The organism is Paenibacillus graminis, assembly GCF_000758705.1.
GTDB lineage: Bacteria > Bacillota > Bacilli > Paenibacillales > Paenibacillaceae > Paenibacillus_AQ > Paenibacillus_AQ graminis.
In genome coordinates, this window is the sequence record NZ_CP009287.1 from 1325595 (window position 1) to 1786967 (window position 461373).

Below are 461373 nucleotides of genomic sequence, written 5' to 3' on the forward strand. Positions count from 1 at the left end.
CGGGTTTTTGTGTTGTTCAGGTGATGACCGGATCAGGCCGCATCATTCTGGAGAAGGTTGGAGAGTGAAGGCTGTCTGCCAAGCTAGGCGGATAGCCGGCTCTCAACTTGCTGCCGGCAGCAGCGGGTGGGAATGGGCAGAGCCGCAAGTCGACGTGCGGTTCTTGTACAAAGTGGAAATAAGGCCAGGACATAGGAAGATTGCAGCTTAAGTACACCATATTTCGGCTTATGCTTCCGGGTCTGAGAAGCAATGCCCACAAAACTTTTAGGAGGGATTCCCATGATTATTCCGGTAAAGAAACGAATTCAGATTTTCGATACGACGCTGCGTGACGGTGAGCAGGCTCCCGGAGCAAGTCTCACTCCGGAACAAAAAATCATACTGGCCTATAAGCTGGCTGAGCTGGGCGTGGATGTGCTGGAGCCGGGGTTCCCGGTATCCAGCCCCGGGGATTTTGCCGCCGTGGAGACGATCTCCCGGAAGGTGCAGGGTGTGGAAATCTGCGGCTTTGCCCGTGCGGTCAGAGGGGATATTGATGCTGCGGTGCGGGCGACCCGGGATGCGGAGCGGCGGCGGCTTCATCTGTTCATCTCCTCCTCGGATATTCACCTGCGCCATCAGCTGCGCATGAGCCGGGCCGAGGTTGTAGCCGCCGCCCGGGAGATGATGGCGTATGCCCGCCAATTCTGCGAGGTGGTGGAGTTCACCGCCATGGATGCCGCACGGACGGGCATCGATGATCTGATTGAAATGGTGGAGGCCGTCATTGAGGAAGGTGCGACGATTATTAACTTGCCCGATACGGTAGGCTACGCGCTGCCGCAGGAATATGGCGAGATGTTCCGCCGGGTCCGGCTGGGAGCCAGAGGCGGTGATACCGTGAGCTATAGCGCTCACTGCCACAACGACCTGGGGCTGGCCGTGGCCAACAGCCTGGCCGCGATTGAAGGAGGGGCTACCCAGATCGAGGTGACCGTTAACGGCGTAGGTGAGCGCACCGGAAACTGTGCGCTGGAAGAGCTGGTCATGGCGCTGGAGACGCGGGGGGATGTGCTTGGTGCGGAAACCGGAATTGTGCTGGATAAGCTGTATGACACTTCGCGGATCATCAGCGGGGCCATGCATTTTCCCATTGCCTACAACAAGCCGGTTGTCGGCAGAAACGCCTTCCAGCATGAATCGGGAATTCACCAGGACGGGTTGCTGAAGGACCGCAGCACCTATGAAATTATGGACCCGGAGCGGCTGGGCATCCCGCGCAGCATGATTATTCTGGGCAAGCATTCCGGCCGGCATGCACTGAAGGACCGGGCGGCGAAGTATGGCATTGCGCTCAGTTCCGGGGAGCTGGACGCATTGTATGAATCCTTCAAGGAGACGGCTGACCGCCAGAAGGCAGTCAGTGACGATGAGCTGCTGCGGATGGTAAGCACCACTACCGGTCAGGAAGCCCAGGTCTATGAGCTGGGCGAGGTCCAGGTACTGGCCGGCAGCGCGCAGCGCCGGGTGGCCGCCGTTACGGTCCGCCATTTAAGAAGCGGCGAAGAAACCTCGCATACCAGCACCGGCGACGGTCCGCTGGAAGCGATTATTGCGGCAATCGGGCAAGGGATTGCGGAGGAGATTGATTTTGCCGGACTGGAGCTGCACTCACTGGGAAGCGGAGAGAACGCGCAGGCAGAGGCCGCAGTCATGGTGGAGTGGGAGGGCAATAAATTCAGAGGGACGGCCATCCACCAGGACATTGTAATGGCCGCGGGGATTGCTTTTATCGCCGCCTGCAATTCAGCTCTGCTCTCAGCCTCTTCGGCATCACAGCCATTGCCGGCTGTATAGCACGAAGCGCTTCAACCATCGTCAAGCTGCAATATCGTAAATTTGCAAGGCCGTCCCAAAATATCCACAGACCTGTTTTTACCACGCATAGTGTGGGGAAACAGGTCTTATTTTGTGGAAAAACGAAGAATAAAAGAGCAGAAGCATCTTTTGTCAAGCTGTGGACAACGTTATCCACATATTCTGCCCGAGTTGTGTAAAAATCGTGTAAAATCAGCAATAACGGCATTTTTTTAAATCCCGGAAATGGCTGTTTACTAAGAGCCGTTTTCTTGTGAGAATTGTGGATAATGTGGATAGTTCGGTGGATAAAAAGTCCTTGACAAGGAAAAAGGCGATTTTACGCGTAAAAAAAGGCCACATGGGCCTTTTTATGCTGTGAGTTATACACTAAAACTGTGGATGGGGCTGTGGATAACTATTTATGAACAAACGGGGAATTCTTAAAAAATAATTATTTAACGGATTTACATTATTCGTCAGCAAGGTTTTCCCATTCGCTAAATAAATTTCCAAGCTGTTCTTTTTTGAGCTTCAAGTCACTTTCATGCTCTTGAAGTGCCACATAATCCTGAAAAACCTCGGGCCTAGTCATTTCATTCTCAATTCGGGCGATGTCATCCTCCAGCGCTGCGATATTCTCTTCGATTTCGGAGATCCGCCGCTGGCGGTTGCGCTCCTCCCGTTTGGCCTGCTTCTCGGCTTCATAGGAGAGGGCCGTGCCTTTTTCTGCCGCCGGTACTTCAGCTTCGGCATTTTTGGAGGCTTTGGCAGAGGCGAGTTCAGCTTCCTCCAGGGCAATCGCTTCAAGCTCCTGCTTTTTTTCGATATAATCATCATAATTGCCCAGGTATTGATCAATCCCGCCCGGATGAAGCTCCAGTACTCGTTCAGCCATTTTGTTCAGGAAATAACGGTCATGGGAAATGAAGAGCAGGGTGCCTTCAAAATCAATCAGCGCTGATTCCAGCACCTCGCGGCTCATGAGATCCAGGTGGTTGGTTGGCTCATCGAGAATGAGCATGTTGGCGCCCCGAAGCATGAGCTTGGACAGCGCGACCCGGGCTTTCTCACCGCCGCTGAGCGCAGCAACCTTCTTCAGGACATCCTCCCCGCTGAACAGGAAGTTGCCCAGGATCGTCCGGATCCGCGCTTCCTCCAGCATCGGATATTCGCTCCACAGCTCCTCCAGCACCGTATTGCGCGGATTAAGCCGGGTCTGTTCCTGATCGTAGTAGGCGATCTTCACTTTGGTTCCCCAGTTCACGGTGCCTGTGGAAGGCTCCCGCGTACCCGTCAGACACTGCAGCAGCGTGGACTTGCCGATTCCGTTCGGGCCAATCAGGGCTGCCGTCTCACCCCGCCGCAGTTCAAAAGAGGCGTTCCGGAAGAGCGGCTCCGCTTTTTCGCTGAAAGCTACCGTGACATCCCGCACCTGCAGGACCTCTTTGCCGGACATGAAGTCCGGCTCGAAGGAGAAGCTGGCTTTTTTCAAATCACCCAGCGGCTTGTCGATACGTTCCATCTTGTCCAGCGCCTTGCGCCGGCTCTGTGCCCGTTTGGTGGTAGAGGCACGCACGATATTGCGCTGCACGAAATCCTCCATCCGCGAAATCTCGTCCTGCTGCTTCTCATACTGCTTCAGGCGGATCTCATATTCTGCGGCCTTCAGATCCACATAACGGCTGTAGTTGCCTGTGTACTTACGGGACTGATGGCGTTCGATTTCAACGATTGTAGTCACCAGACGGTCGAGGAAATAACGGTCATGGGAGACAACCAGAATGCCTCCGGCATAGCTGCGCAGATAATCCTCCAGCCAGGTCAGTGTTTCGATGTCCAAGTGGTTGGTCGGCTCATCCAGCATCAGCAGATCCGGGGCCTGCAGCAGAATACGGGCTAGAGCCAGGCGGGTTTTCTGGCCGCCGCTCAGCGTGGCAATCGGCGTCTCCGGCGGAAACTCACCGAAGCCCATACCGTGCAGAACGCTGCGTATCCGTGTATTCATCTCATAGCCGCCATGATCCTTGAACCAATCCGAACGTCTGGCGTAGCGTTCCAGCAGATCCTCATAACGCTTCGGATCATCCGCCAGGCTGGGATCGGCAATGTCTGCCTCCAACTGCCGCAGCTCTGCTTCCGCTTCGATCAGCGGGCTGAATACGGCCAGCATTTCCTCTTGAATGGTCTTATCAGACTGCAGTCCGCTGTTCTGGGCCAGGTAACCGATCGTCGTTTCCTTGGATTTATGAATTTGCCCGCTGTCAAAGGACATCTCGCCTGCGAGAATCTGCAGGAAGGTCGACTTCCCGGCTCCGTTGACACCGACCAGGCCTACCCGTTCCTTCTCGTTCACCTGCAGGCTGATGCCGTCCAGCACGCTTTGTATTCCATATGATTTGGTAATTCCTGTTGCTTGAAGAAGCATACTGATGAAACCTCCGCCCTTACATATTTCACCACGGCGTCTACCGCCCCGGCTGTACCAAAAACCTTATTCTATAGTTTACATGAAAAGCGTTTGCCGCGCGAGGGGAGCGGCTTGTATTACCATGCTGTGATGTGTGCTGTGATGTGTCTAACGAAAGAATCCTACGCCAGAGCCTGCTGCATAGCCGGGGCGGTTACAATACTGGCGGGGGTTCCTGTAACAGCGTATTTCGTTCAACCTTGGCGAACATGTGAGAAGAGTGGTAAACTGAGTTTACAAACTATGATAAGCTAGGATATAACGGAAGGGGAGGCGGCTGTCCATGACAGGCAACCGTGCGCCGCTGGCGGCGCTTAAGCGGGAGCTGCGCGCAGAGAGAACAGCTGTCCGCGACGGGCTTGCTGCAGATGTCCGGGCATCCCTGTCCTCACAGGTCTGCAGCCATGCACTGGAGTGGCTCCAGAAGGAGAAGGCCGCTTCACTGCTCGCCTATGTGCCTTTCCGTTCAGAGCTGGACTGCCGCCCGCTGATTGCCGGGGCCTGGGTGCTTGGACGGGGGGTGCTGCTCCCCCGTGTTATTGCGGAAGCGGGAACCATGAGCCTTCATACGGTTGGCTCCTGGGAGGAGCTCACACCCGGAGCTTATGGCATCCTGGAGCCCTTAATCCCTGAAGAGAACGGGCAGGAGCGGAAAGTGCTCCCGGTTCCGGATGTGGTTTTTGTTCCGGGGCTGGCTTTTGACCGGCAGGGCGGGCGTCTTGGCTACGGAAAGGGCTACTATGACCGGATGCAGGCGTCCTGGAAGCAGGATTCCGGATTTGCTCTGAAGCCTCCGGTCTGGATCGGGCTGGCTTTCAGCCAACAACTGGTGCCTGAAGTGCCAATGGATGGGCATGATGCTTATATGGACATGCTGATTACGGAAGAGGGCATCTTTCATTGCCGGGAGGAGAACAAACCATGGAATTAAGCCATTTCAATGAGCAGGGCAGGGCGCGCATGGTGGATGTGAGCGACAAGGAGATCACCAAGCGGACAGCTGCCGCGCGCAGCAGTGTGCAGATGGCTCCCGGAACGCTGGCAGCGATCAAGGCGGGCCGGATCGGCAAAGGCGATGTGCTTGCTGTTGCCCAGGTTGCCGGAATTATGGCGGCCAAAAAAACCGCGGATTGGATTCCCATGTGCCATCCGCTGCCGCTTACCGGCATTGATATCCGTTTTTGGGATAACAGCGAAGATCGGCTATATATAGAAGCAACCGTCAAGACAACCGGCAAAACCGGGGTGGAGATGGAGGCGCTGACCGCCGTATCGGCAGCCGCGCTGACGGTATACGACATGTGCAAGGCGCTGCAGAAGGATATGATTATCGGGCCTACGCTGCTCGTACAGAAGAGTGGAGGCAAGACCGGGGATTACGCGCTGGAGGAATCAGGGCACCAAGATGCGGGTGGAAGCGCTGAGTAAAGGCTGTGAAGACAGCTGTCTATACATAGCATAGCGAGAAGGAGGGACAACCTATGGCGTGGAAAACAGCAATCCTGACGGCCAGCGATAAAGGGGCCAGAGGCGAACGGGAAGACACGAGCGCCCAGGTTATTCGGGAACTGGTGGAAGAGGAGCTAGGCGGCGAGATCGTTGAATATCGGATCGTGCCGGATGAACAGGATGAGATTATTGCCGCACTGATTGAATTGACGGATTATTTCCAGGCGGATCTGGTGCTGACTACGGGCGGCACGGATTTGGCAATTCGTGATGTTACGCCTGAGGCGACCCGTCGTGTCATTGAGCGGGAGGTGCCCGGGCTCTCCGAGGCCATGCGGAGTACTGTAATGCAGAAGAACCGTGCGGTTATGCTATTTCGGGGCATTTGCGGCATCCGCGGAAGAACACTGATCGTGAACTTGCCCGGCACACCCAAGGGTGTGCATGAGAATCTGGCGGCAATCATGGATCAACTGCCGGAAGCTCTGCTCATGGTAACTGGCCAATATCGGCAATAATTTCTTCTGTTTCAGTAAAGTCACCAGGAATCGTCTTGGATCTCTGATGGATGTGTGACATAAGTTATGGTATTATTAATTTATTGTTAACGATATCATGGACGGACAGAGTGACAAGGAGGAATAATATATGCTAAGCGGTATTGGTGCTCCCGGAATAATTTTGTTGGTCATCCTGGCGCTGCTGCTCTTTGGTCCCAATAAGCTTCCTGAACTGGGCCGTGCAGTCGGGCGTACATTCCGTGAATTTAAGGACGGGGCGCGGGAGATTATCAATGACCCGGAACCCGCTAAAAAAAGCGAAGCTCCGGCAGCGGCAGCCCCGCAGACTATGGCAGCGGATCTTCCGCAGGACAGACGTCTGCCGGAATAATATCATCTTTTCACGCGGGGGCGTTTCTCTCAGTGCTGTTTCAGGCTGGGCGGCGCCCCTTTTTTGAAAATATAAGAATCTATATGCTTCACGCAATAAATGATCCTTCTTTTTCTCACTGAAACGGTACCGTCCCTTAAAAGGACGGCGAAGCCGTTTCTGCTTGAATACGGCTTTATATACATAAGTCATCGGGTGGTGTCAGTCATGTCTCTGGAAGCGGAAGAAATGTCAGTGGTGGATCATCTTACTGAACTGCGCAGACGGATTATTTATGTGCTGGTTGTATTCGTTGCCGGGCTCGTTGCCGGCTTATTCGTTGCCAAACCAATCTATCTCTATCTGATTCACGCCGATATGGCCCAGGGCTTCGTGCTGCATGCTTTCTCCTTCTGGGACGGCATCGGGATGTATGTAAAAATCGCCATGGCTGTTTCGCTGGCTGTATCTGTCCCGTTTGTTGTCTATCAGCTGTGGGCATTCATCAGTCCCGGACTCCGGCCAGTGGAGCGGAGCGCCGCTCTGCGTTACGTGCCTTATGTGTTTGTCCTCTTTATACTCGGCATCGCTTTTGCCTATTATATTGTATTCCCCATGGCGCTGTCGTTCACGATTACAATCACCCGCAGCATGGGGCTGGAAGAAACTTATGGCATTGCGCAGTACTTCAGCTTCATGTTCAGTCTGGTCATTCCGCTGGCGCTGCTGTTTGAGCTTCCGCTTGTCGTCATGTTTCTGACGAAGCTGAGAATTCTTAATCCGCTGCGCTTGCGCAAGATGCGCCGGTACGCTTATTTCGCGCTTGTCTTTATCGCCGTGGTCATCACGCCGCCGGATTTCATCTCGGATTTTCTCGTCACCATTCCACTGCTGATTCTCTACGAATTCAGTGTGTTTCTGTCATCCTTCGTTTACCGCAAACAGCTTGCCATGGACCGTGAACTGGAGGCCCGTTATGTCAGGAAAGAGGAGTCCCGGTAAGGAAATTGGGAACGTGAACCGGAAGGGCATAATCTGCCCTTCAGTGGATAGAATGTAAGAGAGTGTGGGCCGGACAAACCCGTATGACCAAATTTTTCCGAAAAAGCTTGCCGATTTTACGGAAAAGGACTTGAAATCCGCCTTCAAGTTGAGTATCATAAAAATTGTTGTTAGCACTACACAGTGTTGAGTGCTAACAGTGCTGAGAAAGAGGCCATCGCCGGTATGTTCCGTTCCGAGGGGCCTGTTTTTCAGAGCTGCCGCTGAAGCTTTGGGCTTCTACGGTATCCCATCTATGTTTTCAAGCTAAACAACATATTTCAAAGGAGGCTATTTTTTCATGATCAAACCACTAGGTGAACGCGTATTGGTAGAACCAAGCGAGCAAGAGCAAACCACTTCTTTCGGAATTGTGCTGCCGGATTCCTCCAAAGAGAAGCCGCAGGAAGGCAGAATTATCGCTGTAGGCAGCGGTGCCCTGAAAGACGGAGTACGTGTTCCGCTTGAAGTTAAAGAAGGCGACCGTGTGCTGTTCTCGAAATATGCCGGAACTGAAATTAAATACGAAGGCAAAGAATATTTGATTATGAAAGAAAGCGACATTCACGCGATTCTCGACTAATCAGCAAGCCTTTCATAAGCGATAACCGAATTATACTTACACCCAAATTGGCTGATGCTTTCGAAGTGAGTTCTGAACGAAGTCACTCAGGAAGTAACGCTAACAAAACTTTTAGGAGGTTAATTACACAATGGCAAAAGAAATTAAATTCAGTGAAGATGCCCGCCGCGCAATGCTGCGTGGAGTTGATGCTTTGGCAAATGCCGTAAAAGTTACACTTGGACCAAAAGGCCGCAACGTGGTGCTGGAGAAGAAATTCGGCAGCCCGCTGATTACTAACGACGGTGTAACCATCGCCAAAGAAATCGAACTGGAAGATGCTTTTGAGAACATGGGCGCACAGCTCGTGAAAGAAGTAGCTACCAAAACTAACGATGTAGCCGGTGACGGAACTACAACGGCAACTGTTCTGGCTCAAGCGATGATCCGCGAAGGTCTGAAGAACGTAACTGCAGGTGCCAACCCGATGGTTATCCGCAAAGGGATCGACAAAGCGGTTAGAGCAGCTGTAACTGAACTGCAAAACATTGCTAAGCCAATCGAAGATTCCCAAGCGATCGCTCAAGTAGCTGCTATCTCCGCTGCTGATGATGAAGTGGGCAAGCTGATTGCGGAAGCTATGGAAAAAGTGGGCAAAGACGGCGTTATCACCGTTGAAGAATCCCGCGGCTTCCTGACTGAGCTTGAAGTGGTTGAAGGTATGCAGTTCGACCGCGGCTACATTTCCCCGTACATGATCACCGATACGGACAAAATGGAAGCTGTACTGGAGAACCCGTACATCCTGATCACCGACAAAAAAATCAGCAGCACGCAGGAAATTCTGCCACTGCTGGAGAAGATCGTTCAGCAGGCACGTCCGCTCGTGATCATCGCTGAAGATATCGAAGGCGAAGCTCAAGCGATGCTGATCGTGAACAAACTGCGCGGAACATTCAACGCTGTAGCGGTGAAAGCTCCAGGCTTCGGCGACCGCCGTGAAGCTATGCTGCAGGATATCGCTGCTCTGACCGGCGGCCAAGTCATCACTGAGAAGCTCGGTCTTGATCTGAAGAGCACTTCCGTGGAACAACTGGGGAATGCCCGTCAAGTGCGCGTAACCAAAGAAAATACAACCATCGTAGACGGCAGCGGCGACAAAGCGGACATCAACGCACGCGTAAGCCAAATCCGTTCCCAATTGGAAGAAACCACTTCCGAATTCGACAAAGAAAAACTGCAGGAACGCCTCGCTAAGCTTGCTGGCGGCGTAGCCGTTGTCAAAGTCGGCGCTGCAACTGAAACTGAATTGAAAGAGCGTAAACTGCGCATCGAAGACGCCTTGAACGCAACCCGCGCTGCGGTTGAAGAAGGTATCGTATCCGGTGGGGGTACAGCTCTTGTGAATGTATACAACGCTGTTGCTGCTGTAGAAGTAACTGGCGATGAGCAGACAGGTGTGAACATCGTGCTGCGCGCTCTGGAAGAGCCAATCCGTACGATCGCAGCTAATGCGGGCCAGGAAGGTTCCGTTATCGTGGACCGTCTGAAAAAAGAAACCATCGGCATCGGCTACAACGCTGCTACCGGTGAATGGGTGAACATGTTTGAAGCCGGGATCGTTGACCCTGCCAAGGTAACACGCTCCGCGCTGCAGAACGCAGCTTCCGTAGCGGCTATGTTCCTGACTACCGAAGCGGTTATCGCTGACAAGCCAGAGCCTGAAAAAGCCGGCGGCATGCCGGATATGGGCGGCATGGGTGGCATGGGCGGCATGATGTAAGACAGGCTGAAAAGCCTGTAGCATCATTCGGGAAAGTCATGGAGCGCTTATCCATAGCTTGCCCTAATAGTTTATAAGAGCAGAGGCTTTTCACAAGGTTGCTAAACCTGTGGAAAGCCTCTTTTCCGATCTGGCAAAAAGCAATATGGCCCCTCCCCACAGGTGCATTGGGTTCTGGGTTTGAACCCAAATAACGCCCTTTCACATTCCTGTTGGGAAGCGAAAAGGCGTTGTTTGTTATTCTCCCTGCAAAGGGACTTGGTGCATCTGAACGGTGTCCCTTATCTTCCTGAACTCCTGCGGGAGCCCATGTCCTCTTCCGCCAGGTAGTGATCTTCAAGTTCAATAAATTCAGCAGACCGGTGCGCGGCGATCATGCCGTGATAACTGATATCGAGGCCGATTTCCTCCTCTTCCTCACTGGACCGTACTTGAACGAGCTTCCCAATCAGCTTCAGTCCACACCAGGTAGTTGCAAACCCCCAGGCTGCCAATGTGACAAGACCAAGGATTTGCACCCCGAGTTGGTGCCAGCCTCCGCCATAGAGCAGTCCGCCGTCGGTAGCGAATAAGCCTACGGCTAAGGTTCCCCAAGCGCCAGATACGGCATGTACCGGAAAGGCCCCTACTGGATCATCAATGCGGCGGGCTTCCAGCCAGTTGGTAGCCGCCATCATGAGCAGACCGGAGACGGCGCCAATCAGAATGGCTGCACCGTCACTGACAAACGCACAGCCGGCCGTAATACCAACCAGACCGGCGAGAGAACCGTTAATTACCGATGGCGCATCTGAACGCTGGTAACGGAATAAGGTGTAGATCAGTGTGATCCCGCCGCCTGCTGCCGCTGACAGCATGGTTGTAATCGCGATGTGTCCGATCCGGGCATCGGTAGCACTTAAGGTGCTGCCTGCGTTAAAGCCGAACCAGCCGAACCAGAGCAGGAAGGCGCCAACCGAAGCCAGCGGCAGGTTGCTCGGGAGGGCAACGGTGCTGTTCCCGGCCTGATTGAATTTGCCTTTTCTTGGGCCGATGACAATAGCCGCCGCCAGTGCCGAGAATCCTCCAAGGGCATGAATGACGGCTGAACCTGCGAAGTCCTGCAGGCCCAATTGGCTAAGCCAGCCGCCGCCCCAGGCCCAGTGGCCGCCCAGGGGATAGATCAGACCGGTCATTAATATAACGTACAACAGATAAGCGCGGAAGTTGATCCGTTCAGCAACTGCCCCCGATACGATGGAGATAACGGCAATGGTAAAAGCCGCCTGGAACAGCCAGAAGGTATCAATCGAGATCGTGAAATGAAGATTGGAGAGATCGCCGCCAAGCATAAATCCGCTGGTGCCTACCAAACCGCCGGCATCTTTGCCGTACATCAGCCCAAATCCAAAAATATAAAAAATCAGCGTTCCTATAGTGATATCGGCGAACACTTTCATAATAATGTTCACACTGTTTTTATATCTTACAAAACCGGCCTCCAGCAGGGCGAACCCGCCCTCCATCAGCAAAATCATAGCGGCGCTCAATACGACCCAAACCGTATCTATTCCTCCGCCAAGGGACTCCAGCGTCACATTCATTTCTATAATGCCTCCATACCCTTAATGAATTTAATCTCTCTTATAATTTCTGGTGACAGCGGGATCTGTTCTGTTGCTGGATGAGCAGTGAGCACCAGCAGGACCTGATCCAATTCTTGAATGTTTCTTTTAATGCTGTCTATTTGTTTAAAACGGTCTTTTACATGAACTATATATTCTACAGCGGTGTGATGGCTCGCCGGATGCCCTGCAAACCATTTGCGGATCGGGGAGAGCGATTGGTACATCGCCTCTTCAGCCCGCCTTTTTTGTTCGTATTTATTGATTTTATCTTTAATCCCCTCGATTTCTTCCTCTTTCCTGGCCTTGAGGCGTTCAATGAGGTCTTTTATTTCCTCGCTGGATAGACGATAAACAACATTTTGGTATACTTCATCCACAATAATCATGTCAGATCTCCTTACATGAAAAGTCATAGACTGATTATAGGGACAATGCAAATACAAGTCAATAGGTTTTTATATGCAGGCGGCGTGACGGGTGCTCTGGGGTTGTTAAGATTTTTAGCGGCTGTAAGCCAAGCCGTCCATGCCCAGAACGATAAGGGGTATATAAGATTAAGATCTGGACCTTCTGGTTGTAGTTTTTTTTAGATATAAAAGTGTATATTATGTTACAAGGAGACTTATTAGAAAGGATGATGATTTATGACCTATTCACAGATCTCCCGCAACTCGGGTAATTCATCTGATATGTTCTATCTGGAACAGCAAATGAAAGCTGTAAAAAAAGAAATGAAGCGGGCCGAAGCTGCGGGGCTGCAGGAGTTGCAGGATCAATTGAGTCACAGGCTCGCTGAACTGGAAGCCGAACTGGATAAGCTTGAGGATTAAAGAGAAGCGCATGCTCACCGGCTTCTTCGCAAGCGCTTGTTGGAAAAAGGGATCTTATTTTTCCAAAGATTCAAAAATTATGAGATTTAAATGAAAAAAGTAAACTTAATTGAGCTATATTCCTCGTCCAATGGCGAAATGAGCCGAATTAGTGTACCTTTTTCCACTTTATCTGTCGAGGACAGCACAGCCGTTTTGAAGTTATCCAATGCGGAGCACTGGCCCATTCTAAACGCTATGTTGTCTTTCAATGCCAAACAGCACCCATTCGATCTGGAAGAAACTCTGGTCATATGAAATATCGAGCAGTCCATTCCATTCCTCGATGGTTTTTTGGATGTTTTTGAGTCCGATGCCATGCGCCCTGTGATCGGACTTTGCCGATCGGATACCGCCGGAAGGGGTGGTCTGTACGGGCTGGATGTATGGATTCCGGATTCGCATAAACAGGCTATCGTTCAGATAATGCATATGGATGGAAATCTGCCGCTCAGGCGCCGGGCTTGTGATCCCCTGGCAGGCTTCAATGGCATTATCGAGGGTATTACCGAGAATCACGCACAGAGCCATAGTGTCCAGAGTAAGCTGCGGGGGGATATTCAGCTCCAGCGTGAAAGTAATCCCATAGCGGGCAGCTTCCTGCATTTTGTAATTGATCATCGAGTCAATGACCAGGTTCCCGGTATTGCAGTTCCCCGTGGAGGGTTCCACCCGGCAGAGCAGGGTGTCCAGCTCCTGCGCCGTTGCGGCTGCTTCACCGGAGTCCAGCTTCACGCGCAAGCCAAGCAGGATATGCTTGAAGTCATGCTGAAACTTGAAGCTGTCCTCCTGCATGCTCCGGATCAGATGATATTGATTGAGATAATAGGTATTCTGCTGCTCCAGCAGGAGACGTTTACTTCGCTCGGCTTGCGCATGCAGAATCCGGTCGCTCAGTACATAAATAAGCAGATTGATGGCCAGCAGCAAGGAGGGAACCACCGGGAACAGTTTCGGGTAGCTCCGGATGAACAGGTTGTTGGACAACTGCAGCAGCGTTGCGATACTCAGAAGCGGACACAGAAACAAGAGACACCAGTACCACCCGGCCAGTGTGCCGTTTCCGTCCCCTGTGGCAATCCGCAGCACCAGAAAGACGAGCAGGAGCATCAGCAGCTTGGAAAGGATCAGATTTGCCAGGTACCCTATATCCGTGAAGGCGAATGGAATCACTGTGTCGCTAAGAAACAGAAGGGCAGCCATGAAAAGCGCACTGTACCCCTTCCATTTGAAATCCCCGGCATACAGCAGCGATAACAGAATGATAAGGCCGGTATTCAGGAGGATCAGCAGGATATCCGGCAATGAACTGTGATGCAGGCCTATATGACAGGCAGTATACAGGAGGTAGAGCAGGATAAGGCTGCTTTTCTGTTCAATCCGGCAGGCAAAGCAGCGGCTGAAAAAATAATGAAAAGTTAACGGGATCAGAGGAAAGGTGATGAGGTACAGCAGTTCCTCGCACAGCAAAGTGTTCAAGCGAGATTCCCCCTGAATTTCATGTAGGCCTTCCGCACGGGAATGCTGTTCTTCTCACTGACCGGAAGCTCGTCGCCGGTTATGAGCACGATTTTCCGGGCACTTATCTCTTTCACACTGTAAAAGTTAACAATGTAAGACTGATGTATGCGGATAAAATAGGCAGAAGGCAGCTTCTGTGCTTCTTCTCCCAGCGTTCCATAATAATGGATCTCTTCATCCCTGGTCATCAGGGAGATACGCCGGATACGGCTCTCCAGATAATGAATGTCCCGGAAGGGAACCAGCCTTTCCTTCCCTTTCAGCTGTACCGGCAGGAAGTTTAGTCTGCCCTGCTGCCGGATGCGGATTGCTTTTTGCACAGCAGGGATCAGCTTGTCCGTCAAGGACTTCTGATCAACAGGCTTTTTGATGAACCCGGAGGGCCGGACGTCGAACAATTGGAGATGATACTGCTCATAGCTGGAGATATAAATGAGCTGTGCCGGATCGTTGGCATCATCCGCGCGCAGCACATGCCCCGCCATAATACCATTCATGCCCCCCATCTCAATGTCCATAAAAATAATATCGTATATGCTTCCGTGCTCAATAGCCTCGACAAACCGCTCTGCAGAATAGTAAACCGATATCTCGATCTTTTCGGAAAAACGCTCGCGGTTGTCCGAAATCAAGCTCTCCACCAGCCCGGCAGAGCGCGGGTCATCGTCGCAAATGGCGATATGAATCATTGGTTCACTCACTTTCCTGATGTATTGCTCTATTATACATTTATTCCCTAAATACGACAGTGACCCTCTTATATTGAACAGTTCAGAACCCGGCGCGGGCGGTTCATGATATGGTCATTCCGCAGATAGTTAATGATCAAAGGAGTGTTCCGGTTGAAACCAGCGGTATTTGAGGCAAGAAATGTAAGTAAGCAATACAGGTCAGGCTTTGCTTTGAAGGGGCTCGATATGAAGATCATGGAGGGGGATATTTATGGGTTCGTAGGTGAAAATGGAGCCGGCAAAACTACGCTGATGAAAATTATTGGCGGCCTCGTGCAGCCGACAGGCGGCGGGATTCTACTGTTCGGACAGCAGGGTAAAAAGGAGCTGTGCGCGGCCAGACGGCGGATAGGTTTTCTGATTGAAATGCCGGCTCTGTATCCGCATATGAGCGCTGAAGAGAATCTGACATTTTATCATCATATTCTTGGCATCAGAAACCCCGGAAGAATCGGTGAAGTGCTGCAGGCGGTCGCTCTGACAGATGCTGGCAACAAGAAGACCTCGCAGTATTCGCTGGGTATGCGGCAGCGGCTGGGATTGGCGGTTGCTCTTCTGGGCAGTCCGGAGCTGCTTGTACTTGATGAGCCGGTTAACGGGCTTGATCCTGCGGGGATTGTGAATATCCGGCATATTCTGGAGCGGCTGGCGAAGGAGCAAGGGATCACCATACTGATCTCCAGCCATATTCTCAGTGAGCTGCAGCTGCTCGCTACCCGATATGGATTTATACATAAAGGAAGACTGGTCCAAGAGATTTCTGCCGGGGAATTGCTGCAATCCGCCCAAGCTATGATCTGTATTGCCACTCCGAATGCGGAACGTGCCGCTGAACTGCTGAAGCGGAAGCTGCAAATCACAGACATTTCCTTCAACACCGCTGGAGAGCTGCAGATTCCCAAAGCGAGTGTGGATCTGGAGCTGCTGATGGCGGTGCTTTTGCAGGAGGGCATTTCTGTAGAAGGGTTCAATCTGTCTGCGCCAAATCTGGAACACTATTATATGGATTTGATCGAGGGCGTGAGACGATGAGGAACTTCCTTAAGGCCGAGATTTATTTTCTGCGGAAGGATACGATGTTTAAAAGCATTACCGTGCTGTTCGCGCTCGCCAGCGTTGGACTCGCCGTGTTCCTTGGAAGTAAGGGGGGCTACGCTTTAAGCAGTCCTGTTCAGCCCATGCAGATTGCGTCGTCCTTCTCCGTGTTCCTCTATCTGGTCATTCCGATGTTCGCGTGTTTTTTTATCACAGAGGGGTTTGAGCATGGCTCGGTACAGAATATTATCGCTTCAGGGCAGAACAGAGCAGGATATATTCTAGGAAAATACCTGCTGGGGCTGCTGGCGGCCTTGTGGTGGCTGCTAGAGTTTTTCGGATGTTTTCTGATCGTGTCCCTGTCTGCGGCGCTGGTCACCGGCTCCCCCATTGGTCATGAGACAACAACAGAAGATTTGACAACCTCTATGCGGGCCTTCGGGCTAAATCTCCTGTATCTGGCTGCTTATTCCTCTGTTGTAATGATGCTGGGGGTAATGATCCGCAAAGCGGCTTCCGCCATAGTGGCGACTTTTTTCTTTGTATTTGGAAATATTCTGCTTACGGGTTACCTTCAGGGAACGTCTTCGGCGTTCCTGCGGCTGCTATCCGAGCATGCGCTGATGACGCAGATTATGAAATTTTCCGGGGTGTATGTGGAGCAATCGCGGGTTATTCTGCTGTCGGGTATAGGTGATTATGTCCGGGCGCTGCTCATTCCGGTTATAGTAATCATAGTTTGTCTAACAACTGCCCTGCTTTCTTTGGAAAAAAGAGATATTCATATATAATAGGGACAATTCACAGAGGAGGTGTTCCGGTTGGATGAAAAAGACAGAACGGAGCTTGCCACCTTTGCGGGCGGCTGCTTTTGGTGTATGGTCAAGCCTTTTGACGAGCTGCCGGGAATTGTCTCTGTGGTTTCCGGGTATACGGGCGGCCATACGGACAATCCGACCTACGGGGAAGTGGGGACGGAAACGACGGGGCATGTGGAGGCTGTGCAGATTACATATGAGCCTGAGCTGTTCCCTTATGAGCGGCTTCTAGACATTTATTGGCAGCTGATTGATCCGACCGACAAAGGCGGACAATTTATGGACCGGGGGTATTCTTACCGGACGGCAATTTTTGTGCATAATGAAGAACAGCGTGCGAAGGCAGAGGCATCCAAGGCGGCACTTCAGGCCAGCAAAAGATTTAAGGACCCGATTGTGACAGAGATTCTTCCTGCCGCTCCATTCTACTCTGCTGAAGCGCTGCATCAGGATTATTATAAAACCCATCCTTTGGATTATAAGCTCTATCTGAAGGGCTCAGGCCGGGACGAGTTTCTGGAGCAGCACTGGAACAGCCCTGAGGATCAAAAGCGCCTGCGCAATCAGCTGACCCGGCTGCAGTATGAGGTCACGCAGCATAAGGCAACGGAGCCGCCGTATGAGAATGCGTATTGGAATGAATTCCATGACGGCATCTATGTCGATGTCATCAGCGGCGATCCGTTGTTCAGCTCGGCGGACAAATTCGACTCGGCTTCCGGCTGGCCCAGCTTCACCGGGCCGGTAGCCGGGGGACTGGTCCGGCGGGAAGCCGACTACAGCGGCGGTGAGGTGCGGACCGCGCTGCGCAGCAGACTGAGCGGAGCCTATCTCGGCCATTTGTTCTTCGATGGGCCGGAGCCGGCGAAGCAGCACTACCGGGTCAATTCCGCCGCCCTGCGGTTCATCCCGAAGGAGGAGCTGGAGGCGAACGGGCTGGGGCGGTATTTGGTGTTGTTAAATGGATAAAAAAGGAAATAATACCTCATGTCGAATAGATAGTTGGATGATATTTAGCCAGGCCTTAAGTATCTGCAACTAAACGATAAGATGGAGAGAAAATGATCAAAAGGATACTTAGCACTCGCAGGGTAGCAACAACACCACAAAAGTGGGTGATTTCCCCCCCGGAGATGAATGATAAAATGGAAGAGCCAACACATCCTCATGCAGATCAGGCAGTTTTTCGAGAATTTCGTTGTACACATGATGTCATGAAAGGGAGGGCAACTGAACATGAAGCATCTTTTACTCCAATATATGACCCGGCTGACCTCCTTGAGCAAAGTAGAGCAGCAAGCGATTCTGGATGAAATTCTTGTCGGAGAATACAGCAAGGGAACCACTCTGCTTAAGCAGGGCGAGGTCCCGGGAAATTGCTATTTTGTCCTGAAAGGGTGTGTACGGCAGCATGCTGTTGACGTTACGGGCCGGGATATCACCTCCAACTTCTATACCGAGGAGCAGGCGATCTCCATCTTCAATGCACATAAGCCGGATAAATCGTCGGAATACACCCTGACCTGTCTGGAGGATTGCGTATTGGTCGTCGGGCGGCTGGATACCGAAAAGGAGATGTACGGCAAATACACGCAGCTGGAAACCATGACACGCCGGATGATCGAGGAAAACTTCGGTCAGGTGCAGGAAGAGTTCGCTGCTTTTATTGCCTCATCTCCCGAAGACCGCCTGAAAACTCTGCTTCACAAAAGACCCGGACTGATCGAACGCGTCCCTCAGCATCAGCTGGCAAGCTACCTCGGTATGACGCCGGAGTCGCTGAGCCGGATCAAGAAGCGGATTCACCGCGGACCCGCGGCGCCGGGACTTTGAACAGCAGCCATAGGCCAAGGCTTAGCTCACCCGCGGTCATCGGCAGCATAAAAACCCGTTCAATTACTTCTATGAATCCGTCATACTCAGGAACAAGGGTGCGGCACAGATGGATCACCATATAACCGGCTGCAGCCAGCAGCAATAGAACACTAATGATTTTCGGGATATTTCCCGATTGGAAGGCCAGCACGCCCACAATCAGCAGATGCCCCCCAAACAGAATCAATCCGATCGACCACACCGCTTCAAAAGCCCGGAGAAAAAGCATCATCTCCGCCTGCAGCTCCCCGGATGTGAAGCCGGCAAGCGCCTGGTCCCTGCTGTCTGTAAGCAGCGAGACAGCAACCAGGCTGGAGACGGCAACACCCAATACCGCCGTATACGATAGACGCAGCCATGCGCCCAGCAGGGACAGGCCCGGCTGTACAGGCTTCAGAACCGTATATAACGCCCATGCCGCTGCGATGTCACAAACCAGGATCAGAACCCAACCCAGAATTTCACCCCTGAACAGCAGGGGAGAAGACTGCAGGTTGCCGAAGGTAGCGGCTGGATTTCCCTCCACCACAAGACTTCCATGAACATATCCATACGAAAAAGCGGCCGCCACCGCCATCAGAACAATTGAAACTCCCCCAGTTCGTGCCACTGCTGCAGACATTAATCTAACCCCCTTCTTGATTGTGGTTTCATTGTACTAAGGAGGCGGGGCAGGGGCATTGACTTAAGTCAAGGGAGGCAGGTAAGAGTTAAAAAGCGGACGGTATCTATGCGGAAACGGGTAGGTTGTTAAACATAAATTTAGCACTTATACGAACATGTGTTAACATGATTATGCGATATCAAAAACAGTTTTATTTTCGCGAAGAAAAGGGGTGGTCCGGGTGGCAAAATGGGATAACATGCTGTCTATGCTTTGGATGCTGCGATCCGGCAGGAAGCTCACCGCTGCGCAGATCGCGGATGATTTGGAGATCAGCGTCCGCACCGTGTACCGGTATATCGACGCATTATGCGCCAGCGGGGTGCCGGTCGTCGCGGAATCGGGCCACGACGGCGGCATTCGCATTCTGGACAGCTTCAAGGAGGCTCCCTTGTTCTTCAACGCTGTAGAGTTGAAAGCGCTTGTGGACGCGTTTAAATTTGCGCAAGGCGCTGGCTATCCGTATACGGAGGAGCTGGAAGGCGCTTTGAAGAAGGTGGAGAACGGGCTGCACGAAGAGCAGCGCTGCGATCTGTCCAGTCAGACAAGCGGTGTGGATGTGATTTCTCCGGTACGTCCGCCTTCCGGCATTCTGTTGTTGCGGGACCTGGAGCAGGCGGCGAAGGAGGGGCGAACGGTCTGCATCGCCTATCGTAAAGAGAACGCGGGACAGGCCGGCGAACGTAAAGTCGATCCCTACGGGTTGGCTTACGACCGAAATGAATGGTACGTCGTCGCGTTTTGCCATCAGTCGCAGGCAATGCGGACGTTCCGCGTGGATCGAATCGCGCGGCTGGAGCCGACCGAAGCAAGGTTCGAAAAGCCGGAGCGTTTCTCCGCATCCGCCTTTTTCCGCGACCAGTCTAAGCGGGAACGGGAGGCGGACGGACCGCTGACGGTCATCCGTATCGCGGGAGAGCCCGACACCCTGAACGCGGTTTGCCGCCACTGGCATCTACGCCATTATTTGACGGAACGGACCGATCGCGAGGCACGGTTTCTGCTGGACGTTCCGACGATGAACAAGTACCTTCCGGTGTACCTGATGACGTTCGGCACGGCCATACATATTCGCGAGCCGCTTGAGCTGAAGCGACAGATCCAGGAAACGGCCTGCAAAATCGCAAAACATTACGACGACGACCCTGATTGAACTTCGCTGACAACTGTTGTCAGTGAACCCGGTATACGATAGAGACAAGGCTGCGGCAGTAGCAGCCAAACCGACGAATAAAGGAAAGGTGGATTCATACATGCTTCAAAACCCGCATCAATTGTACGAATACCATGTTTGGGCGAATGACCGGTTATTCACCCGCCTGGAGCAGCTTCCAAAGGATGTCTTCCATGCGCAAGTGACGAGCGTGTTCCCGTCTGTGTCGCAAACTTTTGGGCACATGTACATTTATGAACAGCTCTATATGTCCGTGCTCGCGGAAGTTCCAAACGAGAATATTTTTCCGAGAATCCCGGATTGGACAGAGGAAGCGCAGGACACAACAGTGGACGAGATGCGGCGGCTGTTCGCCTGTGTCGCCGAACAGTTCCGCGATTTGCTGCGGCGTACGCCCGACTTGGACAGGGCGATGACGATCGGGCACCCGAAGTACGGCCGTTTCGATACGCATTTCTCCGACATTCTGCAGCATGTGGTCAACCATGGGACCTATCACCGGGGCAATGTGACCGCGATGCTGAGGCAGCAAGGGTATGCCGGGGTCCCGACCGATTATATGTTCTATCTGATAGAACGGCGGGACGGTTAGCTGTAACCTGCTAAACAATCAAATGCAGACCGGGAAGTCGTCCTCTAAGGCATTTATGATTCGAATAAAGCTATGAATAGGCATGAATCAGGTGTGCAAATCCCACTAGAACTTCTGTAGCCCGGATTTCAGCGATTTAGTTTTACTTTTTCCACTTAGCATAGTTTCTTATGGGTTTGATTGTGTTCCCCAAGCCTTCAAGTTCTCCAGTTCAGCTTATATAGGAATAAATCAGCTACGCTCAGGTGGCTTTTTAATAAACCAGCCCAGCACCAAGATAAGCACTGCAAAAATAAATTCAATCCAAAAAACCGTTTGCAGACCGGAAACCATGCTTTGTGTCTTCTCGTGGACCGCAGTAGGATTGAGCGAATGGTGAAGATAACGATCGGCTCCTGACGACATGATGCCGACGAACAAAGCGATGCCGATTCCGCCCGCAATCTGTTGAAGTGTATTGTATATGGCTGTGCCATGAGGGATCAGGTGACGTGGAAGCTGATTTAATCCTGCCGTTTGAGCCGGCATGACAACGAACGACATGCCTAAGAATAAGAGGACATGATTGAACAGGACGGAACCTTGTGTAGTATCGCTGTCGATGCCGGTAAACAGCCACAAAGATAGGGCGATCAGGAACAGTCCGGGCACAATGACGAATCTCGGTCCGAATTTATCGAATAATTTGCCCGACACCGGCATCAGCATCCCGTTCAAAAGGCTGCCCGGCATTAGAAGTAAGCCTGTCGCAAGCGCTGTCAGCTTCAGCACATCCTGCATATAGAAAGGCAGCAATGTTGTTGTGGCGAATAGAACCATCATCAGAAATACAATCAATACCGCAACCAGAGAAAAAGTGGGCTGCCGGAATACGGACAGATCGAGCAACGGTTCTTTGATCTTAAGCTGGCGCCATACAAGCAGAAGCAAGAAAAGGCTGCCAATTGCAATCACTCCGTAACCTTCAGGCCCAAGTGAGACACTTGTGTGGCTGAAGCCGTAGGTGACGCAGCCGAAACCGGCAGTTGACATCACAATGGATGCAAGATCGACCTTTGGCTTGGTCACTTCTGTCGCATTCTTCAGGTACATGAATGCATAAATAATCGCAAACAAAGCAACAGGAATCACCATGTAGAACAGCCAGCGCCAGTTAAAGGTATCGATAATCAAACCGGACAAAGCCGGCCCGATGACAGGGGCGACCATGATGACCAGCCCCATGAGTCCCATGGCGGCACCCCGGCGTTCTGGTGGATAGAGGGCGAGAATCGTATTCATCATGAGCGGGACCAATAATCCTGTCCCGCAAGCCTGAATAACCCGGCCCGTCAGCAAGATTCCGAATCCCGGCGCCGCTGCACATAAGCAGGTACCGGCCAAAAACAATGCCATCGCAGACATGAACATCTGGCGGGTCGTGAACCATTGCTGCAGTAATGCGGTCACCGGCACCAGCACGCCGATAACGAGCATATAGCCCGTCGTTAACCACTGTATGGTCGCGGCGGCACGACCGAATTCCCGCATCAATCCGGGAAGCGCATTGGCAAGCAAATTTTCATTAAGAAACGCAACAAACGCACCGATGAGCAGCGCGGTTAGCATCTGCCTTCTCTTCATTCCGCCTGCCTCTTGAAGCTGTTTGTTCATCTTCTACCTCCCGAATACTTATAGCGTTTCGTTCGTTTTTTGGATGACCAATATCCCCCTGACCAATCTGGCAGACTATCCTACGCCATCACTTTCTAACAAGGAATAAAAATTATCGCGGTCTTCATCATCGAATTTGCCAAGTGTTCGTACCCTGGCAAATTCATGTCCACCGTACATTTCTATTTCTTCGCCATACCTATTGTAGAGCGCGATCATGTTGCCCTCCTGATTCAGCTCCATGTACCCGTAACAATTTGTTTCAGGTATTTTACCGTAAAGGAGAATAAATCTTATTTTGTCGATGCTGTTCATATAGCACCTCCTTTTCTGTCTTTCGTAATAACCTAAGCAAATATTACGTGAAACCGGGTGAATTGGAAAAAGCGATACTGCTCTTCAGACTCGGAAATTCATTCATATTTCGAAAGCATATGGGGGGATCTCCCGCTATGTCGCTCAATCCCACATTATTTCTTGACAAGATGAGATTTGGGGACTAGTATAACGTGCCGGTCAACTCTACAAGGTAAATCAATAAAAAGGCCGTATCATAAGGCGGAAAATGATTAGGTCACTTGCTATAGTTCCAATTCTAATTATTAGATAATCTTAATATGCAGAACAGGTATATTATCGAGTGTCGCTGTCTTGATATTAACCCATAGGGCGTCTATAATTTTCCTTGAAACGAGAAAACACAGCCTGGTTGGTAGTCCAGGCGCATGCATGGCTCTGTATTGGTCAGAACGGCATGTCAGTAACCTTCCCCCCTCGGGATGTCCGTCGTTTCGATTCAATTGAGGGGGATTTATATGAAGCTTACAGTTTATCACGATGGCCAGTATTGGGTCGGAGTCCTGGAGGATCAGGACCAAGGAAAGTTGAAAGCAGTCAGGTACATTTTTGGTCCAGAGCCTCAGGACGAGGAGATTCTACAGTTCATTCGTAATGAGATGTCGGAGCTTACCAGCAGACTTTCGGAGGAAGTGGCCGTAAAGCCGTCTGAACTGAAAAAGGTCAGTCCAAAGCGGCTTGCAAGGCAGGCAACTAATGAGGTACGGAGAAAAGGTGTTTCTTCCTATGCACAAGAGGCTCTCAAGCTGGAGTATGAGAAAAGAAAGCAGGAGAGACGGACCGGTTCGAAACAGCAGTTGGAGGCAGCATTGGCACGTAAACGGGAATTAAAGGTGCAAAAAGCAAAAGAAAAACACCGCGGCCGTTAGCAGAACCTGCTTACGTTGCAAACAAAGGGCACCCATCCGGGTGCCTTTTGACCCTTTATTAAGAATCCAGGGGGCGAGTCGCTCATGAAAGATCAGTTTATAGCGGCTTTACAGCAGAATAGCTTGGCTGAAATGAGAAAAGTACCCAAAGCAGATTTACACAATCATATCACCAGGGGCGGAAATAAGAGATATATTGAGGACTGGTGCGGTGTAAAGATACCTGAGTGCCCTAAGTTTGCAGATCTTCATGAGATGAACCAGTGGAACGCCATACATATTAAGCCTTTGTTAAATGGCCGGCTTGGTTATGAAAAGCGTATAGAAGCTGCCTTTGCTCAGGCGAAAACGGATGGGATTACCTTACTTCATATGAGTGTAACCATTGGTGAAGAGGCTTGGTTCGATGACTCCCCTGAACAATTGATACAAGCCATACAGGACATCCATCGGAGAGTGGCTCCTGAGATTATTTTTGTCCCGGAGATCGCGTTTTTAACACATACACCAATGCATGAGACCGCAGGCAAGATAGATCAGTTCCTGGAGCTTAATTACTTCAAATCGATGGACATATTCGGAGATGAATTTGCTGTCCCTGCTTTTAAGAAGATTTTTCGAAAGGCGAAGGATAAGGGACTGATTCTGAAGGCACATGCCGGTGAATTTGGAACGGCTGAACTGGTTAGACAAGCGGCTGAAGAATTGGAGCTGGATCAAATACAGCATGGAATCGCCGCTGCGCGTTCTCCCCAGGTGATGCGATGGTTATCGGACCACCACATCCAATTGAACATTTGCCCAACGAGCAATATCCTGCTCTCCAGAGTAGAGAACTATCAAACACATCCCATAAGAACTTTGTACGACAATGGCATTAAGGTGACGGTCAATTCGGATGATATGATTATTTTTGACCAAAGTGTATCGGAGGAATTTTTCAACCTGTACCAGGCAGGAGTGTTTAACGCAGAAGAGCTAAATGAAATAAGGGAAAATGCTTTCTGATTACGTTCCGCTAACGGAAATTGACAGTTAAATAGAGTAGGGCTGATAGAGCAGGCTTCTGCTGAGGATGGCCTTTATACCTGCATGTTACAGCCAGCGCCCTCATTATCCTTGAAGCGTAACAACGGAGCTGTTTGGCAAGCAGTTACAACTGCTTGCAAAATAGCCCCGTTGATCCTGGTTGCTGTTAGCGTATCTGTTATTAGAAACGGCATAGTTTGTTTTTAATTACTCACCCATCATTTGAATATATACTTTACGGGTCTGCGGACCGTCACACTCCACAAGATAGATATGTTGAGCAGAACCACATACCATTCTGGATTCCTGAATAGGAAACATACAGTTATTTCCCAGCAGCATCGATTTCAAATGACCTGGCGAGTTATTACTTGTAGCTCCATAGGATGGAAGAAAATGAGCATGAATATATTTATCATCATCAGGAACAAGCTTCTCCAGCCGTTGTAATATATCTGTTTCTACACACTCCAGCGGTTCATTGATTGTAATTCCCGTGGTCGTATGAGCCGTAATGACTGCGACCAAACCGTTTGTAATTCCTGATTCCGCAACGATCCTGTGTACTTCTTCAGTAATATTTATCATTTGAACCGCCTGCTCCGACATACATGAGATTGAAACTAATTTGTTCATTAGCTTATTTCCCCTCCCCCAGAAATGCAAGTGCATTTCCTCCAAAAATATCCGCCTTTACTTTTTCACTAAACGGCAGATTTTCTATAGCCTTTTTTAATTTAAACGCACGAAACCTCGGTGTATTTGAACCAAACATCACTTGCTTGGCAAAATTGCGTTCAAGAGTCAGCGGGTCCATTTCCTTCATGAAAATACGCTCCATAAAATCATTAAAGGAATCCATATATAGCATTGAGGTATCTGTGTAGACATTCGGATATTTGATCATCAGCATCATCATTTCCCTGACCCAGGGCCATGCAAAATGGGCGAGACATATCCGCAGTTCCGGAAATTCTACAGCTGCCTGCTCATAATGAATTGGATTAGCATATTTGGCAAGCGCATTAGGCTCCCAACTCAAGCCGGCATGAAACATGATCGGCTTATCGTATTCCCTACACTTCTCGTAGATCGGCCACAATAGCTTATCATCAGGATAAAACTTCTGCTTGGACGGATTCAGCTTTAGCCCGCTTAGCTTCAGATTGGCAAAGGCATTCTCCAAAACCTCCAACGCATCCTTACGATACGGGTCTACACTGGCAAAACCGATAAATGAATCGGGATGACGATCTATGATCTTCTTGATCTCCTCATTAGTTACAATACAGCCGCCACTTTGTGTTGTTAAATCAAGTGGAAGCAGAATAGAACGGTCGATTTTACCAAAATTCATTTCGGCTATAATTTCCTCATAACTGTATGGCGACTGCTTATAGATACCAAATTGCTCAGAACGGAATTTCAGGACGGAATCATCCCCGCAAATCGTATCAAAATAAATCGGGTGTACATGTGCATCAATAATCATTTCTTCCTCCTCCTCCTCCAGTATCCTCAGCTTATAAAATTAATAGGGTTCAAATTTCTGAATGACCTCAGCGGACAGCTTTGCACCCTCCTGCAAGCATTCTTGTACTGGAAAACCCTTGATTACACCAGCCATAAATCCGGCAAAAAAGGAATCCCCGGCACCAACTGTATTTACAATATTTTCTACCTTAATAATTTTTCCCTCATAGAACAGTTTTCCATCGTAAGCCAAACTTCCAAATTCTCCAAAGGTAGCCACTACGATGCGTACTCCTTGATCACAGGCCCGCTTCATTTTATCTTCGATCCATGAATCCCGTTGAGAGTATGAGAATAAAGCATAATCCACATTCGGAATAATCAATTCAAAATCCTTATCCTCTAAAAACGTAGAGAAATCAAAGGCGATCTTGCAGCCTGCTTGTCTGAATTGTGCCAGTAAGCCATAAATACGTCCGAAATAATCTGTATGAATGTAATCATGCTGCTTAATAAAGTCAAAATCGTCTTCTGTCAAATAATAATTGGCCATAACTCCATCAATAGAATTACGGTGGACCCGGTCGTTATCCATTAACTGCATATGAATTTGTGCCGTTGAGCCTTTCTCCACCCGGAGGTGAGTTGTCTCAATTCCGCTTATCTGCAGCCTCTCAGCCACCTGTTCTCCATAAGCGTCATTTCCCACAGCGCTCACAACAGCAGCGGGGATTCCCCGTTTTTTAATATTGATAGCAAAATCCACACCATTGCCTGTAGGATAGCTCTTATCCAGATTGTCATAAACATCCATACAGCTGTATCCAACTGCGACAACTTTCATAGATATCAACCTTTCTCCACAGAATCTCTGCTAAAACAATTGACATAACGTTATATAACGTATTTATAACATGTCCAATATAAGCGTTTTCATTAAGGACGTCAAGAGAAAATTGACTTGATGTGGAAAAAAAAGCCGGGGTAAATATCTGGATAGATCAGGTCAATTTCCGGTGAGTAAAATTATTTTTGTGTTATTGAAACCATTGACAGTTATGATAACAAAGTAATATTCTGTAATCGTTAGAGGGTTTTGGATAGATAGAACTCCTAACAAGTGATATAGTGGCAAACCAATATTGCGGGAACCGCTAGATCATGCCGCCTTAAGCGCTCTTCTGGTCCATTTAAAGAAGATAGCGCTTTCATTTTGCGGATAATGAGGAAAGGAGGGAGACTTTTTATCAGTTTCATTCAAACGAAAGTGAAAAGTGTATCCAATGTATGACTTATTCATTAATGGGAGGGATGTTGCTTGAAGAAAATTTTGGCTTTTATTATGATGTTTGGTTTGCTTACGGGGATGGTACCGCCAATGGAGGCGAGGGCAGCAACTAACATCGCAGCTAACAAAACTGCAACGGCAAGCTCAAGTGAGGATTCCACAAAAACACCGGATAGGGCTGTTGATGGAAACGCTTCAACAAGGTGGTCATCTAATTATTCCGATCCCCAGTGGATCAGTGTTGATCTTGGAAGCGCAAACAATGTAAGTGGTGTTAAGCTGAACTGGGAGGTTGCCTACGCTAAAGCGTACCAAATTCAGGTATCCGCAGATAACAGCAATTGGACTACGGTTTACTCCACTACAACAGGAGACGGAGGGATTGATAATATTTCTTTTGCAGCAACAAATGCAAGATATGTAAGAATGTATGGAACACAAAGGGCTACTGAATATGGGTATTCTCTTTGGGATTTTGAAGTGTATTCGGATAGCGGGCCGGTGGATACTGGAATTATATCCGGTGCAGTTTATAAGCTTACAGCACAGCATAGCGGCAAAAACCTGGATGTGGCAGGAGGCTCTGCTTCAGACGGAGCTAACGTGCAGCAGTGGACGGATAATGGAAACCCCCAGCAAAAGTGGAAGGTCATTGATGTTGGCAATGGATTCTATAAATTGATCGCCCAATCCAGCGGTAAGGCATTGGATGCAGCAGGCCCCTCAACTGCAGATGGAGCCAATGTGCAGCAGTGGACGGATAACGGTGCTGTCACACAGCAGTGGAAAATTATTGATGCAGGAGGCGGCTATTACAAATTAATCGCAAAAAGCAGCGGTAAAACATTGGATGTGGCAGGAGGCTCAACCGCAGACGGAGCCAATGTTCAGCAGTGGACGGATAACGGGAATGCTCAACAGAGATGGAAATTTACGCAGATCACAACTACCGCTGACACCACACCACCAACCCCTCCAACAGACCTTAAGAGCTCCTCAAAAACGGCAACCAGTGTAAACCTTACTTGGACGGCATCCACGGACAACGTGGGAGTAACAGGGTACGACATTTATAACGGAACGGCGCTGGCCGGTTCCAGCACAACAACAAACTATACTATTACCGGCTTGACGGCCAATACAGCATACAGTTTCACAGTAAAGGCGAAAGACGCAGCAATGAATATATCAGCGGCAAGCACGGCTCTGAGTGTAACAACTAGTGCATCCGCAGACACCACACCACCAACCCCGCCAACAGACCTTAAAAGCACCTCAAAAACGGAAACAAGCGTAAGCCTTACTTGGACAGCATCCACGGACAACGTGGGAGTAACAGGGTACGACATTTATAACGGGACGGCGCTAGCCGGGTCCAGTACAACAACAAGCTATACTGTTACCGGCTTGAAGGCGAATACAGCATACAGCTTCACAGTAAAGGCGAAAGACGCAGCAATGAATATATCCGCAGCAAGCGCGGCGCTGAGTGTAACAACCAGTGCAGGTTCGACACACCCGGGATTCTATATTAACGGAACCACATTATATGATGCTAACGGAAAACCATTTGTGATGAGGGGGATTAACCACGCCCACAATTGGTACAAGGACCAAGTATCTGTTGCCATCCCGGCAATAGCCAAAACAGGTGCTAACACCGTAAGAATTGTACTATCAGACGGGCAGCAATGGTCAAAAGACAGTTTGGCAGCCATACAAAATCTGATCACCTTGTGTGAACAGAATAAAATGGTGGCAGTCGTCGAAGTCCATGACGGGACCGGCTCTGATAGTCAAGCTGTACTTAATAATATTGCAAATTACTGGATTGAAATGAAAAGTGCGCTCATCGGTAAAGAAAAAACCGTTATCCTTAACATCGCAAATGAGTGGTACGGCACATGGGATGGGGCAAACTGGGCCAAAGGGTATACTTCTGTAATACCGAAGCTTAGAAATGCCGGTATTAAGAACACCATTATGGTTGACGGAGCAGGCTGGGGGCAATATCCGCAATCCATAATTGATTATGGGACACAGGTTTTTAATGCAGACCCCCAGAAAAATACGATGTTCTCGATTCATATGTATGAATACGCAGGAGGAAACGCAGCAACAGTTAAGAGTAACATTGACAATGTATTAAATAAGAATTTGGCGCTGGTTATCGGTGAATTCGGAATAAAGCATACTAACGGAGATGTCGATGAAGCGACAATTATGAGTTATTCCCAGCAAAAGGGCGTCGGGTATCTCGGATGGTCCTGGAAAGGAAATGGTACAGGGCTGGAGTATCTGGATATGTCAAACGACTGGGCAGGGACCAGCTATACTGAACAAGGGAATGCCATCATCAACGGGCCAAACGGGATTAAAGCCACCTCGAAGCGGAGTTCGGTATTTGAAGACACATCCGATAATCAGGCACCGACAGCACCTGCGGATTTATCCGGCACATCACCAACACATTCCACAGTTGCGCTGACTTGGACGGGTTCAACAGACAATGTAGGTGTAGCTGGATATAATATTTACCGGGATGGAACTTTGGTTCATATCAGCCCGACTACTAACTACACTGTGACAGGCCTCAAAGCAAATACGGTTTATGTATTTACAGTAAAAGCGATTGATGCTGCAGGCAACCTGTCTGCTGCAAGTAATGCTGTGAGTATAACAACTTCTGACAGCAATGATAAAACAGCGCCTACAGCGCCGGCAGGACTTGTTGTGGTGCCCGCAATCACAACAGCAAAGCTGACCTGGACCGCGTCAACAGACAACATTGGCGTTGCCGGCTACAACATCTATGTGGGCGGAGTACTGCAGGGCACCAGTGCAACGACAAGCTATACAGCGTCCGGTTTGAAAGGTACAACGGCTTATACCTTTTCGGTTAAGGCGTTTGATGATGCAGGCAATGAATCGGCCGCAAGCAACGCTGTTCAAATAACTACGGGCGATCCCGGCAATGTTCAAGTCATTAATCCGGGGATTATCGACAATTATACCACTTGGTATGTTGGCATTAATGGTGCAGACAAACCGGCTACGCCTACAGCTGCTGAGCTGACTTACCTTGAAAATGGCGGATTGAATATGAGCTTTAATCTGCAAACGGAGAACTACCCAAGCTTTCAGGTAGATCCGAAGCCTGCCGGAGATTGGAGTAATTACACTAATATGAATCTCATTCTATCCAATCCTAATGCAGCTGAGGTTCAGATCCAACCGATTGTCAAAGACGGCAACTGGAAATGGGTTGAATTGGGACAGTACATTAAAGTCCCTGCGAAAACTACAATGATTGCTACAGTACCTTTGACGGGTCTCACGAATAAAGATGTAAACCGTTTTATTTTACGTGTACAAAGCGGAAGCGGAGGGTTAGCGGGCAGCCTTCAATTGCATACCGTCAGTTTTGATCTGGAGCCGACAGCGTACGCTTCGACGATCGCCGAAATGAACCGCCCCAAAACAGCCAGCTTCTATCCATGGAATCTTGTCGAATCCTCTTATACAGGGAATGAATCCAGCGGATTGGATGGAGAAACTCTCTTTGTAAAATATAAATCAACGATAAGCGATACGATTGCAGCAGGTGTAGCTACTGAAACTAAGCCTGGTCTGGGGATTGGCGATGACTGGACAAAATATGCAAGCGTTTCCAGTACCCTGACTAATACCGGAACGGATGCTATTCATGTATCTCTGGTAGTAAGGACCGGAGGCGGCTGGGTTTGGCAGGAGACAGGAGGCCAAACAGCAGCCGATCCTACAGTTGAAAGGATTATCGCTCCTGGTGAATCGGTCGATGTCGTATATGCGTTTAATTCCCCGGTTTGGAAATCGGCAAAAACAAATTGGAGTAATAATGCCGCATTGGAAAATGCAATTGACGTAAGAGGAGTTCAATTTAAGGTATACGCCGGAACGGGTGAAGCCGTATCAGTGGGAACGCTCCAGATTACGAATTTCCAGTTGAATTTCTAAGAGCTAAAGTATAGCCAGGTATTTTATCTCAACAACAGGCTCTCCCAAGCAGCTATTTTATGGGTTTGGGCAACAATGAAAATGGCGGCAAAGGGCTTAACTTCCCAGATGCCGCCATTTTTGATGTGATACATTATCGTATAATACAACTAGTTGACTTTGACGCCGTGTCGTACTTTAAGCTGTTCATTGAAAGGAGGCGCTATGGAACTGCTGACAATAAGTGAGATAACCAACAGTAATGAATATGAACCGGAGTGGGGTGATCCCGATTGCATGAATGGCTCAATAGAAGAACATTTAAACTACATCAATCAATATCATTTGAGCAATGAAGACATTGATAAATGTGTGCAGCTGGACCTGTTGCTCCCGATAAAGCCAAAGGTGGGGGAATAGTAAAAGGAATTTCTAGGGATACCTCGAAGAGGTATCTCTTTTTAATAATAACCTGCCATTCGGGTACGCTTTCCTTCAGCCGGGCTGCTAAACTCGGAGCAAGCCGGGGCATACAGCTTTGGCAGGAATCAAAAAAACCCGGCAAAAGCGCCAGGTTGCGATAGTAAAATTATTGCAAACAAATAAGCATTATGTTAAAGTTGAAGAACTGTCGATATTTTTTCAATAAAGATACAAGTATCGTATTTTATTTACATCTTTATTGTAGCAGATGGAATTGCATTTTGTCAACAGTCCTTTTTTTATCTGACTACGTTTGAGAAGGAGTGTATTCAGGAGATGATGAACTTGAATGAATGGCAGCAGGAGCAGCAGCGGCTGGAGATCGTTAAGGAAAAACTGAAATCTACAATCGTTGACCTTGAGCCCAAGATAGGCCAATTAAAGGATCAGGCGGCGGATATCCGCAAAAGATTCTGGGAAGAGGTTACGGTCAACACCAGTACGGACGAAGATTTCGAAGAAACGTTTTTCACAATTAACCAGCAATCCGCAATGTTGTCCGAACGGGAACGCAGCCATAGACGGCTCGTGCAGCAGTGGGGAAATATGAACCGGCTGCTGCCATCTCCTTATTTTGGGCGCGTTGATTTTCTGGAAGATGGCCAGGGGATTACGGAGCAAGTGTATATCGGGGTGTCCTCCTTCGCCGATGCGGATGGTCTGAGCTTCCTGGTGTATGACTGGCGTACTCCTATTGCAAGTCTTTACTATGACTATCCTCCGGGCACGGCAGCCTATGAAACACCGGGAGGGCGCATCACAGGAACCATGAGCCTGAAGCGTCAATACCAGATCCGCGGCGGCCATCTCCAGCATATGTTCGATTCAAGTTTAACCATCGGCGACGAATTGCTCCAGCAGGTGCTCGGTGGAGGGGCAGATGCGCAAATGAAGAGCATCGTGGCGACGATTCAAAAAGAGCAGAACGCCATTATCCGCAACGATAAAAGCAAATTGCTCATTGTGCAAGGGGCAGCCGGAAGCGGGAAAACCTCTGCAGCGCTGCAGCGCGTAGCTTACCTGCTGTATAAACACCGCGAAAGGCTTACGGCGGATCAGATTGTTCTTTTCTCGCCTAACCCCATGTTCAACAGCTACGTTTCGACTGTTCTTCCTGAGCTAGGGGAGGAAAACATGCAGCAGACCACCTTCCAGGAATATCTGGAATATTGGCTCGGATCAACATTTCGCCTGGAGGACCCGTTTGATCAGATCGAATATGTGCTGACCGGGCAGCAGGCTCAAGAATATAAGGCCCGTATGCATGGAATCCAATATAAAGCATCGGAAGCCTATCTTCAGGCGCTCCGCGGGTATTCGGTGTGGCTGGAGCAGGAAGGCATGAAGTTTGTCAGCATCCGTTTCCAGGATCGCGTACTGATCTCTGATGAGCAGATCAAAGCCAAATTTTACAGCTACGATGCTTCTATCCGCCTGACGAACCGTGTCACACTTGTACAGAAATGGCTGCTGCAGGAACTGGCCCGACTGGAGAGGAAGGAGCAGGAAGCAGACTGGGTGCAGGAGGAGCTTAACTATCTGGATGGGGAACAGTATGCTGAAGCATTCAGTATGCTGCACAAAGACCAGGGAGTGTTTGACTTTGCCGAAAAATATGCCCGAATCGATGAAATGCTGCGCAACAAGCGCCGCCCGGATGAGGGCGATTTTGATTTTGCCGAGCGGGAGGAAGAGCTGCTTAGCCGGATGATCGTGAAAGAGCAATTCAAACCCCTGAGACGGAATGTAAAGCAATTCTCGTTTATAGATATGCTTGGGCTGTATAGCCAGTTGTTCAGCAGTGAAGCAGCATACAGGGAGATGACAGATGAAGCTGAGGTACCGGAGCTTTGGCCGGAAATATGCGTGTATACCAAAGATAAGCTGAGCCGGAACGAACTGTTTTATGAAGATGCTACACCTTATTTATATCTAAAAGAACTTGTCGAAGGTACCCGGACCAACACTCAGGTGCGGCATATATTCGTCGATGAAGGTCAGGATTATTCGATGTTTCAGTATGAGTTCCTCAAGAGACTCTTTCCCCGTGCCCGGATGACCGTGCTGGGCGATTTCAGTCAGGCCATCTTTACACAGGCAACGAACCTGCACGGGACCGGCTCACCGTTGGTCCGGCTCTTTGGCGAGGAGGACACCAGCCAGTTTCTTCTTGTCCGCAGTTACCGTTCTACCCGTGAAATTGTGGAGTTCACGAAGCCGCTTTTGCCGGGCGGAGAAGCCATTGTACCTTTTGAGAGAAGCGGCAGGAAGCCGATCCTCGCGGGGCTGGAGACCAGCGGGCGGCGGGTGGAACAGATCGCAGCAGATATCGCGGCGCTTCAGGCTGAAGGTTATACATCCATTGCAGTGATTTCGAAAACCGCTGCCGGGAGTACAGAAGCCTATGAGGCTCTAGCGGCCGGGGGTGTCAAAGAACTGCGGCTGATCACAAAGAACACGCCCACTTTTGAAAAGGGTATACTGGTCATTCCCGCATATCTCGCTAAGGGGGTTGAATTTGATGCGGTGTTGATTTACGATGCCTCCTTGCAGTCTTATCACCGGGAGAATGAGCGCAAGCTTTTTTATACAGCATGTACACGGGCTATGCACCGGCTTTTGCTGTACTCGGCAGGGGAATGGACCCCATTTATTCAGGCGGTAGATACATCTTTGTATGAATTGCTGTGAATGGCAAGCCCGCAGAGGTATATCTTAAGCATGGATTGGCTGCATATCCTGAACATGACAGTAAGTTGTCAACTTTCTTATTGTACAATTCAGTGTAAGAGGAGAGTGGCCAATGAACACTTATACAATTCACAAACAAAAATTGATAATAACTGGAGTTGCTGTCCGTACAACAAACGCAGAAGAGGCAGGACCGGAGGGGAGATTGCCTAAGCTGTGGGAAACCTACTTTCAGAGCAATCTCTTATCTGCGGCGGGAGGCGAAAATCCGCATTTCATTTACGCAGTGTACACGGATTATGAGAGCGACGCTAACGGAGCTTATACCGTTGTGATTGGGAATGAATCAAGCAATGAATCGCTCCCCGATGAAAAGAATCACGTCGTTGTAACCATCCCCGAGAGTAAATACATGGTATTCACGACGAAAAAAGGGCCTGTGTATGAAGTGGTGGCACAGGCGTGGCACGAGATTTGGGCGTATTTCAAGGAATCCCCAGAGAAGAGAGCCTACACAGGCGACTTTGAGCTTTATGATGCCAGGAATTTTGATCCGGCAAACACAGAGCTGCAGATTTATATCGCTGTAAAATAATCACTATCTATATAAGTTGAACTTAAAAAATTCATAAAAAGGGTAGAAGTGCGGAGGGGAAGTTTGGAACTGGAAGAGCGAATGCGTCCGCCTTTGTCACCGGATTTCAACCGCTAAAGGCGGTTCAATCAAGAAATTCTTACGACAACAGCGGCTGGAAGTCCAAACATTCCCCGTAGTTACGACCATACCCCACAATGTTAAACTATAGTTCAATCTATATAAGAGTTACATCTCCAAGAAAGCCTCAGCCGCAAGTGACCGGGACGAATGCCTGTGGACAGCAATGCCGATATGGCGGTCGGGAATGGGAACTGCCGTGCGAAGCTCCACTAAGGACCCTCCCGCAATACGGGACGCTACCAAAGCCCGCGGCAGGAATGCCGCACCGTATCCCCGCTCGGCAAATTCAGTGAGCATTTCCAGGCTGTTCAGTTCAAAGTCGGCTTCGACTTCGATCCCCTGGGACCGGAACCATCCTTCAATGAAGGAACGCGTGGTGCTGCCCGGGGACAGCATCAGAAGCGGAAGCTCCGTTAACCGTTCCGTCGGCAGGGGTTCCCGTGCCCAGTCTGCGAAGGCGGCTCCAACAGCCACGCAAAAAGGTGAGGTATGGGAGGCGACGATCTGAATCTCTTCGTCGGATACGGGCAAATAAATGTAGCCGAGGTCCAACGATCCCCGCTTCAACCGTTCCAGGATAAGGCTGGTCTTCTCCTGCGACAATTGAATGTGAATCTTGGGATAGCGGGCATGAAACTGGTCGAGCAGGGGGACGATGAAGTCTTTAATGATTGCCCCGTTTGCCCCGATTCGCAGCCTGCCTTCACGATACTGCTTCATATTCTTCATGTGGCGCTCAGCGGAGTCAAGTTCCCCGAAGGCTTGCCGGACATGCAGATGCAGAGTTTGTCCTTCTTGTGTTAAGCGGACGCCCTTGGATAACCGGTCAAACAACCGGACTCCAAGGGCTTCTTCCAGCTGCTTGATCGCGTAGCTGACCGAGGGCTGCGTCATATTGAGGTTGTGTGCAGCTTTGGTTAGATTGGAACAATCAGCGGCATAGAGAAAAATACGGTACCATTCACTGTTGACTATCACTTGTTATCAATCCTCTCTATGACAAATGCTGAATATTACAATTTCATTTATTTCAAGTATACCCTTAGACTGATGAAGAAGGAACTCTAAGAACAGGGGTGTATTAAAATGGCGGGAAGCACGTTTGGGGAAAGATTAAAAGTGACCACGTTCGGAGAATCCCATGGAGAATCCGTAGGTGCTATTGTGGAGGGCGTTACCCCTGGTGTCGAATTGGATGAAGCATACATCCAAGCTCAGATGGACCGGAGAAGACCAGGGCAATCTTCCGTCACGACTCCACGGAAGGAATATGATAAGATCCGCATCTTATCAGGCCTCTTCGAAGGCCGGACAACAGGTACACCACTATGCATTATGCTGGACAATACAGACATGCGTCCGTCAGCGTACGACGATATTAAATCGATGTACCGGCCCGGGCATGCGGATTTCACCTACGAGAAGAAGTATGGGGTTCGTGACTATCGCGGGAGTGGCAGGGCTTCAGGCAGGGAGACGGCGGGCCGTGTGGCTGCGGGGGCGGTTGCGCGCAAGCTGCTGGAGCACAGGAGCGTGAAGGTACTGGCTTATACAACCGAAATCGGCGGTATCCGCTGCGGGACATTTGACCCGGAGGTGATCGAATCCAACGTGGTACGGGCGTGCGATCCTGCGGCGGCAGAACGCATGGTTAAGCGGATCGAAGAGTTGGCTGCCAAGGGCGACAGCTGCGGGGGAATTGTTGAATGCCGGATTAGCGGCGTCCTGGCGGGACTTGGGGAGCCTGTGTTTGACAAGCTGGATGCAGAACTTGCCCGGGCCATGCTCTCCATCGGGGCGGTCAAAGGCATTGAATTTGGTGCGGGCTTCCAAGCTGCAGCCATGCTTGGAAGTGAACACAACGATCAGATGGACGCAAACGGATTTCAGACGAACCATGCCGGAGGGGTCATCGGCGGCATCAGCACAGGGGCAGACATCGTATTCCGGGTGGCGGTCAAGCCGACCTCTTCGATTTCAGTCCCCCAACGGACCATCGGCACCGACGGCAATGAACGGGAGATTACGACCAAAGGCAGGCATGATCCCTGCATCTGCCCCCGCATTGTGCCGGTGATTGAAGCCATGGCCTGCCTGGTGATCGAGGATCATTACAAGCGGCAGGCAGCATTGCTGGATTAATAAAAAGTCCCCAACCAAGGGGAATGCAGCATGTTCTAAAGGCCATCCGGCAAAGGATGGCCTTTATTTTGCAGAAAAGGGTTTACAGATTGGCCAGAACAACAGCGAGAATAGCCGCGAAGGCCGGAAGGCCCTGGACGAACAGAATCGATTTCTTGGCAGTGATGCTGCCATAGACCGCTGCAACACCAACACAGATTAGAAAGAACAGCTGAAGCTGAAACCCGAACGTGCCGTTCGGATGGAGCAAGCCCCACGCTAAACCGGCGGCCAGAAAGCCGTTATAGAGCCCTTGGTTGGCCGCGAGCGATTTCGTATCCCGGGCGAGCTGACTAGTGGTCCCGAACGCCTTCTGCGCTCTTGGGGTAGTCCACATAAACATCTCCAGAACTAAAATATACACATGTTCAAGTGCTACGAGCGCTACGAGTATTGTACTTAAGATCATCATAACCATTCCCTCATTTTCGTTGGATTAGTACGCAATAAATATTTATATTTTGCAAAATTTAATTTAACACAAATAAATATACCTAAATCCAGCCTTTTTGTCAATTTAGAAATACAGCAGGGCCCGTACCAGGGGGAGCCGATATAATGATAGAAGGAAGAATTTTTTAACAAAACACAGTGAGGAGGCAAAGCCTTGTACATAAGAACACTGACTTCCGCCGATGCGGAGATTTACCGCGGGCTCCGGCTGCAGTCGCTGCTGCAGAACCCGGAGGCTTTTCTCAGCACATATGAATCCGAGCTCAAAATCTCCATTGTCACTATACGGATCAGACTGGAGCCGGCGGATGATCATTTTACACTGGGAGCTTTTGATGCAGAGGAGAAGCTGGTGGGCATCATCACTTTTTTCCGTGAAAGCAGACCGAAGATCCGTCATAAAGCCCATGTATACTCCGTATATGTTGATCCGGGTGCCCGCCAGCAGGGAGTGGGACGGCTCTTGATGCTGGAACTGATTAGCCGGGCCGCAGCATTGCCGGGTCTGGAAATCCTTAACCTGTCTCTTACCTCCACGAACCTGCCCGCCAAACGGCTGTACGAATCTCTGGGTTTTATCTGCTACGGCACAGAGCCGAAGGCAATGAAGCTGGGTGAGGAATATCTGGACGAGGATCTTATGTATTTGCAGCTTGTGCCAGAGCAGCGGAAGGAAAATGGAAATTATTAGACATAACTAAGACTGCTAATCGCATAAGCTGGGTCTAGGAGTCCTGTCCACCAAAGGGGTTGAAGACTTGGCAACTGCGCTTTTTGGCAGCTTTTTATCGGCTATGGCTACTGTGCTTGGGGTAGTTCCCATTCTGTTTGTCCGAAGATTGTCCGAGCTGTGGAAGGATGTGCTGGTCGCCTTCACCGCCGGAATCATGGTATCTGCATCCACCTTTGGGTTAATGCCGCAGGCGATCAAGGAGTCGGGAATTATCGCCCTGACCCTGGGCCTGATTACCGGTGTGCTGCTGCTCGATCTAATAGAGAATAATATCCCGCATATTGATGTGGAGAATAAACCCGGCTTCACCAACATGGATTCCAAAGCGCTGCTCGTGCTGATCGCGCTGTTCATTCATAATATTCCCGAAGGCCTCAGTACGGGCTTCAGCTATGCCAGTGAGCAGGCCAGTCTCGGTCCCATGGTGGCGATTGCCATCGGGGCACAGAACATGCCGGAGGGGCTTATTCTGGCGGTGTTTCTGCTCAATTCCCAAGCGACCCGGCGAAAAGCGTTGATCATGGCCGCCTTGACCGGCCTCATGGAGATGGTGTCGGCGGTCATCGGTTATTTTACAGCCAGCTATGTGCAGAATGTGGTAGGGTACGGGCTGGCGTTTGCTGCCGGAGCAATGCTCTTCATCGCCTACAAGGAACTTATTCCCGAGAGCCACGGTCATGGCTACGAACGCCCGTCCACCTATTCCTTTATCTTCGGGCTGCTGGTGATGGTGTATATTACCCAAGTTTATGCGTGAGTGAAGGGAACAAGAGGCTGTCTTGTACGGTTAGAACTTAACCGCTCAAGGACAGCCTCTTTGGCATTTGCTGCTCTGCTGCTCTACCGGTGCTGCGCGTACCGGTTGCTTTTGCTGGCGGCCCGGACGGCTGCCAGCTCTGCCGGGGTAAGCGGGGCCGACGCAGCTGCCGATGCATTCAACCGCAGCTGCTCCAGGCTGCTCGCGCCCGGAATAATCGCAGCCACCGCCGGGCTTGCCAGCGGATAATGCAGGGCCGCCTCAGTGAGGGTACGGGAGGGGCCGGTCTGCTCCAGCAGGCGTTCATGGAGCAACGGCAGCTCCTCGCTGCTGTAACCCAGGTACTCCCGGTGTGCTTTGCTGCCGCCATGCCCGGTTAATATGCCCCCGGCCAGCGGCCCCCGGGCAATCAGGCCAATGCCATGCTGTTCCAGCAGCGGCAGTACCGCTTCCTCCGGCCGGCGGTCCAGGATGCTGTACTGGCTCATGACGCTGACGATATGGGAGCGGGAGACATATTCGCGGATTACATTCGGACGAATGGAGGAGATGCCATAATACCGGATGAGGCCTTCCTGCTTCAGTTCCTCAAAGGCTTCAATCGTCTCGTCGATCGGATCTTCGAGAGTTCCTCCGTGCAACTGGTACAGATCTATATAATCGGTCTGCAGTCGGCGCAGACTCTCCTTTACTGCCGATTGGATATAGGCTTTGGAAGGGTCCCAGCTCCAGCCTTCTTGTCCGGGGATTCTGCGGTTGCCCACTTTGGTGGCAAGAATGACATTCGCGCGGCGCCCGCGCAGCGCCTGGCCGATAATTTCTTCATTCCGCCCTTCATCATAGAGGTCGGCAGTATCCAGGAAGTTGATGCCCAGCTCCAGTGCCTCATGAATGATCGCGGCAGCCTTCGTTTCATCTGTCCCGAGGGACATGCAGCCGAGTCCCATGGCGCTTATATAGAGATCGGAATTTCCTAAACGGTTTGTCTTCATCGGCGGTCCTTTCAAAGTTGGTCTTGGGGGTTATCCCCGCAAAATATTCTCGATTTGCTCCAGCTCCTCCGCGCTGAGCTCAGGCGCGTTCAGGGAGGCCACCGCATCTTCGATCTGGCTGACCCGGCTTGCGCCGATCAGGGCTGAAGTCACTTTGCCGCCACGGAGAACCCATGACAAGGCCAGCTGCGACATTTTCTGCCCGCGTGCGGCAGCGAGATCGTTCAGCTTGCTTACTTTGCCAATGACCTCTGCGGTGATTTCCTTCTCGGAGAGGAATACGCTTGGTCCGGCCGCGCGGGAATCCGGTGTGATGCCTTTGAGGTAGCGGTCGGTCAGGATGCCTTTTTGCAGCGGCGAGAAGGCGATGGTGCCGATGCCTTCCTCAGCGAGCACATCCTGGAGCCCGTCTTCAATCCAGCGCGACATCATGGAATAATTCGGCTGATGGATCAGACAAGGCGTGCCGAGGCGGCGCAGAATCTGCGCTGCTTCACGCGCATCTTCGGCATTGTAGTTGGAGATGCCGACATACAGCGCCTTGCCCTGGCGCACCAGCAGATCCAGTGCAGCCATCGTTTCTTCCAGCGGTGTGTTCGGGTCGGGACGGTGATGGTAGTATATATCCACATAGTCCAGTCCCATCCGTTTCAGGCTCTGGTCGAGGCTGGAAACGAGGTATTTCTTCGAACCCCATTCGCCGTAAGGGCCTGGCCACATGTAGTAGCCGGCTTTGCTGGAGATGATCAGCTCGTCGCGGTAGGCGGCGAGATCTTTTCGCAGAATCTGTCCAAAGGTTTCCTCGGCGGACCCGGCCGGCGGACCGTAGTTGTTAGCCAGGTCGAAGTGGGTAATCCCCAGGTCAAAGGCCCTTCTGATCATGGCGCGGCCGTTCTCAAACACATCATTGCCGCCAAAGTTATGCCACAGTCCAAGCGAGATTGCCGGCAGGAGCAGGCCGCTGCGGCCGGTTCGGTTATATTTCATCTGGTCGTAACGTTCAGGATTTGCAAGATACATTGGATTGTTTCCTCCTTAAGGTTTTGTTGGCATACATTTCATTTCCTGATTCCGCTTCACTTTTATTGTAGCCGAAGCGCAGGAACAAACGTATGTCAGCAAGGAAGAAGTTTATAGAACAATGTCATTCCCGGCATGGCGGATGCGGTACTCCTTGGGTGAGCAGCCTTTGACTTTCTTGAACATGCGGGAGAACAGCAGCGGGTCCTGATAGCCCACGGAGCGTGAAATTTCACCGATTGTGCAAGGGGTCTCCGTCAGCAGCTCACATGCCTTGGCGATGCGGAAATTAAGCAGGTACTGCTGCGGCGGCAGGCCGACGGTTTTTTTGAACAATGCCGATAAATATTTGCGGTCCAGCTTCAGGGAGGAGGACATGCGCTCTACAGTCACATTCTCACAGTAATGGGCATGCAGATAGTGCAGACACTGCTCCACGTAGATGCTCTTTTGGCGGGGAAGCGGGATGGGGTTGGCAGCCGCCGGAACCAGTCGCACCAGCAGCCCGAAGAATTCATACATGATCGCCTTTAGAGGCAAATCAAGACTGTCCTTATGGTCTGCAGCCGTGCTAAGCCGGTCATAGAGTGCAGGCATCAGCAAATCATCCATCGGGAAGACGGGATGCTCCGGCGAAAGCGAGGTTTTGGACAGCAGATAGCCAATCTCTTCCCCCGTAAAAGCAACCCACGAATAAGTCCAGGGCTTCGCCGTATCTGCGGCATAATGAGTAAGGATATGAGGGTAAGTCAGGAAGGCCTGCCCGGGCTGCAGGATGTGGGTTTCTCTCCCGACAGTGACTTGGCCGGTTCCGGCATGAATGAAATGGATTTTGTACAAATCCCGCACGCCGGGGCCGACGCTGTGTCCGGGAGCACACTCTTCACGTCCCCAATAATGAAGGTGAAGATCGGGATTGCCCCGGAAAGGGCGCTCTGGATTATATTTGAATATGGCCATGCTTCAGCCTCTTTTCAGTGTAGGATGGCTCCAGGCAATTACCTTGAAAGACATCCCCTATTATACATTAGATTATCCAAGGGTGATCAACTGCAAAAAGTCCCAGGCCCCAGGCTGTGGGCGGGACTTGCAGGATTTTAGATAAGGAGAGGTTAAACGGGGCGTTTAAGTACACAGAATCATAACCATGCAGCCAGCCCGGCGCGGGCAGGTACCAGGCTTCAGGCTTCCATTTTGAGCATTACCAGTTCTTCGACAGGTTCGCCATTCACCAGATGCTCCTCTACAATACGTTCCACATCATCTGTAGTCACATTGTAATACCAGATGCCGTCGGGATAGACAATCACAAAAGGGCCGTTGCCGCATAGGCCGAGACAGCTGGTTTTGTTGATTTTGACGGTTTTGTTAATCCCCTTCCCGACGAGCTGTTCTTTGAATTCCTGCATGACATCTTCCACATCCTGATTGTTGCAGTGCTCGCTGCAGCAGAAGAGCAGGTGCTTCTTCAGCACCTTGAGTCGCATATTCATACCTGAGCCTCCTTGATCGAGTCATAATAGCTGACCTGTCTTACGAGGAGTATAGTCCCTTTTGCATCATCTGTAATGGGGTAGCGGTCAATGTTCCAAAAGGCTTAACAAATGGGTGAAATCCAGGATATTTGCGTTAGATTATCTGACCTGGATTCAAAAAAATTGATCAAAATGTGTCTTTTTAGGTATTTCCCGAATTATTTCCTGTTTCAGAAATTCTTTTGTGGATTCAGTTTGGAAACGGAGATTTCCCAGTTTAGGCCCTGAGCGTTTGGTTAAGTAAGAGGTGTAAAATAAGCTGCATGATGAATTGACACCCAATAAAAAGCTATCAGGAGGGAATCGTTATGAACAAGAAAATTGTAGGTGTATTCCATACCGAACATGAAGCTTCACAAGCCATTGAGGAGCTGAAAAGCCGCGGATTTCTGACAGAGGATATCTCGGTGATTGCAAGAAATAAACAGGATGCCGATGCAATTAATGAGGAGACAGGCACCAAAGCCCCTGAGGGAATGGCTTCAGGTGCGGCGACTGGCGGCGTGCTGGGCGGTGTGACCGGGCTTCTGGCAGGCATTGGCGCACTGGCCATTCCGGGAATCGGACCGATTCTTGCGGCGGGGCCCATTGCGGCAACGCTGGCGGGAGCTGCGGTAGGTGCCGGAACCGGGGGACTTGTCGGCGGGTTGATTGGGCTTGGCATACCGGAGGATGAGGCAGAAAGCTATGATCATTATGTGGACGAAGGCCGCATTCTGGTCATGGTGGATGCAGACAGTACGCGGGCCAATGATGTGTACTCGGTATTCCGCAGCCATAACTCTGCTAATGCCGACCGTTATATAGAGAAGGCAATTCCTGAAGGTGAGGCAGCGGCGAATGCCCGGCATTCAGTAAGTGACACCGTAGATGCCGCATTCAATGGCTCCGGGTTGGAGGGACGCGAGGATACTGGACTGGATACGATGAATTCCGCACCGGTGAATGATCTTCCGGAGAGCAGAAGGCTGGATGATGTGAACCGGCCTGGGATGACGGGAAATGTCTATTCCGGCTCACGGGAAGGCATGGACAGTGCACTGGACAACACACGGTCTGCTGATTGGGCTGACCGAGAGTCAGAGCGCGATGAAGCGCGTAAGCTGCGCTTGCGGGAAGAACAGCTTGACGTTTCCAAAAATAAAGTGCAGACCGGTGAAGTGAACGTGCGGAAGGAAATTGTTGAAGAGCAGAAAACGATTAATGTTCCAGTCAGCCATGAAGAAATTGTCATCGAACGCCATTCCATTAATAATGATTCCACAGCAGAACCCGTCGGAGCTGAGGAGACGATTCGTATTCCTGTAAGCGAAGAACAGGTCCAGGTTAATAAGAATACGGTGGTCACCGGTGAAGTGGACGTTCATAAACGTGAAATTCAAGAGACAGAGCAGGTTAAAGATACGGTTAAACGTGAGGAAGCCCGGGTAGATAAGACGGGTAATGTAAAGGTGAACAATCATAGTGAGGTACTGAGAGACCACAGCCGGACACGTTAAGAGGATTTCACAAGCAGGGGGGCATTGCCTCCTTGGAGGAACGATTATTGGAGGAAAAGAAGGGTTTCCCTAAGTCCGCTGGACTCGGGGAAACCCTTCTTTGTAAATGAGCGGGAATCTGCGGGCTGCAGCATGCGTAACCACCAGATGCGACTGCGCCGCTGTGTGGTGATCCGCATCATCAATAGTGGCGATGACTTCCGTATCATAAGTAGCGGCGGAAATTTGTTACTGTTATGTTCGGATGTTCTCTTTTTCAAGAAAAATGCCGGGCTATATTCGTTAAATACTCTTCTTCATCCGTATTTTCTTTCATATGAATGAGCATCTTGGCATCTTCTCCCACTACATACCGGAATTGACTTGTACCGTCTGTGGCCGCTTGGTATATGGTTTCGGCAACAATTTCTGGAGGCGAAGCGTATGCCGGGTGTTTTTCCATTTCACCCAATTTACCCCGAAACGCAGTAGTAAATAGCTTATAGTCTGTTAATGCGTCATTAAAAAAGAATTCCATCGATCTTCCGCCAAAGTCTGTATGAATAGCACCTGGTTCAATCAACTTTACTTTGATGTTTTGTGAGGCTAATTCATAAGATACCGACTCAGAAAAACCCTCCACGGCAAATTTGGATGAATGATACAGAGACATCGTAGGAAAAGTCACTTTCCCTCCCATAGAAGAGATATTGATCAGCAAACCTTCTTGGTTAGATCTAAAATGTGGCAGCATGGCTTTAGTCATACGGATAAGACCAAAAACGTTCACTTCAAACTGTCTTCTAATTTGCTCATCCGTAGCTGCTTCTATAAGACCCATTGTTCCATATCCGGCATTATTGAGAAGAACATCAATTTTTCCAAACCGCAGAGTCGCTTCGGCTAACGCAGAGTGAATAGTATCTTCTTTCTCAACATCAAGCCTCAGCACCAATACATTATCTAGTGTAATGAATTCAGTTTCTTGTTCAGGTGAGCGCATCGTGGCTGCTACGTTCCATCCTCTTTCAGCAAAATGTTTTACTGTAGCTCTCCCAATGCCCGATGAAGCACCCGTGATAAAAATTGTTTTCATAACAATTCCTCCTAAAAGTTAGATGAGCGTTACATCTTCAATATGTTTGTAGAAAACTTACTGCATAAGCATATGGATTCACTTCAGCTCTACTCTTGCACTAACTTCTCCAGGCTCACCAATCCCTCGGCAATGGTCGTAAGCTTAGCCTTATATTCTTCTATCCCAATTTGGATGCAGATGATCTGGGCTGGATGCATTTCATCCTTATAAAGCGAATATTGGTCAAGTAATTGATCTAATTTTGTGTGTGATTCCTCTTGGGCTTGCTTCAACCAAATCATCACCTTGTCATACCCGACGAATTCACCAAAATAAAGCCTCATCATAAAATCGGATTTCCTGATGCTGTCTCCTTCGAGCGGGCCTAATAAATAGGCGTTAAAACAATCCCTGCCTTTAGGCGTTATGTTTAGAACATTTTTGTTAGGCTTACCGTCCTGGAGCACATTTTCCTTAGTAATCAACCCCTCCTTTTCCATTCGGGCAAGTGTGGGATAGATCGTCCCATAACTAGAACTATAGAAATTAGAGAATACAGTTTCTAATAACTGTTTTATTTGGTATCCAGTCAACGCTTCTTTCATAAGCATGCCTAAAATAACATCTTGACTGTTCAAAATTTAACCTCCTTGTAGGTCAGAAGTATTGTATACCGCGAACACAATATATCATTATGATATATATTTAGTCAATATATATTGCTCAAATATATGAAGCTCGTTATTTTGTGGTATTTCATCAGAGGGTGATCTGTTACTTCGGATTTATATGGGCATCCGCCCAAGCGCCCTTTCCGCGAATGCATATGATGATTATGCCTACTCATTGAAAGGAGCGATCACATATGGGATTTTTTCCAACGCCGGGAACCGGCGGAGGATTTCCGGGGTTCCCGGGGGGACCTGGCGTACCGGGAGGACCTGGGGTACCAGGTGGCTTTCCCGGACAATTTCCGGGGACTCCGGGACTTCCGGGGGGTGCACCGGGAGGCGTTCAAGCGCCGACGGCGCCTCCACCGCAATTCGTACCGCAAATGTCGGCCGCCACATTTGCCGTCGATCCCGGCGGGATCAGACACTGCCTGTTCCGCAACACATACCTTTGGCTGAACAACGGCGAGCAATTCTGGTTCTTCCCGGTATTCGTCGGGCGTGATTCTATTGCAGGGTTCAGATGGTTCGGTTTCTTCTGGGCGTACTTCGGGATTGATTTGAATCAGATTCGCTCGTTCACGTGCTTCTAAGGCATACAGCGAAAGAGAACAGCCTGCAGACTGTTCTCTTTGTTGTGCGGCTTTTCGTGCTAGCCGCTATCATTCAAGAATCAACGGTTCAGGCTAATTAGAAGGCGGAATCAATTTAAGAATATTTCTCCACCATTTTAATTAAATAATTTCGAAATTCATCAACATATGTTTTGGGCTCTACGATTTCCAGATTTGTACCGAAGCTTGCCAGGAATTGAAATCCAATACTGTTTTGAGGCACATGGATGGTGGCTAAGAAATAGTCAGAACTATAGTTTTCAATACTCTTTCGGCCGTACCTTTCAATGAATTGATCTTTTATGCCAGGCGAAATCAACGCCTTAATAGCGGCTAATTGCGGTTGGTAACTTGCCTCATGTTCTTGTTCCAATGAATAATCTCTAGGGTTAAATGTATTTTTCTCCATATGAAGATGATCGATCCTGGATAATTTAAATGTTCTATATCTCTGGCGGTGTAAACAGAATCCCTTCAAATACCAGCTCGTTTCGCTAAAATGAAGCTGATAGGGCTCGACAATTCTATTCGTCGTGGTGCCATTCTTATCTATATAATCAAAGGAAACTAACCTTCTCTTTAATATCGATTCTTGGCATATCTTCAAGGTTTGAAGAATCTCAGACCGGCCCGCCCAATCATAAAATGACAGTTCGATTGGACCTTTTGGAGACAATGGGCTAACCATGGCTTCTATTTTTTTGATCGTGACTTCAACATCTTCGCTAATTAGAATTTGTTCCAATCCGCCGAGCGCAGTCAATATATTCTCCAAGTCGGAGCTGCTTAAAAGACGTTTATCAACCTTGTATTCATCCATAATACCGTAGCCGCCATGAACGCCATTGACCGAATAGACCGGGATGTTTGATAAACTCAGCGTTTCCATATCGCGAAGAATCGTTCTTTTGGAAACATGAAATAGTTGCGCGAATTCATTTGCCGGAACGATATCTTTTTTCAGCAATATCATAATGATAGAAATCAGCCTCTCAACCTTGTCCATATTTCCCCCTCCTTTTCCTCTACATTAATCTAAGAACGGTGACATATAGATGTCACCTTTAGTGGATTATACTACATTTATAACAAGAAGGAGGTTATGTCCTATGTCAGCTATTGCATATTTAAACTTTGATGGAATCGCAGAACAAGCAATTGAATTTTATGCAGAGGCTTTAAACGCAAATGAAGTAAAAAAGGTGAAATTCGGCGATATCCCGCAAGATCCAAACTATCCATTGCCGGAAAATGAATTAAATATGATCATGGAGTCTTCCATCGAATTCGCAGGCGGGAAAATCATGATGTCGGACATTTTGCCTTCGATGAAGGCGGTAACAGGCGAGCTGGTTAAAGGCAACAATATACTGATTAGTATCGTTATTGATGATAAACAGGCACTGAACAATTATTTTTCGAATTTGTCTGCCGGTGGTTCTGTTATCATGCCGTTATCAGAAATGCCCTGGTCTTCCTGCTTCGGAATGTTGGCTGATAAATTTGGTGTTATCTGGAAAATTAATAGTGATTCAGATCAGTTCCTGGATAAAGTGATTTCCAATAAACCGTAACTCATTAAACAATGGTCTTGCAATTACAGGCCATTGTTTATATTTCTTTTGCGTAACAGGTATGGTAATGTGAATCAAATTGGAAAGGATCATGTATTTCATCTATGAAAATTGAAAATTTAATTCCGGTAAAGTCGAGAGAAGATTTAAGGAATTGGCTGAAGAACAACGGTAAGACTGAAAAGTGCTGCTGGGTCTTGGTTAGTATGACACCTATCCCCGATGTGTTGTTATATTTGGACGCGGTCGAAGAAGCTTTGTGCTGTGGATGGATCGATGGAGTCAAGAAGAAACTGTCTGAAACGGAGCTGGCTCAGAGACTATCGCCTAGAAGTGAAAAGAGCTCATGGACTGAATTAAATAAAGAACGTGTCCGCCGCCTTGAACAGCTGGGGTTGATGACAGACGAAGGAAGAAGGGTTCTTCCTGATATGGATCACCATTCTTTTACAATAGATGAAGATATAGAGCAAAGGCTAAAAGAGGAAAAGCAAGTATATGAGAATTTCATCGCATTTCCGGAGCTTTATAAAAGAATTCGGATCGACACGATACAAAGCTATAGAAATCAGCCGGAATTATATAAGAACAGATTAGACAAATTCATAACAAACACGAGAGAAAATAAAATGTACGGTCAATGGAACGATAATGGGCGTCTGCTGGCTTACTAACTAATTTTTGCGGAGCAATGGCTGGTATCCGTTGGAACGGTACAATTTTCTCCCTGGAGAGTGGGGTTACCCCGCTCCTTTCTTTTGGACAAGGACAGTAGTAAATGAATAACTCCGTGTGAGAGGGGATGAAAGCGGTTACCATTCTCGGTGATGATCCTGGAATTGAATGGGCAGGCATGCAGAAAGAGTAATCAAGGGTTATCGCCAAAAGGAGGAACATGGAGGGGGCTGATCAGCCGTAAAAAATGGGACTGGTTAAACATGGTTGTGTCATCGGCATATCCTATCGGTTTCCCCATGCATTTAAGTTTTTCTACACCATCTATGTATATTACAGATATTATTCCTTCACCCAATAAGAAGTTAGTTGCGGTCGTGACAGGCTCTAATAAAAGTGAATTTGTTCAAATTATTAATGTTGAAGAGGGAAGAACAAGTCCAGAGTTAGTAGAATCTGCGAGAGTCAAATATGGTGCACAAAAAGAATTAGATACATGGGTTCGTCCAGATCATGAGAATTATAGTTATGCAGACAAAGTAGTGTAGAAAGACAATGATACTTTAGAGTTTGAGGGCTTTCTTGCATATCAGGATACTGAGATTATAGAAAATGTTACTGTAGCATATCAGTTTAGTAAAAAGGTAATAGAAGTAAAAGGAATTAATCAGTCTCGATGAGTGGTAATTTTCAAAAGAAGGGCCATCCGCAAAGGATGGCCTAAAACTTGCTGTTACAGCTGCCGCGGTGATCCGCAGATTAGATAAAAGCGGCATCCGGTCTGCTGGCCGTTACCTGCGGAATCTCCTTGCCCGGCAGGAAATGAATGCTGCGGATGTAGCGGATTGTGCGGCTCTGCGCCCGCATGATGACGGAATGCGTCTCGGCGCGTTCCTTGCCGATGAAGCGGACTCCGCTCAAAAATTCGCCGGAGGTCACGCCGGTCGCCGCGAAGATGACATCGCCGGTGCCGACCATATCCTCCATCGAGAGGACACGCGTCGGATTCTCGATGCCCATCAGCAGGCAGCGCTGCAGCTCGAAGGGGCCTTCCGGCAGCAGCTTGCCCTGGAGCTCACCGCCGAGGCACTTCAGCGCGGCTGCCGCCAGCACGCCTTCCGGTGCTCCGCCGGAGCCCATGTACAGGTCAACATCGCTGTCCGGCAGGGCTGCAGCAATAGCTCCGGCCACATCGCCGTGGCCGATCAGCTTGACGCGCACGCCCAGCCCGCGCAGCGTGGCGATCAGCTGCTCGTGCCGCTTGCGGTCCAGGACCATCACCGTCAGCTCGGAGAGCGCTTTGCCGGTGATGAGGCTGGCCTTGCGCAGCGTGACCTCGGCCGGATCTTCCAGGCTGAGCCTGCCGGCCAGTTCGGGACCGCAGGCGAGCTTCTCCATGTATATATCAGGCGCATGGAGCAGGCTGCCCCGGTCGGCGATGGCAATTACCGACTGGGCATTGTGCAGCCCGCAGGCTACGACCTCTGTGCCTTCCAGCGGATCTACGGCTACATCAACGGAAGGGCCGTTCCGGTTCCCGACCTGCTCACCGATATAGAGCATCGGCGCTTCGTCCATTTCCCCTTCACCGATGACCACTGTCCCGTCGATAGAGACGGAATCAAACATGGAACGGATGGCGGTTGTGGCCGCATCATCCGCAGCATTTTTATCGCCCCGTCCAATCCAGCGGGCCGAGGATAAAGCGCCCAGTTCAGTTACCCGTACAATTTCCAGTGCCAATTCGCGTTCCATATGATTTCCCTCCAGTATTATATTTGTATAGGTTCAAACCAGCAGTAAACGAATCTTACGGGGAATCGGTAATATAACCCATAATAATGCCTGCAGTTTCTTCGATGGCCTTGTTCGAAATATCAATCACAGGACAGCCCAGCTTGCTGAACAGCACGGCGGCATATTCCATTTCTTCAGTGATGCGCTCCAGGCTGGCGTACTGCGAGCCTGCCGGGAGTCCGAGCTGCTTCAGCCTCTCGGAGCGGATCTTCAGCATATACTCGGGTTTCATCGTAAGCCCGATGAGCCGGTTCGGCGGCAGGCTCATCAGCTGCTGCGGCGGACCGATTTCGGGAACGATGGGGTAGTTCACAACCTTTTTGCCCCGGTGGGCGAGAAAGATGCTGAGCGGGGTCTTAGAGGTGCGGGACATGCCCAGCAGCACAATATCTGCCTTCAGCATCGCACCAAGATCGCGCCCGTCGTCACAGGCGACGGTGAATTCTATCGCCTCGATCCGCCGGAAATAGTCCTCGTCGAGCTGGTGAAGCAGCCCCGGCCGGGCCTGGGGCGCATCATCGAAGGTATCGATGAAGGCCTGCATCATCGGGCCCATGATATCAACAATCCGCAGGTCCAGACGTACCGCTTCCTCGCGGATCATCTCCCGCAGCTCCGGCTGAACCAGCGTGTAGGCGACAAAGCCCTGAAGCTGGGCAGTCTCCTCCATCAGCTTCCGCAGCTCGTCTTCATGCCTTACATTGCCGTATCTTCTGATCGTGACACGCTGATTCTGAAATTGGTGGATAACAGCCTGGACGACAGCCTCTGCTGTATCCCCTATAGAATCCGAGCATATCGTAATGAAATGTGAGGATGGCTCCATGCGCTTTTGATTCCTCCCGTTATCCTTTAGCTTCTAGATCGAGGAGAAGTTTGACAATGGAAGTTTTGGTCAGCCGTCCGGCCACGTCGAGCCTTGGGCCGTTTTCTTCCACAGTACCGGGGATCACCACCGGCAAACTGTCCACCTCGTGAAAAATCATTTTTTGTGCGGCATCAAGCACCGAATCTTCGGGAGAAACCGTCACGACCTTGGGCTGGCGGGTCATTACCATGCTCACAGGCATGGATACCGCGCCGGGATTGCCCAGCGTAACCTTCAAAAAATCCTTCCGCGAGGCCACTCCGGTCAGCTTGCCGTCCCCGTCGCAGATGATCAGCGTGCCGACATCCTGTAGAAACAGTGTAACTACGGCATCCTGAATCGTTGTCGTCTCGCGGATAATGATCGGAATGCTCTGAATGTCCTTGACCTTGGTTTCCTTAAGCAGATAGCTGCCGCCGAGGCGCTCCGAGGTTTTTTTGCCGGGAAAATAACCCACCTTGGGTTTAGCGTCAATGTACTCCAGCATGACGAGCACGGACAAGTCCGAGCGGATCGTCGGCTTGCTGAGATTAAGATGCTCTGCAATTTGCTCGGCGGTTATCGGCGCTCTTTTTTTGACAATTTCAATAATTTGCAGTTGACGGGATGTCAGTTCGATCACAGGTTCCCTCCACTTTCCGGATACAATCTGGCGTTCCTTTACTGAAAAGGAGCACCGTTTGCCGATTCCCCCTTCCATTCTTACGTGCTATTGGAATATATAACCCTTAACTTGGTTATATAATACGCAATAATGATCATTAATGCAATATATAATACGTCATATATATTATATTTAATAAAATTAACGTCTCTCATTCGTGGTTAGAACGTAGGCAGGTAAGTGCAGTTGATACCCCAGAGCGGAAGCTCGGAGGAGGATACATGGAGTCTGGTGGTGTAGGGACTCAGGGCTGTGTGTAAAAGGTGAGTGGGAAGTAGGGGAATGGAGTAGCTGGGTGGAAAGCAGTGAGTAGGGGGAGAGTGCAGAAGGTTCAGAGTAGAAAGTTGAGAGTAGAAAGTGGAAGTAGAAAGTTGAGCGTAGGGAGTAGCTGGCTGGAAGTAGTGAGTAGAGTAGAAAGTAAAAGCCGAAGGTTGAGAGTAGGGAGTGGGAAGTAGCTCGCTGGGGAGTAGTGAATAGGTATGTTATGAGTAATGAGTTGGCAGGTGCCCGGTTCTTAGCGTTGCGGACACAGATGCGCTTATTTGGTGGAAAAGAGCAATTTTGCTGTTTTTGCGGACTCAGGAGCTCTTATTTCGTGGTGTTCGACCCGTATTGGGAGGATAAGATGTCAATAGCCGCTCCTGTGTCCTCAATCGAGGAATACAGGGGTTACTTTTAAGAATGACGGCTCTGCTGTCCGCTAGAGAGCAAAGTATCGAGGTGCAGCTCGTCGCGGGCGTGCGCCTTGGGGTGCACAGGGCCCAAACAACGGCAAACCTGCCGTTGTTAAGGGAGCCCCCGGCCCGACAGGCCCAAACAACGGCAAACCTGCCGTTGTTAAGGGAGCCCCCGGCCCGACAGGCCCAAACAACGGCAAACCTGCCGTTGTTAAGTGAGCCCAGGGCCCGACAGGCCCAAACAACGGTAAAACTGCCGTTGTTAAGTGAGCCCAGGGCCCGGCAGGCCCAAACAACGGTAAAACTGCCGTTGTTAAGGGAGCCCCCGGCCCGGCAGGCCCAAACAACGGTAAAACTGCCGTTGTTAAGTGAGCCCCCGGCCCGGCAGGCCCAAACAACGGCAAACCTGCCGTTGTTAAGGGAGCCCCCGGCCCGGCAGGCCCAAACAACGGCAAACCTGCCGTTGTTAAGTGAGCCCCCGGCCCGGCAGGCCCAAACAACGGCAAAACTGCCGTTGTTAAGGGAGCCCCCGGCCCGGCAGGCCCAAACAACGGCGAAATTGCCGTTGTTAAGGGAGCCCCCGGCCCGGCAGGCCCAAACAACGGCGAAACTGCCGTTGTTAGCGTCACGCCCGGCCGCCCCCACGCCGAGCCCGGCCGTCCCAGCCCGGTCGCCCCAGCCCGGCTATCTGCGCCATCCTGCGCAGGCCACTGCTTTTACAAAACCTGTTTCTGCGGGTAAGCTTCCGCTGCTGCAGGCTGAATTAACGGGGGGCTCTGCTTCGGCTTGAACAGCAGCAGCTTCAGTGCGCCTGCATTTACAAGCACGGTGCCGGTGATGATGGTGAACACGCCGAGCAGAGTGATCCAGGTTACAGTCTCTCCGTAGAACAGGAAACCTACGCCAACTGCAATCGGCGGGGAGATGTACAGCCACGTAGAAGGAAAGACGGGATTGGTTTTGGCGACCAGCCAGTAGAACAGCGTGTGTCCGACCATGGAGCCGACCACGGTCAGGTAGAGCAGGGAACCGGCGGTTTGGAACGACAGCAGAAATCCGGGATGCACGTTTTCTGTGAACAGGGACAGAAGGAACAGCAGCGCGCCGCCGTACATCATCTGTGCTGCATTCAGGGCAACGGGCGATTCGCCGGAGAAGGTGCGGGTTACTTTTTTGGAATAGATCGCCCCCGCCGCATAACAGATTTCTCCGATCAGCACTATGGCGCAGCCGATGGTCCACAGGGGGGAAACCTCAATGGCAAGATTGGGCAGCACGAGCAGCAGTACGCCGGTGAAGCCGATGATGCAGCCGATCAGCGAATAGGAGGGCGCTTTTTGCCGGAGAAACGCAGTCTGCATCAGCAGAATCATCATGGGACCGGTAGCCGACAGCACAGCGGCAAGCCCTGAGGAAACATATTGCTCGGCCCAGTACAGTGCGGAGAAGGTTCCAAACGTCAGCGCAGCGCCGGTGAACAGCATTTCTTTGCGCAGAAGCAAGCGGAAGCTGGCTTTGCCTCTCCAGGCCATAAAAAGAAAAAGTACAGCACCTGCAACGAAAAAGCGCAGACCCGCCGAGAAAAACGGAGGCGCCCCGGCGTCCACGCCGATTTTTATAGCCAGGAAGGTAGTGCCGAAGATCAGGCAGACGAGCGAGTAAGCGAGCATAATCATGTTTCAGTTCCCCTTTGTGATGGTAATGTGGCAGTCGGTTGAAGGTTTTGATTAATCATATCCGATGGGAAACAGAACAGATTGCGGATCACAGAACAGATGGCAATCAGAATATTGTACAATAGGGCAAAGAGAAGTTGGTTGATATTGAACTTGGCGGTCTGGCGGATCATTTTTTTGGAGAGAGGGAGACAATTGATGAAAAAAGCAGCAGCCGCAGAACAGAGCCATCCTTTATTTCGCCAGGTGTACCAGTACATGCACAACCGGATGGAGCGCGGGGAGTGGAAGTCCCATGACAAGCTGCCGTCCATCCGGCTGCTGGCCGAGGAGCTGAACGTTCACAGGCTAACGGTGTTCAAGGCTTACCGGGCGCTGACTGAAGACGGCAAAGTGTATGTAAAAGATAAATCCGGTTATTATGTGTCTCCGGTCAGCAGCCCGATGAGGGAGCCGGCGGAAGGGGACGGAGCAGCCATATCCTCCTACTTACTGGCGAATCCCATGTCTGATATTCAGCGGATGCCGGTCAGTTACCAGTTCTCACAGGCGCTCATAGATCCGGGGCTGCTGCCCAACCTGTTCCTGTCCGATTATGTAAAAAAAGTGTTCGACCTCTATCCGAAAGTCATGGGAACATACTCCTCCGTTCAGGGGGATGAGGAGCTGCGCGGGACGCTCAGCCGCCATTTCCGGGAGCGGCACAGGCTGCAGCTGTCGCCGCGCGAGCTGCTGATAACCTCGGGCGCTCAGCAGGCGATCAATCTGATTGCAGGCATTGTGCTGGGACCAATGGATGCGGTGCTGGTGGAGCGGCCTACGTACAGCGTGGCGATGGATATTTTCCGGCGTCTGGGAGCACGGCTGGTGCCGGTGGAAATTACTCCGGAGGGCTATGACCTGCAGCAGGTCGAGGAGCTGATGCGCCGGCACCGGCCGCGGATGTTCTATATGAATCCGACGCATCACAATCCTACCGGGTATACCGTTCCGGCGCGGCAGCGCAAGCTCCTGGTTGAACTGGCAGAGCGCTACCGCTGTCTGCTCGTGGAGGACGATCCGTTCCGCGATATGTATTTCGCGGAGGAGCCGCCTCCGCCGTTTTTTGCCTACGATACGGAAGGCTGGGTAATCTATATCAGCAGCTTCAGCAAATATGTGGCTCCGGGCCTGCGGATCTGTGCCATAGGCTGCCGTTACCCGTTCATAGAGCAGCTGATTACCGCCAAATCGCTGGCGGACAACGGCACGCCGATTTTGAACCAGAAAATCTTTCTGCACTACTACACCTCGCCGCGCCTGCAGCAGCATCTCGGGAAGCTGCGGATCGCGCTCCAGGTGCACAAGGAGATCGTGGAGGAGGAACTGGCCGCCACCGGGTGGGAATGGACGCCTCCGCAGGGCGGGCTGAATCTTTGGGTGAAGCTGCCGGAGCGGATCTCCGTATCTGCGCTGTTTGCGCGCTCTATGGAGCAGTCCATCTCTTTTGTCCCGGGTGAAATTTTTGACCCGCTGGGAGAGATGAAGTCCTGGCTGCGCCTCAGCTACTCCTTCGCCAGCGAAGGCGTGCTGCGCGAAGGAATCCGCCGTCTGGCGGCGCTTGCGCGGGAGCTGTAAAGAGTGGGGGAGCCATGTGCAAGGAGAGTTCCGGGATTGTGGCTGATTGATTGACGGACTGTGTCTTGTGGTAAAGGCTGCTTGGACAGTCACCTTTTTGCCTCTAAACGATATGCTGTAGGTAAAAGGAGGGCTGCTCATGACGCTTTTGCATCAATATATGGAAACCGGGAATGAAGAGCTTCCTCTGGAAGCGTGGAAGAAGGAGGCCTGCCGCCTGTTTGCTTCCAGGATGAGTGACCGGAAAGTCCGGTTTCCCTGCATTCCAGCCACACAAGCATTCACGCTGGGCCATTTCCGTTATGGTTTTGCACCTGATCCTTGGGACGAATCAGCAGGGCGGAAGCTGGCGGAGATTATTGCCGAGTATGGTAAATCTTCGCGTTCTTTCGGAGATTACTCATCGCTGATTGTCTTTTTTGAAGCGGAGGAGAAGGTTAGAGATGTCTTGGAATATGAAGCGGTATTCTGGGACTTATTAAGCCAGGTAAGCCGTACGGACAATACGCCATGGCCGGGGGACATTCCGGAAGATCCGGAACAGGCGATGTGGGAGTTCTGTTATGAAGGCGAGCGGTATTTCGTTTACTGTGGCACCCCGGCACATACAGCCCGGCAGAGCCGGAGTTTCCCTTATTTTATGCTGGCTCTGACACCTCGCTGGGTATTGGACCGGTGGAATTCACAACCTCAAAAAGCAGCTGCGGTTGCTCCCCAAATCCGCGCCCGCTTGGCCGCTTACGATACAGCCCCAGCCCATCCGGAATTGAAGCCGTACGGATCGGAGGGGAATCTTGAATACAGGCAGTATTATCTGCGGGACGACGACACTTCACCGGCTGGATGTCCATTCCATCGTGCTGTTCAGAAGGAGAAGTGAGTTTTAATGCGTATAGTCGCTTGAGAAGCGAAAATTTCATTTCCGGTGATTTTACGAACGTTGTATAGTTTTTGTTTTGTTTTACATTCACCGGATGTTCCCCGAATATCCCCTTAATATATTTGCTCTAGTATGAGGGAGTAATTAATATTAAGGAGGGTATATATGAATTCTCAGAAAAAGAATAGATTCAAGACGGCTTTGACCGTAACTGCGGCAGGGGCGCTTTTGGCTACGAGTGTAGTGGCTGCACAGCCTGCCAAACCGGCAGAGGCGGCTTCCTCAAAAACGAAAAATGTCATTCTTTTTGTCGGCGACGGCATGGGAACAGCAGCACGCAATGCAATCCGTCTGGCAACTGTAGGCGAAAAAGGCAAGCTGGCCATGGATGATATGCCCTATGCGGGTCTGGTACATACGAGCTCTACAGTACCGGTTACAGATTCAGCTGCATCCGCCACGGCTTATGCCAGCGGAGTGAAGACATATAATGGCGCCATCGGTATGGATGCCAACAAAAAATCGGTTAAAACGATCGCGGAATACGCCAAAGCAGCCGGCAAATCCACTGGCGTGGTAACTACCAGCCAAATTACAGATGCTACGGGCGCAGCTTTTGGCGCACATGTGGAAGACCGCTCCAAGCAAAGCGATATCGCACTGCAGCTCTTGACCAAAAGCAAAGTGGATGTTCTGCTCGGCGGCGGTGAGGATTTCTGGTATCCGGCCGGCGAAGCAGGCAAGTTCCCGGATGCCCCGGCAGAAGATCCTTCGGAGAAAAGCAAAGGAACCCAGGGTAATCTGGTCACCAAAGCGAAGCAGCTTGGCTACAGCTATGTGTCAACCAAAGACGGCCTGAAGCAGGCCAAAGGCGGCAAGCTGCTTGGACTGTTCGCCAATGAGGAAATGTTCCAGCAGAATGAGGAAGGCAAAGGGGATATTTATAATCCTGTAGTCTCCCTGCCGGAAATGACTAAGAAAGCCATCGACACCCTGTCCACGAACCAAAAGGGCTTTTTCCTGATGGTGGAGGAAGAAGGCACGGATGAGTTTGCCCACAAAAATAATGCCAAAATGACGATCAAATCCGGCCAGGCTCTGGATGCATCTGTGCAGGTAGCCAAGGATTTTGCCAAAAAGAATCCGGACACGCTCGTGCTGGTGCTGGCTGACCATGAAACCGGGGGACTGTCCATCGAACCGGTAGATGCAGAGGACGAAACAGGAGACGGCATCTCCAAAGAAGACGGTCCGTTCGCTATTGCCAATTCCAAGGAAAGCTTTGTAGTCGACTGGACAACCTCTGGACATACAGCGGTGGATATTCCGGTTACAGCCATGGGCAAAAACGCACAGCTCTTTACAGGGGTTTTTGAAAACACTGCCGTGTTCGATAAGCTGATGCAGGCGTATGGTTTTAATGCAAAAAAATAATACGGCAAAAGGAACCGTCCTTTTGCAATGAACTGGCTGGCCGGATTATCCGGCTGGCTTGTTTTTTGTGGAGCATATGCCCTATAGTCTGGCAAACATCCGCTGTGCCGCTTGTATTCCGTATATTTACATTTTCTTAGTAACATTTGTAACTGACGTGCTGGCCCGGAAATTGATAAATATAGTATGTAAGCGTTTTAATTAATCGACTGGGGGAATGGTTGTGAAAAAAGTAACAAAATTATTATTGGCAGCTGGCATCTCGCTGGCTGTAGTCGGCGCAGGCAGCAGCGGTGTCCTGAGCAATGTATCTTCAGCTGCTAGCGCACCGCTTAAGGTTGGACGGGTCGAAGCAGCCGCTCATGGCACGAAATGCTTCACTGTGGCGGTTGCCGTAGTCCAGAATGGCGTTATCGTTGCCGCCTCGCTGGATGACTATCAATTCCTGGGTTCGGATGTGGCAACGGGAGTGCCTAACTCTGATAAGGACTTCGGACAGAATTACAAAGATCCTGCAATGGTTCTGGCTTCGAAGAAAGCCAATGCCAAATACTATAGCGAACATATGAAAGAAGAAGCCAAATCCACGGTTTCCTATGACAAGAACATGGCTGCTATTGAGAAATTTGCAACAGGCAAAACGATCAAATCGCTTGAAGCTACACTGGCTGCAAAGAGCAAAGAACAGATGGTTGATGCGGTCAGCGGGGCCACTCTGGTGGATACCCAAGGCTACCTGAAAGCTATTCTGGCTGCTGCCAAGGCTGCCAAATAAGCTGCCGCTTAAATAGGGCAAAGATAAAAACTCCTCCACGGTTACAGCTGTGAAGGAGTTTTTGTGTTCTGTATTTTTGTTCTTCGGCAGTGGCCGCTTTCCGGCTGGAGTGCAGGAGTGACATCAGACCCAGCCGAACAACCGGGCGGCCTGGGCCACGGCGAAGGTTACAGCAATGGCAATCCCGAGCGGAATGACAGCTGAGAGCACCGCCCACTTCATACTGCGCGTTTCTTTGTAAATATTGATTAGCGTGGTGCCGCATGGATAGTGGAGCAGAGAGAACAGCATCATATTCAGCGCGGTCAGCCAAGTCCAGCCATGACTCAGGAAAATATCCTTAATGCCGCCAAGTCCATCGATATCCACCATTGCGCCGGAGGACATATAGCCCATGAGCAGGATCGGCAGCACGATTTCATTGGCAGGGAGCCCCAGAATAAAGGCCATAATAATGAAGCCGTCGAGCCCAAGCAAATTCGCAAAGGGATCAAAAAAAGCAGCCATATGGTTAAGTACGCTGTCTCCCCCGACCATTACATTGCCCAGAATCCAGGTGATAATCCCGGCTGGCGCAGCAACCACGATTGCCCGGGTCAGCACGTTCAGGGATTTTTCTTTGGAGGAGAGCAGTATGGTCTTCCAAATCTGCGGACGGCGGTATGGCGGGAGCTCCAGTGTATAGTGTGTTGGCACTCCGCGCAGCGCGGTCTTAGACATCACCCAGGAGACGGTTAAGGTGACGATGATGCCGATCAGGACAATGCCCATCAGCACCAGGGCTGTCGATAAAGTGCGCAGGGCGCCCGCTGCGGCCCCGCCGACCATGAACAGGGAGGAGAGCAGAATCAGCGTAGGCCAGCGTCCGTTGCAGGGAACGAAGTTATTGGTCAGAATGGCCAGCATCCGTTCCCGGGGTGATTCAATTATGCGGGTGGAGAGAATGGCGGCAGCGTTGCAGCCGAAGCCCATCGACATGGTCAGGGCCTGCTTGCCGTGGCCGCCGGATTTTTTGAACAACCGGTCCATGTTAAAAGCCACGCGCGGCAGATATCCGAAATTCTCCAGCAGCGCAAATACCGGAAAGAAAATCATCATGGGCGGCAGCATGACACTGATGACCCAGGAGGTACCGCGGTACAGCCCCAGCACGAGCACGCCATGCAGCCAGGCCGGTGCGTTCACAGCCTCAAAACCGGCAGTCAGATAGCCTTCAATCCAGCCAAAAAGGGAAGCGAGCCAGCCCGAAGGATAATTGGCGCCCGCAATGGTGATCCAGAACACGAGGCCGAGGCCGGCGAGCATAATGGGGAAACCCCAAATTTTGGAGGTGACGATGCTGTCCAGTTTATAGGTGCTGGCGAGTTTCTTCTGGTCCTTGTAGGTCACGGCATCCCGGCAAATTCCGGCCGAAACCCCGTAAATTCCACTGACAATTTCATCCCGGATCGAGCTTTTGTCCGCGAGCTTCTTTGCGAAGGGCAGCAGGGAGTCTATGGCGTCGGTTCCTTTAATGATATGCGGTGACTCCATGGCCCACAACCTCCTTTGTTTCGGTAATATTTTTGCGTCCCATGTGGGTCTTAAGCGAATGGAGCAGGCTCTCATCACCATCCAATAGCCGCAGGGCAATCCAACGCGCCGGATATCTTGAGCCAACAGTCTGTTCAACCATGGGAATAAGCTCGGCGATGCCCCGTTCAATTTCGTCGCTATAGCTGATGCGGAGCGGCTGTGCCGTAAAAGCACCGGTTGCCACTCGCTCGATCTGATCCAGAAGAGCTTCAATGCCGATTTTGCCCCGGGCAGAAATAGCTACAACCGGAACACCCAGCCGTTTTGAAATCGCCTTCAAGTTGATGTCAATGCCAAGTCGCCGGGCTTCATCGATCAGGTTGACACAGATCACCGCCCGTCCGGTAATCTCCAGCACCTGCAGGGCAAGATTGAGATTGCGCTCCAGCGAAGTCGCGTCGAGAACCACTAACGTCACATCGGGCTCCTCGAATATAATGTAATCTCTGGCCGCCTCTTCGTCGGCGGAATTGGAATACAGCGAGTAGGTGCCTGGAAGGTCAACTGCGCGGTACGTATGGTTGTTGTGGGTAAATTCGCCTTCGGCGGTAATGACAGTTTTGCCTGCCCAGTTGCCTGTGTGCTGACGCAGTCCGGTCAGAAGATTGAACAGCGTGCTTTTCCCCGTATTGGGGTTGCCGGCAAAAGCCACAGTATATTGACTCATTCGTCTCCACCTCCAATCAAAGTTCCATAAATCAATTCACTTTCTTCCCGCCGCAGCGCTATGGTTGTGTTGCTTACACGGAATGCCGTAGGGTCACCCAGCGGGCTGCGCCGCAGCACCTCTACAGCGTTGCCAACGACAAATCCGAGATCGAGCAGCCTTCTCCGCAGCACACCCTGCACTTCTATGCCGCTGATCACCAGCTTGCTGCCGTTTACTGCCTCAGATAATGGAATAACAACTCCAGCCATAACATTCCCTACTTTCATATTTAGAATTAAGTATATAAGTATATAAGTATATATTGTGCACTAGGGATAGATTCTTGTAGTCTGCCACAATAGTAGTATACGTGAATGAATTTGTCTTGGCAACAAAAAAGTTTCCCTAGGGAAAAATAAATGAGAGATATTTATAAATGCGCGCTGTGCTGGTCATAACAAGGGGAAAATGAATTTAAGGCAGATAATAAATGCAGAAAATAATGGTATATTTTGGTCGAATATTGATAGAGATGTTAATTTTCTGCTGAGGATAAGTCAGATAAGTGGAAAGAGGAGATCCGTTTGGCTGCTATGAGGGAATGGTGGATATACGGAGTTTTATTGGAGTGAAAAAAAGTGGAAAGTAATTAGTTGGAAGTGATGAAGCTGGCTGGCGGGGAATGCCCGAGTGGTGGAATGAGCCGCCGTTGTGCGGAAGCTGCCTGAATCTGGCGAATCAAAGGCAGAAATACCTTTGATTTGGCCAAGAAGTGGGCGACTGAGGGGAATGAGAGGTAAAAGTACCTTTAATTTGGCCAGAAGTGGGCAACTGATGGGAATGAGAGGTAGAAATACCCTTGAATTGGCCCGCTCCGGCGGAACCGCCGAAATCAAAGGCAGAAATACCTTTGATTGAGTCGCTTTCAGGCCAAATGCCCAGTGTACTTGCCGGTGGCAGGTGCACTGGGTGCTTGAGCTAAATACAGCCCCTGTATATTCCCGTCAGCTATTCCCAGCTGCCGAAATCCAGGGTGCGGCCCGTTTCGACCAGGGTTTTGGTGTTGCTCAGGATATGCCACCAGGCGCTGTCGCTGGCTGCATAGGCGGGGTCGTCCGGATGCCAGTTATCGTGAATGAGCGTCAAACGGGTGCAGGCTCCTTCCGGTTCCAGCCGCCAGGAAATGCGCGACTCATAGTTTTCTCTGTCTTTCAGGTAGGAAGGGCCTACTTTGTGTGTGAAGCTAAGCACTTTCTCCGGGATAAATTCCAGCAGCGTTCCATACACATGCACAGTCTCATCGCCTTCCGCTCCAGGACCGACATATTCCAGCAGTTCTCCCGGATTGAAGCTGGAGCGGATTACACTGCCATAATAAATTTGTTGGACCTGCCCGGGGGAGACCAAGGCATCCCACACCTGGGCTTGAGTGCCGGCAATATAAAATTCATATTTCAATTCGTTCATTTCATTTGTTCCTCCCTGGAAGTGTATTTTCATACAGCCTTAAGCCTGTCTTCACTATAACAAAAGATCACTGACAGTTATGGTCAGTGATCCAGGAAGAAATCTAAGATTCGTTGTAATAGGCTGTAAGATCTGCGGTCACTTCAGCGAGCTTCTTCTTCAAGGCGGCAGGCTCCCGGATGGTCAGCGCTTTGCCGTAGGGCAGCAGAAAGTACGGAGCGTAGCTGTACAACGTGGCCTCATCCAGCAGGAACCTTGCTGTGTTCTCGCTTCGCTGCTCCAGTGTATGCCCGAACAGCCAATGGCTGCAGAGATCATTTAATACGGCCTCTGCAGCTGAAATGACGACGGCAGTCAGCTCCGCCGGATTGTCCTGGCCGGGCAGAAGGCTCTGCAGCAGGAACTCGCGTGCTGAGAAGCTGGCGGGACGTATAAAGCCTGCCCCCGTCCTGCGCAGGTCGGCGATTCGGTCCACCCGGAAGCTGCGGATCTCCTGGCGCTGATGGCAGAACCCGGTTAGGTACCACTGGCCTTTCCATAACACAAGTCCGTAAGGATCAATACTGCGGGAGGATGGGAGTCCGCCGTTGCCTTTGCGGTATTCCATCTCCAGCGTCAGGCTGTCTGCCGTACAGGCCTCCAGCTCTTCCAGCAGCTGCGCAAGCGGGGCAGCCGGCGAATGCAGCGTCTCCAGTCCGCTCTCGTGGCGCTCCATGTGCAAGAGTTGTTCAGCATTGCTGTAACGCTTAAGCTTGGCAATCGCCCCGTCCAACGCCTGCTCATAGGGATAGCCGCTTCCCCTTGCAAAGGCCGAGGCCTGTACAAGCGCCCGCCGTTCCCCGGCGTCGAAGAACAGCGGAGCTGCGCTGAAATGCTCCGGCAGACTATAGCCGCCGCCCGGACCGGCATCCGCGATGACGGGAACACCGCTGGCGCAGAGGGCGTCAATATAGCGGTAGACGGAGCGCACACTCAGCTCCAGCTCCTCGGCCAGCTCAGCAGCGGTTCTTTTGTGCTGCTGCAGTATCCACAGAATGGACAACATGTAATCGGCCTTGGACATACGTCCGAACCCTCCCTTTAATCATTGGCTGTTTCAATATAGCCAGTGTACCTGTATCCCGGCTTGCCGTCCAACCCGGGATAAGCCATATTCGCCAAGAAGCGATGGATAGGGGCAAGAAATACGGCAGACGGTTGTCAGCTGGAAATGCCGGTTCCGTTGCCCAAGGGTGCAGGACCAGCCCGGACACAGGGTTCTACACCATCATTTTCTTCAGACTATGAATATAGCGGGACCGGACAATGATGAAATATATCGTTTGTACCGCCAAAAAAGCTGCTGCCGTTACAAGAACCGGCATCGTGACATTGCGGATGCTGATCTGATACAGCACCGGACGGATAACGACCAGCGTCTGCACCGCAGCGACTAGAATAGGGATATAGAACAGCAAAGCGATCTGGCGGGTTGCAGATGCCGACATTTCTTTGACGCTCAGGCCTATTTTGGACAAAGAATGGTACATTTTCATGTCAGCGTTCAGCTCCGTATGCAGCTTGAAATAGAGGAAGCTGGCAGACGACAGCGAGAAGATCAGGGCGATAAAAATGCCGATGAAGCTGAGCATGGATGTTCCCTGCTTCGAGGCCGTGTAGTCGCCCGCCGAGGTGCTGATCAGGGTATCCCAATTGTCATTGGCAACGTTCCAGCCCCGGCTCCACGTCTCCAGTTCGCCTGAAATCACGGTCTCCGGTTCACCTGCTTTGGGCAGCGCACCGCCCCATGCCGGGATGTTGTAGAAATAATACTCCATCAGGTTGGAACGGTCAGCAGCGGCGGCGGCTTGTTTATAATAACCATCACTCACGATTAATACAGGTGCGGTATATTGGCCGAAAGGCATCGCCTTTGGATTCTGCACCTGCTTCAAAATAAGCTTCTCCTCATTTGGAGCCGGTAAGGACACAGTCTGGCCGGTATCGAACTTAACGTCCCTGTACTTGGGGTTAAGCAGCAGAACAGCTTCCCCGTCCGTCAGTGGAGGCAGTCCGGCAGACTCTATTTGCCCGGCGAGCTGATTGAAGCGGGAAAGGGAGAGCAGCATAACACTGTTGAACTTGCCCTTGTGATCTTTGACAGAACTGCGGATGAAATTAACCTTGTTCTCTGTATATTTGATTCCGTTTTGGTCCAATGTGCTTAGGATTTTCTGTCTTCCGGTATCAGCAGCGGCACCACGATCATAGATAGTGTAGATAATTCCGAACGGGCTGTTCATATAACTCGTCCGGTTCGCCTGGCTGATGGACAGCAGGAACCCGGCAGCCATACAGGCGAGAGAGGTAACAACTGTGACCATAAACAGCATCCGGGCGTTGTCCTTAATTTTGTAGCTCATCTCTGAGATCCATAGCAGATTGGTTCCCCGCCATACCCGCTTGCGGCTGATCCTCAGCAGGCGCATTCCCAGTACGGACAGCTGTGAATAGAAGAAATAAGTACCGGGAATTCCGGTAACAGCGGCTGCCAGCAGGGACAGAGGCGATAACGGAGTCCGGATGGCGTAAGCACCAGCTGCCAGCAGGGCCAGCCCAAGGAACGCCAACAGCCAGGAGACTTTGGGCTCCTTTTTCGGCTTCACACTGCCCTTCAGCAGCTCAAGCACCTGATTTTTGCGGATGAACAACAGTGTGAACACGGAATTGGCCAGAAAAAGGGCGATAAAAGCAACGGAGGTCGTAACCAGCGCCTTGACCGGCCAGTAGAACGGCAGATTGTCAATGCCCATAACCGTGGTGCTGAGGAGCAGAAACAGCTTCGACAGCAGCATTCCGGCGGCCATCCCGGTTACAATCGACAGCATGCCGATCAGCATGTTTTCCAGCATAATCAGCCGGTTGATCTGCCCTGGACGGGCGCCAAGAATCATCAGAATGCCGAATTCCTGATTGCGCAGCTTCAGAAAGGCGCTGATGGAATACATCACGAAGAAAAAAGCAAAAATGAACACAATGTAGGAAGCAATCATCATCCCGGCAGCTGAATTTTTGCCCATCTCTACAGACGTAACGCCAGGATGGTACATAAATACCGAATAGGAGAAGAAGATCATGACCATGAAGGCGCTGCTGAGAAAAAAAGCCATATACGCACGCGCATTCCGCCGCACATTGTTAAACGCGAATTGAGGAAAGCTCATGCGTATTCCCTCCCCAGAATGAAAGTGTGTCGATAATTTTCTGGAAGAAGGCCTGGCGGTTGTCTCCGCGGTGGATTTCCGCCGCCAGCTTGCCGTCCTTGATGAAGACGATGCGGTTGCAATAGCTTGCCGCCATCGGATCATGCGTGACCAGCATCAGTGTGGTGCCTTCCTTGCGGTTGATGTCCTCCAGCGATTCCATCACGAGCCGTGAGGAATTGGAATCCAGCGCACCTGTAGGTTCATCGGCCAGGATAATCGCGGGGGAAGTGATAATTGCCCGGGCGATCGCCGTGCGCTGGCGTTGTCCGCCGGAGATTTCATAGGTCCGCTTATTCAGGATATCCTTGATGTTCAGCCGGTCCGCAACCTTTTGCAGCAGAGCGTCCATTTCGGCCAGTTTGCGGTTGTCCAGAGTCAAGGGGAGAACAATGTTCTCAGCTACAGTCAGCGTCTCCAGAAGATTGAAATCCTGAAAGACGAAGCCAAGCTGCCTGCGGCGGAACAGGGCCAGCTCCTTTTTGTTCATGAGATAGGGGTTGCTGCCTCCGATTTTCACCACGCCCGAAGAGGGCTGGTCAATGGTGGAAACCATGTTAAGCAGGGTGGTCTTACCGCTGCCCGAAGGTCCCATAATGCCAACGAACTCGCCTTGCTCAATGCTGAGGTGAATATCGGTGAGGGCCTGGGTATTGACTTTGCCCGGATACACTTTGTTAAGAGCGGTAACTTCCAGTACATTCATTTCTTTCATTCCTTCCTGTCGGAAACATGAGTCACCCTAATCTTAGGATGCGGATGTGCTTGATGTTTCGCCTCTGTTTCCGAGTGTACAGGATGGACATCCGGTAAGCTATGGATTTACCTTAATGAATTCTTACGGCCCGTTTAAGGTTATGTTCGCAGATTAGGAGGAGGGGCGCGCAAACCAGCTGCGCAGCAGGATGGAAACAGCCAGCAGCAGAGGGATCGCCACCTGAAACACAGAATCGATTTTCAGACTGGGTCCAAGGCCAATAGCGATATGCTGCGTATAGTCTCTTTCCAGAAAGGAAGCACCATAAATGGCCGCGCCTACGGGGAATACCCACCATTTGGCCGGTTTTCCGGTCAGCTCAGCTATGGCCTTCACAGAACAGAAGTAGAACAGCATCATCTTGACCAGCAGACCGATATAAAGCTGGATGGTAACCAGAATGTCCAGGCGTTCGATAAACTTCAGATTCGAAAGGGTGCGTACGGTTTTTAAAAAGGGCAGTTGACTGGTCCCTGCAATGGCCGGCCCGAGAACGGCTACATTGAGTGCGTTCATGAAGATCAGAAATATACTGATGAGGAGATAAGCTGCTACGCTGTTTTTTACCGGAACCCCCGGTTTATCCCATAAAGACCACAGCATCAGGAATACAATCATCTGTCCGAAGGGAAAGGAAACAATATCGGGCAGCGCGGCATCCGCAATCGGCTTAAATCCGTTCTCAAAAACAGGTGCTAAATGGTTGAAGTCCAGGGAGCCCATGATTCCGAGCAGAAGAACAAGCACAGCATAAAAAGACAGCACCACTGGCAGCAGGACCTCCGGCAGGCGGAAGACCACCTCGGTCCCTTTCCAAATGGCGTAAAGGGCAGTCCCGACAAAAATCAGCATCGTAACGGACATCGGTGAGTTCGGCAGCAGGGTCAGCGCGGTCAGTTCACCCAGGTCACGGACATTGCGCATCGACTGGTAGGCGAAATACAGGCTGTAAGTTCCGCCGACGGCTGAACCGGCAATCTTACCAAAGTGGAGGACGAGCATGCCGATAAGGTCGTAATGCCGAGAACGGTGTTGAATCCACATCAGAAGCATTAGCAGAACTAAACCTGCTGCCGCGCCGGTGCACATCGCCAGCCAGGAATCTTGTTTGGCCTTGGCGCCGAGCAGAAACAGCGGTGTGCTGCCGATTTCAAACAGCATGATCATGAACGAAAGCTGCAGGGCAGACACCTGCTCCTTGTTGTGCATGTTATAGGGTCAGCCTCCTAACCACTTGATGATTGCCCGGCCCGCAGGCTGGAAGTATGCGATATATAGCGTAGATACGCCGAAATACGGAGTTTTCGTAATGCCACAAATATGAACATAGGCACAATAGACCAATATACAGCCGAACCATAGCCTGTGCAGTTTGCGCCCTTGTCCCTGCAGCAGGGTGCAACCCCGCCAGAAAGCGAGGATATAGAGCCCCAGAATTACAGCTATTTTCATAGACAAGCTCCTTTATTTCTCGTGAACAGATTCAAAGGATTTATTGCTGAGTCCTGTCCGCTCAATTTCCATCGATACATGAGGCCGGATTTCGATCTCCTGGAACACGCGGTCCCAGCTCTTGTCCTTCCGGATCTGCTTGAAGCGTTTGCGGTCACTGCGGTGAATTTTGATTGCAAAGCCGGTGACATCGGCACCCAGCTTCCTGACCTCCTTCCAGGAGTTGTCCACCAGTTCCAGCACCTGCTGTTCGAGAGTATGCTCCATCTCTGTAATCGAAGCCCGCTCGTTCAAATCCATGACGCTGCCGAGTTCGGCTAATACACCGCTGCCTTTTATATGGATATCGATGACATAATGATCTTTCTCCCATTTGGGCTGAACCGTAGTTCTGGATTTTTGGAGGACAAAAGAAGCATCCGGCTTTTCATCGGATTCGGGCTTGGAAGGGAAGGCGATTGTGGCTGTTTTTATTTTGTCCGTCATAAAAGACAAGCCAAAGGCCTGCTTCTGGCTCAGCCATCCGACCAGCTTCTCGCCCTTCAGCACGCCCAGTCTCCCCAGGGCCAGCCGGGTCTGCAGGTCCGTCCGTCCGGTTTCCTGCGTTTCATCCATAACCTCTGGCCCGGTCAGGAGGATTTCCGGAAGGATCGCACTGCCTGATTCGGAAGAAAGGGCCATCGCGAGCTCGAACATCCGTGTGCCGGGGTAATAGGATACTAGCCGGGATTCCTGCTCTATCATCAACTGGATGCCGGCACCCTGGTTTTTGGTGAGCTGCATGAGCTGATCCAGAATATCGCCGGCTTCATCTTTGGCAATAAATACATAGACGGTTTCACGGGCGTCCTGCTTGCGCAGGAACATATCAATTAATTGATTGACACCGTGTCTGGCCAGACTTTCGCCCAGCACGGTAATCCGGGAATGGGAGAAGAACATTTGGCGTGTGCTGGTCAGGTTGGTTTTTTCAACCGCCTCCATAATGGTCCTCCCCTTGACCGTAAAGGTGACGAATGGAGGCGAACTGGTGCTTCCGCCCCCGGTCCCCCCCGTATTGCTGGCTCCAGAAGAAGGGTTGATTACCTGGTAAGTGGCCTTCCACTGGTTATCCTCCCAGTCATAGGCTGAACCGGAAGTGATGCCAAGCTCGCTCAGCTCACGGTCGTCCCAGCATCCGGACAGCAGTGTGGATAAGAGGGGAAGACACAGCAGGCAGAAGAGGTTTTTTTTTGAAATATTCATGCTCCCCATCCTTTCCGCTTGGTTTTAGCCTTCCTGAAGCGGTCCAGTCCAACCGCCCCCAGAGGAACGAGTACATTAAAGAGAAAGAAAACCAGAAAACGCCCTTCCTTGTTATAGAGGTTCAGTTTCTCCGTACTCTGCCAGGTATACAGGCATTCCAGCACGATAAGCAGACCCAAGGTGCCGATAAAAGGCCGGCTGCTGCCTACCCTGAAGGTTTGCTTAAAGCACTCTACCGTAGCAAACAGAAAAATCGAAAATTTCACGTAGATGGACAATACCCAGTAAGAAATGAAGAGAATATCCAGCTTCTCGATAAATCTTCCGAGATGTACGATGCTAGCGGCTGAGAAACCGGGATACGCACTGAGCCTGATAAGGTCAGGGCCAAACACCATCAGCGCAATAATGAGAGAAAACATCATCAGCATGGCAACAAAAATCAGACCGGTCCAGCCAATGATCCGGGCCTTCTGCGGAGATTGCAGATAAGGCGCCAGGAACAGCAGCACGGCCACTTCGGACATCCACGTAGTTGGAGTAATGCTGGCAAGGGTCAGCTCAGCCAGAGAATGATCGAACATTGGCAACAGCTGGTGCACATTCATTTCGTCAGTTAAGCCGAATATATATAGCGGCGCAAATAACAAGTACAAGAGGATCACCAGGCTGTTCACCCGGGCGATGGCTTCCAGGCCCTGTCTTACCATATAAATGGTAATGAGCAGAATCAATACGCAAAGGATCGAAATCGGTGTATTGATGAGTACATTGTCCTTCAGGAAATTGACGAATTCACGCAAAATTGTTGTGGAAGTGTCCAGGTAGAACTGCAGCATAAAGAGGCCCAGGACTGCAGCAATTGCGGGCGAGCTTTTTTCGCCGACCCATGTCAGGAACGGAGCGCCATTGGTACAGCGAACAGCGCTGCCGACAATATATGCGATGAGGAGCCCGAAGAAGGTGGACAGCAGAATAGCAAGCGGCGCATCCTGTTCCGCATAGTTGCTGATAATTGCCGGAAGCACGACAGTAGCAGTGGGCAGTATCGTGTTGACAATCAGCATAGCTGCCTGGGTAGTGCCGATTTTGCTATTCATACCGGATCCTCCCCTTGCGGCTTGGGCTGCTGATGTTCACCCTGCCGGCGTGTTTCTTTGCCCAGGATGGTATTGGGACGCATTGTCATGTCCCAGAGCGGTACACGGATAAAGATATCCTTAAGGTAGCGCGGAACCATTGGAGCCACCGGCGACAGGTACGGCACCCCAAACGAACGCAATCCGGCCATGTGAATCAGCAGCACTATCAGAAAGGACATAATGCCAAATAGTCCCAGGGTCGCGGCGATAAACATCATGACAAAACGGATCAGCCGGATCGAGTTGGCGATCGCCAGCGAAGGAATGACAAAGTTGGAGATCGCAGTAAAAGATACAACAATCACCATTGCGGCCGAAACCAGTCCGGCTTGAACCGCGGCCTGCCCCAGCACCAGAGCGCCCACGATGGAAATCGCCGGACCGATGGTGCGCGGCATGCGCACCCCCGCTTCGCGCAGCACATCAAAGGTCAGCTCCATCAGCAGCGCCTCCGCCAGCGCCGGGAGCGGAACCCCCTCCCGCTGTGCGGCAAGACTGATCAGAAGGGTGGTCGGCAGCATTTCCTGATGAAAAGTGGTGACAGCAATATATAAGGCTGGCAGCAGCATAGATACAAAAAATGCCGAATACCGGATCAGCCGCAGGAAGGAGGAGATATCATAACGCTGATAGTAGTCCTCGCTGGACTGAAAGAAGTTGAAGAATGTGGACGGTGCAAGCAGAGCAAAGGGCGTGCCGTCAATAATGATTCCGACTTGCCCTTCCAGAATGCCGCCGGCCATCGCATCCGGGCGCTCTGTATTCTGGATCGTCGGAAACGGAGTCAGGCCGCCGTCCTGAATGAATTCCTCAATATAGTTGCTCTCCAGAATGCTGTCGGTATTGATCGCATTCAGGCGGCGGCGGATTTCCTTCAGCACCTGCTTGCTGGCGATGCCCTCCAAATAGACCAGGGCCACTCCAGTCTGGGTGCGCTGGCCGATTTTATACTCCTCAATGCGCAGATCAGGGGTTTTCAGTCTGCGCCGCAGCATGGAGGTGCCTGTCCGCAGGCTTTCGGTAAATCCTTCTTTGGGGCCCCGGATGACGCCTTGGGAGGTTGGCTCATTGATACTGCGTTTCTCCCAACCGGAGGTATCCGCAGCCATACCCACCCCAAGCCCTCCCAGCAGGATTAAGGTATAGCCGTCGAACAGCATGGGCAGCAGCATTTCCAGGGTATTGCCTTCTTTAACCCCTCCAATAGGCAGCATTTGATTCTTGATCATATGGAAGGCATCAGTGGCACTGATGAATTCGCTTTTCAGCTTGACCGTTTCCAGCAAGGGTTGAAGTACACCCTGGTTGACCACGTCAGCGTTGACCAGTCCGTCAATATAGATAAAGGCCAGATCTAGCGAGCTCAACGACTCATTGGTAAATCTGCGGACCACAATATCCGAACTGCGGCCAATCCGCTGGCTAAGCTCCTGTAAATTCACCTCCAGAGAAGGATTAAGAGGAAACGGGCCGGGTACGGATTGTTCTGGGTTGTCGCTCTTGTCGGGGTTGGCCCGCTGCGGGTTGCCTGGCATCGTAACGCCTCCATTCTGCTGGAATCTGGATTCTTTGGCGTTATTATCCCCAGGCCTTCAATTCCTTATTCTGCCTAAGTGAGAGTGTGGTCTCTAATAGCAGGGCACGCAAACCGTGTACGCCAAACCGTACGCCAAACCGGTATACGTAAACCGCGTATGCCAAACCGTACACGCCAAAAAAGGTCCGGCCCCATCCGTAAAGGCAGGGTCTCGGACCTATGTCTGATCTTATTGGAGACCGGTTCCGTTTACTTCTCCAGTCTGGCAGCTGCGCTAAAAATAATTCTTACCGCAGTTCCCTCTCCGGGCCGGGACTCCAGGCCGACCTTATGGCCGAGACGGCTGCAAATTTCGCGGACCAGGTACAGGCCCATCCCGGTCGATTCATGGTACTGGCGTCCACGCTCACCCGTAAAATAGGGATTAAATACCCTTTTCTGATCTTCAGAGGAAATGCCGATGCCCTCATCCGTAATTTCAAGGATGATATCTTGGTCTATGGCCTGTGCCGTGACGGCAACGGTTTTGCCTGATCCGGAAGTATAGTTCACGGCATTGACCAGAATCTGGGTCAGCATAAACATCAGCCATTTGGCATCGCTGTATACGGTTAGGCTCTCATCCACCCGGATATCAGCCTTGATGCCTCTGCGGATGAACAGCCTGCGGTTCTCGGCCACCGCTTCGCTGATGATTCTGCGCAGCGGCAGAGATTGCACCTGGAAGTCATCCTCAAACCGCTCCAGGCGGGAGGTATAAATGACCATCTCCAGACCCTTGCGCAGGCGTTCTAGCTCTTCCTGGATGCTGCCTGCCGCCTCATCGTCCAGCTCCTGCAGCGTAAGCTGGATAACGGACAGCGGAGTCTTCATCTGGTGTACCCAGCGGTTCATAAAAATAATATGCTGATCCATCCGGCTGATATGGCTCTGGAGCTGCTCCTGATAGTGGCGGTGGGTCACCTGGAGCAGCTCGCTCACGGCTTCGGGCAGCGGCGCATCATCCAGCGGAGCAGGCAGCTCACCGGGTGCAGCGGCCGGTTGGGCCAGACGGCTGTACAGCTTATGATGCTGGATATATCTGTACACCAGATAGACGAGAATAACCGCAGCGCTGAGTGCCATTCCATACAGGATGATCGACAGCGGCCTGGATTCGCCGGACAAATAATACAGAACCGGAACGAGGATCATCTGCAGCAGATAAAAGATCAGCAGCGGCCGCTGGTCCTTGAGGAACAGCCTCACCGGCTGTCTCCGGAAGCGTTCAGCCTGTAGCCCGCGCCTCTGACCGTTTCCACGATTTCCTCAAGCCCCAGATCCTTGAGCTTCTTCCTCACCCGCGTAATATATACATTCAAGGTATTGTCATCAATAAAATGCTGGTCCTCCCACATCAGATCAAGCAGCCGTTCACGGGTGACTACCCGCCCTTCCTTGAGCATCAGCGCTTCCAGCAGCACGGCTTCCTTCTGGGTAAGCTCTGCGGATTGACCGGCGAACTGAATGACATATCTTTCCGGCAAAAGGGTAAGGCCACCCGTCTGCAGCCTACGCTCCTCCTGGTTCTGGGCATATGAGCCGTAGGCTCTGCGCAGATGGCTGCGGATTTTGGCCAGAACCACCTCGTATTGAAAAGGCTTGGTAATGTAATCGTCACCGCCGTTCTCGAGCGCCATTACCTGATCCATCCCGCTGTCGCGGGCGGAGATGAACAGAATGGGGCACAGCGAAGACTTGCGCAGCTGGCGGCACCAATAGAACCCGTCATATCTGGGGAGATTGACATCCAGGAGCACCAGGCTGGGGGCCGCTTGCTCAAAGGTCTCCAGAACTCTGTTAAAATCCTCCACAACTACCGTATGGAAATCATATTTGGAGAGATAGGCATCCAGCAGGTCCGCCAGCTTGGCGTCGTCCTCAACAATCAGAATCGTTTCCATGAGTTCACTCCTTTATCCAGTTATACAGTAACATGTCCAGGGAAAATCTTGCAAAGTCTGGACAGCACCCGGGGAGAGCCGGGGGCTAAAAGGAGCGTTTTCCGCAGCAAAGCCTCCACGGCTTCCGGTCCGAAGGACCGGTGCATGGAGGCTAGCGGGTTAATAGAAGGCAATTTAATCGGCAGTGCTTAGTTGGTTTTGACCACCAGCGCATTGCTGATCAGCCGTCCGGGTGAGGTCAGATATTTACCGCTGTAAAAAAGGCCGCTGGATGCGCCGCCATCCAGGTTCATTGCCTGATACGCTCCGGCCTGTTTCATGATCTGTGCCAATTGGGGGATGGTTGCTCCGCCGGAGGTCAGAAGGATGAGCTTATGGTCTTGAGTCAGGCCCAGCGCGCTGCGGGAGCCGCCGCCGGTTAATATTTTGGGGTCCCGGAAGCCTTCAGCGGCCACATTGAGCGCCACTTTACCGTCTACTAGCAGCCGGGGACCCGCCTGGATTGCTCCTGTGACAGTACCGGCATTGAAATGTTCCATGAATTTGCTGCCCGGAATCAGCTCTGCCAGAAGGTTGTTGTCATAAGCGAAGACGGTCCGTTTATCTGCCGGGCTGTCCTTCAGCATTTTTCCGCGGCTGATAATATAACCGTAAGGAGCTTTGTAGGCTCCGGCTGTATAGGCGTCAAAAAACGTGCCGTTAATAGCGGCAACAGCCCCGCTGCGCTTAGCGATGCTGCCGAGCGCTTCCGTCTTGCCCACAGTATTGCCTGCAAGGACAACATCCAGCTTGAGCGCGGGATGCAGCAGGGAGACGGTCACCATCTGTACGGGAAAAGCTCTGCCGCCTACTTTGTATGTATGTCTGGAGCTTACGACTGCCGGAGAGCTTGCGGAAATAAGAGAACCGGTTAACACAGGCAGGGTAGCAGAGGTTTCACCGGCAGTTAAGGTAAGGGAAGCGGTAGTTTTATTCCACGCCAACTGAAGGCCAAGGGTTTGGCTGATGAGGGACAAGGGGACATAGGTTGTCCCATTGCTGCTGAAAGGCCGCTCACTCAGCTTAACGGACTTGCTGCCTACGGAGGCCCCCGCTTGGCCTGAAGCAAGTACTATAGTCGTCCCGTTTTTGGAGATGGTAATGTCTTTGCCGGTTTGGCCGCCCATGCCTGCCTGAATACCGGCAAAACCGTTCAGGAACCTTAGCGGAATGAAGGAGTGGTTGTCTTTGTCGACATAGACAGCGGTTTTGGGTGCCGCAGCGGCTGCGGCGCTGGCGGGTAGAGCAGGGAGTGCAGTGAGCATGAGAATGAAAACGAGGGTAAGAATGGACAGCTTTTTCATAATAAACAGTAATCTCCTTTGAAGTATGATACTTATCCGTTGTAGAGTAACGGACATAGAAACGAGGCCTCTTTGAGAGGACAGCATGAAAAATAGGGATGGAGTATGCCGGGTTCCGGCAAACAAGCCCATATCATCATATAACCAGGCAGAAGTACCGTCAATGATTCACATCGTACGACTAACACATTCTTTAGGATTCCGCGGCGTCTGCATGCATCAGCTGCAGCGATGGTTTATAATCTACAGAATACTATACACAATGAATAAAGGTGGGCAGCCCAATGACAACCATAGGCTTGATTCGGCACGGCAGCACAGCATGGAATAAAGAAGGCCGGATTCAGGGGCATACCGATAATCCGCTTGATGAGGAGGGGCTGCGGCAGGCAGCGGCCATCGCCGAACGCCTGAGCGGGGAACAGTGGGATTACATCTATTCAAGCGATTTGCTGAGAGCGGTACAGACAGCAGAGGTGATCTCGAAGCGCCTCGGTATTCCGATTGCGGGGCAGGTACCGGGGATTCGCGAGATGAACGGCGGTCTGATTGAAGGCACCACAGAAGACGAACGTGTGCAGCGCTGGGGCAGCGGATGGAAGAGCATGGATATGGGGCTGGAAAGCGACGAATCGGGCCAGCAGAGAGGCAGCAGGGCCATCGAGGAAATTGCGGCACGGCATCCCGGCAAAAGAATCCTCATCGTCAGCCACGGCGCCATTCTGCGCAGCAGCCTGAGAAAACTGGTCCCGGGCCTCGATGTGGGAGAGCTGCTCAAAAACACCTCGATCACCCACATCGTCAAGGACGACAGCGGCTGGACCTGTGCACTGTACAACTGCGTGTCACATATGGAAGCAGAACGCTGAACGGTATGCACCGGGCAGTCCGGGCAAGGCTATGAGCCGCCGGAAATGAATGCCCCCAGGGCGGAGCTGCTGGCGGCTTGCCCGGCTGGCCGTCGGCGGACCAATGAAAGGTAGAAATACCTCGAATTGGCGCGCATGGCCGCTGGCGGATAAATGAAAGGTAGAAATACCTTTGAATTTGGCACGCATGGCCGCTGGCGGACCAATGAAATCAAGGATATCAATTCCTCCACTAATGGACGGGTTTTTGCGGATCGGTCATTAGGCTAGTTGGAAAAAGGGAGCTTATTTCTCCCCAAATTCAACAATTGTGACTTTTAAGTGGAAAAAGGAAACCTAATTGGGCTGAATTACCTTTTTTTGGAGCAAAATGAGCCCAATTAGTTACCCCTTTTCCACTTAGCTTGCAGATCACGAGGTGTTAGAGCGGATTAGTTACCCCTTTTCCACTTAGCTTGCAGATCACGAGGTGCCAGAGCCGAATTAGTTAACCGTTCCACTTGAAAAGTGTGGCAGGATTCATGGAGGGGCCTCTAAGGAACGCTGAACTGAAATCCAAAACGGCTGCGTTGTCCAGTGAAGGACGGTGCAGCCGTTTTGTTCTTATTTAGGAAATTGTGATTTCCCTTTCTTGTGCACTTAGCGTGCTGCATCAGCTTCCAAAACATCCCATGCAGGAAGAAGGTCATGCTGCCGATAATAAGCATAATAATGCTAAGCATAATGCTGGTGATGTCGGCCCTTCATCATGATTGTTCAAAGTGGTGTTCAGATATTGTTCAGTGTATTATTGTACAGTACAGCTTCAGAGTGCGAAACTACTCACACGCAAAAGGGAGTGCTAGTAAACGATGGAAGCCCGAAATTATATCCTGGCCTTATCGTCGGTGCTCATAGCAGCATTGACCGTCTATAGTATTTTTTATCTGTCCCCAAAATTCGGCGGCAAAAGTCAAAAAGCCCGCGCAATACGCGCGGTCTTCATGATCCTTGTTGCAGGCGCCGGAATGGGTGTCATGCATCTGCTAGGGATGCAGACCCTCTCGGAATATGCCCCTGATAATGAGAGCCTGTTCCTTCCGCTCACCCTTTATATTCTGACGCTGGCGGGGATGCTGTATCTGTTCTCCCGGCTGCACCAGTTCCTGGCGGAACGGGAGCAGTTGAAGGAACTGGCCTACCGAGATTCCTTGACCGGTCTTTTGAACAAGAACGGCATGGATCACTTCTGGGACCATTGCAAGCCTAACGAGCAGCTCGCAGTGCTGTTTCTGGATCTGAACCGCTTCAAAGCCATCAACGACACGCTTGGACATCATGTAGGCGATTTGCTGCTTAGGGCAGTCGGTACCACGCTGAGCCAATTCTCCAGCAAAGGCAAGCGGCATATCTTCCGCATTGGCGGGGATGAATTCGTGATCATCGCCAAGCGCTGCAGCCGCAAGGATGCGGAACAGCTGGCGCTGCAGATTCTGGAGAAGACGACCCGGAATTATAAGCTGGAGAAACATGAGTTGTTTGTTTCAGCGAGCATCGGCATTACCATGAGCCATGGCAGAATCGACCGCCAGAAACTGCTCAACGAGGCCGATTCTGCCATGTACAACGCCAAGCAGTTGGGCAGCGGCCGCTATTCCCTGCACAAGCAGGATCAAAGTACCAGACAGAGCAAACCCGCCGGCAGCTCCGGCAGTATGCTGCACACCAGCCTTTCCAGTACGAATAGACTTGGCGATAAGCAGAACTCCATGCGGGCGTGAGCAGGGGAGGTCTGTTTTTTTTCGCCTAATGCATGTTTCCGGTTAAGCTTTATTGGAATGAACCGTGTTCACTGCTGTGGCACGCCCTTTCATCAGCAGCAGGCATACCAGGGCAAACGCCATACTAACGGTTGCCGCATAGAACAGGACAGAATAATCCGTAAGATCAATCAGCAGCCCCAGCAGGGGAGGCGATGTAATGGCAGCAAGCGAGGAGACCAAATAATATATCCCGGTCCGCGTACCAATACTTTCTTCATTTCCGGTAGCCACTACATATGGATAAGAATTGATATTGATGCAAGCCCAGAATATTCCGCCCAGCAGCAGCAGACCCCGCAGCAGCAGCACATTTTCCGCAAATCCTACCAGTGCAAATACCGCCGTCAGTCCGCATACCCCGAGAATAATGATCTGTTTCTTCCCGAACCGTCCGCCCAGCCAGCCGCTCGGAATGGCAAAAATCACAAAAGCCAGCGAAAAGAAGGTGAGCGAGAAGGAAGCCGCCTGCTCACTAAGACCAAGATGATGTTTGCCGTACAAGGTGAACAGTGTTTCAACACCCTGATAAGCCACGAACCAGAAAAAGATGGCTGCCAGCAGCCAGACCGTCGTCCGGTCCAGCTGTTTTTTCAGGGATACGCGTGCAGGTCTGCTTAAGGGAAGAACAAGCTCCTCCGGCTGGAGAGACCTGTCAGCAACAGATTCGGCTGCGGTGTTGGCTCCGGCTGTATTGACGCCATCCCGGTCCTCCTTGATGAACCGCGACACAATAAACAGGCACAGCAGTGTGATCAGGCCAGCTACCGCGAATGGCAGCACAGGGCTCGAATCGTAAAGATAGGACCCTGCGCCAAAAGCGAGAATGGAACCTACTCCGCCCATGAAGTTAATCAGCCCGTTGGCCTTGGTGCGCTGATGCTCTGGTGTAATGTCCGGCATCAGCGCCACAGTCGGCGACCGGTACAGGCTCATGGCCAGATTCATCAGCATCATGAACAGCAGGAGAGTGAACAGTCCGCTGTGGAACGGAATCAGCATGGTCAGCACGGCAGCCAGCGGCATGCCGATCATCAAATAGGGCATTCTGCGCCCGAAGCGGGTCGCCGTCCGGTCACTGCGGTTGCCGATCCACGGCTGCAGAAACAGCGCGAAATAGTTATCGATGGTCATCATGAAGCTGATCAGGGCCACACTATGCACATATTTTTCCAGAAAAAAAGGAACAAACGCGTTGTACAAGCTCCATGTAATGCTGATGCTGAAAAAGCCGAAGCCAAGCAGCCAGACTTTTTTCACTCCATCACACTCCCTTGGACGCCAGCAGCCCGGCGAGCACATCCGGAACATCGGTAATAATGCCCGCCACTCCGGCTTCAATTAAGGTTTTCATGCGTTCCGGATCATTAACGGTCCATGGATGATAGACGATGCCATGCTCCGACGCCTCGGCTACAAACTCCGGCAGCACGGCCAAATGATAGGCATGCAGCGCATCTGCCTGCAGGGAAGCGGCATAATCCCATGGGCGGTACAAACCTTCCCCGTATAAAATCCCGGTGCGAATCTCCGGTGCCAGCGACTTGCAGTAAGCAAGTGAATAATGGTTGAAGCTCGACAGCACAATACGCTCACTCATGCCATACTCCCGCACAGCGGCGATCAATTTTTCCTCCATGCCGGGGTAGAGATATGTGCCGTTTTTCAGTTCGATATTCAGGATGGTGTCACGTCCTTGCAGCAGATCAAGCAGCTCTTCCAGGGCAGGAATCCGTTCCCCGGCAAATTCAGCGCCAAACCACGATCCGGCATCCGCTTCCAGCACCTCACTCAGTGTCAGATCCTTTACCAACCCGCTGCGATCCGTTGTGCGGTTCAGGCTCTCGTCGTGAATGAGGACCAGCCCTCCGTCAAGGGTCATCTGCACATCGGTTTCAATGCCGGTTGCCCCCAGCTCAAGACCCTTGCGGAATGCCGCCATCGTATTCTCCGGGCAGGCCGCAGATGCGCCGCGGTGCGCAAAATTAATCGTGTTGTTCATCTCATTCAGTTCCTCCGTCTCATTAGTGTAAGTGTACATCTGCCGCAGCAGGTGCGGGCGTTCCTATTTCATATTCCACATCACAGCAGGAAACCCTGTCCGCCGGAAGCGAAAGGGCGCTGATTTGGCAATTTTAACATTGAGATGACGTTAATGAAACAGGAAGCGGGTTGTTCAGCCTGTTTTCAAGGAAGGAATGACGATGAAAAGTTTCATGAAAGTAACGAAAATCTCATTGACGATTCAAATTTGCCCATGCTATCATACCACTAATTCTTTTAAATCCGATAAGTAAACTATGATTTGCTCTCGGAAACTTTTTTTAGATGAAAAGGGGTTTGACTTATGAAAATCAGAACATTGGCAGCTGCAGCATTGGTAGGAATGTCGGTAGTGCTTGGTGCGTGCGGGAACAAAGAGGCAGCCGGTGCGGACAAAAAGGATATCGTCGTCGGCTTTGGCGTAGGTACTTATGAGGAGCAGTTCCGCCTCGGCATTGTACCGATTCTGGAGAAGGAGGGCTATAAGGTGACGATTAAGACCTTTTCCCAGAACATGCAGGTCAACCCGGCGATGAAGGAAGGCTCTATCGATGCCAGTGTTTTTCAGAGTACCGCGTATATGGAGGGCATTAACAAGGAAATTGGAGCAGATATGGCGGTGCTGAATTTCGTGCCGAGTGCGCCGCAGGGGCTGTATTCCGAGAAGCACAAGTCGCTTGATGAAGTGAAGGACGGCTCGGTTATCGCAATACCGAATGACCCGGTGAACCAGGAGCGGGCGGTGCGGATTCTGGAGGAGCTGGGCTGGGTGAAAGTCAAACCTGATGCCGGAACAACTGATTTTAACCTTAGCAGTGTGGAGCCGGATAAATATCAGCTGAAGCTGGAGGCGCTGGACTCCGCCCAGATTCTCGTTTCGCTGGCCGATGTTGATTACGGAGTGGTTAACGGCAACTATATTGCCAATGCCAAACGTCAAATTACCGAAGCACTGAAGATTGAGAACACACCGGAGCAGCACCGGGTCACCGTCACTGTCAACAAAGACGATCTGAATACCCAATGGGCGAAGGATCTGAAGGCAGCCTATGAATCCAAGGAATTCGAGGAGTACATCCGCGCGCAGGACAAATATGACGGTTTTATACTTCCGGATGCGTGGGCCAGTAACTGATAAATGAACGGAGGGGATAACAGGATGGCGGCAAAAAGAATTCATTTTATCGGGGGCGGCCAAATGGCCGAGGCGATCATTCGGGCGCTTATCAGCAAAGGCCCCTATGAGGCCGCGCAGATCAGTGTGGCGGATGTGAATGAGGAGCGCAGCTTATATCTGAAGCACACTTATGGTGTGCGGGCGGCTGTGTCCGAGGCTCAGGAGGTACTGCTTGCCGAAGCGGAGCTGATCGTCATTGCCGTGCGGCCGCAGGATGATCTGGCGGCGGTCGGCAGGTTCATCTCGGCACATGCGGCAGGCCAGGCTGCCGTGCTGTCAATCGTGGCTGGAGTGAGCATTGCCAGGCTGGGCGGGTATGCAGGTGCGGAACGCCCGATTATCCGGGTGATTCCGAATACGCTGACCGATACCGGCCTTGGCTACAGCGGTGCGGCTTTGAACGGTTTTGCCGACAAAGCACAGGTCGACGGCTTCCTGAACGCCTTTGGCAAGGTGCTGTATCTGGAAGAAGGGCAGATTGATATCTTTACCGGCTATGGGGTGGCCGGGCCGAATTATGTCTATTATTTCATCGAGTCCCTGGCCGATGCCGGAGTGCTTGCCGGTCTGCCCCGGGAACAGGCCTGGCAGGTCGCGCTGGAGAACGTGGAAGGGGCCGTTGCCATGCTGCGCCACAGCGGCAAGCATCCGCGCCAGCTGCTGGACATCAACAATTCTCCGGGCGGCGTCGGTATCCATGCCCTGTATGAGCTGAACAACAGCGATTTCGCAGCCGGGCTGCAGCGCAGTGTCAAGGCTGCCGTGAAGCGCACGACAGAGCTGGGGCAGGTACATTCATGAGCAGCCTCCAGTGGGATCATACCGTTCATTATATCAATGATCTGGAGCAGGCTGTGCAGACGTTTACGGACAATGGCCTTGCCGCATTCCCGGGCGGATCGCACAAGCTGTGGGGCACCCATAATGCGCTGAGTTACTTCGGGCTGAACTATGTGGAATTTCTGGCAGTGGAGAACCGGGACCTGGCAGAATCGGCGGATACAGCCAATCTTGTCGTCAAGGACGCTGTGAAGCTGCTGCCCGAACATGAGGGCTTCAGCAGGGTGGCTATCCGCACGGATAATATTGAGCAGACTGCGTCACTGCTCAACCAGCAAGGCCTCAAGCTGTCGCCGGTTATGGACGGCAGACGGCTGAACAGGCAGGGACAATGGATAGAATGGCGGATGCTGACCATTGGGGGGCATTTTCAGGGACTGGTCTACCCGTTCGTTATTCAGTGGAAAGGCACAGACGAGCAGCGTCAACAGGAGCTTAAGACGGCGGGCATTATTAGGCCCCACCCTGCCGGAGCAGTTGAAGTACGGGCGGCTGTCTTCTCCGTTCCTGATCCGGTGGCAACAGCGGCACACTGGAGCCGTATTCTCGGCTTGCCTGTCCGGAACGCTGGCCCTTGGGATGGCAATTCGGTATCCCTTGCTATCGGAGACAAGGCTTTTGTGTTCCGGCAGGGGACCGGGGAGCAGATGCAGGAACTGCTGCTGGCAACAGATGCCCCCGGTTTAGCGGGCCGGACGATCCGCTTTGGCCAGGCTGATTATGTTTTTACAGGTATCGCCACATGAACGCCCAAGTCCAAAATTAAGCACAATATTCCATATGCCCGCGGCCGCTTCCTTCCCTTTATTCTTAATTTTTCGAGTTTAATCTATATAGAGAGAGCTTCAGCCTGCAGCACGGCAGTTACGCCGACACGATTCCGCGAATCATTTCATGTACCAGCCGGGCTTTGGAGAGGGCTTGTGAATACTGGAGATCGCATTTTTTGGCGGGGGTAAGCCCCGGAAGGAATGGAATGGAGAGCACTGGAGTGTCGGCGCTGTCGAGATAGATGATAAGCGTAAGCTCGTTGATCTCCTCGGCGTTGTCAGCATCAAGGTTAACTGCGGTGCCTGATTGGAGAGCTGCACCCAGAGTCTGTCCGGCCGGGCTGGTGGTAATCCGGCTGGTTTTGCTGATCTTGGTGAGCGTTAGCGCATTTTCTACAATTTCCGATCCCAGAATGTGCTCAAAAGGGAACATCGCCGGTGATGCTGCCTCCTGGCTGGCGGGATTATAGAACCCTACTGCCATCTGTTTGCCTTCTTCATCCAGAGCAATAATATGGGACTTATCCGGAGTGATATATTGCTCGGAAAAGTTGGAATTGAAGAAGGTTAAGCCATAGACCGGTTTGTTCCGGGCGGACGACGATGAAGAGAGCTTGATCTGCAGGACTGCCGCTGCCAGCAGTAATGAAATTCCCAATATGGCGAACATGTACATCAGGAAAATGAGCATTAAGCCGCCTCCTAAAAGTTTTGTGAGCGATACTCCAGTGAATTCTGCTTCGTACAAAACTCGCTTCGTAAGCATATGCTAAGTTTTGTGAGCGATACTCCCGTGAAGTCAGTCTTCTTCCAACAGTAATAGATATGCTTACGTGAAGTGAACCAATACATCGACTGGACTTGTGCGGATAAAAGAAAGAAGGAGCAGGATGCTCCTTCTTTTTTGAACGGAATTAGAACAATACGTGCAAAAGCACTATCTCAGCCTATACACCCGGGCCTCGTAAGGGCGCAGCGATAGGGAACGGATATCCTCCTCCGGCTGTACTCCGTAATTGGCGATAAGCAGTGTCTTCTCCTTAAAGATCACACATGCAGGAAGCTCGAAGGCGGCAGGCCGGCCGAAGAAGTTCAGCATGACGAGCAGCTGCTCTTCTCCAAGTGTGCGGAGATAGGCATATACCTGCTCATGCTCCTCGGCCAGGATCGCATAATCCCCGTACACGAATATGTCATGGCTTTTCCGCAGCTCAATCAGCTTTTTATAGTAGTGGAAAATCGAATCGGGATCAGCCAGGGCCTGCTCGGCGTTGATCTCCGTATAGTTTGGATTCACGGCCAGCCAAGGTGTGCCGGTGGTGAATCCGGCCTGAGGCTCCGCGCTCCACTGCATCGGGGTACGCCCATTGTCGCGGCCTTTGACATAAATGGAGTTCATAATTTCTTCCTCCGCATACCCCGCGGCCCGGTATTCCTTATACATATTCAGGATTTCAATATCCTTATAGTCGTTTATAGAGTCAAATTTGACGTTGGTCATGCCGATTTCTTCGCCCTGGTAGATGTAAGGCGTGCCTTGGAGTGTATGCAGCAGCGTAGCCAGCATTTTGGCCGACTCCTTGGGATAGTGCTTATCATCTCCGAAGCGGGACAGCATGCGCGGCTGGTCATGATTGTTCAGGTAAAGGCTGTTCCAGCCCTTGCCATGCAGCGCGGTCTGCCATTTGGAGAAGATTGATTTGATGTCCGCCAGCTTCCATGGCTGCACATCCCATTTGCCTCCCGGCCCGGAATCAACCTCCATCAGTTCGAAGTGGAACAGCATTTGAAGCTCATTCCGGTCTTCGCCGACATACAACGCCGCTTCTTCAGGGGTGACGCCGATGGCTTCACCGACAGTCATGATGTCGTATTTGGACAGGACCTCCCGGTTCATTTCCTGGATGTATTCATGCACGCGCGGACCGTTTACGAAATATTCACCGCCAAAATGATAGGTCCGTTCGCCGTCCTCCTGGTCTTTCCCCACATTGGGAAGCTCTGGAACCTTGGAGATCAGGTTGATTACGTCCATGCGGAACCCGTCGATGCCTTTATCGAGCCACCAGGTCATCATATCGTAGATTTCCTGCCGCAGCTTCGGATTGTCCCAATTCAGGTCCGGCTGCTTCCGGGAGAACAGGTGCAGGAAATATTCGCCGGTCTGCGCATCGTATTCCCAGGCCGGGCCGCTGAAGAAGGAGCCCCAATTGTTAGGCTCATGCCCGTCCTTGCCTGCCCGCCAGATGTAATAGTCCCGGTAAGGGCTGTCCGGGGATTTGCGTGATTCAGCGAACCAGGCATGCTCATCCGAGGAATGGTTGACCACCAGATCCATAATCAGCTTCATACCGCGGGCATGAAGCCCGGCAAGCAGCTCCTCCCAGTCAGCGAGTGTGCCGAATTCATTCATAATATTCTGATAATTGCTGATATCATAACCGTTATCGTCATTGGGCGACTGGTATACCGGACACAGCCAGACCACGTTGATACCAAGCAGCTCCAAATAATCAAGCCGGGATATTATCCCTTGAAGATCACCGATGCCGTCTCCATTGCTGTCTTGAAAGCTGCGGGGGTAGATTTGGTAGACTACACTTTCTTTCCACCATTGCTTGTTCATGGTTCTGCACTCCTGTCTCTATATGAACTGCGGTACGTAAATTTACTTAATGGAGCCTTGGGTAAGGCCGCCGATAATCCATTTCTGTGCGAACAGATAAATAACTATCATAGGGGACAAAGCCAGCAGATACGAGGCGAAAGCCAGGTTGAAATCGGTGCTGAATTGGCCCTGGAAGACATACTGCACAAGCGGCAGCGTATAGGAATCCTGGTTGCCCAAGAGAATCAGCGGCAGCATGAAGTCATTCCAGGTAGACAGGCAGGACAAGATGCCGATGGTCGCATTGACAGGAGCCAGCAGCGGGAAAATAATCCGCCAGAAGGTGCCCCAGGTCGAGGCCCCGTCCACTGTAGCCGCTTCCTCCAGCTCATACGGAATGGAGCGGATATAACCGACATACACAAAGACATTAAAAGCAAGGCCATAGACGATGTACAAAATAATCAGCCCGGGAATATTGTTCATATGCAGGTCGGTAGTGACTTTGACCACCGGCAGCATAATGATCTGGAACGGAATGAACATAGCGCTGATGAAATAGAAGTAGAGCATTTTGAAGAAGCGCTTATTCATATTCCGGGCAATGGCGTAGGCGACCATAGAATTCGTGAGCAGAATAAATACAACCGCTGTTACAGTAATTGTGGCACTGTTGCCCAGGGCGTTGAAGAAATTCGTCGCCTTGATGGCGTTCGCGAAATTCTCGAAATGCAGCCCGGTTGGCAGGGAGAAAATGGAGCGGGCCATTTCCTCGGGATTTTTGAGTGCGATGGCGACCGTCATGTACAGCGGAAAGAGGATCAGCAGGGAACACAGCGCGATAATTACCGTAACCGGCCAATTCGTCGATTTTTTGATCATAGGTCCATCTCCCGTTTCTGCAGGAATTTAAGCTGAAGGGCGGAGATGACGACGATGACGATAAAATAAATCACGGCGTTCGCCGACTGGTATGCGAATTCTCCGCCCTGGAAGCCGCCGGTGTAAATCAATAGGGCGATGGATTGCGTAGAACGGCCGGGACCCCCGCCTGTCAGGGCGATGATCTGGTCGAAAACCATCAATCCGCCTTTCATCGCCAGCACCATATTGATCGTGAAAAAGGAAGCAAGCAGCGGAAAGGTAATGCTCCAGAATTCCCGCCAGCGGCTCGCGCCGTCCAGATTGGAAGCTTCATAAAGATCATGGGGAATCGTCTGCAATCCGGCCAGATACAGAATGGTGTTATAAGCGATGCCCTGCCAGACTGCAACAATGACGATCCCGATCCAGGCCCAATCGGAGTTGCCGAGGATGTTCTGCGAGAGAAAATCACTTCCCAGCTTCTCGCCCCACACCGGAAACACATTGGAGAACAGATAGTTGAAGATAAAGCCGACAATCAGCACGCTGAGGATATTGGGCAGGAAATATACGCCGCGGAAAAAGTTTTTGGCCTTTATCTTGGCATTCAGTCCCAGTGCGATCAGCAGGCTGATAATATTGATGAGGACAGTTGTAGCGATGGCGTATTTAAAGGTAAAAAGATAAGAGTTCAGCACATTCTCGTCTTTGAAAATATTAATGAAATTCTTGAACCCCACATAATCAAAGCTTTTGCTGTAACCATCCCAGTTCGTGAACGAATAATAAATACCCTGCAGCGCCGGAAACGTATGAAACGCGAAGAACAGCAGCAGTGCTGGTATAGTCATCAGGTAAAAAGCGGCTCGCCGTTTGGCCATCAGTTAATCCTCCTTAGAAAAAAGCGCAGAAGCAGGGGCTTGCCGCCCCTGTTCTCCTGATGCTTGTAGTTCATGCTATGGATTGGCAATCTTATTTCCGGTTAGCTACCTTATCCCATTCTGTATCGAGCTGCTTCAGGTATGCGTCGATGTCTTTACTGTTGAGGAAGCTTTGAATAATCGTATCGACCTTCATCGCCCCAGGGATGTAATGGTCGGCAAAATCGGCCAGCTTGCCGGAGGTGAATGCTTCCTTGAAGCCGTCCATGGCAGGGTCATCCTGAGTCACGCCCTTCACCGCCGGGAATGCTTTTTGCTCGGTGATGTATGCCGTTACGTTCTGCGGCTGAAGAAGGAATTCGACGAATTTCTTCGCTTCTTCCTTATGCTTGCTGTCCTTGGAGATCGTCAGCAGGGTATCCACACCGGAAATGACCTTGTTTTTTGCGGGATCATTGGTGGCCGGGAACGGGAATACGCCCAGCTCAAGAGATGGATTAGCCTTCATGATTTCAGGGATTGCCCATACCCCTTGCAGATACATCGCAGATTCACCCTTGGCGAATGCCGTATTGCCGTCATTGTAGCCCTTGCCGAAAATGTCCTTCTGGGCAAATTCTGTCAGCTTCAGCTGCTTCTCGGCGATTTCCCGGAAGCTGTCCTTGAAGGTCACGCTGCCTTCGGTGCGCTTCTTGAAGTAATCAGTGCCGAGAATGCTTGGCTCCAGGGAGTTGAAAGGGGTGAGTGAGGTCCAGGAATCCTTTAGCGTCAGGTAGAAGGCATACTTGCCGCTGTCTTTGAACTTCTGGGCTGCTGCGATGAATTCATCCCAAGTCGTTGGCACGGCAACGCCAGCTTCCTTGAACATCGCTTTGTTATAGATGACACCGCTGGCATTGGCAGAGAACGGAATGCCGTTCAGTTCGCTTGACCCCGTCAGGTCATTGAGCATTTTGACATAAGCGGGCTGGATAGAGGAGACCAGCGGATCACCGGTGAAGTCTTCGAACAGTCCGCTGGCGGAGAGGGTCTTGTAAGTGTCGGTGGCGCCAAGGCCGATGACATCGGGAAGATCCTGTTTAGCGGCGCGGGTCTTCAGCACCGTTTCGGCATCCGGCGGGTTAATCTGCGAGACTACGATGTTAGGGTTCGCGGCGTTGAACTGGGCGACCAGCTTGTCGAAGGTGGCTTTGGCTTCCGTCTTGTTCTGGAAGAACTCAATCTTGACCTTCTCACCGGCAGCGGCGTTCCCTCCATCATCGGTAGCAGCGTTGCTGCCGCTATTATTGCCGCAGGCGCTGAGCAGTGACATAGCCAGCAGGCTTACTGTTACGGGTTTCATTGTTTTTTTCATGGATGGAATCCCCCTGAGTACTAAATTTAGCAGTTTACTGCCATTTAAGTAAACGTTTACTCTACGTCCCAACCAAACTATCCCTGGATTAACTGTATATGATTACTGGATTTTCCAGTTGTAAATACGGGTGCCTCCGACAGGATGGTCAACAATCGGGACCTTTAGGTTAAGCGTTTACGTTATATTGATAAAAGACTTAGGTAAGTGTTCTTACCGTTTGTCTTTCTACAATCGAATGAGCAATGATCTTGTTTGCGGCGATTTCCCCGGTTTCAATCATCCGGATCAGCTTCTCGGAGGCGATCTTTCCCATTTCGTACAGCGGCTGCCGGACTGTCGTTAGCGGAGGCGTAACCATCTGTGCCGGTTTGAGATCATCATATCCCATGATCGAGATATCCTCGGGAACGTTCAGACCGTGTTTCAGGGCTGCGGAGAGTGCGCCAATGGCCATCTCATCACAGGCTGCAAAGACGGCGGTAGCCTCTCCCGCTTTGCGCAATATGGCTTCCATTGCCCTGCTGCCGCTCTCGAATGAAAAGTCTCCATACACAAGGCGGCTGCTGTCAAAAGCAATTCCGCTCGCTTCCAGCGCTTTGCGGTAGCCCTGCACTCTGGGAGTCCCGGCGAGGGGATCGCCTTTGGTTCCGCTGATCATGGCGATTTTACGGTGTCCTTTGGAGATCAGAAATTGAATCGCGTCATAGACCGCCTGATAATCATCAACCTTCACATAGGGCACCTTGGCAAAATCCGTCTGCGAGGAGACAAGAACAACCGGTATCTTCATGTTCTTCAGCACCTCATAGTACTCTTTACTCAGCACCTCACTGGAAAAAATAATGCCATCTACCTGTTTTTCGCGCAGCAGCTGCAAATACTTCATTGTCCGCTTGCCATCATTATCTGTGTTGCAGACGACTACACTGTAATTGCTGTCATGGGCGAATTCGTCAATCCCGTGGAGCAGATCGGAAGAGAAGGCGCTGGAAACTTTGGGAAACATCACGCCGATAGTCTGTGTCCGCTTGTTGATGAGACCGCGGGCGATAGCATTGGGCTGGTATCCGAGCTCTTTGATCGCCTGGTTCACCTTCTGCTTTGTTTTGTCCGAGTAGCCGGTCAGGTTATTCAGCACACGGGACACGGTGGCAATGGATACATTTGCTTTCTGGGCGACATCTTTGATCGTAGGATTCATAAGGCAGTTCCTCAGTTTCCTGTTTCATTCGGATTTAAGGTATAACGTAAACGCTTACGCTTACCTGAAATATAAAGGCAAGATATATTTTTGTCAACGGGTAGATTCTACAAAAAATTTAAAAGCAGTCTGACAGACCCCCGAATCTCTGTACAAAATAGAACAGCGATTGACAAAGAAATAAGAGGAGTCTACGATAAAGTAAACGTTTACTCTATTGCCTGTGAATCATGAATTTTCTTTGGAGGACGATATAAATAATGAACCCTATCCAACTATATAAGTATAGATATCATATGTTACCTTCAGTGCATCATACGGACAAGGAGCCGCACTCATGAGCATTTATCTGGAGCTTCCAGATGTGGATAAGCATTTTCCCTTCCGCAGTCTGATTTGTGGAGGGGATGAGCTGTGTTATCCGCATTGGCATAAGGAAGTCGAAATTATCTACGTTACTAAGGGAAGACTAAATCTGGGAATAAATGATACCCCGATCCGTATGGAGCAGGGGGAAATTCAGTTCATCAACGGCGGGGATGTGCATTATTTTCTGGCATCGCCTGAGAGTGAGCGGGTGGTGATCCAGTTCGACCTGAATCTGTTTCAGGAGGTTGCCGCCCTGGGGGGCAGCGGCTATTCGCTGCGGGACCTGTTTACGGAGATGGAGCATTCCAGCCCGGCATGGCCTGAGGCAGCTACCGCCAAAGTTATTTCGCTGATCGAGAGCATCTACGAGGAAGATACCCAGCGCCGGGAAGGGTATGCCTATTTAATCAAAGCAAGAATGTTCGAGCTGCTGACAGTTATTTTGCGGGAAATTCCTAAGAATAGAACGCAGCGGCAGCCTAAGTTCTCGGAGGATACGCTGACCCAGTCCAGAGAAACGATGGAGCGCCTGGAGCGGATTTTTGCCTATGTGGAGCTGCATTACCAGAAGTCGATTTCACTGAACGAGGTGGCCCGCTATATGGGCTTCAGCCCCTACTACTTCACCAAACTGTTCAAGCGGAACACAGGAATGACCTTTGTTGCTTTTTTGAATGAATACCGCCTCAACAAAGCGAAGTGGATTCTGTTAAACGAGGACCTGCCGATGTCCGCTGTGGCGGAGGCTGCGGGGTTTGGCAGTGTGAAGACCTTTCACCATTTTTTCAAGGAGGCCACAGGGATTTCTCCGCTGAAGTACCATAAGACAATATTCAGGAATAATACAGCAAGAATGCAGGAAGAAAGCGCCGGGGCAGATTTGTATGATAGAGATATCAAAACCAGTGGAGGTTAGGCCAACTATGACGCTAAAGATAGGAATTATCGGCTGCGGCGGTATCGCCAACGGCAAACATATGCCGGCATTGCAAAAAGTGGAGGGTGCGGAGATGGTGGCGTTCTGCGATATCGTGCCGGAACGTGCCGAAAAGGCCAAAGCAGAGTTTGGAAATGAAAGCGCTGCGGTCTACAACGATTATAAAGAGCTGCTTAAGGATGCAAGTATAGATGTGATTCATGTGTGTACGCCGAACATTTCCCATGCGGAAATTTCCATCGCTGCTATGGAGGCCGGGAAGCATGTGATGTGTGAGAAGCCTATGGCCAAAACAACGGCGGAAGCCCAGGCGATGATTGACGCGGCGGGGCGGACAGGAAAGAAGCTGACCATTGGCTACCAGAACCGCTTCCGGGCGGATTCGGCTTACCTGCACACTGTATGCGAGAATAACGGGCTTGGAGAGGTTTATTATGCCAGAGCCAAGGCCATCCGCCGCCGTGCGGTGCCAACCTGGGGCGTTTTCCTGGATGAAGAAGCGCAGGGCGGCGGGCCGCTGATCGATATTGGCACCCATGCCCTTGATCTTACCTTGTGGATGATGGACAACTACAAGCCTAAGTATGCTGTAGGCAATGCCTATCATAAGCTGTCCGGCCGCAAGAACGCCGCCAATGCCTGGGGACCATGGGACCCGGAAAAATTCACGGTAGAGGACTCGGCGATCGGCTTCATTACGATGGAGAACGGAGCGACTATCGTTCTTGAGGCCAGCTGGGCGCTGAATACTCTTGATGTGGGCGAGGCCAGAACTGTGCTCTGTGGTACAGAAGGCGGAGCGGACATGGAGAAGGGCCTGCGCATCAACGGTGAAGAATATGGCAAAACCTATGAGAAGCATATTGGCCTGGATGCAGCCGGAGTGGATTTCTACGACGGTGCGGGGGATGATCCGGCGGTGGCTGAAGCGAAGCAGTGGATCGAGTGTATTGTCAATGACACCGAACCGGTCGTGAAGCCGGAGCAGGCGCTGGTGGTTACCCGCATTCTGGAAGCTATCTATAAATCGTCCGAAACAGGAATGCCTGTATTTTTTGACTAATTGAGTTTAATTGGAAAAATTGGTGATAAGAAGTAAAGTGCGGTGGAGAAGTTTGGAACTGCAGGAGCGCAAGCGTTCGCCTTTGTGATTGGATTTCTACCGTAACCAGCGGTTTAAATGAGGAAAATCAATCATAACAGCGGACGGAAGCCCGAACGTTCCCAGCAGTCGCGATCAGATTCCAAATGGTGAATTTTAGAATGAAATCCGGGAGTGTGTTCATATTGACCAGAGTAACCGTATGGAATGAATATCGTCATGAACGTGAGGAAGACCGAATCCGTGAGGTGTATCCGCAGGGCATTCATGCCCAGCTGGCATCCTTCCTCAGTGAAGCCGGACTGGATACAGCGACAGCAACGCTGGATGAACCGGAGCATGGGTTAACGGAGGAAGTGCTGAACAACACGGATGTACTGGTATGGTGGGGGCATGTGGCCCATCAGGAAGTGAGCGATGAGATCGTGAACCGGGTTCATCAGCGCGTGCTGCAGGGAATGGGGCTGGTGGTGCTGCATTCAGGGCATATGTCCAAAATCTTCATGAAGCTGATGGGCACAAGCTGTGATCTGAAATGGCGCGAAGCCGGGGAAAAAGAGCGCCTGTGGGTCATGGACCCGAGCCATCCGATTGCCGAAGGCATCGGCGAGTATATTGACCTTGAGCAGGAAGAAATGTACGGGGCACACTTTGATGTTCCAGCACCGGAGTCGCTGATTTTTGTCGGCTGGTTCGAAGGCGGGAATGTATTCCCGAGCGGATCGACGTACCGGCGCGGCAGCGGAAAGATTTTTTATTTTCAGCCCGGACATGAGTCCTACCCGACCTATTACAATAAAGAAATTCAACAGGTGATTATCAACGGCGTGAACTGGTGTGCGCCAACTAAGCGTGATTACCCCGTGTATGGACATTCCGAGGCACTGGAGCCAATTAGAGAAAAGGTGGGAGTATAAATGAAATTAGGAGTATTTGATCCCGTATTTGGAAGTCTGAGCCTGGATGAGATGCTGGATAAAATCGCCGCCGCCGGCCTGAACGCCGTCGAGATCGGCTCGGGCGGGAACCCCGGCAACTCCCATTGTCCTACGGATGAGCTGCTGGCAAGCGAAGCGGCCCGTGAGGCATATTTGGACAAGTTCACGAAACGCGGCATTATGATCAGCGCGTTCAGCTGCCATAACAACCCGATTTCGCCGGATCGGGAGGAAGCGCGCCAGGGCGATGAAATCCTGCGCAAGTCGATCAAGCTCGCTTCACTGATGGGCGTTGCTGTAGTCAACACGTTCTCGGGCACAGCCGGGGACAGCGACGAGGCCAAAACGCCGAACTGGCCGGTCACACCTTGGCCTACAGTGTACAGCGATATTCTAACCTGGCAGTGGGAGCACAAGCTGATTCCTTACTGGAAAGAAATCGCCCAGCTCGCGGAAGAGCATGGCGTGAAGATCGGCATCGAGCTGCACGGCGGCTTCCTGTGCCATACCCCGTATACGATTCTCAAGCTGAGAGAAGCAACCGGTCCGGCGATTGGCGCGAATCTCGATCCGAGCCATCTGTGGTGGCAGGGCATTGATCCTGTAGGTGCGATCAAGATTCTCGGCAAAGCCGGCGCGATCCACCATTTTCATGCCAAAGACACGTACCTGGACCAGGACAACATCAACATGTACGGTCTGACAGACATGCAGCCTTATGGCGATGTGCAGACCCGCGCGTGGACCTTCCGCTCCGTCGGCTGCGGACACAGCCTGTCCGAATGGTCGGACATTATGAGTGCGCTGCGTACGTACGGCTATGATTACGTGGTTAGTATTGAGCACGAAGATCCGCTCATGTCCGTGGATGAAGGCTTCTACCGCGCAGTGACCAACCTGCAGTCGATTCTGATCCGCGAGCAGCCGCTGGATATGTGGTGGGCGTAAGGGGATTAAAATATTCAAAGCCATCACCGGCCTGCCGTTTGCAGGCCGTGATGGCTTTTTCTTTGTTGCGTGCCGGGAAAGCACGCCTAGCCGGTATAAACTCCGGCCGTGGGAGGAGGCCGAAGAGAAAGCGCCCTGGACCGCGTAGCAAACGTGCTGCTGGGCGGAAAGAGAGGTATAAATACCTCAGATCCTGCCGTAGCTGGCCTGCTGGGCGGAAAGAGAGGTATAAATACCTCTGATCGAGCCGCAGCTGGCCTGCTGGGCGGAAAGAGAGGTATAAATACCTCAGATCGAGCCGCAGCTGGCCTGCTGGGCGGAAAGAGAGGTATAAATACCTCAGATCGAGCCGCAGCTGGCCTGCTGGGCGGAAAGAGAGGTATAAATACCTCTGATCGAGCCGCAGCTGGCTTGCTGGGCGGAAAGAGAGGTATAAATACCTCAGATCGAGCCGCAGCTGGCCTGCTGGGCGGCCACAAGTGGTTACCGGGAAGAGCGCTGTCCACAGCCCCGGCGGTTGGTTGTTCTTGCTGTACGCTGCGCCCAGTCTCCGTCTCCGCTATAATTGCTGCCCGTTTGTTTACTGATGCTTATAATAAATCACTGTGGCGGACATCTCGCCATCGCCGGAGATGACATAATCGGGGATTTTGCCCGCTTCCACAAATCCGCGTGACTGATAGAGCAGGTTGGAGGGATCACCCTCACGTGTGTCCAGCACCAGCAGCGTCCGGCCTTCCGCCGCCGCTGCCTGCTCCGCGGTCTCCATGAGCCTGCGGGCGATGCCCTTGCGGCGGTGCTGCGGATGCACCATCAGCTTGGCAATTTCCGCCCGGTGCGGCGCATTCGGCTTGGATACAGAGTGCAGCTGCACCGAGCCTGTAATGGTTTCACCCTCAAGTGCGACCCATAGCCGGACGTCAGGAGCCAGCACTCCCCGCCAATAAGCTTCCGCTTCCTCTGCTCCAAGCGGAGGCAGGAAACCGATAGAAGCGCCGTCCGCAACCACATCTATAATCAGCGTGTTCAACTGCTGTACAATTTCCGGTTGTAATTCCTCAAGCTGTTCGATAATAATGTCATGGCTCATCCGCAATACTTCCTTTCGTGTACAAGTGTCCTTTTTATTATATCTGTGTGAAGAAAGTTTACAAATCAAAAAATAAAAGGATAGATTGCCGGCTCAACCTGAAAATTAGCGGTGGATACCTTCATCCTAACAAGCGTTGCCCATCGCATTTGATTAGAATACCAGCTTTGTAACATCGGCGATTACGCGTGAAACAGCCGCTATGAGCCCAGTGCCTGGTTTGCAGTCTGTGAGGAGAAAAGAGACGCCTATATTGTTCTTTGGAGTCATGACAAATCTTGGGCGGCGTATTGCGGCCATCTCAATCACTGATTGTCCGAAGTAGCAGATGGGGCAGGGCTGTTTATACGCCACCGGCGAGGCTTCCAAATGCACTTCCGTTGTATTAATGGAGAGAACGTTATGAAGTTGTTGCTCTGGTAATTCGAGCAGTTCGTTGATATACTGAAGTGGCATCTGTCATATCCTTTGTTGTTGAGATAGGACTTACAACAATACAGGAAATACAGGTGTTTTTCCATTTATCCCCTCATTCTTCCGGTGCCCCGACTCTCGGTCGCCAAGAAACCACCTGCGGGTGATATGTTTTATACCAGCTGCATTTTTCAAATCAGTTGGAGAAAGAATATCAATCATTAATCATTGGAGGTGGTGATTTGAAGCATTCATTTATTCCTATTCCATATTTACCGGGATGTCCAATACATTTCATGATTAATGATTATAATTCCGGGGAGCTCCAACAACACTCAGGTCTGGAAGTCATTTGGCTGCTTCAGGGCAAGCTGAAGGTAATGGTCGGTCAAAATGATTATTTTTTACATGAAAACGATCTCCTTTTAATTAACCATTTTGAATCCCATCAAGTAATTCCACAGGTATTGGATGCTTATTTTATTCAACTGCATATAGATAGTCTTTTTATATATAAATATAATCATGACTTTTATAGCTTGTTATACGATTTAAAATCCTTTAAAAATAGTGAAGACAATCAAAATCCGTATGATGTCATTCGCATTCTATTTAGTCAAATTATTACCCGGAAATACAAGCATAATATGGAAATCAATAGCGATGTTCTTCGGCTATTAGGATACTTAACCTCCCGCTTTAGCAAGAGGCTCTCTTCGGCCGAACCGGAAAATCCTGTCTCGAATAAAGATTCGAACATTGTCCAACAAATACTGAATCGGGTTGAACTGGATTTCAAAGGGAAGCTTACGCTAAATGAAATAGCGCTGGGGCAGCATTACAATCCATCTTATTTGTCAGACCAATTCAGAAAAAATGTAGGAGTTACCTTTAAGGCGTATTTGGAGGAAATCCGGATCAGATACTCCTTATTTTTGCTGCAACACCAGGAAGCTTCCATTTCAAATATTGCGTTAGCCTCGGGCTTTAGTGATGAAAAAAGCTATTATAAAGCGATAAAAAACAAATTTTCGTTAACTCCCTTACAATTACGTAAAAAATATCAGGAGCGGGATGACGGAAGGAATTTATTTAACCATTTGAATGCAGAATTAATTAATAAATATGCAACTATTCCTATCCAGCCCGAAACGATAGAAGAAAATACGATTGAAACAACCGTTGTTGTTGAGGATATTCAAACAGACCGGTATGAATTGAAGCAGGTCTGGAACAAAATCATTAATATTGGATCTGCAAATACGCTGTTAAACCAGAATATCCGTGACCAAATTAAAGAAATGCAAGAAGAAATTAAGATTGGTTATTTACGCTTTGAAGGTGTTTTTAACCAGGCAATGGACGTAGTGCAAAAAGACAGGGACGGTTTAAAATTCAACTGGAAGTTTATTAACAATATTCTTGATTATCTAAGGGATATTGAAATTAAGCCTTTTATTTGTTTGAGCTATATGCCGCCTTTATTTGCAAGCAAAAGCACCAGCTTCTTTAATTATCAGGGGAATACTTCTCCGCCAAAGGAAATGAGCCAATGGCTTTCCCTTGTTCAATCCTTCATGATGAATTGTATCAATCGCTACGGCCGTGATTTCGTATCTGAATGGTACTTCCAAATATGGACCGAGTTTCCTGCCTATGATATTCACTGGAGCGGCACACTTGAACAGTATTTAGAATTTTACAAGCAAACTGCACTTCTCATTAAAGGAATATCTCCATCACTAAAAGTGGGGCCTGCAGCAGAAAATTTCCATACTGAAGAACATATTTCTGAGAAGCTTCTTAAATATTGTGAAAAGAATGACATACCCATTGATTTTTACAGCTGCAATATTTACCATAACCGGGTCAAATTTAAGGAATGGCTGGATAGGTCTATAACAAATCCTGTTGATATAAAATTAATTCCATTTCAATATGAAGAAAAAAATCATACAAAACATTTGCTGGAAAAAATGCACCGAATGCTCAAAGCTCATTATAAGAAGGATATTGAATTCATCGTAACACGCTGGAATTTTAGCTGGGACGTTACGAACTTCCTCCATGATACAGCTTTTATGGCCACTTTTATTATTGATAATATGCTTGATAAATCGGCAGCACTTGTAAATGCTATGGGTTATTTATCAGCTTCCGATATTCTCTATGAGTGGGATATAAAAAATACCCCGTTTTTTGGGGGGACCGGATTGGTCAATACAGAAGGGATAAAGAAATCGGCATATTATGCTTACGTATTTTTATCCAAGTTAGGAAGCACAGTATTTGCCAAGGGTAAAAATTATATTATGACAAGGGAAGGAGAAGATATTCAAATTTTGGTTTACAACCATACTTATCCTGACCAATTGTTCATGAAGGGCGGGCAAGCGGATAAAAATTCTTATGATATCTTTGAGGAGTCTAATGATTTATTACTAAATATCCACCTGAAAAATATTTACGGAACCTTTAAATGTAAACGGTACAGCCTCAACCGTAATAACGGATCAGCGTATGACGAATGGATTCGGATGGGCGAATACGTCGATCTGAACCATGAAGAAACGGATTATTTAAAGAATATATCCAGACCTTCATTACAATTAAATCAGCTTACATTACAAGGTGATTGTCATCTTACTTTGCATGTTCCGGTTCACGGTGTGGAATGTATTATCTTAAATAAGTTTTACAACTAAACCAAGGAATCTCCATGAATAATAGGGGGAGTTCTTTGGTTTTTTTATTCTTTCCTGATGATAGGCTATACATAGATTTGTATCTTCCCATCATTCATCTAAGAAACAGGAAGGAATGCATATCCGATTTCAATTAATATTTATGCTATAAATATTTATTAAATCTCTTCTCATTCTCAAAAATGAAAACGGTTTAATAATATTGGAAAAATGGATTGGAGGAACAGATTATGAAGGTCAATAAACAGTATCGCTTGTCCTACAGCTCGAAGGCTAAGGAAATCGTAGGGCGAATGGATTTGGAAGAAAAAATATATTTAATGAGCGGAAGTGTGTCCATGGAGCAGATGTTAAGCGACTTCAAGGAAAGACACTACAACTGGATACCTTATCCCGCTGGCGGCAATGACCGATTGGGCGTACCGGAATTAAAATTTGTTGACGGTCCTCGCGGCGTTGTATCCGGCAACAGCACATGTTTTCCGGTTTCTATGTCCAGAGGCGCTACCTTCGATCAGGAGCTTGAACAACGTATTGGACATGCAATCGGCAAAGAGGTTCGCGCACAGGGCGGCAATTTTTTTGGCGGAGTTTGCATCAATCTCCCGTACAACCCGGGTTGGGGAAGAAGCCAGGAGGTGTACGGTGAGGACTCATTTCATTTGGGAGCCATGGGGTCATCCTTAGTAAGAGGGGTTCAAGATGAAAACGTGATTGCCTGCGTAAAGCATTATGCTTTTAACAGTATGGAATGCGCCCGTTTTAAGGTAAGTGTAACCGCTGATAAACGTACAGAGCGTGAGGTTTACTTGCCGCACTTTAAGGAGTGTGTAGATGCAGGTGCAGCCAGTATCATGAGTGCCTACAATTTATACCATGGAACCCATTGCGGACATCATGATTATTTATTGAATCAGGTTTTGAAGGGTGAGTGGGATTTTGATGGTTTTGTCATAAGCGACTTTGCATGGGGGATTAAAGATACAGTTGAAGCCGCAAATGGCGGCATGGATATTGAAATGTGCCATACTAAATTTTTTGGCGATAAGCTGGTTGAAGCAGTAAGAAACGGTCAAGTAAGCGAGGAAAAGATCGATGAGGCAGCAGTAAGAATAGTACGTACAATGCTCGCATTTGCAGAGGCTGACAATGAAACTCACAGCAAGGGAGTTATCGCGTGCAAGGAACATATTGCCTTAGCGCTGGAAGCTGCAGAAAAATCAATGACTTTGATGAAAAACAATCATGATGTTCTGCCGTTTTCCAAAACAGATACAAAACGTATAGCGGTTATTGGAGAGCTTGGCAATAAAGGAAATATTGGTGATTATGGCTCCAGCAGAGTCTTTCCCCCATACGTTGTTACACCATTAGAAGGAATCAAGCGCCTGCTTCCAAACGCTGAGGTTATTTTTGATAATGGAGCAGACACAGAAAAAGCCAAGGAGCTGGCAAAATCGGTTGATGCCGTTGTCTTTATTGTAGGGTATGACCATGATGATGAAGGTGAATCCGTCACGAACGAGGATGCCGATTTTAAAGAGGGCGGGGATCGTAAAAACAGTCTCGGTCTGCACACTTGGGACATTGAGCTGATCAAAGCGGTTGGGCCAGTTAACCAAAACTCTGCTGCCGTTCTAATTGGCGGGAATATGATCATGATTGAAGAATGGAAGCAGGCTGTTTCCTCTATCCTGATGGCGTATTACCCTGGAATGGAAGGCGGTACCGCAATAGCTAAAACACTATTCGGTGATGTCAACCCTGGCGGTAAGCTGCCTTTTATTGTACCAACAAGCGAAAGCCATCTTCCGAAGGTAGATTGGGATGCAGACGAAATAAAATACGGTTACTACCATGGATATGCCAAATTGGAAAAAGAAGGTATAGAGCCTTCGCTGCCTTATGGGTTTGGTTTATCTTACACTAGCTTTTCGATTTCTAATGCAGCCTTTAAAGTAATTAACGATCAAATCACCGGGTCCTGTGAAATTGAAAATACCGGGGACGCAACAGGTGATGAAGTCGTTCAAATGTATGTCGGTTTTAGTCACTCTAAGATAGATAGACCTGTAAAGGTTTTACGCGGATTCAAACGGATTACACTGAAGCCGGGCCAAAAGGAGAAGGTTGAAATCGCCTGTCCGATCGAAAAAATCAAATGGTTTAATCCTGTTGCAAATGATTGGGAGCTCGAAGAGATAGCTTATGATGTCTTTATCGGAAACAGCAGTGCTGAAAAAGATTTAATTAAAGGAATGATTAGCCTATAAAAAGTCAAAGGAGATACCCGCTGCTTTTTATGAGTTGAATACGTTTTCATCTGGAGGGTACATTATGGCACTGAAGGAAGAGTCGAATCAAAAGCTGTCATTATTGGAAAAGGTAAGCTACGGTTTAGGAGATACTGGCTCAAACTTGATTTATGCGGTGGTTACGACTTATTTAACTTTTTACTTTACAGACGTATATGGTATCGGTGCTGCTGCTGTAGGCACGCTGCTGTTAGTTGCAAGACTTGTAGATATGCTCGATAGTCCTATCTTCGGAATATTGATTGATAAAACGAATACAAGATGGGGAAAATCGAGACCGTGGATTCTGTGGTCATGCTTTCCATTTACTATCGTTACCATTTTATTGTTTATGGGGCCGGAGTTAAGTGCTTCCGGGAAGCTGGTATATGCCTACATTTTCTATATCGCTTCCAATGTATTATACACAGCAGTTAATAATCCGTTAACTACGCTGCTTCCAAGCTTATCCAGTGATGTTCAAGAAAGAACGGTTGCGAATACGTTTCGGATGTTTGGCGGACAATTTGGTGGATTACTTGTTAACCTGGCCTTGCTGCCGCTTGTTGCATTCTTTGGTAACGGCGACCAGCAAAAGGGCTTCTTCCATACTATGATTCTTTTTGGCGCAGTGGGAATGGTCATGTTCCTGATAACGTTTTTTAACACGAAGGAGCGTGTTCAGGATAGATCCGGAGGTAAATCGCTGCCACTTAAAGAAAGTGTCAAATCGATTAAAGGCAATATGCCATGGATTGCGGGTGTTTTGCTGGGTATAGTATTTTTTATCATGTACGTGATTAAATTGTCATCGGGCATCTATTATATTACCTACAATCTTGATAAGCCCGATCTTGTAGCCACTGTAAATACTCTTGGTTCGTTAACTCTGATAGGAATCATTTTTGTACCGTTTCTGTCCAAGAAGTATAGTAAGAAGACACTGATTATTTCAGGAATGGTCATCAATATTGTGGGGCAATTAATTATTCACTTTAGTGGACAAAGTACAGTATTTGTGCTTGCAGGTACAGTCATAGGTGCAATCGGCTTTGGATTGCCGGTAGGTTTGCTATTTGCATTAATTGCCGATACCGTTGACTATGGTGAATGGAAATCAGGGGTTCGCGCACAAGGATTGTTAGCTTCGACCGCTTCCGGCATTGCAATCAAATTAGGATCTGGTCTTGGCGGAGCTATCCCGGCCTGGCTGCTTGCAGCAGGAGGTTATGTTGCTAATCAAACTCAGACTTCATCCGCACTTCGAATGATAGAAATCAGCTTCATTTGGCTGCCCATTATTTTAAGCGTATTGTCGATTCTCATTCTGGTTTTTCTATATAAGTGGGAAAAACCGCATCATGAAATTATTGCGGAATTAGAAGTAAGAAGAGCGCAATAAATTCAATTGAACACGGGTCTCCATCATCGTCACAAGCAGCAAGCCAGTTCGTATGGATAGCGGACAGGTCTGCTGCTTTTCTTTCTCATACAGCGTGCAAGAGCGCGGCACCTCTGTGCTGTGGATGAAGCAAGATGCTCCGATGCAAAAAAAGCGCTCCACCGCAGTTCGCTTCTTGTACAGCTGCTTAAAGCGCTCGCTGCCTCTACGCAAATATCATTTTAATTGCAGGGCAGGCTTTTTGTGCTGATTTAAAGTCCATCTGCTGTGGAAAGTGCAATAGACATGCCCATGGCGAACAAAGAGTTGCCGTGATCATATAATAAGGCGGACGCGGTTTCGCCCGGCCGGAGGATATCGCTATAGAGACGCTGCCACATGGCGGCGTTTTTGGCGTGGAAGGCAGCCAGCCAGGCTTCGGCCTCACGCGGCTTACCCAGCCCTTGCCCCAAAATCCGCATGCGGCTGTCGAGCGGCGCGAATGAATCGAAGGTGAGTGTCGGAGCGATGCCTGCTATGCTGGCATACAGCTGTTCATCCGCATTCGCGACAATGATCAGGTCGGGGCTTAACGAGCGGGTCAGCTGAGGATCAAGCGGAAATCCGACATTGGCCAGCTTTTTGATCCCGGTGGCTGTAGACGCTTTTACCTGCAAATACCTCATCTCCGCCGACAGGCGTCACACCCAGCGCAAGCAGGTCGCCAAGCGTCTCGCTGTGGTAGATCATCCGCTTGGCTCTCGCGGGAATGTCAACGACATGTCCGGTCCAGTCCTTGACCGTGATTTTCCGGCGATGGGTTTGCGCATATTGGCCGGGCGTAACCCCGGTCTTCTGGCGGAAACGGCGGCTAAAATAATATTCATCGGAAAATCCTACCCTCCGGGCGATTTCACGCAAGGGTTCAGCGGATTCCAGCAGATGTGTCTTGGAATGGCTGATGCGCAGCTCGGTCAGGTAATCGAGCGGACGCTTGCCGGTCAGCTTTTGAAAAATCGGTGTGTACTGCCAGAGCGAGACATTGGCCCGTTCCGCCAGACGGAGTACCCTTGTAAAGGGGTGGACAAAAAGGCTGTGCGGATCATCCATATATATGTTATTAACAACTTGATAATATCAAAAACCTGTGCTAAGATATTGTTAATAACAAATTGTTAATAACAAAAAACGCCACAATTATTTACAGGAGGTAATGACCATGTTCGGATTCAGATTCGTAAAATTCCAGCCCAGCGAGTATGTACTTAAGATCAAGAACGGCAAAGTAGTGCGTGAGGGAGTAGGTCTTTCTTTTTATTATTATGTGCCTACGACTTCGGTGGTTGTGGTCCCGGTATCCTCGATTGATGTTCCGTTCATGTTCGAAGAGATTACGAATGACTACCAGACAGTGACCGTCCAGGGACAGCTGACCTACCGGATTGTTGACTACCGCAAGACTACACAGATCCTCAATTACACTTATAATTTACGCAAACATACGTACCTGTCCGACGACCCCGGCAAGCTGGCGCAGCGTGTGATCAATATCGCCAAGGTGCTGACGAAGAAGCAGCTGGAGCAGCTTCCGCTGCGCGAAGCGATTCAGTCCAGTGAACGCCTGGCCAAGACCATTACCCAGGAGATTGGACGAAATGAGGAGATCGGGAAGCTGGGCATTGAGCTGATGGGCCTGTCGATTCTGGCCATTGTCCCGAATAAAGAAACACTGCGTGCTCTGGAGGCACAGGCCAGGGAAGAGATTCTGCGCAGTGCGGACAACGCGCTGTATGAGCGCCGCAATGCTTCCATTGAGCAGGAGCGCCGCGTGAAGGAGAACGAGCTGAATACGGAAATTGCCGTCGAGACGAAAAAGAAGCAAATCCGCGAAACCCAGCTCGACGCCGAGCGTTCCGTAAAGCAAAAGCAGAATGCGATGAAAGAGGAGCAGCTCAGCTTCGATACAGCGCTTGAAGCGAAGAAGCAGGAACTGATCGAGCTGACCGTTGCCAATCAAAGAGCCGAAGCGGATGCCAAAGCCTATGAGCTGTCGGCGGTAATGAATTCGCTCCAGGGCGTAGCGCCTGGTGTGCTCCAGGCTCTGACTAATGTGGGCATGAAGCCGGATAAACTGATTGCGATCGCCTTCCAGGAGCTGGCGGAAAATGCAGGCAAGATCGGTCAACTGAATATTTCGCCGGATCTGCTGCAGGGACTGATGGCCGGTTCGGCCGGAAACGGCGGGAACGCCGCGAGAGGAGGCGGGGGACGATGAGCACGCGCAGCTCGGAGAACAAAATCATCCTGATCAAGCGCAAGACCCGACTCGAAGAGCTGGTGGTCCGCTACAATACGATTCAGCAGGCGCAATTCTATATTGAACGGCTGGGAGCGGATTTCAGCGACTATATCAGCGAGGATTTTCATTACCGCAAGGCAGTGGAGAGCGCAGTTATTGAGCTGGGTGCGGTGGGCCGGGTACAGCTGCTGGAGCGCCAGCATGTGCCGAACTTTATCTTTGGAGATCAGGATACCGTAGTCGTGCTGGGGCCGGACGGACTTGTAGCCAATACGCTAAAATACCTGCATGAGCAGCCGCTGATCGGGGTCAATCCCGATCCGCAGCGCTGGGATGGTGTGCTGCTGCCGTTCACTGTTAAGGATCTCCGGCATTTGGTGCCGGAGGTGTTCCGGGGCCAGCGCCAGGTGCGCGAGGTCACGCTTGCCAAGGCGCAGCTTAACGACGGGCAGAGCCTCTACGGCGTCAACGATCTTTTCGTTGGCCGCAAGACCCATGTCTCGGCCCGCTATCAGGTGGAGCTGAACGGTGTCGCTGAGCAGCAGTCCTCCAGCGGCATTATCATCTCCACCGGGATGGGCTCCACCGGCTGGCTCAAAAGCGTGCTCGCCGGAGCCGTGGGGATTGCCCGCAGCGCGGCGCAGCTGCAGACGGCCGGGGCTGCAGCCGGCGGAGCGCGGGCAGCAAATGTTGCGGAAGCTGCGGGAATAGAGCAGCGGCTTCCGTGGGATCACCCGAACCTGTACTTTACGGTTCGGGAGCCTTTTCCCAGCCGGACTACTTCGGCCGGGCTGGTTTTTGGACAGATCAGCAGCCGGGCCCCGCTGAAGATCACCTCGCAAATGCCGGAGGACGGAGTCATCTTCAGCGACGGCGTCGAAAGCGACTTTCTGGAGTTCAACTCCGGTGTCGAGGCGACGATAACACTCGGGGAGAAGCGCGGGCGGCTGGTGGTATGAACCCGGCATGAGCAGCAATGGGCTTGTTCAATTGCCGCCGGATACAGAAAGGGTTCCCCGCCAGCCAAAGCGGCTGCTGAGGAACCCTTCTAAGTGCTATATCGATTGAACTTTAAAAGTTAACATAAAGGGAAGCAGTGACGGAGGTGAAGTTTGGATACTTACGGAGCGCCAGCGTCCGCCTTTGTCTCGGATTTCAGCCGGTAACAGTGGGTATAAAGAAATTTGGAGACAACAGCGGCCGGAGGTCCAAACATTCATCGTAGTCACGACCACTCCCTAAGCTGAAAAATCTTAAGTTCTATCTATATAGCTATTACTGAAAGCTGCGTCCCTGGTTCATGGAAGAACCAAAGGATTGGCCTGAAGAGATTGGTGAATGCATCTGCTGTGAACTATAGGAAGAATGGAGCGGGCTGTGCAGCATCTGTGATGGCTGTTGGTTCATGGAAGAATTGAAGGCCGGGTTGAAGGATGGATTGAAGGATGGGCTATATCCTTGTGATCCTGTGTTGAATCCTTGAGCCCCAGTGCTGAAACTGGAAGTCTGGGCACTTTGCTCTACCTGTCTAACCAACTGGGATGCATGCTGCAGCTGCTGAACAGCCGTTTGATGGCCCTGCAGAGCCTGTTGGATCATTTGGCTGGCTTTGCGTTCACGGTCTGCCAATTCTTCAAGCTTAGCGACATTTTGCTGCTCCTGTTGAAGAAGCTGCTGATAGTTTTGGCTGGCCTGTTGTGTCTGGGAGATCAACTGCTGAATAATTTGTTCACACTGGCTGACCTGGCTGGAAATGTTTGAATTCAAAGTGATTGCCTCCTTGGCAGGTTTTGTTTTGTAATGCGATGTTATTATCTGTGATGAAAGTAAGGTTTATTCATGCTTGTTGTCCAGGGACGAGGTGACAAAGAAAGGTACAGGCAGCCCAGCAACTTTCGCGGGTTCTTTTCGTCTATGTAGAAAATGGTTTCCATACACACCCATAACCTGGAGGAGGGGCAGCATGAATCTGCATGATTTATTAGCTAGACCGAGGGATTTTTGGAGACGTAGCATCACGGTGCCGCTTGTATTTATGCTTCTGCTTTCGTTTGGTTTCACAGGAGCGGCCACAGCATCGGCATCGTCAGCCTCGGATCTGATTATTGTGAACAAAAAAACAAATACGCTGGGCTATTTCAGCAGCGGCAAGCTGGTCCGAACCTTTCCGGTTGCCACAGGCAAATCCAAGAGCCTCACGCCTGAAGGCAGCTTCAAAATTGTCGTCAAAATCAAAAACAGGCCTTATTATAAAGAGCATATCCCCGGAGGCGATCCGTCCAACCCGCTGGGAGACCGCTGGCTCGGTCTGGAAGTGAACGGCACGAAGGGCACAACGTACGCGATCCACGGGAATAATAATGAATCCTCCATCGGTAAATACGTCAGTGCCGGCTGCATCCGGATGCATAATGAAGACATCCACTGGCTGTACCCGCAGATTGCTAAGAATACAACGGTAGTGATTACCTCTTCCACACTCAGCCTGGAGAGCATTGCTGTCAAAAGCGGCTATTCTATCGGGTCCACAACGTTCGCAGGTACCTTCATTATTAAAGGTAAGGCTTCGAAGCTGAAGAATGACTTCGTCCTGGAGAATTCGCGTGTTTTTGTTCCGCTGAGAGAAACTGTAGCTTTACTGGGAGGTACGCTTATGCAGGATGCCGGAACCGGTGCGCTGGTGATTACTATAGGTAACCGGACCGTAACGCATAAACCGCTGACTGCCCAGGCTGTGGTTCAGGGCACAACGAAATCCATGACCGCGTCCAAAAATGTGAACAACCGTCTGTATCTGCCGCTTGGCAGCCTGACTGAGCTGTTCGGTCTTTCATTCAAATGGAGCATGCAGGACGCCACTGTCACTTTTTAAGGCGGATGTTCAGCTTCTTACAGTTCTTAAAACGCAGTGGGTAAATACCTGCTGCTTTTTTATCGTTTAGGAAATGAGGGATCAACCATTCTAGATATCCTAATTCCGGCTAGCGCCTGCTCACACGTTTCTTCGCAAGCGCTAGTTGGAGAAAGGGAGCTTATTTTTCCGGAAATCCTAAAATAATAAGAATTAAATGGAAAAAGGAAGCCTAATTGGGAGATATTCTCGTCCACCGGCGGAATGAGCTGAATTAGTGTAACTTTTTCCACTTCACCTGCGGAAAACCGGGTTTTTGAGCAGACGGGCTACCCTTTTTCCACTTGGAGTTGCCGAATGGTTCATGGGGAGTTTTTCTCCAGGTAAGGCTGGACTGAAATCCAAGACGTCAAAACGGCTGCACTGTCCCGTGAAGGACGGCGCAGCCATTTTGCATTTGTTCTCGTATTGGAAATTAAGTATTTTTCGGCTGGGGGTAAGTGTAAGGAGATAAAGGCCTTGATCTAGAGCACGGCGGTTGCCCCGGGAACAACGGCAGAAATGCCGTTGATAAAGCGCCTGCGGCGGGTAGCCGGGAAACAACGGCAAAAGTGCCGTTGTTAAAACCCAAAAGGGTGTGGTAGATGAGATTAAGAAGGCTTTCTGCAGGTTGAAATGAGAGGGGATAACAAGTTAAGTCCATTAGTTTAACCTTTAGTGGGCGACATATCACCTGTAGGGTGATTTTGTTCTAATTAGTTACATCTGCTTCATTCCGGCAGGAATTACAGGATAAATATTGAAGTTATTGCATGACAGTAGGAAATTTGCAGCAGCCATAGAAATGCAGCGTACGCTGTGAAAAAAGGATGATACTGAACATGCCAATGGATTTTCACGATAGCGTAATAAGCAGAGTTATACTTCCAGAACGGCTGATAAGCGTTGGCCAGGCTGATAAGGGAATACGCAGAGCGTAAGGGAAGATCCATACTGCATGAATTGACGGTGAGAGAACTGGTAGAGCTGGTCAGCTTCCTGAAGGAAAGACTCGGTACTGTGCGGCCGATCGAGGAAAAAGACAGATGGACCGTCCGGGTTGCTGAGAAACGGTAAGCATGGGCTGTTACATGGGTAACAAGGGATGGTGATTGAGATCCGAATTAGAATCATTGGGGGCTGCGGAAGCGGGAAATCCTATACGGCCAGGCAGCTATCCAGGCATTATGGGGTTCCCTGCTTTGAAACCGATAATTTTGTATGGGACAGAAGTGCTCCAAGCCGCCGGAACACACCGGAGGACAGGGATGCTCAGTTCGCGGAAACCGTGGCTATGGACTCATGGATCATTGAAGGCGTACATTATAAATGGGGAAGCGAGAGCTTCCGGCAGGCGGATTACATTGTGCTGATCAGACCTAACCGGGTCGTCCAGGATTGGCGGGTAGTACGGAGGTTCGTCAAGACAAGGCTTGGCCTGGAGCAGGGGAATTACAAGCAAACCTTCAGGAATCTGTATGAGATGCTGTTTAAATACAACAGGGATTATGAGCGGGTGGATTTGCCCAGAATTATGACTCTGACGGAAGAATACAGGCACAAGCGGATAATTGTCAAAAATAATCAGGAAATTTTGCATTGGTTCGGCCGATACAATGATGGGGTTGAAGCTGAAGACAGCGTTCCTCTGCAGATGGAAAGGTGATGGAGGTATGGGCAAGCTGGCAGCGTTTGTGCTGGAAATACTGCGGATGTGTCTTTTACTGTTACTAACGATCGGTCTTCTTGGCGGTCTGGAATATGCCGTATTTAAGCTGTTATATGGCTGGACAATATATCCCGGAAGCGCTGCGGTGGGGAATATTATTTTATTTTTTGTGCTGTACCGTAACTATTGGCAGTTCAGGGGCTGGTTTAAGTCAGACAAAAATCAGAGACTGGGGCAGCATCTGACACGGAGCTTAGTCAGCCTCTCTCTGCTGCTGATTCTGCTGCCGTTTGCCGTACCGCTGCTAAATTAATTCATTATGGGAGACTTTAAATATAACAGTTCTAATCCTTGATTCTGCAAATGGCATCGACTATGCTGTAAGTATTAGTACATTTCGGACAACTACGGAGGTTCACCCGACTGATGAATAACTAACACGTTTCCTGCTCAAAAGACCATTAACCAGTGATGTGCTTATGCACAAGCCACGGGACGCCTGTTAGGGGTGTACGGTCAGGGATACGTGTGTCGATTGGGGACCCTACGATGATTGTTGTAAAATGATGCAGCCTATAAGTTGACGGCTTGCCTGCCTTGACGCGGGCAGTACAGTTCGCTGCGCTGGTTCATAACAATCCGTTCCTCCTTCATACATGCTCTGCCGCACGCCGCTGGCTGCGGTTTTTTAGTATTTACATGGAAGCGGAGGAATGGATATGACCCTAATCAAAGTTAAAAATATACGCAAAGAATGGAATGGCATTCCGCTGTTCGCGAATGTCTCCTTTGAAATTGCGGAGGGAGAACGCGTGCTGCTCTTCGGGCGCAACGGGATCGGCAAAACGACACTGCTGCAGGGGCTGCTTGGACGGCATCCTTTCGAGGAAGGCAGCGTCTATTACAGTCTGCCGCCGGAGGAGTGGGGTGTGCTTGACCAGCAGTTGGAGATTCAATCAGATATCAGCGCATTGGATTATGTATTGTCCGGTTCGCCAGAGCTGAATGACCTTAAGCGCAGATTAGAGCGGCTTGGGTGGCTGCTCCAAGAATCAGACGGCCGGGATGAAGCACTTGTGGCCGAATACGGTGAGGTCTACGAGCGTTATTTGCAATTGGACGGATACGGCTGGGAGGCCAAGGCGGAGAAATCTCTTGGCCGGCTGAGGCTCGATGCTGCGGTCTGGAATTTGCCTTACCGCCAGCTCAGCGGGGGGCAGAAGACTAGGGTTCAGTTAGCGGCACTGCTGGCCCGTCAGCCGAAGCTGCTGGTGCTGGATGAGCCGACGAACCATCTGGATGCCGATACGTTTGTCTGGCTGGAGGAATGGGTGCGGGCTTACCCGGGGACGGTATTCTATGTTTCCCATGACCGTACCTTTATTGACCGGACGGCTACAGCCGTGCTGGAGCTGGGCCCTCAGGGTTGCCGCCGTTATCCCGGAGCCTACACGCAGTACCGGGAACAGAAGGAGATAGAGGCGCGGACACTGGCGGTGCAGTACAGGAAGCAGGAGCTGGAGAGGGAAAAGCTGCTGGAGAGCATCCGCCGGTATGCGGAGTGGTTCCAGCAGGCTCACCGCGCCGCCGGCCAGAATGATTTCCGGCGTGCAAAAGCGAAAAAGAACGTCTCCCGGCTCCACGCCAAGGAGGCGAGTCTGGAGCGTTTGGAGCTGCACCGGGTAGCGCTGCCGCAGGCCGTGCCTCAGCTAAGCATGAAATTGGAAGGTGAGGTGTTCCGGGGGGATGCTCTTCTGGATATAAGCGGTATTCGTTATGCTTACGGCGAAGGCGCTGCGCTGCTGGAGAACTTCAATCTGACGTTGCGGCGCGGGGACCGGCTTGCAGTACTGGGATCGAACGGTGCCGGCAAGTCCACGCTGCTGAAGCTGATCGCGGGCTTGCTGGCACCTGACCACGGCGAAATTCGCAGGCATCCCCGCACGCGGGTGGGTTATTTTGCCCAGGAGCTGGATGATCTGCCTCTGTCTTCAACCATTCTGGACAGCTTGCTGGAACTGCCGGGTATGACCCGGACGGAAGCCCGGACCATTCTGGGCTGCTTCATGTTCCCGGGGGAGGAGGTGTTCAAGCGGATTGGTGATTTAAGCCTTGGCGAGAAATGCCGTGTGGCTTTCCTCCGGCTGTATTTTGGCCGTGCCAACCTGCTGGTGCTGGATGAGCCAACCAACTATTTGGATATTGACACCCGGGAACAGGTCGAGGAAGCACTCGCAGCCTATCCCGGCGGACTCGTTATCGTCTCGCATGACCGCTATCTCCATGCAGCAGTAGCCAACCGTCTGCTGCTGCTGGAACGGGGAAGCAAGCCCCGGCTGTTTCCGGGTACTTACGAAGAGTATGCTGCCAAGGAGCGCAGCTTTGTACTTACACCGGATGAGCAATCGCGGGAAGGAGAAATGAAGCTGCTGGAACTGCGGCTGGCCCGGCTGATGCACAGCGAAGCCAGGGAGACGGAGCAAGAAGACCGGGAGCTGATGGCCGAAATTGTTGAGCTGCGGCGAACCATTCAACACCTGCAATAGACCCACCCGCTTCGAGGGTACGAATGGTGAAAAATACAAAAAAATACATTTAGAATAGAGGATCATGTCCTATTTTAGCGAAATCTATATTGAATACAGCTAAAAATGAGGGAGGCACTCTCAAATGAGGGACAAGGGAATCAGAATCATGGTACTGCTGCTGCTGCTATTCAGTATGGCCGTGCCAGTACAGTCCGCTTCGGCGGCGTCCAAAAGCATGAAGGTTAAAGTTACCCTGGTCAGTGCTGTACTGACCGAAAACAATCATGTGGGCAATGAATGGTATACCAAGGCATCAATTAACGGCAAAGAGGTCAGCGAAGGCTCATCTGTGGAACTGGACCTGAAATCAACAGAAAGCGTGAAGCTGAAAGCCTACGCGGAAGAGCAGGATAAGATCCCGGAGTCCGCCACAGCGACTGCTTCTATTAAAGCCTCGGCCATTACCAAAACCGTCAACAAAGCCGTGGAAGTAACTGTAGTCGAAAACCGGGGGCGGTATTCCGGAAATACGGCGACGTGGACGTTTACTTTTGAGGTGCAGAAGCAATAGAACAAACACCTAGGGGGAACGATGAAAACACAGGCATGGCTAAAAATAGGGCTGGCAGTTATTATCATTGTCCTGCTGTATCTCTGGCTGCGGCCACAGCATGTGGAACGCGAATACGAAAGTGTTATTTATTCCAACGACACCAAAATAGTAAAAAGCACAGGAACCCGTCTTACGGGTGAAACTTTCCGGGGACTGCTCCTGTTTACCAAAAGTACATTTAGCGGTACACTCACCGTAGACGGGGATCTGTATTATAAGGTGAAGCTGAAGGATAGCGGAGGCTACTATCTGGGAGTCCTGACGGATTTTAATGCCGATTACTCCACACGTACAACCGGGGTGATTACTGCCTCGAAGAACCTGGACCGGTTCTGGATTACGCTGACCGATCTGGATAAGCGCTACGGCCTTGGGCATGATGAGGGGAATATTTCCGGTCCTGCGAGTACGCTGGAAGAAGCGAAGCAGGTGAGAAAAGACATTTTGGCTGCACACAGACCTTAATTTCTAGAGCATTCTAACGGAGAAATCCGTTGAATGCTCTTTTTTTATGCTCAGGAGACGGGAAAATTGCCCCTTAAAATAAAATTTTGTAATTCTTATTTTTTAATATAAAAATTAAAGGAATTATGCCGAAGGCTGTCGAATTATGGAATCGTTAAAGGGTTTACATCCCGGGCCATCTTAGATTTATTAAAATTATTGGAGGCAGAATTATGAAAAGGAGCTTCAACAATTCAAGACATTCGCTTATCGGAATGTTCCTGCTTGGGATTGCGGTGTTTTTCTGTATACGTCCGGCAGATTTGTACGCAGCGGGTCCTACACCGGACAATTTTACAACAACGAGCTATAGCAGCTTGCCATCAAATGCAATGTCAGCGATGGCTTACGGCAACAACGTGTATATCGCAGTCGGCTATTACGGGGCCATTGTCAAATCGGCAGATGCCGAAACCTGGGTGAATGTAAAAACCAAAGCCGACATTAATTACACGGGTGTGACGGCTCCGGGTTCTTTTACTTTTAACGGGGCGGCTTATGGAAATGGTTTATTTGTTGTTACGGGAAGCGAAGGGGTGATTCTAACCTCTCCGGACGGTAACACGTGGACTCAGCGCAGCTCGGGAGTCACTACTGGAATCTGGAGTACTGAATTTTTAACTTTTAATGGAAGCAGCGCCTTCTACGCAACAACACAAGGGAAGCTGCTGACCTCACCGGACGGGATCAGCTGGACTCCAATCGTTCCAACGGGCGTGGACTCCTCGCTCACGTTAACCAAAGTTACCGTAGGAAACGGCGGCACCCGGTTAGCCGTAGGGGGGGCCAACGGAAGAATTTACTCCACCACGAATGGCACGGCTTGGACCTCGGCCCAGCCCTCAACCGACGAAGGGCAGTCCATTGGCACCAATATGCTGACCTGGATGAATGACCGCTATTATATTTCAGATCCTAGGGCCTACATTTGGACCTCTACGGATCTCTCCACATTTACGCTGCTAGGCCCTCCTTTTAAACAAAATGCCTCTCAACATAACAACCAGATGTTCAATGGCTTTTACGATGGTACCAAGTATTACATGTTCGGTTATGAGTCTCCAAACTATGGAGCAGTGTATACATCGGCGAACGGAACCACTTGGACCATGCAGCCGTTCAAAAATTATTTTGTTACGCAGAACGCACGTTTTCTGAACGGAAAGTACTTTCGCTTGGGCAATGAGGGAATGCTCGTATCCTCAGATGGCGCAGATTGGCGCTATAAATGGGGAGGAGTTTTTACAGAAATTGTTCATGGCAGCGGCTCGCAATATGTTGCGGTTGGGAAAACAGGCGGCGACGGGGCGATCTGGAACTCGACGGATCTTGCAGATTGGAACCAGGTAACGTTGTCCACGAGGACGACAGGTTTCACTGCAGCTGCATACGGAAATAACACTTATGTCGCAGCCGGGGAGACGAATCAGACGACCACAGCGCTGGCCACCTCGCCGGACGGATCCACCTGGACGCTGCGCAGCAGTATAAATGATTCGACCTCTATCACGGATATCGCTTTTGGCAACGGGAAATTCGTTGCGGTAGGTTCCGGGGCGGGAGGTCCGAAAATAAAAACGTCGGCGGACGGTATTGCCTGGCATGAGCCCACTCTGCCCGCGCAGTCCATAGACGCAGTGTACTCTATTGCTTATACCAATAATCAATTCATTGCTCTGGGATATGGCTATAGTGATGAAGGTTATTTGAATGCTGCCAGCATCTGGACATCTCCGGATGGGGAATCCTGGTCTAACCGCTCTGGGACATACCCCAATCAGACGGACGGTTTCAATAACCTTTTGTATGATGGAAGCAAATATGTTTTGACCGGTTATGATTCAAGCACGTATGAGGTGTTTTCCCGTTCCAGCGATGATCTAATCACTTGGAGCAGTCCTACATTAACAGGTACGTATACCAATTTTTCGTCTTCAGCCATGCTGGGGCAAAAAGGGAATAACCTTTATATGCTGGTCTATGACAGCAGCAATAATCCAGTAGTGTATTACACTGCTGACCATGGTTCGACCTGGCAAAATGCCGGTGTGGACATGTCTTCCATTGATCCGAATCTGATTTATTCGCTGATGGAGGCGAATGGAAGAGTGATTCTTTCGGGGAATTCACAATTGGTTATGACAACAACGGGTACCATGGCGCAGGCCGAAGCGCCAACAGCGAACCCGGCCGGAGGTGCGGTGGCATCAGGCACGACAGTTGTGCTGAGCAGTTCGACGAGCGGAGCGGCGATCCACTACACGCTGGACGGCAGCGTGCCGACGGGGAGCAGCCCGGCGTATAGCGGTCCGATTCCAGTCACGAGTGCAGTGACGATCAAGGCCATCGCCGTGAAGGCGGGGATGACGGACAGTGCCGTTATGAGCGAAGCGTACACGATTATGGCGCAGGCCGAAGCGCCAACAGCGAACCCGGCCGGAGGTGCGGTAGCACCGGGCACGACAGTTGTGCTGAGCAGTCCGACGAGCGGAGCGGCGATCCACTACACGCTGGACGGCAGCGTGCCGACGGGGAGCAGCCCGGCGTATAGCGGTCCGATTCCAGTGACGAGTGCGGTGACGATCAAGGCCATCGCCGTGAAGGCGGGGATGGCGGACAGCGCCGTTATGAGCGAAGCGTATACGATTATGGCGCAGGCCGAAGCGCCAACAGCGAACCCGGCCGGAGGTGCGGTAGCACCGGGCACGACGGTAGCGCTGAGCAGTCCGACGAGCGGAGCGGCGATCCACTACACGCTGGACGGCAGCGTGCCGACGGGGAGCAGCCCGGCGTATAGCGGTCCGATTCCAGTGACGAGTGCGGTGACGATCAAGGCCATCGCCGTGAAGGCGGGGATGGCGGACAGCGCCGTTATGAGCGAAGCGTATACGATTATGGCGCAGGCCGAAGCGCCAACAGCGAACCCGGCCGGAGGTGCGGTGGCATCAGGCACGACAGTTGTGCTGAGCAGTTCGATTAGCGGAGCGGCGATCCACTACACGCTGGACGGCAGCGTGCCGACGGGGAGCAGCCCGGCGTATAGCGGTCCGATTCCAGTGACGAGTGCGGTGACGATCAAGGCCATCGCCGTGAAGGCGGGGATGGCGGACAGCGCCGTTATGAGCGAAGCGTATACGATTATGGCGCAGGCCGAAGCGCCAACAGCGAACCCGGCCGGAGGTGCGGTGGCATCAGGCACGACAGTTGTGCTGAGCAGTTCGACGAGCGGAGCGGCGATCCACTACACGCTGGACGGCAGCGTGCCGACGGGCAGCAGCCCGGCGTATAGCGGTCCGATTCCAGTCACCAGTGCGGTGACGATCAAGGCCATCGCGGTGAAGGCGGGGATGACGGACAGTGCCGTTATGAGCGAAGCGTATACGATTATGGCGCAGGCCGAAGCGCCAACAGCGAACCCGGCCGGAGGTGCGGTGGCATCAGGCACGACGGTAGCGCTGAGCAGTCCGACGGGCGGGGCGGCGATCCACTACACGCTGGACGGCAGCGTGCCGACGGGGAGCAGCCCGGCGTATAGCGGTCCGATCACAGTCACGAGTGCAGTGACGATCAAGGCCATCGCCGTGAAGGCGGGGATGACGGACAGTGCCGTTATGAGCGAAGCGTACACGATCTCTGCTGAGCCGGAAACGGACAGTGTCATTAGCCCGGTGAGTGCCGTTTTTGACAAAAAACAGACCCAACAGGCCGATGTGAACATTGAATTAACATTGAATGGAAATACCCTTGCTGGAATCTCAAACGGGATAGCGAATCTTACTGCAGGAACGGATTATACGCTGTCCGGCAGTACGGTAACGATCTCTAAAGCGTATCTCGCATCTTTGGCGACAGGCACCACCAGCTTAACCTTCAGATTTAGTGCAGGAGCAGCGCAGACTTTGGAAATAACAATTACCGACACAACGGTTCCAGTTCCCGGAGTCCCCCTTCTGCAGTCCGCAGTATTCGGGAATGCTCAGGTCCAATTAATCTGGACACCTGTAGAGGGCTCAACCGGGTATAAAATCTTCCAAAGACTGGCTGACGCGGAATACGGCAGCGAAGTCGGTACCGTAAGCGGGTCTGTCTACAGCTATAATGCGGTGAACCTGATGAATGGAACAACCTATTATTTTGTAGTCAAAGCAGCCAATGCTGAAGGGGACAGCGCTGCCTCCAATGAATTAAGCGCTACTCCAAAGACGGCTCCGGGAGCACCAGCCAATGTAACAGCCGTATCCGGAAATGAACTGGCGGTGGTCTCCTTTACGGCCCCTGATTCAGACGGAGGCAGTCCAATTACCGGATATGAGGTGACCTCCTCACCGGGAAATATTGTTGCTTATGGAACCGCAAGCCCCATTACGGTCATTGGACTCACTAACGGGACGGCGTACACTTTTACGGTAAAAGCGGTCAATAGCGCAGGCAGCAGCGCTGCCTCCGCCCTGTCGAATGCGGTAACGCCAGTCGCCCCTTTCAGCGGCGGCGGAGATACTTCTCCTGCTGCGCCTGCTGTACAGCCTGTAGCGACAGTACCACCGGCGGCCACCGGGTTTGATATTCTTGTCAACGACAAGGCAGAGAATGCCGGTACAGTTGTAACGGGCAGCGTAAATGGACAGACGGCTCTGACTGTAGTCATCGATCAGGCCAAGCTGGAAGAAAAGCTTGCCGCAGAAGCCCAAGGCGCTGTAATTACGATTCCGGTAACGATGAAATCGGATATTGTCATTGCCGAGCTGAACGGTCAAATGGTCAAAAACATGGAAGACAAACAGGCAGTACTAGAGTTGAAAAGTGAAAATGCAACCTACACTCTGCCCGCCGGGCAAATCAATATGGATGCGATCCGAAGCCAGTTCGGTACCGCAGTTGCATTGGGAGATATTAAAGTCAAACTTGAAATTGCTGCTCCTAAGGAGGATACGTTAAGAATTGTAGGAAACTCAGCAGTCCAGGGAGGGTTCACGTTGGTTGTACCACCGCTCAATTTTGTGGTGCGGGCCGAATATGGCGGTCAAACGATTGAAATATCCAGATTCAACGCTTACGTAGAACGGCAGATTGCACTTCCGGATGGGGTGGACCCGAACAAAATTACCACAGCCATCGTAGTGGAGCCCAATGGATCGGTAAGACATGTGCCAACCAAGGTTACTACGATGGACCAAAAGTATTATGCAAAAGTGAACAGTCTGACCAACAGCACCTACTCGATCATCTGGCATCCGCTTCAATTCAAGGATGTGGCCGGCCATTGGGCCAAGGATATCGTAAATAACATGGGCTCGCGGCTGATTATTGACGGTACCGGAAATGGGTTGTTCGATCCCGATGCCGATATTACACGCGCTGAATTTGCCGCTGTTATCGTACGCGGACTGGGTCTGAAGCTGGATAGCAGCGCCGCTTCATTTGCGGACGTGAAGGCCGGAGCCTGGTACAGCAGCGCGGTTCAAACAGCCTATGCGTACAATCTGATCAATGGTTTTGAAGATGGTACTTTCCGTCCGGCGGATAAGATCACCCGGGAACAGGCGATGGCGATCATTGCCAAGGCGATGAAGCTTACCTCGTTAAAAGACAAGCTTCCGGTCCAATCGTCAGCAGAGCTGCTGAGTCCGTTCAAGGATGCCGGCAAAGTCTCACACTGGGCGCAGAGCAGCGCTGCGGACAGTATTGCGGCTGGCATTGTCTCAGGGCGCAGCGCTTCAGAGCTGGCACCTCAGGCGTATATTACAAGAGCTGAGGTTGCTGCTATTATTCAAAGATTGCTGCAGAAGTCCAATCTGATATAACTAAAATCCACCCTAACACCTCCGGCTGCTTGGCAGCCGGGGTGTTTTTTTTCTACATATAAGCCAGGACTTCTATATTTTGGGGAAGCGAGGCTTACCCGAATTTAATTTGTATAGGAATTATGATTTCCCTATCTTGTGGATAAGGTGTGTATAAAATTGTGGGTAAGTCTACGTGGATTCAGCGGATTCACCCAACGGGGGGAGGTTTGTAGGATATGATTGCCTTTTTTCAACTGGCGGTGAAGCGGGTGAGCAGTGCTATAGAGATTGAACTTGAGATTTGTCTCTTCATGTGGGATAACCACCATGGATTCTTTGCATGACTGCACTTCGTGCAGTAGAATACTTATGGTTCTGCGTCGAATCGCCTTCTGAGATCTTTCTTTCAGGATAGAATGCGAGTTATGGCCTAAGTAGAAAGAGATTTGCATCGGACTCATATCGGCATCCGCCTCCGCATCGGACGGGCCTGCCTGCATCCATTCCTGCTTTTTTAAGTTCAAATTATTTAGTTGGAAAAAGGGAGCTTATTGCTCTCCAAAATCAACAATTGTGAAGTTATAGTGGAAAAAGGAAACTTAATTGGGCAATATTCCTTCGTCAGGGGCGTATTGAGCCGGATTAGTTAACCTTTTTCCACTTCGCCTGTGGAGAATAGGGTGTTCCAGCAAATTAGTGACCCTTTTTCCACTTGGAATTGCCGAACGATTCAAACAGGCCTCCAGGCAACGCTAAACTGAAATCCAAAACGGCTGTCATAATCAGTCAAGGACGGGGAAGCCGTTTCTGCTTGGCCCATTGGACAATCGTTTATTGCTGCAACCTTTACTTACAGCCAGCCGTCTGAACTAACAGCCGGTCTAAACGGAGAGACTAACTTTCTCAAGGAGATGACAACAATATGACAACCTCATTGAAAACAATAACCGGAATTCTAATATTAGCGGGTATGCTGGGCCTTACCGGCTGCAGCTCTGGCAGCAACGATGCTGCAACTGCTTCACCGTCAGCGGCTCCGGCATCGGAAGCCCCGGCAGCCTCGCAGCCGGCGGCAAGCAGCTCCTCAGCACCATCCGCACCCCCGGCGGAAGCATCGTCTACCGCTTCGCCCAGTGCTGCCGGCGGAGGGGCTTCCTCAGCGGCAGTATCTCAAGACAGCCGCAAGCTGCTTGAAGTGCTCCTTCAACTGGCCGGGGAAGGCAAAGTGCCTGGCGTGGAGTATGCCGCACACACCGGATTAATTGACGATGTGGAGGCCGCCTGGGGCGAGCCGGATACCAAAGAGGCTGCGGGCAAAGGGATATACGCAACGTACAGCAAAAAACATGTGGTCTTCGGCTTCAACAAAGGCAGCCGGATATTTGATGTCCGCTCCAGTGCCGCCGATCTGCAGAAATTGACCCTGAAGGAGATTGAAGCTGTGCTCGGCAAACCAGAGAATAGAGCCGTGAACGGCGGCGATAAAATCTATATGTATCAGGCAGGCAAGCAATATGAGCTGAAATTTATCATACCGGATGCCTCGGGTACGGTGGATCATATCTCCGTATTTTCTGAACAGGATTCAATTAACAATATGGCCGGATAAGCTATAATACTTCCATGGACTTATCCTTGGAAAAGAGGTTCGGGTATGCATCTTGAATTAAACAACAGCGAATACAAAGTTATAGCAGACGGGATTACGGTTACACTGCTGCCCAAGGAGTTCGCTCTTCTGCAGTTTCTGTACCGCAATGTTGGACGCACCTTCAGCCGGGAGCAGCTGCTGGACCACGTCTGGCCGATGGAGTATCCGGTAGAACGTACGGTCGACGACCATATCTACCGCCTGCGCAAAAAGCTGCACGTCCTCAGCGGCCTGGACATCAAGACTGTCCGGGGGTTTGGCTACAGTCTTGCCGTTCCGGGTACACCTGCCGGTGTAGCCCTAAATCCGGCAATGAATGACCCGGAGCTGCGGGAAACTATGCGCAGCGTATTTTCCAAGTTTCATGTATACGGCCAGGGCAAATCCATGGTAACACTGGCGCGCCAGCAGGATATACTTGGCTATGAGCTGGACTCGGTGTATACCATGGTCATTCATTTTGTGCAGGGAGATTTGGAATGGCTGCTGCATACGGATGAAGTTCCGCTCAAGGAACGGCTATTTTATCTGATGATCTTCTACTTTTTATCCGGTGATCCCAAGGAGCGGCTTGCCTATTGCGAGCAGGTGATTGAGAGGAAGCTGTTGTACCCTAACTATCAGCTGGAGCTGGAGATTCTCACCATTCTGGACTTGTTCACCCTTGCGGGACAACCGGAGCGGGCCTTGGAGCGTCTGAAACGTTCTCATCAGGTGATTGCTGAGCTTGGTTATGACAATTTCATTCCTGTGACGTTGATTACGGAGCTGTTCGTGCATCTGGTGGCCGGCACCGGGGAGGAGGAGCTTAAGCGGATGGACGAGGCGATTGGAGTCGTCCTGCAGGAAAAGCCTTTTCTCCGGGAGATCGGAAGCTATAAAGTGGTGAAGGGACTCTGGTGTTTGCGGCTGGAACAGTGGCGTGAGGCAGAGAACCTGCTCAGTGAGGGTCTGCAGGTGCTGGAGATGTCCGGATTCATTCCCTTGCGTCTATATGCGCTGTACCGGATTGTGCATTATTGCCGTATGTTCCCGCCCCCAAAAGCGCTGCAGCATAAATATGAAGAAATTTTTGTGGCAGAGCTGGAACAATCCGGGCTGAAGCGGTTCAACCCGTCTCTGGAGGACACCCTGCAGCAGATCTTGAAATCCCTCTGATTATTCTCTGACAATTCTCCGTTACAGTAGGATCATACGAATGACCTGTTCTATGATTCTAAATGCAATCCTGGAGGAATGACAGATGGAAGCTTCCGTCAAGCAGGAGAAAAGCCTGCTGTACAACAAAGTGTATATGCGCGTGTACAGTGCCTACGCCACAGCAGCCTTCGGGGATTGGTTCGATTCGCTGGCGATCCAGGTCCTGGTGGGCTACCGCTGGCATGCCAGTCCGCTGATGCTGGCGCTGATTCCGGTAGCGGTGGCGCTGCCAAGCGTTCTGCTCGGCTCCGTGGCCGGAGTGGCCGCCGACCGGCTGAACAAGCTGAAGCTGATGCGCATATGTGATCTGCTTACTGCGATCCTGACCGTACTGGTGCTGTTCGCACCCAACATGGTGTGGCTGCTGCCGCTGCTGGCGCTGCGCTCGGCGCTCTCCACGCTGAATGTTCCGGCCCAGCAGTCCATGACCCGCAGCATCGTCAGAGAGGATCAGCTGCTTCAGGCCACCTCGCTGAACGGGATCGTCAACCAGGGCTCCAAAATCGCCGGTCCCCTGCTGGGGGGTGTGGCGCTTACGCTGCTCAGTCCGCAGTGGTGTATCCTACTGAATGCCATATTCCGGGCAGGTTCTTATCTGCTGCTGCTCTCCGTAAAGAACATCCATACCGGGGATGAACACCCGGCGGTGGAGGTGCAGGAAGGACGGGTTCCGCTGCGCATGATGTGGGCGGAGGGCTGGGGGGTTATGCTGCGCAGCAGACTGCTGCTGCATACGATGCTCTTTGGACTTACGGGGGCGCTGGCAATCCAGATCATTGATTTTCAGTTCACCAGCCTGTTTCGCGTGATATCACCGTTGAATGAATCGCTGCTGGGCTGGATGGTTGCGGCATCCGGGGCCGGAGCCGTATCTGTTATACTGCTTCTGGGCAAGTTGAAACCGGGAACCAGCTATGGACTTCGGCTCGGAATGGGTTATGTGCTGATAGGCGGGGCCGTAGGGGGGCTTGGCCTGCTTCAACCGGGGGCTTCTGTGATTTGGGTGCTGTTGTTCGGATGGATACTGGGTCTGGGGAATGGAACCTTCTTCGTGACCTTCAATTATTGCCTGCAAAAAGAAACCCCGCCCCACATGACCGGCCGCATCTTCGGCATCCAGAGCAGCATACTCGGTCTGGTGATGATTACAGCGCCTCTTCTGGGAGGCTGGCTGGTTGAGGTGGCCGGACCCGGCCGGATCTTCATGAATTTTGGTATGATTCAAGTACTGCTTGGGCTCGTCGGAGTGCTTTTTGGCCGGGTGCTCTGGCCTGAAGCTAAGCGGGAGAGCGTGCAGCCTATGGTGGAGCACAGTTGATTTGGCCAGGAGACACGGGTAACTGCAGTGTACAGGTAATTCGGCCTTGTTCAAGCCAATATGGCCTTTAACTGCAGTTCATGCAACCCAGAGCAAGAGCAGCAGGAAGCCCTCAGGGGCTTTTTTCCTTTTTACATGGAGGAGGCGGTCCCGGCAGGGCGAATATGTAAATGGAGATGGTTTTTGTATTTTTCAGGAGGCTCAAATGACAACGACTACTTATATTTACATGGTGCGGCATGGAGATTCGCTCAAAACATCAGGCAATGAGAGATCCCGTACCCTGTCAGCTCAGGGTGAAAAGGATGCGCAGAGAGTAACGCAGCGGCTGCTGGATGAAGGCATAGATACCTTATACAGCAGTCCTTATACCCGGGCAGTAGATACGATTGCGGGCCTGGCCGGGGCGCTGGGCAAAGAGATCCATAGGGTCGAGGATTTAAAAGAAAAATGCTGGACGGAAGACGACCGTACGCTGCAGGACCCGGAGCTGTATCCTTTTCTGGAGCAAATGTTCACGGAGCCGGATTTTGTGCTGGAAGACGGCGGGGAGTCGAACCGGGTCTGCAAAGAGCGGGCTGTAAAGGCGTTGAAGGAGATCCTGCGGAATCATCCGGACGAGAGAATCGTGATTGGCACCCACGGGATGGTCATGACGCTGATGATGAATGAGTTCGCTGAGGAATACGGGCTGGATTTTTTGATGCAGACTAGCAAACCGGATATTTACCGGATGGAAATGAAGGATGGAGTGCTTAGTCATGTACAAAGAATGCCGCTTGATGACTGATACGTACATAATGAAGGGCAGGCAGGTGATCTATGAAAAAAAGCATACTGCTAATCCAGCCGGAAAATCAGAAGATGAACCGCTTCCGGAGGAAGCAGTTCAACAACTTCGTGCAGATTACGATGCCTTATTTGGCTTGTTTCATAGATGAAGCTAAGTATAAAATTACGCTTGTGGATGAATATCAGCAGCAAATCCCCTATACCCAGAAGTTCGATCTGGTGGCGATCACAGCAGCCGAACAGCGGGGGCACTGGGGATTGACGGAGTGACAGTCAGCTTGCTGACTCCCTTGCCCCGGACACCGGTGTATGCCCAGATGAAGCAGGAGCAGTGTCTGCTTCACGAGGACTGGATTCTCTATAACGGCAAAACCGATGTGGTATTTCATCCCCGCGGCATGACCTCCGCGCAATTGTATGAGGGTTATCTTGATTTCCGGCGGCGGTTCTATTCCCTGCCTTCGTTCATCCGCCGGATGAGGGTGTCAAGAACACATCCGGTCTATAACTTTGTCATGAACCTGGGGCTATGTCTGGCGATTAAGCAGAGCTAATACGAAGCCCATTGCCGGCGTGGTGAAACGGTGCAGCCCTGACCCGGAAATGTTATCCGTGCCAGCTGATAAAAGCATGCCGTAATGGGAGTCAGCATGACCTTCCGCCCGGAATCCTCATACGGCTCCAGATGAACATGAGCGTCAATCATCGCTTTACTACTCCTTCTTCACATACTGCTCAGTGGTGTCATGGGGTTCAAACCGGATCGTATCCGGGACCATTCCTCCACTGCCTGCTTTGTAGTCCAGCATCAATGTCCCCATACTCTCCCCCATTCCAATACTTACATTGGTCTCCGCCTTCAGCTTGCCATTCACCACTTTATAATGGGTGACTGCCCCGATTCCTGCCTGTGTACCGAAATGCTCCAGACCCCCGTCTCCTGCCCGTCCGGGAAGCCGTAAGGTAACCTTGGATGGGGCAGCGCCTGCAAGCTCAAGGCGTACCACAACATCGCCGTTGTCCAAGGTGATTCTGGAGGAGACAACTGCGGCGGCTGCCTTTTCCGCTGCCGGTACCGCAAGCTCTTGCCAAGCTTCCGGCTTGACCACATGAACCTCTTCAAGAGACATGCCGGTCCCTGTGCCGAGGTTGAATATCACTGTAGCCTCCGGCTTGCCGTCGCCATCCACATCAGCATAGTACAGTTCGGGCGGATACGATACTTGTCTGGGAGCTTCCCACTGGAAGCTGTGTTTTTTGCCGTTCACTTCGAGTATGAACCCTTTATAGGTACTGCCTTCCTTCCGGGCCGCATACAGCTTGACCTTACCGGAGCTAACCGCTGCAAGGGGTTCCTTGAGGACCCGCTTGGATGTACTGACATCTCCTGATGTAATGGATACGGTATCTCCGGAAGCTGCAAGCTTGGCTACCGCTCCGGTAAGCAGGTCAACGGCCCCCGCAGACACATACACATGCCCCTCCTTGAGAAGGACTGGACCCTCTAGCTTGTCTTCATAATCTCCGTCAGTCTGCGTATATTGAACCTGCATGGCTGAACTGCCGGGTGACAGAACCGAGCGGGAGCTGTTAGTGGTTAAGATGAGTTTCTTGTGTGCATTATCCCATTTCAATTCTACCGGGTAATATTCCAGCAGCGCTCTGGCCGGAACATACAATATCTCGCCGGAATGAAAAGGGTGAAGCTTAGGCAGAACGGGCTGGCCGTCTACCGACAGTGTTAACGGTGCAGCTGCGGATACTGAATCTATAGTTGGAGCTGCCGCACATCCGGCGATTAGCAAGGCGAGAGCGGAAGCGGTCAGTATTTTTTTCACAGAATAACCTCCAGAGTCTAAAAGTTCCAATCTATTCAATTATACTGTATATCTTCCGCTCTGAGGACACGATCCGTTAACAATAAGAAGACAGGAATGTTACGTTTATGCAAAAAAAGAGGCCGTACACTACAGTTCCGGCGGAAAGCTGCGGCAGATGTCAATAAATTGCTGCAGAGCTGCGGGCACGGATTCATGGCTTCGTGTACAGATGGCAATATGATTGCTTAGCTGAATGCCTTCTACCCGCACCCGGGCGAGCCGCTTGTGTTCCACATATTCCCGGACAGCCAGAGAAGAGATAAAGTTGGCACCGTATCCGGCCATGACCGAACGGATGGCTTCGCCCAGACCGCTGAATTGCAAAGTAACCTGCGGCGGCTGTAAACCATAGGTAACACACAGCGAGACAAGGCGTGCCCTGGTTGAGCTGCCTTCCTCACGCATAATAAACGGCTCCAGCATCATCTCCGGCAATGACACGGTACGGCCTGCGTAAGGATGGGAAGGGGACACGACGAACCACAGCTCATCCTCAAAAAGCTCCAGCCAGTCGACATCCTCCGGTTTATCCTGTGCTCCTCCTCCATAGAAGGCAACATCGGCTTCATGGCGCTTCAGTTGTTCAAAAGCCTGCTGGGAATTGGTTGTTGTGATCTCCATTTCTATCTCTGGATGACAGGCTTTGAACTTCGCAGCCCAGCCCGGAACCAGGAAATTTGCGGGAAGATAAGTGGCGGCAATGCGGAGCTTGCCTTTTCTGCCGTGGCGGTAGTCCTCTACAAACTCATCAATTTGCTCCTCATAGGTGAAGAAATTGCCGGCCTGCTTAGCCAGCTCTATTCCAAAGGGGGTAAGCGAAACTCCTCGCCCGCTGGGGTTGAACAGGGGCAGCCCCAGATCCTTCTCGAATTTCTTGATCTGGCTGGTCACTGCCGGCTGGCTGATATTCAGCCGGGCTGCCGCCTTCGTGACGCTCCCGGTCTCGGCCACATAATAAAACAGTCTCAGGGCATGAATGTTCATAAGTATCCCTTCTTTCATAACTTAAATATATGTAATACATAAAAACATATATTGGTATTATAATTCATTGTATCTTATATTAAAGCCAGATCCAACACACAACGTTAAGGAGGAATACTATCATGGGAGAGATAGACACATGGAGCAAGGTCGATGGGTATTTCAATAGCAAGCTGCTGGCAGCCGATCCGGTGCTGGATACTGTGCTGGATGCGAATGCAGGCGCCGGTTTGCCGGCAATTGATGTTGCTCCGAATCAAGGGAAGCTGCTGTATCTGCTGGCCAAGATGACAGGGGCGGCAAATATTCTGGAGATTGGCACGCTTGGAGGTTATAGCACCATCTGGCTGGCCCGGGCCTTGCCCGAAGCGGGCAGACTGGTCTCACTGGAATACGAGCATAAGCATGTCGTGGTGGCGGAGGATAATCTGAGACTGGCAGGATTAGCCGATAAAACGGAGGTAATTGAAGGCCCGGCGCTGGAGTCTCTGGCAGCGCTGGAAGCGCGGGGGGCTGCGCCTTTTGACTTTATTTTTATCGATGCCGACAAGCCCAATAATCCGCACTACCTGAAGTGGGCGTTGAAGCTGGCCTGTCCGGGAGCGGTTATCGTGGCGGACAATGTTGTCCGCGGCGGTGAGGTGGTTCAGGCGGACAGCAAAGATGATCGGGTGCAGGGTATTCGTCAATTTATGGATCTGCTGGCTGCTGAACCGCGGGTAGAAGCAGTTGCATTACAGACCGTAGGCAGCAAAGGATACGATGGATTTGTACTGGGATTGGTCACAGCATAACAATACCCCGCAGAACTGGACGGAAAAGCTGTCTTTAGTCTGCGGGGATAGTGTTGTGCAGGCTTTTTTACAAAAATAAATCGAACGGTATGGGCATTTCCTTCCAATATATAGTGTAAGCCTGAGGGGGGGATGGCGGATGGAGGCTCAAAACGAATATTCGCAGCTCATAACGCGCACGCTGGCCGGCAGCCGTGAAGCCTATGGTGAATTATACGAAGCGACCATTCGGGATGTCTACAGGACCGTGCGTTTCCTCGTTTCCGAGCCTTCTGATGCGGATGATGTGGTGCAGGATATCTATCTCGAGCTGCACCGCTCGCTTGCGCAGTATGACGAAGCCCGGGCGTTCAGACCTTGGCTGATGGGATTGGTGCTGCGGCAGGTTCAGGCATACCGGCGAAAAGGATGGAGACAGCTCCGGATAAGCAAAAAAGCGCAGCAGACTTGCGAGATCCAGGATGCTGATTTTGCCGGAGAAGTCATAGACAGGCTATCCAGCCGGATGCTGATGGATAAAGTGAAAAGTCTGCCATACAAGCTGAGGCAGGTCATTGTTCTGCACTACTTGCAGGAATATTCCCAGGAAGAGGCCGCCGCCATTCTCGGTATCCCGCTGGGAACTGTTAAATCCCGCATTCATGCTGCACTGCAGAAGCTGCGCCGGAAACAAAAGGCTGACACCATTAGAATAGGGAAGGTGGAGGATCTGCATGAGTCTTGAAGAGAACCTGCGGCGGACGCTGCAAGCTGAAACTGAAGGCTGGAGCGCCCCACCGGAACTGAAGGGGAAGATCCTTGGCAGGATTGAACCCGGACAAGGGGGCAGGCGCATGAAAAAATGGCTCATAGCTACGATACTGGCAGCATCCTTGGTGATTCCGACCGGAGCGTATGCCGGATATCATTATTTGGCTGATTCTATGTACGGTTCGCAGGAGAACTTCATTCAAAACGGAGGAACGCTGGAGCAATATGAGCAAATTGAAGCTAAGCTTCAGCAGGCAAAGCAGAGTCTGAGCGAGGAAGACTTCAATGCAATGACCACCCTGTTGCAGAAGATCAGCGGCTTCAATCTGCAGATTGTGGATGCTTCAGGGACGCTTCATCCCGAGAAGCTGAGTGCAGAGGACCGGGAACGCTATAACCGGTTGGGGGCAGAGCTTGAGCCCTATTTCGGCAAATTGAAGAATCTAGAAGCACCGCAGCAACCGGTGGAGCAGATGGACCCCGACACATTCTGGGACCAGCAGCTTGCCAAAGCGCAGCAGACCTTCAGTGGCGGGGAACTGGATGAGGTCCAGCGGTTAATTGGCGAATTGAAAGCTCTGAATGCCAAAGTAACCGACCCGGATGGCAGCATTCATATGGACCGGTTTTCAAAGGACGACTTGAGCAGCCAGGCCACGTTGATTGAAGAGCTGAACCCTTATCTAAAGAAGCTGGGCATTTTGCTTAAGCCAAGCTCATAAGGCAAAGGGCTTCTACATCAGGGAAGCAGCTTCAACTCAAAAATAAACAGATAAAACCACCGGAAAGGCGTCACCTTGCATTCCGGTGGTTTTTCATTCAATGCTGCAATTCTCTCAACGTCCTATAATTTAACATAACCTTCTAAACTACCTAGGGGAGGTTATGTTCATGAACAAGCTTGAAGCCATTCAGCAGCGCATCGAAGCAGAACGCAAGAAGCTGAATGAGATGGAAACAACCTATGGGCTGCTGCATCCGAAAGTGATCAGGCAATCCATGAAGCTGGATACCTTAATTAATGAGTATACCAAGGAAGAATCGCTACGCACTGACCCCTCCGAAAGCTAATGCCAACAGCTTTTCTACGAATTCTCCATTGAGTGTGTCCCCTGTAATCAGCAGCCGGTAGAATATCGGTCCATACATTAGATCAATACTGCAATTTACATCCAGATCTTTTTTCAGTTCCCCCCGCAATACCCCGCGCTCCAGCAGTTGTCTGGCCTCCTGACGGCGCGGTGCGAAGAATCTCGTCCGGTAAGCCTCAGCAAGGCCGGCATCGAATTGTCCCTCCCCGATCATCTCCGTAATGACCTTTCCTTCGCGGCTGTACAGAAAAGCGGCAAGGTTCGTAGCATGGATTCTAATATCCTCCTTAACGGAACCCGTATCCGGCACAGGAAGCCGGGCGGAAGCGGCGGACAGATACCCGTCAATGACCACGGCCGCTTTATTGGGCCACCATTTATAGATTGTCGCTTTGCTGACTTTTGCCCGTTCCGCGATCTTCTCTACCGTCACGGCGCCAAAGCCCGTCTCCAGCAGCAAATCATAGGATGCTGCAAGTATGGCAGCCTCGGCCTCATTATTGCGCGGCCGCCCTCTTTTTTTATCCATCATTAATAACCTCCTGATCGAATATACCCTTGCCATATTCCGGTTCGCTCTGAGAAACTATACGTTCATTATACAAAAATATACATGGAGTTAGCCAGCCTGACGAAGGATAAGCTGTTAATTACAGATTTTATAAATAAGTTTCAAATTGCCTATTTACAAAACTGTACGTTCAGTATATCATAAGGACATAAATTAATGAACTATACGTTTAGTATTTAAATGAAGGGTGGAATTCATATGAACCAGGTAAAGCAGGCAAGCCGGGGAATAAACGTGAAACATGCGCAAGAAAGCACAGCGGGTAATGCAGTCCCTGGCTGGATCACTTTTCTGCTGGCCGCCTCCTGCGGACTTATCGTCGCCAATCTGTATTATGCCCAGACGCTGGTTGGACCGATCAGCGCAGCTACTCATCTCTCCTCTGGAGCTGCGGGGCTGATTGTGACGCTGACCCAGATCGGTTATGTTATTGGACTGCTGTTCGTGGTGCCGCTAAGCGATATTATTGAAAACCGCCGCTTGACTGTGACCTCGCTGGCAGTTGTGGTGGCTGCACTTGTTGCGGCTACGCTTGCTCCCAATGCACCGTTGTTTCTGGCTGCATCCTTGTTTATTGGCCTCGGTTCGGTAGCCGCACAAATTCTGGTGCCGTATGCTTCCTATCTGGCCGCTGAAGAACACCGGGGCCGGGTCGTGGGCAATGTGATGAGCGGATTGCTGCTGGGAATTATGTTCGCCCGCCCGCTGGCCAGCTTTGTCTCCGGCCTCTGGGGCTGGCATGCGATCTTTGCCATCTCTGCGGTAGTGATCGCGCTATTGACGATTCTGTTATCCCGTGTGCTTCCTAAACGCCAGCCTACACCAACCATGAACTACGGTGGATTGATCCGTTCGCTGGGAACGCTGCTGAAGAACACCCCGGTGCTGCGCCGCCGGGCGCTGTATCAGGCTAGTCTGTTTGGAACCTTCAGCTTGTTCTGGACTACCGTTTCTTTGCGGCTGGCTGATGCGTATCATCTGAGTCAGCAGGGAATTGCCTTGTTCGCCTTGGCCGGTGTCGCCGGTGCGGTTGCTGCTCCTATTGCCGGAAGATTAGCGGACCGGGGTTGGACCAGACCTCTGACAGGGCTTGCGTTTGTGCTGGCGGCAGCAGCCTTTTTAATCGCTTATCTGTTTCAGGATGACTCCAAAGTAACGCTGGGGCTGCTGGTTGTGGGGGCAATTATCCTGGATATGGGAGTTTCGGGGAACCTGGTGCTTGGACAGCGGGCGATCTATTCCCTGGGCAATGAAGCAAGAGGACGTTTGAACGGATTGTTTATGGCCATTTTCTTCATAGGCGGAGCTATTGGCTCTTCTCTGGGAGGCTGGGCATATGCGTATGGCGGCTGGGGATTGACTTCTTTGATCGGGCTGGCTTTGCCGGTATTGGCCTTCTTGTACTACTTAACGGAGAAAAAACAAGTGTAAGCGGCAGGGTCTTGTTAAATAGAGAAAGCAGCGATCCTCCATGCTGGAGAACCGCTGCTTTTTTTCTTTTTACACTACCCGAAATTTAGAGGCTGCCTCTGCCAGACTTTTCGAGAGCTGATCAATTGTTCCCACCATCTCAGCCAGCTGATCAACGGCAGAGGATTGCTCCATCATAGTAGCGGTAACTTCTTCCACCGATGCGGAAACCTCTTCTCCTGTAGCTGACAGGCTTTGGGCTGAATCGAGAACCTCGTCCTTATCCTTTTGCATATGGGCAATTTCATCCGCCATCGACTGGATTTGCACGGTGATGTCTGTGATTTTATCCAGAATCGTCTGGAAGGCCGTTTGAGTTTGTCCTACCAGCTGATCCTGCTCAGCAGAAATATGATTAATCTCCATTACGCTATCATTATTTTCGGCGACAAACGCCAGGTTTTGCTGAATAATCTCATAAATTTCGTTCGATTGCTTCGAGCTTTGCTCAGCGAGCTTGCGAATCTCGGAAGCTACTACGGCAAAACCTCTTCCATGTTCACCGGCTCTTGCAGCTTCAATTGAAGCGTTTAGCGCAAGCAGATTGGTCTGGGCGGCAATCTGATTTATTGCCCCGGTAATATTGCTGATGCTGTTGGAGCTGTCTTGAAGTTTAACGGTGATGGCCGAGATTTTTTGGACTTCCTGTTCATTTTTGCCGCTGATCTCAATCAATCCTTCGACGACTTGATTGCTGGCATGGAAGACTTGGGTGATTTCTTCAGCTCTTTGTCTAACGGCTTGCGCGTTGTCATTCATTCCGGCAAATTTCTCACTGAACCCGTAGAACTTATTGACGATCTGCTCGGTATCATTGGATTGAAGCTCCATCGCCTGGGCTATCCCCATTGAGGTTACTGAGGTTTCATTAACCGAACGGGCGGCCTGTTTGGAAGTCTCCTCCAGCTCATGGGTGCTTGTCTTAAGTATGGTAATCGAATCGTTCATATTGGTAATAAGTGCTTTATTTTGCTGGACCATGATATTAAAGCTGTCCGCCAGATCCTTGAACTCACTTTTATAGCTGCCATCTGCGGTTACCGTCAAATCTCCCGTAGCCAAAGTTTTGAACCGTGAGGTTAATGTAACCACAGGTTTGGTAATAGAACGGGACAGCAACAGCCCGAAACCAATGGCAACCAGCAGGGCAACGACAGTTACAATCAATATCTTCATTAACATATCCTGAATAGGGCGTTTAATATCGTCGTAGGAATCAATAACGGATATGGTAAGGTCAGCCTTGGGAATTTTATTGATTCTCAGATACTCAGTGGCCCGTTCGGTCGTCTGGATATCCAGCTCATCCGTGGCCCGGGTAGCCAGTAAAGACTTGATCCCCGGTTCTTCACCGATGTCCAGCCCAATGCGGGCCGGGTCGGAGGAATTATACAATACAATCCCGCCCCGGCTTAGAACCTCAATGGTGCCTTTGCCGTTAATTTGAATGTTGCCCAGTTTATCGAGGAAGAAGTCACTGGCTACTGTCATGGCCAGGACGCCCAGAACTTTGCCGTCGGCGGATTTGACCGGTTGGGAGAACACCAGCAGCAGTTTGTTGTTGTTTGATTTGGATACAATGGCGTCGCTGATAAACGATTTTCCTTTAAAGGCTTCTGTGAAATATTCCCGGTCAGCCCGGGACTGCCCCAAACTCTCTTTATTGGTTCCTGCGACGATAGTCCCCTGCGAATCCAATACAAGCAAGGAGTCATTTCCTCCCTGCAGACTATCCTGAAGGATGGTGTTCGCTTTACTGAAAACGGGATTCTCTGAGGACAAGAACGCTTGATCCGATAATGTCTTTTGTTCTCGAAGCTCTAGTAGCTCTTTGAAGGTATTATGCACGGAAATGACATAAGAGATTTGCTCCTCAAGCTGCATCGCAGTCCACAGTCCCTCGCCTATACGGTCACTATTTGCATTAATTTCATCCTTGCTCTTGCCGAGCAGCAGGTCCGAAGAAAACAAATAGACCGTCACTGAAGTAGCCAGAAGAACTACAGCCACAAGTAAGCTTAATAGAACGGGAAGCTTAACCTTCAGAGAGATGTTGCTTATTTTATTGGATACTTTGTTTGCTTTCCACATGTTGTTTTTCTCCTCTGCTTTGTATAAGTTACTCACATGATTACGTTTATATATCGGCTGCAAATTTACTTTAATTAAATTATAAAATTTTACATTTCACCTGCTGCCTTAGCGGACAAAAAAGATTGCTGTTGCAGTAAAAAAACGGGCTTATGTATTGAGAGTAAGATATCTAATATAGAGATATATTCTCCTATGCTATAATGATCAAAAATGTTTTTGTGGGAGCTGTTACGGTCATGAACAATCAAACTGAGCTTGGACAATTACTGGAGTCTCTAAAAATATCACTGCCGCTGGTGCAGCGTCTATTTCCGCTGGATGTAATGTTCGCCTTGGCGGATTCGGAAAAATTTATCTACTATCTGCCGGGAACAGAGCTGGATATCCGCATTCAAGAGGGGACGCCGGTTCCGCCAAGCGGGGGAATCCGCATGGCATTGGATACGGGAGAGGACGTGAGTGCCAATATTCCGAAGGAAATCTACGGCTGGCCGTTCAAATCCACCTCCATGCCGATAAAGGATCAGAACGGAGCGGTAGCTGGTGTTTTTACTATAGGAATCAGCCTCAGCAACCAGGAAACGCTCAGCGATGCGGCGAATGCTCTGGCAGTGACCTCTGAACAAATCAGCTCGACCTCCGAAGAGATCGCGGAAACCGCCTCTGATCTGGCGAACACCGTAGGTGATCTGAAGCAGCTGGGGCAGAGAGTGGTTGAGGAGCTGCAGCAGACGGATGAGATTCTGGAGTTCATCCGCAAGGTGGCGGATAATTCCAACCTGCTGGGGCTTAACGCGGCGATTGAAGCTGCCCATGCTGCGGAGCACGGGCGCGGCTTCGGCATCGTTGCACAGGAGATCCGGAAGATGTCCGTATCCAGCGCTTCGTCCGCGAAGGACATCGCCGGCATTCTGCAGACGATCAAACAGAACATTAACCAGATGGAAGCAACGCTGATGGATTGTCTGGCCCAGAGCGAACGCCAGGCCGCAGCGACAGAGGAGATTACCGCCTCGATGCAGCAGATGTCGGCCTCCGCCGTGGAGATTGAGAAGATCGCGCGTCTGATATAAGCAAAGGAGGCAACTGCCATTTATACAATTTTGCAGGAGCCGGCGGGTAACACTTATTGTACTTTGATCCACCTCGCGCTGGAAGTCTGTGACACATTTATCCTGGTCAAACGGGATCAAATGGAACTGGAGCCTGAAGGACTTGAATTGCTGGAGCGTCTCCAGCCCTATTTCATAGAAACAAAAAAGGATGACGGCTGGCCTGGAACACGGTTGCTGGGCCATTATGCCGATATTCATTATTTCAGCAGTTCTCCGGCTGCTGCCGATATTCTTCTTGCCTATACTCACAGCTTGTACTCCTGGGTACAGCCTAGGCTGCCTGATGATCTCTGTTTTCTAAAAGGCGGACAGCCTTGGCTGGTCAATACGGCGCATGAGCATATGGGCAGCTTGCACACGGAAGAGGAAGAAGAGCTTGTCCGATTGGAGAAGAGCGGGTTATTGATCCGTGATCTGACCCTGTCCGGCTGGTCCTGGTGACTGTTTCATTCCATATGGTCTATTACTGGAAGCCCGCGCTCTGCGCGGGCTTTTTGGGCGGCTGTCCGGCTGCCTGTCATTATCCATCCTGCTTGTCATGCCCGTCTGCATAATGCAGGCAAGTCCCTCATAGACATGTACTAATCAATGCTTTTCCAAAACAGGTTAAGGGGATGATGTCATGCGCCGGATAACATGGGTACTCGCGATCATTATGAGCGTGGCCCTGGTGCTCGCGGGATGCGGAAAGAAGGACGCCGCTTCCGTGGTCAAGGATTTGAACAATGTGTCTGATAAGCTGGAGAGCAAGCAGGGGGCTTACCAGGGGTCGGGCACGATGACGCTGTACACCGGCGAGCAGCCGCAGGAGTATAAGGTGGAGGTCTGGTACAAGAATCCTTCCTACTACCGGATCAGCCTGTCGAACGTCCAGAAGGATGTTACGCAAATCGTGCTGCGCAATGATGAGGGCGTATTCGTACTGACACCAAGCCTTGGCAAAAGCTTCCGCTTCCAGAGCGACTGGCCGGACAATCAAGGCCAGGTCTATCTGTACCAGACGCTGATCCGGGGAATTGTCTCCGACAACAACCGCCAGTTTGTAGAGGATGGAGACAACTACGTGTTCGAGGTAGCCGCCAATTACCAGAGCAGCGCGCTGGTCCGCCAGAAAATCTGGCTTGCTAAGAAGACCTATGAGCCGAAGCAGGTGCAGGTCTCCGATTCCGAAGCCAAGGTTGTGGTGAACGTGAAGTTCGACAGCTTCAAGTTCGATCCGGAATTTACCAAGGATTCTTTTGATATGCAAAAGAATATGGCAACAGGCAGCGCATCCGAAAGCACGCTGGCGGAAGTGGATGAGAATGGCAATCCGGTCGCTGCGCCGGAGAACGCCCAGCAGGAAGACCAGGCGGCAGCCGCTGAACCCGGTGATTTCGGGATTATTGAACCGGGCTATATTCCAGCCGGTGTGCAGCTGAAAGATTCCAACAAACTCGAGGACAGCAAGGATCATTCGGTGCTCCTCCGCTATGATGGAACATACCAGTACACGATCATTGAGTCACGGCCGCTGGACCGTGCTGTCTCCCTGGCACCGGCAACCTTGGTTGACCTGGGATTCACCGCAGGGGCGCTGACCGGTGATGAACAAAAGACACTGACCTGGATGAGCGATGGTGTGCAGTACCGGATCACCAGTGCAAATCTTCCTGTGAGCGAAATGATGCAGATTGCCGCTTCTATGGAGGAACAATCGGGTAAGTAAATATCAGTAGGCGGATACTGCGTATTGTGGGAGTAATTCCTCTACAAGCAGTATCCGCTTTTTCAGCTTTTCTGGCCCTGACAGGACCTATGGGGGTTCTGCCAAAAGATAGCTCCCTGCTTACATTGACAGCCGCCTTCGATTAGCATTACCATTGACGGTAAGACTATAATCAATACGATGCAGAGATGTTTTACTACAATGTTAGAAGGTGACCCTGAAGTGCAAGCAAGCTATCGACCTACAGTAGCCGAGATTAATCTCGATGATCTGCGTGCCAATTATGAGGCCTTCCGCAAGGTTCTTCCTGCGGAGACCAAGTTCATGGGATGCGTCAAAGGAAATGCGTACGGCCATGGAGCGGTGGAAGTGACCCGGGAGCTGGAACGGCTAGGAGCGGATTATGTAAGTGTTGCTTTTTTGGATGAGGCATTGGAGCTGCGTCAAGCGGGAATACTAATTCCTATTCTGGTGCTCGGCTACACCTCTCCCGAAGGAATACCCGTTGCCTGGAAGAACCATGTAACCGTAACACTGTTCACCCCGGAGGTGCTGGAGGCGGTAAGGCAGCTTCCGGTTGACCCGGAGCACCGGCTGAAAGTGCACATCAAGATAGACAGCGGGATGGGACGGCTGGGACTTTTGCCGGCGGATGCCCCCGATTTTATCGCTGAAGTGCATTCTGTAGCGCAGGCGGAGCTGGAGGGGATGTTCACACATTTTGCCAAAGCAGACGAAAACAACAAAAGCTATACACTGATGCAGTACCGACGGTTTATGAGCGTGGCTGAAACGCTTCGGGACAGAGACATTCACATCCCGATCATACATACGGGCAATAGCGCTACGGCCATTGATACACCTCTTCTATCCAGTAACATGGTGCGTGTAGGCATAAGCTTGTACGGTTTCTATCCCTCGACAGAGGTGAACCACGAGCTGGTGGCTCTACATCCGGTAATGACGCTGAAGACGCAGGCAGTCTATGTCAAAACCCTGCCGCCCGATTGGGGCATCAGCTACGGCACCCGGTACTTCACAGACAGCGAGGAGATCATTGCAACGCTTCCTGTGGGGTACGCTGACGGATATTCCCGCATGCTAACAGGCAAAGCTGAGGTGCTAATACGCGGACGCCGCGTTCCTGTCGTCGGAACCATCTGCATGGACCAGTGTATGGTAACGCTCAAATCTTTCGCTGAAGAAGCGGAACAAATCAAAGCTGGCGAAGAGGTTGTACTCATCGGACGCCAGGGTGCCGTGTCCATCACGGCAGACGAACTGGCGCTCCATCTTGGAACGATTCACTACGAGGTAATCTGTATGCTGGCCCACCGGGTGCCGCGTGTGTATGTACGCGAAGGCGCTGCTCCTAACCTGGTGAACCCCTTGCTGCAGACCTAATGTCTTGACCGCGTTGCTCATGCAGGAACGGAATAGAAGGATAATGCCGTGTGACTAGTGTGACTTATGGTCTATACGAACCGCCATTTCTAGTTTATAATGGAATGCAGCATACTTGATATACTGGCGGCATATATTCCTTGTATAAAATTCCTTGTATATTGTAACACTGGAACACAAGGGCAGAAGGTTTGTGGGGGTGGAAGAGAAGGTGGCCAATTTGCAGAACACCAAAAGAATCATGATCAGCTTGCCCGATCATCTCTTGCAGGAAGTGGATGGGATCGTCCAATTGGAGAACTCCAACCGGAGTGAATTGATCAGGCAGGCCATGAAGCTGTATCTAAGCGAACGGAGGAAACGGACCATCCGCGATTCGATGCAGCGTGGCTATATGGAAATGGCTAAAATCAATTTGACCATGGCATGCGAGGCGTTTCTCGCGGAGGAAGATGCAGACAGTACTCTTGGCCGCTTAGTAAGCGGGGTGTAGATATTGATCGTTAAACGCGGCGACGTTTTTTTTGCCGACCTTTCGCCGGTGGTGGGTTCAGAACAAGGCGGAGTACGGCCGGTACTGGTCATTCAGAACGACATTGGCAATCGCTTCAGCCCGACAGTCATTGTGGCAGCCATCACTGCCCAGATTCAGAAGGCTAAACTGCCGACGCATGTAGAAATTGATGCGGCTGCTCACGGCTTTGACAGGGACTCCGTCATATTGCTGGAGCAGGTTCGGACAATTGACAAACAACGCTTAACCGATAAGATCACCCATCTGGACGATGAAACAATGAAGCTGGTGGATGATTCGCTGCAAATCAGCCTGGGACTGATTGATTTTTGAGTCAGGCAGACTTATAGATCACAGGAAATGTATGGAGAGGCACACTGGGAGATCCCGGTGTGCCTCTTTGAGTTGGGCGCAGCAAAATATCTTGAATTTTACAGTGTGCTCCACTTGTGAATTGTAGTATCATGTCCATATAAATAACACTAAATGTTATTTATATTTTAAAAATTATATAAACGGTTCTTATATTCTCAAAATAACTCCCCGCTTTATGAACTGTGTGTATTCAGTTTTAAATGTAAAACCCTTTCATTCAGCCCCTCTTGAATAAGCTTATCAAAGGATTTGTAAAAAAAGATTTAAAATTAACTATTGGTGTGGTATAGTGTTGTTACGTAACAATACGTTACCTATTTTATGTGTTACATAAGTTAATCATCGATGGGAGGTATTTACAATGTATCGGATGGGACGAAGATTGGGTTTGTTATTGTTAGCGGGATTATTGGTAGTACTGACGGCGTGCAGCAGCAATAACTCTAGTACTGCAACCAATGGGAATGGGGATTCGGAAGGCAAGACAACAACGCTAAAGTTTTTTCACCGCTGGCCCAATGAACCAAGAAATTCGTATTTCAATTACATTAAAGAGGAATTCGAAAAACAGAATCCCGGTGTCAAAATTGAGATGGAATCGGTCCTGAACGATAACTACAAGGAGAAAATCAAGGTTCTTGTCTCCTCAGGGGACATCCCGGATGTCTTCTCCTCCTGGTCGGACAGCTTTGCCGAAAGTCTGGTCTCCTCCGGCAGAGTTGAAGATCTTACTTCTATGTTCGACTCTGATAAGGACTGGGCAGGAACCCTGGTTCAGAATCAGCTGAAATCCTTCACTTTTGATGACAAAATATATGGTGTGCCTTTTACGATGGATGGAAAGGTCTTCTTTTATAATAAGAAAATATTCAACAAGCTGGGTCTTGAAAAACCAAAGACCTGGGACGAGTTCATAGCCCTGCTGGACAAGCTTAAGGCTGCGGGTTACGACACGCCAATTATCGAAGGCCTTCAGGATTCCTGGGCCGTGGGACACTACCTGGGCACTATGAATCAGCGGATGCTGAGTCCTGAGGTACTGGCAACCGACTATGCAGTCGGCACAGGCAAGTTTACCGATCCGGGATATTTACAAGTCCTGAAGTATTGGCAGAAATTAACCAAATATATGGGGCCAAATGCAACTTCCGTCAACCATGAAGCTACGAGAAATATGTTCATCGCCGGGGAAGTGCCGATTCATTATCTGCAGTTTGCCGAGCTGGGTTATCTGAAAGATAAACCCGATCTTGAGTTTGACTATTTTAATTTCCCGCAGTTCTCCGAGGGCAAAGGGAATGCCGAAGGTCTGACAGGCGCACCTGAAGGATTCATGATCAGCAAGGAAACGGCCAATAAAGAGCTTGCCGAGAAATTTGTAAAGTTCATTGTCTCTCCTGAGAATGCAGCGAAGTTTCAAAAGGATGTAGGTTCTATGACAACTGTAATCGGTGCAGCCACCGAGGAGAATTCCCCTCCGGGAACCTTGGGAGCGATCGAAGTGATCCAGAATGCGGCAGAAACCACCCCTTGGCTTGATAATGCGGTGGATGCCAGCGTAGCCGATGCCTTTATGCGTGGAGGCCAAGCCATTGCTGCGGATATCGAGACCCCTGAAGAAGTGCTCAAAGAAGTGCAGGCCGCAGCGGCGAAGCTTCAGGCAGTCAAAAAGTAGAAACGAAGTGCTTCAACAATGAAGAGGGGGCATAGCTCCCCTCTTTTCTTCTAAGATACAGGGAAATGTGTCTAACTGGGTTCCCGGATAAAACAGGGGGAAAGTGATGAGAACGAGAAGAACGATAGCTCCTTATTTGTTTGTCCTGCCGTGTGTGCTGATGCTTGCAGTATTCGTATATATGCCTCTGATCCAGAATTTCTTCTATAGCTTTCAGAATATCTCCCTGCTGTCAGGAAAAAGCTCATTCGCCGGTTTCGATAACTATAGAACGCTGTTCTCCGACCCTGTTGTGGGCAAAGCCTTAATCAATAATGTGAAATATGCCGTGATCTCTTTAATCTGCCAGGTAGGATTCGGACTGGTTCTGGCCGCAATCCTGGAGGAAGAGTTTCTGAGAAAGGTCTCCGCGATATTCCGGACGATCTTTTTTATACCAGTTATTATTTCTATTACGGTTATCTGCTTGTTATTCTCCTTCGTCTATAACCCGACGGATGGCCTGCTGAATATGTTCCTGCAAGCTGTGGGGCTTGATGCCTGGGCTAAACCGTGGCTGGGTTCCGGTACTACAGCCATTTATGCCGTCATTGCCGTATCGCAGTGGCAGAGCATCGGCTATTGCATGATGTTGTTCATTGTGGCCATTCAGAAAATTCCGCGCGACCTCTATGAAGCGGCCAAAATTGACGGGGCAGGCAAAGTAAAAATCTTTTTCAGCATCACGCTGCCTCAGGTGAAAGAAATGATTTTTGTAAATTCACTTCTGACCATAACAGGGGCGTTCATGGTATTTAACGAACCCTTTATTCTAACCAAGGGCGGAGGTCCCGGAACCAGCTCCATTACAATTGCAGTCCTGATGTATCAGAATGGTTTTGTCAGAGACAGCATGGGTTATGCCGCGACCATCTCGCTGCTTATTTTTGTCATTACAGCAGTGCTGGCGCTCATACAGACGTTATCATTCAGAACAGGGAAGGGGGACTGAACATGGCCGGCAAGCTGCCTATTTACAGACTCATTGTGCTGCTGCCTCTCCTGGTAGGGGTAGTCCTGGTGATGTACCCGTTGTTCTGGATGGTGTCCTCATCATTTAAAAGCTACGATGAAATTTTTGGAGCTGTCTGGAATCTGCCAAGCGAGTGGTTGTTTTCGAACTACGCAACCGCCTGGACCAAAGGGATAGGCAATTATTTTATGAACAGTGTGATTGTTACGGTCAGCACGATTGCGGGTGTTGTCATCATTGCTTCACTATGTGCGTATGGACTGAGCCGCTTCCGTTTCCGGTACAGCAAGACACTATTTATGTTCGTGCTCGGTGGAATGATGCTGGATCCACAGGTATGTCTGGTACCATTGTATAAGCTTTTGCAGAATCTAAATATTCATAATACGTATTTCGCTCTGATTCTGCCCTACATTGCCTTTAGGCTGTCGATCGCAGTGCTGCTCATCCGCTCTTATTTCCTGGGTATCCCCAAAGAGATTGAAGAGTCGGCAACCATGGACGGCTGTTCGGTGTTCCGGACCTATCTCAGCATTTTTCTGCCCATGTCTCTTCCTATTATTATGACTACCATCATCCTTACCTCTTATTACGCCTGGAACGAGTTCCTGTTCTCTATAATCTTTATCGATTCGGATAAATACAGGACCATTCCGGCAGGGCTGATGAACTTCAAAGATGCATTGTCAACAGACTGGGGGGTTCTGCTGGCTGGACTGGTCATCTCTTCACTGCCGCTTATTATTCTGTTTATTTTTATGCAGAAATACTTTATTCAGGGTATGTCTGACGGCTCTGTAAAAGGCTGAATATCGAACTTGGGAGGATTTATCCATGAGAATAATTGCCGTGGGCGACAATGTTGCGGATTGTTATTTGGATCAAGGGCTCTACTATCCCGGAGGCAATGCCGTAAATGTGGCTGTGAATTGTAAGCGGAACGGATGCGAGGAAGTGGCCTATATCGGTGTATTCGGGAATGACAAGAAGTCAGATCATATTATGGACTCGCTGGATAAGGAAGGAATCAGCTATCGTTATTCACGCAGAGTGTATGCGGACAGCGGTTCGCCCGGTGTGAAGCTGGTCGGCAATGACCGAGTATTCGTACGGGGTGCCCAGGATACAGCCCAGCATCTGCTCCGGCTGCGCCTAATGCCTGCGGATCTGGAATATATCGCGGGACATGACGTCTGCCATACCAGCTGCTATTCCAGCATAGAGCGGGAGCTTTCCGCAATTAAGGAGCATTGTGATATTTCCTTTGACTTCTCCACCAGGACGGATGAGGAATATCTGGAACAAGTATGCCCTCATATTAAATATGCATTTTTTTCGGGTGCGGAGCTTGACTCTGCGCAGATCGAAGCACTCATAAGGGCTTGCCACCGGTTGGGGACGGAGATTGTAGGCATAACGAAAGGAAGTGAAGGCGCGCTGTTCTCCAGAAACGGTGTGCTGTACAAACAAGGAGTCACTCCGGCGGATGTCGTGGATACGATGGGAGCGGGAGACAGCTTCATTGCCGGATTTCTGGTGTCTTATCTAAAAAAGGGAGTTATGGAAGAAGCGCTGCAGTCCGGGGCGAATTCTGCCGCGTATACCTGCACCTTTTATGGGGGATTCGGGTATCCCAAACCCATCGGGGAATAGTTATACACCTGAATGTGCGGTCACAAGCTGTTCATTGCTTGAACAGCTTTTTGACATGTTATTTATTGCTCACTAAATATACAATACGAACTTGTCGCCGACGATATGCTGTTCCCCGTAATGAACGATTTCCATGGTGGAGGAAACAACGGTGCCCTGGGAGAGCAGCAGCGGGTAGCCGACCGGGATCTCCAAATACTGGGCCTGTGCAGAGTCGGCAAATATGGTCTGGATCGACTTGCGCTGGCGCATGAAGGAGACATCACGTTTGGCTTTGATGGTGGCATACAGCGAACGGTTGTCCATATTTTCCTGGAGCAAAAAGTTATAGGCTTCTGTAAACACGGCGTAATCCATCATTACCGGAACTTCGTCGGCCAGCATAATGCGGCGGATAGCTACAAGCTCAGAGTTCACAGGAACATTCAGCGCTTCGGCAAGTTTGGAAGTGGCACTGATCTGGCGCTGTTCAACCAATTTGGAAGAAGGTCTAAGGTTGTTAAGCTTGCAAATTTCCGTAAATCCCAATACTGAAGGGCCGAATTTTGCTTGAATCCTGGGCGTGCAGATAAAGGTGCCTTTCCCTTGCTTGCGGTCAAGCAAGCCCTCTTCAATCAATTCACTGATCGCAGTCCGGACTGTGCGCCGGCTGATCGAGTACATTTCGCATAACTCAAATTCAGTGGGAATCTTCTGCCCGGGCTTCATTATGCCGGCTTCTATATCGGATTTGATAATGTCTTTTAACTGCACATAAAGAGGGATAATGCTATCCGGCTGTAAGTGTCTCATTGCAGCTCCTTTTGAGAACGATATTAGAATTCAACTAATTATTATAACGTTGGCGGTTACAGCTGTCAAAAGCTAATCACAGGTAATATATAATACTTTTTTTATAATGTAAACCGTTCGAACTTTAGGAAAAGGGTTGATTTCAGGGAATATCCATAGTAACATATAGATACATTACGTTACATAACGTAACAAATAGGTGTTTCTGGCCTGCCGGAAATATCTACAACAAGAGGAGGAATTTATCAATGAACCAAGAGCATGTGCAACAACTGGAAGCAGCGATTCAGGCCGTAGCCCAAAGAAAGGTAACCAATTTCTATTTTGTAGCCTGCGGCGGCTCGCTCGCAAACGTTACACCAGCGCAATATATTCTGGATCGTGAGATTGAGATTCCCTCAGCCGCTTATTCTTCTAACGAATTTATTCACCGTTCCCCCAAAGCACTTGGACCAAGTTCTGTAGTCATTACCTGCTCTCACTCCGGGAACACCCCTGAAACTGTTGCGGCAACGACATTTGCCCGTGAGAAGGGTGCATTGACGATTTGCCTGACCAATCTGGTGGACTCACCGCTCTGGGAAGCTGCAGAATTCAAACTGCATTACAACTATGCCCCTTATGGCGAGGCGCTCCGCGGGGAAGAGACCAGTATGGCAATCCTGTACCGTCTGGTATTCGGAATTCTCCAGACGTTGTATCCAAATGAGAAATATGCCAATGCGATCAGTTCCATTGAGAACGGCCTGCATGGTGTGTATGAACGGAATAAGGCCTTAACCTTGGAAGCCGCCAAGGCATTCGGACGCAATTACAAGCGGGAAAAGCTGATTTATACTATGGCCAGCGGGATTAACTATTCGGTAGCCTACTCATTCGCCATCTGCCTGCTGCAGGAGATGCAATGGATTCACTCCAGTGCCATCCATGCCGGGGAATACTTCCATGGACCTTTTGAAATTACAGACTTTGATGTTCCATTCATCGTGATTAAAGGGCTGGGAGAGACCCGGCCGCTGGATGACCGTGCTTACGATTTCTGCGTGAAATATTCCGACAAAACCATCCTGATTGACGCGGAAACGTTTGACCTGGAGGGAATCTCCCCGGATGTGCGTCCGTACTTTACGAATCTTGTAGCCGGTGTAGTACTCAGACAGTATGCACAGCATTTATCTGAAGAAACCGGACATGCGCTTTCGGTGCGCCGTTACATGTGGAAGATGGAATATTAAGATATTCCGATAGGTAATATTTATAGTGAAACGGGAGCGGCGATGTTCCCGTTTCCTTTTCCTTTTGGTTGGATTCCCGTTTCGTTGTCCGGAATTTAGCAGATGGATGAGGGATTGAAATGAGCATTTATAATTCAATAGATGATTTCTTGCACCGATTGGAGAGTACGCTTATATCCAATAAAGAGCCGGTCGATGCCAACCGGATTCTTGCCGAGCTGCGGGCCTCCTATGATGAAGTGGGCAGGAACGGGGGCAAGCTGTATCTTAAGTATGCGGATGAGATCAAGGCTGTGCTGGAGTACCCGGAAGAAGTCGTGATCAGTAAGGCCATGTATTCTGAGTTCAAGCAGGGTTTCAGGCAGCTGAAGAAGCTGTGGCAGGCCAAAAGGAATGTGGAAAGCTTCTATATTCATTGCTGCTGCCAGATCCGCCAGCTGCTCATATTTAACAGAATGTCAGAAGAACACTGCCGCAGCTGTCATGGGTCGCTTCTCTATTATTATGAAGAAAACTCCCAAATGGTCATCAAAGAATGCCAGGCCTGCCGAAGAATCTACAGCAGAACAGGCACAGTAATTTGCGCCTCTGAGGGCCTGAAACTAAGCAGGGCAAACAAACAAAACCTGCTAGGGGTGGTCAGCCCCGCCGAATGGATCGGATATTGTGGGGAGTGAAGGGATAGAGGATTTTTGCTATAGTTTCAATGGATTGGCCCGCCGTTACTGCGGGTCTTTTGTTTGATTTCTGAGGATACCCGGGCAAGGCATCTGCTTCCTTGCACTGGTTAGTCCAATAGGGTGAATGCGATGCTCGGCAGCTTTAAGTCGGGTTCGAAATTCACAGCCGATAAGGACAAAAATTCACTTTGGGATGTTCTTGTGTTACAATTAGACCGGATGGTCGGTTTAGAAGGAGGTGGTCAGGATTAAAGGGCGTTCTGACGGAGAAGAGACAAAGAAACGGATTGTGCAGAAGGCTGCGCAGCTGTTTGTTCAAAAAGGATATGGAGCTGTAACGATGAATGAGGTCTGTTCAGCGGCAAAGGTCAGCAAAGGCAGCCTGTATCACCATTTTCCCAGCAAGGATGAGCTGTTCCTGTACGTGGTCGAAGACGATACGGAGCAATGGCTTTCCCAGTGGGCAGAGAAAAGCAGCCGCATCAGCGGCCTGGAAGAGCGTTTCTATGCGCTGGGCGAGCATTATGCGAATGATTTCCAGAATCCCCTGATCCGGGCGCTGGAGGAGTATGCCAGATCCCGCCCCCATTCCGACGAGGTTCATCAGCGTCTGGCGCAGCTCTGCGAATCTGCCTCGGAAGCCTGCCGGAATCTGCTGCAAGAGGGAATGGATACCGGATATCTGATAAAGGGAAATCTGGACAATTACGTTATCATTGTAAGCGGTTTGCTGGAGGGAGTCGCCAGAGTCAGCGAGATTATGGCTGCGGCGAAGGCGCCGGAGGATATCATGCAATATTACCGCGAAGCGATAGGGCTGCTGCTGCAGGGGATACGTGCCCGGTAGAAACCCGGGTTAATAACACTGCCTATGTAAGCCTCCATGAGAGATTCGTCAACATCGCCGGCAGAACTCCGCCAGGAGGTTTCTTTATATAAGCAACGTAGACTTCGGCCTCCAGTGCGGGGAAGAATGGCGGAATGAGAGGTAAAAGTACCTTTGATTTCTCCAAAAGCGGGTTGCAGTGCGGAATGAGAAGTAAAAGTACCTTTGATTTCGCTAAAAGCGGGTTCTAGTGCGGAATGAGAGGTAAAAGTACCTTTGATTTCGCTAAAAGCGGGTTGCAGTGCGGAATGAGAGGTAAAGGTACCTTTGATTTCGGCATGAAGGCGCAATATTTTCGCGTATCTATCGCCAGCCGGGTAATTTTCTTTTTGCATATAAATAGACCGGATGGTCGGTCTTATTGGTTTATTATTTTTTTACTTAAAGGAACACCAAAGATAGAAGAAATGGGTTCTGGGAATACGGAGGTTACTCAAATGAAATTATTACTTAGAAACCGGGGAGCAATGCTGCTCCTGATGCTGAATATCTTTCTGGCGTTTACAGGGATCGGACTGGTTGTGCCGATTATGCCCACATATATGAATGAGCTGGGGATCGGAGGCAGCATTGTCGGACTGCTGGTGGCAGCCTTTTCGCTGACCCAACTGATTCTGTCCCCTTTTGCAGGCGGGGTGTCCGACCGGATGGGCCGCAAAAAAATCATTGTCGGCGGTTTGGTAGTATTTGCGCTGTCTGAGCTGCTGTTTGGTCTTGCCGAGTCAAGCTGGCTGCTGTTTGCGTCGCGAATGCTGGGAGGGGCCGGAGCGGCAATGATTATGCCTGCGGTCATGGCCTATGTGGCGGATACGACCTCTATGGAGGAACGGGCCAAAGGCATGGGGCTGATCAATGCGGCGATTACCACCGGCTTTATCATTGGACCGGGACTCGGCGGCTATCTGGCTGAGCTTGGCATCCGTGTGCCCTTCTTCGCAGCTGCGGGGGCAGCGGCGTTTGTTGCTGTGATGACCCTTATCGTACTGCCGGAATCACGTTTAACCGCACAGCTGGGCACAGTCAAGCCTATGCAGGAAAATAAAGACAGGCTTATTTCCCAGCTGGTACGTTCCTACCGCGAGCCTTATTTCTTCGGATTGCTGATCGTCTTTGTGCTGTCCTTTGGACTTGCCAATTATGAAACAGTATTCGGATTGTTTGTGGATCATAAGTTTGGCTTCACACCCAAAGATATTGCCTTTGTGATAACCTTTGGTTCGATTTCGGGAGCAGTGATTCAGGTTACGGCGTTCAGCTGGATTCTGAATCGTTTTGGGGAAAATAAGGTCATTTCGGCTTCACTGCTTATTTCCGGCCTGTCCATCTTCCTGACTTTATTTGTGCATGGCTACTGGGCCATTGTCACTGTAACCTTCATTGTGTTTCTTGCGATGGATATTCTGCGGCCCGCTGTCGGCACGCAGCTCTCCAAAATGGCTGTAGAGTCCCAGCAGGGCTTCGTGATGGGCATGAACTCCGCCTACACAAGTCTAGGGAATATTGCCGGACCCATTGTTGCCGGAGTCCTCTTCGACCTCGATATCAACTTTCCGTATGCTGTGGCCGCGCTTGTACTCGTTCTCTGCTTTTTGCTGTCGCTCGGTTCAGGAAAACGGATGAGCCGCCCGGACCTGCAAGCGAATCATAGCGATTAATCTTCTCAGGATTTTGGCACGGGGCTAATCTGTGATACTATTTTAGGTAGACTATATGAACACAGACCGTGTACGGAAAGAGGGATTTCATTGACGGTGGATACGAATCAAGCGGGTCCGGCAGCTGAAGAGGCGCTGGCCCGCCAGGAGCAGGAAACGATCACACAGGCGATAGCCAAGGAGCTTGGCATCAGTGTGAAGCAGGTACGGACTACGGTAGGGCTGCTGGATGAGGGGAATACGATTCCTTTTATCGCCCGGTACCGCAAGGAAATGACCGGTGAGCTGGACGAGAACGTACTGCGCGATATTGAAGAGCGGCTCAGCTATTTGCGCAATCTCGGGGACCGCAAAAAGGATGTGCTCCGCAGCATTGAAGAGCAGGGGAAGCTGACCCAAGAGCTGCAGGAGCAGATTCTGAAGGCGGTGAAGCTGCAGGAAGTGGAGGATCTGTACCGCCCGTTCCGCCAGAAGCGCAAGACGCGCGCCAGTGTCGCCAAGGAGAAGGGTCTGGAGCCGTTGGCCGACTGGGTAATGGAGCAGCGCCGCCAGGGCCAACCGCTAGAGGAGGCCGCTAAATATATAGATGCCGAAAAAGGTGTGGAGAGCGCAGAGCTGGCTCTTCAAGGTGCGATGGACATCATCGCGGAGAACATTGCCGACGATCCTACCATCCGCTCCTGGGTCCGCCAGTATACAGCCAGCCAAGGCATACTGGTCTCGGAAGCTAAGGATGCGGAGCAGGAGAGTGTCTACGAGAACTATTACAATTACCGTGAACCGGTACATAAAATGCCGCCGCACCGCATTCTCGCCATCAACCGCGGCGAACGGGAAAATGTGCTGAAGGTCGGCATAGAAGTGACGGCTGACAAGATTCATGCCTTTATCCTGCGAAAGCTGGTGAAGGGGCCATCTCCGGTCAAAGAACTGCTGGAAGCAGTGACCGAGGATGCCTACAAACGGCTGATCGCGCCTTCCGTGGAGCGCGAGGTGCGCGGGGAGATGACGGAAAAGGGGGAAACGCAAGCGATTTCCATCTTCTCCGGAAATCTGCGCAGCCTGCTGCTGCAGCCGCCGGTGAAGGGGCGAAACGTGCTGGGCGTCGACCCGGCCTACCGCACCGGCTGCAAGCTGGCCGTGGTGGACGACACCGGCAAGCTGCTGGAGGTGGCGGTCACCTATCCGACGCCGCCAAACAACAAGAAGCGGGAGGCGGCGGCGAAGTTCAAAGAGCTGATTGCCAAATATGGCATCCAGCTCATTGTCATCGGCAACGGCACCGGCTCGCGGGAGACGGAGCAGTTCACCGCCGAGGTGATCGCAGAGATCGGCGATCCGGGGCTGGCGTACCTCATTGTCAATGAGGCCGGAGCCAGCGTGTATTCTGCCTCCAAGCTGGCGCAGGAGGAGTTCCCGGACCTCGATGTGGCGGAGCGCAGCGCCGCCTCCATCGCCCGCCGCGTGCAGGACCCGCTCGCGGAGCTGGTGAAGATCGACCCGAAGGCGATCGGTGTCGGGCAGTACCAGCATGACGTCTCCCAGAAGCATCTGGAGGAAAGTCTGAAAGGCGTCGTAGAATCGGCGGTCAACCACGTCGGCGTCGATGTGAATACCGCGTCGGCTTCCCTGCTGTCCTATGTGGCGGGAGTCAATGCGACCATTGCCAAGAATATAGTGAAGTTCCGCGAGGAGAACGGCAAGTTCACGACCCGGAAGCAGCTGCAGAAGGTACCGCGCCTTGGCGCCAAGTCCTATGAGCAGTGCATCGGCTTCCTGCGTATTCCCGGCGGCGACAACACGCTGGACCGTACGCCCATCCACCCGGAATCCTATCCGGTAGTGGATCGTCTATTCCGCGAGCTGGGGCTCGATGTGGCCTCGCTCGGCAGCAAAGAAGTAGCCGAACAGCTTCAGGCGCAGGATGCCGCTGAGCTGGCGGTGAAGCTTGATGTCGGCGTGCCTACGCTGCGCGACATCCTGGAGAGCCTGCAGCGTCCGGGCCGCGATCCGCGCGAGGAGCTGCCGCTGCCGATCTTCCGCACGGATGTGCTGAAGATCGAAGACCTGGTTCCCGGTATGGAAATGCAGGGAACTGTGCGCAACGTGATCGATTTCGGCGCCTTCGTCGATATCGGCATCAAGAACGACGGGCTGGTGCATATATCCCAGCTTAGCGGCAGCTACGTGAAGCATCCGATGGACGTTGTCTCCGTGGGAGACAATGTCACCGTATGGGTGCTGGGCGTCGACCTCAAGAAAGGCCGGGTCAGCCTGACCATGCGCCCGCCGAGCGGCAATGATGGAGGCGCGAAATAAACCGCACCCCTAAGCCACCTGCTTCGACTTCCGAGGCAGGTGTTTTTTTGTTAGTTAGGAAATTATGATTTCCCTTACTTATGGACAAGATGTACACAAAGTTGGGTTAAGTAGAAGTGAATTCAGCAGATTTACCCAGAAGGGTAAAAAATCCAGTCGAAGTTGGTAGCCTTCTTGAGCCCTTTTTGCCCCCTTTTATTACAAATAGCGCCTTTCAAAAAATTAGCTGAGCAATGCTATAGAAGTTGAACTTAAAGAATTCATAAAAGGGTAGAAGTGCGGAGGGGAAGTTTAGATACTTACAGAGCGGCAGCGTCCGCCTTTGTCACCGGATTTCAACCGCTAAAGCCGGTTCAAATCAAAAAATTCTTACGACAACAGCGGCTGGAAGTCCAAACATTCCCCGCAGTGGCGACCATACCCCACAAAGTAAAACAAAAGTTCAACTTATATAGTTGGAAAAAGGGAGCTTATTTCTCCCCAAAATCAGCAAATGTAAGATTTAAGTGGAAAAAGGAAACTTAATTGGGCTATTTTAGATTAATAGGAACGGAATGAGCAAAATTAGCTGCCCTTTTCCACTTCGCTTACGGAGAATGGGGTGTACGAGCAAATTAGTTGCCCATTTTCCACTTCGCTTGCGGAAAATGGGGTGTATGAGCAAATTAGCTGCCCTTTTTCCACTTGGTATGGCCGAAGGATTCGTAAAGGGTTCGCCAGGCGACGCTAAACTGAAATTATAAACGGCTACGCCGTTCAGTGAAGGACGGTGCAGCCGTATATTGTTCACAGTACTGAATGGTTATAATTATTTTTCATCTTTCTGTCCTCTTGCTTCCATGTTACGATTTGGAAAAAATATAAGACAGGTGGGTAAGCATTGAATGAAACTGTGATCCGGAATTTTAGGCAGGAAGATATGGCAGCGCTGGGTGAGTTTTATCAGGCGGTGACGGCAGGCGGTCCTGTGATCTTTTGGTGGGTGGGCGAAGAAGAGAATGTTGTCAATGTGTTTTGCGCTTTTGAAGGAAACCGGATGGTGGCCAAAGGCCAGGTTGGGGTATTCAATATCATTCCAACTGAAAGTGCGCCGGAGAATAAGCATAAGATTTTTATCAATTTGAAGGTTGTGCCGGGCAGGGAAGAGGACGTGGAACTGCTGAATGGTGTGTATGAGCGTCTGCTGGCGCGGGCTTATGCTATGAAGGAGACGCTGCCGGATGGTCACGGCACACTATTGTGTGTGGGGAACTATTCGGCTGAAACGGGCTATCACCGTTATTTTCAGGAGCAGCAGGGCTACCGGTATTTACATAGTCTGTATAGCATGCAATGTGACTTGACGAAGCCCGTTGTGGATATGCCGCTTCCTGATGGACTGGACTGGACACATTGGGGAATGGAGACCCGTGAAGAGCAGAACCGGTACATGAAGCTGGAATCAGAGGTGTGGCCGGAGGCGCCGATTGGAGCGGAACGGCTTGCTGAATATCGCGCGCACCCGCTGTGGACCGCCATTATTGCCCGGGAAGCAGGGACGGTGGTTGCCAGTGTGATGGCTTGGCAGGAAGATGCGGGTGGCGTTATTGAGGATGTGTTCGTCCGGGAAGCGTGGAGAAGACGCGGCATTGCCCGCTTCCTGCTGGCTGAAGCCCTGAAATATTTGCAGGGGCATGGGCTTGAAACCGCCTCACTGATCACCGGAACCGACAACGACTCTGCCCAGGCCCTGTATCAATCGGTTGGTTTTCACATTGTAAGCGAAGAAACCAGATACTATATGGAACTGTAGAACTCTGCAACAAGACAAGCGGTCCCGCTTTAGCGTATGATGCCCACATTACAGAAGACGACCTCCCGTTAATCTCGGCCTGTGGCTGAATGATCGGGAGGTTTTTCTTTGGTCAACTGCACAATACATTTCGTCCGAACATCAATATTATTTAATGAGGGCAGCCTTTATACTGAAAGCGTGTTCAACAAGAGCTATAGGGGGCTGTACAATGGAAGGTTTAACAATAGGCTGGTATGGGGCACTGGCAGGACTGGCGCTCGCGATTATTCTGATCCTGAGAAAGCTGAATCCGGTTTACTCCTTATTTCTGGGGGCTATCGCAGGTGCGCTGATTGGCGGGGCCAATCTGGAGCAGACGGTCAGTGTACTTGTAAGCGGTACGCAAAGCGTCATGGGTACGGTCCTGCGCGTGCTTGCCGCCGGTGTATTGGCAGGGGTGATGATGGAATCCGGAGCGGCCGAAACGATGGCCCAGGCCATCGTGAAGAAATTTGGCGGGAGCAAGGCCATTCTGGCGCTGGCTCTGGCTACGATGATAATTACAGCGGTGGGAGTGTTTATACCCGTAGCCGTACTGATAGTGGCACCGATTGCTTTATCTGTAGGCAATAAAATGGGAATCTCCAAAACGGCGCTGCTGCTCGCACTCTCCGGCGGCGGGAAAGCAGGGAATATCATCTCCCCCAATCCGAATACGATTGCCGCTGCGCGGGGGTTCGACCTGGATCTGAGCCATGTGATGCTGGCCGGCTTCATTCCGGCGGTTTGCGGTTTAATTGTAACCGTTATCGTAGCTTCTCTTCTGAAAAATAAAGGTGTGAAGGTGCTGGACGCGGAAGCAGTATACAACGAAATTGACACCTCCAAATATCCGCCGCTCGGCAAAGCTATCGTGGCACCGCTTGTTGCGGTCATTCTGCTGATGATCAATCCGATCGGCTCGATCACGGGCATTGATGCTCTTTCCCGCATTAAGGTGGATGCCTTGTACATTCTGCCGGTTGCCGGGATTATTGGCCTCCTGGCCATGGGCCAGGGAAACAAAATTCTGGCCTATACCTCATCCGGCCTCAATAAAATGACGGCAACGGTGCTGATTCTGATAGGTGCCGGAGGGATTGCCGGACTCATTGCCGCTTCCGACTTGTCCGTGCAGATCGTCAGCCTGATCCAGGCGGCGGGGATTTCGGGAACGTTCCTGGCACCGATCTCCGGTATCCTGATGGCCGCTGCTACCGGCTCCACCTCGACGGGGGTTATCCTGGCGACGGGTTCGTTCGGGCAAGCGATTTTGAATATGGGCACGGCGCCGCTGGCTGCAGCGGTCATGGTGCATACCGGAGCAACGGTCATCGACTCCCTGCCGCAGGGCAATTACTTCCATGTCACAGCGGACAGCATGAAAATGTCGATTAAGCAGCGGATGGGGCTGATTCCCTATGAAGCGCTGGTTGGCGGGACGATGGCGGTTGCGGCAACGGTCATTTACGGATTTTTATTGTAGAGTCTAGGCTTTAATATATGGGTGGGGTGAGGATATGAGCGAAAAAGAAAAAACATTTGTACTGGCACCGGATTCCTTCAAAGAAAGCATGACTGCCAAAGAAGTCTGCATCGCCATGGAAAAGGGGCTGCGGAAGGTCTACCCGGCTGCTCATTATATTCATGTGCCGATGGCTGACGGCGGGGAAGGAACCGTACAGTCCCTGGTCGATGCTTCGGGCGGGGAAATTCATTATAAAGAGGTGACCGGACCGCTCGGGCAAAAGGTTGCGGCGAAATACGGCATTCTTGGCGGCGGACACACTGCGGCGATTGAAATGGCTTCCGCGAGCGGCATCCATCTGGTGTCGAAGGAAACCCGGAACCCCATGGTCACCACTACTTACGGCACCGGAGAGTTGATCCGGGAGTGCCTGGACCGGGGCATCCGCAAGATCATCATCGGCATCGGCGGCAGCGCGACGAATGACGGGGGGGCTGGCATGGCCGAGGCGCTCGGGGCCCGGTTCCTGGATGAGTCCGGAGCGGAACTTCCCCGGGGCGGCGGCAGTCTGGACAGACTAGCTAATATAGATATTTCTGCGCTGGATGAACGCCTCCGGCATGTACAAATGATTGTTGCCTGCGATGTGACGAATCCGCTGTGCGGTGAGCAGGGAGCTTCCCGGGTGTTTGGCCCGCAAAAGGGAGCTACGCCGGAAATGGTGCAAAAACTCGACGTCAGTCTGGCCCATTATGCGGAGGTTGTGAAACAGCAGCTTCACAAGGATGTGCGTGATCTGCCCGGTGCGGGTGCTGCCGGAGGGCTGGGAGCGGGGCTGTTGATCTTTACCCAGGCTGTGCTGCAGAAGGGGATTGAAATTGTGATTGAATATACCGGCCTGAAGGAAAAGCTGGCGGGTGCCGATGTGGTGTTCACAGGTGAAGGCGGCATTGATTTTCAGACGAAGTTCGGGAAGACTCCCTACGGTGTCGCCCGTGCTGCCAAAGCCAGCGGACAAAAGGTCATCGCTGTCGCCGGTTATATCGGCGAGGGCATAGATGCCCTGTATGAGGAGGGCTTCACGGCAATCTTCGGCATCGTCCCCGGGGCCTCCGGCCTGGAGAAGCTGCTGGCCGAGGGGCCGCAGAACGTCGAGCGGACCTGTGAGAATATTGCGAGAATTCTGAAACTAAACGGATAGCGTAAAAGACAGCGGCCCTGGACAGTTCACTTCAGGGCCGCTTTAGTGTGTGAAGCGGCATTACTTGTAGAGCGCCAGCAGGCCATGCGTGAGCTCGAACAGCTGGAGCAGATTGCGCGGATCTTTTCCGGTCAGGGTCTGAATCCGTTTCAGGCGGTATTGCAGCGTGTTGCGGTGGATATTCAAGTCATCGGCGGTATGGGAGACGCTGCAATTATGGTTAATGAAGCTTCTAAGCGTCTCTATCATATCCACGGCATCCTCCAGCTTGGCTGTGGGGTTAAACGGGGCCAAAGGGGCGTGGCTCAGCTTCACCAGAAATTCCACGTTCTCAAACGCAATGACCTGTGAAGCGGGCTTCAGCGCCAGCAGAATATTCATTGCGGCTCTGGCCTGGCGGTAGCTTTCCGCTATGCTCGCTTCCTGCCTGCCGGCGGCGATCAGCACTTGGGGCTGGCCCTGCAAAAGCTCGCGGATCAGCGGCCCGGGATCGCCTGATTCTTGTAAAATAAGCAGCTGCGTCTCTTCATCAATAGCAAATGAAGGGTAGCGCAGCAGCAGCTTGTCCGGGTCTGCCCCGGCACTGAAATGCTTAATGTACAGGACCACGGTTTTCAGCAGCAGGTCGATCTGATACGGGGCCGCTTCTTTTCTCAGCTTTTGCGAATAGGCTCCCTGATGATTCAGCAGCAATTCAAGGAACGCCTTTCTACGATTCGCTTCATGGGCCTGAGTCTCCAAGCTGTTGCGCTGCTCAATTAACAGGGATACGGTAGTTCTGACAATATTGCAAAATGGGCGGACCTCATCCGGATTTCCGGAGATGCCGATGACTCCCACACGGGTATGGCCGATCACAATCGGCTCATTGGTACCTTTTTTCTCAAAACGGCTGTCCTCCCAGACTTCAACCATTCTGCCGGTGGACAGCGCCTGGACCGCTCCCTGATGCACCGTCCCGACCCGCTCTCTTCGGCCGCTGCCGATAATAATCCCGTCTGCATTCATGATATTAATATTGTATGGGATGTCCATCATCATTTTATCCACGATCTCCTGGGCCTGACTCTCCGAAAGCTGGAACAATTCACATCCTCCTTCGCCAAAGGGGTAACTACCGGTTGGGTCCTCCTTACGGCTGACCCGTTATATTAAAGTTGTTGTGCATCTGAACAAAAGTATAGCGGATTTTAATGCTGCTGTCAGAGACACTTGTCTTTTTCGGGCAGATCTGGTTCATATGCAACTTTAATCCAGCTGCGGACGTCTAAATACAGAGAGAGAAACAGCAGCATAAGGAGGGATTTTCAATGATTACTGTAAAAAAAATATTGGGGCATTCCGCCCTGGCCGCTCTAATGCTGGTCCTCGCGGCCTGCAATTCAGCGCCGGAAGCGGAGCCGGAGCAAACTCAGGGTTCGCCTTCGCCCAGCTCGTCAGCAAGCGCAGCGGCGAGTGCATCAGCGAGCGCCTCACCAAGCGTAGTGCCGAGCGCATCAGCAAGCATAGCGCCGGCATCTTCGGAACCGGCAGGGAGCCAGGTGCCGCAGGCTCCGGACGCACCGGAGGAAGGGATGCCGCCTACAGCTATGGAAGCAGCGTCCACAGTGATGAGAGCACTGAGCAGAGGCGATATGGAGACCCTCGCATCCTGGGCGCACCCCGACAAAGGTGTGCGTTTTTCACCTTACGCTTATGTAGATACGGCCACTGATCTGGTATTCACCAGAGATCAGTTGAAGGGGCTGATGAAAGATTCTAAACCGTACGTATGGCGTGAATTTGCCGGTTCAGGGGAGGTCATCAAGCTGACCTTTGCGGAATACTTCAAGCGGTTTGTATATGACGCTGACTTCATGAATAAGGCTGAAACGGCTCTGAATAAGGGGCTGGGGCAGGGAACAACCTTGAATAATATCAACGAAGTCTACCCCAAGGACAGTTACGACTTCGTTGAGTATCATATTGCCGGTGTGGACCCTTCCGCAGAAGGCATGGACTGGCGCAGCCTGCGCCTGGTCTTCGAGAAGATGGGCGAGGACCGCGCTCTCGTAGGCATTGTCCATGATCAATGGACACCCTGAGCTGGGAAGGTGCGGCAGATAGCTGCTCTTTTGCCGAAAAGGCCTCATCCGGACTCATCCCGGACTGAGAATATGCTATTTTGTCTAAAACGGGCTTATCCGCGTGTGTTTTCTGCAAACAATGCACTGGAGCCCGGAACCATTCGAACTGGTACCCATGCTCAGCGTCCGGCAGGTCAGTGCCTCTTCAGAAATGTTCCTTCAGGTTGATTCACGCCAAAAGACCGTGCCCCCAGGGGGCGCGGTCTTTTTAGGCCTATTTTAGCAGCTGCCTTCGGGCCTGCAACCCGAGCCAGCCCTTCCATTCCAATTGCGGCTTATCTTACACTGGAACCGGAGGATGAAGGAGCAGCGGATAGGGACTTGGCAGTTGCGGTATAACCTTCTGGCAGATACGTTACTGCGGTTCCCTTGGTGATGACCATCGGGTACATTTTGCCCGGGGCCGGCTTGGTTACACTGAAATAGATGACCGCCGTTTTATCTTTGCCGAATTCGATCCGGTTAATAACCAGTCCATACCCCGGGTTTGGCAGATCGTTGACGGTAAGTGTAGCTTTGTTTACGCCTTGGCCGGCTTTTTCCAGAGTTACTGAACCCTCATACAGCTGAGCAGGAGCTGCGCTTCCCTCATCCGGAGGTGTCACCCCTGGGGTAATCACCGTTTGAGCAAACTCAGCAGCGTCATAGATCCAGACGGCAGCTTCCGCACGGGTCACCGCATCATTTGGACGGAAGGTATTGTTCTTCTCCAGTGTCACCAAACGGGTGTTCACCAGAATTTGCAGGCTGTTCATCTCAGCATTGGACAGCTTGCTGCCATCTGAGATATCGGCGTACATCAGCGTTACCGGGAAGTTCCCCTTGCTCTGCAAAGCCTGGGTCATCAAGTGGGCGAACTGGATACGTGTCATCGCAGCGTTCGGATCAACCGACTTATCCAGGGTCAGACCGTTTTGCTTCGCAATGAGGAAAGCGGATGCATACCAGGCCTTATCCTTTACTTTGTCAAAATATACACTAGACGTAACTGTACTATTGCCGCCCGATGCCTTCGGGGACAACTGCAGGCCGTTCACGATAAACTGGATGCCTTGGGCAAAGGTAACCTTCGATTTTGGCGCGAATCTGTCCGTAGTCACTCCATTAACGACTCCCTTGTTATGCAGTGCGTTGATTTTCGACTCAGCGGGATCTCCCTTGATGTCGGAAAAAGCAAAAGCCGATGCTCCAAAAGATACGCTTGCCGCCAGAATGCCGCACGCAATAGTCATTTTTTTTGCGCTCATCTGGAAAGAATATTTATTCATTGTGCCTCACCTCTTATTCTCTTAGATGGCGGAAAGCGTGGAAAGGTTGCAGGTCCACTCCAAAAAAATGCAATGCAGAGAAATTATCCGCGCAGCAGCGATTCCGCACCGTCCACAAAAATCTCCGTGCCGGTAACATGAAACGACTCATCCGAAGCCAGGAACAGCACCAGGTTGGCGACTTGCTCCGGTTTGCCGGGGGCCTGCTCCAGCGGGTGATTGCCGTCCGGAAATTCTACGGGGATTTGTACTTCCTCCAGCTCTTCGCTTTTATAAGTATTCTTTCCAATATTGGTGTCAATAGAACCGGGGCACACGGCATTTACGCGAATGGCGTATTGGGCCAGCTCCAGTGCAGCCATTTTCATAAAAGCAGTCTGTCCAGCCTTCGAGGTCGAATAGGCCGATGCGCCAATGTTGGAGAATACCCGGTTGCCGTTAATCGAGCTGGTGATGATCATGCTGCCGCCGTTTTCCTTCATATAAGGGATGGCGTATTTGACAGTGGCAAAGGTGCTGCGCAGATTCGTATGGATGGTCTGATCCCAATCGTCCATTTCCAGGGTCTCGATGGGTGCCATCGTTCCGTTAATCCCGGCATTGGCAAAAATCACATCAATCCGCCCGTTCTCGCCGCCAATCCTGTTGATACTTTCTTCCACCAGGCCGGGATTGGAGACATCGCATTGGATGACTGCGGCCGTGCCGCCAATGGACTCAATCTCCTGTTTCGTCTCTGCGAGATTCTCAGGGGTAAGATCGAGTATATATACTGCAGCCCCATGCTGGGCAAAACGGATTGCCGTGGCCTTGCCGATCCCTGAAGCACCTCCGGTGACTACTGCGATCTTATCTTTCAAACGTTTGTCTGCCATGAACGATTCCTCCTAAAAGTTTTTTTGAGCTTAACTTTCCTAATTATCACTATGTGCAAAACTGATTTCGGGAGCAGCTGTTGGGGTTGTGACGTAACGCGATATTTTAGCACTTCAGTAACTACATACCCTGTGCCCCCGGGATGAACCAGTGTTTTGATGCGGTGAGCGTAAGCAGTGAGGATATGCGGTGAGGATTGAACAGCGGCGCCCTTTCGCTGTACACTTAGGAATGGTAGCGCTTTGATCATAAATTCAGTTCATGACAGGAGAACATAGATGGTTCAGCAGCAGGGGACGGGACGGATCAATGTGGGGATTTTTGCCCATGTTGATGCGGGGAAGACCACAACTACAGAGCATATTCTCTATGAAAGCGGCCGCATTAAGGCGGTGGGCAGTGTGGACAGCGGAACGGCGTTGACCGACTCCATGGAGGTGGAACGCCAGCGGGGGATTTCCGTGCGTGCGGCCTTGGCATCGTTCGAGTGGCGGGGCGTGCAGGTGAATCTGGTCGATACACCGGGGCATGTCGATTTCCTGTCCGAGGTGGAACGGAGCTTGCGGGTGATGGACTGTGCGGTGCTTATTTTATCGGCGGTTGAAGGCGTGCAGGCCCAGAGCGAGATGATCTGGAACGCGCTGCGCAAGCTGGGGATTCCAACACTGATTTTTCTGAATAAAATGGACCGGGCCGGCGCAGACCCAGCAGCTGTGCTGGCTCAGGCGCGAACGTATCTGTCCGGTGATATCCTGCCGGTCCAGCAGGCGCTTGGACAAGAGCAGAACTATACCGGTGCCTTGGACCTATGGGCAGAAGCTGCGGACCCTGCGGCGCGGACAGAGCTACTGGAAGCGCTGGCGGAACGGGACGAGGCGCTTTTGGAAACATATATGTCGGGGACTCCGCTTGATCTGACAGCCTGGAAGGAACAATTGAAGGCGGGAGCAGGCGCCGGAAAATGGTTCCCGCTCGTCTACGGCGTGGCAGCTAAAGGTCTTGGCATTACGCAGCTGCTGGACGCGATGACCGATTATTTCCCCCGTGCCGGCGGGAATCCGGAATTGCCTGTATCCGGCATCGTATACAGCATTCAGCGTGACAAAAGCATGGGCCGCATGGCCTTCGTCCGCCTCTATCAAGGAACGGTCCGCAACCGGGATACGGTGCTGAATTATACGCAGGATGTTCAAGGCAAGGTCACGCAGATCCGCAAGGTAGAAGGCGGGCGCACGGAGGATGTCGGCGCGCTGGAGGCCGGAGATATCGCCGTAGTCTACGGATTGTCCGGGGTAAGAATCGGTGACGTGCTGGGCGTTCCGGACGCGATTCCGCAGGAAGCGAAGCTGGCTGTGCCGCTGCTCACCGTGCGGGTGCATTGGGAGGCGGCTGTGGATGAGCATAAGGTCATCGGAGCTTTCCAGGAGCTGGCTGATGAAGACCCGCTGCTCGATACCCAGTGGCTTCAGGATGAGCGGGAGCTGCACATCAAGGTCATGGGTCCGATTCAGCTGGAAATTCTGGACAGTGTGCTGGAGAGCCGATACGGCCTGAAGGTTACCTTCGGCCAGCCCTCGGTGATCTATCGGGAGACGCCAAGCCGCGCGGGTGAAGGCTATGTCGCCTACCTGATGCCCAAGCCGTGCTGGGCTATTCTGCGGTTCCGGATTGAGCCGGGGCCGCCGGGCAGCGGGCTTCGCTATGAATCGCTGGTCCGCAGTTCCGATCTGCTCCCGCAATACCAGAACGAAACCGCCCGCCGCGTGCCGGAGGCGTTAATGCAGGGTCTGTACGGCTGGGAGGTAACAGACCTTAAGGTGACGCTGACCGAGGGGCAGCATCATGTGTGGCATACGCATCCGCTGGATTTTGCGGTGGCTACGCCGATGGCGATCATGGATGGACTGAACCGGATCGGCACCAAGCTGCTGGAGCCGATTCTCCAGGTCCGCATCGTCGTGCCCGAAGAGAACGGCGGCCGCGTCATGAACGATCTCGTGCAGATGCGCGGCACCTTCGAGCCGCCCGTCCTGCAAGGCGAGCGGATGATCATCGAAGGCCGGCTGCCGCTGGCAACCTCACTCGATTATCCCGTGAGCTTAAGCTCCTACACGAATGGGCGCAGCACGTTCACTTCCTTTTTTGCCGGCTACGAAGAATGCCCGCCGGATGTCCGGGCCGAGCGCACCCGTCGGGGCGTGAACCCCCTGGATCAGGCGAGGTATATTCTGAGCGTGCGGAAGGCGCTGCAGGGGTAGGGGTGAAGGGGGAACGGGCTTAGCTGGGACAGATATTGTTTGTATGTAGCACACATGAAATTCCCGGATCCTTCGCACCTAAATTATTACATTATGAAAGCTGAAAAAGGGGTTTATACTGTTTTTAAGTGCGAAATCGCGGTCGCTCCTTATGTAGGAGCGTGGATTGAAATTTCGCCATTGCCGGTAATTACTGCAGGCGGCTGGGGGCGTCGCTCCTTATGAGGAGCGTGGATTGAAATGACTTTGAAGATCTGGAGAAAGGAGAATCCCAATGTCGCTCCTTATGTAGGAGCGTGGATTGAAAATGGACAAAGGCCTGGATTGCATCACCTACCGGGATGGTCGCTCCTCCTCCAGCTGAATTGTTGGTAAAAAATGCTCGGAACATAGAGCCTACTGGCAAACTGATGATTCCGGGTGGCCATACTTGAGCCCACGCTAAACCTAAAGATAAATCATTAATAAACGACATGAAAATAAGCAGCAGGCTTTGATTGTTGACCACCAATCTCTGTGAACTGACACGGAAGCGGAAAGTCTAGATTTTCTACTTAATCGGAAAGTAAATATCAATTTCAGAGCTTTCTACGTCTTCTCCTGCAAATCGTTCAGTATAACATTCAAAGTCATCACGGTTATCAAGTTCATAGCCGCTTTTCGGAAACCAAACGCCCCAAATATAATGATAGGTCTGCATTAAGTCTTTTACTGTTCCTTTATGAATAAACTTTACATATTTTCCGCCGCATAGTTTTTTTCTTTCCATACATCTAAGAGTAGGCTGCCCTTTAGGAAATTCAATTCCTACAAACGCTGTGGTTTCGCTTCGAGGATTGAATACATCTGAAGAACAAGTTTCACCGGCTTCAAAAATACCGTATCTTGTACCCACAAATGTATCAGGAATCTGCTGGTTAAAGAGCTGCCACATAGCAATGCTTTCATTTCCGCTAATGGTTGTGATGAAGCGAATACCCATAGTGTAGGTTTCTGGAACTGTAACAATTTGCGGGCTTAAATCAGCATATGGATGTACCCTATTATCGGAAATTAGCGCTGGCGGCCTGTTTCCTATCAAGACGTCTATCCCATTGTTTCGATACTCTGTTGGGGTTATGCCATACCGGTCTTTAAAAGCTCTTGTAAAGCTTTCTGCTGTTTCAAAATAAAGGGAAATTCCGATATCTAATATCTTTCTTTCACTATGTACCAAATCCCATGCAGCTTGTGTTAAACGCCGGGTTCTTATGTAACTCCCTATCGTTTCCCCCATGATGCCCTGAAAATACCGATGGAAATGATAATAAGAGTAGGAAACCGCTTTAGCCACATCACACGCGGCGATAGGCTCGTACAGACTATTTTCAATAAATACAATCGCTTTTCCTATTGCTCTGTTGTTGACCAATGAGGTTTCCTCCTCTCTATAATTATCATCTTATTTTATAAAAGTCAGGTCTGGCTTTTTCTTGCGGCAACAACACTTCAACTTCTTGCATTTCTAACGCTCCCACAGAAAAGGTTTGCCATTCATTAACTTGTGGAGATCCAAATGTCATTTCTATAGTTTTATCATTTACATCAAATATCATAGAGCGTAATGTGCCAAAAAATTCTTTGTAATAGTGGCAGCAGAGACCGTCTGGATATGAAGTGGACAAAAGAGTTTTCATATCTTTTTTTGAGATCTGTTTCTTTCCTGTAAACATCTCAACAATTTTATTGTTTCGTACTACCGAATTTTCAATTGTCATTTTTTGATAGGGCTTAATATCTTCTAATAACGCATGATTTGTAACACTTAGAAATGCTTCCTCGCTATATTCATCTAATAACTTATAGGATTTGTGTCCGTCCATGCATTGAAGCAACGCTATTTTGTTACTGCTGTCAGTTAACATCAAGTTAATGTTATATCCGATAGGTGCGCTCATTGTCCATTCCATTGCTTCTTGAACGGTTTTGCAGTTTTCCAGTATACTCCGAACCACAACCCAGAAGCTAAAACCTGTTGCTCCAGCTTTCTGCCCTCCTTCAAAATTGCCTACAGGTAAACCGTTGCTTGCTTTACAAACGGCAAGGCCGTGTTCATTCATACCGTCGCATCTGCCGAAAAGATTCAATGTAGAACCAATATAGCGGTATTTACCTTTGATATTTGTAAAGGCGAAGCACATTTCTTCCATTTCATTGTTAAAATCATAATTTCTGGCCATTAATGTATGACCGCTTTTTGACTTGCTTGGTAATACTGCCATTAGGCTGCATCCACGTTCTAAATAGGTCATGGCATAAAAAAGTGCCTGCTCTGATGATACCCCAATCGTATCTGAAAAGCCCTTTATTTCTTCATTGATACCTTGGCAATACATATCCAGCAAATCCTTAATTTTTGTAAACTTGTCATGTGGATAAGCATTAGGCGGCAAAAGAACCTGTTTTAGCAAACTTGGAGTTGAGAGAGCCCATTGTCCTATTTGTGTTCCAACTTCATAGCTTGTACCAATAAAATTTTTAAAATAAACTTTTGTTTTGTCCATATACAGCACCGTTCCTTTCATAAATATTATGAACCCACTCGAGAACCTGAACTTGATATTTTTTGCTATTTCTATAGGTCTTCACAAGTAGCGTCAAGATGAAACTAACAGTCCACACCATCTAAAGATATGTGGGCTGTTGAAGGTTTGACTGATGTTGGTCAGAAACTGTAAAAAAGTGCTCGATTGTTCTCCAGACAATGCCGGATTTTTCCTGATTGTGCTGTTATAATGAAGGAAACGTATGTTCCTTAGGTGTGGTATGGTTCATCTTTTTGTTTGAGGGGGAAAACCAATAATAGGGGAAATCTGATTCATATCTAAGAGAGCTTGAAGTATTAATACACAAATGGCTAAAAAGACAAGGTTCTCAAAACAAGATGCGGAGAAGATCAAGCGGGTTCTCGTTACCCTATTTGAGAACGATGCTTCAGCGGCCAGACCGTAGAATGAAAATTTGGGATAATCCCATTACACCGGCTTAGTGCCGTCCCTCCTAACGAAGGAGATAGTTTCAAATCCATACAACCCGCAGCCTAATACCCCTATTAAAACTAACAAGTATCTAAACCACCTGACATCATGGTAAAATATTGTGACTTGTCTTGTAATAGTCCAATCTAAATTCAGCAGGTGACCGTGTTGAGATTACGAGAGTTCATGAGCCCTTCGGGGACCTCGGCCTACCGGCAGGCGAAGTGGATCAAACGTTTTTTGCAGACCTATTGGCTTGTGATTGCCCTGCATTTTCTGGCCCAGCTTGCGGCTTATACTTTTCTCCCGTATGAGAGGGGGGCGCATGAATTTTATTATGGGGTTCTGCTGTACCCGACTTTGCTGATGGGAGCGGTTGTGGGCATAGCCCAGTGGATCGACCACCGTGTCTCCAAGTATTCATTCCTCACTCTTTTTATGGCTGGTACGATTATTGCTATGATCATCATCCATCTGAATATGGATATCCGCATTATTGCGGCGCTTATGCTGCTGCCGATCTTCGCTTCGGCGATTTTTTACCGGCTGGATTTAACCTTTTTTACATTTGCGCTGCAAGCTGTCGCTTTTTTTGTGATGTACCGATGGGATTATTGGTTTAAGTATTTTTTTAGTTCGTTTGATCTGATTGCCATCCCGATTTTTCTTGTCGTCGGCACTTTGGTGGCCAGCATTATGATTATTAACGGGCGTGAGCTGGTCAGTGATCTGGAGGCATCGCTGACGGCGAAGCAGGATCTCTTGATTGAGAACGCGATCATGCGCAAGCTGTCGACGACCGATGCGTTGACGGATTTGTACAATCATATTTCCTTCCATGAGTTCTACGACAGGGCGCTGGAGTATGGGGATCAAGGCGCACCGTTTCATCTGGCCCTGATTGATATTGATAATTTCAAGCTGATCAACGACAAATACGGACACCGTACAGGGGATATCATTCTGTCCAGGGTAGCCAAAGCTATACGGGACATTACATCACCGGCGGATATTGCAGCCCGTTATGGCGGGGAGGAATTTGCCGTTCTCTTTTTTGAAAAGACCTTTGAAGAAGCTGAAGCGATAGCGGAAAAGATTCGCCTCCGGCTCTCCGAAACCCCGCATGAAGAAATGGACGGAGCGGCGGTAACCGTAAGTATCGGACTTAAAAGCTACTCCCAAGGGAACACCAAAGAACTGCTGTTTGAGGAAGTGGACGCCCTGCTCTATGCCGCCAAACACGAGGGGAAAAACAAAGTCCGGACTCCTTATGCATCCACGATATTTACATAGCGCAAATTCCCGGCGAATGTTCCGGGTCAGCGCGGCTTTTGGATTTTACATAATCTGCTATTAAAAGTTTTCTTCCATATCTGCCTTCTTACGTGCCCGGAAACGGCGCACCTTCATCAGATTGCCGCACAGTTTATCATCGCAATAACGTTTCGAACGGTTCCGGGTATCATCATAATAGACCCAGAGGCAATCCGGATTCTCGCAGATGCGAAAGCGGGAGGTTTCCTTCTCCGCAAGCGCAGCGGCAAAAGAAGACGCGATCTCCGCCATCACCTGCTCCCAATCGGAGCGCTGCGGCAGAAAGGAGATTTCCGCCTTACCATCCGCATTCCAGGCAACCTGCCGAATGACCGGTCCCATCAACATATAACCGTTCATCCGCTCCAGCAGATCCCGGTCCAAGGGACAGCCCTTCACCAGCTTCTGTACCGCTTCCCGCAGTAAGCTCCTTAGCTGCTGCAATTGCTCCAGCTGTTTAGGCTTAACAGGCAGCTCTGCCCGCAGTGAATGCTGTTCCAGCCAGGCGGCCAGCCACTCCTGATCTTGCAGCTTGTCCTTGTCTTTGCTGCGGTCGCCTGTCCGCCAATCCCTCCAGTAGCTGTTAATGAAATCATCCCACAACACAGCGCATCCCTCCTTCCGCTACATCACTTTCCACTGATTGTAACAGTTAAAATATAAATTTGCTAGTTACTTGATGCGTGGCAGAGAGTATGCTACATTTTTATTGTAACTATTATTTCAGTTGTTCAATCGTTACATGGGTTGCGAAACGGATGAAGCAGTACATGCAGTACAAAACTTAAGCGTATGCTTTTGGAGCGGGTGTTGGTTCGAAGTGAATGGAAGGGAGCATATGCTTACAAAACGCTTAGGAGGATGAACATGCAGAATAAGATCAGTGACGTTTTGCTGCAAAATTGGGATTATGCCATGGATATTGAGGACTGGGCACCGCCGCTGAGCGCTGCATTGGAAGGGGTGACCAGTGAACAGGCCAGCTGGAAACCGCAAGGGGAAGCAGGCAACTCGATCTGGGAGACGGTCAACCACCTGACCTATTACAAGGAGCGTCTGCTTATCAAGCTCAAAGGCTTGCCGAAACTGCCTGAAGCAGAGAGCAACGATGCTACTTTTACCGTTACGGAGAGCGGGGAAGAGGCATGGGTGCAGGCGGTGGCCAAGCTGAAAAAGGTCCATGCTTCCCTGCGGGAAGTGATTGAGGCGCTGGAGGAAGGCGCATATGATTGGGGCGGCTCCGGACATGCTCCGGGCGAAGAAGTAATGAGTCTGATTCTGCATGATTCCTATCACACCGGGCAGATCGTACTGGTCCGCAAGCTGCAGGGCTCCTGGCCGACGAACCGCAGCTTTAATTAAAAGACTGCCGGCTCCACAGCACAGCATAAAGCCGCAGTTCCGTTCCCCCTAACCAGGGAGACCCGGAGCTGCGGCTATTTGTTTCAAACGGGAAAGTGTCAGGGTAATGGATGCTACACCCAAGAGATCCGAAAGGAGAGATTGATGATGGAACCGAACTACAAGGACAGAAGTGTTGAAGTGGAACGCACTGAGGTGCAGAAGAAATCGGATTCCAGCGTTGTCGCATCCACCTTTATCAAATACGCCGCTTATCTGATCATATTTTTTGGACTGCTGTTCTTCCTGGTGAAGTACGTCTTCCCGTTGTTCTAGGTGATTATCAGGCAACCCTCCAAAATGCCAAAACCCATCCCTTGGATCGCTGTGGGGTGGGTTTTGTGGTGTGGATTCATGTACCTATACTTCCCGCTGGATAGAGTCACGGGCTTCGGCGGAATTGCGGTAAAAAAACCAGCATTCGTTCAGCAGCTTGATCTGGCGCCGGTCTTTTTTGTAATAAGCCTTCATGAGCTGATGGCAGAGCCACTGCGGCAAGAGTACCCCTCCTCTGCATGCTAACGTAAGATAGCATATGGGGGGAGCTGCCCAAAGGTGCAGCGGCAAGCCGGAATTTCCGTGCCTAGTGCACGCCTTCTTCTTCCTCTTCGTACCACTGCTCCAGCTGGGCTTGAAGCGCACGGATTTCCGTCAACAATGAAATGAGGGGATAATTGCTCTCCTGAATGGACGAAAAAGCACTCTCCAGCCGGTTAATATAGGCCAATCCGGATTCCATTGAATGCTCCTCGCGCAGCAGCTCCAGGGAGTCACACTCCGCAATGGCGAGCGGCAGATCCGGAACATTGTCCGCTGTCAGCTTGTCGATCTCTTTATTGAGGCGAAGATTGAGTGCACTGAGCTGGTAAGCATATTCCTCCGGCATCTCCACAAATTGTAATTCCTGATGCTGCTGCAAAATTACATATCGCATCTTTGGCATAAGTCATTCTCCCTCCGAACTTGTCTTCCTTCTTGACAGTGTAGCCTATGCACAAGTTACAATTCAAGTAGAGATCGTAATTTCCTGTGGAGAGGACTTGTGAGAGAAACGATGACTAGAATGAGCAATGAAGAGCTGCAGCAGTGGATCGAACAGGTGTCGCAGGACAGCTTTGGCGTCCCGTTCCGCCACAAAGCGAGCTTTAACAGCCGGCTGAGCACCACGGGAGGCAGATATTTTATCAAAAGCCATAACATCGAGATTAATCCAACGCAGCTGGAGATGTTTGGGCGTGAAGAGACAGAGCGGATCATCAAGCATGAGCTGTGCCACTACCATCTGCACCTGGCGAAACGGGGATATATGCACCGGGACGCCGATTTCAAAAAACTGCTCGCCATGGTCGGCGGCAGCCGCTTTTGCCAGACCCTGCCGGGAGCGAAGGCGCGGAAGCCGCAGCCTTACCGGTACAAGCTCGTCTGCACCGCATGTGCCACGGAATATCCGCGCAAGCGCAAGGCGGACCCGAAGCGCTACCGCTGCGGCAACTGTGCAGGCAAGCTTAAGCTGGTTGCACTGGAAGAATCCCAAGGGAAAGCTAAATAGCTGCTGCTGTCTATTGGTCGGTGTCGCTCTTGATGACCAATCCGAGCAGTCCGGCGAAGGAAGCCGCCTGTTCCGCGGAGATGATACAGCCTGCGAGATCTTCAATATCGACATGCACACCGGTGAAACTGCAATCGCTAAGGTCGATTTCTTTTAGCCTGCAGCCCGCAAGAGTGGCTTGATCGATGTCGCATTCCGAGAATTCCACGTGGGTCAGACCCGCCTGATAATAATCGCTGCTAACCAGCCGGCAGTTCGTAAAAGCCGTCCCTTTGAATTTACCGAAGCGGAAGCTGGCGAAATCCCCGATACAATCCACCATCCGTACATTCTGAAACCGGCCTCTGCTGAAGTCTGTGCCAATCAATTTACAATTCCGAAACTCTGTCCGGTGCACAAAAGCGTCACTGAAATTCACATTCGACAGATCACAATTTTCAAAGATCACATCTGTCAGCTCTATGGCATGAAGTGTGGATTCGGCCATTGTCACATTCCGGAAAATCACTTTATCGAACGATACCCTGTCCGCTTCCTGATATTCAATCAGGCTGTCGCTGATCAGGCAGTGACTGATTTCTTCCTTCGATTGGAGCGTATGTACCTGCTGCGGCAGCAGTGAATTTTCATCGGTTATTTTGGGCGGGTCGATTTTTGTTTTCATATTGGCCTCCATGTCATTGTAATTTTCCTGTTCTATTTGAGCTGGCCCATGCCGAGATTGACCCGGTAATTGCCATATTTCAGCAGCTGGTCCAGGAACGCGGCAAGTTCTTCATGATCTTTGACGTATACGCGCATCCAGTAGCAGCCCTCGCCGCTGACCCGGTGCAGCTCGGCCACACTTCCATGCTCCAGGGCAAATTTTTGAAAAAGCGGGTGCGTTTTGTTGGAGCTGAGGAACACGGTGATCAGTGCGTGAATGTTCTGCCCGAGCTTTTGCGGATTCCAGCGTACCGTATAGCCCTCAATAATCCCCAGCTCCCGCATTCTGCGGATTCGCGCGCCTACAGCCTGCCCTGTCATGTGTATTTTCTCCCCAATTTCCTTATGGCTCAATCGGGAATCTTCTATTATATAGTGTAGGATTCTGTAGTCTATCTCATCTATTCCGTAGTTTTCCATTTTATCGCGAAATCCTTTCCGGGTGAAAGCAAAAATGATGAATCTCTTTCGCCGCACAATGTATTCTGAACAAAGCAGCGTCTATACTTAGATTGTAGCAGAAGACAGGATAGATGAAAGAGGTGTTTATATTGAAAATACAGCTCATCCGCAACGCGGCCCTATGGCTGGAATACGGCGGTATAACTTTTCTGGTAGATCCCATGCTCAGCGAAAAAGAGGCGAATCCGCCGGTACCGAATTCTCCGCAAGCACGGAGAAATCCGCTGGTACCATTACCGGGGCCTGTTCAGCAATGGCTTGCACCTGATGCTGTACTCGTTACGCATCTGCATCAGGATCATTGGGATGAAACGGCAGTGTCCCTTTTGCCCCATGAACTTCTGTTGTTCTGCCAGGCTGGGGATGAAGGGACTCTAACGGGGCAGGGCTTCGGGCATGTATCCGCCATTGAGGACCATGAGGCGAAGAACTTCCGGGGGGTGACTCTGAAGCGGACCGGCGGCCGGCATGGCACGGGGGAAATCGGGAAGCTTATGGGCAAGGTGTCCGGTTTTGTGTTCCGCGGCGAAGGTGAGCCAGTGTTGTATGTGGCTGGTGACACGATTTGGTGTGACGAAGTAAGAGAGGCCCTGGATGAACACAAGCCGGAGGTCATCATCGTCAATGCCGGGGGAGCACAATTCCTGGCCGGAGGTCATATTACCATGAATGAACAGGACATTATAGAACTGTGCCGCTATGCCCCGGAGGCATCTGTGATTGCTGTGCATATGGAAGCCATCAACCACTGCCTGGTTACCCGGGAACAGCTTACTGCCCGGCTGGAGCAGGAGGGATTGCTGGGGCGTGTCCAGATTCCGGCAGACGGGGAATGGTGTTAAATAAGGCAGAGTCAGGATAGACCAGGGTAGAGCAGGAATGGCCGAGGTTGCTGCCGATCCTGAAAACGATCTCAAAAATAGTGAGTTATGCTTGACTAGACCACAAAATCATGATAAATTATTTCTTGTTCATGTGAATGTTCCCTGATAGCTCAGTTGGTAGAGCACTCGACTGTTAATCGAGTTGTCACAGGTTCGAGTCCTGTTCGGGGAGCCATTTTCTTGGAGAGATACCCAAGTGGCTATAAGGGGACCCTCTGCTAAGGGGTTAGACTGCGTAAGCGGTGCGAGGGTTCGAATCCCTCTCTCTCCGTACCGAAATACTTCCCTGTTAGGGATGAGAACCCTTGGTGGTTCGTTGGAGCATAAACTGCGTTAGGATTGCGTCGCAATCTCTCGCGAAGCGAGAGTATCCCTCTCTCTCCGTACCCGAAATACTTCCCTGTTAGGGATGAGAACCCTTGGTGGTTCGTTGGAGCATAAACTGCGTTAGGATTGCGTCGCAATCTCTCGCGAAGCGAGAGTATCCCTCTCTCTCCGTGCCGAAATACTTCCCTGTTAGGGATGAGAACCATTGGTGGTTCGTTGGAGTTTTAACAAACTTTATAAATGATTTCATACAAAAAGAGCTTCCGGCGGAGGTTCTTTTTTTGTTGTTTAGGAAACTGTGCTATACGAAAAATGTGCATTGCTTAGACGATCGAAATATAAACCGGACGATTCAAAGGTAAAGAGGATGATCATGCGTGGGGTGTTGCAGGATAATAATGGTGCGGAGAAGCCGGTGAGCAAGCGCTAGTTGGAAAAAGTGAACTTATTTCTCTCCAAAACATACAATTATGAGGTTTAAGTGGAAAAAGGAAACTTAATTGGGCAATATTATACTGTCAGAGGTGGAATGAGCTGAATTAGTTCCCCTTTTTCCACTTAGACTGCGGAGAAGGGGGCGCTGGAGCCGATTAGTTCCCCTTTTTCCACTTAGACTGCGGAGAAGGGGGAGCGGGGCCAATGAGTTGCCCCTTTTCCACTTTAACTACGGGCAGGGGGCTGCGAGCCAATTTGCGGACCTTTTTCCAGTTGGAGTTGCCGCCGAATTCATAAATTACTTTCCAGGCACCGCTAACTGAAATTCCAAAACGGCTGTATTGTCCGGTGAAGGACGGCTCAGCCTGTTTGTTCTGCTTTTTACGCTAAAAGGCTCCTCTTCGTCTTCCACAGGTTCCCCCCCTATCGCGCCGACAAAAAAATCTGCTGATGCAACCCGTTGCCCCTTTAATAAATTGAAGGATTGATGCTGTAAAGAGACAAATGTTATATGAATTGCGGAAAAATAAAGTATTGTATTAGAAAAGGAAAAAAATCCAAAAACAAGCATGCTTCCAAAACCTCCGGTTTTCTCCGTTTCTCACGATAATATTCATTCCTGCCAGAACACCTCACTTGAAAATTACCATTTGAGTCATATTATCTTACATAAAATTCTGAAATTTGTATTACATTGCATTTTTGTTAGTGACTAGGATAGGAGTGTGTGTTAATATAAATGACATCAAAGAGCTTGGAAGATAATAATCATGTAAAGAATGCAAACAACGCAAACAACGCAAACAACGCAAACAACGCAAACAACGCAAACAACGCAAACAACGCAAAGTAGAGAAAGGGGATAAAAAATAATATGGGGAAAAGGGGATGGCGATGGAGTATTTCATTCAGCAATTAATTAACGGAATTTCCGTAGGCAGTATCTACGCTCTGATCGCCCTGGGGTACACGATGGTTTACGGTATTATCAAGTTGATCAATTTTGCGCATGGGGATGTATTTATGGTGGGATCGTTTATCGGCCTGTACAGTGCCAAGTATTTGGCGAATGCAGGTTTTTCACCGGTTGTTGTTCTGGTTCTGTCACTCGTCATATCTATGACCATCAGCGGGCTGCTGGGTATAACGATTGAACGGCTGGCCTACAAGCCGCTGCGCAAATCGACGCGGATTGCTGCTTTGATTACGGCCATAGGCGTATCCTTTCTGCTTGAATATACCGGAGTGCTCATTCTCGGGCCGCAGGCTCAAGGCTTCCCGGACATTATGGACAAGAAACAGTACACACTCTTCGGAACATCTATCCAAGTGGAATCGAATCAGGTAATGATTCTTCTAACAACGATAATTCTTATGGTTATTCTGCAATACATTGTCCGTTACACCAAAACCGGTAAAGCCATGCGTGCGGTATCTTTCGATGTGGAAGCCGCTCGATTGATGGGAATCAACGTAGACCGCACCATCTCGGCAACCTTTGCCATCGGTTCGGCGCTTGCCGCCGCAGCCGGCGTGATTTTCGGCATGACCTACAATTCAGTTGACCCTCTAATGGGTGTTATGCCTGGTCTGAAGGCTTTTGTTGCTGCTGTACTTGGCGGCATCGGAAGTATCCCGGGTGCACTTGTAGGCGGACTTCTGCTGGGTACGGTAGAGACGGAAATTTCCTCACTGGGATTTTCCTCCTGGCGTGACGGTGTGGCTTTTGCCGTACTGATTCTGATCCTTATCTTCAAACCATCCGGATTGTTTGGCAAAAATGTCCGGGAGAAAGTGTAGGTGGGAATCCGGGTGAAGAAGCTAAATAAAAATTTCTGGGTAGGCATTATTGTGGCCCTGGCCTTTTACGGAGTTGTCCAAGTTCTTTTAACAACGGGAATATTTACTGATGTGACGAGATCTATGCTGCTTTTGATTGGTGTTAATATCATGCTGGCGGTGTCGCTTAATCTGATTACCGGGATTACCGGACAGTTTTCCATCGGTCATGCAGGATTTATGTCGGTAGGTGCATATACCTCGGCTATTCTGACTCTGGATTATAACGTCCCGTTCATCCCGGGCATCCTTGCCGGAGGTCTGCTGGCTGCTGTATTTGGCGTATTGATTGGCATGCCGACCCTACGGCTGAACGGTGACTATCTGGCTATCGCTACCCTTGGCTTCGGAGAAATTATCCGCATCATCATGCTCAACACGGAATATGTCGGCGGAGCATCAGGACTGAGCGGCATTCCGGCCAAAACCACATGGACCATGCTCTTCCTGTTCACCCTGATTACAGTGGTAGTGATCAACAACTTCATCGGGTCTACACACGGCCGCGCTTGTATCGCCATCCGTGAGAATGAGATAGCCGCAGAGGCTATGGGGATCAACACCACCCGTTACAAAATCATTGCTTTTACCATCGGTGCCTTGTTCGCCGGTATGGCCGGCGGGTTGTCAGCTCATACGTTCTACGTTATTACTCCGGGCAGCTTCAACTTCCTGAAATCGTTCGAAATCATCGTTATGGTTGTACTCGGGGGACTTGGCAGCACAGCCGGTTCCATCGTCGGAGCGGTCTTCGTTACTCTGCTCTATACTTACTTACGCGAATTCCCGGAATGGCGGATGATTATTTATTCAATCGTTCTGATACTGATGATGATCTTCCGTCCAAGCGGCCTGCTTGGCAAAACCAAATTCTCTCTAGGCAGGTTCGGCAAAAAGGAGGCCAAGGCAAATGACGCAATCAGCGAAAGCAGTGCTCCTTGATGTTAAGGAGGCCAGCCGCTCTTTTGGCGGACTTAAAGCCCTTAGCGAAGTTTCCCTTCATATCGGCAAAGGTGAGCTTATCGGTCTGATCGGACCCAACGGTGCAGGCAAAACAACACTGTTCAACCTGCTGACCGGAGTTTACCCGCCCTCTACAGGCAGCATCATCCTTAACAATGAGTCGATCGGCGGCATGAAGCCCTACAAGATTAACCATAAAGGGGCGGCGCGCACGTTTCAGAACATCCGGCTGTTTACATCCATGACCGTGCTGGAAAATGTCAAAATTGCCTTCCACCAACATGCCAGGCACTCTCTGTTCACCTCGATGCTCCGGCTGCCGAAGCACTTCAGGGGAGAAGATGAAATCACACAAAAGGCTATGGATATCCTGAAAATATTTAATCTGGCCGATCAATGCGGTGAGGTTGCCAGCAATCTCAGCTACGGGAACCAGCGCCGTCTTGAGATTGCGCGGGCTCTGGCCGCAGGTCCGAGGCTGCTGCTCCTGGATGAACCGGCAGCGGGTATGAACCCGAATGAAACGCGTGATCTGATGAATCTGATTGCCTGGATCCGTAAGGAATTCGATCTTACAATTCTCCTGATTGAACATGATATGTCTCTGGTCATGGGCGTTTGCGACCGGATCTATGTGCTGGACCGCGGCATGCTGATTGCGAATGGCACACCCTCGGAGATCCGGAGCAATCCGAAGGTCATCGAAGCGTATTTGGGACAGGAGGCGTAAGAACTATGCTCAAAGTTCAGGGAATCAACGTTTATTATGGAGCCATTCATGCTCTGAAAGACCTCAGTATTGAAGTGAAGCAAGGGGAGATCGTGACCTTAATCGGTGCCAACGGCGCCGGCAAGTCAACACTGCTCAAAACGCTATCCGGCTTGCTGAAGCCAAAAACAGGCAGTATTGAATTTCTGGATAAATCCATTACCAACCAGAGTGTCCAGTCGGTTGTGAAGCAGGGGTTGATTCATTGCCCGGAGGGGCGGCGCGTATTCGCCAATATGTCGGTAGAAGAAAATCTCGAGCTTGGCGCTTACCTGCAGAATCCGTCCAGTCTGGCGGCTGACTTCGAGAGAATCTACAATACCTTTCCGCGACTTCTGGAACGCAAGAAGCAGCAGGCCGGAACGCTGTCCGGCGGCGAACAGCAGATGCTTGCCATGGGCCGTGCGCTTATGGGGCACCCCAAGCTGCTGCTGCTGGATGAACCGTCCATGGGGCTTGCCCCGCTCCTGGTTCAGGACATTTTCACAATCGTCAAAGAAGTCAACGCTGCCGGCACAACCGTACTGCTTGTGGAGCAGAATGCGCATCAGGCCCTCAAAATCGCCCACCGCGCTTATGTGCTGGAGACTGGCAGAGTGGTGCTGGAAGGCGGCGCCAAGGAGCTGGCGGATTCTGAAGAGATAAAAATGGCTTACCTCGGACACTAGGCCCGGGCTGATATGCGGCATCAGGGAAACAACATATAAAAATTCAATTATTCGGGAGGCTGAGAGAAACAATGAAGAAAATTGGGGCCATTATTTTGTCGGCGGTACTGACAGCAGTATTAGCATCGGGCTGCGGCAACAACAAGACAGAGAACAGCGGCAACTCTGCAAGCGGCGGCAACACTGCCGGGGACACAATCAAAATCGGTGCTGACCTTGAGCTCACAGGCGGCCAGGCTTCTTTCGGCGACTCCGCATCAAAGGGCGCGAAGCTGGCTGTCCAGCAGATTAACGACGCAGGCGGTATTCTTGGCAAGAAGCTCGAACTGGTTGTAGCTGATAATGCCTCCAAATCCGAGGAAGCGACACAGGTTGCCCAAAAATTGATTACAACAGATAAGGCGGTTACCATTATTGGTGCTTCCACATCAACCAACACATTGGGGATTGTTCCAGTAGCCACCGAAAAAGAAATTCCACTCGTCTCAGTGGGTGCTACCAACCCTAAGGTTACCGTGGACGAACGCACGGGCAAAGTGAATGATTGGGTATTCCGCGCTGCCTTCATCGATCCATTCCAAGGCCAGGTAATGGCTAACTTTGCCCTGGATTCCCTGAAAGCCAAAACTGCAGTAATCTATACTGATACGTCGAGTGACTACTCGAAAGGTCTGCAGAAATTCTTTGAAGAAACCTTTAAATCCAAAGGCGGAGAAGTGCTGAGCCAAGAGTCTTACCAACAAAAAGATTCGGACTTCAAAGCCGTACTGACCCGTATCAAAGCCGCCAATCCGGATGTTATTTACCTGCCCGGGTATTATGAAGAAGTGGGTAAAATCCTGAAACAGGCACGTGGGATGGGCATCACTGCCCCATTCCTGGGCGGAGATGGCTGGGATTCTCCTCAGCTGGCTGAAATCGCCGGTGCAGATGCGCTGAATGACACGTATATGTCCAATCACTATTCGCCGGAAGATACAGCTGCTGAAGTTACCAGCTTCGTAGATGCCTACAAAGCCGCTAATGGCGGAGCAGTGCCTGACGGCATGGCCGCGCTGGGTTATGATGCACTCAAGCTGGTTGCCGATGCAATTACCCGTGCCGGAGAAGCAGACCCTGCCAAGATCAAGGATGCTCTGGCGGCAACCAAAGACCTGCAGCTGGCTACCGGTAAAATTACGCTGAATGAAACGCATGACCCGGTAAAAGCGGCTGTTGTGCTGAAATTCGTCGGCGGCAAGCAAACGTTCGAAACGAAGGTTAATCCTTAAGCTGACCTTGCGCATATGATAAAATAAATCTGACTGCTGAAAAGAAAGGCTCATAAGCGGGCCTTTCTTTTCGCATCCTAATACACCGTAGGCTTGTACTCTCATAACATCTAAGGAGGCGGTAAAATGATTGTCGGCGTACCCAGAGAGATCAAGAACAACGAGAATCGTGTAGCAATCACTCCAGCAGGGGTTGAAGCACTCCGCAAAGCTGGCCATGAGGTGTTCATTGAGCAATTGGCGGGTTCAGGAAGCGGCTTCGATGATAGTGAGTATCTGAATAAGGGTGCAGCAATAGTGGAGTCCGCAGCGGAAGTATGGAGTAAGTCAGATATGATTATAAAAGTAAAAGAGCCGCTGCCGGAAGAGTACGGGTATTTCCGCAAGGGGCTGATCCTGTTCACCTATCTGCATCTGGCACCGGAAGCCGGATTGACTGCAGCCCTGGTTGAGAGCGGCGTAACAGCAGTCGGCTATGAGACAATCCAGTTGGAAGACGGCTCCTTGCCGCTGCTCATTCCAATGAGCGAGGTGGCCGGACGGATGGCCGTTCAGATCGGAGCCCGGCTATTGGAGAAGCCGCAAGGAGGCAAAGGCGTGCTGCTCGGCGGTGTTCCCGGTGTGCAGCCGGGTGAGGTAGTGATCCTGGGTGGAGGCATTGTGGGCACCAACGCGGCCAAGATTGCGCTTGGCTTGGGGGCGAGAGTTACCGTGCTGGACCGGAATGCGAACCGGCTCCGGGCTCTTGATGATATTTTTGGCGGGCGTCTGGTTACCGTCATGTCTGATTCGTATCACATCGAACAAGCTGTGCGCAAAGCGGATCTGCTGATCGGTGCCGTACTGATTCCAGGTGCCCGGGCACCCAAGCTGGTAAAAGAGTACATGGTGCAGCAAATGGCGGAAGGCTCCGTTATTGTGGATGTTGCAATTGATCAGGGCGGTTCCATAGAAACCATTGACCGGATCACTACCCACGAAAATCCCACCTATGTGAAGCATGGAGTTGTCCATTATGCTGTAGCGAATATGCCGGGAGCAGTGGCCCGGACCTCGACCCTTGCACTCACGAATGTGACCATTCCCTATGCACTGCAGATCGCCAATCTGGGCATTCATGCGGCGGCGGTGAACAATGCGGCATTAGCCAGCGGTATTAATGTGGCCGCCGGGTATGTGACCAATCCCGCTGTGGCGCAAAGTCTCGGCTATGAAGCTGCGGGTGGCATAGAGGTGCTGGCTGCTGCCGGCGGGCGAGGCTAAGTGCGCTGCCGGGTAATCGGTGCGGGGCGGAAATGAGGGGGACCTGCATATACAGACTGATGCAGCCCCCTCAAAATTTGATAAAAAAACTTCTTGTCAAAAATCGCTGTGTTTGATATACTCATTTTTGTTGTGACAAACATGCAAGTTATCAATCATGGCTCGTTGGTCAAGGGGTTAAGACACCTCCCTTTCACGGAGGTAACATGGGTTCGAATCCCATACGAGTCACCATTTCTTCTGCGAGTTTTGGGATGAGAATCCATAGGGTTCGTTGAAGCATTATTATGCGGTAGTGGTGGAATGGCAGACACGCTATCTTGAGGGGGTAGTGGGTGTATACCCGTGGAGGTTCGAGTCCTCTCTACCGCATACAGTTAGTTAGCAAGAAGAACCTTGATCCTTCAAGGTTCTTCTTGCTTTCTTTATGTTTTAGTATCCCATTGTTGGCGAATGGATAGCAGCAAATACTTTGAACAATTGATAGAGCTTTAATGCTACAATGTTCGTAATGACAGCCTGCAAATGTTTGCTTGGAATCATAAATTCAGGTTTACCTATTAATAATTTTGGCGGAAGGCGGGTTGCCGATGCACTCCATCTACGAACGGATTGAATATCTGATTAAACAACAAGGACTTACCAAGAAAGCTTTCTCTGAGCAGTTGAACATTAGCACGGGTAACATGGGGGACTGGAAGCGGGGCAAGTCGACACCCGGCACGCATAAGCTGATTGAGATTGCCGCATTTTTTAAGGTCAGCCTGGATTGGCTGATTCTGGGCAAGCAGAATGCAGGCACGCTGAAAGAAAGTGGAGAGGATTATTTTTTTGGCCAAATAGGGCAACTGAATTGCCAAACTGACGAGCTGCTGCCGAAAGAGAAGGAATTTATCAAGGAATATATTGAATTTACTGAGTACCGTAAGCGTAAGGCGGACGGGGATTTTTCTCATGAGTAAGTATGATTTATTCATCCCGGAGTCCGGCCCATTGAACCGGACCCTGGATCTTTCGGATTGAACTACAGCGGGGTGATCTGACATGGATGAAAATTCCTAAGCGGGTATCTTTACTTTTTGCTGCAATCGATTTATAATATTGAATGTTGGCCTCTAACAAAGCTTAAACATTGTACACACTGCGCGGTAGTGGTGGAATGGCAGACACGCTATCTTGAGGGGGTAGTGGGTGTATACCCGTGGAGGTTCGAGTCCTCTCTACCGCATAACTATTGAAGAAAGCAAAAAACCTTGATGATTCAAGGTTTTTTGCTTGTTGAAATCTGTATTAATGAAATGCATGACATCGTTCTTCACATTAGCCGCTCCCCAATCAGAGTACTTTATCTGATGGGGGGCGGCTTGTTTGGTTACGGAGATGGCTGCTGCGCTTATGTGCAAAGGCTACGATGGAGGCAGGCCCAAAAGCTCTGAAACCTGGCGCCGGTAGCGTTCCGCTTTGCGGGTGCCATGGATCAGGTTGGATAGGCGATAAGGCGGGATGTTGTAGATTTCACAGAATTTTTTCTGGTCCAGATGCAGCTCTGTCAATCGTTGCTTGATTGCCCAGCCGTAAGGAGTAATGGGACGTTTACTGTTCAAAAAGGGCTCACCTCTTATCGACTATCCAGCCGTGTGATATAATGGGATAAGACATAATAATAGTTAATTATATACTTTTTTACGTCATTTTACAATAATAATTACGCAAATAAGTGCTTTTTAAATACTATGGAGGGCGGTTAGCCGATGCAGTCCATCTATGAGAGAATTGAATACCTGATTAAGCAAAAGGGAATTACCAAGAAATCATTCTGTGAACAGTTAAATATCAGCACAGGGAACATGGGGGATTGGAAGCGGGGCAAGTCAACACCGGGGACGCATAAGCTGATTGAGATCGGGTCCTTTTTTCATGTGAGTCTGGACTGGCTGATCCTGGGCAAAAAGACATCTGAAATGGTGCGTGAAGGTTCGGAGGATTATTTTTTTGGCCAATTGCGGCAATTGAATTGCCAAACGGATGCGCTGAAGCCGGAGGAGCAGAATTTCATTAAGGAATACTTCGAATTTACCCAATACCGGAAGCAAAAAGAAACGGAAGAAAATTCTTAATTTAGGGGTTTTTACTTTGCCCTAGCCCTGCAGCGTTCGCCGAAAGACAGCTATTATTGCACAAAAAAGTTATTGGAAACGGGTGGCTGGAGGTTTAATTTTATTAAGCATGCGAAGGATTTCCTTCGCATGCTTTTTTACTTTGAAGTCACACTGCCTTGCGGGGCTTTTTCTTTTTGGCTTAAGGGCTGCCCAAAAGGGCAGAATCCGCGTGCCCTTTTGGACGATGGCAGGAGATCTCCCGAGCTATACGATAGGTACATAGAGAAAACATTTAGCTAAGAGGAGACGATACTGAGATGGCAAAAATATTATACAGACTGGGGTTTTGGTCAGCGAAGAACCGGCTAAAAGTCCTTCTGGGCAGCATTACGCTTTTAGTGGCGGCGGCGATTGTAGCGTTATCGATGGGAGTTCATTTTGGTGAGGAGACTTCCATCCCCGGACTTGCCTCGCAAAAAACACTTGAGGTTATGGAAAAGGAATTTCCAAACCCGCAAAGTGGACTCGGTAAAACCCAACTGGTGCTGAAAGCTCCGGACAATGAAAGGTTATCCTCTGAGGCCGCAAAGCAGCTCATTACCGCCAAACTCAAGGGAGTGGCAGCAGATCCGGAGGTAACATCAGTAGTAAGTCCGTACGATAATCATTCATTGAATGCGGACAGCACCATCGGTTATGCAACAATTACCTACGCGGTACCAGGCGATGAAGTAACAGATCAATCCAAAGATTCAGTTAATGAGATTGCAGAGAGCCTTCGCGATGCCGGCTGGCAGGCTGAATTGATTGGAGACGGCTATGTAAAAATGGCAACCAGCAGCCCCACCGAAGCGCTCGGCGTGCTTCTGGCCCTGGTAATCCTTGCTGTTGCACTTGGTTCCATCCTTACCGGTGTCCTTCCGATTGTGACGGCAGGTTTAGGGCTCGGATTTGGTATTATGCTGATTATCATCGGAACCAGTTTCTTAGACGTTCCTTCGTTTGCTTTATCACTGGCAGGTATGCTTGGATTGGCTGTAGGTATTGACTATGCTTTGTTCATTATCGCCAGATACCGCCAGCAGCTTGCAGAAGGTTATGAGCGGCGGGAAGCGATTGCCATCGCGAACGGAACGGCTGGGAGTGCGGTTGTGTTTGCCGGAGTAACGGTTATTATCGCTCTGGTCGGTTTTTCCTTCGTTGGAGTACCGTTCCTTACGGCTATGGGTATGGCTGGTGCACTTACTGTATTTACCGCAATACTTATGACGATATTCGTTGTACCAGCGATTTTGGACCTGCTGGGGGGCAAGGTTAAAGCGCCTGCCAAGCGGGCAGGAAGCAAGCAGAAGCCGGGAGGCCACGGAAATCTGTGGGGAAGATTCGTTACCGGTCAGCCTTTAGTAGCTGTCCTGCTGGGGGTAGCGCTGCTTGCAATCATTGCTCTGCCGTTCTTCCACATGGAGACAGGTCTTGGAAATGATGGCCATAAATCGCCGGATAAAACCGAACGCCGGGCCTATGATCTCCTTTCCGAAGCCTATGGCGAAGGGTATCATGGACCGTTAGTGCTTTTGGCTGAAACGGACGGCGGGAAAGAGGCTGCGGCCAATCTCAATAAAGTGATTGAGGAAGTAAAAACTTATCCCAACGTCGCGATGGTAAACCCGGCGGTCACCGCGCCTTCCGGAAAAGTATCGCTGATTACGGTTATGCCGACAACAGGCCCCAATGATTCAGCAACTATTGACCTTGTCCATTTAATTCGTGATAAGGCACCCGAAATAGAGCAGCAGGATCATATTAAGATTGGTGTGACCGGCAGCACGGCTGTCAATATCGATATCACGCAGAAGTTGAATCAGGCCCTACCTGAATTCTGCCTAATCATTGTCGGCTTGGCCTTTGTACTCCTTATGCTGGTATTCCGTTCAATTCTGGTTCCGATCAAGGCCGTACTTGGATTTATTCTGTCGCTTGGAGCGACTTTGGGATTTGTTACTTATGTCGTTCAAGACGGCCATTTCCAGAAGTTATTCGGATTCTATGCCGAGGCACCGGTATTTAACTTCTTACCGATCATTGTAGTCGGCGTCCTGTTCGGTCTGGCTATGGACTATGAAGTGTTTTTGGTCAGCCGGATGCGTGAGGAATTCAAGAAGAGCGGAGATGCCAAAAAATCCGTTCTTGCCGGTATCCGCCACAGCGGCGGAGTCGTGACCGCAGCAGGACTCATCATGGTTGCCGTCTTTACCGGATTCATTCTGGCAGAGGAGCCTATGGTTAAGGTCATGGGGCTGGCGCTTGCCTTCGGTGTTCTCTTTGATGCTTTTATCGTCCGGATGCTCATCGTTCCCGGGGTGATGACCTTGCTTGGGAAGTCGGCCTGGTATTTTCCAAAATGGCTGGACCGCCTGCTTCCGAATCTCGACGTGGAAGGTGAGGGAGTGATGGAGGAAGTAGAGAAAAAACAGCGGGAATTTACGAAGGAATCTAACATCAGATTATTGGCTAAGCCATTAGAATAAGTTGGCTTAAGAAGCGGCAGGCATTGATTAGAACAACATTCAATGCCCGCCGTATTTTCATCCATAAGCCGTTAAGAAACTGGAGGGGATTCAGTGAGGATAGGCGTGATTCAATGGCAGAGAGGTGTAGCTCCATGACCCGGCTTTCAGTGGTCGCACCTGTGTATAACGAAGAGGGGAATATTTATGATCTTTATTTAAGCATCACTGATGCGTTGAAAGGGAAAATTGAGAGCTATGAAATCCTGTTAGTGAATGATGGAAGCAAAGATCGGAGTGCAGTGCTGCTCAATGAGATCGCTCAGATGGATAAGTCTGTAAAGGTCATCCATTTCGAGAAGAATTACGGACAAACGGCTGCGGTCTGGGCCGGAATAAAGAACTCAACAGGTGAATTAATCGCCCTTATGGATGCGGATCTGCAGACAGATCCCAGGGATATTTTTAGATTAATGCCCTTTATCGAGCGGATAGATTTTGTGAACGGGAAACGGATAGATCGTAAAGATACCCTGCTTAAGAAAATATCTTCACGTATCGGGAATGGAATCCGCAATTGGATCACCGGAGATTCGATTTATGATACAGGCTGTCCCATGAAGCTCTTCACACGGGAGGTAGCCGACAGCCTTTATTTATATAACGGGATGCACAGGTTTTTGCCGACATTAGCAAAGATGAACGGTTTTTCGGTCATCGAAGTCTCGGTAACCCATCAGGAAAGGAAACATGGGGTATCCAAATACAGGGTGCTGAACCGCACCTATGTAGGATTCATGGATGCCCTTGTGATCGGCTGGCTCAAAAAAAGAGTGATCCTGTACCGGATTAAGGGATGATGATATGTATACAGGTGCAGGTTCGGGGGTGTAGAAGGTATACTTGAAAAAATAGGTCATCATGTTACAGCTGAGGGGGAGAATATTGAACGAAAAAAACGGCATGCAAAATATTAGTGATTTATTCGCTTCAAGGCTGCCGACACTAATTTGGGTATCGATTGTATATGTTGGAACTATAATATTGCAATTTCTTAAGGAACATTTGATTTTAGAGAGTGCTGTATTTACGGGCTTATTTACAATTCATGTATTATTGCATTGGAATTCCTACAGAGTCACATACAAAAAATTCTGGATTTACTTCTCAGTTCAAGCAGCTTTAATCTATTTGTGTGCCATTTTAATGCGTGACGGGTATCAGGCCGTTTTAATCGGGCTGCTGCCTATCCTGATAGCTCAGACCCTTAGTTATTCATTCCGTGTGAAGAGAGTAGTGTTCGTTTCACTGATCAGTATTATTGTTTTTTTTGATTCTGCTCTGACTGTGGGGGATAGGGATGAACTGATCGTATTTCTTCCTATATTTCTTCTGATGCTTATTGTTGTGCTGGCTTATGCAATATTATTCTTCAAGCAGGTTCAAGAGCGGCTCAGAATTCAGAGTTTTTTGGAGGATTTAAGAGAAGCCCATGAAAAGGTAGAGGAATTAACCCTTGCCAATGAACGCCAGCGGATGGCGCGGGATTTGCATGATACACTGGCACAAGGTGTCGCCGGACTTATTATGCGGCTGGAGGCTGCAGATGCCCATATGTCACAAAATCATCCGGAGCGGGCACAGGAAATTATTAGGCAGTCCATGCAGCAGGCACGCCGAACATTGGCTGAAGCCCGAAGAGCAATTGACAATTTACGGTTAAAGTCAGCTCCAGAGATAAATTTCAAAGAGGCCATTGCTGATGAAATTGAACATTTTAGAGAGGCTACGGGTATTGTCGTATCCACAGATTATCGTTTGAACAAACGATTATCCAGGCTGCAGATGGAACACAGCTTGCATATTGTTAAAGAATGCCTGACTAATATTGCCCGCCATGCAAAGGCTGATAAAGTATGGGTATTTGTTTCTATGCAAAACGGTAAACTGATCATTGAAATTCAGGATAATGGTATCGGATTTAAAACGGATGATATTGGCAAGGATGCCGGACACTATGGGCTGTTGGGAATTAAAGAGCGGGTACGGCTAATTGGAGGAGAAATTTACGTGAACAGTAACTCAGAAGGAACCCGTGTTAAGCTGGAGATATCCTTCATTGAAGGAGACCATAAATGATTATATATAAGATTCTGATTGTAGATGATCATTTGGTTGTCCGGGAAGGCCTAAAGCTGATTCTGGAGACAAACGAGCAATTTCAAGTGGTTGGTGAAGCTGAAAACGGCGCAGAGGCGCTGCCAATGATGAAGGAACTGCATCCTGATGTGATCCTGATGGACTTGAATATGCCGGTTATGGGCGGACTGGAAACCATGCAAGAGTTAAAAAAACAAGGGTCTTCGATTCCGGTAATCATCCTTACAACCTATAACGAAGATGATTTAATGATCAGCGGACTGGCCATGGGAGCAAAGGGTTATTTATTAAAAGATACCAGCCGTGAGAATCTGTTTAGAAACATTGAGTCGGCAGTACGTGGAGAAACCTTGCTGTCGGCAGATATTATGGAACGTGTAATTACAGCCCGGGCGCAGCAGAAAGATTCAATCTCTCCTCAGAATGAAGCCGCTCGTTTGACCGATAAGGAAACACTTATTTTGCAGGCTGTTGCCCGGGGTTTCAAAAGCAAAGTTATTGCCATTGATATGGGAATCTCCGAGCGTACAGTAAAAGCACATTTAACGACTATTTATAATAAACTTGGAGTGGATTCACGTTCTCAAGCGGTAGCTGTTGCACTTGAGCGGGGGATTTTAGATCAAACCAAGGGGAACAACGATGAATATGACTTTCCGGGCTTATAAAGCAGATGAAATAGGGAATTTAAAAGATATATAGAACGATGTTTTAGTAGATGGAGTCGCTAATGAAGGATACTTGTAAGATAAAAAAGACTCTTCACACATGGCATTGAGCTGTGCGTGAAGAGTCTCTTTTGGCTAACTGGGTATTTATTTCTCAAGCAGCTTGGCGATATCGGCCTCGATCTGGTCCGGTGTGGTCTGCGGGGCGAACCGCTTCAGCACATGGCCCTCCTGGTCTACCAGGAACTTCGTGAAGTTCCATTTGACGCTTTTGGAGCCGAGTACGCCCGGTGCTTCCTTGGAGAGATATTTGAAAAGCGGATGCGCCCCGTCACCCTTCACATCAATCTTCTCGTACATCGGGAAGGTGACCCCGTAATTGATCTCGCAGAACTCTGCGATGTCTTCACTTTCACCAGGCTCTTGGCCTGCAAACTGATTGCTTGGAAAGCCCAGGACTTCAAAACCGCGGTCCTTGAATTTATCATACACTTCCTGGAGACCCTTATACTGGGGAGTAAAGCCGCATTTGCTGGCTGTATTGACGACGAGCAGCACTTTGCCTTTGTACTTGGATAGGGATTCTTCCTGACCGCGCAGCGTGTTGGCTTCATAATCATAAATACTCATCAATGATACCTCCCGAACATTAATTTATCACAATTTAATTTTACACTATTTATCGTAAGAAGCAAGCTGCAAGAGGATAACAGCATCACATCTCCGTTTCAAACCATGCCTGTTGTTTAAGTAAACAGTATGTGCAGTAAAAATTTGGCTTGAAAAAGGAGAGAATGGACGATGACAGCATTAACAATGAAACCTTTGTACACAGCTTCTGCTACGGTCCGCGGCGGACGTGAAGGATCAGTGGAATCCTCGGACGGTGCACTGAAGCATGATCTCAAAATGCCGAAGGAACTGGGTGGCCCGGGAGGTATGGGAACGAACCCCGAGCAGCTGTTCGCGGCAGGCTATGGTGCCTGTTATGAGAGCGCTCTGGCGAATATCGCCCGTAAAGAGGGCGTGAAGCTCCAGGATGTAGTTGTGACCTCCAACGTGCTGATCGGCAAGGATGAAAGTGACGGAGGCTTCAAGCTGGCGGTAAAGCTGGATGTAAGCCTGCCTGGCATTGAACGCGCAAAAGCAGAGGACCTTGCCCGCAAAGCTCATGAGTTCTGTCCCTACTCCAAGGCGACCCGCGGCAATATTGAGGTTGAGCTGAACGTGCTATGAACCGTGTTTTCTGGAAATAATGTCTAAATAGAGTCGGGAATTTCAGGCCGGGCCATAAATCGCAGGCGGGAGCGTCCGCTTTGGTTGACATCACCCCTAAAATTCTTTAATATGTCTAAGTATCTGTTAATGTCGCGCGTGCAATTAACTACCAAAAATTTAAATAATGGGTGATGAAGATGTCTTACAGACCGAATATTACGAATGTGACCAAAGCCAGCAGCAACGATAAGGAAGGATTGTACGAGTTCATTATCAAGCTTGCTGACGGAACGGAGTGCCGCGCGTTCTACAATCGGTTTCCGGAATGGAAAATGACGAACATCAGCCGCCTGCTTAAGACGCCATGTCCGGTGTGCCGCAAAGACTTCATCTGTAAATGTATGGAAGCCTTCACAGCTGATTTCGAAGGGCAGATGCTTGGGAACGAATGGATCGACAAGGCAATCGCAGAGTAAATTGAACGGACGGTCATGAAGGCGTGGGAGCTTATCCCGCGCTTTTGTTTTTTTTCGGGGAGGATTCTGGATATACTGTGACTATCTAAAGGGGGAGGGCAATAGTGGAAGTACAAAACGAAGCTCTAACAAACAAAGCTGTTGTGCTGATTGATGGGGTCTGCCATCTGTGCCAGGGGCTGGTGCGGTTCATTATCCCCCGTGATCCCCAAGGACGGATTCTGTTTGCCCCTTTACAGAGTGAGATTTCCCGTAAGCTGATGAATGACAGCGGTCTTGTTCCCGGACAGCTCAGCACGGTTGTCCTGCTGGAGAACGGCGTATGTTATACGGAATCGGCTGCAGTGCTGCGGATCGCCCGCAGACTGCGTTTTCCGTGGCCTGCTGCTTATCTGCTTATCGTTATCCCCCGTCCGCTGCGGAACGCCCTGTACAGGTTAGTTGCGAGGAACCGTTACCGCTGGTTCGGCCGGGATGAACAATGTATGGTCCCGACGCCGGAGATCCGGAAGCGGTTTCTGTAGAAGACAATTACAAACGCAGCAGGTGCTCCGATAGAGCTCTGCTGCGTTTTTTTGGGTAACAGAAAAGGTCAAATTGGCCTAGTTCGTCAGCGGTTTCGTGCTAAGGTTGTAGGTTTGTACAAGCTTCCACTTGCCGTCTGCCGATTTCTTGACAGTTGTCACCGTTTCAGTCCGGTTATCGGTGAACTGTGGACCCTTAAGCTTTTTGGTTGTCATAACGGCATAAATCGCAGCTTCATTATCATTGAAATAAATGACTTTGGAAGACTCCAGGCTGGATTGCAAATCATAGGAGTTGAAAAGCTGCTTGTAAGTCTGCTCGCTCAGCTTGTAGGCTGGAGAGGACTCGTCTATGGTAGACAGCACGCCAGTCAGATCTTCTTTGTTGGTGTAATCCGTATTCGCCTGCAGCACGGCCTTGATCTGCTCTTCATCGGCTGCCGGAACGGTGGCTTTAGCTTCAAGCGCTCCTGCCGGGAGAGAATATTGGACAGCCTGGATTTGCACATTGCTGATCAGCCAGTTGGAGCCGGAGGCATTTTTGGTCAGCGAATAAATGTATTCTGCAGTACTGTTTGGTGTGAAGGCTCCACCGGTTCTCTCTGTTGTTTCCACAACATCCACAGTTGCTTCCTTCTCCTGGATATCGATAATGTCCATTCTGGCAATGGCCGTGGTGACGTCGTAAGCTGCCATCTGGTCTTTGAATGCCGTTGCGGCTGCAGCCAGCGGTGACTTCGGATCGATCAGACTTATAAAACCCTCGTAATCTTCTTTGTTGGAATAGCTGACGTATTGATTAAAAAGCTCGGAAATCCCCTTATCGTCCGTGCTGTTCAGACTGCTTTTGATTTCTACGGAATTGGCTTTGGCGTTCCAGACTACACTTTTGCCTGTTGCTTCGCCTACGAAACGGAGCGGGACATAAGTAACGTTGTTAACCATTTTTGGAGCAGTTGCCAGCTGTTTTACGGTTCCGTTTACAGTCGCTTTTTTGCTGCCGAGCTGCAGGGTGATTGTCAGGCTTTCCCTGGAGGCTGTGATGGTGCCTGTCTTGGAATCCCATACAAGGGTAAGCCCCAGCTTCTCAAAAATCGGACGCATGGGAACGAGGATGGAACCTTGATCCTTGACTGGTGCGCTGCTGCTCAGGTTCAGTTTCTGCTGATCAACCGTTACGGTAATGGGCTGCTCTGCTGCTGCTGCTGATACGCAGATAACACCGGATATGGCTACAGCGGCAAGAAAACCGGGTACAAATTTCATGTGTCGAAAATCTCCTTTGTTATATGTTAGGGGTCGCAAATGATGAACATATAAATTATACAGGACGATAATGGTTCGGGGAATATCCTGTGTTGGATATAGGAACTGAGGGAATTTTAGAGTAGGCAAAAAAAGGTATTGCTGTGATCTAATATATATGCTACTATAGCTGTAAATTACAGGAATAGTAACGGAAGCACCGTTCAATGACCGTATCCCACGGTCATTGGCGGTGCTTTTTTGCTGTCTTTTTACAGAAAGGAGAGGGTGACATGGCAGCCAGAATCGTGCTCGCAGTACGGGAGAGCCAATACATTGAGCCATTGCTCCACTATATTCACCATAGTGAATATGGTGGGATGCTGCGGGTCAGCGCGTTCAGCATGCTGGATGCTTTTATGGAGTTTATGCAGGGTGAGGAAGTCCCGGACGCGGTTGTAGGAGATCCTTCTTTTATTGAGGCGTGGCTGGTGGAGGGGAGGAATTCAGTGCCGTGGGCAGTCCTTAGTGATGACGGGGACATCCGCGGCAAACCTTCCGGGAGTCTGGCGGGGGGACAAATGATTGTCAAGTATCAGGCGCTGCCTTCTCTGCTGGAGTCCATACTTCAGCTATGCGATCTGAAGCGAAGCCGGACAGCGTTAGTGCCCAAGGAAGAGACGCTGCTGCTGAGTGTGGTCTCAGCCAGTGGCAGCAGCGGTAAAACCACGCTTGCACTCAATATGGCGAAGCAGCTTGGGGGACTGGGACTGTCTGTTTTTTATCTGAATCTGGAAAGTGTGGACAGCAGCGGATTGTTCCTGCGCTTGCCGGACGGCAACGCCCTTGGTCTGGAGCGCCTGCTGTATGAACTGAAGGCAAGTGCAGGAGAGGGGGGCCAGGCAGAAGCAGGAAAGATAGAGCTTGAACAATATGTGATCCGGCATGAAAGTCTGCGAACCGAGGCCTTCAGACCGGTGGACAATCTTAAGGAAAAGCTGGAGATGTCGCTGACGGATACGCTGGATGTGCTGGAAGAACTGTCCGGGGCGGGGCGCTATGATGTTGTCATTGTAGATACCGGTGGCATTGAGGAGCAGCAGACTCAGGCTGTTCTCCATAGATGCGGCCTCCTGCTCTGGGTGCTGACGAGTGATAAGAACAGTATGCACAAGACCGGGAGATGGCTGGAGCATTGTAGTAAACCCCACTCCGGCAGACTGCAGGAGGTACAGGGCAAAAGCAGGTTTGTGCTGAATTTTGCAGCCGATGCCAATAGAGGAGAGCTTCTCTCTGAAGGGTTGGAAATAGATGCTGTGCTTCCTTTTATCTCTTCATGGGCCATGCAGCACCACGGGGAGCTGTGCCTGAATTCTCCACAATTCATTCTCGGGATACAGCAGCTCTGCTCGGGAATCATTGAGCCCGCGCTGCCGCGTGTCTTTACAGGGAATGGTATATGAATGAAGAGATGTTCCGGCTGCTCCGCAGTGACATCCGTTCCGGACTGGATCTGACGTCTGCTGTCGGCAACCGTGAGCTTACCGCTTATATAGAGCAGACGGTTCTTGCGCGGGACAACCTGCGGCATCTGACCGCACAAGAGAAGCATACCCTGGTCAAGAAGCTGTTCGATTCATTCCGGGGCCTGGATGTGCTGCAGCCGCTGGTGGATAATCCGGCGGTCACCGAGATTATGATCAACAGCCATGATGAGATTTTTGTCGAGGAGAACGGGCTGATCCGCCGCCTCCCGCTGGCCTTTGAGTCCAGCAGCCGATTGGAGGATATTATACAGTCGGTGGTCTCCGGTGTTAACCGGGTAGTCAACGATTCCTCACCGATCGTGGATGCGCGGCTGAAGGACGGGTCCCGGGTCAATATCGTTCTGCCGCCGGTAGCACTGAAGGGGCCGGCGATGACTATCCGCAAGTTTCCCGAAACGCCGATGACGATGAACGAGCTGATCCGCCGGGAGGCTGTAAGTAGGGAGGCTGCGGAGCTTCTGCAGATGTTAGTGGCGGCGAAATACAATATTTTTATCAGCGGCGGCACCGGCTCAGGCAAAACAACCTTTCTAAATGCATTGTCGCAGTTCATACCGCCGCAGGAGCGGGTGATTACGATTGAGGATTCAGCCGAGCTGCAGATCGTCACCGTACCGAATCTCGTTTCGCTGGAGACGAGAAATGCGAATACGGAAGGCCGGGGAGAGATCAGCATCCGTGATCTGATCCGTTCCTCACTGCGGATGCGGCCGAACCGCATTGTGGTGGGCGAGGTTCGGGGCGCAGAATGCCTCGATATGCTTCAGGCGATGAATACCGGCCATGACGGCTGCCTCAGCACGGGCCACTCAAACAGTGCCCGGGATATGGTCAGCCGTCTGGAAACGATGGTACTCAGTGCTGCCGATCTGCCGGTGGCGGTCGTCCGGCAGCAGATTGGCTCTGCGATTGATATCTTTGTGCATCTGGCGCGGCTGCGTGACCGTTCCCGCCGGGTGACGGAAATCTGTGAGGTTGCCGGGGTCAAGGAGGGGGAGGTGGTGCTGAATCCACTCTATGAATTCCGAGAAACGGGTGAGACGGACGGACATGTTCAGGGCGGTCTGATCCCCAGCGGGAACCCGATGCTGCATACCGGCAAGCTCGGGATGGCCGGAATCCACTGGAAGGGGGAAGTGATCTGATCTCGTTAAAACAGAAGGTGCAGCATCTGCGGAATAGCGGTGCATATAGGTTGAGTATGAACAGCAGACCGCGGCCGGGGGCCGGTACACCGTTGGGGAACCCCGGCGCGGCGGCACAACTGCCCGACTATACCGTGTACACATTGGCTTCCTGGCACAAAATCACGGCGATGCTGGTTGGAGGAACGCTGCTCTGGGCGATTGGCTGCCTATTTTACCACAATGGGCTGCTGTCCCTGCTGCTGGTCCCGGGCGGGGCTTATGCGCCGCGAATACTGCGGGATTATCTTCATCGCCGTCGTCGTTCTGCGCTTAATCTGCAGTTTAAGCAGATGCTGTTTTCGCTTTCTTCTTCGTTGTCCGCCGGACGCTCTGTGGAGAATGCTTTTCGCGAAGCGGTGCAGGATCTGCTGATGCTTGACCCGGAGGGTGACAGCGATATGATCTCTGAGCTGAACATTATCTGTGCACGCATGGAGTATGGACAGCCGGTTGAAGAAGCCTTGAATGATTTCAGCAAACGGGCGGGCATGGAAGATGTCGAACGGTTCGCCGATGTATTCTCCGTCTGTAAACGGACCGGGGGCGACCTGGTAGAGATCGTGCGGCGGACTTCAACCATTATCGGGGAGAAGCTGGATATGCAGCAGGAGATTGCTGTCAGCATCGCCCAGAAGAAATTTGAGGCCAAGGCTTTGCTGGTTTCGCCGCTCATCATGGTGATATTCATGAGTATGACAGCTGGAGATTATATGGAGCCGATGTATACAGGTGCAGGCATCGTGATCTCTACGCTGGCTCTTGGGCTGCTTTTTCTATGCTCCCTGTGGACTTCCAAGATCATGAATATTCCACTGTAAAGGAGGTGAAATGAATGACCTGGCTATGCGGCGCCGCCGCGCTGGTACTGGCACTTGGCTGGGGGCTGCTCCGTCTTAAATGCGGAAGCAGATACGCTGGACTGCGCAAGCTCCCTATGGAGGGGCTGCGGCTAAGAGGGCTGGGTGAGCCGTTTCTCTGGATGATCGAGAGATGGAAGCTGGGAAGATATTTTCCCTCTGCCATGTTCAGGATTCAGCGCTCCCTGCAGCGTACCTACGGAACGCGCTATAGCGCAGAGCGGACATTGCTCTTTATGGGGGAGATGATCAGCTACAGCTGGCTGTTCCTGACAGCCGGAAGTGTGCTGACGGTGTTAAGCGGGGAGACAGCCGGAACCGTGCTGGGGACATTTCTGGCGGTAATGCTTCCAGCTGCCCTGGTTAGCGATCTCCATAAGAAGGTACGTCTTCGGGAGCAGAATATCAGCTTTGAACTGCCGGAGCTGCTGAACAGCATTGTGCTTCTCGTAGGTGCAGGAGAAACAGTGCAGCGGGCGATCATCCGCTGTGTGGACAGCCGCAAGGGGGATACATCGCACCCGCTCTATAAGGAACTGCACCAAATGACTGCCGAGTGGGACAGCGGCTATTCGTTCCAGCAGGCTTTTGAGAATTTCAGCAAACGCTGTGCGGTACAGGAGGTCTCACTGTTCACCACCACGGTGCTGCTTAATTACCGCAGAGGCGGAGCCGATTTTGTCCTGGCACTGCGCGATCTCTCGCGGATGCTGTGGGAGAAACGGAAGGCGATCAGCCGGACGCGCGGGGAACAGGCTTCCTCGAAGCTGGTTTTTCCGATGGTAGTCATCTTTTTAATTGTCATTGTGCTGGTGGGGACGCCGGCGTTCATGATGCTCAAAATGTAGAAGGAGGAAGCTGATGATGAGTTCAATGCTGGCGGGAGCTGTACAAAGCTTTTGGAAGGACGAGGAAGGACTCGGCACGCTGGAGATGATTATGATTATTGCTGTGCTGATTGCGGTCGTCCTTCTCTTCAAGGACAAGATTCAGGAGGTAGTGGAAGCTCTGATTGAGACGGCTGGTGAAAAGAGCCAGAAAGTATTCGATTGAGCACGCATCGGAAAGATGAGGGCAGTTTCACTGTAGAAGCCTCTCTATTGCTGCCGATTATTATGTGCATCACTATGCTGCTGCTGTTCTTCTGTCTATACAGCTATCAGAAGTCGATGCTGCTGCAGATCGCTTCAGCCGCTGCGGAGCGTGCGGCTTACAACTGGGATAACACCCACAAAGAAACGAAGGGTGCTTACCCCGTTGGCGAATACGACCCGCTGTATTGGCGCATTGGCGATGATGCTCTGCTCTCCTCTTTATTCGGCATCGGCGCACCTGACGGTGGAGCAGCCATTACGCTCCCTGCCGCCAAGGATGGAGGCACTCTGCCTGTGGTGAAGCTGGAGCACGCATCCGGTATGGTGCCGGCAAATATGCCGGGCGAGATGAAATATGCCTATAGCCTCGCAGGCCGGCAAATCAGCGCAGAGCTGAAGCGGATGCTGAATTTGCCTGTGCTCGATGGGATTCTCTCCGATAAGGCCGTGCCAGTAGTACAGGCCCAGTCTGTGGTTGCTGAACCGGTTGAATTTATCCGTACCGTTGATCTTATGCGTTATTACGGTGCCAAATTCAAAGGCGGGCCAGACGGTGCCAAGTCAGGAACAGGGATGGAAAAGAAGAATGCAGCGATTATGTTGAACAAGCTGCACTGAGGAAGAGGAGCAGGCTGGAGTGAAAATATTTGGGGAACAGCGGCTAAGGCAAGGAAGGAGGGTAGACCCGCTTGAAGTCTGAAACTAAGCATGTTTTTGCGAGAGCCATAAGGTGCAGGCTTGACAGATATACCCGATCGGATGGTTCAGTCTCTATCTTTTTAATTATGGTGCTGGCATTCGTTTTCCTGTTTACCGCTGTGCTGATTGACTATGCGCGCATTGCCGCTGTAAATGTACAGGAAGAGCGCCTGGCCCGGGCTGCTGTCCGTTCGGTCATGTCAGCTTATGATATTGAACTGAAAGACAAATATGGACTGTTTGCTTATGGCGGCAATGACGGCGGCCAGCTGTTGGCCAGTGTGCTGAATGATAATTTGTATGAGAGCGGACGCGGCGATGCTTTTAACCTGCTGCCTTTGAATTTGGATTCTTCTTCCTTAAGCTGGAGCCGGCCGCTTGGAAGCTATGATATTTTCCGCCGCCAGATTGTTGAAGACATGAAATATAAAGCGCCGGTTGATTTTGCTCTGGAGCTGGCCGGCAAGTTCAAGCCGCTGTCTACGGCGATGGGTGAAGCTTCACGGACAACCAAGATGCTCGGCAAGCTGCAGCCCTTGTATGACGAGCGGGAGGAAGCGCTGGATCAAATGCTGAAGTCGCGGAAACAGGCGGCAGAGAGCGGAAAAACACTGCGGGCGCTGATCATGAATCCGCCAGGTGACAGCATTATATCGACTCCGGTAGGCAGTATCACTGCTGCCGCGGATATCCCTGCCATGTATGGCGACTATGAAGATAAATATCATGCCGATATGCAGCGCAGGGCTGAGGGCAGAACTGCGTGGTACGGGAGTCTTTTGCAGTCGTATCTACAACAATCCGCTGAAATGCTTAAGCAGGTTTCCGGCAGTCAGGCGGCTTTTCAGGAAGCGCAGCAACACTATATGGAAGAGGCCGCGGCTGCGCTGGAACAGGTCAAAGCTCTGAATAGTCAAATGAAAAGCCTGCTTGAGCAGTCCCGGAACAGCGGGCCGGACGATGCGCAGAACCCGGCGCAGAGCTGGGATATTCCAGGCGGTACAGCTGAGTTGAGCGCAGATCCGATCCATAAGCTGCGCGAGCAGGAAGATTCGCTTATCCTTGCAGCAAGTGACATCAGTATACTGGAGAATAGCTTGTCGGAACAGCAGACAGCTTCGCAGACCGTAGTACAAGAGGTCGCCATCTTGCCCGGAAGTTTGAGTCCTGCATCGGGATTGAATGCCGATGTTTCGGGCATGGTGGCCACTGTCCTGGATGTGTCGCAGACAGTTGACAGCTATATGCGCAATTATGGAAATGACGGCGGGCTTATTGCTGCTGATAGAGCCCGGATTGAGACCCACCGCACTTTCGACAGCCAGCGCAAGCAGACGGAGCAGGCGGCCAAAGGCAAGCTAGGCGATGCCATGAAGCTGCTGGACCAAATTCGCGGGCTTGGCTCTGGCGCCGGGGAAGCTATGGAACGTTATCAGACGCTGCGTAATTATCACGACGACAATTTAGCGTTTAACAAGGGGTTAGACCAGGGTTCAGATACGGGGGCGGCGGATCAGAACCTCTATTCTGCCGGAAGCTCCTCCATGGTCAAAGTGGACGGACTCTATGCCGCAATGGGCAATGTGCTGGAAGGGGCCAGAGACAGGCTCTTTCAGACCGAATACGCGGCGCTGTATTTCCCTCCCTTTGATATCTCGCAGCTGTCCGGCCTAACTTCAGGTTCTATAGATGAAGCAGCGGGGAAGCTGGCGGATCAGCTTGATCCTACGGCTCAGGAGTTGGAGTATGTTTTGTATGGCTTCTACAATCCCGGCGGAAATATAGCAGCAGCTTACGGGGAGATTTTTGCAGTGCGTCTGGCAATACGTACGATGGAGGGTTTTACAGAGAGGTCCGGCCTGGGCAATCCGCTGCTGATATTGGCGGCGGCACTTCTATACGGAGTCGAGCAGGCAGTACAGGATATGCTGCTGTTATGTAAGGATGGTGAAATTCCACTGTCCAAGTACATACCCGCGAAATTGAGTTACCGGGATTATCTGCGTTTGTTTCTGGTGCTGCATGGCGGCGGGGATATCCAATTATCGCGAATGCTGGCTTTAATCCGGCTGAATACCGGAAGTAACCCGGATGACAAATTCACATACGCAGCAGCAGATATCAGAATGGCAATGCCGTTATGGTTTTTGCCGGGAGTAGTGAAGCTGCTGGATTACGGCGGCGGTCTTTCCGGTGATGTGCAGGGCAAATTATACTACCGGACTGTACAGGCAGATTTTTCTTATTAGCTGGGAGGTGGAACAAGGTGAAGCAAAGGTTCCGGAAGCGGAGAAGACCGGGGTGTGAAGGCAGCATGGTGGTGGAAGCCGCTATGGTCCTCCCTATGTTTTTGCTTTTTGTCCTGTTCCTGATCTTCATTGTGCAGATGTCCTTATACTCGACTGCTCTGCAGAGCACAGCTTCGGATACGGTGAAGGTCATCTCGGCCCATATGTATCCTGCTGCACTGGCTGTGCAGCAACAGGAAGCCGGCAAAGAAGGAGACGCTGCCCCGGGCTCAGGCGGAGAAGCAGATGCTTCTGGAGCTGCCGGATCTTCGGATAAATGGAGCATCCCCCGGCTCTCGCTTGAGGAGTGGAGTGACAGCTATGTGGCAGACCTCCCGGAACCGGTCGCTGATTGGGTCCGTTCAGCCGTGAAGCGGGGGGAAGACCCCTTGCAGAAATTGCAGGCAGAGGCATCTGAAGGAGCGCTGGATCTGGCGTTCAAGCCTGTAATGAAGCCCTATCTGTCAACAGACTGGCTGGAATATGACCGCATTCATGTTTCAAATGTGATTGTCCCGGACCTTAAAACTGGGTCGCGGCCATACTTTGGACTTGTGGTGAGCTATGAACTGCCAATGAGGGTACCTTTTCTGAATCAGCAAATCGTGCTTGAGGCCAGTTCGGTGGAGCGTCTCTGGATAGGAAATACAGATGCCGGAGATGAAGAGGACGGTTCAGGGGGCGGGAAAGATCATAACTCCATTGTTATTCTGGAGAAGCCAAACCCCGGAGTGGCCAATCACCAGGGCAGGATTCGGGTCAAGATTCCGCCCAATGCTTCAGCCAGCTTGTCTATCTTCTATAAAAGCGGTCAGAGCACAGCCAAATACTTGGGTTGGAAGCAGGCAGATGAGAATGGATATATCGATTGGGAATGGAAAATTGGGGTGAATACTACACCGGGCACATGGCGTTTTGTTATCCAGCTGCAGGATGGCACCTCGCTGGAGGCAGCTTTTACAGTGGTGAAAAAAATTCAGGCGGAAGAAGGGGAAAAGTAATGGCGGCATGGGCATTCTGGAGCTGTCTGCCCTTCTTGGCAGCGGCGCTCCTTACAGATATCCGCTCCATGAGGATACCGAACTGGATCACGCTTCCGCTCCTGGTGGCCGGGCTGATTGTGCAGGGGATGATGAACGGACGCCAAGGATTTCTGATATCCATATGCGGCGCAGGCACAGGGTTTCTGCTCCTGCTGATCATGCATCTTCTGGGTGCAGTTGGCGCAGGAGATGTGAAGCTTTTTGCGGGAATCGGTGCCTGGACGGGGGCGCTGTTCACCTTGCAGGTTACTGTCTATTCTGTATTGATCGGAGCAGTGATCGGATGGATCATTGTTTTTTCCAGACGGGAAACAGGAAGACGCATTCGAGGGATTATCAGCAGAAGTGCCGGATTTTTAATGTTCCGGGATCACCGGCTATTGAGGAGGCGAAGCGATGATCTGTTGAAATTCCCTTTTATGCTGGCGGTTGTTCCAGGGTTCATCTGTGCTTATTTGTACTTATAGTGGAGAGGTGAGGCGTATTGTTTGGATTAAGCCGTGATTTTGTACAGCGGGACGGCATCTCGATGCTGCTCAGCAAACCTGGGGGAATAAGGCCGGATGAGCTCAATATGGTTCAGGCCCGTATGCTGATGAATACCGGGATTCCACATCATCTCCGGCTGCAGCTCAAAGAAATCAATTTGCAGGTAACCCTTGATTATGCGCTTTCCCGCCGGAAAATGCTCAGTCATCTTCTGAAGGGGGACAAGCTGGGCATGCCCGATTTCTTCGGACTGCTGCTGCAGATTGCAGTAGGGATGGAGGAGGGACGGTTATATATGCTGAGTGCTGAGCAGTATGTGCTGCATGAAGATTACATTTTTATCGAAGGACCTCTGCGCAGCGGCAAGGTGCATCTTACTTATCTTCCTCTGCAGGCTGCAGAATTTCCGGTGAGTGCAGGAGAAGCGCTGAAGTCACTGATTATGGCCCTTATGGCGTCTATAAGAGAATTGTCCGGTGATGGAGTGCAAAAACTGCTGCAATACTGCGGGGAAGGAGAGTTCACTCCGGCCGGATTGAAGGAACTGCTAGCCGGAATGCTGACGGACGGTGAGGGGGCAAACAGGTTCACAGATACTGCACCGGCGGGGCCAAGTTCAGTTTGGGCGGATACAAACGGGCCGGCAGAGAGAGGTATTCGGGAAGCGACTGGCACAGCGCCAAGCGTTGCATCTGCTGTTCCTGTACAGAGCCGGACGGGGGAGGGGTTCGGGAATGCGGCATCGGAGATTCAAAAACCTGCTTCATGGATGAGTGGTTACCCGCGACTCAAGCTAAATGAGCAGCAGCCACTGCAGCAGCCGGATGATGGGGATATGGAGAGCAGCACGTCTCCCGTCCCCTCTGCCTACAGAACCTATACGGTGCTTGGAGGGGTTTTGGCTGATGCAGTATTGTGGAAGTTTCTTTATTTGGACAATCCTAAGCCGCTTTGGATGGCCGTCTGCGCAATAGCCACGCTGGTACTGGGTGTATTTTGCTGGCTGGTCTGGAGCGGAAGACTGATTTTAGGTGGCGGGAGACAGGAAGAAGAGACTGAAGACGGTATGGAGGCTATACACCGGAGAAATCACAGGGAGCTGGAATGGCATTTTGGCCGGCCTCCCGCAGTTTCCACCGTGTCGGCTGCTGTTCCAGACATTAAAGTGTCTTCGCAGAAATTGGAAATCCCTGCCCGCGCTAATGCTCAAGCTGCGAATTCGAAGGCGCCGGTGCAGGAAAGAAGCCAACTCCTAATACCCGTGCCAATGCCAGTGGAAGCTACAGCCCTGCTGCAGGACGATCTGCCTTCTGAGAATGTAAGGACACAGAGAGGAGGACATACAGTACCCTACCTTGAAAGGGTCCAGGAGAATGAGAGCGGGCTTCCGGAAAAAATCGAACTGAACCGCCCCAGCTTTCTTATTGGCCGATCTCCTGAAGTAGCGCAGTATGTGGAGAAGTCCGAAGGAGTTTCGAGAGTTCATGCGGAGATCCTCAAAAGCGCGGGAGGATATATCCTGAAGGATCTGGACTCCAGAAACGGCACGTTGTTTCAAGGGGAGGCAATGATCCCTTATAAGGAATATCCGCTGACAGAAGGGGCTGTGTTCACGATAATAAAAGGCTGCTATACCTTCCGATCAGCCTGAGAAGCTGATCTAGAGGAAGCGGTCAGGGAACTGTGATATGGCAACTCCATGAGAGGGGTTATTCCGCTTTCAGATGCTCCAGCGCCGGCTGCAAGGTTGGATAAGTAAAAGTAAATCCATGTTCTAAGGCTTTGGAAGGGAGCACCCGCTGGCCTTTCAGGAGGATTTCCGACAGCTCGCCTACGGCTGTCTTGAGCAGGAAGGCAGGAATAGGGAACCAGTGGGGGCGATGATAGACTTTGCCGATCATTTTGCCGAATGCTTCATTGGTTACAGGGTGCGGGGCAGTTGCATTGACAGGGCCTTCAATACCGGGAGTTTGCACGCAGAAATCGATTAGCCGGACGATATCGGTAAGATCGATCCAGGACAGCCACTGCTTACCGCTGCCGATTTTACCGCCAAAGCCAAGCATGTAGGGCAGCTTCATCTTGGGAAAAGCACCGCTCTCGTTGCCCAGCACTACGCCAGTGCGCAGTTTGACTACTCTTACGCCCTTGTAGGCTTCGTCTGCAGCTCCTTCCCAGGCTTCCACAACCTCGGACGGGAAATCCATCACATGGACTGGAGAGGTTTCGTCATATGTGTCCTCCAATGAAGTGCCGTAAATAGCTATTGCGGAGGACTGAATAACCACAGGAGGCTTATTTTGCAGCGCGTTCAGCAGCTTGGCTATTGCTGAAACGGTTTCAAGACGCGACTGCATAATGGACTTCTTGCCGCTTGGACTCCAGCGCTGGCTCAGTGAGGAACCGGCAAGATTGACCAGGGCATCCGCGCCATAGGCAAGCTCCGGATGTGAAGCCAGACTGTCCCAAGTAAGAAAGCTTAGGGCCGGATGGGCAGCAGTTCGAGATTCAGGCTGTTTGCGGCCGACAACAATGATCTGATGCCCGCCCTGCAGCCAGTATTCGGTAAGCTCACGTCCGATGAAGCCGCTGCCCCCACAGATTAGGTATTTCATAAGGTCGCTCCTTCGATTATTTAATCAGGTGCTGATAAGGAGAATAATCAATACCGTTTTTTTCCAGGAAACTAATCAGAAAACGGTTGTCGCGCCGTGGTGTAGCCACGATATACCCTTTGATACAGTGCTCGCGGGTAACCTCCGGCGCATGGCTCTCTACTGCGATTTTGCCAATCTCGGCAGCTATGGAATGCTTGGCGATATCGCGGAAAGGACTTGGCACGGGCTGCACGAGCTGATCCAGAAAAGTCTTCATCTCATCGCTCCACAGTGGACGGCTGCGTTCGACCCAATAATTCTGCCAGTCCAGCTTGGATTTGCCGTCGGCTTTGGGCAGCACTTTTAGGAACTTGCGGAACATAAAATAGCCGCCGATGCACATGCAGCCCAGCAGCAAAAAAGTCCAAAATGCGATGGAGTTCATAAACCAGTTGCTCGGTGTTGCTGACAGCAGGCCTAAGCTTGATTTTGAAAACATGAATACACCGCCTTTGACAATGATGATTGTCACAAACTTAATTCTCATCTAAAGTATAGCGCATTTCCATAGTTTTGCGAAGCGGGAGCAGGCGCCAAGAGCTTGCCTAGATTTATTTTCCCGATCACGGTAGAATAAGGGTTAATTCGTGAAGGAAAGAGGGAAAAAGGCATGCTTAAAATAGGTTCACATGTGTCCTGTGCGGACAAGGGTCTCCTGAGTGCGGCCAATGAAGCAAATGAGTACGGATCGACCTCGTTTATGATATATACAGGTGCGCCGCAGAACACGCGCCGCAAGCCTATTGAATCGATGTATCCCGCTGAAGGCAAGCAGGCGATGAAGGATAATGGTGTGGAAGAAATTGTAGTCCATGCTCCTTACATCATCAACTTGGGTTCTTACAAGGAAAGCACATATCAATTGGCTGTTGACTTTCTCCAGGAGGAAATCCGCCGTACGCATGCGCTTGAAGTGAAGCATATCGTGCTGCATCCGGGAGCATACACGGACAAAGATGCTGAATATGGAGTGCAGCGGATTGCAGATGGTCTGAACGAGGTGCTTGGCGGTACGAACGAGACGGAAGTGCACATTGCTCTGGAGACAATGGCCGGCAAAGGAACAGAGGTTGGCCGCAGCTTCGAGGAGATTGCCTCCATTATCGACAAAGTCGTTCATAACGAACGGCTGTCCATTTGTCTCGATACCTGCCACATCCATGATGCCGGATATGATATTGTCGGCGATCTGGATGGTGTGCTGCAGCAGTTTGACCAGGTCATTGGCCTGAACCGGCTGGGTGTAATCCATATTAATGACAGCAAAAATCCGCGCGGGGCGGGAAAAGACCGCCATACGCCGATTGGCTCGGGCTATATTGGCTTTGAGACTATCAACAAGGTGGTCCATCACGAAGCCCTTGCAGGTCTGCCGTTCATTCTGGAGACTCCTTGGATCGGGAAAGATGCGAAGAAGGTGCGCCCGATGTACGAAGTGGAAATTGCCCTGCTGCGCGGCACAGTGGCTGAACGGTTCGGGGCGGAGTTCCTGAATGAGGTGGAAGAGCTGCATGCTTTTTTTGCCAAGCAGGAGCTTGATCCCCGCCAGTACGTGCTGAATGTATGGGAACTGCTGAAGAACGATGCCAAGGCCAAAAAGGCAGACCCGCGTGAACCGCTGGAACGTCTGTACGATACGGTTGCTGCCGCACAGCTGTTTCCTCAGCTTAGTGAAGAAGCGGTCAATCAACGGCTGATCGCTTGGCTGGCAGGCAAGCAGCTGCTCGTGAACGCTTAAGCCTGACTATAGATTGCGCAAGTAGATGAGAGGATGGAAAGAGAATTATGGAATTGCATGTAAAAAGAGAGCATTCGTTAAGCGGACAATACCCTAACCGGGCTCGGATGCTGATCTCCTGTCCAGACGGACCGGGTATTGTGGCTGCTGTGTCGCATTTTCTATACCAGCATGGTGCGAATATTGTCCAGTCGGATCAATATACCATGGACCCGGATGGCGGAATGTTTTTTATGAGAGTGGAGTTTGACCTGCCCAAGTTGGATGAGCGGATTGATGAAGTGCGTTCGATCTTCGGCGGGGTTGCGGAACGGTTCAAGATGAACTGGCAAATATTCAATGTAAGCCAAAAGAAACGGCTGGCTATCTTTGTCTCCAAAGAGGATCATTGTCTGGTTGAGCTGCTTTGGCAGTGGCAGGCCGGAGATCTGGATGCCGATATCGCTCTGGTTGTCAGCAACCATACAGATATGCAGGCATATGTGGAGTCCTTCGGCATTCCGTTCCACCATATTCCGGTTACGGCAGACACCAAGGCAGAAGCGGAACAGCGCCAGCTTGAGGTCATTGGAGATGATATTGACGTTATTATTCTGGCACGCTACATGCAGATTATCTCGCCCTCGTTCATAGAGCATTACCGCCATCGGATCATCAATATCCATCATTCGTTCCTTCCGGCGTTCGTAGGCGGCAAGCCCTATGCCCAGGCCTATCAGCGCGGGGTGAAGATCATTGGTGCAACGGCCCACTATGTCACTGAAGAGCTGGACGGCGGTCCGATTATTGAGCAGGATGTGCAGCGGGTCAGCCACAGTGATGATGTGAACGAGCTGAAACGCATCGGACGCACGATCGAGCGGGTTGTTTTGGCCCGGGCGGTCAAATGGCACATCGAAGACAGAATTCTTGTCCATCACAACAAAACAGTGGTTTTTAATTAATTGAATCATCTCCGGTGAACATGGACAGCCTTGCCCAGATTGGATACATGGTCTGCCGTTCACCGGAATCCTTCTTCAGCCGGGAGCCTGCTCCCGCAGTTATCCTCAAGCTCCGTACCTCACAATGATAATCTAATACTTTTCTCAACTACTATAGGTAAAAAAGCATTTTACCGGCATTTTGGCTCTCTCTGCCAAGATGCATTTTGTCATGCGCATAAACGCATTTATAAGGGGGTAAAAGGCTTGGCTTCTCAGCGGGGACATCTGTTAAGACGCAATTATTTGTTTGCTTTTCTCATTCTGGCAGTCGGCTTCGGCGGCCTGCTCGGTTACGATCTGTATTTCAAGCCGTACGTGCTGTCGCGAACTGTGGTCAAGATCAAAGTGGCCGAGGGCAGCTTTTTGCCCAAAAATTATGAACTTAAACCAAGTGACCTCTATCTGGATTCCGTCCAGACCAAGGATATCCCCTCAGGGGTGATTACGGATATCCGTCAGGTGGAGGACAAGATCACAAACGTAAACTTGACAAATGGGAGTATTCTGACGGCATCCCTGGTGGATGTCAGTGACCTGGAGCCGCAGCAGGACGAGGGGATTTTTCCTATTCCCAAGGAGGCAATATACGCGATCAACGGTTCGCTGCGCAGCAGAGACAAGGTGGATATTTATCTGGTCGAAGGCGATTCAGCGAATCAATCGCGGAGTGGCCGGTATGGCTCTGCAACGGCTGGTAGTACAAACTCTGGCACTGCGGGAACACCAGCGGGGGGAGGAGCAGCCGCAGAAACCGCAGCCAACACAGCAATCACAGGAGCCGCAAGCACCGCAGGAGCCGCAAACACTCGGCCTTCCGTGCCTGCACGCAAAGTATTCCTAACCGGAGTCACAGTTAATTATGTAAGGACAGAAGACAACAATGATGTTCAGGATTCGGAGAATGGCAACACGAACAACCGTTTCACCTCAACCGGCAAGGTGGCAGCACCTGAGCTCAAGCTGAAAAAAAGCGACGGCGAGCTGCTGGGACAATATTTGGAGCAGGGGAAGAAGCTGTGGATTGTGCGTGTGGAGTAAAAGTGAAAGGAGGCCAATGTAATGAAAATATTCAGTTTTGGGATGGATCAGCTAACGATTAATGAGATTAAGCTTGCCGGGTTCACGGTAGTTACGCAGAATGTCCTGCCTGAACCTGCCCAGACTCAGGGACAGATGTTGATGGTGACCAGTGAACAGGTCCCGGTGACAGCTTTGAGTGAGCTGCGGCAGGGCTATCCGGACTCTTCCATATTGTATGTTTACCGGCAAAAGGGTGCCAGGAGCTATCAGGCCATCCATATGTTTTGCGAAAGTCTGGGGATTTTCTTTATCCCGCCACGTTCTACTTCTTCAGCGATTGTGGAGAAGCTGCGTTACATTCTGGAGGAGGAGCGTGAGGAGCGCGGCAATCTTGTCGGGTTTTTCGGCTCCGGCCCCGGTATTGGCTGTACGAGTGTGGCCAAGCTGTTCGCCCGGCGGATTGCCGCTGCGGGACAACGTGTGATTCTGCTCGGCCTTGATCTGTACGATCCCGGATTCGACCGCAGGACGGCGGTTAGCCTCGACAGGCTGCGGCCCCGGATGACCGGCAAAATGCTGCAGTCCGCAGACTTTGAAGGTTTGGTGAAGCAGGAAGGCTACGCTTATCTGCCCGGCAATTTTGACTATTTAAGCGTTCAGGACTATCAGGAAGAGGAAATTGAATATCTGCTCGCCAAGGCTGCAGAGAATGCCGATGTGGTGGTTGCTGATTTCGGATCAATTCCCGAGAGTGCAGCATGGTATGTGGGGATGCAGAAATCCGCCTTGCGTTTGATTGTCACGCATCCGAGACACGAATACCGGCTACAGCCGCTAATGGAGCTTGCCGGGCATCTGGACCTGTATCCGCAGGATTTCCAGTGGATCATCAACCGCAGCAATGTGGAGGAGATGACCTCACCCAAGAATCTGGCGCTCCGCTTTGGCAGTGAGATTTTACTTGAACTTCCCTATTATCAACCTTTTCAGGATAGTCTTCCCCTGGGCAAAAGAGAGCTTCAGCATATGGATGACAAGGTACATGCGCTGCTGGTATCCCTAGGTCTGGCACCGGAAGCCCGAAAGAAGGGGATTTTTCAATGATTGAATATCGGCAAGAGATTTTACGCACGGAGTGGAGTCAGGCGCAGGTTCAGCGTGAAGAGCAAGAGCCGGAGCAGATACATAAGGCAATATGGCTGCCGAATCCACATGACAACCGCAGGCTGTTCTCTTTGAAACAAAGTGTATTGCGTACCATCAAGCCAGGCAAAGAGGATTTTTACAGCTTCCTGCAAAAAATGAAAAGCGATATGAACGCCGGACTGGAGCGGGAGGATGACGGGTACTTTGAACTTAATGCGAAGGCGCTGACCGGCGACCCGCAGGCAGTCAGCTTTTTCATGAATGAGATTGAGAAATATCTGCGCAAAACACCGTTTACCGGCAAGGTGCCGGAAGCATACGGGACAGCAGCAGAAGCGCTGTTTCACGAATGGAAGGGATTTGGGCCCGCATACCGCTGGTTTACCGACCGGGCCTATAGTGAATCTACCGGGCTGCAGATGATCGGACGGCAGATTTTTTACAATCATCGGGGGAAGTTTGTGGTGTATCCCTATGAGATGCCCTCACTGGACCGGGTGGAGCAGCTCAAACGCTCCTTGCTGAAAAGCGACCCCGATAAGAAACTCAACAAGGATAATCCTTCCGTAGAGTTCAAAATGGATGATCCGCTCTGGCCCGGCCGCTTCATCCGGCTCGCAATTTGGGTGTCTCCCAGAGTGTGGGAAGGCTTCACCACGATTTCATTGCGGCGGCAGGTAGTTGAGTTTCTGGATCTGGAGGATCAAGCCGGTACGGAATGTATTCCTGCGGAAGCCATTGAGCTGATCCGCGCCCTGTCAGGTACATTCCGCAACACCATTATTGCCGGTGCGGTCGGATCAGGAAAAACTACTTTTGCCAACACTGTTGTGGGTGAACAATTGCTTGGATCTCCTTCTTGCATGGGAGTAGTGATGATTGAAAAGCATCCGGAGTCGATTTTGCCGTATCAGATCAAAGGCCATCGGATTATTCCGATTCAGGCAGCCAACGAGGAATTGATGGAGGTCGGGGTAGAGTCGCTGCGGCATGATCCTAACATACTCTACATGACTGAAATGCGTTATAACGAATGGGAGTTTTATCTGTGGAGCGGCGAAAAAGGCTACGACGGTATTACAGGCACCTTTCATACGGTGGATTCGGAGGACATTCCTTATCAAGGAGCTTTTGCGGTATCTACGCGGATCGGCGGCAGTCTGAAAGGCCATCTGATCTCTGCGCTTAAATCCTGCGAGCTGGTATTTATTCTGGAGAGCGTAGCGGACGGGAAAAAACGGCTGGCCCGGATCTCCGAGGTGTATTATGACGAAGCAGCAAACTCCGTATTTGCCAATGACCTGATGCGCTGGGAAGAAGAACAGTCCGCCTGGAGCTATAATGACAAGCTGACGGCTAACCTTATGCGCAAGATGAAGAAAAAAAATCCGCGCGCTTCACGGGTGCTTTTGCAGGAGCTGGGACATCTGGCTGCGCAGAAACCGATGGCTGAGCCGCTGAAAGAGAGCCTCAAATCAAAGATTGTTTTGAACGAATGAAGGGGGAACACTCGTGGAGCTATTATTTTATGTGCTTCAGATAGCCTTTCATTTATTGATTGCCGGTGGCTTGTGGCTGCTGGTGAAGCCATTCATTGAGAGACATCTGCACCAGCTTGGACAAAAGTTCGACCAGCGGATGAGTCTGCGGATCAGTCTTTTTGGTCAAAAGGTTAGCAGCAATAAGCAAAGGAGATGGCTGTACCGGCATTTGGACGATCTGCTCTATTTTGCCCACCGCAGATATGAGCCGGGAATTAGTGCTATGCGTTTTTCCATCCGGACTCTGTTTGTGTTCATTGCGGTATTTTTCTCAGGACTGCTTACACTAAGAGAGCTGCCGGGGCGTTTGAGCTTCAGCAATCCGTTTTTGGAAGGTATCAACTTTGACAACCGGCTTCCGGTTCAGGGATCGTGGCGGTTTCCGCTCTTTGTGGCCGTCATTGCAGCCAGTATTCCTTATTTGCGGACGAGGTATCTCTACGCGCAGCGGAAGGTGCATGGAAGCTACGATCTGCTGGATGTAATCAAAATCGCGACCAAGTTCACACACCTGTCGGTGGACTCTATTTTAACTAAGACTGCTGACTTCCTGACAGAAGAAAGTGTGCTGAAGACCCCGCTTAGACTGCTCGGAGCGGCATTTGCCAACTACAGCAATGAACGGGAGCTGAACCTTGAGGCAGAGCGGTTTGCAGGAGCTATCGGAACCACCTTTGCTGTGGAATTTGTCTCGGATTTGCTGTACTGCGAGAAAGAAGGCACCCGTTACCTGAAGAACACACTGATGATGTTAAGCCGGTCCATGGAGCAGCAGCGGGAGACGATTCTTACAGTGAAGGCAGGGAGCAGAGATGCGATCAGTCTTGGGTTGTACGGCAATCTGGTGGTGCTGGTTTCATCCGTCGGAACCTTTATTTATATGCTGAAGCCGGATGTCTATTTCAAACTGCAGTTTCAGACTACCGTCGGCTTAACCTTTTTGATGATTATAATCTCCGGGCTGTTCATTTCTTTCATGATCAGTACCATACTCGCCAGGCCAAAGCTGGACTACCACTAAGGTGATGAATTATGGATAGACTTTTACTTTTAATTGCTGTATTGGGACTTGTATATCTTTCATTGCTGGTTTTTGTGAGCAGCAGCACCAGACAAGAGCGTTATCTTCTCCGGCTGGGTGTCAGGTGGAAAACACTGGGGGAACGCATGCACAATGAGCGGCTGCAGCAGCTTCTACATCACAGCGGCCTCACCATTTCCGCAGGCAAAATCACACTGTTCCGCTATTCGGCGGCCTTGATCTATGTGCTTGTTCAAGCGGCAGGGGACTTCCTGCGGTCCGTGCCCTTTTCCATCTATGATCTGCTTGTTGCCGTTCTGATCTTGGCGGTTACCAGTCCACTGAGATTTCTTCCGCTGGGGTGGCTGCTGGCCTGGATGCATCAGAAGACACTCATTCAAAAAGACGGGGAGCTGATCTCTTTTATCCGCCTCTATGAGAACAACCGGCTGCGCAAACGGGGATATGTGCAGTTTGGGGCCTTTTGTGCCGGAACGGCAGGGCATTTCAACTACATCCGTCAGGATTTGTACGAGCTGTCAGAGCGGGCGGTGGATGAGGGGACGGAACGGGCCATTGAATGGTTTTGCGGTAAATTTCCGGACAACCACGCGTTCATCAACGACATTCGCTCGATTCTGCTGGCTACGGAAGGGATGGACGACGATACAGAAGCGGCTAATTATCTGCGGGAGCAGGGGAAGATCATTACCAAGATCTCCAGCGATCAATATTTAAAAAAATGGTCCTTCATCGGCGACGTCTCCACCATCATCAACGTTATTCCCTCCATCGCTACCTTTCTGATGATCGTATCACTGGCGATGCAGTACATTTTGCTGATCAAAGGGAATTTTAACGGGGTGGGGCTGTTTCAGTGAGTTGAACGCGGTCCTACATCCAAGAATGGCTTCGAATGAAATTTTTGTTAAGATATCAAACTGAATGAAGCTGCTTGAGTGTACATCTTGATATCGCAACAATAAATATCCGCTAAATGCGGTCCTACATCCAAGAATGGCTTCGAATGAAATTTTTGTTATATTCAAGCATCCAATAAAAACATAAAATGAAAAGGGAGATATTAACAATGAAAAAAGACGCTATTTCTACTGGATTGTTCATCGCTATCGGTTTTCTGTGTGTTGCCATCGTAATTGCCATTTTGATTCCGGTTGTTCGGGATGTAATTAACTCTGCGGACGACAACAGACCGACAATCCCGGGAGTGACTATGGTTCAACCGTCAGAGTTAGCCCCATCAGCCACAGTCGCTAATACTGAGTTCCATACAGCGGTCTAAGGGGATGAAAAAAGACTCGATCTCAGTTGCCATGTTTCTGGCGATCGGTTTTGTGATTGCGGGAATGTTCATCGCGGCAGCAACGAACATCATCGGCAGCAGCCAGGACGATATCATCACACACACCAAACAAGTCGAGCAGTATTAAAAGGAGGCGCAGGCATTGAAGGCTACTGTCCTCCGGGCATTATTCATGTGGCTTGTCTTGTTTATAATCCTCCAGCCCATCTTCACCTACATTGATTATCTGCTAGATTTACAGGTCAAGGCCAACACATCCTATATCACCCAAAAGGCGGCAACGGAGGGGATGGTCACGGCTTCAATGAGGAATGAGGTCATCTCTAACCTAAAAGCTGTCGGATTTCCTGAAGGTTCTATTCAAATCACAAGCAGTACAGAGGCCTTGCAGGAACGCAAGCAACGCATGGATGTGTATATTTCAGCACCCAGAATGAATCTGTTTCCGTACAATTTTTCCGGTGTGTCACAGCCCACGCGTTATTACGGGCATGGGTCAATTATGAGTGAGTATCTCGACTGATTAAGGGATGAACCTAATCTATGGACTATATTATTAAGCTCGCATTTGTTCTATTGATCTTCATCTATTCCTGGTTTTTTCAGATTCAGAATCAGGAATGGGACATGCTGCGCAGCATGCTCAAGGATGCCAATAACATGGCTGTCCATGACGCCTCACAGGAGCTGAATGAGTCCGCACGGGCACAAGGCCGTCTGATTATCGAACCCGCTGAAGCTTTTGCTGCCTTCCGGCAATCTCTTCGGGCAAATCTGGGACTGGACGACGGCCTGTCCCCCCTCGCGGGGAGCCGGCTGCAAACTCAAGTGAAAATCGTGAAGTTCGACATTGTTGATCAGTCCAGCGGAGTTATCTTTCCTTTTCTCTACGAGGATACCAATTATGGTATTACCAAATACATACAGGGGCCGTCCGTAATTGCTGTCATTGAGACGGCCCACCCGGTGCTGATCTCCCGTGCAAAAGTCCAGGAGGCCATAATTGTGCCTGCTGTGCAGGAGTATAAGATGAATGAGTGAGCCAGCCCGGTAACCCTCTCTTCATTGCCATTCCAGTCCATTGGCTCCTTCCCAAGCTATGCTCGGGCGGGGGTCCTACCAATGAACTATCTGGTGAAGCGGAACTGTTGAATATTATTTGGAAGGGTAAGCCTGACCCGTGACGAGCCTTTGGCAGGCCGCACATACATACCAAACATTTAAGGGAGAGATTTCTATCATGAAGACAGTAGTGAAAGTAACACTGGCAGCAACGATGATGTTCTGTTCAATATTGGGAAATGTAGGAGCTGCAGGAGCATCGAAGACGAAAGCGCCGGCGGTACCAGTAATTACGGATAATTTATCGAAATACGGTTTGAAGAAAAGCATCGAATTACCAGTAACGATGTCCGATCAAAATTTCAGCTACACGCTTCATAAAATTATGATCTACGACTTTAATTCCAAAGAAGCTAAAACACTAAGAGATAAGTATGGGTATCAAAAATCAGGGACGGTACTTGTTAATCCTAAGTATTTGATATGGACGAAAATCACTATAGCTAACACTTCTAACAAGAATTTATATGGATCTGGTGGACAATTAGAAAGTAGAATCAGGCTTTTCTTTGATAATTCTAGATCCATCGTTGATACTATTGGACCTATGAAGCATATGGGGAAAACGAATAATAAGGATGCTATGTGGACTTTTGATCTAGACCCAGGCGAAAAACTTACCACCTATTTTGCGTATGTCTATGAGGGAGAGTTTGACTATTTTTCAATCCAGCATTTTGGAAAACAATTAACTGAAAAGTATGTGGTGAAGGAATGAAGAGATTAGCTTTATTCTTTTTGCTTCTATGTTTAGGTACTTCTCTTTTTTCATCGGGTGTTGCTATGGCAGCAGATACTAAGCCATCTTCAGTATCTATACCAATTAGTACAGGCTTAGTTGGATCTAATAAGAGTGCTAAAGTTTACTTTTTAGATCTGCCTTCAGGAGTTAACAGTCAGTCCATAAAAACGGGGACACTAAAGTATAACGGAAGCAATGAAACTGTGGGAGGAGTAACTGTTGAGAATGGGAAAATTAAGGTTACTCTTAAAGGTACAGCGAATACAAAGGTTATCTCAGGTGTCCAAGGTTATCAGGCATCTTACGGCCAAGACTTTCTTGTCCATCCGGGAAACTCCATTTGGCGATATTCAGATGGGCGAAGATGGCAAATAAATGAATACGATGAAAATACAAATGGTATGAAAACCTATGATAAAGGTGGAGAGGATGGGCAAATGCCTTCTGCAAATCCTCCGAATGTTGTAGTATCTGCTGCCCCGCCAATGGATATAAATTATCTGAAATGGTACAACGGAGCGCAAACAGAGGTTGTTGATTCATCAGCCATCATTCAATCGACGATCAAGCCAAATTTTACTAAAGGGTCACCCCAACTGAAGGACACTCCGAAATTTAAAAATGGCAGGGTTATCGTAAATTATTACATTCCGTATTATGGAGACAAAACTTATCTAACCTATACAGATCAAAAAGGGGATGCAACTCACCCGCTAGTTGGTCATGCAACAGGGAGAATGTTTGAAGTAAATGCTTTCTATTATTTCACGGCCGATGCTAAAGTAACCTCCTACAGCTATGCCGGTACAGTCACCTTCGATTACTCCCCACCCGACCAGGCTACGCTCAATGGAACGGCCACATTGGAGAAGCCGAGCCCGAACCCGATCAAGCTGGAAGGAAGCAAAATAGATGTGAAAATTAACGTCAAAGGCGAGCTATTAGGTTATTCGGATTCCTCTAACATCGAGGAATGGGTGTTTTACGCCAAGGAGAAGAATAGCACGGGCAAGGCCGACATGAAGAAGGATTACAGCAAGCAACTTGCCGCATCAAAGAGCTTTGACTTCGCAATCCCGGCAAGTCGTGTCGTCAATGATAATTTCAAGCAGGACTATACCCTGACCGTTGTCATTCGGTTTAAGAAGCCTGTGGTTACCAAGACCGGAACGATAACATCTCTGGAGCAGAGCATGGAAGTCTCTGCCGGGGTGTACAAGAAGGACAACCCAGTCAGCTATCCATCCGTACCAAGTACACCGGCCAAGCCGGAAGGCAAGCCGCCTATTGCCCGCATCACTGCACCTAAGTACATCAAAGCCGGGTCTGACATGATGGTATACGGGGGGAATTCCTCCGATCCGGACGGATACATCACCGACTATGGTTGGGGAACTCCTGGAGCAGAAGGCGGGATTGAAAATACGGCCAGAGGTTATGTCTGGTATACACGGGATAAGGTCGGAGAGACTTTTCCAATTACCCTGACCGTCGTTGATAATGACGGTATGACCGGAAGCACCAGCACGGAAGTGACGGTCATTGAGCCAAGGCCATCGGCAGACCTCGAAATTAGCGGATCGCTCAAGCATAACCGGAAAACCACATTGACCAACAGCAGTTCAAGTCCGACCCGGTTTCCGATCATTAAGTCCAAGACGCAGGTCACGATTAGTGCAGTCAGCGGTGGCACGAATGCGGATATTAAGTACAGCGGCAGCTTGGCCGAGCTGGAGAGTAAAGATGTACTTTTTAAGAAGCAAGGGAAGTATAAGGCGACGATCCACGTGGAGAATACAGCCGGGTATGCTTCAGACAAGGAGATTACCTTCGATATCGTTCCCGATGAATTCCCGGTTGCTTACTTTGCAATGCCCATAGGGGCCTATAGGGACCCGAGTAATGGAAATAAAGCAGTCATTTCTATTGATGATATGTCTTTCTCTTCAGACAAAGATAATATCATTCAACGGATTTGGGAATATCGCTACGATTCTAATAACAACGGAAGTTTTACAGATGAGAGCTGGGCACAGTTTAGTGATGAAAACAAAACTCGCCTAAACTTGGAGCTGTATCAGGTCGGGAGGTATGAGGTACGTATTACCGTTATTGAAGAGTTTGGCCAGCCGACGATAGAGGATTTTGTCACCGATGCCGATCGGTTGCGGACGAGCTCTGAGGCTACCCAGAATGTTATCGAGCGAATAGTCGAAGTGAATAACCGCCCACCTGAAGTAGATTGGGATTTTTAAGTGGAGAAAGGAAAGACATATGAAACGTTTGTTGAAGGAAAGCATCATTTTATTCTTTTGTTTTGCTTTACTGTTTCCTTTCTTGCCACGACCAGCATTAGAGGGGGTAGGACTCGGAACAGTTGCGCAGGCTGCAGAGGACGACATCATTTATTATCGGGATATCACTTTTGAAGCCGGACAAGGGGGGCACGGAAACCAGGATGATGCGCTCACATTAGATTTCCCGGCCCTCAAGGTTATTAATATTAAATACAATAAAACCACTAAAAGATTGACCTATGATATTGCACCTGGAGCCAACATGCGGGTCCATTTGAACAGTGGTTATGGTACAGAACGAATTATGACCAAGATGTGCTCTTCTATCTATACCAAGAAGGGATATGAATATGAAAAAATGGATCAGGGTGGGGCAGATGAGTCCTGGTTTTGTCGTGAAACCCCATACTCTTCCTATTATGACCGCAATTGGCAAGCGGATTATGGAAACTTGTATAGTTTTGTCCCCTATGAGGAACGGTATAAACCTTATGTTGATTTTGATTTATCTAATATAAGAGAGAAGATGAGAGTAACTGCACCGAACATTTTTTCCCAGGGTTATAACGACCTTCAAGAAGATAACATACGTCCAGGATTAGTTGGAGATCCAGAATTGTTCCGATTCAGAGTAATCGTTCATACGGACTTTACTGGCGGGGATGGGCCATATGGTGTGGGATGGGCACCTGCCTATTATACGCCTTATATGACAAGGACGGCTGAACTCATACCCAATCATCCACCTTCTTTATCCGTGGGTACACCTAATGGAATAACGTTAGTCAATGCTCCCAATTTGAGCGGAGCCAATATTGAGGGATATGTCAGTGATCCGGATAACGAAGATGTAACGGTAACCGCTGAAATTCCCAATGTTTTCTACAAGAAGACCGTTGTACCTCAAGCCAAATTTTCGAAAAGCTTCAGTATACCGATAGACGTCATTCAAGATTCTTTGCCGCCAGGGGCGTACACGATGAATATTACGGCATCCGACCCCTCTGGAATGACAGCAAAGGCGCCGCTCACAATTAATGTCAAACAGCAAATGAGGAACAAGTCCTTTGTACTCGTCAATACACCTGTAGAAACGAAAACGAAATTCTTTGACTCTGAGGGTGATGCTAAACATGGGGAGCGCTACAGATTCGATCATGATCCATACTTTTTTGATAATTCTATGGGCATCATAGGAGATTCCGGGTTGTGGCGCAGTTCTGTCTACGCTTCATTCCCTTATAGCGGAGTGTACGTGGCTACTTTTCAGGGCCGGGACAACCCCAAAAACGACGACCGGTTCGACGTTTACCGGAAATGGAGCCGGGACAATTTGTCATCAATGACGTTCCATGTTCACCGCAAACCGATTGCCTTGTTCAGCGCCAAGCTGATGGGCGGAATGTTGCAGATAACCGACAGCTCTTACGATTTAGATCATATTACTGCATCCAATAAAGGGCTGATGGACTGGCAATGGCAGTATAAGAAGACAGAAGCGCAAGTCTGGACGGATGGGTTCCCTCCGGCACAGTTGCCGGGCAGTGACCAGTATGATATTCGCTTAAGAGTGAGGGATGTAGATGGTGAAAATGGGGCTGGAGTGTGGAGCGATTGGTCGCAGCAAACCGTAGGGGCAGCCTATAACTTACCCCCGGTCGCACTCTTTACGGTGGAGCCGAGCATCGTGTCTTACCGGAAGGCAACGACGATTATAGACAAGTCCTTTGATCCGGATAATGATCCACTCGATGTTTATAACTGGAACGTAATTAAGGATGGTTGGCAGCAGGTATGGAGTCATTGGGGTGGTGCTACTACACCGCCCAATATCGCGGGCTTTGGAGCAGGGACATATCAACTGACTCTGAAGGTTCATGATAACCGCGGACTCTGGTCGGAACCGTATACACAAACCGTGAAGGTGATTAATCATCCCCCGGCGGCTGCCTTTAGCATGCCAGCGGAAGTGTACCGGGATACGGTCATTACGATGGAAAATACGACACCTGACCCGGACGAGGACGGGGATGTGCTGAGCTATGGCTGGAACGCACGGATCAATAGCAGCCCATATTATTATTCCGGAGGTAACCGAAATCAGGTCATGACCATCCGGGATCTGATCGCACGCAGCGGCATTACACAGCAGCAAGCCATTTCAGATGGCTGGGAAATGCGTCTGACAGCTTCAGACGGAACACTTTCCTCTAATGCAACTAGAACGTTTGCTGTTTTAAACCATGTTCCGACAGCAGCCATTAACGGGCCTGCGATGGTATATCAGTATGATACGAAGCAATACACTTCGTCTGATAATGATGGAGATCCATCCGACATGGCCAGTCTTCAATATTTTTGGAAGGTGACGGATAGTGACGGGGCTACCAAATTATACAAGACTCCTAACATCGATATCAGTTTCCCGAATTCGGGTATTTACACCCTGGAGCATTGGGCTGTGGACCAGATTGGGGCCAAGTCAAACATCGACACGTTAAAGGTCAACGTACTGAAGAACCTGGCTCCATCAATGACGATAACTTCCCCTGCCGGCACATCGGAGAACCCTTCTGTACTTGATGCAGAGAAGCAAGGAGATCCGTTAGTTGAGTGGACATACTCCGACCCGGAGAATGATCCGCAGGAAAAGTACCGGCTGGAGTTTTTTACGAAGGAAGGTATATTGGAAAAAAGTGTGGAGAACGCAGATCACACCGGCTTGATCCGCCAGTATCAAGTCCTTAACCCAACGTTTAATCGCTTCGAATATTTCACAGTATTGGGACGGACGTATTCTAAAGGTTCCTGGTCCGAGATTTCGAATGAAAAAATGTTCATCATTGATAACCCGCCAAAGCCTGGATTCACCTTAATCACCGATACCGGAAAGGATGCCACAAAGGTACCGGTCTATCGGACAGATATCCTTAACATCAAGAGCACGGCTACGGATCTGGACGAGTCAAAGGGAGATGCTATCAGCTATAAGTATACTCTTAAGCCCGAAAACGGAACGGAAGGTCTTGCCAGCTCTCAGGGCGATTTTACGAAGAAGTTTGCTTCCAATGGAGTTTTTACGTATCGTCAAGTTGTGACGGATTCGCTGGGTCTTTTTCGTGAGATTACACATAACCTGACGGTTGTAAACCGAATCCCTAAAGTAAATATCACGTATCCGACTAGTGACAGCCAGGCCAAGCCTACCATCGTCAGCACGCTTACGCCGGTCATCAAGTGGGATTACCAGGATGATGACGGCGACCTGCAGCAGCGCTATAAAGTACGCATTATCAACTTAGCCACAGGCGCAGTAAAGGTGCAATCAGGTGAACAGGTTTCAAATGCTAAGCAGTGGCAGGTGCCCGCTGGAGTGCTTGCAGAGTATGAGAAGTATGCGGTAGAGGTCGAGGCTTTCGACGGCTTTGACTGGAGCGCGATTTCTCCGCGGAAATATTTTATGGTCAATTTGCTTACGGTCAAGGGCGGGGTTAAGCATACGGAAGAGTGGAATACCAACCGCCAAGCCTATAATCTGAAACAAAGCGGAGACCCGGAAAGTCCGCGCGCTTATAACGTGTATTGGGCAGGTGAAGCTTTCGTGCTGCAAGCGAAGACAACCGGTCTTCCAGATACAGTTCAGGTAACAATGACGGGCGGGTATACAACGCAGCTCACCCCGGCTAATAACGACAAGCTCATTTGGGATGGACAACTCACTGATCCTTCTTTTGAGAAATTACCAAATGGGCCAGTTACGTTCACCTTTACGGCTGCGAATGAGTATCAAACGAAGGCAGATACGGTGACAGTGATCATTTCTGAAGATTGGACGGAGTATTTTAGAAGTCATAGAATAAAGTGAAATGCGAGGGAACCGTTTTGGAGAAGAGAAGAACCTTATAGTTGAAACCCAAAAAGCCGCCATTGCGACTTTTTAAAAGACTCCAACCAGCAAGTCCTTAGACAACAGCGGATGGAGGGTGGCCGTTCAGACGACTCCCTCTGCCCGTTCTTCCTGCAGCCGCATCAGCCGTGATGCAACCGAGGCCGGAACAGCAGATCCGGAATGATGTAAACCTGAAGCATGGACTGTTTTTCCGTGCACTCTGCGCATGTAATAGGAGAGCTTGCCACTGAAGATTTTATGCGCGCGCAGAGAGGAGGCGAAATCCTCGGGTGTTACGAAGCAGGAGGGCTTGGCAACGGGGTGAACCGCAGATTCTTCGAAGACAGAAGCGACAAAATGGGAGCAGAAATAGGCATTCTCCCGGTTGATTTCCACATTGAGCAGAACACCAATTAAGCCTAACAGATGGTATTTGTAGCGGTCCTGCTGCTCCATCATGCCTTTCACGTGGTTGTACATTTTCTCATATTCTGTTTTGCTCACACTGAGCTGATAGATAGCGCAGTCCGCGCTGCTGTAAAAGGGATGCACAAAATTCTCGCGGATCAGCCCCGCGGCAAAGGGGTTATATGCTTTTTTGCGTCCGAAGCTGTACACTTCACTCAGCTCCCTGTCAAAAGCAATCGATGCGTGATTAAGTTCAGCTCTGGTAAACCATTTAATAATTCCGCTAAAAGCAGTGCCCGTTCCGGTAAGCACAACGTAGATATTTCGATTTGCATTCATCTTTGAGTTCCCTTTCTGCTGGAAATAGTGTTAATCCGGTTAATCGCTTGCTTAAGTAATTCCATCTTACTGTATATTCCAGCGTTGTAAAACAAACTTTAGTCTTATTCAGTTACTGGACCAAAGGCTAAGTCGGAAACTGGCCCTATGCACGTTGCAGGAATTATCAATGATTTATCAATGACTCAGGTACAATTAACGGTATAGCGTTTTCATTATATCTATCATACTCTACATTTGCTGAAGAGGCGTTTCTTTTTCATAGGAAGGGCCGCTTTTTTTGCCGCATAAGGATTGGCCCACTGCAAGACCTCTGGGAAGATAAATGAATAGATTAGACGGGAGCCGCAAAATATAAGCTGTTCGAACATAGGGTCTGCAAAAACAATTGGAATTGCTTCCACATTAGTGATACAATAATAGTCAAAATGACATTCTTGATTAAGAGGAGGATTATTTTCATGACTGAACAGGCAAAAGAACAAGCAATCCATAAAGAAGAAAACTCCACCGTGGATAACCTTGCCATCACGACCATCCGCACGCTTGCCATTGATGCGATTGAAAAAGCAAATTCCGGCCATCCGGGAATGCCAATGGGTTCAGCTCCTATGGGGTATCAGCTGTTTGCGAAGACTATGAATCATAATCCGGAACACCCGACTTGGGTCAACCGTGACCGCTTTGTGCTGTCCGCAGGACACGGTTCCATGCTGCTGTACAGCCTGCTGCACCTTAGCGGCTATGATCTGCCGATGGAAGAACTGAAGCAATTCCGCCAATGGGGCAGTCTGACGCCGGGCCATCCGGAGTTCGGCCACACCGCAGGTGTTGATGCGACTACCGGTCCGCTTGGACAAGGTATCGGTATGGCAGTTGGGATGGCGATGGCTGAAGCTCAGCTCGGTGCCACCTACAATAAAGGCGGCCATAATGTAATTGACCACTATACGTACGCAATCTGCGGCGATGGCGATTTGATGGAAGGGATTTCCTCCGAATCCGCTTCGCTTGCCGGTCATTTGAAGCTTGGCAAACTGATTGTACTCTACGATTCCAATGATATCTCGCTGGACGGCAAGCTGAATCTGGCATTCTCCGAAAATGTAGCGAAACGTTTTGAAGCTTACGGCTGGCAGGTTCTGCGTGTGGAAGACGGCAACGACCTTCCGGCAATCAGCCAAGCGATTAGCGAGGCGCAAGCCGAGAGCGGCAAACCGACCTTGATCGAAGTGAAGACTGTCATCGGCTACGGCAGCCCGAACAAGCAAGGCAAAGGCGGCCACGGCGGTACTCACGGTTCCCCGCTGGGAGCAGACGAAGCAAAGCTGACGAAGGATTTCTACAAATGGGTATACGAAGAGAACTTTTATGTGCCGGATGAGGTCCGTGCACGTTTTGCTGAAGTGAAGGAAAAAGGCATTGCCGCCAACAAAGCATGGGACGAGAAATTTGCTGCTTACAAAAAAGCATACCCTGAGCTTGCAGCTCAGCTGGAAACAGCTCTGAACGGCGAGCTTCCTGAAGGCTGGGATGCTAATCTTCCGTTCTACAAAGCTGAAGACAAAGCGGTTTCCACGCGTGTTGCTTCCGGTAATGCTCTGAACGGTCTTACGGCTGGTGTTCCGCAGCTTGTGGGCGGTTCCGCCGACCTTGAAAGCTCGACAATGACCCATTTGAACGGTCTTGACCAATTCACTCCGGATTCTTACGACGGCCGCAATATCTATTTCGGCGTCCGCGAGTTCGGTATGGCTGCGGCGATGAACGGAATTGCCCTGCACAGCGGCCTTAAGGTATTTGGCGGCACCTTCTTCGTATTTACCGACTACCTGCGTCCGGCGGTTCGTCTGGCTTCTATTATGAAGCTGCCGGTAACTTATGTGCTTACCCATGACAGTATCGCTGTCGGTGAAGACGGTCCTACCCATGAACCGATTGAGCAGCTTGCATCCCTGCGCATCATTCCAGGTCTTACGGTTATCCGTCCGGCTGACGGCAATGAAACCTCGGCAGCTTGGGCTTATGCGATGGAGAACACTTCAAATCCGGTAGCTCTGGTGCTTACCCGCCAAAACCTGCCGATCCTGCAAGGCACTGTAAACGGAGTACGCGACAACATCAAACGCGGCGGTTATGTGGTTTCCGATTCCAAGAACGGTACACCGCAGGCACAGATTATCGCCACAGGCTCTGAGGTTCAGTTGGCTGTAAAAGCACAGGCTGCTCTTGCCGAAGAAGGCATTGACGTCCGTGTCATCAGCTTGCCGAGCTGGGATCTGTTCGAGAAGCAAGATAAAGCTTACCGTGATTCCGTTATCCTGCCTGAAGTCAAAGCCCGTCTGGCTATCGAAATGGCGCAGACCTTCGGCTGGGAACGTTACACTGGCGATCAGGGCGATATTCTTGGCATTACAACCTTCGGTGCTTCTGCACCTGGCGATACTGTAATCAAAGAATACGGCTTTACCGTAGAAAATGTAGTCAACCGCGTCAAAGCCCTGCTATAATAGACGGATTAAGGACAAAGGGGAGAATAAGCAGATGAGTCAGTTCACCAACGCGACAATTCAAAAAGCAGCTAATATTTATTACGATGGAAAAGTTACCAGCCGCACGGTTACTTTGCAGGATGGCACTAAGGTGACACTTGGCATCATGCTGCCTGGAGTATATGAATTCGGTACGGAAGGTCCCGAGACAATGGAGATTCTGTCCGGCGAGCTGAAAGTACTGCTTCCCGGTACAGATGTGTGGAAAGAGATCAAAGGCACAGATACCTTCCACGTTCCCGGCAACTCCAAGTTTGCGCTGGAAGTATTTGCTTTAACTGATTATTGCTGTTCTTACCCGGTTTTGTAGTTGAATCTATAGGATGAAATGATGTCCCGGCAGCTTTGCCGGGACACTTTTTTTTGTTTCATAGATGAATCTACCAATTATTAATATTGACGGTATAAGTTACATTCTCATATACTTCCACTAGCTACTAGAGAGATTAGCTCTAATCTCAAGCAGATCGAATGGGGGATGGGAACGTGATAAGGTCATGCTTTTGCAAGGAAATACATAAGGTTACGCTAGTTTTTTTCAGTTTTATGTTACTAGGATCATTATTCATCATTACAGGATCGGTACAGGCATCGGCAAACATTGTGAACTCCAATCAGGTATATTCCTATACCGTGATGCAAAGGGATATCGAGAGATTAGTGAAGGAATATCCTGACCTGGTATCTTCAGAATCGCTGGGGCAAACCGCCTATGGACGGCAGCTGTGGGCGGTTAAGCTGGGCCGGGGAGAATCCGTGCTGTTTCTTAACGGTTCGCATCATGCCAGAGAATGGATGACCAGTGCGTTGTTGATGAAAATGATTGATACATATGCCCAAGCCTATTATAGCAATAGCCAAATTGCGGATTATAACGTACGCAGTTTACTGGACGAAGTCAGCATTTGGGTGGTTCCGATGGTAAACCCGGATGGTGTGACTCTATCCCAGCAGGGTACAGCGGGGCTGCCGGTGAATCTGGCCCAAACGCTGCGCCGGTACAACGGGAACAGCACTAATTTTAACCGCTGGAAAGCAAATATGCAGGGAATTGACCTTAACCGTCAATATCCGGCGAGTTGGAATACGATAAAGGATGCGGTCAAGTATCCATGGTATCAGAACTACAAAGGACAGAAGCCGGGGCAAGCTCCTGAAGTGCAGGCGATGATGGATTTTACACATAAGATTGATCCGGAAGTTACAATTTCCTACCATAGCTCAGGGGAAATCATATTTTGGCACTTCAACACTTTGAACAGCAATCTGACCCGTGATAAAACGATGGCCCGGACCCTTGGCAACCTGACGGGATACTCTCTGGTGACTCCACAGAAAAATCCTTCAGGCGGCGGTTATAAGGATTGGTTCATTCAGGAGTATGGCCGGCCCGGGTTTACGATTGAAATTGCAGATTATGCCGGTGAGAGCAGTGTTCCCTTAAGGCAGTTTAGCGGAATCTGGTCTGAGAACAAGGAAGTCGGGCTTTATTCCGCGCTGCAGTCCTATTCATTATGGCTGGGGAAGCAGAAGATCCAATATCTGCAGCAAACCATGAGCCTGCTGGCAGGAACGGAACTCTATACTAAATTAGGGGCTGCCGCCGGCGGGACCAATCTGCAACCGCAAAATATTCAGGTTATTGCACGGAAGGGTGACTGGTATCAGGTTCAAGCAGATAAAGGGCTGGGATGGATTCATCCATCACCGGGAAAGCTGGCAATCATCGAGGAGATTACGGCAACTGCCGAATTGAAAGTGAGCGCACCTGCATATGCATATCCGGATGCCTTCTCTCCTAAGGTGACCGTTCTCGTTCCGCAAACCGTGCAGGTCTCGGGGAGATGGGGAACCTGGCTGTTGGCCTCGACCCCAGGCGGGAAGTGGTGGATTGACGGGCGAAAGGCAGAACTCAAGTGGCCGATAGAAGAGGCTGCACAAAATACAGCAACAGATGCCAATATAACCGATGCCGATACAACGGATACTAATACAAAGGATTCTAATACAACGGGTGCTGATACAGCGGCCAATGTTGAGCAATCCGGGCAAACCCCCCCAGCTGCTGCAAATACTCCATAAATCGCAAACAAGTTCATAATAGATGTACCAAAAGAGCCCTGCTATTAGCGGGCTCTTTTGGTTCCAATGTACACAATGTATGTTGAGCGCTGCATTGCATTCTTCCATTTCTTGCTGAAACGGAACCCGCTATCTTTGGAGGAACATGAAGCCACGTTTACTTGTTATGCATGTATATGTACTTGCCAGACAAACGGAAATTTGTTATCCTACAATAAGAACATATGTTTGTAATTGTGGGGAATATTATTTCTTCCAGCTGCTTAATCTTAATATCCAGATGTACGTAGGAGTGAGATCATGCTGTATTCGGATAACTACATAACGTTTAACTATGAAGAGGCCGGAGAGGGTAAGCCGATGCTGATCCTTCACGGTAACGGCCCGGACCACCGGATGATGATGAGTTGTATGGAACCTCTATTCTCCAGTCAAGACCAATATAGGCGGATCTACGTTGATTTGCCCGGGATGGGGATGTCACCTGCCGCAGAATGGATCCGTTCTTCGGATGATATGCTGCGTGCGGTCAAGATGATGATTGAAGCGTTAATACCCAATGACCGTTTTCTTCTTGTGGGCCAATCTTACGGCGGCTATCTGGCAAGAGGACTGCTGGGGGAATATGCGGAGTTAATCGATGGTCTGTTTCTGCTCTGTCCCTGTGTAATTGCTGAATCCTCCCAAAGGGAGCTTCCGCCGCACCAGGTGATGGTCCAGGATGCTGAATTGCTGGAAGAGCTGAGTGCAGCGGACAGAGAGGAATTCATCTCTATTGCAGTTGTGCAGGATAGAACTGTATGGGAGCGGTACAGCCGTGAGATACTATGCGGCCTCCAGTTGGCGGATGAAGCCTTCATGGAGCGGATAAAAGCGGACGGCGGCTATCCCTTCAGCTTTGATGTAAATGCTATCGCTTCCTTTGAGAAGCCGAGTCTGATCATCACAGGAAGGCAAGATTCAATAACAGGATATAAGGATGTCTGGAAGCTATTGGATTTCTTGCCGCACGCGGCGTTTGCGGTTCTGGACCGTGCCGGTCATAATCTGCATCTGGAGCAAGAGGAGCTGTTTAAGGCTATGGCAAGAGAATGGCTCTCAAGAGTAAGCAGCGAGACCTGAACATTAGCTAGATCTGTACATCAGTCTGAATGCTGCTCCGTTCGTTCATATTGAATAAGTGTTACGCCGCTTTCTTCGATTTGAACTTCTGCGGTCTGCACAAAGCCCAGCTTCTTATAGAAGTAGTGGTTCCTGACTGCCCAGGAGGGGGTGTCCAGTGTCCATTTATGCGCGTTGGGGAAAGTGCTGAACAAGAAATAAAAAGCATCCTGTCCATACCCCCGGCTCTGATACAGCGGGTCAATAAAGATTCGGCCCAGATGATATTCCTGTCCACCCGGTGAAGGGAAAACTATCATTCCGCCGATGATGTGCCCATCAGCAATCAGCTTGTAGTATAGGCCTTTTTCCATCATTTCACTCTGCCACGAACTGGAGCTGTATCCTGGAGGCCCGTCTTCAGCTTTGTTCTGGAACCGGCGGTCATCTTCATCAAAGGCTCTTTTTTGGACTTCTGCCAACAGGTCAGCATCCTGGGGTTCGGCTATAAGAATGGACAGCATGCAATGGTCCTCCTTGGTGTTTTAGGTAATTCCGATCATTGCTGCGGCAGCTTCTGCAGCAGCAGACGCAGCCCACACTGCGGCTGCGTCCGATTTCACTTTATTGGTTTCAACTTCGTCGGGAGCCTGCAAGCCTATTTCTTGCTTGCGCCCCCGCCGATCTTCTGGCCAATCCATTCCTCATAGGATTTGACCACTGCAGACAGGTCTTCATCCCCGTAGCCGTGGTTGAACCCGGCCTGGAACATGCTTTTGGCTACGCCAAGCATGGGGGAAGGCACGCCTGTGGAATCGCTGAGCGAGGAGGCCAGCTTGAGATCCTTCAGCATCAGCGCAAGGGAGAACTGGTTGCTGAAATCATTGTCTATGATCTTCTGTCCTTTCAGTTCGGCTTGTTTGCTGCCCGCCGATCCGTTTTTCACCAGCTCCAGGAACTTGTCTGCGGGAACGCCGGATTTCACGGCGATGGAGAAGCCTTCGGCGAGCGCAACATTATGAATGCCAACCATGGCGTTGTGAGCCAGCTTAGCTACAGCACCGCTGCCGTTGCCGCCCATATGCAAGAGCAGTCTGCCCATGGAGTCAAAAATATCCCGGTGCTGATCAATGACCTCGGCGCTGCCGCCAACCATGAACACCAGCGTGCCTTCAATGGCCGCAGGTTTGCTGCCGGTTACCGGCGCATCCAGGAAATTTCCGCCCCGCTCCTCCACGGCTGCGGCAATTTCCTTCGCCAAACCGGGGGAAATCGTGCTGGAATCCACAACTGTTGTCCCCGGTTTAAGGACAGCCAGGATGCCGCCGGTGCCGTAGAACACCTCACGGATGGAATCATCGTTGCTGATCATGGTAATAATAACATCCTTGCCTTCGGCGGCATCTTGCGGCGTTGCGGCCACCTGGGCACCCTCTGCTCTCAGAGGTTCACTTTTGCTTGCTGTCCGGTTGTACACGGTAACCTCAAATCCGCTGCGCAGCAGGTTGGAGGCCATAGGTGCCCCCATCGTTCCGAGTCCGATAAAGCCGATCTGCTTCATTCTGTTTCCACCTTCGCTCTTTGAAATTGCATCCTTTTATATATTCTATCACGGCACCCTGGCTTGTTCCACAAAACGGTCCTTTGCTTTATGCAGCAAACGTTTCCACGAAACTTCCAAAAACATGGTTCAAAAGCCCGGGATGTGCCTAATGACCTTGCCAGTCAAGGCAAATTAAAGTATCCTAATGATAAAGTTGTAACAAACGGTGTCAAATCCAAAGAGATAAACAGGAGGTAACCATTACCGATGTCCAAGAAGATTAATTTTGACTACACTAAAGCCCTCTCCTTCTTCAGCCAGCATGAGATTGACTACTTTGCCGCTCCGGTGAAGCTTGCCCATGAGCAGCTTCATAACAAGAGTGGAGCAGGCTCCGATTACCTGGGGTGGATTGATCTGCCAACAGCCTATGACAAGGAAGAGTTTGCCCGTATCCAGCAGGCTGCCAAGAAGATTCAGAGCGATTCCGATGTGCTTATCGTTATCGGTATCGGCGGTTCTTATCTGGGTGCGCGTGCAGCTATTGAGGCGCTCTCGCATTCCTTCTACAACAACCTTTCCAAAGACAAACGCAAAACACCGGAAGTTTATTTTGCAGGCAACAACATCAGCTCTACATATATCACACACCTGCTTGACCTTGTAGAAGGCAAAGACTTCTCCGTTAACGTTATCTCCAAATCCGGCACAACTACTGAACCGGCTATCGCTTTCCGTATCTTCCGCGCAGCGCTGGAGAAGAAATACGGCAAAGAAGAAGCACGCAAGCGTATCTACGCTACCACCGACAAGGAGAAAGGCGCACTCAAGAAGCTTGCCAATGAAGAAGGCTATGAGTCGTTCATTATCCCTGACGATGTAGGCGGACGCTACTCGGTACTGACACCGGTAGGTCTTCTGCCGATTGCTGTAGCGGGAATCAACATTGAAGAAATGATGCAAGGGGCCGCAGCCGCAGCGGATGAGTTCAACAACCCGGATGTGGCTACCAACCAGAGCTATCAATATGCAGCTGTCCGCAATGCCTTGTACCGCAAGGGCAAAACCACAGAAATCCTCGTCAACTACGAGCCTTCCCTGCATTTCGTATCCGAATGGTGGAAGCAATTGTACGGCGAAAGCGAAGGCAAGGATTTCAAGGGCATCTATCCGTCCTCCGTTGATTTCTCCACGGATTTGCACTCCATGGGCCAATTCATTCAAGAGGGGAACCGCAACATTTTCGAAACGGTGATCCAGGTTGAAAAGGTTCAGCATGAAATTTCGATTGAGAATGATCCGGATGATCTGGACGGCCTGAACTTCCTGACTGGCAAGACCATGGATTTTGTCAACAAAAAAGCGTTCCAGGGCACAATGCTGGCACACACAGACGGACAAGTGCCGAACCTGATCGTGACCATTCCGGATCAAACGCCTTATACCTTCGGGTACCTGGTGTACTTCTTTGAAAAAGCCTGCGGTATCAGCGGATACCTGCTGGGCGTCAACCCATTCGACCAACCAGGTGTAGAAGCATACAAGAAGAACATGTTCGCACTGCTCGGCAAACCGGGCTACGAGAAAGAAAAAGCAGAGCTCGAAGCAAGACTTACCGAATAGCATTGCCTGACACCGCAGATCATTCATACTAGTAGAGACACCAGGGAGCAGACCAGAGGTAATCCATACCATGGCCTGCTCTCCTAATATATATTAAGATATTAATTGGATGTAAGGAATGGAATAATGATGCTGGAACAATACCGGACGGTGCGCTCTCCCGGTTCCCGGGAAGTCGTAATCCGTAAGTCACGCTTCATCGGCCACGTAATGCCGGTGGAGAACGAAGAGGAAGCCGCGCAATTTATTGAGAACATCAAGAGGCAGCATTGGAATGCCACACATAACTGCTCTGCATATATGATTGGCGAGCGGGACGAGATCCAGAGACAGTCGGATGACGGGGAACCGAGTGGAACGGCCGGTAAACCGATTTTGGAGGTAATCCGCAGCCAAAACGTTAAAAATGTCGCAATTGTTGTTACCCGTTATTTCGGAGGCATTATGCTGGGGGCAGGCGGATTAATCCGGGCCTATACGGACGGCGCTGTACTGGCACTCGAAGCTGGAGAAGTGATCACCCGTGTGCTGAGGCGTGAGGTATGGGTAGAAATCGACTATACCTGGCTGGGCAAGGTTGAGAATGAGCTTAGAGGAAGAGGCATACAGACTGGTGAAACTTTGTTTACGGATAAAGTTACGCTGCTGTGTCTGCCGCGCAATGATGAGGGAGACACATTTATGGCATGGATAACGGATCTTACCCAGGGGCAAGCGCTGGTTACAGAAGGGCGGCGGCTTTACTACAGCGAAGGGGAATAAGATATGGCAAGAAGAGCAGTCGAGCAGGAGTTGTCTAGGGAAAGAATTTTGGAAGCAGCCAGGCATTTATTCATTACCAAAGGATACCGGGCGATATCGATGCGCAGCATTGGCCAGCATTTGGGGTACAGCCATGGGTCGCTCTATTATCATTTCAAAGAGAAGGCGGAGCTGTTCTACGCCATTGTCGTCGAAGATTTCAATCATGTTGCCACATTGCTGAATCAAGTCATGCATACGCCTCCTGAACCGGGAATGACGCGGGTGGAACAGCTGATTCTGGAATTTATCCGGTTTGGACTAGATCATCCTTATCAGTATGAGATTATGTTCATGATCCGTGACGAAGAGCTGCTTGCCTATTGCCGTGCGGAACAGGGCCGATGTTTTGAGTTATTCGCAGGCATTGTGCGTTCGCACATGAAGGAAGAGGGTTACGTATCGGAAGACTGGCAGAGCATACCGCTTACCTTGTTCTTGTCCGCACACGGATTTATTTCTTATTATATTCAGGATAAGGTATCATTTGAGGATGTCAGGCAGGCTGCAATTATGCATGTGAAGGTATTAAGCCGCAGTTTATAGAGGCTGTGTTTTTTTTTAACATTTCTCAGTTTAGCGCGTTGCATTGGTAGAACTTTGAATGGTGAAAGTGTGAAGAGGTTTATCCTTCTTATAAAAGACGGTCCCGCTAGAAGTGGCGGGCCGTCTTTTTGCTGCAGCAAGGACTATATTATAGAAGTTGAACGTGAGTAGGTAGGTTTAGCCTTCTATAATCTTCAGATAACATTGCCGGCGTCTCGGCCCGTCAAATTCGCAGAAGTAAATGCCCTGCCAGCGGCCCAGCAGCAGTGCGCCCTCATGAATGATGATGCTCTGGGAGGGGCCGGCAGTGATGGATTTCAGGTGAGAAGCCGTATTTCCTTCTGCGTGGCGGTATTTGGGATGCTCCCAAGGGTAAACTTCGTCAAGCCGCATCAGCACATCATGTTTGACGTCCGGGTCTGCATTTTCATTAATAGCTATTCCCGCAGTGGTGTGCGGACAGTATACAACGATGATGCCATTCTGAACACCGCTTTTTTTGACATAGGAAATGACTTCTCTGGTGATGTCCCGCAGCTCATCCCGTTTGCTTGTGCTGATCTCCATAGTGTGCAGCATAATGTTATCCCCTCTCTGTACAGTAAATATACTATAGTTTACCCCAAATCGAACGAAAGTAATTGACGGGGGCAAGCGGCATTTGGTAAAGTAGTGTTAACTTTAAACCAAGTATATTAATAGGAATAATAATGGCTGTAAAGGCGAGTATACCGACCGGTAAGCCGGAGGTGGGGGGATTTGTTCTTGAATACGCTGCTTCGACACAAGGGCTGGACATGGGGATTCCGCACGACTATTCTGCTGTATTTTGTGGTACTGATTGTTCTGCCGATACTGGGGGTCTACTACAACTCGTTTTCGCTTGGCTTCAGTAATTTTGCCGAAAGTATCAGTGATCCGATTGCCTGGAAGTCCGTACTGCTGACACTCAAATTAGCTGTTATTGCTACGGTCATTAATGTGCTGCTTGGGACGATGATTGCCTGGGTGCTGATCCGCTATCAATTTCCCGGGAAGGCGCTGCTGAACAGTCTTGTTGATTTGCCTTTTGCGCTGCCGACGGCAGTTGGGGGGCTGATGATTCTGCTGCTGCTGGGTCCGGGCAGTCTGATCGGCGGTATGGCGGAAGCACTGGGATTCGAAATTGTATTTCACCAGCCGGCGATTGTAATTGCCATGGTCTTTGTAACCTTTCCCTTTGTGATCCGTGCGGTGCAGCCGCTGCTGGAGGAGCTGGACGCTTCGGAGGAAGAAGCGGCTTATACGATGGGAGCCACGCGCAGCCGCGTATTCCGGCAGGTCATTCTGCCTTCCATGGCCCCTGGAATGATCGGCGGCGGCATGCTGGCCTTCTCCCGGGCGCTTGCCGAATTCGGAGCTGTCGTACTCGTAGCAGGCAATATTCCGGGACGTACGCTGGTATCCTCCGTGTTCATTTTCGGTGAAGTGGAAAGTGACAATCCGGTCGGAGCCGCGGCGGTATCCATCATTCTCTTAACCTTGTCCTTCCTTATTCTCTGGCTGATCAATATGCTGCAGATGCGGGGGAGAAGAGTATGAGAAAACTGTGGATCGGACTTACTTATCTTGTATTTTTCCTGCTGATTGCCGCACCTCTGGGGAAAATGACAATCGGCGCCTTCAGCGAAGGCTTCGGCGGCTTCTGGAATGCACTGACCCGGCCGGAGGCGCTGCACGCGCTGCTGATGACAGGGCTCGTCGTTGTGGTGGTCACGCTGCTCAATACGCTGTTCGGCATTATGATGGCCTTGTATCTGGTAAGGGCAAGCTGGCTGGGCAGCCGGGTGAAAGGGCTCCTGAACAGTATCGTCGATCTGCCCTACGCGGTGTCGCCGGTAATCGGCGGGCTCATGATTGTACTGCTGCTCGGTCCGGACAGTGCACTGGGTGCTGTGTTTGAACAAATCGGGGTGAAGATTGTCTATGCTTTTCCGGGAATGGTGATTGCTACACTCTTCGTGACCTTCCCTTTGATGGTGCGTGAGATTATGCCGGTGCTTCAGGAGATCGGCTCGCAGCAGGAGGAGGCAGCTTCAACGCTAGGTGCGTATGGCTGGACCACCTTCTGGAAGGTAACCTGGCCCTCCATCCGCTGGGCTGTGATCTACGGTGTAATTCTGACGGTTGCGCGCTCGCTGGGGGAATTCGGGGCGGTGCTGGTCGTTTCGGGCAATATCATGAACAAAACCCAGACTGCGACCACGCTGGTCTATCAGGATGTCGAGAACTTCAATGTAACGGCTGCGGGCGGTATAGCGCTGGTGCTGGCCGCTTTCTCCGCGGGTCTGCTGCTGCTTATGGAATGGAGCAAAAGAAGAAAGGAAGTGCATTAATATGCATGTAGAGGTCCGGGGACTCAATAAGCATTTCGGAGATTTTCACGCGGTGAAGGACGTCAACTTCGGCATTACCAAAGGCCATCTGATTGGGCTGCTCGGTCCAAGCGGCGGGGGCAAAACCTCGATTCTGCGCATGTTGGCAGGACTGGAGACGCCGGACAGCGGCGAGATTGTTTTTCATGGCAAGACGGTAAATAATCTTCCTCCCCAGGAGCGGGAGATCGGCTTTGTGTTCCAGAACTATGCGCTGTTCAAGCACATGACGGTGTATGAGAATATTGCTTTTGGCCTGAAGGTGAAAAAAGCAAACAAACACACGATCCAGAACCGCGTGGCAGAGCTGGTGGAGCTTACGGGTCTCAAGGGTTTTGAAAAGCGTTATCCGCATCAGCTCTCAGGCGGTCAGCGCCAGCGTGTTGCCTTTGCCCGGGCGCTTGCGCCTGAACCGCAGCTGCTGCTGCTGGATGAACCGTTCGCTGCGATTGACGCAAAAATCCGGCAGGAGCTGCGTTCGTGGCTGCGCGAGCTGATTGAGCGTGTCGGCATCACCTCGATTTTCGTGACCCATGACCAGGATGAAGCCATTGAAGTTGCTGACGAGATCATGATTATTAATCAAGGCCGGCTGGAGCAGAAGGGCACGCCTTGGGACATCTATAAAGAACCGAAGACGCCGTTTGTCGCGACCTTTATCGGGGAGTCTACGCTGATCGGGAGCGCCGCGGAGCTGAAGGGCTTCCACAATACGGGAGGCAAGCCTACCAAGGCGCTGATCCGTCCGGAATATATCGAAGTAGGCAACCTGAATGAATTCAAGATGGCTTCGGCTACGGAGCAGGGCATCGTGAAACATCTGCATTTCCGCGGCAGCGAATGGCTGGTTGAGGTGGAAGTGAACGGCCATAAGCTGGTAACCTACCGCTCGCTGGAAAAAGAAACCCTGACCCCTGGCCAGGAAATCGCGGTGCTTGTCCACCGTGCTTATCTTTTCAACGACGAGCGGAGCTGGATTCAAGAGAACGGATTGAAGGAAGACCCAATGCCTGTCTTTATCTAACTAAAGGATGTGTCGCCGGGATGAGGTTTTTCAAAAGGAGCAGACAACTGCACGGCTGGCGGGCTGCCCTAATGCTGGCAATACTCGCGCTGGCGGTGACCGGGTGCGGGAACGGACAAGAAAGCTCTGCGGCTGTGAAGCCGCAAGGGGATCTTACGCTGGTGGTAGGAGCCTATAGTGTGGCGAAGGATGCCATGGGCGAAATTCTGCCCCTGTTCGCGGCAGAGTGGAAGGCCAAAACGGGGCAGACGCTCACGTTCCAGCAGTCTTATGAGGCATCGGGAACCCAGGCCCGGGCCATTGCCGGCGGATTTGAAGCCGATGTGACGCTGCTGGCGATGGAAGGCGATGTCGACAAGCTGGTGAAGGCGGGACTGGTTGAAGCGGACTGGAAGAAACGGGGCGTGAACGGGATGGTGACCCGCTCGGTGGTGGCGCTCGGTACCCGGGAGGGGAACCCTAAGGGCATTCATGATTTTGCCGACCTGGCGAAGCCGGGAGTAAAGGTGCTCTATCCCAACCCCAAAACCTCCGGGGGAGCCCAATGGGACATCAATGCCATCTATGGGGCAGGATTGAAGCTGTCCGAGGAGCAGGAAGGGGCAAAGGACCCGGCTGCCGCCAAAGCTTTTTTGGAGAGCGTACACGCCAATGTAGAATCTCTGGATAAAAGCGGGCGGGCTTCCATGGCGGCTTTTGAATACGGGGTGGGCGATGTGATCGTCACTTATGAAAATGAGCTTCTGGCCCGGATCGCGCAAGGCGTTAAGTATGAGGTGATTATTCCCAAGAACACGATCCTGATCGAAAATCCGGCAGCGGTCGTGGATAAGTATGCTGAGGAACATGGCACCAGCGAAGCTGCAGGCGCATTAGTGGATTATTTGACCACGCCGGAGGCACAGCAGGTTTTTGCCAAATATGGGTTCCGGCCCGTTGACAAGCAGGTGTATGCAGAGAATGAGAGCCGTTATCCGGTGCCGGCGGGTCTGTTCGATATTTCCTATCTGGGCGGCTGGAATGAGGTTCGGACGACACTGTACTCGAAACGCGGCATCTGGTATCAGGTGCTGGCCGGAATCTAGGGCACGGAACGATGAGTGATGGGTTACATGAGTATGAGTTTATGAGTAAGATGAGTAAGATGAGTATATGAGTAGTATGGGTATATGAGCATAGATTGGAATTGGATTAGTAAAAGAGTTGTCTCATCGGCGGGCTAGCCTGCAGAACGGGATGGCTCTTTTTTGGTTTTTATGTCCGGCCTGGCGTGTGCAGCAGCGAAAGAACAGAGCTGCTTTCGAAGAAGATGCTGAACGGCATGAAAGATTTTGGGGGGGGCAGTAAATTAAACTGGAATGTTGTACAGCATGCAGGTAGTGCGGCGGATTTAATGTGGAATGAGCAGAGATGTTGTAAGGCGTGCAGGATTTGGAGTAAATGTGGGGTGAAGCGAGCAGAAATGTTGTATAACGTGCAGGATTATCTCAGGTCGCTGCTCAAGGTGCATAGTCTAACGGTGGTGTGTTGGGAAAACGAGTCCTCTCTTTCACTAACAGGATGCAATCGATCGCTGAGCTGTTCTATAATGGTAAAGTGTTTTTGGAACCGTGATGATATTAGAAGGAGGTCTTGCTTGTGGACACATTGGTATTTTTGGGAACTGGAGACGCCATGGGCGTACCCCGGGTATATTGCAGCTGCGAGACCTGCATGGAGGCAAGAAGCAGCGGAGACAACGCCCGGCTGCGCTCCTCCGTGCTTATCGATAATGGCAGTGATTTCTGGGTCATTGACTGCGGGCCGGATTGGCGGCGGCAAATGGAGCTGCAGGGGCGGCGGAGCATGCGCAGGCTGCTGGTGACACATCCGCACTTCGATCATATCGGCGGACTGCCGGAATGGGCCGACAGCTGCCGCTGGATGGGGTACAGAGGGGAGCTCTATGCTCCGGCGGAGGTGATCCCAGTGATTCAGCGGCAGTATCCGTGGCTTGGCGGACATATCGATATGATTCCGTGCGATGGCGGTCTTGAGCTGGATGGCTGGCAGGTCCGCACCTGGCGGGTTAACCACGGGAAGAACGGCTACTCCTACGCCTACCGGCTGGAAAAGGACGGCTACGCCTGGGTCTATTGCCCGGACTCGATTTCGCTGGGACCGGAGGAGACAAAGCATATGCATGGAGCAGATCTGCTGGTGCTGGGGACAAGCTTTTATTATGAATCCGCCGAGCTGTCCACCCGTTCGGTGTACGATATGACCGAAGCGGCAGAGCTGCTGGACATCGTGGAGCCGGTCCGTGCGGTGTATACGCATATGTCGCATGATGTGGATATGAGAAAAGACTATATTCTGCCGGGGAATGTGACGCTCGCGGTAACGGGGCTCAAGCTGCAGCTGGGTCACGGCAAAGGTTGAGACTCATAGAGGAATTCCGGTTGTTTACGGAAGTCAGTCGGATTAGAACTCGAACTTTTGCTTGAGAGAAGCAGGTGAGCAGGTGTTAGTTGGAAAAAGGGAACTTATTTCCTTAAAAAATCAATGATTGAGAGATTTTAGTGGAAAAAGGGAACTTAATTGGGCAATATTACTCTTCCAGGAGCAAAATGAGCTGAATTAGTGCCCCTTTTTCCACTTCGCCTGGGGAGTACAGGGGATTCGAACGAATTAGTGCTCCTTTTTCCACTTCGCCTGGGGAGTACAGGGGATTCGAGCAAATTAGTGCCCCTTATTCCACTTAACTAATGGGGACTGTCCCAGGTTTCATGAAGGGTCCTCAGACAACGCTAAACTGAAATCTAAAACGGCTGCGCCGTCCTTCACTGGACAACGTAGCCGTTTTATTTTGTCGTGTCCGTTAATTCATCGTCATGCCGCCGGTCACGTTAATGGCCTGGCCCGTCATATAAGAGGCCAGCGGGCTGGCGAGGAACAATACCACATTGGCTACATCCTCCGGTTCGGCCGTCCGGCCCAGCGGCACCTGCGAGCGGTCCTCGGCCAGAATATCCTCCGGCTGCATGCCGCGCAGGGCTGCACCTTCCACACGCTCGCGCCGCTTCATGTCTGTCTCGACGATGCCGGGACAGACGGCGTTCACCAGAATTTGCGCTTGGGCCAGCTCCAGCGCCATCACCTTGGTGAAGCCAAGCACAGCATGCTTGGACGCGACATAGTTGCCCATGCAGCGGTAGCCGTTTTTGCCTGCCTGTGAGGCAATATTGATGATGCGGCCGCCTCCGCCCTGGTGCAGCATTTGTCTGGCTCCCGCCTGGGAGACCAGATATACGCCTTTGGCGTTGATATCCATGACCTTGTCCCAGTCTTCCTCCCGGATATCCACGGCGTAATCCATCGTCGAGGTCCCGCTGTTGTTCACCAGGAAATCGACTCCGCCAAAAGCCTCCACAGCAGTGTCAATCAGCCGCGCAGCGTCCGCACTTACGGTAACATTCATCTGAATCTGCACCAGCCGGTCATGGATACGTTCAATGCCGGGGCGGCAGGCGATATCTCCGATAACTACATTCGCTCCGGCCTTAAGGAATAAATCAGCGATTCCCCTGCCGATTCCGGTGAGTCCTCCGGTTACAACAAGGGTTTTGCCGGCAAAGTCAATATTCAGCATCGTATGAAGGTTCCTTTCAGGCTAGCTGCGGAAGGGATCATCACTGATGCCGGCCTCCAGCACAAGTCTGGCGTATTCCTTAGCGCTGAACAGGGAGTGGTCTTTATAGTTGCCGCATTCCAGTGCGGACACAGCCGGCACATGCTCGGTTTCCAGCACTTTATGCAGGACCTTGGTCAGTGCAGCGGCAACATCGGCCGGATCATGCTCATCCCAGATGATCAGATAAAAGCCGGTTCTGCAACCCATCGGAGAGATATCAATGATTCCCTCGAGCTCGTCACGCAGGTAGGTAGCCAGCAGATGCTCCAGCGTATGGACTGCTGCCGTGGGCAGAGCGTCGGCATTCGGCTGCAGGAAGCGCAGATCATATTTTTGAATGGTGCTGCCTTTCTCGTTCTTCTCCGTCCCTGCGACCCGCACATAAGGGGCCTTTACCTTCGTATGATCCAATTGGAAACTTTCAACTTTTGCCATGTGTTCCTCTTCCTTTCGGCCTTTTCATATCAAACTATCACAATGAATAAGAGAAGTAAATAGTTAATCCAAGTATACTAATCTGCTTAATTAAAATGTGTTGACACGTATATTAATGCATTGTAAGATATGAATCAAATTAATTCACATCAACTTACTAGGAATAATAGGGGGAGAAACATCCGTATGAAGAAAACATGGATTCATTCAACGTTGCTGGTCGTCGCCGTCGCTTTATTTACTGCCGGATGCGGCAATGACAGGGAAGCTTCCGGTGCTGGCAGCAATTCCTCCGCACAAGAGAAGAAAACACTGAAGATCAGCTTTAATCCCGGACCTTACAGCGACCAGTTCAAGAACGGCGTTGCGCCTTATCTGGAGAAGAAGGGCTATACCATTACCTATAAAGAGTTCACGGACGGCATTCAGCCCAATGTGGCGGTAGCGAACGGCGAAATTGATGCCAACGTGTTCCAGCATTCGTTATATCTGCAGTCGATTAATGAGCGGGAAAAAATAGATCTGGCGGGTGTAGTGCAGGTGCCGACTCCTCCAATGGGGCTGTATTCCAAAAAACATGACAGCCTGGATGAAGTGAAGGATGGCGATCAGGTCAATCTGCCGAATGAACCGGTAAATATGCTCCGGGCACTGAATGTGCTGAAGGATGTGGGCTGGATTACACTGAAAGACAACATTGATCCTTTACAGACTTCGCTGGCTGACATTACCTCGAATCCGCACAACCTGAAGTTTATTGCCACCGAGCCGGCACAGGGGCCGCGGGCGCTGGAGGATGTGGATTATGCCGCGATTCAGGGGAACTTCGCCGTATCGAATAACATCAAGCTGACTACGGCCCTGCAGCTGGAGAATATGACTGATCCGTTCACGAATATCGTGGCAGTGGACAGCAAGAACAAGGATGCTCAATTTGTTAAGGATATCATCGAAGGGTACCATTCGGATGAATTCCAGAAATACATCAAGTCGAACCCGGATTATGAAGGCTACAAGCTGCCGGCGTATTTTAAATAATAATACCCTTCCGATCTGTCATTCCTCTTCAGCGGGGAGTGGCAGATCATTGTCTATTCCAAAGAATTTGCGAAGAGGTGCAAGAGCATGGATTTTATACCCTCCAGAAACGTCACAGAGCTTCCCGGTAATTATTTCAACGCTATGAAAGCCAAAATCGCCTTATACCGCAGCAGAGGAATCGATGTCATTGATCTGGCCAGCGGCAATCCCGACCAGCCGACGCCGGAACATATTGTTGCCGCCTTGAAGGAGGCGGTCGACAAGCCGGAGAATCAGGGCTACCCGCCCTTTTATGGCAAAAGCGCTACGCTTGAAGCCATCGCTGCTTTTTATCAGCGTGAATATGGGGTGGATCTTGACCCCGAGACGGAAGTCGCAGTGTTCAGCGGTTCAGGAATCGGGGTGGTCGGCATTCCGCAGAGCCTGCTGAATCCGGGAGATCTGCTGCTGACGGTGGACCCCGCCTATCCGGCCTATCACGCGGCGGCCGCCTTAGCCGGAGCCCGTGTTCATACGATCCCCGTCCATGAAGCCGAGGGCTTCCTACCTGATTACGGGACAGTTCCGGAAGAATTAGCCCGTCAGGTCAAGCTGCTGATGCTGAACTATCCCAACAATCCGACGGGGGCGGTGGCTACGGCGGATTTCTATGAGCGGACGCTTGCTTTTGCGGCCCGTTATCGATTTCCGGTGCTGAACGATTTCGCATACGGGGCTTTTGGCTTTGACGGCCATAAGCCGGTCAGTCTGCTGCAGCAGCCGGGCGGCAAGGAATATGGCATTGAGACCTATACGGCCTCCAAAACGTTCAACATGGCCGGCTGGCGCTTCGGATTTGCCGTGGGCAACGCCTCGATTATCGCGGCACTGAAGCATTATCACACCCAGGCGTACAGCACGGTGTTCGGTGCAGTGCAGGATGCGGCGGCGGCCGCGCTGCTGGGTCCGCAGGAGGGGGTTGCAGAGCTTGGCAGACTGTATGAGCGGCGGCGTGATGTGCTGGTCGCCAGACTTCGGGAGCTGGGTTGGGAGATCAACGCTCCGCAGGGCACCTTTTTTGCCTGGTTCAGAGTCCCGGAAGGCTATACAGCGGCGTCTTTCGCCGCATGTCTGCTGGATGAGGCGCAGGTTGCCGTCGCTGAAGGCGGCGGTTTTGGAGCGCAGGGTCGCGAATATGTGCGGGTCAGCCTCGTGAACAGCGAGGACAAGCTGAACGAAGCCGTTGACCGGATTGCGGCAGCGGGCATTTTCAAACGGGTCAAGTTATCGGCAGGTCAGGAGGCGGTGCGCCATGATTGAGATTAAAAATGTATACAAAACCTTTGAACGCAAAGGCCAGTCCATTGAAGCCCTGCGCGGCGTCAGCATAAGTATTGCCAGAGGGGACATTTACGGCGTTATCGGCTACAGCGGGGCCGGCAAAAGCACGCTGATCCGCCTGGTCAACGCGCTGGAAAGGCCCACTTCCGGGGAAGTGCTGGTGGAAGGCCAGGATCTTGCAGGCTATAATCCGGCAGAGCTGCGGCAGGCCAAAAAGAACATCGGGATGATCTTTCAGCATTTCAATCTGCTGGAATCCAAAACCGTGTTCGACAACATCGCCATTCCGCTGGTGCTGCTGAAGCGAAGCAAACAGGAAATCCGCGAGCGGGTGACCGAACTGCTTGAATTCACGGGACTCGGGGATAAAGCGCACAGCTACCCTAAGGAACTATCAGGCGGGCAAAAGCAGCGGGTCGGCATTGCCCGGGCGCTGGCGAGCAATCCCTCCATTCTGCTCTGCGATGAGGCAACTTCGGCGCTTGATCCGCAGACAACCAAGTCAATTCTGGAGCTGCTCCAAAAAATTAACGAAGAGTACAACATTACGATCATGATCATCACCCATGAAATGGCTGTCATTCAGCAGATCTGTAACAAGGTGGCCGTCATGGAGCGCGGGGAAATTATCGAACAGGGCAATGTGCTGGATGTGTTCGGGAGTCCGCATCATCCGACGACGCAGAGCTTTGTGCAGACGGTTATACACAACAGTGTGCCGCAGAGCGTGCTGCATACCCTGAAGGCGGAAAGCGGACGGCGGCTGTTCAAGCTGAAGTTTGTCGGCGGGGCGGCTTCGGAGCCGATCATCAACAGCCTCATCCGCAGGTATGAGGTGGATGTAAATATTCTGTTCGCCAATATGACGGAGATCCAAAATACAACGCTGGGCAATATGATTCTGCAGATGCACGGCGACCATACAGTGATTGACCGGGCAGCGGATTTTATCGTCAGTCAGGGCGTTGAGATCACGGAGGTGGAAGCTTAAATGTTCGATTCAGTGATTACTTCGGAGCAGCTGTTTCAAGCGCTGAGGGAAACTGTAGTTATGGTGGGCGTGTCGTTGTTTTTCGGGGCGCTGCTGGGGATACCGGTTGGCATCATTCTGGTGATTACGCGTCCGGGCGGTGTGATGGAGAACCGGTTTGTGTACGCGGTCCTTAATCCGGTCATTAACATCATCCGTTCGCTGCCGTTTATTATTCTGCTTGTGGCCATTATTCCTTTTACAAGACTTCTGGTGCATACGTCGATCGGTACCAGCGCTGCGATTGTGCCGCTTGTTGTATATGTTGCCCCTTATATAGCACGGCTGGTGGAAAATTCTTTGCTTGAGGTCAGCCCTGGAATTATGGAAGCTGCAGAAGCGATGGGCGCGACTACTTTTCAGGTCATTTGGCATTTTCTGCTCCCCGAGGCTTTTGGTTCATTGATTCTGACGATGACAACTGCGACGATCGGACTGATCGGGGCTACCGCAATGGCTGGCACTGTGGGCGGCGGGGGGATTGGCGATTTGGCGATCTCCTATGGCTACCAGCGGTTTGATACCTTTGTGATGATTGTGACTGTGGCGATTCTGATTATTTTTGTCCAGGGCATTCAGTCCGCAGGGAACCGGCTGGCCCGCAAAGCCCGCCGCGGGTAAGCGCGGAACACGGAAGGGGATATGCTAGTGGAACCGCAGATTATTGTGCGCGCCGCGCCGCAGGAGTTCATTTGCAGGCCGGGCAGCTGGGGCAGTCTGGAACAGCATCTGCAGAAAAGAGGAATCCGCCGTGTGCTGGTGGTGCGCGGAAACAGGTCTTGGACGGCGGCTGAGCCGTATTGGCCGCAGTTGAAAGAGACAGAGGTGCACTACCATGTGTACAGCGGAGAATGCACCTACCGCGAGCGTGATGTCATTGCCGGCTATGCGTCAGAGCATCAGCTTGAGGCGGTCATCGCCGTGGGCGGCGGGAAGATTACCGATCTGGTGAAATCGGCAGCGGCCCAGCTGAAGCTGCCGGCCATTATTCTTCCGACCCTGGCTGCGACCTGTGCAGCCTGGTCCTCGCTCAGTGTGATGTACGATGAGCAGGGGGCGTTCATCCGCTTTGAGGTTTTTGCCAGCAGCAATGCGCTGGTGCTGCTGGACCCGGCAGTCATTGCCGCTTCGCCGTCAGAGCTGCTGGCCGCCGGAATCGGCGATACCCTGGCGAAGTGGTATGAGGCGGATGTCATCATCAGACATCTGGAGGCACCGCCGGTTGAGGTGGAGTTGGCCTGGGATGCGGCGCGGAGATGCCGCGAAAACCTGCTCCGCTACAGCAGCGCGGCGCTTGCTGCTGTGCGGTCAGGAGAGTTGAATGATGCCCTGACCCGGACAGCCGAAACGATCATTATGGTCGCCGGGCTTGTGGGCGGATTCGGCGAGGATTATGGCCGCACCGCAGGCGCCCATTCGGTGCATGATGCGCTGACAGCCATCCCGGAGACACACCGTCTGCTGCATGGCAGCAAGGTAGCTTACGGTGTGCTGGTGCAGCTGGCGCTGGAAGGGAACTGGCCGGAGATTGACGGGCTGCTGCCCTTTTATCAGGAGCTGGGCCTGCCGACCAGTCTTAAGGCCATGGGGCTGGACCACTTGACGAGGGAAGAATTGCTGAAGCTGGGTGAAAGGGCTGCTGTACCCGAAGCTTCCATCCATATGATGCCCCGCTTAATTACCGCTGACGCGGTAGCGGATGCGGTGGCAGAGCTGGAGGAATACATAACGGCTGGTCAGAGTCAGACAAAAGGAGCAAGCATCTTATGAGTATAGCGATTATCGGAGCCATGGAAGAAGAAGTAGCCCCGCTGCTGCCGAAGCTGAGGGATGTCCGCAGCCTGAAGGCGGGCGGGGGAAAGCTGTATGCCGGAGTGCTGGACGGGCAGGAGGTAGTGCTGCTTCAGTCGGGCATCGGCAAGGTCAATGCGGCAATGACCACCACGCTGCTGCTGGAGCGGTTCCACTGTGAGCTGATCATCAACACCGGGGCGGCTGGCGGTCTGGCTGCTGACCTGAAGGTTGGCGATGTAGTCATCGCCGAGGAGCTGGTCTACAGCGATGTGGATGCCACGGCCTTCAGCTATGCCTACGGGCAGGTGCCGCAGATGCCGCAGCGTTATCCGGCAGCGGCCGGGCTGCTTGCACAGGCGCGGAAGCTTGTCCGGCGCGGCGTTAGGCAGGAGCAGATTGTTACGGGGCTGATTACGACAGCCGATTCTTTTATCAGCGATCCGGAGCGGGCAATGTCCATTGTCAGCCGGTTCCCGGAGGCGAAAGCGACGGATATGGAAGGTGCGGCGATTGCCCAGACGGCCTATCAATCCGGTGTTCCTTTTCTGGCGGTCCGCGCCATATCGGATATTGCCGGCTCCGGGGCGGCCGGATTGTTCAAATCCCATCTGGAGCTGGCTGCGGCAAACTCGGCTGAGGTGGTGCTGGAGATTCTCTCCCGGTATAAGCCGCCTGAAAGCTTTGGAATCTAAAGAGAACCGTCTTTCAACTTGGGAGACGGTTTTTATTTGTGTGCGTAATGAAGCAGCCAAGATGGTCCATAAGCCTTCAATGTCTTGTGACTCCGCATATTAAACCGCATTTCCAAGATAGATAACTGCCATTATAATAGGAATATTCTGTTGAAAAATTAAAATCCGCACTAATTGCGCAGGAGGCTGAATACTGTCATGAAGTCAGATCCGTTTATCCCGGTCTTGTTTGATTTTCCCGAGTTCTTTGAGACTGAACGCCTGCTGGTGCGCGCCCCGCAGTGGGGTGATGGGGCAGTAGTGAATGAGGCGATCCGCGAGAGTCTGGAGGAGCTGAAGCTGTGGATGCCTTTTGCCCAAAGCATGCCGGCACTGGAGGAATCCGAAATATACGTAAGAGATTCCAGGCTGAAATTTCTGAACCGGACTGTGCTGAATATGCTTATTTTTCACAAGGCAGAGGGGACCTTTCTGGGGTGCACCGGTCTGCATCATATCGACTGGGAGACCCGCTGTTTTGAAGCCGGATATTGGCTGCGGACCACCAGCACAGGCAAGGGATACATCACCGAGGCAGTAAACGGAATTACCCGCTTTGCCATACAGGAGCTTGCGGCGAACCGGATTGAAATCCGCTGCAGCGGACGTAATGCCAAAAGTGCTGCCGTTGCCGAACGTGCGGGTTTTTTACTGGATGGCATTCTGCGCCTTAACACCCTCGGCCTGGATGGAGAACTGCATGACTCCAAGGTATACGCCAAGGTACGGGGAGCCGAATTTTAGAGGATGTTGGAGCATTAATGCTGAAGCGATGAAGCGGGTCCGGATGCATGATGAAGAATTAGGGGGAGCTATTGATAAACGCTAGTTACTTAGAAACGAGGCCATCCAGTAGATATGCGGAACATGACCCGAAACAGACCGGAAATAAGAACACCAAGCATCAGAGACTAATGATTGTTTACTTTTTATGAAAATCTCCATTTGAACTCATGTATCACAGATATCCAATATTAGTTTGCCCTTGGTTTGGTGATTTGGAGTGCGGATATATTTCGGTGTGTATCGATAAAGAATCAGATATTGTAGAATGGAGCAGCTTTCAGGTAGCGGGCAGCAATAAGAAGCTTGATGTTTGGGCTTTATTACTTTAAGTGGGATAACTATAGAAAGTGCTTATGGAGTTGAATCCTTCGGATAAGGGGAGAAGCAAGGTCAATGAATCACAACATTCTACCAAAGGATAAGCATGATTTTAAAAGTGTTAAAGCCTTGGCCTACTTAGAAAGATCAATGATCATTCCCTTATTGCCGGAATTGTTGGAATGGCTGCAGGATATGAATTGGCCTATTGCTGCAGAAATTGTAGACCTTTTGTCAAAGTATACGTCCGAAACTATTCCGCATGTCAAAGCAGTTTTTTCTCAAAGCGACACCGGTTGGATATACAACATCCTTTTATATTTGATTAATGAATGGGATACGGATCTCGTCTCAAGATTGTCTTCAAGTCTACGGGAACTGGCGCATACGGTAGACATTTATGAAGATACTGATTTGCTGTCTATTGAAATTTTATGGAAGCATCAGTTGATTGCCTTAAATGAAGCAACCGCACTTTTAGCAAAGAAGCGGAGTCACATAGAAAACTCTCTCCATACCTTCACAGCAGAACAAAAGGCCATATTCTTGGAGTTGGAAAATGAACGGCAACATATCCTCAACACAGACGTTGGACAAATCGTTAATTATAGCAAAAGAAACAACAAATCGTTAATGCAAAAATACCAGTACCAAAATTCATTCCGCCGTTATGAAGAAATTGAGGCAACGATAAGGAGGATATCTGCTTTTACTTGATTGGCCCCTATCCGATTGCGTTATGGGGATGGAATGGAGGATGATTATTATCGATAAACGGCTAGCCTTTAATGAAGATGTGGAGAATTACGACAAATGGAGACCAACCTATTGTGAAGAATTATTCAAAGATATTATAGCGTACTCTCATCTTGAACAAGGCCTGAAAGCAATTGAAATCGGTATTGGAACTGGCCAGGCCACCAGACCTTTTTTGGAAACGGACTGTGAATTAACGGCAATTGAATTAGGAAATGATCTCACAGAATACTCAAAATTAAAATTCCGGGAATATAAAAATTTTACGATATACAATACTTCATTTGAAGAGTTTGCATGTCCGGACAGCAGTATAGATATCCTTTATTCAGCTACTGCATTTCATTGGATTCCGGAAGAAACAGGTTATCTTAAAGCCTCCAAATTATTAAAAACCGGTGGAACACTGGCGTTATTCTGGAACCGGCCGTTTGTAGCACGGGAAAATGACGAATTACATCAGATTATTCAAGGCATATATCAAAAATATAGACCTTCAAATACCAAGCTCATAGAAAATGACACTGAGAGATACAATAACATATCGAAGACTATACAAAATTATGGATTTAGAGATGTTGTGTTTAAGCTGTATCATTTAACGAGACAATTCTCGTCGACTGACTATATCGCAGTATTGAACACTTATTCAGACCATAGAAGCTTGCCATCCCCTGCAAAAGAGCGGTTTGAAGATGAGATCAGAGAAGCTATTATAAAATTTGGCGATGCCTTAATGGTTTATGATACTATCGACTTGTATTTAGCAAGAAAATGAGTTGTACTTGCTGATACCAGGTCACGATAGCTAAAAGCGGATCGGAGAAACAGAAATAAGGAGGCCAACATGCAGCCGATAACCCCCCAAGACATCCAAATCCGGATCGATCAGCTCGCCGGACAGGATCTTTACGTACACCTTGAGCTCACGACAGGGGCTTATGCGAGTCACTTGGACAGTGCCAGGCACCCGGCGTCGGCATTCATTTCCAATGCGGAGGTCCGTTATACACAAGGTTCTATCTCCGGTGCGGGGCCCTACCGGGTAGGTCTAAAGACAACACGGGGCTGGATTTATGCCGAAGGCCTTACACATGTTGATGAGATGGAAAAGGAACGGCTAATCTTGGCCGGGCATGACAGCCAAGGAAAGCTGATCGTTGCACTGCAGCTGAGCCGGGAAACGTTCTGATGAAAGCGGAGGATCAAACAGCCATGAAGAATCAACAAACGGAACACCAGCGCATCTTAGTTGTGTTCCCCCATCCAGATGACGAAGCCTTCGCTGCCTCAGGGACGCTGGCAATGTATATAGACAGCGGTGCCCAAGTCACTTATGCATGTCTGACCCTGGGAGAGATGGGGCGCAACATGGGCATCCCGCCGTTCGCGAGCCGTGTTACTTTGCCGGCCATCCGCAAAGAGGAACTGGCAGCGTCTTGCCTTGCAATCGGCATCCAGGACTTAAGAATGCTCGGTTTCCACGATAAAATGATCGAGTTCGAAGACCAGCAGCGGCTGGACAATGAGATTATGGCGCTGCTTAAGGAACTGAGTCCGTCGCTGGTGATCACCTTCTATCCGGGGTACAGTGTGCATCCCGACCACGATGCCACCGGAGCCGCTGTCATACGTACCATTGGCCGGCTTTCCGCAGCAGAGCGGCCGCTTGTCCACTGCGTCGCGTTCGCAAACAACCACGAGCAGGCAATCGGGAAGGCGGATGTGGTTGTAGACGTGACGGCATTTCTTGAGAAAAAAATGGCGTCGATCCGCGCGCACCGCTCGCAATTCCAGGCGGCGGAGCTGGTTGGGAACCGGGAACTGACTTATGAGGAAACCCGGACCCGGTTCGGAACGGAACCGTTTTGGACCTACCGGTTCGATCAATCCGGGGGATATGAAACGTAATCTATAGAGTTGATGAAATCAAGTTGAAATGGCTACGCCGTCCTTAGAAGGATAATCTATAGCACGAAGCATATGGTTATATTTGAAAAAAAAGGGTGCCTTACCGCCGGGATCAGTTGACCGGTGTAAGGCACCCTTTGTGCTGCTGGAGAGCAAGCTTATGCTTCTCTATTGGGCAGTTTGCAGGATGAATTTATCGATGGCGTATTTCACACCGTCTTCATTGTTGCTGAGGGTGACGAAGTCAGCAATGTCCTTCAGTGCCGGGATCGCGTTAGCCATGGCTACGCCAAGGCCGGCAGCTTCCAGCATTTCGTGGTCGTTCCAAGAGTCGCCGACTGCGATGGTTTCGGACAGCTCGCAGCCAAAGTGGGCCGCCAGGAACTCCAGTGCCAGTCCCTTGGTGCCTTCATGGTGCATAATCTCCAGAAAATGCGGCTTGGATTTCGTAATATGCACGGAATCACCCAGCAGTCCGCGAAGAATAGGCGCCAGCTCATCCAGGAAATCGGGATCGTCGATGATCAGCATTTTTGGTGTTTTTTGCGGGACAAGCTTCTCCCAATCCGGCTCAATATAATATTTAGTTCCGTTAAGGGTGGCATAGTCGACCAGCTTCTGGTTCTCTTCACGGGCATACAGCTTGTCATCAATATAGGTCTGCAAGTGCAGGTTATGCTCCACGCAGTAGTTGAACAGCTTGCGTACGGCATCCTGCGGCACATAACGCTCGTAGAGCACTTTTTCATCCATCAGGTTTTTTACGAGTGCCCCCTGGTAGGTGATGATCGGCACATTCAGTCCGGTCTGGCGGGCGATGGCCTGGGCAGAAGCGTAAGCGCGCCCGGTAGCCAGGGTAACCACAACGCCTGCGGCAACGGCCTGTTCCAGCGCTGTTTGTGTGGCAGGGGTAACTTCCTTGTCATCATTAATCAAGGTGTCGTCAATATCGATTGCAATCAATTTGTACATGTAGGTTCTCTCCTATTGGGTCAGCTTAGCTTCCTGAATATCTTCATACAAATGCTTCGGAAGCCTAAGCTTAGATTTGGGGAGCCTGTGCGGTGGGCATGGCTCTTTCTCTGAACAAGCTGGTAGTGCTCTGTGGTTTCAGAATGCGCAGCTTCCGAAGGAAAAGCGCTTGGATTCCACAATTTAAAGACTGATTCTGTACCGGGTCAAAAAAATCATTGGTCGGATGAAATCAATAGGCTTGGTTCTTCGTCCTCTTTTGCGGCAGGGGCAGGCTCTGGGCTGAGCTCTGCCGTCAGCATATTGACACGGCAAAATGGTTTGTAAAATCAAGTTGCCCAAATTGTATCTTAAAACAGGGGGGAGGACAAGACAGAACTGGCACTGGACCACCCGAAAAAGGCCTGAAGCCTCTGAAATAGAGCCAGAGGCTGGACAAAAAAGCCAGCGCTTGGTATACTTCGATAACCGTACATTTGTTCTTATTTTTACTTCTGAAGTCCCTACATCTTAGAAAGGAGCGGGTACACCATGATGGGCAAATCCCATTTAATTATCAGCACCGGGGTTACCCTATCTGTCATGAGCCTGCTCGGCCATGAAATAACGATTCCGGCGGTTGCCGTGGCAGGACTCAGTGCCCTCCTGCCCGATATTGATGAGCCGAATTCGCTGCTGGTGCGCAAAGCCGTGCCGGAATTCCTGCTGCGGATTTTGCAGGTATCCCTGATCGGGGCGGCTATTTATCTGTATTTTGCCGGAATCGCCGCGCCCCCCTGGAATATCGCGCTGGCGCTGCTAGTCGGGAGCGTGTCCTTCCTGCCGGGCCGCAGGCTCCGGCATCTCGTGATGCTGCTGCTGGCACTGGCGCTGTTCGCGTTCGCGGATGCCTACGATCCTTGGAACTACATAGCCGCCTGCGTGCTTGTCGTATCCTCGGTTGTTCCGCACCGCGGACTGACGCATACGCTGTACGCCGTGGCCGGCTGGGGGGCCTTGCTTTATTTTGCTTCGCTCGGCATGAATGACGGCGGCAGCCTGTGGATTGCCGGCGGCCTGTCTTATGCGCTGCATCTGCTGGCTGATTCCTTGACCCAGCGCGGTATTACTCCGCTGCCTCCGCTGCCCTTCAAGCTTCGCCTGAAGCTGATGAGCACCGGCACGAAGAAGGGCAGTGCGGTGGAGAAATTCTGTATCGTGCTCACACTGGTGCTGGTTATGTATGTATTTGTGCTCACCCCCAATCTGTAAAAAGTTGCTGCTCCATCTTAAAGACTCTCTGCCGCATAATGCGGCGGGAGTCTTTTTGCTGCCGGAGCTACGGTTGCAGCGCGGGGGACGGCGGCTGGATCAATCATCGGCAACTCCTCGTTTTCCCGGCCTTCCGGTATTAAGAGGGTCTGTGAAAAAAATGAAAGAGGGCCGTTAAATTTAAGCTCCTAGTAATCCAAGAACGTCCTTGCTTCAGTAAGCCTTTACTACTAATACATATAATTAATAATCTGTATTTATTTGCTTTAATTCCATTGAATCCTATTTGTTCGGCGGTAAAATATAGGAACAAATGTTCTTTTTTTATTGGAAAATGGTTGTAAAAAGCCGGACTCATCTCTCTTTATTAAGTAGGAGCAATCTCTTCATAAGGAAAGGGGGGGCTTATATTGAATAAGGATGATGAGGTAAATCGTCGTTTTATCAAGTATATGGCCAATCTTATTCACAATAACTCTATCAATTATGACAAAAAGAGACGAATGAAGGACAGCCGATTCCCGCTGACTTTAGACAACGATGAAAACCTAGAATCTGTCTTACTTACTGTTCATGATTCAGAATCTGTGCCACCAAATTTAAAAGATCACATTACGGATCATTCACTTTATCGAGCTTGTGAATCCCTTCCAGAACAACAACAACAGATACTATCACTAGCTTATGTTCAAGGGCTCAATGACAAGGAAATAGCCGGAATATTGGGAGTATCCCAACAAAATGTCTCGAAACACCGCTTAAAAGCTCTAACTAAATTGCGCAGCTTAATAACGGAAGGAGGATGAATGATGACGGAGGGTGACATTGCTACTTTTATTGCTAATTTAGGCTTCCCGATTGCAATTACTTTATATCTACTTATTCGTTTTGAAAAAAAAATATCGGATCTAAGCGATGCCATTAATGGCTTGAAGAATGAAATACAAAAAAACGTAAAGCGGTGATTTTATGTTGGCCGAACTTTTAGTACAAGCACAGCAACACCACGATCAGGGGGCAACACTACATATCCTAGAATCTTTCACACCAAAGATCAAAGCCTCCTTGCGACAAGTCCCCGCCGATCATCGGGAAGATTTGAAACAGGAACTCTATGTGAAAATGATTGAGGTGATACAAACTTTTGATATTAGTGAATTGAAATAAAATTAGGAGAGTGGTTGTAAATAAAGAGACTCATTTCTCTTTATATAATGTGAAGGCAATACGGCATTGCAGAAAACTTGGGAATGGTGCTCTGGCTTTGATTCCTCCTGATTGTTCTTCTACTAAAAATAATTTCAGGAGTGATTATTATGAATCTAGGAACCGGTGGATCAACCCTTATCAAATCGCATGAGGGATTTTCCTTGAAATTTTATGGAGATCCTGCTGGGTATCCAACAGTTGGATGGGGGCATCTGATAACAAGGACTAAAACATATACTAAAAATACATCAGGTAATCCAAATACGTCTCTTCTAACCCAAGCAGAAGCTAATGCTCTATCAAGCTCTTTAAATCTAGGTTATACTTCACCAATTTCTCAGGCTAAGGCAAAGACTTTTTTTGCTGAAGATACTGCAGAGGCTGTAGCGGCGGCAGTGACACAAACTTAACCCGTCATCAAGTCAGCGAGCGCACCATTGGTAAATACATGAGAGAGCTGGGTTTGGGCTCTTGTGTAGCGAAGCAATTTCGAGTAAATACCACCGACTCTAAGCACGACTTGCCGATTGCCCCTAACTTGCTCTACTAGCAATTTTCTACAGCGAAACGGAATCAAACCTGGGTCACGGACATCACCTATATTCCCTGCCGGGAAGGGAGGATGTACCCTTAATATAGTCCAACTGTGACGCCTGGGCGGTGAAATCAAAGGTATTTATACCTTAGATATAGGCCAAGTGCGCCCGGGCAGTGAAATCAAAGGTATTTATACCCTTAGATATAGGCCAAGTGCGCCCAGGCAGTGAAACCAAAGGTATTTATACCTTTGATTCGCACGGCTATATCACCACAAAAGGGCGGGCCCGCATATAATAACTACGGCCCGCCCTTCTCTTTTTTCATATTCAGCTTTCCTGCTTGTTCTATTCCTCCAGGAATATCAGCCCGATGAAGTCCTCCGGCTCAATGCGGCCGAAATAATGCTTCAGGTCCAGTCCGGCTAGAGCTTCTCTGACCTCTGCTTCTTCATAACGCTTGCCGCGCAGCGCATTCTCCACATCTGCCACATCGCCTACACCGAAGAAATCGCCGTAGATTTTGATATCCCTGATGTAAGAATCTTCAATATCCATGCGGATGTCGACGAGTCCTGCCGGGAATTTGCGGGTGTGCTTTACATTGCTTTTTGGCGACAGGCCGTAGTTCCAGTCCCAGTTCTGGTAGTGCTCCCTGGAAATTTCATTGATCCGCACCCAATCGTCCATAGTCAGCTTATACTGCGGAACCTCGGAAGGCTCCATGCCGAAGATGGAACGCAGCAGGCCCGCACGGAATTCCTCAATCGTCATCTCTTTTCCGAGCAGGTCTTTGATATTGGCGACGCGGCTGCGCACGGATTTGGTGCTCTTGGATTTGAATTTCTCCGGGTTCACATTCAGCGAAGCCTGCACATCGTCCAGATTAAGGTCAAACATCAGGGTGCCGTGGCTGAACATGCGTCCACGTGTGGAGAATTGGGCGTTGCCGGAGATTTTTTGCACACCGACCTGAAGGTCATTGCGCCCGCTCAGTTCGGCGTTCACCCCCATGGATTGCAGGTAGTCGATAACCGGCTGGGTGAATTTCAGGAAATTATGAAAAGACTGCCCGTCGTCCTTGGTGATAAAGCTGAAGTTAAGGTTGCCCAGATCGTGATAGACCGCCCCGCCGCCGGATAGCCGCCGCACGACCTGAATATTATGGTCTTTCACATATTCCTGGTTGATTTCTTCAATGGTATTCTGATGTTTGCCAATGATAATGGACGGGCTGTTGATATAAAAAAGCAGATAACTGTCGTCCATCGGCAGGTTTTTCAGGGCAAATTCCTCAATCGCTAGATTGATCGAAGCGTCTGTAATTCCGGTGTTATCGATAAAAAGCATGGTGAATTCCTCCGCTTGTGCATGATTAACTGCTCTAATTATTTTAAACCAAAAGCGCGGTTTGTACAAAAAGAACAAGCAGCGATGAGGCAAAGCCAACCTCTCGTCAAACGGCAATGCCTGCTGTGGCCGGGGAGTGAAATCATTGACGTACCTCCTGCAATGGGGCAATAATGGGGTCAATGAGTCACATAGAGTTATAATCGATAGGCTAAGAGGAGTGTAGGCATGCTTGAAAAATACGGCCACGGCGGCGATTTGCTGACAGCGGCGGAACTGTATGGGGAGGGGGGCGGCGCTTTTGTGGATTTCAGCGCGAATATCAACCCCCTTGGCCCGCCGCCCGGCGTGCTGAATCTGCTGCGGGATGCAGTCTCAGCCGTGACGGCTTATCCTGACCCCGGCCACCGCAGATTGAAGTCCCTGCTGGCGGAGAGTCTGGGCGTTGACATCGAATGGATTACGGTAGGCAACGGGGCGGCGGAATCGATGGCTCTGCTGCTGCTGGCTGCGGCTCCGAGCAGGGTAGGGATCGTCGAGCCCTGCTTCTCCGAGTACCGCCAGCTCGCGGAGCAGTTCGGTGCGGAGGTCCTCTCGGTCCGGGGAACGAAGGAGCAGGGCTACCGGGCCGGTGTGAAGAGCATCGCCGGACTGCTGGAACAGGTGGATCTGCTGTTTCTCGGACAGCCGAACAACCCGAATGGCGTCCAGTATGCGCTGGACGACCTCCGGCTGCTGGCGCAGCAGGCGGAGCGCTGCGGGACGGTGCTGGCGGTGGATGAAGCGTTCATCGACTTCATCCCGGAAGAGCGGCGGCAATCGCTGCTGCCGGAGCTTAAGAGTTACCGTCATACGGTGCTGATCCGCTCGATGACGAAGTTTTATGCCATTCCGGGGCTGCGGCTGGGCTTCACCATCGCCGCCCCGGAGCTTGCCGCAGCCATGACCGGCAAGCAGGTGACCTGGAGCGTGAACGGCCTGGCGCTGCTGGCCGGGGAAGCCTGCCTGCGCAGCGGGCGCGATTATGAAGAGCGCACGCGCGGGCTGATTGCCGCAGAGCGTGAAGCGCTGCGGCAGGGCCTGCTGCGGCTCGGCTGCGAAGTGCCGCCGGGCGAAGCGAACTTCCTGCTGCTTGGCCTGCCCGCACCCTGGAGCGCTGCGGTCCTGCAGGAGAAGCTGGGCCGCAGCGGCATCCTTGTGCGCAGCTGCGCGATGTACCCAGGCCTTGCACCGGGGCATATCCGCGTCGCGGTCAAAGGCCGCAGCGACAATGTCCGCCTGCTGCGGCAGCTGGAGGAGATTATCGCGGCAGAGGCCTGACGGTGATAAAAAGCGCACAGCCCAATGGCATAACCGGCAGTAAAACGCAAGGCGCGGAGGCCGGTGCGCTGAATAGCTGGGGAAGCGCCGAGTAGAAGCGGAAGCAGCAAGTTGCGGGTATTGTACGGAGTAGAAGCGGTAGTAGTAAGTTGCGGGTATTGTGCGGAGTAGAAGCGGTAGCAGTAAGTTGCGGGTATTGTGCGGAGTAGAAGTGGAAGCAGCAAGTGGCGGGCATCGTGCGGAGTAGAAGCGGAAGCAGCAAGTTGCGGGTATTGTGCGGAGTAGAAGCGGTAGTAGCAAGTGGCGGGCATCCTACGGAGTAAAAGCGTGAATAAAACAGTCTTCACCCATACTTTGGTAGCCCCGGTGCTGCAAATGATGGATGTACAAGCCGAGGTCCTTCAATGTTTTCGACTAATCTGCCCTTGCGAAAAGTTTAAGTGGAATTAGGTAACTTAATTCATTGAATTACGGCTCGAAATGGGGGATTAGTGGGATTTTGTAAACTTAATTTGAGGTGAATCCCCAAATATGGGAGAATGATCCCTAATTAAGTATACTTTTTCCAACTAACGTTTGCAGGAACGGTATTTGGCCCCGATTAGTTGGAGAAATTCCACGTAATAGCTGGGGGGTATTGATAGCTGTTGGATTATGAGTGTGAAGGGAGAGAATATACAATGACTGAAGCGCGAAATCCTTTTAATCTTAAGGATGGGGAGACAGTGTATGCTTCTGCTGTCTGGCCTGGGCTGGTGCTGGAGTGGAAGCCGGGGCATCTGCTGCTGGAATTCCCGGCTGAAGCAGAGGGGCTTTCGAGCGCGGTGTACGGCGGGGGCATGGCCCGCCTGAAACGGGCCGTCAACCAGTTCGTCAGCCGCGATTATGAGTGCAGCAATCCGGTGCGCGATATGGAGAACCAATTGCGTGAATGGGGGTACCCGCTGGGAGGCTGCGCCGGGCTGATGACAGCGGTGCCGCTGGAGCATGCTGCTGTTGCGGAGGAGGATACCGGCTCAGCGGGGATTTTCTGCTGCGTAACCGCAGCATCCGGCAATGCCGCGCGCGCCGGAGTGGCGAGGAACGTGCTGGCGGCTTACCGCCCCGGCACGATCAACATCATGCTGGGCATTGACGGCCGCCTGACTCCGTCTGCGATGGTCAATGCCGTCATGACGGCAGCCGAAGCGAAGGCTGCCGCGCTGGCCGATCTCGGGGTCACAGACCCCGAGAATGGCCTGATTGCAACCGGCACCACTACGGATGCAGTTGTACTCGCAGTGAGCGGGAGCGGGCGCTACGGCGCGGAGCATGTCTACGCCGGAACGGCCACCGATCTGGGCGGAGCCATCGGCCGGCTGGTGTACGCCGCTGTAACGGCGAGCCTCGGTTCGGTAACGGCGGCCCAAACGGAGAAGCCGGGCGGAAAGCCAAACGAGAAGCCAAGCGGTTGGAGTTCTGCGCCGGTGCCGGTGGATTCACAGTCAGACCGGATTGACTGTTCCCCCGCAGCGGAGCCGGCAAGGAAGGGCAGCCAATGAGCGATTTGAATCGTAAGCCGCTGCCGGGTGAAGGCCGGTGAAGCTTGCCGTTATATTACTTGCAGCCTATGTGCTGGACCGGATTATTGGTGATCCGCGCAGTATTCCCCATCCGGTGGTGCTCATGGGAAAAATGATTACCGCCATTGAGCGGCTGATCCGCCGCTTTTGCTCACAGCCGCGCGCGCTGAAAGTTGCGGGAGTGCTGCTCCCGCTGCTGGTAGCAGGCGGAGCCTGGGGAGTGACCGCAGTGATCCTATTGCTGTTGTCCCGCCTCGCGCCTTGGCTGGCCTGGGCGGCAGAGGTCTGGCTGATCTCTACAACGATTGCCTCCAAGGGGCTTAAGGATGCCGGGATGGCCGTATATGCCGAACTTCGCAAGGGGAATATCCCGGCAGCCCGCACAGCGCTCGGCATGATCGTCGGCCGTGACACCACCAAGCTGGAGAGCCCGGATATTGTCCGGGGCACGGTAGAGACAGTAGCGGAGAATATCGTGGATGCGATTATTTCCCCGCTTTTTTTCGCGCTGCTGGGTGGAGCACCGCTGGCCATGGCTTACCGTGCGGTAAATACGCTGGATTCCATGGTCGGCTACAAAAATGACAAATACCGCAATCTCGGCTGGGCCTCCGCCCGGCTCGATGATGTGGCCAACTACATACCGGCCCGGCTGACGGCGCCGCTGTTAGTCTTATGCGCCTGGCTGCTGCGTCTCGACTGGCGCAGCAGTTGGCGCATTGTACGGCGCGACGCCCGCCTCCATCCCAGCCCCAACAGCGGCTTTCCCGAATCGGCTGTAGCCGGAGCAATCGGCGTCCGCTTGGGCGGCGAAAATGTATACCACGGCGTGGCCTCGTTCCGCGCTTACATGGGCGATCCCCTCCGCATTATGGAGCCGGAGGATATCCTCCTTGCCTCACGGCTGATGCTGCGCTCCTCTGCCATTTTTGTCTGCCTTTGTGCAGTGGCGGCAATACTCTGGCACGGGATGGGAGGCTGAACTGAAGATGGACAAGACCCAAGCCGGACTGGACATTGAGCATGAACGGGAACCAATAGATAAATTGAATACTGCAGAGGAATCCAGTTCCGAACATGAGCATGACCCGAGTCCTGGACACGACAGTGAACCGGGCCCTGGACATGAGAGTGAACTGAGCAATGGAAATGAGCATTACCTCAGCCCTCAACAAAGACTTGAACTGAGCCCTGAATGTGAGCAAACGGGATTCGGGTCCAATGATCAATCCGAATCAGAATTTGATTCTGCGCCTGCGCTTGAACTGGTGCTGATCCGCCATGGACATACGCTCTGGAATAAGGAGCACCGCTATCTGGGCAGCACCGATCTTCCGCTGCTGCCGGAGTCCAAGGCGCAGTTGGCTGCGCTCCGGCAGCAGCCGGAGCTTGCCGGGAGCTTCTGGAGGGTGTACTGCAGCGATATGCGAAGATGCCGCGAGACGTTGGAACTCATCGCGCCTGCACTTATGCACTATGCCATCTATGATTCACGGCTGCGGGAAATGAGCTTTGGCGCGTGGGAGGGATACACGTATGAGCAGCTTCAGCATCTTCCGCAGTATCGGGACTGGATCGATGATCCGGCGGCGGTCACCCCGCCTGACGGTGAAGCCTGGAGTGTGTTCACCGGGCGCGTGGAGCATTTTGTGTCCGGTCTGCTGCAGGCAGCGGCAGCGGTCGGCTTGAAGAGCAGCAGCCATGCAGGGCCTTTGCGGGTGCTGGTTGTGACTCATGGCGGCATCATCCGCCAGCTGCTGGCACGGACCATGGAGGGGCGCAGCTTCCATAACACAACCGCCCCGCTACCGGGTACTGCGGTCACAGTAAGACTGCAGCTTCCATGACACAACTGCCCCGCTACCGGGTACTGCGGTCACAGTAAGACTGCAGCTTCCATGACACAACTGCCCCGCTACCGGGTACTGCGGTCACAGTAAAGCTGCAGCTTCAGGGAGGGCAAGGGCAATGAGCCTCCACCTATCCGGCTGCCTAAAATCAATGAAGCCGGATAGCAACCAATCGAAGCTGCATTGCCGCAGGAATTCAGAAATAGGCTAACCCGAAAGCCGTGTCCACAAATGGGATACGGCAGGAGCGCAGAGGCTTGATGCGGAGGGAGGCTTAACCGCTGCAACTGCCAGCAGATGCAGCCGTGGGAAAAAAGTGTAGAACCACACCCGGAAGAAAATCCCGGGGCTGTGGTTCTTTTTTTACGAAGAGGACTGTGCCATGATAGCTATGGGGGCGATTGAAGCATGTTCAAGGATTTCAGGCTCATTGCCGGTCGGCCGGTATATATACAAGTGAAGGATTACATGAAGCATCTTATGATCAAAGGCGCCCTCCAAGGGGGCCAAAAGCTTCCTTCCACACGCGAGCTCAGCACGCTGCTGGGCGTCAGCCGCAATTCGGTCATTTCCGCCTACGAGGCACTTGCCGACGACGGATTCACGTATGCGGTGCAGGGCCAAGGAAGCTATGTGGCAGCAGGTGCAGCGGCCCAGGCCGGCAGCCTGGATGAAGCCGCATGGACGCTGGACTGGACAGCAAGGTTAAGCAGCCAGGCCAGGCTCGCCGAAGAACTGGATATTATGAAGCGCGGGATACGTGCGGCGAAGGGGACGATTTCTTTTACCAGCATCGCGCCTGATGAAAGCCTGTTCGATCTGGAAAATGTAAAACGGGCGTTTCTGGAACGCATGGCGGTGGAAGGCAATGTTCTGCTGAACTATGGCTATGCCAAGGGGTATAAGCCTTTAATAGACTATTTGAAGCAATATATGGAGCACAAAGGCGTGGATATGCGGGGCAAGGACATGTTGATTACGAACGGATTTACGGAAGGGTTCGATGTGGTGCTGTCGGCGCTCGGCCGGAAAGCCGGGGCGGTGGTTTGTGAGAATCCTACACATCATACGGCGATTAAGAACATGAAGCTGCATGGTTTTGAGATAGCGGGCGTGCCAATGGAACGTGACGGCATTCATCTGGGTGAGCTGAAGCGGGCGCTGGAGGCGCGTGAATATGACTGTGCGTATTTTGTTCCCTCCTATCACAATCCAACGGGCATCGTCATGTCTCCCGAAAAAAGGCAGCGCCTGATGAAGCTGATGGCTGAATACAGGGTGCCGGTGATCGAGGACGGCTTCAACGAGGAGCTGCGGTATTCGGGTTCCCATGTGGCTCCTCTGATTGCAGCGGCGGGCGGCGGAAACGGTGTGATCTATCTGGGCAGCTTCTCGAAGGTGCTTTTTCCCGGACTGCGGGTCGGCTGGGTGCTTGCGGATCAGGAGCTGGTTTATTACCTGGAGAGTGTCAAAAGAGCGCGCAGCATTCACACCTCCACGCTGGATCAATCGATTCTGTACCAGTATCTGCTGGGCGGTAATCTGGAGAAATACCTGAAGCGGGCGAGAGCGGAATATAAGCGCAAATACGAGCTGACGCTGGCCTGCTGCCAGGAGCATATTCCGTATGCGTCACTTACCGGGGATGGGGGCCTGCATCTTTTTGCAACATTTGCCGAGGGCTTCAGCACAAGAGAGCTGCTGGACGCATGCCGGGAGCAGGGAGTTATTTTTACGGCGGGAGATATTTTCTATACGAATGGGCAAGGGCAGAACACGCTGCGGCTGGGCTTCTCCAGGGTGGCTGATGGGGATATCCTGAAGGGCATTGAGATTATTGGCAGGACAGCACGGCAACTACTGGGATGAAGAGGGGTTATGAGAATGAAAAAAGTAGGCGTGATTATGGGCGGGGTATCCTCGGAGTATGAGGTGTCGCTGAATACGGGCAGGGAAATGCTGAAGCATCTGGACCGCAGCAAATATGAGGGCGTTCCGGTTGTCATTCATTCGCGGGAAGAGCTGGTTGATGCGGTAAAAGGCCTGGACTTTGCGCTGCTCGCCCTCCACGGAGCCTACGGCGAGGACGGAACGGTGCAGGGAACGCTGGAAACGCTGGGCATTCCCTATTCCGGAAGCGGCGTGCTCGCAAGCAGCCTGTGCATGGATAAGCATCTGTCCAAGACCATTATCCGCAGCAAAGGTGTGCATACCCCTGACTGGCTCTGCCTCGACCGGTTGGAGGATTTATCGCCGGAAGCGGTGGAAGCTCTTGGTTACCCGGTAATGGTTAAGCCAAACTCAGGCGGCTCCAGTATCGGCATGACAAAGGTGAACAGCAGTGCGGAGCTGCGGAGCGCGGTGGAGAAGGCTTTTGCCGTTGACCGTTCAGTGCTGATCGAGGAATATACCGAAGGCCAGGAAATCACCTGCCCTATTCTCGGAGGAGCACTGCTGCCGGTCATCGGCATCCGTTCACTTGGAGCGGATTGGTTCGATTACAGTGCCAAATATGAGCTGGGCGGTGCAGAGGAGCGGGTGATCCAACTGCCTGCTGAGCTTGAGGAACGGGTGCATGCGGCGGCCTTGGCCTGCTACCAGGCGCTGAAATGTACGGTATACGCCCGGGTGGATATGCTGGTCAAGAACGGCATTCCTTATGTGCTTGAAGTAAATACACTGCCGGGCATGACTGAAACCAGTCTGCTGCCAAGAAGTGCGCTTGCTGCCGGATATACCTTCAGCGGGCTGCTGAACGAGATCATCTCCGGTTCGCTTGCAGAGCGGCGGGGGATGGAGGCTGCGGTGGAAAAACAAGGCGTACCGGGCATTCAAGACGTACATGGAGAAGCTGGGATTCAGGAAGTGCAGGGAGTGGTCAATTATGTATAAAAAGCAGCCATTCCTGCCCCAGGAGCACACCTCCCTGCTGAGTGAGCGGATTGCTCCGCGTGTACGGGAAATTGCGCCTTCGGGTATCCGGGCTTTTTTTGACCTTACTGCGGGTAACAACGAGATTATATCGCTTGGAGTGGGGGAGCCCGATTTCACTACACCTGAGCATATCCGGGCCGCCTGCATCCGTGCCCTGGAACGGGGAGAGACGATGTATACCCCGAATGCCGGACTGCCGGAGCTGCGGGCGGAGATTGCCCGTTATCTGCAGGAGAGCTTTGGACTGGAGTATCATTCACAGGACGAGGTGATAGTAACGGTCGGCAGCAGTGAAGCCCTGGATCTGGCGCTGCGTGCCTTCACCGCTCCGGGGGATGAGGTTATTATTCCTTCTCCCGGCTATATTGCTTATTCGCCCATTGCCTATTTGAACGGAGGAACACTGGTAGAGGTGGAGGCGGCTGCAGAACAGGGTTTCAAGCTTACTGCCGAGGCATTGGAAAAGGCTATTACCCCGCGCTCCAAGCTGCTGATGGTGAACTTTCCGAATAATCCCACAGGGGCGGTCATGACTTACGAGGACTGGGAGCCCATTGCAGAAATTGTGAAGGCCCATAATCTGATCGTCCTGTCGGATGAAATCTATGCTGAGCTGACCTACGATAGCAGACATGTCAGCATCGCCTCGCTTCCCGGCATGAAGGAGCGGACGATTGTGATCAGCGGCTTCTCCAAAGCCTTTGCCATGACCGGCTGGCGGGTCGGCTATGCCTGCGGGAACCGCGAGCTGCTGGCTGCGATGCTCAAGATCCATCAATATACTGCAATGTGCGCACCGGTGCTGGGCCAGATTGCCGCGGTGGAATCGCTGCGCCATGGATTGCGGGATAAAGACTATATGAAGGAATGCTTCAGGCAGCGCCGTTCGCTGTTCGTTGAAGGGCTCAGATCCATCGGGCTGCATTGCCATGAACCGCAGGGGGCATTTTATGCCTTTCCTTCCATCAGGCATACCGGAAGGAAGTCCGAGGATTTTGCACTTCAGCTGCTGCGGGAAGCAGGAGTTGCAGTTGTGCCGGGCCATGTGTTCGGAAAGGGCGGTGAAGGCCATCTCCGCTGCTCCTATGCCGCTTCCCCCGCGAAGCTGGCCGAAGCGCTGGAGCGCCTGGAAAGCTTCATGAAGGTAAAAATGTAATTGTAAGATCAATCTCTATCCCCTATAATCCTTAAGGAAGAAATAGGGAGATTTGACGGAATAGCTGGCGCAGCCGCAGCAGAGTGCCCTCTTCTTCAGAGAAGAGGGCACTCTGCTGCGTTAGTTGTATTAATGGGTTGGAACTCTAATTTCAATGCAAAAAACACAGGAGGCTATTATGATGATCTCAGCAATTGAAGAAGTAACGGGGCCGATTGCTCCGCCGGATGAACAAGCGGCACTGCGGGCGGTGCTCCGTCTGAACAGTTTGACCAAACCCCCGGGAAGCCTCGGACAGCTGGAAGCGCTGGCCGTCCGCCTGGCGGGCATCTCGAAGACGGAGCAGCCCAGCTATGGGACACGTACTGTTGTGGTAATGGCTGCCGACCATGGTGTGTGCTGTGAGGGAGTCAGCGCTTTTCCGCAGGAGGTTACGGTGCAGATGGCTTATAATTTCCTCAGCGGAGGGGCGGCGGTCAATGTGCTGGCCCGGCAGGCCGGGGCAAGCGTGCAGTTCGTCGATATCGGCATCGATGCAGAGCTGGAGCACCCGGAGCTGATCAACCGCAAAGTACGGCTGGGAACGGGCAACATGGCTGCAGGACCGGCCATGAGCCGGGAGGAGGCTCTTGAGGCAGTACTTGTGGGTGTAAGAGTGGCCCAGGAAGCGGTAAAAAGCGGAACGGAGATTTTGATCACTGGTGAAATGGGCATCGGCAATACAACAGCCAGCGCTGCCATTCTGTGCGCTCTGGAAGGCCTCTCGCCGGAGGTGGCGGTGGGACGCGGAACAGGGATCAACGACGAACGGCTGCTGTACAAAATTGAAGTCGTGGAGCGCGCGCTGCGGGTGAACGCCCCGAACCCGGCTGACCCGATTGACGTGCTCTCCAAAGTGGGCGGACTTGAAATCGCCGGGCTGGCCGGGCTTATTCTTGGAGCCGCTGCCGCCCGCATTCCCGTCATTCTTGACGGATTCATCTCCGGCGCAGCCGCATTGGCCGCAAAAGCCATTGCTCCCGAGTCCACAGCGTATATGATCGCTTCCCATGTGTCGAACGAGCAGGGCCACAAGCTGATGCTGGAGTGCCTGGGACTGGAGGCGCTGCTTGATCTGGGGCTGCGGCTGGGTGAAGGAACGGGAGGCGTGCTCTCTCTCCACCTGATTGACGCGGTCAACCGCATCATGACCGAGATGGCTACCTTTGAAAGCGCCGGAGTTTCAGGAGCTGAGGGGAAATGAGCATTCTTGTAACCGGCGGGGCGCGCAGCGGAAAGAGCGGTTTTGCCGAGCGGCTGGTGTTCTCCCTGGCGGATGAGGCCGTATATGTGGCTACCGGACAAGCCTTTGATGAAGAAATGAAGGCACGGATTGCCCTGCACCGCAAGCTTCGTGAAGAGAGCGGGGGGGCATGGGAGATGCTGGAGGAGCCGCTTGAGCTGCCTGCGCTCCTGGACCGACTCTCCGGGGGCAAGGCGGTGCTTGTGGATTGCCTGACGCTGTGGCTCTCCAATGTCCTGCTGGCCGTTGAGGATCAGGAAGACAGACAAGAACGGGTGGAACGGGAAGTTTCCCGGCTGGAGCAGAGTGTATCCTCCTTTCGCGGCACGCTGGTGCTGGTGACGAACGAGGTAGGTGACGGCATTGTGCCTGAATACGCACTTGGCCGGCTGTACCGGGATTTGGCCGGACGGATGAATGCGCTGCTGGCCCGGCGGTGCGGGCAGGTTTTTCTGGTTACTGCCGGTATTCCCATTGAGCTGAAGAGCAGGGAGTATCGGTTATGAGCGCGCGGGGAGATGCTGCAGCCGCTTTTCAATTTCTTTCGCGCTTCCCGGTTAAGGGGGGAGGGGATTTCTCCCGCGAACTACTGCAGCGCAGCGTGGTGTATTATCCTGTGGTTGGCGCAGCCATCGGGTTAAGCGCGGCATTGGGCGCAGGCGTTGCGGCCTGGCTGCTGCCTGCCTGGCCTGCCGCCGTCATCACCCTGATCCTGTGGGTGTGGCTTACGGGCGGCTTGCATCTGGACGGCTGGATGGACACCGCGGATGGGCTGCTCAGCTACCGCACGCGGGAGCGGATGCTGGAGATTATGAAGGACAGCCGCGTTGGCGCAATGGGGGTGCTGGCCTGCATGCTGCTCCTGCTGCTGAAGGCCTCGCTGCTGGCAGCCTTCCTTGAAGGCGGCACCTGGACGGAGCTGCCGCTGCTTCTGCTGCCGCCGGTCTGGAGCCGCTGGTACATGGTGCGGGTCATGGTCCGCTACCCGTTCGCCCGCGGCGATGACGGGCTGGCCGCCAGCTTCAAAGGGCTGCCTGCCCGGCAGGAGAGGCGCGCGCTGCTGCTGGCGGCGCTGCTCTCGCTGGCTGCCGCTGCCGCGCCGCTGGCGCTGGGCGCAGGCAACGCCTGGCCGCAGCTGCTGGCAGCGGCCATTCTGGCCCCGGCCCTGGCGGCGGCCTGCGGCACGCTCGCTGCGCGGCGGGTCCGCAGCCGGCTCGGCGGGCTCACCGGCGACGTGTACGGCGCGCTGAACGAACTGCTGGAGGCGCTGCTGCTCCTCCTGCTGGTGCTGCTGCAGCATAACCTGTAGCGCGCGCCAAACCACGGGATAAGCCATGACGGTGACCGGCTTACCCCGCATAACAACTGCTTCGTCTGGACGCCGGCAGCAGAAATATAGCAAGGAGGCTTGGCATGCAAGAACAGGCAGCTACACCAGAAAAGAGGCCACAGCCTGCGGCTGTGCTGATGATTCAGGGAACGGCATCGGATGTCGGGAAGAGTCTGGTGACCGCAGCCATCGGGCGGATTATGACCCGGGACGGATACCGCACGGCGCCGTTTAAGTCGCAGAACATGGCGCTGAATTCCTATGTTACCGAGGACGGCAAGGAAATTGGCCGCGCCCAGGGTATGCAGGCCGAAGCGTTCGGCATTACCGCCAACACGGACATGAATCCGATTCTGCTTAAGCCCTCAGGCGAGATGAGTGCCCAGATTGTGGTGCACGGCGTGCCGCATACAGCGCTGAGTGCACGCGAATACCGGGAGAAGTTTCTGCCCGAAGCTAAAAGTACGGTGATGGATGCGCTTGGGCGGCTGCGGACGGCCTATGATATCGTGCTGATGGAAGGCGCAGGCAGTCCAGCGGAGATCAACCTTAAGGCCAGGGATATTGTTAATATGAACCTCGCAGGCTGGGCGGATGCTCCGGTGCTGCTGGTTGCCGATATCGACAGGGGAGGTGTGTTTGCTTTTCTGGTCGGCACGCTGGAGCTGTTGGAGCCGCATGAACGGGCCCGGGTCAAAGGCTTCATCATCAATAAATTCCGCGGCGACCTGTCGCTGCTGCAGCCAGGACTGGATTGGCTGCAGCAGCGGACAGGCATCCCGGTTCTCGGTGTGCTGCCTTTTCTTCCGCGCCTGCGGATTGAAGCCGAGGATTCCGTGGTTCTGGAAGGAACCTCGGGCCGGCTGGGTGCGAAGCAGGGGAAAGAGCTGGACATTGCTGTCATCCGCTATCCGAGAATTTCCAACTTCACCGATTTTGATCCGCTGGAAGATGAACCGGATACAGCTGTGCGTTATGTAAGCACCGCTATAGAACTGGGGACACCGGATGTTATCATCCTGCCGGGCACAAAAAACACAGCCGCCGACCTGGATTATCTGCGGGAGCAGGGCTTCCCGGAGGCTATCGCAGCCGCGTTGAACCAGGGAACCCGGCAGCTTGCAGGAATCTGCGGAGGATACCAGATGCTGGGCTTGAAGCTTCTTGATCCGCATGCTGTAGAAAGTGCAGAACCCGGCGAAAGGGAGGGACTTGGGCTTTTGCCGCTGTCGACCTCTTTTCTGCAGCAGAAGACCACCGTCCGTGCCAGCGGCATGCTGGCACAGGATCATCCGCTGCCGCTCTACGGCGGGGAAGCGGCTTCCGCTCCGGCGGCAGAGCTGCCCGTCGCGGGATATGAAATCCATATGGGCATAACCACCAACCATGATCCTGCATCGGTTAGAAGCCTCTTCCAGCTAAAAGGACCGGATGGGAGTATGCAGCAGGAAGGCTGGGGAACGCCGGAAGGACGGGTCTGGGGAACCTATCTGCATGGATTGTTCCATAACGATGCTTTGCGCAGAGCCTGGCTTGACGGCCTGAGGCAATCAAAAGGGCTTGCGCCGCTGGGGCAGACCTTCTCGGCAGCGGCGCTGCGCGAGCAGGAGTTTGACCGGCTGGCGGATACCGTGCGTGCGAGCCTTGACATGGCTGCCATCTATAAGATTATGGGTGTATCTCAGCAAGGGAGGTAACCATGGTCATTGCGGTTCTGCTCTTTATCGTTGCAGGTTTGGCCGAGATTGGCGGCGGCTACCTGATCTGGCTGTGGCTGCGGGAATCACGGCCGCTCTGGTATGGACTGGTTGGAGCGCTGGTTCTCGTGGCGTACGGCATCATCCCTACTCTGCAGAAGTTTCCTTCCTTCGGCAGAATCTATGCCGCCTACGGCGGGGTGTTCATCGTGATGGCCGTGCTGTGGGGCTGGCTGGTCGATAAAAAAACACCAGATCTCTATGACTGGTTGGGTGCCGGCATATGTGTAATCGGCGTGTCCGTCATTCTGTGGGCACCAAGACATTGAGCGGCTGTGGGGGCACGTTCTGGGATAGGCATGTCTGCAGCCATACAGGCATGCAGTTACCCCGCCAGCAGCCATACAGGCATGAGTCCCACGCTAGCAGCCATACAGGTATGCAGTCCCACGCTAGCAGCCATACAGGCATGCAAGGTCACCCCGCCAGCAGGGCCGGCAACGGATAAGGCAGCTCCAGGTCCGGATTGGACCTTGGAGCTGACTGAAGAAGATAGTTCATGGCGAACCGGAGGCTAAGTGGAAAAAGTATAACTATTCTCCTGAAATTCATTCAGGAGCGGTGTTTAGTGGGAATTTCTCCACTTAATTCAAGCATATCCATCGCTAAACAGCTTTTTGGGTAAGAATAGTAATACTTTTTCCACCTATTGAATGTTGCGGAGTCCGAAACGCAGGATTAGTGGTACTTTTTCCACTCCACTCCTCTCGGTTTGCCGGACTAAGGCTGCAGATTGAAGCCGCACGCCACACTTCTGCTCGGATTAGCCTTAATTAGCTGCATATGATAGAGTTTCTGCTATTTCCTACCTAAATTGAAAAAGAAACGGGTGCCGCCCCCATCCAGGGAGCGGCACCCGTTTTATGCTTGCTGCTTGCTGCTGCGGCGGACTCGCGAGTACGCCGGACTATATTTTGAACTGCTGTACGGCTTGCTGCAGCTGTACGGCTTGCTGGTACAAATGCTCTACTGTTTGCGCATGGACTTCAAGCTCCTGGCGCTGGCGTTCGGAGTTGGCGGCAAGAGTATCGGCATTCTGCCGGGACTTGGAGGTGATCTGGGCCGTTTCCTCCACAGAAGCGCTGACCTCCTCGGTGCCTGCTGAAATCTGCTGTGTGGCGGCGGATACGGATTGAATGCTGTGGTTGATGCTCTGAATCAGAATCAGCAAATGGCTAAAAGCATTTCCGGCTTCGGCCACTTTGCCCACCCCGGAAGCCACCTCGGCGTTCACGTGATTCATTTCTTCCACCGACCGGTTCATATCCTCCTGCAGGCTGAGCAGGAACTCACGGATCTGCTCATTGGATTCTTTGGATTGTTCGGACAGCTTGCGGACCTCTCCGGCAACCACCGCAAAGCCGCGGCCATGCTCGCCCGCCCGCGCGGCTTCTATGGAAGCATTCAGCGAGAGCATTTGAATCTGCTTGGTGATTTCCGTAATGCCCTGCACAACTTCACCAATCTGCAGGGAACGCTCGTTCATGATGCGGAACTGCTCCAGCGATTTCACAGAAGCCTCTGCCACCTGGCGCATCTGCTCGACAGCGCTTTGAGCGATATCGTTTCCGCCTGTCGCCTCTTCAGAAGCCTCAATAATCTGTTCGGTAACCTCACCGGCTGCCGAAGCAATATGCTGAATGCCGATATTAATCTCGTCCATGGCCCGGGAATTATCCTGTGCGCTGCTTGCAATAGCAGTACTGCCTTTGCCGATCTCCACAACGGACAGGGAGGATTGCTCAGCCATTCCGTTCAGAATATCGGTGCGGTTCTTCAGATCATTGGAATCCGCGACCACGACGCTGGAGGTATCCAGCACCTGTCCGATCATCTCCTTCAGCTGCTGGCTCATGGTCCGGAAGCTTTCGGCGAGCTGGCCGACCTCGTCACTGCCCTTAATCTCCAGCTGCTGGGTGAAATCGCCGCCTGCCAGCTTGTTGCTGTAGGCCGCAAGCTGTGTGATCGGGCGGGTAATTCTGCGGGTCATAAGCAATGCAGAGCCCACACCAACGATCAGTACAGCCAAAGTGATTCCGGCGCTGGTCCAAAGGATACTGCTCATTTTATCTTTGACAAAAGCGACATCCGAACTTGCTCCGATGACCATTGTAGTGCCGGGAACACCGACGTACGCGGTCTTATGTATACCATGACTGTCACTATAGATTTCACTGAGTCCGGCCTTTCCTTTGGCGGCCTGTTCCATGGCCGGCTGTACCTCGATGCTCTCATCCGGCTTCAGCTTGGCTCCGTGATCTGCGGTCAGCACGGTAGCTTTGCCTTCCTTCAAATCGATGAGAAAGATGGATTCGAGATCATGCTGCTTTCGTTTATCCTGGAAATAAAATTCGATCGTTGTCCTCGATTGCTCGTTTTTGTTCAGAGTCTGCTGGGCATGTGCCGCATTCATATTTTTATAAATGTCCTGGGCGGCGGCTGTCAGAATCTTGTTGATCTGCGGCATGACATAGCTGTTAATGGTATTGATGGATATGAAATAAAAGCTGGTACTTAGCAGAACAGACGAGAGCAGCAGAACGACGAACAGCAAACGCGTGAATTTCCGGCTGATGGATTTCTTGACTTGAAACATTTCTTTCTCTCCTTTTCCTTCAAATGAATCCTTCTATCCCATGCCAATGCTTTGTGGGCCGGCAAGCAGCAATATATTCCATAGGTATAGGTCATATATGAAGCTATTATTTTCGGGAATGTGATTGATAACTATTCTATAGAATTAACCCCCGGTTGAATAGTGAAAATTTGCTTAATCCTGAAGAATTTTCAGAAAATATATGAATAAATGACGAATCCTTTGTTTGTTTAGCGAAAAAAGATGAATAATACGGCTTTTCATGAAAATTTAAAATTTCATAGCATGTTAGCTTTGATTGTGGTAAAGTAATCTTTTGTTCATATAGAACAGTTATTCGTTCTTTGAAGGACGCTTTAATCGTTTTTGCTTGTCAAAAGCTGAACGCCGCGGTTCGTAACCATCCCGCGTAACCAAAACTAGGAGGAGTTACAGATTCATGTTTAATTTGTTGTGGGGAATTTTGTTCGTAGTTGTCAACTTTGGTTTCTACCTGCTCTGCTACCGGCTTTTTGGCAAAAAAGGCCTGTATGCCTGGGTCGGCGTGGCAACGGTCATCGCCAACATTCAGGTCGCCAAAACCATTGCTATGCCGTTCGATATTGTAATGACGCTGGGCAACACCATGTATGTCACGCTCTATATGACCAGTGACCTGCTGAACGAGAAATACGGGCGTGCCGAGGCGCGGCATGCGGTATGGTTTGGCTTTTTCACACTGCTGATGACTACCGCGATTATGCAGATGGTGCTCCTGTTCGAGCCGCAGGAAACCGATATCGCCCAGTCTTCGCTTGAGACCATCTTTGGTCTGATGCCACGGCTGGCGCTGGGCAGCCTTACCGCCTATTTTATCAGCCAGTTCCTCGACGTCCGGCTCTATGCCTGGATTCGCAAGTATTACAGCAGCTCGCGCCAGCTCTGGGTCCGCTCCAACGGCAGCACGATGATCAGTTCTTTTGTCGATACGCTGGTCTTTTGTACGATTGCCTTCGCCGGAACCTATGACCTCAGGGTGTGGACAGAGATTTTGCTGACTACTTACGTTGTAAAGTTCCTCCTTACCGGGGCCGGAACGCCGATTTTGTACATTGCCCGTTCCTTCAAATTTGCGGAGGACGAACAGCCGGTTCGTACATCCCCTGATACACGCAGCGTATCCTGAGGAATTGCCCAAGAAGCACCGGTTTAATTAGTCAAAATTAAAAGCAGCAGCCAGCTCTTTACGGAGCCGGTCTGCTGCTTTTTTGATGATGCGGGAAAAGACAGGGAATCCGTCGGTCTGGATATCCTTATTCCTGCTAGCGTTTTCTCATCGGATTTTTTGCAAACGCTAGTTGGAAATAGGGAACCTATTTCTCCCTGAAAATCAATAATTATAAGATTTAAGTGGAAAAAGGATACTTAATTGGGCAATATTACTCTGTTAGAGGCGGAAGGAGCTAAATTAGTTGACCTTTTTCCACTTCCGCTGCCGAGAATAGGGTACTCAAGCAAATTAGTGCCCCTCTTTCCACTTAGAGTTGCCGAAGAATTCATACAGGGTTCAACGCTTGCCCGCAGGCAGCACACACGGAAAATACGCACCGTCTGCGGGAAAATGCTGGTACCGCAAGCGGCTAACTATATATGCAGCACCGTTAGCGCCTTGGACATGGCCTTGGATATGGTTGTCAGCGTCTGCGGTCTACCGCAAGCCGCTAACTATATATGCAGCACCGTCAGCGCCTTGGACATGGCCTTGGATATGGTTGTCAGCGTCTGCGGTCTACCGCAAGCCGCTAACTATAAATGCAGCACCGTTAGCGCCTTGGACATGGTTGTCAGCGTCTGCGGGCCTTCCGGGGTAATCCAGACGTCGTCTTCGATCCGCACACCGCCCAGACCGGCCACATAAATGCCCGGCTCCACGGTGAATACGTTGCCGATTTCAATGAAATCCCCGTTCATGCCATGGAGCGAGGGATACTCATGCGTGTCCATGCCGAGGCCGTGACCGACCCGGTGCATGAAATACTCGCCGTAGCCGGCAGCTTCGATCACGTCACGCGCCGCACGGTCCACTGAGCCGAAGGTCGCTCCAGCCCGGGAAGCGGCGATGCCCGCTTCATTGGCCGCCAGCACTGTGTTGTAGATTTCAACCAGCTTGGGATTCGCTTCTTCAACGGCAAAGGTGCGGGTGATATCGGAAGCGTAACCTGCGGCGTACACGCCCAGGTCGAACATCAGAAAGTCTCCCGGCTGAATAATGCGGCTGCCCGGCACACCGTGCGGCAGGGCGGTATTCGGGCCGGAGAGAACCATGGTGTCGAAGGAGGGGCCGGAGGCGCCCACCTTTTTCATCAGATAATCCAGCTCGGCAACCAGCTCGATTTCACTGACCCCTGCTTTGACCTGGGTGAGGCCTTGGCGCAGTACCTCCTCTACCAGCTCGGCGGCATGCTTCATCCGGCTGACTTCATCGGGCGTTTTTTTCGCGCGCATGGACCGCAGCAGATGGCCGATATCGCGGAAGGCATCCGCAGGAACCGCTTCGGCCAGCTGTTCATAACGGCTTACGGTGAAATGCTCCTTCTCGATGCCCACAGTTCCCGGCTTAGCGCCTGCAAAACAGGATTTCAGCAGCTCATACGGGTTGTCTGTGTCGCTGTGCGTCATAATCTTGGTCACCGAGGAGGCGGCATGAGCCGCTTCGGCATCAAGTGCGGGAACGATCAGCACCGGCTCCCCGCCCCGGATCAGCAGCAGTCCCAGAAAACGCTCATGCGGATTGCTGGCAAACCCGGTCAAATAATAGACATGCTTTGGATCGGTGACGAGCAGCGCATCCAGGCCCCCGCCGGCCATTCCCTGCTCCAATGTGGATAGAGCCTCATTCATTTCAGTTGTTCCCCTTTCGGATTCACGTTACAAAGCAACGCTCTCATTATAGATCATAACCCGGTAGGGTGCACGCGCTGGAACATACGAGGGTCCCGATTATGGCTAGAGGGTACGGGGTAATAGGTGCCAAAATCGTTTTGCGGCTTGAGCAGCGGCGAAAGAAGAATTATGCATTTTTGATGCCGAAGACTGTTGGCTTTTTTACTATACGCCTGTGCCTATCTGCAGCCCTAACTGTAGCTGTAACTGTATTCCATACAACTAAAGTGAATGTCTTTATGTCCAAATCAGAGCTTATTGCACTTCATACAATTAAAAAGACTCCAATAGGCTGAAAACAGGCCAAACGCTATTTTAGTTGCACGAAATACACTTAGCGCTGTCATGAGGCGGTTTTGCCTTCTTTTAACTGCACATAATACATTTAGCATACCTGTGTGACAGGTTTGGGTTCCCTTCTGCATTTCATTTTGTTTCCTGTACAATCTCATTCCGTACGGGTCTATCCGCTTACCTGGAATTTTATCCTGAGGGAGGTTAAATCATGTTTCGTAAAAAAAGCCTTAACCGCATATGGCTGCTAGGCAGCACATGCATTATTGGGGCTGGACTGCTGGGCGCCTGCATGAATTCTGCCCCGCCTGAGGGGAATGTAACCGGAATGAGTACCGGGGCGAACCGTCCTGCGGAGACAGCGCATGCTTCCGCCAGCCCTGAGCCAGTGCCATCAGCAGCCGTACCGCCAGAAGGCGGAGGGAAGAACCCGGAGAATTCGCAGCCGGCTGCTGCTTCATCCTTTCCTTACACGGCCCAAACACTGGCGGGCGGTCTGAATGTCCCGTGGGAGATGGCCTTAGCGCCGGATGGACGGATCTTCTTCACTGAGCGGCCCGGTACCTTGCGTGTATTTGAAGAAGGTGAGCTGAGGAAGAATCCGCTGCTGGAGCTTCCGGCGCCTTTTTTCAGCGAAGGCGAAGGGGGGCTGTTGGGCTTTGCGCTTGATCCGGACTTTGAAAACAACGGTTTCGCTTATGCCTACCATTCATACCGCAGGGACAGCGGCGGCGTGGAGAACCGGGTGCTGCGGTTAAGCATCAGCGGGAGCAAGGCCGAGATCGACAAGGTTCTGCTGGACGGCATCCCCGGGGATACCAACCACAACGGCGGACGGATCAAATTCGGACCTGACGGTTATCTGTACATCACTACCGGCGAAAGGTATGAGCCGGAGCTGGCACAGGATCAGGAGAGCCTGGGCGGCAAAATCCTGCGCATTTCCAAGGAGGGCACCATTCCGGCGGATAACCCGTTCCCTGATTCTCCCGTCTACAGCTGGGGTCACCGCAATCCGCAGGGGCTGGCCTGGCAGCCGGAGAGCGGAGCCCTCTACAGCTCGGAGCATGGACAGTCCAGCCATGACGAGATCAACCTGATTGAGGCCGGAGGTAATTATGGATGGCCGCTAATCGAAGGCGATGAGGCCGGAACCGGGAGCGTGGAGAAGATGAAGCTTCCGCTGCTGCACAGCGGGGAGGAGACATGGGCGCCGTCAGGAATGGCTTTTATTACCCAGGGGCCATGGAGCGGCGGTCTGCTTGTGGCGAATCTGGCCGGACAGCAGCTGCTTCATATTTCGCCGGGTACGGGAAATAAGAAACCTTCGGCGGAAGCTTTGTTTCATGAAAAATGGGGGCGTATCCGCAACGTGGCCGAAGGGCCGGACGGGACCCTCTACGTAATGACCAATAACCGGGATGGCAGAGGCCACCCTGGCGCAGCGGACGATCAGCTTATCGCCTTGAAGCCCAACTGGAAGTGAGCAGTTCAGCTGCTCTCTTTTTTTTGCGAAGCTGGCTTTTCTCGTTGAAAGCGGCTGTTTTATCGATAGAAAATCTCATAGTTCTTCTCTTTTGTGTACAATGGGGTCTTAAGTCCTGGGTTTTTGCTTGATAAAGTGGCGAAATGTGACAAAATATCTTTTTTTACGCTAAATTAAAAGATTCTTCGGCCTATTGTTAAGGAATTGATTGACATTAAATAGGTCCTTAGATAGGATGCCATTATATCTATCTGAAATTGACAATTCTGCTGGGGGAGGAGTCAAGGATAGATTTTGGGCTGTAGGATTGTATGGAATGACTATCTTTGGTGTAAAGGAGACAATTATGTATTCAAAAAGGTTGAGAAGTACAGTATCCATGGTATTGGTTTTCATTTTATCCTTTATGGGTGTGCTGGAGGTATCGGCTGCATCGCTGAAAGCGACGGTAGTAACCTCGGAGAAAATGCTTGACGGGAAACAGAAGATCACTGTCAACAGCGTGCTGGATGTAACCTATGGAGACTACAATAAGCTTAATGAAGTGAAGTTCTCTCTTATGAAGGACGGCAATGTATTGGCAACTCAAATCAAGCAAAAAGATCAGGGAGAACGCATATCTGCAGCAGATTCTGTATATTCGCTAAAGTACCCTGATATCTCATTTGAGGGACTTACCGCCGGAGAGGAGGTTGTGCTTCAGGCAGAATATCAAGGGGAGTCGGGGTTAATAGTTACTGACCCGCAGAGCATTAAGGTTCCTGCTTCATCTGAAATCCAAATTGTCGTGGAACGGATGACTAAGGATTCCGATACATACATCATTTCATCAACCGGAGAAGTCCGCAGCGATGATAAGAATATCAGGCTGACGATTTTAAGCAAAGGCGTGCCGCTCGCTAAAGAAGCGATTTCGGTTGGAACTTACTCCTCTTATAACAATCTGACTACAGATGAGGCTGGACAAGTACAAATTATAGGAAACTCGAAAGTTTCGCTGACAAGTCCGGTGCTCTTTGTGTCCGTGCGTCAAGGGAAACCAGACTATGAGGCTACGCCTCTATATGTCAATAACCTTATAAAAGAAGGTACATACACTGCGGCTATCCGTTACCTTGATGGGAACGGAAGACTGATTCAGCAGAAATCGGACAATATTTCCCTGCCGAGTGGGGTAAGCCAATCCTTTGGCACTTCAGGGCTGGATGTGCTGGTGCTCAAAACAGGTGAAATTTCGGACTCTTATCCGGCGCTGATCAGATCAGTAGAAAACGAAGTGTATATGTTCCAGACAAGCCAGACGGCATTGTATTCAGCCGCAGACGGGGCTCATCTGGAGATTGTCCAGGACAGCAGCGAATACAGCCGCTTGGGCTTTGAGTATTCATGGGAAGGGGCACCTGTTGAGATGGAGTCCTTCTCCATTGTTCCCAACAACCAGTACAAACAAGTTAATTTATCCAATCCGTTTCAGAACATCATCTCTAATTCATTATATGTGAAGAAAAATGTGGATTATGATATTACGGCAGTTGCAGGTATCCCCGGAACAAGCAGCAAGGTTGTACTGAGAAACCAGGTCAAGCCTGCCGAAGACCAGTTTACCGTACAATATGCAGCCAAAGCTGCGGACTTCAGCGCCCTGAAGGTTCAGGTGCCGGATCGCGGACAAGGACTGGGAGATCTATTTATTTCCTATTTGAATAATAAATTCAATTACAATAAGCTGGATCTGAAGGTTCAGGCTGCTGATTCAACCTTGTATGTACGGAAAGGTGAAGAAATTCACCGTTTAACTACTACAGTTTCCGGCGCAGCCAAGAACAGCAGCTACAATGATGAAATCGTGCTGAATTCCTTTTTCACCCCGGCGGATAATGAGTATGCCTTCAAGGGAGGAAGCAAATACACGTCTCAAGTCATTCTGAAGGTCCTTAGTTCCGACTACTATGACCAAGACGAAGTCCGCAATCAAATTGTACTGGGTGAGAACCTGCAGTTGCGGGTGGATATGAGGGACGAGTACAATAACGCGATAGATCTGACAAGTGATTACACCATGCAAATTCTGGATGCCTCTGGAGCAATCGTTGAAGATAACGGACTCAGCTGGACATCTGAAGAAGAAGACGGCAAGCTGATGCGTATCAGCCAGCGGCAATGGAAGCCTGCGAAGTCCGGCGATTACACCATTCAATTTCTGCCGCATCACTACGTAAGCGGCACCGGGTACGTTAAGGGTGCGGTGATTGCCGAAGCAGCCCTCAAGGTTCTGCCGAAGCAGGAGCTTGAAGTCGAAATCCGTGATAAGTCCGGGAATTTGGTGGACCTGGTGAACAAACCTTATATGACCATAGACCAGGCTGAGAAGGTAACCGTTACTGTACGTGAGCATATTACAGGCGGACTTGGAAAAGTTCTGCCGGGTGTAAAGGTGACCCGGTACGGTGAAGACATCGGAGTAACAGATGAGCAGGGCCAACTGATTCTACCGGCAAGACTGGGTACGTATCTCGGCGAATTCTTTTTCAAGAAAAAGGATTATTTATCCAGAACGGAGTCTGTTGCCGTTATCGATCCGAAGATTCAAGCTGTAGTACGGGTCCGGGGATTGGACAAGCCTGAAGGTGCTTATGACGGCGGAGTTCCGCTGGACTATGCTTACGTTCAAGCCGTAATTAAAAAGAGCGATGACAGCTATACCCGGCAGTCGAAGTTCATCGGCACCGGGGGCGAGCAGACATTTCTGGTTGTAGAATCGCCATCGACGGTCGGAGTAGATTTCATGCGTTATAACCGCAGCCATCTGGGTGTGGAATCTAAATATGGTTACTACATGTATGGTTCCATTCATACCGAGCCGGGTAAGGATTATTCCTTGCTGCTTGATGCAAGAGAACCGCTGCAGGCAGTCAGCAAAGTCAACCTGACTAAATATATGGAGGAATTATCGGTAATCCGCAAGGATTTGCCCGGCGTCGATTATGTGCCTTATGTAGTGGACAGCAATGCCAGTGAAGATAATTATTTTTATGCCACAGAAGGAACTTATAGCGCTCTTGCCCATACCAAGGGAGACATCTTTATTTACCGCGATAATGTTGCTGTAAATGCAGGAGATAATATATGGGATTATAATGACAGTGCTGCCGGATTAGCGACGCTGCTTGCCCCGGACTCGGGAAGCATTTACGGTGTAGAATACATTACACCAGCCCGGTCACAATTAAGAGGCTACTCCTACGATGCCAGACAGATCCAGTTGACTCCGGGGGAAGTCATCGTTAAGGTGGACCAATTGGTCGGCAGTCTTGAATATCAGTTCAATATTCATTTTGCTCCGGGAGCACTGAAAGCAGGAACTATATCGGAACTTGCGCCTGGAGCTATCGCCGGATTGGATATCTTTGGGCTGCAGAACGGCAAGCTGGTTCGCACCTCCGGCAATGAACAGATGCAGTTCGGATTAGTCGATACCGCAGGAAACCAGATTGGACAACTTAGTAAACCCCGGATTTTGGTTACAGACTATGGGTCATCCCGGGGATATAAACTTCTGTATCCTGAAGCGGCTTCTTATGAGATCCGGGATGAGGCCGGGTTGAAACTGTACGAAGCAACCTCTACCGGCTACCCAATTAGCGTAAATAGAATTTTCCCGAACGGGACCTATGTGCTTAAAGCTTCGGTAACAATTGAAGGACAAACCTATAGTTTGGATAAGAAATTTGTTTTGGACACAGCTGCGGGAACCGTTATCGATCCTGGTGTGCCTGTTCCGGGCGGAAACGGCGGTAATGGTGGAACAGATCCGGGAAACGGCAGCAATCCCGATAATGGAAGCGGCAATGGCAATGGCAGTGGTAACGGAAACGGAAATGGTAATAGCAGTGGTAACGGTAACGGCGGTGTGACAGCACCTGTAACCACAACGCCGGTAAATGTGAACGTAAATGAACAGAATACGAAGCTTCAGGACTTGGTAAAAAATTCAACCGGAACACAGGCAGAACGGGCAGCTGCAGCGCAGAAAGCGCTGGGCAGCATTGCCGAATCCCTGAAGTCCGGGGCCACAGCCCAAGAAGCGGAACAGAACAGCAAGAGTATGTCTCAAGCTTTGGACAGTGCGGCCCAATTGCTGGCTAGCATTCAAGATCCTGCAGAGAAGCAAAAGATTGTCAGTTCAATCAGTACATTAATAGACAGCGCACCGTATATATTGAACAAGCTGGATACTGCTGACAAAGCGCTTGCCTTTGCACAGACGCTCATACAGCATGCGGCAGCAGTTATGAATAACACACAAGGTGTAGCGGCAGCAGAGATCGAGCAATTGAAACAAGGCATCCTGTCATCGAGCCAGGCGGCCCTGAACAAAGCCGGCGAAGTTACGATCTCTAAGGAATATGTGAATCTGGAAGGGAACACAGTCTCATCGCAATTGACGGAAGAACTCGTCAGCAAGCAGATTGAATCCTCCAAAAAGGCTTTGGCTGCTGTATCAGAGCAGCTTACTGCCAAGCTGGGAGCAGGTTTGGCCAGTGAACTTAAGGTTTCCCTGACCGTTGAGGTTCCGGCGATGGGCGCTGGTGTGAACAAGCTGAACACCTCGCTGCCTTCGGAGATTCTTAAGGTGCTTCAAGACAATGATGTGGATGGTCTCAAGCTCCAGATGGGGACAACGGCATTCACTATTGAACCGGATACATTCGGCACTGTAGAAGCAGGACAGAAAATAACCCTGGCGGCTGAGGTCGTGGAGAATGCTGTGATCGGCAAGCCGGGTCAGGCAGAGCCATTGGCTACCCTGCCGGTGATGGAATTCAGCGCAAAGGTAGGAGAGAAGGCGGTCAAGAATTTCGAGAAGCCAATTAACGTGACCTTTGATGTCTCCGCAATTGATACATCCAAATACTCGGCGGATAACCTTGAGCATCTCACAGTGTATGTGCTCAATGAGACCAGCCTGACCTGGGAAGCCGTTGGCGGTAAATATGATCCGGTTACACAAACAGTGAGTGCGCTCAGAGGGCACTTCAGCCGTTATACCATAATGATCGGAACTGCCGCGTTTAAGGATGTAGCAGACAATCATTGGGCTAAAAAAGAGATCAATTACCTGTTAACCAAGGGTATTCTGGAAGAGACGGCGGAGTTTAATCCTTCAGGCAAGGTGACCCGTTCACAGTTCGCCAACTGGATTTCCAGAGCCTATGGTTTGGATGGCAGCGGGCTGACCCTGCCATTCAAAGACGTCGCGGCCGGAAGCGCTGGCTATAATGGAGTTGCCGCTGCTTACGAAGCCGGAATTATTACAGGCAAATCTGCTTCGGCTTTTGATCCCGGGGCTACAATTAGCCGTCAGGAGATTGCCGCGATGCTGGCACGCGCCCTTACTCTCTATAACGGGGCGAAGGCAGTTGCCGATCCCGGAGCAGTGAACGCCGCTTATACCGATGGCGGTAAAATTGCCAAGTGGGCAGCAGCAGGCGTTGCTCTGGCTAACCGCACCGATCTCTTCAAAGGTTTTGAAGACGGGACTTTCCGTCCGGCACAAACAGCAACCAAGGCAGAAGCTGCCGCATTGATTTACAGACTGTATCAACTGAAGTAAAGCGAACAGTCTGTGTGATAACCCTTAAAAGGCTGGCCTGTATGCAGATTTTGAGTCTGCGCCAGGCCAGTCTTTTTGTGTTCGGTAAGACCGGCTTTTCTTCATCCCCTGATATGATGTAACATAATCTTATACATGTGCTTTTTGAAGCCCAGGCCAGGCTGAAGCCGGCGGTTCAGTATGAGGAGAGGAGAATGGCTCATGGTAGGGAAGACAGTGCTGGTGACCGGAGGCAACTCCGGGATGGGGCTGGCGACAACCATTGAAATGGCCCGCCGGGGAGCAGCGGTAATTATGGCCTGCCGCAGCCGTACGCGGGGAGAAGAAGCACTGGCGGAAGCCAGGCGCCAGAGCGGGTCGGACAACATCAGGCTGATGCTGTGCGATTTGGCCTCATTCGATAGCGTGCGCGCTTTTGCGGAGGAATTTACGGCCAGTAATCCAGTGCTTGATGTCCTGATCAATAATGCCGGCGTCGTTGCGCTCAAAAGACAGCTCACCACCGACGGATACGAGCTGGATTTCGGCGTGAACCATCTGGGTCACTTCCTGCTGACCAAGCTGCTGCTGGAGCGGCTGATTGCTGCTGCGCAGGGGCGGATTGTAGTGGTTGCCTCGGGTGCCTATAAGATCGGCAAGCTCCATCTGGATGACCATACTCTCTCCCGCGGCTATAATCCGGCGAAGGTTTACGCCCGTTCCAAGCTGGCCAATATTCTGTTCACCCGGGAGCTGGCTGCACAGCTGCGGGGACACAAGTTACGGTGAACGCGGTGCACCCGGGCGCAGTTGGCACAAGCATCGGGGTGAACCGCGAGACAGGTTTTGGCCGCTCGCTCTTGAAGCTGCTGTCCCCTTTCTTCCTGACTCCGGAGCAGGGGGCGGACACGGCCATTTGGCTGGCTGCAGCGCCGGAGCTGCGGGGTGTGACCGGAGAATATTATTACCGGCGGAAAATTCAGGAGCTGTCCCCGCGGGCTCGGGATGCTGCTGCAGCGGCACAATTATGGCAGTGGAGCCTGGAACACACCGGCCTTCAACAATAACTGTATGACGGAAGAATATGCAGAATACACAGAATATGCAGAATACGTTGCAAGTATATCTGCCCTTGGAGCACCGTTTGAAATTCACATATTTGCAGGAGGAATGGATGAATGACAGCGCAGAATTACAGTATTGAAGATGCGGCAGCCGGGGACTTGGCGGCGATTGTGGATATTTATAACTCGACGGTTGCAGGCAGGATGGTGACTGCCGATCTTGAGCCGGTGAGCGTTGCGGACAGAGAGAAGTGGTTTCAGGAGCATAACAGTCATCACAGGCCGCTCTGGGTTCTGAAAAAAGACGGAGAAATCGCCGCCTGGTTCAGCTTCCAGTCTTTTTACGGCCGACCGGCTTATAACGGAACTGCGGAAATCAGTGTCTATGTAAATGAAAAATTCCGCGGCACAGGGGCAGGAAGCCTGCTGCTGGCCAAAGCTCTGGAGGAATGCCCCCGCCTGGGTCTGCAGAATCTGGTCGGCTTTGTGTTTGGCCACAATGAGCCAAGCCTGTCGCTGCTGCGGAAATTTGGTTTTGAACAATGGGGCCTGCTGCCAGGTGTAGCTGAGATGGACGGCGTTCTGCGTGATCTGGTAATTATCGGCCGCAAGCTGTAATCAATTAGGAATGCGCTTCCGGCATCAGCGGCGTTCCCGGCGCTTATTGCGGTTGGCTGGGTTCAGGCTGGCACTCTTCAGAGGTAATCCATGAATCCGACCACTGCTGCAGGCCACGGATCACAGATTCCAGTGCGCGTCCCTTATCCGTCAAAGAATATTGGATGCGGACAGGTGTCTCCGGGAATACCTCACGGAGGACAATCCCCTCCTGCTCAAGTTCCTTGAGCCGTTCGGAGAGCAGTCTGCCGCTGACCGGCAGGGCGGCTTCGATGACACTGAACCGCTGCGGTCCCTGGAGAAGCTGGTAGATGATTAAGCCCGTCCAACGTCTGCCGATGATATCCATGCTTTTTTGTAACCGTGGACACAAATCTGTAGATTTCATAAGGCTCACCTCTTATTGTACATTATAAACGAAAAGACCTATGACTAAAACAACGAAAGACCCGAAAGGATGACCAATATGGCAAAGAAGAAAAAAACAACCCCTGCGCCGCGCCCTGCGGCTTTGGATGCTCCGGCAACCCTGAAGGACCTGCTGAGCAGTGATGTACTCGAAAAGCTGAAGACGCAATCGGACGCGCTGAAGGCTGAAGAGAACGAGAAGAAAGAAGCCGCCAGAAAGGCAGTTGAAGACCAGCGCAAGGCGGAGCAGAAGCGTTTGGAGAACGATTTTGCCCATTTGCTGGAGAACAGCAGCCAGGATTGGCACAAATTTAAATAACCGCGTTTCCAATAAAAGGGTTGACACAGAGCGGAACTGGCGTTTATTATTGGTTTTATCTAATTGAAGGGAGGCCGATGGGTCATGATTGGAAATACACAGCTTGCAACCGCATATAGAAGATCTGATCTCATCGGCCCCGTCCGGGCAACATGATGTGCATCGGCCTGGCCTGCTGAATTCGTGCGGACCGGGTCCGAAGGTCATGTGTTATTAACCTTAACTGGGTGATATGTACGGAATCTCTGCGAAGAGCCGTGGATCAGAATGATGATCTGCGGTTCTTTTTTGCGTACCCATTTTATGCTTACAATACATTTATAGCTTACACTTTGAAAGGAATTGAACAATATATGAATTTTAATGAACAGCAACCGGGCGGCTATGTACCCCGTTATAAGCATGAGCTTGCCCTGCCGGGCGGCGATCTGAAGGTGTATGCCAGTGAGCAGTTGTTTGCCGCGCTGGATTACAAGGTGCTGGAGATGGCGAACAACAATCTGCAAATTCCAAATATCGAATATATGAGCTATACCCCGGATGTGCATGTAGGCGTCGGAACCTGCATCGGCACTACGGCGGTATGGGATGCCGCTGAAGGCTATGTGTCTCCATCCATTGTGGGCAGCGATATAGGCTGCGGCATGCGCGTGCATCTGACTACACTCCACAAGGACGATCTGCGTGAAGTGAAGCTGCGCCGGAAGCTGGTGCGCGCCATCGAGAAATATTTACCGATGGAGCAGCAGCAGCGGGGCACTTACAGTGATATCCGCCTGGAAAACATCGTCCGCAAGGGGCTGCACGGATTGCCGAACAAGTATGTGCCGGACAGCTACACCCCAAAGAAGTCGAGTGCATTGTCACATGTCGAAATCAGCAAGCTCAGCTTTGACGAGGAGATTCTGAACGAGCTGCCAGACATGGCCTGGCACCGGGGGCACCGCCAGCTTGGAACACTGGGCGGCGGCAATCACTTTGTGGAAATTCAGGAGATTGAAATTGCGGAAGAGCAGCGTGAGCTGGCTGAAGCCTGGGGACTGCGGGACGGGCAGATTGCGGTAATGATTCACTCCGGCTCCCGGGCCTGGGGAGGCATGGTCAACCAGTTCTGCACACCGGCTTTCGCCAAGGTGATGGGCCAGCTGGGCCTGGGCAGCGCCGATCCGCGCCTGATCTATGCTCCGCTTGCGCATCCACAGGCCCGGCGCTATGTCAACCTGATGTACTCGGCGCTGAATTATGCGGTGGTGAACCGCCACCTGATCGCCTACGCGGTCCGCGAAGGGTTCCGCGATGTGTTCGGACCGAAATGCGAGCTGCGGACCCTCTACGACTTGATGCACAACTATGCCTGGCAAGAGCAGACGGCTGCCGGGACCAAGTTCGTGCACCGCAAAGGGGCAACCCGGGCGCTGCCAGCCGGGCATCCGGATAATCCCCGGCCTTATGCCGCTACCGGACATCCGGCGCTGATTCCGGGCTCCATGGGTACGGCCTCCTACATCATGGTCGGCCAGCCCGGAGGGGAAGAGAATTATTATTCCATCTGTCATGGCGCCGGCCGTATCCGTTCTCGTTCCGCCAAGAAGCGGCTGGTGTCGGTCAATGATTTTTCCAAGTCGCTGAGGGTTGGCCGGGAGGATGAGATTGTCGTCAATCAGCATTCCCTCGAATCTATCATTGACGAATCGCCTCAGGCCTATAAGAATGTAGATGAGATCATAGAGAGCGTTACGGGCGCCGGACTGGCTGCTGTCGTGGCCAAATGCAAGCCGCTCGCAGCGATAAAGGGGACCAAGTAACAATGGAGAAAGAGAACAAGAAGCATACTGTAATTTACAAATACGACGAAAACGCCACGGGCATGATCAAGGGCTACGATGCCTATGCACGCCTGGTGGATGGAATTCTTGAAGCTTTGCACACCCGGTATGGCGTCCGCTACGAGCTGTATGCCAGTGACGATCCGAACAGTGAATACTGGAAGCTGCTGGAGAATGATGTGCAGAGCGGACATCCCGGTGTGGAGCATGTGGCGCGGATTTTCGACCGTCTGGAGGACCGGACGTTTGTGTATGACGATGACAAGGAGCAGCCGGAATACAGCATCCATTTGTCGATCCGCAACAATGTGCTGGCTTATCCGGGGATGGGAGTGGCTCTGGCGCGGGTTCCTGTATTCCAGGAGAACGGCATCAACTTTCAGGACTATGTTTTCGCTGCTTCTGACGAGCAGCTGCAAGGGTTTCTGGGCAATGTACGCAAGCGGCAGCGGGAGCAGAATATCAACAAGGTGACGGTGTTCACCGACAGACGCAATGGTATCTTCCGTGAGGATGAGCCGATAACACGTTCGGTTGGACGCGAGGCTGTCGTGCTGGAAGCGGGGATCAAAAAAGAGATTTACCGCTCGCTCGACCAATTCTTCGATTCGGACCGCAGCTTTTATGTTACCTATGACATTCCCTACAAAAGAGGAATTCTGCTCTACGGCCACCCCGGCAACGGCAAGACCACACTGGTCAAGTCCATCGCCGGGAGCGTGCCCGGTCCGGTCGTCTATTGGCAGATTACCGAATACACGAGCAGTGAATCGGTGAATGAGGTGTTCGAGGCCGCCGCCCGGCTGGCGCCGATGGTGCTGGTGATCGAGGATATCGATTCCATGCCGCAGGAGGTCAGATCCTTTTTCCTGAATACGCTGGACGGGGCCACCTCCAAGGAAGGGATTTTTCTAATCGGAACGACCAACTATCCGGAGAAAATAGACCCCGGCCTCATGAACCGCGCAGGACGTTTTGACCGTGCGTATGAAATTAAGATGCCGGATGAGGAGCTGCGGCTGGAGTATCTGAAGCTGCGCGGCTTCACGGCTTTTGCCGGAGAAGAGGGCGTTGCCGCCGCCGCGCGTCTGACTGCAGATTTCTCCCTGACCCAGCTCGGTGAGCTCTACGTCAGCGCCGCTCTGGAATGGCATGAGAATGGCCGGGCCGATGTCGAGGCACTTGTCCGCGGAATGCGGAGTGAGCTGGACAAGGGGCGCAAGCGGGAATGGATGAAGGACGCTTCTTCGGCCATTGGATTTTACTAAGTGGCAATGATCTAATAATAGTATGCCTGTGATGGGAGCCCGTGGGCTCCTTTTTTTTAGGGTTAGGAAATTGTGATTAATTACACTTATGGAATATAATGTTTATGAAGTTGGGGATAAGTGGACATGAATTTAGCGATTTCACCCTTATTTCCCCTCCAAATCAGCGAATAGAAGAACGAGGTGGAAAAAGGAAACTTAATTGGGTGATTTTACTCACTCCGGGGCGAAATGAGCTGAATTAGTGATCCTTTTTCCAACTTAGGCTGCGGAGATCGGTGTGCTGGGGCCAATTAGTGATCCTTTTTCCACTTGAAATTGCCGCTGGATTCATGAAGGGTCCTCCAGGCAAACGCTAAATTGAAATCTAAAGCAGCTAAGTGATCCGGATCGGAGAGGTACGGTTGTGGAAATGCAGGACAGGGGGAAATGAATAAGTGAAATTAGGAGACGGGATAGCCCGGAAAGTCCGTGCGAAGCTGCCTTTACTTGCTTCTGCCCCCTGCAAATCGTACAATTATCTGAAAATTAGTATTCGCAAAGCTGCGGTAGAGGTTCACGATTATGCAGATTAGGAGTTGAAGCAAATGAAGGTAGGAGTGGTATCGGATACGCATCTCTCAAGCAGGGCCAAAGGGCTGCCCTCTGTGCTTATGGAGGAATTCAGCAAGGTGGATATGATTCTGCATCTGGGTGATTGGGTATCGCTGGAGATCTATGATCTGCTGGCAGAGCTGGCCCCCGTGGAAGGAATTGCCGGCAATAACGACGGGGCTGAGATTATCCGGCGGCTGGGAGAGCGCAAGATCGTCACGCTGGAAGGTGTGCGGATCGGAATGATTCATGGACACGCGCCTTACTCCCGCAAGGGAACCGACGGGAACGCGCTGCTCGCTTTTGAAGGCGAGAAGGTGGACTGCATCCTGTTTGGCCATTCCCACCAGCCGCTGCTGCGGCAGGAGGGGGATATTCTGCTGTTCAATCCCGGCTCACCTACGGATAAGCGGCGGGAGAAGCAGTATTCGTTCGGCCTCATGGATATTGAGGAGGGCAAGATCAGCGCACGCCATATTTTCTACGATTCCAGGGAATAGAAGCGGATCTGTTGCTTGATGAACTATCATTTGTTTTATGGAAAAGAAAGTTAGGTGCGTGAATGTGGATAACAGCAATGATAAGCTAGCTATATTTTTTGATCTGGATGATACGCTGTACGACCATCTGATCCCTTTCCGGGAAGCGGTACGCGAGGTGCTGAGGCCGGATGAGGACCATTTGAATTATGCGGATCTCTTCTACAAGGTAAGGCATCACAGTGATCTGCTCTGGCCGAAGTATCTGCGCGGCGAACTTGAGCTTGAAGAAACGCGTGTACGGCGGCTGGAGCTGGCTTTTGCAGAATATGGTCTGGAACTGGACCGTGAGCAGGCGTCCAAGGTGCAGGCAGCATACATCGGCCGCCAGTACAGCATTGAGATGATCGAAGGGGTCGCTGAACAGCTTCAGCGTTTTATTTCCCTGGGACATAAGGTAGGGATCATTACGAATGGTCCTCAGGACCATCAGATGAGCAAGCTGCGCGGACTGGGCGTCGACAGGCTGATCCCTGAAGAGATGATTTTTATCTCGGATGCGGTTGGACTGGCCAAGCCGGACCCGGCAATCTTTGCTTATGTGAACCGGATGACCGGGACAACGGCCGAGCACTCGCTCTACATAGGGGATACGTGGGACAATGATGTTGTCGGAGCGCTTGATGCAGGCTGGAAGGTGTGCTGGTACAATCCACGGGGCAGACAGCCGGGAACGGAGCATAAGCCGAGTTACATCTTCGCCAGCTACCGTGAATTCAGTGAGCTTCCTTTGATTTAAAAGATATGGGGGGTGAACTCTCCGGATTTTTTCATTAACGCAGAGCAGCGATTCTCCAATAACGGGAGAATCGCTGCTCTTTTGACGTTGTAAGTTTTTGAGAAGATAGAGGGCTTGTCTCCGCCACTAGAAAATCTGCTTATGGGACAGCCTCTCAGCAGGCGCTCCACAGAAGCAGCTGTTTAATTGGCAAAAGTATAGGTCGGGTCGGTGAGCTGCAGTCTTTTTTTCAAATCGGAGGTTGCATAGATCTTGTTGTCGTCCGTGATAAAGAAGGCGTCCACCTTCTCCGGCAGCGATTCAAGGTATTTCATGCCATCCTCCAGGCCCATAAGGAACACTCCGGTAGACAGGGCATCCGCATCGGTTGCGTTGGGGCTCATAATGGTGATGCTTTTCAGCCCGTTCTGGGATGGAAATCCTGTGCGCGGGTCAAGAATGTGGTGGTAACGCACACCGTCCTGCATGAAGAACCGTTCATACACACCGGAGGCATCAATCACCTCATCCGAAATTTTGATTGTTCCCAGTTGGGTGCCGCGGCTTTGGTCCGGGTCCTGCAGGCCGATGTTCCAGGGCGATCCGTTAGGCTTGTTCCCAAGCGCAATAATACTGCTGCCCCCAAGGTTGATCATTGCGCTGTCCAGCCCCTGCTCTTTCAAATAATCGGCAATGCGGTCGGCTGCATACCCTTTGCCGATCCCGCCCATATCCAGCACCATGCCTTCTTTGGCCAGCTTGACGGTCTTCGCAGCCTCATCCACAATAACATCCTTATAATTGGTCAAGGCCTTGGCTTTGTCGATCTCCGCCTGAGGAGGAACCGATTCTCCGCCGCTGCCGATATTCCACAGATCCACAAGCGGGCCAATTGTCGGGTCGAACAGCCCGTCCATTTCCTCGGCGTATTTCAGCGACTGCTTAACAATATCCAGCGTTTCATCGGAGACAGCAACGGCCTCTTTGCCGGCAGCCTTATTTACCGCATACAACTCCCCGTCTTCCTTGGTGCGGCTGAACTCTTTATCCATGCGCTCCAGCATCTGCTGGATGTCATCCATATTTTTCTGCTCGGCCTTGTCGCCGAAAACTTTGATATTCACAACGGTATCATAAATATAAAACGTCTGCTCCAGGGACTTCGTTCCGCCATCCGTGGATACCTTGGCGCCGCCAGCGGTCTCTTCCGGACTGCTGTTCTTGTCCTTGTTGCTGCCGCAGGCTGTGACAGACAGAGCGAGGATAACGACGAAAACGGCGAGGAGAAGTGTCGATCTTGTGTTCTTGAGCATGTTCCACCATCCATAAAGTTAGTTTCTTGATCACATCCTTACTATAATACCCCAGATAAGCAGGCAATGGATACTTATTTCAAGACATTTTGGGCATAAGAAAATAAGTGCGGTTCAGCATGAGGCAGAAATTTACTTAAAATTGTTGTCATATCCGCGCAGACATGTTAAATTGATTTATGACCGGCTGACCAAAAATAAAATTTAGTCAATTTTTGACTGTTTAGGAAGGAAAGGAGCTTGAACCATGTCCATCGACCGCAAAGCATTAATACTGCAGGCGGCGACCAAATCCTTTGTACAGTTTGGCTATAAAGCCACGACTATGGATCAAGTGTCCAAGATCGCTAATGTAGGCAAAGGTACGATTTATACTTTTTTCAAAACCAAGGAAGAGCTGTTTGAAGAAATTCTGGACAAGGCCTCCCAGGAGCTGACTTCGGTCATGAGCCGTTTGGCGTCCGAGGATCACACCTTTATTCAGAAGCTGTTCAATCTGCTCGACTCCATTCTGGAATTCCGCTCCGATCATGAGCTGTTCGTCAAGCTGGCTCAGGAAGTGCGCGATATCGGTACGGTGCAGGCGCTTGAAGGAGTTAAACGGATGGAGGAATATGCGCTGGATTTCCTGCGGCGGCAGATTGAGCAGGCGATGGAGCGCGGGGAAGTGAAGCCTTGTGATGCCAGTGTGGCAGCGTTTATGATTTTCCGGCTATACTTGGCTTTGACCACGGAATGGAACAAGGGACATGAGCCCCTGGACAAAAACCGGATCAAAGAGCATATGATTTTGTTTATTTCAAATGGCATACTGGTCTAAAAGCCAAGCCACACAGCCTGTAAGGGCTATTTTTTTCCAGCTGTTATGATTGATTATGAAAATTTTCACGAATTTACAAACAAGAGATAGAAGGTGCCGGCAATGAAAGCTATTACTGTGTTTCTGAAGGATATGAAAATACTGTTGACCAAGCCCATGCTTGTGCTCACTTTACTGGGTGTTGCGGCGTTGCCGATGCTGTACAGCAGCTTTTTGGTGGATGCCTCCTGGGACCCTTACGGCAATACGGGCAAGCTGCCTGTTGCTGTTGTTAATCTGGATAAGGGAGCTGTCTATGAAGGCAAATCCATGGAAGTGGGGAAGGACTTCGTGGATGAGCTGAAGGACAACGACGACTTCAAGTGGAATTTCGTGAATGCGGCCGAAGCCGAGGATGGCATGGCGCATAACCGTTATTATATGACCATTACGATTCCCGCCAACTTTTCCGCAAATGCGACAACACTGACTGAGGAGCATCCGGTGCAGGCTGAGATTGTGTTCGAGCCGAACAGTGACTATAACTTTGTCGCCGGGCAAATCGGCAACAGTGCGATGAGCAAGCTGAAGGCGAAGCTGTCCACCCAGATTACAGCAGCCTATACCCGCAGCATGTTCGAGCAGGTTGACACGATCTCGGAAGGTCTTGGAGATGCAGGCGACGGTGCAACGGAGCTCAAGGCTGGAGCGGGCAAGCTGCAGGGCGGGCTGTCCACGCTGAAGACCAACCTGAATAAGCTGGCGAGCGGGACAACCGAGCTGCAAAGCGGTCTGAAGCTGCTGTATAATGGCGCGGGCAGCCTGAAGCAAGGCACAGGTACACTTACGCAGGGAACGACAGACTTGGCCAGCGGATTAAGCCAGCTGGTTCAGGCTGAGCGGCAGCTCCAGGCTGGTGCTGTGAAGTCGCAAAATGGCGCGGCACAGCTGAACGAAGGGCTGCTGGCCTCGAAGACGGGCAGCAGCCAGCTGAAGGAGGGACTGACCGCGTCGGAAGCGGCCAGCAGCCAGCTTGCCGCCGGTGCGGATCAGGTGGCCAAGGGGCTGGAGCAGATGATGGCGGCAACGCCCGGCCTGCAGGAGAATGAGCAGTTCCAGCAGCTGCTGGCTGCAAGCCGGCAGGTTGCCGCAGGCAGCCAGCAGCTGCACACCGGCCAGGAGCAGCTGCTGGCCGGCAGTACGAAGCTGGACGCAGGACAGCAGCAATTGGCTGCAGGCGCCAAGCAGCTAAGCGACGGCGGCTCCCAGCTGGCCACAGGGCTGCAGGCCTTCGGCCAGAAGCTGAATGAGGCCAGCGCGGGCGGAAGCAAGCTGGCTGCCGGGGCTGCGGCGCTGAACAAAGGCGCCGTTCAGCTGGGGCAAGGGCTGACCAAGCTTGCGGGAGGCGTAGACGGCCTCTCGGAAGGAGCGGTCAAGCTGAAGGATGGCGCAGGAGAGCTCAAGGACGGCGCGGGCAAGCTGGCCAGCGGAAGCGGTGAGCTTGCGGCGAAGCTGACCGACGCCGCAGCGGACACTTCCAGCGTGAAGTCCGGAGATGATACGGTGAACATGTTCGCCGAGCCGGTCAAGCTCACAGAGAAGACAGATCATAAGCTGGATCACTATGGACTGGGAATCACGCCGTATTTCTTATCGCTTGCCCTGTTCGTGGGAGCGTTGGTGTTCAGTACTGTATTCTCTCTGCGCGATTCGAATGTGCCGGGCGCTTCGCCGATGGGAAGATTTCTGAGCCGGACACTTACATTCGTGATGGTCAGTATACTCCAATCAGTACTTGCCGATATTGTTTTGTTATATGGCCTGAAGCTGGAGGTTCAGAGTGCCCCGCTCTTCTTCCTGTTCACGCTTATCGTCAGCTTCTGCTTCACGATGATTGTTCAGGCACTGGTTACGTGGCTGGATAATCCGGGACGCTTCCTGGCGATTGTATTGATGATCTTCCAGCTGACTTCCAGCGCCGGCACCTTCCCCCTGGAAATGCTGCCAGGCTGGATGCAGAAGGTGAATCCTTGGCTGCCAATGACGCACAGTATCGCCGGCTACAAGGCAATTATCGGCAGCGGAGACTACGCCTTGATGAGAGTGCAAATCGTCTACTTGCTGGTTTACGCTGTGATCTTCCTGGCGCTCACTTTCCTGTACTTTGCGCGCCAGAACAAGCGCACTGCAGCGGCTTCTAAAGAGCTTGCGGTCTAAGGCAACCCTTGGTGAAGCAAGGATATGTGAAGGGTCAGCTTCGCTAGGCGGAGGCTGAGCGAAAGATCAGGCATACCGCAAGAGTCCCGCTCTTAAGGCGGAACTGAACGAAATGTCAGCTATATTACGAAAACTCCCGCCCCGAAGGGAAAGCGGAATAAAACTTCACACATAAGTATGGAAACTTCCGCCCCTGAGAGGGAGGCCGCTGAAAAACTGGCTTTTCAGCAGCCCTCCTAAGGGGAACGGGAGTTTTTTGCCTTTTTATTCTTGTTGTTCAGGTAATTATGATTTTATTCTACTGCAGGTATGGCATGTAAAAGCTGGCCGCAAGGAGGGAGGGGAATGTCCGCGAGAGTTGCAGGGAGGTGAAGTGGAATTAGTTCACTTAAATCAGCGCAAAAGCTCTCTGCAGAGGGAATGGTGGGAAAAAGTAAAGTTAATTTGAGCGAATTTCCCTGTGTTGCCGGGAATCAGCCGGATTAGTTGTCCATTTTCCATCTAACACCTCAGGAATAGGGGAATGCAGGAGATATAAGTTTACTTTTTCCACTTGGGCTTGCTGCCGGGCACTCACAAACATAAATTCAAAACGGCTACCCTATCCAATAAAGGACGGCATAGCCGTTAGGTCCAGGGTAACCAAGTTCATGGATAGCTGGCTCCTATTTAACTAATTTCGGCATAGCTGTTACATGCAAAGCTGACTCCTGCGTAGCAGCACATGCACAGCTGGTACATGCATAGCTGGTTTATGCATAGCTGGTTTATGCATAACCGATTCATGCTTAACTAGCCATGCTAAACTACCTCATGCTTAACTGGTTCATCAAGCTGGCTCGTGCCTAGTCCAGCATATACTCACGGTACTTGTTTTTGCGGGGGTTCAGTACGAAGAGTATGCCGCTGAGGTAGCCTGAAACGGCATTGAAGTTGCGCTTCAATGTCGATTTGCCGGTTAGATAGGTCAAGGTCCACAGCAGGGCTGCGTAATTTTTCACCGGGGCTTTACGCAGATTCAGCAGATAATAATGGTTGACGGCTGTGGCCCGCGCGACCCGGCCCGCCTTGTCGCGGGAGCTAGGAGACTCGTGGTGGGTAATCTTCATATCCGGATTGATCACGAGCTTGCCGTATTTGCTGGCCAGATGGCACATATAAATATCGTCAGCCACTGCATAGCTGGTCATCCAGGGATAAGGCTTCATGTCCTTCAGCGCCGAAGCACGGAACGACATATTGCAGCCATGGAAAAAATCCGTTTCAAAGGTATCCTGTGTCTCTCCCCAGAGCAGCAGAGAGCCTGCAAGTGTGCTGGCCGACAATCGGCCTGGCGAAGCCGACATTTGGCAGGTCAGCATACCGAGCAGCTTGCCGGATCTGCTGCTGGACATGCCTTTGGCTATGCCTCCGACCCCGACGATTGACTTGTCCGCCGCGTAGGTATCCAGCATCCGGCGGATGTACAGCGGATCGTCCAGTTCGGCATCGTCGTCGAAGCTGAGCAGAATGTCTCCATCGATCAGTCCCAGTGCCTCATACCGGGAGAGCCAGACACCGGGCTTGGTTTTGCGGTAATAACGCAGCTCCGCCTGAGGCATCCGGTTGAGGACTTTGCGGAAATACTCCAGTACCTGCTCCTCAATATCACCGTCGTCCACAATCAGCAGCTCAATCGAGACATCCTCAAGATCGGTCTGCCTGCCGATAGATTCAATGCACAGCGTAAGATCTTTGATCCGGTTGCGCGTGGGAATTACGATAGACACATCATGCATGCCGCTGACTCCTTCCGGGACGCCCTCGTCGTCCGCTTTATCATAATAGAATAATATAATGCACCGGAATTTCTTGTTGCTCTAAGTTTACCCCCCTTCAGGTAGGACGTATATACCACTTTCGTTTACTTTTTTTTATAGCATTTGCGATTATAATAAATAGGAAATTAGTTGCAGTTCATTTTGAGTAATACGAACTATTTGGACAAAGCTTAGCTATATGCTTCCGGTGCCAGTTTTGCGAAGCGGATTCAGGAAGCTTAGGCTATCAAACTTTAAGGAGGAGACGTTATGCATGTCGGGATCTTTATGCATACTAATTACTTTGAAGATTTCTTCGTAAAAGGCCTGGGTCTCAGTGAAGAGGAATATGTAAGTTCGTATCATAACGATTTTTCTTTCGATTATGCGCGTCTTTTACATACCAAAGGCATCCGCACCACCATTTACAATTTCACCCGGGTGGGCGATGAGGTCCGCACTTATCAGCATGGCATTGTGGATTGCACCATTAAATTCATTCCTGTGGGCAGACTCTATAAATCGTATTGCCTGATCCCGCTCTCCCACCGGACACCCATCGGCAAATTTATCTCCCAATATATATCCACCATTCAAAAGGATCTGGCCGGAATTTTGCGCGAGGACGGGATCAGCCTGATTTATGCCCAGGAATATGCATCCGGACGTTTTGAACGTCTGGCTTCAACGGCCAAGGAGCTGAACATTCCAATCATTGCCGCATATCACGGGGGCAGCATACATAAATGGATATTGCCCATTAAGAAGCATACGCTGCACAAAGCTTCCTTTTTGACAACGCTTAACGAGGATGAGCAGAACAGCATGGTTAGCCATTTCCCGCATATCGCGGAACGGATCCGGCTGCTGCCCAACTTTGTGAATTCAGCGATTTTTTACAAGCGGGACAGGGAGCAGGCGCTGGCGGCGCTTGGGCTGGACCCGGAGAACAGGTATTTGATCACGGTGGGCCGTTTATTTGAATATCAGAAGGGCCATTCCCTGCTGGTTCAAGCTGTGGAGCAGCTCAGGCATATTCCCGACCTGAAGGTACTGATCGCCGGCGGCGGGCCGGATGAGCAGAGCTTAAGGGCGCTGATTAAGGAAAAGAATCTGGAGGACCGCATTATTCTCCTCGGCACGATCCGCAACAAGGATATTCTGGCCAGCTACTACAGTATTTCCGAACTGTTCGTGCTGCCTTCACGGTATGAAGGGCTGCCGCTGGTCATCCTGGAAGCCGGTGCCTGCGGGCTGCCGACGGTTGCCTTTAATGTGATGGGGGTACGCGGGCTGGTGCAGCATGGGGTCAGCGGTCTGCTCGCGGAAGGGCTGGACCCGTCCGCGCTGGCGGCATCACTGGATACCTTGCTCGGAAATCCGGAGCTGCGCACGGAGATGGGGGAAGCAGCCCTTCGGATCGTCCGTTCAGACTACTCGGAGGAGATTATCGGGGCGCGTCTGTATAATCTGCTGCAGGAAAGCTTAGGGGTTGACCCTTCGGCGGCCCCCTTTGGCGGCGACAGCCTGGCACCGGAGCTGGGCACTCCTGTGTAAACCGTTCGTGCAGATAGCCGAAAGATACTTGTAATTTTCGGTTTTTAACTATACAATTGTAAGTAAGAAAAATTTAGTTACTAAGATTCAGGAGGAATCCCCATGAGAATAGATGTATGGTCCGACAATGCCTGTCCATTTTGCTATATCGGCAAAAGACGGCTGGAGCACGCGCTGAGCCAGTTCGAAGGACAAAACAAAGTAGAAGTTGTCTTCCGCAGTTTCCAGCTCGATCCGAGTGCACCGGTGCAGGCCACCCAGGATGTGTATGACATGCTGGCTGCCAAATACGGTATGACCCGTGAGAAGGCGATAGCCACGAACGCCCAACTGGCAGAGCAGGCTAAAGGCGTTGGCCTGGAGTTCAACTTTGATGCCGTGCAGCATACGAATACTTTTGACAGCCACCGTCTGGCTCACTATGCTGCCGCCAAAGGCAAAGGTGCTGAGATGTCCGAGCGGCTGCTGGGTGCTTATTTTACCGATGGACACAATCTGGCGGACCGCCAAGAGCTGGCTTCCCTGGCTGGCGAGGTTGGTCTGGATAAAGCAGAAGCTGCGGCGATGCTGGAAACAGATGCCTTTGCAGATGCGGTGAATGCCGATATTGCGGAAGGAGAGCGCTTGAATATTACAGGTGTACCGTTCTTCGTATTCAATAATAAGTATGCCGTATCGGGTGCTCAGCCGGGTCCGGTCTTCTCCGAGGTGCTGGATACCGTCTGGGCTGAAGAGAAGAATGCACCTGAGCTTCAGGTGATTGGACAACCTCAGTCCAAAGCTCCGGATGCCGAAGGCTGCGATGACGGCTCCTGCAGCATCTGATGGGCAGAAGCCCGGCCTGGAGAGTCTGCCGGGCCCATGGCTGATGGCGCAGCCTGAATGCAGCTCACTAAAGCCCCCTGCCGGAAGGCAGGGGGCTTTTTCAAATGCCAAAGGTTATCTGAAAGAAGTCACAAAGCTTGAGAACAACGTCCGTACATCATATTGATACTGCTTGATGGGTTCCACAGGGCGGTTTACACCCATCAGCGTGTACACGGCAATTCTGGCTGCACGGACGGAATATTCCTCGGTGAACACGACATCATCCGGGATTTCGCAGAATTGACTGATAAAAGCCAGGTTGGTGGAGCCTTCGGGAACCACCTTCGGCCGGTCGCTGTTCAGTCTCGGCATGAACTGGGCGGTAATGTAAGGCATCATGCAAGGGATACAGTTGGCGGTAGCCATGATCTCTTCCTTATGCGCTTCGAAATGAAGGTGGCCGATCAGCTCCTGCATAATTTCTTCCCCGGTACAGTCGCACATTCTTTTCTTCACGAAATCGCCGACCTTGTCGGGATACAGCCCATAACCCCAGAAGACCTTGACATGCTCCGGCTGATTGCGGAAATGCGGCTGGAAGGCCAGCACCACAGACATGAACCAGCTGGAATCCTTGAAGGTTACAAGCGCGCCTGTACCGGCCCGGTTGCGCGTGAATTTTTCCATAAGATCAAAGAATGCCGAGTCCTGGAAGGTTACGGTGAAGGATTCCCACTTCGAGCCGTCCACATGGTCATCAAAAGAGGAAGGATTGCCCAGACCCGGTTTTTTGGCGGCAATATTCTCCCACAGCTTCCAGGAGCTGCCCTTGCCGTTCAGGCGCGGAGCGGTTGTCATCGAACCGAGGCTGGAGCCTTCGGTCATGGAGCCGTTCGTAACGATCACGCGGTCCCCTTCCGCAATCTCAATGACATCGGGAACGCCCTGCCGCAGCACATGCATCTTCGTAACTGTAATGCCGTCGCCGTCTTTGAAATCCAGGTCGGTGACGGTGCATTTCAGAGTGAAATCTACGCCGAAAGGCTCCAGATATTTGTGCAGCGGCAGAATAATCGAATCATATTGGTTATAGGGGGTACGGGTAACCCCCTCAAGCGTTTGAATGCGCGGAAATTCATGTATAAAGCGGAGCATGTATCTTTTGAATTCAACCGCACTGTGCCAAGGCTGGAAGGCAAACGTCGTTGCCCACATGTACCAGAAATTCGTCTGGAAAAAGTGAGGAGCGAACCAGTCATTGATCCGCGCTTTGCCCATTTTGTCTTCAGGAGTGATAATCAGCTTGCCCATGGCCAGACGGTCTGCCATATCGAAGCCCATCGACAGCACGTCTTCGACTTCACCGTTTTTGTTGATCAGGCGGGCATTGGCATGTGTGGGATTGGCATCATCAAAGGCTGTAATCTCCTCACGCACCGATTGCCCCGGATGGTCGATTGAAGGAATGGTGCTCAGCAGCTCCCAAAGGTTCTCGTAAGCTTCATCGTTCAGCATCCGGCCGCCCCGGATGACATAACCTTGTTCACCGCTGCCCGCGCCGTCATTGCTGCCGCCGAGGATCTTCATTTCTTCAATAATGTGAATGTTCTGTCCGGGAAAGTCACAGTCTCTGACGAGATAGGCTGCACCTGCAAGGGATGCAATACCGCCGCCGACAAAATAAACCTGGCTGTTACCGTACTCTTTTTTCACTGCGTGTCGCCTCCATAGGGTTGCTGTTTGATGTTGCTGTCCCTAATGTAAACCAAGGCTGGCGCACAGGGTATGGCCAATAGTCGGCGAGTGTATGAATTTTGGTCACTTGGAGCAAAGTGTAAGGTTTTCCGACAACTATTGAAGGCCGGAGAAGCGGAAAAAGCCGCCGGACCAGAAACGGTTACGACAGCTTTTTCTTGTATTGATGCAGCGCTTTGGCAAAATTTCCTTCAATCAGCACACTGAGCTTACTGATAATCATCTTCGGATCATCCTTCATGCCGCCGCGCATCCACTGGATCACAAGCCCCGTAAAAGCAAGCGTATAAAAGTTGGCGATAAACCGCTTATCCTCGATGTCAACCTCCATCTCTCCGGCAAGCTCTTGAATCACACCCATGATGAGGTCGTTCGTTACTTCATACAGATACGCATCCAGATGCGTCCTGCCCAGGGAGTCCAGCGTATTGCAGCAAAAGGCCTTGTTGGCTTCGATGTAGCAAAAAATCCGGTAAAACCCGTCCGTCCACGTATTATAGCTGCGGTACGGGGCGATGCTCTCCACGGCTTCCGTCTGGTAAATCCAGCCGAGCAGCTCAAAAATATCCTGGAAATGATAATAGAACGTCTGACGGTTGAGCCCGCAATCGTCCACCAGATGTTTGACTGAAATTTTATTCAGCGGTACATGTTCCATCAGAGTCTTCAGCGAATGGGCGAGGGCTTTTTTGGTCAAAAGGGAATTGGACACGGGGGTCCACCTCCTTATGTGATGCTGGTGATCTATTGAATTGATGCCGCGTATTTGATCCTAGAGCTTGCGCCGGCGCCGGTGTCTGATCAGCCAAAAGATGCCCTCTGCAAGCAGCCCGGCCGCAAATCCGCCCAGTGCAAACATTACAAACATGAGAAAGCCCGCAAGATCCTCCCAGCCGGACATTTCCCGGTACGTATAGGCCATCATAAACCCCAGCCCGGCCAGAATTCCTGCTGTAGTGATCAGCCAGACCAGCTGTGCACCCAGCCAGCCAAAGCCATTCACCACTATAGATGCACCAAGTGCAAGTGCAGCATACCTGGCAAGCAGAAGGGGACTGAAATCATTGTCCAGCAGAACAAAACGGTTCAGAATCAGCAGCAGCCAGAGAACAAGCGCATACACAGGAATCCAGAAGGACCAGCGTTTGCTTTTGGCGGTTGGCAGGAAGCCCATGATCTCTTCACCCCGTTATCGTTAATAGATGTCCTCCAATTCCTCCGCACTCTGCAAAAGAAACTTCAGAAGATTAGGGATATCCTCCATTTGCTCTTCGGTAATTTGCCTGTTGAACTTCAGCTCGATGCAGTTGTTGTACGTGTCGCCTTCCTGGCCGTACCGGTAACTGAGGGATTGAACGGGCTGGAAATCCGGCCCCCAGACCGAGTTGAGAATCTGCTGGGCTGCTGCACACTGGCCGTTCACATTCTGGATTTCCATATAAAAGCGCAATACAAGGACGCAGCCGGGATCGCTGCCGGGCATTTCCAGAATTTCGTCGCCCAGCTCCTTCACCGATGACAGCAGCACCACCTGGGACGTCACATTTCTGCTGCCGGCCAGCTTGAAGGACAGGCTGAATTCGCGGGACATCAGCGCCAGGTTCAGCAGATCGGCCCGGTCCGTCACGGTAAGAATTCCATCCAGGTTATCGTAATCGTAAATCTGGTTTTCAAAGGCAATTTTGATGTTGTCAAATACAGTGGGATGGAACATAAACCGCACCTTCTTACGTTTCTCTATATTGTACCATGACGCAAATATAGTGAAAAATGTTGCTGGTGGAGTCGCCTGTTAGAATCAGTGAGATTAATTCGACGGTGCCGGTGCAGAGTATTTCAGGAATGTCTTGGGGATGGCACTCTCAAACGTGAGCAGTTCCCCGGAGGCTGGATGTACGAAGGAGAGCAGGCGGGCATGGAGCCCGAGCCGGCCTACTGCTTTTGTCTCCGCACCATATTTCTTGTCCCCAACAATCGGATGGCCGATATCGGACATATGCACACGGATCTGATTCTTGCGTCCGGTCTCAAGGTGTACTTCCAGCAAAGAGAAGTGGCGGTTGCCCTGAATGAGCTTATAGCGGGTCACGGCATGCAGGCCGTCGCCTTCATGGGGACTGGAATACATTTTGAGCGTCGAGGTTTCCTTCAGCCAGGAGCTGATGGTTCCCTCCGGTTTTTTGACAACGCCTTCCACCAATGCCACATAGGAGCGTTCCTTCACCGTTTCTTTCCATGTATTCTGCAGCGTCTGCTGCAGCTGTTCGCTTTTGGCAAACATCATTACGCCGGAAGTATCGCGGTCCAGTCTGTGCACCACAAAGACACGGTTATGCGGATTGCTCTGGCGGACATGCTCCATCAGCTGGCGGTAGGCCGTCAGCTCATTATCTTCGCCGGTGGAGATGGAGAGCAGCCCGGCTTCCTTTTGAATCACAATCAGATCATCGTCCTCATGAACAATGGTCAGTCCTATCATTTCTTTGACCTGGATTGGTTTTTCAAGATCAATGGTTACGGTCTGGCCGGGATGCAGCTGGAAATTATGTTTGGTCACGGCTTTGCCGTTTACCGACACCTGCCCGCGGGAGAGCATGGACTTAATGGAATTGCGTCCGCGGCTTACAAGGGCCTTCAGCAAAAAAGCCAGCAGCTCGGCAGGCTCCGCCACCGTATACGATTTAACGGCCGGTGCTTTGGGTGCTGCTCCCGATGTACCGCCTGTTTTGCCGTTTGGGCCTTTTGTACCGCGCTTGGGTTGAGCTTTGGCATTTCCTCCCGGCCTCAAGCCGCGTTTGGAACCCTCTTTGGGATTTCTTCTTATATTCATGGAAGCATTCTCCGTCCTCTAATAATGTACTCCTCAATATACCATGTGCAGTAAAGAAATACTACGGAGAGCCGGTAAGGGAGAGGACTCCTGGTTGATCAGCTATAACAGAATAATCAGCCAGACGATGATCAGCAAGGATACACCCGCGCAGCTCCAGCCCAGAGCAGAGGCATATTTTTTTTCGCGAACCCATCCGCTGGACTTATAGATCGTCCGGTCCACTGTGAGCAGCATCAGTGCGGAAAATATGGTGATCGCAGCAGTACAGGCTAATAGGCGCACCATGTGCATCTCCCTTTATCAATTTTGTTGGGCTAAACCGGCTCAAACACTCCTATGTCTCTTTAAGTCCGACTCTCCGCAGATGCAGAGTAAGATTAACATTCACAGTGATACTGCCATAGAGCTCCTCCCAATCGTCTTTTTCATGAATATGCTCCTTCCAGTAGGCAGGGTGGTGCGCGCGGATAATCTCGCCCATTCCAAAAATATCCGCATGGTCCCTTTGGGTCTGCCGGATCAGATTATGGGTCAATTTCTGAACATTCTTATTGAATTCTTGCTCAATCTCATACAGTCTTGCGGAGGAATCGGCAGGCTTCGCGCTATGAAAGTGCTCGTCCAAGTCTCCTTCGAGATAAATGTCATAGGTTAGAACGGGTTTGCCGTTCTGGATGGAGCTGCGGGTCTTTGAGTATCGTTCATTAGTTTTGGTCATGACTATACCAAGCTCCCTTGTTTTGAAAAGAGCGGAATACCCGCCCGGGTCCATTCCCTGGACCGCCATGAACGCGCCGATTTCCAGCGGTTTTGTGGTGTTGACCATTTTGCCCCGGCTGAAATAGGCCAACCCGTTAATCAGTACATTGTCTTTGTTGCGCAGTGCCACATAGGGCAGATATTCGCTTTGTCCCCACTTGGAATCTGCCGACCAGTAGGAGCCGATATAATCGGGAGGAAACTTGCCCGAAGTAACAGCTTTCTCCATCATGGAAAGAACATAGAGCGTAGGGACACGCTGCAGCGGGGGGGTGACATCCATAAACTGCTCAGCCCGGCCTTCGGATACCAGCAGCCAGGTTCTGCGCCGGACTTCGGGATTGCGCCGGAGATAATCATTAAGATCGTCCATCTTCCCCCGGGCGATCTCTTCGCTGATGACTATCACCCGCAAATGCACGAGATAGCGCGGGTCGGCGATTTGCTGCTGCAAATTATTCATAGCATCATCAAGCGTATGCCCTGTCACCGTAACCACCCACACCGGGCTTGTCTTCCCGTCCTCGCTGCTTCCGCTTCCCGGCCCCAGCGGCACACGTCCGGGCACGGCGATCTGCGCTGTGACGCTGATCATTTCCTCCGGCAACGGAGTATCCGAAAGATGGGTGACCTCTTCTTCCTGGCCTGCCTTTTCCGGGGGGGCGGTATCAATGGATAATCCAAGCACCAGCGCCCGGTCCTCAATTTCTACTTGATCCCAGCATCCGGTAAGAAAAAGACTGATGACGGCAGCCGCCATCCAACCAGCGCTTATTTTCCGCAGCAGTCTGTTCATGGGATCACCTTCTTGTGGAAACGGCGGACCCCGTATACGGCCCATAACAGAGCGGGGTAGCCCACCATCAGGATCATGGATGCTTTCCCCAGAAGGAGGGTCCATGTGTAGGTCTCAAAAACATTCTTTGGGAGCATAGCAATGGCAAAAACCAAAGGGAGCAGTACACTGGAGGTCATCCGCTGATCCCTGAACGCAAGCAAGTTCTGCAGAAGATAAGCGGCCAGATAGTAGGTAGTATAGATAGTGGTGAAGACAGAGATCACCCATATGACAATGAACAGGGCATCCAGCCGTTCCAAAAAACCGTCTCCAATGACCGCCGAACGGGCGGTTTCCAGTGTGGGATAAATCAGCAGCTTGGTTTCTTCCGCACCGAACATGCCTACGGAGGCGATAACAATCAGCAGATATACGGCTCCGGCTGCAAAAATACCAATTGCTCCTGCACGCACAGCCTGCTTGGGCAACTGCATAAAAGGAACCAGCAGCGTGATGATAAAGGAACTTTGGAACAGATAGCTCGCTTCAAGGGCGCCTTTCCAAAAGGAGGCTGAAGGAGCCGTCAGGACAGGCTGAAGATTCAGCAGGTCGACATCGCTCATAGAAATCAGGATGGTTATGAGCACCGGACCAATGATCAGCGGCAGGTAGAAGAAATGAATGTAGGAAAACTTGATGATATTCCTTCGGGCTGACAGCTGGCAGATCAGCAGCATCAAAAAAATGGTCGCTTCAATCGGTGTTTTATTGAACAGCACACTCGTGGCGACATCTCCGAACTGACGGGCGGTAAGGCCGGTAAGCCATAAGAAGATAAGCCAAATGATCAAAGTGAAGAACATTGCCGGCGGACGGCCGATTAGACGGCGGCTGAACACAAACAGCGATTCTTTGGGGAAGCGCCGGCACAGCGCGGCCAGCAGCCAGAAGCTGAAGAAGGAGATCAGGGCACCGGTAAAAGCAACCAAAGGTGCGCTGCTGCCTCCGGCATCGGCCATATAACGGGGAAAGCTGAGAATCCCTATGCCAATAATGGTGCTACTGATTACGGCTGCCGCCCGCAGTGTTGTGATCTGCCGGGAATTGTTCATTTGTCTCTCCTCCCTGCTGAAGAATCTGTTGTGTATAATTCCCGGGAATGGAGGCAGGAAGCCTGGTGTTATCCCGGGTATGCAGAAAGCTGGGGCGGCTGTGCATCCACCACAAAGGGGCTCTCACGAGTGAGTCCTTCCAATCGCGCCATTTGCCGGGAATGTACGGAGACATATAGGGTACAGAAAAGGATTCGAGGAACAACAGATGGTTGATAATCAGGATGGTGCCGATCATCACACCATAGAGTCCGAACATCCCAGCCAGAAGGATCAGCGGAAACCTCAGCATACGCAGTGCAATCGCCGCGTTATAAGCGGGTGTGGCAAAAGAGCCGATAGTCGTCAGCGCAACAATCACCACAGTGATTGGACTGGCCAGTCCGGCGGCCACCGCTGCCTGGCCGATAACGAGCACACCGACAATAGACAAGGCTCCGCCAATCATCTGCGGCAGACGGATGGTAGCCTCGCGCAGCACCTCCATAGATACCTCCATAATCAGCACCTCCAGCACCGCCGGGAAGGGCACGCCAGCGCGCCCCCCGGAGATGGCTACAGCGAAATCGGTAGGCATCAGCTCCGGGTTAAAGGAAATTACCGACACATATAAAGCCGGGAAAAACAGGGAAAAGGCCAGGGCGATTAGACGGATTATGCGAATAAGGCTGCCCATAATAAACCGCTCGGTGTAGTCATCTATCGTTTGGAAGAATTGGTTGAACAGGGCCGGAACGATCAGGGCGAAGGGCGAACCGTCTACCAGGATAGCAACCCGGCCTTCGAGCAAAGCGGCTACCGTTTTATCCGGCCGCTCTGTGCTCTGAACCTGCGGAAAAGGAGATAACGGCTGGTCCTCAATGAATTGTTCAATGTAACCCGCATCAATGATGCCGTCGGTTTGAATAATTGAAATTCTGCGCATCGCCTCGGCTACCAGCTTCGGATCGGCCAAACTGTCCAGATAGCATAAGGCTACCCGTGATTGGGTTCGTGATCCGATTGGACTGATCTCAATCCGGAAATCCGTACTCTGCAGCCGATAGCGCAGAAGGGAGAGATTGTTCTCCAGCTTCTCTACATAACCTTCCCTTGGTCCCCGAATTACCTGTTCCGTCTGCGGCTGGTCTACACCACGGGTGTCCACCTGCCGCATGTCCAGTACAAGGGCTTCAGCCGAACCCTCTGTCAGCAGAATCAACTGGCCTTTGACGATTTCGGAAGGCAGTGCGGACAATTCTTCTGCGGTGGTTCCCTGTGTGACTTGAACCGCTGCATTCCAGATATAATGGTACAGCTCAGTGAGCTTGTCCGGAAGTCCGGGATGATCATTAGAACGGGCCATAAGCGGTTTCAGGATATGCTCCTGAATCTGCTCCTGATTGACAAGGGAGGAGAAGAACACAAGCGCTGCCTGGTAGCGGCCGAACAGCAGGAACTCGCGCACGACCAGATCTCCGCTCTGGCCGAGCCCGTGAAGCAGCTTTTCCAGGTTGGCTGACAGGCTGAGACTAAGCTTTTCCCCGCCCGGTTCAGATGGTGGGGGGGACGGCTGCTTTTGGTTTTTGATATATGAAACATATTTCTCTTTCCAAGCTTGCATTTGACCGCCTCCTTGGGGCTGACCGTTTGGAAGATCAGTATAAAGTGTTGCTTAGAAAAGGTTTTTTTATGTAAACCGGAGAGGCTGAACCTGAAAGGGGGAGGCTGGAATTATCCTTCCGGCGGTTGCTCAATACCCCTTTGCCCGGTAAACTAAAGATAGAAAGTCTTAAGGAGTTATGATAGAGATGAAGATGCAAGCACCTACCATGGAACAGGCGCAGGCTGAACTGCAAAAATATTATGGCTATCCCGACTTCCGGGAGGGCCAGAAAAAAATCGTTATGAATTTGCTGGAGGGACGCGACACGCTCGGGATCATGCCGACGGGGGGCGGGAAATCCATATGTTATCAGGTTCCCGCATTGCTGCTGCCGGGACTTACGCTGGTCATTTCCCCGCTGATTTCACTGATGAAGGACCAGGTGGACGCGCTGACCACGGCGGGAATTCCGGCCGCCTATATCAACAGCACACTGAGCGGCAAAGAAGTGAATGAACGCATACGTGCGGCGCGCCGGGGAGAGCTGAAGCTGCTATACGTGGCGCCCGAGCGGCTGGAACTGGACTGGTTCCGCCTGGAAATGGCCGGACTGTCCATCTCGTGTGTCGCGGTGGACGAAGCCCACTGTGTCTCCCAATGGGGACATGACTTCCGGACCAGTTATCTGGCGGTTTCCCCCTTTGTGAACGAGCTGCCGGAACGGCCGATTCTTGCCGCCTTTACCGCAACGGCTACACCCGAGGTTATGGAAGACATGGTCCGGCTGCTGCGGCTTCGCCAGCCAGGCGTATTCATGACAGGACTGGGCCGTGATAATCTGGCCATGTCAGTGCTGCGCGGAGAGAACAAACGCGAGTTCGTGCTGGATTATACGGCACAGCACTCCCATCAGCCGGGCATCGTTTATGCCGCCACCCGCAAAGAGGTGGATGATCTGTATCAGCGGCTGCAGGCTTCCGGCATCGCCGCCGGACGTTACCATGCAGGGATGAGCGACCAGGAGCGGGCGGAGAGCCAGGAAGGTTTTCTCTATGACGATATCCGCGTCATGGTCGCCACCAACGCTTTTGGGATGGGGATCGATAAGTCGAATGTCCGTTATGTCATCCATTACAATATGCCCAAAAATATGGAGGCCTACGTACAGGAAGCGGGCCGTGCCGGGCGGGACGGAGAGCCCAGCCAGTGTATCCTGCTCTTCAGTGCGCAGGATATTATGACGCAGAAGTTCCTGATCGAGCAGAATCCGCAGGACACGGACCGCAAGGCCAATGAATACCGCAAGCTTCAGCAGATGATTGATTATTGCTATACCACCCGCTGTCTGCGCAGCGCCCAGCTGGATTATTTCGGCGAGGAGCACGGGGACAAGCCCTGCGGAATCTGCAGCTCCTGCACGGATGAACGTGAGCTGGTGGATATGACCGTGGATGCGCAGAAGATATTCTCCTGCATCCACCGTATGCGTGAACGCTATGGTGTCGCGCTGGTATCCTCCGTCCTGAAGGGCTCCCGCAACCAGAAGGTGCTGCAGTACGGCTTCGAGAATCTGCCTACCCACGGAGCCATGTCCAGCCGCACCGAGAAAGAGATTACCGAGAGCATCAATGTGCTGATCTCGGAAGGATATCTGGCCTTATCGGAAGGCCAGTATCCTGTGGTGCGGCTGCAGCCGCTGGCCGCCGAAGTGCTGCGCGGCCAGCGCCAGGTCCTGCAGCGGGTGGCCCGGGTGCGCAGCACCGGAGGCAGCTCCGGCGGGCGGGACCGCAGCCGCGTGCGCGATCTGTCGCCGTCGGCGGTTAATGAGACGGTGTTCGAGCAGCTGCGCCTGATCCGCCGCGAGCTGGCGGGGCGCGAGCATGTGCCGTCCTACATTATTTTCAATGATGCGACCCTGCGCGAGATGAGCGTGGTTTGTCCGCAGACGGAAGCGGAAATGCTGAGAGTCAAAGGGGTCGGTGAAGTGAAATACCGCAAATACGGCAAGCCGTTCCTGGAATTTTTTCAAAATGAAATGTAAAGAAGGTTATCAGGCATGAAAATCATCCTGGCTACATTAAATGCCAAATATATTCATACCTCGCTCGCGATCCGCCTTCTGAAGGCATACAGCGAGCATGAGTTTCAGGATATCCATTTGGCGGAATATACCATCAAAGATCCCGTGATGAATATCGTGTCCGACCTATTCCAGAAGAAACCGGATGTGATCGGGTTTTCCTGTTATATCTGGAACATTGAAGAGACTGTCAAGGTGGTCGGGATTCTCAAGCAAGTGATGCCTGAGGTGATGATTGTACTGGGCGGGCCGGAAGTATCATATGAGCCCCTTTACTGGATGCAGCGGGAAGCCGGGATTGATTTTGTCGTGAACGGCGACGGGGAAGAGACCTTCCACCATCTGCTCCAGGAGCTGCGGGATGACCGCAAGTTTCATTTTGTCTATGGAGCTGCTTACCGCAAGGGCGAAGAGCTGATCGTCAATCCACCGCGTCCCAAAAGCGATCTGAACACCCTGCCGTCCCCGCACCGGTTCCCGGATGATCTGCCGGATCTCGGCAAGCGGATTGTTTATTTTGAGACCAGCCGGGGCTGCCCGTTCAACTGCCAGTTCTGCCTGTCCAGCATTGAGGTGGGTGTGCGGTACTATGATATTGAGCGGGTGAAATCAGATCTGCTCTATCTGATCGAGAATGGTGCCAAAGTCATCAAATTTCTCGACCGCACCTTCAATATCAACCGCAATTACGCGATGGAAATGTTCCAGTTCCTGATCGACAACCATCAGGGCTGTGTGTTCCAGTTCGAGATTACAGCGGATATAATGCGTCCGGAGGTGCTGGATTTCCTTGCCGAGAACGCACCTCCGGGCATCTTCCGTTTCGAAATAGGTGTGCAATCCACCAATGACGAGACGAATGAGCTGGTCAAACGCCGCCAGAACTTCACCAAGCTGTCCCGCACTGTCATGAAAATCAAAGCCAGCGGCAACATCGACCAGCATCTCGATTTGATTGCGGGGCTGCCGCAGGAGGATTATGCCACCTTCCGCAAGACGTTCAACGATGTATTTGCCATGGAGCCGGAAGAGCTCCAGCTCGGATTCCTCAAAATGCTGCGCGGCACCGGGCTGCGTGCCCAGGCAGCCAAATACAACTATACGTATATGGAGCATGCCCCATATGAGATTCTGAGCAGCCATGTGATGCCGTTCTCCGACATTATCCGCCTCAAGCGGCTGGAGGATGTGCTGGAGAAATATTGGAACAGCCACAGGCTGGATCACTCGGTTAAATATCTGATCCGCCATGTGTTCGAATCGCCGTTCGATTTCTTCCAGGAGTTCGGCGATTACTGGGAGGCGCGGGGCTGGCAGAAGATCGGCCATCAGCTGGAGGATCTGTTCACCCGGCTGCATGCCTTTCTCACGGACCGTGGAACGGAAGCCATGGACATTATCAACGGGCTGATGAAGCTGGATTATTTCCTGGGCCACAAATATAAGCCGCGCAAGATCTGGTGGGATATCACGCTGGACAAGCCGGAGTGGTCCCATTATATGAAGGAGATCGCCGGTCATCCGGAGCGTCTCTCCGCCAAGCTGGCGGAGGCGGGGTTCAGCGAGCGGGAGCTGCAAAAGTTCACCGTGCTCGAAGTGCTCCCGTTCCGTCTGGAAGCCGTGCTGGACTCGATCAGCGGACTGCGCTTTGACCCGGCAGCCGCTGCGGAAGCTGAAGGGGCCGGACAGGCTGGCGGTATACCGGACAACTTCAGTCCGGCAGGCGGCATGGAGGCAGGCACGGCAGCTGCTGCCGCTAAGACGGGGGCTGCGGACACGGCATTATTAGCCGCGATGCCGCTTGCGGCCGCGGACAAGAGTTCCACCGCTCTGGCGGAAGCTCTGCCGGATGCCGGCGGAAGCACCCTGCTGATCGTCATGTACCAGCAGGACGAGAGCCAGCGGGCGCAATATTATGCGCTGCCTTTGTAGGAAGGCGCGCTCTTAATCGGGCGGGGAAGGAGAGAGAGAATGAACACTGCTGTTTTTTTGTGTTTATATGAAGAAAAGTACAAGGAAGACCTGCTTGCCTTTGAGCTGCCGCCGGAGCAGGCAGCGTTCACCGGATTGCCGGAAGAGACTTTGTCTGAAGCTTTAGCCAACCCCGATAAATCGGCTGTCGTCATTGCCCGGAAGGAACAGGCTGTGGGCTTTTTTATCCTTCACCGTGGAGAGGGGATTGCGGACTTTTACCCGAATACAACCGGGGCCATACTGCTGCGTGCGTTCCTGATTAACTATGCGAGCCAAGGGCAGGGATTGGCCAGAGCTGCAATGGAGCAGCTGCCCGGCTTCATCAGAACCCATTTTCCTTTGGTCCGCGAAATTGTACTTGCTGTCAACGCGCGGAATATCGCTGCTGCAAGCCTCTACTCCAGAGCAGGCTTCCTTGATAAAGGGCTCCGCCGCAGCGGGCACAAGGGGCCGCAGAAAGTGCTTCAATATGGATTAGGGGGGACATTGGCAGAGGTTCGTTCCGCCTCGGAATTTATGTAATAAAATGGGTTGTGCTATAATACAATAAAAAAAGGAGCTGTGTCACCAGCACAGCCCCGTTGTACAACCACTGCTGAAGAGCAGCCGGTCGTCCCGTTTTATTTGGTTGGAGTAGACCGTTACCTTACAGGGGCGGTCTATTTCTTTTTAATGTAGCCAAGCAGTGCCAATATGAACATACCGAACATGAACATTAGGGTAATAGCATCTTTAACGTCCATTACCTCCACCTCCTCTAGGGAGTGCGCCTGCTGCTCATGAACATTGTTGTACAAGAGAATCATATCACATTTGGTATGTTAAAAAATGGAGCATTAGTAGATTTATAGCGGAAAAATACAAAGACAGGCTTTCCGTAACGGACGGAGAGCCTGTCTTTTATACGTTTTTGCCTGATACTAAGGAGCAACCGGCTGAAGCATCAGTGATTCCGCCGGAAGATGCCGGACGAGCCAGTCCAGCACATCCGCAGTCACCTCATCCCGGTTGACCTCGTTGAGCATTTCATGCCTGCCTTCCGGATACAGCCTGTATTCCACATCTGAAATTCCATGCTCCCGGTAGATCTCTGCCAGTCGCAGCACGCCTTGACCGTTCATACCGACCGGGTCTTTGGCTCCAGCAAACAAGTATACAGGTTTATCCTTGCAGAGGGTAACCAGTGTTTCCCGGGAATGGATATCCCGCAGCAGCCGGAAGAAATCGCGGAAGAACCGGGTGGTGCAAATCGCTCCGCAGAATGGATCGGCTATAAAGCGGTCCACCTCCTGCGTATCACTGCTCAGCCAGTCAAAGGCGGTTCTCACTGGGGTAAAGGACCGGTTATATGGACCAAACACAATCCCATTCAGCAGAACACTCCGGTGGCGCATCCCCTGCAGCCTGAATTGCAGTCCCGCCAGTGATTCCCCGATCCGGAGCATGGTGCGCGGCCCGTTGGTGCCGCTGAGAATAAATCCGGCATAGATGTCACGGCCTTCCTCGCACATCAGCTTTTGTGCGAGAAAGGAGCCCATGCTGTGGGCTAGGAGGAAGATCGGCAGGCCCTCATGCCGGGAGCGGGCGATTCCGCCGAGCTGGAGCAGATTGCGCCGCATCCAGTAGAAACCATTCTCGCCGGTATCGCCGAGCAGTTCAACCCGGCCTGCAGTTAGCCCATGGCCGCGGTGGTCATTGGCATATACCGCATAGCCTGCTCCTGTAAGAGCCGCTGCAAACCGGGCATACCGGGCAGCCGTCTCACACATGCCGTGGGCAATCTGGACAATCCCCCTGACCGGAGCCTCCGGTTCCGGCAGCCATTCATACACATGAATGGCGACGCCCAGCGGATCGGTCATCTTAAAAGTGTTTTCCCTCATACCGTTCCTCCTAAAAGTTTTGTGAGCCATACTTCTGGAGATTGCTGCGTACAAAACTTACTTCGGAAGCATAGGCTTAGTTCTGTGAGCCATACTTCTTGGAGATGAGCGTTAATGTAACAGCAAAACGGACACACGATCAAATCTTCCTGCAACACCCGTTCGGGAGCATGGACCTAAGCTTGGAACCTTACCCGTTATACTATGCCGGCGGGGCATGGCTTATGGCAGATAGGAACGCAGCACCGTAGAGTGGCCTTCGATTCCGTAAGCCCCAAGGGTGGACGGAAGCAGGTAGCATTCTCCGGCGGAATAAGGCTGGGAGCCGCCTTCCCAGGTCAGATGCCCGCTGCCTTCGCAGACTACGAGAATGGTGAAGCTGTCCGGTGTGGTGGAGAGGCTCCATTCTCCGTTTACGACGCCTTTTTCTACAATAAAGTAGGGGGAAGCGGCAATCTGCAGCCACTCTCCGGCCACAGCGCCATCTGTCTTCATGGAGGTTGCGCCTGCGCCTTCATAAGCGGTTACGTTAAGCGAATCCTCGATATGAAGCTCACGCGGTTTGCCATCCAGACCCGGACGGTCGTAGTCGTAAATCCGGTATGTAGTGTCGGAGTTCTGCTGAATTTCCGCTACAACCACTCCGGCGCAGAGCGCGTGAACGGTTCCGGCCGGGATGTAGAAGGCGTCACCGGCGGAGACTGTGATTTCCTGCATGCTGTCCATAACCGTACCGCTTTCCAGCGCCTCACGCAGACTTTCGCGGGTTACGCCGTCTTTAAGGCCGTAGATAATTTTGGCGCCCGGTTTGGCGTCCAGCACGTACCACATTTCTGTTTTGCCCAGTTCTCCCTTTGGCAATCCTGCATAATCATCCGTCGGATGCACCTGCACAGACAGATTGTCATTGCAGTCCAGCAGCTTGATCAGCAGCGGGAACCGGCCGCCGTCTTTGGGGCTGCCCTTGCTGCCGAACCATTCATGGCCGAACTGCTCGCGGATCTGATCCAATCCTTGTCCAGCCAGCTCGCCATTGAGCACTGAAGAGGTGCCATTGGGATGATCGGCAATCATCCATCCTTCGCCAATATGGCCTTCCGGCAGCTCCAGGCCGAATTTCTCCAGGGCCCGGCCTCCCCATACACGTTCTTTGAACTCCGGCTGAAATTTTAAAGGATAAGGCTTAGTCATCACTGCATCTCTTCCTTCCTAATTGTAGAATAATGGGTTCGCTTATTTGTTTTGTACAGATTGGAAGAACTCCAGCTTCTCTTCATCCGGCCCGTCAAAAAAGAAATAGCGGCTGCCGTTCGGCAGCGTTGAAATCCCGGTTAGGGCAGGTATGCCTAGCGCGGCAATTCTTCTGTGCTCTTCCTCAATATCATCTACCGTGAAGGCGGCATGACTTACTCTTCCTTCCCGGGGCAGGCCTTCAAACACCCGTTCAATCAATTCTACCTCTACACTGGCCTGTCCGGGAAAGCTCAGAAAAGCCAGGCGCACCCCGTCCCCCGCTTCGCCCAGAATGCTGCGCACGGTTAACCCGATGACCTCCCGGTAAAATTGCAGCGAACGCTCCAGATTGTCCACTTTGATGCCAATGTGCTCCATCTTGGTTACGGCCACTTACAGATCAGCTCCTTTTTTCTTCTCGATCGCCAGTGTGTACGGGGCGGAGGCCCGCTGGAGCTGGCGGTAGACGATGGCTTGCGCCTGGCGGGACGGAAGGCCCGCCGCCCATGCTTCCACGGCGGCGGCTTCCTGATCCCCGCCTTCGTGGCCGGGATAGAGGACGGCCGTGATGATGCCGCCCGGCCGCAGCAGCGCGAGTGCGGCCTCCAGCGCGGCCAGCGTGCCCGTGGGCTCGGTGATGATGGTCTTGTCGGCATCGCCCGCGGGCAGATAGCCGAGATTGAACATCACCGCCGAGACCGTTCCGCGCCAGTCCGGCGGAACGGCTTCTGCCATTGCTGCATGGCTCTGCAGCAGCAGCGTTACGGGAGACAGCGCCGCCTGCGCCTCCTCCCGGGCCAGCCGCAGGCGCTCTCCGGCCAGAGCCAGCGCCGCAGGCTGGATGTCGAAGCCGTACACCCCGCCGCGCGGCCCGGCCGTCTTGGCGAGGAACAGCGTGTCGGCACCGGTGCCCACGGTGGCGTCAATCGCCCGGCCGCCCGGCTGAAGGCGGCCCTCTGTTAATTTATGAGCAAAGCTAAGGACCGACATAAAGCCCATTAGCTCTTCCTCCAGTATTTACCCTGCCAGGTATCCCGGGCAAGCAATTCATCATCAATCGCGTTCAGCACTTCCCATTTCTTGAGGCTCCACACCGGACCGACCAGCAGATCGCGCGGGGCGTCGCCGGTCAGGCGGTGCACAATCATTTCCGGTGGAAGGAGCTCAAGTGAATCGGCGATCAGCTTCACATACTCATCCTTCTCCAGAAAACGCAGGAGGCCGGCTTCATATTGCTTCACCATCGGCGTTTTGCGCATCAGGTGCAGCAGATGGATTTTGATGCCCTGCACGTCCATGTTCGCCACTGCGGACACTGTATCCAGCATCATTTCATGAGTTTCCTGCGGCAGGCCGTGAATAATGTGCGTGCAGACGCGGATGCCGTGGCGGCGAAGCTTCTGGACAGCGTCAATGTAGCACTGCGTATCATGTGCCCGGTTAATCAGCTCAGAGGTGGAGTCATGAATGGTTTGCAGGCCCATCTCGATCCAGAGATAGGTCCGCTGGTTCAGTTCAGCCAGGTATTCGACCACATCATCAGGGAGGCAGTCGGGACGCGTAGCGATGGACAGGCCGACTACGCCCGGCTGCTGCAGAATGATTTCATAATATTCTCTGAGTTCCTCGACCGGAGCATATGTGTTCGTATAAGCCTGAAAGTAACCGATATATTTGGCATCCGGCCATTTCAAATGCTGTCTGTCCCGTACATTATTGAACTGGGTCACCAGATCGTCGCGCCGGCTGCCGGCGAAATCCCCGGAGCCTCTGGCACTGCAAAAGGTACAGCCTCCTTTGGCGATGGAGCCGTCCCGGTTGGGACAGGTAAAGCCGGCATCAAGCATGACTTTGAACACTTTGGTGTCCATATGTTCACGCATTTCATAATTCCAGGTATGGAAACGTTTATCCCCCCACAGCAGTGGAGAGGAGGTCTGTAGAAGGTTGGACATGCAGTACTCCTTTCTCTAAAATATAAGGATTTATCAGTTCCACGCCTTCAATATCCTTATATTACCCGCTGAAACGAACCGTCTCTTGTAAGGAGACGAAGCCGTTTCTACTTAACCTTTCCATTGTATCAAAAATCAGCGGTGAACGTAACATTAAGACCGCTGCAATTGAGGCGGAAAATAGGCCGGAATAATAGCGTTTTCATCTTGCTAATGCTTACACATTGTGTTATATTTAGGTTGTAAAAAAGCCGCTGCAGCCAACATAATTTCTATCTCATGAATTCATAATTTCGTGTCGCAAGGTTCATAATACATTGAAGAGGTGATCACGATGAATTCTCAAACGGCTTATGCCGAAGGAAAAGGCTCTATTGATGTGCAGCTGACTCCCGACGAAGCGCTGGCGCTTACGGGCGTTGAATTTAACGGCAATCACAAGATCAAGACTGAAGCACAGCGCAAGATCCGCAATGCTTTCGAGAAGACATTTGATTTTAAGTCTTCTGCCAAGTAGACTAGAATTGCACGAGACAATGGACCCCAATTCCAAATACAACAAAAGGGAGTTCTTCGTCCGGCCGTACCAGGCCAGGCGGAGAATTCCTTTTTTTTTTCGGTGAAATCCCTTTACTTTTGCGGACAAGTTCGGCACAATATTGCAAGTGACAGTGTACGTATTAGAGAAAGCGGAGGAATACCTTATGCGTTTACGCGGAAGAAAAGGAATACGCGAAAGTCTGGAAGAGCAGACCGACCTGGTCATCCTCGATCCACGCAGCCTGAAGGGGCGCTGGTCAGAACTGTTCGGCAACGATCATCCCATTCATGTGGAGTTTGGCATGGGCAAGGGGCAGTTCATCAGCCAGATGAGCTTCAAATATCCCGATATTAACTTTATCGGCGTAGATATGTACGATGAACTGATCCGCCGTGCGGCAGAGAAGGCCCGGGCAGCCTGGGAACCGGCAGGGCAGGAGACGCCGCCTAACCTTAGAGTGGCGCTCGCCAATATTAACTATGCGGAGGAAGTGTTTGCGCCCGGAGAGCTGGAGCGCATTTACCTGAACTTCAGCGATCCATGGCCCAAGAGCAAACATGCGCGCCGCCGCCTGACCCATCCGCGGTTTCTCGACAAATACCGCGGCCTGCTGAGCCCGCTTGGCGAAATTCACCTGAAGACAGACTCGCGCAGCCTGTTTGAGTTCTCCCTGAATGCTTTTGCTGACTATGGTCTGCAAATGAAGAATATTTCTCTTGATCTGCATCCGGACGGAGTAATGAACGAGGAGCATGTCATGACTGAATATGAAACCAAATTTTTCGGCCGTGGAGTTAATATTCACCGCTGCGAGGCCATTGTCGGTACAGAAGCACTGGAACGCTACCAGGCCACCCGCCTGGACAAGTACCGTCTGTAATGGATGGAATGGATGCTAAAAGCTCTGAATAGGGAGTAACGGGATCAAGAATTGGAATTTACCCGAATAGCTGTGGATCAGTCGGAGTAGAATCTTATTTCTGACCAGCTCTTGCGAAGAGCCGGTGAACAAGCGGCTAGTGGGAAAAAGGGAACTTATTTTTCCCGAAATTTAACAACCGAGAGATTAAAGTGGAAAAAAGAAACTTAATGGGGCTGTATTACTCCGACAACGGCGAAATGAGCTGAATTAGTGTACCTTTTTCCACTATAATCTGCGGAATACATGGTACTGAGCCAATTAGTTATCCTTTTTCCATCTATTATTTGCTGGAAAGCGGGAAGGTGGAACTTAAGTTCCACCTTCCCGCTTGAGATGATCCAAGCAGGAAGGCTGGACGATGGGGGAAGGATCGTTTCACCATGGCGAGAGCGGATTAGGGTCAGCAGGAACCCTAAGCTTACAATCAAAAACGGCTGCACTGTCCGGCGAAGGAGGGTGCAGCCGTTTTGATCTTCATAAACTATATCATTGCTTAGGATCGCTGTTCTTGCCGGTGCTATTCCAGCATATCAATAATGCTTTGGGCGCTCTGCAAGGGATGGAAGCGGGCGATTTCTTCCAAATGCTCTTGCCGTCTGTCCTTCACCTCATCATAGCAGTAGAGCAGCCGTTCCATCCACCTGTCAACCACCTTCAGTGAAGATACCGGTTCGCCCAGTCCTGCCGCCGTGAAATAACGGCAGTTCTCCTCTTCCTGGCCGGGCAGCGGGTCATAGAACAGCATGGGTATACCCTTGGCCAGGCCTTCGCTGCAGGTCATTCCTCCCGGCTTCGTGACCAGCAGATCGGAGATCTCCATCAGCTTGTCAATTTCACGCGTGAAGCCGGTCAGGGAGATGTTGGGATGGCTGTAGAGCGAATTCTCCTGCATCTCGCGCAGCAGCTTCTCATTTTTGCCCAGGCAAAAAATAATCTGGATCTTATCACGCCATCCAGCCAAGGCTGCGTTGATGACTTCGTCGTTCATCATGCCCCAGCCTCCGCCCATAACCAGCACGGTCGGCATATCCTGCAGGCTGAATTGCTTCAGAATATCCGCTTTGCCCGGATGCTCCCAGAAGCTCGGATGGACCGGCATTCCGGTGACCTGGATTTTAGCTGCAGCGACGTTTCGGTAGCGCAGCTTGGTTTTGACCTCGGGAGTGGACACCAGATACCGGTCCACTTCAGGGCTGATCCAGGTGGCATGTGCATCGTAGTCAGTGATGACCGTGACCAGCGGAACCTTGAAGGCCGGGTCCAGCCGTTTGAGGCGGGAAACTACGGCACTGGGAATGAAGTGGGTGCAGACTATAATGTCCGGTTTCAGCTGCTTCATAATATTTTGCGTATGTGTATAAAAAATGCGGTGCAGGGCAAGCGTGGTAAGACGATTAAATGATTTCTGGTGCCGGTACACATATCCCATCAGCCTGGGCTGGGATGTCACCGTCTTTCGGTATGCCGATACAATCAGAGGCGCCAATTTGGGATTCAGAAAACTTCCAAGCTCCAGCACCTTTGTTTGCAGATTAGGCGACAATTTGCGCAGGCTGCTCGATAATGCGTAAGCTGCTTGCGTGTGCCCTGCGCCGAAACCTTCCGACAGCAATAGTACTCTTTTTTTGCGCAATGTATAATTCACCTGTTTTCGTGAATGATATTCGCCGTTCCATCACAGGCGTTAGAACCACAGGGCAATGGTGCCTGCAGCGACGCCAGAGCCTATAACCGCACCTGCGACAACATCTGACGGATAATGCAGCCCAAGATAGATCCGCGAAAATCCGACAATGCAGGCCAGTGGCAGCAGTATGGCGGTCAGGACAGGAAAGGCCACCATATAAGGAACTGCAGAAGCGAAGATAGCTGTAGTATGGCCTGAGGGAAATGAGTGGTCCTTGAGCGGATTATGGAACGTATTCGTGCCTGGCAGCGCCAGATACGGCCGCACCCGCGGGTAGAGCCTCTTGGCGATGGCAACAGGCAGATGACTGATGGCCAAGGCGATGAGGGCCTGCAGCCCTACAGTTCTCAATGGCTGGGGGGTCAGTGCCCAGATCAGCAGATTAATACCGATGGCACTTGTGGCCCCGCCCAGATGAGTCAGATAATAAAGCCAGAAGTTCAGGAATGGGTTATGCAATCGTCCGTTGATCCACTTGAACAGGCGCCGCTCCAAGAGATGCAGTTTCATGAATAATTGTCTCATATCTTGTCCCTCCGATAGTCCGGCTGAAGATAATTGGCGCAGCTGCAGCAACCCGGTCTATGCCATAAAGCTGTCTTTATCATACTTTTTTAAGGTAGTCCATTTCAAGAAAAAGCTCGGGTAAGCTCGGAAAATGCCAGTTTTGACTTCACAGCCACTTACACCTTACAATGATTCAAGCAGGCGGAACGCGTTTAAAAGGTAACAGAGAAATAGGGAGCCGCAGTTCCGGCTCCGGACATATATCTTTTGACGCGATAAATATACAGGCAAGCCTGCCTTAGCCAAAAGGGAATCTAGTGGTCTTACTGTAAGGGATGCAACAAAAGGGTCAGAAAGAACGTTAGCAATGCCAGAGAGAGAGAAAAACAAAAAGAACATCAAGATTCGAAAAGGGGGCATCAAAGGTCATGACAGACGCATTGTTTGTTACGCTCCAAGTGATCTTGGCGGCAATTGCAGTCTATCAGTTTACGTTTTCTTTATTTGGACTGCACAAGAAAAAGAAGAAGGCACAGTTTGCTCCGCAAAAATCATTTGCTGTACTGGTTGCCGCACACAACGAGGAAGAAGTCGTCGGCGCGCTGATGGAGAACTTGAAACAGCTTAATTATCCCCAGGAACTGTACGATGTATTTGTTATCTGCGACAACTGTACGGATGGTACGGCAAGAATTGTAAGAGAGCACGGCATGAATGCCTGTGTCCGCACCAACACCAACCTGCGCGGCAAGGGATATGCGATTGAATGGATGCTCAAGGAGCTGTGGGCTATGCCGCGGCAGTACGACGCCGTCGTAATGTTTGATGCCGACAACCTCGCCCATACGGAATTCCTGACAGAGATGAACAATGATCTCTGCTCGGGCGCACGGGTTATTCAAGGCTACATCGATACCAAGAATCCGGAGGATTCCTGGATTACAGCTGCTTATGGTGTATCCTACTGGTACATCAACCGTCTCTGGCAGCTCTCGCGCCACAACCTGAATATGGCGAATTTCCTTGGCGGAACGGGTATGTGCTTCGAGACCAATCTGCTGAAGGAAATGGGCTGGGGAGCGACAAGCCTGGTAGAGGATTTGGAGTTTACGATGCGGAGCGCCTCTAAGGGTGTCTATCCCAAGTTCAACTATGACGCCAAAGTATTTGACGAAAAGCCGCTGACCTTCAAGGCTTCGTCCAGACAGCGTCTGCGCTGGATGCAGGGCCACTTCACAGTAGCACGCAGATATTTTTTTCCGTTGCTGTGGCAAAGCATTAAAGAACGCAGCCTCACGAAGTTTGACCTGGCGCTGTACGGTGCCAATGTCTACATCGTGCTGCTGACCTTCCTGATGACGGCTGTAATGTGGGTCGACAACTCCATGTTCGGAGGTCCGCATATCGCCAACATTTATGGCAAGCTGCCTTTGTGGCTCAGCTATTTCGCGGTAGGTGCCAATATCCTGACCTTCGTGCTTGCAATGGCTCTGGAGAAGGTCAAATTCAAAAAGGTCTATCTGTACTTGCTGGTCTTCCCTGTCTACCTGATTTCCTGGTACCCCATCACGTTCTATGCGTTCTTTACGCAGAACAACAAGCAATGGAGCCATACGAAGCATACGCGTGTCGTGCGGCTTGAGGAAGTGCAGAGCAAGCAGGTTTCCTGATAGCAGTAACTTTTCGAAAAGTGTACTTGCAGCTGTTGACACAGTTTGCTGAGTGGTGTATAGTATTCAAGTATGCAAAACATAGGGATTGCAAGCAGAAGCACCGGCTTCTCACCTGACTGGCCTACGCCAGCTGGTTTTGATCTCAATGCTTTATGGATGTTATAATTCATGAACGTTGATCAAACGGGGTGTCGGGAGTTACCGGCACCCCTTTTTTATGGAGAACCGCAGAAATGATTTCCCAAGTAGATCCGGAGGTGGAGTATTATCAGTAAGGAACATATGATCAATGATGAAATTCGGGCCAAAGAGGTTCGGCTGGTTGGAGCGGAAGGCGAGCAAATCGGTATCAAACCGATCCGCGAAGCGTTGCAGATGGCGATTGATCTTAATCTGGATTTAGTCAACGTAGCACCGCAGGCGAAACCGCCGGTATGCCGCATCATGGATTACGGCAAGTTCCGTTATGAAACGCAGAAGAAAGAGAAGGAAGCACGCAAGAACCAGAAGATCGTGGATATCAAGGAAGTCTGGTTCCGTGCCAATATCGAGGAACATGATTATCAGACCAAGTTCCGCAACGTTATCAAGTTCCTGGGCGAAGGTGACAAAGTGAAATGCTCTGTCCGCTTCCGTGGACGTGAGATTACCCACGCCAGCATCGGCCAGAAGATTTTGGAACGTGTAAAGAGCGAAGTGGAAGATATCTCTGTTGTAGAACGCCAGCCCAAGCTGGAAGGACGCAGCATGATTATGATCCTGGCTCCCAAAGCCCAATAAATTTGGAGTCACTTGCACAGCAATTTGGCGCCGCATAATATTCAAGGAGGAAACACCATGCCTAAAATGAAAACTCACAGCAGTCTGAAAGGCCGTTTCAAGATTACCGGATCCGGCAAAGTACTGCGTTACAAAGCTCACAAGAATCATTTGCTTTCCCACAAATCCAAACGTGCAAAACGCGTTCTGAACGGCAATCCGGTTATGGCCCCTGGGGATGTAAGACGCTTGAAACAAGGACTCGCTAACTTGAAATAGTTTTATCACACATTTTTGGGAGGTTTATTAATATGGCAAGAGTTAAAGGCGGATTTGTAGTTCGTCGTAGACATAAAAAAGTATTGAAACTGGCAAAAGGTTATTTCGGTTCCAAACACCGCATTTTCAAAACTGCCAACGAGCAGGTAATGAAATCGATGCTGTATGCATACCGTGACCGTCGTCAGACTAAGCGTAACTTCCGCAGACTGTGGATCGTTCGTATCAACGCTGCAGCCCGTTTGAACGGCCTATCCTACAGCAAGCTGGTATTCGGTCTGAAACTGGCTGGCGTAGAAGTGAACCGCAAGATGCTGGCTGACCTGGCAGTAAACGACCTTAACGCATTCAACTCACTGGCTGTAGTAGCCAAAGAGAAGATCAACGCGTAAGCATTAGAAGTAACCGAAAAGCACCGCCTGCGGGATATCCCGTGCGACGGTGCTTTTTTTTGGGCGTTTGAAGGTGTATTGCCTGACCGGGAACAGTGGACACGCCCTGCTTTGCGGGAAGGTGCCGGGCACGGTGCGGCATGACTCCGGCATACTGACGGGGGACTACTCCCAGTATTTCGTTGTGCTCAGTTGGGACGCCAGCAATTTGCTGCTGGTTCTTCTGATCTTGCGCAGCTCAGAACGCTGGTCTGCCGAGGCGCTGATGAGCTTCTCTTCGTCGGTCTCGGCGACGATGTGGGGTACCGGAGCCGGTGTGCCGTCTTCATGGACAGCTACAAAGGTGAGGAAGGAGGTAGCGGCAACTGCGCGTTCGCCGGTGTACAGGTTTTCCGAAATGATTTTGACAAAGACTTCGATGCTGGTTCTGCCTGTCCAGGAGACGAAGGATTCGAAACACACAGAATCAGTGGGCCTAATGGGCAGGAGAAAGTCAACAGAGTCCGCAGAGGCTGTTACGACATTCGTGCGGCAGTGGCGCATTGCAGAGATGGAGGCTACTTCGTCAATCGTACTCATGAGCTTGCCGCCGAACAGCGTCTTATGGTTATTGACATCATTCGGGAATACACGGCTTGTTTTGAACACGCGGGATTCCCGGCAGTATTTGAAGTCCGGTGCTGCTTGGGGTTGGTTTTGATCATCCATGATACAGTGCTCCCTTTTTTACAATATGTAATCATTCATGATAATAGAAAACTCATAACTGTGCAATAATATATAATGTGCTGAAGTAAATCAAGCCAAATCGAGGGTTTCTGACATGGTTTGATCATCTTATTGACATACAATGTAATGGTAAACGATTTCTTGTGGAAAAATGCAAATTATTATTGACCTGAGGTCATTAATGGACTGGATTTTAGGTTTTTTACCAGTTATAATTTGACTTAATGGTATGTCCAAGCAGAACACAGAAGACATCCAATTTCTTAAGGGGGATCACACTCAATGAAAAAGCTTTACCAACTTTCGCTTGTTATGTTGCTGGCATTCACTGTCATTCTGGCAGGTTGCGGAAACAATAACAACTCCGGCAACGCAGCGGGCACTAACGGCGGGACAGCAACTAATGCGCCAGCTGAAGCAACAGAAGCGCCAACCGATGCTCCAAAAACAGACGTTAAAGTAGGTATGGTTACCGACGTAGGCGGCGTAAACGACAAATCGTTTAACCAATCTGCTTGGGAAGCTCTGCAGGCTCTTGAAAAGGAAACCGGTATTGAAATCAAGTATCTGCAGAGTAAATCCAATGCAGACTACGAGCCAAACCTGAACCAATTCGTTAAAGGCGGCTATAACCTGACTTGGGGTATCGGTTTTGACCTTGGCGATGCTATTAAGAAGGTTGCGACTGAGAATCCGAAAGCTAACCTTGCGATTATCGACAGCGTGGTAGAAGCTCCTAACGTTGAGTCCGTAACCTTCTCCGAAAACGAAGGCTCCTTCCTGGTTGGTGTGGTTGCAGGTATGACTACAAAAACCAACAAAGTAGGTTTTGTTGGCGGTGCGGAAAGCCCGGTAATCAAACGGTTTGAAGTTGGCTTCAAAGCTGGCGTAGAAGCTGTAAACCCTAAAGCTAAAGTAACCATTACGTATGCGGGCGCTTATGACAAGCCTGATATTGGTAAATCCCTGGCTGCTACCCTGTACGATGCTGGCAATGACATCATCTTCCCGGCTGCCGGCGCAACTGGCAACGGCGTATTCAACGAAGCTAAGTCCCGTAACAAGGCTGGCGGCACCAAAGTATGGGTAATCGGTGTAGATAAAGACCAATCCCTGGAATTTGGCGATGATGTAACCCTGACTTCCATGATCAAACGTGTAGACGAAGCAGTTAAGAAAGTTTCCCAACAGGTTGTTGACGGAACCTTCAAAGGCGGCACTACAACTGTACTGGGTCTGAAAGACAACGGTGTTGGCCTTCCTGAAACTTCAAAGGCTAACGTATCGGCTGATATTCTTGCCAAGGTTGACGAATATACTAAACAAATCATCGATGGAACAATTAAAGTTCCTACCGAGTAATACTAACTTGACGTTTCTTGCATTACAATAATGAACAAGGGACAAGGCCGGTTATTGAGCTGGCCTTGTTCCTTGTTAGAGACACGCATCCGGCAATAGGTTCAACACTGTGGTACCGTCCTTCAGGGGGCGGTACAGCCGTGTCTATAAGGCAATATATATATTCTGTGATGAGGGTGATTCCATGAGTGCTGCGGCTCCTGTCGTAGAGTTGAAGCAAATCACAAAACGCTTTCCCGGTATCGTCGCGAACGACTCGATCAGTCTTACGCTCGAAAAAGGAGAAATTCATGCACTGCTGGGTGAGAACGGAGCAGGCAAATCCACTTTGATGAATATCGTCTTCGGACTGTATCAGCCCGATGAAGGCAGCATCGAAATCGGCGGGAAACCGGTTATTATCGATAACCCTAATAAAGCGATTGAGCTTGGCATTGGAATGGTTCACCAGCATTTCAAGCTTGTAGAGCCTTTTACGGTAACCGAGAACATTGTTCTGGGCATGGAACCGAAAAAAGGTCTTAAAATCGACTATAAATCCGCTGCGGAGCAGGTTCGCAAGCTATCGGAGCAGTATGGCCTTCAAGTCAATCCAAATGCCAAAATTCATGACATTTCGGTCGGCATGCAGCAAAGGGTAGAGATTATGAAGACCCTGTACCGCGGTGCGGATATACTAATATTCGACGAGCCTACCGCTGTGCTTACGCCACAGGAAATTACGGAACTCATGGCGATAATGAAGCGGCTCGTTGCAGAGGGCAAGTCCATCATTCTGATTACACATAAGCTGAAAGAAATCATGCAGATTTCCGACCGGGTTACCATCATCCGCCGGGGCAAGGTTATTGATACTGTGAAGACTGCCGGCACCAATCCCAATGAGCTGGCCGAAAAAATGGTCGGACGCGGGGTAACTTTCAAGGTGGACAAGCAGATTCCCCATATTGGCTCAAGCGTGCTTAAGCTGACTAATGTCAGCAGCAAGAGCAAGGATGGTGTGGCGGTTTTGAATGGCCTCAGCTTTGAGGTGAAGGCCGGCGAGATCCTCGGAATAGCAGGAGTCGACGGCAACGGACAAAGCGAGCTGATTCAGGCAATTACGGGGCTCCGCAAGATTGATTCAGGGTCCATCACGGTATCAGGCAAAGAGATCGCCAACCTAAGTCCGCGGAAAGTCTCTGAAATGAATGTCTCCCATATTCCGGAAGACCGTCATAAACACGGTCTCGTATTGGACTTTACAGTCAGCGAGAATATGGTACTGGAGACGTATTATAAGAGTCCGTACAACCAGAACGGATTCTTGAACAAACAAGTCATTGATCAGCATGCTGAAGATCTGGTCAAGCAGTTTGACGTCCGGACGCCTTCGATTGAGAACAAGGCGCGCTCCTTGTCAGGCGGTAACCAACAGAAAGCGATTATTGCGCGGGAAATAGACAAAAATCCGACACTGCTGATTGCGGCCCAGCCTACGCGCGGTCTTGATGTCGGTGCAATCGAATTTGTGCAGAAGCAGTTGATTGCCCAGCGGGACCAGGGCAAAGCGGTACTGCTGATTTCTTTTGAACTCGATGAAATCATGAATGTATCCGACAGAATCGCCGTCATTTACGAAGGCCAGATTGTCGGTGAAGTATTCCCGCAGGATACCAACGATCAGGAATTGGGTCTGATGATGGCGGGAAGCTTGAAACGGGGAGGCCACGCGGATGTCTAGATTCAAAAAAATATTTGCGACGGACAGCTACATCGTTCCGCTAGTTGCAATTGTGATGGGCTTTCTGGTGGGAGCTATCGTTATGCTGGTGGGCGGATACGATCCAATCGCAGCCTATTCTGCGCTGTTCAAACGCGTATTTGGCAGCCCGTATGATTTTGGTGAGGCTATCCGTGAGATGACGCCGCTGATGTTCACCGGACTTGCAGTAGCCTTTGCATTCCGTTCAGGGATGTTTAATATTGGTGCTGACGGTCAAGTGCTCATTGGCATGACAGCTGCATCTGTGGTTGGCATCAAGTTTGCCGGGACCTTGCCGAGCTTCGTGCTTGTACCGCTGGCTGTTATTATGGCTGGAGTCTGTGGCGGTCTCTGGGCGGGCATTGCCGGTTACCTGAAGGCGAAACGTGGAATCAATGAAGTTATCACTACCATCATGCTGAACTGGATTGCGCTGTTCCTGTCCAATTATATTGTCAGAACGTTCCTGTTGCTTTCCGGTCAGAACCGTTCAGAGGATATTCCGGCTTCGCTTTCGATGACATTTTTGAATTCCGTGTTTGATAATGCCCGGCTCCACTGGGGAACAGCTATTGCGCTTGCTGCAGCAGTGTTCTTCTATGTGTACCTGTGGAAGACCAAACAGGGTTATGAAATGCGCGCTGTCGGTCTTAATCCGCATGCTGCAGAATACGCAGGGATGAATGTTGGCCGCAATGTGATTAAGGCCATGTTCATCAGCGGTGTTTTTGCGGGTCTTGCAGGGGCAGGGGAAGTGCTTGGCGTATTCCACTATCAATCTGTATTTGCGGCCTCCCCGGGTTACGGCTTTGACGGCATTGCCGTTGCTTTGCTTGGTTTGACGCATCCGCTCGGAGTGGTATTGGCTGCTATACTTTATGGTACATTGACCTATGGATCAGCAGGTATGAGCTTTGGAGCAGATGTTCCACCAGAACTCATCCGAATCGTGATCGGTTCGATTATTTTCTTCATCGCGGCACAAGGAATTGTGCGGTGGGTGCTTAAACCGTTCTACTTCAAGCGCAAGAAAGAGAAGGTGTTATAGATGGAAGTATTAGGCCAATTGCTCAATACAACGCTTGTTTTTTCCACAGCGCTGATATTTGCCGCCCTCGGTGGCATCTTCTCTGAACGCTCCGGTATCGTAAACATTGGACTTGAAGGTTTGATGATGTTTGGTGCTTTTGCTGCAGCCGTTGGCGGATATTACGCTCAGGATGCCGGCATGGGTGCCTGGGCTCCATGGATCGGCGTATTGTGTGCTATGGCTGTAGGCGTGCTTGGTGCGCTCATTCATGCAGTAGCTTCGATTACGTTCAAGGCGGATCAGACCATCAGTGGTACCGTCATCAACTTTCTGGCTGCCGGCAGCACGCTTTATGTAGTCAAGCTGATCTTTGAGGGAGCCGGAGAAACGCCTCTGCTGGATGGGTTCAATAAAGTGCCTATTCCTGGTCTCTCTAAGATTCCGGTCATCGGTGAGGGGATCTTCAATTCCTATCCGACAACATACCTGGCGATGATATTGGTTGTTGTGATTTATTTTATACTCTTTAAAACTCCGTTTGGTCTCCGCCTGCGTGCTGTCGGTGAACACCCCAGCGCAGCGGATACGCTCGGCGTCAATGTGAAGCGCATGAGATATATCGGTGTAATGCTGAGCGGGATGCTGGCTGGAATTGGCGGAGCCACCATCACTCTGACGACAACCGGAACTTTTTCGCATAATACCATTTCCGGCCAAGGCTTTATCGCCATTGCGGCAATGATTTTCGGGAAATGGAATCCGCTTGGCGCTTTTGGGGCTGCTGTATTTTTCGGATTGTCTCAAGCAATCCGCAACTACGTTCAGCTGTTTGAATGGTCCAAGAATATTCCGCAGGAATTTATTTTCATGATTCCATATGTGCTAACCATTATCGTTCTGGTCAGTGCGGTTGGACGTTCTTCAGCTCCAAAGGCATTGGGCGAACCTTACGACCCTAGCAAACGCTAGCTGTTATTCCTTCGCAGATCAAGCATGTATAACGCATTTCCGGTCTTTTCCGGAAATGCGTTTTTTTGTTGAAGCTTCAAGTGAAGCTGACAGGGACAGGTGTACAGGCGAAGCGTTATGCGTGCGAATAGACTGTTGTGAAGATGAAACTTTAGCGCAAAGTGCAGCGGGTTTTATTGAGTATTCATATTTAGGAGGGATAATATGGCACAGCCGGTGACGAAGAAACAGGTGATGAAGCTGGTAGGCAAAAATATTGTCGCAATGAAAAAAGATGGCACAAAAGTTTCGGGCAAGCTGCTCCGCGTTTCGGGCAACCGTCTGGTTTTACAACGGATCAGCGGTAAAAAAGTGCAAACCAAAGCACTGATTCCGCTGGTGCTGTTTGATTTGCTGGCCGTCGGTACGGCTCCTTACGCATACGGCGGAGGTTATGGTTATGGCGGAGCCCCGGGCGCTTATGGCGGTTATGGGCCAGGTCCCATACCTGGACCCTATGGCGGCTACGGACCTGGATATGGCGTTCCGCCGATTGGTTTCTTTTAAGCTCTGAATCTATTGGCTAACAGTTTCTCGAACTCATAGCAGAAGTTTTGCGGCTGATAACGGGCTACGCTGTAGCCCAATTTTTGATAAAAGGAAATGCCTGGCGCATTGCCGGCATCTACAGATATCTTGGCCCTTAGACAACCGCGTGATAGTGCAAAGCGCTCTGCTCTGTCCATGAGCATATTCCCCCAGCGTTTGCGTCTCGCGGCAGGGGCTATGGCCAGCATGTCAATATAGAGCAAATCTCCATGCAGCATAAAGTGTACAAATCCCAGCGGATCGCTCTCATAATCCGGACAAGCTACAAGGGTGACCCCTTGACCGAGACGCCGGGGCAGATCTTTTCTGATCTGGTTGATAACAGTCTGTGGAAGATGTGATAATGGAACCAGTTGCTTTTCAATCAAGTCAAGAATCACGGTGTCATCCTGCTTGGGTCTGCGGTAGCGAATCATAAAGCGCCCCCTTCACGCATTGTCGTACATCATATGCTCTAAGGGGTGTGGGCGTTCCGGCAAGGATAGAACAACATTTTGTGACGATTGCCCAAAAGAAGGGTATTGACTAACCGTGTGAGGAATCATATAATGTGTCTAAACATTTACGAACATATAATCATCGGCAATGATGAGGACGAAGTTTTAAGGGCTCTTTTGCTCAGAGAGTGAGAGGAATTGCTGCAACCTCCACCAGAATCCCTTATATACGAGCTCACCTCGGAGCTGTTTTCCTGAAAGGTCCACCGGCAAGAGTGGCGGAATTATTAGGGGGAATCGTTTGGTCCGCGTTAGGGACTTCAGGTTACAAAGATTTGGGCCCTGCCTACATCGATGGATTTTTGTATCCTGATAAGGCGTTGCATCGTGAGATGCAATGCAAACATGGGTGGTACCACGGAAGATCAACCTTTCGTCCCTCACGCGCTGTCTTCTGCGCGTGGGAGGCGGAAGGTTTTTTTGTTGCCAGGAACCTAACAGTTGAATTAATGGACGGTCTGTCATTCCCATATGAATGTTCACTATTGAAGGGAGGAATACTGATGAGCGCGCAAACACCGGAAGTGCGGTCTATTGAGCAGTTACGTGAGAAATGGAAGAATCCCGAGGTGGTTACGGGTTCCGAAGTCCTGCTGCGCAGTCTTGTAATGGAAGGGGTGGATACCGTCTTCGGTTACCCTGGCGGTGCGGTATTGTACATCTACGATGCTCTTCATGGCTTCAATGATTTCAAGCATATCCTGACACGGCATGAGCAGGGCGCGATTCATGCGGCTGACGGCTATGCCAGAGCAAGCGGCAAAGCGGGCGTATGTATTGCAACCTCCGGTCCGGGAGCAACCAATCTGGTAACCGGGATCGCGACCGCTTTTATGGACTCGGTTCCACTGGTGGTAATCACCGGCAATGTCTTTTCCAGCCTGATTGGAACCGATGCTTTCCAGGAAGCGGATATTACAGGCATTACGATGCCTATTACGAAGCACAGCTATCTGGTGCGCGATGTTGAAGATCTTCCGCGCATCATTCATGAAGCCTTTCATATCGCGAACACCGGCCGAAAAGGTCCGGTACTCATCGATATTCCGAAGGATGTATCGGCGGCCAAGACATTGTATAGTCCAGCGAAGCAGCAAGGCGTTAACCTCCGCGGCTATAACCCGCGTACGGTTCCGAACAAACTCCAGCTGGATAAGCTGGTTCGGGCCATTTCAGCAGCGGAACGTCCGATCATTATTGCAGGCGGCGGGGTCATCTACTCCGGAGCTCATGAAGCGATGTATGAATTCGTGAAGCGGACGGAAATTCCGATCACAACCACCTTGCTGGGACTGGGCTGTTATCCGAGTGCGGAAGACCTGTGGATGGGAATGCCCGGCATGCACGGGACGTATACAGCGAATAATGCCATTCAGCAATGCGATTTGCTGATCAACATCGGCGCCCGGTTCGATGACCGTGTGACCGGCAAGCTGGACGGCTTTGCGCCAAAAGCAAAAATCGTCCACATCGACATCGATCCGGCGGAAATCGGCAAAAACGTATCGCCTGACATTCCGATTGTCGGAGATGTGAAGACAGTGCTGGAGTTGCTGATCCCTGAGGTGAGCCGTGCAGCGGGAGCCGATGCCTGGAGAACGCAGATTGCCCAGTGGAAGCTGGATTTCCCGCTTCGCTACAACGATTCCGAAACAGAGCTGAAACCGCAGTGGGTCATCCAGATGATTAATGACACCACCAAGGGCGAAGCTATCGTTACTACGGATGTTGGACAGCACCAGATGTGGGCAGCCCAGTATTACAAGTTCAATCATCCCCGTTCATGGATTACTTCCGGAGGGCTTGGAACGATGGGCTTCGGATTCCCGTCGGCGATCGGGGCGCAAATGGCGCATCCGGAACGGCTGGTAGTTTCCATTAACGGTGACGGCGGAATGCAGATGTGTTCGCAGGAGCTTGCGATTTGTGCAATCCACAACATCCCGGTCAAAATCGTCGTTATTAACAACGAGGTTCTGGGAATGGTCCGGCAGTGGCAGAACCTCATATACGAGAAGCGTTACAGCTATACCGACCTCGCAGGCAGCCCCGATTTCGTAAAGCTGGCTGAAGCATACGGGGTAAAAGGACTTCGGGCAACGAACAAGGAAGAAGCAGGCGCTGCGTGGAAAGAAGCACTGGAAACGCCGGGACCCGTTCTGGTAGAATTCGTTGTTCCTAAGGACGAGAATGTCTACCCGATGGTAACTCAAGGGTCGACCATCGATCAAATGCTGATGGGGGATGAATGACAGTGATGAGACATACGATTGCTGTGCTTGTGAATGACCAGCCGGGTGTGCTGCAGCGGGTGTCAGGCCTGTTCGGCCGCCGGGGCTTCAATATTGAGAGCATCACCGTAGGGCAGTCTGAAGAGGCCGGCCTGTCCCGGATGGTCATAGTGACACTGGGTGACCAGCACACGCTTGAGCAGATCGAGAAGCAGCTCTATAAGCTGATCGATGTGATCAAGGTAGTGGATCTTGGCTCCAAGCCTATGGTTGCCCGTGAGCTGGCACTCATCAAGGTCAAAGCGGAACCGGCTGAACGTCCGGAAATTATGGGTGTTGTGGAAACCTTCCGCGCGTCCGTGGTAGATATCGGCACAACCAGCTTGCTTGTGCAGGTGGTTGGGGATACGCAGAAGATTGATGCGATGATTGAACTGCTTAAGCCTTATGGCATCAAAGAGCTGTCCCGTACCGGCGTTACAGCAATGATTCGGGGAAATGCCTGATCATTACAATTTAAATATAAGACTTTATATGCTTCACACTATAAAGTATTCTTCTATTTCTCGCTGAAACGGAAGCCGCCTCTTTAGAGGCCGGCTAGGTTGTTTCCACTTACAGCTTTAACGAATTGCTGCTTGTTTGCATTAATTGGATAAGATGATGGTAAGGCAATTCCCGCTAAAGAGCGGGGGCTTGAAGAGCAGCCGGGCCATTCTTCAATGCTGAAGGCTCTCTTGAAGCACCCGCTCTTTACGATGGGTCCCAAATTAAAGGAGGATATTGACAATGGCAGTGACAACGTACTATGAACAGGATGCAGAACTTAGTGTACTAAAAGGGAAGACAATTGCAGTAATCGGGTACGGCAGCCAAGGGCATGCCCAGGCACAGAACCTGCGTGACAGCGGTCTTCAGGTTGTCATCGGCCTGCGCGAAGGCAAATCGTTCGAAACCGCCAAGAATGACGGTTTTGAAGTGCTGCCGGTAGCTGAAGCAGTATCCCGTGCGGATGTAGTACAAATTCTGATGCCAGACGAAACTCAGGCATCCGTCTATAAAAATGAAATCGAGCCGAACCTCAAAAACGGCGCGGCGCTGATGTTCTCTCACGGCTTCAACGTTCATTTCGGCCAAATCGTGGCTCCTAAGGATGCGGATGTGCTGCTGGTGGCCCCAAAATCTCCGGGCCACATGGTTCGCCGCACTTATGTTGAAGGCTTCGGTGTTCCCGGCCTGATCGCCATTGAACAGGATGCAACCGGCAATGCTCAGGCGATTGGCCTTGCTTATGCCAAGGGCATCGGCTGTACACGTGCAGGGGTTATTGAAACCTCGTTCCGTGAAGAAACCGAAACCGATCTGTTCGGAGAACAGGCAGTTCTGTGCGGCGGCGTATCCGCGCTGATCAAAGCCGGCTTCGAGACGCTTACTGAAGCAGGTTATGCTCCTGAAATGGCATATTTCGAATGTCTGCATGAAATGAAGCTGATTGTTGACCTTGTGTATGAAGGCGGACTTGCCACCATGCGCGATTCGATCAGCAACACTGCCGAGTACGGCGATTATGTAACTGGTCCTCGCATCATTACGGACGAAACCAAAAAAGCAATGAAAGCAGTGCTCAGCGATATCCAGCAGGGTAAATTCGCCCGCGACTTTATCCTTGAGAATCAATCCGGCCGTGCGTTCCTGACTGCCACCCGCCGCAACGAAGCCGCTCATCCGGTTGAAGTAGTAGGCAGCCAGCTGCGTGAAATGATGCACTGGATTAAGAAATAGTCTCATATACTTACATGATGAACGTACTATAGTGTGATTCTCAGATGCGGCCGTATTTTTGCGGGCCGCATTTGAGGGTTTTAGCACAATCTTTCTCAGGAGGTGCTCAGCTTTGCGGAAAATATATGTATTCGACACGACACTGCGTGACGGAGAGCAGTCGCCGGGGGTCAACCTCAATACAAGGGAAAAGGTAGAGATTGCCTACCAGCTTGAGAAGCTGGGGATTGACCGGATGGAGGCGGGATTTCCCGCAGCTTCACCAGGAGATCTGGCTGCAGTGAATGCAGTGGCGAGAGCGGTCAAGAATGTGACGCTGATCGGCCTCTCCCGCTCCAGAGAAAGCGACATTGATGCAGTTCGTGAAGCGCTTCAAGGGGCACAGGACCCCTGCATTCATCTGTTCCTGGCGACTTCACCGATTCACCGGCAGCATAAGCTGCGTATGGAAAAGGCCCAGGTGCTGGAGACTGCACAGGCTGCCATCCGTTATGCCAAAAAGTATTTCTCCAAGCTGGAATTCTCACTTGAGGATGCTGGCCGCACCGAACGCGACTTCATGGCTGAAATGGTGGCAATGGCGATTCGGGAGGGTGCAAATGTAGTCAATATTCCGGATACTGTAGGCTATCTGAACCCATCGGAATATGGTGCGATCTTCAAGTTTCTTAAAGACACTGTGCCGGATATTGAGAAAGTCCAGCTTAGCGCCCACTGTCATAATGATCTGGGCATGGCTACAGCGAACACGCTCGCTGCCATTCAGAATGGTGCCGACCAGATCGAAGGAACCATCAACGGTATCGGCGAACGCGCGGGGAATACTGCTATTGAAGAAGTGGCATTGGCACTGGAGACACGCAGCGAGTTTTTTGATGCCAAGACGTCCTTGGTGCTGTCCGAAATCTCCCGTACCAGCCGCCTGGTCAGCAAGCTGACCGGCATGGTCGTCCCTGGGAACAAGGCAATTGTGGGTGCCAACGCTTTTGCCCACGAGTCCGGAATTCACCAGGACGGCATGTTGAAGGAGAAAACCACCTACGAAATCATGACTCCTGAGACCATCGGGCTCAAAGAGAGCAAGCTGGTGCTTGGCAAGCACTCCGGTCGCCATGCGTTCCGCGACAAGCTTAGGGATCTGGGTTATGATCTTTTGGAGGAAGAGCTGAACACAGCATTTGCCAAATTCAAGGATCTGGCAGATAAGAAAAAGGAAGTATCTGATGAGGATATTCTGGCGCTGCTGGAGGAAAAACTGATCGATACACCAGAGGTATTCAGCCTGCAGACGATTTATGTTACTTACGGCAATGAGGCCACTCCAACAGCGAAGATAACGATTAAAGGGCCAGAGCCGCAGCCGATTGTTGCGGTTGCCGAAGGCAATGGCTCGGTTGATGCCATTTACAACGCCATAGACCAGGCGACCCGTGAGGAAGTTACGCTGGGCGATTATTCCATCAAGGCAGTGAGCAGGGGGAAAGACGCCCAGGGCGAGGTTCACGTAGTGTTGTCTCAGGGTGAGGTTGCTGCACAGGGCCGCGGACTCAGTACCGATATTCTGGAGGCGAGTGCCAGAGCATATCTGAACGCGCTGAACAAACTGCTGGAGAAACGGAAAACCTATACCAAACGTGATCACGCCAATCTGTAAAACCGCCGGGGCATATAATACAAAGATAGCCTTTAGCGCAACTTTTTACTTTTGAATAATTACGCATATGGAGCTGTTCAGACCGTAGAGAAATCTAGGGTTTGGACAGCTCTTTTTGTTATGTCCAGCTGGGCTGCGAAGTTTTTTTATCAGCAATTAATCAGTGATTTTAATTACTATAAACATTGTCGAATTAGCGAATATCTGCGTTATTTTTGTCTTTTATAAGACATATTTACGAAAATAGCAATGGATTAGGGTCAATTGTACAGATCTGTTCAGAAATTGTTCATCAGGGGGAATTACAATCAGACATGCACAGATAAGCGTAATAGAAGGCCAACATACATATCAATGATTGGGGGATTGACGGGAGTAAAAATTTAACCAGCCCAAAAATTATAATTTTAGCATGTGAAATGGAGGTTTACTGCAACGATGCTCAAAAAAAGAATAGCAGCCATACTCAGTGTTCTTATGATCATAGTACAAAGTGCTTACGGGTTTGGCTTCAATGCTCAAGCACATGCGGCAGAAATTACGGATAATATCATCACCACCGTAACTATGGCCGTGTATGATAACGGAGTTCCCGTAACAGATGTGGTGTATAAGCAAGGCGCTGAAGTGAAGCTTACCTATGATTGGCAGCTGCCGGACAATACTTATCAGGAAGGGGATACTTACAGTTTCGAGCTGCCGGACCACTTTGTGCTGGCCAGCGACATCATGGGGACACCGCTGCAGGCGGATGGCCTTACTTTGGGACATTTTGATGTGCTGAAGGGGAATCCCAATAAAGTTGTCATGACCTTTGGCCAGGATATTGATAAATATTTTGGCGTGCATGGTTCCTTCTCGATTAATACGAAATTTGATAAAGCCAGCTTTACTGAGACAACTGAGCAGCACATCGTCTTTCCGGTTAACGGAGGCAACCAGACCGTAACGCTTGAGTTTGTTCCAGATAATGCTTCAATTATTGAAAAAAGCGGAAAGCCTTCGGGCACGAACAAGGATGGGCTGAACGGAAAGCAAATTATCTGGACGGTCGACGTGAACAAGGTGCTGTCCAGTGTCTATGGCGCCTCTGTTACGGATGTCATCCCGGCTGGCCTTGCTTTAACGGACCCGCTGGATGTAAAAGTGTATGATCTTAACGTGAAGCTGGACGGAACGGCGGCACAGGGAGCGGAAATCTCTTCTTCTCAATATACGGTGACTGATTCTTCCGGAAATCTGAGTGTAGCATTCAAGCAATCTCCTATAACGAGTGCATACCGTATTCAATTTACTACGGACATTACAGATCCCGCGAAAAAAAGCTTCACTAATGAGGCTGCTTTAAATAGTACAGGACTGCCAGCATCGAAGTCATCGGCAACGGTCAATGTGAGCTATGGAACACCATTGAAGAAAACCTCCAGCGCATATGATCCTAATACCCAGATAACCACTTGGGAGATCGATTACAATTACAATGAAAAACCGATTGCCCAGGCGGATGCTGTGCTGAAGGATTATTTTGACAATACACAGAAGCTGGTGGCAGGTTCTCTGCAGGTATTCCCGGTTAACTTTTTGACGAATGCCGGAGGAACAGTAGGCGGCACACCTGCGGGCAATTATACGTTGATATCTCCTTCAGCTGCACCTAGCGGGAAAAACGGCTTTGAGCTGAAGTTCAACAGTGACGTCAACAGTGCTTACAAAATCATATACAAGACCCAGGCCACAGGCCGCGTTGAGAAGGATACGACCATTACGAACACCGTTTACTCCGGGGACACTTATGAAACCGGCACACGCGGCATCAATCAGGTGATTATTGCCAAAACACTGCCAAGCAGCGGTATCGACTATACCAACAAAAAAGTAAAATGGTCCGTGACCATCAATGCCGACAGTTATCAGATGGATAATGTAGTAGTCAAGGATGTTTTCCCTAACAAAGGACTGAAAATCATCCCTGGCAGCATCGTTGTCAAAAAAGGCGATACAGTGATTACCACGGGCTTCTCGATTCAGAATGAAATACCGGATGCCGGTTTTGAGGTGAAGTTTAATTCGCAGATTACCGGACCGTATACCATTACTTATGAAACTTATTTTGATAATAAATGGCTCGGCAGCGACTGGTTGACCACGGATGCCAAGTTTGTGAACCAGGCAGCAGTGGAATGGACCAAACCTGGCTCCACGGATGTGAACACCAAAACCGTTACCGCATCCTTTGATCCTCAACCGGCAGAAAAAGCCAACGGCTACAAAAGCGGCTCCTATAATGCGTCCAGCAAGGAAATTATCTGGTCCGTAGGGGTCAATTATAACCGCAACCCGCTTAACAGCGCTGAGGTAACCGATACTATAGAAGGCAAGCAGGTGTATGTTCCGGGATCTGTAGAAATCTACAATATGGTTGTGGCCAAAAACGGCGACTACAGTCAGGGAACGACCAAGCTGACACTTAACACAGATTATACGGTCTCTTACAACGAGACCACGAAGCTGCTTCAAGTGAAGTTCACTAAGAACATTGAATCGGGATACATCATCAATTTCAAAACAAGTCTAAAGGGGGAATTGGTCGACAGTCCTACAATTATGAATACTGCTAATCTGTACAATGAAGGCAAGGAGGAATCGAAGGATCTTACGGCTTCGCTGACGATTCCCAAGGCTAATGAATTTGTGCAGAAGAGCGGCAGCCAAAGCAATACTAAGATCAAATGGACCATTAACATCAATTACAGCCAGTCGTATATCGAAGATGCGGTGGTCACTGACGACCCCAGCGATAATCAAATCCTGCTGGCAGATTCTTTCAAGCTCTATGCGACTACGGTAAATCCTGCTGGAGATGTAACGAAAACAGGAACACCATTGGTTGGCGGAGATGATTATGAACTGACCCTCACTACGGACCTTGATACGGGAAAACAGCAGTTTGTGCTGAAATTCAAAGCACCTATTGAAAAAGCTTATATTCTGGAGTACGAATCACTGATTGTAGCGAACAATAATGATAAGGTAACGAACAAAGTGGGGCTGAGCGGCAAGAATTCCACAATCATTACGAAGACTAGCACCAAAGATATTACCGTTGCGCTGTCTTCGGCGGATGGAGTAGGCACCGGCACCCGAAAAGCACTGAAAATTATCAAAGCCGACGGTGCTGATCAATCGAAGCTGAGCGGGGCTACCTTTGCGCTGTACCGCAAGTCAGGCTCAAACGAAGTGCTTTTTAATACCCTTACAACAGATGCCAATGGAGAGGCTGTATTTAAGAACCTATGGCCGGGTAAGTATCTGCTGCAGGAAATCAGTGCACCTTCCGGATATGTTCTGGATTCGGGCAAAAAATCGGTTACTTTCGATTCCACAACAGCCATCGTGGAAGAATTCAAAGTTTATAACCTAAAAGCAGCAACACCATCAGCAACGCCGGCCGCATCACCAACGGCCTCTCCGGTAGTGTCGCCAACGCCGGTACCGACAGTGAAGCCGACGGAGACACCAACACCGACAGTGACACCAACACCGACAGTGAAGCCGACGGAGACACCAACACCGACAGTGAAGCCAACAGCAACACCAACACCGACAGCAACGCCAACAGCAACACCAACATCGACAGCAACACCGACAGTAACACCAACAGCAACGCCAACAGTAACACCAACGCCTGTCGTGACGCCAACGCCCACTACGCCGCCAGTGATTGACTATTCGACTCCGACACCAGTGACCTCTTCGGTGCCGGGAACAATCGTCACTCCTGGACCATCGGCTGCCGTGACGCCAACGCCTACGGCAACTCCAGCAGTGAAGCCGACAGCGACACCAGTGGCAACACCGTCTGCCTCACCGGTACAGACACCAGCGGTTAGCAGCACACCGGCTGCTCCGCAACCAACAGCAGTCACCACCGTTGAGGATTTGCCTATCGATGGGGAGATTCCATTGGGGGGGATTCCCGGCATCGGTGAAGAGCCTTCACATGGTACAGTGAAGATCACACCGGATGGCAAATGGACCTATACTCCTGATCCTGGTTATACCGGCAAAGACAAATTTACAATTGTCGTTACCGATGAAGACGGCAATGAGGAAGAAGTGACGATTGAAGTAGGTGTCGATAAAGTGCCGAAGGGTACAGTAACCGGTACACCGGATGCAGGGGGGAATGGACTGCCCGGCAAACTTCCGCAGACCGGAGAAAACAGTCCATTACCGCTTTATTTGACAGGCGGCGGCTTAATGATTCTGGGAGCCGTCATGTCCAGACGGTTCAAGAACCACAAAAAATCGAAGTAACCAACATTATCAAAATTCATGCCAAAGCCACCCGTGGGCGTACCAGCCCCGGGTGGCTTTTATGTGTCTATGCTAAAATCAGGCATTGCCGTTCAGCGTTGCAGGCAGCTCTACAGGCTTTTGAAATTATGCAACTTCCATTCCTCATACCAGCTTTTAATGTTATCGGGTATATCTACGCTCAGCTCACGCTTTAGAAGGTCTGCCAGGTATTGATATTGCTCCTCGACCGCCGAACGTTCTCCCATGCTGTCATACACCTTCATAAGCCCCAAGTGGCCCTGCTCAAAATAAGGCTGAAGCTGAACCACCCGCTGATACACCGTTACCGCTTCGGGAATTCTTCCCCTGGCAGTAAAAAAATCAGCCATTCCCATCGCATGATGCAGCCAAATCGTCCGAAGACGCTGACGCTCACCCTCAGCCCATAAATAATCATAGTCGTTCAGATAGTCACCCGAGTAGAAATAGAACAGGCGCTGATGCTTGTCGCAGTTCTCAGCGTTTATAGGCCCCAGAGTAAGAATACCCTTTTCCCATTCATAGCTGTCGATCAGCAAGGAGCCTGTCTCCATAGTATAACCTTCCCCGCCGCTGGCGTTGCTGATCTGCAGCCCGATATCAGCCTGCTTCAGACTTTGGCGGATCTGATAAATGGTGGTATAAAGGTGAGTTGACGCCCGCTTCAGATTGAAATCCGGCCACAGCATCTCGATAAGGCTGTCCTTGCTGACAAAGCGGTTGCGGTTATGGAACAAATAAGCGAATAATTCCTGAGCTTTGGAGGTGCGCCAGCGGATGGCAGGGAGCGGCTGGCCGGCACGCTCAAAGCGCAACGACTGAAAGCTGCGGATCATGATCTCAGGTTCAGGCGTATTGGGAGGATTCCCGTCCTTGCCGAAATGTTTTTCCAGCCGCTGGATGGTCTTAACCAGGCGGTCACGCCGGACAGGCTTCAACACATAGTCCAGGGCATACAGCTCAAAAGCCTCCACGGCATAGCTGTTATAAGCGGTCACAAATACGATGCTAGTGCCTGGACACAGGCCTTGGATCGCTTCCGCAACCTGCATACCATTCATTTCAGGCATATCTATATCCAGGAAAATAACGTCAGGTTGAAGCTTTGAGGCTATGCTGACTGCTTCGGCCGGGTCCGTACAGGAACCTATAATATTTACGGTTGTTAATTCTTCCAGCATCAGCTTTAATTTCATAAGGGCAAGCCGCTCATCATCCACCAGCAAAGCTTGTATCATTCCTATCCCACCACTTCTTTTAGGATTTTCATGCTGTAGACAAACCGCTTGGAGGAAGGCTGGACATCCGGTTACAATAAGACTGTTGGAATAACAAACGGATATACGGTTTGCTAGTTATGTAATTTCGACAGGAAGGCCATTTTTCCTTCAAATAGTGAGGTTTCTGGCTTCCCCAAAAAATAGTTGGAATCTTTGCAGGGGAAAAGAGAAGTCCTGCGTCTAATATTATGTAGCTGAAGGAGGGGAGAATACTGGAAGAGGCAGAATGGATTTCAGCCGTGCTGGGCGGGCAGCATCAGGCCTTCGGGCATTTGGTGGAACGCTATCAAGGCATGGTATATCGGGTATGCATCAAGATTACAGGTGAGGCTGAATCGGCCAAGGATATGGCCCAGGAGGTTTTCATCAAAGCCTATAAGGCGCTCCCTTCCTTCAGAGGGCAATCTTCATTCTCCACATGGCTGTACCGGATTGCTTACCGGACCTGTCTGGACTGGAAACGGGCCAATGACAGGGAATGGCGGCACCGCAGTACGGCGGATTATACAGAGAATGATTGGGTGACATCGCAGACGCCAGAGCATGTGCTGCTCCGCAAGGAAGCTTCGGAGGAGCTGGGCGAGAATCTGAACCATCTCACGGAACCGTACCGGTCGGTCGTGCAGATGTATTATTTTCAGCGACACTCATATCAGGAGATTGCCGAACAGAAAGGCATTTCAGTCAAAACGGTAGAGTCACAACTGTATAGGGCCAGACAGATGATGCGTAAAAACGGGGAGGAATGGCGATGAACTGTGCAACTGCAAAAGAATGGATGCCGCATTATATCGATGGCTTGCTGTCTCCAGAAGCGGAGCTGAGAATCCGGCTGCACATCGAGTCTTGTCCCGATTGCGCTCAGTGGCTGGAGGAAGCGAAGGAAATGTCTGCTTTATGGAATGAAATGGAGAGCGGACAGGAGCCTTTGGATTTTTTGGATGTCCCGGATATCACTGCCGATGTCATGGCTCAGGTTGAACAGCTGGAGACAGGACGCCGGGAACGGGCGGTCAGAACAACTATGGCAAGACGCCGCACAGCGCCCAGAACCTCATGGATACACTATGGAGTCGCGGTCGGCCTGACGTTCCTGCTGCTGCAGCTTGGTGTGTTCCAAGATATGGCTTACGGCATTACTGAGATTAACGGGCATATGTCCACATCGGTCAGCGCCTGGCTTAACCCTGACAGTGTGAATAAATAAATCGGTCCATTCAGCAACTTTCAAACAGGAGGATATTATATGATTAAAAAAAGACGTTGGCTCACCTTTCTATTGGCAATGATCCCGGGACTCGGGCATCTGTATTTAGGCTTTAAAAAATTGGGGCTTGAGTATATGATTGGAGCATCCTTGTGTATTATCTTTATCCCGTCGATGCCAATGGTCTTTCCGTTTGCTTTGGCTGCGCTGTGGTTCTACCAGTTATTTGATGCCCTTCAAAAAGCAGCCTGGATGAAGATATCCGCCGAAGAGCATGAACGCATGATGTTCCATCCGGACAGTTACGGGGTACCCTGGAGTATGGGGATGCCTTCCAGTCCGGCTTATCCGAACGACGATGTAAATCCGGTGTGGGTCGGTTTTGGATGTGTAGCTGCGGGTGTCCTGCTGTTGATTATTACTACGTTCCCGGGGCTATGGGATTTGCTTACGGAGATGAATATCGGATCCATCCTGTTGTCGTTGGCCCTGATCGGATATGGGCTGAGAATGCTGAAGAAAAATCCAAAAGTATAGAGAAATGGGGAAATAAATAATGGCAAGATGGAAGATCGGCAGTTTTACCGCAGCCTTGGGCTGCATCATCTTGGGGGTAATCATCGTATTGGCCCAATTTGATGTGATTACTTACCAGGCGCTGGGGTACCTCTGGCCTGCACTGCTTATATTGTTCGGGCTGGAGACATTGCTGCGGATATTCATCAAATCCGATGCCAAAACCCGTATAAGCGGCTGGGCTGTTGTTCTTATTGTGATATTGGTTGCTGCCAGCGGAGCCCAAAAAGTGCTGGCTGACGGCTCGCTCAGCGGAATCTTTGGCAATACCCAGCTGGTGCCGGTGAATGGAACAGCCGATGTGCAGCCAGGGATTAAAAATGTGAAGATCGAACTGCCATACGGCAAGGTTAAGATTAATGGAGTGGAAGGCAGCAAGCTTGACTATGATGGGAAGCTGGAATTACCAGGAGACTCAGATCAAGAAGCCTCCAGCGCATTGGCACAGAAATGGACCGTTATTGCCGCAGGAGACACCTTAACGATGAAGCTGGAGGGAAATTCGGGCTGGCTGTCCAATATTCATATCGGGTTCAATCTCAAAGATCCCTATTTAAATGTCAGCCTTCCCAGCAATCTTGCAGTAGAAGTCGAAACCAACGACGGATCGATTGAAGCCGGCAATCTGCAGTCCGGTATTGAAGTGGATACGAGCAACGGCAGGCTGGACATTCATGATGTAGCCGGAGGCGTGGATGCACATACGAGCAATGGAACAATAACTGCGCAGAATGTGAAGGGTGAAGTGAAGCTGGTCAGCTCCAACGGTGCAATAGATCTGGGCAATATCGACGGTTCGCTGTATGCCAAGAGCAGCAACGGCAAGATTACGATCAACTCGGGGATCACGGGCGAATGGAAATGCTCCTCCAGCAACGGCAAGATCATTGCTAGCCTGCCGGCGGCTACGGATGCAACGATCAATGCAGATACCAGCAACGGCTCGCTGAAGGGCAATGTCAGCTGGGACGGCAGCGACGGTCATGGAACCGCCGTACTTGGCAGCGGAACCCACAAAGTGTCTTTGTCGACCAGCAATGGATCAGTAACGGTGGATACAGCGGAATAGCGGATGATTTAGCAGTATACCCAACCCGCTACCTGTCACAGCAAGCGGATGCACACATAATACCCACGCAAAGCGGGGCCTTGCACGGAGGCTGATTCAGGTACTTTGCGGGGACCCCAATTATACTTTCTGATATGTTAAAAAAAGCTGTTGTACCCGGCATAAAGACCGCCTTGTACAACAGCTTTTTTAATCGCGCAGCTCCTACCAGGCGTACGCCTGTGGAGCTGCACCGCCCGGACCAGGGAAAATCTCATCCAGACGCTTCAGTACGGACTCATCCAGAAGGACCTCCAGGCTGCGCAGGGCGCTTTCGAACTGCTCCAGCGTGCGCGGGCCGATGATCGGCGCGGTGACTGCGGGATTCGCCAGCAGCCAGGCGAGGGCGATATTATCCTGCGGTTCGCCAAGCTCAAGGCTCAGTTCGGCAAACGCCTCTAGCTGGCGCTTATACTGTTCTACCCGCTCGGCGTTCCCGCCGCTGCGGCTGCCCTCTATTTTCTTGAGCGCATTGCGGCCAAGCAGGCCCCCGTCGAGCGGGCTCCAGGGAATGATCCCCAAGCCGAGATTCAGGGACGCTGGCAGAACCTCCAGCTCCGGCAGACGGCAGGTGAGGCTGTATTTATGCTGTTCGGATACAAGCCCCAGGAATCCGCGGGCTTTGGCCTCCTGCTGGGCTACAGCAATATCCCAGCCGGCGAAGTTGCTGGAGCCGACATAGCCGATTTTGCCCTGGCTCACAGCGAGCTCAAAGGCGCCCCACAGCTCGTCCCAGGAGACGCTGCGGTCTACATGGTGCATTTGGTATAGCTCAATGTGATCCGTCTGCAGACGCTGCAGCGAGCCTTCCAGATGCCGCCGGATAATATAGGAGGAGAGACCGCTTTCATCATTGGGGCCGTCAAGCTTGTCGCTCATGGCACCGTAGACCTTGGTGGCTAGCACAACCTTTTCCCGGCGTCCGCCGCCCTGCTTGAACCAGCGGCCGATAATCGTTTCTGTGAGTCCGGAGTTTTCTCCCCAGCCGTACACATTGGCGGTATCAAAAAAGTTGATTCCGGCATCAAGCGCAGCGTCCATAATGCGGAAGGCTTCCTTTTCGTCCGTAATCGGACCGAAGTTCATCGTTCCCAGACAGAGACGGCTGACCTTCATACCGGATTTGCCAAGCTTTGCGTATTGCACTCCACAACAACTCCTCTACATGTATTGGACAAGCCGTGTATATTATAAATACAAATTAATTGTAATCAACTTAAGAAACAAGAGCAAATGTGGTTATAGGCTTAACCTATTACGTTCATAGAATCTATATCTTTGTCCTTTGGCTGTGGTTATGATACAACAATATCAGAAGAACTATGTCTGCTGGCAGCAGATAATCAGAGGAGTGACGGGAATGAGTGAAGTCAAAAAAATCGCCGTAATCGCCGGGGACGGCATCGGACCTGAAGTTGTGGCTGAAGCGTTGAAAGTATTGAAAAAAACGGAGGAACTGTTCGGCTATGCTTTTGAAACCGAGCAGGCGCTGTTTGGCGGTATTGCCATTGATGAACGGGGAACGCCGCTTCCGGAGGATACGCTGGACATCTGCCGCAGTGCTGATGCTGTGCTGTTGGGTGCGGTCGGCGGGCCGAAATGGGACAACAACCCCAAGGAGCTGCGTCCGGAAACCGGGCTGCTGGGCATCCGCAAAGCGCTGGGACTGTTCTCTAACCTGCGTCCGGCCGTTGTTTTTGACTGTCTGAAGGATGCTTCGACGCTGAAGCCGGAAGTACTGGAAGGCACGGATCTCATGGTGGTGCGCGAGCTGACAGGCGGCATTTACTTCGGAGACAAGCTGCGCCGTCAAGGTGAATTCGGCGAAGAAGCGGTAGATACATGTGTGTATAATGTAACGGAAGTAGAGCGCATTGTGCGCCAAGCCTTTGAAATTGCCGGCAAACGCCGCAATAAGCTGGCGAGCGTCGACAAAGCGAATGTACTGGAAACCTCCCGTCTCTGGCGTGAGGTTGTGAACAGAATTGCTCCTGAATATCCGCAGGTAGAGCTGGAGCATGTGCTGGTGGACAATTGCGCTATGCAATTGCTGCGCCGTCCGTCCAGCTTCGATGTCATTGTGACCGAGAATATGTTCGGGGACATCCTCAGTGATGAAGCTGCGATGCTGACCGGTTCGATCGGCATGCTGGCTTCTGCATCGCTCGGCGAAGGCAGCTACGGCCTCTATGAGCCGGTCCACGGCTCCGCGCCTGACATTGCCGGACAGGGGCTGGCTAATCCAATCGCCACCATTTTGTCGCTTGCCCTGATGTTCCGCATGACCTTTGGTTATGAGGCGGCTGCGGCTGCGATAGAGGCTGCCGTGGCTGAGGTTCTGGATGCCGGACACCGCACGAGCGATATCGCTGTTGACAAGAGCAAGGCCATCAGCACAACGGAGATGGGCGATCTCATTGTGGCGGCTATCCGCAAAGCCTAAGCTGTAACACAGCGGTTCTCCTTTTGACGCAGAAAAACAAAAAACTTCACAGAAAATTGCTTATTTATAATAATTATAAAAAAGTAATGACTGTAATATTGACTTTGATTTTGTACGATGATACCATTTGGTCTATAGAAAGCAAGATATAACCAACTCATCAATCAAGAAAAGCATATTGCACTGGAAGTATTTTCTGACAATTGTTTTTCTTACATACTCAAAGGAGGATTTAAGCAATGGCAGAACGTTTGGTAGGTAAACCAGCCCCAGATTTCACAATGGAAACCGTAACGGGCGACGGTAAGGATTTCGGTAAGGTAAGCTTGTCCGACTATCGCGGCAAATGGCTTGTATTCTTCTTTTATCCGCTTGACTTCACATTTGTATGTCCGACGGAAATCACGGCGCTTAGCGATGCTGCAGCTGATTTCACAGCACTTGATACCGAAATTCTTGGTGTGAGCATCGATTCGGTCCACAGCCACAAAGCATGGATCACCACGCCTAAGGATTCGAACGGCCTTGGCCCAATCAACTTCCCGCTCGCTTCGGATATCACGAAGAAGGTTGCCAGTGATTATGGCGTCCTGATCGAAGAAGAAGGTGTGGCACTGCGCGGCTTGTTCATCATTGATCCTGAAGGTGAGCTGAAATACCAGGTAGTCAACCACAACGACGTAGGCCGCAGCGTAGAAGAGACACTTCGTGTTCTGCAAGCCCTGCAATCAGGCGGACTCTGCGCGATGAACTGGAAGCCGGGCGATAAGAATCTGTAAGTCGGGGCTGGCATAAGCAGCGATCTTTGATATACTAAGAAGACCTCCTTGCGGGAGAAATTCCCGTCGAGGGGGTTTTTTGCACCAAACAGCCCATCTATAGATTGAACTTGAAAATGTACCAATAGGGAATAGTGGCGGAAGAGAAGTTTGGAACTGTAGGAGCGGATGCCTCTGCCTGAAAGCTTTCTGCAGGAAAGCTCGGGTAGAGGAATCTCTACTGCCATTTTGTAATACACTATACGAAATCAATGTAAAATATCAAGGAGGGTGAACAAAAATGAGCTTTTGCTGTGGAGCGAGTATGGTTGGAACGAAGGGAACCCTAAAGCATTATCGCACGCAAGTCCATAATGTTCCCCTGCTTTTTTGCCCGGTCTGCCACCGGGTAGAGGTACATTATAAAGTTGAAAACGAATATGAAATTCTGGCGGAATATGCCCATGGCGACGGTGTGACAGATGTTGATTTCCAGGATTACGTAATGGAGGATGAGGAAGCGATCTTCGAGAACGTCATCAACGTAGAGAGTGAAGATCCGCTGAATATCGTTCGCAGCCAGATTGACATGGCCCTTGATCTACTGGCTGTTGCCAAGCAGATTGAAGATACCAAGTGGGAACGTGAGCTTAAGAAACGTCTGGCTGTGATGAGCCAGCGGCGGCACCGCCTGCAGCAAAAAGCCTGAAAACATCCCAAATCCAGCCTGTCTATGTATCGGCCTTATATAGTGACTTAAGAGCCTTCTCGCTTGTAGCGGAGGCTCTTTTTGTAGCCTGGAAGCTGCAGGAGACAAGGGGAATCGGTTTCCCTATGCGATTTAATGTGTCTTTAGAATCATTTTAAAAATATTTTTGTAATTCGACAGTTTCTCTGATTGCGTTGTCTGCTTCTCTTGGATATGATTGGAATATAGTTGAAACGGTTGGATAATATAATACGATTTCCGAATGTTCTGGCGGCTTCGTCATATACTCAAATACATAGTAATTTGATGTCGCTTAAGCTCTTCGTCAAATGCAGTAAAAGGGGGAACTTCGTATCGTGATAAGCCAATATCAGGAAAGCTTGCTTTTGCCGGCAAGAACGTTTCAATCTGGACCGATGAACACTACATATGAGGATGTACTCGAGCACATTGACAGCGGAATTTTGCTTTTTGATGAAGAGGGTGTGCTGACGTTTGTAAATAAGCAGATGTACGGCATTCTTGGATTGAACAGGCATTCTCTTTTAGGCTGCACTTTGATTCACCTGCTGTCGAATATCCAGCTGAACCGTTTTAAGAAGAAGCAGGTGCTGCGCGGATATCGTGAAATGATGAAGAAAGGTAAGCCAAGCTATGAGTTTGTAGATGAGTACGGCCGATATTGGACGGTGTCTCTTCACTGCGGAGAGGAAATGAAAGGCTGCTATCTGTTCACGTTCAAGGAAATCTCCGACTACAAGCTGATTGAACAAACTGCTTACCAGAACGACAGTCTCGCCATGCTCGGCAAATTATCAGCATCGATTGCCCATGAGATCCGGAATCCGCTGACTTCGATTCGCGGGTTCATTCAACTGCTTCATCCCCACCTTCATCAGTTGGGCAAAGAGGAGTACGCCAAGATAATATTGGCAGAGATCGATCGTGCCAACGATATTATTCATGAATTTCTGACCTCCTCCAAACCTTCTGTGCCGCAGGTGGCAATGATTCCAGTGTCAGCACTGCTAAAAGAAGTAGTACTGCTCACAGAAAGCGAAGCATTGATGAAAGGCTGCGAGATCAACTTTTATCCGCTGCAGGAGGATATGATTATCTCTGGCGATATCAAGCAGATGAAGCAGGTCGTGCTTAATATGATAAGGAATGCAATGGAAGCGATTACCGAAAAGATTGATGATTCTATAGGCAGAATCGAACTGGGGGCTTCCAGAGAAGGCGCCGAGGTTCGCATCTTTATTTCCGACAATGGGAAAGGGATGGATATCTGCACCCTTGACAGGTTGTTTAGTCCTTTTTTCACCACGAAGGAAAATGGGACGGGACTCGGACTGTCCGTAAGCGACCGGATTATTAAGAACCATGGGGGATGCATTTCTGTCAGCAGCCGGATTAACGAGGGGACACGATTTGTTATCTCGCTGCCGCTGATTCAATAGTTATCATTAATCATCCGTCAATTTCTCGCTGATACCGATACCGTCCATGCAGGGGACGGCACAGCTGTTTCTATTTGGCATACTGAGTTATAATATAGTTTATGGGAGGCTGATCCCTGCACAGCACGTTGTGCGGGAGATCAGCCTATCTGCGTTTTGCAAAGCAATCATGCACGGGACAGGAGTGGTTTTTATCGATATTCAATGGAGCAGCGGCAGCCGGGCAAAGGCACTGCAGGGGGATGCGCTCTGTCTGATTATAGCTGAAAATGAAATTGAAAGCGGTGAGGCTGGTGAATGGTCGGAGCCAATTAACCGGCTATCCAAAGCCGGACTGTTTGGTGCCAAGCTGAATCAGATCTATGTCCTTCCGCTGGAAGGGCAGCCTGAGCTTCCTGTTGCCATTCTGGCAGGCTGCGGGAAGGGGCTGGCGGGAACGGAAGAACTCCGCCTTATTGCGGCTCAGGCGGCCCGTGCTGCGCTCAGGCTACAAGCGGTCAGACTCATCATCCAGGTTCCGGACCATCTGGGTAAGCTGACTGCCGCAGGCTCCAAAGAGGCCGCGCAAGCACTGACGGAAGGGCTTATTCTGGGAGCTTACCGCAGGACGCACTATAAGCGGGAACAGCCGCTTTATACAGGTCTTGAGTCTGCTGTATTTCATCTGGACCGGAAGGCAGAGGCGGCTGAGTCTCTGGAATGGTGTCTAGGGATCAGGCAGGGCAAGGCTTTTGGTGAAGCAACCAACCTGGCTCGCAATCTTACCAATCTTCCTGGCAATCTGCTGACACCATCAGCGCTTGCTATGGCGGCGATTGAAGTTGCCGAGCGGCATGGATTCCCTGCCGAAGTTCTGGATGAACAGGAGATCGAACAGAAGGGCATGGGTGGACTGCAGGCTGTCGGCAAAGGAAGTGTACATCCTCCACGAATGATTGTTATCCGTTATCAGGGCACCAGCCAGTGGGAGAATGTTACTGCAATCGTAGGCAAGGGCATTACCTTCGATACCGGCGGCATTTCGCTTAAGCGGGCACCGGGCATGGAGGACATGATCAGCGATATGGGCGGTGCGGCGGCTGTACTTGGCGTTATGGAGGCGCTGGGGACACTGCGTCCGCAGATTAACGTGGTGATGCTTATTCCTTCTGCAGAAAATATGCCGGCAGCCAATGCATTCAAACCGGGAGACATCGTGACTACCCTGAGCGGCCGGACTATCGAAATCCTGAATACCGATGCTGAAGGCCGGGTTGTGCTGGCAGATGCGCTGACCTATTCCCTGGAGTGGGGCGCAGAGCGGATTATCGATGTAGCGACGCTGACAGGCGCTGTGCTCTCGGTTCTGGGTGATATTGCAACGGGGGCTGTAACCAATAATGAGGCTATAATGGAAGCATTTCAGACAGCCTCCATTCGTGCCGGAGAGAAAATTTGGCGGCTGCCGGTGTATCCCGAGTTCCGTGAAATGCTAAGCAGCGAGGTGGCCGATATCCGCAATGCAGCCGGAAGATACGGCGGAGCCAGCACAGCAGGTTTGTTCATCGGTGAGTTTGCGGAAGGACGTCCCTGGATTCATCTGGATATTGCCGGAACGGCATTTCTGTCCAAGGAACGCGGAGTAAATCCCAAAGGGGCAACCGGTGTCATGGTGCGCACGCTGCTGCAATATTTACTGCACTTGAACGCTGACGATGAGGCCAGAGCTGCGGATTCACTCCAAAGCTGAGGACGGTTCCAACAGGATAACAGCAAAACGGTACCTTCCTTAGGAAAAGGAGGTACCGTTTGTGCTTGATAATAATGACGTATAAGCACGGCCCATACCGTTCATCGGCTCCGGCTAGCTGTTTCTTTTGGCTCTGATTTGGGAAGTAATGGACTGAATGCCGTTCATGACCTTGTTACGCGCATCCTTGTTTCTGAGTAGGTAGGCTGCTCCAAGCGCTGCCGTAGTAAATAAAGTCTTTTTGGTATTCATGTGTTTTCCCTCCTTGGGTTGGTCTGGCTGTACTTGCATATAACTAACATACCCCCATCCCAGGGAACTTAAACGAATGGCTCATCGTGATTGAGTTTCAGGCCTTGGCTGAATGCTTGGGATCTACCGGTCCTCCGCTGCAGGAGAATGGGGAATTTGCGGAGGCGGCAGCGCAGGTCTTGCCTTTGTCACACCCGGCGCAAGCCCCTTCTTTTCCCTTTTGCACGTGACGGTAGATCATCCAGCCGGAGTAGCCAAATACAAGCGCTATAATCAAAATATTAATTATCATTGCAGTTCCCCCGCTTTCGCTCAAGTAACTTTTGATTGTACCAGATCCTACGACAAGCCCAATAAGCTTCCACCTTGAAAAATGACCAATGACACCAAATACGCCAGCACCAGCGAATACCCCATGGAGAAAAAGGTCCATTTCCACGAAGCAGTCTCTTTCTTGATAACCCCTACCGTAGCCAGGCAAGGAATATAGAGCAGGATAAAGGCCATGAAGCTGACCGAGCTGAGCGGTGTGAAGACCTGCGAGATTTGGCCTTCAAGTCCGGCAGCATCCGGAGCATGATAGATAATATTCATGGTGGATACAACCACCTCTTTGGCCAGAAAGCCGGGAACCAGCGTAGAGCCAGCCTGCCAGGTGCCAAAGCCGAGCGGATGCAGCAGGGGCGCAATCAACCCGCCGAATTTAGCGAGAAAGCTGTTGTCCATCTCCACATTTAATCCTGAAGGGCCAGCATAAGACATCAGCCAGATAATCACTGAACCGGCAAGAATAATCGTTCCCGCCTTGCGCAGAAACCCTTTGCCTTTTTCCCAGGTGCTGCGGCCAAGCGTCTTCAGCTGGGGCATCCGGTAGGGCGGAAGCTCGATGATAAAGACAGAGGATTCGTTCTTGAAAAGATGCTTGGAGAACAATTTACACAATATGAGTGCAAACACAACGCCCAGCACATACATTGCCAGAACCGCGGTAGCCTGTTGCGCCGGGAAAAACACAGCTGCAAACAGCAGATACACCGGAAGCCGTGCAGAACAGGACATGAGCGGCATCAGGAGTGTTGTCAGCATGCGGTCTTTAGGCTGCTCAATACTGCGTGCGGCCATAATCGCCGGCACGTTGCAGCCGAAGCCAATGATAAAAGGGATGAACGCTTTACCGTTGAGACCCATACGCTCCATTGTGCTGTCCATCAGCAGACAGACACGCGCCATATAACCGGAGTCCTCAAGGAATGAGATCATCAGGAACAGGATGAAAATCTGCGGAACGAAGACGATAACCCCGCCAACACCGCCAATAATTCCGTCCACGATAAGCGCGTGTGTGAAGCCTGATGCCCCGACTGTTTGAAGCAGTGAACTTGCTCCATTGCTGATGGGGCCTGATATCAAGCCGTCTACAAGATCCGATAAAGGCCCGCCGACCCAGTCGAAGGTTGTCTTAAACATCGCGTACATAAAGAAAATGAACAGCGGCAGCCCCAGAAAACGGTGCGTCAGAATGGAATCCAGTCTTTCCGTCAGATTATGCGGCTTAAGGAGTGTGGTATCCATCGCGGCTGTACAGAGGGAGCGGATATAGTCCATACGGACAGACCGGATCCATTGAGGCAGCGTCAGCGCCTGCTTGCTGCTCTGCAATGCGCTCTGGCATCCGTCGCAGATAACCATGAGGCGGGAGGTATCCATACGTTTCTTCAGCAGTTCCAGAACAACCGGGTTCTGCTCCATCAACTGTAAGGCCACCCAGCGCAGATTGGGCAGTCCGGGAATGGACTTCAATTCTGATTCGATGGAGGAGATGGCTGCTTCGGCCAACCCGCCATAGTCCAGTCTGAAGGTTGCCTGTGGGATCGCAGAGGCTTTCTCCAGAACACTGAGCACTTGTCCGCTGCCTTTGCCGGTTCTGGCAATCAGCGGGAGCACAGGAATGCCAAGACGAGACTGCAGTACCTCATGATTAACAACAATGCCGCGCGCCTTAGCCACGTCGATCATGTTCAATCCAAGGACAGTAGGTTTGCCGTATTCAAGCAATTGAAGGGTGAGCAGCAGATTGCGTTCGAGCTGGGAGGCATCAACGATATTAATGAGGGCTTCCGGAGATTCCTCAATCAGATATTGCGTAGCGACACCCTCATCACGGGAGAGGGGGTGCAGCGAATATATACCTGGAAGATCGATCAGCTTGCCTGCGCCATTCTTCAGGCTTCCGATTTTTTTCTCAACCGTTACGCCGGCCCAGTTGCCCACATATTCATAGGAAGAAGTCAGTGTATTGAAAAGCGAGGTTTTCCCTGTATTAGGATTACCTACGAGAGCAATTGAACTCATGAGACATTCACCTCAATCATGGAAGCTTCCTTCCGGCGGATAGCGAACAACTGACCGTTGCATTCCAGGGTAATGGGACCGAGAAAAGGCCCTTTCCCTTTCAGACGGATCATTACGCCTTCAGACACACCAAGATCAGCCAAGCGGCGCCGCAAAATGGGGTTCATTCCTTCTATTCTGTGAATGGAGCCCGTTGAGCCCGGTTGTAAGCGCAGTAAGGAGCAGGATGTGGAAGCCATTTAAATCCCTCCGAGAGAGATTGATAATCAATCTCAATTGTTTTCTTGTACTGTAGCATTTTTTAGTGCGTTTTTTCTGTGATATTTGTCACTGCTTCTTATGCGATAAAAAGTGTATGGAGCGAATCTGAAATTTTCTTTACAATTGATTCTTTGCTACAGTATGATTGAACGATAATGACTGCATAGGAAGTCCGTCCTGGCGGCACAATGAGAGCTATAGTTGAAAGGAGAACACAATGGTAAAGAGTAATAAAAGCAAAATTGTCGATTGCACGATCCGCGATGGGGGTTTGGTTAATAACTGGGATTTCAGTGTGGAATTTGTACAGAATTTGTATGCCGGTCTGAATGAGGCTGGCGTTGATTATATGGAAATCGGGTATAAAAATTCACCTAAACTGCTTAAAGGGGCAGAAGGTGCCGGGCCTTGGCGTTTTCTGGATGATGATTTCCTGAGAAAAGTGATTCCCCAGAAGGGTCACACCAAGCTGTCTGCGCTTGTGGATATTGGCCGGGTGGATGAGAATGATATTTTGCCCCGCAGTGAAAGTATGCTGGATTTGATCCGCGTAGCCTGCTACAGCAAGGATGTGGACAAAGCCCTGCAGCTGGTGCAGACGTTCCACGATCTTGGTTATGAAACCACCATTAATATTATGGCCTTGTCAAATGTCATGGAGAATGAACTGCTGGAAGCCTTTGAACAAATCCGCGAGAGCGTTGTAGACGTTGTATATATTGTAGATTCATACGGCAGTCTGGACCATAACGACATTCATTACCTGGTGGAAAAATTCCAAACCCACCTGCCGAATAAGCGCTTAGGGGTACATACCCATAACAATTTGCAGCTGGCTTTCTCCAACACCCTTCTAGCTTCCGAAAAAGGTGTCGAACTGCTTGATGCTTCCTGCTACGGGATGGGACGAGCTGCCGGAAATTGCCCAACTGAACTGCTGGTTACCCATTTGAAGAATACCAAATATACGCTCCGGCCGGTGCTCGACATCCTTGAGCGGCTGATGATCCCTTTGCGTGAAAAGGAAGAATGGGGCTATATCATTCCGTATATGATTACAGGTACGCTGGATGAGCATCCACGTTCCGCAATGGCGCTGCGTTCATCAGAGGACAAGGACAAAGCGGTTGAGTTCTATGACAAGCTCACCACGCCTGAAGTGAATTTTGGAGATAAATAAAAGTCTCATGAGAAGCACTGAACTCTACAACAGAGGGAAGTGCTTTTTATTTTTCTCCGGGGTTTTCCTTTAATAAAAGTTGATTGTAACTTTACTGAGCCATCCGGCCGATATTTATACATAGGACATAAATATATCCATGCACTTATTATAGATATCAAATTCAGACGCGAGGGACCTATGAGACAAGAAGAGAAAAAGACCATACATGCGGCAATTACAGGGGCCGTGCTGTTCCTTCTGATACAAATTTTTCGTACACCGCTGGGGAATATAGAGGATAAGGATTTGTTGTCGGCGCTCTACCTGATCATTGGCTGCTGTAATGTCGCCTTTGGATTTGCTATTTTTGCCCAAGGATGGCTGTTCTTCGCCAATCGATTATCCCAGGCGAGGCTTTATACCTCTGCGCTCTTTTTGGGTGTCTGCATATTTGACTTTTTACACACGCTCAGTTTCGTAGGCATTCCTGCAATATCTTCCTATATTAATGCTGAACAATCCTTGTGGCTGCTCACCTTCTCCCGCTTGACGAGTGCAGTAGGGATTTTGTTCATTTTCGGCAGGGGGGACAAGCCCGTAGCAGCTGCAGGCAAAAACAAAGTCTTCCGGACCTCCTCTGTGCTGATTGTGGGCGCTCTGGCTCTGTTCATTTTTGGGGATATGGTGGCTAACCGGATGTCGGGTTATTCGCAGGTTGAAGGACTGCAGCATGTCATGAATCTGGCCGTGCTTTTTATCTATCTGCTAGCCGTGGGCATCATCGTTTACCCTGGCAAAACGGAGAAGTCGGCCTCCTTCCTCATTATTATCCGCTCCTTGATCTTTTTCTCGCTGGGCCAGGTATTTCTTATGAATCTTCTAAGCGTAGGAGAGATGGATTATCTGTTTGGAATGCTCAGCAGCGGTGCAGCCTATTATCTTTTGCTGAAGGGTGTATACCGGCTTACTATTGAAGAGCCTTTTCAGGAAAATGAGGAGGCAGAGGCCCGGATTAATTATTTGGCTTACCACGATGATCTAACCGGTCTGCCGAATAGACGCCGCCTGATGCAGAGCGTGGAAGAAATGCTGCTCCAGGGTGAACGGGATAAGAGCCGCGGATTCACTGCACTGGTTATCATGAATATCAATCATTTCAAAAATATAAATGACTCGCTCGGACATTACGCCGGCGATCTTCTGCTTCAATTGGTCGCCAAGCGTATTGGGAATGAAGCGAAGGCGAATGAAGAACTCTACAGTATGGGAGCCGATGAGTTTGCTTTTCTGATGACGGACCGGACCGGTGTTGAGAATTGCCTGATTCGTGCGGGGGAGCTTTTGCGGCTATTTGACACGCCGGTACAGCTTGAATCCGGGGAATATCATATTTCACTCAGTCTGGGCATGAGCATTTACCCTGGGGACGGGGACACGGCAGAGCAGCTGATTCAGAATGCGGATACCGCCGTTCATAATGCCAAAGACCAGGGAGTGGAGATCCGGCGGTACATACCCGCAATGCAGATGAAAGCGAAGGAACGGCTGAAACTGGAAAATGATCTGCGCCGTGCGCTTGAACGTGACGAGTTCTATCTGGTCTATCAGCCGCAGGTACAGCTCGAAACCGAGGAAATTGTCGGTATGGAAGCATTGCTCCGCTGGGATCATCCGAAGCGCGGACTGGTCTCGCCAGTGGACTTCATTCCGATTGCCGAAGAAAGCGGCCTGATCGTTCCGATTGGGGAATGGGTGCTCAAAACAGCCTGCCGCCAGAATAAAATGTGGCAAAACGCCGGTTACCGGCCCATTTGCGTCTCCATCAACCTGTCTATGCGCCAATTCCTTCAGCCGAACCTGGCGGGGAAAATTGGTGTCATTCTGCAGGATATCGGACTTGACCCTTGTTATGTTGATCTGGAGATCACGGAAAGCATGACCCTGGATAAAGAGACAGCCTTCGATCAGCTCAACCGCTTGAAGAGATTGGGTGTCTTTATCAGTATTGATGATTTTGGCACAGGCTACAGCTCTTTGCATTACCTGAAGAATATGCCGATTGACCGGTTGAAGATTGACCGTTCCTTTGTGTCGGAAGTGTTGGAAGACAGCAACAACGCAGCCATCGTATCGACGATTACCTCCATGGCCCACCACTTGAAGCTGAAGGTAACGGCGGAAGGTGTGGAGAACCAGGAGCAGCTGCAATTCCTGCGCCAGCAGCACTGCCATGAGGGGCAAGGCTATTTATTCAGCAAACCCATTAAGGCTGCCGAATTCGAAACATTTTTTCTGAAGCCTTCGCTGGGAATGCCATCTTAAGGGAAAAGAAAGTGCCAGAAGGGTTGCATTTTATTCATAGGAATGCTACAATACTTCTTGTCTTTACTTTCCATTGCGGGTGTAGTTCAATGGTAGAACTTCAGCCTTCCAAGCTGATAGCGTGGGTTCGATTCCCATCACCCGCTCCATATGATTTTTTCGCCTAAACCCTTGTTGCAGAAGGGTTTTTTGTTTGCTCATTTTTCGACAAACTTGAGAATATTAGTAGTTTATTTTGATTCCATAATAAAAACGAAATAATAAAAACGAAATTAGGAAATATGTTTGGACGGGACTGGTCAGGGTAATTCATGGCGGGAATCCGTCTTTGGAGCGGGATGCCTGGTGTTCAAATTAGTGGCGGGCCAAAAAGACGGATCGGAACCCTCACGATCGATCCGTCTGAATATTCAGTTATTTTCAATTTGTCGAATTGACTTCAGGAGCTGGCTAAGCAATGCAGCCGCTTCTTGTTTGAGCATGATATCTTTCGGCCTATAGTCTACCGAACCTGCTGAAGACGTCTGTACATCGGGACCGAACAATTGCTTTCCGACGACAAACTGCAGGCCTTCAGCTGCCCAAGAAGAGTACGGGCCTTTCAAGTCGGATTGCACTGGGGCAGCGCTCAGCACAATTTTGACCAATCGCCAGACAAGGGTTGCCGCTTCTTCACGGGTGACCGGTTGGTCTGGATTGAACATACCGTTTGTAAATCCATTAGCAATGCCAATTTCGTATGCTGTCTGGATATATGCCTCGTATTGATTTCCTTTGGTGTCTGCAAACGAAGAGGGTTTCTGAGAAAGCGGATAAGTGGATAAATGGACGAGCATAGCTAGGAATTGGCCGCGGGTGATCGGCTTGTCCGGCTCAAAACGGCCTGAACCTCCTTGGATGGCTCCTGATTGAACGAGCTCATAAATGTACTCAGCATAAGGATGGTCATCGGGTACGTCTTGGAATTTGGGCATCTCGGGGGGCTTCACCGACCAACTGCCAGGCTTGTTGTAAGCAAAGTAAAGGATGTTCCCATCGGCGTCCGGTTTAAATCCTGCTGCAACTCCCTCTTCGTCATAGAAAAGCAAGTCTTCCGCTTGCCGCAAAGTATGGTTACCCGAAGGAGCTTTGACGATCAATGCTCCATCCACGGCCGAAATATCATAACTCCATCCCGGACTGCGCAAATCTCGGTATGTTCCCTCGAAGCGAAGCAACTGCTGCTTGGTCGGTTCCGGTTGCACGAAAGTCGGACCTTTTCCCTTTTTCGGGAAATAACGATTCATGAATTGCTCGAAGAAAGACAGGCGCAAATTGCCTTTGTCGCTGTTCGAAGCGAGAAAAACCCCTGTCTTCTCGTCAGGTAGCAGCCATATGTTCGAATGGAAGCCGGGCAAATCGCCGCCCTTCTCTACGACATTGTATCCGTTGTAATATTGGGTATAGTTCGATTCCAAGCCGTAGCCGGCTCCTGGAATTTTAGGGTGAATCGTAACGCTGTTATGTTCCATCGCCCGTATAGAAGCTTCGGTCAGAATACGATGTCCGCTTGCAGGGTCATCGTTCAGCATGGCCATAAGAAACTTGGCCATATCGGCTCCGGTGGAAAACATACCGCCGGCCGGCCTGTTAGCCGGTACATTGACAATTTGCTGGGCCTGCTTAAGGGAACTGTCGTAGGGAGTAGCGATCGCTTTCTTGACTTTATCGGTGAAGATGAAATCACTGTTGTTCATGCCCAGAGGCGCAAACAAGTTCTTCCTCATATACTCTTCAAACGGAAGTCCGGATACCTTTTCAATAATATATCCTTGCAAATCATAGCCGTAGTTATTGTAGTTGAACACTTCGCCAGGCTTTGTGATGACGGTCGGTACGGTCTCCTTGATAAAGTCTCTTAGCGAATATGTTTTTTGGGGATCTTCTGCGGTACCTGCGTCAAAACCGCCCGTGTGAGTCATTAGATGTTTCAAAGTGAGCGGCCCCCCGGTTTTATTCGGGATTTGAACATCCGGTAAATAGGCTTGAACATCCTTGTCCAGGTCCAGTTTTCCTTTTTCAGCCAATTGCATAATCCCTACAGCAGTAAACAATTTGGATACGGATGCCACGCGGAAGACGGTATTACCGGAGTCGAACGGTTTTTGAGAGTCGATATCCGCATAGCCATACCCTTTATTCAGCATGACTTGCCCGTTTTTCACGACGACGAGAACTGCGCCTGCAAGTTGGTCTTTTACTTCTTTTTGCTGAAAAAATGTATTCGCGAATGCTTCGATTTCAGCCTTGCCGAGGTTGACAGGGGAAGCGTTCTTTTCTGGATCTGCCGCTGCAACAACGGATGGAACCAGCAAAACAGCAGCGAGAATGAACGGGATCATTTTTTTCATTGTAACTCTCCTTTTGATGAATAATGGATTACAGTCGTATGCCCAGCTCGCGGTTTAACCGCTTGAGCAGCTCAAGCATTTCGATGATGCCACCGGACGTAATATTTGCCTGGGATGCCGCGCAAAATCCGGTTCACTTGTCCCCTCAGTCGGAAAAGCAAGTCCGGTGACAACGCGGATCAGTGCTGATTTCCCAGCTCCGTTTTGTCCTCCTTTCCTTGATAGACCAAGTATAGAAACGAAAACATAAGGAGAACTTAAGCCAATTATTAATAATATCTTAAGATCGCCTCTCCTATGGATTCTGCCTGGGTGGGATGCAACAACACTTACGAAGATGGGGCTTGAGTTCGTTTTTTTAATATACGGTCCACCGTGTTGTTTCCGGGCAGGCGGAGTGCTGCAATTTAGCGCGCTGATTTTTGCCTCCGGTTCGCCGGTGACCTTTGGCGGATTCAGTGGGTCAGTCTCTCTCCCTTTGATGGTTGCAGCTCTCATTGCCATTCCGGCTCACAAAAAACATAAATCTTAAAAAAGCCAGGGTCTCCGCAATATGCGGAAACCCTGGCTTTTACTGTATAGGGACAGGAGGTCTTAGACAGTCTTCAGGAACTCGACAATGGTCAGCAGGCCTTTATCGAAGTTCTCCAGATTGAAATGCTCATCCGGTGCATGCAGATTCTCGTCATCCAGGCCAAAGCCCATCAGCACCACCGGTGCTTGAAGAATGCGGGAGAAGCTTTCCATGATCGGAATGGAACCGCCGTCTTTGGTGAAAAGGGCGCGGGTGCCGTATACTTTGCCGTAGGCGTCAGCCGCTGTCTGCAGGATGGGATTCGAAGGATCGATGTTGAAGGCGCGGGCTTTTTCCATTTGTTTTACCTGGACTTTCGCTCCTGCCTGGATATTGGCCTTGAGATGAGCCTCAACAACATCCAGAATATGCTGAGGGTCCTGGTCGCCGACAAGGCGGCAGGTGATTTTGGCATGGGCTTCTTTAGGGATGACAGTCTTGCTGCCTTCACCCTGGAAGCCGCCGTAGACACCGTTCAGTTCAAGGGTTGGCCGGGCGCCGACCCGTTCCACAAAACTGTATCCCTCTTCGCCGTACAGCTGCTCCAGACCAAGGCCGGATCGGATTTTGTCTTCATCTACCCCTTGCTTGGCAAATTCTTCGCGCAGCAGCGGGGATAGCTCGGGAACACCATCGTAGAAGCCTTCTACAGCAACGCGGCCCTTGTCGTCATGAAGTGAGCTCAGCAGGGAGACCAGCGCATGCAGTGCATTCGGCACACCTCCGCCGTAGGAACCGGAGTGAAGATCTGTCAATGCGGTATTGACGCTGACTTCAAGCGAGCAGAGGCCGCGAAGGCCGGTGCAGATGGCCGGGCGTCCGCGTTCCAGCAGGGAAGTATCCGAGACCAGCACGGCATCTGCTGCGAGCTTGTCTTTGCTGGCTTCCAGGAAAGGCGGCAGATGGACGCTGCCAATCTCCTCTTCGCCTTCGATGCACAGCTTGATATTGACCGGCAGAGTGCCTTCCTGCTTGAGAATGGCCTCAATAGCCTTGATGTGCATGAATACCTGGCCTTTGTCGTCGGTGGCTCCGCGAGCATACAGTTTGCCGTCACGGATTTTCGGTTCAAAAGGCGGAGTCGTCCACAGGTTAAGGGGATCGACCGGCTGCACATCATAGTGGCCATAGACCAGTATGGTCGGCTTGCCGGGGGCATGAAGATAATCGGCATAGATGACCGGATGGCCTGCGGTAGGATGGAGCTCGATGTTTTCCAGCCCCGCGCGCTTCAGGGTATCCAGCAGCCAGTGTGCAGCGGATAATACATCTTCCTTGTGGGAAGAGAGCGCGGAAATGCTGGGGATCGCCAGCCATTGCTTCAGTTCGGCCAGCTGAGCTTCACGCTCAGTCTGAAAGTAGTTTTCGTAAGACATAGTGAGTATGTACCTCCTTGGAGTTTCGCTGCGAAAAACCGGCTGAATCCGCCGGCATGGCATCACGGCAATGCGCCGCAGTCTTTTTTTGGCAGTGTGATGCCTCCATTATACTGGAGAACCCACGATGGATCAAAACGCAATCAGCAACCGCCTACCAGAGAATGGTTGCGGGGGTTACACCCTTAGCTATTATTTTGCCATCCACTATCAGTTCCTTTCAGGTTGTTGATTACATACAGTAACCGTGATAAGCTTAGCTAGTTTAAGCGCCAAGAAGGCTCTGTTACTTGCTTCAATTATGTGGAGGTACACCCCCTTGGACAACAACGATTAATCGGAATTGCAGAATAAGGCAGAATCTCCGCATCAAAGCGGAAGCGACAGGAGCGAAAATAAAGTGTCAGCGAATTCAAAGATAAGCCATGACCCCGAAAGGCAAATGCAAAATAATCAGGAACAGCCATTATATATTTATACTTACGCCTGTACCGGGGACGAAGAATCCCTGTGCGGAATGGAGCTGCGCTGTCTGTTTGGCCGGGAAATTCCGGCTGCGATCTTTGGGAGCCGGGTCCAAGTGGATGTCAGCCGCAGTCCGTTTATCAAGGAGCGGATTGACGTTATGTACTCCGGGAACAGTCTGGAGGATATCTACAAGCAGACTGAACAGGTAGAGGTGGAGGGGCAGACATTCAAGGTGATTTTTGTGAAGACGAACGATTTGTCCCCGGAAGAAAAAATTGAGTATGATGAACGCAGAGCCATTGAGCGTGAGATCGGGATGCGTATTGAGGGAGAAGCGGATGTGAACCATCCGGAGCGGGTGTACGGCATTGTGACTCTGGGCGGCTGCTGGTACTTCGGAGAGTATCATAAGAATAAGGCAACCTGGTTCCGGCAGATGAAAAAACCGCGCAGCTACTCGATTGCCCTGAGCACGCGTGTTGCGCGGGCGGCGGTCAACATGGCGGTTCCGCATCCAGCAGGCGTGAGAGCGATAGATCCCTGCTGCGGGATAGGCACAGTAATGGTGGAGGCCCTGTCCATGGGCATTGACATTGTGGGCCGGGACATTAATCCGCAAATTGTCGCCGGTGCACGGACGAACATTGCCCATTTTGGATGGAGCAGCATGGTTACCCTGGGCGATATCGCGGACATCCAGGAGCATTATGACGTTGCCATAGTGGACATGCCCTATAACTTATATTCGCGGATTACGCCCGGGGAGCAGCTGGCGATTCTGGTCCATACCCGCCGTATCGCTGACCGTGCTGTCATTGTTGCGATTGAAGCGGTGGATGAAATGATTGCTGAAGCAGGCTTCACCATTATCGACCGCTGTGTAGCGAAGAAAGGCGCATTCTCCCGTCATTTGATGCTGTGTGAGTAAACAAGGCTTCGTATGCCTATACTAAGGAAAGACGGTGCAGCTATGGAACAGAAGTGGTTAACCTGGGCCAAGGAAATTCAGGCGATTGCCCAGACGGGGCTTACCTATGCCAAGGATGTATATGATATCGAACGTTATCAGGCGCTGCGGGAGCTGAGTGTGGATATTCTGGCGAACTATACCTTTGAGAGCAAGGAGAAGATCAGGCTTGCCTTTGCGGGCGAGGAGGGCTACAGTACGCCCAAGGTAGATGTGCGCGGTGTAATTTTCCGTGAAGAGAAGATTCTGCTGGTTCGTGAAAAGCTGGACGGCAACTGGGCGCTCCCCGGAGGCTGGGCCGATATCGGACTGTCTCCAAGGGAAGTAGCGGTTAAGGAGATTGCTGAGGAATCAGGTTTTCAGGCAGAGGCGGTGCGTCTGCTGGCAGTGCTGGACAAGAAGTTCCATCACCATCCGCCGGAGCCGTACCATGTGTACAAAATGTTCATCTTATGCCGGATAACCGGCGGCGCTGCTGCGGAGGGAGTAGAGACGGACGGGGTAGCTTTTTTTGCCGGGGATGAACTGCCGGAGCTGTCGGAAGAACGGAATACACGGGAGCAGCTGCAGACAATGTTCGAATATTTGCGGAATCCTGATAAACCGGTCATTTTGGACTAGGGATGTGCATATGTTGTATAAATAAGATAGCTTATAAGTTTTAAATGAGACAAAAACTGGTTAATAATAAATATGTAAGCCTTTACAAGGTGAAGCCGCTGAGCCTTTATATCTAAAAAAATCGCCGAAAATTTAACTTTTTGGGCCAGGCGGTCTACATTTTTTCCTCTGCTCTGTCGATAGTTATTTTAGGAGGGGATCGCATGGAACAAGAAGAGTTAAGACTTCCGCTTAAGCAGGAGGGCATGACACGTCCTGCAGAAGGCAACATTGCCACTGGACTGGTATGGGGCATCCTCATCAGTATTCCTTTATGGATCTCGGTTATTGGCTGGGTTATGGGCTTCTGGCACTAGAATTAACCGCAGAGCTACAACTTCCACTACTTGCAACTATACAATGAAGGCTGCCTCTTCGCGATGAAGAAGCAGCCTTTTTGAGTTGTGCGCTTGATTATTTGCGGTATACCAGTTCAAAGTTTTCGCAGACCACGCGCATGCCTGGATCAAAGTTCATTTCATAAGCCTTCATTTCTCTTGTGAAATAGGCTTCATGATGATACCGCCATGATTCCAGAGTACGGTCATCCTCACCTTCGGAATAGGCAAACTCCGCAGTCACTTCGTGAAAGGGAACAACCTCGCATTTCGTTGTCCTGATGATTCCCCGCGGCATGCCTTGGCTGTCCAGGATAATGGAATGACCGCCGATAAAAGGTAAAGGCAGACCGCGCACCTCGTTCAGCTCATAGTTCATGGCTGTCTTGACTCCCTCCAGCACAAGGGCCAGCAGCTCATCTGCCAGCCGGTCATTGTCTCCAAACGCCCAGGCACTGTCGTATAAATCAGCCGCTTCAGGGTGTTCCTCCAGATACGCCTTCCAATATTCAGCGATTATTTCTGTCATTATAATCCTCCGTCCCTTTAGTGTTTATTGGTCTGTTTCACTCATCCAGCAGGCGTACAGCTCATCCAGCTTCTCCTGCGCGGTGTCCCGGAGAGTCTGCAGTTCCGCGAGTCTATCCGCATCGCTGGAGATCAGCGGGTCAAGCATTTCCGCATCAATGGAGCTAAGCTGCTCCTCGGCTGCGGCGATCTTCTCCTCCCAATAGCCTTGAGGGCGGGACTTGCCGGGTACTAAAGCAGAGCTGCCGCTTCTGGCTTCGTTACTGTCCCTGAGCCTAGCCTCTGAAATATCAGCCTTGCCGGCAGATGAATTGCTGCCGGACTTGGGGGCATTATCTGATTGCAGCTGCCCGTTGCTGCTATTCGAAGAGAGCCCCGAGGCGGCAGCCTTCTCGGCCTGTTTTTCCTTGTAATACTCATAGTTGCCGGGGAAAGCGGTGAATCTTCCTCCGGCTATGGACCAGAGCTTCCCGAAGCAGCGGTTGATGAAATAACGGTCATGGGATACCGCCAGCACAGTGCCGGGGTAATCCTCCAGCGCTTCCTCCAGCGCCTCACGTGAATCAATATCCAGATGGTTGGTCGGTTCATCGAGAATCAGCAGATTCGGGCGGCGGTGCATCAGCACTGCAAACCGCAGCCGGGTCCACTCTCCTCCGGAGAGGTTCGCAATATTCTTGAATACATCACTTCCGTAAAAGAGAAACCGTGCCAGCTGTCCCCGGGCCTCGCCCTCCTCCAGGCCTGCTTCCTCGCGGAAGTACCGCAGCACTGAAAGCTTCCCGTCCTCTGGAACAGCTTCCTGAGCCAGATAGCCGATCACGGCTCTGGAGGCAAGGGTGCAGGTTCCCTCGTCCGGCAGCTCCTGGCCCAGAATAATCCGCAGCAGCGTACTCTTGCCTGCGCCGTTGCCGCCGATCAATGCGGTGGTTTCCCCATACCGCAGAACTTCATTGGCCCCGGAGAAGAGGGTACGGTCCCCGTAGCTTTTGCCAATCCGGTCAAGAATGACGGCCTGATTGCCGGTCCGATCCTCCTGCTGCAGCTGCAGATCCATGGTTTTGCGCTCCAGGACCGGGCGTTTGACCTTCACCATCCGGTCGAGCGCCTTCTGCATCGAAGCTGCCCGGCGGTGGAAGGAGGGGTTCGGCGGATTGGAACGGTTGCCCCATTCGATCAGCCGTTTGATGCTCTCCTGCATTTGCTTAATCTTCTTCTGCTGCTCCTGATAATCGGCAAACTGCCGCAGCAGCCGGGCTTCCTTCTCGACTTGATAGCCGCTGTAGTTGGTGTGGAACGTGAAGGCTTCACCGTCTTCAATCTCAATCACCTTCTTCACTACCGCATCGAGGAAGTAGCGGTCATGGGAGATCGCCACCACTGTCCCTTCGTAGTCCTGCAGGAACTGCTCCAGCCATTCGATGGCTTCCATATCGAGATGGTTCGTCGGTTCATCCAGCAGCAGGATATCGGGACGGCGCAGCAGCAGCTCGGCCAGGCCGACCTTGGTTTTCTCGCCTCCGGAAAGGGAGGAGAAGCGGCGGTCATATTGTCCGGTTCCGATGCCCAGACCTGCGGCTACACGCTGGATGGAGGATTCAATCTCATAGCCTCCAGCCGCTTCGAATTTTTCCTGGAGGGTGCCGTATTCCTTGAGCAGCCGGTCAAAGGTTAATCCGCTGCTTCCGGCATCCGGCTGAGACATTGCCAGCTCCAGCTCCCGCAGGCGGGCCTGCCACTCCAGCGGTTCGGCGAAGCTGCGCTGCAAAACTGCATAAACAGTCTCCTCGTCATGTACTTCCTGAATTTGCGCCAGCAGTCCAACGACACTGCCTTTACGGATGGAGATTTGACCCTGGTCGGGACGTTCCTCCCCATTCAGCAGATGGAAAAGCGTTGTTTTGCCGCAGCCGTTGCGGCCGATCAGGCCGATTTTTTCACCTTGGCGGATATCGAAGGTAACGTCGCTCAGCACGAGCTGGGCACCGTGGTATTTTTGAACATTTTGGCATGAGATGATCATAGGGATTCTCCTTTATAAGAATGCCCTGTCGCCGCTTACGTTCAATTCTGGAAACAAAAAGACCGCAGGGAAATTTCCCCGCGGCCCTTATCGTTTCTCCGGTCTTAAAGCGTCCGTTGAAGCGCAGGCAGGAAAGGCATTTCACAATGTTGTAGTGTTATTGAATTCATGTTAATGGACAGACTTCTCCCGTTGTCGGCAATTACATGAACGATGCCAGCCATAATATTAATCAGCCGGCTGCTAACACTATTGGTCCGATTGTGATCCATTCCTCCTACACCTCCTTCATCCAAATTTAAGATCAGTTTAACCAATAACAGCTGAATATGCAAGAGAAAAAGTGCAGCGCCTGTGCATATCTGAGGCAATGTGCAAGTAGTATGAGTATATGGCGAAGGACTTTTTACCAAATCCAATCAGAAAGAGGGTTGGGCAAAATGGCGATGTTTAACGGATTGCTGGGCAATGCCACACAGGTCGCACTTCCGGATGTTCAGCGGGAATACGCACAGATTCTTGCCCCGCAGGAAAAAATCGAGCGGGCTTATAAGCTGGTCCGGGATATGTTTATTTTTACGGATAAACGGCTGATTCTTGTTGACAAGCAGGGCGTAACCGGCAAAAAAACGGAGTACCATTCCATCCCTTACAAAAGCATTACGCATTATTCGGTGGAAACAGCCGGGCACTTTGACTTGGATGCGGAGCTATGCCTGTATGTGTCGGGAGGCGCACTGCCGCTGAAGAAAACCTTCAATAAATCCGTGAATATCTATGAGGTGCAGGCTGTACTGTCCCAGTATATTTTAAAATAACGTGTGGGTGCCCGGCTGCTAAATGGAATAGAGGAGCACCTGCCCGCCACAGGCAAATGCGGCCAGAATGAACAGCGCACAAACATCATAATGGCGATTACTTGTACAAGCAGGGTCGCGCCTTTCCCTTCAGGCGACTGCTTGTATTTTTGCATGACGCCGAACTGGACGATGAATGGCGCCGTGGAAGGAAGTTCTGCAGCGAGCAGCCCAGGGCCAGTCATAGTCATCATGCCTGCGGCAATGGCGGTTATGGTGGCGGCCGGATTTGGCAGCGCAATGCCCAGCGTAAGGTTATTCAAAAATCCTGACTGGTCAGCCAGGGATATTTTATACAATTCTCCGGTGTGCAGCCACACTGCACAATGCGGCTCTGCAAAACTTTGTGCATGGCTCACAAAAAACAGGAGGCAAACGTGCGGTTTCGTCTCTCCCGATTGACAAAGGTTTTTGCGGTGCTGTTAAATGACACTAACTTGAGCAACAGGAATGGGAGATGGCAGCATGACGACAGGTCCTGTAATCGGTACGAAAACGATGGTGGTCAGCCCCCATTACCTGGCCTCCTCCGCCGGAGCGCGGATTCTGCAAAAGGGCGGCAACGCCTTTGATGCGGCGGTAGCAGTCAGCGCCGCGCTTGCTGTGGTCTATCCGCATATGACGGGACTGGGCGGCGATGCCTTCTGGCTCACCTACAGCGCGGGTGAAGGGCGCGTCCGGGCCTACAACGGCAGCGGGCGTTCCGGCTACGGCGTCCGCAGGGACTGCTACGCCGGCGAGGAGGCGATTCCGAGACGGGGTGTGCGCAGTGCCATTACGGTCCCCGGAATGGCGGACAGCTGGTCGGCCGTCCAACGCGAGTATGGACGCCTGACCCTGGGGGAGGTGCTGGAGCCGGCGATCGGCTATGCCGCCGGCGGGTTTCCGCTGTCGCCGGACCAGTACGGCAACAGCGTGCTCGCCGGAGCGGCGCTGTCCCCGGAAGCGGCGGCGATCTATCTTCCCGGCGGCGCGGTTCCGGCCGCAGGGGGCAGGTTTGTGCAGCAGCAGCTGGCCGCATCGCTGCGGCTCCTGGCCGAGGGCGGCCGGGATGCTTTTTATAAAGGGAAGATTGCCGAGGAGATCAGTCATTATATGCGGGCTTCCGGCGGGTATCTCACCCGGGAGGATTTTGCCGGTCATCAGGGGAACTGGGACGAGCCGGTATCTACGGACTACCACGGTTACGCGGTTTATCAGGTCCCGCCGAACTCCCAGGGTTTTACCGCGCTGATGGTGCTGAATATCCTGGAACACTTCAATTTTGGAGAGATCGCGCATGGCTCCTATGAATATTATCATCTGCTGGTGGAGGCGCTGAAGCTGAGCTTCCGCGACCGCGACCGGGTGCTCACCGACCCGGCATTCAGCCGGATTCCGCTGGAGCAGCTCTTGGATAAACAGTATGCTTCCGTGCTGGCTGCATCGGTTTCACTTGTGAAGGCAGCTGCGCTTGGCAGTGAACCGGTAGGCCGGGATACCGCTTATGCGGCAGTAGTGGATGATGAAGGCAATGCGGTTTCTTTCATTCAAAGCCTGTATTTTGAATTTGGCTCAGGCGTTGTGGCCGGCAATACAGGGATTCTGCTGCAGAACCGGGGCTCGTTCTTCTCGCTCGAGCCCGGACATATTAATGGGCTGGAGCCGCACAAGCGCACGTTCCATACGCTGATGCCGGCTATGGCCTGCCTTGACGGCAAACCGGTCTATCTCTATGGCACGCAGGGCGGAGAGGGCCAGCCGCAGACCCAGAGCCTGCTGCTGACCCGGATGCTGCATTACGGAATGGACCCGCAGGCGGCGGTGAACGCGCCGCGTTTGGTCTGGGGCAGAACCTGGGGCGAGCCGACCCAGGAGCTGAAGGTGGAGCGCAGGGTCGCACCTGAGGTGCTGAACAAGCTATCCGAAGCCGGACATCTGGTGCGTTCCGTGGGGGAATATGATGGAATAGTGGGCCATGCCCACGCGATTTCAATCGATGCCAACGGCTACCGCAGCGGGGGCACGGACCCGCGCTGCGACGGTGCAGCTATAGGCTGGTAGCTGGAGCTGGGGTTGGAGTGGAGGTAGAACTGGTAGATGGAGTTGGAGCTGAAGCGGAGTTGGAGCTGCTCTCGGGAGGCTGCCTCCCGCCTGTAACTGTATTTTCTGCAGTTAAAAGCTCGGATATTGGCATGAAAATAGATCTATATAATTTGAACTTAAAAATTCATAAAAAGGGAAGAAGTGCGGAGGGGAAGTATTGATACTTACAGAGCGAATGCTTCCGCCTGAAAGCTTGCCGTAGGAAAGCTCGCTATCTTCAGCATAATCAGTCACCGGATTTCAACCGACAAAGGCGGTTCAATCAAGAAATTCTTACGGCAACAGCGGCTGGAAGTCCAAACATTCCCCACTGTACGAATTACATTTATTTAAAAAAATGGACTTTTACACACCCGTTTAATTGCAGTAAATGTACTTATCGGTAATGAGCAGATAGGTTCTTTCCAATCAAGAACAGAAGAGCAAAAAAACATGGGATGGCTGAAGGCATTCCGGTTCGTCCGGGAGGAGTGGGGCAGAGATGGCTGTTCATAATCAACATGGTGCATTTATTGAACCGGAGCTTGAGGTAACGGGTTCGGGAAGCGGGAAATTGGCTGGTCTTAGCTTTGCAGTAAAAGATGTATTCGCCGTAGCCGGGCACCGATCTTCTGCCGGCAACCCGGATTGGCTTCGCAGCCATCAGCCGTCACAGATGCATGCGGCAGCGGTTCGCAGGCTGCTGCAGTCGGGGGCGAGCCTGCGGGGGGCCACGCATACCGATGAGCTGATGTACAGCCTCGGCGGGGAGAATTACCACTATGGCACGCCGGTCAATCCGCGGGCCAGAGGCCGTATCCCCGGCGGCTCCTCCAGCGGTTCGGCGGTGGCGGTAGCCTCCGGCGATGTGGATTTTGCGCTGGGAACGGATACGGGCGGTTCCGTCCGCGTGCCATCTGCGTACTGCGGCGTATACGGCTTCCGCCCTACGCATGGTGCGGTGGAGATGGAAGGCGTAATTCCGCTTGCGCCGGGCTTCGACACCGTGGGCTGGATCACAGCCCGCCCGGAGCTGCTGCTGCGGGCAGGCGAAGTACTCCTCGGAGCAGCAGCTCCGGGCAGTGGGGCAGGCACGATGGGTAAGCTGCACATCATGCCCGAGGCTTGGGCGCTGGCTGGTGCGGATAGCGCAGCCAGCTTGCAAGGCGGCCTGCAGGTGCTACAGGCCGGTGCAGGCTGGTCCGGCGCGACGGAGATCGCGCCGGAGGGGCTGAAGACATGGATGGATGTCTTCAGGGAACTGCAGGGCGCCGAGATATGGGCGACCCACGGGGCATGGATAGAGCGTGCGCAGCCGCTCTTTGGCCCGGACATCGCCGCCCGCTTCGCATGGGCGGCGGGCCTTGCCGGGCAGGACCACCGCCGCGCGCTGCGGATACGCGAGGTGATTGCGGCCCGGCTGCGGCAGTTGCTTGGGGAGGACGGCTGCATCGTCCTCCCGACCGTGCCAGGGCCCGCACCGCTGCGCGGCGGGGATCTGGCACAGCTGGAACAGCACCGCAGCGGCGCCATGATGCTCAGCTGCATCGCCGGCTTAGCCGGTCTGCCGCAGGTGACGCTGCCGGTGATTGGCCCCGCCGGCTTGCCGCTTGGCTTGTCGGTGATCGGCGGGCATGGGCAGGATTTGCGCCTGCTCTCCTGGGTCCGGAGGATTTGGCGACAGGACTAGTGTTGCACAATAGACATTCATGCCGCCGCGCGGCACTCAAGAGGATGCAAATATAGCATGAGGATGATTTGCAGGATAGAACTGATGTTGCTCGACAGAAGTAGCGTAGTACAACCCCCCTAACTTCGCGACTGTGAAGTTAGGGGGTTTTGGGTAGGTGTAACTAGTAGGAGTAGCTAGTAGGAGTGAATAGTAGAGGTGAATATAGGAGTATGAGTAATAGTAATGGTAATAGTAATAGTGTTAGTGATGGTAAGAGCAGGTGGTAAGGCAAAATTCAACTAATTCTCGGACGCACAAAAAGTACTTCTGAAATCACTTCCTCCAGCCAGCAAAACGATTAAGTGGAAAAAAAGGGGGGAGGGAACTTATTTCCCCAGGAAACAGATAATTGTGAGATTTAAGTCAAGTGAACCCAGGACAGCCGCCGCCCATCTCACCGCTGCGATCCCACCGCCGTTCATCTCACCGCTGCCGTCCCATCACCGCCCATCCCGCTACTGCCATCTCACCGCCGCCCATCTCACCGCAGCGATCCCCTCGCCGTTCATCTCACCGCAGCGAATCCACCGCCGCCCATCTCACCGCTGCCGTCCCATCACCGCCCGGTTAACTGATTGGATACACCGTTCCAGAAGTCCATGCCATGCCTCCGCTCAAGCTAAACTCCCCTCATTCAATAGAAAAAGCAACCGGAAATTGCTACGATGCGCAGGAATATGTTAGGTTTTCTAACTTTAATAATTGATATTCAATACTTTTTTCTTTTCAATATAGGTATCTTTATTTATAATGTTACATAAAGTGACATAACTAACCGGATTTCAATAGAATTTATAAAGGAGGGGTGGCCATGCATCTTACGGTTGAAGAAGCGTTGTCCATTTACCCTTTGTCCGAAGCGAAGCTGATTGCCGGTTCGAAGGGGAAACACCGGGTTATCAAATCTGTCAATGTAATGGACGCTCCCGATATCTCCGACTGGATCAAGGAGGGGGAGATGCTCCTTACGACAGCTTACTTAATCAAGGACAGTCTGGAGGATGCTTCGGCTCTGCTCCGGACCTTGAACCGGCGCGGTTCTGCAGGGCTTGGCATCAAGCTGGGGCGTTTTTGGGACGCTGTGCCGGAGAAGCTGGTTGCCGAAGCGGAAACGCTGAATTTTCCGCTGCTTGAGCTGCCCTTCCAGTTCACCTTCTCGGATCAGATGAACGGGCTGTTCCGTGCGGAGCTTACGCGCAGCACCAGTGTGCTGCAGGCCATGATGGAGAAGCAGCGGAAGCTGATGCGGTTCGCCTTGCGTTCCGGACACAGCCGTCCGTTGTTTGAATCGGTATCTGAAGTCATCGAAACTCCGCTCGCTGTGATCAGCTCCCGCGGGGATGTGGTATTCAATAATTCGGATCATGCTGCACCACAGCTGCTGGAAGGCTGGCCCTGGCAAAACCGGAATCAGCGCTTCCGTACCGGTGACAAGGTCGGATTCAGGATTCCGTTGCTGCAAGGCGATAAGTGCTCCGGCTATCTTTTATACTGCTCTATAGATCCTTTGCTGCTGCCGGTGGAAGAGAGCTTGTTCGTCCAGGGAGCCGAGCTGATCTCCTATCATCTTCATTCGGGTTATGAGGATTATTTCGAGCATGCCGGGCATAGGGAGTTCAGCGGACTCCTGCGTCACTGCCTGAACGGCGGAATGTCATGCGCCGAAATGGCCCAGGCCGCTTCCAAGCTGGGAGTGGGGCTGCTGCAGGCGCCGTTTCAGCTGATGCTTACCGATACAGCCGCCTCTGGGGAGGCTCGCCAGGCCGAACTGCTGCGTATGAAAGAGGAATATCTGGAGCAGCCCCTGCTGCGCGAGCTGAACGGGATTCATGTGATGATGAACGAAGGCCTGGTATCACTGTATCCGGCGGGTCCGAACAGTCCTGAGCAGTTCCGGGAACTGGTCAATGCCTGTTTTGAAAATTTGAAATTCGATAAAGGCTATTATCCCCGGGCCGCGCTCAGCAGTTTTAAGGTTAAACCGGAAGGGGTGAAGGAGGCTTTTGCCGAGATCAAGGAATGTATGGGGATGTTCCCGCATTGGGGAGCACACGGAAATGTTATACATTACCGGCAGCTTGAGCTGAACCTGCTGCTTGCCCGGATTCCGGCAGAAACCATGGAGAAATACTGCAGCAGTAGCCTGCGGAGCCTTCAAAGCCGGGAACCGGAGTATGTCAGGGAGATGCTGCATACGCTGGAGGTCTACCTGGAGAATGACGGACATGTGAATGAGACGGCCAAAAAGCTGTTTATTCACCGCAATACCGCCACTTACCGGATCGAGAAGCTGAGCGAGCTGCTGGACGTGGATTTCAAAAAAATCAATGATCTGATGCGCCTGAAGCTGGTGTTTATTTTCCGGAAAATGCTGGAGCATGAATGAGGTGTGTCATGTTAAGGAAAGTCACATATTTTAAGAATAATTAGAGGTATGCTAGTGCGCTCTGCACAAAATAAACAGCAGTTCTTATCACATGGCACAAACGTATGTTATATAAATTTACGCAGGTGCTGTAGCTCAGTATAGTAGAGATACATTAATGGCAGCAGCTATGATGAGAGATTTACTGGAGGAGGAGAACTATGAAAAAAAGGGGTCAGGCGCTATCGTTCAGCTTCGCAATCATGTTCCTGTTGGCCGTGGTTTTGGCAGGTTGCGGCAGCAGCAACAGTTCCGGCACAAACGCCGGCAGCACGGAACCTCCGGCAGCATCGAATGCGGGCACAGCAACAGAGGCGGCAGCAACAACAGAGCCGGCAGCAGAGAAGCCGACGGTTGCTTTTGTCTACATTGGACCTCCGGGTGACGGCGGTTATACGTATCAGCATGATCAGGGCCGCCTTTATCTGGAGAAGGAGCTTGGCATTAAGGCGGACACTGTGGAAAATGTTCCGGAAAGCGCCGATGCCGAACGCATCATCACCGAGCTTGCCCAGAACCATGACATTGTATTTACAACGAGCTTCGGGTATATGGACTATACCCTAAACGTAGCCAATAAATTTCCGAAGGTGAAGTTCATGCATGCTTCCGGCTACAAAACAGCCGCCAATATGGGAACCTATTTCGGTAAGAACTATCAAGGCAGCTACCTGGCGGGGATTGCAGCCGGCAAAATGACCAAGAAAAATCACCTGGGTTATGTAGGAGCCTTTCCGATCAGCGAGGTGATCTATAACCTCAACGCCTTCACACTTGGAGCGCAGAGCGTCAACCCTGAGGTTAAGGTGGATGTGGTTTGGACGAATACCTGGTATGACCCGGCAACAGAGCGCCAAGCGGCACTCAGCCTTTTGGATAAAGGCGCAGATGTGCTGCTCGCATATCAGGATTCACCTGCCACCCTGCAGGCTGCGTCTGAACGCGGTGCTTTTGCCGGGGGGAATGACTCTGATATGGGCAAATACGCACCGGATCACTATCTGACCAACCCTGTCTGGAACTGGGGCCCTTATTATGTGAAGGCTGTGAAATCCGTTATGGACGGAACCTGGAAGAGTGAGCAGTATTCCGGGGATATAGCTGACGGTATGGTCGGCCTTGCGCCATTCGGCAGCAAGGTTCCGGATGATGTGAAGAAGCTCGTGGAGGACGCCAAAGCTAAAATTATCAGCGGAGAGCTGGATGTGTTCACAGGTCCTATCTCTGACAACCAGGGCAAGGTCCAGGTTCAGGAAGGCCAAAAGCTGACCCTTGAAGAGGTTCTGGCCATGAACTGGCTGGCCAAAGGCATTGAAGGCACCATCCCGAAATAAGCGCTGCAACCAAATGAATATTGTAAGACCTTATGGGTGGGGCGGGTGCCGTACAGACGGTACCTTTCCCACCCGTACTACAACTATAAGGAAAGGAGCGTCCATTATGCAGGACCCTTCGGTTGAGATGCGCGGGATCGTGAAGAAGTTCGGATCTGTAACGGCAAGCGATCAAGTCGATTTTTCGGCAAATGCGGGTGAGATTCACGCGCTGCTTGGTGAGAACGGAGCAGGTAAAAGCACAGTCATGAGTATGCTGTCAGGGGTGTACAGAGCGGATGAGGGCGAAATTCTCCTTCACGGCCAGCCCGCCAAAATCCGTTCCCCCAAAGATGCTGCGCTTCTTGGCGTCGGCATGGTTTTTCAAAACTTCAGACTGGTGCAAAGTCTCACGGCAGCGGAAAATATCGTGCTTGGCGAAAAGTCGTCTTTCTGGCGGGGCAGCAAATGGATTAAAAACAAACACAAGGAAATTGAAGGTCTGGCGGAGCAGTTCGGGCTGAAGTTCCCGGTGGACCGTCCGATCTGGCAGTTGTCCGTCGGCGAGCAGCAGCGTGTGGAGATCGTTAAGACACTTTACCGCGGGGCGGAGATCATCATTTTGGATGAACCGACCTCGGTATTGACTCCCGGCGAGGTGGAGCAGCTGTTTGCGACACTGCAGGTCATGAAACAGGCCGGTAAGACGGTCATCATGACTACGCATAAAATGAAGGAGGTTATGGCCTCCTCAGACCGGATTTCTGTCATGCGCAAAGGAAAAATGATAGCAACGCTGGCCACTGCCGAGACTGATGAGCTGGAACTGGCGCGGCTTATGGTTGGGCGCGAGGTTGAAATCACCAGGCAGGAGCGTGAAGCTGCGGCCGGTGATCCGCTCCTGATTGTCAATAATCTGGAGGTCGCTGCCGATCATGGCCGCAAGGCGCTGGACGGGTTGTCCCTTAAAGTATGCGAAGGGGAGATTGTAGGGGTTGCCGGAGTGGCCGGCAATGGACAAAAGGAATTGGCAGAAGTGCTGACAGGGCTGAGAACCTGGAAGAACGGCGAGATCATATTTGATGGTGAGCCGGTAAAATCGGCTTCGGTACGGGGCGCCATTGATTCGGGAATCTCCCATGTGCCGGAGAACCGGATGAAGAGCGGCCTCGCCGGACGCCTGGGCTCCGTGGATAACCTGCTGTTCAAGTCCTACCGCAGCAGCGACCACTCCAGGTTCGGATTCCTGAAGGCAGCCAAAAACCGTTCCTGGTCACAGGAGCTGGTCGAACGCTTCAATGTTAAGACGCCTGAGCTGGATACGCCGGTGCAGCAGCTGTCAGGCGGCAATCAGCAGAAGCTGCTGTTCGCCCGTGAGGTCAGCCGCCAGCCGAAGCTGATGGTTGCCGTCCATCCCACACAGGGGCTGGACGTAGGAGCTGCTGCCGGTGTGCATGAGCTGCTGATGGAGCTGCGCGGCACGGGCAGCGGAGTATTGCTGATTTCAGAGGACCTGGATGAATTGCTCCAGCTCTCTGACCGGATTCTGGTGATCTATAACGGTTCGATTATTGGGGAGAGTGATCATGAACACGCGGACCGGGAGAATATCGGCCTGCTCATGGCCGGCATCCGGAATAAGGAGGCAAGCGCGATATGAGTTCCAAAAGTGCAAGTGATTCCGTGCTGCTGAATTCCGCCTCGGCCAAATCCGCCAGAAGGTTCCCAATGCGTCTGGAGTATGATGCAAGCCGCACGCGTTCTCCCTGGTGGTCACCCATTCTGTCCATTATTTTGGCACTTCTGCTCTGTGCGGTGTTCATTGCGGCCAACGGCATGAGCCCGGTTACTGTATACGACAAAATGTTCCGCGGGGCCTTCGGCACCTCTTACGGCATCACGGAAACGCTGGTCAAAGCAATTCCGCTGCTGCTCTGCGGACTAGGCATCGCTGTCGCGTACCGGATCTCCGTATGGAATATCGGCGCGGAAGGCCAGCTGACCGTCGGAGCAATGGCCGCGACCGCGGTGACGATATATTTTCCCGGTCTGTCTTCCTTCTGGTCTATTGCCCTGATGCTCGTATTCGGAACGGCCGCCGGAGCGCTCTGGGGACTCATGACGGCCATTCCGCGGACGCATTTCGGCGTCAATGAACTGATAACCTCGCTGATGCTGAATTATGTGGCACTGCTGGCGCTCGACTATGTAGTGTTTGGTCCCTGGAAGGACCCTAAGGGCTTCAACTTCCCGGGTTCGCCGATGTTCACTGCTGCCCAGTCGCTGCCGGTGCTGGGGACCACAAGACTGCATATCGGGCTGATCTTTGGTCTGGTAGCAGTAGCTATCTATTATCTAATGATCCGCTTCACCCGCTGGGGCTATGAGCTGAAGCTGATTGGAGCCAACCCTACCGCTGCGCGTTATGCGGGGATTCACATCAAAAAGCATATTATTATCGTCATGCTGATCAGCGGCGGCCTGGCAGGAATCGCAGGAATGGCCGAAGTTTCCGGGGTGACCCACAAGCTGATGCAGGGAATCTCGCCGGGTTACGGCTATACAGCGATCATTGTCGCCTGGCTTGCCAAGCTGAATCCGCTGGGCCTTATCGTGACCTCGGTCCTGTTCGGCGGCCTCATTGTAGGCGGCTACAGTGTGCAGACCATCGGACTGCCTTCGTCCATTTCGGAAATGCTGCAGGGTGCGATCCTGTTTTTCCTGATTGCCGGCGAGATGATCCACCGTTTCCGTATCCGCCGGAATGCATAGCAGCATCCTCTTAGAGAAGGGAGTATAACCATGGATTTCACGACACAGTTATTAATAGCCGCCATCTCCGCCGGAACACCACTGCTCCTCGCTACACTTGGCGGCATCCTGAATGAACGGGCGGGCATCATCCAGCTGGGTGCCGAGGGCCTGATGCTAATGGGGGCGGTCACGACCTGTATCGTCTACATCCGCAGTGAAAACCTGCTGCTGGCCCTGCTTGCAGCCATAGCCGTAACTGCCGTATTGGGTCTGGTCCATGCCTTCCTGTGCGTTACCCTGCGCGCAAACCAGACCATGTCCGGCCTGGCAATGACGCTGTTTGGCAGTGGCCTCAGCGCTTACTTAGGCAAGTCCATCAGCGGCATTCCGCTGCCGGGGACTTCGCCCAAGCTGGATCTGGGCTGGGTGAAGGGGATTCCGGTGGTCGGAGATATTTTTGGCCGGATGGATGGTCTGACCTGGTTCAGCCTGCTGCTGGTGCTGGCTCTGCATCTCCTGATTCATCGTACTTCCTGGGGGCTGCATTTGCGGGCAGTCGGAGACAGTCCGGCGACAGCGGATGTCATGGGAATTCGTGTGCAGCTGATCCGTTACAGTTATATCACCGCAGGAACGGCGCTGATTGGTCTTGCAGGTGCCGATATGGTGCTCGCATACGCGCCGACATGGAATGAAGGGCTGACAGCAGGCCGGGGCTGGATTGCGGTGGGTCTCGTCATTTTCGCCAGATGGAATCCGCTGCGCGCATTATTCTGTGCCTATTTCTTCGGGGCGCTCGATTCACTGGGCTTCCGCATTCAACTGCTCGGCAGTATTGTTCCGCCGTATTTCCTCAAAATGATTCCTTACGTGGTAACCATCCTGGTGCTTATGTATCTCGGTTACCGCAACCGCAACAAGCCATCCGGCACACCGGAATCCCTGGGAACGCCTTATATTCGTGAACAGCGGTTCTGAATACCGGAGTGCCGCCTTGGTTGAATGCAGAGGATGGGCTTTTCTAACTGAAAAAAGTTAAAATTAATATAATTTAGGATTGAGAATAACTGGAGGAAGAGGGGGAACTCATGACGATACCACCTTTATTTTTGACACTGGAAGAGCTTAACCGTATGCCCAAGGAGGAATTTGTGGCGAATCTCGGCGGAATCTTTGAACATTCGCCATGGGTGGCGGAAGGGGCCTATAAGCATATTCCGTTTCAATCCACTGCCCAGCTGCACAGCCTGATGCTGGATACAGCGCGAAATGCGGAGCATAGCCAGGTAGAAGCGCTTTTGCGTGCACACCCGGATCTGGCGACCCGGCTGCAGGTTAGCCCGTTGTCGGCGTCAGAGCAGCAGGGAGCGGGTCTGGACCGTCTGAGCCCGGAAGAATTTGCAAGGCTTACGGAACTGAACGCGGCGTACACGGAAAAATTCCGCTTTCCCTTTATCCTGGCCGTGCGCGGCAAGAATAAGGATGACATCATTCAGTCCATTGAAGCGCGTGTGAACCGTTCATACGAGGAAGAGCGGGAGCAGGCGCTTGCCGAGATCGGCAAAATTACCGCCTTCCGGCTGAACGATCTGATCCGGGAGAAGGAAGCATGAGCGGGCGCCTGACGACTCATGTACTGGACCTGTCGCGGGGACTGCCGGCCGCAGGCATGAAGCTGCAGCTTTGGAATCTCGCGGAAGGTGCAGGGAAGCTGCTGCGGGAAGCGGAGACGAATCATGACGGCAGGCTGGATGCTCCGCTTCTGGAAGGAACGGAGCTGGTTCCCGGCTGCTATGAGCTGCTGTTCATGGCAGGGGATTATTTTCGCGGAGGCAGGCTGGAGGAGCAGCTGGGCGATGGAGAGAGCTTTTTCCTCGAACAGATCCCGATCCGGTTCAATATCATCCATGCGGCAGAGCATTATCATGTTCCGCTGCTTGTTGCGCCCGGAGGATACAGTACATACCGGGGAAGCTGAGAAGAGCAGGGGCAAATGACCGGAGGTGACCGATACATGAAGGAAACATATGAGCTTATTATCAGAAATGGGGATGTCGTGCTGCCCGGAGAAGTGCGCAAGCTGGATGTGGGGGTACGGGGCGGCAAAATTGCCGCGCTGGGCCAGGACCTTCAGGCTGCAGCAGCTACAACCGTCATGGATGCAGAGGGGCAGTATGTGCTGCCGGGGATGATTGATATGCATGTCCATTTTAATGAACCGGCGTTCGGTCACTGGGAAGGCTTCCGCAGCGGCTCGGCTGCACTGGCGGCAGGAGGCTGCACCTGTTATGCGGATATGCCGCTGAACGGCAATCCGCCTACGGTGAATAAGGCTGCACTTCAATTGAAGGCGGAAGCCGCCTCCGGGAATTCTGCAGTTGATTATATGCTGTGGGGCGGTCTGGTTCCCGGGAATCTGGGGGATTTGGAGGAGCTGGCGGCGGCTGGAGTGACAGGGTTCAAGGCTTTTATCTCCAATCCCGGCGGCGAAGGGGAAGGACGGTTCCGTGAGGTGGATGACACGGCGCTATATTTGGGGATGCAAAAGATCGCTGCGCTCGGCGGCATTCTCGCCCTGCATGCGGAGAGCGAGGACATTACGGCTGTGCTGTCTGCAGATGCTGTCCGCAGCGGCAGGACCGGTGCGCGGGATTTCGCGTCATCCCGGCCGGCGGCAGCGGAGCTTGAGGCGGTGTCCCGTGCGCTGCTCTACAGCGAGCGTACCGGCTGCAGGCTGCATTTTGTACACATCAGCACCGCCGCAGCAATTGAAATGATCCACGCCGCCAAGGGGCGCGGACTGGATGTGACAGCAGAGACCTGTCCGCATTACCTGGTGCTGAATGAAGACAGCATGGAACGGCTCGGACCGGTAGCCAAATGTGCGCCGCCGCTCCGCAGCGCGCAAGAGCAGAAAGAGCTGTGGAAGGTGCTGGCGGAGGGCCGGATTGATCTGATTGCATCCGACCATTCGCCTTGTCCGCCGGAGCTTAAGCTTGACCCGGGTTTAACTTTCTTTGAAGCCTGGGGCGGTATCTCCGGGGCGCAGAGCAGCCTGGAGCTGATGTTCCATGAAGGCGTGCATATGCGCGGTCTGCCGGTCACCCAAGTCTCTGCACTGCTGTCGGGGCGGCCTGCGCGGCGTTTTGGACTGGATCACCGCAAAGGCTCCATTGCTCCCGGGCTGGATGCGGATCTGGTACTGCTGAACCCCAAAGCCAGTTATACGCTGGCTGCCGGGGATTTGCTCTACCGGCACAAGCACAGTCCATACACTGGAATGACCTTATCCTGCAAGGTTACAGCAACGGTCTGCCGGGGGAAGGTGATATACACCGCTGAACAAGGAGTGGTGTCAGCGGACGGAGGAGAGTGGCTGCAGATTTATAGCGGGCAGCAGGCTCTATGAAGAAGCCGGTCATTCACGCCCCGGCTGCGGCTATGCAGAAGCTGCTGGAGGAGCTGGCGGCATTCAGCGCGCCGGGGCCGGGGGTTACCCGGCTGCTGTACACGCCGGAGTGGAGCGGGGCACAGCATTTTTTGCAGGAGAAAATGGCTGGGCTCGGGCTTGAGGTTCATACGGATTCCGTCGGCAACGTCTTTGGGCGGTTGAACGGATCACAGCATTCCGGTAGTGTCATTCTAACCGGCTCGCATATCGATACCGTTGTGAACGGCGGCAAATATGACGGAGCCTACGGAGTGGCTGCCGCTGTCACCGCGCTGCATTATTTGGCGGAGACTTTTGGGCCGCCGCTGCGCACGCTGGAGGTTGCTGCGTTCTGTGAGGAGGAGGGAAGCCGCTTCCCGCTGACTTTCTGGGGCTCGGGCAATATTACGGGCCTCTATGACGGAAGGGCAGGAGATTCCATTGCCGATCCGGAAGGTGTTACACTAATGGAGGCAATGAATGCCTGCGGACCGGGTACCGGGGGAAGCCAAGAGTCCTCTGATAAAAGCGGGAATTCCGCCCGGAGAGAAGACATCGGGATGTACGTCGAGCTGCATATCGAGCAGGGCATCCTTCTGGAGCAATCGGCATTGCAGATTGGGGTCGTCCAGGCGATTGCCGGCCAACGGCGCTTCGCCGTGAGGGTGACGGGAACAGCCAATCATGCCGGGACAACGCCGATGGGGCTGCGCCGGGATGCGCTTGCCGGTACAGCGGAGATGCTGTGTGCGCTGGAACGGTCTGCTGTGGAAGCGGGAGCTCCGCTTGTAGCAACCACCGGCAGGCTGGAGGTAATCCCGGGCACACCGAATGTGATTCCGGGCGAAGTGCAGTTCACGCTGGACATCCGCCACAGTGAGGCGGCGCGGCTGGAGAGCTTCTGCGCTGCACTCGTAGCAGCGTTCAGAGAGATTGCGGCGCGGCGCGGGCTTATGCTTGAGCTTGTGCCCACGCTGGCCACTTCTCCGGCACCGATGAACCAGGCGCTCTGCGAGGCGCTTGAACAGATCTGCCTGGAGCAGGGGAGAAGCTTCCGCCGCATGGTGAGCGGGGCGGGGCATGATGCCCAGCTGTTCGCCCCGGAGTGCCCGACGGCGATGATTTTTGTGCCCAGCCGGGCGGGGATCAGCCATTCGCCGGAGGAATATTCTTCACCGGAAGAGCTGGCGGCCGGGCTTAATGTCCTAACGGCACTTTTATATAGGCTCGCCTACGAGGTGAGCTGAATTTATAGAGGGAGAGATGATCATGAAGCGGTACGAAGATTTGTCGCCGTCCCTGCGGTGCATTATGACCCCAGGGCCGGTGGAAGTCGATCCGCGTGTGCTGCGGGCGATGTCTTTTCCGGTACTCGGCCAGTTCGATCCCGAATTTACGGACATTATGAATGAGACGATGGGGATGCTGCGTGAGCTGTTTGCGACGGGGAATCAATGGGCTTTTCCTGTGGACGGCACCTCCCGCTCGGGTATCGAAGCTGTTATGGTCAGCCTGATCGCGCCGGGCGACCGGGTGCTGATTCCGATCTTCGGCCGGTTCGGCCATCTGCTGCATGAGATCGCCGAACGCTGCGGGGCCGAGGTGTTCACTATTGAAAAGGCCTGGGGCAGCGTGTTCGCCCCGGAGGAAGTCATTGCCGCGATTCGGAGCTTTCGACCCGATGTAGTGGCGATGGTTCATGGCGAGACCTCGACAGGCCGGGTGCAGCCGCTGGCGGAAATCGGGCGGGCGTGCCGCGGGCACGGTGCGCTGCTGATCGTCGATGCCGTGGCGACCATCGGCGGTGTGCCGGTGGAGACGGATGCCTGGATGCTGGATGCCGTCATCGGCGGCACGCAGAAATGCCTGTCCGTTCCGTCAGGCATGGCGCCTATAACCTACAATGAACGCGCCGAAGCCAAGCTGATGAAGCGCAAGCAGGTAGAGCGCGGACTGCGCACTGGCGGAGCTGCGCGCAGCGAACTGCCTGTGGTGGGCAGCAATTATTTCGATCTGGGCATGCTGCAGGATTACTGGAGTGAACAGCGGCTGAATCACCATACAGAGATGACCTCCATGCTCTATGCGCTGCGGGAAGGTCTGCGGCTCGTGCTGGAGGAAGGGCTGAAGGAACGGCATGCCCGGCATGTCCTGCACGAACGGGCGCTGGTTGCCGGACTGGCAGCGATGGGGCTGAAGCTGTACGGTGACCCGGAGAGCAAGCTGACAGTCGTAACCTGTGTGCTTATTCCGGAGGGTGTGGACGGCGAATCGGTCAGGGCCATGCTGCTTGAGCGCTTCGGTATTGAGATCGCCAGCTCGTTTGGTCCGCTCAAAGGTCTGATCTGGCGGATTGGCACGATGGGCTTCAGCTGCCGCGAGAATAATGTGCTTCGTCTGCTTGGAGCGCTGGAGGCCGTGCTGCTGCGGCACGGTTATGCTGTTCCGTGCGGGCTTGGCGTACAGGCGGCGCTTGATGTATATGAGGCTTAAGCCGGGTTAAAAGCATCCGGTTGTATGCTTGCACAAACCGCTGCGGGCTGTTCCGGGGGCGGCAGGGAATAGATGTTGAATTCAGAAACGGCTGCGGGTCCCGGAGGGGAACCGTGAGGCCGTTTTTGCTGAATATATAGAAGTGGATGTATATTGGATAGTGAATCTAAAGGAGTGAGAGACATGTCATTTACAAGAAAACCGCTCGCGGACTGTGTGCCGGAGCTTGTGGCTACCGCCCGTGGCGATTTGCCCGCCACTCTGGTCATTACCGGGGGGAAGCTGGTCAATGTCTGTTCTGGTGAAATTTTGGAGGGGATGTCCGTTGCGGTACAAGGCGGACGCATCGCCTATGTTGGCAAAGATGTCTCGCACATGATCGGCGAAGGCACCCGGGTAATCGAAGCAGCCGGAAGATACATCGCTCCGGGACTGCTGGACGGACACTGCCATATTGAGAGCACGCAGCTCACCGTAACCGAATTTGCCCGGGCGGTGCTTCCGCTTGGGACAACGGGCGGCTTCTTCGACGCGCATGAGATTGCCAACGTGTTCGGATTGAAGGGGATTAAGCTGATGCTGGAGGAGATGCGCGGAACACCGCTGGCTGCCTACATGCAGGTCGCCTCCTGTGTGCCTTCTGCGGGCCCGGAATTTGAAACAACCGGCGCGTCCATCGGACCGGAAGAGGTAGCGGAGGCGTACACCTGGGGCGAGGATGTGATCGCGCTGGGCGAAGTGATGAACTTCCCCGGTGTGGTCTACGGAGACAGTAAAATGCTCGGGGAAATTCAGGCGACCCTGCGCGCCGGCCGGGTGGTGGATGGGCATTTCACCTGGCCGGCGGATGACTGGAGACTGCCTGTGTACGCCGCCGCCGGCGTAACAGGCGATCATGAGTGTGTTACAGCCGAGGATGTGATCGAGCGCGTCCGTCTGGGCATGTATGCCCAAATGCGCCGCGGCTCCGCCTGGCATGATGTGGCGAAGACGATCACCGCACATACGGAGCATGGGCTGGACCCGCGCCGGATGCTGCTCGTGACCGATGACCGCAGTTCGGAATCGCTGCGCGATGAGGGGCACATGGATTTTGTGGTGCGCCATGCCATCTCGCAGGGAGTGAAGCCGGTTACCGCTTTTCAGATGGCGACGATCAACACGGCCGAGCGCTTTGGCGTTGCCCGTGATATCGGATCGATTACCCCCGGCTCCTGTGCCGATATTATTTTACTGGATGGAAATCTGGCGGATGTGCATGTGGTAATGACTATTGCGGCAGGTGCTGTAGTTGCTGAAAATGGCATCATGACCGCTTCGCTTGCGCCATATACCTATCCCGGCGAGGTGCTGGCTTCGGTGCATTTGCTGAAGCTGCCTGTAGCGGAGGATTTTGTGATCCATGCGCCGGTTGAATCAGGCAGTCTCTTAACCCGGGTGATCCGAGTCATAGAGAACCATGTGGAGACAGAGGAGCTGATCCTGGACCTGCCGGTCGCAGAAGGCAGACTGCAAGTAGGAAACGGTCTGTGCAAAATAGCGGTCTTGGAGCGCCACAAAGGGACCGGCAACAAGTCGGTTGGTGTTGTAGCGGGAATCGGCTTCCATGAGCCTGCCGCCATCGCCATGACCGTTGCCCATGACAGCCACAACGTGCTGGTGATTGGCAATGATGATGGGCTGATGGCACAAGCGGCGGGGGCGGTTGCAGAAGCTCAGGGCGGTGTGGCTGTAATTACCGGAACCGGAACCACGCTTTTTCTGCTGGCTATTGCCGGACTGATGTCCGTAAAACCCTTCGAAATTGCAGCAGCGGAGTCTGCGGCGGTCAGCAAAGCGCTGTATGATTCGGGCTGCACGCTGAATTATGCCTTTATGACCTTGTCCCTGCTTGCGCTGGCCGTGATCCCGACACTGCGTATTTCCGATAAAGGCCTGGTCCGTATCTCACCGGAAGAGGGGATTGGGCTCGTATCCTTGTTCGTCTAACTTTCATATCGGTCCTAGGCGATGGGGTGTCTGCAGTCATCATTTTGACTGGAGCACCCCTTTTTGTGTAGGGATAATAGCTTAGCAGGATCAGTTTGCTTGGTCTTTTCAGACTCTCTTTTGGCAGCCAAAAGTAACGAATTTGTAAACAAAACTTATATTTTAACCATTTCATCACATTAAGAAACATATTTTTATAAATTTTTTATAAAAACATTAACAATCTGCAGGAAATAGACGATAATATTTTTAAATTAATTAAAATTATTGCATATTGTGAAGATAACAAGGTACGGAAAGACCAAATATGTGGAACGGGGTGTATGAAATGATGAGATTAGATACACAGGACATCGTGAATATCACCAGAAAGCAAATTGCTGCGATTTTTAAAATAGAGCCGGTTGAGCTGAGATTCGTCAATGATTTTCAAGGGGAGCAGTATCTGCTTACGAATGATAAGCTGCACCTCAGCAACCAGCACTACTGGGCCAAAGTCATGGATTGTGTCTTTGAGAGCCATACCCGGCCGGTTCTGATGTGCGAAGTGCTGTACTTCCTGAGAAGCGAATTTCTGGAAAGTGATATCAAGCTCCGCTTTTCTTATGATTTTGCCGAAGGCGCCAATGGTGCGGCGATGGCTTGGGCTGAGGTCAGCTTCAATGACTCGCCGGATTTGCAGCCGGAAGAAATTGCCGAATTGATCGATTTTGCACTGTCGCTGCAGGATAAGCAATGGTTCGAGGAATTGACCGCCAAATACAAACAATTGACCGTATGAGAGTGCCGTTCATTCAGAGCTTCCTTACGGAATCAGGTTAACAAGCCGCTTCTCCCGCATAACTATGCGCGGACGGGCGGCTTGTTTTTTTGAATTATAGGAATTGACAAGCTGGTGGAGAGTGAAGTGGAATTAGTGGACTTAAATGGGCTTGAAAAGCGTGTTGCAGAGATGCTAGTGGGAAAAAGTAGACTTAATCTAAGGGAATTCTCTTGAAAAGGTGGGAACCGGCCGGATTAGTGATCCTTTTTCCAACTAACGCTTGCGGAGAGAGGGAATGGAGAGATTTAAGTTCACTTTTTCCACTTGGCCTGTTGCCCGGTTCAGGAAAAGAATAGGTTTACCCAGTGAGCGCGAATGACAAGGTCCTCCGGCAACTCAAAACGGCTGTGCGGCAGCGCAGCCGTTTTGCTCTGTTCACCACTTACAAGGCATACCTCTAGATCCAGCCTTGGGCATTCCGCTCTACCAGCTCTGCCAGAAAGCTGAGCCACTCCTCATTGTCGTTGAGGCACGGTGCAATAGCGAAGTTTTCCGGCTGCCCGCCGCCCGCAGCGAAATGTTCCCGGCCTTCGATTTCCAGCTCATGCAGCGTTTCCAGACAGTCGGTCGTAAGGCCAGGAGAGAAGATCAGAGGTCTGCGGATACCGCGTCCGGCGAGTTCCTTCAGGACTTCAGAAGTTGGGGGACCGATCCATTCCTCCCGTCCAAAGCGGGATTGGAAGGCGGCCTGCCAGCATCCCGTCTCCCAGCCCATTGCCTCCGCAAGCAGGCGCGCCGTTTCCAGACACTGCAGCGGGTATGGATCTCCGGTATCTGCATACCTGCGGGGAATGCCATGGAAGCTCAGCACATAATAGTCAGGCGGCAGGCTTAAGCGGCTGATCTGCTGCATAAGATGCTCTTTCATCGCCCAGATATATCCGGGTTCATTATAGTAGGCTTCCATGAAACGCAGTGCGGGCACAAACCGTTTGGTGACCGGCCCGCTGGCGCTGCGCCGCCCGAGAGCGGCAAAGCTCGCAGCATCATAAACCGAAGCGGTTGTTGTAGAAGAGTATTGCGGAAAAAGCGGAACGACGATCATTCGTGTGACGCCGGCCGCTTCCAGCTTGCCCATTGCCTGTTCCATGCTTGGCGCACTATAGGCGAGTCCCAGTTCCACCAGATAACGGCTGCCAAGCAGCCGCTGAAGCCCGGCACATTGGTCCAGTGAATGAAGCAGCAGCGGCGATCCATCCTTTTGCCAGATCTGGTTGTACAGCAGTGCGGAGCGTCGCGGCCTGGTGCGCAGAATAATTCCCCTCAGCAAGGGCTGCCAGAAGAGCGGCGGATAATCGATAATCCTGCGGTCTGACAAGAACCGGCGCAGATAGGGCCGGACAGCCCTGGCAGTGGGAGCTTCCGGTGTTCCAATCTGAGCGAGAATCACTCCGATAGGAGTGCGGGTCAGCATGACAAAAGCCACCTTTCCATCAACTTGACATCACTCTAAAATATCACATCCATTATTGAGAATACAATATAAGGAATCACATGATTATCATAAGGAGGAGTAAATGGAAGGAATTGAGAGAGAAAGTGAGGTTGTCTTTTGAGTGAATTGTGAAATAGTGATGTTTCTTATAGGGTATGTGATTTAGTATACAGAGAAGTAAAGGATAATTTTGATACCATCAAGCCAGAAATTGCCGCTAGCAGACTTGAATCCTTTTTTTGTGAATTAATTCACCTTATTATGTGAAATGTTTCACCTTTAATGAGGCATATAAAATGGCATCTTTGGGTGCACGGATGGTTGCGCAAGACCGGGAGAGGGGGGATGGCCTCTAATGTCTTATGAATAGGCTTTCATAAGAACAGAAGAGAGAGACTATGAAGAAGCTTGGTTTTGAAAGGCTACATACTACTGGGGATATGATAAAGGAGAATACTCATTGAAAAAGTTAATTTCTTTGACTGTCAGCGCAGCTTTGCTGCTCGCGCCACTCGCGTATACGATTAATGCACCTGCCTTGAATCTAAAGGTGGATGCGGTTTCAGCGGCTTCGGAAGAAGCACCTGCGGCTACAGCCAAACCGGCTGCACCAAAACCAACAGCAAAACCGACAGCAAAACCCAAACCGACCGTGAAACCAACACCGAAGCCAACCGCGAAACCAACACCGAAAGCAACGGCTAAACCGGCGGCAACAGCCGAAGCGGCAGCAAAACCTGCAGCGACCGCAAAGCCAACGGCAACAGCGAAACCTGCAGCGACCGCAAAGCCAACGGCAACAGCGAAACCTGCCGCAACAGCGAAGCCAACTGTAACAGCCAAGCCAACTGCAACTGTTGCACCGGCACCGACCGCAAAACCTGTAACGGTTAAGCAAAATGTGTATCAGGACGGAGTGTATGTAGCTTACGGCAATGCCTACTCCAAAGGTACTGAAGGGGCTAAGGTAACCATTAAAGACGGTAAAATCACTGACATTGAGCTGCTGAGAACCAGCCCGAAGCTTATCGACAGAAATGCCCGCGAGAACTACAGCGGCGTGTGGGCAGCCTACAAGCTGATGAAGGACAGACTGCTTGGCCAGACCAGAGACAGCGCAGCAGCCGTGGATGCGGTTTCCGGCGCAACACGCTCCAGCAACGGCTGGAAGCTGTCGGTCGACAGAGCGTTTGAAAGAGCGCTTAAGGTCAAACCAGCGGATGCCGCTTATTTTGAAGGCGACCATATGGGTGTAGATCCGGAAGGCAAATATGCTGTATTCGCCAGCTACGATGCTAATAAGCTTACTGCTGTGAAGCTGTATCCGCTGACTGCAGCCGGTGATTTCGTGGACGAAAAAACCTACACTGCTGAACAAACTGCAGCCATTGCCGCAATTACACCGGTACTGCTCGCAAACGGTTCTTCCGCCCAGCCGGTTGCAGGCTTCGAGGCGGAGTCCAAGGCTGCCATCAAAGCCTTCCGGGATGCAGAACAAAACGCAAGCATCAACAACACCTCAGCGTATATTGACGGATTCTATTCTTCCTACGGCACTGCAAGAAGCGTGGGTGTAGAAAGAGCCGATGTAGTGATCCGCAACGGCAAGCTGGTGGATGTGAAGCTGTACAGACTGGGCACCAACCTGATCGACAGAGGCGCAACCGCTTATGCTGAAGTAGTGAAGGCCAACGCTCCAATGACGGCTAAACTGCTTGCTAACGGTTCTTATATCGCTAATTATAATGAGAAGGTAGACGGAATTTCCGGCGCTACCGAAAGCAGCCACGGCTGGAATCAGGCTGTAGAACGGGCTTTTGAGAAGGCTCTGAAGGTTCCGGCTGCCGGCCAGTACTTCGACGGCAAATTTGCCGGTGTGGACAATGCGTCCAAGATCTTTATGCTTGCTGATGTAGCGGGAGACCAGGTAACGGGCATCAAATTAAGCTTGTTCGGAACAGACGGCAAACTGATTGCAGACGATAAGCTGACTGCTGAACAGAAAACTCTGGTTGAACAATTGACCGCAGGACTTCTTGACAAAGGTGTACAAATCGCTGACATTACTGGTCAAGAAGCGTTGACTGCAGCGGCAAGAGCTGCACTGACAGACGCTTTGACCAATGCTTCCAAGGAGCAGGGCGCTTATAAAGACGGTACCTTCACTGCCTATGGCGACGCTTATGACAAAGGAACAAACAAAGCTGATGTTACTCTGCGCAACGGCAAAATCGTAAATGTTGCTCTGAGCCGTGTAGGCATGAATATGGTTGACCTGGGCAAAAACGCTTATGCTGAAGTGCAAAAAGCGCTTCCGCAGCTGACAGCCAGCTTCCTTGCCGCAGGCACCAGAGAAGGTGCACAGCAAGTGGATGCGGTTTCCGGGGCAACCAGCAGCAGCAATGCGTTGAAGGCTGCGGTGGACAGAGCATACGGCAAAGCTGAAGTGGTTGAAGCCGGCAAGGCTGCTTACTTTAACGGAACCTTCATTGGTGTAAGCACCGACAAAACTGTAAATGTAATGGTTACTGTAAAATATAACGTTCCAGTGAGCATGATTGTTTACTACCTGGATGCAGCAGGCAAAGTAAAAACTTACGATCAGCTGACTGCTGCTGAACAGGCTGTGAAGGCAGAGATCGAAAATACTTCGACCGGCAATGGCCTGCACAAATATGGATACCGTGCAGCGGCATTCGGCAGCAATGACGCTGAGAAGGAAGTCTCCGCCAAAGCGGTAGAAGCCATCAAAGCTGCACTGGAAACAGCAGGGAAATAATTATTTTCTAGGAGTCATCATGAAGGGGTTATTCCGGGCCATGCACATGGCCTGGGATACCCCTTTTTTTACATGTCAGAAAGTAATATTGGGGTTCTGCAAAGTACCTGAATCAGCTTCCAGGCAAAGGCCCCGCTTTATGGGGATATTTTATGCCGTTTATGATTAAGATTTTGCGGAGCAGGCGGAATGGGGTAAAAATGGCTTGTGGTGGGACAAGGGCATAATTAGAAATAGGAATCGTATAGTAATTAAAGGGATTTCGGAGATGAATGTCTAAAGTTTAATATACACAAACAGGCTTAGGTCCTGTCAGTAATAGGAGGCTCCAAAAATGACATTAATTAAACAGCTATCTCCACAGGATGAATTTGTCGGCTTTTATCTGCTGCGAGAGCTGGCAATCAAACAAACAAACGGTACTCCTCCAAAGGATTATTTTGATATTGTTTTGGGTGATTCCAGTGGCCAGATCTCGGCCAAGTTCTGGGATGCAAGCACGACGGATAAAGAAACCTTTTTCCCGATGGCATTGGTGAAGATCCGCGGGATTGCGCATACGTACCGTGAGAAGCTTCAGGTAAAAATAACCAAGATCAGACTCGCCAATGATAGTGACAACGTCTCTCTCACTGATTTTATCAGGTCCGCCCCGATCCGGCCGGTTGATCTGATTCATACAATCAAAGGTGTTATGGCGAGCATCACCGACCCGGAGATCGCCACGATCGTATCTTTTTGTGTGGCTAAGGTGGAAGAGAAATTAATGCATTATCCGGCGGCCAAAACCCATCATCACGCTTATTTTGCCGGACTTGCCTATCATATGGTGCGGATGCTGGAAATCGGCGAGTTTCTCTGCAAGCAGCGTCCGTTCCTCAATCCCGACCTGATGAAGGCGGGGATTATCCTGCATGATATCGCTAAGCCGGAAGAGATGATTTCGCAGTTCGGGATTGTGTCTGATTACAGTGTGCAGGGCAAGCTGATCGGACATATCTCCATGGCTTCGAACTGGATTACCGAGGCCGCGATCCGCTCCGGCATTGATTTGGAATCGGAAAAAGTGCTCGGCCTGCAGCATCTGGTATTATCCCATCATAACCTGGGTGAATGGGGCAGCCCGGTGCAGCCGCAGACGGCGGAGGCCGTGGCCCTGCATCATATCGACGCGATGGATGCGAAGCTGCAAATGGTAGAGGATGCACTGGATACAACACCTGAGACGGAGGAATGGACACCGTTCATCCGGGGGCTGGAGAACAAGGCTGTGTACCGGCTGAAGATTTAATTTCCAATAGCGGTCCAACACTTCCTTGTAAGATACTAATTTCTCTTAGACCACCTGCTTTGAGCAGGTGGTCGTTTTTATACCTGTCTTAATACTTGGGCCTTGCCCCGATGATACGGGCTTCACGCGCAACTTTGCTGATGTACCGCAGCTCCCGGGCCCGTGAAGAGGGCGAACCACCGGTTTATCATCTGCTCTCAACGCTATTTTGAGAGCAACGCTGCGAATTTTTATGTCAAAGGATTGACATATGTTAAACCTTTGACATATAATCATTTTGAAGATGATTTGAAAGTGCTTTCAAATCTCTTTATCTAAACTAACGACGGGGGAATGTAAACATGAATGGATTTAAAAAGATATCTTTAACAGCGCTTACTTTGATATTATCCGCCTCTTTGTCTGCCTGTGGAAACAGCAACAGCAACAGCCAAGCCACCACCTCTTCAGATAAATCCGGCACGGATAAAAGTGTCAAGATCACTTTGCTTAATTCCAAAGGTGAAATTCAAACCCAATTAGAGGATGCGGCCAAGAGCTTTCATGAGGCATATCCAGACATCACACTGGAAATTCAGCAAGTGCCTAGCGGCACATCGCCTTTTGAAAGAGCTTCCACGCTTTATGCTTCAGGGAATCAGCCTACTATGATTATGCTGGATACCGGGGATGTAGCCAAATTCAAGGACCACATTCTTGAACTGGGCGATGAGAAGTGGAACGGCGACGCTATTGACAGCGCGCTTGATCTGACAACCATTGACGGCAAAAACTATGCTTTCCCGCTGGCGGTTGAAGGATATGGCCTGATCTACAACAAACAGGTCCTGGATAAAGCTGTAGGAGGTAACTTTGATCCTGCTTCGATCAATACCACATCTGCATTGGAAGAGCTGTTCAAGAAAATAGAAGCCAGCGGAAAGAAAGCCCTCACCATTTCTCCAATGGACTGGTCGCTTGGCGCTCATTATCTTCCTCTTGCTTACGGAGGGCAGAGTAAGGACAGCACGGAGGTTTCCGGCTTTATCGACTCCCTTAAAGCAGGAACTGCGGATTTGTCCTCCAACAAGGTATTCAACGGGCTGATGGACACCTTCGATGTGATGATGAAGTACAACATGGATCAGGCCTCTCCGCTTTCTCCAACTTATGAGAAGGGACCTGAACTGCTGGGCAAGGGTGAAGTAGGCATCTGGTTTATGGGCAACTGGGCATGGCCGCAAATCAGCGGCTTTGATACAGCCGACAAGCAATATGGCTTCCTCCCTGTGCCCATCAGCAATAATCCCGATGATTACGGCAACGCCCAAATTTCTGCTGCTGTAAGCAAACGTATTGTTGTAGACAAGGAGAAGACAACTCCGGAGCAGCAAGCGGCGGCCAAAAAATTCTTTGACTGGATCGTATATGATCAAGCCGGACAAGAGTTCCTGGTGAATAAAGCCAATATCGTCCCTGCCTTCAAGAATATTACCATGGAAACACCAGATCCGTTAGGCAAGTCGATTCAAGCCTATTTGGCCGCAGGTAATGTGGAACCTTCTCTGAGCGATCTGCCGGCTGACCACTGGACTAAAGTGGGGGCATCCATGCAGAAGTATTTGTCCAAGGCCGGCGACCGGGCCACTTTGGCCAAAGAGATTGGGGACTATTGGAAAAAAGTAAAGTAATGTGATTCTGCCGGCAGGGCTGTTTCCGGCCCTGCCGGTTTTCAACACGAAGGAGAGTGACCATGCAATGATAGGAGAAAAAGGTTTTTGGAACCGGCTGCGGGTGCGGCTTCTGTTTACCGGGCCGACCTTATTTGCCTTTTTGACCGTAATGATTATTCCTTTTATATACGGTATTTACTTAACCTTTACGAGCTGGGACGGCATTTCGGTTGCCCATCCTCTGGTCGGCTTCAAGAACTACGGATCGGTTTTTGCGGACTCGGAATTTTGGAGTTCCTTCGGACTTACACTCAAATATGTGCTGTTCACCGTGGTGCTCACCAATGTATTGGCCTTTTTGCTTGCTTATGCCCTCACCAAAAGTGTCAAGGGCCAGAATGTTTTCCGGGCAGGATTTTTTATGCCAAACCTGGTAGGCGGCATTGTACTGGGTTTCATCTGGCAATTTATTTTTAATAATGTATTGGTCTACCTGGGGCAAAAAGCCTCCATCGGCATCTTCAGCGCATCCTGGCTGGCTGATCCGGACAAGGCCTTCTGGACGCTGGTCATTGTTACCATCTGGCAGTATGCCGGATATATGATGGTGATTTATGTGGCGGGATTAACCGGTGTGCCTGCTGATATTCAGGAAGCCGCCAGCATTGACGGGGCCAACAGCTGGCAAAAGCTGATCCGTATGACCATTCCCATGATGGTGCCCTCGTTTATCGTCTGTCTTTTTCTGTCGCTGCAACGCGGCTTTATGGTCTATGATTTGAACTTGACTCTGACTAAGGGCGGCCCATTCGGCTCCACACAGCTTGTGTCCATGCACGTCTACCAAAAAGCCTTCTTGTCGCGGGACTACGGTGTCGGCCAGGCTGAAGCGTTCGTCCTGTTCCTGCTCGTGGCCGTAATCACATTGCTGCAGGTATATTTCAGCAAAAAGATGGAGGTAGAAGCCTGATGCACGTCAAAAGACAGCTTGGCTCAGCAGCAAAATTCGTTGTGTTGGCTATTCTGCTGGTTTTATTTCTCATTCCCTTCTTGCTGCTGCTGCTAAACTCCCTGAAAGAAAACGCGATGATCACTTCTAACCCGCTGGCCCTGCCTACCAGCTTTCAGTTCGCCAATTACAGCAATGCCTTTAAGCAGATGAACTATTTAGACGCATTCACCAATACAATTATCATCACGGCCTTCAGCGTCATTCTGATCGGGATTTGCGGTGCCATGACCGCCCACTATTTTGTGCGCAATCCCAGCAGGCTGAACCAGAATACCTTTCTGTTTATGGTAGCCTCCATGATTATTCCGTTCCAGGCGATAATGATTCCTTTGGTAAAAATATACGGATCTCTCGACATGCTGAACAGCAAGACTTCACTGATCTTTATGTACCTGGGGTTCGGCAGCTCGCTGGCCGTTTTTATCTATCACGGTTTTATTAAAAGCATCCCCAAGGAATTGGAAGAGGCCGCGATGATTGACGGTTGCTCCAGAATACGAATGTTCTTTCAAATTGTATTTCCGGTGCTGGTACCGACGACTGTGACCATCGGGATTTTGAATGTATTATGGATCTGGAATGACTTCCTGCTTCCATCACTGATCCTGGTTGAGCCTGGACAACGCACTTTGCCTCTGTCCACTTTTTCCTTTTACGGCACCTACACGGTCGATTACGGTCCTCTGATGGCGAGCCTGATGTTGACTATTCTGCCGGTAGTTATTGTGTATTTGTTCGCTCAAAAATACATTATCCAGGGGGTTATGCAGGGTTCGGTGAAGTAGCTTTCTGTGACAATGATTGGATGTACCAATGTCATTCTGGCGGCACAGAGTGGGGGCCCGGTACACTGGGGACATGCCACAAGCCGCGGTTGGTTGATTGAGAGCCTCTGCCCGTCTGAGAGAGCGGAGTTATGCAGGGGTTGAACGATTCATATTGGATAGAAGTAGGAGGGAAAACATAGTGTTCAAGCTGGATGAGGGAATCAAGCTGCCGGCCGATAGAGAGTACGATGTGCTGACAGCGGGAGAGATGCTGGTTGATTTTATATCGGAGGAGGATCAGAATACTGCAGGGCAAGGGACTTATCATCCTTTTTTCGGAGGGGCCCCTTCCAATATCGCAATGAATGTCAGCCGCCTGGGTATCCGTCCTATAGTGGCTTCAGCAGTCGGTAATGACCGGCTGGGGGTTTTTTTGGTTGAATCATTGAAAAAGGCAGGAATTGATACCGGGTGTGTACAAATGGTACAGGATTCCACCAGTCTGGTGCTTATCACCAAAAGCACGTCCACCCCTGTCCCGATTTTTTACCGGGCCGCGGATTACCAATTGGCCTATACGCCGGAACTGGAGCAGGCAGTGCTGAAGGCCGGGATCGTGCATTTCTCCTGCTGGCCGATCTCAATGGAGCCGTCGCGGCAGACCATTAACCGGGTGATTGAGGCGGCGAAGCGGCGCGGCATTCCGGTATGCTTTGACCCGAACTACCATCCCCGGATCTGGTGCAAGGGTGAGGATGGCACGGCCTATGTCAAGAAGATCATCGGCAAGGCGGATATCGTGAAGCCTTCGGAAGACGATGCGGAGCGGCTGTTCGGCAGCGACACCCCCGAGAACCAGGTGCAAAAATACATCGCGCTCGGCGCAGGTCTTGTCATTATGACACTCGGCAAGGACGGCGCTATTGTCTCGAATGGACAGGAGACGGTCCGGTTTGAAACGCTGGCGCATGAGGTGGTCGATACGACCGGAGCGGGCGACGCTTTCTGGTCGGGGTTCTATACGGCGCTTGTCAGAGGGGCAACGATCCGCGAGGCGCTCCGCTCAGGGTTTGCCGTGAGCGCATTTAAGCTGAAATTTACCGGTGCAGTGGTTCCGCTGCCCGATTTAAATACAATACAAGCCGAATACGGATGCTAAGGGAGAGAGACGACTATGGTTAAAAATCAAGTGCAACTGATTACTTACCCGGACTCGCTTGGCGGAGATTTGAAGTCACTCCGTCATGTGCTGGATGCGTATTTTCCGGATGTATTCAAGGGCGGGGTGCATATTCTGCCTCCGTTCCCTTCGTCGGGGGACCGCGGTTTTGCACCGCTGACCTATCTGGAGATCGAGCCTGCCTTTGGGGATTGGGCGGACATCCGGGCAATCGGGGAGCGGCATGATGTGCTGGTGGACCTGATGGTCAATCATATCTCCCGCCAGTCTCCTTACTTTCAGGACTTCCTGCAGCACGGGCGGCAGTCCCGCTACGCCGATCTGTTCCTTACGCTGGATAAAATTTGGGCGGACGGACAACCGGTACAGGCGGACATCGATAAAATGTTCCTGCGCCGCAGTAAGCCCTACTCCACGTTCACCATTGAGGACACACAGGAAGAGCTTCAGGTGTGGACGACCTTCGGCAAAAGCGATCCGTCCGAGCAGATTGATCTAGATATCCGCTCGGAGAAGGTCAAACAGCTGTTCATACAATTCTTCACCTGCTTCAAGGAGAACAATATCAAGATCGTCCGGCTGGACGCGGTAGGTTATGTGATCAAAAAGCTGGGCACCAGCTGCTTTTTCGTCGAGCCGGAAATTTATGGCTTCCTGGACTGGATCAAGGAACTGGCCGATTCCCTTGATATCGAACTGCTGCCCGAGGTGCATTCGCACTATTCGATTCAATACAAGCTGGCGGAGCACGGCTGCTGGATTTACGATTTCATCCTGCCGTACCGGATTCTCGATACGCTGCTGAACAAGGACAGCAGTGAGCTTAAGGAGTACTTGCGCACCCGTCCGGCCAAGCAGTTCACCATGCTCGACTGTCATGACGGCGTCCCGGTCAAGCCTGACCTGGACGATCTGATCGACACAAAGGATGCCCGTAAGATCGTTGACACCTGTGTCGAAAGAGGAGCCAACCTGAGCCTTATCGTATCCGAAGAGCACAAGGCGCCCGACGGGTTCGACGTCCATCAAATCCGCTGCTCCTATTACTCGGTGCTGGGCTGTGATGACGATGCGTATTTGGCGGCGCGGGCGATTCAGTTTTTTGCTCCGGGCATTCCGCAGGTGTATTATGTCGGGCTGCTGGCTGGTGAAAATGATCTGGAGCGGGTGCGGGAAACCGGCGAGGGACGCGAGATCAACCGCCGCAACTATACGCTCCCGGAAATCGGGCAATCGCTGGAGAAGGAAGTTGTACAGCGTCTGCTCAAGCTGATCCGGTTCAGAAATGAATACGAGGCGTTTAACGGCGATTTTACAGTGGAGGAAGCTGCAGCGGATGAAATCAGACTGTCCTGGACGAAGGGCGAATTCCGCTGCACGCTGTACATTAACCTTGATACGATGCGCTCTGAGATTGAATATACGGACGGGGAGGGCGTGCTGGCGCAGCTTGAGGTGTAGAGCTGTTGCTCCCAGGAAGCACAGGATGGTGTTAGCGATTCGTTGGTCAGGCAATCTTTTCCCTATAAGCGCCAGATAAATTATAATAGAGAGACGAGCTTTGGGAAGGAGCAATGCAATGGCTACGATCAACGATGTGGCGGAACAAGCCGGTGTGTCCGTGACCACCGTTTCAAGAGTGTTAAACAACCGGGGGTATATCAGCGAGAAGACCCGGCAGAAGGTATATCAAGTCATGGACGAGCTGAATTACCAGCCGAATGAGCTGGCCCGTTCGCTGCTGCGCAAGCACTCCAATGTACTCGGGCTGATTATCCCGAGCGTGGCGCATCCGTTCTTCGGCGAACTGGCGAATGCAATCGAATCTGTTGCTTATCAGCACGGCTTCAAGCTCCTGCTGTGCAATTCGCAGCTCGACTCCGCCAAGGAGCGGGAATACGTTGATATGATGCGGCGCAACCGGGTGGATGGGATGATTCTCGGCAGCCATACGCTGGAGATCGGCGATTATACCCATTTGAATTATCCGCTGGTCACCATCGACCGCAGGATAGGTGATATTCCGTTTGTCGCTTCGGACAATGAAAACGGCGGAGCTCTGGCGGCCCGTCTGCTGATCGCTAAGGGCTGCCGCAAGATCGGCCATCTGTCCGGCAACATGAAGCTGGATATGCTGTCCAATCTCCGTACGACCGGCTTTGAGCGTGAGGCCAGACAGGGAGGCGTCGAATTTGTCACCTACCAGACCGAGTTGGATGTCTTCGATGAACAGATTTACAATGAAATTATCCGGAGAATGTTCACTGAACACCCTGACATCGACGGCGTGTTCGCGACAAGCGATCTGATGGCGCTGTTTGTGATGAAATGGTGCCGCACGTTCGGGAAGGAGGTCCCCCGCGACGTGCGGATCATCGGCTATGATGATATCGGCGCCGCCTCATGGTACATGCCCGGCTTAAGCACGATCAGACAGCCGATCAAGGATATGGCCCGGCGGGCTGTTGAACTGCTGCTGGAGCAGATGGATGACAAGCCGGTAGAGCGGGAGACCGTTCTGCCGGTGGAGCTAATCGAACGGGAAAGCACCTGATGTGGCAGAGCCCCCCTAAGCCTGCGCACAATCACTGGACAAGACACAAAGCCGCCTGCTTCAGACAGCAGGCGGCTTTGTGTGCGGAAAGATAGTTTGCAGAACCCCCGGTCCGCTGGAATGGACCGGGGGTTCTGCATGTTCAGAAGAAATTGCTCCAGGCGGAGCTGTTGCCGGAGGCTCCTTGGCGTGGAGATATGGAAGATGGCGGCAGACTTTTTGGGCCGGAGGTTTTTGGAGCCGCTGCCTTCTTGGCTTTTTTCTTAGGCGGGGACTTAAAAGGCGTATAGCCGCCTGCATACATCGTTCCGGCCTTATAGCCCTGGCTCCCAGCCAGAAGCAGGGGATCGGTGTGCTGCTCCCGCTCCATCAGCTTCAGCAGTATCGCCGCCGCTGCTCTGGCGTCATCCAGTGCATCGTGATGCTTCAGGCTGATCCCGAAATGCTGTGACACCACATTCAGTTTATGGGAGGGCAGCTCCTGCAGCATTTTTTTGCTGAGCAGGTAGGTACACATGTATTGAAACTCAGGATAGCTGCAGGCTGTCCGGTCCAGGCAATAACGCAGGACACTCATATCAAAGGCGGCATTATGCGCGATGACCACCTCTCCTTGCAGCAGTGGTTCGAGTGTAGGCCATAGCTCATCAAACGTGGGTTTTCCCTCCACCATGGAGGGGGTGATGCCATGAATGGAAATATTCATGCCGTCGAACCGCTGCTGCGGATCAATCAGCCACACATGCTCGGCGCTTACGACGCCCTCCCTCACTTGAACAAGCCCCACAGCACAGGCGCTTGAGCGGCTGGAGTTGGCCGTTTCAAAGTCTATCGCAGTAAAATTCATAGGTAAAGCCCCTTATTCATCATATAGGATTCATATTAAAGGAGCGGAGAGGCAAATACAATCTGCTGAATTTACAATGAGTAGTGAATATGGTATTCCTTATCTATGAAGTTTGTTAGGATTCCTTGTGAATAGAGGGTGGGAGTGTGGAGCTGTTAAAAGGGCAAAAGGTAGACTTGACCAGAGGAAAGAGTGTGAACGAGCTGCTGTTCTCTTTTGGATGGACAACGAAAAAGGCGGATATTGGCATGGATGCCGCGGCTTTTTTACTGTCGGAGCACAGCCGGTGCGAGCGGGATGAAGATTTTATTTTTTATGGTAATCCTAATTCTTCAGAAGGAGCTGTATCACACTCGGCTGTGGAACAAGACGGGAGAGAAAGTATATCTATTTCATTAAACCGTCTTCCCGAAAAGGTAGACCGGATTGCATTAACCCTGACGATCTATGAAGGTGAGCGGCTAAATCATCGTATGAAGGATGTGTCGGGTCTCTACCTGAAACTTATGGATCGTATAAGCGGTAAGGAGCTATACCATTTCGGTTATGGCGCTGATTTGTCTGAGGAGACGGCGGTGGTCGTTGGAGAGTTGTACCGTCATAATGGCGAGTGGAAATTCAGTGCGATCGGCAGCGGCTTCAATGGAGGGTTGGCCGCACTATGCGCGAACTTCGGGCTTGAAGTTGAACAGGAGGGAACTTCTGAAGTTGCTGCAACTGCTGTGATGATTGAAGAAGAGATGGATGTAAAAACACCGGAAAAGCCCCTAGTGTCGAGAATAGATCTGCGCAAGAAAATTGTAGAGCTTACATTGGTAAAAAAGCAGTTAACGGGAGTAACCGCCAGAGTGGGAGTTGTGCTGGATATTACAGGCTCTATGAGAAACCTGTATTTGAACGGTGTTGTGCAGGAGGTTGTTGAACGTATTCTCGCCGTAGCTAGCAAATTTGATGACAACGGCTCACTGGATGTCTGGGTATACGATACGGAGTTCAGCCGGCTGCCAGCGGTAACGGAGAAGGAACTGGGGCGTTATGTATTTACGCATATTCTCAACAATTCAAGCATCCACAAATTCGGAAGGAATAACGAACCGCCAGTAATGGAGGATGTAATTCACAAGTATACCCAAGAGGAGAAGGACTCCACACCAGTATTCATTATTTTCATTAATGATGGAGGTGTAGTGCGGCAGACCAAAAAGGTGATTGCCGAAGCTTCTGTACAGCCTATCTTCTGGCAGTTTGTTGGAATAGGCGACTCTGACTTCGAAGTGCTCAAGCAGCTCGATACCATGACCGGACGTTTGGTAGACAACGCCAACTTCATTCATTTGGACCGCATTGAGGAGGTTTCCGATGAGGAGCTGTATGATCGGCTGTTGAATGAATTTCCGCAATGGCTTAAGGCGGCGAAAGAGAAACGGATTATCTAGTACAGGCAGTGAAGCGCAACTGAAGCGGAATATACTGAAAAAGGGACTTTACTCAAAGAACCTCCACAGAAACAGGGAGCCCGGCCTGTCCTGTTCACAATGTGGAGGTTTGTTTGGATTGAGGAAGGGAGAAAGCTCCCAGATCCAGGCAATAGCCCTTAACCAGGGTATCCCCGTTCATAATATCAGTCTCATATGCCCGCTGGAAGCCTAGTCTCTCATATAGCTTAATCGCTGAAGCCATCATATCGGAGGTATGAAGGTTCAAGGTGGCGGCTCCCAGCCCGATGGATCTTCTGGCCGCTTCACGGATCAGCAGTACTGCGACGCCGCGGCCCCGGACACTTGGAGAAACCGCAAGCAGGCGGATAATTGGGGAATCAATGCCCAGCTCCGGTCTTCCGTACGCTTCTTCGGAGGACAGGAAGAGCAGCACGCTGCCGACAATCCGGTTGTCTATTTCAGCGACGATCCGCGCATAGGGGGCAGTTCCGTGGACGGAATCAAGAATGGAACGGCGGTACTCCGCCCAAAAGGGTTCAGGCAGCTCAGCAGCATACTGGCCGTACGCCTCCAGCAGCACTTCGGCAATAGCATCCCGCTCTGAATCTGCCGCGTCGCGGATAAGGATCTCTTTGGAGTTGGACATTTAAGCGCCTCCTGCGAATCAAAATGAATGAGGTTATTATAAACGACAATTCCGATGAATATAAGCCGAATTTAATTATTCCGATAAATGGATAGAAAAATTCTATCTATCTTTGTGACTTTTTTAATGGTTTTCCTGAATAACAACAAGGGAATTCAGTTGACAAAAAAAGGGGCTGTGACTAAGATATAAACAAAATCTATAGGGTGCTTTGCTTATAATTCATTGTTAACAGATAGGAATTATAATGTTTATTGAATAGGGATGAGGGGGGCTATTATTGAACATTGAAAATATCGAAGCGTTCGTCTATATCAACCACTACGGGAGCTTCAATAAGGCAGCGGATGTTCTGTATATTTCCCAGCCGACAGTCACTGCCCGCATACAGTCGCTTGAACGCGAGCTGGATTGCAGAGTTTTCGACCGGGTAGGCAAGCAGATTAATCTTACGGATAAAGGCAGGCAGTTTCTTCCCTACGCCCAGCAAATTCTTCAGGTTTATCAAACAGGCAAACATCAGGTTCAATCTAAAGGGCTGGTCCCGGATGAGCTGCGAATCGGCAGCACGATATCGGTCTCCAATTATCTGATGCCGCAGCTCCTGGTTCATCTGAAGACGGCCTATCCGAATCTGAATATTAAACTGACGACGGCCCCTACGGAGGTGTTGATTGACAAGCTGAAAGCGAAGGACATTGATCTGGCCTTCATCCGGAAGGTTGTCAATCCGGCGATCCAGGCTTATCCGTTCTGTGAGGACCCGATTTCTCTATATGTGTATGAAGGGCACCCTCTGGCCCAGGCCAGGCGTGCTTCAATCCAGGATATCCGCAAGGAGACGCTTGTTTTTTTTGAATGCGGTTCTTTGGACTGGCTGCGGCTTCACCGTGTATTCGAGAGTATGGAGCAGCCGCCGGATATTGTATACCAGGTGGATAATCTGGAGACGGCCAAAAAGCTGGTGCTGCGAAAAGCGGGCATTGCTTTTCTCCCGGTCCTCAGTGTGCAGGAGGAGGTTGCAGCAGGAACCTTGACCCGGGTAGAGATTGCGGAGACAGAAGGGATCTCGCTGCGGACCAGCCTGATCTCCCTGAATGGAGAGTATGCCGGCTTTATCCAAACGCTGCTGGAGCTGGGAACGGGCAATCCGTTAAATCGACTTATTGTATAGATCAATTAAAAAACTCTATTAGCGCATGGTCACATGCAGTGATAAAGTTAATTGCAGAAAATCACCACTAATTCTATAGGGATTATAAAATTTAAAACGGACGGAGGTGGCAGTATGGGAGAGATTTACCGGCTCGCAGAGCTGAAGGATGCGGAGCGGTTGCTGGATATTACCTATCGTGCCTATGAGACGATTCGTGAACTCGGCCTGCACTGGCCTGCGGCCACAGCCGACCTGGAGCTGATTAAGGACAATGTAGCCACGAACGAGTGTTATGTGCTGGAGATCGAGGGTATCGTGGAAGCCACAATCACGTTGTCCAGGGGTGAAGAGATCAAGGCACTTACTGAGCTGCCTTTTGTCAAATGGTTTGCGGTAAATCCGGATGCCCGGGGGAGAAGGTACGGCGGTAAGCTGCTGGATTGGGTTGAGGAGAATGTGATCCTCGGCAAGCTGGGTGCCTCTGCTGTTACCTTGGCTACGGCGGAGAAGCACCCCTGGCTGGTTCCGATGTATGAACGGCGGGGGTATGAGCGGATTCTGGAGCTGGACCCGCAGAATGGCGACGGTACGATGTATTTGATGCGAAAGAAGCTTATCGATCAACCAACTACTATTCAAAGGGGCTAAAACGATGAAGAAGACGATCCCGCTGGTATATGGACTATTGTTGACGCTGGTGATTGCAGGCTGCGGCACTAATAATAATGCAAACCGCAGCCAGGGCAGCAATACCGCTGAAGCAGCAGCGAAAACATCCGCAGAGGCTCCTGCCGCAACAGACGCGGCCCAAGTAACCAAAATCGTCGTCGGCACGGGCACCGCTTTTCCGCAGGTATGCTTCATTGATGAGAACGGCAAGCTTACAGGCTTCGATGTCGAGCTGCTCAAGGATATCGACAGCCGCCTGCCGCAATATGAGTTCGAACTGAAGACCATGGATTTCAGTAATCTGCTGCTGAGCCTGGATACGAAGAAGATTGATCTGGTCGCTCATGTCATGGAGAAGAATCTGGAGAGAGAGCAGAAATATCTTTTTAATACAGAGCCTTATGCACACTGGAGAAACCGGATTGTGGTCGCCAAGGATAACAACTCGATTAAGACCCTCGATGATCTGAAGGGCAAAAAAGCCCTCGTCGGCGCAACCAGTGCCCAGGCGCAAATCCTGGAGAACTATAACAAGGAGCATGACAATGCAATCCAAATCGTCTATCAGAACGGAGCCGCCAACGATACGGTAAGCCAAATCAGCTCCGGACGGGTGGATGCCACGCTCGCGGCGGATTTTGTATTGCCGGTCATTGATCCGCAGAGCAAGCTGAAGGCATCGGGGCCAGAACTGTCCTCTGCGGACATACTCTACGTCCTGCGCAAGGATGATGCCGATTCGAAGACGCTGGCTGATGCCATCGACGGAGCAATCAAGGAACTGAAGGCCGATGGAACTCTGGCAAAACTGAGCACCGAATGGCTGGGTGCGGACGTTACCGCTGATGAAGTGAAATGATTGATTTTTCAAAACCTATGGGGAGGGGAGAGCGAACGAATGGGGGCACCGTTTGATATCAGCTATATTTTTTCCTTTTTGCCCAAACTGCTGACTACGCTGGGTACAACGCTTTTGATTGTCGGCTTTTCTCTGCTGGCAGGTATACTGGTAGGTTTCCTGGTGGCCCTCCCCCGTCTGTATAAGGTGCCGGTTCTAAAAAACCTTGCCGGGATTTATATCTCCTTTTTCCGGGGAACCCCGATTCTGATTCAGCTGTTCTTGTTCTATTATGGTCTGCCTGAAATATTGAAGCTGGTTCATGTGGATGTGACGCGGACGCCCGTGCTGTTCTTTGTGATTCTGACTTATGGGCTGCATACGGGAGCTTTCATGTCTGAAATGATCCGGGCTTCTGTAACGGCCGTTGACCGGGGGCAGGTGGAAGCAGCTTATGCGGCGGGAATGACGTCAGTTCAAGCATTTTCACGGATTGTGCTGCCTCAGGCGCTGGGGATCGCGGTCCCTGTATTCTCCAACCTGGTAATTGCCCTGCTGAAGGATACCTCACTTGCTTTTACCCTCGGGGTGATGGAGATGACGGGGAAAGCACAGACCCTGGGGAGCGTCAGCCAGCATTTTATTGAGACCTATATTGCCCTTGCTCTAATCTATCTGGTCATCAGTTTTACGCTTGAGAAGCTGCTGCTGGCGGCAGAACGCCGTCTCTTGCGTCATGAAGTACCGAACAGTCCTGCGAGAAAAACATTTAGTCTGCACAGGAACGGTTCTTACCGGAGAATGATTGCCCAGTTGGGACCGGGTAAAGGAGGCGGTGGATGATGAAGCTGGACCCTTCATTTATATGGACAGCATTTGTGCAAATTCTCAGTGCAATCCCAACGACGCTGTATATTACGCTTGTTTCGGTAAGTGCCGGTTTCATCATTGGAATCGCTGTTGCGCTCATCCGGATTTACAAGGTGCCGTTCCTGCATCCGCTCGCCACCGGGTATGTCACCTTTATCCGCGGGACGCCGATGCTTACCCATCTGCTGCTGATCTATTTCGGACTGCCGATGATCATTGACGGGCTGGCGGCGCATTTCGGCTGGGGTTTCCGGTCGGTATCCATTCCGATGATCGGCTTTGCCTACATTGCCTTCTCGATTACGGCAGGCGCCTATATGTCTGAGGTAGTCCGCTCGGGTCTGCTGGCGGTGGACCGCGGGCAGATGGAGGCCGCCCATTCTGTAGGCATGACTACGGCCCAGTCGCTGCGGCGGATTGTTTTCCCCCAGGCCCTGGCGGCGGGCTTGCCGAATCTCTCCAATTCCGTGATCGGCATGCTGCATGGATCAACCCTTGCTTTTACGGTTTCGGTCGTGGATATCAATGCCCAGGCGCAGATCGTGGCCTCGACGAACTGGAAGTTTTTTGAGGCTTATCTGGCGGCAGCGCTGATCTTCTGGGGGCTAACGTTTCTGATTGAACGGGCTACCGGCCTGATCGAAAAGCGGATCAATCTATACAACCGGGGGGGAGTCCTATGATTAAGCTGAAGCAGATTTCGAAGTCCTTCGGACGCCATCAGGTGCTGAACCATATTGATCTGACAGTTGCGAAAGGTGAGGTTGTGGTCATTCTCGGCCCCAGCGGCTCAGGTAAAACCACGCTGCTCCGCTGCGTGAACTATCTGGAGAAGCCCAGCGGCGGAGAAATCGCCATCGGGGATTTCAAGCTGGACTGCAGGCATGCCCGCAAGAAGGACATTCACCAACTGCGGCAGAGGACGGCGATGGTCTTCCAGCAGTACAATCTGTTCCGGCACAAAACAGCGCTGGAGAATGTGATGGAGGGACTGCTGATCGTGAAGAAGCTTCCGAAGGAGGAAGCGAGGAAAAAAAGCATCGCGCTGCTGGAGAAGGTGGGCCTCGGCGCGAAGCTGGACGCCTATCCGAGCCAGCTGTCCGGGGGCCAGCAGCAGCGGGTCGGGATTGCCCGGGCGCTCGCGCTGGAGCCGGAAGTGATTCTGTTCGATGAGCCTACCTCGGCGCTTGACCCGGAGCTGGTGGGTGAAGTGCTTGCTGTCATCCGCAAAATTGCCAAGGAAGGCATCACGATGATTGTGGTGACGCATGAGATGGGCTTTGCCCGCGATGTGGCCAATCACGTGGTGTTTATGGACGGCGGGGTCATTGTAGAAGAGGGGACACCAACGGAGGTGTTCAACCATCCGCGGGAAGAAAGAACCAAGCAGTTCCTGAAGCGGATTACGCCGGAGCTGAACTATTCGATCTAGGAGGCAAACCTATGGCTATTACAATCAGCGTATTGGATCAAAGTCCAATCTATCCCGGTGAAACCCCGGAAGAAGCCTTTCAGCATACGGTCAAGCTGGCTCAGCTGTCCGAACGGCTGGGCTTCCGCCGTTTCTGGGTTTCAGAGCATCATGATTCCGAGCAGATAGCAGGCTCATCCCCGGAGGTGCTGGTCTCGCATCTGCTTGCCAAAACAGAGCACATCCGGGTAGGCTCCGGCGGCATCATGCTCCAGCATTACAGTCCTTATAAGGTAGCGGAAAATTTCAATGTGCTGGCTTCGCTGGCGCCGGGACGGGTGGACCTTGGAGTCGGCCGGGCTCCGGGAGGATTGCCCCGGAGCACTCAGGCGCTGCAGCAGGGCAGCACCGAAGCGCCTTCCCTGACGGACAAAATTATGGAGCTGGAGCAATACGTGCATAACCGGCTGGCAGCGGATCATCCGCTGGCCGGGCTCAAAGCGGGACCTATTCCGGGTATTCCGCCTGAGCTCTACGTGCTGGGCGCTAGCGTAGCCAGCGCGGAAATTGCCGCCAGCCTTGGACTGCCTTATGTATTCTCACTGTTCATCAGCGGTGATCAGGCGGTGGCGCTGGAAGCGATCCGGGCCTACCGGAGCGGTTTTGACACTTCGCTGGGGAGAGAGCCACAGGCCATAATCGCCCTTGCCGTGCTGGCTGCCGACACGGAGGCGGAGGCCAAAGAGCTGGCCGGAGCGCATAAGCTGATCCGGATTCATCTGGCCAGCGGCAGGACGCTGACGGTGGCTACCCGCGAGCAGGCGGAAGAGTTTACCCGGCAGAGCAAGGAGGCCTATACGCTCGAAGAGCGGGAGCCGGAGATTACGAAGGGAACCAAGGAAGCTGTCCGCGAGCAGCTGCTGGCGCTGGCCGGGGCTTCCGGTGTCACAGAGTTCATCGTGACGACGAATGTCCAGTCCTTTGACAAGCGGCTCCGCTCCTTTGAGCTGCTGCATGAAGCATTCGCTGAAGTGCCTGCGGAGGCATAGCTCGTACAGATCAGGAGGGGCAGATAGGAAATCTGCAAGTGAGGCAATGAAAGGACAGTATTTGGCTGAAGGGAGGGATCATGATGAGTATTCGCAACGCGGAGCAGGGTATACAGGCGTTAAATGAAACGGTGATCGGCATCCGCCGCCATCTTCACCGGCACCCGGAGCTTTCGAACGAGGAATTCGAAACGACCCAATATATTATCACTCTGCTGGAGCAAGCCGGAATAACTATTATTGACTATGGCCTGACGACAGGTGTCATTGCGGAGATCGGCGGACTGCAGGAGGGCCCGGTGGTGGCCCTGCGCGCCGATATTGATGCGCTGCCGATTCAGGAGGAAACCGGGCTGCCCTATGCTTCGCTTCATCCCGGCAAAAGTCATGCCTGCGGGCATGACTTCCATACGGCGGCGCTGATCGGTGCCGCCTATCAATTGAAACAGCAGGAGTCTTATCTGAAAGGAAAGGTCCGGCTTCTATTCCAGCCCGCTGAGGAGAAAGCGAAAGGCGCTCAGCAGATTATAGCCTGCGGAGCGCTGGAAGGCGTTCATGCAGTCATCGGCATGCATAATAAGCCGGACCTGCCAGTAGGCACCATTGGCATCACCGGCGGGCCATTGATGGCGGCGGCAGACGGATTTGTGGTGGAGGTGCAGGGAGCCGGAGCGCACGCGGCCGTGCCGGAGGCAGGAACCGACCCCATTGTGGCGGCTTCGCATATCGTTACGGCGCTGCAGAGCATCGTCAGCCGCAACGTCAGCGCACTGCAAAGTGCGGTAGTCAGCGTTACGAAGCTGCATAGCGGAAATTCCTGGAACATTATCCCGGAAACGGCGGTACTGGAGGGCACGATCCGCACTTTTGACGAAGCTGTGCGGAGCAAAGTGCTGGAACGCTTCGGGCAGGTGGCTGCCGGTGTAGCCGCTGCCTTTGGAGCCGAAGCGGCAGTGCGCTGGCTCGGCGGACCGCCGCCGGTGAATAATGATGCCGGGCTGGCCCGGCTGGGCGAAGAAACCGCTGCCGAGCTTGGTTTCCATTACGTGAAGCCGCAGCCTTCGCCGGCGGGAGAGGATTTTGCCTTTTATCAGCGCGTAGTTCCCGGATTGTTCGTATTCGTGGGCACCGGGGGAAGCCGTGAGTGGCATCATCCTGCGTTCAATCTGGATGAAGCGGCACTGCCGGTGGGAACGGCATTCTTTGCTGACTTGGCTGTACGGGTGCTGAAGCATTTCTCTGCGGAAGAGGGTGCCGCCTCATAGCTAAGCCCCCGGGTTATGACGTTATTGTTGTCGGTGCCGGCTCGATAGGCATGAGTGCTGCCGAAATCGCCAAGCAGGGTGTGAAAACGCGACTGGTCCATGCCTTCGATCTCCCGCATACACAGGCAAGCTATCACGGAGAGGCCCGGCTGATCCGGCATGCCTACAGCGGTGATCCGGCCTATATCGACATGGCATTGCGGGCGCATGTGCTGTGGAAGGGAGCTTCCAGACAGAATATCGGGCCATTTTCCTTGTCCCGCATTGACTTATCACCGGAACAGCCACAGTCCGGATTTACTATGGAGGGGATCTAATGAGCAGCGTGCAAATCGAGGATTATCTCAATACGTATGACCAATTGGTACAGTCACTGGAAGGGCTGAGCGAGGAACAGCTCAGGTGGAAAGCCTCACCGTCCAGCTGGAGTGTCACCGAGGTGCTCGCGCATCTGGCCGATCACAGCATCGTGGTTTCCTTCCGCATCCGCGACATTCTGGCCGGGACTGAGGTGCAGCTGCCGGTATTTAACCAGGACGCCTGGGTTAGCGGCCAGCATTCCAATGGAGGCCATGCTGCTGACAGTCTGGAGCTGTTCCGCAGCCTTCTTCACTACAACAGTCTGCTGTTCAACCGGCTGGGTGACGGGGACTGGGAGAAAAGCGGAATTAACTTCAAGGGGGAAGCCGTCAGTATTGCGGACATTCTCCGCAGCTTCACAGGGCATGTGCAGACGCACCTGGCCCAGATAGAGCGGATTAAGCAGGACGCTGTAAGCAGGGCGGTAGCGCGGTTCCATTAACGTAAAAACTAAGCGTATGCTTCCGATGCCAGTTTTATTGCGAAGTATGCCAGGAAGTTCAATAAAACACTGAGGAGGACTGAACATGACCAAGCCCAAACAACTGAAGCTGGGTGCGCTGCTGCACGGAGTCGGAGGCAGCACATCAATGTGGCGCCATCCCGACGCCAAACCGGATGCCAGTGTGAACTTTGAACTATACAAGTCGTGGGTGCAGAAGGCTGAGGAAGGCAAGCTGGATTTGATCTTCATAGCAGACGGTTTGTATATCAATGAGAAATCCATTCCGCATTTCCTGAACCGTTTTGAGCCGCTGACCATTCTTAGCGCACTGGCGGGAGTCAGCAGCAAGATTGGTCTGGTCGGCACGTTGTCCACCTCCTATAGCGAGCCTTTCACCGTAGCGCGGCAATTCGGATCACTGGATGTGATCAGCGGCGGGCGGGCAGGCTGGAATGTGGTAACTTCGCCGCTGGAAGGCTCTGCACTGAATTATGGCCGGAAGGAGCATCCCGACCATGGCAAACGCTACCGGATTGCTGCGGAATATTTGCAGGTGGCCCGCGGCTTGTGGGACTCCTGGGAGGACGATGCGTTTGTCCGCAATAAGGAGACAGGTGTCTTCTTTGATCCGGAAAAAATGCATACACTGGACCATGAAGGTGAATTTTTCTCCGTCAAAGGCCCGCTGAACATCGCCCGCTCGCAGCAGGGCGGGCCGGTTATTTTCCAGGCGGGTTCCTCAGAGGTCGGGAAGAATTATGCCTCCCAAGTGGCGGATGCCGTTTTCACAGGGCATGACACGCTGGAGGAAGCGCAGGAATTCTACCGGGACGTGAAGACGCGCGTGGCTTCGTTTGGGCGAAATCCCGATGAGGTGCTGATCTTCCCCGGCATCGGTCCCATTCTTGGCGATACGCCGGAGGAAGCGGAGCGCAAATATCAGGAGGTGGCCGGACTCGTAACGATTGAGAACGCGCTGAATTATCTGGGCCGGTTTTTTGAGCATCATGATTTCTCGCAATATCCGCTGGATGAGCCTTTTCCGGAGCTGGGAGACTTGGGCCGGAACAGCTTTCAGAGCGGCACGGATAAAATCAAGAAAAATGCCAAGGAAAAAGGCCTGACCCTGCGTGAGGTTGCCCTGCAGGCGGCTACTCCGCGCAGCAGCTTCATCGGTACACCGGAGCAGGTTGCGGATCAGATTCAGGCCTGGTTTGAAGCCGGGGCAGCGGATGGGTTTATGCTGGCAGCGGCTGTGCCGAACGGCCTGGAGGAATTTGTAGACCGTGTGGTTCCGATCCTGCAGGAACGGGGATTGTTCCGCACCGAATACGAAAGTGATACTCTGCGGGGCAATCTTGGTCTTCCGGTTCCGGCCAACCGCTATGTGCAGGCTAAGGAGCCTTCACCGCTGGTGTGACGGCAGCCTGGGAGGATCACCCGGAAACGGGATTTAGCCGGAATAGCAGTGCTGGGAGCGGAAGGTTATCTCTGCATGAGTTGTGGCGCGGCTGATACTAACTCTTCCCCAAACCTAAAAAGGATACTTTTCCTGTCATCAGGAAGAGTATCCTTTTAGGTTGCACACAGATTGTAGAGCTGATCGATGTTCTCTTATTTGCTGTCTCCGGCCTTACGGTTGCGGAGGCGTTCCAGCTCGGCTTCAACGGCGCTGTTTAGCGGGGATTCAGGGGTGGCTGCGGAATAATGTGCAGAGCTTTCGGCGGCGGCTTCCCATTCGTTGATTTTGTCTTCCATGCGCTCGAAGCCGCGTGAGGCCGCGCCGGCATTCAAGATTTGTCCAGGGTGTCCGGGATGGGCAGAATAGCAGCTGCTTTCGGAGGCGCGTTTTAATTCAGCCGCTTTGCGGGCGCGGGCTGCCAGCTCGGCTCTTTTTGCCTTAAGACGTTTATGCTCTTCCCGGGCATTCAGAAGACTGCTGTCCAGGACTGCGAGCGTTTCACGGGTTTCTTCCAGCCCTGCGGTGCATTCCTGAACACTTTCGGTGTAGCGCAGCTTAGCCATGACCGCTGCTCTGGCCGCAGGTTCGTTCCCTTCATTCATCGCCTGCATGGCTTCCGCTTCGCTTCGTTCAGCCAGCACCTGGTTTTCGTAGATACGGCGCTCCAGCACACTCGCTGCTGCTTGGAACTCACGCTGTTTGGTTTCGGCGGTGGCGATTTTTTCCTCCAGATCCCGCAAATATTGTCCGGTCAGCAGTACCGGGTCCTCCAATTTATTCAGTCCTTCGTGGATTGCCGCCTTGGTCAGGGTTGTGATTCTTTGGAAAATACTCATGTTCATTTCTCCTTTTTCTCTTATAGGATGGAATTTGGTATTGTGAATTCTGGTATTGTCGGCTTGGAATTAGTAGTACTCATAACCTTCAGGGTAACTGTTGTAGTGCTCTTTAGGCATCAGGATGCTTGCCAGAATGTACAGGAACACTACAGTGCCTAAGCTGAACAGGGCAGTGGCGACAGCCAGCAGCCGGATGAGGGTGGTATCGATGTTCAAATAACGGGCCAATCCTCCGCAGACGCCGCTGATTCTCTTGTCACTTTCGGAACGGTACAATTTTTTCATAATTAATCTCTTCCTCTCATATGGGTTGAACCGGGGTGCGGTTCGTCTTAGCCGTTGTCTATGTGTTTATTGTAAAGCTATTGGCTTTGCTGCAAAACGGCCTGAAGACTGTTCTTTAATCTCGACCTTAGTCGGGGATGGCCTCGGCAGTAAGGCGGGGAAAGCTTGGACAAACGCAGGATAACGCATAGTTGTCCCCGTTTTTTACATAACCTGCCAGCTTGTTTATTTGGATTTAACACTTGCGGCCTATACTGGACAGTACCGGATCATATTCATATCTGGACAAAAGGAGGACTGGCATGGGAATTCATAAATATTTCCGTTCGCTGAACGAGCTGGAACGTATTATCCGCTGCCCCGGTAAATTCAAATTCGAGGAGCACAGCGTGGCCGCCCATTCCTGGAAGGTCGTGCAGTATGCCAAAACACTGGCCGACATAGAGGAGCAAAACGGTGCCGTCATTGACTGGAAGAAGCTGTACGAAATTACAAGCAGCCACGATTATGGTGAGATTTTTATCGGCGATATCAAAACCCCGGTCAAGCATTCATCGCTGCAGCTGCGGTCCTTAATCCAGCAGGTTGAAGAGGGGATGATCGATAATTTCATTAAGGAGCACATTCCCGAGGAGTTCAAAAGCATCTTCTACCAGCAACTTCGTGAAGGTAAGGATGAGTCGGTGGAAGGGCTGATTCTGGAGGTCGCCGACAAGATGGACCAGGTGTATGAGGCTTTTGCCGAGCTGCAGAGAGGGAACACGGAGAAGGAATTTGTGGTAATGTACCGCAATGCGCTGATCAAGATCAAGAACATTGAGCTCAAATGTGTTGAGTATTTCCTGACGGAAATTCTGCCGGATATGGTGAATGAAGAAACGATATCCTCCATTGATATCAGACAAATTACGGAAGAGGCGCTGGCGCTGTAGGAATGCCGGGTACGCTTCTTTTTTTATGCGGCTGGAACTCTTGAATCAGATAAAAAGCTATAGACTGTGTCTGTCCTGCTCTCATTCGAACAATTGCTTATGCTTATTGAAAAATCGGAAAAAAAATTGCACATTATCTAGCTCAAACCATTCTGCTGTCTGAAGAGGCCTGGCATCGAGATTATAAATTTTTGCATGTAACGTGCCTAAAACAAAGGGAGAATGAGTGGCAATAATAAATTGACTATCGAAATATCGTGCCAGCTCATTGATTTGTTCTGCCATCCGTATTTGATTGGCAGGAGAAAGTGACGTTTCCGGCTCGTCCAATAAATACAATTGCCCGGGCAGCAGATATTCCTCAAAAAATTGCATGGACGTTTCTCCATTAGAGTATTTTTCTTGTGAAAATTGAATATCTTCCATTTTCTTTTTGAACGCATATGTAGCCTCATACTGTGCCGCCTGAGCCTCGCTCATCCCTCTGCTAATTTGTTCATTTAGTATTCCCTCACGCAGCACGGAAGATTGCTGTATCTTCTTAATCTCATATAAAATATCCTCTGATTTCATATATCGGCATCCTTTTGGAAGTTGCCTGATTTCACGCTCTTGCTCATCATGCCCAAGCTGATAGCTGCTCAAATCAAGGAATCGCTGAGCATAAACACTATGCCCGTAGCTTGTCATTCTTTCAGCTCCCGGGATTTCAAGTTTGTTGGAAATTACATTGAGTAAAGTGGATTTTCCGCTACCATTATTTCCATATAGCACTGTAATCCGATCGAACAACAGCACCTCACCAGCCACATGCTTAAATACATAATCAGGGTAAATGTTGGGATTCCGATCCGTATAATTAGAAAGCTTAAAGCTTCTCAAATAAATCATTTCTGCACTCCTTCTACCTGTCTTATGGTTTGAGTTCTATTTTACCAGAAAAAAGACAATGTATTCTTAGAGTTGCAGCCGTATTTCTTCCACTCTCCCAACGACTGCTAATATATTCTGTCTTGTTTATTTTCGACTTCAAGTTTATAATGTCAGTCTTGCTGATCCTTACGGACCGTAGCAAACAGGCAGACTCTATCGATCGGAAAAGGATTTCACTCGTTGGGCCTGATCCGCCTGCGGCTGGATCTCCATATTTTATACATGAAATGAATAGTTAGAATCATTTTGGGAACTTTGAGCCTTTTTTCACTTGTTAGTCTCTATTCCATTATTTACTATTAACAATAGTTTTCCACAAAATATTAGGAAGAAGGATTATACATGACTCCGAGCAAAAGGCTAGCCCGAATACTCTTTCCAATCATGATCATGTCTGTGATGGCGGGCTGCGGAGGTGACAAGCAGAACGGCGAGGCCGATGGCACACAGAAGCCGCAGGCTACGGCAAGCGCTCACCATGCCCATTGGTCCTACGAAGGGGAAACCTCACCTGAGCATTGGGCGGAACTTGATGAGCTATTCTTGGCATGCAGTACCGGCAAGGCCCAGTCCCCCATTAATATTCTCCAGGAGAAAGTGAAGGATGACGAGAGCCTGTCGCCTGTTGTAGTGGAGTATTCTCCGTCTCCGGTAGCTATGATTAATAACGGCCATACTATTCAGGTTAATTTGAAGAACCAGGACAACCGGATCACTGTTGAAGGCAAAACATATACCCTGCAGCAGTTTCATTTCCACCTGCCCAGCGAACATGAGGTGGATGGCAAACATGCGGACATGGAGCTTCATTTTGTACATAAAAATGAAGAAGGCCAGCTTGCGGTGCTGAGTGTACTGATTACTAAAGGTACAGAAAATGCCGGACTGAACAAGCTTTGGTCCTTGCTTCCGAACGAAGAAAGTGAAGAGGAGGTTCCGGTGGGGGGTGACTTCGACATGAATAAGCTGCTTCCGGCAGATCTTCATTCCTTCCGCTACCAGGGATCGCTCACCACGCCGCCATGCACCGAAGGTGTGCAGTGGATCGTCCTGGAAAATCCGGTTCAATGGTCCGGGGAGCAAATTAATCAATATGGCGCTATTTTCCCGCATGATAACCGTCCTGTACAAGCACTCGGGGCCCGGGAAATAGAATCGGATGAGTAGGCAGGGGATCACTGGAAGTTCTCCTGGCCAGATTGGCCTTAACCCTCGGCTGAATACAAAAGACCTTCAACTCCACCAAGGCGTGGTTTTGAAGGTCTTTTTGTATGTTATAGAGGTTCTATAGACGTTTAATTAGATAATTGATCCGTTAGAGCTTTGATTTCCGGGTCCAGACAAAGGGCATTCATGATGACGGTCAATGCCTCTGCCCGGGTCGATGATTGGGCAGGGGCGAATTTATCGTTGCCTCTTCCGTTAATTAGCCCGATTTGGGCAGCTCTGGCAATCTGGTCCTTGTTCCACGAATGAGCCGTGTCGCTGAAGGTGATGCCGGCTTTTACCGGTGCTGCGCTGTTGAAGTTCACGATCTTGGACAAGATCATAATGATCTCAGAGCGGCTTATTTCCCGGTTGGGTTTAAAGGTTCCGTCTGGATAACCGGCAATGATCCCATTGGAAGCTAAAACAGCAATCGCTTCTTGGGCCCAATGGGTCTTAACATCACTCCATTGAAGGGTAGAAGCGTCTGATTTCGCCAGCCCAAATGCTTTGGCAACGACAGCAGCGAATTCCCCTCTGGTGATGGCTTTGTCCGGTCTGAAGGTGCCATCGGCATAACCGTTGATGACCTTCAGCTTAAGGAAAGCCGATATCGTCCGGGTGCTCCACAGGTCAGCAATGTCCTTAAGAGCAGGTACAGGAACTCTCCCGTCTTTCCCGGCAATCACGCCCTTTAGTGTGTCTTTTAAGGCTTGGGAGTTTACTCCGGCAGCAAATATGGAACCTTGTGGCGTTTCAACAGGCACAGGTTTGGCTGTCGGAACAGGTGTGGGTGCTGCCGTAGGCACCGTGCTTGGCACTGTACTAGGCACCGTGCCCGGATTTGAGCCTGTCCCGGAGCCAGGGATCGGGCTAGGGTTCGGACTTGGCGTGTGGCTTGGTGACGGACTTGGATCTGAGCTTGGTAACGGACTTGGTGTCTGGGTTGGACTTGTGCCAGGCTCAGGTTCAGGCTCTGAGGTTTTAGCCTTTTCAATGGTCAATGCTTGCAGTTGTTCGCCATCGGCCTTTCTGGCTTCAATCACAATCTGATCTTTGCCGACCGTAATGGCCGAATATACCGGGAAATTGTCATCGTACAGATACTCCAGGTAATCGAACTTGACCGCATCGTAGAATTTCCAGCCGGAGGACCCGCCGGACAGATACACCGTGCCTGGGCGGCCATCCTTCACCGGCTGGCCATTCTTCATAGGATAGGTCCAGGCAAGCGCATGATCATGTCCCACCAGCACCAGGTCTACACCAAGCTCCTCAAGGACAGGAGCCAGATATTTGGTGACGAGCTCCGGACCGCGTCCATCTTCCGTATGATAAGCAGGCCGGTGGAACATAGCGACCTTCCACTTTTGGGAGCTGGCACTTAAATTCTTCCGCAGCCACTCTGCCTGTTTCTGCATGTCCACTTCATCAGCTTCTGAATTGAGCACGATAAAATGAGTATCCTCATAGTCATACGAATAGGTCAGCTGCTCCTGTCCGGGCATTCCGTTGCCTGGCAGCCCCAAAGCGGTTCTAAATACTTCTTTTCCGCCATTCTTCACATCATGATTGCCCATCGCATAGGCAGAAGGTACGCTGCCGCTGTATAGCTGTGTGGCCTTCATGTCCTGTTCCCATTCGCCCATAATACCGCCATCATCGACAATATCCCCGCCATGCATCACAAACCGGGTATCCGGGTAGCTGCTAAATGCACTGCTCAGCAAATTTTGATGAATGTGGTAGGCCTCTTCCGTATTATTGTGAGAATCAGTTACAAATAAGAAGGAAAAGGAGCCCGGAGCTGCTGCTTCTGTAGTAAACCTATGCGGCTCACTCCACAATCCCGGAGATCCCACACGGTAAATGTATTCTGTACCCGGTAAGAGGCTCTGCAGCATCCCTTTGTGAAACAACGTTTCTCCGACACGGTCGGGAGCCAGCAGAAGCTGCGGTTCCGCCGTCTGCTCTTTGATATTAGACTGTCCGAAACCAGTGAACTTACTGGCCTCCACATATTGGATCACACCGCTCTCCACACGGGGTGCAGTTTTCCAGACGATGCTCTGGGTTGTCTTCATATCCTCTGTAACATAGGTTCTTACATATTCAGGCTTATCTGAGCCAAGCTGCGGCACTACGGACAGAGAGAACACCTTGCTGACCTTATCCCCATTCACAGCCTGGAGATTAAGCTTCGTTAAGGCCAAAGTTGTCAGACGGGTCTGGACTTCACCCTTAGCGTCCGTCAGGCCCCATCCATCCTTGAGGAGCTTTGCATGAATAGCGGCAGTGGCAATCCAGCCTGTTGCTTTGCCGACCGGCAGTAGAATTTCGGTATATTCCCCGCGGGTAACTCCATTCGAATAGAATTGTTCGCCTTGGGTGGCGGAAGTGAGCTTGGCCGAAGCGGGATCAGCATCCGCATAGACATCAGCCGTAACCGGCTTCACCTCAGCGAAATACTGAGGAAAAAGAGGATCGGACGGGATGATGGACACCCCTTCGACCGGCACTCCTGCATCATCTGTGACACGGAGGGTGCTTTTCGTATGGAGGGAGCTCCCTTTTACAGTGAGTACGTAAGGAAAACCAATTGTATACCGGTGGGGGGCAGCCAGCGCATAGACAGCTTCACCTACGCTCACTCGAAAACTGCCGTCGCTCATCACGATGGATTTGAAGGCCTCGCCGCGCTCCATTTTGGCACTGGGTTTTACGGCCACATTCAATAGCGCAATGGTCCCGTCCGCCGCCAAGGAATCCTTGCTCAGTCCGGCAAGCTGCAGCCGGTACTGTCCTTTTACAGGGTCGATCTCATTCTGCGTAACGGACGATGCCGCTGCCTTAGGTTCAGCGGTGGTGATTTCCAACGTCTGGGGATCGTATTGAAGCTCGGCATAGGCATTTTGTAAATCAACAGCATTTTTGATCTGAAGCTTCAATGGGAACGTCTTGTTGCTGATAACCTCTGTGGGGGCGTCCAGGTGATATTGAATTCCGTCTTGTATAAAAAAGGTGCTGCTGCTCTCGGCGCGGTTGCCGGATCTGTCATATACGGCCGACTGGACGGTATGATAGCCTCCTGCCAGCGGAGTGGAAGGCTGGTAGGAAATGAGGCCGCTGGCAGCTTCGTACTCAGGCTGTACAGGATGCCCATCCAGATTCAACGTAACTGAGCCGGGATCAATGCCTGTTTGTGCATCTGTGGCCGCAAGCTGAATGTGGGGTGAGTTCGTATGGATGACTGCTTCATTAGCCGGAGAAAGTACATCCAGTGTCGGGACGCCCATATCTTCATTAGGGTCCTGCCCATAGACCAGGCGGACGTCATCGACCCATACGGTCCCTTTATTTTTCTTCTCAAAAATGGATTGTTCAATCCGCATGTAGATTTCCAGCTGGATAGGACCTACTTTATTTTGGGGGATTTCACCCTCAATGTATTTCCAGCCCGTCCAGTCCACGCCAACGTTCTCGTCCAAATATTCCACCTCAAAGGACTTGCCGTTGCCGTCCCTGAGCTTGCTGAAGATGAGATGTCCATCGTTATTGCCATACACCCACATCCCGATTTTTTGGGGAAGGCCGGTGACCGGATAAGGAGCTGCAGGGCCTACATATACATAGGAGGGGTTTTCCTTAACGCCAATGTAATCATAATCCAGACGTACGGAATTATTTCCTGAGCGGACATGCCGGGGATCGGATTCCAGGCTCATGGCGCCTGCGAAATTCCTTTTTTGCACCAGCACGTTATCGCTCAGGTTATTCTCGAAATCCTCGATGACTACGGTACTCGGGAGGGGCGGGTCAGCAGCAATGAGGCCTGCCGGTTGCAGGGTGCTTACGATAACGGTGAGGAGTAGGAGGAGCATTGTTGCTCTCGAGGATATAAATTTATACCTTCGGCGAATACGTTTTCTGAACATGGTTTTCTCTCCCTCTGCGTTTACAAGATTCATATTATGAGAAATTATAAAGCCGATCTGTGCTGATAGTATTAATTTAAAGAATTAACTATGTAAATAATCAGGGGAGAGGGCCTAGCTTTTTTTTCCGTATTGGCCGGGGGTGTGGCCCGTGAAATTCTTGAAGGTACGGATGAAATTGGCGTAATCATTGAAGCCGGACAGATAGCAGGTGTCAGATACCGAGTTGCCGGCGGTGAGGAGCTGCTTGGCTAAGGTTATTTTTTTCAACAGGACATAACGGTAGAGGGTTCCTCCGGTCTGCTGTTTGAACAGATGGCTCAGATAATACTTATCTACGGAAAGTTCCTCAGCAATCCCCTCCAGCGAAAGGGCCAGATGCAGATGGTTATCAATATAGGTCATGGCCGACTGAATCAGTGTGGAGATCAGACTGGGAACCGCCGCAAAGCTGCGGCTGTACAGATCGTTAACCTGCACCAGCAGCTGAATCAGATAAGTGAGCGCCAGAATGTCGCTGCCGTACCGCGGATGCTTCAGGATATCGATGAGACGGAATGCCAGTCCGGTAAAAGCTTCAAGCTGTGCCTTATCCATCTCCGAAAGGTTATGTTCTCCGGTCTGACGGTTCTGGAAGCAGGCGAGCAGATTCGTGTCAGCGGTGCAAAAAGGGTAAACCAGAGGAGCTTTGAAGTGGATCGTAATCCGTTCATAGGGCTCCGGGGACCGGTTGATGATTTTATGGATTTCATGATTGTTGAAGATTAGAACATTTCCGGGACTCAGAGGATAGCTGTACTGTTCCACAAAACAGTTCACCTGCCCGCCCAGGAACAGAAAGATTTCATAATGGTCATGAATGTGAAAATCCTTGGTGGGAGAGGTCGGGGAATTGCCGATTTCCGCCAGGATATCACCATGGAACTGCTGATAATATTGGGCATGCTTCATATCGTAGACCACCTTCGGAATTTATCGCAATAAACGCAACAAATCATTAATTATCGCAAAGACATTGCGATAACATAAAACTAAACTATAAATGAAGTTTAGACAATCCAGAAGAGTGAAGCCATGGAGGATTTGAAGATGAACGGTAAGGAACAGCGTAAATATTGGCTGGATACGATGCTGCTGATCGGTGCTCCGGTGCTGGAAGCATTGAAGCGGAGGACACTTACGAAAACGCTGCCGGTGGAATTCCATAGCGGCCGGGGCGGGTTCGCGCCGCTTGAAGCTTTTGCCCGGCTGGCCTGCGGGATGGCGCCCTGGCTGGAGCTGGAAGGCCTTGAGGGTGAAGAAGAAAAGCTTAGAGGTTATTACGCTAAGCTGATGCTGGAAGCGCTTGATGCGGCTACGGACCCGGAATCTGCGGATGTTATGGATTTTGAGGCGGAGGGCCAGCCGCTGGTCGATGCGGCTTTTCTGGCGCATGCGCTGGTGCGCGCACCAAAGCGCCTGGCCTCTCAGCTGAATGAACGCGTCAGGGGCAACGTGATTGCGGCATTAAAAAAGACCCGGCGGACGGCCCCCAGCGGCAGCAACTGGCTGCTGTTCAGCGCAATGGTGGAAGCAGCTCTATACATTCTCGGCGATCCGGAATACGACCGGATGCGGGTAGGTTATGCAGTCCATATGTTCATGGACTGGTATAAAGGCGACGGAGTATACGGGGACGGCAAAGATTTTCGCTGGGATTATTACAACAGCTTTGTTATTCAGCCGATGCTCGTGGATGTGATTACCCTTTTTGAGCAGGATTCGGCGCATTATCCCCAATTGAAGCCTCTGGTTATGCAGCGGGCCCGGCGGTATGCCACTGTGCTTGAGCGGATGATCGCACCGGACGGGACTTATCCGTTCCTTGGACGTTCCATCGTGTACCGCTTCGGGGCGTTTCAGCTGCTCGCGCAGGCGGCGCTTCAGCATTTCCTTGAAGAATCCCTGCAGCCTGCACAGGTTCGCTGTGCCCTGACGGCTGTGATCAAGCGGATTATGGAGTTCCCGGGCAACCTGGATGAGAACGGCTGGCTGCGCCCGGGTGTATACGGCTATCAGCCGGAGCTGGCAGAGAGCTATATCAATACAGGCAGCTTGTACTTGTGCGCAACCGTATTTCTTCCGCTGGGGCTGCTGCCTGAAGATTCATTCTGGAGCGGGGAGAATCAGAATTGGACTTCACGGCAAATTGCTGCAGGTGAGAATGTTATACGCGATCATGCTTTGTAATTCTTAAGCTACTAAGAAGGGGAGAGCAGATATGAATCAACAGGAATTGCTTGATATCCTCCGGGAGGCTGGTCCGCTGCAGGCGAGCCACTATTATCCGCAGGGGGATCAGGATACTTTCTGGAAGCGGGCAGCAGAGTCCGGCGAATGGAAGGAGAGTATCTCTGAAATCCGGGCGGAGGGTCTGCGGCTGGAAGCTCTGGACATCCCGGAGCTGGCGTATTCCCTGTTCACGGCCTTTGCGCGTACAGGCTCCAGGCTGGAGTATGAACGGGTCTACTTCGAACGGAGAAGAAGGCTGAATACGTATGCTCTGCTTGTTCTGCTGGAGCCGGAGAATCCGGGATATCTGAGGGGGCTGGAGGATATCCTGTGGTCTATCTGCGGGGAGTACACCTGGTGTCTTCCTGCCCATTTGCCTCCGGATTTTGCGGTCACGGAGATCGGACGGTTTATTGATCTGTTTTCGGCTGAGACCGGTTTTACCTTAAGCGAAATATCGTTACTTCTGGGCGGGCGGCTGCCGCCGCTGCTGCGTTCCCGGATCTCGGCTGAAGTGGAACGCAGAATATTCCGGCCTTTTCTGGAAGACGGCCCTTATCACTGGGAGACCGTCACACATAACTGGTCTGCTGTCTGTGCAGGATCGATCGGGGCAGCGGCTATGCTGGCCCTGGATGACCCGGCTCAGCTGAGCCGGATTCTGCACAAGACGGAACGCAGCATGCACTTCTATCTGGAGGGCTTCGGGGAGGATGGAGCGTGTGCGGAGGGGCTTGGCTACTGGAATTACGGATTCGGATATTTCACGTATTACAGCGATCTTCTGCGGGCCAGAAGCGGAGGGAAGCTGGACTGGTTCCAATGTGACAAGGTCCGCAGCATCGCCGCGTTCCAGCAGAAATGCTTCATCGGCGGCAGCCTTGTAGCGAATTTCTCTGATTCGACGCCCCGGGTCCGCGTACATATGGGCCTGTCCCATTATCTGGCGGATAAATATTCCGGTGTCGAATTTCCTCCGGCGCAGCTTCGTGCCCCTTATACAGAGGATCATTGCAGCCGCTGGGCTCCGGTACTGCGCAATCTAATCTGGACAAGGCAGGCCAGGGTTGCGCAGGAGTGGGCTGCCGCCAGCTTTTATCTTCCTGATGTTGCCTGGATCGTTGCCCGGCACGGTTCTCCCGGGAAGGTCTTTGGCTTCGCCGCCAAGGGCGGGCATAACGATGAACCGCATAATCATAATGATCTGGGCCATTTCATTCTGGCCGGCGGCGGGGAAATCTACGCCGCGGACCTTGGAAGCGGAGAGTACACGGCGGATTATTTCGGCAAAGGCCGTTACCAGTATGACTGCAACGGTTCCCAGGGTCATTCGGTGCCGATTATCAGCGGCCGGTACCAGAGTGCTGGGCCGGAGTATGCCGCTGCAGTGCTGTATGCCGCCGCTGGGACGGACAGGGACGAGCTAAAGCTGGAGTTGTCTAAGGCTTATGAAACGGAAGGCCTGAAGTCACTGGTCCGTACTCTGGTATGGCACAAGGAGGAACTCCCCCGTTTGGAGCTGTGTGACGAGTACCTGTATGAGGGGGCGCCGGAGAGCTGGACCGAGCGGTTCGTAACCTGGCGGCAGCCGGAACTCCTCCGGCCCGGCATCGTTCTGCTGCCGGGAAGTGATGGCGGCAGAGTAGAAGTACATTATGATGATAAGCTGGTGGAACCCGAATTTACGCTGCGTGAGTACCGTGATCATTACGGCCGGGAGACGGTCTGGCATACGCTGGATTTTCATGTGCTGCGGCCCGGCTCTGAGGGCAGATTTGTATTCACATTTCAGTTCCTATCATAGAGGAATGGCGGTGGCTGAATTATGAAACAAGTGGAAAATACGGCTTGGGTAGAAGAAGCCTGGAGTAAGGCACTGGAGAAAACAGTTATAAACAGCCAAAGAATCGGCGCTGAATTCCCTCATGCGGGTCAGAGCGGCAAATATGTGCTGGAAGCCCCGGATTGGTGGACCGCCGGATTTTGGCCGGGGATGCTGTGGCAGTTCTACGGTGAATGCGGTGACGAGAGCCTGAGAGCGATTGCCGAGCGCTGTGAGAAAAGGCTTGACGAGGTGCTGGACGGCTACGTCAAGCTGGATCATGATCTTGGCTTTATGTGGATTCTCACCAGTGTGGCGAACTTCAAGCTGACCGGAAACGGAATGTCCCGTATCCGGGCATTAAAAGCGGCTAATTACTTGTCTGCCCGCTTCAACCTGAAAGGCCGCTATATCCGGGCCTGGAATCCTTGGCGGGAAGGGGAGAACAACAGTGGTGTTGCAATTATTGACTGCTGCATGAATACCAGCCTGTTGTTCTGGGCTTCCGCAGAGACCGGCGATCCGCGCTACCGTCATATCGCCGAGGCGCATATGGATACCGTGCTGGAGCATTTCATCCGGGCGGACGGTTCGGTATACCATATCGTCAACTTCAATCCGGAGACGGGTGAGGTGAAGGAGAAGCTCGGGGGGCAGGGCTACGGTCCTGAATCTGCCTGGTCGCGCGGCACAGCCTGGGCTGTTTACGGCCTGACGCTGGCGTACAGCCATTCGGGCAAACAGGAGTATCTGCATGCTGCCCAGCGGGTTGCGCATTTCTTTTTGACCCGGCTTCCGGAGGATCATGTTCCCCATTGGGACTTCCGGGCGTCAGGGGAAACCGGTGAAATCCGCGATACCTCTGCCGGCTCCTGCGCAGCGAGCGGCCTGCTGCTGCTGGCCCGCCTGGTAGACCATTCGGAGTCACATGTGTACCGTAGCGGTGCGCTGAAGATCATGGAGTCCCTCTACCGGAATTACGGAACCTGGAACCAGCCGGACGAGGAAGGGCTGCTGCTTCACGGAACAAGCAACTATCCGGAGAACCGCAACGTTGGCGTTCCCCTTATCTACGGCGATTTTTTTTATGTCGAGGCACTGGCCCGGCTTAAAGAAGCCGGCCCGTTCTACTGGGAATAGGAGCATTTCCCGTTGATTTCCGGGTTCGATATAACTAAAGATCCGAACGAAACTGAGACAGCGCCGAAGGCAATCTTTTAGCACCCTGGTGAGAGTTAATAAATTTTTCATATGACTCTCAGTGTTACTTAAGCTATAATGAGGTCTAAAAAAGAAAACGGGGCGTTAGAATGAATCAGTTTAAAGGTGAAAAAAGCCTGCTTTCGGAGAAAAAGGAGCGTTTTTCTTCCAGCGGCTTTATTTTTGCGGCCATTGGCAGCTCAGTGGGTCTGGGGAATATGTGGAAGTTCCCTTATATTACAGGAGAAAATGGGGGAGCGGCTTTTTTCCTGCTCTTCATCGTCTGTCTGGTGCTGATCGGCTTGCCGGTATTGCTGGCTGAACTGGCCATCGGACGCAGCGGACGCGGAAGCGCGGCGACGTCGTTCATACGGGCCGGAGGCGGGAAAGGCTGGAAGGCAGCCGGAATTCTGCAAGTGGTGGCTCCGTTTCTGATCCTTTCCTTTTATATAATTGTTGCAGGCTGGACGCTGAACTACGCGGTGATCGCCTTCAATGGACAGCTGTTCAGCACAAGTGATTACGCGGGTCAATTTGGCTCCTTTGTCTCAGGGTATATGCCGATTGTCTGGCAGGGCGCAGCTATGCTGATTACGGCAGGGGTAGTCATCCTTGGGGTTTCTGGCGGGATTGAGAAATTTAATAAAGTATTGATTCCCGGCCTGGTTGTTCTCCTTATTGTGTTGATGATCCGCGCGGTAACACTGCCGGGTGCAGGCGAAGGGGTATCCTTTTTCCTCAAACCTGACTTCTCGGTGCTGACGGCCGAATCCGCACTGGTCGCCTTGGGACATGCCTTCTTCTCACTGTCGCTCGGGATGGGGATTCTGCTGACTTACGGTTCTTATGTGGACAAAAGACAGTCGCTGGGCAGCGCTGCACTAGCGATTGGCGCCGGAGATTTGGTATACGCGTTTATCGCCGGTCTGATTATTTTTCCGACGACATTCTCGTTTGGCATTGCCCCCGATCAAGGGCCTTCACTGATTTTTATCGCGCTGCCGGCAGCTTTCTCGGCCATGCCTTTCGGTTCGTTCTTCGGCGGCCTGTTCTTCATTCTGCTGGCGATTGCTGCTTTGACCTCGGCCGTATCCCTGCTTGAAGTACCTGTATCCTTCGCTATGGAGCGCTGGAACTGGAGCCGCCAGCGTGCCGTCTGGATCTTGTCTCTCATCTGTTTCCTGCTCGGCATTCCTTCAGCGATGTCGCTCGGAATGTTCCCGGAGCTTACATTCGGCGGAAAAGCCCTGTTTGACTGGATGGATTTCATCACCTCCAACATTATGCTGCCGCTGGGCGGCCTGCTGATTACCATCTTTGCCGGATATTTCTGGAAGGGGGCAGCGGAAGCAGCCGGGCTGCAGGCGCGCTGGTTCCGCGTCTGGCTGTTCATGCTCCGGTATGTCGCCCCGGTTCTGGTGTTCCTGGTGCTGCTGCATACCTCGGGAATTTTGACCTTTTAATGTAACATTGCATTTTCAGTAAGGCGAATGAATGTATTATATACAGAGCCCACTCTCCCTTAATTGCGGAGAGTGGTTTTTTTGTATCTTAACTGGCGGATGCTCGTCTCCGATCAAACCGAAGTCCAGCCCCCGTCCACGTACAGTGTCTGGCCAGTCGTGTAGCTGGAAGCGTCTGAGGCAAAATAGATGGCTGCACCGTTCAATTCCTCCGGATTGCCGGGCCGGCCGAGGGGGCACTGCGCATTGTACAGCTGGAGAAAACTGTCCTGATACAGGGCGCGTTCCGTCATTTCCGTACGGAACAGGCTGGGACCAATGGCATTAACCGTTATGCCATACGGAGCCAGGGAAGCCCCCATGCCCCGGGTCATACTCAAAACCGCGCCTTTGGAGGCATTATAGGCATGAAGCGGAAATGACTTGCTGCCGATCATGCCGCAGATGGAGGCCATATTGATAATCCGGCCATATTTTCTGTCCTTCATGGGCTTAATGACATGCTTGGACATAAGAAATATGCTTTTTAGGTTGGTGTCGATCACCCGGTCCCATTCATGTTCTTCCAGCTCCTCCACCGAACCGGCGGAGGCGACCCCGGCATTGTTCACCAGAATATCGATTTTGCCCCAATGCTGTACAATCGCTTGGACCGCAGCCTCAATCTCATCCTCCCGGATCACATCGCATCCCAGTGACAGGGTCTGGCGGCCTGCGGCTTCTATTTCCCTGGCCGGTTCTGCCAGCTTGTCCGGTCTTAGATCCAGAAGGGCCACATCCGCGCCCTGTGCGGCGAACGCCTTAGCCAATTCTGCGCCAATCCCGCCAGCAGCGCCGGTTACAACGGCCACTCTGCCGCTTAAATCAAACAGATTATTCATGATTAACCTCCTTCTTCATCGTCAGCTTCAATGTAACATAGACCTTTTAATGATCATATATATGGAAAATATAAAAATAATTGGAATCGTTGTGCAGCTCGCACTATAATTAATAAAGGGTGAGAGTGATGAGTATTAGCTTTGAGCAATTGAGCAGGCATTTTGGCAAGCAAGCGGTGCATGTTCATCGGAACAGGAGATTAGAGAATGAGGTTTACAGTGATGCTGTACTGATTACGAAGAGTCTAACGTCCTTTGCGCCTGAATTTATCTATGTGGGCAAGAGATCCATGCTGCCGGGGAATGCCGCTAATATGGAGAATGCCAGCCTGGTGCTGATCAATGATGCAGAGCTTCCAGTACAGGAGGATGTGGAGACCTGCCCGAATATCATTGAGTTTACAGCGGGAGAAGATGTCTTCGAAATCTACAATCAGACCAGGGAGCTCTTTCTGGAACAAGCGGAAACGGAGCAGGCAAAGGCCAAGCTGCTCAAAGCTTTTGCGGCCGGAAAAGGGATGGAGCATATCGTATCGGTGGCGGCGGATATATTGGGGAATCCGGTAATCGTCATTGATTTAAGCTATAAAGTGCTGGCCTGTTCGGACAGTGAGGTAACCGATCCGGTCTGGAGAGATAATCTGCAGAAGGGCTACTGCTCTTATGATTTTATAGCCACCGTCAAAAAGATGAAAAGCGTGCAAAACGGTGTAAAGTCTGAGGAGCCGTATGAAGTATTCTGCAGTGGCAGTGCTGCCGCGAAGGTGGTGGCCAAGATTAAAATCGGGGACAAGCCTGTCGGCAATCTTATTTTGCTGGGCACTGAACGGCCTATCCATCGGAGGGACCATAATCTAGCCGCTTTTGCCGGTGAGATGGTAGCGGCGGAGCTGCAGAAGAACAGCTTTTACCGGAATTCCACGCATGCCGTGTATGAAGAGTTGATCTACGATCTGCTGGAGAATCACTTGAGCGGCAAAGAACTTGTCCAAGAGAGACTCCGGAGCGGTAATATCAGGCTGAACGGCAGGCTGTCGGTGCTGGTGTTGGACATAACGCGGTATAATGCTTGCGGCAAATATAACGGGTATTTACGGGACCGGATCAGTTCGCTTTTTTCTGCGGAACGTCAGATCTTTTATAATGAGCATATTGTCAGTGTCAGGGAAAGGGAGCTTAGGGCAGCAAGAATGGAATTTGGTCCCGATATGCACGAATTCCTGACCTCGAATCAGATTCGCCTGGGAATCAGCAGTGAATTCAGCGATATTGCGGATTGCCGCAAATATTATCTGCAGGCGGTCAAAGCGCTGGAGATCGGCCTGATCGCCCTGCCAGCCGACCCGGTGGTCTTATACTCCGATGTGCAGCTGTATGACATGTTGTCTGCCTATACACAGAATGATTACCGGGATGTATGCCATCCGGCGCTGCTCACTTTGCGGGATTATGACGGGAAGCACCATGCTGACCTGTACCATACCCTTTTTATCTATCTGAAGAACAACCGGCAGCTGCAAAAAACCGCAGTCGAGCTGTTCATCCACCGCAACACCCTGCGGTACCGTCTTCAGCAGATCAGTGAATTGATCCATGTTGATTTAGACAATATTGATAACGTTCTTAAATTATATATGTCTTATAAAATGACCGCCTACCTTGATAGATTGAGGGAAGCAGGAGAATGCCCAAGCGGATAGATGATAAAGAAATAAGTCCTCTGTACATGCACTTCTAGGCGTTTACCCACATACAATAAAAGGACCATGAACCCGTAGTTCGAACTACAGATCGGTTTCATTGTACATGTGCGGGAGGTGTCGCCAAGTTGCCAGGAATAATAAGCACGATAGCGCTGCTGATCAAAGAACTGACACTGCTGGTATCCTACGTAAGGAACAATGCTTTTCCCCAGCCGCTCTCTGAACAGGATGAAAGCAAATACTTAGGGAGGATGGCGGAGGGAGACGCCAAAGCACGGAATTTACTGATCGAACACAATCTGCGCTTAGTAGCCCACATAGTCAAAAAATTCGACAACACCGGCGAAGACATGGAAGATCTGATCTCCATCGGCACCATCGGCCTGATCAAAGCCATCGAGAGCTACCGCCCGAACAAGGGGACGAAGCTCGCCACTTTTGCTGCCCGTTGTATCGAGAATGAAATCCTCATGCATTTGAGATCGCTTAAAAAGACCAAAAAGGACGTATCCCTGCATGATCCAATCGGGACGGACAAGGAAGGCAACGAGATCACACTGATCGATATTCTTGGCTCGGACGCAGATGATATTGTTAAAGAAGTGGATCTGAAGATTGAGAAGAGCAAGATTTACCGCAATCTCGACATCCTGGATGACCGGGAGAAGGAAGTGGTGGTCGGGCGCTTCGGCCTGGATACCGGCGGGGAAGAGCGGACGCAGCGGGAGATTGCGAAGGAGCTGGGGATTTCGCGGAGCTACGTGTCGCGGATCGAGAAGAGGGCGCTCATGAAGCTGTATCATGAGTTTTATAAGGTGAAGCGGTGAGAGTATTGAGTCTGTCTTTTGACAGACTCTTTTTAGAGCTACCGCCCCAACAAGGGGACGAAGCTTGCGACTTTTGCCGCCCGCTGTATCGAGAATGAGATATTTCTGCACCTTCGCTCACTGCATGTTACTATGTTTTTGGGATTGTTACTGGAAAGGCGAGACCCAAAGTGTGCAGTCATGCGCATTTTGGAACTTGCCTTTTTTATTTTTCATAGAAGGGTGATTATCAGAAAGATCTTCAATAACAATGCACCGGTAGATGTGCCACCTGAGAATGTATCTTTATGCCATGATATGATCGAATACGCTAAGAACAAACTCGAGTCAGGACTCAGCGAGTACATCTATATCACATTAACAGACCATATGAACAATGTGTTCCGGCTGTATGATGAGGGGATCCCCGGCTGGAAAAAGCAAAAGATTTGCTTGCTTCTACCCATGAGACTGCGGCCAAAATCAGTGAATCGGTAGGGATATACAGCATCAGTTACTTCTCCACCTTGTTCAAGAAAAAGTATGGGCTGACCCCTCTGCCTTCTGCGAACAGGCGGTGATGAAAGGTACTAGGAGTGATGAAAAGTGATTGCTTCTACCTCTGTTAAGCTAAGAAAAAAACACCTGCTCTTCAGCAGGTGCTGCTTTCCCTGTTTATGGATGCTCGGCATATCTCCACCAGGCAAAGGTTCCGGCTATTCCGATTATCCCCGTATACGCAAGAATGACTATACTGCTCAGCTGTAGAGAACCGGTGCTTTGAAATACCGACGGGATGGTCCATGGGAAATAGGGGGCAAATCCAAAAGAGGCCAACACATTGGAAAGAATGACGATGATCAGGATGAGCCCCAGGGGTGCCAGGTAGCCCTTGGTCACATTAGCCAAAAGAATGCTTGGTGCGGTCACAAAAATGTACAATAGCGAGGTGATAAGGAACTTAAAGAACAAACTCCAAATGAAAGCAGCGGACCCGCCTTCAACGCCCAGGATTGCTCCTACGGCAAAACCTACGGCAAACATATAGATGGAAAGTAACAGGCACCATGCTAAAATGACAAGGAATTTGGACAATACAATTTTCGCTCTGGACACGGGCTTTGCCAGCAAATCTTTAATGGTTCTATCCGAGAACTCCCGTCCGAATACCCATGCCGCGATAAAGGTGTACCCGATAAGTCCCAGCGGGGCAAGCGTATCAAGCAATCCGGTTAAATACTGTTCCCAGTGGATACCGCCGGCGTTACTGGATAAAACATTTCCGACGCCCATCATGATGGGCCCGAAGCCTAAAACAAGAAACACTATCCAAAACACATTGGAGCGGATAATCTTGCGAAGCTCACAATGTAAAACAGATAAAATATTCATTATTTAATCCCCCTGGTGATCCCGATGGTGCGGAGAAAATAGCCTTCCAAATCCTCCGTAATCATCCGGAGCGATGTTGGCGGCTGATTGCATTGAACGAGCAGTTCGGCCAGCCGTTCAGGATGATCTGCCGCGTGCTCATCGGTTAGTTTGATATAGCCGTCCAAGGTATCCTCAAATGCATAGCCATGCTCTTCAAGCACCTTCTTTAAGGCAGGCTTATTCCGGCCATTCACCACTAAGCTTTTCTGTAAGGATTGCTCCAGCTTGTCCATTGCGACTTCTTGAACAAGCTGGCCGCTGTGAATAATCCCAATGCGTGTGGACACCTTCGAGAGCTCCTCTAACAGATGGCTGGATATAAAAACAGTTACGCCGAAATTTTTCGCCAGATTATATAACATATTCCGTATCTCCGCCACGCCTGCGGGATCAAGGCCATTGATCGGCTCATCCAATATTAGAATTTCCGGATTGTGAATCATCGCTTTCGCAAGTCCCAGGCGCTGTTTGTTTCCTAATGAGAGATGTTTTGCTTTTTTCTTTTTGTGCGGCTCCAGTCCCAGCTTATAGATCACCTGATGTACGGCATCTTTGTCCGGCACCCCCTGCATGCGTCTTGCGATGTCAAGATTCTCCGTTACAGTCAGATCTGGATAAAAAGTAGCCTCCTCCAAATATCCGACCTTGCTCCATAATTTATAATTTCCGGCATCGACCTTTTCACCTAACATATAGAGCTTACCGGAGGTTGGCCTCAGCATCGCCAGAAGCATCTTGATGGTCGTTGTCTTCCCGGCGCCATTCAGTCCCAGGAATCCAAAGATCTCTCCTCGGTTCACCTCCAGCGAAAGATGATTTAATACGGTATAGTCGCCAAACCTTTTATGCACTCCGTCAATTTGTATAGCAGGCGTGCTGCCGATTTTTTTCTTTGATAAAATTTGCATAACCTTTAACTCCTCCATAAAGAGAGAGCTTATACAGGAATCTAAGGACAACATTCCTGAACAAGCTCCATCGAAAATGTTTCAATAAATCTACTGCTTGATGATGTTATGACAATCTAAGATTGGCGGGGCGCGGCTGGCCCAAGCCCAATGGAGCAGAGCCAATTCAGTGCTACCTCATGCAGCACGTTGATGTTATCTACCTGACAGTGTTCTAATCCGCCAAGCCGTCTATCCTCTATCGCATAGAATGTCTTGTTAGGCGAACCGGCCTGCTCGTAATTCTTCAAGGCTTGTGTCAGCGGATTGGGCTGAACCAATATCTCTTCCGCTCCATGCATGACAAGCAGCGGACATTCGATCTGGTGAAGTACACCCTCAAGATCATAGGCAAAACGCGGATTCCCCGCAAAATCCTCCAGGCTTTCTGCCCCGAGAATTCTCATGCCGTGTGCGGCCAGACTTGGCGGCATCCATGAAAGCATGGCTTTCCAGTCGAAGGCATGCGTACCGCCGTCGGAGATGACGGCAGCAATCCGGTGATCGAACGAAGCAAACCGCAGGGAATCGTAAGCCGCAAAGCTCTCCCCGTGCACGATAATCTTATCCGGATCGACTTCCGGCCGGGTTAGAAGGAAGTCGATGGCCCGGGAATGAAAGGCCTCGCTGTCCGCCCGTCTCCCCTTCCCCTTTTCGTACATCGAGAGGCCGGTGCCGGGCTGGTCATAGACCAAAAAGTTATATCCACACGAAATGAAGGCAGGACCCAGCCAGAAATAGTTTTCAATGGACCACTCGTCACCACCGTTAAGTGCAAATACGGTCGGCTTTGGACCTTCTATCCAGGAAGGGGAGAAGAAGTATCCATCCAGCTTGACATCCTCGTAATCGACCTCAATCTTCTCCGGACGGACCTCGAAGTATGTTCCGGCAGCCTCGAAAAGTTCATTCACCTTATTAAAGATACGAATTTTCTCATTGTCATCATCCATCACTGCATACTCTGCGATTCTGTAGTAATTGCAGGCACGAATGTAGCAGTTCCGTGCGGTATACCAGTTTCCGGCCGTTTCTGCCTCCTTGCCGTGTCTTTCCAGTGCCTGAGCGGTGATGAGCCATTCCCTGTGCCACGTAGCCTTGTCATCGGGGTCGATTTTTTTGCAGGCCTCATAGATTTCAGTGACGTCTGTAGCACCAAGGCTTGCCATACCCAAAGCTTTGGTAACCTGGTATGACATCATGTAGTTATTAGGCCAGCGGCTGAACTCAATTGACATTCCGACTTCCTCCTTGTTAAGTTACAGTAATTGTAGTTTTCTGCTACAACTTATTTTCACATCCAAAGATGAAGCTTCTTTAAAAGAAAAATAAATATGTATAAAGAGAATATAAAAAACTATAAACTGCTAAAAAACAAAAAAAGGCTGTAACCTGGGTTCACACCCGGCTGCAGCCTGGAGCTTTGTTGTTGAAGAAGAAGTGCAAGTATATAATCAGCGGTGTACCGCCAGGGGAAGGCTGAATCTAATTCCCAAACCGCCATATTCGGAAGGGTAGGCAACAATTTCTCCCCCGTGATGTTCAATAATAGATTTACAGCTTGCCAGCCCCAGTCCCAGTCCGCCCTTTTGGATCTGCCGCGATTGATCCACCGTGAAAAATTTAAGGAACAGGGAAGAAAGTTCCTTATCCGGCACGCCAATTCCATTATCCTCAATCTGGAAATAGGCATAATGCTCCCGCAGGTATCCGGTCATATACACCTTCAGCTTATTCTTCCCTCCATATCTTACAGCATTGCTAAAGAGGTTACCGAACACCCGGCGGATCATCGGTTCATTGACCATTAGCTGTATACTGTCCGTGAATGAATGGCGGCAGGTCAGTTCGATGTCAAGTCCAGCCAGCTCGTACTCATATTCAAAAGCAATTTCTTCGAATAATTCTGTTGCCTTTACAGGTTTGGGCACCATGGATTCGAGCTCCAGTTTTTCTTTGGTGAAGCTGGAGAAATCATTGATGAGTTCAACCATATATGCTGATTTCCGTTGAATCAATTCATAATATTCCTGCTTTTCAGTTTCGGGTAAGTCCTTGTGTGTAGCCAGCAGTTCAGTGAAACCGTTAATAGAGGTAAGGGGTGTTTTCAAATCGTGGGCGATGGCTGCAATCATATCGGTCTGTTCTCTGTGGGCGAGTTGAAGCCTATGCTCCATCTTATTGAAGTGCTTATAAAGCTCTCCGATCTCGTCATTACGCTTCAAAGCCAGCGGAGGCAGGGGATGGACCACATTCACTTCCCCCAGCCGGGTATTCAGACGCCGAATGGGCTTCTCTATGCGAAAATGAATATAGATGATCAGAATAAAAAATATGCAACCAGCAATGGCGAATATGGGCAACAGCAATGCTATATATCGTGAGTCCAGCAAGGTGGTGCGTATAGGGGAATATACTGCAAAGACAAACTTCAAGTACATTCCAATGGAAAACATAAGAACTAGAAGCATCAGCAGGAATAAGAGAGGGAGTTTTATTTTCAGTTTCATCCTATTGCTCTCTTTCCGTATATTTATAGCCTATGCCCCAGATGGTTTTAATAAAGTTATGTTCAGGACCCAGCTTCTTGCGGATATTTTTGATATGGACCGTTACGGTATTGATCTCTCCGTATTCGTCTCCCCAGATGTTCTCATAGATCTGCTCACGGCTCAATACCTGATTGGGGTGACGCATAAGCATAGACAGAATTTGAAATTCTTTCGCGGATAAGTCTAGTTTCCGGTTGTACAGGAAGGCTTCAAACGTTTTATCGTTCAGAATGAGCGGAGCATCCGCCTTTTCGTTACCCGGACTAAGCTCGTCCCACTCTTTATACAGCCTGTCCAATTTTCGGAAATGGGCCTTGATCCTGGAGGCCAGCTCCTGAATACTGAAAGGTTTGGTCATATAATCGTCTGCTCCGATTTCGAGACCGACGATTTTATCAATGTCCTGATCACGCGCACTAAGAAACAGGATGGGAACATTATAAGATGTCCGGATACTTCTGCAGACATCAAGCCCATTCATATCAGGCATCACTATATCCAGAACGACGAAATCAATGTGGTTATCATCCACAGCAGATAAGGCTTCTTTCCCGGAACATGCCGAGATTACTGTAAATTGCTCGTACCTTAAACTCTTGGTGATAAGTTTTACGATTTCTTCATCATCGTCTACAACTAATATCGTTTTTGACATTTGACTACCTCCCAGAAGCAAACAGACCTGATATAAATCATAATTCCTTAATCTGGTTGATGCAAACTTTCGCAGGTCTCTTGATTGGACGGATTGGGTATGGCGATTTCACAGTTAAAGGCCATCCTTTTCGGGATGGCCCTTTCTGTAATCTTTGAATGGAGCTTCATTAGTTCAAGTTTTCCAATAATCTGGATACCACTGTGGCGAACTCTGCTCTGGTAATATCTTGTCCAGGCTTAAATGTACTGTCTGCGTATCCGGTAATAATTTTATTGGAGGCGAGTGCATCAATGGAATCATAATACCATGCATTTCTTTGTACATCCTTGAATGAGGTGTTTCCGGTACCCGTCAGCTTGAAGGCTCTGGTGATTAGTGTTGCTAATTCACTACGGCTAATCTTATCGTTCGGACGGAAGGTTCCATCGCTATATCCGTTCATCAAGCCTGATCCGGCAGCTGCACCAATATACTTATTCGCCCAATGCATTGAAGATACATCAGTAAAGTTACTAGCTTGTCCTTCAAGTCCCAGGTACGTTGCAATGACCTTAATCGCTTCGGCACGGGTCAAACCTGAATCCGGACGGAAGGTTCCGTCGGCATAACCCGTTAGTAATCCCTTGGCAATCAGCAGGTCAATGCTTGCCTTTGCCCAATGATTCAGTGTATCGGCAAAACTGGCCACTTCCGGCTTAGGCGTTGGTGTTGCTATTGGTGCTGGTGTTGCTGTAGGAGCTGGTGTTGGTGTAGGCGTTGTTGCGGGAGGCGTCACTGGACCTCCTCCGGTACCTGGATTTGGATTAGTCGTTCCATTATCTGTTGGATCAGGATTAGTAGGGCTTGGAACATATTGAAGTGCTGGAGCAAAGGCTGTAAGCAGTCTGGCTTGACTTTGTTGCTCAAGAGCATAGCCCATACCTAAAACTTTTGCATCGTCCCATGCTCTGCCCACAAGCTGCATAGAGATCGAATATCCGCTGTCGTTCGTTCCTACAGGAACCACTACTGTAGGGAGACCGACATTAGACGTTAATACGCCTGTGTTGCGGTCAGAGCTTAATTGAGAAGCTGCTGCGTCATTGTTGTATACGTCACTAATGAAACCTGCATAAACGACAGCATCCACGCCATTCTCGTCCATCCACCCTTTAATCACTTCCTTATAGTCGCTTCTATACTTGATGTAATCCTGTACCGCCTGTTCAGTCATCCGTTCAGGCTGAGTATATCCTCTTTGATTATAGATAAGCACCTTATCTGAAGCCAGCACACTTGCTCCATCCAGGTAAGGGAAGTCCTTATGAAGCTCGATATAGCGCGCCCAGCCTTCAGTAGATCCATTAATGCCTGAAGGACGGCTAGGAGCTGAAGGTATTGCTGACATTTCAACCATTGTTGCACCCGCTGCCTGAAGCTCTGAGAACTTATCCCTTACCGCTTGTCCAGTATCATCATCAGCATAGCTAGATACAAAGGATGAGGGGATATATCCGATTTTTTTTCCTATCAATGCATTGGCATCCAGAGCTTGCTTCCAGTTCACCGGACGCTTATGATCCGCATCAGCAGTCACTGTAAAAATATCCTGTGGGTCTGTACCCGTTGTAGCATTCAACATAATGGCCAGGTCAGCTACTGTTTTGGCAATGGGACCTGCATAATCCTGTCCCCAAGTGAGCGGCAGTACACCTGTAGTACTGGCCATACCGTCTGTACCACGGAAGCTTTTTAAACTAGCGCCTGTCGTAGGTGCATAGAGAGATACCCCTGTTTGTGATCCCATGGCTGCTGCTGCAAAATCGGCTGCAACAGATACCGCCGATCCGCCGCTTGAGCCAAAAGAGGTTTTGGAGGGATACAGAGCATTCCATGTTTGCATCCAGCCGCTTTCACTAAAGCTTCCGCTATTTGCAAACTCAGAAGTATTTACTTTACCAATAATGACAGCGCCAGCTTCCCGCAGCTTATTCACCTGGAACGCATCGGATTCAGGCCGCCAGCCTTCAAGCGCTTTACTGCCGCCTGTAGTGGGCATATCCTTGGTGTCATAAATATCTTTGATCGCAATCGGAATTCCCAGGAGATCACCTTTGACGCCTTGTGCACGGGCATCGTCAGCAGCTTTGGCTTGGGCTAGCGCAGTTTCGGATACGTGCAGGAAGGCATGGAATCCGAGTTGCCCCTCATCGTACGCCTTGATTCTATCCAAATACGCTTGAGTAATTTGTACAGAAGTCGTTTTTCCATTGATCATATCCTGCTGCATCTCTGCAATTGATTTATTCACAACATCATAGGGGGATGAAGTGACGAATGTTTTGGCTGCTGGGGCATCTGGAATAACCAGGTTATCTCCGGTATCCAGCCCCTCTATAGCAGAGATATCCCAGTTACTGATGGACCGGATTTGTGCATGGGTTAATCCAGATACATCTAGCTGCTGATTAAGTCCATTAAGCGTGGTAACCAGATTGTTCAGCCCTGCTTCGCCAGCTTCTCCAACTTGTACAAAATGTACCAGGGATTTGGACTGACCCGGCTCAATATTTAAGGTATTAATGAAGCCATAGAAATTCGCCTCATTTCCGGACTTAGCCAGGGGTGTCGTGAATGGATTCTGCTGCTGATTCCCCAGATCAGTTAATCCATTATGAAACGGATATGGAGCTCCAACTGCAATACCTAGGGGTTTATTGTTTTTGGCACTGCTATCGACAACAATCCATGAATCGTCTGTCGTCACCTCCAGATCATTGGAGTAGGTTGCCTTGACTACTGAAGCATTTGCCGCTGTTCCATATCCTAAAGAGCCCCCGAAAGACACATCAATCTTAACAGCCATATCATTCTTATTAGTAAAAGTATCAAAGAATCTCGTTCTATTATTAATAGTATCTACATACACATCACGGGTGACTGTGACATTTCCCAGATTTACAGATTGAGTTGAAGTGAATCTATTAACGCCATCGTATTTCAGGTCGAACCCGCGCATCATCTGTCCATTCATCAGGGAAGCTGAAGGCGATGACACTTTAACAAAGATATTACCGAAGCCTTGCACTTGTGTAGTACCAACGGTACGTAAACTTCCTGTGTCTAAGCTGGGAGCAAAAGCATCGTGAATCTCCCATACGGTACCACTTTGTGAAGTCACCCGGGTTAAAGCATCAGCGGTTTGAAACGGAATCACTGCCGAAGCCATAACTGATAGCGCAATGGAAGTAGCCATAACTTGCCTTTTGGTCTTACGCAGACGTTTATTCATTTGGCAATCTCCTTTTCCTATGTATTTTATTAATAATGTTAGGTAATATAACATTGTATATTAATTCAGTCAATGAATAATATGAAATTGAACTATTTTCAGAGTTTTAACAAAGAGAAAATACTATAATTATTATAATATGTAATATAAATGGTAATCTTAAGGCATAATATATAACTCTTTATGTTATATGTTGTTCCGGATTCTTTTGGATACACTAGGTAAAGGTTAGTACTATGGATACATAAACATCAGTTAAGGGGACTCATAAAGCTGATGGAGAATTTATCCTTGAAACAGATAGAAGTGGAATAAAATAGTATTTAAATGAATTGCCTGAATGGGGCAAAATTGAAATGAGGATCAAGGATAAACCATTGATTATTCTTCACCTTGGTTGATCCGTATTTCATTGCTATTCCATGATAGTTTTGCTATTATTCGGAGATTCCATATATTCAGGAGGATACCCGTGTATAAGGTCATGATTGTAGATGATGAAGCGTGGGCAATTAAAGGAATCTGCAACGCCTTTGATTGGGATAAGTATGGGTTTGAAATCGCAGGCCAATTTAAAAGCGCTTACAATGCCTGGGATGCCATAAAAGCGGATAAACCAGATCTGGTATTTACGGATATCCGAATGCCGGACATTTCCGGGCTGGATCTGATGAAGAGGGCTAAGACACATGGGCTGGACACTGAGTTTGTCATCGTAAGCGGATATGCGGAATTTGAATATGCTCAGGAAGCGCTGCGCTACGGCGCGCTGGATTATTTCCTGAAGCCTTTGGATATTGATATGGCTGATCAGTTCATTATGAAGTTGGCCATGCACTTCTCCCGGAGAAGCGAAGCACGCAATCAAATCCATCTGGATGCGCTGACCTCGGCAGATCAGGACGAGATAAAACGCTTATTGCCGTATTCCGATTGCGCGGCTGTATGTTATTATCGGGTGCTTGCGGTCGATTTCGAGGGCGAGAACAAGGATTTCAATACCCTGCTGTCTTTCAAGGGAAAGCCCATTCATGCTGTGGAGGTTGAAGCCGGAACCAGAAAAATGCTGGTTGTTCTGATGTCGGAGCATAGGGCTTGCTTAGAGGGATATTTGGATGAATGGGATTTGGAGAATACTGGCATAAATGCTGTGGGCATCAGCAGCATCTCCAGCCAGCTTAAGCATATGAGCAAGCTGATTAAAGAAGCGGACATGTCCGCTTCCCAGGTATTTCTGGAGGGAGCCGGGGGCGTAGTTCACTACGAGCCGAAGCTTCATCTGGTGAAGCCATGCATCGATGAGATCTACCGTATCATCCAGGGAAATCAATTTGATGACATGGATGTGTTCATTATAGGGCTGCAGGAATACTTCAGAGATCATCATCTGGGGATGTCTGAAGTTGTCTACTTGTAGAATCAGGCAGCCGGAATCCTCATAAACGCTTATCCCGGGGAATTGAAGGATATGGAACTGGAATTCCTGAATTATTCCGAGATCAAGGAGCGTTTTGAACACTTTGAGTCTCTGTGCAGCTTTCTGCATGAGGTCCTGGCCTCTATCAGGCAGGAGAACAGCCGCTCTTTGCAGGAAGGAGACATCCTGTCCTGCTTCAACAGGATGATAGCCTATATCAACCAGCACTTTGAGCAGAAATTGTATTTGAAGGATTTATCCGCCCAATTCTTCATCAATCAGGTGTATTGCTGTCAATTATTCAAAAAAATCTGGGCAAAACCTTCTCTGAATATGTGTCGGAGCTCAGAATCAAGAAAGCCCGTGAGCTGCTGAAGCTTTTTGGTAGTGCGCGCGGAAGACTTCAGCCGAGATGTTACCCTGCCACGGGGGAAGCAGTATTGGAAGGAGGACTCGGCTTCGATCTTCTACACCAGGACAACCGGAATCTGGCAGACAGTCTGGCTGGAGCCTGTGTCGGAGTACTATATCAGGAAGCTGAAATTCAAGCCGGATATTGACCGCAATGAAATCCAAATCCGCACGTTTTTGAATAAGGCTCCTGCAGGCTGCAAGGCGGAAGCCCACATCGAAATCCGCTTCAAGGATGAATACCGGGCGGTTACAACCATGTCTATTGACCATGCGGAGGAAACCCGTACCATCGGTCTCCATGTTTTTAATGATCATGGCCTGGGCCGCTGGTGGTCTCCGGAGCATCCAATCTGTATGAAGTCACCGTTACACTCTTCGTGGACGGTACCCAAGCGGATAAGGCAGAAAGCTACTTCGGTATGCGCAAAATCGCGGTGGAAGCCGGCAAGCTGATGCTGAACAACCGGATTTATTTTATGCGGCTGGTGCTGGATCAGGGGTATTTTCCGGAGGGGATTCTGACGGAGCCCAGCGACGAGGATTTGAAACGGGGCATTGAGCTGGCCAAACAAATGGGCTTCAACGGCGCGCGCAAGCACCAGAAGATAGAGGATCCCCGTTACCTCTACTGGGCGGACCGGCTGGGTTATCTGGTATGGGGCGAGATGGCTAATGCTTATGCGTATTCGGAGGAATATGTGCGCAAGGTAACGGCGGAATGGCAGGAGGCCGTGGAGCGGGATTACAACCATCCGTCTCTGGTGGTGTGGGTTCCCCTTAACGAAAGCTGGGGGGTGCCGAACATCTTAATCGATAAGAGGCAGCAGCGGCACGCCATGGCGATGTATTTTCTGACCAAATCCCTGGATGACAGCAGGCTGGTTATCTCCAATGACGGTTGGGAGCAGACGACCACGGATCTGGTTACCATCCATGACTATGAGTGGAGGCGCGAGGACTTAACGGAGCGCTACAGCACCTTGGAGCGGACGCTAGTTGGAAAGCCGCACCGCAGGGAGCTGTTTGTTGGGGGAACCGCATATGCGGGCCAGCCGGTTCTGGTGACGGAGTTCGGGGGTATAGCCTATAAAAAAAGCGATTGGGAGGGCTGGGGCTACTCCGGTGCAGACAACGATGAGGATTTCCTGGCTAAGCTGGCCGACGTGATCGAACCGCTGCTGCAATCGCCTCATGTCCAAGGCATCTGTTATACTCAGCTGACCGATGTGGAACAGGAGATCAACGGCCTGCTGACCTATGACCGGGCCCCCAAAGTTCCGTTAGAACATATTAAACAAATTGTTGCCGGGCAGCCGAGATAGGGGAATAGATGGCACTGCCGGAAAGTTCAGGACACTTCCTTTCATTGGGGATTGTGTCCTTTTTTTCTAAAACGATTACAAAAACATTTTAAGATAGTACATTTTTTGAATTTTCTTCCGGAGGTAGAATGAGGACAATGGCTGGAAAAATCAGTAGAACAGGGAGACGAAAAAATGAAAGCGGTTTTATGCGACCCGTAGACATCATTTAAGAGAGGCCATAGGCGTCGCAGGAAAACATAATGACATGATTCCAGGGAGGACTGAAAATGGTCAAGAAAAGATTCAGGTATCTGCTGATTTGTCTCGCGGTGCTGCTGATGCTGCCGCTGCCGCAATGGAGCGGACCGGCTGTAGCGGCAGAGCCGATGCCGGATACGCCCGATTCGGCACCACTATGGGAGGGAAAGAATGTGGCGGATTTCTACAATGTGATCATGCAGGTAGGAGCCGATCCTTGGGTTTACAAGCACACGGACGGCTATTACTACAACGTCTTTGTCAATGCCAGCGGCATCATGATCCGCAGAGCGAAGACCATCTCCGGCATTGATGCGGGCGAGAGAAGCCTAGCCTGGACACCGGTTAACGGTACGATGTACAGCTCCAATGTCTGGGCGCCTGAAATGCACTATGTCCAGGATACCGATGGCAAATTCAAATGGTATATTTACTTCGCGGCTGATAACGGAGCCAACGCCAACCACCGCATGTACGTGCTGGAGAACGCCAATGAAAATCCGATGACAGGAACCTGGGCATTTAAAGGGAAGATTAGCGATTCCACCGACCGTTGGGCGATCGATGGTACTGTGCTGACTGTAAACGGGCAGCATTATTTCATATGGTCCGGCTGGGAAGAAACGGACGGAAGCTTCCAGAATCTATATATTGCAAAGATGAGCGATCCACGGACCATCAGCTCGGAACGGGTATTGATCTCGACGCCTGACCATGATTGGGAAACATCTCCGGGCAGGATCAATGAAGGCCCCCAAGTCACTATAAAGGGCGATACCATCAACCTGGTCTATTCCGCTAACGGAAGCTGGACAGACAGTTACTGCCTCGGGCTGATTACAGCCCAGATTGGCGATGATTTGATGAATCCCGGCTCCTGGGTAAAACAGGACCGGCCGATCTTCTCCAGCGCTAATGGCGTTTACGGGCCGGGTCACCACAGCATTGTTGCGTCTCCTGACGGCGCGGAGGACTGGATCATCTACCACGCTGCCCGCTGGCCGGGATCAGGCTGGACCCGCAAAGTTCACACGCAGAAATTCACCTGGAACGAAGACAATACGCCGAACCTGGGAGAGCCCGCCGATCCGAATAAACCGGTTGCCAAGCCATCCGGCGAGCCGGTGCGACAGCGTTATGAAGCGGAAGAAGCGCTGCTGGTGAAAGATCCGAACGGTGTAACTTTTCCGGCTGTCCGGCGGGAAAGCAGCGCTTCAGGCGGGATGAAGATCGCCAACATCAATAATGCCAATGATTATGCCCAGTTTACAGTAAACGTGCCAGAGGCAGGATTCTATATAATGTCCGTGCGCAATGCCAACGGCTCACCCAATGCGGCGGAAGCCTCCCATATCCTCTCGGTCAACGGAAGCTCCGGCGCAAACTTGAACATCGTCTATTCCGGTCTGAATCGTTGGGGGGCCTCCACGGCGAAAGTCTATCTGAAGGAAGGCGACAATATCCTCCGCTTCTGGAAGGGGAACAACCTTGCCGAGATCGACAGCATGGATATATTCAAGCTGGATACATCGGAAATTTTATTCGAATCACCGGGATACACGCTGGGGTTGGGTGAAACCCGTAATTTGCCCCTGTATACGGTAACAGGCACTACTTATACCGCTGTTGACACAGGAGCATTCTTCAGTTCTTCCAACCCGAAGGTTGCCGTTATTGACGGAGGGACTCAGGTTAAGGCTGTCGGGGCGGGCAGTACCACAATCACCGCAACCTATAACGGTAAAATGACCTCGGCCAACGTTACCGTTATTGCTGAGCCTGAATCTGTGCAGTCCGTTGTCATAAGCGGATTGGCCGGCATCCTGACCAGCGGGCAGACTAGCCAGCCCCTGCAGGTGACAGCACGCTATAACAACTATGAAGTGCAGAATGTGACAGCTGATGCTCAGTATACCAGCAGCAATCCCGGGGTGGCCCGGGTTGATTCTGATTCGGTCACCCGATCGGTATATGCGGTCAAACCGGGCACAACGCTGATTACAGCCGAATATAGCGGCAAGAAAGCGGCATTCCACTTGATGGTAATTGCTGCTTCGGATGCGGTTAAGGTTGTTTCAACGGTGAAGACTCCTTCTGGAGTTACCCCTAAGCTGCCCAGCGTTGTTGATGTTGTCTACAATAGTAAGTCGAAGAAGGCAAAAATCGTCAGCTGGGAGCTGGCGGGACTTGACTTCAGCTCTCTTGGCACTGTTCAGGTACCTGTCACCCTGAAACTGGGTGGCCGTAATATTTCTTCCGCTATTGCCGTAGAAGTGATTCCGGGCTGGGGTCTTGACGACATTGTGAATCAGCTCCGCAACAAGCTGGCCAATTTTTCATATCCTTTGGGAGACGGACTAGGCAACTATAATCAATCCAAGTATGATGCCTTCGTGGCCGAGGTGGATAAGGCGGAGAAAATGGCCGGAAATGCAGAACTGAGTAAAGAACAGTTTGACGGGGAGCTGGATAAACTTGCTGGGGCGGAAGCAGCTCTGTTAGGTTCGCTTAACAACATACAGGATGGCGTGCTCTACAACGCTTACCGGGATTTCTCCGGCGATACGGCGGGCAAATATCCTTACGGCATTATCACCGAAGATCTGACCAATGGCGCTTCCGCCACCGTACAAGAAGAAGACGGGAATAAATTCCTGCGGCTGACCACAACTGCTGCTTCGGGCAAAGCAAACCTGCTCTTACCCTATGCGGGCGAGGTAAAGGCCGAGGCAGATCAGCGCATCGTCATCGAATATCGCGCCAGATTAAACAGCAGCTTCCAGTACGCCAATGGCGCCATGATTCGAAATGACAGCGGTACAGGCAATTATTCGATGGTGACGGCTTTTGATACGGGAAAAATAATCGTACAGGATGGCGGTACCAAGAAGGCAGTTCTAAACGTCGCAAACAATATATGGTACAAAGTTAAAATCGTGGCCAACTGGGATGCCAAGACGTATACCGTCTACATAGACGATGTTCCGGTGGCTATTGATTACAAATTCCGCCACACAGGCGGCGACAAGCTCACCGGACAGCGGTTCGGCGTCGACGGCTACGCCAATGCCTCCATCGACTTTGATGATTTCAAAGCTATGGTTATCGGAGGACCGTAAAAGTGTAAGCGGAAACGAAACCTGAGATGAGGTGAGCTAAGGTGATCAGATGATCCAGTGTTGCAGTACGGGGATACGACTGGATGGGTCAGAAGCTCAACGGGAGGATTAATGGAGTCCGTTACAATAGAGTGATCAGAAGGCGACTTGTCTGCGGATAAGTTGCTTTTTTTCTCCTTTATTAGGTGAAATTATTCGTAATTTAAAATTGGCTGAGCTTCAATCAGGGGTTAGTGGGCATAGCAAGTGATAAAAAATGCTTCCAAGTGAAACCTTGTATACTATATTTTTTAATAGGAGAGATAATGTAATATTCCGGGAGATTCGCTTTTTATTTTGAGAAAAATATGTGATTACTGTAAGGGAGAGTGGGATATGAGCAAAAAATTGTCTATATCGACACCTTATATTACGACTTATCCGCCCTACGCTAATATTTTTTCAATGATTGGGAGCTGCAAGGACTCAATGAACTGGTTTTATAACAACTTTGTTGATTTGAAAATTGAGGATGACACCATTTTTTTTGCCGAACATCCAACATTGTTTGGTTCATGTCCGTGGCTCAGCATTGAGAAATTAACAAGAGAGCAAATTCAACTGGAGTGGGACAGCTTTGTTCATTTCGTAATCGATTGTATTGATGCTGGCTGCTATTTGGATCTTACACTGGATCAATCGCAAATACCGAACGCTAAAAGGACAAAGAGCCCTTTTTTTCATGAAACACTGATCTTTGGCTATAATCGTTCTCAAGAGCTCATCTATATTGCCGATAATTTCAGACGGGGAGCCTACCAGACAACAGAGTGTACTTTTCTGGAAATCTCAAGGGCCTATGCCCATTTTAAGCCTGATTCTTATCTTGGAATTAACAAAATAAGCGTAACTGAGATTGATTACAATTTTGACCTGGAGTTTGTAATGAAGTCCATGAGCAGCTACATGAATTACCGTTTGAATTGCATCCATGACGCCTCTGATGTCTACTCTTTTTGGAATAATAAAATTATTAGATATAGCGAGCGTAATACGTTGGATATACGGGACTTCCATTTGTTGTGGAGTCATAAAAAGTGCATGCTGGACCGGTTGGATTATATGAGGGAAAATGGTCATCTTGATAAAGAGAGAAAGTACGATGACTACATTGAAATCGTTAATCAAAGCCTTATTCAATTAAACTTCGCATTAAAATACTTAGTCACTAAAGACCATAAAATCGTTGATCGGATCATCTGCGGCAATAACCAAATCCGCGCAAAAGAGTTAGCGATTCTAGAAAGACTCTTCAAATGACAATGATACGAGGAGCATCCGTTATGAATAAAAAGATATTAAATTTAAATAAGCCTTTAATTACGACCTACCCACATCATGCAAATTTGTTTTCAATACTTGATTTGGATCAGCGGTCGCTTAGCTGGATTTTTCATAACTATTTATTGGTGATTCTTCATCATGATGAAAAAGGAGGGTATGGATTAGATTTTTGTTCCCAATATTATCCTTGGCATAAATTCAAATTAGCAACGTGTCCTATGTTAATTACCAGAGTCTATCAAAAAGAAATTATTCTTGGGAAATGGAATTTTCATGATTTTTTAGTGGAATTAATTAATAACGAAAACTATATATACTTTATTAGAGAGCTTGCTGATGGAGGATCACATGAGGTGTTTATCTCGGGTTTTGACTTGTCCAGGAAAGAATTCCTATGTCATGATTTTTGGAATGGGGTTTATGGGGAAAAATGGATTCCCTTTAGTGAAATAACACTCAAAAGAGATTCAGCTTTTCAAAATGAGTGGTCCACAGATTATTTAAATGGCGTATGGGCAATTGAAAAAACAAACCAATATAAAGAACCCAATGAATTCTACTATGAAACAGTACTAAACTTTTCCCCAGAGGATTTATTGGATATTCTAAAAGAGTATATTGGGATGAGTAACAATGTTCGAACTATCCTAAGAAAAGATAACAGATATCTTGGCTTAGAAATATACGATGTTATGACCGAAATGCTAGAAAAACAGAAGAATAATATGGTTGGGCAACCCTTTGCCATTCATCCGTTCCATTTGCTGTATGAACATAAAAAGCTGTTATCATTAGCTGCTGCCTTTACAAACAGTCCCACCGTAAAAAAGGAATCAGACCTGTTAATCAATGAAGCCTTTAAGCTTAGAAACTTAGTTCTTTACTGTAACCATTGTATCGCTGAGAAAGGAATCTATAAAAAATACGAAGCTATAATTGAAAATATAATGAAATTAAAAAACATCGAATTAGCGATGATGCACTCTTTAATTGAAAATATTAGTGCCTTCACCCCTTCTTCCAAGCAAAACACTTCAACATTTTCGTAATTGAAAGAAGTCCAAAGTTTCTTTATAATAGGAAGAGCGAAGATGATTTTTTACATTATTTTCCTATTAAATTTCATTTATTATAGACCACAAAGGAGAAGTTAAGCATGAAGAACAAATGGTTGAAGGTGATAACAATTATAATCGGCACTACTATTGTTGCAGCTACACTTAAGCATCCTCATCCCTTGGCAATCGCTACGGCCAAAGCATCCCCAAAGGTGATCCAGACGGAATCACACATATACAGCAGTGCGAACGCTTTTATCAATCAATACAATAAGAATTCCAAGCTTGGACCGATTGAATCCTATACAATCCTAAAGAAGTCTGGAGTAATTAAGTTACAGGCCAGTCTTGGAGGATATGGTTCGATGACCGCTGTAATGAATGTGGATAAAAGCTTGAGAAACATCGTATATCAGCAAAAATATATGTACTATCCGCAAGAAACATTAGATGATATGAAGAAAAATGGCATTGAGGGTGATGGGGGAGTAGAAATTGCATTGACCATAGAAACGCTATTATCGATATTTTCACCTGATGCCACAATAAAGGAACACCAAGAAGTGACCGCTTTGTTTGACCACACCCCAAGATTAGATCCTAAACAGGCTAGCTGGAGGACTGCTAAAATCGGGAATATTACCTACAGTCTGCATATGTCGGAAGAGGGAATGTGCTCGTTCAAAGTCTCTCGGCAAGTTGCTAATTAATCTAAGTTCCCGGAACGTGTAAATACCGACCGGACTACCTCTTAAGGGGTTTGGATCAGAGATGGAGCTCGGGAATGGACCTTGCAATTTGCCGTTAGTATAACTCGGAGGATCTGATCTCCATCGGCCTCATCAAAGCCATCGAGAGCCACCGTCTGAACAAGGGCACGAAGATGAGCTATGTTTCAAGAATAGAGTTCGGTATCTTATTAACAATACGCTTAGAAAGCGACTCGTCTGCAGATGAGTTGCTTTTTGTTTTTTATACTAAGCAACTTGTGCGTTTCGGTAGTTTTTCAATCCGACGATCACATAAAGGTATATTGGGAAAGTAAGCATTGACAAGAAAAAATAAACAGGATAATTTTAAGGTAAGCGTTTACGTAAAGCTGATTTAAGATTATGAATATTAAATGCCTAACTTAGATTTAAGTAAAACGTATACATGTGCATTAAATTTTTTCGGACGGGAGGGAAAGTTCTTAATAAAGAAATAGTTTTACTCATTAGAGTAAACGTTTACGTTATGCTTGCACCATCCCTATAGGTAAAAAAAGATGATCCTGGCGAATACAAAATTCATCTCATTGCAGCTTTAAGGGTCACTGAGGTGGCCCTTTCTTATGTAATGCCACAGAAAGGATGCATTATGAAAAACAGGAAAAACTCACTGGGTGTAAGGCTTATTCAACTGTTTGCCGCTATAACTGTTCCGCTTCTCTCCGTGCTGTTTGCAGGAGGGTACTATGCCAAGGAAAATGTATTGGCTCAGGTATCCAGATCCTATCAGAATTTAGTGAACTCCAATCTGAAAATGATGGAGAGCAGTCTTGAGGACATTACGATTAATCTGGTGGATATTGTCGATCACGACGTGAATTTTCTTCAATTCAACCGTCCAGGGCTGACAGATTCCGAATATTATTTTGCCCGTATGGGGATTATGCAAAGAAATCAAGCCTACCAGGCATATTATCATAGCGTGGATATGTTTTACTTATACTCCAGCGTCAATGATACGTTGACACTGTCCAATGTATTAGGAACGACAGAGGATTATATGGATAAGGTACGGACCTGGATCACGAACAGGGTTCACGATGAAGATCAATTAGAACCACTCAAGTACAAATGGACAATCGTTAAGATTGCCGGGGATTACTATTTAAACCGGACAGTCGGCAATAATCTGGGCAATCCCTCCTATATTGGTGCGCTTATCCGAATCGACTCCATGCGCTCACCGCTGGGCAATCTAAACCTGCAATCCGGCGGCGATGTTCTTATCGTGGATAATGAAGGGAATATTATAACCAGTCCTTCGGAAACAATGGGCTACGGCTTCAAGCTGCCGCGTGAGAAGCTGAACCGGAATTCTTCGTTTTCTTTTTCGCATGATGGCGTGAAGCTATTCGTTGTGTCCAGCCAGTCAGCCGCCCTGGGAATCAATCTTTCGGTGGTCATTCCCGATTCAGAGCTGCTTCAGGGATTGAATATCTTCCAGATGATTGTTAATGTTCTTCCCTTTTTTGTTTTGATCATTTTGCTGGTTTACTTATATTATTTTCGCCGTATGGTCATCCGCCCGATTCTGGATTTGCTGGGAGGCATCCACCGCATTCGTAAAGGCTCTATGGAAACCCAGCTTCCTTCTTCTAACCTGTTGGAGTTTCAAGCACTGAATCAAGCGTTCAATAGCATGGTTGTGGAAATTCAAGACTTGAAAATTGATGTATACGAGGAACGGTTAAACGCACAAAAGGCAGAATTGAAGCATTTGCAAATGCAAATTAATCCGCATTTTTTTCTGAACACGCTCAATATCATTTTTCAGCTTGCCGACCTGAAACGTTATGAACTGGTAAAAAAGACAGTACGCCATCTGGTGCAGTATTTCCGTTTTATGCTTCAGGTCAAGGATAACAGCATTACTTTGGAACAAGAACTGGAACATCTCCGCAATTATCTCGAAATTCAAAAAATGCGTTACCAGCAATCGTTTGATTTTCAGATTGCCGTGGATGAAGAGATTAGCGGCGCCTCTATACCTTCCTTGATTATTCAGCCCTTTGTAGAAAATGCCATGCTTCACGGTATAAGTCTGAAAACAGAGACATTCAATCTCCGGATCTCGGCAGTCCAATCTGAAGAAGAGGCCGATATTATGATCATTGAAATCTCGGATAACGGAAAAGGCTGCAGTGCCCGGAAACTACAGGAATTAAATTCACCGGATTACACACCCGGAACGGAGGACGGGCATATTGGCATCTGGAATGTAAAAAAAAGGTTGGCTATGCGTTATCAGGAGAAAGCTGACATTTACTTCAGCGAAAATGAGCCGACCGGATTCCGTGTGCGTCTGATTTTACCCGTTGAATATGCAGAAGGAGAACGATAAGCCATGCGATTATTAATTGTAGATGATGAACAGTTCGCTGTAGAGGGGATTCTCTATTGCTGCGACTGGAAGGAGTTTGGGGTAGAAGAGGTCTTGACGGCTAATAGGGCAGACCGGGCCAGGGATATTGTAAATGATAAAAAAATAGATTTGCTGATTTGCGATATTGAGATGCCCGATGAAGATGGGCTTTCGCTGGTTGGCTGGGTGAGGGAGCACTCTCCCTGGACGGAATCGATATTTTTGACCTGTCATTCCGAATTTTCCTACGCTAAAAAGGCAGTTAACCTCGGAAGTTTTGATTACCTGCTGAAGCCTGTTGACTCAGCTGAACTGTTGTCTGCCGTATCAGGTATGATTGCAGCCATCCGCGAGAAGGAAGAGTATGAGTCTTACAATAAAATGTACCATAAGTATCTAAATTTGTGGCAACAAGAAAAGCCGAAGCGTGTGGAGCGTTTCTGGCAGGACCTGTTGTCACGCAGCATCCTGTCCTTCGGGGACTTTTTTGAACGGGAGCTGGCAGGCGCTGGCGTGGGGTTAACCACTGGAGATTTGGTGCTTCCCATTCTAATCAGCATTGAGGAGTGGAACAAACCCTTAAATCCGCGTGACCAGGAAATCATGGAATATGCTGTGAAGAAAGCTGCGGAGGAATTTTTTACAGAAGAGCAACAAGGCGAGGCAGTCACAGACAAAAGCGGGGTTTTGTTCATTCTGCTGTACGCCAAAGGGAAGGAAGAGGGAGGACGGGCGGCTGAGACGCTTAAAATTCAGAAGCTCACTGCCATGGGAAAACGTTTTATCAAGGCATGCCTAGGAGTTGTTCTATAGTATAGTAACCTGCTATGTCGGCTCGTTCAAACCCCTTCAAGAGCTGCCGGGAATGTGCGAAAGCTTAAAGATTATGGAGCGTGACAATATCTCAAGGACACAATCGGTGCTCTTATACTTGCCGCAAGACCAGATATTACTGTCACCTAATTTAGATGACATCCGGCTCGATGACCTGATCTCTTATATGCTAAGCGGAAAGCGTGAGTCTGCTGTCCGCTTTATTCATAACCTGACAGAGAAATTGGAAACCAATCCTTGCTTTCAGGGAAGAAATCTGGACGCATTGCATCAGGATACAATGCAGATTATATACCACTTCCTGCAGGTAAGAGGAATCAATGCAGGAAGTATTGTCCTGTTTACCGACTGGACAACCGCCCGTATACGGGGCCTTCTTCAGTACAGGCATTGGGCAGAGGGAATCGTCTCAGCCGTCATGGAAACGGAATTCGAGCGGCAGGAAAAGGGTAGCGTGATTGAACGATCCATTCGATACATCCAACAAAATGTAGAGGAAGAGATCTCTAGAGCGAGTGTCGCTGATTATGTGGGATTGAACCCAACCTATCTTTCCAGGCTGTTTAAAAAAGAGACAGGCCAAAACCTTATTGATTTCCTGATTTCGGTGAAGATGAACCGTACCCGCGAACTTTTGGACACAACGGATATGTCGGTCAGTTCGATAGCGCAACAGGTTGGGTACAGTAATTTTTCGCATTTCACTAAAATGTTCCGCAAGCAGTTCGACGTTAATCCTCAGGAATATCGCAAGGTCACAAAACGATTAGACTGAGGTCATAAAAACGGCAGAGCAGTTGCAGGCAACTCCTTATACTGAAGTCATAACCCAATAAGAAGGTGTGGAACTATGGCTTCGGAAAAAGTATTCATAACCCAACCCGGCATCTCACAGCCCAATACAAAATGGAGGCACTTCTGGAAGTACAGGGCATTAATTATTCTGGCGATGCCGGGAATACTGCTGATGTTAATCAATAACTATCTGCCGATGTTTGGTATTTTTTTGGCCTTCAAGGACCTGAATTATACAGACGGAATATGGAAAAGCAAGTGGATTGGACTGGACAACTTTAAGTTTTTGTTTGCTTCGAACGACGCTTGGCTGATCATTAAGAATACATTGCTGTACAACATTAGCTTTTTGCTGATCAATACGATATTGGCTGTAATGCTGGCTCTTCTCCTTAACGAGGTTAAAAATAAATTTGCCTCCAAATTCTTTCAGAGCACTGTGATCTTGCCCAATTTTATTTCCATGGTCATTGTCGGCTACATCGTTTATGGATTTTTGAATCCGGAACTGGGGTTCATCAATAAATTTATTTTGGAGCCCTTCGGTATTGATCCTAAAAATTGGTACGCGGAAGCGCAGCATTGGCCATATATTTTGACCATTGTCAACACATGGAAGAATGTCGGTTACGCGGCCGTGGTCTATCTGGCAGCCATTGTTGGGATAGACTCTGAATATTATGAAGCTGCTGTCATTGATGGAGCCAGCCGCTGGAAGCAAATGACGAAAATTACGATTCCTCTAATTGCCCCGATCATTATTATCATGACATTGCTGGCGATTGGCCGGATTTTTAACGCCGATTTCGGTCTGTTTTATCAGGCGACAATGGCATCCGGTATGATCAAAGAGACCACAGAAGTTATTGATACCTATGTGTACAGTGCACTAATGGTCACCGGCGATACGGGACTCGCCTCCTCGGCAGGGCTGTTGCAATCCGTTGTTGGCTTTACACTCGTCGTGACTGTCAACCTGATTGTTCGTAAATTCAGCAGAGAAAATGCTCTATTTTAAAAGGAGATTAATATGAACCAAAAGAGAACCAACCCCATCATCGTCGTTGTTTTGACCTTGTTCAGCTTGGCGTGCCTGATCCCGTTCTGGCTCGTGTTCATGATATCGGTGGCCGACGAAAATTGGGTAACCGCCCACGGGTACAGCTTTTGGCCCGGCAAATTCAGCCTTGTCGCTTACCAGTATTTAATTGAAGATGCCGAAAAAATATTGCGGGCTTACGGCGTATCTGCTTTGGTTACAGTGATTGGTGTGGTCGTCAGTTTGTTCGTGACTTCCGCAATGGCCTACGCCTTGTCACGGAAAGAGTTTCCGCTCAGAGGGGCTCTTAGCTTCTACATCTTGATCACCATGCTGTTTTCGGGAGGTTTGCTGCCCTGGTATCTTGTATACACCCGCTTTTTACATGTTCAGGATACTTTGCTGGCGTTAATCATTCCGGGTCTGATCGGCGGCTTCAATGTCATTATCATGCGGACTTTCTTTACGAACAGCATCCCGCCTTCCCTGATTGATTCTTCTCAGATCGATGGTGCAGGTGAATTCCGGACATACTTCAGCATTATTTTGCCGCTGTCACTTCCTGTCATGGCCACAATTGGGCTCTTCACCACCGTATCCTACTGGAATGACTGGTTTACAAGCCTGGTCTTCATCCAGAATGAGAAGCTATTCTCTCTGCAGTATTTGTTGACCAAAACCTTGATGAACGCTTCGTTCCTGCAGACGATAGCCAATAAGGCTTATAGTTCGACCGCACAGGTTACGACGCCGCTGGAATCTATCCGAATGGCGATGGCAATGATTGCAATCGGTCCGCTGGTGCTGGTGTTCCCTTTCCTGCAGAAGTATTTTGTAAGGGGTCTTACCGTAGGCGCTGTGAAAGGCTGATCCCGGCATAATGCCGGATTAGTATACGCAAGCAAATGTTCTAAAGGCAAAAATAGAAGGATTCCAGGGAGGGCTATTATTTATGAAGTGGTTAAAAAAGAGTTCTGCTGTGCTGGCATCGTTGATGTTGGCTTCAGTCGTAGCGGCCGGTTGCGGCGGAAATAACGCATCGGATTCGCCGGCGGGTTCAGCTCAGCCAGATGGAGCAGCCAGTTCGGAGTTGAAGCCTTACGAAGTCATGATGGTCTTCCCCGATGCGCCCCAAAAAGACAATCAACTGGTTCAGGATGCGATGAATGATTATCTGAAGAAGACATATCCGGAATTAAACATGACTGTCAAGCTGAATCCCATTGACTGGGGCGCTTGGAGCGATAAAACGAACCTAATGATGGCGTCCGGCGACAAAATGGATTTGCTGTTCGCGGCGGATTGGCTTGGATTCCAGCAGCAGGTTACAAAAGGGGGGCTGCTGCCGCTTGATGATTTGCTCGCCAAATACGGGCCCGATATCGAAGCTGTGGAAAAGGATTACCACGAACCGGCTAAACGCGGCGGCAAGCTTTACGGTATCCATACCCATCAGGAGCTGGGCGGTGCACAAGGGGTTTATTTGAATAAGGAGCTAGTGGACAAATATAACTTTGACCTGACTGCACTGAAGTCCGGAAAGGTCGAGGATTTGGAGCCCATGCTGAAAACGATCAAAGAAAACGAACCGGGTATTACGCCTTTAGTGGCACCTAGTTTTCCACTCGAAGCTTACTATTCGTCCACAAATCTGGACTCCATTACAAGCATCGCTGCTATTAACACTGTAGGAACAGCTCCAGATGATTATACTGTTATCAATTCCTTCACTACTCCCCGGTATATGGAGCTTGCCAAGTTGACTAACAAGTGGTACAAGGCAGGATATATAAACAAGGATGCACTGACACCCGGTTTGGATGCCTGGAAAAAATTGCAGGCCGGCAAAGGATTTGCATTTGTCAGCGATATGGATATTCTGGCTGATATGGAGATCGGAAAAGCTGACATCTCGCCGAATGGTTCGATTAAAGCGGGCCGTGAGATGCTGCAGATTCCTCTAAATATTGACCGTTTGCAAACCGGAAAAATGACAGCTACTATGTATGCGATTTCGAAAAGCTCTGAAGATCCTGAACGTGCCATGATGCTGCTTAACCTCTTCTATAAAGACAAGGATTTGCTGACCCTCTTTAACTTCGGAATCGAAGGGAAACATTATGTGCTTAAGGATGGCCAAATTGCACTGCCGGAAGGTCAAACTACGGATAGCGTCGGCTATTATCATGATATTATGTGGCAATTGGGCAATCAGATGCTTAACTACACCCGTGTAGGGGAAGATCCGGATAAATACAAGAACTATGAGAAATTCAACGAAAAAATTTCCTCCAACCGTTCCCGTATTTTTGGATTTGTCTTCGATCCGGAGCCTGTAAAGAATGAGCTGATCTCGATCGACAATGCCAACAAAACATTTGTGGACGGACTAAAGTCCGGTCAATTGGACCCGGAAGAGGTTGTTCCTAAGATGTTGGAGAAACAAAAAGCAGCAGGAGCTGACAAAGTAATCGCTGAAGCGCAAAAACAGCTTGATGCTTGGCTTAAATAAAACAGCAAATCCCCCTTTTAATTGTCAAGGATCATACATCGAAGTGGAGTGGAGTATTCATATGGAAAATTCAATGCTGACCTATATAGATATGTATCCCGATCAAGCCCAGTACACATCCGGCCAATCAGGCAATATTGTAATCGAACTGGAGACCCGGGAGGATAAGATTCTGGAACTGGTTGTCGGGTTTTACAAGTTAGAACAGCAAGTTGCCGAAGAAACATTAAGAATCAGCACGAAAAATGGATTGAGACAAATTGTGCACATTCCCCTGTTTGCTGAAGATACACAGTGGGCCGGTTATGGGGTCAAGGCTACACTGTTTTGCGATAAAATTGCAGTGTCCACAGCCTATACTTCGTATGATATTGCCGATCACTGGAGCCGGGCGCCACGGTATGGCTTTTTAAGCGATTTTCGGACAGAAGAATCCGGAGATTTCCGTGACGTCGAAAGTATGAACAAATTCCACTTGAATGTCATACAGTTCTACGATTGGATGTATCGCCATGATGATCTTGTTCCGAAACAGGACGAATTTATCGATCCCATGGGCCGGACGATGTCCTATAAAGTTGTGCGTGAAAAAGTATCAGCCGTGCACGATAAAGGGATGGCAGCCATGGCCTATGGGGCTGTATACGCGAGTCTAAAAGATTTTTTGCAGACACGGCCGGAATGGGGACTTTATAACCGCCGGGGAGAGCCGTTTCAACTAATAGACTTATTCTATATTATGGACATTACACCGGATTCGCCTTGGACCGATCATATTGTTGAACAGTTCCGTCAGGCTGTAATCGCCGGATTCGACGGGATTCATATGGATCAATACGGTTTTCCCAAGAAAGCAATACGTAGGGTCGGAGGAAGAGAAGAAATGTTGGATCTGGCGGAATGCTACCCGGCGCTTATTGACCGAGCCAGCTCAGCAGTGAAGGAAATTAAAGCCGGAGCCGGGGTCATATTCAATAATGTAGGCAATTATCCTATAAGCAAGACTGCCTCGTCGGATCAGGAGGCACTTTATATTGAAGTGTGGCCGCCTGTAGTCCGGTTGCGTGAGCTTAAAGGACTGATCGATAATGCAAGATCATTGGACCCGGACAAGCCGATCATCCTTTCCGCCTATCTGCCCTCCTTCTACCCGAAGGCCGGTAATGACAAGGAATGGGCCGAGAATGGCGCGCTGTTAACCATAGCATCTATATTTGCAAGCGGTGGATATCACCTCTTATTGGGTGAGAACAATGGGCTGCTGACAATGCCCTACTACCCCGATTATGCAGTGATGCGGACTGAATTTGCCGTTGAGGTCAGACGTTACTATGATTTCATAGTACGGTTCGGCACGCTTATACACAATGCACAGTTGGAAGATGTGTCTTATACCTATACAGCAGGGGTAAATACCGAAATCACCTTCGAAGGCAGTGTGCCTTTTGCGCCAAATGGAGATATTGATTCCGTGTGGACCATCATCAAGCGGATGCCAGGTTACCAGATATTGCAGCTCATTAACCTAGTCGGACTTGAGGATGATTATTGGGAGCACGGCAAGAAACAGCGGCCTGAACCTCAAACTGGAGTGGTTTGCAATTTGCTGATTGAACAGCCGATTGAGTGCATCTACACAGCCAGCCCGGATGACGGTAACCAAGAAGTATGTTTCTTGGATTACGAGGTTGTTCCTCACGGACAAGGACTGGCAGCCAGATTTACTTTGCCCTCTCTGAGAGTGTGGACCATGGTTGTAGTGAAATTTAGTGAAGTATAACCTATAGGAGTGAATGATATGAACAATACAAAATGGTGGCAGACAGCTGTTATTTACCAGATTTATCCCAGGAGTTTTCAAGACAGCGACGGGGATGGGATCGGCGATCTCCGGGGGATTATCAACAGACTAGACTATCTCGAGCAGCTGGGCATCACCGCAATATGGCTTAGTCCTGTATACAAGTCTCCCAATGACGATAACGGATATGATATCAGCAATTACCAGGAGATTATGAGCGAATTCGGCACGATGGAGGACATGGATGAATTAATTGAAAGAGCCAAGCTTCGCAACATTCGGATTATTATGGATCTGGTCGTCAATCACACCTCGGATGAGCATCCATGGTTCATTGAAGCCCGCAAGGGAAAAGACAATCCGTATCGGAACTATTATATCTGGCGCGATCCGGTAAACGGCGGAGTTCCCAATTCCTTGCGTTCAACATTCAGCGGGTCGGCTTGGGAGTTCGACGAAGCAAGCGGCCAGTATTATCTGCACTTGTTCAGCCGCAGACAGCCGGACCTGAACTGGGAGAACAGTAAAGTCCGGCAAGAGGTATGGGACATGATGAATTTCTGGCTGGACAAAGGCGTCGGCGGATTCCGTATGGATGTGATTGATCTGGTCGGCAAAATACCGGATCAGGAGATTACAGGAAATGGTCCGAAGCTTCATGAATATCTGCAGGATATGAACCGTGAGACGTTCGGAAAGCATGATGTTCTGACAGTGGGAGAGACATGGGGCGCGACTCCGGAAGTGGCCAAGCTCTATTCCGATCCGGACCGGAACGAGCTTTCGATGGTATTCCAGTTTGAACATATTGGTCTGGACCAACAGGACGGGGGAGAAAAGTGGGATTTGAAGCCCCTGGACGTAAGTGAATTAAAGCAGGTATTGGCAAAATGGCAAACCGAACTGGGGAACGCGGGCTGGAACAGTCTGTTCTGGAACAATCATGATTTGCCGAGAATCGTATCCCGTTGGGGCGATGACAAGCAATACCGTGTACAAAGCTCCAAAATGTTCGCCATTCTTCTGCATTTGATGAAGGGCACGCCTTACATCTATCAAGGCGAAGAAATCGGAATGACCAATTATCCGATTCAAGAGATCAGCGAAGCGCAGGATATTGAGACCATCAATATGTATCAGGAACGGATTGCAGAGGGGTATGCCAAGGAAGATATTATCCATTCCATTAATGTAAAGGGAAGAGATAATGCCCGAACCCCGGTACAATGGGATCATTCCCCTAACGGAGGATTTACAACCGGAGAGCCATGGCTGCATGTAAATCCAAATTATAAGGAAATAAATATGGAAGCAAATCTGAAAGATCCAGATTCGGTTTTTCACTGCTACCGTAAGCTGATTGAGCTGCGGAAGAACAACCCAATCGTTGTATGGGGCGATTTTGAACTGCTGACCCGCGTACCGGATCAAGTGTTCATGTATTTCCGCCGGTATGAAGGGGAGACCTGGCTGGTAACGGCCAATTTTAGCAGGGAAGCCACCACACTTGAATTACCGGAAACGGGTCAGGCCGGGGAATTCATCATTGGCAACTATACCAGAGATGACGTGGACTTTAAGCAATTACAATTACAGCCTTACGAAGCGTTTGCCGTCAAACTCGCGTAGGCTAACCTTTGCACCTCTTTGTAATATTGGAAGGTATGACTCCAACGTATAGGCTGACGTCCGGAATTCCGGACGTTAGTTTTTTGTGCTTCATTCTAACAAGGCACCGTCCAGCCAATGAAATTGTGATATAATGACGTCGTTGTTTGTGAACAGCAGAACTACTACTATGATAATAGGATGGACCATATGAAGGGGTATATGAATAGAGTAGACACCAAACGATTGATCATTATGGTTTTCGGCAATGTATTCTTGGGCATGGGAATCAGTATTTTTAAGCTGTCCGGCATGGGGAATGATCCCTTTAGCGGCATGGTGATGGCACTTGCAGAGTCCAGCGGTATCGCATATGCAAATTTTCTAATCTTACTGAACCTTGTCTTGTTTGGAATAGAATTTATCACAGGACGAAAGTATATCGGAGCCGGAACTTTTGTAAATGCAATTTTGCTGGGCTACATAGCTACTTTCTTTCATAGTACCTGGCTAAATTTGTGGGGCGAACCTCAGCTGTTTTGGCAGCGGGTGGTCATCGTGGCGATTGGTGTGGTGGTATGCAGTTTTGGGGTATCCATGTATCAGACCTCGGATGTGGGAATAGCCCCCTATGACAGCCTGTCCCTGATTATGAGGGATAACTTTCCGAAAATCTCTTATTTTTGGCACCGGATGTTTACGGATGCTCTTTGTGCTTTGATCTGCTTCCTGGCAGGAGGCATCATAGGTTTGGGAACACTGGTGTCTGTATTCGGTCTGGGACCCATCATTCATTTTTTTGACGTGAATTTTACGAGGAAGCTTCTGGCAAAAAAAGGGTCTAAAGGCGAATAACGATTTAATGATTCCAATTTTATACCCTTGATATACGGGATTTTAGCAACCATCTCCAAAAGGCAAATTCAGTCGAAATATGAAGATATCTTGAGAATGATTAAGCGTCAGGGTTCCCCGGTGCAGCTCCGCAATATTCCTGGCAATGGAAAGTCCCAGACCTGTTCCTGCCTGAATGCCTTCACTGCTTCTTGAATGGTCAACCTTATAAAAGCGGTCAAATAGTCTTTTTTCTTGATCCGGTGTTAGCGGAATCCCTTTATTTTCGATCTCGATAGTTAGCTGATCACCATCCGTTCTCATCCGTATGCCGATCATTCCCGGCTTCAGAGAATACTTTAAGGCATTCATCAGAAGATTATCGATAGCTCTGGCTATTTTATCACTGTCAATCGGGATCACAACTGGAGCGTTACCAAGATCTTTTACGATAGTTATGCCGCTCTCTTGAGCAATAGGTTCGAATTCAAACAGCAATTGATCTAAAAGTTGGAATAAATCGATGTTTCTTATATTTAACCGGGAGTCAACAGTGGAGAGCTGGGTATGTTCAAACAAGTCATCCAGCAACTTTTTTAGATGAATCGCTTTATTATAGGTGTTTTGCACAAATCGCGAGTATTCTTCTTTATCTTGAAACGATTCCGTTCTTAAAAGCTCAATGTATCCGATAATGCTTGTAAGAGGTGTACGCAGGTCATGTGAAATCCCCGTGATCATCTCCATTTTGGATTTTTCGATTTCCCGTTCTTTTATAATCTGCTGTTGCAAACGTTCAGTCATTCGGTTGATATTAAATGCAACCCGCCCGAGTTCATCTTGCCGATGCACAGATACCCGATAGTTCAAATCACCCTCAGTGATTATTTGAAGCCCGCGCTCCAGGGTGATTAAGTCTTTAACGATTCGTCGTGTCAGAGCTAAGAAGGTAATGATAAATACAACCATAAAAAAGGGGGTGATAAAATAAGGGAATATATTCAATAACCAGTTCAATGCCATCCTATTCCCAGCCTTCATAACAAGGAAGATGATCGTGTTATTTACAGCATAAGCAACAATTAAACTTAACATCATTCTGATTAGAATGTTGAACTGTATCTTTTTTTTTCGGTTTAACTGTGACACAGGTTTAGTCAATTTTATATCCAACTCCCCACACTGTTTTAATGTACTGAGGCTCCCGAGGATTTTTTTCTAATTTCTCTCTCAAATTTCGGATATGGACCATTACGGTATTGTCGGAATAGCCGTAAGGCTCTTTCCAAACACTCTCATAAATTTGCTCCGTACTAAAAACCTGCCCCGGCCGGCTTGCCAGCAGTGTTAAAATTGCAAACTCCAGCGGAGTTAATGAAACTTCGGTTCCGTCCAGCTTCACGGAATGTTTCGTTTTATCTATAATCAGGTTCTTTATAATAAGAAGAGAAGTATATTCTTCCTTCCCCATTAAGGATTGACGCCGTAACTGGGCTTTTACACGGGCCAGCAATTCCAGCGGATTAAACGGTTTGATCATGTAGTCATCTGCCCCGGTAGTTAGACCCGTAATTTTATCAATATCTTCCTGCTTGGCTGACAGCATAATAATCGGAGTATCGGATATTTCCCTTATTTTGAGACAGGCTATGATACCATCCATCCGAGGCATCATGACATCCAGAATAATCAGTTGAACGGATGCAGTTTGTATGGCATTCAGCGCCTCCTGGCCATCTGCTGCTTCAAGCACATGGTAACCTTCATTCCGCAGATAGACATGAATGACATCCCGAATTTCAGAATCATCATCGGCAACAAGGATAGTAATCATTCACCACAGCTCCTCTTCCTTATTTATCTATAATAGTTCCCCTTTTACGGCAGACGTAGACGAATGCAGGGGGAATGTTAAAAGGCACGAAATCTATTTTTTCAATACTAAAATATTCGGATAATTGCCGCTTCATGTGAAGTGAATACGTTGTTTTATTTACCTTAGTACTGATTGCACTGGTGATTGCCCCTGTCCCCGATCCGAGCTCAGCGACTGCTTTAACCTCAGGCCAGGGGATCTGCTTAACCATGGAATCTGCTAGAAACCGGGAACTCGGTATAATACTGCCTACCCGTTTTGGATGATGAATAAAACTCTGTAAAAATAAAAGATTGTCATTGAAGTTCATTGGGTTTGCCTCCATTAATGCTAGTTTAATTAGACTTGGATATTGAATAACTTGGGTAGGATGTGATCTCCGAAGTATGTTCCTGCAGAAAAAAACATAAGGGTCCATCCTATCGCGCTGGAATATGAAATAATGGCAAAACGTCTATAATTTGTACCGCTCAGTCCGATTAATAGAGGGATGATATAGCGAACAACCGGGATAAACATCCCAATGTACATAGCCCTATTTCCCCGTTTGTTCAAGATCAGCTCTGCCTTTTGAAAATGTCTGTTCTGCCGGAATCTGTTCTTCAGCTTTTGCCCGAAGTATTTCCCTGCAAAATAAGATACCGTAAAGGCCGTTATAAGCCCTGACAAAGTGCAGAAGTAGGTTATCCAAGGATTGATAACGCCCATGTGGCTCAGAGCTGCTCCGGTAACGATTGTAATTTCATTCGGAATGGGAATTCCAAAAGGCCCTAGCGTAAAGGCAACATAAAAAATCAGATAACCATACTGGCTGATCAGCTCTAAGATCGTGTTGCTGGCCACTTTGATACCCCCTTCGTTCGTTATACAGGAATCGTAACGAAAACTTCTGAGGAACCAGTGAGGGTATTTCTAAAGGAATTCTGAAGATGAGGTTAGACGACGTTTTACGAGTCCTCCAATACCGCAAGAGCTAAATATAAAATTGTAAGGTAGATGTAAGGCAAATCGATAGCCTGGGCCAGCCTGGCAGGATAAGATTGGAACAAACGAAAATAGAAATTTTTTAAAAGGAGAATCGAGATGAGGCTGTTTGAACTGTTGCTTTTTTTGTCAAACATCGGCTTGTTTGCATTAACAGTCCTCTTAAAAAAAGGACGGCGCAGAATTCCAGTATTCGTTGCAGGCGGGATCGCCACACTTTTACTGGTCATTCATTGGATAGTGGAAGGATACAGAGTTCAGCTATTTTTCCCATATTGCATAACGGTCATTTTTTTAGCCATTTCAGTGTATAGCTATTTTAAAAAAACTGGCCCCCAAAAAATCCCACGATTCATGTTGGGTTCAGCTTATACCGCTATAGCGGTAATGCTGGTCGTAACAGCGGGTCTCTTGTATGCTTTTCCTGTATTTAAACTGCCTGAGCCGACAGGCCAATTTAAGGTAGGAACGCAAACGTTTCATTTCGTGGATACCAATAGGGAAGAGATTTACGACGAAGCCAAAGAGGGTAAGAGAGAATTGATGGTTCAGGTATGGTATCCGGCTCAAGCTGGCACCGGCAAATACGCCCCCTTAATTCCCGATACCCGGATCTTACGTTATTTGGCCGAGGACTATGGCCTTCCCGGGTTTACTTTTCAACACCTGAAGTACGTATCCAGTCAGGCTTATCCGGGGGCCGAAATCTCTTCGGCACAGACTTCATTCCCGCTGGTCCTTGCGAATCCCGGCAACGGCTCTTCCAGGTTCCTTCACACGTCCCAAGCCGAAAATCTCGCGAGCCACGGATATATCGTGGCAGTGATCGACCACACCTACAATACAGCTGCAACCGAGTTTCCAGACGGGCGAATCACGACCAGCACAACCAACGACTTATTCTCTCCCGGCCAAGATTACCAGACAGGAAGAAAAATTCGCGACAAGTTGGGAAAAGTTTTAACCGGTGATGTGACGTTTGTACTGGACCAATTCGAACTCATCCAATCGGGGGAGATTCCAAGTCATCTAAAAGGGAGGATGGATCTCGGTCATGTCGGGGTGTTCGGTCATTCCATCGGTGGGGCGACGGCCTATGACGCTTCTTACGACCCGCGAATCGCTGTTGGAATAGACCTTGATGGAGGGCTTTATCGGCTGCGTGACAGAGAGGGGCTGCGAAAGCCGTTTTTGTTCATCAACTCAGAAAGCTATTTCGAAAAATTAAAAATGGTGATGGATAACCGGATTTACACGGATGCTGAGCTTAAGCGTATGGGCTCCACAAGAGAGTGGGAGGATCAAGTAACGGAAGATAAAAAGTTGGAGCTTGAACGGATGCGCGAAACGGTCGACGAAGGGGGGCAAGCCCTCTATATCGAAAATACGGAGCATTTGAATTTTACCGACGTACAGTTCATTTCCCCGATTTTCAAAATGCTGGGCATTACAGGAAAGATTGCGCCCGAAAGAGCGAACTCCGTTATCAATGCCTATATGCTGGATTTCTTCGATAGGTATCTGAAAAATCAGGGCGGAGTCTTAATGAAAGGACCGGATAGCCGCTTTCCGGAGGTGAAGTTCGTAAACTTGCCATTTGCTCCCCTTCAAGTAGACAATTAGGATAATGAAAATGCAGGCAACAGAAGAGCCGGCCGTCCAGACGAATCTGGATAACCGGCTTTTCTTTACAAGAAGCTATAGAGGCGGACGCCATGTGGCGGGATGGTTGTCTGCAGGGAGCCTACGTTAAGCTCGGCCGGCGTTCCGCTCCATAGCTCGGTGCCGGCGGCTGTACCGCTCAGGCCGATCTCTTCAAGGTCCAGTTCCAGCGCTAGCGGGTTTTCGCCAACATTGAATAGGGCAGCATAACGGGTGCCATCGGTGTGATCGGCAGTCCAGACGATAAGCTCATCTGTGCAAAGCGCCTCCTTGGCTCCGCGGCTCTCGCGGTGCATGCGCAGAACCTCCCGGTTGGTAAGCAGCGACAGCGTCCAGTCGTCGTTGTCCCGCAGCTCGCCGCCGAAGATCAGCGGCGAGCGGAAGATGCTCCAGAGCGACATCATCGTCAGCTGCTCGTCACGCGTGAACCGGGTCCAGCGGTCCGCTCCCCCGCCATCCACAGAGCGGATGCCGATGTGGCCGAGCGGCAGCATATCGCAGTCCGGCCAGGACCCGGACTGCGGAACGCCCTGCCATTTCCGGCAGCGGCTGAACATATCAAGCAGCAGCGGCCACTGGTCCCAAAAGTCGTCCGTGACCCGCCACATGTTGGCATGTCCGGTGAAGAGCTCCGCATATTCCACCGGAGCGGGTCCGGGGGAGAGGCTCAGCACCATAGGCCGGCCGCAGCGCTCAATGGCTTTGGAGATCAGGACGATCTCCGGCTGATGGGTGTCGTACAGCCTGGAAGCCGCGATATCATCGACCTTCACCAGGTCGACTCCCCACCGTGCGTACAGTTCAAAGAGAGAATCGTAATACGCCTGCGCCCCTTCTTTAGAGGCGTCCACTCCGTACATATCTGTATTCCATGGACAGATAGAGTTCGTATGTGCAATCTCGCGTGCGGTTGCCGTCGTGCCCAGAATAGGAGCAGCAGCATGAGCAGCCTGCCGCGGAATGCCGCGCATGATATGAATGCCGAACTGCAGGCCGAGACTGTGTACATAATCGGCTAACGGCTTGAAGCCTTGGCCGCCTGCTGCGGAAGGGAAGCGGTTCTCGGCAGGCATCAGCCGGGAATATTCGTCCATTACGAGCGGAACGAACGGCCGGTATTGAGAGGAATTCGCCTGAGGCTCATACCACTGAATATCGACGGTAATGTAGCTCCAGCCGTAATCTTTGAGATGCTCTGCCATGTATTCCGCATTGCCGCGGATTTCATCTTCTGTTACGGCCGCGCCGTAGCAGTCCCAGCTGTTCCAGCCCAGCGGCGGAGTAGGTGCTGCAAGCTTATGATTCATTATAAATCTCCTTT

General features: G+C 51.0%; 414 protein-coding genes, 6 tRNA genes and 6 pseudogenes. 289 read left to right on the top strand and 137 right to left on the bottom strand.

The features are described 5' to 3' along the window. Window positions 1–282: 282 nt before the first annotated feature. A complete protein-coding gene (locus PGRAT_RS05610) occupies window positions 283–1839 on the top strand; it encodes a 2-isopropylmalate synthase (RefSeq protein ID WP_025708905.1) in 1557 nt (518 codons plus the stop codon). A gap of 472 nt (window positions 1840–2311) precedes the next feature. Here the strand turns inward: PGRAT_RS05610 and abc-f (PGRAT_RS05615) are convergent, their stop codons facing one another. Beyond that, on the bottom strand, window positions 2312–4267 hold the full coding sequence (gene abc-f / locus PGRAT_RS05615; protein WP_025708907.1) for a ribosomal protection-like ABC-F family protein: 1956 nt from the start codon (window positions 4265–4267) through the stop codon (window positions 2312–2314). A gap of 325 nt (window positions 4268–4592) precedes the next feature. Between abc-f (PGRAT_RS05615) and PGRAT_RS05620 the strand changes: the two genes are divergently transcribed. The 7 genes from PGRAT_RS05620 to groL all read left to right on the top strand — a co-directional run bounded on the left by PGRAT_RS05620 (window position 4593) and on the right by groL (window position 10014). Continuing rightward, window positions 4593–5240, top strand: a complete 648-nt coding sequence (locus PGRAT_RS05620; RefSeq protein ID WP_025708908.1) for a 5-formyltetrahydrofolate cyclo-ligase — start codon at window positions 4593–4595, stop codon at window positions 5238–5240. Beyond that, window positions 5231–5737 carry a cyclic pyranopterin monophosphate synthase MoaC gene (moaC, locus tag PGRAT_RS05625; RefSeq protein WP_042266177.1) on the top strand — a complete coding sequence of 169 codons (507 nt, stop codon included), beginning with the start codon at window positions 5231–5233 and terminating at the stop codon, window positions 5735–5737. The genes PGRAT_RS05620 and moaC overlap by 10 nt, the downstream gene beginning before the upstream one ends. A gap of 53 nt (window positions 5738–5790) precedes the next feature. Continuing rightward, window positions 5791–6276: a MogA/MoaB family molybdenum cofactor biosynthesis protein gene (locus PGRAT_RS05630; protein WP_020429419.1), complete on the top strand. Its 486-nt coding sequence runs from the start codon at window positions 5791–5793 to the stop codon at window positions 6274–6276. Between the two features lie 130 nt (window positions 6277–6406). After that, a complete protein-coding gene (gene tatA / locus PGRAT_RS05635) occupies window positions 6407–6649 on the top strand; it encodes a twin-arginine translocase TatA/TatE family subunit (RefSeq protein ID WP_025707280.1) in 243 nt (80 codons plus the stop codon). Between the two features lie 207 nt (window positions 6650–6856). Continuing rightward, window positions 6857–7630, top strand: a complete 774-nt coding sequence (gene tatC / locus PGRAT_RS05640; RefSeq protein WP_025707281.1) for a twin-arginine translocase subunit TatC — start codon at window positions 6857–6859, stop codon at window positions 7628–7630. A gap of 340 nt (window positions 7631–7970) precedes the next feature. After that, window positions 7971–8252: a co-chaperone GroES gene (gene groES / locus PGRAT_RS05645; protein ID WP_020429415.1), complete on the top strand. Its 282-nt coding sequence runs from the start codon at window positions 7971–7973 to the stop codon at window positions 8250–8252. Between the two features lie 130 nt (window positions 8253–8382). Then, window positions 8383–10014, top strand: coding sequence for a chaperonin GroEL (gene groL, locus PGRAT_RS05650; RefSeq protein ID WP_025707282.1), 1632 nt, complete (start codon window positions 8383–8385; stop codon window positions 10012–10014). A gap of 281 nt (window positions 10015–10295) precedes the next feature. Here the strand turns inward: groL and PGRAT_RS05655 are convergent, their stop codons facing one another. Together PGRAT_RS05655 and PGRAT_RS05660 are read right to left on the bottom strand one after the other, a co-directional pair. Then, window positions 10296–11597: an ammonium transporter gene (locus PGRAT_RS05655; RefSeq protein WP_411830845.1), complete on the bottom strand. Its 1302-nt coding sequence runs from the start codon at window positions 11595–11597 to the stop codon at window positions 10296–10298. A gap of 2 nt (window positions 11598–11599) precedes the next feature. Further along, on the bottom strand, window positions 11600–12007 hold the full coding sequence (locus tag PGRAT_RS05660) for a hypothetical protein (protein WP_025707284.1): 408 nt from the start codon (window positions 12005–12007) through the stop codon (window positions 11600–11602). 258 nt (window positions 12008–12265) lie between these two features. Between PGRAT_RS05660 and PGRAT_RS05665 the strand changes: the two genes are divergently transcribed. Then, window positions 12266–12451 (top strand): hypothetical protein, encoded by a 186-nt coding sequence (locus PGRAT_RS05665; protein ID WP_025707285.1) that lies wholly within the window; start codon window positions 12266–12268, stop codon window positions 12449–12451. Window positions 12452–12679: 228 nt separating this feature from the next. Here the strand turns inward: PGRAT_RS05665 and PGRAT_RS05670 are convergent, their stop codons facing one another. After that, window positions 12680–13969: an ATP-binding protein gene (locus PGRAT_RS05670; protein ID WP_025707286.1), complete on the bottom strand. Its 1290-nt coding sequence runs from the start codon at window positions 13967–13969 to the stop codon at window positions 12680–12682. Then, window positions 13966–14712 carry a LytR/AlgR family response regulator transcription factor gene (locus PGRAT_RS05675; RefSeq protein ID WP_155990486.1) on the bottom strand — a complete coding sequence of 249 codons (747 nt, stop codon included), beginning with the start codon at window positions 14710–14712 and terminating at the stop codon, window positions 13966–13968. Before PGRAT_RS05675 ends, PGRAT_RS05670 begins: the two co-directional genes overlap by 4 nt. A gap of 141 nt (window positions 14713–14853) precedes the next feature. Between PGRAT_RS05675 and PGRAT_RS05680 the strand changes: the two genes are divergently transcribed. From PGRAT_RS05680 to PGRAT_RS05695, 4 genes are all read left to right on the top strand, one after another. Next, window positions 14854–15774: an ABC transporter ATP-binding protein gene (locus tag PGRAT_RS05680; RefSeq protein ID WP_167337221.1), complete on the top strand. Its 921-nt coding sequence runs from the start codon at window positions 14854–14856 to the stop codon at window positions 15772–15774. Continuing rightward, entirely contained in the window at window positions 15771–16568 is a 798-nt protein-coding gene (locus tag PGRAT_RS05685; protein ID WP_025706623.1) for an ABC transporter permease, read from the top strand. Before PGRAT_RS05680 ends, PGRAT_RS05685 begins: the two co-directional genes overlap by 4 nt. Window positions 16569–16598: 30 nt before the next feature. Continuing rightward, window positions 16599–17564: a peptide-methionine (S)-S-oxide reductase MsrA gene (gene msrA, locus PGRAT_RS05690; protein WP_081954733.1), complete on the top strand. Its 966-nt coding sequence runs from the start codon at window positions 16599–16601 to the stop codon at window positions 17562–17564. A gap of 267 nt (window positions 17565–17831) precedes the next feature. After that, complete coding sequence (locus PGRAT_RS05695; RefSeq protein ID WP_025706323.1) at window positions 17832–18428, top strand: Crp/Fnr family transcriptional regulator; 597 nt, start codon at window positions 17832–17834, stop codon at window positions 18426–18428. Here PGRAT_RS05695 and PGRAT_RS05700 read toward each other — a convergent pair. Beyond that, a complete protein-coding gene (locus PGRAT_RS05700) occupies window positions 18385–19092 on the bottom strand; it encodes a DUF4386 domain-containing protein (protein ID WP_042266184.1) in 708 nt (235 codons plus the stop codon). The two genes, PGRAT_RS05695 and PGRAT_RS05700, sit on opposite strands and share 44 nt — an antisense overlap. A gap of 223 nt (window positions 19093–19315) precedes the next feature. On the opposite strand from PGRAT_RS05700, the gene PGRAT_RS05705 reads away from it, so the two are divergent. Both PGRAT_RS05705 and PGRAT_RS05710 read left to right on the top strand, forming a co-directional pair. Further along, window positions 19316–20287 (top strand): helix-turn-helix transcriptional regulator, encoded by a 972-nt coding sequence (locus PGRAT_RS05705; protein ID WP_025704796.1) that lies wholly within the window; start codon window positions 19316–19318, stop codon window positions 20285–20287. 100 nt (window positions 20288–20387) lie between these two features. Continuing rightward, window positions 20388–20900 (top strand): DinB family protein, encoded by a 513-nt coding sequence (locus tag PGRAT_RS05710; protein WP_025704797.1) that lies wholly within the window; start codon window positions 20388–20390, stop codon window positions 20898–20900. Window positions 20901–21131: 231 nt separating this feature from the next. On the opposite strand, the gene PGRAT_RS05715 is transcribed toward PGRAT_RS05710, so the two are convergent. Further along, a complete protein-coding gene (locus PGRAT_RS05715; RefSeq protein ID WP_025704798.1) occupies window positions 21132–22553 on the bottom strand; it encodes an MDR family MFS transporter in 1422 nt (473 codons plus the stop codon). Window positions 22554–22628: 75 nt separating this feature from the next. Further along, window positions 22629–22868, bottom strand: a complete 240-nt coding sequence (locus PGRAT_RS05720; protein ID WP_025704799.1) for a hypothetical protein — start codon at window positions 22866–22868, stop codon at window positions 22629–22631. A 500-nt stretch (window positions 22869–23368) separates the two neighbouring features. Here PGRAT_RS05720 and PGRAT_RS05725 point away from each other — a divergent pair, with 500 nt between their 5' ends. Together PGRAT_RS05725 and PGRAT_RS05730 are read left to right on the top strand one after the other, a co-directional pair. Next, complete coding sequence (locus PGRAT_RS05725; protein ID WP_025704800.1) at window positions 23369–23779, top strand: YjdF family protein; 411 nt, start codon at window positions 23369–23371, stop codon at window positions 23777–23779. An 84-nt stretch (window positions 23780–23863) separates the two neighbouring features. Continuing rightward, window positions 23864–24787, top strand: a complete 924-nt coding sequence (locus PGRAT_RS05730) for an amidohydrolase family protein (protein ID WP_036704179.1) — start codon at window positions 23864–23866, stop codon at window positions 24785–24787. A 228-nt stretch (window positions 24788–25015) separates the two neighbouring features. Here the strand turns inward: PGRAT_RS05730 and PGRAT_RS05735 are convergent, their stop codons facing one another. The 3 genes from PGRAT_RS05735 to frlD are packed head-to-tail and all read right to left on the bottom strand — an operon-like array spanning window position 25016 to window position 27125. Further along, a complete protein-coding gene (locus PGRAT_RS05735) occupies window positions 25016–25444 on the bottom strand; it encodes a secondary thiamine-phosphate synthase enzyme YjbQ (RefSeq protein WP_025704801.1) in 429 nt (142 codons plus the stop codon). A gap of 4 nt (window positions 25445–25448) precedes the next feature. After that, on the bottom strand, window positions 25449–26300 hold the full coding sequence (locus PGRAT_RS05740; protein WP_025704802.1) for an amidohydrolase family protein: 852 nt from the start codon (window positions 26298–26300) through the stop codon (window positions 25449–25451). Between the two features lie 39 nt (window positions 26301–26339). Next, complete coding sequence (gene frlD, locus PGRAT_RS05745) at window positions 26340–27125, bottom strand: fructoselysine 6-kinase (RefSeq protein WP_025704803.1); 786 nt, start codon at window positions 27123–27125, stop codon at window positions 26340–26342. A gap of 474 nt (window positions 27126–27599) precedes the next feature. Between frlD and PGRAT_RS35050 the strand changes: the two genes are divergently transcribed. From PGRAT_RS35050 to PGRAT_RS05765, 4 genes are all read left to right on the top strand, one after another. Then, window positions 27600–31565, top strand: coding sequence for a fibronectin type III domain-containing protein (locus tag PGRAT_RS35050; protein ID WP_081954734.1), 3966 nt, complete (start codon window positions 27600–27602; stop codon window positions 31563–31565). Window positions 31566–31769: 204 nt separating this feature from the next. Next, window positions 31770–31964, top strand: coding sequence for a hypothetical protein (locus PGRAT_RS05755; RefSeq protein WP_025703141.1), 195 nt, complete (start codon window positions 31770–31772; stop codon window positions 31962–31964). Window positions 31965–32306: 342 nt separating this feature from the next. After that, window positions 32307–34718 (top strand): RNA polymerase recycling motor HelD, encoded by a 2412-nt coding sequence (gene helD, locus PGRAT_RS05760; RefSeq protein WP_042267856.1) that lies wholly within the window; start codon window positions 32307–32309, stop codon window positions 34716–34718. A 112-nt stretch (window positions 34719–34830) separates the two neighbouring features. After that, entirely contained in the window at window positions 34831–35313 is a 483-nt protein-coding gene (locus PGRAT_RS05765) for a GyrI-like domain-containing protein (RefSeq protein ID WP_025707889.1), read from the top strand. A gap of 228 nt (window positions 35314–35541) precedes the next feature. Here PGRAT_RS05765 and PGRAT_RS05770 read toward each other — a convergent pair whose 3' ends face one another. After that, a complete protein-coding gene (locus PGRAT_RS05770) occupies window positions 35542–36414 on the bottom strand; it encodes a LysR family transcriptional regulator (RefSeq protein ID WP_051424790.1) in 873 nt (290 codons plus the stop codon). 108 nt (window positions 36415–36522) lie between these two features. Between PGRAT_RS05770 and aroC the strand changes: the two genes are divergently transcribed. Beyond that, window positions 36523–37578: a chorismate synthase gene (gene aroC / locus PGRAT_RS05775; protein WP_042266188.1), complete on the top strand. Its 1056-nt coding sequence runs from the start codon at window positions 36523–36525 to the stop codon at window positions 37576–37578. Window positions 37579–37660: 82 nt separating this feature from the next. Here aroC and PGRAT_RS05780 read toward each other — a convergent pair whose 3' ends face one another. Next, window positions 37661–38029 carry a DUF1304 domain-containing protein gene (locus tag PGRAT_RS05780; RefSeq protein ID WP_025707891.1) on the bottom strand — a complete coding sequence of 123 codons (369 nt, stop codon included), beginning with the start codon at window positions 38027–38029 and terminating at the stop codon, window positions 37661–37663. A 195-nt stretch (window positions 38030–38224) separates the two neighbouring features. On the opposite strand from PGRAT_RS05780, the gene PGRAT_RS05785 reads away from it, so the two are divergent. Both PGRAT_RS05785 and PGRAT_RS05790 read left to right on the top strand, forming a co-directional pair. Further along, window positions 38225–38761: a GNAT family N-acetyltransferase gene (locus tag PGRAT_RS05785; RefSeq protein WP_025707892.1), complete on the top strand. Its 537-nt coding sequence runs from the start codon at window positions 38225–38227 to the stop codon at window positions 38759–38761. Window positions 38762–38828: 67 nt separating this feature from the next. Next, window positions 38829–39560, top strand: a complete 732-nt coding sequence (locus PGRAT_RS05790; protein ID WP_025707893.1) for a ZIP family metal transporter — start codon at window positions 38829–38831, stop codon at window positions 39558–39560. 83 nt (window positions 39561–39643) lie between these two features. Here the strand turns inward: PGRAT_RS05790 and PGRAT_RS05795 are convergent, their stop codons facing one another. From PGRAT_RS05795 to PGRAT_RS05810, 4 genes are all read right to left on the bottom strand, one after another. Next, on the bottom strand, window positions 39644–40552 hold the full coding sequence (locus PGRAT_RS05795) for an aldo/keto reductase (protein WP_025707894.1): 909 nt from the start codon (window positions 40550–40552) through the stop codon (window positions 39644–39646). Window positions 40553–40582: 30 nt separating this feature from the next. Continuing rightward, window positions 40583–41572 carry an aldo/keto reductase gene (locus PGRAT_RS05800; RefSeq protein ID WP_025707895.1) on the bottom strand — a complete coding sequence of 330 codons (990 nt, stop codon included), beginning with the start codon at window positions 41570–41572 and terminating at the stop codon, window positions 40583–40585. Window positions 41573–41683: 111 nt separating this feature from the next. After that, window positions 41684–42532, bottom strand: a complete 849-nt coding sequence (locus PGRAT_RS05805) for an AraC family transcriptional regulator (RefSeq protein ID WP_025707896.1) — start codon at window positions 42530–42532, stop codon at window positions 41684–41686. A 221-nt stretch (window positions 42533–42753) separates the two neighbouring features. Next, window positions 42754–43065: a (2Fe-2S) ferredoxin domain-containing protein gene (locus PGRAT_RS05810; protein ID WP_025707897.1), complete on the bottom strand. Its 312-nt coding sequence runs from the start codon at window positions 43063–43065 to the stop codon at window positions 42754–42756. 350 nt (window positions 43066–43415) lie between these two features. Between PGRAT_RS05810 and PGRAT_RS34865 the strand changes: the two genes are divergently transcribed. Continuing rightward, window positions 43416–44606, top strand: a complete 1191-nt coding sequence (locus PGRAT_RS34865) for a YsnF/AvaK domain-containing protein (protein ID WP_025707898.1) — start codon at window positions 43416–43418, stop codon at window positions 44604–44606. A 256-nt stretch (window positions 44607–44862) separates the two neighbouring features. Here PGRAT_RS34865 and PGRAT_RS05820 read toward each other — a convergent pair whose 3' ends face one another. Both PGRAT_RS05820 and PGRAT_RS05825 read right to left on the bottom strand, forming a co-directional pair. After that, on the bottom strand, window positions 44863–45681 hold the full coding sequence (locus tag PGRAT_RS05820; protein ID WP_025707899.1) for an SDR family oxidoreductase: 819 nt from the start codon (window positions 45679–45681) through the stop codon (window positions 44863–44865). Between the two features lie 89 nt (window positions 45682–45770). Continuing rightward, window positions 45771–46301, bottom strand: a complete 531-nt coding sequence (locus tag PGRAT_RS05825; protein WP_025707900.1) for a PadR family transcriptional regulator — start codon at window positions 46299–46301, stop codon at window positions 45771–45773. A 227-nt stretch (window positions 46302–46528) separates the two neighbouring features. Here PGRAT_RS05825 and PGRAT_RS05830 point away from each other — a divergent pair, with 227 nt between their 5' ends. Next, the gene (locus PGRAT_RS05830) at window positions 46529–46927 is read left to right on the top strand and encodes a hypothetical protein (RefSeq protein WP_025707901.1); all 399 of its coding nucleotides are present in this window, start codon (window positions 46529–46531) and stop codon (window positions 46925–46927) included. Window positions 46928–47042: 115 nt separating this feature from the next. Here PGRAT_RS05830 and PGRAT_RS05835 read toward each other — a convergent pair whose 3' ends face one another. After that, window positions 47043–47954: a helix-turn-helix transcriptional regulator gene (locus PGRAT_RS05835; RefSeq protein ID WP_025707902.1), complete on the bottom strand. Its 912-nt coding sequence runs from the start codon at window positions 47952–47954 to the stop codon at window positions 47043–47045. 103 nt (window positions 47955–48057) lie between these two features. Between PGRAT_RS05835 and PGRAT_RS05840 the strand changes: the two genes are divergently transcribed. The 3 genes from PGRAT_RS05840 (at window position 48058) to PGRAT_RS33860 (ending at window position 49745) form a co-directional block, all read left to right on the top strand. After that, window positions 48058–48522 (top strand): VOC family protein, encoded by a 465-nt coding sequence (locus PGRAT_RS05840; protein ID WP_025707903.1) that lies wholly within the window; start codon window positions 48058–48060, stop codon window positions 48520–48522. A 104-nt stretch (window positions 48523–48626) separates the two neighbouring features. After that, window positions 48627–49196: a YdeI/OmpD-associated family protein gene (locus tag PGRAT_RS05845; protein ID WP_025707904.1), complete on the top strand. Its 570-nt coding sequence runs from the start codon at window positions 48627–48629 to the stop codon at window positions 49194–49196. Between the two features lie 150 nt (window positions 49197–49346). Then, window positions 49347–49745, top strand: coding sequence for a hypothetical protein (locus tag PGRAT_RS33860; protein ID WP_174469020.1), 399 nt, complete (start codon window positions 49347–49349; stop codon window positions 49743–49745). A 211-nt stretch (window positions 49746–49956) separates the two neighbouring features. On the opposite strand, the gene glpX is transcribed toward PGRAT_RS33860, so the two are convergent. From glpX to PGRAT_RS05865, 3 genes are read right to left on the bottom strand one after another with little or no spacing between them, the layout of a single operon-like run. Further along, a complete protein-coding gene (gene glpX, locus PGRAT_RS05855; RefSeq protein ID WP_025707906.1) occupies window positions 49957–50952 on the bottom strand; it encodes a class II fructose-bisphosphatase in 996 nt (331 codons plus the stop codon). 55 nt (window positions 50953–51007) lie between these two features. Beyond that, window positions 51008–51820: a pyruvate, water dikinase regulatory protein gene (locus tag PGRAT_RS05860; protein WP_025707907.1), complete on the bottom strand. Its 813-nt coding sequence runs from the start codon at window positions 51818–51820 to the stop codon at window positions 51008–51010. A gap of 19 nt (window positions 51821–51839) precedes the next feature. Beyond that, on the bottom strand, window positions 51840–52484 hold the full coding sequence (locus PGRAT_RS05865; protein ID WP_025707908.1) for a helix-turn-helix transcriptional regulator: 645 nt from the start codon (window positions 52482–52484) through the stop codon (window positions 51840–51842). 723 nt (window positions 52485–53207) lie between these two features. On the opposite strand from PGRAT_RS05865, the gene PGRAT_RS05870 reads away from it, so the two are divergent. Next, the gene (locus tag PGRAT_RS05870; protein WP_042266192.1) at window positions 53208–53993 is read left to right on the top strand and encodes a hypothetical protein; all 786 of its coding nucleotides are present in this window, start codon (window positions 53208–53210) and stop codon (window positions 53991–53993) included. Here the strand turns inward: PGRAT_RS05870 and PGRAT_RS05875 are convergent. After that, a complete protein-coding gene (locus tag PGRAT_RS05875; protein WP_042266194.1) occupies window positions 53920–54879 on the bottom strand; it encodes a DMT family transporter in 960 nt (319 codons plus the stop codon). The two genes, PGRAT_RS05870 and PGRAT_RS05875, sit on opposite strands and share 74 nt — an antisense overlap. 198 nt (window positions 54880–55077) lie before the next feature. On the opposite strand from PGRAT_RS05875, the gene PGRAT_RS05880 reads away from it, so the two are divergent. The 4 genes from PGRAT_RS05880 (at window position 55078) to PGRAT_RS05895 (ending at window position 59585) form a co-directional block, all read left to right on the top strand. After that, window positions 55078–56496, top strand: a complete 1419-nt coding sequence (locus tag PGRAT_RS05880; protein WP_042266196.1) for an aminotransferase-like domain-containing protein — start codon at window positions 55078–55080, stop codon at window positions 56494–56496. Between the two features lie 139 nt (window positions 56497–56635). Continuing rightward, complete coding sequence (locus PGRAT_RS05885) at window positions 56636–57376, top strand: YqcI/YcgG family protein (protein ID WP_025704874.1); 741 nt, start codon at window positions 56636–56638, stop codon at window positions 57374–57376. A gap of 165 nt (window positions 57377–57541) precedes the next feature. After that, window positions 57542–58810 (top strand): alkaline phosphatase, encoded by a 1269-nt coding sequence (locus tag PGRAT_RS05890; protein ID WP_025704875.1) that lies wholly within the window; start codon window positions 57542–57544, stop codon window positions 58808–58810. Window positions 58811–59033: 223 nt separating this feature from the next. After that, complete coding sequence (locus tag PGRAT_RS05895; RefSeq protein ID WP_025704876.1) at window positions 59034–59585, top strand: hypothetical protein; 552 nt, start codon at window positions 59034–59036, stop codon at window positions 59583–59585. A 123-nt stretch (window positions 59586–59708) separates the two neighbouring features. On the opposite strand, the gene PGRAT_RS05900 is transcribed toward PGRAT_RS05895, so the two are convergent. The 15 genes from PGRAT_RS05900 to PGRAT_RS05970 all read right to left on the bottom strand — a co-directional run bounded on the left by PGRAT_RS05900 (window position 59709) and on the right by PGRAT_RS05970 (window position 75937). Continuing rightward, entirely contained in the window at window positions 59709–61118 is a 1410-nt protein-coding gene (locus PGRAT_RS05900) for a nucleoside recognition domain-containing protein (protein ID WP_025704877.1), read from the bottom strand. Continuing rightward, window positions 61096–61827, bottom strand: a complete 732-nt coding sequence (locus tag PGRAT_RS05905) for a FeoB small GTPase domain-containing protein (protein WP_025704878.1) — start codon at window positions 61825–61827, stop codon at window positions 61096–61098. Before PGRAT_RS05905 ends, PGRAT_RS05900 begins: the two co-directional genes overlap by 23 nt. Beyond that, the gene (locus PGRAT_RS05910) at window positions 61824–62078 is read right to left on the bottom strand and encodes a FeoA family protein (protein ID WP_025704879.1); all 255 of its coding nucleotides are present in this window, start codon (window positions 62076–62078) and stop codon (window positions 61824–61826) included. Before PGRAT_RS05910 ends, PGRAT_RS05905 begins: the two co-directional genes overlap by 4 nt. Before the next feature lie 739 nt (window positions 62079–62817). After that, window positions 62818–63276, bottom strand: coding sequence for an SRPBCC domain-containing protein (locus tag PGRAT_RS05915; RefSeq protein WP_025704880.1), 459 nt, complete (start codon window positions 63274–63276; stop codon window positions 62818–62820). Between the two features lie 103 nt (window positions 63277–63379). Then, a complete protein-coding gene (locus PGRAT_RS05920; protein WP_042266197.1) occupies window positions 63380–64339 on the bottom strand; it encodes a helix-turn-helix transcriptional regulator in 960 nt (319 codons plus the stop codon). A gap of 196 nt (window positions 64340–64535) precedes the next feature. Then, complete coding sequence (locus PGRAT_RS05925; protein ID WP_025705065.1) at window positions 64536–66479, bottom strand: FtsX-like permease family protein; 1944 nt, start codon at window positions 66477–66479, stop codon at window positions 64536–64538. Beyond that, a complete protein-coding gene (locus PGRAT_RS05930) occupies window positions 66454–67224 on the bottom strand; it encodes an ABC transporter ATP-binding protein (protein ID WP_025705066.1) in 771 nt (256 codons plus the stop codon). The genes PGRAT_RS05925 and PGRAT_RS05930 overlap by 26 nt, the downstream gene beginning before the upstream one ends. Window positions 67225–67386: 162 nt before the next feature. Next, entirely contained in the window at window positions 67387–68484 is a 1098-nt protein-coding gene (locus tag PGRAT_RS05935; RefSeq protein ID WP_025705067.1) for a GerAB/ArcD/ProY family transporter, read from the bottom strand. Between the two features lie 9 nt (window positions 68485–68493). Further along, window positions 68494–68727 (bottom strand): hypothetical protein, encoded by a 234-nt coding sequence (locus PGRAT_RS05940; protein WP_025705068.1) that lies wholly within the window; start codon window positions 68725–68727, stop codon window positions 68494–68496. Between the two features lie 12 nt (window positions 68728–68739). Next, window positions 68740–69972: a Ger(x)C family spore germination protein gene (locus tag PGRAT_RS05945; protein ID WP_025705069.1), complete on the bottom strand. Its 1233-nt coding sequence runs from the start codon at window positions 69970–69972 to the stop codon at window positions 68740–68742. Further along, complete coding sequence (locus PGRAT_RS05950; RefSeq protein WP_025705070.1) at window positions 69969–71072, bottom strand: GerAB/ArcD/ProY family transporter; 1104 nt, start codon at window positions 71070–71072, stop codon at window positions 69969–69971. The genes PGRAT_RS05945 and PGRAT_RS05950 overlap by 4 nt, the downstream gene beginning before the upstream one ends. After that, the gene (locus PGRAT_RS05955; protein ID WP_025705071.1) at window positions 71069–72649 is read right to left on the bottom strand and encodes a spore germination protein; all 1581 of its coding nucleotides are present in this window, start codon (window positions 72647–72649) and stop codon (window positions 71069–71071) included. The genes PGRAT_RS05950 and PGRAT_RS05955 overlap by 4 nt, the downstream gene beginning before the upstream one ends. A 251-nt stretch (window positions 72650–72900) precedes the next feature. Then, entirely contained in the window at window positions 72901–73899 is a 999-nt protein-coding gene (locus tag PGRAT_RS05960; RefSeq protein WP_025705072.1) for a sensor histidine kinase, read from the bottom strand. Next, complete coding sequence (locus PGRAT_RS05965) at window positions 73896–74594, bottom strand: response regulator transcription factor (RefSeq protein WP_042266198.1); 699 nt, start codon at window positions 74592–74594, stop codon at window positions 73896–73898. Before PGRAT_RS05965 ends, PGRAT_RS05960 begins: the two co-directional genes overlap by 4 nt. A gap of 188 nt (window positions 74595–74782) precedes the next feature. After that, window positions 74783–75937: a phosphodiester glycosidase family protein gene (locus PGRAT_RS05970; RefSeq protein WP_025704078.1), complete on the bottom strand. Its 1155-nt coding sequence runs from the start codon at window positions 75935–75937 to the stop codon at window positions 74783–74785. 284 nt (window positions 75938–76221) lie between these two features. Between PGRAT_RS05970 and PGRAT_RS05975 the strand changes: the two genes are divergently transcribed. Both PGRAT_RS05975 and PGRAT_RS05990 read left to right on the top strand, forming a co-directional pair. Further along, window positions 76222–76806: a histidine phosphatase family protein gene (locus PGRAT_RS05975; protein WP_025704079.1), complete on the top strand. Its 585-nt coding sequence runs from the start codon at window positions 76222–76224 to the stop codon at window positions 76804–76806. An 851-nt stretch (window positions 76807–77657) separates the two neighbouring features. Next, entirely contained in the window at window positions 77658–78566 is a 909-nt protein-coding gene (locus tag PGRAT_RS05990; protein WP_025704082.1) for a GGDEF domain-containing protein, read from the top strand. 42 nt (window positions 78567–78608) lie between these two features. On the opposite strand, the gene PGRAT_RS05995 is transcribed toward PGRAT_RS05990, so the two are convergent. Beyond that, the gene (locus PGRAT_RS05995) at window positions 78609–79865 is read right to left on the bottom strand and encodes an SLC45 family MFS transporter (RefSeq protein WP_025704083.1); all 1257 of its coding nucleotides are present in this window, start codon (window positions 79863–79865) and stop codon (window positions 78609–78611) included. A 4-nt stretch (window positions 79866–79869) separates the two neighbouring features. Beyond that, complete coding sequence (locus PGRAT_RS06000; RefSeq protein ID WP_025704084.1) at window positions 79870–80607, bottom strand: glycerophosphodiester phosphodiesterase; 738 nt, start codon at window positions 80605–80607, stop codon at window positions 79870–79872. Between the two features lie 345 nt (window positions 80608–80952). Between PGRAT_RS06000 and PGRAT_RS06005 the strand changes: the two genes are divergently transcribed. Genes PGRAT_RS06005 through PGRAT_RS06015 form a run of 3 tightly spaced genes read left to right on the top strand, consistent with a single transcriptional unit; the run spans window position 80953 to window position 83411 of the window. Beyond that, window positions 80953–81783: a MetQ/NlpA family ABC transporter substrate-binding protein gene (locus tag PGRAT_RS06005; protein WP_036703553.1), complete on the top strand. Its 831-nt coding sequence runs from the start codon at window positions 80953–80955 to the stop codon at window positions 81781–81783. A gap of 24 nt (window positions 81784–81807) precedes the next feature. Further along, on the top strand, window positions 81808–82626 hold the full coding sequence (proC, locus tag PGRAT_RS06010; RefSeq protein ID WP_025704086.1) for a pyrroline-5-carboxylate reductase: 819 nt from the start codon (window positions 81808–81810) through the stop codon (window positions 82624–82626). Further along, complete coding sequence (locus PGRAT_RS06015; protein WP_025704087.1) at window positions 82623–83411, top strand: VOC family protein; 789 nt, start codon at window positions 82623–82625, stop codon at window positions 83409–83411. The genes proC and PGRAT_RS06015 overlap by 4 nt, the downstream gene beginning before the upstream one ends. A gap of 118 nt (window positions 83412–83529) precedes the next feature. On the opposite strand, the gene PGRAT_RS06020 is transcribed toward PGRAT_RS06015, so the two are convergent. The 6 genes from PGRAT_RS06020 to PGRAT_RS06045 all read right to left on the bottom strand — a co-directional run bounded on the left by PGRAT_RS06020 (window position 83530) and on the right by PGRAT_RS06045 (window position 90346). Next, window positions 83530–84126 carry a hypothetical protein gene (locus PGRAT_RS06020; protein ID WP_025704088.1) on the bottom strand — a complete coding sequence of 199 codons (597 nt, stop codon included), beginning with the start codon at window positions 84124–84126 and terminating at the stop codon, window positions 83530–83532. A 246-nt stretch (window positions 84127–84372) separates the two neighbouring features. Further along, the gene (locus PGRAT_RS06025; protein ID WP_025704089.1) at window positions 84373–86061 is read right to left on the bottom strand and encodes a glycoside hydrolase family 13 protein; all 1689 of its coding nucleotides are present in this window, start codon (window positions 86059–86061) and stop codon (window positions 84373–84375) included. A 42-nt stretch (window positions 86062–86103) separates the two neighbouring features. Continuing rightward, a complete protein-coding gene (locus PGRAT_RS06030; RefSeq protein ID WP_174469021.1) occupies window positions 86104–86925 on the bottom strand; it encodes a carbohydrate ABC transporter permease in 822 nt (273 codons plus the stop codon). Then, window positions 86922–87788, bottom strand: a complete 867-nt coding sequence (locus tag PGRAT_RS06035; RefSeq protein WP_025704091.1) for a carbohydrate ABC transporter permease — start codon at window positions 87786–87788, stop codon at window positions 86922–86924. Before PGRAT_RS06035 ends, PGRAT_RS06030 begins: the two co-directional genes overlap by 4 nt. Window positions 87789–87879: 91 nt before the next feature. Continuing rightward, on the bottom strand, window positions 87880–89142 hold the full coding sequence (locus PGRAT_RS06040; RefSeq protein WP_025704092.1) for an ABC transporter substrate-binding protein: 1263 nt from the start codon (window positions 89140–89142) through the stop codon (window positions 87880–87882). Window positions 89143–89341: 199 nt separating this feature from the next. Continuing rightward, entirely contained in the window at window positions 89342–90346 is a 1005-nt protein-coding gene (locus PGRAT_RS06045) for a LacI family DNA-binding transcriptional regulator (protein ID WP_042266205.1), read from the bottom strand. A gap of 337 nt (window positions 90347–90683) precedes the next feature. Here PGRAT_RS06045 and PGRAT_RS06050 point away from each other — a divergent pair, with 337 nt between their 5' ends. From PGRAT_RS06050 to PGRAT_RS06065, 4 genes are all read left to right on the top strand, one after another. Continuing rightward, window positions 90684–91631 (top strand): AraC family transcriptional regulator, encoded by a 948-nt coding sequence (locus PGRAT_RS06050; RefSeq protein ID WP_025708439.1) that lies wholly within the window; start codon window positions 90684–90686, stop codon window positions 91629–91631. 7 nt (window positions 91632–91638) lie between these two features. Next, window positions 91639–92715 (top strand): Gfo/Idh/MocA family protein, encoded by a 1077-nt coding sequence (locus PGRAT_RS06055; protein WP_025708440.1) that lies wholly within the window; start codon window positions 91639–91641, stop codon window positions 92713–92715. A 224-nt stretch (window positions 92716–92939) separates the two neighbouring features. After that, entirely contained in the window at window positions 92940–93671 is a 732-nt protein-coding gene (locus PGRAT_RS06060; RefSeq protein WP_025708441.1) for a ThuA domain-containing protein, read from the top strand. Next, complete coding sequence (locus PGRAT_RS06065) at window positions 93672–94640, top strand: sugar phosphate isomerase/epimerase family protein (RefSeq protein ID WP_025708442.1); 969 nt, start codon at window positions 93672–93674, stop codon at window positions 94638–94640. A 580-nt stretch (window positions 94641–95220) separates the two neighbouring features. Here the strand turns inward: PGRAT_RS06065 and PGRAT_RS06070 are convergent. Next, entirely contained in the window at window positions 95221–95730 is a 510-nt protein-coding gene (locus PGRAT_RS06070) for a GNAT family N-acetyltransferase (RefSeq protein WP_025708443.1), read from the bottom strand. 656 nt (window positions 95731–96386) lie between these two features. Here PGRAT_RS06070 and PGRAT_RS06080 point away from each other — a divergent pair. The 3 genes from PGRAT_RS06080 (at window position 96387) to PGRAT_RS06090 (ending at window position 102545) form a co-directional block, all read left to right on the top strand. Further along, window positions 96387–98849 (top strand): GH39 family glycosyl hydrolase, encoded by a 2463-nt coding sequence (locus tag PGRAT_RS06080; RefSeq protein WP_036706769.1) that lies wholly within the window; start codon window positions 96387–96389, stop codon window positions 98847–98849. A 230-nt stretch (window positions 98850–99079) separates the two neighbouring features. Further along, window positions 99080–101122, top strand: a complete 2043-nt coding sequence (locus PGRAT_RS06085; protein WP_025708446.1) for a beta-glucosidase — start codon at window positions 99080–99082, stop codon at window positions 101120–101122. A 64-nt stretch (window positions 101123–101186) separates the two neighbouring features. Further along, window positions 101187–102545, top strand: a complete 1359-nt coding sequence (locus PGRAT_RS06090; RefSeq protein ID WP_025708447.1) for a glycoside-pentoside-hexuronide (GPH):cation symporter — start codon at window positions 101187–101189, stop codon at window positions 102543–102545. Window positions 102546–102796: 251 nt separating this feature from the next. On the opposite strand, the gene PGRAT_RS34215 is transcribed toward PGRAT_RS06090, so the two are convergent. Next, window positions 102797–103201: a substrate-binding domain-containing protein gene (locus PGRAT_RS34215; protein WP_025708448.1), complete on the bottom strand. Its 405-nt coding sequence runs from the start codon at window positions 103199–103201 to the stop codon at window positions 102797–102799. Next, window positions 103137–103634, bottom strand: coding sequence for a helix-turn-helix transcriptional regulator (locus tag PGRAT_RS34220; RefSeq protein ID WP_025708449.1), 498 nt, complete (start codon window positions 103632–103634; stop codon window positions 103137–103139). The genes PGRAT_RS34215 and PGRAT_RS34220 overlap by 65 nt, the downstream gene beginning before the upstream one ends. Before the next feature lie 109 nt (window positions 103635–103743). Between PGRAT_RS34220 and PGRAT_RS06100 the strand changes: the two genes are divergently transcribed. Both PGRAT_RS06100 and PGRAT_RS06105 read left to right on the top strand, forming a co-directional pair. Then, complete coding sequence (locus PGRAT_RS06100; protein ID WP_025708450.1) at window positions 103744–104799, top strand: SPFH domain-containing protein; 1056 nt, start codon at window positions 103744–103746, stop codon at window positions 104797–104799. Further along, on the top strand, window positions 104796–105782 hold the full coding sequence (locus tag PGRAT_RS06105) for an NAD(+)/NADH kinase (RefSeq protein WP_042266206.1): 987 nt from the start codon (window positions 104796–104798) through the stop codon (window positions 105780–105782). Before PGRAT_RS06100 ends, PGRAT_RS06105 begins: the two co-directional genes overlap by 4 nt. A 538-nt stretch (window positions 105783–106320) precedes the next feature. On the opposite strand, the pseudogene PGRAT_RS34870 reads toward PGRAT_RS06105, so the two are convergent. Then, a pseudogene (locus tag PGRAT_RS34870) lies at window positions 106321–106590 on the bottom strand (hypothetical protein); the annotation flags it as partial. Between the two features lie 196 nt (window positions 106591–106786). On the opposite strand from PGRAT_RS34870, the gene PGRAT_RS06115 reads away from it, so the two are divergent. From PGRAT_RS06115 to PGRAT_RS34000, 14 genes are all read left to right on the top strand, one after another. Then, window positions 106787–107695 (top strand): L,D-transpeptidase family protein, encoded by a 909-nt coding sequence (locus PGRAT_RS06115; RefSeq protein ID WP_025707834.1) that lies wholly within the window; start codon window positions 106787–106789, stop codon window positions 107693–107695. 924 nt (window positions 107696–108619) lie between these two features. Further along, window positions 108620–108790, top strand: coding sequence for a hypothetical protein (locus tag PGRAT_RS33040; RefSeq protein ID WP_155990506.1), 171 nt, complete (start codon window positions 108620–108622; stop codon window positions 108788–108790). Between the two features lie 28 nt (window positions 108791–108818). Further along, window positions 108819–109379, top strand: coding sequence for a P-loop NTPase family protein (locus tag PGRAT_RS06120; RefSeq protein WP_047171579.1), 561 nt, complete (start codon window positions 108819–108821; stop codon window positions 109377–109379). 7 nt (window positions 109380–109386) lie between these two features. Continuing rightward, a complete protein-coding gene (locus PGRAT_RS06125) occupies window positions 109387–109695 on the top strand; it encodes a hypothetical protein (RefSeq protein WP_025707836.1) in 309 nt (102 codons plus the stop codon). Window positions 109696–110101: 406 nt separating this feature from the next. After that, window positions 110102–111928, top strand: coding sequence for a ribosomal protection-like ABC-F family protein (abc-f, locus tag PGRAT_RS06130; protein ID WP_025707837.1), 1827 nt, complete (start codon window positions 110102–110104; stop codon window positions 111926–111928). Between the two features lie 124 nt (window positions 111929–112052). After that, entirely contained in the window at window positions 112053–112481 is a 429-nt protein-coding gene (locus PGRAT_RS06135) for a hypothetical protein (protein WP_025707838.1), read from the top strand. A 21-nt stretch (window positions 112482–112502) separates the two neighbouring features. Next, window positions 112503–112988: a hypothetical protein gene (locus PGRAT_RS06140; protein ID WP_025707839.1), complete on the top strand. Its 486-nt coding sequence runs from the start codon at window positions 112503–112505 to the stop codon at window positions 112986–112988. Between the two features lie 212 nt (window positions 112989–113200). Beyond that, a complete protein-coding gene (locus tag PGRAT_RS31480; RefSeq protein WP_052415696.1) occupies window positions 113201–118828 on the top strand; it encodes a chitobiase/beta-hexosaminidase C-terminal domain-containing protein in 5628 nt (1875 codons plus the stop codon). 904 nt (window positions 118829–119732) lie between these two features. Beyond that, complete coding sequence (locus PGRAT_RS06150; protein WP_042266209.1) at window positions 119733–120419, top strand: YjgB family protein; 687 nt, start codon at window positions 119733–119735, stop codon at window positions 120417–120419. Window positions 120420–120464: 45 nt separating this feature from the next. Then, window positions 120465–121619 carry a winged helix-turn-helix domain-containing protein gene (locus PGRAT_RS06155; protein ID WP_025708940.1) on the top strand — a complete coding sequence of 385 codons (1155 nt, stop codon included), beginning with the start codon at window positions 120465–120467 and terminating at the stop codon, window positions 121617–121619. Between the two features lie 85 nt (window positions 121620–121704). Continuing rightward, complete coding sequence (locus PGRAT_RS06160; RefSeq protein WP_025708942.1) at window positions 121705–122979, top strand: MFS transporter; 1275 nt, start codon at window positions 121705–121707, stop codon at window positions 122977–122979. 205 nt (window positions 122980–123184) lie between these two features. Continuing rightward, window positions 123185–123769 carry a histidine phosphatase family protein gene (locus tag PGRAT_RS06165; protein ID WP_025708943.1) on the top strand — a complete coding sequence of 195 codons (585 nt, stop codon included), beginning with the start codon at window positions 123185–123187 and terminating at the stop codon, window positions 123767–123769. Between the two features lie 32 nt (window positions 123770–123801). After that, a complete protein-coding gene (locus tag PGRAT_RS33995; protein WP_025708944.1) occupies window positions 123802–124041 on the top strand; it encodes a hypothetical protein in 240 nt (79 codons plus the stop codon). Next, a complete protein-coding gene (locus PGRAT_RS34000) occupies window positions 124038–124325 on the top strand; it encodes a hypothetical protein (RefSeq protein WP_025708946.1) in 288 nt (95 codons plus the stop codon). The genes PGRAT_RS33995 and PGRAT_RS34000 overlap by 4 nt, the downstream gene beginning before the upstream one ends. On the opposite strand, the gene PGRAT_RS33045 is transcribed toward PGRAT_RS34000, so the two are convergent. The 3 genes from PGRAT_RS33045 to PGRAT_RS06185 form a co-directional block, all read right to left on the bottom strand. After that, the gene (locus PGRAT_RS33045; protein WP_155990555.1) at window positions 124322–124477 is read right to left on the bottom strand and encodes a hypothetical protein; all 156 of its coding nucleotides are present in this window, start codon (window positions 124475–124477) and stop codon (window positions 124322–124324) included. The genes PGRAT_RS34000 and PGRAT_RS33045 overlap by 4 nt on opposite strands. Before the next feature lie 7 nt (window positions 124478–124484). Further along, a complete protein-coding gene (locus tag PGRAT_RS06180; protein WP_025708948.1) occupies window positions 124485–125609 on the bottom strand; it encodes a stalk domain-containing protein in 1125 nt (374 codons plus the stop codon). Between the two features lie 129 nt (window positions 125610–125738). After that, entirely contained in the window at window positions 125739–126635 is an 897-nt protein-coding gene (locus PGRAT_RS06185; RefSeq protein WP_025708949.1) for a LysR family transcriptional regulator, read from the bottom strand. Window positions 126636–126757: 122 nt separating this feature from the next. Between PGRAT_RS06185 and PGRAT_RS06190 the strand changes: the two genes are divergently transcribed. The 4 genes from PGRAT_RS06190 to PGRAT_RS06205 all read left to right on the top strand — a co-directional run bounded on the left by PGRAT_RS06190 (window position 126758) and on the right by PGRAT_RS06205 (window position 129250). Next, window positions 126758–127429, top strand: coding sequence for an O-methyltransferase (locus PGRAT_RS06190; RefSeq protein WP_025708951.1), 672 nt, complete (start codon window positions 126758–126760; stop codon window positions 127427–127429). Window positions 127430–127568: 139 nt separating this feature from the next. After that, a complete protein-coding gene (locus PGRAT_RS06195; RefSeq protein ID WP_025708952.1) occupies window positions 127569–128153 on the top strand; it encodes a sigma-70 family RNA polymerase sigma factor in 585 nt (194 codons plus the stop codon). After that, complete coding sequence (locus PGRAT_RS06200; protein WP_025708954.1) at window positions 128143–128901, top strand: DUF3600 domain-containing protein; 759 nt, start codon at window positions 128143–128145, stop codon at window positions 128899–128901. The genes PGRAT_RS06195 and PGRAT_RS06200 overlap by 11 nt, the downstream gene beginning before the upstream one ends. A gap of 169 nt (window positions 128902–129070) precedes the next feature. Further along, window positions 129071–129250: an aspartyl-phosphate phosphatase Spo0E family protein gene (locus PGRAT_RS06205; protein WP_025708956.1), complete on the top strand. Its 180-nt coding sequence runs from the start codon at window positions 129071–129073 to the stop codon at window positions 129248–129250. Here the strand turns inward: PGRAT_RS06205 and PGRAT_RS06210 are convergent. Beyond that, window positions 129224–129799 (bottom strand): TetR/AcrR family transcriptional regulator, encoded by a 576-nt coding sequence (locus PGRAT_RS06210; protein ID WP_025708957.1) that lies wholly within the window; start codon window positions 129797–129799, stop codon window positions 129224–129226. The genes PGRAT_RS06205 and PGRAT_RS06210 overlap by 27 nt on opposite strands. 240 nt (window positions 129800–130039) lie before the next feature. On the opposite strand from PGRAT_RS06210, the gene PGRAT_RS06215 reads away from it, so the two are divergent. Then, entirely contained in the window at window positions 130040–131272 is a 1233-nt protein-coding gene (locus PGRAT_RS06215; RefSeq protein ID WP_174469022.1) for an MFS transporter, read from the top strand. A 69-nt stretch (window positions 131273–131341) separates the two neighbouring features. Here PGRAT_RS06215 and PGRAT_RS06220 read toward each other — a convergent pair whose 3' ends face one another. Further along, entirely contained in the window at window positions 131342–133402 is a 2061-nt protein-coding gene (locus PGRAT_RS06220) for a methyl-accepting chemotaxis protein (protein ID WP_025708959.1), read from the bottom strand. 239 nt (window positions 133403–133641) lie between these two features. Here PGRAT_RS06220 and PGRAT_RS06225 point away from each other — a divergent pair, with 239 nt between their 5' ends. From PGRAT_RS06225 to PGRAT_RS06270, 10 genes are all read left to right on the top strand, one after another. Then, window positions 133642–134478, top strand: coding sequence for a methyl-accepting chemotaxis protein (locus tag PGRAT_RS06225; RefSeq protein WP_025708960.1), 837 nt, complete (start codon window positions 133642–133644; stop codon window positions 134476–134478). 63 nt (window positions 134479–134541) lie between these two features. Further along, window positions 134542–134961 (top strand): hypothetical protein, encoded by a 420-nt coding sequence (locus PGRAT_RS06230; protein ID WP_155990556.1) that lies wholly within the window; start codon window positions 134542–134544, stop codon window positions 134959–134961. Window positions 134962–135142: 181 nt separating this feature from the next. Beyond that, window positions 135143–136228, top strand: coding sequence for a LolA family protein (locus PGRAT_RS06235; protein ID WP_025708962.1), 1086 nt, complete (start codon window positions 135143–135145; stop codon window positions 136226–136228). Between the two features lie 222 nt (window positions 136229–136450). After that, complete coding sequence (alr, locus tag PGRAT_RS06240; RefSeq protein ID WP_025708963.1) at window positions 136451–137632, top strand: alanine racemase; 1182 nt, start codon at window positions 136451–136453, stop codon at window positions 137630–137632. Between the two features lie 211 nt (window positions 137633–137843). Then, on the top strand, window positions 137844–138125 hold the full coding sequence (locus tag PGRAT_RS06245; protein WP_025708964.1) for a CopG family ribbon-helix-helix protein: 282 nt from the start codon (window positions 137844–137846) through the stop codon (window positions 138123–138125). A 3-nt stretch (window positions 138126–138128) separates the two neighbouring features. After that, complete coding sequence (locus PGRAT_RS06250; protein ID WP_019913013.1) at window positions 138129–138479, top strand: type II toxin-antitoxin system PemK/MazF family toxin; 351 nt, start codon at window positions 138129–138131, stop codon at window positions 138477–138479. 403 nt (window positions 138480–138882) lie between these two features. Next, window positions 138883–140196 (top strand): ABC transporter substrate-binding protein, encoded by a 1314-nt coding sequence (locus PGRAT_RS06255; RefSeq protein ID WP_238326920.1) that lies wholly within the window; start codon window positions 138883–138885, stop codon window positions 140194–140196. Between the two features lie 106 nt (window positions 140197–140302). Further along, window positions 140303–141187 (top strand): carbohydrate ABC transporter permease, encoded by an 885-nt coding sequence (locus tag PGRAT_RS06260; protein WP_025708966.1) that lies wholly within the window; start codon window positions 140303–140305, stop codon window positions 141185–141187. Window positions 141188–141189: 2 nt separating this feature from the next. Next, the gene (locus PGRAT_RS06265) at window positions 141190–142017 is read left to right on the top strand and encodes a carbohydrate ABC transporter permease (protein ID WP_025708967.1); all 828 of its coding nucleotides are present in this window, start codon (window positions 141190–141192) and stop codon (window positions 142015–142017) included. 25 nt (window positions 142018–142042) lie between these two features. Further along, window positions 142043–142861, top strand: coding sequence for a PfkB family carbohydrate kinase (locus PGRAT_RS06270; protein WP_025708968.1), 819 nt, complete (start codon window positions 142043–142045; stop codon window positions 142859–142861). Window positions 142862–142933: 72 nt separating this feature from the next. Here PGRAT_RS06270 and PGRAT_RS06275 read toward each other — a convergent pair whose 3' ends face one another. Beyond that, window positions 142934–143653, bottom strand: a complete 720-nt coding sequence (locus tag PGRAT_RS06275) for a GntR family transcriptional regulator (RefSeq protein ID WP_025708969.1) — start codon at window positions 143651–143653, stop codon at window positions 142934–142936. Window positions 143654–143901: 248 nt separating this feature from the next. On the opposite strand from PGRAT_RS06275, the gene PGRAT_RS06280 reads away from it, so the two are divergent. The 8 genes from PGRAT_RS06280 (at window position 143902) to PGRAT_RS06315 (ending at window position 154910) form a co-directional block, all read left to right on the top strand. Beyond that, entirely contained in the window at window positions 143902–144888 is a 987-nt protein-coding gene (locus tag PGRAT_RS06280; RefSeq protein WP_025708970.1) for an SIS domain-containing protein, read from the top strand. 119 nt (window positions 144889–145007) lie between these two features. Then, window positions 145008–145565, top strand: coding sequence for a hypothetical protein (locus PGRAT_RS06285; RefSeq protein ID WP_025708971.1), 558 nt, complete (start codon window positions 145008–145010; stop codon window positions 145563–145565). Between the two features lie 241 nt (window positions 145566–145806). Next, window positions 145807–146415, top strand: coding sequence for a TetR/AcrR family transcriptional regulator (locus PGRAT_RS06290; protein WP_025708972.1), 609 nt, complete (start codon window positions 145807–145809; stop codon window positions 146413–146415). A 476-nt stretch (window positions 146416–146891) separates the two neighbouring features. Then, the gene (locus tag PGRAT_RS06295) at window positions 146892–148109 is read left to right on the top strand and encodes an MFS transporter (protein WP_025708973.1); all 1218 of its coding nucleotides are present in this window, start codon (window positions 146892–146894) and stop codon (window positions 148107–148109) included. 135 nt (window positions 148110–148244) lie between these two features. Further along, on the top strand, window positions 148245–150428 hold the full coding sequence (locus tag PGRAT_RS06300) for a Tex family protein (RefSeq protein WP_179945398.1): 2184 nt from the start codon (window positions 148245–148247) through the stop codon (window positions 150426–150428). An 880-nt stretch (window positions 150429–151308) separates the two neighbouring features. After that, complete coding sequence (locus PGRAT_RS06305; protein WP_025705172.1) at window positions 151309–152220, top strand: GNAT family N-acetyltransferase; 912 nt, start codon at window positions 151309–151311, stop codon at window positions 152218–152220. Between the two features lie 211 nt (window positions 152221–152431). Further along, the gene (locus PGRAT_RS06310) at window positions 152432–153727 is read left to right on the top strand and encodes a GntP family permease (RefSeq protein ID WP_025705173.1); all 1296 of its coding nucleotides are present in this window, start codon (window positions 152432–152434) and stop codon (window positions 153725–153727) included. 34 nt (window positions 153728–153761) lie between these two features. Beyond that, window positions 153762–154910 carry a glycerate kinase family protein gene (locus PGRAT_RS06315; RefSeq protein ID WP_025705174.1) on the top strand — a complete coding sequence of 383 codons (1149 nt, stop codon included), beginning with the start codon at window positions 153762–153764 and terminating at the stop codon, window positions 154908–154910. Window positions 154911–154970: 60 nt separating this feature from the next. Here PGRAT_RS06315 and PGRAT_RS06320 read toward each other — a convergent pair whose 3' ends face one another. Further along, window positions 154971–155996 carry a CdaR family transcriptional regulator gene (locus tag PGRAT_RS06320; RefSeq protein WP_025705175.1) on the bottom strand — a complete coding sequence of 342 codons (1026 nt, stop codon included), beginning with the start codon at window positions 155994–155996 and terminating at the stop codon, window positions 154971–154973. 224 nt (window positions 155997–156220) lie between these two features. Here PGRAT_RS06320 and PGRAT_RS06325 point away from each other — a divergent pair, with 224 nt between their 5' ends. Continuing rightward, a complete protein-coding gene (locus PGRAT_RS06325; RefSeq protein ID WP_025705176.1) occupies window positions 156221–156994 on the top strand; it encodes a hypothetical protein in 774 nt (257 codons plus the stop codon). A 317-nt stretch (window positions 156995–157311) separates the two neighbouring features. Here the strand turns inward: PGRAT_RS06325 and PGRAT_RS06330 are convergent, their stop codons facing one another. Next, window positions 157312–158304: an S-layer homology domain-containing protein gene (locus tag PGRAT_RS06330; protein WP_025705177.1), complete on the bottom strand. Its 993-nt coding sequence runs from the start codon at window positions 158302–158304 to the stop codon at window positions 157312–157314. A gap of 83 nt (window positions 158305–158387) precedes the next feature. After that, the gene (locus PGRAT_RS06335; RefSeq protein ID WP_025705178.1) at window positions 158388–159179 is read right to left on the bottom strand and encodes an SDR family oxidoreductase; all 792 of its coding nucleotides are present in this window, start codon (window positions 159177–159179) and stop codon (window positions 158388–158390) included. A gap of 279 nt (window positions 159180–159458) precedes the next feature. On the opposite strand from PGRAT_RS06335, the gene PGRAT_RS06340 reads away from it, so the two are divergent. Then, complete coding sequence (locus PGRAT_RS06340; RefSeq protein WP_042266215.1) at window positions 159459–161438, top strand: GTP-binding protein; 1980 nt, start codon at window positions 159459–159461, stop codon at window positions 161436–161438. A gap of 550 nt (window positions 161439–161988) precedes the next feature. Here the strand turns inward: PGRAT_RS06340 and PGRAT_RS06345 are convergent. Together PGRAT_RS06345 and PGRAT_RS06350 are read right to left on the bottom strand one after the other, a co-directional pair. Beyond that, entirely contained in the window at window positions 161989–162849 is an 861-nt protein-coding gene (locus tag PGRAT_RS06345) for an AraC family transcriptional regulator (RefSeq protein WP_025704959.1), read from the bottom strand. 25 nt (window positions 162850–162874) lie between these two features. Beyond that, a complete protein-coding gene (locus PGRAT_RS06350) occupies window positions 162875–163981 on the bottom strand; it encodes a C45 family autoproteolytic acyltransferase/hydrolase (RefSeq protein ID WP_025704960.1) in 1107 nt (368 codons plus the stop codon). A gap of 334 nt (window positions 163982–164315) precedes the next feature. On the opposite strand from PGRAT_RS06350, the pseudogene PGRAT_RS34230 reads away from it, so the two are divergent. Continuing rightward, window positions 164316–164426, top strand: a pseudogene (locus PGRAT_RS34230) (type I-C CRISPR-associated protein Cas7/Csd2); the annotation flags it as partial. Window positions 164427–164623: 197 nt separating this feature from the next. Then, window positions 164624–165748, top strand: a complete 1125-nt coding sequence (locus tag PGRAT_RS06355) for a GGDEF domain-containing protein (RefSeq protein WP_238326779.1) — start codon at window positions 164624–164626, stop codon at window positions 165746–165748. Window positions 165749–165808: 60 nt separating this feature from the next. Here PGRAT_RS06355 and PGRAT_RS06360 read toward each other — a convergent pair whose 3' ends face one another. After that, entirely contained in the window at window positions 165809–166375 is a 567-nt protein-coding gene (locus PGRAT_RS06360) for a CGNR zinc finger domain-containing protein (RefSeq protein ID WP_025704962.1), read from the bottom strand. A 261-nt stretch (window positions 166376–166636) separates the two neighbouring features. Between PGRAT_RS06360 and PGRAT_RS06365 the strand changes: the two genes are divergently transcribed. Beyond that, window positions 166637–167131, top strand: coding sequence for a DinB family protein (locus PGRAT_RS06365; RefSeq protein ID WP_025704963.1), 495 nt, complete (start codon window positions 166637–166639; stop codon window positions 167129–167131). A 144-nt stretch (window positions 167132–167275) separates the two neighbouring features. Next, a complete protein-coding gene (locus PGRAT_RS33655; protein ID WP_167330838.1) occupies window positions 167276–167446 on the top strand; it encodes a hypothetical protein in 171 nt (56 codons plus the stop codon). An 84-nt stretch (window positions 167447–167530) separates the two neighbouring features. Here the strand turns inward: PGRAT_RS33655 and cmpA are convergent, their stop codons facing one another. Both cmpA and PGRAT_RS06370 read right to left on the bottom strand, forming a co-directional pair. Then, the gene (cmpA, locus tag PGRAT_RS33055) at window positions 167531–167668 is read right to left on the bottom strand and encodes a cortex morphogenetic protein CmpA (protein WP_020426225.1); all 138 of its coding nucleotides are present in this window, start codon (window positions 167666–167668) and stop codon (window positions 167531–167533) included. A gap of 85 nt (window positions 167669–167753) precedes the next feature. After that, the gene (locus PGRAT_RS06370) at window positions 167754–168113 is read right to left on the bottom strand and encodes a hypothetical protein (RefSeq protein WP_025704964.1); all 360 of its coding nucleotides are present in this window, start codon (window positions 168111–168113) and stop codon (window positions 167754–167756) included. A 120-nt stretch (window positions 168114–168233) separates the two neighbouring features. Here PGRAT_RS06370 and PGRAT_RS06375 point away from each other — a divergent pair, with 120 nt between their 5' ends. Beyond that, on the top strand, window positions 168234–168719 hold the full coding sequence (locus tag PGRAT_RS06375; RefSeq protein WP_025704965.1) for a SprT family protein: 486 nt from the start codon (window positions 168234–168236) through the stop codon (window positions 168717–168719). Between the two features lie 10 nt (window positions 168720–168729). Here the strand turns inward: PGRAT_RS06375 and PGRAT_RS06380 are convergent, their stop codons facing one another. Continuing rightward, window positions 168730–169383 (bottom strand): pentapeptide repeat-containing protein, encoded by a 654-nt coding sequence (locus PGRAT_RS06380; RefSeq protein ID WP_025704966.1) that lies wholly within the window; start codon window positions 169381–169383, stop codon window positions 168730–168732. 32 nt (window positions 169384–169415) lie between these two features. Further along, complete coding sequence (locus PGRAT_RS06385) at window positions 169416–169844, bottom strand: Lrp/AsnC family transcriptional regulator (protein WP_025704967.1); 429 nt, start codon at window positions 169842–169844, stop codon at window positions 169416–169418. 131 nt (window positions 169845–169975) lie between these two features. Between PGRAT_RS06385 and PGRAT_RS06390 the strand changes: the two genes are divergently transcribed. From PGRAT_RS06390 to PGRAT_RS06400, 3 genes are all read left to right on the top strand, one after another. Then, on the top strand, window positions 169976–170728 hold the full coding sequence (locus PGRAT_RS06390; RefSeq protein WP_025704968.1) for an MBL fold metallo-hydrolase: 753 nt from the start codon (window positions 169976–169978) through the stop codon (window positions 170726–170728). A 141-nt stretch (window positions 170729–170869) separates the two neighbouring features. Further along, a tRNA-Asn gene (locus tag PGRAT_RS06395) sits at window positions 170870–170945 on the top strand. Between the two features lie 7 nt (window positions 170946–170952). Then, window positions 170953–171041 (top strand) — tRNA-Ser (locus PGRAT_RS06400). 789 nt (window positions 171042–171830) lie between these two features. Here PGRAT_RS06400 and PGRAT_RS06405 read toward each other — a convergent pair. Continuing rightward, complete coding sequence (locus tag PGRAT_RS06405) at window positions 171831–172103, bottom strand: hypothetical protein (protein WP_025704969.1); 273 nt, start codon at window positions 172101–172103, stop codon at window positions 171831–171833. Between the two features lie 323 nt (window positions 172104–172426). Between PGRAT_RS06405 and PGRAT_RS06410 the strand changes: the two genes are divergently transcribed. From PGRAT_RS06410 to PGRAT_RS06455, 10 genes are all read left to right on the top strand, one after another. Further along, complete coding sequence (locus tag PGRAT_RS06410) at window positions 172427–173332, top strand: branched-chain amino acid ABC transporter permease (RefSeq protein ID WP_025704970.1); 906 nt, start codon at window positions 172427–172429, stop codon at window positions 173330–173332. 12 nt (window positions 173333–173344) lie between these two features. Then, complete coding sequence (locus PGRAT_RS06415) at window positions 173345–174313, top strand: branched-chain amino acid ABC transporter permease (RefSeq protein ID WP_025704971.1); 969 nt, start codon at window positions 173345–173347, stop codon at window positions 174311–174313. Then, window positions 174282–175064: an ABC transporter ATP-binding protein gene (locus PGRAT_RS06420; RefSeq protein WP_025704972.1), complete on the top strand. Its 783-nt coding sequence runs from the start codon at window positions 174282–174284 to the stop codon at window positions 175062–175064. Before PGRAT_RS06415 ends, PGRAT_RS06420 begins: the two co-directional genes overlap by 32 nt. 5 nt (window positions 175065–175069) lie before the next feature. Continuing rightward, on the top strand, window positions 175070–175771 hold the full coding sequence (locus PGRAT_RS06425) for an ABC transporter ATP-binding protein (protein ID WP_025704973.1): 702 nt from the start codon (window positions 175070–175072) through the stop codon (window positions 175769–175771). A 71-nt stretch (window positions 175772–175842) separates the two neighbouring features. Then, entirely contained in the window at window positions 175843–177042 is a 1200-nt protein-coding gene (locus PGRAT_RS06430; RefSeq protein ID WP_036704338.1) for an ABC transporter substrate-binding protein, read from the top strand. Between the two features lie 126 nt (window positions 177043–177168). Then, on the top strand, window positions 177169–178305 hold the full coding sequence (gene ald, locus PGRAT_RS06435; protein ID WP_025704975.1) for an alanine dehydrogenase: 1137 nt from the start codon (window positions 177169–177171) through the stop codon (window positions 178303–178305). A 159-nt stretch (window positions 178306–178464) separates the two neighbouring features. Further along, window positions 178465–178539 (top strand) — tRNA-Glu (locus PGRAT_RS06440). A gap of 55 nt (window positions 178540–178594) precedes the next feature. Further along, window positions 178595–178677 (top strand) — tRNA-Leu (locus PGRAT_RS06445). A 218-nt stretch (window positions 178678–178895) separates the two neighbouring features. Further along, entirely contained in the window at window positions 178896–179267 is a 372-nt protein-coding gene (locus PGRAT_RS06450) for a helix-turn-helix domain-containing protein (protein ID WP_025704976.1), read from the top strand. Window positions 179268–179450: 183 nt separating this feature from the next. Further along, a tRNA-Leu gene (locus PGRAT_RS06455) sits at window positions 179451–179533 on the top strand. A gap of 178 nt (window positions 179534–179711) precedes the next feature. Here the strand turns inward: PGRAT_RS06455 and PGRAT_RS06460 are convergent. Next, a complete protein-coding gene (locus tag PGRAT_RS06460) occupies window positions 179712–179909 on the bottom strand; it encodes a hypothetical protein (RefSeq protein WP_020428361.1) in 198 nt (65 codons plus the stop codon). Between the two features lie 147 nt (window positions 179910–180056). Here PGRAT_RS06460 and PGRAT_RS06465 point away from each other — a divergent pair, with 147 nt between their 5' ends. The 5 genes from PGRAT_RS06465 (at window position 180057) to PGRAT_RS06485 (ending at window position 185739) form a co-directional block, all read left to right on the top strand. Further along, window positions 180057–180422: a helix-turn-helix domain-containing protein gene (locus PGRAT_RS06465; protein ID WP_025704977.1), complete on the top strand. Its 366-nt coding sequence runs from the start codon at window positions 180057–180059 to the stop codon at window positions 180420–180422. A gap of 299 nt (window positions 180423–180721) precedes the next feature. Next, entirely contained in the window at window positions 180722–182932 is a 2211-nt protein-coding gene (locus PGRAT_RS06470; RefSeq protein ID WP_042266219.1) for an MMPL family transporter, read from the top strand. A 134-nt stretch (window positions 182933–183066) separates the two neighbouring features. Then, complete coding sequence (locus PGRAT_RS06475) at window positions 183067–183771, top strand: glycosyltransferase family 2 protein (RefSeq protein ID WP_025704979.1); 705 nt, start codon at window positions 183067–183069, stop codon at window positions 183769–183771. Window positions 183772–183856: 85 nt separating this feature from the next. Then, a complete protein-coding gene (locus PGRAT_RS06480; protein WP_025704980.1) occupies window positions 183857–185050 on the top strand; it encodes a sensor histidine kinase in 1194 nt (397 codons plus the stop codon). Beyond that, window positions 185047–185739, top strand: coding sequence for a response regulator (locus PGRAT_RS06485; RefSeq protein ID WP_042266221.1), 693 nt, complete (start codon window positions 185047–185049; stop codon window positions 185737–185739). Before PGRAT_RS06480 ends, PGRAT_RS06485 begins: the two co-directional genes overlap by 4 nt. Before the next feature lie 147 nt (window positions 185740–185886). Here the strand turns inward: PGRAT_RS06485 and PGRAT_RS06490 are convergent, their stop codons facing one another. Continuing rightward, window positions 185887–186369: a glutathione peroxidase gene (locus PGRAT_RS06490; RefSeq protein ID WP_025704982.1), complete on the bottom strand. Its 483-nt coding sequence runs from the start codon at window positions 186367–186369 to the stop codon at window positions 185887–185889. Between the two features lie 186 nt (window positions 186370–186555). Between PGRAT_RS06490 and PGRAT_RS06495 the strand changes: the two genes are divergently transcribed. The 3 genes from PGRAT_RS06495 to PGRAT_RS06505 all read left to right on the top strand — a co-directional run bounded on the left by PGRAT_RS06495 (window position 186556) and on the right by PGRAT_RS06505 (window position 187957). After that, a complete protein-coding gene (locus PGRAT_RS06495) occupies window positions 186556–186975 on the top strand; it encodes an organic hydroperoxide resistance protein (RefSeq protein ID WP_025704983.1) in 420 nt (139 codons plus the stop codon). A gap of 179 nt (window positions 186976–187154) precedes the next feature. Continuing rightward, entirely contained in the window at window positions 187155–187433 is a 279-nt protein-coding gene (locus PGRAT_RS06500) for a hypothetical protein (protein WP_020428353.1), read from the top strand. A 104-nt stretch (window positions 187434–187537) separates the two neighbouring features. After that, window positions 187538–187957 carry a thiol-disulfide oxidoreductase DCC family protein gene (locus PGRAT_RS06505; RefSeq protein WP_036704341.1) on the top strand — a complete coding sequence of 140 codons (420 nt, stop codon included), beginning with the start codon at window positions 187538–187540 and terminating at the stop codon, window positions 187955–187957. 78 nt (window positions 187958–188035) lie between these two features. Here PGRAT_RS06505 and PGRAT_RS06510 read toward each other — a convergent pair whose 3' ends face one another. After that, window positions 188036–189223 (bottom strand): copper amine oxidase N-terminal domain-containing protein, encoded by a 1188-nt coding sequence (locus tag PGRAT_RS06510; RefSeq protein ID WP_025704985.1) that lies wholly within the window; start codon window positions 189221–189223, stop codon window positions 188036–188038. A 272-nt stretch (window positions 189224–189495) separates the two neighbouring features. Between PGRAT_RS06510 and PGRAT_RS06515 the strand changes: the two genes are divergently transcribed. From PGRAT_RS06515 to PGRAT_RS06560, 10 genes are all read left to right on the top strand, one after another. Continuing rightward, complete coding sequence (locus tag PGRAT_RS06515) at window positions 189496–190665, top strand: P-loop NTPase family protein (protein ID WP_025704986.1); 1170 nt, start codon at window positions 189496–189498, stop codon at window positions 190663–190665. Next, complete coding sequence (locus tag PGRAT_RS06520) at window positions 190662–191894, top strand: TadA family conjugal transfer-associated ATPase (RefSeq protein ID WP_025704987.1); 1233 nt, start codon at window positions 190662–190664, stop codon at window positions 191892–191894. Before PGRAT_RS06515 ends, PGRAT_RS06520 begins: the two co-directional genes overlap by 4 nt. Window positions 191895–191950: 56 nt before the next feature. Then, on the top strand, window positions 191951–192754 hold the full coding sequence (locus tag PGRAT_RS06525; RefSeq protein ID WP_042267876.1) for a type II secretion system F family protein: 804 nt from the start codon (window positions 191951–191953) through the stop codon (window positions 192752–192754). 14 nt (window positions 192755–192768) lie between these two features. Further along, the gene (locus tag PGRAT_RS06530) at window positions 192769–193641 is read left to right on the top strand and encodes a type II secretion system F family protein (RefSeq protein ID WP_025704989.1); all 873 of its coding nucleotides are present in this window, start codon (window positions 192769–192771) and stop codon (window positions 193639–193641) included. A 13-nt stretch (window positions 193642–193654) separates the two neighbouring features. Beyond that, the gene (locus PGRAT_RS06535; protein ID WP_025704990.1) at window positions 193655–193846 is read left to right on the top strand and encodes a Flp1 family type IVb pilin; all 192 of its coding nucleotides are present in this window, start codon (window positions 193655–193657) and stop codon (window positions 193844–193846) included. Next, window positions 193843–194505 (top strand): TadE family protein, encoded by a 663-nt coding sequence (locus PGRAT_RS06540; protein ID WP_051424713.1) that lies wholly within the window; start codon window positions 193843–193845, stop codon window positions 194503–194505. Before PGRAT_RS06535 ends, PGRAT_RS06540 begins: the two co-directional genes overlap by 4 nt. Window positions 194506–194576: 71 nt before the next feature. Next, the gene (locus PGRAT_RS06545; protein ID WP_025704992.1) at window positions 194577–196835 is read left to right on the top strand and encodes a hypothetical protein; all 2259 of its coding nucleotides are present in this window, start codon (window positions 194577–194579) and stop codon (window positions 196833–196835) included. 17 nt (window positions 196836–196852) lie between these two features. Further along, window positions 196853–197875, top strand: coding sequence for a TadE/TadG family type IV pilus assembly protein (locus tag PGRAT_RS06550; protein ID WP_025704993.1), 1023 nt, complete (start codon window positions 196853–196855; stop codon window positions 197873–197875). Next, window positions 197875–198384: an A24 family peptidase gene (locus tag PGRAT_RS06555; RefSeq protein ID WP_025704994.1), complete on the top strand. Its 510-nt coding sequence runs from the start codon at window positions 197875–197877 to the stop codon at window positions 198382–198384. The genes PGRAT_RS06550 and PGRAT_RS06555 overlap by 1 nt, the downstream gene beginning before the upstream one ends. Before the next feature lie 17 nt (window positions 198385–198401). After that, window positions 198402–200057 carry a DUF6382 and FHA domain-containing protein gene (locus PGRAT_RS06560; protein ID WP_025704995.1) on the top strand — a complete coding sequence of 552 codons (1656 nt, stop codon included), beginning with the start codon at window positions 198402–198404 and terminating at the stop codon, window positions 200055–200057. A gap of 58 nt (window positions 200058–200115) precedes the next feature. On the opposite strand, the gene PGRAT_RS06565 is transcribed toward PGRAT_RS06560, so the two are convergent. Next, window positions 200116–201021, bottom strand: coding sequence for a TIGR01777 family oxidoreductase (locus PGRAT_RS06565; protein ID WP_025704996.1), 906 nt, complete (start codon window positions 201019–201021; stop codon window positions 200116–200118). A gap of 16 nt (window positions 201022–201037) precedes the next feature. Next, the gene (locus tag PGRAT_RS06570) at window positions 201038–201502 is read right to left on the bottom strand and encodes a DUF2621 domain-containing protein (protein WP_025704997.1); all 465 of its coding nucleotides are present in this window, start codon (window positions 201500–201502) and stop codon (window positions 201038–201040) included. 171 nt (window positions 201503–201673) lie between these two features. Here PGRAT_RS06570 and PGRAT_RS06575 point away from each other — a divergent pair, with 171 nt between their 5' ends. The 14 genes from PGRAT_RS06575 (at window position 201674) to PGRAT_RS06635 (ending at window position 217865) form a co-directional block, all read left to right on the top strand. After that, the gene (locus tag PGRAT_RS06575; protein ID WP_025704998.1) at window positions 201674–202801 is read left to right on the top strand and encodes a deoxyribonuclease IV; all 1128 of its coding nucleotides are present in this window, start codon (window positions 201674–201676) and stop codon (window positions 202799–202801) included. Between the two features lie 47 nt (window positions 202802–202848). Further along, on the top strand, window positions 202849–203745 hold the full coding sequence (gene purU / locus PGRAT_RS06580) for a formyltetrahydrofolate deformylase (RefSeq protein ID WP_025704999.1): 897 nt from the start codon (window positions 202849–202851) through the stop codon (window positions 203743–203745). 246 nt (window positions 203746–203991) lie between these two features. Then, window positions 203992–204825 carry a CpaB family protein gene (locus PGRAT_RS06585; protein WP_025705000.1) on the top strand — a complete coding sequence of 278 codons (834 nt, stop codon included), beginning with the start codon at window positions 203992–203994 and terminating at the stop codon, window positions 204823–204825. A 21-nt stretch (window positions 204826–204846) separates the two neighbouring features. After that, on the top strand, window positions 204847–205911 hold the full coding sequence (locus PGRAT_RS06590) for a CpaE/TadZ family protein (protein WP_042266225.1): 1065 nt from the start codon (window positions 204847–204849) through the stop codon (window positions 205909–205911). Beyond that, complete coding sequence (locus PGRAT_RS06595; protein WP_025703611.1) at window positions 205908–207452, top strand: P-loop NTPase family protein; 1545 nt, start codon at window positions 205908–205910, stop codon at window positions 207450–207452. Before PGRAT_RS06590 ends, PGRAT_RS06595 begins: the two co-directional genes overlap by 4 nt. A gap of 13 nt (window positions 207453–207465) precedes the next feature. Further along, entirely contained in the window at window positions 207466–208515 is a 1050-nt protein-coding gene (locus tag PGRAT_RS06600; RefSeq protein WP_025703612.1) for a hypothetical protein, read from the top strand. Window positions 208516–208526: 11 nt separating this feature from the next. Next, window positions 208527–209396 carry a hypothetical protein gene (locus PGRAT_RS06605; protein ID WP_025703613.1) on the top strand — a complete coding sequence of 290 codons (870 nt, stop codon included), beginning with the start codon at window positions 208527–208529 and terminating at the stop codon, window positions 209394–209396. Between the two features lie 209 nt (window positions 209397–209605). Continuing rightward, window positions 209606–209818 carry a hypothetical protein gene (locus PGRAT_RS06610; RefSeq protein WP_025706469.1) on the top strand — a complete coding sequence of 71 codons (213 nt, stop codon included), beginning with the start codon at window positions 209606–209608 and terminating at the stop codon, window positions 209816–209818. A gap of 4 nt (window positions 209819–209822) precedes the next feature. Then, window positions 209823–209966, top strand: a complete 144-nt coding sequence (locus PGRAT_RS33060) for a hypothetical protein (protein ID WP_020428330.1) — start codon at window positions 209823–209825, stop codon at window positions 209964–209966. A 15-nt stretch (window positions 209967–209981) separates the two neighbouring features. After that, complete coding sequence (locus PGRAT_RS06615) at window positions 209982–210362, top strand: hypothetical protein (RefSeq protein ID WP_025706470.1); 381 nt, start codon at window positions 209982–209984, stop codon at window positions 210360–210362. A gap of 20 nt (window positions 210363–210382) precedes the next feature. Next, window positions 210383–210880: a hypothetical protein gene (locus PGRAT_RS06620; protein WP_025706471.1), complete on the top strand. Its 498-nt coding sequence runs from the start codon at window positions 210383–210385 to the stop codon at window positions 210878–210880. 199 nt (window positions 210881–211079) lie between these two features. Beyond that, window positions 211080–211679 (top strand): hypothetical protein, encoded by a 600-nt coding sequence (locus tag PGRAT_RS06625; RefSeq protein ID WP_025706472.1) that lies wholly within the window; start codon window positions 211080–211082, stop codon window positions 211677–211679. Beyond that, the gene (locus tag PGRAT_RS06630; protein ID WP_155990438.1) at window positions 211676–213958 is read left to right on the top strand and encodes a hypothetical protein; all 2283 of its coding nucleotides are present in this window, start codon (window positions 211676–211678) and stop codon (window positions 213956–213958) included. Before PGRAT_RS06625 ends, PGRAT_RS06630 begins: the two co-directional genes overlap by 4 nt. Before the next feature lie 658 nt (window positions 213959–214616). Beyond that, window positions 214617–217865, top strand: coding sequence for a glycoside hydrolase family 78 protein (locus tag PGRAT_RS06635; protein WP_155990439.1), 3249 nt, complete (start codon window positions 214617–214619; stop codon window positions 217863–217865). A 126-nt stretch (window positions 217866–217991) separates the two neighbouring features. Here PGRAT_RS06635 and PGRAT_RS06640 read toward each other — a convergent pair whose 3' ends face one another. After that, window positions 217992–218636 carry a hypothetical protein gene (locus PGRAT_RS06640; protein ID WP_025706475.1) on the bottom strand — a complete coding sequence of 215 codons (645 nt, stop codon included), beginning with the start codon at window positions 218634–218636 and terminating at the stop codon, window positions 217992–217994. Between the two features lie 461 nt (window positions 218637–219097). Between PGRAT_RS06640 and tkt the strand changes: the two genes are divergently transcribed. The 4 genes from tkt to PGRAT_RS06660 all read left to right on the top strand — a co-directional run bounded on the left by tkt (window position 219098) and on the right by PGRAT_RS06660 (window position 224392). Beyond that, window positions 219098–221146, top strand: coding sequence for a transketolase (tkt, locus tag PGRAT_RS06645; RefSeq protein WP_025706476.1), 2049 nt, complete (start codon window positions 219098–219100; stop codon window positions 221144–221146). A 34-nt stretch (window positions 221147–221180) separates the two neighbouring features. After that, a complete protein-coding gene (gene ppnP, locus PGRAT_RS06650) occupies window positions 221181–221498 on the top strand; it encodes a pyrimidine/purine nucleoside phosphorylase (protein WP_025706477.1) in 318 nt (105 codons plus the stop codon). A gap of 293 nt (window positions 221499–221791) precedes the next feature. After that, complete coding sequence (locus PGRAT_RS06655; RefSeq protein WP_238326835.1) at window positions 221792–223270, top strand: M14 family metallopeptidase; 1479 nt, start codon at window positions 221792–221794, stop codon at window positions 223268–223270. Between the two features lie 300 nt (window positions 223271–223570). Further along, the gene (locus PGRAT_RS06660) at window positions 223571–224392 is read left to right on the top strand and encodes an alpha/beta fold hydrolase (RefSeq protein WP_025706480.1); all 822 of its coding nucleotides are present in this window, start codon (window positions 223571–223573) and stop codon (window positions 224390–224392) included. A 20-nt stretch (window positions 224393–224412) separates the two neighbouring features. Here PGRAT_RS06660 and PGRAT_RS06665 read toward each other — a convergent pair whose 3' ends face one another. Together PGRAT_RS06665 and PGRAT_RS06670 are read right to left on the bottom strand one after the other, a co-directional pair. Next, window positions 224413–224895 (bottom strand): GNAT family N-acetyltransferase, encoded by a 483-nt coding sequence (locus tag PGRAT_RS06665; protein ID WP_025706481.1) that lies wholly within the window; start codon window positions 224893–224895, stop codon window positions 224413–224415. Between the two features lie 134 nt (window positions 224896–225029). Continuing rightward, window positions 225030–225932, bottom strand: a complete 903-nt coding sequence (locus tag PGRAT_RS06670) for an NAD(P)-dependent oxidoreductase (RefSeq protein WP_025706482.1) — start codon at window positions 225930–225932, stop codon at window positions 225030–225032. Between the two features lie 249 nt (window positions 225933–226181). Here PGRAT_RS06670 and PGRAT_RS06675 point away from each other — a divergent pair, with 249 nt between their 5' ends. The 3 genes from PGRAT_RS06675 (at window position 226182) to PGRAT_RS06685 (ending at window position 228884) form a co-directional block, all read left to right on the top strand. Continuing rightward, on the top strand, window positions 226182–227537 hold the full coding sequence (locus PGRAT_RS06675; RefSeq protein ID WP_025706483.1) for a glucose-6-phosphate isomerase: 1356 nt from the start codon (window positions 226182–226184) through the stop codon (window positions 227535–227537). Window positions 227538–227666: 129 nt separating this feature from the next. Further along, complete coding sequence (locus tag PGRAT_RS06680; RefSeq protein WP_025706484.1) at window positions 227667–228299, top strand: YigZ family protein; 633 nt, start codon at window positions 227667–227669, stop codon at window positions 228297–228299. Between the two features lie 3 nt (window positions 228300–228302). Further along, a complete protein-coding gene (locus PGRAT_RS06685; RefSeq protein WP_025706485.1) occupies window positions 228303–228884 on the top strand; it encodes a TetR/AcrR family transcriptional regulator in 582 nt (193 codons plus the stop codon). A gap of 177 nt (window positions 228885–229061) precedes the next feature. Here PGRAT_RS06685 and PGRAT_RS06690 read toward each other — a convergent pair whose 3' ends face one another. Then, complete coding sequence (locus tag PGRAT_RS06690) at window positions 229062–229463, bottom strand: secondary thiamine-phosphate synthase enzyme YjbQ (protein ID WP_025706486.1); 402 nt, start codon at window positions 229461–229463, stop codon at window positions 229062–229064. Window positions 229464–229649: 186 nt separating this feature from the next. Here PGRAT_RS06690 and cysT point away from each other — a divergent pair, with 186 nt between their 5' ends. From cysT to PGRAT_RS06715, 5 genes are all read left to right on the top strand, one after another. Then, complete coding sequence (gene cysT / locus PGRAT_RS06695) at window positions 229650–230465, top strand: sulfate ABC transporter permease subunit CysT (protein ID WP_025706487.1); 816 nt, start codon at window positions 229650–229652, stop codon at window positions 230463–230465. Then, on the top strand, window positions 230462–231259 hold the full coding sequence (locus PGRAT_RS06700) for a sulfate ABC transporter permease subunit (protein WP_025706488.1): 798 nt from the start codon (window positions 230462–230464) through the stop codon (window positions 231257–231259). Before cysT ends, PGRAT_RS06700 begins: the two co-directional genes overlap by 4 nt. Window position 231260: 1 nt before the next feature. Beyond that, the gene (locus PGRAT_RS06705; RefSeq protein ID WP_025706489.1) at window positions 231261–232322 is read left to right on the top strand and encodes a sulfate/molybdate ABC transporter ATP-binding protein; all 1062 of its coding nucleotides are present in this window, start codon (window positions 231261–231263) and stop codon (window positions 232320–232322) included. 20 nt (window positions 232323–232342) lie between these two features. After that, entirely contained in the window at window positions 232343–233407 is a 1065-nt protein-coding gene (locus tag PGRAT_RS06710) for a sulfate ABC transporter substrate-binding protein (RefSeq protein ID WP_025706490.1), read from the top strand. 553 nt (window positions 233408–233960) lie between these two features. Next, a complete protein-coding gene (locus PGRAT_RS06715) occupies window positions 233961–234743 on the top strand; it encodes an MBL fold metallo-hydrolase (protein WP_025706491.1) in 783 nt (260 codons plus the stop codon). A gap of 439 nt (window positions 234744–235182) precedes the next feature. Here the strand turns inward: PGRAT_RS06715 and PGRAT_RS06720 are convergent, their stop codons facing one another. Continuing rightward, complete coding sequence (locus PGRAT_RS06720) at window positions 235183–235953, bottom strand: SDR family NAD(P)-dependent oxidoreductase (protein ID WP_025706492.1); 771 nt, start codon at window positions 235951–235953, stop codon at window positions 235183–235185. Between the two features lie 21 nt (window positions 235954–235974). After that, the gene (locus PGRAT_RS06725; RefSeq protein ID WP_025706493.1) at window positions 235975–236430 is read right to left on the bottom strand and encodes an S-ribosylhomocysteine lyase; all 456 of its coding nucleotides are present in this window, start codon (window positions 236428–236430) and stop codon (window positions 235975–235977) included. 186 nt (window positions 236431–236616) lie between these two features. On the opposite strand from PGRAT_RS06725, the gene PGRAT_RS06730 reads away from it, so the two are divergent. The 11 genes from PGRAT_RS06730 to bshB2 all read left to right on the top strand — a co-directional run bounded on the left by PGRAT_RS06730 (window position 236617) and on the right by bshB2 (window position 246117). Further along, a complete protein-coding gene (locus tag PGRAT_RS06730; protein ID WP_025706494.1) occupies window positions 236617–237468 on the top strand; it encodes a MetQ/NlpA family ABC transporter substrate-binding protein in 852 nt (283 codons plus the stop codon). 87 nt (window positions 237469–237555) lie between these two features. Beyond that, window positions 237556–238770 (top strand): aminotransferase class I/II-fold pyridoxal phosphate-dependent enzyme, encoded by a 1215-nt coding sequence (locus PGRAT_RS06735; RefSeq protein ID WP_025706495.1) that lies wholly within the window; start codon window positions 237556–237558, stop codon window positions 238768–238770. Then, window positions 238763–239782, top strand: coding sequence for a methionine ABC transporter ATP-binding protein (locus PGRAT_RS06740; protein ID WP_025706496.1), 1020 nt, complete (start codon window positions 238763–238765; stop codon window positions 239780–239782). Before PGRAT_RS06735 ends, PGRAT_RS06740 begins: the two co-directional genes overlap by 8 nt. After that, window positions 239783–240442 carry a methionine ABC transporter permease gene (locus PGRAT_RS06745; RefSeq protein WP_025706497.1) on the top strand — a complete coding sequence of 220 codons (660 nt, stop codon included), beginning with the start codon at window positions 239783–239785 and terminating at the stop codon, window positions 240440–240442. Window positions 240443–240463: 21 nt separating this feature from the next. Further along, on the top strand, window positions 240464–241591 hold the full coding sequence (locus PGRAT_RS06750) for an iron-containing alcohol dehydrogenase family protein (RefSeq protein WP_081758871.1): 1128 nt from the start codon (window positions 240464–240466) through the stop codon (window positions 241589–241591). Further along, a complete protein-coding gene (locus PGRAT_RS06755; RefSeq protein ID WP_025706499.1) occupies window positions 241588–242307 on the top strand; it encodes a 5'-methylthioadenosine/adenosylhomocysteine nucleosidase in 720 nt (239 codons plus the stop codon). The genes PGRAT_RS06750 and PGRAT_RS06755 overlap by 4 nt, the downstream gene beginning before the upstream one ends. Before the next feature lie 198 nt (window positions 242308–242505). Continuing rightward, window positions 242506–243090: a GNAT family N-acetyltransferase gene (locus PGRAT_RS06760; RefSeq protein WP_025706500.1), complete on the top strand. Its 585-nt coding sequence runs from the start codon at window positions 242506–242508 to the stop codon at window positions 243088–243090. Between the two features lie 435 nt (window positions 243091–243525). Continuing rightward, complete coding sequence (locus tag PGRAT_RS31485; RefSeq protein WP_025706501.1) at window positions 243526–244167, top strand: DUF5071 domain-containing protein; 642 nt, start codon at window positions 243526–243528, stop codon at window positions 244165–244167. A gap of 40 nt (window positions 244168–244207) precedes the next feature. Further along, complete coding sequence (locus tag PGRAT_RS06770; protein WP_202903648.1) at window positions 244208–244984, top strand: class I SAM-dependent methyltransferase; 777 nt, start codon at window positions 244208–244210, stop codon at window positions 244982–244984. 69 nt (window positions 244985–245053) lie between these two features. Further along, complete coding sequence (locus PGRAT_RS06775; RefSeq protein ID WP_025706503.1) at window positions 245054–245398, top strand: YojF family protein; 345 nt, start codon at window positions 245054–245056, stop codon at window positions 245396–245398. A gap of 23 nt (window positions 245399–245421) precedes the next feature. Then, window positions 245422–246117 (top strand): bacillithiol biosynthesis deacetylase BshB2, encoded by a 696-nt coding sequence (gene bshB2, locus PGRAT_RS06780; protein ID WP_025706504.1) that lies wholly within the window; start codon window positions 245422–245424, stop codon window positions 246115–246117. A gap of 168 nt (window positions 246118–246285) precedes the next feature. Here the strand turns inward: bshB2 and PGRAT_RS06785 are convergent, their stop codons facing one another. Continuing rightward, complete coding sequence (locus PGRAT_RS06785) at window positions 246286–247089, bottom strand: Cof-type HAD-IIB family hydrolase (protein WP_025706506.1); 804 nt, start codon at window positions 247087–247089, stop codon at window positions 246286–246288. 531 nt (window positions 247090–247620) lie between these two features. Here PGRAT_RS06785 and PGRAT_RS06790 point away from each other — a divergent pair. From PGRAT_RS06790 to PGRAT_RS32205, 5 genes are all read left to right on the top strand, one after another. Then, on the top strand, window positions 247621–248340 hold the full coding sequence (locus tag PGRAT_RS06790; protein ID WP_042266230.1) for a metal-dependent hydrolase: 720 nt from the start codon (window positions 247621–247623) through the stop codon (window positions 248338–248340). A 410-nt stretch (window positions 248341–248750) separates the two neighbouring features. Then, the gene (locus tag PGRAT_RS06795) at window positions 248751–249146 is read left to right on the top strand and encodes a sigma-70 family RNA polymerase sigma factor (RefSeq protein WP_052415697.1); all 396 of its coding nucleotides are present in this window, start codon (window positions 248751–248753) and stop codon (window positions 249144–249146) included. Further along, on the top strand, window positions 249147–249305 hold the full coding sequence (locus tag PGRAT_RS32200; protein ID WP_081758636.1) for a YvrJ family protein: 159 nt from the start codon (window positions 249147–249149) through the stop codon (window positions 249303–249305). A gap of 4 nt (window positions 249306–249309) precedes the next feature. Then, complete coding sequence (locus tag PGRAT_RS06800; protein WP_042266232.1) at window positions 249310–249507, top strand: helix-turn-helix domain-containing protein; 198 nt, start codon at window positions 249310–249312, stop codon at window positions 249505–249507. 149 nt (window positions 249508–249656) lie between these two features. Next, window positions 249657–249959 carry a glycoside hydrolase family protein gene (locus tag PGRAT_RS32205; RefSeq protein ID WP_238326780.1) on the top strand — a complete coding sequence of 101 codons (303 nt, stop codon included), beginning with the start codon at window positions 249657–249659 and terminating at the stop codon, window positions 249957–249959. A gap of 474 nt (window positions 249960–250433) precedes the next feature. Here PGRAT_RS32205 and lplA read toward each other — a convergent pair whose 3' ends face one another. Then, window positions 250434–251435 carry a lipoate--protein ligase gene (lplA, locus tag PGRAT_RS06805; protein ID WP_025705028.1) on the bottom strand — a complete coding sequence of 334 codons (1002 nt, stop codon included), beginning with the start codon at window positions 251433–251435 and terminating at the stop codon, window positions 250434–250436. Between the two features lie 228 nt (window positions 251436–251663). On the opposite strand from lplA, the gene cobD reads away from it, so the two are divergent. The 12 genes from cobD (at window position 251664) to PGRAT_RS06865 (ending at window position 264895) form a co-directional block, all read left to right on the top strand. Beyond that, on the top strand, window positions 251664–252755 hold the full coding sequence (gene cobD, locus PGRAT_RS06810) for a threonine-phosphate decarboxylase CobD (RefSeq protein WP_042266234.1): 1092 nt from the start codon (window positions 251664–251666) through the stop codon (window positions 252753–252755). 680 nt (window positions 252756–253435) lie between these two features. Further along, window positions 253436–254296, top strand: a complete 861-nt coding sequence (locus PGRAT_RS06815; RefSeq protein WP_081954736.1) for an adenosylcobinamide amidohydrolase — start codon at window positions 253436–253438, stop codon at window positions 254294–254296. Between the two features lie 37 nt (window positions 254297–254333). Further along, the gene (gene cbiB, locus PGRAT_RS06820) at window positions 254334–255299 is read left to right on the top strand and encodes an adenosylcobinamide-phosphate synthase CbiB (protein ID WP_025705320.1); all 966 of its coding nucleotides are present in this window, start codon (window positions 254334–254336) and stop codon (window positions 255297–255299) included. Between the two features lie 7 nt (window positions 255300–255306). Continuing rightward, window positions 255307–256164, top strand: coding sequence for a histidine phosphatase family protein (locus tag PGRAT_RS06825; RefSeq protein ID WP_081758801.1), 858 nt, complete (start codon window positions 255307–255309; stop codon window positions 256162–256164). 411 nt (window positions 256165–256575) lie between these two features. Beyond that, a complete protein-coding gene (locus tag PGRAT_RS06830) occupies window positions 256576–258036 on the top strand; it encodes an aminotransferase-like domain-containing protein (protein WP_042266238.1) in 1461 nt (486 codons plus the stop codon). A gap of 15 nt (window positions 258037–258051) precedes the next feature. Continuing rightward, window positions 258052–259059 (top strand): D-alanine--D-alanine ligase, encoded by a 1008-nt coding sequence (locus tag PGRAT_RS06835; RefSeq protein WP_025706549.1) that lies wholly within the window; start codon window positions 258052–258054, stop codon window positions 259057–259059. Next, window positions 259052–260257, top strand: a complete 1206-nt coding sequence (locus PGRAT_RS06840) for an aminotransferase class I/II-fold pyridoxal phosphate-dependent enzyme (RefSeq protein WP_025706548.1) — start codon at window positions 259052–259054, stop codon at window positions 260255–260257. Before PGRAT_RS06835 ends, PGRAT_RS06840 begins: the two co-directional genes overlap by 8 nt. Window positions 260258–260438: 181 nt before the next feature. Then, window positions 260439–261500, top strand: a complete 1062-nt coding sequence (cobT, locus tag PGRAT_RS06845; RefSeq protein ID WP_025708266.1) for a nicotinate-nucleotide--dimethylbenzimidazole phosphoribosyltransferase — start codon at window positions 260439–260441, stop codon at window positions 261498–261500. Next, window positions 261497–262045 carry a bifunctional adenosylcobinamide kinase/adenosylcobinamide-phosphate guanylyltransferase gene (cobU, locus tag PGRAT_RS06850; protein ID WP_025708265.1) on the top strand — a complete coding sequence of 183 codons (549 nt, stop codon included), beginning with the start codon at window positions 261497–261499 and terminating at the stop codon, window positions 262043–262045. Before cobT ends, cobU begins: the two co-directional genes overlap by 4 nt. Continuing rightward, window positions 262042–262848: an adenosylcobinamide-GDP ribazoletransferase gene (cobS, locus tag PGRAT_RS06855; protein WP_042266240.1), complete on the top strand. Its 807-nt coding sequence runs from the start codon at window positions 262042–262044 to the stop codon at window positions 262846–262848. Before cobU ends, cobS begins: the two co-directional genes overlap by 4 nt. A 104-nt stretch (window positions 262849–262952) precedes the next feature. Continuing rightward, the gene (locus PGRAT_RS06860; RefSeq protein WP_042266242.1) at window positions 262953–264566 is read left to right on the top strand and encodes a cobyric acid synthase; all 1614 of its coding nucleotides are present in this window, start codon (window positions 262953–262955) and stop codon (window positions 264564–264566) included. 2 nt (window positions 264567–264568) lie between these two features. Continuing rightward, complete coding sequence (locus PGRAT_RS06865) at window positions 264569–264895, top strand: YnfA family protein (protein ID WP_025705522.1); 327 nt, start codon at window positions 264569–264571, stop codon at window positions 264893–264895. Window positions 264896–265533: 638 nt separating this feature from the next. Here PGRAT_RS06865 and PGRAT_RS06870 read toward each other — a convergent pair. After that, window positions 265534–267222, bottom strand: coding sequence for a methyl-accepting chemotaxis protein (locus PGRAT_RS06870; protein WP_025705523.1), 1689 nt, complete (start codon window positions 267220–267222; stop codon window positions 265534–265536). A gap of 439 nt (window positions 267223–267661) precedes the next feature. Between PGRAT_RS06870 and PGRAT_RS06875 the strand changes: the two genes are divergently transcribed. Further along, a complete protein-coding gene (locus tag PGRAT_RS06875) occupies window positions 267662–268387 on the top strand; it encodes a queuosine precursor transporter (RefSeq protein WP_025705524.1) in 726 nt (241 codons plus the stop codon). A gap of 620 nt (window positions 268388–269007) precedes the next feature. On the opposite strand, the gene PGRAT_RS06880 is transcribed toward PGRAT_RS06875, so the two are convergent. Next, window positions 269008–270102, bottom strand: a complete 1095-nt coding sequence (locus PGRAT_RS06880) for a M24 family metallopeptidase (RefSeq protein ID WP_025705525.1) — start codon at window positions 270100–270102, stop codon at window positions 269008–269010. 547 nt (window positions 270103–270649) lie between these two features. Between PGRAT_RS06880 and PGRAT_RS06890 the strand changes: the two genes are divergently transcribed. The 4 genes and pseudogenes from PGRAT_RS06890 to PGRAT_RS06905 all read left to right on the top strand — a co-directional run bounded on the left by PGRAT_RS06890 (window position 270650) and on the right by PGRAT_RS06905 (window position 279199). After that, the gene (locus PGRAT_RS06890; protein ID WP_025705527.1) at window positions 270650–271924 is read left to right on the top strand and encodes a PQQ-dependent sugar dehydrogenase; all 1275 of its coding nucleotides are present in this window, start codon (window positions 270650–270652) and stop codon (window positions 271922–271924) included. A gap of 346 nt (window positions 271925–272270) precedes the next feature. Beyond that, a complete protein-coding gene (locus tag PGRAT_RS06895; protein ID WP_042266244.1) occupies window positions 272271–277538 on the top strand; it encodes an S-layer homology domain-containing protein in 5268 nt (1755 codons plus the stop codon). 201 nt (window positions 277539–277739) lie between these two features. Further along, window positions 277740–278584, top strand: a pseudogene (locus tag PGRAT_RS31125) (SDR family oxidoreductase). A 111-nt stretch (window positions 278585–278695) separates the two neighbouring features. After that, the gene (locus tag PGRAT_RS06905) at window positions 278696–279199 is read left to right on the top strand and encodes a GNAT family N-acetyltransferase (RefSeq protein WP_025703228.1); all 504 of its coding nucleotides are present in this window, start codon (window positions 278696–278698) and stop codon (window positions 279197–279199) included. Between the two features lie 43 nt (window positions 279200–279242). On the opposite strand, the gene PGRAT_RS06910 is transcribed toward PGRAT_RS06905, so the two are convergent. After that, a complete protein-coding gene (locus PGRAT_RS06910) occupies window positions 279243–279587 on the bottom strand; it encodes a winged helix-turn-helix transcriptional regulator (RefSeq protein ID WP_025703229.1) in 345 nt (114 codons plus the stop codon). Between the two features lie 78 nt (window positions 279588–279665). On the opposite strand from PGRAT_RS06910, the gene PGRAT_RS06915 reads away from it, so the two are divergent. The 6 genes from PGRAT_RS06915 to PGRAT_RS06935 all read left to right on the top strand — a co-directional run bounded on the left by PGRAT_RS06915 (window position 279666) and on the right by PGRAT_RS06935 (window position 284892). Further along, window positions 279666–279926 (top strand): YqkE family protein, encoded by a 261-nt coding sequence (locus PGRAT_RS06915; protein ID WP_025703230.1) that lies wholly within the window; start codon window positions 279666–279668, stop codon window positions 279924–279926. A 353-nt stretch (window positions 279927–280279) separates the two neighbouring features. Next, window positions 280280–281731 carry an RtcB family protein gene (locus PGRAT_RS06920; protein WP_025703231.1) on the top strand — a complete coding sequence of 484 codons (1452 nt, stop codon included), beginning with the start codon at window positions 280280–280282 and terminating at the stop codon, window positions 281729–281731. A gap of 2 nt (window positions 281732–281733) precedes the next feature. Beyond that, window positions 281734–283020: an ATP-binding protein gene (locus PGRAT_RS06925; RefSeq protein ID WP_025703232.1), complete on the top strand. Its 1287-nt coding sequence runs from the start codon at window positions 281734–281736 to the stop codon at window positions 283018–283020. 437 nt (window positions 283021–283457) lie between these two features. Then, entirely contained in the window at window positions 283458–283595 is a 138-nt protein-coding gene (locus PGRAT_RS33070; RefSeq protein ID WP_155990291.1) for a hypothetical protein, read from the top strand. A 12-nt stretch (window positions 283596–283607) separates the two neighbouring features. Further along, window positions 283608–284114: a metallophosphoesterase family protein gene (locus tag PGRAT_RS06930; protein WP_042266248.1), complete on the top strand. Its 507-nt coding sequence runs from the start codon at window positions 283608–283610 to the stop codon at window positions 284112–284114. A 64-nt stretch (window positions 284115–284178) separates the two neighbouring features. Beyond that, a complete protein-coding gene (locus PGRAT_RS06935; RefSeq protein ID WP_244884051.1) occupies window positions 284179–284892 on the top strand; it encodes an HAD family hydrolase in 714 nt (237 codons plus the stop codon). 182 nt (window positions 284893–285074) lie between these two features. Here PGRAT_RS06935 and PGRAT_RS06940 read toward each other — a convergent pair whose 3' ends face one another. After that, window positions 285075–286184 (bottom strand): FAD:protein FMN transferase, encoded by a 1110-nt coding sequence (locus PGRAT_RS06940; protein ID WP_025708005.1) that lies wholly within the window; start codon window positions 286182–286184, stop codon window positions 285075–285077. 247 nt (window positions 286185–286431) lie between these two features. On the opposite strand from PGRAT_RS06940, the gene PGRAT_RS06945 reads away from it, so the two are divergent. Then, a complete protein-coding gene (locus tag PGRAT_RS06945) occupies window positions 286432–287004 on the top strand; it encodes a TetR/AcrR family transcriptional regulator (protein WP_025708006.1) in 573 nt (190 codons plus the stop codon). 102 nt (window positions 287005–287106) lie between these two features. Next, window positions 287107–289200, top strand: a complete 2094-nt coding sequence (locus PGRAT_RS06950) for a YhgE/Pip domain-containing protein (RefSeq protein ID WP_042266253.1) — start codon at window positions 287107–287109, stop codon at window positions 289198–289200. Window positions 289201–290045: 845 nt separating this feature from the next. On the opposite strand, the gene PGRAT_RS06955 is transcribed toward PGRAT_RS06950, so the two are convergent. Next, the gene (locus tag PGRAT_RS06955) at window positions 290046–290978 is read right to left on the bottom strand and encodes a glycosyltransferase family 2 protein (RefSeq protein WP_025705190.1); all 933 of its coding nucleotides are present in this window, start codon (window positions 290976–290978) and stop codon (window positions 290046–290048) included. Window positions 290979–291269: 291 nt separating this feature from the next. Between PGRAT_RS06955 and PGRAT_RS31490 the strand changes: the two genes are divergently transcribed. Continuing rightward, window positions 291270–292556 (top strand): glycosyltransferase family 4 protein, encoded by a 1287-nt coding sequence (locus PGRAT_RS31490; RefSeq protein WP_025705189.1) that lies wholly within the window; start codon window positions 291270–291272, stop codon window positions 292554–292556. Between the two features lie 102 nt (window positions 292557–292658). After that, complete coding sequence (locus PGRAT_RS06965) at window positions 292659–293381, top strand: DsbA family oxidoreductase (RefSeq protein WP_025705188.1); 723 nt, start codon at window positions 292659–292661, stop codon at window positions 293379–293381. A 114-nt stretch (window positions 293382–293495) separates the two neighbouring features. Here the strand turns inward: PGRAT_RS06965 and PGRAT_RS06970 are convergent, their stop codons facing one another. The 9 genes from PGRAT_RS06970 to PGRAT_RS07010 form a co-directional block, all read right to left on the bottom strand. After that, window positions 293496–295076: an oleate hydratase gene (locus PGRAT_RS06970; protein ID WP_025705187.1), complete on the bottom strand. Its 1581-nt coding sequence runs from the start codon at window positions 295074–295076 to the stop codon at window positions 293496–293498. A 184-nt stretch (window positions 295077–295260) separates the two neighbouring features. Next, entirely contained in the window at window positions 295261–295830 is a 570-nt protein-coding gene (gene dhaS, locus PGRAT_RS06975) for a dihydroxyacetone kinase transcriptional activator DhaS (RefSeq protein ID WP_025705186.1), read from the bottom strand. 60 nt (window positions 295831–295890) lie between these two features. Further along, window positions 295891–296292 carry a hypothetical protein gene (locus PGRAT_RS06980; RefSeq protein WP_025705185.1) on the bottom strand — a complete coding sequence of 134 codons (402 nt, stop codon included), beginning with the start codon at window positions 296290–296292 and terminating at the stop codon, window positions 295891–295893. 21 nt (window positions 296293–296313) lie between these two features. Continuing rightward, entirely contained in the window at window positions 296314–296832 is a 519-nt protein-coding gene (locus PGRAT_RS06985; RefSeq protein ID WP_025705184.1) for a hypothetical protein, read from the bottom strand. Between the two features lie 93 nt (window positions 296833–296925). Beyond that, a complete protein-coding gene (locus PGRAT_RS06990; protein WP_025705183.1) occupies window positions 296926–297948 on the bottom strand; it encodes an RluA family pseudouridine synthase in 1023 nt (340 codons plus the stop codon). A 102-nt stretch (window positions 297949–298050) separates the two neighbouring features. Continuing rightward, the gene (locus tag PGRAT_RS06995; RefSeq protein WP_025705182.1) at window positions 298051–298236 is read right to left on the bottom strand and encodes a CLC_0170 family protein; all 186 of its coding nucleotides are present in this window, start codon (window positions 298234–298236) and stop codon (window positions 298051–298053) included. A 49-nt stretch (window positions 298237–298285) separates the two neighbouring features. Continuing rightward, window positions 298286–299506: a Ger(x)C family spore germination protein gene (locus tag PGRAT_RS07000; protein WP_025705181.1), complete on the bottom strand. Its 1221-nt coding sequence runs from the start codon at window positions 299504–299506 to the stop codon at window positions 298286–298288. Then, on the bottom strand, window positions 299503–300600 hold the full coding sequence (locus PGRAT_RS07005; protein WP_025705180.1) for a GerAB/ArcD/ProY family transporter: 1098 nt from the start codon (window positions 300598–300600) through the stop codon (window positions 299503–299505). The genes PGRAT_RS07000 and PGRAT_RS07005 overlap by 4 nt, the downstream gene beginning before the upstream one ends. Beyond that, on the bottom strand, window positions 300548–302203 hold the full coding sequence (locus PGRAT_RS07010) for a spore germination protein (RefSeq protein ID WP_081954737.1): 1656 nt from the start codon (window positions 302201–302203) through the stop codon (window positions 300548–300550). The genes PGRAT_RS07005 and PGRAT_RS07010 overlap by 53 nt, the downstream gene beginning before the upstream one ends. A 187-nt stretch (window positions 302204–302390) precedes the next feature. On the opposite strand from PGRAT_RS07010, the gene recQ reads away from it, so the two are divergent. The 3 genes from recQ to PGRAT_RS07025 are packed head-to-tail and all read left to right on the top strand — an operon-like array spanning window position 302391 to window position 306761. After that, entirely contained in the window at window positions 302391–304226 is a 1836-nt protein-coding gene (gene recQ, locus PGRAT_RS07015; RefSeq protein WP_042266264.1) for a DNA helicase RecQ, read from the top strand. A gap of 15 nt (window positions 304227–304241) precedes the next feature. Next, window positions 304242–306197 (top strand): B12-binding domain-containing radical SAM protein, encoded by a 1956-nt coding sequence (locus tag PGRAT_RS07020; RefSeq protein WP_042266265.1) that lies wholly within the window; start codon window positions 304242–304244, stop codon window positions 306195–306197. 39 nt (window positions 306198–306236) lie between these two features. Beyond that, window positions 306237–306761, top strand: coding sequence for a GNAT family N-acetyltransferase (locus tag PGRAT_RS07025; RefSeq protein ID WP_042266267.1), 525 nt, complete (start codon window positions 306237–306239; stop codon window positions 306759–306761). Between the two features lie 137 nt (window positions 306762–306898). On the opposite strand, the gene PGRAT_RS34875 is transcribed toward PGRAT_RS07025, so the two are convergent. The 6 genes from PGRAT_RS34875 to mnmL all read right to left on the bottom strand — a co-directional run bounded on the left by PGRAT_RS34875 (window position 306899) and on the right by mnmL (window position 311310). Continuing rightward, a complete protein-coding gene (locus tag PGRAT_RS34875) occupies window positions 306899–307045 on the bottom strand; it encodes a putative holin-like toxin (RefSeq protein ID WP_425311837.1) in 147 nt (48 codons plus the stop codon). Between the two features lie 114 nt (window positions 307046–307159). Beyond that, window positions 307160–308122: an alpha/beta fold hydrolase gene (locus PGRAT_RS07030; RefSeq protein ID WP_025703638.1), complete on the bottom strand. Its 963-nt coding sequence runs from the start codon at window positions 308120–308122 to the stop codon at window positions 307160–307162. Window positions 308123–308344: 222 nt separating this feature from the next. Continuing rightward, window positions 308345–309313 carry a type I phosphomannose isomerase catalytic subunit gene (locus PGRAT_RS07035; protein WP_025703637.1) on the bottom strand — a complete coding sequence of 323 codons (969 nt, stop codon included), beginning with the start codon at window positions 309311–309313 and terminating at the stop codon, window positions 308345–308347. Window positions 309314–309355: 42 nt separating this feature from the next. Further along, window positions 309356–309748, bottom strand: coding sequence for a VOC family protein (locus tag PGRAT_RS07040; RefSeq protein WP_042266270.1), 393 nt, complete (start codon window positions 309746–309748; stop codon window positions 309356–309358). Beyond that, window positions 309749–310354, bottom strand: a complete 606-nt coding sequence (gene mnmM, locus PGRAT_RS07045) for a tRNA 5-(aminomethyl)-2-thiouridylate-methyltransferase MnmM (protein WP_042266273.1) — start codon at window positions 310352–310354, stop codon at window positions 309749–309751. Next, window positions 310354–311310: a tRNA modification radical SAM protein MnmL/YtqA gene (mnmL, locus tag PGRAT_RS07050; protein ID WP_025703414.1), complete on the bottom strand. Its 957-nt coding sequence runs from the start codon at window positions 311308–311310 to the stop codon at window positions 310354–310356. The genes mnmM and mnmL overlap by 1 nt, the downstream gene beginning before the upstream one ends. 334 nt (window positions 311311–311644) lie before the next feature. On the opposite strand from mnmL, the gene PGRAT_RS07055 reads away from it, so the two are divergent. Then, complete coding sequence (locus tag PGRAT_RS07055) at window positions 311645–311827, top strand: hypothetical protein (protein ID WP_025703415.1); 183 nt, start codon at window positions 311645–311647, stop codon at window positions 311825–311827. Between the two features lie 187 nt (window positions 311828–312014). Further along, window positions 312015–312731 carry a tRNA (guanosine(46)-N7)-methyltransferase TrmB gene (trmB, locus tag PGRAT_RS07060; RefSeq protein WP_025703416.1) on the top strand — a complete coding sequence of 239 codons (717 nt, stop codon included), beginning with the start codon at window positions 312015–312017 and terminating at the stop codon, window positions 312729–312731. Between the two features lie 559 nt (window positions 312732–313290). Here the strand turns inward: trmB and PGRAT_RS07065 are convergent. Next, on the bottom strand, window positions 313291–314406 hold the full coding sequence (locus PGRAT_RS07065; RefSeq protein WP_036702938.1) for a UDP-N-acetylglucosamine--LPS N-acetylglucosamine transferase: 1116 nt from the start codon (window positions 314404–314406) through the stop codon (window positions 313291–313293). A gap of 51 nt (window positions 314407–314457) precedes the next feature. Further along, the gene (locus PGRAT_RS07070) at window positions 314458–314985 is read right to left on the bottom strand and encodes a phosphatase PAP2 family protein (protein ID WP_025703417.1); all 528 of its coding nucleotides are present in this window, start codon (window positions 314983–314985) and stop codon (window positions 314458–314460) included. Window positions 314986–315395: 410 nt separating this feature from the next. Between PGRAT_RS07070 and PGRAT_RS07075 the strand changes: the two genes are divergently transcribed. The 4 genes from PGRAT_RS07075 (at window position 315396) to rplT (ending at window position 318070) form a co-directional block, all read left to right on the top strand. After that, window positions 315396–316637, top strand: coding sequence for a glycosyltransferase family 2 protein (locus PGRAT_RS07075; RefSeq protein ID WP_025703418.1), 1242 nt, complete (start codon window positions 315396–315398; stop codon window positions 316635–316637). 285 nt (window positions 316638–316922) lie between these two features. Next, a complete protein-coding gene (gene infC, locus PGRAT_RS07080; RefSeq protein WP_020427376.1) occupies window positions 316923–317420 on the top strand; it encodes a translation initiation factor IF-3 in 498 nt (165 codons plus the stop codon). Between the two features lie 57 nt (window positions 317421–317477). Next, window positions 317478–317678, top strand: a complete 201-nt coding sequence (rpmI, locus tag PGRAT_RS07085) for a 50S ribosomal protein L35 (RefSeq protein WP_019912828.1) — start codon at window positions 317478–317480, stop codon at window positions 317676–317678. A 32-nt stretch (window positions 317679–317710) separates the two neighbouring features. Beyond that, window positions 317711–318070, top strand: a complete 360-nt coding sequence (gene rplT / locus PGRAT_RS07090; protein WP_025703419.1) for a 50S ribosomal protein L20 — start codon at window positions 317711–317713, stop codon at window positions 318068–318070. Window positions 318071–318235: 165 nt separating this feature from the next. Here rplT and PGRAT_RS07095 read toward each other — a convergent pair whose 3' ends face one another. Further along, window positions 318236–318778, bottom strand: coding sequence for an acyl-CoA thioesterase (locus PGRAT_RS07095; protein WP_025703420.1), 543 nt, complete (start codon window positions 318776–318778; stop codon window positions 318236–318238). A gap of 303 nt (window positions 318779–319081) precedes the next feature. On the opposite strand from PGRAT_RS07095, the gene PGRAT_RS07100 reads away from it, so the two are divergent. The 5 genes from PGRAT_RS07100 to PGRAT_RS07120 all read left to right on the top strand — a co-directional run bounded on the left by PGRAT_RS07100 (window position 319082) and on the right by PGRAT_RS07120 (window position 324450). Continuing rightward, window positions 319082–320161 carry a BMP family lipoprotein gene (locus PGRAT_RS07100; RefSeq protein WP_025703421.1) on the top strand — a complete coding sequence of 360 codons (1080 nt, stop codon included), beginning with the start codon at window positions 319082–319084 and terminating at the stop codon, window positions 320159–320161. 184 nt (window positions 320162–320345) lie between these two features. Continuing rightward, window positions 320346–321884: an ABC transporter ATP-binding protein gene (locus PGRAT_RS07105; protein WP_025703422.1), complete on the top strand. Its 1539-nt coding sequence runs from the start codon at window positions 320346–320348 to the stop codon at window positions 321882–321884. Then, window positions 321877–322953 (top strand): ABC transporter permease, encoded by a 1077-nt coding sequence (locus PGRAT_RS07110; RefSeq protein WP_025703423.1) that lies wholly within the window; start codon window positions 321877–321879, stop codon window positions 322951–322953. The genes PGRAT_RS07105 and PGRAT_RS07110 overlap by 8 nt, the downstream gene beginning before the upstream one ends. Continuing rightward, entirely contained in the window at window positions 322954–323904 is a 951-nt protein-coding gene (locus PGRAT_RS07115; RefSeq protein ID WP_025703424.1) for an ABC transporter permease, read from the top strand. It begins immediately after the preceding gene. Window positions 323905–324108: 204 nt separating this feature from the next. Next, on the top strand, window positions 324109–324450 hold the full coding sequence (locus tag PGRAT_RS07120) for a hypothetical protein (RefSeq protein WP_025703425.1): 342 nt from the start codon (window positions 324109–324111) through the stop codon (window positions 324448–324450). On the opposite strand, the gene PGRAT_RS07125 is transcribed toward PGRAT_RS07120, so the two are convergent. Next, the gene (locus PGRAT_RS07125; protein ID WP_025703426.1) at window positions 324447–324908 is read right to left on the bottom strand and encodes a GNAT family N-acetyltransferase; all 462 of its coding nucleotides are present in this window, start codon (window positions 324906–324908) and stop codon (window positions 324447–324449) included. The two genes, PGRAT_RS07120 and PGRAT_RS07125, sit on opposite strands and share 4 nt — an antisense overlap. A gap of 584 nt (window positions 324909–325492) precedes the next feature. On the opposite strand from PGRAT_RS07125, the gene ilvB reads away from it, so the two are divergent. From ilvB to PGRAT_RS07150, 5 genes are all read left to right on the top strand, one after another. Continuing rightward, entirely contained in the window at window positions 325493–327241 is a 1749-nt protein-coding gene (gene ilvB / locus PGRAT_RS07130) for a biosynthetic-type acetolactate synthase large subunit (protein ID WP_025703427.1), read from the top strand. After that, on the top strand, window positions 327238–327726 hold the full coding sequence (gene ilvN / locus PGRAT_RS07135; RefSeq protein ID WP_020427386.1) for an acetolactate synthase small subunit: 489 nt from the start codon (window positions 327238–327240) through the stop codon (window positions 327724–327726). Before ilvB ends, ilvN begins: the two co-directional genes overlap by 4 nt. A gap of 283 nt (window positions 327727–328009) precedes the next feature. Then, a complete protein-coding gene (gene ilvC / locus PGRAT_RS07140) occupies window positions 328010–329002 on the top strand; it encodes a ketol-acid reductoisomerase (protein WP_025703428.1) in 993 nt (330 codons plus the stop codon). 112 nt (window positions 329003–329114) lie between these two features. Further along, window positions 329115–330656 (top strand): 2-isopropylmalate synthase, encoded by a 1542-nt coding sequence (locus PGRAT_RS07145; protein WP_025703429.1) that lies wholly within the window; start codon window positions 329115–329117, stop codon window positions 330654–330656. A 438-nt stretch (window positions 330657–331094) separates the two neighbouring features. After that, a complete protein-coding gene (locus tag PGRAT_RS07150) occupies window positions 331095–334973 on the top strand; it encodes a collagen binding domain-containing protein (protein WP_042266281.1) in 3879 nt (1292 codons plus the stop codon). Window positions 334974–335083: 110 nt separating this feature from the next. Here the strand turns inward: PGRAT_RS07150 and PGRAT_RS07155 are convergent, their stop codons facing one another. After that, window positions 335084–336232, bottom strand: a complete 1149-nt coding sequence (locus PGRAT_RS07155) for a response regulator (RefSeq protein ID WP_081758610.1) — start codon at window positions 336230–336232, stop codon at window positions 335084–335086. A gap of 272 nt (window positions 336233–336504) precedes the next feature. On the opposite strand from PGRAT_RS07155, the gene PGRAT_RS07160 reads away from it, so the two are divergent. The 4 genes from PGRAT_RS07160 to PGRAT_RS07175 are packed head-to-tail and all read left to right on the top strand — an operon-like array spanning window position 336505 to window position 339126. Further along, window positions 336505–337029, top strand: a complete 525-nt coding sequence (locus PGRAT_RS07160) for an RNA polymerase sigma factor (protein WP_267919285.1) — start codon at window positions 336505–336507, stop codon at window positions 337027–337029. After that, on the top strand, window positions 337026–337481 hold the full coding sequence (locus PGRAT_RS07165) for an anti-sigma factor family protein (RefSeq protein ID WP_025704030.1): 456 nt from the start codon (window positions 337026–337028) through the stop codon (window positions 337479–337481). Before PGRAT_RS07160 ends, PGRAT_RS07165 begins: the two co-directional genes overlap by 4 nt. A 39-nt stretch (window positions 337482–337520) precedes the next feature. Next, window positions 337521–338018 carry a hypothetical protein gene (locus tag PGRAT_RS31495; protein ID WP_025704031.1) on the top strand — a complete coding sequence of 166 codons (498 nt, stop codon included), beginning with the start codon at window positions 337521–337523 and terminating at the stop codon, window positions 338016–338018. Window positions 338019–338037: 19 nt separating this feature from the next. Further along, on the top strand, window positions 338038–339126 hold the full coding sequence (locus tag PGRAT_RS07175) for a DUF4097 family beta strand repeat-containing protein (protein ID WP_025704032.1): 1089 nt from the start codon (window positions 338038–338040) through the stop codon (window positions 339124–339126). A gap of 204 nt (window positions 339127–339330) precedes the next feature. On the opposite strand, the gene PGRAT_RS07180 is transcribed toward PGRAT_RS07175, so the two are convergent. Beyond that, window positions 339331–340311 (bottom strand): aldo/keto reductase, encoded by a 981-nt coding sequence (locus PGRAT_RS07180; RefSeq protein ID WP_042266285.1) that lies wholly within the window; start codon window positions 340309–340311, stop codon window positions 339331–339333. 214 nt (window positions 340312–340525) lie between these two features. On the opposite strand from PGRAT_RS07180, the gene leuB reads away from it, so the two are divergent. The 5 genes from leuB to PGRAT_RS07205 all read left to right on the top strand — a co-directional run bounded on the left by leuB (window position 340526) and on the right by PGRAT_RS07205 (window position 346264). Further along, window positions 340526–341608: a 3-isopropylmalate dehydrogenase gene (gene leuB / locus PGRAT_RS07185; protein WP_025704571.1), complete on the top strand. Its 1083-nt coding sequence runs from the start codon at window positions 340526–340528 to the stop codon at window positions 341606–341608. 239 nt (window positions 341609–341847) lie between these two features. After that, window positions 341848–342387 (top strand): peroxiredoxin, encoded by a 540-nt coding sequence (locus PGRAT_RS07190; protein WP_025704572.1) that lies wholly within the window; start codon window positions 341848–341850, stop codon window positions 342385–342387. Window positions 342388–342667: 280 nt separating this feature from the next. Further along, entirely contained in the window at window positions 342668–343075 is a 408-nt protein-coding gene (locus tag PGRAT_RS07195) for a hypothetical protein (protein WP_025704573.1), read from the top strand. 356 nt (window positions 343076–343431) lie between these two features. Continuing rightward, window positions 343432–344535 (top strand): ATP-binding protein, encoded by a 1104-nt coding sequence (locus PGRAT_RS07200; RefSeq protein ID WP_025704574.1) that lies wholly within the window; start codon window positions 343432–343434, stop codon window positions 344533–344535. A gap of 169 nt (window positions 344536–344704) precedes the next feature. After that, the gene (locus tag PGRAT_RS07205; RefSeq protein ID WP_036703990.1) at window positions 344705–346264 is read left to right on the top strand and encodes a leucyl aminopeptidase; all 1560 of its coding nucleotides are present in this window, start codon (window positions 344705–344707) and stop codon (window positions 346262–346264) included. A gap of 114 nt (window positions 346265–346378) precedes the next feature. Here PGRAT_RS07205 and PGRAT_RS33660 read toward each other — a convergent pair whose 3' ends face one another. The 4 genes from PGRAT_RS33660 to PGRAT_RS07220 all read right to left on the bottom strand — a co-directional run bounded on the left by PGRAT_RS33660 (window position 346379) and on the right by PGRAT_RS07220 (window position 349107). After that, window positions 346379–346516 (bottom strand): hypothetical protein, encoded by a 138-nt coding sequence (locus tag PGRAT_RS33660; protein ID WP_020427401.1) that lies wholly within the window; start codon window positions 346514–346516, stop codon window positions 346379–346381. A 97-nt stretch (window positions 346517–346613) separates the two neighbouring features. Next, a complete protein-coding gene (locus PGRAT_RS07210; protein ID WP_036703993.1) occupies window positions 346614–346808 on the bottom strand; it encodes a FeoB-associated Cys-rich membrane protein in 195 nt (64 codons plus the stop codon). Window positions 346809–346855: 47 nt separating this feature from the next. Further along, window positions 346856–348868: a ferrous iron transport protein B gene (gene feoB, locus PGRAT_RS07215; RefSeq protein WP_025704577.1), complete on the bottom strand. Its 2013-nt coding sequence runs from the start codon at window positions 348866–348868 to the stop codon at window positions 346856–346858. Further along, a complete protein-coding gene (locus PGRAT_RS07220; protein ID WP_025704578.1) occupies window positions 348865–349107 on the bottom strand; it encodes a FeoA family protein in 243 nt (80 codons plus the stop codon). The genes feoB and PGRAT_RS07220 overlap by 4 nt, the downstream gene beginning before the upstream one ends. 239 nt (window positions 349108–349346) lie before the next feature. Here PGRAT_RS07220 and PGRAT_RS07225 point away from each other — a divergent pair, with 239 nt between their 5' ends. The 3 genes from PGRAT_RS07225 to PGRAT_RS07235 all read left to right on the top strand — a co-directional run bounded on the left by PGRAT_RS07225 (window position 349347) and on the right by PGRAT_RS07235 (window position 352762). Continuing rightward, window positions 349347–350309 carry an aldolase catalytic domain-containing protein gene (locus PGRAT_RS07225; protein WP_025704579.1) on the top strand — a complete coding sequence of 321 codons (963 nt, stop codon included), beginning with the start codon at window positions 349347–349349 and terminating at the stop codon, window positions 350307–350309. A 180-nt stretch (window positions 350310–350489) separates the two neighbouring features. Next, window positions 350490–352613 (top strand): putative bifunctional diguanylate cyclase/phosphodiesterase, encoded by a 2124-nt coding sequence (locus PGRAT_RS07230; protein ID WP_025704580.1) that lies wholly within the window; start codon window positions 350490–350492, stop codon window positions 352611–352613. 75 nt (window positions 352614–352688) lie between these two features. Beyond that, window positions 352689–352762: transfer RNA gene (locus PGRAT_RS07235), tRNA-Gly, on the top strand. Between the two features lie 261 nt (window positions 352763–353023). Here the strand turns inward: PGRAT_RS07235 and PGRAT_RS07240 are convergent. Both PGRAT_RS07240 and PGRAT_RS07245 read right to left on the bottom strand, forming a co-directional pair. Continuing rightward, entirely contained in the window at window positions 353024–355003 is a 1980-nt protein-coding gene (locus PGRAT_RS07240) for a serine hydrolase domain-containing protein (protein ID WP_025704581.1), read from the bottom strand. 594 nt (window positions 355004–355597) lie between these two features. Further along, entirely contained in the window at window positions 355598–356953 is a 1356-nt protein-coding gene (locus PGRAT_RS07245) for a dipeptidase (RefSeq protein ID WP_025704582.1), read from the bottom strand. A gap of 442 nt (window positions 356954–357395) precedes the next feature. On the opposite strand from PGRAT_RS07245, the gene PGRAT_RS07250 reads away from it, so the two are divergent. The 3 genes from PGRAT_RS07250 to PGRAT_RS33080 all read left to right on the top strand — a co-directional run bounded on the left by PGRAT_RS07250 (window position 357396) and on the right by PGRAT_RS33080 (window position 359365). Beyond that, entirely contained in the window at window positions 357396–358349 is a 954-nt protein-coding gene (locus tag PGRAT_RS07250) for a TRM11 family SAM-dependent methyltransferase (protein WP_025704583.1), read from the top strand. A 42-nt stretch (window positions 358350–358391) separates the two neighbouring features. Further along, the gene (locus PGRAT_RS07255; protein WP_025704584.1) at window positions 358392–359009 is read left to right on the top strand and encodes an NUDIX hydrolase; all 618 of its coding nucleotides are present in this window, start codon (window positions 358392–358394) and stop codon (window positions 359007–359009) included. A gap of 203 nt (window positions 359010–359212) precedes the next feature. Beyond that, a complete protein-coding gene (locus PGRAT_RS33080) occupies window positions 359213–359365 on the top strand; it encodes a hypothetical protein (RefSeq protein ID WP_155990340.1) in 153 nt (50 codons plus the stop codon). A gap of 97 nt (window positions 359366–359462) precedes the next feature. Here PGRAT_RS33080 and PGRAT_RS07260 read toward each other — a convergent pair whose 3' ends face one another. From PGRAT_RS07260 to PGRAT_RS33085, 3 genes are all read right to left on the bottom strand, one after another. Continuing rightward, window positions 359463–359915, bottom strand: a complete 453-nt coding sequence (locus PGRAT_RS07260) for an ASCH domain-containing protein (protein ID WP_025704585.1) — start codon at window positions 359913–359915, stop codon at window positions 359463–359465. A gap of 24 nt (window positions 359916–359939) precedes the next feature. Continuing rightward, window positions 359940–361937: a ribosomal protection-like ABC-F family protein gene (gene abc-f, locus PGRAT_RS07265; RefSeq protein WP_025704586.1), complete on the bottom strand. Its 1998-nt coding sequence runs from the start codon at window positions 361935–361937 to the stop codon at window positions 359940–359942. 104 nt (window positions 361938–362041) lie between these two features. After that, window positions 362042–362209, bottom strand: a complete 168-nt coding sequence (locus PGRAT_RS33085; RefSeq protein WP_155990341.1) for a hypothetical protein — start codon at window positions 362207–362209, stop codon at window positions 362042–362044. 168 nt (window positions 362210–362377) lie between these two features. Between PGRAT_RS33085 and PGRAT_RS07270 the strand changes: the two genes are divergently transcribed. After that, window positions 362378–362755: a PH domain-containing protein gene (locus PGRAT_RS07270; RefSeq protein ID WP_020431226.1), complete on the top strand. Its 378-nt coding sequence runs from the start codon at window positions 362378–362380 to the stop codon at window positions 362753–362755. Here PGRAT_RS07270 and PGRAT_RS33090 read toward each other — a convergent pair. Next, the gene (locus tag PGRAT_RS33090; protein ID WP_155990342.1) at window positions 362713–363093 is read right to left on the bottom strand and encodes a hypothetical protein; all 381 of its coding nucleotides are present in this window, start codon (window positions 363091–363093) and stop codon (window positions 362713–362715) included. The genes PGRAT_RS07270 and PGRAT_RS33090 overlap by 43 nt on opposite strands. Window positions 363094–363259: 166 nt before the next feature. Here PGRAT_RS33090 and ggt point away from each other — a divergent pair, with 166 nt between their 5' ends. The 15 genes from ggt (at window position 363260) to PGRAT_RS07345 (ending at window position 381775) form a co-directional block, all read left to right on the top strand. Continuing rightward, window positions 363260–364837 (top strand): gamma-glutamyltransferase, encoded by a 1578-nt coding sequence (ggt, locus tag PGRAT_RS07275; RefSeq protein WP_042266292.1) that lies wholly within the window; start codon window positions 363260–363262, stop codon window positions 364835–364837. A gap of 17 nt (window positions 364838–364854) precedes the next feature. After that, window positions 364855–365040 carry a hypothetical protein gene (locus PGRAT_RS07280; RefSeq protein WP_025707767.1) on the top strand — a complete coding sequence of 62 codons (186 nt, stop codon included), beginning with the start codon at window positions 364855–364857 and terminating at the stop codon, window positions 365038–365040. Between the two features lie 320 nt (window positions 365041–365360). Then, entirely contained in the window at window positions 365361–366548 is a 1188-nt protein-coding gene (locus PGRAT_RS07285; RefSeq protein WP_042266294.1) for an amidase, read from the top strand. Between the two features lie 853 nt (window positions 366549–367401). Next, a complete protein-coding gene (locus PGRAT_RS07290) occupies window positions 367402–368976 on the top strand; it encodes a PucR family transcriptional regulator (protein ID WP_025706132.1) in 1575 nt (524 codons plus the stop codon). A 200-nt stretch (window positions 368977–369176) separates the two neighbouring features. Next, window positions 369177–370349 carry a BMP family ABC transporter substrate-binding protein gene (locus PGRAT_RS07295; protein WP_025706133.1) on the top strand — a complete coding sequence of 391 codons (1173 nt, stop codon included), beginning with the start codon at window positions 369177–369179 and terminating at the stop codon, window positions 370347–370349. Window positions 370350–370455: 106 nt separating this feature from the next. Further along, on the top strand, window positions 370456–371988 hold the full coding sequence (locus PGRAT_RS07300) for an ABC transporter ATP-binding protein (protein WP_042266296.1): 1533 nt from the start codon (window positions 370456–370458) through the stop codon (window positions 371986–371988). Further along, complete coding sequence (locus PGRAT_RS07305) at window positions 371985–373100, top strand: ABC transporter permease (RefSeq protein ID WP_025707817.1); 1116 nt, start codon at window positions 371985–371987, stop codon at window positions 373098–373100. Before PGRAT_RS07300 ends, PGRAT_RS07305 begins: the two co-directional genes overlap by 4 nt. Before the next feature lie 30 nt (window positions 373101–373130). Beyond that, window positions 373131–374060, top strand: coding sequence for an ABC transporter permease (locus PGRAT_RS07310; RefSeq protein ID WP_025707818.1), 930 nt, complete (start codon window positions 373131–373133; stop codon window positions 374058–374060). 110 nt (window positions 374061–374170) lie between these two features. Further along, entirely contained in the window at window positions 374171–374695 is a 525-nt protein-coding gene (gene uraD / locus PGRAT_RS07315; protein WP_036706142.1) for a 2-oxo-4-hydroxy-4-carboxy-5-ureidoimidazoline decarboxylase, read from the top strand. Further along, window positions 374692–375060 carry a hydroxyisourate hydrolase gene (gene uraH / locus PGRAT_RS07320; RefSeq protein WP_025707820.1) on the top strand — a complete coding sequence of 123 codons (369 nt, stop codon included), beginning with the start codon at window positions 374692–374694 and terminating at the stop codon, window positions 375058–375060. Before uraD ends, uraH begins: the two co-directional genes overlap by 4 nt. Before the next feature lie 36 nt (window positions 375061–375096). After that, window positions 375097–376491, top strand: coding sequence for an allantoinase (locus tag PGRAT_RS07325; protein ID WP_042266298.1), 1395 nt, complete (start codon window positions 375097–375099; stop codon window positions 376489–376491). Next, the gene (locus PGRAT_RS07330) at window positions 376488–377759 is read left to right on the top strand and encodes a M20 family metallo-hydrolase (RefSeq protein ID WP_025703566.1); all 1272 of its coding nucleotides are present in this window, start codon (window positions 376488–376490) and stop codon (window positions 377757–377759) included. Before PGRAT_RS07325 ends, PGRAT_RS07330 begins: the two co-directional genes overlap by 4 nt. 22 nt (window positions 377760–377781) lie before the next feature. Then, the gene (locus PGRAT_RS07335; RefSeq protein ID WP_042266299.1) at window positions 377782–379005 is read left to right on the top strand and encodes a pyridoxal-phosphate-dependent aminotransferase family protein; all 1224 of its coding nucleotides are present in this window, start codon (window positions 377782–377784) and stop codon (window positions 379003–379005) included. A gap of 183 nt (window positions 379006–379188) precedes the next feature. Further along, a complete protein-coding gene (locus PGRAT_RS07340) occupies window positions 379189–380994 on the top strand; it encodes an adenine deaminase (RefSeq protein ID WP_042266301.1) in 1806 nt (601 codons plus the stop codon). 328 nt (window positions 380995–381322) lie between these two features. After that, window positions 381323–381775 (top strand): IDEAL domain-containing protein, encoded by a 453-nt coding sequence (locus PGRAT_RS07345; RefSeq protein ID WP_025707082.1) that lies wholly within the window; start codon window positions 381323–381325, stop codon window positions 381773–381775. Between the two features lie 439 nt (window positions 381776–382214). Here PGRAT_RS07345 and hemH read toward each other — a convergent pair whose 3' ends face one another. Beyond that, on the bottom strand, window positions 382215–383231 hold the full coding sequence (gene hemH, locus PGRAT_RS07350) for a ferrochelatase (RefSeq protein ID WP_025707083.1): 1017 nt from the start codon (window positions 383229–383231) through the stop codon (window positions 382215–382217). 481 nt (window positions 383232–383712) lie between these two features. Between hemH and PGRAT_RS07360 the strand changes: the two genes are divergently transcribed. The 8 genes from PGRAT_RS07360 to PGRAT_RS07395 all read left to right on the top strand — a co-directional run bounded on the left by PGRAT_RS07360 (window position 383713) and on the right by PGRAT_RS07395 (window position 394487). Then, complete coding sequence (locus PGRAT_RS07360) at window positions 383713–386031, top strand: FMN-binding protein (RefSeq protein ID WP_052415698.1); 2319 nt, start codon at window positions 383713–383715, stop codon at window positions 386029–386031. A 334-nt stretch (window positions 386032–386365) separates the two neighbouring features. Then, window positions 386366–387322 (top strand): 3'-5' exoribonuclease YhaM family protein, encoded by a 957-nt coding sequence (locus PGRAT_RS07365; RefSeq protein WP_025707085.1) that lies wholly within the window; start codon window positions 386366–386368, stop codon window positions 387320–387322. A 341-nt stretch (window positions 387323–387663) separates the two neighbouring features. Next, on the top strand, window positions 387664–388992 hold the full coding sequence (locus PGRAT_RS07370) for an ABC transporter substrate-binding protein (protein WP_025707086.1): 1329 nt from the start codon (window positions 387664–387666) through the stop codon (window positions 388990–388992). Window positions 388993–389059: 67 nt separating this feature from the next. Further along, entirely contained in the window at window positions 389060–389944 is an 885-nt protein-coding gene (locus tag PGRAT_RS07375; RefSeq protein WP_025707087.1) for a carbohydrate ABC transporter permease, read from the top strand. Further along, the gene (locus PGRAT_RS07380; RefSeq protein WP_025707088.1) at window positions 389944–390771 is read left to right on the top strand and encodes a carbohydrate ABC transporter permease; all 828 of its coding nucleotides are present in this window, start codon (window positions 389944–389946) and stop codon (window positions 390769–390771) included. The genes PGRAT_RS07375 and PGRAT_RS07380 overlap by 1 nt, the downstream gene beginning before the upstream one ends. 181 nt (window positions 390772–390952) lie before the next feature. Continuing rightward, window positions 390953–391912, top strand: coding sequence for a carbohydrate kinase family protein (locus tag PGRAT_RS07385; protein ID WP_025707089.1), 960 nt, complete (start codon window positions 390953–390955; stop codon window positions 391910–391912). A gap of 15 nt (window positions 391913–391927) precedes the next feature. After that, a complete protein-coding gene (gene gtfA / locus PGRAT_RS07390) occupies window positions 391928–393394 on the top strand; it encodes a sucrose phosphorylase (RefSeq protein WP_025707090.1) in 1467 nt (488 codons plus the stop codon). 118 nt (window positions 393395–393512) lie between these two features. Further along, window positions 393513–394487: a LacI family DNA-binding transcriptional regulator gene (locus tag PGRAT_RS07395; RefSeq protein WP_042266305.1), complete on the top strand. Its 975-nt coding sequence runs from the start codon at window positions 393513–393515 to the stop codon at window positions 394485–394487. 142 nt (window positions 394488–394629) lie between these two features. Here PGRAT_RS07395 and PGRAT_RS07400 read toward each other — a convergent pair whose 3' ends face one another. After that, complete coding sequence (locus tag PGRAT_RS07400; protein ID WP_025705003.1) at window positions 394630–395334, bottom strand: 3'-5' exonuclease; 705 nt, start codon at window positions 395332–395334, stop codon at window positions 394630–394632. Window positions 395335–395480: 146 nt separating this feature from the next. Between PGRAT_RS07400 and PGRAT_RS34245 the strand changes: the two are divergent. Both PGRAT_RS34245 and PGRAT_RS34250 read left to right on the top strand, forming a co-directional pair. Then, window positions 395481–395996: pseudogene (locus PGRAT_RS34245) on the top strand (TerD family protein); the annotation flags it as partial. A 108-nt stretch (window positions 395997–396104) separates the two neighbouring features. Continuing rightward, complete coding sequence (locus PGRAT_RS34250; RefSeq protein ID WP_025705004.1) at window positions 396105–396770, top strand: vWA domain-containing protein; 666 nt, start codon at window positions 396105–396107, stop codon at window positions 396768–396770. 94 nt (window positions 396771–396864) lie between these two features. Here PGRAT_RS34250 and PGRAT_RS07410 read toward each other — a convergent pair whose 3' ends face one another. Then, complete coding sequence (locus tag PGRAT_RS07410; protein WP_025705005.1) at window positions 396865–397419, bottom strand: GNAT family N-acetyltransferase; 555 nt, start codon at window positions 397417–397419, stop codon at window positions 396865–396867. A gap of 280 nt (window positions 397420–397699) precedes the next feature. Here PGRAT_RS07410 and PGRAT_RS07415 point away from each other — a divergent pair, with 280 nt between their 5' ends. The 11 genes from PGRAT_RS07415 to PGRAT_RS07465 all read left to right on the top strand — a co-directional run bounded on the left by PGRAT_RS07415 (window position 397700) and on the right by PGRAT_RS07465 (window position 406902). Next, the gene (locus tag PGRAT_RS07415; RefSeq protein WP_025705006.1) at window positions 397700–398593 is read left to right on the top strand and encodes a LysR family transcriptional regulator; all 894 of its coding nucleotides are present in this window, start codon (window positions 397700–397702) and stop codon (window positions 398591–398593) included. A gap of 114 nt (window positions 398594–398707) precedes the next feature. Beyond that, entirely contained in the window at window positions 398708–399223 is a 516-nt protein-coding gene (locus PGRAT_RS07420) for a GNAT family N-acetyltransferase (RefSeq protein WP_025705007.1), read from the top strand. A gap of 4 nt (window positions 399224–399227) precedes the next feature. Beyond that, window positions 399228–400103: a transporter substrate-binding domain-containing protein gene (locus PGRAT_RS07425; protein WP_042266309.1), complete on the top strand. Its 876-nt coding sequence runs from the start codon at window positions 399228–399230 to the stop codon at window positions 400101–400103. Window positions 400104–400142: 39 nt separating this feature from the next. Next, window positions 400143–400925, top strand: a complete 783-nt coding sequence (locus PGRAT_RS07430; RefSeq protein ID WP_025705236.1) for an amino acid ABC transporter permease — start codon at window positions 400143–400145, stop codon at window positions 400923–400925. Next, entirely contained in the window at window positions 400925–401635 is a 711-nt protein-coding gene (locus tag PGRAT_RS07435) for an amino acid ABC transporter permease (protein WP_025705237.1), read from the top strand. The genes PGRAT_RS07430 and PGRAT_RS07435 overlap by 1 nt, the downstream gene beginning before the upstream one ends. After that, complete coding sequence (locus PGRAT_RS07440; RefSeq protein ID WP_042266311.1) at window positions 401632–402384, top strand: amino acid ABC transporter ATP-binding protein; 753 nt, start codon at window positions 401632–401634, stop codon at window positions 402382–402384. Before PGRAT_RS07435 ends, PGRAT_RS07440 begins: the two co-directional genes overlap by 4 nt. A gap of 11 nt (window positions 402385–402395) precedes the next feature. Then, on the top strand, window positions 402396–403412 hold the full coding sequence (locus tag PGRAT_RS07445) for an LLM class flavin-dependent oxidoreductase (protein ID WP_025705239.1): 1017 nt from the start codon (window positions 402396–402398) through the stop codon (window positions 403410–403412). 83 nt (window positions 403413–403495) lie between these two features. Then, complete coding sequence (locus tag PGRAT_RS07450) at window positions 403496–404677, top strand: amidohydrolase (protein ID WP_156124053.1); 1182 nt, start codon at window positions 403496–403498, stop codon at window positions 404675–404677. A gap of 23 nt (window positions 404678–404700) precedes the next feature. Further along, window positions 404701–404994: a hypothetical protein gene (locus PGRAT_RS34255; RefSeq protein WP_337588162.1), complete on the top strand. Its 294-nt coding sequence runs from the start codon at window positions 404701–404703 to the stop codon at window positions 404992–404994. Continuing rightward, entirely contained in the window at window positions 404994–405479 is a 486-nt protein-coding gene (locus tag PGRAT_RS07460; RefSeq protein WP_025704948.1) for a DinB family protein, read from the top strand. Before PGRAT_RS34255 ends, PGRAT_RS07460 begins: the two co-directional genes overlap by 1 nt. A gap of 85 nt (window positions 405480–405564) precedes the next feature. Next, the gene (locus PGRAT_RS07465; protein ID WP_025704949.1) at window positions 405565–406902 is read left to right on the top strand and encodes an LLM class flavin-dependent oxidoreductase; all 1338 of its coding nucleotides are present in this window, start codon (window positions 405565–405567) and stop codon (window positions 406900–406902) included. A gap of 194 nt (window positions 406903–407096) precedes the next feature. Here the strand turns inward: PGRAT_RS07465 and PGRAT_RS07470 are convergent, their stop codons facing one another. Both PGRAT_RS07470 and PGRAT_RS07475 read right to left on the bottom strand, forming a co-directional pair. Continuing rightward, window positions 407097–407780 (bottom strand): PspA/IM30 family protein, encoded by a 684-nt coding sequence (locus PGRAT_RS07470; RefSeq protein WP_025704950.1) that lies wholly within the window; start codon window positions 407778–407780, stop codon window positions 407097–407099. A gap of 69 nt (window positions 407781–407849) precedes the next feature. After that, a complete protein-coding gene (locus tag PGRAT_RS07475; RefSeq protein WP_025704951.1) occupies window positions 407850–408068 on the bottom strand; it encodes a PspC domain-containing protein in 219 nt (72 codons plus the stop codon). A 302-nt stretch (window positions 408069–408370) separates the two neighbouring features. Here PGRAT_RS07475 and PGRAT_RS07480 point away from each other — a divergent pair, with 302 nt between their 5' ends. Beyond that, window positions 408371–409000, top strand: a complete 630-nt coding sequence (locus PGRAT_RS07480) for a YfbR-like 5'-deoxynucleotidase (protein WP_025704952.1) — start codon at window positions 408371–408373, stop codon at window positions 408998–409000. An 81-nt stretch (window positions 409001–409081) separates the two neighbouring features. Here the strand turns inward: PGRAT_RS07480 and PGRAT_RS07485 are convergent, their stop codons facing one another. Further along, complete coding sequence (locus PGRAT_RS07485; protein WP_025704953.1) at window positions 409082–409891, bottom strand: AAA family ATPase; 810 nt, start codon at window positions 409889–409891, stop codon at window positions 409082–409084. Window positions 409892–410275: 384 nt separating this feature from the next. On the opposite strand from PGRAT_RS07485, the gene PGRAT_RS07490 reads away from it, so the two are divergent. Continuing rightward, complete coding sequence (locus PGRAT_RS07490; RefSeq protein WP_025704954.1) at window positions 410276–411100, top strand: carbonic anhydrase; 825 nt, start codon at window positions 410276–410278, stop codon at window positions 411098–411100. Between the two features lie 128 nt (window positions 411101–411228). Here PGRAT_RS07490 and PGRAT_RS07495 read toward each other — a convergent pair whose 3' ends face one another. Together PGRAT_RS07495 and PGRAT_RS07500 are read right to left on the bottom strand one after the other, a co-directional pair. Further along, window positions 411229–415074, bottom strand: a complete 3846-nt coding sequence (locus PGRAT_RS07495) for an S-layer homology domain-containing protein (protein WP_025704955.1) — start codon at window positions 415072–415074, stop codon at window positions 411229–411231. Window positions 415075–415188: 114 nt separating this feature from the next. Next, entirely contained in the window at window positions 415189–416025 is an 837-nt protein-coding gene (locus PGRAT_RS07500; protein WP_025704956.1) for an AraC family transcriptional regulator, read from the bottom strand. Window positions 416026–416163: 138 nt separating this feature from the next. Between PGRAT_RS07500 and PGRAT_RS07505 the strand changes: the two genes are divergently transcribed. The 4 genes from PGRAT_RS07505 to PGRAT_RS07520 all read left to right on the top strand — a co-directional run bounded on the left by PGRAT_RS07505 (window position 416164) and on the right by PGRAT_RS07520 (window position 421830). Beyond that, window positions 416164–417303, top strand: coding sequence for a DUF2264 domain-containing protein (locus tag PGRAT_RS07505; protein WP_156124054.1), 1140 nt, complete (start codon window positions 416164–416166; stop codon window positions 417301–417303). A 31-nt stretch (window positions 417304–417334) separates the two neighbouring features. Continuing rightward, window positions 417335–419149 carry a heparinase II/III family protein gene (locus tag PGRAT_RS07510; RefSeq protein ID WP_025703827.1) on the top strand — a complete coding sequence of 605 codons (1815 nt, stop codon included), beginning with the start codon at window positions 417335–417337 and terminating at the stop codon, window positions 419147–419149. Window positions 419150–419170: 21 nt separating this feature from the next. Next, complete coding sequence (locus PGRAT_RS07515; RefSeq protein ID WP_025703828.1) at window positions 419171–420307, top strand: glycoside hydrolase family protein; 1137 nt, start codon at window positions 419171–419173, stop codon at window positions 420305–420307. 170 nt (window positions 420308–420477) lie between these two features. Further along, window positions 420478–421830, top strand: coding sequence for a sodium-dependent transporter (locus PGRAT_RS07520; protein WP_025703829.1), 1353 nt, complete (start codon window positions 420478–420480; stop codon window positions 421828–421830). Between the two features lie 113 nt (window positions 421831–421943). On the opposite strand, the gene PGRAT_RS07525 is transcribed toward PGRAT_RS07520, so the two are convergent. Further along, window positions 421944–422711, bottom strand: coding sequence for an SDR family NAD(P)-dependent oxidoreductase (locus PGRAT_RS07525; RefSeq protein WP_025703830.1), 768 nt, complete (start codon window positions 422709–422711; stop codon window positions 421944–421946). A 128-nt stretch (window positions 422712–422839) separates the two neighbouring features. Between PGRAT_RS07525 and PGRAT_RS07530 the strand changes: the two genes are divergently transcribed. The 4 genes and pseudogenes from PGRAT_RS07530 to PGRAT_RS32220 all read left to right on the top strand — a co-directional run bounded on the left by PGRAT_RS07530 (window position 422840) and on the right by PGRAT_RS32220 (window position 425801). Beyond that, the gene (locus tag PGRAT_RS07530) at window positions 422840–424411 is read left to right on the top strand and encodes a PucR family transcriptional regulator (RefSeq protein WP_025703831.1); all 1572 of its coding nucleotides are present in this window, start codon (window positions 422840–422842) and stop codon (window positions 424409–424411) included. 128 nt (window positions 424412–424539) lie between these two features. Continuing rightward, the gene (sigK, locus tag PGRAT_RS07535; RefSeq protein ID WP_025703832.1) at window positions 424540–425241 is read left to right on the top strand and encodes an RNA polymerase sporulation sigma factor SigK; all 702 of its coding nucleotides are present in this window, start codon (window positions 424540–424542) and stop codon (window positions 425239–425241) included. Window positions 425242–425502: 261 nt separating this feature from the next. Further along, a pseudogene (locus PGRAT_RS34265) lies at window positions 425503–425643 on the top strand (transcription antiterminator LicT); the annotation flags it as partial. Between the two features lie 8 nt (window positions 425644–425651). After that, entirely contained in the window at window positions 425652–425801 is a 150-nt protein-coding gene (locus PGRAT_RS32220) for a helix-turn-helix domain-containing protein (RefSeq protein ID WP_081758589.1), read from the top strand. A gap of 94 nt (window positions 425802–425895) precedes the next feature. On the opposite strand, the gene PGRAT_RS07545 is transcribed toward PGRAT_RS32220, so the two are convergent. The 6 genes from PGRAT_RS07545 to PGRAT_RS07570 all read right to left on the bottom strand — a co-directional run bounded on the left by PGRAT_RS07545 (window position 425896) and on the right by PGRAT_RS07570 (window position 434082). After that, window positions 425896–426612 carry an ABC transporter permease gene (locus PGRAT_RS07545; protein WP_025703834.1) on the bottom strand — a complete coding sequence of 239 codons (717 nt, stop codon included), beginning with the start codon at window positions 426610–426612 and terminating at the stop codon, window positions 425896–425898. After that, window positions 426612–427562 (bottom strand): ABC transporter ATP-binding protein, encoded by a 951-nt coding sequence (locus PGRAT_RS07550; protein ID WP_025703835.1) that lies wholly within the window; start codon window positions 427560–427562, stop codon window positions 426612–426614. The genes PGRAT_RS07545 and PGRAT_RS07550 overlap by 1 nt, the downstream gene beginning before the upstream one ends. A gap of 116 nt (window positions 427563–427678) precedes the next feature. Further along, window positions 427679–428839 carry an alpha/beta hydrolase gene (locus PGRAT_RS07555; protein ID WP_025703836.1) on the bottom strand — a complete coding sequence of 387 codons (1161 nt, stop codon included), beginning with the start codon at window positions 428837–428839 and terminating at the stop codon, window positions 427679–427681. Window positions 428840–429055: 216 nt separating this feature from the next. Then, on the bottom strand, window positions 429056–430111 hold the full coding sequence (locus PGRAT_RS07560; RefSeq protein ID WP_025703837.1) for a sensor histidine kinase: 1056 nt from the start codon (window positions 430109–430111) through the stop codon (window positions 429056–429058). Between the two features lies 1 nt (window position 430112). Then, entirely contained in the window at window positions 430113–430808 is a 696-nt protein-coding gene (locus PGRAT_RS07565; protein WP_025703838.1) for a response regulator transcription factor, read from the bottom strand. Between the two features lie 169 nt (window positions 430809–430977). Then, on the bottom strand, window positions 430978–434082 hold the full coding sequence (locus PGRAT_RS07570) for an amidase family protein (protein ID WP_025703839.1): 3105 nt from the start codon (window positions 434080–434082) through the stop codon (window positions 430978–430980). A gap of 472 nt (window positions 434083–434554) precedes the next feature. Between PGRAT_RS07570 and PGRAT_RS31500 the strand changes: the two genes are divergently transcribed. The 15 genes and pseudogenes from PGRAT_RS31500 to PGRAT_RS07645 all read left to right on the top strand — a co-directional run bounded on the left by PGRAT_RS31500 (window position 434555) and on the right by PGRAT_RS07645 (window position 455551). Continuing rightward, window positions 434555–435499, top strand: coding sequence for a response regulator (locus PGRAT_RS31500; protein WP_238326745.1), 945 nt, complete (start codon window positions 434555–434557; stop codon window positions 435497–435499). A gap of 381 nt (window positions 435500–435880) precedes the next feature. Continuing rightward, window positions 435881–437235 (top strand): annotated as a pseudogene (locus PGRAT_RS31130) (glycoside hydrolase family 2 protein); the annotation flags it as partial. Between the two features lie 269 nt (window positions 437236–437504). After that, the gene (locus PGRAT_RS31505; RefSeq protein ID WP_081954738.1) at window positions 437505–440594 is read left to right on the top strand and encodes a family 43 glycosylhydrolase; all 3090 of its coding nucleotides are present in this window, start codon (window positions 437505–437507) and stop codon (window positions 440592–440594) included. 375 nt (window positions 440595–440969) lie between these two features. Continuing rightward, window positions 440970–441893 carry a hypothetical protein gene (locus PGRAT_RS07595; RefSeq protein WP_025703013.1) on the top strand — a complete coding sequence of 308 codons (924 nt, stop codon included), beginning with the start codon at window positions 440970–440972 and terminating at the stop codon, window positions 441891–441893. A gap of 23 nt (window positions 441894–441916) precedes the next feature. After that, entirely contained in the window at window positions 441917–442966 is a 1050-nt protein-coding gene (locus PGRAT_RS07600; protein WP_025703015.1) for a hypothetical protein, read from the top strand. Between the two features lie 107 nt (window positions 442967–443073). Continuing rightward, window positions 443074–443685: a hypothetical protein gene (locus PGRAT_RS07605; RefSeq protein WP_025703017.1), complete on the top strand. Its 612-nt coding sequence runs from the start codon at window positions 443074–443076 to the stop codon at window positions 443683–443685. A 649-nt stretch (window positions 443686–444334) separates the two neighbouring features. Then, window positions 444335–446086, top strand: a complete 1752-nt coding sequence (locus PGRAT_RS07610) for a sensor histidine kinase (RefSeq protein WP_036702700.1) — start codon at window positions 444335–444337, stop codon at window positions 446084–446086. Between the two features lie 3 nt (window positions 446087–446089). Further along, on the top strand, window positions 446090–446920 hold the full coding sequence (locus PGRAT_RS34270) for a response regulator (RefSeq protein ID WP_238326720.1): 831 nt from the start codon (window positions 446090–446092) through the stop codon (window positions 446918–446920). A 52-nt stretch (window positions 446921–446972) separates the two neighbouring features. Continuing rightward, complete coding sequence (locus PGRAT_RS34275; protein ID WP_238326721.1) at window positions 446973–447716, top strand: helix-turn-helix domain-containing protein; 744 nt, start codon at window positions 446973–446975, stop codon at window positions 447714–447716. A gap of 75 nt (window positions 447717–447791) precedes the next feature. Continuing rightward, the gene (locus PGRAT_RS07620; RefSeq protein WP_025703022.1) at window positions 447792–448754 is read left to right on the top strand and encodes an ABC transporter permease; all 963 of its coding nucleotides are present in this window, start codon (window positions 447792–447794) and stop codon (window positions 448752–448754) included. A gap of 12 nt (window positions 448755–448766) precedes the next feature. After that, window positions 448767–449645, top strand: a complete 879-nt coding sequence (locus tag PGRAT_RS07625) for a carbohydrate ABC transporter permease (protein ID WP_036702695.1) — start codon at window positions 448767–448769, stop codon at window positions 449643–449645. Between the two features lie 82 nt (window positions 449646–449727). Next, on the top strand, window positions 449728–451287 hold the full coding sequence (locus PGRAT_RS07630) for an ABC transporter substrate-binding protein (RefSeq protein ID WP_042266323.1): 1560 nt from the start codon (window positions 449728–449730) through the stop codon (window positions 451285–451287). Window positions 451288–451348: 61 nt separating this feature from the next. Continuing rightward, window positions 451349–453067, top strand: a complete 1719-nt coding sequence (locus PGRAT_RS07635) for a glycoside hydrolase family 66 protein (protein WP_051424780.1) — start codon at window positions 451349–451351, stop codon at window positions 453065–453067. 18 nt (window positions 453068–453085) lie between these two features. Next, complete coding sequence (locus PGRAT_RS07640; RefSeq protein WP_025707626.1) at window positions 453086–454717, top strand: glycoside hydrolase family 13 protein; 1632 nt, start codon at window positions 453086–453088, stop codon at window positions 454715–454717. Window positions 454718–454906: 189 nt separating this feature from the next. Next, window positions 454907–455551 (top strand): YczE/YyaS/YitT family protein, encoded by a 645-nt coding sequence (locus tag PGRAT_RS07645; RefSeq protein WP_025707627.1) that lies wholly within the window; start codon window positions 454907–454909, stop codon window positions 455549–455551. 42 nt (window positions 455552–455593) lie between these two features. Here PGRAT_RS07645 and PGRAT_RS07650 read toward each other — a convergent pair whose 3' ends face one another. The 4 genes from PGRAT_RS07650 to PGRAT_RS07665 are packed head-to-tail and all read right to left on the bottom strand — an operon-like array spanning window position 455594 to window position 458249. After that, window positions 455594–456691, bottom strand: a complete 1098-nt coding sequence (locus tag PGRAT_RS07650) for a sensor histidine kinase (protein WP_025707628.1) — start codon at window positions 456689–456691, stop codon at window positions 455594–455596. Beyond that, the gene (locus tag PGRAT_RS07655; protein WP_025707629.1) at window positions 456684–457364 is read right to left on the bottom strand and encodes a response regulator transcription factor; all 681 of its coding nucleotides are present in this window, start codon (window positions 457362–457364) and stop codon (window positions 456684–456686) included. The genes PGRAT_RS07650 and PGRAT_RS07655 overlap by 8 nt, the downstream gene beginning before the upstream one ends. A 19-nt stretch (window positions 457365–457383) precedes the next feature. Continuing rightward, the gene (locus tag PGRAT_RS07660; protein ID WP_025707630.1) at window positions 457384–457716 is read right to left on the bottom strand and encodes a hypothetical protein; all 333 of its coding nucleotides are present in this window, start codon (window positions 457714–457716) and stop codon (window positions 457384–457386) included. A gap of 29 nt (window positions 457717–457745) precedes the next feature. Next, window positions 457746–458249, bottom strand: coding sequence for a DedA family protein (locus PGRAT_RS07665; protein WP_025707631.1), 504 nt, complete (start codon window positions 458247–458249; stop codon window positions 457746–457748). 240 nt (window positions 458250–458489) lie between these two features. On the opposite strand from PGRAT_RS07665, the gene PGRAT_RS07670 reads away from it, so the two are divergent. Next, window positions 458490–460013, top strand: a complete 1524-nt coding sequence (locus PGRAT_RS07670; RefSeq protein ID WP_025707632.1) for an alpha/beta hydrolase family protein — start codon at window positions 458490–458492, stop codon at window positions 460011–460013. A 65-nt stretch (window positions 460014–460078) separates the two neighbouring features. Here the strand turns inward: PGRAT_RS07670 and PGRAT_RS07675 are convergent, their stop codons facing one another. Next, window positions 460079–461359 carry a glycoside hydrolase family 27 protein gene (locus PGRAT_RS07675; protein WP_025707633.1) on the bottom strand — a complete coding sequence of 427 codons (1281 nt, stop codon included), beginning with the start codon at window positions 461357–461359 and terminating at the stop codon, window positions 460079–460081. Between the last annotated feature and the right edge of the window lie 14 nt (window positions 461360–461373).

What these genes read in the sequence shown, in the direction of transcription:
- PGRAT_RS07610 (WP_036702700.1), top strand. Translation starts at nt 444,335, where the DNA reads ATGAAAAACAGGAAAAACTCACTGGGTGTAAGGCTTATTCAACTGTTT.
- PGRAT_RS06595 (WP_025703611.1), top strand. Translation starts at nt 205,908, where the DNA reads ATGATTGAATATCGGCAAGAGATTTTACGCACGGAGTGGAGTCAGGCG.
- PGRAT_RS05765 (WP_025707889.1), top strand. Translation starts at nt 34,831, where the DNA reads ATGAACACTTATACAATTCACAAACAAAAATTGATAATAACTGGAGTT.
- PGRAT_RS07550 (WP_025703835.1), bottom strand. Translation starts at nt 427,562, where the DNA reads ATGCAAATTTTATCAAAGAAAAAAATCGGCAGCACGCCTGCTATACAA.
- PGRAT_RS05900 (WP_025704877.1), bottom strand. Translation starts at nt 61,118, where the DNA reads ATGGAGTCACCGCATATCATTAAAGGAACCGACGCCATAGACTCCCTG.
- PGRAT_RS06235 (WP_025708962.1), top strand. Translation starts at nt 135,143, where the DNA reads ATGCGCCGGATAACATGGGTACTCGCGATCATTATGAGCGTGGCCCTG.
- ilvB (WP_025703427.1), top strand. Translation starts at nt 325,493, where the DNA reads ATGAGCGCGCAAACACCGGAAGTGCGGTCTATTGAGCAGTTACGTGAG.
- PGRAT_RS06605 (WP_025703613.1), top strand. Translation starts at nt 208,527, where the DNA reads ATGGATAGACTTTTACTTTTAATTGCTGTATTGGGACTTGTATATCTT.
- PGRAT_RS07440 (WP_042266311.1), top strand. Translation starts at nt 401,632, where the DNA reads ATGATTAAGCTGAAGCAGATTTCGAAGTCCTTCGGACGCCATCAGGTG.
- gtfA (WP_025707090.1), top strand. Translation starts at nt 391,928, where the DNA reads ATGGTTAAAAATCAAGTGCAACTGATTACTTACCCGGACTCGCTTGGC.
- PGRAT_RS06190 (WP_025708951.1), top strand. Translation starts at nt 126,758, where the DNA reads ATGGGAGAGATAGACACATGGAGCAAGGTCGATGGGTATTTCAATAGC.
- PGRAT_RS05845 (WP_025707904.1), top strand. Translation starts at nt 48,627, where the DNA reads ATGAAAATTGAAAATTTAATTCCGGTAAAGTCGAGAGAAGATTTAAGG.
- PGRAT_RS05610 (WP_025708905.1), top strand. Translation starts at nt 283, where the DNA reads ATGATTATTCCGGTAAAGAAACGAATTCAGATTTTCGATACGACGCTG.
- PGRAT_RS06425 (WP_025704973.1), top strand. Translation starts at nt 175,070, where the DNA reads ATGCTCAAAGTTCAGGGAATCAACGTTTATTATGGAGCCATTCATGCT.
- PGRAT_RS06530 (WP_025704989.1), top strand. Translation starts at nt 192,769, where the DNA reads ATGACCTGGCTATGCGGCGCCGCCGCGCTGGTACTGGCACTTGGCTGG.
- PGRAT_RS06710 (WP_025706490.1), top strand. Translation starts at nt 232,343, where the DNA reads ATGAGGTTTTTCAAAAGGAGCAGACAACTGCACGGCTGGCGGGCTGCC.
- PGRAT_RS06925 (WP_025703232.1), top strand. Translation starts at nt 281,734, where the DNA reads ATGGAGAAAGAGAACAAGAAGCATACTGTAATTTACAAATACGACGAA.
- PGRAT_RS06150 (WP_042266209.1), top strand. Translation starts at nt 119,733, where the DNA reads ATGACAACCTCATTGAAAACAATAACCGGAATTCTAATATTAGCGGGT.
- PGRAT_RS05910 (WP_025704879.1), bottom strand. Translation starts at nt 62,078, where the DNA reads ATGGCTGGAGTTGTTATTCCATTATCTGAGGCAGTAAACGGCAGCAAG.
- PGRAT_RS34275 (WP_238326721.1), top strand. Translation starts at nt 446,973, where the DNA reads ATGTGCGAAAGCTTAAAGATTATGGAGCGTGACAATATCTCAAGGACA.
- PGRAT_RS06705 (WP_025706489.1), top strand. Translation starts at nt 231,261, where the DNA reads ATGCATGTAGAGGTCCGGGGACTCAATAAGCATTTCGGAGATTTTCAC.
- PGRAT_RS07245 (WP_025704582.1), bottom strand. Translation starts at nt 356,953, where the DNA reads ATGTCTTACGAAAACTACTTTCAGACTGAGCGTGAAGCTCAGCTGGCC.
- PGRAT_RS07270 (WP_020431226.1), top strand. Translation starts at nt 362,378, where the DNA reads ATGGCGATGTTTAACGGATTGCTGGGCAATGCCACACAGGTCGCACTT.
- PGRAT_RS07250 (WP_025704583.1), top strand. Translation starts at nt 357,396, where the DNA reads ATGCAAAATAATCAGGAACAGCCATTATATATTTATACTTACGCCTGT.
- helD (WP_042267856.1), top strand. Translation starts at nt 32,307, where the DNA reads ATGAACTTGAATGAATGGCAGCAGGAGCAGCAGCGGCTGGAGATCGTT.
- PGRAT_RS05830 (WP_025707901.1), top strand. Translation starts at nt 46,529, where the DNA reads ATGGGATTTTTTCCAACGCCGGGAACCGGCGGAGGATTTCCGGGGTTC.
- moaC (WP_042266177.1), top strand. Translation starts at nt 5,231, where the DNA reads ATGGAATTAAGCCATTTCAATGAGCAGGGCAGGGCGCGCATGGTGGAT.
- PGRAT_RS06115 (WP_025707834.1), top strand. Translation starts at nt 106,787, where the DNA reads ATGAATCTGCATGATTTATTAGCTAGACCGAGGGATTTTTGGAGACGT.
- PGRAT_RS07635 (WP_051424780.1), top strand. Translation starts at nt 451,349, where the DNA reads ATGGAAAATTCAATGCTGACCTATATAGATATGTATCCCGATCAAGCC.
- PGRAT_RS05810 (WP_025707897.1), bottom strand. Translation starts at nt 43,065, where the DNA reads ATGAATATGCGACTCAAGGTGCTGAAGAAGCACCTGCTCTTCTGCTGC.
- PGRAT_RS07425 (WP_042266309.1), top strand. Translation starts at nt 399,228, where the DNA reads ATGAAGAAGACGATCCCGCTGGTATATGGACTATTGTTGACGCTGGTG.
- PGRAT_RS05805 (WP_025707896.1), bottom strand. Translation starts at nt 42,532, where the DNA reads ATGGCCATATTCAAATATAATCCAGAGCGCCCTTTCCGGGGCAATCCC.
- PGRAT_RS07230 (WP_025704580.1), top strand. Translation starts at nt 350,490, where the DNA reads ATGAGACAAGAAGAGAAAAAGACCATACATGCGGCAATTACAGGGGCC.
- PGRAT_RS06350 (WP_025704960.1), bottom strand. Translation starts at nt 163,981, where the DNA reads ATGGACAAAACAAAAGTTTATTTTAAAAATTTTATTGGTACAAGCTAT.
- PGRAT_RS06875 (WP_025705524.1), top strand. Translation starts at nt 267,662, where the DNA reads ATGTTTAATTTGTTGTGGGGAATTTTGTTCGTAGTTGTCAACTTTGGT.
- PGRAT_RS07305 (WP_025707817.1), top strand. Translation starts at nt 371,985, where the DNA reads ATGAGTTCCAAAAGTGCAAGTGATTCCGTGCTGCTGAATTCCGCCTCG.
- PGRAT_RS07325 (WP_042266298.1), top strand. Translation starts at nt 375,097, where the DNA reads ATGAAGGAAACATATGAGCTTATTATCAGAAATGGGGATGTCGTGCTG.
- PGRAT_RS07485 (WP_025704953.1), bottom strand. Translation starts at nt 409,891, where the DNA reads ATGATTTATTTGAGAAGCTTTAAGCTTTCTAATTATACGGATCGGAAT.
- PGRAT_RS07470 (WP_025704950.1), bottom strand. Translation starts at nt 407,780, where the DNA reads ATGAGTATTTTCCAAAGAATCACAACCCTGACCAAGGCGGCAATCCAC.
- PGRAT_RS06570 (WP_025704997.1), bottom strand. Translation starts at nt 201,502, where the DNA reads ATGTTTTCAAAATCAAGCTTAGGCCTGCTGTCAGCAACACCGAGCAAC.
- PGRAT_RS05990 (WP_025704082.1), top strand. Translation starts at nt 77,658, where the DNA reads ATGGAAGCCCGAAATTATATCCTGGCCTTATCGTCGGTGCTCATAGCA.
- PGRAT_RS07025 (WP_042266267.1), top strand. Translation starts at nt 306,237, where the DNA reads ATGAACACTGCTGTTTTTTTGTGTTTATATGAAGAAAAGTACAAGGAA.
- PGRAT_RS07255 (WP_025704584.1), top strand. Translation starts at nt 358,392, where the DNA reads ATGGAACAGAAGTGGTTAACCTGGGCCAAGGAAATTCAGGCGATTGCC.
- frlD (WP_025704803.1), bottom strand. Translation starts at nt 27,125, where the DNA reads ATGAAAGTTGTCGCAGTTGGATACAGCTGTATGGATGTTTATGACAAT.
- cobT (WP_025708266.1), top strand. Translation starts at nt 260,439, where the DNA reads ATGATCTCAGCAATTGAAGAAGTAACGGGGCCGATTGCTCCGCCGGAT.
- PGRAT_RS06535 (WP_025704990.1), top strand. Translation starts at nt 193,655, where the DNA reads ATGATGAGTTCAATGCTGGCGGGAGCTGTACAAAGCTTTTGGAAGGAC.
- PGRAT_RS05660 (WP_025707284.1), bottom strand. Translation starts at nt 12,007, where the DNA reads ATGATTATTGTGGATGAAGTATACCAAAATGTTGTTTATCGTCTATCC.
- PGRAT_RS06985 (WP_025705184.1), bottom strand. Translation starts at nt 296,832, where the DNA reads ATGTTCCATCCCACTGTATTTGACAACATCAAAATTGCCTTTGAAAAC.
- PGRAT_RS06065 (WP_025708442.1), top strand. Translation starts at nt 93,672, where the DNA reads ATGAAATTAGGAGTATTTGATCCCGTATTTGGAAGTCTGAGCCTGGAT.
- PGRAT_RS07595 (WP_025703013.1), top strand. Translation starts at nt 440,970, where the DNA reads ATGAGCAAAAAATTGTCTATATCGACACCTTATATTACGACTTATCCG.
- proC (WP_025704086.1), top strand. Translation starts at nt 81,808, where the DNA reads ATGGCGGCAAAAAGAATTCATTTTATCGGGGGCGGCCAAATGGCCGAG.
- PGRAT_RS06055 (WP_025708440.1), top strand. Translation starts at nt 91,639, where the DNA reads ATGACGCTAAAGATAGGAATTATCGGCTGCGGCGGTATCGCCAACGGC.
- PGRAT_RS06005 (WP_036703553.1), top strand. Translation starts at nt 80,953, where the DNA reads ATGAAAATCAGAACATTGGCAGCTGCAGCATTGGTAGGAATGTCGGTA.
- PGRAT_RS06430 (WP_036704338.1), top strand. Translation starts at nt 175,843, where the DNA reads ATGAAGAAAATTGGGGCCATTATTTTGTCGGCGGTACTGACAGCAGTA.
- PGRAT_RS06640 (WP_025706475.1), bottom strand. Translation starts at nt 218,636, where the DNA reads ATGAATGCAAATCGAAATATCTACGTTGTGCTTACCGGAACGGGCACT.
- groL (WP_025707282.1), top strand. Translation starts at nt 8,383, where the DNA reads ATGGCAAAAGAAATTAAATTCAGTGAAGATGCCCGCCGCGCAATGCTG.
- PGRAT_RS34865 (WP_025707898.1), top strand. Translation starts at nt 43,416, where the DNA reads ATGAACAAGAAAATTGTAGGTGTATTCCATACCGAACATGAAGCTTCA.
- PGRAT_RS07670 (WP_025707632.1), top strand. Translation starts at nt 458,490, where the DNA reads ATGAGGCTGTTTGAACTGTTGCTTTTTTTGTCAAACATCGGCTTGTTT.
- PGRAT_RS05700 (WP_042266184.1), bottom strand. Translation starts at nt 19,092, where the DNA reads ATGTCTGCAGCAGTGGCACGAACTGGGGGAGTTTCAATTGTTCTGATG.
- PGRAT_RS07545 (WP_025703834.1), bottom strand. Translation starts at nt 426,612, where the DNA reads ATGAATATTTTATCTGTTTTACATTGTGAGCTTCGCAAGATTATCCGC.
- PGRAT_RS07210 (WP_036703993.1), bottom strand. Translation starts at nt 346,808, where the DNA reads ATGATAATTAATATTTTGATTATAGCGCTTGTATTTGGCTACTCCGGC.
- ggt (WP_042266292.1), top strand. Translation starts at nt 363,260, where the DNA reads ATGACGACAGGTCCTGTAATCGGTACGAAAACGATGGTGGTCAGCCCC.
- PGRAT_RS06285 (WP_025708971.1), top strand. Translation starts at nt 145,008, where the DNA reads ATGAGCATTTATAATTCAATAGATGATTTCTTGCACCGATTGGAGAGT.
- PGRAT_RS06295 (WP_025708973.1), top strand. Translation starts at nt 146,892, where the DNA reads ATGAAATTATTACTTAGAAACCGGGGAGCAATGCTGCTCCTGATGCTG.
- PGRAT_RS07565 (WP_025703838.1), bottom strand. Translation starts at nt 430,808, where the DNA reads ATGTCAAAAACGATATTAGTTGTAGACGATGATGAAGAAATCGTAAAA.
- hemH (WP_025707083.1), bottom strand. Translation starts at nt 383,231, where the DNA reads ATGCTGACCCGCACTCCTATCGGAGTGATTCTCGCTCAGATTGGAACA.
- PGRAT_RS07150 (WP_042266281.1), top strand. Translation starts at nt 331,095, where the DNA reads ATGCTCAAAAAAAGAATAGCAGCCATACTCAGTGTTCTTATGATCATA.
- PGRAT_RS06255 (WP_238326920.1), top strand. Translation starts at nt 138,883, where the DNA reads ATGTATCGGATGGGACGAAGATTGGGTTTGTTATTGTTAGCGGGATTA.
- PGRAT_RS05905 (WP_025704878.1), bottom strand. Translation starts at nt 61,827, where the DNA reads ATGAGTCAATATACTGTGGCTTTTGCCGGCAACCCCAATACGGGGAAA.
- PGRAT_RS06555 (WP_025704994.1), top strand. Translation starts at nt 197,875, where the DNA reads ATGGCGGCATGGGCATTCTGGAGCTGTCTGCCCTTCTTGGCAGCGGCG.
- PGRAT_RS06840 (WP_025706548.1), top strand. Translation starts at nt 259,052, where the DNA reads ATGTATAAAAAGCAGCCATTCCTGCCCCAGGAGCACACCTCCCTGCTG.
- PGRAT_RS06590 (WP_042266225.1), top strand. Translation starts at nt 204,847, where the DNA reads ATGAAAATATTCAGTTTTGGGATGGATCAGCTAACGATTAATGAGATT.
- PGRAT_RS06870 (WP_025705523.1), bottom strand. Translation starts at nt 267,222, where the DNA reads ATGTTTCAAGTCAAGAAATCCATCAGCCGGAAATTCACGCGTTTGCTG.
- PGRAT_RS34270 (WP_238326720.1), top strand. Translation starts at nt 446,090, where the DNA reads ATGCGATTATTAATTGTAGATGATGAACAGTTCGCTGTAGAGGGGATT.
- PGRAT_RS05620 (WP_025708908.1), top strand. Translation starts at nt 4,593, where the DNA reads ATGACAGGCAACCGTGCGCCGCTGGCGGCGCTTAAGCGGGAGCTGCGC.
- uraD (WP_036706142.1), top strand. Translation starts at nt 374,171, where the DNA reads ATGACGATACCACCTTTATTTTTGACACTGGAAGAGCTTAACCGTATG.
- PGRAT_RS06785 (WP_025706506.1), bottom strand. Translation starts at nt 247,089, where the DNA reads ATGTACAAATTGATTGCAATCGATATTGACGACACCTTGATTAATGAT.
- abc-f (WP_025708907.1), bottom strand. Translation starts at nt 4,267, where the DNA reads ATGCTTCTTCAAGCAACAGGAATTACCAAATCATATGGAATACAAAGC.
- PGRAT_RS06625 (WP_025706472.1), top strand. Translation starts at nt 211,080, where the DNA reads ATGAAGACAGTAGTGAAAGTAACACTGGCAGCAACGATGATGTTCTGT.
- rplT (WP_025703419.1), top strand. Translation starts at nt 317,711, where the DNA reads ATGGCAAGAGTTAAAGGCGGATTTGTAGTTCGTCGTAGACATAAAAAA.
- PGRAT_RS07155 (WP_081758610.1), bottom strand. Translation starts at nt 336,232, where the DNA reads ATGATACAAGCTTTGCTGGTGGATGATGAGCGGCTTGCCCTTATGAAA.
- PGRAT_RS05685 (WP_025706623.1), top strand. Translation starts at nt 15,771, where the DNA reads ATGAGGAACTTCCTTAAGGCCGAGATTTATTTTCTGCGGAAGGATACG.
- PGRAT_RS06165 (WP_025708943.1), top strand. Translation starts at nt 123,185, where the DNA reads ATGACAACGACTACTTATATTTACATGGTGCGGCATGGAGATTCGCTC.
- PGRAT_RS07055 (WP_025703415.1), top strand. Translation starts at nt 311,645, where the DNA reads ATGAATTCTCAAACGGCTTATGCCGAAGGAAAAGGCTCTATTGATGTG.
- abc-f (WP_025707837.1), top strand. Translation starts at nt 110,102, where the DNA reads ATGACCCTAATCAAAGTTAAAAATATACGCAAAGAATGGAATGGCATT.
- PGRAT_RS07220 (WP_025704578.1), bottom strand. Translation starts at nt 349,107, where the DNA reads ATGGCTTCCACATCCTGCTCCTTACTGCGCTTACAACCGGGCTCAACG.
- PGRAT_RS07570 (WP_025703839.1), bottom strand. Translation starts at nt 434,082, where the DNA reads ATGAATAAACGTCTGCGTAAGACCAAAAGGCAAGTTATGGCTACTTCC.
- PGRAT_RS06745 (WP_025706497.1), top strand. Translation starts at nt 239,783, where the DNA reads ATGTTCGATTCAGTGATTACTTCGGAGCAGCTGTTTCAAGCGCTGAGG.
- PGRAT_RS06740 (WP_025706496.1), top strand. Translation starts at nt 238,763, where the DNA reads ATGATTGAGATTAAAAATGTATACAAAACCTTTGAACGCAAAGGCCAG.
- PGRAT_RS05695 (WP_025706323.1), top strand. Translation starts at nt 17,832, where the DNA reads ATGAAGCATCTTTTACTCCAATATATGACCCGGCTGACCTCCTTGAGC.
- PGRAT_RS07075 (WP_025703418.1), top strand. Translation starts at nt 315,396, where the DNA reads ATGACAGACGCATTGTTTGTTACGCTCCAAGTGATCTTGGCGGCAATT.
- PGRAT_RS07375 (WP_025707087.1), top strand. Translation starts at nt 389,060, where the DNA reads ATGATAGGAGAAAAAGGTTTTTGGAACCGGCTGCGGGTGCGGCTTCTG.
- PGRAT_RS06315 (WP_025705174.1), top strand. Translation starts at nt 153,762, where the DNA reads ATGAGCGAAAAAGAAAAAACATTTGTACTGGCACCGGATTCCTTCAAA.
- PGRAT_RS07190 (WP_025704572.1), top strand. Translation starts at nt 341,848, where the DNA reads ATGGCAGAACGTTTGGTAGGTAAACCAGCCCCAGATTTCACAATGGAA.
- groES (WP_020429415.1), top strand. Translation starts at nt 7,971, where the DNA reads ATGATCAAACCACTAGGTGAACGCGTATTGGTAGAACCAAGCGAGCAA.
- PGRAT_RS05890 (WP_025704875.1), top strand. Translation starts at nt 57,542, where the DNA reads ATGAATTCTCAGAAAAAGAATAGATTCAAGACGGCTTTGACCGTAACT.
- PGRAT_RS07120 (WP_025703425.1), top strand. Translation starts at nt 324,109, where the DNA reads ATGGCACAGCCGGTGACGAAGAAACAGGTGATGAAGCTGGTAGGCAAA.
- PGRAT_RS06070 (WP_025708443.1), bottom strand. Translation starts at nt 95,730, where the DNA reads ATGAGCCATGACATTATTATCGAACAGCTTGAGGAATTACAACCGGAA.
- PGRAT_RS06760 (WP_025706500.1), top strand. Translation starts at nt 242,506, where the DNA reads ATGAAGTCAGATCCGTTTATCCCGGTCTTGTTTGATTTTCCCGAGTTC.
- PGRAT_RS31490 (WP_025705189.1), top strand. Translation starts at nt 291,270, where the DNA reads ATGCATGTCGGGATCTTTATGCATACTAATTACTTTGAAGATTTCTTC.
- PGRAT_RS07105 (WP_025703422.1), top strand. Translation starts at nt 320,346, where the DNA reads ATGAGTGCTGCGGCTCCTGTCGTAGAGTTGAAGCAAATCACAAAACGC.
- PGRAT_RS06665 (WP_025706481.1), bottom strand. Translation starts at nt 224,895, where the DNA reads ATGCTGTCCATTCTTATAGCCGAACCCCAGGATGCTGACCTGTTGGCA.
- PGRAT_RS05955 (WP_025705071.1), bottom strand. Translation starts at nt 72,649, where the DNA reads ATGCCAGGCAACCCGCAGCGGGCCAACCCCGACAAGAGCGACAACCCA.
- PGRAT_RS06475 (WP_025704979.1), top strand. Translation starts at nt 183,067, where the DNA reads ATGACCCGGCTTTCAGTGGTCGCACCTGTGTATAACGAAGAGGGGAAT.
- PGRAT_RS33045 (WP_155990555.1), bottom strand. Translation starts at nt 124,477, where the DNA reads ATGATTGACGCTCATGTTCATCTGGAGCCGTATGAGGATTCCGGGCGG.
- PGRAT_RS07480 (WP_025704952.1), top strand. Translation starts at nt 408,371, where the DNA reads ATGGGAATTCATAAATATTTCCGTTCGCTGAACGAGCTGGAACGTATT.
- PGRAT_RS06420 (WP_025704972.1), top strand. Translation starts at nt 174,282, where the DNA reads ATGACGCAATCAGCGAAAGCAGTGCTCCTTGATGTTAAGGAGGCCAGC.
- ilvC (WP_025703428.1), top strand. Translation starts at nt 328,010, where the DNA reads ATGGCAGTGACAACGTACTATGAACAGGATGCAGAACTTAGTGTACTA.
- purU (WP_025704999.1), top strand. Translation starts at nt 202,849, where the DNA reads ATGGAATTGCATGTAAAAAGAGAGCATTCGTTAAGCGGACAATACCCT.
- PGRAT_RS06370 (WP_025704964.1), bottom strand. Translation starts at nt 168,113, where the DNA reads ATGCCAAAGATGCGATATGTAATTTTGCAGCAGCATCAGGAATTACAA.
- PGRAT_RS07640 (WP_025707626.1), top strand. Translation starts at nt 453,086, where the DNA reads ATGAACAATACAAAATGGTGGCAGACAGCTGTTATTTACCAGATTTAT.
- PGRAT_RS05880 (WP_042266196.1), top strand. Translation starts at nt 55,078, where the DNA reads ATGAAAAAAGCAGCAGCCGCAGAACAGAGCCATCCTTTATTTCGCCAG.
- PGRAT_RS06195 (WP_025708952.1), top strand. Translation starts at nt 127,569, where the DNA reads ATGGAGGCTCAAAACGAATATTCGCAGCTCATAACGCGCACGCTGGCC.
- PGRAT_RS06260 (WP_025708966.1), top strand. Translation starts at nt 140,303, where the DNA reads ATGAGAACGAGAAGAACGATAGCTCCTTATTTGTTTGTCCTGCCGTGT.
- PGRAT_RS06690 (WP_025706486.1), bottom strand. Translation starts at nt 229,463, where the DNA reads ATGCTGCACACTATGGAGATCAGCACAAGCAAACGGGATGAGCTGCGG.
- PGRAT_RS06340 (WP_042266215.1), top strand. Translation starts at nt 159,459, where the DNA reads ATGGTTCAGCAGCAGGGGACGGGACGGATCAATGTGGGGATTTTTGCC.
- PGRAT_RS06815 (WP_081954736.1), top strand. Translation starts at nt 253,436, where the DNA reads ATGACTGAAGCGCGAAATCCTTTTAATCTTAAGGATGGGGAGACAGTG.
- PGRAT_RS07510 (WP_025703827.1), top strand. Translation starts at nt 417,335, where the DNA reads ATGAATCAACAGGAATTGCTTGATATCCTCCGGGAGGCTGGTCCGCTG.
- PGRAT_RS07290 (WP_025706132.1), top strand. Translation starts at nt 367,402, where the DNA reads ATGCATCTTACGGTTGAAGAAGCGTTGTCCATTTACCCTTTGTCCGAA.
- PGRAT_RS07475 (WP_025704951.1), bottom strand. Translation starts at nt 408,068, where the DNA reads ATGAAAAAATTGTACCGTTCCGAAAGTGACAAGAGAATCAGCGGCGTC.
- PGRAT_RS06385 (WP_025704967.1), bottom strand. Translation starts at nt 169,844, where the DNA reads ATGGAAAACTACGGAATAGATGAGATAGACTACAGAATCCTACACTAT.
- PGRAT_RS05875 (WP_042266194.1), bottom strand. Translation starts at nt 54,879, where the DNA reads ATGATTATGCTCGCTTACTCGCTCGTCTGCCTGATCTTCGGCACTACC.
- PGRAT_RS05930 (WP_025705066.1), bottom strand. Translation starts at nt 67,224, where the DNA reads ATGAATGTACTGGAAGTTACCGCTCTTAACAAAGTGTATCCGGGCAAA.
- PGRAT_RS33080 (WP_155990340.1), top strand. Translation starts at nt 359,213, where the DNA reads ATGGAACAAGAAGAGTTAAGACTTCCGCTTAAGCAGGAGGGCATGACA.
- PGRAT_RS07240 (WP_025704581.1), bottom strand. Translation starts at nt 355,003, where the DNA reads ATGAAAAAAATGATCCCGTTCATTCTCGCTGCTGTTTTGCTGGTTCCA.
- PGRAT_RS07020 (WP_042266265.1), top strand. Translation starts at nt 304,242, where the DNA reads ATGAAAATCATCCTGGCTACATTAAATGCCAAATATATTCATACCTCG.
- PGRAT_RS07165 (WP_025704030.1), top strand. Translation starts at nt 337,026, where the DNA reads ATGAACTGTGCAACTGCAAAAGAATGGATGCCGCATTATATCGATGGC.
- PGRAT_RS07625 (WP_036702695.1), top strand. Translation starts at nt 448,767, where the DNA reads ATGAACCAAAAGAGAACCAACCCCATCATCGTCGTTGTTTTGACCTTG.
- PGRAT_RS06280 (WP_025708970.1), top strand. Translation starts at nt 143,902, where the DNA reads ATGAACCAAGAGCATGTGCAACAACTGGAAGCAGCGATTCAGGCCGTA.
- PGRAT_RS06750 (WP_081758871.1), top strand. Translation starts at nt 240,464, where the DNA reads ATGCTAGTGGAACCGCAGATTATTGTGCGCGCCGCGCCGCAGGAGTTC.
- PGRAT_RS07675 (WP_025707633.1), bottom strand. Translation starts at nt 461,359, where the DNA reads ATGAATCATAAGCTTGCAGCACCTACTCCGCCGCTGGGCTGGAACAGC.
- PGRAT_RS06525 (WP_042267876.1), top strand. Translation starts at nt 191,951, where the DNA reads ATGAACAGCAGACCGCGGCCGGGGGCCGGTACACCGTTGGGGAACCCC.
- PGRAT_RS06675 (WP_025706483.1), top strand. Translation starts at nt 226,182, where the DNA reads ATGTCCAAGAAGATTAATTTTGACTACACTAAAGCCCTCTCCTTCTTC.
- PGRAT_RS34875 (WP_425311837.1), bottom strand. Translation starts at nt 307,045, where the DNA reads ATGATTCTCTTGTACAACAATGTTCATGAGCAGCAGGCGCACTCCCTA.
- PGRAT_RS06025 (WP_025704089.1), bottom strand. Translation starts at nt 86,061, where the DNA reads ATGAACAAGCAATGGTGGAAAGAAAGTGTAGTCTACCAAATCTACCCC.
- PGRAT_RS06160 (WP_025708942.1), top strand. Translation starts at nt 121,705, where the DNA reads ATGGAAGCTTCCGTCAAGCAGGAGAAAAGCCTGCTGTACAACAAAGTG.
- PGRAT_RS06910 (WP_025703229.1), bottom strand. Translation starts at nt 279,587, where the DNA reads ATGAAATCTACAGATTTGTGTCCACGGTTACAAAAAAGCATGGATATC.
- PGRAT_RS07035 (WP_025703637.1), bottom strand. Translation starts at nt 309,313, where the DNA reads ATGACTAAGCCTTATCCTTTAAAATTTCAGCCGGAGTTCAAAGAACGT.
- PGRAT_RS07010 (WP_081954737.1), bottom strand. Translation starts at nt 302,203, where the DNA reads ATGCAAGCTTGGAAAGAGAAATATGTTTCATATATCAAAAACCAAAAG.
- cobD (WP_042266234.1), top strand. Translation starts at nt 251,664, where the DNA reads ATGCTTGAAAAATACGGCCACGGCGGCGATTTGCTGACAGCGGCGGAA.
- PGRAT_RS06265 (WP_025708967.1), top strand. Translation starts at nt 141,190, where the DNA reads ATGGCCGGCAAGCTGCCTATTTACAGACTCATTGTGCTGCTGCCTCTC.
- PGRAT_RS06375 (WP_025704965.1), top strand. Translation starts at nt 168,234, where the DNA reads ATGAGCAATGAAGAGCTGCAGCAGTGGATCGAACAGGTGTCGCAGGAC.
- PGRAT_RS07380 (WP_025707088.1), top strand. Translation starts at nt 389,944, where the DNA reads ATGCACGTCAAAAGACAGCTTGGCTCAGCAGCAAAATTCGTTGTGTTG.
- PGRAT_RS06980 (WP_025705185.1), bottom strand. Translation starts at nt 296,292, where the DNA reads ATGGGCTTCCTGCCAACCGCCAAAAGCAAACGCTGGTCCTTCTGGATT.
- PGRAT_RS05945 (WP_025705069.1), bottom strand. Translation starts at nt 69,972, where the DNA reads ATGAATATTTCAAAAAAAAACCTCTTCTGCCTGCTGTGTCTTCCCCTC.
- PGRAT_RS07300 (WP_042266296.1), top strand. Translation starts at nt 370,456, where the DNA reads ATGCAGGACCCTTCGGTTGAGATGCGCGGGATCGTGAAGAAGTTCGGA.
- PGRAT_RS07630 (WP_042266323.1), top strand. Translation starts at nt 449,728, where the DNA reads ATGAAGTGGTTAAAAAAGAGTTCTGCTGTGCTGGCATCGTTGATGTTG.
- PGRAT_RS06565 (WP_025704996.1), bottom strand. Translation starts at nt 201,021, where the DNA reads ATGAAATACCTAATCTGTGGGGGCAGCGGCTTCATCGGACGTGAGCTT.
- PGRAT_RS05710 (WP_025704797.1), top strand. Translation starts at nt 20,388, where the DNA reads ATGCTTCAAAACCCGCATCAATTGTACGAATACCATGTTTGGGCGAAT.
- PGRAT_RS06465 (WP_025704977.1), top strand. Translation starts at nt 180,057, where the DNA reads ATGCAGTCCATCTATGAGAGAATTGAATACCTGATTAAGCAAAAGGGA.
- PGRAT_RS06880 (WP_025705525.1), bottom strand. Translation starts at nt 270,102, where the DNA reads ATGAATGAGGCTCTATCCACATTGGAGCAGGGAATGGCCGGCGGGGGC.
- PGRAT_RS07365 (WP_025707085.1), top strand. Translation starts at nt 386,366, where the DNA reads ATGACATTAATTAAACAGCTATCTCCACAGGATGAATTTGTCGGCTTT.
- ppnP (WP_025706477.1), top strand. Translation starts at nt 221,181, where the DNA reads ATGAGTCAGTTCACCAACGCGACAATTCAAAAAGCAGCTAATATTTAT.
- PGRAT_RS06905 (WP_025703228.1), top strand. Translation starts at nt 278,696, where the DNA reads ATGACAGCGCAGAATTACAGTATTGAAGATGCGGCAGCCGGGGACTTG.
- PGRAT_RS06220 (WP_025708959.1), bottom strand. Translation starts at nt 133,402, where the DNA reads ATGTGGAAAGCAAACAAAGTATCCAATAAAATAAGCAACATCTCTCTG.
- PGRAT_RS06450 (WP_025704976.1), top strand. Translation starts at nt 178,896, where the DNA reads ATGCACTCCATCTACGAACGGATTGAATATCTGATTAAACAACAAGGA.
- tatA (WP_025707280.1), top strand. Translation starts at nt 6,407, where the DNA reads ATGCTAAGCGGTATTGGTGCTCCCGGAATAATTTTGTTGGTCATCCTG.
- PGRAT_RS06630 (WP_155990438.1), top strand. Translation starts at nt 211,676, where the DNA reads ATGAAGAGATTAGCTTTATTCTTTTTGCTTCTATGTTTAGGTACTTCT.
- PGRAT_RS05725 (WP_025704800.1), top strand. Translation starts at nt 23,369, where the DNA reads ATGAAGCTTACAGTTTATCACGATGGCCAGTATTGGGTCGGAGTCCTG.
- PGRAT_RS06730 (WP_025706494.1), top strand. Translation starts at nt 236,617, where the DNA reads ATGAAGAAAACATGGATTCATTCAACGTTGCTGGTCGTCGCCGTCGCT.
- PGRAT_RS05965 (WP_042266198.1), bottom strand. Translation starts at nt 74,594, where the DNA reads ATGGAAACGATTCTGATTGTTGAGGACGACGCCAAGCTGGCGGACCTG.
- PGRAT_RS07335 (WP_042266299.1), top strand. Translation starts at nt 377,782, where the DNA reads ATGAAGCGGTACGAAGATTTGTCGCCGTCCCTGCGGTGCATTATGACC.
- PGRAT_RS05920 (WP_042266197.1), bottom strand. Translation starts at nt 64,339, where the DNA reads ATGTCCAAGGCCGATTACATGTTGTCCATTCTGTGGATACTGCAGCAG.
- PGRAT_RS06920 (WP_025703231.1), top strand. Translation starts at nt 280,280, where the DNA reads ATGAATTTTAATGAACAGCAACCGGGCGGCTATGTACCCCGTTATAAG.
- aroC (WP_042266188.1), top strand. Translation starts at nt 36,523, where the DNA reads ATGGCGGGAAGCACGTTTGGGGAAAGATTAAAAGTGACCACGTTCGGA.
- PGRAT_RS06955 (WP_025705190.1), bottom strand. Translation starts at nt 290,978, where the DNA reads ATGCATGATGTGTCTATCGTAATTCCCACGCGCAACCGGATCAAAGAT.
- PGRAT_RS33995 (WP_025708944.1), top strand. Translation starts at nt 123,802, where the DNA reads ATGAAAAAAAGCATACTGCTAATCCAGCCGGAAAATCAGAAGATGAAC.
- PGRAT_RS06185 (WP_025708949.1), bottom strand. Translation starts at nt 126,635, where the DNA reads ATGAACATTCATGCCCTGAGACTGTTTTATTATGTGGCCGAGACCGGG.
- PGRAT_RS07175 (WP_025704032.1), top strand. Translation starts at nt 338,038, where the DNA reads ATGGCAAGATGGAAGATCGGCAGTTTTACCGCAGCCTTGGGCTGCATC.
- PGRAT_RS07520 (WP_025703829.1), top strand. Translation starts at nt 420,478, where the DNA reads ATGAATCAGTTTAAAGGTGAAAAAAGCCTGCTTTCGGAGAAAAAGGAG.
- PGRAT_RS07605 (WP_025703017.1), top strand. Translation starts at nt 443,074, where the DNA reads ATGAAGAACAAATGGTTGAAGGTGATAACAATTATAATCGGCACTACT.
- PGRAT_RS07490 (WP_025704954.1), top strand. Translation starts at nt 410,276, where the DNA reads ATGACTCCGAGCAAAAGGCTAGCCCGAATACTCTTTCCAATCATGATC.
- PGRAT_RS06335 (WP_025705178.1), bottom strand. Translation starts at nt 159,179, where the DNA reads ATGGCAGACAAACGTTTGAAAGATAAGATCGCAGTAGTCACCGGAGGT.
- PGRAT_RS06670 (WP_025706482.1), bottom strand. Translation starts at nt 225,932, where the DNA reads ATGAAGCAGATCGGCTTTATCGGACTCGGAACGATGGGGGCACCTATG.
- PGRAT_RS06515 (WP_025704986.1), top strand. Translation starts at nt 189,496, where the DNA reads ATGGCAGCCAGAATCGTGCTCGCAGTACGGGAGAGCCAATACATTGAG.
- PGRAT_RS07310 (WP_025707818.1), top strand. Translation starts at nt 373,131, where the DNA reads ATGGATTTCACGACACAGTTATTAATAGCCGCCATCTCCGCCGGAACA.
- PGRAT_RS06470 (WP_042266219.1), top strand. Translation starts at nt 180,722, where the DNA reads ATGGCAAAAATATTATACAGACTGGGGTTTTGGTCAGCGAAGAACCGG.
- PGRAT_RS05665 (WP_025707285.1), top strand. Translation starts at nt 12,266, where the DNA reads ATGACCTATTCACAGATCTCCCGCAACTCGGGTAATTCATCTGATATG.
- PGRAT_RS06510 (WP_025704985.1), bottom strand. Translation starts at nt 189,223, where the DNA reads ATGAAATTTGTACCCGGTTTTCTTGCCGCTGTAGCCATATCCGGTGTT.
- PGRAT_RS06995 (WP_025705182.1), bottom strand. Translation starts at nt 298,236, where the DNA reads ATGGTGCGCCTATTAGCCTGTACTGCTGCGATCACCATATTTTCCGCA.
- feoB (WP_025704577.1), bottom strand. Translation starts at nt 348,868, where the DNA reads ATGAGTTCAATTGCTCTCGTAGGTAATCCTAATACAGGGAAAACCTCG.
- PGRAT_RS07395 (WP_042266305.1), top strand. Translation starts at nt 393,513, where the DNA reads ATGGCTACGATCAACGATGTGGCGGAACAAGCCGGTGTGTCCGTGACC.
- PGRAT_RS07660 (WP_025707630.1), bottom strand. Translation starts at nt 457,716, where the DNA reads ATGAACTTCAATGACAATCTTTTATTTTTACAGAGTTTTATTCATCAT.
- mnmM (WP_042266273.1), bottom strand. Translation starts at nt 310,354, where the DNA reads ATGGGCTTTATGTCGGTCCTTAGCTTTGCTCATAAATTAACAGAGGGC.
- PGRAT_RS06215 (WP_174469022.1), top strand. Translation starts at nt 130,040, where the DNA reads ATGAACCAGGTAAAGCAGGCAAGCCGGGGAATAAACGTGAAACATGCG.
- PGRAT_RS05835 (WP_025707902.1), bottom strand. Translation starts at nt 47,954, where the DNA reads ATGGACAAGGTTGAGAGGCTGATTTCTATCATTATGATATTGCTGAAA.
- PGRAT_RS05730 (WP_036704179.1), top strand. Translation starts at nt 23,864, where the DNA reads ATGAAAGATCAGTTTATAGCGGCTTTACAGCAGAATAGCTTGGCTGAA.
- PGRAT_RS06930 (WP_042266248.1), top strand. Translation starts at nt 283,608, where the DNA reads ATGAAGGTAGGAGTGGTATCGGATACGCATCTCTCAAGCAGGGCCAAA.
- PGRAT_RS06210 (WP_025708957.1), bottom strand. Translation starts at nt 129,799, where the DNA reads ATGGATAAAAAAAGAGGGCGGCCGCGCAATAATGAGGCCGAGGCTGCC.
- PGRAT_RS05820 (WP_025707899.1), bottom strand. Translation starts at nt 45,681, where the DNA reads ATGAAAACAATTTTTATCACGGGTGCTTCATCGGGCATTGGGAGAGCT.
- PGRAT_RS07600 (WP_025703015.1), top strand. Translation starts at nt 441,917, where the DNA reads ATGAATAAAAAGATATTAAATTTAAATAAGCCTTTAATTACGACCTAC.
- tatC (WP_025707281.1), top strand. Translation starts at nt 6,857, where the DNA reads ATGTCTCTGGAAGCGGAAGAAATGTCAGTGGTGGATCATCTTACTGAA.
- PGRAT_RS06965 (WP_025705188.1), top strand. Translation starts at nt 292,659, where the DNA reads ATGAGAATAGATGTATGGTCCGACAATGCCTGTCCATTTTGCTATATC.
- PGRAT_RS07400 (WP_025705003.1), bottom strand. Translation starts at nt 395,334, where the DNA reads ATGAATTTTACTGCGATAGACTTTGAAACGGCCAACTCCAGCCGCTCA.
- PGRAT_RS05915 (WP_025704880.1), bottom strand. Translation starts at nt 63,276, where the DNA reads ATGAACGAATTGAAATATGAATTTTATATTGCCGGCACTCAAGCCCAG.
- PGRAT_RS32205 (WP_238326780.1), top strand. Translation starts at nt 249,657, where the DNA reads ATGAATCTAGGAACCGGTGGATCAACCCTTATCAAATCGCATGAGGGA.
- PGRAT_RS05860 (WP_025707907.1), bottom strand. Translation starts at nt 51,820, where the DNA reads ATGGAGCCATCCTCACATTTCATTACGATATGCTCGGATTCTATAGGG.
- PGRAT_RS06200 (WP_025708954.1), top strand. Translation starts at nt 128,143, where the DNA reads ATGAGTCTTGAAGAGAACCTGCGGCGGACGCTGCAAGCTGAAACTGAA.
- PGRAT_RS06015 (WP_025704087.1), top strand. Translation starts at nt 82,623, where the DNA reads ATGAGCAGCCTCCAGTGGGATCATACCGTTCATTATATCAATGATCTG.
- PGRAT_RS05840 (WP_025707903.1), top strand. Translation starts at nt 48,058, where the DNA reads ATGTCAGCTATTGCATATTTAAACTTTGATGGAATCGCAGAACAAGCA.
- PGRAT_RS05720 (WP_025704799.1), bottom strand. Translation starts at nt 22,868, where the DNA reads ATGAACAGCATCGACAAAATAAGATTTATTCTCCTTTACGGTAAAATA.
- PGRAT_RS07070 (WP_025703417.1), bottom strand. Translation starts at nt 314,985, where the DNA reads ATGAGACAATTATTCATGAAACTGCATCTCTTGGAGCGGCGCCTGTTC.
- PGRAT_RS07260 (WP_025704585.1), bottom strand. Translation starts at nt 359,915, where the DNA reads ATGACAGAAATAATCGCTGAATATTGGAAGGCGTATCTGGAGGAACAC.
- tkt (WP_025706476.1), top strand. Translation starts at nt 219,098, where the DNA reads ATGACTGAACAGGCAAAAGAACAAGCAATCCATAAAGAAGAAAACTCC.
- leuB (WP_025704571.1), top strand. Translation starts at nt 340,526, where the DNA reads ATGAGTGAAGTCAAAAAAATCGCCGTAATCGCCGGGGACGGCATCGGA.
- PGRAT_RS06680 (WP_025706484.1), top strand. Translation starts at nt 227,667, where the DNA reads ATGCTGGAACAATACCGGACGGTGCGCTCTCCCGGTTCCCGGGAAGTC.
- PGRAT_RS06485 (WP_042266221.1), top strand. Translation starts at nt 185,047, where the DNA reads ATGATTATATATAAGATTCTGATTGTAGATGATCATTTGGTTGTCCGG.
- PGRAT_RS31480 (WP_052415696.1), top strand. Translation starts at nt 113,201, where the DNA reads ATGAAAAGGAGCTTCAACAATTCAAGACATTCGCTTATCGGAATGTTC.
- bshB2 (WP_025706504.1), top strand. Translation starts at nt 245,422, where the DNA reads ATGAAGAATCAACAAACGGAACACCAGCGCATCTTAGTTGTGTTCCCC.
- PGRAT_RS05655 (WP_411830845.1), bottom strand. Translation starts at nt 11,597, where the DNA reads ATGAATGTGACGCTGGAGTCCCTTGGCGGAGGAATAGATACGGTTTGG.
- ilvN (WP_020427386.1), top strand. Translation starts at nt 327,238, where the DNA reads ATGACAGTGATGAGACATACGATTGCTGTGCTTGTGAATGACCAGCCG.
- PGRAT_RS07030 (WP_025703638.1), bottom strand. Translation starts at nt 308,122, where the DNA reads ATGAGGGAAAACACTTTTAAGATGACCGATCCGCTGGGCGTCGCCATT.
- PGRAT_RS06270 (WP_025708968.1), top strand. Translation starts at nt 142,043, where the DNA reads ATGAGAATAATTGCCGTGGGCGACAATGTTGCGGATTGTTATTTGGAT.
- PGRAT_RS06775 (WP_025706503.1), top strand. Translation starts at nt 245,054, where the DNA reads ATGCAGCCGATAACCCCCCAAGACATCCAAATCCGGATCGATCAGCTC.
- mnmL (WP_025703414.1), bottom strand. Translation starts at nt 311,310, where the DNA reads ATGTCCAACCTTCTACAGACCTCCTCTCCACTGCTGTGGGGGGATAAA.
- PGRAT_RS07410 (WP_025705005.1), bottom strand. Translation starts at nt 397,419, where the DNA reads ATGTCCAACTCCAAAGAGATCCTTATCCGCGACGCGGCAGATTCAGAG.
- PGRAT_RS07205 (WP_036703990.1), top strand. Translation starts at nt 344,705, where the DNA reads ATGCACGGGACAGGAGTGGTTTTTATCGATATTCAATGGAGCAGCGGC.
- PGRAT_RS06835 (WP_025706549.1), top strand. Translation starts at nt 258,052, where the DNA reads ATGAAAAAAGTAGGCGTGATTATGGGCGGGGTATCCTCGGAGTATGAG.
- PGRAT_RS05740 (WP_025704802.1), bottom strand. Translation starts at nt 26,300, where the DNA reads ATGATTATTGATGCACATGTACACCCGATTTATTTTGATACGATTTGC.
- PGRAT_RS06520 (WP_025704987.1), top strand. Translation starts at nt 190,662, where the DNA reads ATGAATGAAGAGATGTTCCGGCTGCTCCGCAGTGACATCCGTTCCGGA.
- PGRAT_RS07505 (WP_156124054.1), top strand. Translation starts at nt 416,164, where the DNA reads ATGAACGGTAAGGAACAGCGTAAATATTGGCTGGATACGATGCTGCTG.
- PGRAT_RS31495 (WP_025704031.1), top strand. Translation starts at nt 337,521, where the DNA reads ATGATTAAAAAAAGACGTTGGCTCACCTTTCTATTGGCAATGATCCCG.
- PGRAT_RS33660 (WP_020427401.1), bottom strand. Translation starts at nt 346,516, where the DNA reads ATGAATACCAAAAAGACTTTATTTACTACGGCAGCGCTTGGAGCAGCC.
- PGRAT_RS07515 (WP_025703828.1), top strand. Translation starts at nt 419,171, where the DNA reads ATGAAACAAGTGGAAAATACGGCTTGGGTAGAAGAAGCCTGGAGTAAG.
- PGRAT_RS06945 (WP_025708006.1), top strand. Translation starts at nt 286,432, where the DNA reads ATGTCCATCGACCGCAAAGCATTAATACTGCAGGCGGCGACCAAATCC.
- PGRAT_RS06380 (WP_025704966.1), bottom strand. Translation starts at nt 169,383, where the DNA reads ATGAAAACAAAAATCGACCCGCCCAAAATAACCGATGAAAATTCACTG.
- PGRAT_RS06915 (WP_025703230.1), top strand. Translation starts at nt 279,666, where the DNA reads ATGGCAAAGAAGAAAAAAACAACCCCTGCGCCGCGCCCTGCGGCTTTG.
- PGRAT_RS33085 (WP_155990341.1), bottom strand. Translation starts at nt 362,209, where the DNA reads ATGGATCACAATCGGACCAATAGTGTTAGCAGCCGGCTGATTAATATT.
- PGRAT_RS06500 (WP_020428353.1), top strand. Translation starts at nt 187,155, where the DNA reads ATGTCTTACAGACCGAATATTACGAATGTGACCAAAGCCAGCAGCAAC.
- PGRAT_RS07195 (WP_025704573.1), top strand. Translation starts at nt 342,668, where the DNA reads ATGAGCTTTTGCTGTGGAGCGAGTATGGTTGGAACGAAGGGAACCCTA.
- PGRAT_RS06790 (WP_042266230.1), top strand. Translation starts at nt 247,621, where the DNA reads ATGATGGGCAAATCCCATTTAATTATCAGCACCGGGGTTACCCTATCT.
- PGRAT_RS07340 (WP_042266301.1), top strand. Translation starts at nt 379,189, where the DNA reads ATGTCATTTACAAGAAAACCGCTCGCGGACTGTGTGCCGGAGCTTGTG.
- PGRAT_RS33655 (WP_167330838.1), top strand. Translation starts at nt 167,276, where the DNA reads ATGATGGAACCGAACTACAAGGACAGAAGTGTTGAAGTGGAACGCACT.
- PGRAT_RS07500 (WP_025704956.1), bottom strand. Translation starts at nt 416,025, where the DNA reads ATGAAGCATGCCCAATATTATCAGCAGTTCCATGGTGATATCCTGGCG.
- PGRAT_RS06860 (WP_042266242.1), top strand. Translation starts at nt 262,953, where the DNA reads ATGCAAGAACAGGCAGCTACACCAGAAAAGAGGCCACAGCCTGCGGCT.
- PGRAT_RS06610 (WP_025706469.1), top strand. Translation starts at nt 209,606, where the DNA reads ATGAAAAAAGACGCTATTTCTACTGGATTGTTCATCGCTATCGGTTTT.
- PGRAT_RS07000 (WP_025705181.1), bottom strand. Translation starts at nt 299,506, where the DNA reads ATGAACAGACTGCTGCGGAAAATAAGCGCTGGTTGGATGGCGGCTGCC.
- PGRAT_RS07095 (WP_025703420.1), bottom strand. Translation starts at nt 318,778, where the DNA reads ATGGATGATCAAAACCAACCCCAAGCAGCACCGGACTTCAAATACTGC.
- PGRAT_RS06755 (WP_025706499.1), top strand. Translation starts at nt 241,588, where the DNA reads ATGAGTATAGCGATTATCGGAGCCATGGAAGAAGAAGTAGCCCCGCTG.
- PGRAT_RS06330 (WP_025705177.1), bottom strand. Translation starts at nt 158,304, where the DNA reads ATGAATAAATATTCTTTCCAGATGAGCGCAAAAAAAATGACTATTGCG.
- PGRAT_RS06045 (WP_042266205.1), bottom strand. Translation starts at nt 90,346, where the DNA reads ATGAATCCTACGATCAAAGATGTCGCCCAGAAAGCAAATGTATCCATT.
- PGRAT_RS06105 (WP_042266206.1), top strand. Translation starts at nt 104,796, where the DNA reads ATGAGCACGCGCAGCTCGGAGAACAAAATCATCCTGATCAAGCGCAAG.
- PGRAT_RS05925 (WP_025705065.1), bottom strand. Translation starts at nt 66,479, where the DNA reads ATGAGCTTTCCTCAATTCGCGTTTAACAATGTGCGGCGGAATGCGCGT.
- PGRAT_RS07420 (WP_025705007.1), top strand. Translation starts at nt 398,708, where the DNA reads ATGGGAGAGATTTACCGGCTCGCAGAGCTGAAGGATGCGGAGCGGTTG.
- PGRAT_RS31485 (WP_025706501.1), top strand. Translation starts at nt 243,526, where the DNA reads ATGAATCACAACATTCTACCAAAGGATAAGCATGATTTTAAAAGTGTT.
- PGRAT_RS06140 (WP_025707839.1), top strand. Translation starts at nt 112,503, where the DNA reads ATGAAAACACAGGCATGGCTAAAAATAGGGCTGGCAGTTATTATCATT.
- PGRAT_RS06000 (WP_025704084.1), bottom strand. Translation starts at nt 80,607, where the DNA reads ATGAACAACACGATTAATTTTGCGCACCGCGGCGCATCTGCGGCCTGC.
- PGRAT_RS05975 (WP_025704079.1), top strand. Translation starts at nt 76,222, where the DNA reads ATGACAACCATAGGCTTGATTCGGCACGGCAGCACAGCATGGAATAAA.
- PGRAT_RS07345 (WP_025707082.1), top strand. Translation starts at nt 381,323, where the DNA reads ATGATGAGATTAGATACACAGGACATCGTGAATATCACCAGAAAGCAA.
- uraH (WP_025707820.1), top strand. Translation starts at nt 374,692, where the DNA reads ATGAGCGGGCGCCTGACGACTCATGTACTGGACCTGTCGCGGGGACTG.
- PGRAT_RS31505 (WP_081954738.1), top strand. Translation starts at nt 437,505, where the DNA reads ATGGTCAAGAAAAGATTCAGGTATCTGCTGATTTGTCTCGCGGTGCTG.
- PGRAT_RS05970 (WP_025704078.1), bottom strand. Translation starts at nt 75,937, where the DNA reads ATGAAAAAGCTGTCCATTCTTACCCTCGTTTTCATTCTCATGCTCACT.
- PGRAT_RS06090 (WP_025708447.1), top strand. Translation starts at nt 101,187, where the DNA reads ATGGCACTGAAGGAAGAGTCGAATCAAAAGCTGTCATTATTGGAAAAG.
- PGRAT_RS06120 (WP_047171579.1), top strand. Translation starts at nt 108,819, where the DNA reads ATGGTGATTGAGATCCGAATTAGAATCATTGGGGGCTGCGGAAGCGGG.
- PGRAT_RS06100 (WP_025708450.1), top strand. Translation starts at nt 103,744, where the DNA reads ATGTTCGGATTCAGATTCGTAAAATTCCAGCCCAGCGAGTATGTACTT.
- PGRAT_RS06275 (WP_025708969.1), bottom strand. Translation starts at nt 143,653, where the DNA reads ATGAGACACTTACAGCCGGATAGCATTATCCCTCTTTATGTGCAGTTA.
- PGRAT_RS05780 (WP_025707891.1), bottom strand. Translation starts at nt 38,029, where the DNA reads ATGATGATCTTAAGTACAATACTCGTAGCGCTCGTAGCACTTGAACAT.
- PGRAT_RS32200 (WP_081758636.1), top strand. Translation starts at nt 249,147, where the DNA reads ATGATGACGGAGGGTGACATTGCTACTTTTATTGCTAATTTAGGCTTC.
- PGRAT_RS06620 (WP_025706471.1), top strand. Translation starts at nt 210,383, where the DNA reads ATGGACTATATTATTAAGCTCGCATTTGTTCTATTGATCTTCATCTAT.
- PGRAT_RS07005 (WP_025705180.1), bottom strand. Translation starts at nt 300,600, where the DNA reads ATGAACAATTCCCGGCAGATCACAACACTGCGGGCGGCAGCCGTAATC.
- PGRAT_RS05800 (WP_025707895.1), bottom strand. Translation starts at nt 41,572, where the DNA reads ATGTATCTTGCAAATCCTGAACGTTACGACCAGATGAAATATAACCGA.
- trmB (WP_025703416.1), top strand. Translation starts at nt 312,015, where the DNA reads ATGCGTTTACGCGGAAGAAAAGGAATACGCGAAAGTCTGGAAGAGCAG.
- PGRAT_RS07125 (WP_025703426.1), bottom strand. Translation starts at nt 324,908, where the DNA reads ATGATTCGCTACCGCAGACCCAAGCAGGATGACACCGTGATTCTTGAC.
- PGRAT_RS05885 (WP_025704874.1), top strand. Translation starts at nt 56,636, where the DNA reads ATGACGCTTTTGCATCAATATATGGAAACCGGGAATGAAGAGCTTCCT.
- PGRAT_RS06940 (WP_025708005.1), bottom strand. Translation starts at nt 286,184, where the DNA reads ATGCTCAAGAACACAAGATCGACACTTCTCCTCGCCGTTTTCGTCGTT.
- PGRAT_RS05755 (WP_025703141.1), top strand. Translation starts at nt 31,770, where the DNA reads ATGGAACTGCTGACAATAAGTGAGATAACCAACAGTAATGAATATGAA.
- PGRAT_RS06950 (WP_042266253.1), top strand. Translation starts at nt 287,107, where the DNA reads ATGAAAGCTATTACTGTGTTTCTGAAGGATATGAAAATACTGTTGACC.
- PGRAT_RS07645 (WP_025707627.1), top strand. Translation starts at nt 454,907, where the DNA reads ATGAAGGGGTATATGAATAGAGTAGACACCAAACGATTGATCATTATG.
- PGRAT_RS07285 (WP_042266294.1), top strand. Translation starts at nt 365,361, where the DNA reads ATGGCTGTTCATAATCAACATGGTGCATTTATTGAACCGGAGCTTGAG.
- PGRAT_RS07115 (WP_025703424.1), top strand. Translation starts at nt 322,954, where the DNA reads ATGGAAGTATTAGGCCAATTGCTCAATACAACGCTTGTTTTTTCCACA.
- PGRAT_RS06205 (WP_025708956.1), top strand. Translation starts at nt 129,071, where the DNA reads ATGAACAAGCTTGAAGCCATTCAGCAGCGCATCGAAGCAGAACGCAAG.
- glpX (WP_025707906.1), bottom strand. Translation starts at nt 50,952, where the DNA reads ATGGAACGCGAATTGGCACTGGAAATTGTACGGGTAACTGAACTGGGC.
- PGRAT_RS06405 (WP_025704969.1), bottom strand. Translation starts at nt 172,103, where the DNA reads ATGCTTGTTTTTGGATTTTTTTCCTTTTCTAATACAATACTTTATTTT.
- PGRAT_RS06030 (WP_174469021.1), bottom strand. Translation starts at nt 86,925, where the DNA reads ATGATCAAAAAATCGACGAATTGGCCGGTTACGGTAATTATCGCGCTG.
- ald (WP_025704975.1), top strand. Translation starts at nt 177,169, where the DNA reads ATGATTGTCGGCGTACCCAGAGAGATCAAGAACAACGAGAATCGTGTA.
- PGRAT_RS33060 (WP_020428330.1), top strand. Translation starts at nt 209,823, where the DNA reads ATGAAAAAAGACTCGATCTCAGTTGCCATGTTTCTGGCGATCGGTTTT.
- PGRAT_RS06685 (WP_025706485.1), top strand. Translation starts at nt 228,303, where the DNA reads ATGGCAAGAAGAGCAGTCGAGCAGGAGTTGTCTAGGGAAAGAATTTTG.
- PGRAT_RS06310 (WP_025705173.1), top strand. Translation starts at nt 152,432, where the DNA reads ATGGAAGGTTTAACAATAGGCTGGTATGGGGCACTGGCAGGACTGGCG.
- PGRAT_RS05950 (WP_025705070.1), bottom strand. Translation starts at nt 71,072, where the DNA reads ATGAATAGCAAAATCGGCACTACCCAGGCAGCTATGCTGATTGTCAAC.
- PGRAT_RS06125 (WP_025707836.1), top strand. Translation starts at nt 109,387, where the DNA reads ATGGGCAAGCTGGCAGCGTTTGTGCTGGAAATACTGCGGATGTGTCTT.
- lplA (WP_025705028.1), bottom strand. Translation starts at nt 251,435, where the DNA reads ATGCTTTTTATCGATAACACCGGAATTACAGACGCTTCGATCAATCTA.
- PGRAT_RS06155 (WP_025708940.1), top strand. Translation starts at nt 120,465, where the DNA reads ATGCATCTTGAATTAAACAACAGCGAATACAAAGTTATAGCAGACGGG.
- PGRAT_RS06800 (WP_042266232.1), top strand. Translation starts at nt 249,310, where the DNA reads ATGTTGGCCGAACTTTTAGTACAAGCACAGCAACACCACGATCAGGGG.
- PGRAT_RS34220 (WP_025708449.1), bottom strand. Translation starts at nt 103,634, where the DNA reads ATGGATGATCCGCACAGCCTTTTTGTCCACCCCTTTACAAGGGTACTC.
- PGRAT_RS06890 (WP_025705527.1), top strand. Translation starts at nt 270,650, where the DNA reads ATGTTTCGTAAAAAAAGCCTTAACCGCATATGGCTGCTAGGCAGCACA.
- PGRAT_RS06040 (WP_025704092.1), bottom strand. Translation starts at nt 89,142, where the DNA reads ATGAAAAAAACAATGAAACCCGTAACAGTAAGCCTGCTGGCTATGTCA.
- PGRAT_RS07435 (WP_025705237.1), top strand. Translation starts at nt 400,925, where the DNA reads ATGAAGCTGGACCCTTCATTTATATGGACAGCATTTGTGCAAATTCTC.
- PGRAT_RS07330 (WP_025703566.1), top strand. Translation starts at nt 376,488, where the DNA reads ATGAAGAAGCCGGTCATTCACGCCCCGGCTGCGGCTATGCAGAAGCTG.
- infC (WP_020427376.1), top strand. Translation starts at nt 316,923, where the DNA reads ATGATCAATGATGAAATTCGGGCCAAAGAGGTTCGGCTGGTTGGAGCG.
- PGRAT_RS06770 (WP_202903648.1), top strand. Translation starts at nt 244,208, where the DNA reads ATGATTATTATCGATAAACGGCTAGCCTTTAATGAAGATGTGGAGAAT.
- PGRAT_RS07370 (WP_025707086.1), top strand. Translation starts at nt 387,664, where the DNA reads ATGAATGGATTTAAAAAGATATCTTTAACAGCGCTTACTTTGATATTA.
- PGRAT_RS07655 (WP_025707629.1), bottom strand. Translation starts at nt 457,364, where the DNA reads ATGATTACTATCCTTGTTGCCGATGATGATTCTGAAATTCGGGATGTC.
- PGRAT_RS06365 (WP_025704963.1), top strand. Translation starts at nt 166,637, where the DNA reads ATGCAGAATAAGATCAGTGACGTTTTGCTGCAAAATTGGGATTATGCC.
- PGRAT_RS07450 (WP_156124053.1), top strand. Translation starts at nt 403,496, where the DNA reads ATGAGTATTCGCAACGCGGAGCAGGGTATACAGGCGTTAAATGAAACG.
- rpmI (WP_019912828.1), top strand. Translation starts at nt 317,478, where the DNA reads ATGCCTAAAATGAAAACTCACAGCAGTCTGAAAGGCCGTTTCAAGATT.
- PGRAT_RS07620 (WP_025703022.1), top strand. Translation starts at nt 447,792, where the DNA reads ATGGCTTCGGAAAAAGTATTCATAACCCAACCCGGCATCTCACAGCCC.
- PGRAT_RS05940 (WP_025705068.1), bottom strand. Translation starts at nt 68,727, where the DNA reads ATGAAAATAGCTGTAATTCTGGGGCTCTATATCCTCGCTTTCTGGCGG.
- PGRAT_RS07530 (WP_025703831.1), top strand. Translation starts at nt 422,840, where the DNA reads ATGAGTATTAGCTTTGAGCAATTGAGCAGGCATTTTGGCAAGCAAGCG.
- PGRAT_RS06735 (WP_025706495.1), top strand. Translation starts at nt 237,556, where the DNA reads ATGGATTTTATACCCTCCAGAAACGTCACAGAGCTTCCCGGTAATTAT.
- PGRAT_RS05715 (WP_025704798.1), bottom strand. Translation starts at nt 22,553, where the DNA reads ATGAACAAACAGCTTCAAGAGGCAGGCGGAATGAAGAGAAGGCAGATG.
- PGRAT_RS05735 (WP_025704801.1), bottom strand. Translation starts at nt 25,444, where the DNA reads ATGAACAAATTAGTTTCAATCTCATGTATGTCGGAGCAGGCGGTTCAA.
- PGRAT_RS07460 (WP_025704948.1), top strand. Translation starts at nt 404,994, where the DNA reads ATGAGCAGCGTGCAAATCGAGGATTATCTCAATACGTATGACCAATTG.
- PGRAT_RS07225 (WP_025704579.1), top strand. Translation starts at nt 349,347, where the DNA reads ATGGTAAAGAGTAATAAAAGCAAAATTGTCGATTGCACGATCCGCGAT.
- PGRAT_RS05870 (WP_042266192.1), top strand. Translation starts at nt 53,208, where the DNA reads ATGACGGCTCTGCTGTCCGCTAGAGAGCAAAGTATCGAGGTGCAGCTC.
- PGRAT_RS07525 (WP_025703830.1), bottom strand. Translation starts at nt 422,711, where the DNA reads ATGAATAATCTGTTTGATTTAAGCGGCAGAGTGGCCGTTGTAACCGGC.
- PGRAT_RS06325 (WP_025705176.1), top strand. Translation starts at nt 156,221, where the DNA reads ATGATTACTGTAAAAAAAATATTGGGGCATTCCGCCCTGGCCGCTCTA.
- PGRAT_RS06725 (WP_025706493.1), bottom strand. Translation starts at nt 236,430, where the DNA reads ATGGCAAAAGTTGAAAGTTTCCAATTGGATCATACGAAGGTAAAGGCC.
- PGRAT_RS07295 (WP_025706133.1), top strand. Translation starts at nt 369,177, where the DNA reads ATGAAAAAAAGGGGTCAGGCGCTATCGTTCAGCTTCGCAATCATGTTC.
- recQ (WP_042266264.1), top strand. Translation starts at nt 302,391, where the DNA reads ATGAAGATGCAAGCACCTACCATGGAACAGGCGCAGGCTGAACTGCAA.
- PGRAT_RS07555 (WP_025703836.1), bottom strand. Translation starts at nt 428,839, where the DNA reads ATGTCAATTGAGTTCAGCCGCTGGCCTAATAACTACATGATGTCATAC.
- PGRAT_RS06720 (WP_025706492.1), bottom strand. Translation starts at nt 235,953, where the DNA reads ATGCTGAATATTGACTTTGCCGGCAAAACCCTTGTTGTAACCGGAGGA.
- PGRAT_RS06410 (WP_025704970.1), top strand. Translation starts at nt 172,427, where the DNA reads ATGGAGTATTTCATTCAGCAATTAATTAACGGAATTTCCGTAGGCAGT.
- PGRAT_RS07445 (WP_025705239.1), top strand. Translation starts at nt 402,396, where the DNA reads ATGGCTATTACAATCAGCGTATTGGATCAAAGTCCAATCTATCCCGGT.
- PGRAT_RS06135 (WP_025707838.1), top strand. Translation starts at nt 112,053, where the DNA reads ATGAGGGACAAGGGAATCAGAATCATGGTACTGCTGCTGCTGCTATTC.
- PGRAT_RS06085 (WP_025708446.1), top strand. Translation starts at nt 99,080, where the DNA reads ATGAAGGTCAATAAACAGTATCGCTTGTCCTACAGCTCGAAGGCTAAG.
- PGRAT_RS06050 (WP_025708439.1), top strand. Translation starts at nt 90,684, where the DNA reads ATGAGCATTTATCTGGAGCTTCCAGATGTGGATAAGCATTTTCCCTTC.
- PGRAT_RS05795 (WP_025707894.1), bottom strand. Translation starts at nt 40,552, where the DNA reads ATGAAGACAAACCGTTTAGGAAATTCCGATCTCTATATAAGCGCCATG.
- PGRAT_RS07495 (WP_025704955.1), bottom strand. Translation starts at nt 415,074, where the DNA reads ATGTTCAGAAAACGTATTCGCCGAAGGTATAAATTTATATCCTCGAGA.
- cobU (WP_025708265.1), top strand. Translation starts at nt 261,497, where the DNA reads ATGAGCATTCTTGTAACCGGCGGGGCGCGCAGCGGAAAGAGCGGTTTT.
- PGRAT_RS06700 (WP_025706488.1), top strand. Translation starts at nt 230,462, where the DNA reads ATGAGAAAACTGTGGATCGGACTTACTTATCTTGTATTTTTCCTGCTG.
- PGRAT_RS07465 (WP_025704949.1), top strand. Translation starts at nt 405,565, where the DNA reads ATGACCAAGCCCAAACAACTGAAGCTGGGTGCGCTGCTGCACGGAGTC.
- PGRAT_RS06660 (WP_025706480.1), top strand. Translation starts at nt 223,571, where the DNA reads ATGCTGTATTCGGATAACTACATAACGTTTAACTATGAAGAGGCCGGA.
- PGRAT_RS05935 (WP_025705067.1), bottom strand. Translation starts at nt 68,484, where the DNA reads ATGCACAACAAGGAGCAGGTGTCTGCCCTGCAGCTTTCGTTCATGATC.
- PGRAT_RS06020 (WP_025704088.1), bottom strand. Translation starts at nt 84,126, where the DNA reads ATGCTCATTTTCCTGATGTACATGTTCGCCATATTGGGAATTTCATTA.
- PGRAT_RS06990 (WP_025705183.1), bottom strand. Translation starts at nt 297,948, where the DNA reads ATGAATATAAGAAGAAATCCCAAAGAGGGTTCCAAACGCGGCTTGAGG.
- PGRAT_RS06035 (WP_025704091.1), bottom strand. Translation starts at nt 87,788, where the DNA reads ATGGCCAAACGGCGAGCCGCTTTTTACCTGATGACTATACCAGCACTG.
- PGRAT_RS06830 (WP_042266238.1), top strand. Translation starts at nt 256,576, where the DNA reads ATGTTCAAGGATTTCAGGCTCATTGCCGGTCGGCCGGTATATATACAA.
- PGRAT_RS07560 (WP_025703837.1), bottom strand. Translation starts at nt 430,111, where the DNA reads ATGAAACTGAAAATAAAACTCCCTCTCTTATTCCTGCTGATGCTTCTA.
- PGRAT_RS06575 (WP_025704998.1), top strand. Translation starts at nt 201,674, where the DNA reads ATGCTTAAAATAGGTTCACATGTGTCCTGTGCGGACAAGGGTCTCCTG.
- PGRAT_RS06895 (WP_042266244.1), top strand. Translation starts at nt 272,271, where the DNA reads ATGTATTCAAAAAGGTTGAGAAGTACAGTATCCATGGTATTGGTTTTC.
- PGRAT_RS07430 (WP_025705236.1), top strand. Translation starts at nt 400,143, where the DNA reads ATGGGGGCACCGTTTGATATCAGCTATATTTTTTCCTTTTTGCCCAAA.
- PGRAT_RS07110 (WP_025703423.1), top strand. Translation starts at nt 321,877, where the DNA reads ATGTCTAGATTCAAAAAAATATTTGCGACGGACAGCTACATCGTTCCG.
- PGRAT_RS06495 (WP_025704983.1), top strand. Translation starts at nt 186,556, where the DNA reads ATGAAACCTTTGTACACAGCTTCTGCTACGGTCCGCGGCGGACGTGAA.
- PGRAT_RS07100 (WP_025703421.1), top strand. Translation starts at nt 319,082, where the DNA reads ATGAAAAAGCTTTACCAACTTTCGCTTGTTATGTTGCTGGCATTCACT.
- PGRAT_RS06865 (WP_025705522.1), top strand. Translation starts at nt 264,569, where the DNA reads ATGGTCATTGCGGTTCTGCTCTTTATCGTTGCAGGTTTGGCCGAGATT.
- PGRAT_RS06225 (WP_025708960.1), top strand. Translation starts at nt 133,642, where the DNA reads ATGAACAATCAAACTGAGCTTGGACAATTACTGGAGTCTCTAAAAATA.
- cobS (WP_042266240.1), top strand. Translation starts at nt 262,042, where the DNA reads ATGAGCGCGCGGGGAGATGCTGCAGCCGCTTTTCAATTTCTTTCGCGC.
- PGRAT_RS05630 (WP_020429419.1), top strand. Translation starts at nt 5,791, where the DNA reads ATGGCGTGGAAAACAGCAATCCTGACGGCCAGCGATAAAGGGGCCAGA.
- PGRAT_RS06825 (WP_081758801.1), top strand. Translation starts at nt 255,307, where the DNA reads ATGGACAAGACCCAAGCCGGACTGGACATTGAGCATGAACGGGAACCA.
- PGRAT_RS06490 (WP_025704982.1), bottom strand. Translation starts at nt 186,369, where the DNA reads ATGAGTATTTATGATTATGAAGCCAACACGCTGCGCGGTCAGGAAGAA.
- abc-f (WP_025704586.1), bottom strand. Translation starts at nt 361,937, where the DNA reads ATGATCATCTCATGCCAAAATGTTCAAAAATACCACGGTGCCCAGCTC.